Genomic DNA, 461,373 nt, shown 5'->3' with positions numbered 1-461,373 from the left:
TGCGTAAAAAATAACTACTTTTAAAAATCTATAATACAAATCAATCTAATGAAAGGAATTATTTTAGCGGGAGGGTCAGGTACCAGGCTTTATCCAATTACCAGGGCAATAAGTAAACAGCTGATGCCGATTTATGATAAGCCCATGATCTATTATCCATTATCGGTTTTAATGCAAGCCGATATCAGGGAGATATTGATCATCACTACCCCCGAAGATAACGAAGGATTTAAACGCCTGCTGGGTGATGGAACCGAGTTGGGCTGTAAATTTGAATATGCTATACAGGAGAAACCAAATGGACTGGCACAAGCATTTGTAATTGGCGAAAAATTTATTGGTAAGGATAAGGTTGCGCTGATACTGGGCGACAACATATTTTACGGTACCGGCTTTAGCGAATTGATACGCAGCTTTAATGATGTGGATGGCGCGGCTATTTTTGCCTATCACGTGGCCGATCCGGAGAGATACGGTGTTGTGGAGTTTGACGCGGATTTTAAAGCTGTATCTATTGAAGAGAAACCAACTGCGCCAAAATCCAAATTCGCGGTACCGGGATTGTATTTTTATGATAACAGCGTAATTCAGATAGCCAAAGATCTTAAACCTTCGCCGCGTGGTGAATATGAAATTACCGATGTAAATAAATATTACCTGGAGCAGGGAAATCTTCATGTTGGGGTAATGGATAAAGGTACAGCCTGGCTGGATACCGGAACTTTTGATTCTTTAAGCGATGCTACCGAATACGTACGCGTAATTGAAAAACGCCAGTCGACCAAAATTGGTTGTATTGAAGAAGTAGCTTACCGTCGTGGGTTTATTGATGATACGCAGTTAAAAGTGCTGGTAGCTAAATATATTAAGAGCGGCTACGGTGTTTACTTGCAAAGCCTGCTATCATAAAACTGTATCAATAGTGCCGGTCATTTGATCGAGTACAGTTGCATCGCTGGCTTGGAACCAGTGAAAAGCATTGTCTTTACGAAACCAGGTGAGTTGTCTTTTGGCAAATCGCCTGGTATTTTGTTTGATCATTTCAATAGCCTTTTCAAGACTGGTTTTGCCATCAAAATAATCAAACAGTTCGGCATAGCCTACAGTGTTCAGCGCGTTGAGATGACGGGAGGGGAGCAATGCCTCAACCTCGGTTAATAAGCCCTGTTGTACCATCAGATCAACCCTGTGGTTAATACGGTTGTATAATATTTCGCGGGGTAAGTTAAGTGCCAGTTTAATGATATTAAAGGGACGTTTGTTTATGGTAGCCTGCCGGTATGATGAGAATGGTTTACCCGAGCTTTCAAAAACCTCCAGGGCCCTGATGATGCGTTGAGGATTACCCAGATCTACCTCGTTATAATAAACCGGATCGACCGATTGTAATTGCTGTTGCAGGTAAGCAATACCCCTTTCTTCCAGCTCCTGGTTTAATCTTTCCCGGATAGCAGGATCGGCTGTTGGCAGATCATCAAAACCCTCGCATATTGCTTTAATATATAAGCCCGAACCTCCGGCCAAAATCACCTGGTCATGTGTTTTAAATAATTCATTCAGCAAAGCAAGTCCCTGTTTCTCAAAATCGCCTACAGAAAATGGCTCCGTTATAGAGTGCGAGTTGATGAAATAATGTTTTACAGCAGCTAACTCCTGTTCACTGGGTTTGGCAGTACCAATACTCATTTCCCTAAAAAACTGCCTGGAATCGGCAGATACCACTACCGTATGGTAATGCCGGGCCAGTTCAATGGCTGCTGCCGTTTTACCCACAGCCGTAGGGCCTGCAACTACAATAAGGGTTTTGGTAGCGGATCCAGCCATGAGATAAAAAAAAGTTATAAAAAAACATGTCATTGCGAGCGAAGCGTGGCAATCTCCTCATGTAAATCATTATATAGGTAATTAAGCAAATACGCTAATTGTCCTGAAGAGATTGCCACGCTTCGCTCGCAATGACATATTTAATAGTTTATCAGGTGCGATTAATTAATAATCATCGCCACCACCACGGTGCGGGCGATCTTCTTCATCAAAGCCTTCGTCGTCGGCAAATTCGTTGCCAAATTCATCTTCTTCCTCCTCTTCGGCCTCGTGTTTTTCTTCCGGTAGCTCGTCAACTTCTGTATCTGTTACTTCCGAAAAATCCTCAGCATCCTCGGGTGTAAAAGCCATCTCATTCAGGAAGTCGAAATCCTCGTTTGCAGGCGGCAATACGGTTGGGTTAAATACGTTACCGAATTGTTTTGGCGCTTCGCCAACAGATTTTATAACGGCCGGGTAAGTTGTACCCGGTGTTTCGTCAAGGATGATCTTCATCAGTTCGACGTGAAAATCAAAAGGACGGTCGAAATTAAAAGTATAGTAAAATTTTTGGTGCGGATCGTCAATAAAACTCAGCAGTTTTACATTGCTCATTAATGATACGCCACGGTCAATCCTTTTTTGATTGGGTAAATAAGTAATTTCTTCACCCTTTGTCCATTGATCATTACTGATATAAAAAGAAGATGAAAACTCGGGATTGTAACCGGTTGACTGGTGTATTGCGCGGTGGAGATCCTCGAAGGTTTGATTTGATTTAACATCAATTTCTCTCATCACATCATCATAATCTTCGAAAGTTACCCTGAACCTGTATAGTGCCATTGTTTTTGTGAATTTTGGGGACAAAAATAATCTTTTAATTCAATTTTGTGTCTGCCACAACTTTTAAGCCAATTTCTAAACCTTTAGCAATTGTAAAGTTTAATGCCGCTTCGCGGGTGTTTGGAATTTCGCCTTCTAGTATGGCTTCGCGTATCTGATTTTTAATAATTCCTACCTCACGACCCTCTTTAAGGCCAAAAAGCTGCATAATATCAATACCAGTAACGGGTGGTTGCCAGTTTCTGATGCTGTCGCGCTCTTCAACATCTTTTAATTTTTGTTGAACAAGCTCAAAATTGTTACGATACTTTTTTACTTTATATTCGTTTTTGGTGGTGATGTCTGCTTTACACAACAGCATCAAGCCATCAATATCATCTCCTGCCTCAAAAAGCAACCGGCGTACGGCCGAATCGGTAACGATAGATTGTGATAATACAATTGGGCGTAAATGGAGTTGTACCAGTTTTTGCACCTGCTTCATTTTTTCGTTAAGCGGCAGTTTTAACTGGGCAAATATTTTTGGTACCATGCGTGCACCACGATCTTCATGGCCATGAAACGTCCAGCCGTGGCTGGGTTCAAAACGTTTGGTGGCCGGTTTGGCAATGTCATGTAATATAGCTGCCCAGCGCAGCCAAAGGTCGGGCGTGGTTTCGCAAATATTGTCCAATACCTGCAAGGTATGATAAAAATTATCTTTATGACCTTTACCGTCAATATAATCAACGCCGTAAAGGTTGGCCATTAACGGAAATATTTTGTGCAGCAGGCCGGTATCAAATAAATAGTTGAAACCTATAGATGGTACCGGCGACAGGATGATCTTGTTCAACTCGTCGGTAATGCGCTCCTGCGAAATAATGCTGATGCGGTCGGCATTGTTCTTAATCGCTTCTACTGCTATATCATCTATCCGGAAATTAAGCTGTGTAGCAAACCTGATGGCCCGCATCATACGCAGCGGATCATCAGAAAAAGTTTCATTCGGATTAAGTGGTGTCCGGATCAGTTTGTGTTCCAGGTCGGCTATACCATTAAACGGATCGAGCAGGTCACCAAAAGTATCCGGATGCAGGGAAATAGCCAGGGCGTTGATGGTGAAATCGCGGCGTTTCTGGTCGTCCTCTAAAGTGCCGTCCTCTACGATGGGTTTCCTGGAATCGCGGCGGTATGATTCTTTACGGGCACCTACAAACTCCACTTCCAGATCCTGGTATTTAAGCGATGCCGTACCGAAGTTTTTATATACAGCCACTTTTACCTTCAGTTTAGCTGCCACTGCTTCGGCAAAAGCAATACCGTTACCTATAATTACAATGTCGATATCTTTTGAAGGGCGCTTAAGGAAAATATCGCGCACAAAGCCACCAATAGCATAAACCTGCAGATTGTGTTGTGCCGCAAGTTTTGATATAATAGAAAATACAGGGTGCTGAAGGTGGGCTTTCATGTAAATAATAAAATTCTGCGTTCTAAGACCTAAATTCTAAAACGAAGGTCAAAGGTAATGGTAAATCCTAAGTTCTAAAACATAAAAAAAGAATCAAGAGCTAAGAGTCAGGAATCAAGACAAGTCGCTATACCTTTTTAATTTGCGCTTTAGTCTTGTCTCTTGATTCTAACCTCTTGACTCTCTCTTCTACCTGCGTATAAACTCAAACCGACCATCGGGAGCCAGTTTCATAATGGTTGACGGGTTTTTAATTTCTTTGCTATGCTGATCAATATCAACTACATAGTCAACACCATCAATAACCTCCTGGTCGATCTGTGAAAAATATTGCGGGGATGGCTTGCCGCTGATATTGGCCGAGGTTGACACTAACGGTTTGCGCAGCCGCTGTATCAATTGCTGGCAAAACTGGTGACTGGTAATCCGGATACCGATGCTGCCATCAGGAGCTATTAAAGCCGGTGAAATATTTTTAGCACCCGGCATAACCAGGGTTAAAGGGTTTTCGGCGTATTCGATCAGGTCATAAGCCAGGGCATTAACTTCCTGTACATAGCTTTCCAGTTTGTTTTCGGTATCTAGCAAAATGATCATGCTTTTGGCTTCATCGCGCTGTTTCAGGCGATAGATCTTTTGCACGGCTTCGGTATTGGTAGCATCGCAACCAATACCCCAGATGGTATCGGTAGGGTACAGGATAATACCGCCTTCCTGTACTATTTTAAGTGCTTTGGCAACTTCGTCTTTAAGCATGGTTGGTATATTTTATTAGAATCAAGAACCAAGAGTCAAGAACCAGGAAAATAGTTAAATATTTTTTCCTCTTGATTCTAATATCTTGACTCTTGATTTAACGCGTTTATAATTTGCAATTCATCCAGCAGTTCCATACATCGCGGAACTCCATAAAGTTTGCAGGTATTGCGCACACAAGGTTCGCAGGTTAGTTTACCATAACGCAGTACGGTTAAATTTTGTTTGTTATAAGGGGCGGTGTTATGCTCATTGCCGGCGCCAAACAATACGATAACTGGCGTACCCACACTATTGGCCAAATGAGCCGGCCCGGAATCGGTAGTTAACATGGCCGCGCTTTGCGCCATCAGGCTGCATAAACCCGGCAGATCAGTTTTGCCGGCATAGTTTTCTAACTTTTCGGGGTTCTCAGAACCGGTAATAAGCTGACTTACAAAATCAGTCTCTTTAGACGAACCGATCAAACCAAAAGTAATATCCGGAAAAGCAGCGGTTAATTTATTCAGTAGCGCCTGCCCTTTATCCAGCGGCATCCTGCGTGATGATGCTTCGGAATTAAAATTGATCAGCATCCGGTTATTTTGTTTGGGCTCTGTTAGGGGGACATTTAGCTTTACCTGCTTATGAGTTATAGCTTTACCGGTAAATTGCTCCAGTAAAGATACATATTCGTCAACTCGGTGTTGGTTAGCAGGCTTTTTGAGGGAGTTAGTCAGTAAGAAAAAACCGCCCTCTTTGCCAAAACCTACCCGTTTTTTTGCTCCTGTGGCCCAGGCCATCACCAATGAGGAAAGCGATTGGGGCAGATTAAAAAAGAGGTCGTATTTTTCGGATTTCAGATTTTTACCAAAGCGATAAACGCCGCCAAGACCACTGAACTCCTGTTTTGAAAAAGGATGAATTTGGGTTAAGCCTGGTATAAGGGGGGCTATGTTGCTGAGCTCTTTTTTAATGATCACATCGATCTGAGCATCAGGATAAAGCTGACCAACCGCGTTAACAAATGCAGTGCTCATCACCACATCGCCAAGCCAGTTGGGCAGTCTTATCAGTATCTTCATTTTTTGAGATATGAGATATGAGACATGAGATATGAGATTTTTTTACTATTTCGTTTAGAAGGTAGTCTCAAATCTCATATCTAACGTCTCACATCTAAATTAAACCGCTACGTTATTTTCCCTTAACGCGTCGTTCAATGATGTTTTTTTATCGGTTGATTCCTTACGGGTACCGATGATCAGAGCACAAGGTACCTGAAAATCGCCGGCAGGGAACTTTTTGGTATATGAGCCCGGGATAACTACCGAACGTGCCGGTACGCGGCCTTTATATTCAACCGGGGTTGAACCAGTTACATCAATAATTTTGGTCGACGCGGTTAAAACCACATTGGCACCTAATACCGCCTCATGTTCTACATGCACACCTTCAACCACAATAGCGCGTGATCCAAGGAAACAGTTGTCTTCAATAATAACCGGGGCAGCCTGTAATGGCTCCAGTACACCGCCAATACCAACACCACCGCTTAAATGCACATGCTTGCCTATCTGCGCGCATGAACCTACAGTAGCCCAGGTATCAACCATAGTACCTTCATCAACATAAGCGCCAATGTTTACATACGATGGCATCATGATAACACCTTTTGCCAGGTAAGCGCCATACCGGGCAATACCATGAGGTACTACGCGTACACCGGTAGCTTTATAATTGGTCTTCAGTTTCATTTTATCATGAAAAACAAAAGGCCCAACCTTAATTTCTTCCATCTGACGGGTAGGGAAATACAGCACTACTGCTTTTTTAATCCACTCGTTCACATGCCAGCGTGAACCAATTGGTTCGGCTACACGGATCTCGCCTTTATCCAACCGTTCAATAACGGTTTCGATAGCGGTGGTATATTCATTATAGTTCAGCAGATTCCTGTCTTCCCAGGCATCCTCAATCAGTTTTTTAAGATCTTGCATTGGTAAAATTAAACTTTTGGCAAATTAAAGGAATTTTAGGGAGAATTGGTTGAAATTAGGCGATTAGTCGCGAACCTTTTAAAACGCGGTTTAATTCAGCTAAAACTACAGAAATTAAAGCCGAATAATAACAACAGCTCCTAAATGGTTTGGGAGACAGGCTTTACCTGCTTAATATTTTCTTGGTTACAAATTCATCAAAAAAGTAAGTGCGGTAAGCGTTGCCAATGGATATTTCGTACTTGCGTATGTTCACTGTATTATTATCAAAAGCGGTTATTTGATTAATGTTGATGATATAAGATTTGCTGATACGGGCAAACTGATTTTGGGGTAGCTGTTCATGAATGGTTTTTATATTCATGGCGGTTATAACCTTTTGATCGTCGGTTTGCATCACTACATAATCTTTAAGTCCTTCTATAAACAGAATATCTTTAAAATAGATCTTAATATATTTCCGGTCGGCTTTAACAAAAAAATAATCCTCCGCTATATTCTCAATTTTGTTGTTCGAATGATCGGATTTTAAAATATCCTGGTAAAACTGTGCTTTATTCACCGCTTTCAGAAAGCGTTCCTGCCGTATGGGTTTAATGAGGTAATCAATAGCTTCAACCTCAAAGCCTTCTAAGGCATATTCTGCATAAGCCGTAGTGAAAATGAGTAAAGTTTTTGCTGGTATCATTTTAGCAAACTCCATTCCGCTGATGCCCGGCATTTGAATATCCAGAAAAATCAGGTCGACCGGGGTCTCGTTGATAAATTTTACCGCGGCATTGGCACTCCCAAAGCTATTAAGTAGTTGTAGATTAGGTGTTTTGTTAATAAATAATTGAATGGCCTCCCGTGCTAAGGGTTCATCATCCACAATGATGCAATTCATAGGATAATCTTTAAGTCTACACGAAATTTATCTTTATCATCCTGGATCCGTAAAAAATGCTTTTCGTGATAAAGTAATTCCAATCTCCGCTTTACATTTCCCAGCCCCAACCCGCCATTACCATTATTGCTGATCACTTCTATCCGGGGTTTTGAATTGATACAAATAAAATTGATCTCGTTATGATTTACTTTAAAAAATACATGAATATAGGATGTGTTTTCGGCATCCATGTTGTGCTTTACAGCATTTTCAACAAAGGTAATAAAAAGCGAGGGTGATACCTGCACACCACTGATGTCTCCCTCACGTGACATGATAAACTCAAAGTTATCACGCCGTATTTTTTCCAGGTTCAAAAAGTCTTCCAAAAAACGGATCTCCGCTGTGAGTAAAACTTTATTCCTTGTACTATCATAAAGCTGGTAGCGGAGCAGGTCGCTTAATTTCATTACCACTTGTGATGCCTTTTCGGGATCGGTTTGTGTTAGCACATTAACATTATTGAGCATGTTAAATAAAAAATGCGGATTGATCTGGTTTTTTAATTGCTCCAATTCTGCCTGTATAGTAACAGTTTCCAGATCATTGATACGCTGGTTAACAATAATAGAGTGCTGAAATAATTTAATGGCAGCAGAGGCGGCTATCAGGATCAGGAATATTAACGTTATAAAAGTAAAGAGCAGGATACTGGTGTTTTCGTTGCTGGCCTTATAATGAAATTTAAAATAAGGATTGATCAGGTATCTTCCGGATACAAAAAATAACAAAGCCACAACAAATAGTATGATTACCCAAATAAAGTATTTTACATAACTGGCATTGAATACATAACGAGGTATCAGCACATACATGTTAATATAAAACAGCAACATCAGGATAAGAAAGAAGGTGATTTTTAAATACGTGTTAACCGGTTCAATAAAGGTGTCTTTGGTACTTGAAAATATAGCCCCGAGAAATAAGACCAGTGCGATATGCCTGTAAATTCTATATTTCGTGCTGCTTAAAAATTGTATCAGCATATCATTATTTAACTGCTTTGTGTCGGTTTCAGGTTTCATTGGATATCTATCTTTTAAAAATAAACATTTTAAACAGGGTGTAAGTTTTGTTTATACCAAATGTGTAAATTATTATACCAAATGTTAGTTTAATAATTTTATTAATACTCATCTGAATTTGCTTAACGCTCATGTTTTTTAGTATAAGCGATAGCGCACTTGCTATAATTTATACGGGGTTTCGTATAAATTAAAATAGTTTAGTGGTCGATAAAGATACCTTAGTGCTATATGCAAATGGCCAAATCTATCTTTACTATTTTCATAACATTCACCGCCATTGCCGCCTATGCTCAAAAGAAGGCTACCATTAACGGAACTGTTAAGGATGCTGCTACAGGTGAAACCTTAATAGGTGCCTCCGTTACCCTTCAGGAACTTTCGGCGGTTGGAACGGCTACTAACAATTATGGTTTTTACTCACTGGCCGTTACCGAAGGGGAATACACTTTATTATTTACCTGTGTTGGGTATAACACCATTGCTCAAAAAGTATCTCTTCATAAAAACCAGGTTATTAATATATCACTATCTCCCAAAAATGGTTTGCAAGAAGTTGTTGTGAGGGCCAAGCGGCTGAGTAATGACAATGTTGTATTGCCCCAGATGGGTGTGGAGAAATTGAATATGACACAAATTAACCAGGTGCCTGTGCTGTTAGGCGAAAGGGACATCCTGAAAACGATAACGCTGTTGCCAGGTATTAAGTCGGCTGGTGAAGGTAATACCGGTTTTTATGTGCGTGGCGGAGCATCAGACCAAAATCTGATCTTGCTGGACGAAGCCCCGATATATAACGCGTCGCACTTATTAGGCTTCTTTTCAACATTTAATTCTGATGCTATTAAAGATGTGAGTATCTATAAAGGCGGGATGCCGGCTGAATATGGTGGCCGCTTATCTTCGGTTTTGGATATTAAGATGAATGATGGCAATGATAAAGATTTTGCTGTACAGGGTGGCATCGGTCTTATTTCTTCGAGAATCAAAGTTGAGGGGCCGCTTGTAAAAGATAAAGGATCATTCATGGTAAGTGCCCGCAGAACATACGTTGACCTGTTTTTAAAACTCACAACAGATACCAGTATAAGAGGGAACTCGCTCTACTTTTATGATGTTAATGCAAAAGCCAATTATCATTTTAATGATAAGAACGCCATTTATATTTCGGGTTACCTCGGTAGAGATGTTTTGGCTTTAAAAGATGTTTTAGGAACCAATTGGGGAAATAAAACCGGCACTCTCAGGTTTACCCATTTATTTAGCACCAGGTTGTTTTCCAATACCTCTGTTATTTACAGCAGTTACAACTTTGTTGTGCAGGGCCTTCAGAATACACGGTCGTTTAAAGCGACGTCTGAAATTAATGATATTAATTTAAAGGAGGATTTACAGTATTCCATCGGTTATCAGCATACGCTGAAATTTGGATTCAATATCCTGCTCCATGATATCACACCGGGAGATATAACATCTCCAAAAAACTCAAGTTATAACGAAAGACATGTAGAAAAAAGGCACGGTTTTGAAAATGCCCTGTATGCCAGTGATGAATGGAAAGTTAACAAGCACTTGACCTTTCTGTATGGTTTAAGATTAGGGGGATTATTTTTATTGGGCCCGGGAACATTTAAAACTTATGATGACGCAGGCAATGTTATAAGCTCAAAAATATATTACTCCAAAACCGACCTCGTAAAAAAATATTTAAATCTGGAACCGCGCTTTACAGCAAATTATGTAATAGACGATCAAAATTCAATAAAGGCCTCTTATAACCGCAATACTCAAAACATTCATTTGCTTAGTAATTCATCTAGCAACACGCCTACCTATTTGTATGTGATGAGCAGTAATAATATAAAGCCCGAAATAGCAGATCAGGTATCAACCGGATACTTTAAGAATTTCAGCGATAATGCCTTTGAGTTTTCAACCGAAGTATATTATAAATGGATGCAGAACCAGATTGATTATAAAGATGGTTCCCAGCTTTTAGTTAATCAGGATGTAGAGTCGCTCCTCACTTACGGTAGCGGCAGGGCCTATGGTGTGGAAGTGTTCTTGAAGAAAAAGTATGGCCGTTTTAATGGATGGATAGGTTATACCTTATCGCGCACTGAACGGAAGTTTGATGACATTAATAACGGGCATTATTATCCTGCAAGGCAGGACCGTACACATGATGTTTCTGTTGTTGGTATTTATCAGCTCAATAAACGGTGGACTTTCTCGAGCACGTTTATTTATGGTACCGGGAACGCTGTTACCTATCCTACCGGGAAATATAGTTCGGGAGGGCTCACTACCTTTTCTTATTCCGAACGAAACGGGCGCCGCATGCCTTCATCAAACAGGTTAGATATTGGTGCCACACTCGATGGGAAAGAACATAAAAAGTACCATTCCAGCTGGACATTCAGTGTTTACAACGTTTACGCGCACAGAGATCCTTATAGCATAACATTCAGAGATAGTAAAACCGTCCCTAATACTACCGAGGCGGTTGAGACAAGCATTTTTGCAACCCTTATACCATCAGTTACCTGGAATTTTAATTTTTAAACTAAAACATGATCCTATGAAAACTCCCCTTATTTATTTCATGTTATTTTCCTTTATCCTGGTTATTACTTCCTGCGATAAGGTGATCGATATCAGGCTGGATAATGAAACAGACAGACTGGTTATTGAAGGGAACATTACCGATGTACTGGGTCCCCAAGTTATAAAGCTTAATACTAATGTGGCTGTTTCAAATACCAACACCTATCCTCCGGTAACAGGCGCAACGGTTACCGTAAGTGACCAGGCTGGTAACGTTTATAAATTTACTGAAGCACCTGCCGGTACGTACACAACCCCAAAAATGATTGGAGTTGCAGGAAACACGTATACCGTGAATATAGTTACCAATGGAAAAACCTACAAGGCCAGTTCGGTAATGCCTAAGCTGGTTGCCTTAAGGTCTGTAAGCTCATCAAACAGCAGTTATAACAGTAGCGATGGTACACGGAAAATAACGGTTCATTACCTGGATTCGAAAGGGGTAGCAAACCAGTATAATTTTCTGATGTGGGTAAACGATGTGCGGGTGAAGCGCGTGTTGGTTAATAATGACGATTTTACGGATGGAAATAGTGTAAGTTTTGATTTAATGGAAAACGATATTGGTATAAATCCAGGCGATAAAGTGACTGTCGAGATGCAGTGTGTTGATAAAGAAATATATACGTATTGGTTTACTTTGATGCAGCAGAACTATACTGGTCCGGGCGGAGGCGTTACTCCCTCTGATCCTCCCAATAATATTAGCCCATCAGCATTGGGTTATTTTAGCGCGCACACTACTCAAACTAAAACCATTACGGTGAAGTAATAATAAGAAAATCTTTACGAGGATAATCCCGTATACTTTTACTTTTCGTGCATGAAAGTAAAAGTATACGGGATTACTTATTAATTAGGCTACCGGCTTCTCTTTATATTCGTCGCTGATGTTTACCCGCAGGCGTTTCATAGGGGCCAGCTCAGATTCGTAAACCTTCTTCTGCCCATCGCCCAGGGCGGTTTCCACATCGCGTATATCGCGAACCAGGCGTTGCAGGCCTTGTGGCTCAACAGACGCGGCGTGGTCAGATCCCCACATGGCGCGGTCAAGTGTAAAGTGGCGCTCTACAAAAGTGGCGCCCAGGGTAACCGCTGCTACGGTAGTGGCCAAGCCGGTTTCGTGACCGGAATAACCAACCGGGATTCCCGGATATTTGGCTTCCAGGGTTTGTATCATTTTCAGGTTCAGCTCCTGTAGCGGGCATGGATAAGCCGAGGTAGAATGCGCGATGAATAGCGGATAATTTTCATCAAACGCCATCACATAATTCATGGTAGCCTCGATCTCTTTGATGGTTGACATACCGGTTGACAGCATCAGTGGTTTGCCGGTTTCCAGGATGCGCTGTATCAGTGCGAAATCAGTTAATGATGCCGAGGCAAGCTTGTACATAACGGTATCAAACTGCTCCATAAAATCAACCGATGGCACATCCCAGGCCGATACAAACCAGTCGATACCCAGCTTTTTACAATACTGATCGATGGTAGCGTATTCGGCGATACCAAACTCGGTTTTGCGTTTGTAATCAATATAGGTTATACGGCCCCATGGGGTATCGCGCATAATTTCCCACTGATCCTTAGGTACACAGATCTCCGGGGTACGTTTCTGAAATTTAACCGCGTCGGCTTTAGCGGCAACCGCTTCGTCGATCAGTTTTTTGGCTGTTTCCAACGAGCCGTTGTGGTTAATACCAATTTCGGCAATGATATAGCTTGGCTGGCCTTTACCAATTATGCGGCCATTATTTAAGGTAATAGTACCGTTAAGGCTACTGGCCGAAAAAGCATTGCTTTTAGCATCGATGATCAATTCGGCAAATTCGCGAAAGCAACCTTCACCGCCGTTTAGTGTACTGATGATATCCACCTCGTTTTTGATACGGGGCAGGGCATCTGCAGGGCATGCGGTTAAGCCGGCCAGTCTTATTACTTCCAGGTCGTTATGGTCGTCGCCTATATAGGCTATTTCTTCGGGCTTTAGGTTCATGCGGTCGCATATTTCTTTAAAAACAGCCACCTTGTCTTTTATGCCTAAATGCAACTCTGTTATTTGTAATTTTTCGGCTCTTTTGGCTATGGATGGTGATAGTTCGCCGGTAATAATACTGGTTTGTACACCTGCATATTTACGTAATCGTTCAACGCCCATGCCATCGCGCATGTTAAATTTTTTCAGGTCCTCACCATTGCTGCCATAATAAACTCCGGCATCAGTTAATACGCCATCACAATCGGTTATCAGTAATTTGATACCTGCCGCTTTTTGTTTTAAGATCTCATTCATAGGGTCTGTGAATTAAATTGCTAATCGGCACGTGCCGTGCGCAAAATCCATTTTTAGGTTGTGACCTTCAGTGGTCTTTTTATTTTATATAACTAATATTTTCTTTTACAAACCGGGCAAACCGGATTTATTGTAATTGATTAAATGTAAGGCGGCAGCTTTTACATAATGCGAAGTTTAGATTATGAAATTATTAAGTAATGGCCTGTAAATTAACTCTGTATTTACAGTGTTGGTTTTGGAGCAAGGATATAGGGAACAAGGAGCAAGGACATAAGGAATAAGGCTTTTTCTTTACTTCCTCAGTCCTTGTTCTTTGCTCCTTATGTCTTTACTCCAAATAATTAACTGGGATTTCTTAAATTTGAAGTTCGACTTTTACCCATGCCCGAAAAAGAAAAACTGAGGATAGATAAATACCTGTGGGCCATCAGGCTTTTTAAAACACGTACCCTGGCATCCGATGCCTGCAAGGCGGGGCGTGTAAAACTGGATGGTAAAAATATCAAGCCATCATACGAAGTGAAAATTGGTGATACTTACCAGGTAGCTAAAGGAATTGAACGTAAAGTGGTGCGTGTAACCGGTTTACTCGAAAATCGCGTGGATGCTAAAACCTCGGTGAATTTTTATGACGATATAACTCCTGTGGAACAAACCCAGGCTTTCAAATCCATGTTTCACGCGCCTATATTAAAACGCGACCGGGGTACAGGGCGCCCAACTAAGCGCGACCGCCGCGAAATTGACGATCTGAAAGACGATTATTTTGACAAGAAGGAAGAGGAGAGTGAATAGGGAGATATATTCTAAAGGATAAAAACAGGATGTCATGGTGAGCCCGTCGAACCATGGTGGGCGGGCCTCTGCGCGCGAGTCTTCGACGGAGCTCAGACTGACAGGCCTTTTTAGGTAACTTCTACAACATTGTCATCCTAAGTGCTTAATAGATCCTTCGCTGCGCTCAGGATGACAAGTCTGTTAGTTTTTAATAATCCGTTTTATTTTCTGTTGTTTCCCAAAGCTTAAAAGCCTTTATGGCCTCGTCGCGAAGCAATTGTACAAAAGGTAATTTACGTTCGGCCATCGGGCTTTCCAGTTCGTTATAAATAAAATGATCATCAAAGCCAATAGCGGCGGCATCGGCCTTGGTATTGGCATAATAAACTTTTTCAATGCGCGCCCAGTAAATAGCGCCCAGGCACATAGGGCAGGGTTCGCAACTGGTATATATTTCACAGCCCGACAGGTCATAAGTCCCCAATTCCTGGCAGGCCAGGCGTATCACCGAAACTTCGGCATGAGCGGTAGGGTCATTGGTAGGTACCACACGGTTGGCACTACGGGCCACAATCATTCCATCCTTTACTATAACGGCGCCAAAAGGACCGCCGGTGCCCTGTTTTACATTATATTCTGATAGTTCAATAGCTATCTGCATAAACTTTTCGTGAACCGTATTTTGCATATACTTCTAAATTAAAAAAACCTCAGCCGAAGTTGAGGTTTTTAAAGTTAATATTTTATGATTTTTTTTGAAGCCTGATCTCATGTGCATATTTGCACATCTGAAATCTGCACATTCTAAAACCTTACTTTTTGTCTTTAGCGTAAGCTTCGTTCAGGCGTTTTACCACATCGGCAGTAACGTCTAACGACGGATCGCCATATAATACTGTAGGGTTGGCTTTTGAATAAGTTAATACCAGTTTGTATCCTTTTTCTTTAGCATAACCTTTTGTAAAATCGGCTATCTTATCATATAGTTTAGCATTTTCAGTTGCCTGCGCGTTCTGAAATTCTGCATTGGCATTTTGCTGGTAGCCTTGTAATTCCTGTTGTTTACGTGCTAAACGCTGCTCGGTAGACTGGCGCTGATCGGCAGGAAGTGTCGCCGCATTTTTTTGATACTCCGCAACCTCACGCTGAAAAGCCTGGCCTTTAGCCTGCAGATCGCCCTGTGAAGACTTACCTTTATCTTCCAGGCGTTTTGACATATCTTTAAAATAGTCGTATTTGTTCAGTAAGCTATCTGAATTTACATATACGATAGCCTCTTTAACCTCGGTTGGTGCAGTTGTAGCAGCAGGTTTGTCGGCAGTTTTATTTTGATTGCAGGCGGCTATGCTTCCGGCAATTAATATCCCTAATGTGAACTTTGTTAATGTTGAAGCCGTAGTTTTCATCTAATTAATTGATTTTTTCGTGTTTTATTTTAGCTGGCGATCGTGAAAAATTGCGCCTTTATTTTATTCTTATCAAACTCCTTTGTGCAATTATAACGTTTTGTGCAGCTGCACACGAAGGTTTATCTTTTTTAAGTAAAAATTTTGACAAAGATAATCTTTCATCACAAGTATCCTAATCCCATACATAGTCTTTAGACATAAGAGCTAAATATTCCTGTAGGTCATGCGTTTATAAAATTATTTTTTTGAGATAAGCCCAAAACAAATGGTAACTTTAAATGTAAAACTATGACAATGAAAAAAATTTCTACTTGTTTATTTTTATTAAGCATGTGTCTTGTTGCATGTAAAAAAGATAAATCTCCGGATAAGGGAGGCGACTCTGGTGTATTGCACCAGATTAGTTTCAATGTAAGCGGGTTTACCCAAACCTCAGGGCCGGTTACCAATGGTGTAACTGTAAATAGCACCAAAGCGGTAGCGGCCGCTCCTATAACCAGCCTTATTACCCAGATACGATACCTGGTATACAAGTCTGATGGTACCTTACTTCATCAGGTTACCCAAAAATCAAATGATCCGAGTTTTGGAGTACTTGGGGATAAACTGGGAGATGGTACTTATACCATAATTGTTGCCGGCGGCCAAGACCAGATGGATATTTATAATCCTGCGACATTTGCAAACAGCCAGTTAACCTATAACCCTCAACTGGCCAGTTTTACCAGCCAGGGTTTTTATACTATACCTGCAAATCTTTTCGGCGCTCATTATAACGGTATGAAAAGTTGGGGCGATACTTTTTATAAACAGTTTAGTCTTACCGTGGCCGGGACTGATATAAATCAAAACGTTGTATTAGATCGTGTAGTTTCAAAGCTGACGTTAAAAATAACCGACGTTTTACCGCCATCTGGCACTTTCGTACAAATTACAGTGTTTCAACCATTAGCTATTGGTTTTGCAAAACCAATTACAAACACTTTTAGCGTTGATTATAATGCCCACATGGATGTTAATACTTATACCAATTTTGTGGCCAGTACCTATTGTATTTCGTTAAATACCCCGGTTACGGTTGATATTACGTATTACGGTCAAAATCCTGCACAAGGAGGTACTGGTACTGTATTATTAGCGGAAAAGGTGGTGACTAATGTGGTATTACAGGCAAATCATGAAACTACATTAACGGGAAGTATTTTCGGAAGCTCCGGAACGGCTCCTGGCGGGAATAGTTTCGGCGTGTCTACCACCAACTGGAATCCAAATATTAATCAGCCATTTTAAAAATACGCTTTTTAATTAAGCTTAATTATTTAACACTTAAATCCGAATCAATGAAAGCGTTAATTTTATTTTCATCAATAGCTTGCCTGTTTCTTTTTTCATGTAAAAAAGATCATCAAAATAATACTACCAAACCCCAAATGTATCAATTGAGTTATAGCGTAACCTCATTTTCACAACAAGTAGGGCCTATCAATGCTACGGGGCAAAAAACCAATAGCCTGGCTGTAAATGCTTCTTTAAAAGATTCGATAGACCGGTTGTACTTTTGCGTGTATAATACCAGTAACAATAAGTCTGATTTTATAACCCAGAGCTCAAGCGATCCAAATTTTGGAACTTTCAGGGATAGTGTACCGGCCGGTGCTTATATCGTTGCTTTTGTAGGTGTAAAAGGCCCAAATGATTATGGTTACCTCAATCCAACGGCACGTAATCCTTCAGATGCTACCTGGTCACCACTTACCTTTTCCTTTAGTCCCCCGGAAGAAATATTCAAGAAAACATTCGCCCTAAATGTTTCCGCATCTGCTACTACTCAGCATGTGATTCTGGACCGGATTGTAGGTCAGCTGCAAATAAATATAACAGACGCGCTACCCTTTAATGCAGCCTTGGTAAAAGTGCAGTTTCCGGATGGAGCGGGTGGGAATTATACTCCGTACCAAAAAACAATTACCGCGGCCGACAGGGCTACCACACCTTATCAGTTAACTTTTTTCAATCTAAAGTCTGGGGCTCCATTTACGGTAACCCTAAACTTTTATGATGCGCAGAACGTACTCGTGCTAACAAAGGCAATACCCAATGTTACTTGCAGCCCCAATACCAAAACCATATTAACCGGAAAGATTGCTCCTGTTACCAATAGTCAGTTTCAAATAACACTTAGTTCAGATTGGGGGACCCCTATTGGTAAACCTTTCTGATCATTTGAATTGGAGTTAAGTAATGAAGCCTTGCGATATGCGGAGGGTAGTATTTTGTGCGCTTTTTTATCAACAACTAATCGTTAATCTCGTGTTAATTTCGTACTTTTGAAGGTTGTTGTACTAAATAAATATGAGCGAAGAAAATCAGGACAAATCCAATTATTCAGCAGATAATATACAGGTATTAGAAGGTTTAGAGGCGGTTCGTAAGCGTCCGTCCATGTACATTGGTGATACAGGCGTTAAAGGTTTGCACCATTTAGTATATGAGGTAGTTGATAACTCTATTGACGAAGCCCTGGCCGGTCACTGCGACACCATAAAGGTTTTTATATTAAAAAATAACGGTATAAGGGTTGAAGATAATGGCCGTGGTATCCCAACCGGGATAACTACCAAAGAAAAGCGGTCGGCATTGGAAATCGTAATGACGGTATTACACGCCGGCGGTAAATTTGATAAGGATACTTACAAGGTATCTGGCGGTTTACACGGTGTGGGTGTAAGTTGCGTTAACGCGCTTTCAACTCACCTGCAGGCTTTGGTTTACCGGGAAGATAAAATATGGACACAGGAGTACGAAAAAGGTAAGCCTCAATATGATGTTAAAACCATTGGCGATACCGAAAAACGAGGTACTACCATTATTTTTCAGCCCGATCCGGAAATATTTACACTTACTACCGAGTATAAGTATGATACACTTGCCGGTCGTTTACGCGAACTGGCATTTTTAAATAAAGGTATCCGCCTTACTTTAACCGATGAGCGTATCCCCAACGAAGACGGAACTTTCCCAGGTGAAGAGTTTTATTCTGAAGGTGGCTTACGCGAGTTTGTTAAGTTTTTGGATGGCACCCGTACATCTATCATCCCCGATCCTATTTACCTGGATGGTATAAAAAACGGTATCCCGGTTGAACTGGCCTTTCAGTATAATGATACTTACTCCGAGAATGTATTCTCCTACGTAAATAACATTAACACTATTGAAGGCGGTACACACGTGGCCGGTTTCCGCAGGGGATTAACCCGTACGCTGAAAGCTTATGCCGATAAATCGGGCTTGTTGAAAAACATGAAGATCGAGATCACCGGTGATGACTTCCGCGAGGGTTTAACCGCTGTAGTTTCGGTAAAAGTTCAGGAGCCGCAGTTTGAGGGGCAAACCAAAACCAAGTTGGGTAACAACGAGGTAATGGGTGCCGTGGATATGGCTGTGGGCGAAATTTTGGGTAACTTCCTGGAAGAAAACCCCAAAGAAGCCAGGCTGATCGTTAATAAAGTGATACTGGCAGCTACTGCCCGTGCCGCTGCCCGCAAGGCCCGCGAACTGGTACAGCGCAAGAGCGTAATGACCGGATCTGGTTTGCCGGGTAAACTATCTGATTGTGCTAATAACGACCCTTCGCTTTGCGAAATATACCTGGTGGAAGGTGACTCGGCGGGTGGTACCGCCAAACAGGGCCGCGACCGCGAATACCAGGCTATTTTACCATTACGTGGTAAGATACTGAACGTGGAAAAAGCCATGGAGCACAAGATATATGAGAACGAGGAGATCAAGAACATGTTTACCGGCCTGGGCGTAAGCCGCGGTACACCTGACGATGATAAGGCTTTAAATATAACCAAGCTGCGTTACCACAAGATCATTATCATGACGGATGCCGACGTGGATGGTTCGCACATTACTACGCTGATCCTTACTTTCTTCTTCCGTTATATGAAGGAGCTGGTTGAGGCCGGTTATGTATACATCGCCTCGCCGCCATTATACCAGGTTAAAAAAGGCAAGGAATCTGAATATTGCTGGAATGATGTGCAGCGCGATGCCGCTATACAACGCCTTAAAGGCGGAGGTAAAGAGGATAGCGTACACGTACAGCGTTATAAAGGTTTGGGTGAGATGAATGATATCCAACTTTGGGATACCACCATGAACCCGGCCACCCGTACACTGAAACGCGCCACCATTGAAAACGCCGCCGAGTGCGATCATACCTTCAGCATGCTGATGGGTGATGAAGTAGCGCCACGCCGCGAATTTATTGAGCGCAATGCCAAATACGCAAAGATAGATACATAGGCTATTTCGGATTTCGAATATTCGATTTCGGATTTAGAATCTTATAAAATATCAGCAGGCCTGTACCGAAAAGTATGGGGCTGCTGGCGTTTTAAAGAGGATTTAAAAGGGTGTAAAATGGAGTTTATTTTGATTAATATATTGTAAATCAATATATTATTACTTTTTAAAGTTTCAAAAACTGCTCAAATCTGTGTTGAAATTTGTTAAAAAGTGTTAAAATGAGGGTTTTTAGAGCAATTTTCGACCGATTCTCACCCAATTTTGGTCCGAAAAGTGTTAAAATTTAAGGTTTAAAAAGTTTTTTCCCGATTGCAAACTCAGATTGATGTTAACGTTTTTTGAGTTTCAGTACCTGCTTGCCATAATCAATCATTGCTTTATATTTCATCAATATATCGCCGCCCAAAACACCTAATACCTGCGGGTGCCCCATCTGACTGTAAGCTATGTTGATGGTAGAAAGATCCAGCACTGCCACCTCAAAATCAGCGATCTTCATATCGCCTATCAACATCCCACTGATGACTGCTGTGAAAGATTCCATAGTATTGGTACCCAATCCGGTAGAGAGCCTATCGCTGGCTAATACCGCCATGGTTTCATTGGCCTCGAAAAGCGCGGTGCGGTCAAATGCAGTTTTAGAAGCCCCGGTATCCAGCACTACTGTAAAAGCTTTTCCAAACAGGGTAACTTCAAGTAAGGGGTGAAAACCGTCGTCATGCAGATCAATGATCTGTAGGGGGATAGATGTCATTTTTTAATTTTGAGTTAGTGATTCTAAAGCTCAACTGTAGAACGAACAAAAATCAACATTTCATTCAATAATTCACTAACTCAATAATTAAATTAAAAAGGGTACCCGATGGCCAGGTTAAATACGGCATATCGCGAATTAAAGCCCCAGCGTTGTCCCTCTGGTAAGTATGGCGTACGGAGCGGGTAGCCCATATCGGTACGAAGCACCAATACGGATAAGTCAAAGCGCAAACCAAAACCGGCATCAACAGCCATGTTATTCACAAAGTTTTTACCAAAAGCAGCCCCGGGTCTGCCACCGGTATGCAACAGCCAGATATTACCTGCGTCAACAAACAATGCACCGCGCACTATACTGAACAATTTTGGACGATACTCCACATTCGCTTCAATTTTTATATCGCCCGATTCATCAGCAAGGAAGCCATTTGTACCCCCTTCAATCCTTGGGTCATATGATCCCGGACCTAATGAACGGGCCTGGAAACCACGTAAACTATTTGGTCCGCCTATAAAAAACTGCTGGCTATAGGGTAGTTGGGTGGAGTTGCCGTAAGGTAAACCAACACCTACAATTAAGCGGCTGGCAAAAGTGCTGTTAGGGCCGGTTTTATGGAAATACCTGATCTCGTTTTCCAGCTTCACAAACTGGTTAAATACGGCTCCGAAAATTTGCTTTACTTTACCGTTCAAGGTATCAGCCCCGGCAATAATGCCATATAAATTGTTCGACAGGCTTATTTTACCGTTGTAATAGAAAGTGTTGGTCCGGTAATCTTCGGTGGTATTGGTAAAGGTGTAGCTATAGCTTGGGCCAAAAATAAACTGCTTATCAATAACGTGTTTTAGAGCCGGATTTGTGTTTTTCGGGTTATTAATGCTGTCCAGATACAATTTGGATATATTCTGTGGATTAACAAAGTTAAAATTGAAAATGTTTAACTCGTGCGAACGATGAACCGACTCTTTCCATTGATATCCAAAAGAGGCATTAAAAGAGTTAAGCCTGTATAGTTTCTGGCGATCAACCAGCGTGTACCCCAGGGTAAAATTAGTATGAGGGATATAGGCGTTATCGGCTTTTGGATATATCGGACTAATAAAACGTGGCCATGATAGGGTTGTTTGTATACCGGCCTGATACACGTTAAAGCCGCTGTTGTCGCCGCCAAGCTGCACATCGGTGCTACCAAAGAGGGTTACTTTTAAAGCTTCGCCACCTTTGAAGGCATTCCGGTTAAGCCAGTTGATGTTTATCTGCGTACCGGTATAGTTGGCTGAGGTGGTGCGGCCGAGTAGTTCCAACTGTAGGGATTTCTTTTTGTAAGGGGTTAAAAAGTAGTACACATCCAATTTGGATGAATCTGTTACATCTTCAAACCTGTTTTTTACAAACTTATATGGCCCCAGGTTTACAAAACGGTTTAGGGAATTATTATGATCGGTACGGTTATACACCTCGCCGGGGTGCAGTAAAACAGTATTTGCAAAAATATAGCTGTTCACTGTTTTTCTTTTTTCAACAATATTGTACCAGCGGTATTTTTGTGCTTTATCCAAATTAAGGGAAGTATCGCGCAGGGAGTAGCTTGGATATACGTAAATATTATTGATGGTATAAATTTCTTGCGCCCTCTCTGAAATATCGCGTTTAATTGCCACAAAGATATCAACCTGATGACCTGCTATCGTGCTGTCAACCCGCATGATCAGGTTTTCGGGGGCGAAGTAATAAAAACCTTCTTCCTTTAGTTTGGCATCAATGCGGATGCGCTCGTTTTTAATAATATCCAGATTATAGTTATTTCCAGGTTTTAAAAGCGTTTGTGCGGCGGTTCCCGTTACGGCTGTATCAATACTTTCCGTACCATGCGGGAAGATCACTTTTCGTATTTTGTAGGCAGGTCCTGGTTTGGCGTTATATACTGCTTTAGCTGTTTTTTTCTTACCAATGGTATCGCCAATAACCTGGGCTTGAAAATAACCCTCATTCTGTAACCTGTTTTGTAATATGTTGCTATTATTTTCCAGGTTAACCGAACTTGCTAAAACAGGTGGCTCGCCAAATTTGGTATTGAGCCAGTGAGCCAGGCCCTTTGTTTTTTTTGTGCGGGTTTTGTTATATATCCATAATTTAACCCTTAAACCCAGTATAGCGCCATTGGGTTTAGGGCGTAGCAGGGGTTGCAGCTCCTCACTTAGCGCTTTGGCATCACTTTTTTTGATATCCTTATCCTGAATTTTTACTTCACCGCCGGTATACAGTTTCTGGCCGGAAGCCAGGTACTTGGTATTGCTACAGGCATTCAGCAAAACAGTTAGTATGAGTATATATCTAAAGTGTTTGATCATAAGCTTAATTTGAGGTGGGGGTTTGTTGTTTCTTTTCCTGCTCTTTTTGTTCCTCAGCTTTTGCCGCGTCATTGGCTTTATTAGTAGCGTCGTCCTGCGTTTTTTTCTTGTCTTTTTCCTGTTGCAGGTATTTGCGGCGCATTTCGCGTTCCTGTTGCGTACGCTTGCGGAATATCTCTTTAAAGCGATTATAATCAACCGTAAGTGTGAACCCTAAACCGGTTTCAATGATCTGGCCCTGGAATACAATAAACTCATCGCGACGGTAAGCACGCAGCGTATAGCGCCCATCCTTACTCAGCTTGTAATTCGCGGATACGTCGCCCGCTATATTGGCTGCCTTTTGGCCTTGCTGATTTCCTTCCAGGTTAAAGTTATTACCCACGGTTACCGTAAGCCTGTCGTTCAGGAAACGCTTGGACAAGCCCACATTCAAATCCGTTCGGTTGGTGGCCGTTCCTGTGGAATAATCTTCGCCTGAAGTTAAACCGAAGTTCAGATCAACCCCTTCAATGAGGTTGCCTGCCAGTTTGTTTAGCTGATCGCTGAGTAGGCCACTTACACTGTTACGTACTAAACCCTCGGCAGAAAAGCCTGCTCCCTGGCTTTGCAGTGGGTTGTCCCCTATAAAATGCCCCAGTACCAATACACCCAGTACCTGTTTGTTCATTTCATTAGGATCCTGCCGTACCTGGGCCAAACGCGTATTGACGTTAGTAATTACATCGTTTGATACATTATAGGAGCTATCAGGCAGTACAATATCAAAGCTAATATCAGGAGTAAGTAGTTGGTTTTTAAGGCTCAGATTTACGTTGAAGGGTAGTTTTTGCTTGTATAGACCAGAGTTGCTATCAGTATTTTGATTTTCAACCAGATCAATAGGGGGCACATTGGCCACATAAATAGCTGTCAGGTTGATATTAGCGCTGGTGGGATCACCGGTCCAAACAATGGTACTGCCTTTTTTAAAGTTAAACTTACGTTTTACAGTAGCGTATGATAGCTCATAGGATCCTGAATTTACCTCGTAAGTTCCGGTAAGGTTGATCTTGCCGCTTGGATCGATGGCTGCATTTAAGCTTGCCTCGCCTTTGAGGTGAACAACATCACCATTACTTTCATCTATTACTACGGTAAAGGCAGCATTTTTATTTACATTGATAGTTGCTGATACATCCAAACCTTTCAAGTTTGATTTTTTTAGCGAATCAAGCTGTTTGGCCAGTAGGATGGAATCTAATTTAGGGGCATTCTGATCAATAAATTCTACCACACCTTTCCGATCCTCCACGCTTGGATCGGTAGTGGGCAGCACTATTGTCATATCTGTTTTTTCATTTACTGTCAGGTTGGCATCTACAATGGGTTTGTCCATATTTCCCCTTATTTTAACACGCGTGTCCAGGAACAATTTGCCATAATACAATTTGCTATCAGCCTGGGTAGAGTTCATGGCCCTGAAGTTTCGGGCATTGATATCCAGGCCAAAGGCAAAATCGGTATACGTTTTGGTGAAAATGCTGCCGCTGATAACGGCTTTATTATCGGTAGAATCGACTAAGGTAAAATCATTAAAACGAATGCCCTCATCGTTAAAGGTGATGCTTTCCTGTGGCATGCGGAAGTACGAATTGAGCATGGCCACATTAAAGCCAACCTTATTGAAATTGATATCACCCCGTACGGCTGGTGCGCTGGTGGTACCGGTTATTTTGAGCTGGCCGGTGATGTTGCCCGAGGCATTACGCAAGCTCCCAAAGCTAAAACCCTCTATGCTTTTCATGCTGAGGTTTACAATATTCAGGTTCATATCAAACTTGCTTTCGGGGCTGGTATAGTAACTGCCGTTCAGATCAACCTGGTTACCTTTGCCGGTAATGCTCATGCTGGCAGCATAGGCGTTTTCGGTTTGGTTATTTACTTTAACAGCTATATTGCCAACCGTATCGCCCTTGAAATTAAAATCCTTAACATCAATGGCTGCTGTAAATATGGGCGATTTCTGAAAATTACTGATCTCGGCGTTGCCATCAATTACGCCGCCAACCAGCAAGGAATCCTGTTTGGCTATTTTAGTAAGGGCCTCGATCCGGAAATTGTTGAAATTAACGGTAATAGGAGCGTTGAACTCCTGCGGATTGCTGTTTACACTAAGTATCTGGTTGGTATTGGAAATGGTAAAGTTATGCGCCAGTATTCCTTTAGGGCCATATTGCAGGTAATTGTCGGGACTAACGGCCCAGGGCAAATAGTCGAGCAGCAGGCCATCCTGTGCAAAACTGAACTGATATTGGTTTGGTAAAACGCTAAATATCCCGGCAAGGCGGTATCTGTCTTTTTTGGCCGCGTCGCGTACTTCCAAACTTACGTTAAGCTTATTATCCTGCGCTTTGCCCGATATACTGGTATATAACAGGTCTAAGGATGATCCTACTTTTATCTCATCAGCAGCCAAATTGTAGTTTAACGCGTTGTTGTTGGTATTAATGTCAAGCTTGACATTATTAACGGTATTGGTGCCGTAAATCACTTTAGGGATGGAACCTTTAACCATCAATTCGCCCGACTCACTGTTAAAACTGCCATTCAGCACTACAGGGTCGAGCTGTTTCAGATCGGGCGCAAATTGGGTAAGCAGTGGCGTTTTAACCAGGCGAGCGTCAAACACAAACTGTTGGGGAGAATAGTGAGGAGTGAGTGGTGAGCGGTGAGTAGTAAGTTCAGTTTTTTGACTTTTAACTTTTAACTTTTGACTTTTTTCAGCTACCTGCTGCCCACCGGCTATAGCGGTATTGAAGTATTTATTGATCACATCCTGCAGGGCATCGGCTATTTGGGTAAGCTTGTATTTGCCGGCCATATGCGCTGTCATAATTGGGGTTTTTAAACGCAGGGTACTGCTATCGGCATTGGCTGTCGATTTAAGGCTTACCGTATCCAATTGTATACGCTGCCCTTTATTTACTACCAACAGATCAGTCGCCAATATATCGGCGTTCAGGTAATCAGGATCGGCGGTAGGTACGTTGGCTACCATTTTGCCATGAAAACGCATATCGTCCTTTACAAAATTCAACTTTTGCAGGTTGATGCTATCAACCAGTAAAGTTCCGTTAACTGATGGATACTTGCGGTTTAAATAAGCTTTGGCATCCAGGCTAAAATTAATATTAGGATCCTTCATGCGGGCAACGGCGGTATAATTACCATTTTCAGAGCTGCCTTTCAGCACAAGGTTTTGATAGGTATAACCCTTTACATAAGCTTTTACCAGGTTGCCATTAAACTGTATGCTGGCTTTTTTAGGATCGAGACTTACACCTTTTAGGTTAGCGTCCATCGTTATTTTGCCAACCATTTGTGGTTGTTTGGTTAAAGCGCCAACATTCAGATCATTGGCTTTGATATGAGCTGTATAAATTTCCTTGCCTTTATGCTCACCATTTTTCATGGCCGCAACCAGGTCAACCGCGCCATAGCTGGAGCGCAGGGCTATTTTAGTATCAAAGTTGGTCATGCCGCCTTTAAATGTACCCTTCAGGTTCATTTTTTCGGGAATGCTTACGTTAGGAGGGATGCTGCCCGCTGGGGCTAATTTGGCAATATCCGTGCTGCTGGTGGTAAAATCGACTATGTTAACATCAAAATAAGCCTTATTCACATCGGGCAGGCCTTTCATTTTGGCCGAGGCTTTAATATGGGTAATGCCTAATCCGCTTACCTCCAGGCTGGGGATATCCAGATTATTCACCTGACCTTTAACTTTACCATTTATTTTGAAAACCGTTCCCGGTGAACTTTTGAATGGCTCCATAGTAGCCATAGTAGGCATCAGCAGTAACACATCTTTTAAACCTAAACGGCTTCCGTCTAAATTAGCGTTGATGCCCAGCGCACCGATGTTTTTGGTGATGGCGTCAATGGATGGATAACGCACCTGAACCGATTTTTGAAGAACGGTTTGCGGCGTTTCCAACAAAAGGTCATTCATATAGGCGTTGGTTGGTCCGTAAAAGAATGCGGTATGAAACTTATTGATCTTTAGTCCGCTTTTTTCACTAAAAGAAAATGAATTGATCTTGCCTGAGATGGTATCAGGGTTGTAAGAAATATTTTCGGCCCCGGCATTGAGGTTTCGGATATCCATGTGCCCAAAATCAAGCCCTTTAGGGATAGCCTTCTGTGCTTCGTTATCAAACTTGATATTATCATTGCTGAAATTTACTTTACCCAAAGTAACCGCCCATTTTGATGTTTGTGGCGATGATACCAGGGTGTCCAGTTTTTTAATTGCTTTTACAATAGCTTTTTGTACGGTTTTGGGTTTAGCCAGGCTTAAGGCTGCTTTAGTATCATTCAGGTCAATGCTTTTAATGCCCACCTTTTGCTTTTTAAGGTCGATCTTATCCATATCAACCAAAAGTTTGTTCAGATCTACATTCGCAGTCATTTCGCTGCTTTGGTAGTCTACTTTTATCTTCGATACGTCAATAACACCCAAATTCAGATCCATATTCAGCGGTGTGGTGGCGGTATCAACCGGAGGAGGGCCGGTTGGTGTTTGGATGATACGCGCGTTAACACCTGATAGCGTGATCTTAGGTATGGTAAATTTCATTTTATCCATATCAAAGTCTTTTATCCGGGTATCAAAATGCCCGAGCAGGAATTTAACATCGTTACCCGTGATCTTATCTTTGTACTTGATATTGATGCGGTCAAGAATGATCTTATCCAACGAGAACTTCATGGTCGAGGTGGTGTCTTCGGGTTTTACCTCCTTTTTTTGCTCGCCTACAAAAGCCTTGATAATATAATCGAAATTGAAAACACTATCGGCCCCACGGCTTACATTGGTTGTGATGCCTTGCAGATTGATCTCGTTGATCTCCACCTTATTATCAAGTAATTTAAACAGACTGATATCGACCTTTAATTTTTCGCCGGCAATCAGGGTGTCTTTTTTCTGGTCTTCAAAATAAACATGCTCTAATACCAGTAATTTAGGCAGGCCCAGGCTGATGTGACCTATTTGTACTTTAGTATGGATCTTTCCCTGTATAAAATTCACCGCTTTATCCTTGGCGAAATTCTGCACGGCAGGAACCTGAATCAGAACAACTACAAGCAGCACCAGGAAAAGGATACTTGCAATTATCCAGAGTATGGTTTTTAGGGCTATTCGTCCAATTTTTTTCAACTGTATAAATTTTTCAAGGGCGATGATCCTTCGGTATAAAAATAATCAAATAGTACGCTAAAAATAATTATTCTGTTTAGCCAGTTTAAAAGCCCAAGCCCCCTCTTAATCTCCCCCGGAAGGGGAGACTTTTTGAAATGCTTTTTAAAGCCTTCCCTTCTGGGGAGGGTTTGGGTGGGGCTTGAACTTGTTTTGTTTTTCAACACTTCGCAAACCCGATTTGTTTTTTGATAACTTTGTATTTCTACAGGATTTTGCTGAAAAGGATTCACTATGCCAGATTTTTCTCATTTACACGTACATACCCAGTTCTCATTACTTGATGGTGCCGCCGATATAGGAAAACTATATAAAAAGGCTGCAGCCGATGGTATGAAAGCACTAGCCATAACCGATCATGGTAACATGTTTGGTGTGTTTAAGTTTGTGGCCGAAGCCGGCAAACACAACGTAAAACCTATAGTTGGCTGCGAGTTTTATGTGGTGGAGGACAGGCATAAAAAGCAATTTACCAAAGAAAAAAAAGACGTACGCCGCCACCAGTTGATGCTGGCAAAAAACCCCGAAGGTTACAAAAACCTGGTAAAGCTATGTTCCTTAGGCTATATGGAAGGCTTGTACAGCAAATGGCCGCGTATTGATAAAGAGCTGATATTGAAATATCATAAAGGCATCATTGCTACCACCTGCTGTATTGGTGCATCGGTACCCCAGGCTATATTACGGGAAACGCCCGAAAAGGCCGAAGAGGAATTTAGATGGTGGCTTGACCTTTTTGGCGAAGATTTTTATATCGAGCTGCAACGCCACGAAATTCCAGAGCAAACCACTATTAACAATGTATTGCTTACTTATGCTAAAAAGTATAATGTAAAGGTGATATGCTCCAATGATTCGCATTATGTGGATCAACAGGACTCCAACGCGCACGATATTTTGCTTTGTGTAAACACCGGCGATATGCAAAGCACCCCCATAGCTACCGATGAAGAAGGTGGCCGTGGTTACCGTTTCGGTTTTCCGAATGATCAGTTTTATTTCAAAACACAGGCAGAAATGGGCAGCCTGTTCTCTGATATTCCTGAATCCCTGGATAATACCAATGAGATTGTTGATAAGGTAGAGGTATTAAAACTAAAGCGCGATATTCTGCTTCCCAATTTCGTTATCCCGGAGGAGTTTAAGGTCCACAATACGCCGGATGCCGATACCCTTAACCAATGGGAATATTTAAAACATTTAACATTTACAGGCGCTAAAGAGCGCTATATAGATATTTCGCCCGAAACAGAGGAACGCATCAACTTTGAGTTGTTCACGATACGTACCATGGGTTTTGCCGGTTACTTTTTAATTGTGGCCGACTTTATTAAGCATGGTCGCGATATAGGCGTATTTATAGGACCGGGCCGTGGTTCGGCTGCGGGATCGGTGGTGGCTTATTGTACAGGGATCACCAATATCGATCCGATGAAGTATAATCTCCTGTTCGAGAGGTTCCTGAATCCGGATCGTAAATCGATGCCCGATATTGATACCGACTTTGATGATGCCGGTCGCCAAAAGGTGATCGACTATGTGGTGGACAAATATGGCAAGAACCAGGTAGCGCAGATCATTACCTATGGTTCTATGGCTGCCCGTACCAGTATACAGGACGTGGGCCGCGTATTGGATATGCCGCTGGCCGAAATGAACGCCATTAAGAAGCTGGTACCCGATACCTTAGGGATAACCCTTAAAGAGGCTATTGAACAGGTGCCCGAACTAAAGGAGATCGTAAAAGGCAACGACTTGCGCGGACAAGTATTGCGTGAGGCCGAAAAGCTGGAAGGTTCGGTTCGTAATACAGGTGTGCACGCGGCGGGTATCATTATTGCCCCTTACGATTTAACGGATATTGTGCCGGTTGCCGTTGCCAAAGACTCTGATCTTTTGGTTACTCAGTATGATGGCCGTGTAATTGAAGATGCGGGCGTTATCAAGATGGACTTTTTGGGTTTGAAAACCTTAACCATCCTGAAGGATGCATTGAGGATGATCAAACAGAATCATGGCGTGCATATTGATATTGATTATATAGCGCTTGATGATCAAAAAACTTATGAGCTTTATCAGCGCGGCGATACCAACGGAACGTTCCAGTTTGAAAGTGATGGTATGCAAATGTACCTGCGCGATCTGAAACCCGATAAGTTTGAGGATTTGATTGCCATGAATGCTCTGTACCGTCCGGGCCCGATAGAGTATATTCCCAACTTTATTAAACGTAAACACGGGCAGGAACCTATTGTATTTGACCTTCCGGATATGGAGGAATACCTGGGCGAAACCTATGGTATTACCGTATACCAGGAACAGGTGATGCTCCTGTCGCAGAAGTTAGCGGGCTTTAGTAAAGGTGATGCCGACGTTTTGCGTAAGGCCATGGGTAAAAAGCAAATTGAGGTGTTGAATAAAATGGAAGCCCAGTTTATGGACGGGGCCACAGCCAAAGGACACCCCAAAGATAAACTGACCAAAATATGGACCGACTGGAAGGCCTTTGCGCAATACGCCTTCAATAAATCGCACTCTACTTGTTACGCTTTTGTGGCGTATCAAACCGCTTTCCTGAAAGCCCATTATCCATCTGAATACATGGCCGCGGTTTTAAATAACCAGAATAACATGGAAAAGATCACCTTTTTCATGGAAGAGTGCCGCAGGATGGGGGTAGAGGTTTTAGGTCCGGATATCAATGAGTCGGACATGTCATTCGCGGTAAATAAAAAAGGGCAAGTGCGTTTCGGGTTAACCGGTGTTAAAGGTGTAGGTGATAAAGCAGTGGAAAGTATAATTGAAGAACGGGAGGCTAATGGTCCCTATGTTTCTTTATATGATTTTGCCCGCCGTTCCAATACCCGCAGTGTGAATCGTAAGTCATACGAGAACCTGGTTTACGGCGGTGCTTTTGATGAGTTTGGGACAAAAAGGGCGCAGTTTTTTGCCAAAACTGAGCTGGGCGTATTGACTGGTGTAGAGCGCCTGATCAAATATGCCAATGATTATCAGAATGTACAAAGCAGTTCGCAATCGTCATTATTTGGCGGTTCGGTAGCTTCTTATGTACCTGAACCTGCCATGCCCGATGTGGAAGAATGGCCACTGATTGAGAAACTGAAATATGAAAAAACGGTGATCGGTATCTACTTAACCGGGCACCCGCTTGATAATTACAAGGTTGAATTGGATCGATTCTGTAACAGTACCATCAGCGATCTGAAACTGATGCAAAAAGCCCGCTCGGGCGAAGGTGGTGATGATATCATGGGCGCGTTTAATGAACTCCGCAAACGCGGGGAGATCAGAATAGGCGGCCTGGTATCAAACGTGCAACATAAAATGACCAAAACAGGTAAGCCATTTGGTACTTTTGTGTTAGAAGATTACAATGAATCATACGAGTTTGCCATGTTTGGCGAAGACTATGTGAAATTCCGTAACCTGATGATGGATGGTTACTTTTTGCACATCAAAGGTAACATCGAAGAAAAATTCAGGCAAAAGGATAACTGGGATCTGCGCATACAGGTAATGAGCCTGCTATCAGAAATGCGCGATAAAATGACCAAATCATTAACCGTATGCCTGGATGTACATAGTTTGAACAGCAAACTACTTGACGATATTCAGCAAGCCATTATGGTAAACAATGAAAAATATCCTGTGCAAAACTGTAAGCTGCGCTTTTTGATCAAAGACAGGGAAGAAGCGCTGCAGGTGGAACTGGCCTCCAAATTATTCAAAGTAAACCCCAGCGACGACCTGATGGCTGATATTTTTAATTTAACCAATATACAGCCGGTGTTGAACTGAGGCCTTGATAGAGTTGCGTATTTAGGTTAAATTTGTTTATAAAGCTTATGTTATGAGTACCGAAATAATAAGAGAGCGCTTGCATGAATATATCCGTTTTGCTGACGATAAGAAAGTAGAAGCGATATATACCATGGTTGAAAATGAGATAATTGAAGAACTCGATTTATGGGAGGACAAAGCTTTTTTAAATGAATTGAAAGACCGTTTGGATGAATATGAAAGTGGAAAAGTAACAGGCTCCGGTTGGGAAGAGGTTAAACAAAAAGCCAGAGATCGTAAATCGTAATGTAATATGATCTTAAATTCCATCCCAAGGCCGAAATTGAGTATCCGGAAGCTTTTGTATGGTATGAGGAGCAACTTGAAAAGTTGGGAGATCGATTTGAATCTTCTGTAGAGCGGAAGATCCAAAATATTGTCAGTAACCCTCTATTCTATCCTAATAAAAAGCGTGACCACAGAGAATGTAAAATTGATGATTTCCCGTATCTCATAGTTTATAAAGTTTATCCTCAAAAACATCTCATCGTTATATTTTCAATATTTCACACCAGTCGGCGACCAAGTAAAAAATACAGAAAATAGCTAATTGATAATTGTCGAATACCCGTTTACACTTTTTAGCCCGTGGTCGGTGTTATCACCGTACCACTATTATTATGCAGTACTTTATAAACGGAGAGGCGCGTGGTACGGTGATAACACCGACCACAGGCAAAATATAAGTACTACTCAAAAGTAACTATCACCAAATTTGTAGTATGAAGACACTTTTTATATTATTTGATTTTTATAATTTATGACTTTATTATTCAAATAGTCAAAAATAAAAAAAGAGCTGTTCAATCACGTAGAATACCTTGCATTTATGGTTTACACTGTAAACCGTTATTGAGAAAGAAAATTAATTTAATTATCTGATTTTCAAATAAATAAAATAATGTAAACCATAAAAAGTGTAAACCATGTAAACCCACTTTTTAGGCTTTATTTAAGGGATTTGATATAGGACCCTTTTTATTTTATTAATATAATTGTCACATTGTCAGGCCGAAGTTGTGGCAAGCTATTTGAATAGTATATATTTGTAATACAAAAATTTAAAAAATAGAAATCATGGCTTTAGAAATAACTGATGCGAACTTTGAAGAACTTGTGCTGAAATCAGACAAACCTGTACTTATTGACTTTTGGGCAGAATGGTGTGGTCCTTGTAGAATGGTAGGTCCGGTTGTTGAAGACATCGCAAAAGAATACGAAGGCAAAGCTGTTGTTGGTAAAGTTGATGTTGACAACAATCCTGGAATATCAGTGAAATATGGAATCCGTAATATCCCTGCTTTATTATTCTTTAAAAACGGCGAAATTGTGGACAAACAAATTGGTGCTGTTCCAAAATCAGTATTAACCGATAAATTAGCTAAGCAATTAGCTTAATCAACAAGGCAAAATTAAGTTTGTAAAATAGCTTAATCCACCATATTTAAATTACTTGAAAAGCGTTACCTTATTTGGTGACGCTTTTTTTATACCTTATATTAGCCCTATGTCCCGGTTAAATGATGATCAGCAAATAAGGCAACTGGCCAACCTGGAACTATTGGCCCGCCAGGTAGTAGAAGGGTTTATTACCGGCTTGCACCAAAGCCCCTTCCACGGATTTTCTGTTGAATTTGCCGAGCACCGCTTATACAATAATGGTGAATCGGTAAAAAATATCGACTGGAAGTTGCTGGCCCGAACCGAAAAATTGTTTGTAAAGCAGTTTGAGGAAGAAACCAACCTGCGTTGTTATTTATTACTGGACACCTCATCGTCCATGAATTTCCCCGAAAAGGGGTTGAATAAGCTGCAGTTTTCTGTTTACGCCACGGCCTCGTTAATGTATTTGTTTAAAAAACAGCGCGATGCTTTTGGCTTATGCCTTTTTTCGGATAAGATTGATTGGTTGAGTGCCGCGAAATCAACCAGCACACACCTGTTTCATTTGTATGCAGAGCTCGAAAAAATGTACAATAGCCCGCGGGTAAATACAGTTACTAATATAACCGATGTGCTGCATCATATTGCCCAGGAGATCCACCAGCGCTCCATGGTGATCATTTTTAGCGATATGCTGGAAAATAACCTGGATACTGAAAAGCTACAGTCGCTATTTGCTGCTATACAGCATTTAAAGTTCAATAAGCACGAAGTGGTTATATTTAATGTGCACGATAAGCAAAAAGAGCTTGATTTTAATTTTGATAATAGACCCCATCACTTTATTGATATGGAAAGCGGTGCCGAGATAAAAGTACATCCGGGTAAAATACGTGATGCTTATAAAAAATCTTTAGCGGCATACCGGCATGAACTGGAGCTCAAATGCGCGCAATATCATATTGATTTGATTGATGCCGATATACAGGAAGGTTACCAGAACATACTGAAAACTTACCTGGTAAAGCGGAATAAGATGATATAAAAAAAGGCTATTCTTAAATAAAAATAGCCCTCTTAATAGGGGTAACACTTACTAAAACTCCTCAAAGTAATAAAGTTTGAATGAAGATTTAGTGAAGTTAAGCTGCGTGATCAAATATCAGCTTTACAGCGGTTCCCTTATTTTTTACTGAGCTTATTTTAACCTTAATGTTATGAAAGGCGGTGATACTTTTCACTATAGCCAGCCCTAAACCATAGCTTTCTTTTTCGTCGGTATCAAATTTCTCAAAACGGTTAAACGCGTTATCTATTTGCTTTTGCTCCATACCCGCGCCGGTGTCGGTAATGGTAATGGCGTAAATATCATCTATGAGATCATCACTAATGGTAATGCTGCCTTTAGGGTTGTTGTATTTGATGGAGTTGTTGATGATGTTAAACAGTAAGGTATGCATGAGGGGGCGGTTACCCTGTATAGAAAAAATGTATTTGAGATGATTGGTAAACGTGAGGTGTTTTTCCTCTATTCGATCCTCCAATTCCTCATGTATTTCTTTAATAACCCCGGCTATCATCACCATATCCCCTTTGTCAAACTGGTTGTTTTCTACTTTTGATATGAGCAATAAGCTGTTGATGATGGATTTTAAACGGTTGAGCGTTTTTAGCGAAGCATGCATTTTATTTTCACTGCCTTCACTTAAATCCTCATGCAGCAGTATGTTTTCAAGTCTTGAGCTGATGATGGATATTGGGGTAAGTAATTCATGCGATACATTGGCGATGAATTGTTTTTCCAGTATAAAAAGGTTTGATATCTTTTTCATCAACGAACTTATACTGTCATCAAGCAGCTCAAAATCCTGTGTGGTGGTTTTAATTTTTTCGTAGTCAAAGTTCATGGGATCATTTACTTTGATCAGCTTTCGGTCAATGATCTTATAAAAAGGGGCAAGCAAAAATTTGGTGAATACGAGGTCACTGATGAGGGTAAGTACCAGGGCAATAAACAATACCAGTAAAGTGAACTTTTTAATGATCGACTTTAACTCTTCAACAGATTCAATCGTTTCGCCTATTTGAAGCAGGTAAGTGTGCCCCTTAAAATTAAATTTATGAGACAGGATACGATAAGTTTGAAAATCCTTTTTGTTGAGATTACGGGTTTCGGTTGTAAATTTTACCCCTTTTGATATATTGGGGTCATACTTAGCAGGTGTAATATTGATAAATTCCTCATTGAGTATGTTGTTATCGGTGTAAACCTGTTGAGTGCTTAAAGAATGGTTGATTTCGCTGGATTCGAGGCTTCTTAAAGTTTCTTCTTTTTTATCCTCTAAACGTACCTCAATATGGTTATAAGATATTTTTTCAATGGATAACAGGATAAGCAGACCAGTAAATAAAATGATGGCCACTTTGGTTAGGGTATTATACAAAGCCAGCTTTACCTGAAGTTTCATTTGTAAGTATATTTAAATATTAATGCGGTAACCAATACTCCTCACGGTTTCAAACCAATCAATAGGAATATATTGAGATAGTTTTTTACGGAGGTTTTTAACATGCACATCCACAAAGTTGGAGTCGGAATTGATCTCCAGTACATCACCCCAAACATGCTCGGTTAGGTTGGTACGGGATATTACCCTGTTTTTATTCAATACCAGGTAATTGAATATTTCAAACTCCTTTTTTGTCAGGTTAATACGTTCATCATTATACATTACCGTACGATTCTGGATATTAACGCGCAGCCCTTTAATATTAATATCATTACTTTCCAAACGGTGTTTTCGGCGTGTTATGGCGTGCATACGTGCCAAAAGCTCGCTTAATGAAAATGGTTTGGCCAAATAATCATCGGCACCTTGTTCCAGGCCCATTACACGGTCGTCAACAGCTCCGCGCGCGGTGAGTATAATAACGGCATCCTCGCGTTTTTCAAGGCCTTTCAGCATCTTTAACAGGCCAAAGCCGTCACCGTCAGGCAAACCAAGATCGAGCAGTATAAAGTCATAGTTGTTTACAAATATCTTTTCCTCTGCCGATTTTTTGGTACGCGCGTGTTCAACCGTAAAACCTTCATGACTTAAAAACTCATCTACTTCAAGGGCCAGGCCCTTTTCGTCTTCAACAATTAATACATTCATACGCCTGCAATTTACAAAAGATATAAGAATCAAGTGCCAAGATACAAGAGTCGGGATAAAAACCGTTACACTAAAATATACTTCACATGATGCAGCATATAAAAAGTATATTGGCACTTGATTCTTTATATAAATTACCCAAATCAATTTGTCGTTAATGCTGTTAAAGAATAAATACTACCTTCTATATGAGACTTTCCATTGAACGCAAACCCATAAGAGTTAATCCTGATCCCAAACGCGTTATAGCAAGATTCTTTTTTAATGGGAACGACCGTGCTAAAGAAGTGATAGAACGTGTAATGGACATTAGCGAAGAAGAAGCCTTTGGAATCATTTCGCCATTGTTGCAGGAGTATTCCAAACGGCACCGTAACATTACCCGGGTATTAAACCGGCATTGCAGCAAGCTAAAGCCACTGTTTAGCGAGTTGAATATTGATTTTGATACGCTTACGGTTTACCGTAAACTATTGATAGGTTCCTATTTTACACATGAATATTCCATTGAGTCAGCGGCCTTCTTTAACCCATCTATAGTAGAAGATCCTGATCAAACTGAGTTGGAGGATGGCCAGAAACGGGTGATCATCAGTTTTAGGGCAGTGGGTGAGGGGCATATCTCCTCCATCACTTTCAGAAGGGCATTGATCGATAAACAGAATAACATTACCATTCAACCCTCAGGCAGCTATATTGATGAGGCCGAAATTGTAAGGAACGCGGTTTATAATAAAAAACTGTTCTTTGAAAAGGCCGCCATCACTCAGATCAGTATAGACGTGATCAGTGAGTTGGAATCAAAGCTCGATCATCATTTTGAATATGCCAACCTGCGCCGTATCATTCTTGAGTCGCAGAAGCTGCAGGAAAGCGATATGAAGCGACTGGAGTATGACAAAGTATTGTGGCTGGCCGATTCCTACTATGAGATCGTATTCTCGCTGGATACCGATATATCCGACAGGGTCATATTCCCCATATCTGAGTATGAACGTAAAGGTATTGAGGATGCCCGCTTTGTGAAATTTATTAATGAAGATGGCAGCTACGTATACTATGCCACCTATACGGCCTATGATGGTTCGCTGATTATGCCCAAACTACTGCAAACCACCGATTTTTACAATTTTAAAATAATGCCTCTTTATGGAGCAGGCGCCCAGAACAAGAACCTGGCACTTTTCCCCCGCAAGGTGAATGGCAAATTTGTGATGATATCGCGTATTGATGGCTGCAATAACTATATCATGTACTCCGACAAGATCAACATCTGGGAGAAACCCGTGTTGCTGCAGCAGCCTAAATTTACCTGGGAGTTCATCCAGATTGGTAATTGCGGGTCGCCGATTGAAACCGAGGAAGGCTGGATCATGATCACCCATGGTGTAGGCCCTATGCGGCGTTATGTGCTCGGTGCAAGCCTTTTAAAGCTGGACGACCCCACTATCGAAATTGGACGTCTGAAAGAGCCCCTGCTGATCCCTAACAGCGACGAGCGCGAAGGATATGTACCCAATGTACTGTACTCCTGCGGAGCTATCGTGCATAACGACAAGCTCATTATTCCATATGGCGTGTCGGACTCATCAACCGCCTTTGCCGAAGTTTGCCTGGACGAACTACTCAAAAAATTAAAAGAAGACGCGGCGGAGCATAAAGCCAAAACCAGGAAACACAAAGCTTAACCAAAAAACTTTTTAAACCTATAATTTTAACACTTTGCTGGCCAAAATTGGATGGAAATCACTCAAAAATCGCTCGAAAAACCATCATTTTAACACTTTTTAACAAATTTTAACATGGTTTTAGCGTGTTTTTGAAACTTTAAAAAGTATTAGATAATTGATTATCAAATAAATGGGTGTAAAATGGTCGGTTTGGGGGCTGTTTTTTCTTTAACTAAACAGCCCGGTTTTTCCTTTTTGATCAGGAAAAGCCGGGCTGTCGAATTATAATAAATATACTAAATTATTGGCAAAGTTTCTCCAATTAGTTTTTCAAAAACGGGGTAAAGTGATAATCAATCAAGTAATCAGAGACAAGAACTTCTTTTATATAACATCAAAGCCCATTAGCTATAGCTATTGCTTTTCCGGTTTTTTTGTCAATGGGCATCGGTGCGTTCCAGCTTTTTAATTGATCTCTTAATTGTTTTAATAGATGGGCTGTTTTATCCGGATTCTTTTTGGATAGATCTTCGGTTTCTGTAATATCGTTTTTTAAATTATAGAGCTGCATACTGCTGTCGCGCATATGGTAAACCAGTTTCCAGTCGCCCTGACGTATGGCGCTGCAATAGTTAATACCGGGGCCATCCTCGGGGATCCATTTATTAGGGTAGTGCCAAAATAAAAAGCGTTGGTTATCGGTATAAGCCGCATTCTTTAAAACAGGCACAAAACTTTTTCCGTCGATTTTCTGGATAGTCTGATAATTTTTTACGCCGGCCATTTCCAATATGGTTGGGAAAAAATCCTCGATGATCACATATTGATTTGCTATAGACGAAGGCTTCGTTATTCCCGGCCATTTTACTATCATAGGCTCGCGGATACCTCCTTCGTTTACAGAGCCTTTTCCGGCTTTCAGGGGGGCGTTTTGAGTATTTGCTGGTCCGCCTCTTGGAGGCACCAGGCTTAAGCCTCCGTTGTCGCTCATAAATATAATAATAGTATTGCCGTCCGCGTGCCGGGTTTTTAAGTAATCCATAATATCACCCAGGCTTTTATCCATCCCTTCAATCATGGTGGCGTATTTAGCTTCCTGTGTATCGAGGCCCGCATCCAGGTATTTTTGATAGAATCGTTTATCGGCCATCAGGGGGGCATGCACCGCGTAATGAGCCATATTTAAATAAAAAGGCTGTTTGTTCCGGATAGGCTCATCTAATGCCTTTAAGGCTTCTTTGGTAAGTGCTTCTGTTAAAAAGGTTTCCGTTCCAAAATATTCTTCCAGATCGGGCACGGCCTGTGGTGTGGCCTTGCCGGGCATATTTCCATAGTTCTCGGTACCCAGATAGCTTTGCGGATGCCCCGCGGCATGGCCCGAAATATTGATCATAAAACCCATGTTATGTGGGTTGGCCCCGGGGGTACCGGCCGACGCCCAATGCGCTTTGCCGACATGAATGGTATAGTACCCGTCGGCTTTAAGTAACCCGGGAAAGGGTGTTGCATATAGGGTATGCGCTATGCCCGGCTGCGGACTTAAACCATTGTAATTCCATTCGGCGGGTAAAAATTGATCGTCTTTAGCATCGGTTGGATTATCATGTTGCGGCGATGTCCAATTGGTAATGCCATGATGCGCCGCGTTCATGCCGGTAAGCATGCTTGTTCTTGACGGGGTACAAACAGGCGCTGCATAAGCATTGGTAAACTTCATCCCTTCGCGGGCAAGCCGCTCCATGTTTGGTGTATGATAACGTTTATTTAAAGCGGTTGCCTCAGCCCAGAAAGGTAAAGAGGTATCCTGCCAGCCCATATCATCAACCAGGAATACAATAATATTGGGGCGCGATTGGGGTTTTACCTGGGCTTTGGCTATAAGTATTTGTCCAAATACCAGCAGGACTCCTATCGTGCTTTTAAATAAAGATGATTTCATTTGTCGGGCTATTTATGGCTACCCCGAATATCAAACATTTTTAATACAAGTTCAAATAGGTGGCCATAGATGTTATCATCTGTAGGTATTTGGAAGAAATAAAAAGCATTAACTTTACCTTCACCAATTCATCATAATACATATGGGTAGCAAAGAACGCGTAGAACGTTTAAAAGCAGAGGTCCATCAGCTTATTCTTGATGCTGCAATGGGTATCGTTAAAAATGAAGGATGCGAGGCCGTAAGCATCAGGAAAATTGCCGATACCATAGAATACAGCCCAACTATTGTATATTCCTATTTTTTGAATAAAGAAGCAGTTCTGATCGAGCTATCGAAACGGGGCTTTACCATGCTGATCAATTGCATAAAACAGGGATTGGTATCAGTAACCGATCCGAAAGAAAGAATGGAGGCCATGCTGATGGCATTTGTGCATTTTGCCACCAAAGAAAATGAGCTTTACCAGTTAATGTATACGGTAGGCTCCGGTGTTGAGGATGTAGGAAAGGCATTTCCAGCGCTGTCGACATTTATCAACTTGTTCCGGCAAGAAATGCAGCCCCTGGTAAAAGGAAATACATTGACAGAGGAAGCTTTTCGGTGTAATTACCTCATATGTATGTCTTTTGTGCATGGTCTCGTATCCTTAAATCGCTATTATAAAGATATAGACCCGGCCATGAACAATATGGTATTAAAGAAAGCCATCGAAGGAATTATCAGCACAATAGAGCTTTCATAAACTACTTCCGCGGGTTTTCAACTACAGGTGTTCGGAAGAATGAAAACATATAATTCATAGTTCATTTGGGCTAAAGCCTATAGCTATTTGCTTGCAATCCGTTGGTTAAAACCAACGGCAATGAAGGGTAAATCAATTAGTTTTCCATTCATTGCCGTCCCATTTATGGGACGGATAATAGAAGCACTTGATGGCTTTAGCCAAAAAACAATCTTCCGAACACCTATAGTTTTCAACCCGTAGTACACATGCTTTCAGCCGAAAATATAAGCCGAAGGCTGACCATGTCACCCACGAGATACGCTGCGCTAATCTCGCGGGAGCTTAATCTAATATCTGTTGATACAAACCTAAATAATCAGCCACCATTTTGTCTTTCGAAAACCGCGATGCGGCCCAGGTATGGCAAGCCACGCGGTTAATCGAATTGATCTGGTTAACGGCTTCTACGGCTCCATCAATGGTATCCACCAAAAAGCCGGTTTCAGTATCCCGGATCAGCTCTGGCATCGATCCGCGGTTAAAGGCGATCACCGGGGTGCCGCAGAGCATGGCCTCGGCCACACTCATGCCAAATGGTTCGTTAAAACTGATGGGGTGCAACAGGGCATAAGCATTGCCTAACAGCTGTTTTCGTTTTTCGGGCCCGGCATGGCCTATGTATGCTATTTCTTCGGATAAAAAGGGCTCTACCTTTTCCCGGTAATAGTTTTCATCCTGAATGATACCGGCTATCAGCAGCTTGCGTTTGCTTTTTTGAGCAATGGCAATAGCTTCGGCTGTGCCTTTATCCGGGTGGATGCGACCAAAGTACAGCAAGTATTCGTCGGGCTTTTCGTAAAACTCAAAATCGGCGGTGTCCAGGCCATTATAAACCGTGGCCAGGTATTCCAGTTCCGGACTGCGATCGGCGTTGCTGATGCTTACATAATGGCCCTTGTGGTTGTATTTTTTATACACCGGGATAATGCGGGGCGATGAAAAGCCATGTATAGTGGTGATGATGGGTGTTTTGATCAGGCCCGAATAGGTAAGGGGCAAAAAATCAAAATTGTTATGGATGATATCAAATTGCCCAGCCTGCTCCATCAAATTACTGATGTGCAGGCATTCCAACACTTTGGCATCCTGGCCGCGGTCTTCTTCATAACCCATCGCACAAATCGATTCCAGCTTGCCCGCAGTTATCGAATCGCCGGTGGCGAAAAGCGTAACATCGATGCCCAGCTTTACCAGGCCTTCGGCAATGTTTGATGCTATTTGCTCCCAGGGCCCATAATGCCTGGGCGGTGTACACCAGGCAACAGACGCTAATACGGCGACCTTCATTTCTTAATTAGTGAATTTTGCAGATGTGCAGATTTCAAATGTGCAGATGTGCAAATGATAATTTTGAACTAATATATAACGCATAGTTGTTTACGGATCTTTAAATCAGTCATTTGAACATTAATAATTTGCGCACGCGCTGTTCGAAGTCTCCGACTTCGGATGACTATGTAAGTAGTTTGCAACTACCGTGTAATGGCTTATTTGTTTGTGCTTCTGTAGTCTAAAGACTACCGGCATAATTGTCCGAAGTCAGAGACTTCGGACAGCGCAGTTATCATCTGCATATCCGCACATCTAGCACGTCTCCATTTTCTGGCTGCTGCCATATTTGTTGTATTCGTATTCGAGTTCAAAGGCTTTTAGTACGGTTAGGTGCGATATCAGATAGGCCAGCGTACTTTCGGCGCCCTGGTTACGGTTGATACCGGTTGGCAGCAAACCATCGCAGCAGCCCTTGGTTTCATGGTCATATAAAGGCGCTCGCAATGTGTTTTCGCCCAGGAACCATTTGTAGCTCAGGAACATTTTTTCGACGTATTGCGGTATCCGGAATATCTGGTAAGCCTGGAAGTGCATCAGTACCATAGCCATAGTTTCAATAGCTTGCTGATCAAACGTAGGGAAACTACCGCCACGATAATACCAGCCATCGTTTCCCACCGGACTTAAATAGCCGTTCGACAGGGTGAGTTTATCCAGGAAGGCCATCGTAGCCAATGCTATGCGTTTGGCATCTTCGTTCCCGGTAATTTCGCAGGAGTGCAGTAGCGCCAGCGGCAGTATGGCGTTATCATAGGTCATCTTTTCTTCGAACCATTGCCAATCTTCCGACTGTGTATCTTCATAGGCATCGATGAGCGGTTGGGTAAGTTCGCTTAATATTTTTACCATGCCTTCATCTGTAGGATATACCTGCAGATACAGGCTGATGCCGATAATGGTATTGGCCATTCCCCGTAAATGTTTCAGGGCGGCAAAATGCGGCACTGATTTATGAAATATCTCCAACGAAAACTCACGGTAAGAATTACTGGCCGCACAGCTGATCAGGTGGCCCAGCGCCCAGATGGTACGCCCGAAAGAATCCTCTGAGCCCACCTCATCCAGATAACGGCGATCGAAACTCAGGAAGTTGCGGAAATTACCATCATCCGTTTGCATATAGTGGATGTAGCTGAGGTATATAGGCAGCAGTTCAAATGCTTCGCGACTTTTACTACGCTGATAGGCCATCAGTGCCATAATAAGCGCACGGGCGTTATCATCCAGGCAATAACCTTCTTTTAAATTGGGGATGCCGTATTTGGCATGTTGCACAATACCGGTATCATCGGTTAAACGCAATACGTGCGTCAAACTGAATTTGGGTAGTATTTCGGGATCGACAATGCTGTTTTTAAGTATCTTATCGCTAAAGTCGAACCTTACAATAGCCTCCTGGGCAACTTTAATAAATTCGGCACCTACAACAGGCCAGCGTAAATGCAGGCCATACTGGTAGGCGTTCTCTTTCAATTCTTTCAGCACACGATCCTGGTCAAGCAGTTCTATCACTGTATCGGCCAGGGTATCGGAGTTTTTAAAATCAAACAGTCTGCCGCGTTTATCGGCCAGCAGTTCGGTTGCATGCCAGTATGGGGTTGACACCACAGCGGCACCGGCACCAACGGCGTATGAAAGCGTACCGCTGGTGATCTGTGCCTCGTTCAGATAAGGTGTTACATAAATTTCGCAAGCGGTGAGGTAATTCACCAATTCCTCTTCGCTCACAAATTTGTTAATAAAAGCCAGGTTGGCCGATACACCCAATTGGCTAGCCAGTGTTTTAAGGTGATCGCGGTATTCCTCTCCCGAACTTTTGATCACGCCCGGATGGGTATTGCCTAATATCACATACATCACATCGGGGTGTTTGGCTACGATGCGGGGCAGGGCTTTTATCACGGTCTCTAAACCTTTATTACGGCTTAATAAACCAAAGGTGAGCAACACGCGGTGTTTTTTGAACGACGACAGGTTTTTAACCGGATTGTCATCCAACGCTTCCACATCCGGAACACCATGTTCAATGATCTGGATCTTTTCGGCAGGGATATCATAAATAGTGGTTAAAAACTCCACGGCCCGCTGGCTCATCACAATTATTTTTGATGATTGCTCCGCTATTTCGCGAATGATGATGCGCTGCACATAGCTGGGATCTTTCAGTATGGTATGCAGTATCGAGATCAAGGGTTTTTCGAGCCGGTTGATCAGGGGTAAAATATATATACCACTTTCGCCGCCATATATGCCAAACTCATGCTCCATGATACATACATCGGCATTGCTGGTGTTGATATAATTGGCTGCGCGGATATAGTCTTTCTGGTGGTCCTGGCGAATAACATATTTCACCTCCTCTGGGTATTCATAATGCTGCAGACTCTCTGAATCGTTTAGCGCGACCACAAAACCGCCGTGTGCAAGCGAGTTTCTTTCGGGAAAATTGGCGTTAATGGCCCGCATCAGGTTTTGATTGAACGTGGCCAGGCCACATTCGCGCGGAGGGTAGGTTGATATATATGCTATTTTCATATGTAGGTAGGATGTTAAGAACGTACGGTTATTGATTTAAACAATTCTTTTTAATTAATTGTTTAAACTATGACTATAAAAAAGAGCAAAACTGATCTGTTTTGGTAGGAAACAAGCCTTTTCAGAGCTTTTAATACAGCCTATACCATAATTGCATAAACCATACCAATTTAATTCAAACTATAAAAAATGATATATTATTCAATAAAGTAACCTGAAAGTTACTTTCAATAGATGAGTCGACTTTTTTAATCTGTGTTAAGATACGGAATAATATCCGGTAAGCTGCTATGTGGTTTGTGATTGGCTAACTCCGGCATCGCTTCTATAGGTGATCTTCGCTCTTCGCGCGTCATTGCGAGGTATGAAGCAATCCCCGATAAGCAGGTCTGCTCTGTACAGCATAGAGATTGCTTCGTACCTCGCAATGACGTGTGTATTATAGTATAAGTCTTAATCGTTAACTATGCGGTATAATATTCAACAGCCTCCAATATAACCTCACACGCATGTTCAATTTGAGCGGGAGTAATAATAAGCGGGGGAGCGATGCGCATGGAATTGCTGCAATGCAGGAACCAATCGGTGATGATGCCGTGTTTAATACAGCGGTCTATTATTTTTTTATTAAGGTCGAAACTGTCCAGTTCAACGGCCAGCATCAGTCCTTTGCCTCGTACCTGTTTAATTGCCGGGTGAACCAACAGCTTGCGGAACAAGGCTTCTTTTTCGGCTACGCCGGATACCAGGTTTTCGTCCAGTAACACTTCGAGTGCTGCTAGTCCCGCGGCGCAACATACCGGGTGGCCACCAAAAGTGGTGATATGGCCCAGGATGGGGTTTTCTTTGAGCGCGCCCATAATGGTGTTGGAGGAGATAAAAGCGCCTACGGGCATGCCACCACCCAGCGCTTTGGCCAGCAGCAATATATCGGGCACAATGCCAAAATGCTCAAAGGCAAAAAGTTTACCGGTGCGACCAAAAGCGGCTTGTATTTCATCCAGTATCAGTAAGGTGCCGGTTTCATCACAGCGTTTGCGCAGAGCCTGCATATAAGTGGCGTCTGGTACACGGATGCCAGCTTCGCCCTGTACGGTTTCGATGATGACGCAGGCAGTTTGATCGGTGATGAGGTGCAGATCGTCTGTCTCATTAAAACGGATAAAACTTATTCCTGGGAGCAAAGGCCGGTAAGCCCGCTTAAATTCTTCATTGCCCATAACACTTAACGCGCCCTGGGTGCTGCCGTGGTAAGAATTATGGCAAGCGATGATCTGCTGCCTGCCGGTATAGCGTTTGGCTAATTTTAAGGCCCCCTCAACAGCTTCGGCACCGGAGTTGGTAAAATATACCGACTGTAGGTTTTGAGGCAGTACAGATACCAGCTTTTCGGCAAAACGGACCTGTGGGGTTTGTACGTATTCGCCATAAACCATCAGGTGCATGTATTGGTCAACCTGGTGTTTAATGGCGGCTATAACTTTTGGATTACCGTGGCCCAGGCTGCTTACGCCAATGCCCGATATGAGGTCGGTATGGGCTTTGCCCGCGGTATCATACATATATACACCTTCGGCCCGTTCAAACTCCAGTAACAGCGGAAAGTTGGTGGTTTGCGCGTTATTGGCTAAAAAGAGCTGGCGGAGAGTAGGCATGGGGGGAGCAATTATTGATTTAGTGAATTATTGATTTAGGGCAAAGATAAGATGAATGCAGTTATGAAAAGTGAATAAATAGAGGCTCGTGTTGTGGCCAACAACCAACGCGTCATTGCGAGGTACGAAGACAACCGACCAAAGGGAGCTCATTAATACCAACAGAAACAAACACAACATTAATAATCTCTATACTGTACAGAGCGACTCTGCAAATCGGGGATTGCTTCGTACCTCGCAATGACGCGCGGGTAAAACAATCACTAAATCAATAATTCACTAATTAATTAGTGAATTAATTAATTTCCTGCTCTTTCGCTGCGTTCGCTGAGTTGTTTGATGAGCTCGTCGCGAAAGGCCTGCTCGCTTTTATATAGCTTGCTTACCTTTTCGGGGGGCAGGATCTTGGAGAATGCATCGCGATAGCGTTTGCGGATGGCAACCTGCTGGCTTTCATAGTAAATTTCTTTATCTATTTGCTCGGTTCCATTAGTGGCAGCGCTTGAATTGTTAAGACGTTTTAATATGTTAACAGCCGTAATCTCCTGTTGATACTGGCGATATATAGGCCAAAACTTGGCCGATTCTTCATCGGTCAAGTCAAGTTGTTTATTGATAAACCTGTCATGAGCTGCATCAAGCTTTTGGCGTACATTTTTTTTGTTACGCAGTGGCGCAGGCGTTATCCCTTGCCGCTGTACCAGGCTATTGCTTGCCTGAGCAAAGGACTCATAGCCTGCTGCTATCATCAATAATAAAACAAAAATATGCCTGATCAATTTACTCATTAAAATGTATCGTTAATTAGTACTCTCCAAATAGTCGGACAGGTCTGCATCCAGGTTTGCGCTGTTGATTTGCTGACCGCCATCCATCAGGGAAGGAGTATCTCCTGCATCTGCATGCAGTTGAAGGTAGCTTTTAATTTCGTCAACCGGTACGGTTGACAGCTGCTCATGTAAAAAAGATTGATCGTGCTTTACGGGCGCGTCGGCATTCCTGATCACTACGCCAATGCCCAGTATCAGGGCAAAGCAGGCTGCGGTAGCGTACCTGAAAGTTGGAGACGCGAACATCCTGCGTACAATACCTTTCTTTTTAACGGCAACAGGCAAGGTAACTACTTTGGCAGTAACCAGTTCCTCGTTAACTGTTTTATTTAGGATATTCTGGCTTAACTGCTCAAAATAGTTTTCAGGCACGGTAAAGCTTTCGGCTTCGCTATTGATATGCTCTTCAATCGCTATCCGGCTTTGAATATTACTGCTCAGTGTTTCGAAGTAATTTTCAGGCACGGTAAAGCTCTCCGCTTCGTTGCTGATCTGCTGCTCAATAGTTATCCTGCTTTGGATGTTACTGCTCAGTTCATCAAAATAATTTTCGGGTACACTAAAACCCTGGTGCTCCGGGTTTAAGGCCTCCTCAATCGTTATCCTGCTTTGAATATTGCTGCCAAGCTCGTCAAAATAATTCTCAGGTACGGTAAAACCGGAGTCCTGTGTGTTCACAGCGTCCTCAACACGTATGCGGCTTTGTATGTTACTGCTTAATTGATCAAAGTAGTTTTCAGGCACGGAAAACCCCGTGGATGAGTTTTTCAACTCTTCCAGCCTTATGCGTGATGTTATATGCTGCGCTAATTCATCGAAATAGCCAGGCGGAACCAGAAACGGATTCTTGGCATCGATCCGTTTCAATGATTCATAATCATCCAGCCACTCCCTATTGTCCATATCGCTTTTCATACAGTACTATAGATGAATTTATTGCTAAAAGGTTTAACGTAATTCTGTATTAATTTTGAATTTAATCTCTCGACAATAAAAAAGCCTCTATCTTCTTGACAGCCAGGTGAAAAGACGCCTTTAATGCACCCACACTTGTGCCCAAAACAGCTGATATTTCTTCATACTTCATATCGTCATAATATTTCATGTTGAAAACCAGTCGTTGTTTCTCGGGCAGGGTTAACAATGCTTCCTGCAATTTGCGCTGTGCCTGATCACCATTAAAATAGCTCGAATCGGCCAGCGAATCGGCCAGTTCATAAGCCACATCATCCAACGGAATATTATTTTTTTGTTTTTTCTTGTTCAAAAAAGTAATACACTCGTTGGATGCTATCCTGTACATCCAGGTATATAGCTGCGCGTCGTTTCTAAAACCCAGCAGGTTTTTCCAAACCTTTATAAAAACATCCTGCACCAGATCGTCCGCATCGTCATGGTCAACAACCATGCGCCTGATGTGCCAGTAAATTTTTTGCTGGTATTTTTTCAATAACAGATTAAACGCTTCGTTACGTGTTTTTTCGTCCTGGAACTTACTTAAAATCTCTGAATCTTCAACCTGCAACGACATTTTTCAATTTTTATAGTTAAATGCTTATTACCGCATTTTGTTTTCTTTTCATCACCTTTTTTGCTGCCAGTACAATATGTTCAGCGTCAAGGCCATACTTGGTCATCAGCTGTTCTGGTGTACCGCTTTCGCCAAAGCTATCATTAACGGCCACATATTCCTGCGGCGTTGGGTTATGTGTAGCCAGCACCTGTGCAATGCTATCGCCCAAACCACCCAGGCGGTTATGCTCTTCGGCTGTAACCACACAACCTGTTTTCGCTATCGACTTTAATACGGCTTCGGCATCTAAAGGTTTTATGGTGTGTATGTTAATGATCTCGGCATCAATGCCTTCCTCAGCCAGTATTTCGCCGGCTAATATTGCCTGCCATACCAGGTGACCGGTGGCAAATATACTTACATCCGCACCTTCATTCACCATCCATGCCTTACCAATCTCAAATTTTTGATCTGGATCGGTAAAAATAGGTACCACCGGACGACCAAAACGCAGGTAAACCGGGCCTTCGTATTCGGCAATGGCCAGGGTAGCAGCTTTAGTTTGATTATAGTCGCAGGTGTTGATTACCGTCATGCCCGGCAACATTTTCATGAGGCCGATATCTTCCAGGATCTGGTGTGTAGCGCCATCTTCGCCCAGCGTTAAACCAGCGTGTGAAGCGCAAATTTTTACGTTTTTGTTAGAGTATGCTATCGACTGGCGGATCTGGTCATAGACCCTGCCGGTTGAAAAGTTGGCGAAAGTGCCTGTGAACGGAATTTTACCTCCAATGGTCATACCGGCAGCAATGCCCATCATATTTGCTTCGGCAATGCCAACCTGTACAAAACGCCCAGGAAATTCTTTGATGAAATCATTCATTTTTAACGATCCGATCAGGTCGGCGCAAAGAGCCACTACCTGATCGTTTTTTCTGCCGGCTTCCAGCAGCCCGGCGCCAAAGCCCGAGCGGGTATCTTTTTTTTCTGTGTAAGTGTATTTTTTCATGAGCCTCACCCCAACCCCTCTTCAAAGGAGAGATGCTTTTGGGAAATATTCTATGTGATAAATTCTTGTGTCTTGATTCTTGTCTCTTGCTTCTAAGAGTGGGCTAATAATCGCCCAGTGTTTCTTCCAGTTGACCGAGGGCCAGTTGCAGCTGCTCGTCGTTTGGCGCTACACCATGCCATTTGTGGCTGCCTACCATAAAATCAACACCATATCCCATTTCGGTATGCATCAGTATCATGATCGGTTTGCCCTGGCCTGTGCGGCTTTTGGCCAGCTGCAGCGTTTTAACCACATCGGCCATGTCATTACCTTTCATCTCCAAAACGTCCCAACCAAAGGCTTCCCATTTGGCATGCAGATCGCCCAGTGACAGTACCAGGTTGGTTGGTCCGTCAATTTGCTGACCGTTCACATCAATGGTCGATATCAGGTTATCTACTTTGTTGTGCGGTGCAAACATGGCAGCTTCCCATATTTGTCCTTCCTGCAATTCACCATCGCCATGCAGGGTAAATACCAATGATTTATCACCGTTTAGTTTTTTGGTAAGTGCAGCGCCAATAGCTACCGATAAACCCTGGCCTAATGAACCCGAAGCGATACGCACTCCAGGTAAATGCTCATGCGTAGTAGGGTGACCTTGTAAGCGGGTGTTCAGCTTGCGGAAAGTGGCTAATTCAGCCTTGTCAAAATAACCGGCATGGGCCAGTGTGCTGTAAAATACAGGCGAAATGTGCCCGTTTGATAAAAAGAAAATATCCTCGCCCACGGCATCCATGTTAAACTTCGGATCGTGGTTCATTACCGAGAAGTAAAGGGCGGTGAAATATTCTGTACAACCTAATGAACCACCCGGGTGACCCGATTGGCAGGCGTGTACCATACGTACAATGTCGCGACGGATCTGCGACGCGGTTTTTTCTAATTCTTGAATAGTAGGTTTCATTAATAAAGTTCGGGAAGAGCTAAGATAGCTTGGATATGGTTTTTAAAGTTTATGATATCAGGTCGAGTATTTGCTGTGAAGCATTTTGCGTATCAACCTTGTGAATTATTTTACTGATGATACCATCGGCACTGATCAGGAAAGTAGTACGCGCGGTACCCATATATTGTTTGCCGTACATGTTTTTTTCTACCCAAACGCCGTAAGCTTCTACAATTTGTTTTTCGTTATCGGCTATCAGGGTAAAAGGCAGGCTGTATTTGGTCTCGAATTTTTTGTGCGATTTCTCATCGTCTGTGCTTACACCGATCACTTCAAAGCCAATTTTTGATAAAACCTGATAGTTATCCCTAAAGTTGCATGACTCGGCAGTACAGCCCGGGGTGTCATCTTTGGGATAAAAATAAAGGATCACATTTTTTCCTTTGTAATCAGCAAGCGAAATGGTTTTGCCATTCTGGTCCTTTGCCGTAAAATCAGGGGCTTTATCGCCTTCTTTTAATGTTGCCATAGGTTTTGTTTGTTGTTAGAATCAAGAGTTAAGAACCAAGAATCAAGAAACGAATATGATGCAAAACCATACATTAGTTTATTTGTATGGGCTTTTCTTGATTCTTGACTCTAATATCTTGACTCTTCTTATACTACTTATAAAAATCGGCTGTAAATTCCGAAAAATTATTCTTATTGTCGCCAACTGTCAGCTTAAATACGTGCTTACCAGGAGCAATTTCGCCGCTAAAGGTATAACTTAGTATTTTACTTTTATAATCCCATTCCATTAAAACCCATTTATTGTCGATAGTGCCGCTATAGCTTTTAATGCCCGACAGATTATCGCTCATCCTGAAGTTGATACTTTTGGCCGCGGCCATATTTTTACCATTGATGATATTGAGTGGGCGGATAACTGGCGGAATGGTATCTATCCTGATAAAATAATCACCAAAGGCAGTCACTTTTGATTTTACATAGCCATCCTGAAAATAACCCCCCTGGCAACCACCGGCTATACTTACGATGACCGCTTTATCGGTATATTTACCCAGATCCACGTCGGGTTTTATCCAAAGGTCATAACTGTCATGGATAGGCGTAAGGCGGTTATGGATATGGTGCACCTGCGAAAAGCCGGAGGCCGTTTTTGGGGATACGGAATAAATGAAATCCAGATCGTCATACAAATTTCCCGGCATAACGCTCACTTTTACCTTATCGGTACTGAACTCGCTCTTTTTATCAAAATGGAACAGCGTGCCGGCTATTTTATAAGCAGGTGGCGTAAATTTTTCGGACTGAACCTTTAGTTTTAGGGTTGATGTATTGCCAGCCACGTCTTTCACCACATACTCCACATCATGCAGGGCGTTGTCATCAAAAGTGATGATGCCCCGGTTGATGGATTGCGGATAAAGGGATATGTGACTGCCCGGCAAGATAAAGCATTTCTGCATCCAGCGGCGCGATGATTCAAACGCCGGGTAATCAATATAAGCGTTGATGGCATGGGTCTGGTCAAAAGCAAAGCGTTCTACCGTAAAAGTGTACACGGTTTGGCCGTCGAGCTTTAACTCCAGCGAGTAGATGCCGTTATGATTGGCTGAGGTGCTGTTCATATCTGTGGTATTGATACCAAAACCCACATAGCCGCTCAGGTATAATACCTGTGGTTTTAATAAGTGATAATTGCCTGTGCCTGTGGCCCCGGTTACTGCCAGAAATTCTTTTTGGGTTTTTTCACTAAAGGGGTTACCATTGAGATGATAGATGCCGATAGAGGTGATGGTAGGAGGAATCCTGTCTGGAATGGTTAAGCCAAACAATTGCGGGTTAATAGTTTGCTCGGTTTGGGTATCCCTGATCTCGAAATGCACATGCGGTCCGGCTGATGCGCCGGCATTACCAGACATGGCAAATACATCACCTTTTTGAACCGGTACCTGTTTAGGCTCGAGATTAAAGTCGGCCTCATAGGTTTGATGATCGTATTGGTAGGCTTTTACTATGGCCGCTATAGCGGGCGAAAAAGCTTCGAGGTGACCATAAACGGTAGTATAACCATTAGGATGGGTGATGTAAACAGCCCTGCCAAAACCGCCAAATTGTACCCTTACTCGTGAAACAAAACCATCGGCCGCGGCATGTACCGGGTAGCCGGTACGCTGGTTGGTTTTAAAATCGAGCCCCGAATGAAAGTGGGCCGGCCTGAGCTCGCCAAATGATCCGGCTGTTGTCGGCGGCAGATCAAGCGGGTAGCGGAAATAATTTTGCGGGTATTGCCTGCTTTGTATAGGTGTTTGTGCCTGTATGTCCAAATTAAAAACAAGGCATAGCGCGGTAATAATCAGTTGTTTTTTGATCATGTTTTATTTAACGTAAAAGTCAAGCAATTTTTCATCCTCTAAATATCCTTCCAGTCTGTCGCCAACTTTTACTTTTGATACACCCTGCGGGGTACCGGTAAATATAAGGTCGCCCTTTTTAAGGGTGATGTATCGTGAAACAAAGGCAATAATGTTTTCGAACGGGAAGAGCAGATCCCGGGTATTGCCCTGCTGCCGGGTTTCGCCGTTCACATCCAGTTTAAAATTCAGATCGTAGATCTGTGGGAATTTGCTTTTAGGCACAAAAGCGCTGATTGGGGCCGAGCCGTCAAATGCTTTGGCCAGCTCCCAGGGCAAGCCCTTTTCTTTATGCTTGCTCTGTATATCGCGGGCGGTAAAATCAACACCCAGGGCAATCTCTTCGTAGTAATTGCCGGCGAATTTTTCGCTGATATGTTTGCCTTCCTTGCTTATTTTTAAAACGATCTCGATCTCGTGATGTACATCGTCAGAAAAATCGGGGTGGTAAAAAGGTTTGTTATCCTTGATAATGGCAGTTTCGGGTTTCATGAAAATAACCGGAACGGCGGGTACCGGGTTATTTAATTCTTTGGCGTGTTCGGCATAGTTGCGGCCAATGGCAATTATCTTCATAAGTAAAAGCTATAAACGCCAAAGCTAAAAAAAAGCTTGGTTAGTGGTATGGGGATTTTAGTAAAAAGGTGGATAGGATTTTAATTTCTTTGAGTGGAAGGTTTGTCATGCTGAACGGAGTGAAGCATCTAATTATACAACCTGTACAGTTAAACAATAGATCCTTCGTGCCTCAGGATGACAAAATAAAAAGATGAATTATTACGAATTACAGTACCGAGATCCGTTTGATAACCGATTCGGTACCGGCTACCACGCGTACAAAGTAAAAGCCGCGGGTAAGTTTGTTGGCTATAGGGTAGTTGATGTTATGGTCGCCGGAATCAACCCTTGACGAAAACATGGTGGTAATATCATTGCCCAATACATCCATTATTTTAATGGTGACATTGGTATTGCGGGATAGAGTATATTTTAAATTGATCTGATCGGTAACCGGGTTAGGGTATAACTGCACATCATTCAATAATTTATCATTGGGCCTCGAAACGCTCACTTTTACGCTTGATGTTATTGCGGGCCTTGTTGGGGGTAATACCAGGTGCAGACCATTTTTAAAATAGGACATTTTGCCTGCCTTCTCTTTTGAAGCGCGAAGGTAGGTAGTGTCGTTTTTAATTTTAGCATCGGAGACAAAAGCCAGATTCATAAAAACTGCCATCGCAATTAGTATGAACCAGGTATAGGTGTAAATAAAAGAATAAGTTATTTTTCGCCTCATTTTAAGTCTTCGTCTACAAAAGTATAAATAAAGCCCTCATCAATTAAAAAAATGATGCTTTTCTAAAACTTTTTAACAAAATTTAACAAAATATGTCCATTTTACAGTTTAGACTTCGTTTTTGTTTATACGTTTAATGTTTATTTAAGTTTACCGGAAAAAATTAATATTTTTGCAGCTTTTAAAATATAATAGTGTCGAACCATAAAGATCTGCAAAAACTGACGGCCGCAGGCCTGCTCATCAGTTTAGGAATAATTTACGGTGATATTGGTACCTCCCCATTATACGTATTTAAGGCTATAGTTGGTCAGCAACGTATATCCGAAACATTAATACTTGGTGGCGTATCCCTCATCTTCTGGACGCTTACCCTGCAAACCACGTTGAAATATGTAGTGATCACGCTGCGAGCCGATAACAAAGGTGAGGGTGGCATTTTTTCACTCTTTTCGCTGGTTCGCCGTAAAGCAAAATGGCTCATAGTGCCTGCTGTTGTAGGCGGTTGCGCCCTGCTTGCCGACGGTATTATTACCCCGCCCATAACCATATCATCGGCCATTGAAGGTTTGCAAACCTATTATCCTCGATTGCCAACTGTCGAAATTGTTATGGCCATCATCACCGTACTTTTTGTGATACAGCAATTTGGCACATCGCTGGTAGGTAAAGCTTTTGGACCTATTATGTTTATCTGGTTCACCATGATGGGTGTACTGGGGATAAGCTACATCATACACGATCCAATTATTATAAGGGCCTTAAACCCATATTATGCTTACAAATTACTAAGCTCCAGTACAAGTGGTAACGCGTTTATTGTATTGGGTGCGGTGTTTTTATGTACCACCGGGGCCGAGGCTTTATACTCCGACCTGGGGCACTGCGGTAAAGCCAATATCCGCATCAGCTGGATATATGTTAAAACCTGTTTGATATTAAACTACCTGGGTCAGGCAGTTTGGTTGTTGCAGCGCAATGGCACTGTGATGGACCTTAATATTAATAATCCGTTCTATAAAATAATGCCGGTTTGGTTCTTGTTATACGGTATTGGTATTGCTACGGTGGCGGCTATTATTGCCAGCCAGGCCCTGATATCAGGCTCGTTTACACTGATAGCCGAGGCAGTAAGGCTTAACCTGTGGCCCAAGGTGCGTATCAATTATCCGTCAGAACAAAAAGGCCAGTTGTATGTACCCAGCGTAAACTGGATACTTTGGGCAGGTTGTCTGGGCGTGGTGCTCATATTCCGTCATTCTGATAGGATGGAGGCGGCCTATGGTTTAAGTATCACCGTGGCCATGCTCATGACCACTATACTCGTATCCAAATTCCTGAAGCGCAAAAAGATACCCAATTATATTATTACTATATTTTTGATCGTTTACGTGTCCATCGAGGGTACTTTCCTGGCGGGTAACTTGCACAAGTTCCTGGATGGTGGCTGGTTTACCTTATCCATAGGTTTCGTCCTATTCACCGTAATGTGGACCTGGCATACCGCCCGTAAGATCAGGAACCGTTATGTGAAGTTTGTGGCGATTGACGATTACTTTGATATTTTGAAGGAACTGAGCGCGGATGAAACCGTACCCAAATACGCGTCGCAGCTGGTGTATTTAACCAGCGCCAATTTTAACTCCGAAATTGAATCGAAAATAGTTTATTCCATATTACAAAAGCAACCCAAGCGGGCCGATGTTTACTGGCTGGTACACGTTGACGTGGTTGATGAGCCTTACAAACGCGAGTATGAAGTAGAATTTCTGGTACCTAACAAGCTCATCAGGATCGACTTTAAACTGGGTTTCCGGGTGGAGCAACAAATAAACCTGTTGTTTCGCAAAGTGGTGGAAGATCTGGTTAAAAAAGGTGAGGTGGATATTACCAGTCATTATAAATCATTAAACAAACATAAGATCGTTGGCGATTTCAGGTTTGTGGTGATTGAAAAAGTATTGTCGCGCTCGCACAGCCTGTCGTTCTACGAGCGGTTCATTATGGATTTTTATGTTCAGCTTAAAAAGGTGAGTTTGTCTGAAGAACGGGGCTTTGGTCTGGATCTGAGCTTTGTTACGGTAGAGAAAGTACCACTGATGCTGTCGATCCCGGAAGCTATAGAGATACACCGGGTAAATTAGATTTTTGGAACAAGGATTATTGGATTTTTGGAGCAAGGAGCAAGGATTTTTGGATCAAAGAAAAAAGATCTTGTTTTTATTCCTTTATCAAATGATTCTTGTTCTTTGTTCTAATTCGTGATCCTTAATCTCACAATCTTTGTTCCTTGCTCCAAAAATCCTTGCTCCTCTCAAAAAAAGGCGTTAAGCCAGTATTAATTCAGTATTACTACAGAATGTTTTTTCACATTTACAGCGTTTGAGTAAAATCCTGTAAGTGAAAAAGAAAATATATTTAACGTGTTGGGCATTGTTTTTTGCCACCGGTTTATTTGCCCAGGGGCTTGATCTTAACCTGTTAAAAGGAATCAATGGCCCGGTTAGCGGTGGTGATAAAACCTGGAGATTTGTTACCAAAAAAGCTATTTATGTTGATGCCGCTGTACCGGTTGGTTTGTTGGTAGCTGGTTTTGTAAACCATGACGATGATCTTAAAATTACCGGTTTACAGGCAGGAGCCTCCCTGGTAATTGCCGGCGGCTCCACTTATGTATTAAAGAAAATATTTAACCGTACACGGCCATACATAGCACACCCAGATCTGATAACGCTGAAAGAATCGCCAGGTCCTACAGACCCTTCGTTTCCTTCCGGGCACACCGCATTTGCTTTTTCGGCGGCTACCTCTTTAAGTTTGGCTATACCCAAATGGTATGTAATAGCACCTTCGTTTTTATATGCCGGTGCTGTAGGATATTCGCGGATGTATTTAGGAGTGCATTACCCGAGCGATGTTATAGGTGGAGCGCTTGTAGGAGCAGGTTCAGCTTACCTGAGCTTTAAGGCCCAGCAATGGATCCTGGGTAAGAAGAAACATAAGACCTATCCGCAGTAAGCAGTCTTAAGTCTTGAGCCCTGAGTCTGAAAGCAAATCACTTTTTTTGTCCTCAGAACTTAAGACTTCGGACTTAAGACTCAACACTACTTCCCTTTTTCGTATGCCATTTTCATGTATTTTCTGACCTCATCGTTCAAGTCTTCTTTATAATACATCCTGAAATAATGGTTGTGATCATTGGTGCCTGGTACCGTTTTTATTTTGGTAAAGCACAGGTTATCCTCATATATCTCCTTAAATGGAAGCACCACATCAATAAAGTTTTTGCCTAATTGGGTAACATAGGCAAAATTTACACGGGCGCCTATAGCGATCATGCTTTTGGTAGGATAAACTTTTATGGGCGCTATTTGCAGATATTCCGTAATGAAATGATCAAAAAGCCCCACTGTGTATTCCGACTTACCCTGCAAAAAATCGCCCAGGTTACGCTCACGACAAGAATGTACCTGGTTGGTAGCAGAAAATTCGCGGTTACATATGGGGCATATCCACATGATGAAGTAGTAATTAGGTTATCGCTTGTATAGTTTACTCACCCCGATATCGCTGCGCTTGTCGACTCTCTCTTCAGCTTCGCTGGAAAGAGGATTGGGTAAATTCTTTATCTCCACGCGTCATTGCGAGGTACGAAGCAATCTCTATACTATACAAAGCGACTCTGTAAATAGGGGATTGCTTCGTACCTCGCAATGACGCGTGTATTAAAAAGCGCAGACCGGGTGAGTCGATCGTCATTTTACTAAGATCATCTAAGCCGTTTTAGCCTCTCTGCCCAGTACGCTGTTTTTATAACTGTAGGTAAAGTAAATAACCAAACCTATCACCAGCCATATTAAAAAGCGCAGCCAGTTGGTATAGCCCAACTCCGTCATTAAATAAAAGCAGCTCATTAAGCCCAGCACCGGTATCAGCGAAAAGTTTTTGATAAAGCTGTAAATGCTGATAATGATGATGAGGATAAAAAACAGGTAGTTCGGAAAGTTATACAGGAAGCCATCCAGACCCAGATAATACTTTTTAGCATCGGTGATATTAGTGGTAGCCCTAAGCGCGGTATCAAATTTATCCTCCTCAATATCTTTGAAGTACTTGGTAGCATTAGCTGGGGTAATATGCTGATCACCGTAAAGTGTATTGAAACTGGTAAGCAGCGTAGCATTATCCCTGGCATCCAGGCTTTCAATAATGGCCGACCGGTCTTTGAGCTTTTTAAACTGCATCATCTCTACCTGAGGGGCCGGCTTAAAGTAAATACAAGCACCTAAAATAATGAGTGTTATCAGCGGGATAATTATTTTACCATTAACATAAGGCAAATGGAATTTGCCTGCTTGTGCCGCTTCACGCGGTAGTAAAAGCACACCGCCGCATACCAGTACAAAAGCAAACAGGGTACCGATGCTGGTCAAGTCGGTAACTTCCGTCAGGTTCATGAACAGGGCCGGTATAGCCACTACAAAGCCGGTAACTATCGTTGCAAATGCTGGCGTATGAAATTTGGGGTGGATACGTGAAAATGCCTTTGGCAGCAACCCGTCGCGGCTCATGCTCATCCAGATACGGGGTTGGCCCAGCTGAAATATCAATAGCACACTGGCCGTAGCAATAACCGCGCTGATAGATATGATATAGCTGATGTTATGCAGGCCTACTTTGGCAAAAACAAATGCCAGCGGGTCGCCAACCTGCAGCTCTTTGTAACTTACCATGCCGGTAAGTACCAGGGCAATGAGTATATACAATACCGTACAAATGATAAGCGAATAGATCATGCCGCGGGGCAGATCGCGTTGGGGTTTTTCGCACTCTTCGGCTGTGGTTGATATGGCATCAAAACCAATGTAGGCAAAGAAAACGCCCGATACGCCTTTCATTACCCCGCTAAAGCCGTTAGGCATAAAAGGGTGCCAGTTGGCCGGGGTAACATAAAAAAAGCCGATAACAATAACGGCTATAACAATTAATATTTTTAAGATAACCATGGCGTTGGTTGCCTTTTTGGTCTCGCGAATGCCAATATAAACCAGGTAGGTGATCACAAATACAATACCCAGCGCAGGCAGGTTAGCTATCAGTTTAAAGTTGCCTATACCGGGAGCAGTGTTCCATGCCAGTGCAGCTATTTTTACCCGGTCGCCAATGTCTGCCAGCTGACTGCCAGCTGCCTGAACTTGTTCATGTGCCCGTAAAGCCGACACATAATCCATGGTAAGGTACTTGGGCATGTGGATGTTAAAGCCCTCGAGAAGGTTTACAAAATACTCGCTCCAGGATATGGCTACCGCGATATTACCGATGGCATATTCCATTAAAAGATCCCAGCCGATGATCCAGGCTATCAGTTCGCCAAAAGAGGCGTAAGCGTAAGTGTAAGCGCTGCCGGCAACCGGTATACGTGAGGCAAATTCGGCATAACAAAGCGCCGAAAAACCACAGGTAATAGCGGTAACTACAAATAAAATGGAAACGGCAGGTCCGCCATGAAAAGAGGCCTCGCCGATGGTTGAAAATATGCCTGCGCCCACAACGGCGGCTATGCCCATGAGGGTGAGGTCTTTTACATTAAGTTCTTTTTTGAGTTGCGATGTTGCAGTTCCCGGGTGTTCGCTATCACTAAATCCACACTCCACATCATGTAATATTTTTTCTACAGATTTCTTACGAAATATACTTTTCGACATTTATTTCAGCTAATTAGTTCAACTCAAATTCAAACATAATCATTTTTTTGCATTGAATAAGTATATGCTTATTTTGCGCCATGAAGATAGGAATAAAAGATGTTTTGTACCGGATAAGGCCGTTTTTTATCCTATACCTGCTGTTGCTATGCGTTTGTTTGGTTATCAAATTAACCTACAGCCGCGAAACTATATATTTTACCGTAAATGGTTTAAACAGGCCCTGGGCAGATACCCTGGCGCCTTACGTAACCGATATTGGCGAAGGGCTCACGGCGGTGATGCTTTCCCTGGTCATTGGCTTATTCAGTTATCGAAAAGGTTTATTATTGGCCACAAGTTATGCGATAACCAGTATTGTAGCGCAGATATTAAAATACATTTTTGACGCGCCCCGGCCCAGGGTATATTTTGCCAGCCAGTTAGATCATATCCACTTTGTGAAGGGCATATATATATTGGGCACACATAGTTTCCCTTCGGGGCATACGGTTTCTATATTTTCGGCTACGGTGGTGATCACTTATTTATGTAAAAATAAACTATGGGGCATACCGGCTTTGCTGGTGGCTATCTCCGTAGGCTATTCCAGAATGTACCTGAGCCAGCATTTCTTTGAGGATGTGGTGACCGGTTCAGTTATTGGCGTAATAGTTACAGTGATCTGGTTAAGTTGGTTAGATAGTAAGGCATTTATCCACAACGATAAATGGAATAAAGGATTGATACACACACTACGCAAATAAATACTAGCCATGTCATCCTGAACTTGTTTCAGGATCTCTCAGGACAGGTTAACCAGCACGTTGTACACCTTGCTTATGAGATGCCGAAACAAGTTCGGCATGACAGATAATAAAAAGGCTCGGTTTTAAAACCGGGCCTTTTTATTATTTAGACGATTTACTTAAATTTAAGCCACCAATCTTTTGTTTCTGCGGACAACTACCAGCACAATAATAAGCACTATAGGTAAACCTCCATATAAAGCTACTTTGGCGCCAAAGGAAATACCCTTATCATTAGATACGTATTGGTCATGACGTTGCAGTTCGGGTGCTATTTTTAATGAGTTGCTAAACGCTTTTAATTCAGCTTTAGCTATATCCTGACGTTCTTCAGGGATCAGATATTCGATGGTATATGCAGCTTCCCGGGTATATATCAGGATAAAGCTCCTTAACTGTGGCGATTCGCCGGTAGTATTACTGTTATCCACGCGCAGCGTAAATACTTTAGCCTTTAATGAGCCAACCGTGGTATCACGCAGGTTCATGATATGACCGGTACGTGATTGTTTCTGGATATCATTCACGGTATTTTTAAGCACCTCATTTAAATCGCGTTCTTTATCCAGTGGTTTGGTATTTGCTGGATTTTTAGCCTTAATCACTACCATATAACCCGAAGCTCCGTTTCCGGAATAGATCTGCTGGCCCAGTGTGTCTTTTTTTAAAAAATTAGCAGGTAACGATATCGTGACCAGACTATCTATCTGTACCGGTTTTAAAGCCTGGCTAAAACCCAGTGTTGCAAACAAGCATATGATTGTTATACTTAAAATTATCTTTTTCATACTTAATTTAACCTCCAAAGGAGCGGTTGGTTTAAAATAATAGTTAATAATGAACTTATTATGACAATTATCTGATTGATTATCAATTAGATATAGAATAGTTTTTGTCTGTATGGTTAATACAAGAGTTATGCCAGTAGTCAATTGGCGATGGTTTTACTTAGTCAATAAACGATGGATGACGCTGTTACAGAGTAGGATAGATGCAAACTTATCAAGCCCTATCGGGAGGGACGGAGTGATGATATTTTTGTATTAAAAACAATACAATTTGACTGGCTACAAATAAAAAAGCCCCTCCAAACGGAGAGGCTTTTGCACTGATCGACATTGTTTTTAGTTGATCTTATCCATTTCGGCCTTTACAAATTCGGCCAGCTCTTTTACATAAGCCGCGCTGAAATCAAATTTGATACCAGCGGTTTCGTAAATTTCTTTAATGGTTTTAGTATAACCCAATTTCAGGGCATCAAGGTATTGTTTCAAACCTTTTTCGGGATTTTCTTTATAATTTTTCCATACCGCGATGGCGCCTAACTGAGCCATGCCATATTCGATATAGTAAAACGGAACTTCAAAAATATGCAGCTGTTTTTGCCACAGGTTGGCTTCGGCATCAGGATGTTCGCTCCAATCAACAAAGCCGGCGCCAAACGGCTCATAGATCTCCATCCAGGCTGTTTTACGGTCTTCGTCTGTATGATTTGGGTTGGTGTAGATCCAGTGCTGAAACTGATCAACAACAGCTACCCATGGCAGTGTTTTCAATACGTCGAAAAGCTGATCGCGTTTGGCGCGTTTCAGGTCTTCTTCATTATCAAAAAACACATCCCAGTTATCCATAGAGATTAACTCCATCGACATGGAAGCCAGCTCGGCCACTTCCGACGGGCAGTGTTTAAAATCATTCAGCTCCAGATCGGCAGTTAAAAAAGTATGCACAGCGTGACCGCCTTCGTGTACCATGGTAGTGAGATCGCGGAAAGTATTGGCCGAGTTCATGAAGATGAATGGCGCGCCGGTTTCAGACAGCGGGTAGTTATAACCACCCGGAGCTTTACCTTTGCGGCTCTCCACATCAAACAGTTTATTATCCTTCATGATCTCCAAACGCTCGCCCAGGTAACGGTTAATATTGCTGAAACACTGGATTGATTTTTCGATGAGCTCATTACCACTGTTAAACGGTTTTAGTGCTGGTTTGCCCGATATATCAACATCCATATCCCAAGGTTTTAATTCGGGCAGATCAAGTGCTGCTTTACGTTTTTCGGCCTGCTCACGCAGGATAGGTACTATTTCGGTTTCAATAGCGGCATGGAAGGCATAGCAGTCCTGCGGGGTATAATCAAACCTGCCCAACGCCTGGAACATATAATCCCTGAAGTTTTCAAAGCCGGCGTTGGTAGCCACAGTATGCCTTAACTTACGCAGGTGATCAAACAGTTCGTTTAACTGATCCTTATCTTGCAGGCGGCGTTTGGTTATCTTTTCCCAAACTTCATGACGTTTAACACGGTCGGTACCTTTTAAAAATACGGAGGCTTGTTCTAAAGTAAATTCTTTATCATCGATATGAACCGACATCGCCCCGGTGATCGACTGGTATTTTTGCTGTTCAACCTGGATCTCGGTTTGTACCGGGATATTCTCTTCCCTGAATAGTTCAAGGGCTTTTTTTACAGCACGTAAAAAGATAAAATATTTTTCGCCGTCAAGCTGATCTACATATGGGCTGGCAACTAGCTTTTTATTGAGCTCGTTACCATAAGGCGCAACTTTAGGCTCAATTTCAGTAGCAAAGTACTGGAAGTTTTGTAGCAGTTCTTCGCTGGCGGTATCGCAGGTCATTCGGATATAGCGCCAGGCAAAATCTTCTTCCAAAGCGGCTTCCAGCTCGCTTTTATCGTGCAGCCATTTTTCAAGCTCCTGAACGGAATTGATGGGGCGGTCAAGCAGTTCTTTATAAATAGGTTCCAGGTTTTCCCACTTCATTTCGAGTGTAGCCGGGATGTATGTTCTTGTTTTTTTGTGGATCATAATTTATGAATATGCAGATATGCGTATGTGCAAATATGCAGATTAGTCGGGAAGTTCGAAAGACCGGAAAGTGGGGAAAATTTGCATTTCTCCGCTTTCTGATCAATAACTTAAAATCATTTAAACAGGAATTGAAAATAGAGGAATATTTAAGCCTGAGGCCATGATCCGTGTTTTGCTGCGATGCACCATGGAGCCCCAAAAACCGTGTTGCTCCGGAACCATGATTAAAAGATCGGCACCGAACCTTTTGATCTCGTTGGCTATGCCGTCAATAATAGAGTCGGATTTGACGTTTTTATAATAATAATCAATACCCTCCAATCCGTCGTCGATGCGGTTTAATGCTGCCGCGTCTGCACCCGCTTCCTGCAATTCTTCCACGGTTTGATTGACCAAAAGCACTTCGATCTCGGCCTTGGTAACCAATGCAACATCTTTAACCTGGGCCAGAATCTCCTCAGAAACCCCGTTCAGTACATCGCAGGCAAAAAGTACCTTTTTAGGAACGCTGAACTTTGCCTTAGCAGGAACAGCCAACACCGGGGTCCGCAGTTTTTTGATGATTGATGTAGTGGTATTTCCCAAAAGCTCCTGCTCCAATGATTTTTCTTCCATTCCCATCACAATAAATTCCGGTTGATATTCGGCAACTATTTCCTTAATGGCGTTATCTATAAAAGAGAAGGTAGCTCTGGCTACCGTTTCGATGCCGTATTCGTCGGCCAGTAATAATGCTTTCGACTCCAGGAGCAGCCTGTTGGCTTCTACCATTTCTTCCACGTGCTGGGCCGAAAGACGAGCGTTCTCTACATGTACGGAGATCGTGAAATCATTCAACAGAATTAATTTATGACGGTTTAAACGGGCTATGCCGGCGGCCCAGGAAACGGCGTTTTCAGCCAGATCTGTATAATTGGTTGCAGCTAATATGGTTTTCATAATATAAGGATGAAATTATAAAGGTTGAAATTAGCTGCAATTATCACATCAATTGTTATCCCAAGGTAATATTGCAGAATGTAATACATTGGTCCTAAAACCAAAAAAAGGTGTCATGGTGAGCCCCGTCGAACCATGGTGGGTAGGCCTCTGCGCGCGACCCTTCGACGGAGCTCAGGGTGACACCTCCCTTTTTAAGATATTCTATATCTACTTAGGGCTATTATGCTTCAAATTTGTATTTATTTAAGCTGATGCCTTATACAATGTTTCGGACATGTGTTTGATACCATCCTCATAACTGGTGGTTTTGAAGTTGAAAGCTTTTTCAAACTTGCTGGAATCAAAAATGTAATCGTGATCATATTGATAATACATTTCTACCGTGCCCATTACCGTTTTGTTAAAAAGGCCATATGCCCAGAGCAGGAATTTATTAACCGCGAAAAATTTTGGTTTCACCTTGTAAATACGGGCGGCAAGTTCAATAAACTGCTGGCCGGTTATGGCCGGTGCGGTTGGCATATGCCATATTTGGTTATCGCTTTCGGGATGTTGCCCCAGCAGGAACATCGCTTTGCCGGCATCTGGGATATAGGTAAAGCTGTGCCGGGTTTTGGCTTTGCCTATCCATTGCGCGTTCAGCTTTTCAGAAAAGCGTTTCAGCACCATTATATCAAAAAAGGCATTCAGGGAGTCGGTGCCATAAAAATCTGCCCCACGGGCAATACTAGCCCGGATGTTGCCTGCTTTAACTTCGGCCATTAAGGTGTTGGCAACACCGGCGCGTATTTCGCCTTTAACACTGCTGGGGTGGTAAGGAGTATCCTCTGTCATGGCACCGTTAACCAGGCCATAACTGTAAACGTTATCAAAAAATATCAAACGCGCGCCTGTTGCTTTGGCAACGTTGATCACATTTTGAATAATTACGGGCCATTGTTGTCTCCATACATCTTTATCGTAAACCAGGCCTGCGCACAGGTATATGACGGTTGAACCTAATGAAGCCTGCAATATTTCGTCATAATTTAACAGATCGGCTTTTTGCCAGGTTACGTTAGTCGCTTCTATCTGTACGGGTTTGCGACTTACCAAACGTACAGTATCATTGTTGTTGATCAATTCCTGGGTGAGGGCGTTGGCTACCGGGCCACCGGCTCCTAGTATAGTATGCATATGTTTTCTTGTTTTGTGTATAACAAAGGTAGCCGAGCTTTGTAAATCAAAACGTTAACTTAAGATAAGAAAATAGTGCCTCACCCCAGCCCTCTCCAAAGGAGAGGGAGCTAAAAATATCTTTAAGCTTATCAAAGTCCTCTCCTTTGGAGAGGATTTAGGAGAGGTTAAGCGCTTATCTTCATGATCCTTCTGCGGATGCGGGACAGCGAAACGGGGGTTATGCCTAAAAAGTTGGCGATATAATGTTGTGGGATGCGTTGTAAAACTTCGCCGCCGGTTTCCAGTAGCTTGTGATAACGTTCTTCGGGGGTTTGGGTAACGAAGGATGCCACACGGTCTTCATAGCAGATCAAGTAATGTTCGGCTACTAAGCGACCAAAACGTTCCATTTTCTTCCCGATTTGCTCATGATCATAAATTTGCTGCATGGCATTATAGCTCAGGGTTACAAATTGGGTATCTTCCAGCGTTTGTATATAGCTGATGGTCGGCTGACGGGTTAAAAAGCTTTTGTATGAGCTGACGAATTCATTTTCAAAGCTGAAGTAGCCGGTAATTTCTTCGCCGTCTTTAATGTGAAAAAAACGTACCGATCCTTTTACAACCAAACCGATATGGTTACACACTTTACCGGGCTCAGCAAAGTTTTTCTTTTTCTTAAGCGTGCTTACCTCCAGGTAGGGCATTAAAATCTGCCACTCCGCATCATTTAGCGGAACGAACATGCTGATATGCTCCCTGAACTGGTTAAGCGCGGTTAGTGTATCCATACCCTGTCTAACAGAAATAATGCGGCAAATACCACGCTGGCAATGCCATTGGTGGTCATAAATGCAAAATTTACCCTGCTCAGGTCGTTTGGTTTTACCAGCAGGTGCTGATAAATAAGCATGGCACAAAAGAACGCGATACCTATATAATATAAGAAACCTACATGTGTAAAGAATACCGGCATAATAATAAAGGCGGCCGAGAGCACATGTAAAAAAGTGGACAATATTAAAGCGTTTACTTTACCCAAGTATGCAGGGATGGAGTGCAGTTTAAGGCTGCGGTCAAAATCTTCGTCCTGCAGGGCGTAAATAATATCAAAGCCGCTCACCCAGCATAAAACCGAAAGCGAGAAGAATAAAGGTGTTAAAGCAAAAGCCCCGGTTACTACCAGGTAAGCGCCAATGGGAGCCAATGATAAACCCAAACCCAATACCAAATGGCAAAGCGCTGTAAAACGTTTGGTGGCGCTGTAACCCATCACCACAAATAAAGCCACCGGCGACAAGTAAAAACACAATGGATTGATAAACCAGGTAGCCGCGATGAATAAGGCGCAGTTAATCAGTGTAAAAGTTAAAGCCGCCGAAGCACTGATGCGACCTGAAGGTATATCGCGCTGTTTGGTGCGTGGATTTTGCGCGTCGATGTCCCTGTCCAGGTAGCGGTTAAAAGCCATAGCCGAGTTGCGGGCGAACACCATACACAGCACCATTAAAACCAGTTTACGCCAGTCGAACTGATGTTGTGTGGTGGTAACCGCCAAAAAAAAGCCAATAAAGGCAAAGGGCATAGCAAAAATGGTATGTGCAAATGTTACTAATGAAAGATATTTTTTCATTTAATCTCTTGGTTCAAAATGCGGTATTACAAAATCCTTATTAATATTATCTATAAAAGCCAGTATCTCCTCGCGACCCAGATGGGTTTCTGATGAGGTAACAAAATAATGAGGTGCTTCTTCAAAAGTAGCTAACATAGCTTTTTTAAATTTAGCGATGTTCTGATCGGTTTTAACGCTTGATTGCTTATCAGCCTTGGTAAATATCAATACAAATGATAAACCTTTTTCGCCAAGCCAGTTGCAAAATTCCAGGTCGATCTTTTGAGGCTCCAGGCGACTGTCGATCAATACCATTACACATTGCAGGCTTTCGCGCTTATCCAGGTAGGTGTGGATAAATTTGCTCCAATTGGCTTTATTGGTTTTAGAGGCTCTTGCATAACCGTAGCCCGGCAAATCCACAATATACCAGCTCTCATTGATATAAAAATGGTTAATGAGCTGAGTTTTACCAGGTGTTTGCGATGTTTTGGCCAGTCCCTTTTTTGCGGTAAGCATATTGATCAATGACGACTTACCCACGTTTGAGCGGCCGATAAAAGCATATTCGGGCTTTACCGGTGGTGGTAGCTTGGAGATCTGGGTATTGCTGCAAATAAATTCGGCCGATTTAACAATCATGCTGCAAAGGTAGGACTTTTTGTTTTGTTTAAATGTTGTTGTAATGTTGGAAGGTTATAAAGTTGTAACGTCTGTGAAGCTGTACTTATAACATCTGGCAATAATACAAAAGTTTAATAGGTAAGTTAGATGTTTAAACATCTTTTACATCAATTCAACATTACCAACATTAAAACATTGTAACTTTACAACATATAGCAAAAAAATGAACGATTATAAAATCCCTGCCCAAACACGTATAGGCCATGTACATTTAAAGGTAAGCGACCTGCAGCGTTCGCTTGATTTTTATTGCGGTTTGCTCGGTTTTGAAAAAATGGCTGCCTATGGCGACCAGGCTGCTTTTATATCAGCCGGAGGATATCATCACCATATCGGCTTGAATACCTGGCAAAGCAAAGGGGCGCCACCGGCACCAGAGTATGCACCCGGATTATACCATACTGCTATTTTGTACCCGGAACGGAAAGACCTGGCCGTAGCATTGCAACGATTGATCGATGCTAAATACCAGATCACCGGTGCGTCAGACCATGGTGTATCTGAAGCTATTTATTTGAACGATCCTGATCAGAACGGCGTGGAATTGTATTGGGACAGACCCAAAGAACAATGGCCCAAAGATGAGAACGGTAATTTGGGTATGTACACCCGAAGGTTGGATATTGAGGGGTTGCTGGGATTGTTGAAGTAACCGTCTGAACTAAGATCGGCAAAAAATACGTCATTGCGAGGTACGAAGCAATCTCTAAGCTATACAGAGTGACTCTGTAAGTCGGGGATTACCACGCTACGCTCGCAATGACGCACCTATTATATTATATTTACAGCTCCCTTATCTTAATATCCTTAAAATAGGCTTTGTGACCATGGTCCTGCAAAGCTATCAGGCCGGTTTTGGCATTGCCATAGTCAGGATGATCTTTCCATTTGCCTTCGGCTTTTTTCTTTTGCCAGTCGGCATCCCAGGCAGTGAATTCTAGGATTTTAGCGCCATTGAGCCAGTGCTCCACATGGCCTTTGTTAAAAACAATTTTGCTGGTGTTCCATTCGCCTACAGGCATGATCTTCTTTTTATCATTGGGCAGGTGCATAGCGTAATCGCAGCCTGTTTTTTGCCAGTCTTCCAGTTTTTCGGGCCAGCCGTTATCGTCAATGATCTGGTATTCGGGGCCGGTTACATAGGTAGCATCAAATTTAGGGTCTTCAACCACGTGGTATAATACGCCGCTGTTGCTGCCTTTGTCAATTTTCCATTGCCAGGAGAGTTCAAAATTAGCGTAACTTTTATCGGTAACAATATCACCGCCAGTATCGCCCTGGGCGGCACCCAGGCAAACGAGGGCACCATTAACAATGGTCCAGTTTTTTACAGGTCCTTTTTTATTAAAACCATGCCAGCCTTTCAGGCTTTTGCCGTCAAACAAACTTACCCAGCCACCTTTGGGTGCAACCTTTTTTACAGGTGCAGGGCCATTTACCGGGATCCCCGAAGTTTGCACACAAACCAGGCCAGCCGCGGCCAATATCAAACCAAATTTTTTTATTTGTTGTTTCATTTTTTAGTTGATTAGGTGAATGGTTGATTGGGTGAGTGGTTGATAAAAAACTTAATCAACCACTCACCCAATCAACCACTCACTTATTTTTTAATCAATTGCATTTTTTCAGGATCCCAGAACATAGGGCTGTTGTTGTAATAACTATCGTTGCACAACAGGGCAGGAGCCGCCGCGCGATAGCCAAAAATGGCGTCCTCAGTTACTTTACCGTTATTACGGATCGCATTAAAAAAGTTATTCATGTGATCATATGGGCCACCTTTATATCCCTTTTCGGCATCATAAACTATCTCTTCGGGTGGTACCATCTTTTTACGCTCAGCATAACCACTGCCTGCTTTTTTGAGCTTATCCAGGTAAAAAGGATCGTCGGAACCAAAGGTTTTGTTTCTTTTCAGCGTTACTTTATCCCAGGTAATATCCATGGAACCTTCGCTGCCTACCAGTTTCAGGTAAGTAGTGCCGCTGGTACCATCTACAAAGTTGCAACGTAAGGATAGATTAAAGGCAGGGTGGGCTGCCGATTTACCATAATCAAATGTGCCTAACAGTACGTCGGGGACTTCGCGGCCATCATTCCAGAAACGGAGTCCGCCCGCGGCATAGATCTTATTAGGGCCAACAGAATCGGTGATGAAATGGAGGCTGGAGAACAGGTGTACAAACAAATCACCGGCCATGCCTGTGCCATAATCGGTATAATTGCGCCAGCGAAAAAAGCGTTTGGAATCATAATCGCGCTTTTTGGTATTGCTGATGTAAGTTTCCCAATCAACTGTTTGTGCAGATGCATCATCAGGAATAGGGTATTGCCAAACTTCCAGTGGCTCACGACGGGCCCAGAAACCTTCGGCGTAATTGAGCTCACCAATGGCTCCGCTTTTTAATAGTTCGTGCGCTTTCTCGTTACCTAATGATGATACACCCTGGCTGCCCACCTGGAAAATTTTTCCTGTTTCCTTTTGAGCTTTAATTACCGCAGGACCTTCGCTTATGCCATGTACCATGGGTTTTTCGCAATACACGTGTTTGCCCGCATGCATGGCATCAACAGATATTTGCTGGTGCCAATGATCGGGCGTACCAATAATTACCGCGTCAATATCTTTGCGGTTCAGTATCTCTTTATAAACTTTGGTGGTAAAAATATCGGCGCCCCAACGGGTTTTGGCATCTTTAAGGCGGCCATCATATAGGTCGCAAACAGCCACCAGCTTTACCCCCGGAATTTGCAGGGCCACAATGGCATCCTGTGTACCCATACCGCCGGCGCCAATCAACGCGATGTTGATCTGGTCGTTTAGGCTGTACCCTAAGGGTCTTTTCAGTATGGAAAAAGGTTTTAGCGGATGATCAGCAGCAAACACGCTGGTACCCGCGGCAACGGCAGCTGTGGTGGTGGCTAATTTTTTAATAAAGCTACGGCGCGACGATTCTTGTTTTTCTTTCATAGATCAGGAAATGAATTTTATAACAATATTTAATTTAAAGAGCACTAATGAACCCTGGTTATACTTTTAAGGAGAATAACCCTGTTCACCTATTTGGTAATAATTGGTTTTTAAAATTAATGAATTGACTTGATAGTTCATAGTTTGTGGTTCATGGATCATAGTTAATAGTTCATAGACCGTAGTTGATGGTTAATTGATCATAGAAAAGAAGAAGAAAAATGTAATCATCAACCAATTAGCAGCTACCATGAACTATGATCTATGAACCATTAACTAATAAGCATACAATCACTATCTTTGCCGTTACTATACAAATGAGCAAAACTATAACACCCTACCACGATCAGCAGGCCACCAAAAAAGAACAGGTGGCCGATATGTTCAATAATATATCCAAAACTTATGATTTCCTTAATCACTTCATGTCATTGGGGATCGATATCATCTGGCGTAAAAAAGCTATCAACGAATTAAAAAAAGATAAACCCAAACTGATACTGGATGTGGCCACCGGTACCGGCGATTTCGCGTTTGAGGCTTTAAAAGCGCTTAACCCCGAAAAAATAATTGGTGTTGATATTTCGCGCGGAATGCTTGATATTGCCGAACAGAAGATACAGAAACGTAACCTTAGCGACAAATTTGAAGTAAAACTGGGTGATTCGGAAAAGTTGCCTTTTGAGGCCGATGAATTTGACGCGGTTACGGTAGCTTATGGTGTGCGTAATTTTGAAAACCTGGAAAAAGGCCTGGCCGATATACAAAGGGTATTAAGACCAGGAGGCAAAGCGGTGGTGCTGGAATTTTCAAAGCCCCGCGTGTTCCCGGTAAAACAGTTGTATAATTTTTATTTCAACTATATTACACCAGGTATTGGTAAACTGTTCAGCAAGGATGCAAGGGCTTATTCCTATTTGCCGGAGTCGGTAGCGGCTTTCCCGGATGGAAAAAGTTTTGTTAGCCTGATGGAAAAAGTTGGGTTTAAAAACACCAAACACCGGCCATTGTTGTTTGGGATATGTTCTATATATACAGGCATTAAATAAAAATGAATTTAAAAGGGTACCTGGTTATATTTATACTGATGTGTTGCAGCAAATTAATGTTTGCACAAGACAGGGTACCGGCATGGGGCGGCGGGGCCGATCTGCAGGATTTTAGCTTTGGTTTTAGTTTTACTTATGTAAGCAGCGATTTCAAGATCGTTAAAAAGCCAGACTGGCGCACTCCGTTTACCAATCCTGATAATGGCCAGTTTTTAACCAGTCCTTTAAATAGTATCAGTTCTAAAAGCACGCCCGGCTTCGCGGTTGGCTTTGTTACCCGTTATAGCTTAACCGACCACCTGGAAGTGCGTTTTACGCCATCATTGGTTTTTGCGGATAGGGCTTTGACTTATACCTATCAGGATCCCACCCAAAACCCGGATGTAACTAAGAAGGTTCAAACAACCACGGTTGATGCACCTTTGTCGTTTAAGTTAAAATCAGACAGGTTAGGTAATTTCAGAGCCTATATGCTGGGAGGGGTTAAGTATTCCCATTCTATCGCGGCAAAAAAGAATGATGCTAACTTTGACCTGATGGATAAACTGGTTAAAAATGTAAGTGGCTACGGCTCGTACGAGGCAGGTTTGGGCTGCGATATCTATTTTGAATTTTTTAAACTTTCGCCCGAGATCAAAATATCCAACTCTTTTGGCAATGTGTTGCTGCCGGAAAATCAGCCATTCTCGGCGCCTATCAGTAAATTGTCGCTGCATACCATTATGTTCAGCCTGTTTTTTGAATAGGAAAAAGGGGCTTTTCCCAGGCTCCAGTCCACAGGTGTTGGGAAGATAAGAAAACCTTATTAAAGTATTATTAGGCAAGTATGCTCCCGTTAGGAGCTACCTATTTGTAGCATACCCGGTAAAATATCTTTTGCTCCGTAGGTGCAACCCTAAATAAACCGCTATGCCGTACAAGGATAGCCTCTACGAGGCATAAAATACGGATAGCGATTTTGACTACAAATGGATAGCTCCTAATGGAGCATATCAACATAAAATTCAATACGTATAGCTAATATTTTATCCTCCCAACACCCGTGGGCTCCAGTCGGATGACGATTATTTTCAGGTCTTTGGCCTGCGAATCAAATATAGCCTTACTTTTTACCGCGGCCCGGCACTAGTGATCACTTGGGTGTTTAGCCGGTAATATTTATACAAAAAACATGGTTTACACTTTTTTTGTGGAATAAAATATAAGTATCTGATTAATAATAATTTAAATGAATGTTAACCATGAAAAGTGTAAACCATGTAAACCCACTTTTTTGTTAATTGAGTCAATTCAAGCCAATATTATACGTCAATTCATGGTTGACGTAAATTGCGTTGCCCGAAAAAATATCCCAGAGGGATAACCCCTTTGTTGAAAAAAATAGATAGTAGTTTTTGCCTCGGAGAGGGGTTGACTCTACGAGTCAAAAAAACGCTTATTTATGCAAAACGCTATAGAGCTCAAATTTCTTTAAGGATCGGCGCTAACAAAACATCATTACCCCTGCCCGACAATAGTTTAAAGTAAAAAACATAATTTCGCCGCAATAGTTATCTACGTACCATGACTAAAATTGCTTTAATTACAGGAGCTACCGCCGGTATTGGCGAGGCTTGCGCACATGTATTTGCCCGCGAAGGCTATAATTTGATATTAACCGGCCGCCGGCTAGACCGCCTGGAAAAAGTGGCTCACCATTTAAATGATAAATATAATGTGGAGGTTGCGGTATCATCATTTGATGTACGCAACCGGGAACAGGTAGTTGAAAACCTGGAAGGCTTACCTGCCGAATGGAAAAAGGTTAATGTATTGATCAATAACGCCGGACTAAGCCAGGGACTTGATCCTATACAAAATGGCAGCTATGATGATTGGGATACCATGATTGATACCAATGTAAAAGGCCTGCTTTATGTAAGTCGCGTAGTATCCAACTGGATGATCGGTAACGGATATGGCCATATCATAAACCTGGGCTCTATAGCGGGCAAAGAGGTATATGCCAATGGTAATGTATATTGTGCTACCAAACACGCGGTTGATGCCTTAAATAAAGGGATGCGTATTGATCTGTTATCACATGGTATAAAGGTTACGGCTGTACATCCTGGAGCTGTGGAGACGGAATTTTCAGAAGTCCGTTTCAAGGGGGATAAAGACCGGGCTAAAAAAGTTTACGAAGGTTTTGAACCGCTTGCTGCTGATGATATTGCCGAAACCATATGGTTTGTTGCATCGCGCCCGGCACACGTGAACATTAACGATCTGGTGATTATGCCAAGCGCACAAGCTACAGCAGGTAATATATTCAGAAAATAAGAGGTTAAATGTGCAGATGTGCAAATTTCAGATGTGCAGATGATGAAATAATAATACTATTTTCACAAATCACTAATTCAAAACGCAATAATTCACTAATTATAAAATGTCATTAATAAATCAAATAGACCAGGACATTAAGCTGGCTATGCTGGCCAAACAGGCCGATCGTTTAAGAGGGCTCCGTGCTATAAAATCAGCTTTGTTATTGGCTAAAACTGAAAAAGGGGCGGCTGAGGAGCTTACTGCCGAGGCAGAGATCAAGGTACTTCAAAGGTTGATCAAACAGCGTAAAGAATCGGCGGATATCTATAAAACACAAAACCGCGAAGATCTTTATGAGATTGAAATAGAAGAAATGAAGGTGATAGAGCCGTATTTACCTCAACAAATGACCCGTTTTGAAATTGAAGGTTATCTGCAGGAACTGATCAGCAGGTTGGGCGCAACATCAACCAGTGATATGGGAAAAGTGATGGGAGCCGCCAATAAAGAGCTTGCAGGTAAAGCCGACGGCAAAACCATATCAGAAGTAGTAAGACAATTGCTGGGTTAGTTTGGAGTAGCAAGTTATGAGTATTGAGTTCTGAGTTTGAAAGTATGTAATTGACTTAAAACTCAATACTCAGAACTCAATACTTAAAACTCAGGACTCAAGACTTAGAAATTTATTACTATAATTGTTGTAACTCATCCGTAATAAACTAATTTTATGGCGGAATAATAGAATTTGTACCGAATTTGATTTCGGTATAGAAAGTTTTAAAAAATTAATATTAGAATTTTATATGGATTTCGTGCTTAAAGAGGAACACGGGTTTAGTTATATAGATGAGGGCGAAGGTGAGGTGTTGTTGTTATTACATGGTTTAATGGGGGCGCTGAGCAATTGGGAAGAAGTTGTTGAAGAGTTCAAGTCAGAATATCGTGTTATTATACCTATACTTCCAATTTACGATATGCCTCTTTTAACCACAGGTGTAAAGAGTCTTTCAAAATTTGTACATAAATTTATAAAGTTTAAACAGTTAAGTAATATAACGGTACTTGGTAATTCATTGGGAGGGCACGTAGCTTTGATTTATGTTTTAGCTCACCCCGAAAATATTAAAGCCATGGTATTAACCGGTAGTTCCGGTTTATACGAAAATGCGTTTGGGGGCTCGTTCCCACGGCGCGAGAGCATTGATTTTGTAAGGGAAAAAGTGCAATATACTTTTTATGACCCTGTTGTGGCAACCGATGAACTGGTTAATGACGTATATAAGTTAATTAACGACAGGCACAGTGTGGTAAGATTACTGGCTATGGCAAAATCGGCTATCCGGCACAACATGAAGAAGGATCTGCATAAAATGGATCTTCCGGTATGTTTGATATGGGGTAAGGATGATAAAATAACGCCGCCCGAAGTGGCTTTAGAGTTTAATGAGTTTTTGCCTAATGCCGAATTGCATTGGATAGATAAATGCGGACATGCGCCGATGATGGAGCGTCCACAAGAGTTTAACAGGTTGTTAACTGGATTTTTGGAAAAACTAAAAGTTTAATATCATGGTAGCAATTGAACTGATGGCAGATGCGATTCCGCCGGTACACACTTCTGATACGATACAGAAAGTACTCGACCGCATGGTAGAGTTCCGCCTCAGACATTTGCCTATTGTAAATGAAGAACAGTTTTTAGGCCTGGTAGCCGAGGATGACCTGGTAGGCGAGAGCGATTACCAGACCGCTATTGGGGCGTTGGCCTTATCGCAGGTAAACCCATATGTGCTCGAAGATCAGCATATATATGATGTGATCCGCATGTTTTATGAGCGCCAGCTTACTGCCATCCCGGTGCTTGATGCTAAACGAAACTATCTTGGTTTGATATCCGTTAATGCTATCACAGAATATTTTGCAAAGATCACCGCGGTAGCTGAGCCGGGTGGTATCATCGTATTGGAGATTGGTAATAAAAATAACTCGCTGGCTCACATGGCACAAATTGTAGAGTCGGACAATGCCCAGATACTAAGCTCATATGTACAAACTTTTCCGGATTCTACCAAGATGGAAGTGACCCTTAAAGTAAACAAGCAGGATATTTCGGCTATAATAGCTACCTTTTTGCGTTATGAGTATGATGTAAAAGCTACTTTTAACAATACCGATAATAACGATAACGCAAAAGACCGGTACGACTCACTAATGAATTACCTTAATCTATAAAATGGAGTTAGTCCATGGACGATGGTCCATGGTCCATCGTCAAATAATAATCATAAATGAAGATAGCAGTTTACGGCAGACCCTTTAATGATCCGTCTGTAATACCATATATCCAGCAGGTATTTGATAACCTGGCACTCCACAATGTCGAGATATATGTTCATCACCAGCTCAATGAATATCTGCAGGATAAAATAAGCAGTGTAAAATATAGCGTACTTGAAAATACCGATTCTATAAAAGGGTTTATAGATCTTTTTTTAACCCTTGGGGGTGATGGCACCCTACTTGACATGGTAACCGTGATCCGCGATTCTGGTATCCCTGTGATCGGTATCAATTTTGGTCGCCTTGGGTTTTTGGCCAGCATCAATAAAAATGACATCACAGCAGCTATACATGCAGTAGTAAATAAAGAATTTTCGCTTGACTGCCGTGAGTTGCTAACCATTGATTCAACCATGAAAATTTTTGGTGAGGATAATTTCGCCCTGAACGATGTAACCATCCATAAGCGCGACGATGCAGCCATGATCATCACCCATGTGTTTTTGAACGATGAGTTTTTAAACTCTTATTGGGGCGATGGTATTATTATATCTACCTCAACCGGATCAACTGCTTATTCATTAAGTTGCGGCGGGCCAATTATATTCCCACAGTCAAACAGTATTGTGCTAACACCGGTATCACCCCATAACCTTAATGTAAGGCCAATTATTATACCTGACAGCAGTAAACTATGTTTTGAAGTAGAGAGCCGCAGTGCCAACTATCTGGTATCATGCGATTCGCGCGTGGCCGCATTAGATCAAACTGTTAAATTTCACGTTCAAAAGGCTGATTTTCAGCTGAATTTGGTACGTTTAAATAATGAAAGTTACTTAACCACGTTAAGAAACAAATTATTATGGGGCTTAGATGCCCGTAATTACTAAATTTGCTTAATGCCCAAATTTTTAACACTTCTATTTTTTTTATTTATATCCTATCAATTGCAGGCTCAAACCTGGGAGGTTGGCGGTGCACTTGGCGGCGCAGGATATATCGGCGATCTTAACCCCAACAATCCGGTTAAAATAAGTGGCATCTCCGGTGGCTTATTTGTTGCGCGTAATTTCGATGGTTATTTTTCGGCAAAATTGAATTTTACTTACGGTAAGATCAGCGCCGATGATAGTAAATCAAACAGTCAGCAGTTCAGGGATCGTAATTTGAGTTTTAATGATCCTTTAAAAGAGTTGAGTCTTATCGGTGAGTTTAACTTTATGAACTACATCCCCGATGCAGGTCCGCATAAGTACACACCTTATATATACACGGGTGTTGGTATAACCTCTTATGCCCCACGTGCTAATTATAACGGACAATCATACGGGTTAAGACAATTAAGAACCGAGAATGAACCCACATACGGTAAAAACACTATTATAATTCCATATGGTGTAGGTATAAAATATAATTTTAATACTAAATGGACAGTTGCCGGCGATTTGGGTTACCGCTACACTTTTACCGATTATCTGGATGATGTAAGCGGTAAATATGCCAATCCTGGTCAATTGCCAAATGACTACTCCAGAGCCCTTGCCGATCGTTCGGGTGAAGTAGGCAAACCTCAAAACGCGATAGGCTCCCAGCGTGGCGACTTTAAACCCCGTGATACTTATTTCTTTTTAGGCTTTACCATCTCCTATACCTTCGTTACCCAGCGGTGCTACTATTAGCTTGTATGGTTTATTGTGTATAAAGCAAAATTATATTTTGTTTTATACACAATATCGAAATTAAATTTTACGTTTAATTTATAAACGCCAATAATTGTGGGTGTTTATTATTAACCTTAAACTTTAAGATCATGGCTGAGTTAAATCCTTCAACCCCAAAAACAGGCAGGACACACAAACGCAAAAGAATGAACCTTCGTGTAGACCTAACCGCAATGGTTGATCTGGCATTCCTGCTGATCACCTTTTTTATCATGACTACTACCCTGGCAAAACCTAAAGCGATGGACTTAACTATGCCCGTGGGTGAAGATCATAACCCCATCCCATCATCCCGTAGCCTTACCGTATGCCTGGGTAAAAATAACCAGCTGATGTATTACTTGGGCGAGTTGGAAAAACCGGTCGTAGCACCGGCTATTACCGGTTTTAGTAAAGAAGGTATTCGCAAGATATTGCTTGAAACTGGTAAATCGGTACACGATAAAACCGGTAAAAGCATGATCGTGCTGGTAAAACCATCCGATCATTCGGTGTATAATAACCTGGTTAATGTTTTAGACGAACTCACCATAACCGATGTATCTACCTATGCTATTGTAGATATTGACCCGCACGATACGGATATGCTCAAACAGAAAGGAATTTATTAACAGCACTCCTTTTGCGACTTAAAATAAGCAGATTTAAAGGCCAGGCACCATGATCATTCGATGATTTTTGATGCCCGGCCTTTAAATTCTGATTTTAAATAAGTGTAATAAATCATTACTTAACCGGTTATTTGTGTGCTTTTTGCATCATTTTAGTGCATTATTGATAATAACATTTTCTTTTCATACCGCATACTAAAAAAATACAAAGTAAGTTTTACCTTTGTACCCTGAAAAAACCGGCAATTTGAATTTTTACAATTGCGTGGCCGGGTGCTATTTTAGAGGACTTATGTTGAACAAATATTTTATTTAGTCATAGCATTGATAAAATTAAAACACAAGCATGTCTTTTGCGGGCATTCACAGAGTAGCTTTTGATAATGAACAGTATGGGATATTTGGATCAGATTGATTTGTTAAGGCTACCAAAACATGTTGCCATTATTATGGATGGCAATGGTCGTTGGGCAAAAGAAAAAGGCAAATTAAGAGTATTTGGCCATCATAACGGAGTAACATCTGTTAGGGATGTTGTTGAAGGCGCTGATAAATTAGGTATAAAATACATAACACTCTATACATTTTCATCCGAAAACTGGAACCGGCCCAAGCTGGAGGTTATGGCCATTATGGAATTAATGGTAAGCACCATTCATAAAGAAATAGCCGGTTTTATGAAAAACAATATTAAACTAAATGCCATAGGCGATCTGGATATGTTACCCGATAAATGTAACAGGGAACTTACTGCCGCTATGGAAAAAACATCGGCAAACACCGGGGTAGTGCTTACGCTGGCACTAAGCTACAGTTCGCGACGCGAAATTGTACGCGCGGCTAAAAATATAGCCATCAAGGTACAAAAAGGCGAATTGGAGATAACGGATATCAACGAGGATGTTTTTGAGAATAACCTCTTTACCGGCGATATGCCTGATCCTGAATTATTGATCAGAACAAGCGGTGAATACCGTATAAGTAACTATTTATTATGGCAAATTGCCTATGCTGAGTTGTATTTTACACCTAAGTTTTGGCCCGACTTTAGAAAGGAAGATTTGTACGAAGCTATACTTGATTATCAGAAACGGGAGCGCCGTTTTGGTATGACAAGTGAGCAAGTTAACTAAATTTTTACTTTTAACACTTTTTAACAACTGTATAAATTAATTTTAGCCCACTAAAATATTCGAATGTATAAATTTCTTTTTGCTATTCTTTTCTCTGTTTTTGTTACCTCCGCGTTTGCCCAGGTTTCCAATCCTCAGAGAACACCACTGACAAAATCGATACCGGCCGATAGTTTAAGTTATCTTAATCCCCGGGATTACATTATTGGAGGTATTTCTGTTAGTGGGGCAAAGTATCTGGACAAAGATATTTTGATACAACTTTCAAAATTAACCAAGGGCGACCGTATCAACCTACCGGGCGAGCGTAATGCCGAGGTTATAAAAACATTATACTCCCAGGGCTTATTTGATGATGTACAGTTAAACATTACTAAAATTAACCAGGATACCATTTACCTGGAGATAGCTGTTTCTGAACGCCCGCGTTTATCGCGCCTGCATATTACAGGTATACGTAAAGGTGAGATTGAAGATGTACAGAAAAAACTGAATGACCGCACCGGGAAAATCGTCAACGAAAATTTAATAAATACAACTACAGCTATCATCAAAAAACATTTTGGTGAAAAGGGCTTTTTGAATACAACTGTGAAGCTTACCCAGCGTAAAGATCCGGGAGATGCCAATAGTGTGATATTGGATGTTGCTATTGATAAAAAAACCAAAGTAAAAATAAACGAAGTTGTTTTTGAAGGCAACAAGGCATTTTCATCAAAAAAACTGAAAGGCTTTTTGAAAAAGACCCGCGAAAAGAAATGGTACAACCTGTTTGGGTCTAAAAAATTCAAGCAAGATAAATACGAAGAAGACAAGCAAAGCCTGGTTGAATCGATGCAGGGCAAAGGTTACCGCGACGCGGAGATCGTAAGTGATTCTGTATGGAGCCACGATGCAACCACCGTTAACGTGAAAATTAAAGTTTACGAAGGCCCTAAATATTACTTTGGTAATGTAAAATGGTCTGGTAATGCCAAATACTCTACCGACTTATTAAACAGGATACTGCACGTTAAAAAAGGTGATGTATTTAGCGAAGATGAACTGAACAAAAGATTGGTGGGCCCAACCCCAAGCAATGATGATGTTTCGTCATTATACCTTAATGATGGTTATCTGACTTACACTGCCGATCCGGTACAGGTTAAGGTTTATAACGATACGGTTGATTTGGACATCCGTGTTTACGAAGGTCCGCAATACACCATTAACCGCGTTAGCTTAAAAGGTAACGATGTAACCAATGATAAAGTGGTTATGCGCGAGATACAAACCAAGCCAGGTCAAAAATTCAACAAAGACTTGCTGATCCGTAGCTCACGTGAAATTGGTCAGTTGGGTAACTTTGATGAGCAAAAAACAGAACCAAAACCGGTTAACATCAACCCACAGGATGGTACAGTTGATTTGGTTTACAACGTAGTTGAAAAACCTTCAGATCAGATCGAGCTATCGGGTGGTTTCGGTGGTGGCCAGTTGGTGGGTACACTGGGTTTAACGTTCAACAACTTCTCGTTAAGAAACATCTTTAACCTCAAAGCCTACAAACCGCTGCCAAAAGGCGATGGTCAAAAACTAAGCTTACGTGGACAGTCAAGTGGACGTACCTATCAGAACTTCTCTTTTACTTTCTCTGAGCCATGGTTAGGTGGTAAAAAACCTATCTACTTTGCCTTATCAGCTTATACACAAGGTAGCTCAACAAGCCAATATTATCCCAAATCGAGCCCATTGTACAATAACCTGCGCATAAACGGTATCGGTGTAACTTTGGGTAAACGTTTAAAATGGCCTGATAACTACTTCCAGTTAAACTACTCGTTAAACGTCGATCACTACAACCTGGATAACTATACCGGTTATTTATTTACCAATGGTACCTCATACAACATTAAGTTAACCCAGGAATTAAGCCGCAACTCTATTGATGCGCCAATTTTTCCAACACAGGGTTCAAATATTAAATTTACAGTACAAGCAACCCCTCCATACTCTTTATTTAATAATATCAACTATAAAATAGCAACCCCAGAAGAACGCTACCATTTTGTGGAGTATTATAAATTTAAGTATGATGCGCAATGGTTCTCCAAACTGGTTGGTAAATTCGTACTGATGTCGCAAGTGAGGTTTGGTTTCCTGGGTATGTACAATAAAGACGTAGGTCCGTCGCCGTTTGAGCGCTTCAAACTGGGTGGCGATGGTATGCAGAGTTACCAGTTTTTACAAGGAAGTGAGATCATCGGTTTAAGGGGTTACAAAAACTTCTCTATCGTGCCCGAAGGTTCAACTGAAAATGACAACACTAACACAGGTAGTACCATCTACAATAAATACACAATGGAGTTGCGTCATCCGGTAATTGCCAGCCAGTCGGCCACAATATTCTTACTGGCTTTTGCCGAAGGTGGTAACGTTTGGAATAACTTTAGTCAGTTCAATCCGTTTAACGTTAGGCGTTCAGTAGGTGTTGGAGCAAGAATATTTTTACCTATATTTGGCTTGCTTGGATTAGATTATGGCTACGGATTTGATAAAATACCAGGTCAGCCTGACGCAAACAGGGGCCAATTCCATTTTACAATTTCTCAGAGTTTATCCGGCGGATTTAATTAATTTGCATAGAGATATATGAAGAAGATAATTTTAATAGCGTTTTTAACGTTAACAGCATTTACGGGAGCTTACGCGCAACGTTTTGCTTATGTTGATTCGGAATATATATTAAAACATATGCCCGAGTACGCATCATCACAAAAACAGCTGGCAGCATTATCTGATCAATGGCAAAAAGAAGTGGATAGCCGTTTTCAGGAAATTGACCGCTTGTACAAAGCATACCAGGCCGACCAGGTTTTAATGACGGCCGATATGAAAAAACGCCGTGAGGCCGAAATTGTTGATAAAGAAAAAGCCGCTAAGGATTTTCAACGTCAAAAATTTGGGCCCGATGGCGAGCTTTCACAAAAGAGTAATGCTTTGATTAAACCAATCCAGGATCGTGTGTCTAAAGCTGTACAAGCAATTGCCGAAGGCGATAACCTGGACATGATCTTTGATAAAAACAGCGAAGTAATTATGTTGTACGCCAATCCGCGTTACAACAGAAGTAACGACGTGATCACCAAATTAGGGCTTAAGCCCGGAGTATTTGCTAAATAAATTTTTGAATAAATAAACAGACTATTATTAAACACAGGACAAGAAAAATGAAAAAACTATTTAAAGTTGCTTTAGTTGCAGTAGGTATGTTATTTGCGGGCAACTTTGCCAATGCGCAGACTAAGATCGGGCACATTAATTTTAACCAATTAATTGACATGATGCCTGAAACTAAAACTGTGACCACTCAGATGCAGGCTTATCAAAAAACATTTATTGATCAGCTTACCAGCATGAATAATGAGTACACTACAAAAGGTCAGGAGTTTCAAAAAAATCAGGCTACTATGACCGATGCTGTGCGCACCGTAAAAGGTAACGAATTACAAGATCTGCAAAAACGTATGCAGGATTACCAAAATAACGCGCAACAACAAGTTGATGCTAAAAGACAAGAATTGGGTAAACCACTAATTGATAAAGCTACTGCTGCAGTTAATACTGTTGCTAAAGAAAAAGGATACGCTTACGTACTGGATTCTTCACAGGTAAGTTTATTGGTATCTCCGGATGCTGATGACCTGATGGCTGCTGTAAAATTGAAATTAGGATTAAAATAAGCATCAATTATTAGTCATTTAAAAAAAAGCGTCACGTATTTACGTGACGCTTTTTTTATTTTTGTATATGCATCAACCCATTGGTATTTTCGATTCGGGCTTTGGCGGCCTTACTGTTTTCAAATCAATTATAGAACAGCTTCCGGAGTATGACTATATATACCTGGGCGATAATGCCCGGGCGCCATATGGTAACCGCTCATTCAATACCATTCATCAGTATACCTGGGAGTGCGTGCAATGGCTTTTTGAGCAGGGCTGCCCGCTCATCATTGTAGCCTGCAATACGGCCTCGGCGAAGGCCCTGCGTACCATTCAGCAGCAGGATCTCAAAAATGTCGATCCTTCCAAAAGAATACTCGGCGTAATTCGCCCAACGGCCGAGGTTATAGGCAATTATACCAAGAGTAAAGAAATTGGCGTATTGGGCACCAAAGGAACCGTGCAATCGGGTTCATATCTTTTGGAGATCCAGCACTTTTTTCCGGATATCAAAGTTCATCAGCAGGCATGCCCGCTTTGGGTTCCCTTGATCGAGAACGGTGAGTACGACCAGCCCGGAGCTGATTACTTTGTAAAACTATACCTGGATCAGATCATGACGCAATCGCCTCAAATTGATACCATTTTACTGGCTTGTACCCATTATCCGCTTATACAGCAAAAAATAGAGGCTAACCTGCCCGCACATGTTAAAGTGGTGGCCCAGGGCGATATCGTGGCCAAAAGTCTGGTTGATTACCTGCAGCGCCATCCCGAAATAGAAACCAAATTAAGCAGGAACCAAACCAAAGAGTTTTTTACCACCACCGATGATACGGCCGATTTTGACCATCATGCCTCCGTATTTTTCTCGGCCCCGGTAAAATCAACTTTTATATCAGCCAATGATCTGGTGAAGTGCTGAGGTAAAAAATATCAAGCGTCATTGCGAAGTACTAAGCAATCTCTACATATGTAGGCCGATTAAATAAGTTCCCCTTCGAGTAAATGGCTCTGTATAATTTAGGGATTGCTTCGTACCTCGCAATGACGTACGTTTTTATTTTCATCACCCACAATTCCCACCAACTTAATATAACTTACCCGCCCTAAAATATTATAACATTTAGTAAGTTTGCGGTTTAGCAAAATAGACCCCTTGAATACTTATCTCATATATTTTATTGTAGCTATTGGGTTATTTAGCTTTTCGGCCTTTTTTGCGCTGTTTGGCGTTTATGCCGAGCGTAAAATTTCGGCATTTATACAAGACAGGCTTGGCCCAACGGAAACCGGTAAATTTGGCTCGCTCCAAACCCTGGCCGATATATTAAAAATGATCCAGAAGGAGCTCATCATTCCGGCTGCTGCCGATAAGTGGTTGTTTATGCTGGCACCGGCAGTAATTTTTATTGCCGTTTATATGGGCTTTGCCGCCCTGCCCTGGGCTCCTGGTCTTATCCCCTCCAAAATAAATCTGGGTATATATTACATTTTTGCCATTATCTCTGTGGAAACATTGGGCATCCTGATGGCGGGCTGGGGATCAAATAACAAATATTCTATCTTGGGCGCTATGCGCTCTGCCGCGCAGATCATCTCCTATGAGATACCGGCAGGCTTTGCCATCATATCAGTAGTGATGATAGCACAAACACTCAACCTACAGGACGTAGCCATGCAGCAAGGTATCCTGGCCAGCGAAAAAATAAAGTTCGCGGGTTTTTGGGATGTATCATCGATTGGTGGTTTGTTTAGCTGGAACATTTTCCGGGCTCCGCACCTGATTATCGCGTTTGTGATCTATTTTATAGCCTCACTGGCCGAAAGTAACCGGGCACCTTTTGACATCCCCGAAGCGGAATCAGAATTGGTGGCAGGTTTCCACACAGAGTTTACGGGCATCAGGTTTGCATTGGTGTTTTTAGCCGAATATTCGATGATGTTCCTGGTATCCATGATCGGGGTTATCCTATTCTTAGGGGCCTGGAATACACCGCTACCTAATATAGGACCGGTACATTTGGCTACGTGGACAACCAATATGGCTTGGGGTATTTTTTGGGTAAGTTTGAAAACCCTGGCATTGGTTGGTGTACAAATGTGGATCAGGTGGACATTGCCCCGTTTCAGGGTCGACCAACTGATGAACCTGTGCTGGAAAGTACTCACACCCCTGGCTTTTGCCTGTATGCTGATATCGGGTGTGTGGAGGCTTTGGTTGATGTAGCGGGAGAGAGGCAAGAGATAAGAATCAAGAAACAAGATAAAAGGAATAACTAACAAAAGGAATCAGGGTAATCCCTGAATCCAATAAATCAAGGTTCAGACAAAATCAAAATCAAAAAATCAGCGGAATCAACGTAATCATACAAATCAACGGTCGATGTTTAAAAGATTAATTAACGGTTTTACTACGGCATGGAAAGGTTTAAGCCTTACCGTGAAGCATCTGTTTGCCTCCAATGCAGACAGGAAGATCACGACCGTAAGCGACGATAATTACTTTAAACAGCTGGAAGGTACCAACACCATCCAATATCCCAAACAGCAGCTGCCCGTGCCCGAGGTGGGCCGTTATCAGCTGGATGTGGAAATGGACGATTGTATCGTATGCGACTTGTGCGCCAAGGTATGCCCTGTTAACTGTATCGACATCGAATCGATCAAGGCTACGGAAGCCATCGGACAAACATCTGATGGTACCACCAAGCGCCTTTATGCCGCCAAGTTTGATATTGATATGGCCAAGTGTATGTACTGCGGCCTGTGTACCATAGTATGCCCTACAGAGTGCATCGTGATGACCAATCAGTATGATAAAACGGTATTTCAGCTGAGCGATCTTACCTATCAGTTCTCTGACATGCCGCCGGAAGTTGCTGCCGAGAAGCGTGCTTTGTTTGAGCAGCAACAGGCCGAAAAGCAGGCAGCCAAACTGGCTGCCATGCAGAAAAAGGAGGGCGAAGCATGACCCTGGTTCGTGTACTTTTTTACTTTTTAAGTTTCATAGCCATTGCTTCGGCATTGTACGCGGCTTCCAGCAAAAACCTGGTGCGCAGCATATTTGTATTTTTTGTTACCCTGTTCTCGCTGGCTGGTTTATACGTGCTGGCCCTGGCCGATTTTGTGGCAGTAACCCAGGTGGTGATCTACGTTGGTGGCATATTGGTGCTTATCCTGTTTGCCTTTATGCTTTCAGGAAAAGAAACCCTCAACGTATTACAAAAACAGGAAGGGAAGTTTTTTAGTATGAAAAAGTTGCCTGCCATACTTTTGGCAGCCGTGTTTTTTATCGTGCTGACCAACGTTCTGTTTAAGGCTGATGCGGATAATCTGCCGTGGGTTAGGGATGCGATCAGTTTTAAAAACGAGATCAGCCCGAAAGATATCATGATCGATAATATCGGGGTAAATTTAATGACCCGTTACCTGTTGCCTTTTGAAGCCATATCGATCTTATTGCTGGTAGCTTTGGTAGGAGCGGCCCATTTATCACGTAAGGAGGGCAAAGCATGATCACACTCACCGATTTCCTGGTAGTAAGCGCGGCCCTGTTTTGTATTGGCTTATACATGACTGTTTCTAAACGGAACGCCATACAGATATTGATAGGTATCGAACTGATCCTGAACGCCGCTATTTTAAACCTGGTAGCTTATGGTAAATATGATAAGGTAAATAACAGCGGACAAATATTTGCCTTGTTTGCTATTGTGCTGGCCGCAGCCACAACAGCGGTGGCGCTGGCTATTATCCTGAATGTATACCGCAGGTATAAAACCATCGATCCGAATGATATTAATAAACTGAAGGATTGAGCATGAAAGGATTGGTGGTTATATTTTTCTTACTGGCCTTTACAGGTGCTTTCGCCCAAAAGCGGGATACATTTTATGTTGATGGGCCCAAAAAGAAGATGGTCATGTGCAGCGCGGTTATCGACAGCAACAGATCGTATATTACGATTAACGGGAGAGTTTACAACGGAATATTAGACAGTTTAAATACGGATAATATTATCCAGTTTAAAGTACTAAAGGCCGCTGAGGCAGTGGCGCTATTTGGAAAAAAAGGAAGGAATGGCGCCATTCAGATCTCGATGAGGGCTCCCCGTATTCCTGGCAAGCCTGCAGCAGGGTCTTCCCCGGGCGAAAATGAGATTACGGATTATATTTTAGATGGCAGGCGATCTAACAAAATGGAAATAGCCCGATTAGGCCGTCGTATTTTAAGTTCAAAATATGAAAAAAAAATAGCTGCTGATCCATCAACAAACAAATTAACCTTAACAGCCGTTACCCGGAATTTTGCCATTAAGCAATATCAAAAGAAACTGAGCAGGCTTTCATCAGGATATAAAACGTATCTCAATAAACACCACCAAAATGATAGTGGCTTGGCTTTTATCATTAACGGGGAAAAATACGCTGTATCAACAGACGACAGGGTAAAAAAAATATACGAATTATTTTCAGATGATAAGGTTCTGGATCTTAATTTGAAATACGTTTTGGGATATGGCCGCACACCTTCATTTGTTAAAATAGATACCAAATAAATTGGAAGACTTTTTACACTCCATACAAAGTTTAAACTATACGGTGGCAGCCGTAGCATTGCCGCTGTTTGCTGCTTTGATAAACCTTTGTCTGCCGGTAAAAAGCAAAGCCGCTGGTTGGATCTCAACCATAGCCATTTTATTAAGCTGTGTATTATCGGCCAGGGTGTTTGCAACGGTATGGAATAACCCGCAGGTACATGCGCAGCGCATCTGGTTCACCATTGGCGAAACCCAGGTTTATGCCGGTATCCTGCTCAATAATCTTTCGGTATTGATGCTGTTGCTGGTATCGGTCATCGCCTTGCCGGTACATATCTATTCTACGGCCTACATGAAGCACGACGACAGGTATAGTCGTTATTTTACTTATCTCAGTTTCTTTTGTTTCAGTATGCTAGCCTTGGTGGTGGTAGATAGTCTGATATTGTTCTATGCCTTTTGGGAACTGGTTGGTTTTTCGTCGTACCTGCTCATTGGTTTTTGGTTCACGAAAGATAAGGCCATACAAGCCAATAAAAAAGCATTTATCATGAACCGGATAGGTGATATCGGCTTGCTGAGCGCCATCATTATCCTGTTTGCTCAATTCCATACTTTTGATATAGATACCATATTTGCCGGGAAAGGCTTGATTGCACAATCTGTCATAAAAAATGGTTTATGGATCGGGCCTGTTGGGCAGATACCTGCCCTTTGGCAATATGTAGCCTGTGCCGGTATCTTCCTGGCCGTAGCAGCCAAATCGGCCCAGTTTCCGCTGCATACCTGGTTGCCTGATGCTATGGAAGGCCCAACTTCGGTATCTGCCCTCATCCACGCCGCTACTATGGTGGCCGCAGGCGTATTCTTGTTGGGCAGGGTTTACCCTATGTTCACCGAAACTGAGCTAACTATACTGGCCTGCATTGGCTGCTTCACCGCGTTTATGGCGGCAACCATCGCGCTTACGCAAAACGATCTGAAGCGGATCCTGGCTTACTCTACTATATCACAATTGGGTTTTATGATATTGGCGATGGGGGTAAGGGCTTATGCATCCTCACTTTTCCATTTGGCCACGCACGCCTTTTTTAAATGTCTGCTGTTTTTGGTAGCCGGTATTGTGATACACCAGATGCAGCATATCAAAGATGATAACCAACTGGATATCGATCCGCAGGATATTACGCACATGGGGGGGCTGCGCAAAAAGCTGCCAATTACGTTTATAGCTGCGGTCATTGGTGCAGTAGCCTTAGTGGGTTTGCCGTTTACTTCAGGTTACTTGTCAAAAGATGGTATCCTGATCCAGGCTTTTGATTGGGGCGAAAGGCAAAACGGATGGCTTAAGATTGTTCCTGTTACAGCTCTGCTCACCAGTTTGCTTACTGCATTCTATGTATCCCGGTTGATATTCAAAGTTTTCTTTGGCGAGTTGCGCTTGCTTAAAACTAATCCGGATATTAAGCTGCACTTGAGCGATGGAGGTTGGCAATATAAATTACCTTTGGTGTTATTAGCTGTTTGCTGTTTATTCCCGGTATTCTCCTTTAATCCATTTTATTTTGAACACGCCTGGTTATATATAGGACTGGCGCATCCCCATTTTCCGAAATTGGAAAGCTCATACCATACCATTATTCCTCGTGTGGTAACTATTTTAAACTTGCTGGTGTTGTTAGAGGCTTACCGGATGTATGTGCAAGCAAAGCGTTTCAAATTTTCACAAAACAACTTTTTCTACCGCTTATCTTACAATCAATGGTATATCGATAACTTATATAAACGTGCCATCGTAAACCCGGTATTGCGTTTGGGTAGCGTTTGCTTCTGGATCGACCGTACAGTTGTGGATGGTTTCCTGCAGTTGCTGGCACGTATCAGCGGCGCTATCGCTAAGTTAGCCGCGTGGACGGATGAGTATATTGTTGATGGATTTTTGCATTTATTGGCCGCTATAGTGCAAAGCATTGGCAATTTTGCACGTAAGTTTCAAAGCGGTAAAGTACAGTATTACCTGTTTAGCATGCTGGTAATTGTACTGTTGTTGTTTATTTTAAAAATACTGATATGAAGAAAGAAGAGAGAGAATCAAGAGATAAGAGTCAAGAATCAAGAGCCGGGAGGCTGGTTAAAATTGGAATATAATTACCAACTATTATTTTCTTGATTCTTGACTCTTATCTCTTGATTCTTAATTCTTGACTCTGATATTTAATTCGCATGAATATATTAACCTTACTATTACTGGTACCTGTACTGTTTGGCTTCATCATAATGTTGTTGCCATCGTCATTGCGCGGCAGTTTTAAATACCTCACCCTGGCGGCTACCCTCATACAGTTGGGTATCAGCATATGGATGTACCTGCATTTTAAAACGGGTGCGGCTTATGGCGGTATCAATCACGAAGATCAGTTCCAGTTTGTACAAAAACTCCCCTGGATCTCCTTGAACCTGGGCAGCATGGGCAAAATGCAGATCGATTATTTTGTAGGGATCGATGGTATGTCCATTTCCCTGCTGGTGATGACCTCACTGGTATTGGTGATCGCTACGCTGTCGTCCTGGGAGATCAAGAGTAACCTCAAAGGTTTTTTCCTGTTGTTTTTACTGCTGGATATGGCCGTAATCGGCGTGTTCTGCGCGTTGGATTTCTTCCTGTTTTACTTGTTCTATGAGCTAATGCTGCTGCCCTTATACTTCCTCATCGGGATGTGGGGCGGTGCGCGCAGGGAATACGCCGCTATTAAGTTTTTCTTGTATACCTTATTCGGTTCGGTATTTATGCTGCTGGTGATGGTGGGTTTGTACCTTTCGGTTACCGATCCGGCAACGGGCAATCACACTTTTAATATTATCCAGATGATGAACCCGGCTAATTACAGCGGGCAATCTATATTTTCTATAGCCGGGCATCAAACCATATTGGGGATGCCGGCGCGTACGGTTGGTTTTGTAGTACTGTTTATCGCTTTTGCTATTAAAGTACCGGTGGTGCCTCTGCATACCTGGCTACCCGATGCGCACGTAGAAGCGCCAACCCCGGTATCTATTATACTGGCAGGTATCCTGCTCAAAATAGGGGGCTATGGTATTATACGCATCTGTTTAGGCATCTTCCCCGAGGTAGCCACCACCGGCGCGTTTTGGTTGGGACTACTCGGCGTGATCTCCATATTATACGGCGCGTTCAACGCCCTGGCCCAGAAAGATCTGAAACGGATGATCGCTTATTCATCCGTATCGCACATGGGTTTTGTACTGTTAGGTATCGCCTCACAAACCGCCGAAGGTATCAGCGGGGCGGTAATGCAAATGGTGAGCCACGGGTTTTTATCAACCATGCTGTTCTTTTTAGTGGGTGTGCTGTACAACCGGGTGCATGACCGTGGAATCAACCATTTCAGGGGATTGGGCACACTGATGCCGCAATACACCGCTTTTGTGATGATCGCGTTTTTCGCGTCCTTGGGTTTACCTGGCTTTTCGGCATTTATGGCCGAGGCATTTTCTTTAACCGGGGCCTTTAAATCGCCATCGGTAAATGGTTTATTGCCGTACTGGATGGCCATTTGCGGTTCGGTAGGTATATTACTGAGCGCTGCCTATTTCTTGTGGACATTGCAGCGCATGTTTTTCGGCACCGAATCATTAAAAGGTGGCCACGTTTGGAAAATAGCTTTAACCGACCTGAACCTGCGCGAGAAACTAACACTGGCACCACTGGCACTGATAGCCCTGGCTTTGGGCATTATGCCCTCGCTGGTTTTTGATAAGATCAATGATTCGGTGCTGGCCTTCGTTCAGTTTTTACAGCTTAAATAAATAATGGTGAATAAGCATCAATGCTTTTATGGAAAAATGCACAGCCATGCATCTTTAGTTTACCCGGTCGGCTTAATGTCAGGCGCGGGCAAATTAACAGATGATATGTATTTAACCGAAAGCATGATGTTCAAAAAATTATCTACCGCCGCGGTCCTTCTTTTTATGGCGATGGCATCCAAAGCCGATGAAGGACAAAAAATAGCTTCTAAAGTTCAAAAAGTTACTGTATTCTTAAACGGTGCGCAAATAACGCGTACAGCGCTGGTTAGCGTGAGCCCGGGAACTTCCACATTGGTGTTCGGCAATATGTCGCCGGGGATGGATGTACAGAGCCTGCAGGTGAGCGCTGGCGGGGAGTTTACCATACTTTCTGTTAAGCAAGAGCTCGACTTTTTGAATGAAGAATCCAAACAAAAGCAACTGGTTGATCTGCAGGCGCAGCAAAAAATGATCAGGGATAAAATGTCCGTGCAAAATAATATGCTGTCTATTTACCAGGAAGAAGCTACCATGTTAGGGAAAAATCAGGTAGTAACCGGTGAGAATGCCAGCCTGGATGTTTTAAAACTTAAACAGGCGCTCGATTTTCAAACAGCGCGCTTAACCGAGATCAAGAAAAAGCAACAAATTGTTAATGACCAGATTGATGTTCTAAACACCGAGTTGCAAAAATATGATAAGCAAATTGCCGATATCTCCAGAGGAAGCAGCAAAGCTACCAGTAATGTGTTGGTTACGGTTTCTTCAAAAAGCGCATTGCAATCTACATTTACATTAAATTATGTAGTGCATAATGCAGGCTGGTACCCTACTTATGATATCCGTGCTAAAAATGTAAATAGTCCCATTAGTATCGCTTATAAAGCCAATGTATCACAACAAAGTGGTGAAGATTGGAAAAATATCACGATAACATTATCAACGGGTAATCCAACCATTAGCGGCGGCAAACCTGAACTTAGCCCTGACTATCTCAATTTGGGTATGTCTTATACAGGCGAGGTAAATTCTATTACTAAAATCAGCGGTGCTATTTTTGGTACGAATGATGGTAAAGTTTTGCCAGGTGTTAGTATCAGGGTGAAAGGAACATCAATAGGAGCTACTACAGACGTAGAAGGCAGATACAGTATTCAGATACCTGCTGGCAACCCAACGTTGGTGTATAGTTACATAGGGTATGAAACCGAAGAAAGGGCAGCTAATGTCCAGGTAATCAATCTGGGACTTCGCCCCTCTACAAGGCAGCTGGATGAGGTTGTGACAGTAGGTTATGGATCTCAATTTAAACGCTCCTTGTCGGGTGCTGTACCGGAAATACGTATAAGAGGTTTAGCGTCCAGTGAGGCAGTCGTTACTCCTAGTATCCCGGTAGAAGTTAAACCGGTTGAAAACCAAACCAACGTGGAGTTTAATATCGCCAATCCATATTCTGTACCGAGCGATGGTAAACAGTATGCTGTAGAGATAGGGCAGTTTGATCTGAATGCCAGCTACCAGTATTTTGTAGCACCCAAAGTGAGTACCGATGTGTTTTTAACCGCGCAGCTCACCAACTGGAACAAGTACAATTTCCTTTCGGGAGAGGCTAACCTGTTTTTTGAAGGTACGTTTATCGGCAAATCACTGATCAATACCCAGGCTACCGCCGATACGCTGAACCTGTCCTTAGGTACTGATAAAAATATCGTGGTGACCCGGACCTTGCAAAAAGACCTCACTGAGCGCCAATCATTCGGCTCCAATAAAAAGGAAACGCGCAACTGGCTCATCGAGGTGAAGAACCGCAAAACGCAACCTGTAAGTTTATTGGTGGAAGACCAGGTACCGGTTTCACAAAATTCGGCCATTGAGGTTGATCAGCAGGAGATCTCCGGTGCAAAATTGGATGCCCTTACAGGCAAACTTTCCTGGAATTTCATGCTAAATTCGCAGGACAATAAAAAAATACAATTAAAATACCAGGTTAAGTACCCTAAAAATCAATCTGTAATAGTTCAATAAAATAAATGCACGATCTGCTACCCCATATATCCGCGTCTTTATCGTCTGTTTTTGGCAGCATAGCCTTTTTTATGCCCGAGATTTACCTGGCAGCGCTGTTTATTGTGGTGATGATAACCGACCTGATATTTGGAAAGCGATCCTTAAAACTATGCCGTATAGTAGCCTGCGCCGGTTTAATACTGGTGATGTACCTGGACCTGAAACAGTTTGCATTGGTGATTGATGGCGGGCATTTGATATTCAGTAATATGCTGCTGCTTATTCGCAGCGGCATATTCTTTAAACTGATCATTGATCTGCTGTCGTTTATCCTGTTGTTATGTTTTACCTGGGATAATAAGCTGAACGGTCACCAAAAGGGCTTGTCCGATCTGTATTCTATAGCCATTGCATCCGTATTCGGGTTGCATTTAATGGTGATGGCGGTAAACCTGTTATCCATTTACCTGGCTATCGAGATGGTTTCTATAGCCTCGTACCTCATGGTGGCTTACCGTACGGAAAATGCTTTTAGTACCGAGGCCGGCCTGAAATATGTACTGTTCGGGGCCGCGTCATCAGCTATGATGCTGTATGGTATCTCGTTATTATATGGCTTTAGCGGTTCTTTGGATATTATATTTCACCATACCATTGAGCAGCTGTCGGGTGTTAATCCTATCAGCACCTCCTTTGCCATGATCCTGGTTTTAATAGGCATCGGGTTTAAATTATCCTTTGTGCCTATCCATTTTTGGGTGCCCGATGTGTACCAGGGTGCAAGCACGCCGGTAACCGCGTACCTGTCAACCGTACCCAAAATAGCAGCTTTTGCCTTGCTCATCAATTTCCTTTCGCCCTTTATGTTTACCGGGCTTTGGACAGGCTTTAATATGAGCATAGCGCTTTCAGTTATTGGTATTATTACCATGATAGCCGGTAATTTTGCGGCGGTGCTGCAAACCAATATTAAAAGGATGCTGGCCTACTCCAGCATTGGCCATACCGGTTTCGCGCTGATGGCGGTTACTGTTCTGTCATTACAAAGCGTATCGGTATTAACGTATTACCTGCTGGTATATGCGCTGGCCAATATAGGCGCCCTGGCGCTGGCTACTTATTTTGCTAACGAAACCGGTGCCGAAGATGTGGAAGATTACCGTGGATTTGGTCTTAAATATCCCATAGCCTCCATTTGCTTTGTGATCATCCTCATATCATTAACCGGTTTGCCGGTAACCGCCGGTTTTACCGGGAAGCTGTTTGTGTTTTCGGCAGTATACGGTGTTTATCAGCAAACCCATAACATTTGGTTAATGTTGCTGATGGTTACCGGGGCCTTAACTACGGTTGTTTCGCTGTTTTACTACATCAAGATCCCTTTGAATTTATTTCTGAAAAGGAAGGAAATGGCTGAAATAAGTAACAAAAAATCCGTGAATTTGCTCATTTTATCAATATTCATAAGTTTTATCCTGATTTTACTGGGTATTTTTCCCCATTGGGTACTTCAATCCCTCTAATTTTTCAATTTTCGTAATTTTTTAACAAAAACTTAATATTCTTCGTTTTTTTATAATTAAAATCATACTTTCAGGCCGTTTTACAAAGCAATTCTAATATTTCCATGAAACGGTATTTTCCTTTCTTAGTAATTCTTGTTATTTTAACGTTAACCTTTATTTTTCCTTCTGTAGAATTTAAAAATTCCGGCAATCCTCATTTTAATACCGGCGATATTGCCTGGATGCTGATGTCGACGGCCCTGGTTTTGATCATGACGCCGGGTCTTGCTTTCTTTTACGGGGGGATGGTTAACAAAAAGAACGTGATATCAACCATGCTGCAGAGCATTGTTTGTATGGTAATTATTACGGTGTTGTGGGGCATATTTGGCTTCAGTTTGGCCTTTGGCGATAGCATTTATGGTATCATCGGTAACCCTTCTACCTATTTTATGATGAAGGGTATGCTGGGCAACGCCACCTGGAAAGCCGCGCCAACCATTCCGTTGTTGTTGTTTGCCATGTACCAGTTGAAGTTCGCTATTATTACGCCCGCGTTGATTACCGGTGCCTTTGCCGAACGGATCCGTTTCAACTCGTACATCATATTCCTTTGCCTGTTCTCGATATTTATATTTTCGCCGTTGGCACACTGTACCTGGCACCCGGATGGCATACTGGCCAAATTTGGTGTGTTAGACTTTGCCGGCGGTACCGTAGTACACATGTCGGCCGGATGGGCCGCATTGGCTTCGGCCATCTATTTAAAACGCCGTAATGAAGCTAACCATTCACCTGCACGCATCACTTATGTCATGATTGGTACAGGGCTTTTATGGTTCGGTTGGTTTGGATTTAACGCGGGTTCGGCATTTGGCGCTAATGCTTTAGCCGTAACCGCTTTAGCAACCAGTACCACAGCATCGGCCGCAGGCGGTATTACCTGGATATTTTTTGATATGCTGCGCGGGCGCAAACCTTCAGCTATGGGTACCTGTATTGGTGCCGTAGTGGGCCTGGTAGCCATTACACCAGCCGCCGGGTTTGTTACCGTGCCGCATTCACTGGCCATAGGTATCATATCTGCTGTGGTAAGTAACCTGGTGGTGGAGTGGCGCACCCGTACTTCTATTGATGATACACTGGATGTATTCCCTTGCCATGGCGTTGGTGGTATGGTAGGTATGTTGCTTACCGGCGTTTTTGCCAACCAGCACGTAAACGCGGGCAATACAACTGGCAACGGCCTGTTCTTTGGCGAAACACATTTATTTTTAGTGCAGTTAGTGGCCTTGATTTGTGTTTCTATATTCTCATTCTTTGGTTCCTTACTGTTGCTTAAAATTACAGATATGATATCACCGCTAAGGGTTTCGGCCGAAGACGAAGTTTTAGGCCTGGATATCAGCCAGCATGGCGAAAAACTATAATTATTGAATTTCAAACCAATTACATAAATATGAGAGGTCCGGCTGCAAAGCCGGATTTTTTCATTAGATAGAGTCAAGAATCAAGAGCCAGGAATCAAGACCAGGTGCGGTATTTTCTGACTCTCTCTTTAAACGATTTGTATTTTGTTTTGTCCAATATTTGAAAAGAAACAAGAAAGGATGTTTTTTGTCTTGATTCTTGACTCTTGTATTTTGCCTCTACAAAAAATGAACGCCGATAATCAATTGAATATATTTAGCCCTGCCCGTCATAACCTTTTGCCGTTTGATGGGGAGGTATTCTTATATCCGAATTTTTACCAGGAGGATGGTGTTTATGATGTGTTTGATGAGCTGAAACATTCTATTTTGTGGAAACAGGATAAGATGAAGATCTATGGGAAGTCGGTCAATTTTCCACGACTTACTTCGTGGTATGCCGATGGCGATAAAACCTACACCTACTCTGGCGTGGTGAATACGCCCCTGCCGTTTACGCCCTTATTACTCCAGATCAAAGAAGCCGCGGAACAGCAATGCAATAAACCGTTTAATTCGGCCCTGCTCAATTTTTACCGTAACGGGGAAGATAGCATGGGCTGGCACAGTGATAATGAAAAAGAATTGAGCGGCAACCCGGTTATCGCTTCGGCATCGTTTGGAGCTACACGTACTTTTCAGTTTAAACATAAGCAACAGAAAAACGCCAAAGTATCCATGGCGCTCAGCAACGGCAGCCTGTTAATTATGCAGGGCGAAACGCAGCACCACTGGCTGCACCAGGTCCCCAAAACCACCAGCGAGGCGGGCCCGCGTATCAATATTACTTTCAGGGATATTAAATATTAACAAGGCTATTTAAGGCTGTTGGATTTAAGCGTTAATTTTCGTATCTTTATATAAATACCAGCCCGGTTTTCTCTGAGAAAAGAGAAAACCGGGCTGTTTTGTTAAGGGAAAAAGAGGCACAAAAATCTGGTGTTTTGTATTTAGTTCTTTGATAATCAATAATTTAATACTTTTTAAAGTTTTCAAAACACATCAAAATCGTGTTAAAATTTGTTAAAAAGTGTTAAAATCGATGGTTTTGAATGAGTTTTTAACTGTTTTTACGCTGTTTTCGACCAGAAATTTGTTAAAATTTAAGGTTTAAAAAGTTTTTTTGATGGTAGTCCTGCCCGGATTTTAGTGATGTCTTATGCTCCGCAAATTTGCCAGTATCTGAGTTATTTTTTTAGTTTTATAAATTATCTTTTTAACCGGCATTGTAACATATGGTCTTAAAATATCGTCATACATTTATCATACCTATTACTATACCTCACTATCCTATGAAGAAGCCTATCCTGTTTATCATTATTTCGCTATTTTTTGTACATGCACAGGCCCAAACTAATATTCCTGCCGATAGCGGCACCTTCTTTTTGCACAAGTTTGCGCAAAAAATAGGTAAAGAAACCTATGTGGTGCATAAATATAAAGATGCCATCCAATACAGCATCGACTTTAAATTTGTTGACCGTGGTTCGCCGGTGCCTTTAACGGCAGAGTTAAAAGTAAACCCCGTCAATGATCCACTGGAGCTTACTATAAAAGGAAGTACTTCCAGGTTCTCCAAGGTAGATGACAAAGTTACCATACATGGCGGCGAAGCCTCTATCCGGGTTAATGATTCGTCCTATACACAAAAGGTATTACCCTCCAGTTTTACCGTAGCCGGATATTCACCCGGAACAGTACAGCAGGTGCTCCTTCAGTACTGGAAAAAACAACATGAACCCGAAATTATCCACACCCTGCCATTTGGTTCGGTTCAAATAAAAAAAGAAGGAACGGATGAACTCAGCTTTAATGGCAGTACATTAACCCTCGACCGGTTTACCATCAGCGGTTTGGTTTGGGGTAACGAATTGCTTTGGGCTGATAGTAAAGGCAACCTGATCTGCCTGATCACCAATGATGCAGAAGGGGATAAATTGGAGGCGATGCGCTCCCAGTATGAAATGCTGCTGCCACAATTGATCAGCAAGGCAGCTGCTTACGGTATGGAGTTGTTTACAAAAGCCACCAGACAAGCCAGTACTGCTGATGAAACCATCGCTATAACTGGAGGTACTTTATATGATGTAGTAACCGGTACTAATATCCCAGATGCGGTGATATTGATCAATAAAGGTGTTATTGTGCGCACAGGAAAAGCCGGGTCGTTAACTATTCCCGCAGGCGCAAAAGTGATTGATGCTAAGGGCAAAACTATTTTACCTGGTTTGTGGGATATGCACTCCCATTTTGAACAGGCTGAGTGGGGACCGGCTTACCTGGCCGCCGGGGTTACAACCGTTAGGGATTGCGGTAATGAGTTTGAATATATCAACGCGATTAAGGATGCCATTGATAGCGAGAAAGGTATTGGTCCTAATATATTAAAAGCTGGTATTATTGACGGCAAAGGTCCAATGGCTTTGGGAATTATACAGGCTGATACCAAAGAAGAAGCCATAAAGGCAGTCGACCGCTATAAAGAGAATGGTTTTGTTCAGATAAAAATATACAGTTCGGTAAAACCGGGAATAGTGAAGGTAATTTGTGATGAGGCCCACCGTCTTGGATTGACGGTAACCGGGCACATACCTAATGGGATGACCCTACAGCAGGGCGTTGATTCGGGGATGAATATGGTGAATCACATTCAGTATGTTTATTCGATTATGAAACGAAATGCAGATCGCTCTGTTGATTTTGATGACCCTAAGAGCATAGCCGTTATTGATTTTATCAAACAGCACCATGTGGTTATCGACCCCACAGTAGGCGTTTATGAGCTTTTCTTCCGTAACTTAAAAGATGATATAACTCAATTGGAGCCTGCATTTTATAATTTGCCTTTACCGTTGCAGTCGTTATTTAAAAATATGGGTGAGGGGCCGGAGCAGGCCATTAAAGCCAAGCCATTAATGGCAAGTATGAAACAGGCGGTAAAGAAACTGTATGATGCAGGTGTACCTATTGTAGCCGGTACGGATATGGGTTTCCCTGGTTATAGTCTTGATAGGGAGTTAGAGCTTTATGTGGAAGCCGGACTTACACCAGCGCAGGCTATAAGAACGGCTACTATTGTGCCGGCCACCGTGATGAAGATGGATAAGCAAACCGGATCTGTTGAAGCAGGCAAACAAGCCGATCTGATCATTATTGATGGCGACCCATTAAAAAATATCAGGGATATACGTAATGTTTCGGTTGTTATAAAAGGCGGCCGGGTTTATGATCCGGTAACATTGCACCAGATGGTAGGCTTTGCAAAATAGGATGATTGGGAGATGAGTTTTACTTGACCATGATTGTATTTCAATGGATTATCGTTTAAATTTGAGTGGTTAGAATAGTGGCTTAGATAATTACTGCGTAAAGAAATTAACGTTTTGGTAACTTATCCACAAACTACTGTTTAATGACAATTGATATAGGGATAGTTCGTTATAAAATGATACCTTTGCAGCCTCATTCCAAATCATGAGCGATCAGATTAAACATGAATGCGGTGTGGCATTTATCCGCCTCTTAAAGCCACTGTCTTATTATCAGAAAAAGTACGGAACAGCTCTGTACGGCTTGAACAAGCTTTACCTTTTAATGGAGAAACAACATAACCGCGGCCAGGATGGTGCGGGGGTTGCTACCATTAAACTGGACATAGAGCCTGGCAAGCGGTACATCAGCAGGCACCGATCAATGGCATCAAATGCTGTTGCTGATATTTTTGAATACATCCAGAAGAAATTCGCTGATATTCAGAAAGAAAGTCCTGAAAAACTGGCTGATACCGAATGGTTGAAGGAAAATGTAAGCTTTACGGGCGAAGTTTTGCTCGGGCACCTGCGATACGGTACCCACGGCAAAAACAGCATCGAGAGCTGCCACCCATTTTTAAGGCAAAACAACTGGATGACCCGTAACCTGGTTATCGCCGGTAACTTTAACATGACCAATGTTGATGAGCTATTGCAGCAGTTATATGACCTGGGTCAGCATCCTAAAGAAAAAGCCGATACCATTACCGTTCTTGAAAAAATAGGCCACTTCCTGGATACTGAGAATCAGGGCCTGTTTGATCAGTACAAACGCGAAGGCTTGGACGATAATATGGAGATCAGTAAGCTGATAGCCAATGATATGGACGTAGCCAAGATCCTTCGCAAATCAGCCAAAAACTGGGATGGTGGTTATACCATTGCCGGTATCATTGGTCATGGCGACGCCTTTGTAATGCGCGATCCGGTTGGTATTCGTCCGGCATATTATTATTATAATGATGAGATAGTTGTTGCGGCTTCAGAGCGTCCGGCTATCCAAACTGCCTTTAACATACCTGTTGAAGATATTAAAGAGATTCGCCCCGGTCATGCGCTTATCGTTAAAAAGAACGGTAAGATAACTGAGGATATGTTCAGCGAACCATTGGAAAAGAAAGCCTGTTCCTTTGAGCGGATCTATTTTTCACGCGGCAGCGATTCATCTATCTACCGCGAGCGTAAACAATTGGGCAGATTACTTTGCCCGCAGATATTGGACGCGGTTGATAACGATATTCAGAATACCGTATTTTCCTATATACCAAATACCGCCGAGGTTGCTTTTTATGGCATGGTTGAAGGGATACACAAATATGTAAAGAAATACCAACGCGACAGGCTACTGAATCGCGACGATAAGATAAGTGAAGAGGAGCTGACCGAGGTATTAAAGATAGCGCCAAGAGTTGAAAAGATAGCTATTAAGGATGTAAAGCTGCGTACCTTTATTACCCAGGATGCCGACCGCAGCGAGATGGTTGCGCACGTATATGATACCACTTATGGATTAATCAAAAAGAATACCGATACACTGGTAGTTCTGGATGATTCGATTGTACGCGGTACCACATTAAAGCAAAGTATCCTGAAAATATTAGACAGATTGGGCCCTAAGAAAGTGGTAGTAGTTTCATCTGCTCCGCAGATCCGTTACCCAGATTGTTATGGTATCGATATGTCAAGAATGGGTGAGTTCGTAGCTTTCGAAGCAGCGATCAGCCTGCTGAAAGAAATGGATCGTGAAGATATTATTCTGGATGTTTACCAGAAATGTAAGGATAGCGCCAAATTGCCAAAAGAAGAGGTAGAGAACTACGTAAAAGAGATCTACTCTTTATTTACAGATCAGCAGATTTCGGATCGTATAGCACAGATCATTACGCCAAAAGATATCAAATGTAAGGTGGAAGTTTTATACCAAACCTTAGATAACCTGCACATTGCCTGCCCGGATCACACCGGCGATTGGTATTTCAGCGGTGATTATCCAACCCCAGGTGGTAACAAAGTAGTTAACCGCGCTTTTGTAAACTGGATGGAAGGTAAAAACCAAAGGGCTTATATGTAATCCCTATCCCTAAAGGGGTAATATGATATTCAAGGCGGTGATTCTTCATCGCCTTTTTTGTTTATATCTGATTTCAACCGAAACTTAACTACTAACTGAGAAGAAAAATAAACTCAATATTTCAATAAATCACTAATTCAATAATTAAGGAGGGGGCTAAGATCCTGCTGGTGCCGAAAAAACAAAGTGGGTAACCAGTTTATCCACCAATATCAATGAAGCTATAATCAGCGCAATACCGGCCACCTCATTAAGGCGATGGACCAGTTTGACGGAAATCTTATCCCGCAATTTATTAGCATAAAAAGCTTTGGTGATATCCATGCCAAACTGTACTATAAGTACCGTGGCAAACATCACCGCAATTTTAAAGGAACGATGTGCCACACCTTCATGAAAAACGGTACTCGCGGTACCGATCACTGTGATCCAATGAAATAGGAGAGTGGGGTTAAAAATGCACATCAAAAACCCTTTCAAAAAGTAGCCCGCACGGTTTATACCCGAGGGGACTTTGTTTTCATAATTCACTTCGCCCTTTTTAAACAGGTAGCGTATACCCACACTAAATAATATAATGCTGCCTACAACCCCGGCTATGGTTTTGGCATGGTTAGATATATCAAAATATTGAGAGCCAAATAAAATTGCTCCCACGAAAACCACATCACTGCTAACTACACCGAGTGCTAATGCAACACCGGCATGAAAACCTTTTTCGATGCTGGTTTTAATAAGAGCAAAAAAGACCGGGCCAGTCAAAAACGTCAACACTAATCCTATCCCCAATCCCGAAATAACAGCTTCTATCATTATTTAGGCTTATGTTCCAAAATTTTGAACCATGCGAATATGCAATTTTATCTCTTAAACAACGAAACTTAAAATTGTGATTTATTTAATTTGAAAAAGAATAATAACATTTACAAAAATTGATTTATGTTTAGCGATTCAAAATACATTCTGTATAACTAAACTTAAAAATGGAACAAAAAGACAATAAAAATTACAGTTCGGCATTATACACGCTGATTACTGTGTTTTTCTTCTGGGGTTTTTTAGCCGCATCTAACGGTATCTTTATACCATTTTGTAAAACGCATTTTCATCTTACTCAATTTGAGTCGCAGTTGATCGATTTTACCTTTTATGGTGGATACTTTATAGGCTCATTGATACTTTATTTTGCATCGCAAGCCAGTAAGGTTGATATCATGAATAAGTTGGGTTATAAAAATGGTATCATTTTAGGTTTAGTTATATCAGCGATAGGTGCATTAGGCATGATACCTGCTGTTGCCAGCGGAGCGTTTGGTTTCATATTAGCTGTATTCTTTATTATAGCTGTTGGTTTCTCCTTACAGCAAACTGCCGCGAACCCCTTTGTGGTGGCTTTGGGCCCTGCCGAAACAGGCTCAAACCGTTTAAATTTTGCAGGTAGTATCAATAATATAGGAGCCTTATTGGGGCCGATCGTTGTTAGTGTGGTATTATTTGGTACTGCAAATTCCGAAGTTAAACCGGAAGTTAAAATATCGTCTATCAATAACCTTTATTATATGCTGGCAGCCTTATTTATAGCTGTAGCCGTATTCTTTTGGTTTTCAAACCTGCCAAAGGTTACCAGCGACGAAAAAATTGAATCGAGCAAAAAGGCGAATACACCATTATTTATCATATTCATCGCGTTTTTATTGATATTGGCTGCTGACCCGCTGAGTAAATCTATTGGCATCCCAAGTCAGTATTTTGTTTACGCCTCCCTTGCTATTATTGTATTCACCCTTGTAGGTACCATTTTCGCTGCTAAACAAAGCAAAGAAGGCTGGGGCGCTATGCAATACCCACAATTGATTTTGGGTATGCTGGCCATTTTTACCTATGTCGGTACCGAGGTTACTATTCAAAGTAATATGGGTTCATTACTGAAAACGCCTGAGTTTGGTTCCTTCAACGAATCGGACATTGCGCCTTATATATCTTTATACTGGGGTAGTTTAATGATCGGTCGTTTTGCAGGTTCAATCGGGGCTTTCAATCTTTCAACATCAACCAAATACATTTTATACGTTTTGGTTCCGTTTGTAGCGTTTGGCCTGGTATTGCTGGTAAACGCGGTGACCGGTGTAAACGTAAGTAACCTGTATGTTTACGCGGTTTGTGTGGCGGTGCTTATTGTGGCCTTCTTTATTGGTCAGCAAAAGCCAACGCGTACCTTATCTGTATTGGGTATACTGGGTGTTATATTTATGCTGATCGGTTTGTTCACTACCGGCAGGGTAGCTACTTTCGCTTTCATTAGCGGTGGTTTATGCTGCTCTATCATGTGGCCATCCATATTCTCATTGGCTATTACCGGTTTGGGTAAATACACCAGCCAGGGTTCAGCATTTTTGATTATGATGATCCTGGGTGGTTCAATTATCCCGCCTCTACAAGGGAAAATTGCCGATGGTGCAGGTAACGTTATACCAGGCATGAGCGGTATCCATTTCTCGTACATTGTACCGGTATTAGGTTTTGCTTACCTGGCATATTTTGCCTGGAAAGTGAGCCGTGAACTTCGCGGCCAGGGTATCGACCTTGACCATGTTGAAGTAAAAGGCGGACATTAATATTTTACCAATCATTTGATCATTGGGTCATTAAGTCATTTTTAAATGAAGTAATGACCCAATGATGTTTAATGACTTAATGATTTAAGATTATGAAACCAAGTTTCGATAACATCTTTATGAACCTCGCCACTGATCTGGCCAAGCGCTCACACTGCGTTAAAGCCCAGGTAGGCGCTGTTTTAACGCGCGACACCCGTATTATATCCATCGGCTATAACGGGCCGCCCGCACATACCCATAATTGCGACGAGGAGTGGCCTGGCGAGGGCTGCCCCCGTGATTCAAAAGGGAGCTGCTCTTTGGCACTACACGCCGAAGAAAATGCCATACTCTATGCTGTAAAAAATGGCGCCAGGCTGGAAGGAGCTACCTTATACACCACCTTATCGCCTTGTCTGCCTTGTGCCCGCCTTATATTTTCGGCAGGTATCAAGCACGTATATTTTGATAAGTCATACGCCGAATACAAAGGTTTAGCCAGCGATGAAGGGGTTGATTTTTTAAACCACTTTGGAGTTAAGGCCGAAAAGTTTGTAGGATAAACAAATAATTCTCAAACCATGTACCATATACCTTTTCAAACTATTGATTGGTCGTCGGTTGAAAAAACGGAGCACAAAGGCGAAACCGGAACTGCGTTTTGGCAAACATTATTGCTTAATGGTCTTAGGCTGCGCCTGGTAGAATATTCTGCAGGATACCTGGCCGATCACTGGTGCCAAAAAGGGCATATTGTACATTGCCTGGAAGGGGAGTTTGTGAGCGAACTCCAAAACGGAGAGGCCTTTGTCTTAACCAAAGGCATGACCTATATCGTGTCTGATGATCTGAGCTCACACCGGTCTGTCTCTGCCGGCGGTGTGAAGCTGTTAATTATCGATGGAGATTTTTTAAAACCTTAAACAATAAGCGGTTTTACCTTATCCAGGGCAAAGTCCAGTTGTTGTTGCGGGGTGAGGTTGGTATTATCCAATATAATGGCATCATCAGCTCTTACAAGCGGACTTTCCTCACGGGTGGTGTCCTGGTAATCGCGATGGGCTATATTCTCAAATATATCTTCTAATGTAATTTCGGGGTTCTTATCCTTGATCTCGTTGTAACGTCTTTCGGCGCGTACTTTAGGATCAGCAGTCATGAAGATTTTTACATCAGCATCCGGGAAAACCGTTGTGCCTATGTCGCGCCCGTCCATCACGATGTTTTTAGAATGACCCATGCGCTGCTGCTGTTTAACCATCTCTTTACGCACTTCGCGAATAGCAGATACTTCACTTACTTTATCAGATACCGGCATCAGGCGGATCTCCTCAGATACCTCTTCACCGTTTAGGGTGATGTGTGTCTGGTAATCACGGGAGTGAAAATTGAGATGGATGTTTTTTAATGCTTCTGCAATTTGATCGTGATTGGTCACGTCGATATTGTTGCGCAAAAAATACAGAGCAACAGCGCGATACATCGCACCGCTATCCACATAAATAAAATGAAGTTTTTTAGCTAAAGCTTTGGCCAGTGTGCTTTTACCGCATGATGAATAACCATCAATTGCCACTACTATGTTTTTACTCATAAGCGTAGCTAAAATACAAATAATTGTGATTGATTGGTAGGTGAGTGGTTGATTAAGTGAGTAGTTGATTGGGTAGAATAATTGTCCGCAAATTCTGGTAACTGCCCACTTAATCAACCACTCACCCAATTAACCTAAATAGTTACCTTTGCCGAATGAACCTTACTAAATCTGAGCTGCAAAAAGAAATTACTTATAAAACCTCGCGTAGTGGGGGTAAGGGCGGTCAAAATGTAAATAAAGTATCGAGCAAGGTGGAGCTTTTATTTAATGTAGACGGCTCCGAACTGTTTACCGAAGAGGAGAAATTACTGCTGAACGATAAATTACAAAACCGCTTAAATAAAGATGGTTTAGTACAGGTGATCTGTGATGAAGAGCGTAGCCAATATCTCAACAAAGAGAAAGCTATTGAACGATTGATATTATTACTTACCCGGGCATTGCAGAAACCCAAAGTACGTAAACCCACCAAAGTAAGTAAGGCCGCCAAAGCCGCCCGCCTGGATGACAAAAAGAAACACTCCACCAAAAAGGAAAACCGGAAGGTTGATTTTGATTGATACCTGAACAGGCAGCCATTTTGCTAAAAAAGTGGGTTTACATGGTTTACACTTTTTATGGTTTACACTTATTTAATTAGTTGGTAATCAATTAGTTGTTTTTATTTTACTGTAAAAAAACGGTTTGCAGTGTAAACCATAATTTTTATGGATCTTTTGTCTGAATCAGAATTAACTCCGTTGAGGGCTTCGCCGTTTTCAGAATTAAATCTCCATTCTGTTAATTCTTTAATTCTGAAAATTCTGATTCAGACGACACTCTACTTAAACCGGTAAGCCCCCGTAATACTGGCCCATTGATGTGATCTTAGCATTTGTTCCGCATCCTTGGTGTGGAAAATGGCTGCTATGTCAAAAGTGAAACGACTGGTTGTAAAGGCTACGCCCACCTGGTTACTGAATATAAAAGGCTTTTTGTTGAGTGTAACCTCGAGGCTGTTAGGATCATTGTTTTTGTTAAACAGCGGGCCTTGTATAGTGGCGTCATAAAGTACACCGTTGATCTGCGGTTTATAGTAAAAAAAGATCTCGTGAGCATGCAATAAGCCGGTTTGATCGGCCGCAGATACAGTACTTTGCGTACTCACTGAATTGAAAAACTGGTTGAAATTCCCCAGACGGATCAAAGGGCCTATGCCGGCGCCGGTGAATCCATTACCCAGGTTGGCGTACGAGGTCAAACTCACATCAACCCATGAGGCCCTCGCCAAAAGTTTATTATACTCGGCACCTAAATTGAGTTCTACGTTGTTTTTTATCTGGTATTGCCAACCATTTAAAGAATAAAACCCAAAAGTATTATGAATAAACTTTTGTATCGGTTCGCCTTGTGCAGCCGGACCCACAATACCTAACTGGGCGCTAAGCTTTATGTTACTTTCGTTTTTATATAAAAAGTTGAGTGTTGAACCAATGTAGGAATAGGCCGCGAAAGGCCTGTCGATGTAAGAGGCATTGGGTACATAGCCCGATTGCGGATTATACATTTTTTGCCCAAACTCAAAACCTAAAACTTTATTCTGGAGATTGCCATCGGCTTTTAAAGCTTTACGGTAATAAAAGAAGATGCCATTGGTGTAATACCTGTCTGAGCCCTGACCCAGGTACCCATCATTATCAGTTTGTATAGCAATTTCGTGACCGCGGGTTTGTGCAAATAGATTGATAGAACCAAAAAGGCACAACAGTGTGAGGAATAGTTTATTAGACATTAGGTTGTAAAATATATCAGCGCCTAATATAGAAAAATTGAGCTGATTTATAGGTGCACAAAAAAAGAGGGGCTAAATTATTTTTAACCCCTCTTTTTTTAATTTGCTATCGCTTTCTCATCCTCCTTAACGGTAAGATCGATTGGGTGACTTACTTTTTCATCCAAAAGGGCAAGCGCAATTACATCGCGCATATCCGCTACGTAATGGAACTTCAGATCCTTGATATAATCTTCTTTGATCTCCAGGATATCTTTCTGGTTCGATTTGCATAAAATGATCTCTTTGATATTGGCGCGTTTGGCGGCCAGTATTTTTTCTTTGATACCACCTACTGCCAATACCCGTCCACGCAGGGTGATCTCGCCGGTCATGGCCAGGTTTGGTTTTACCTTACGTTGAGTAAATGCCGAAACAAGGGCGGTAAGCATAGTTATACCAGCCGAAGGGCCATCCTTTGGCGTAGCGCCTGCCGGTACATGCACATGCACATCCCATTGATCAAACAATTTAGGGTTGATGTTAAAGTAGTCGGCATGTGCCCGTAGGTAAGCCAATGCGATAGTTACCGATTCCTTCATCACGTCACCCAGGCTACCGGTTAGGGTTAAACGTCCTTTGCCCGGACTTAAACTGGCTTCAATAAACAAAATATCGCCGCCAACCGATGTCCAGGCCAGGCCTGTAACTACACCGGCAACATCGTTACCTTCGTAGAGGTCCTTGTCATAAATAGGGGCACCCAGTATTTTTTCAATATCTTTTTTATTTACCACAGGATTGTATTCCTCTTCCATGGCAATATTTTTGGCTACCCCACGAACCACCGAGCCTATTTTTTTCTCCAGCGCACGTACACCCGATTCGCGTGTATAGTCAACGATGAGTTTTTCCAGCACGTCGGTTTTAAGACTTACATCTTTCAATTTTAAGCCGTGGGCTTCACGCTGTTTAGGTAACAGGTGCTGCTTGGCTATCTCTATCTTTTCTTCAATGGTATAACCATTCACTTCGATGATCTCCATCCTGTCTAAAAGGGCAGGTTGAATAGTACTTAGTGAATTGGCTGTTGCTATGAACATCACGTTGGACAGATCGAAATCCATTTCTACATAATGGTCATAAAAAGTACTGTTCTGTTCTGGATCAAGCACTTCCAGTAAAGCAGATGACGGATCTCCACGGAAATCATTACCTACTTTATCAATTTCATCTAAGATGAACACAGGATTAGCCGCGCCGGCTTTTTTAACCGATTGTATAATACGACCCGGCATAGCGCCAATATAGGTTTTACGGTGACCCCTTATTTCGGCCTCGTCGCGGATGCCACCTAAAGCCATCCGTACATATTTACGGCCAAGCGCTTTAGCTATTGATTTTCCTAAGGATGTTTTACCAACCCCGGGGGGGCCCACCAAGCAAAGGATGGGCGCTTTCATATCGTGCTTTAATTTAAGCACGGCCAGGTATTCAATAATGCGTTGCTTTACTTTATCCAGGCCAAAATGATCTTTATCCAACACCTTTTGGGCCCGTTTCAAATCAAAGTTATCTTTGGTGAATTCGTTCCAGGGCAGATCAAGTAATAATTCCAGATAATTGATCTGTACCGAATAATCAGCCGCGGCCGGATTGGTTCTGGCTAACTTTTCCAATTCTTTGGCAAAATGATCTTTTACCTCTTTGCCCCATTTCTTTTTGAGGGCACGCTGGCGCAGATCATCAATTTCCAGGTCGGGTGAGTTCCCGCCCAATTCTTCCTGTATAGTTTTTAACTGCTGATTTAAGAAATAATCACGCTGTTGTTTATCCAGATCAACACGTACTTTGGTTTGGATCTGGTTTTTAAGTTCCAGCATCTGCAGATCGAGCGTCAGGTGTTCTAATACCATATTTGCCCTTTCGCGCAGATTAGCAACCTCCAGCAAGCGTTGTTTGGCCGCCATATCGGCATTCATATTTGATGATATAAAATTGATCAAAAATGAAGTGCTTTCAATATTGCGGATGGCTATACCGGCCTCGCTCGGAATGTTGGGCGACAATTGGATAATGTTCATGGCCATATCTTTAATAGACGATACCATGGCTTTAAATTCTTTATCCTCTTTAGCCTTTATTTCTTTAAAAGGTTCAACAGTAGCTTTTATATAAGGTTCGCTTTGTACCTCATCTTTTAAAACAAAACGCTTTTTACCCTGAATAATAACGGTGGTGTTACCATCGGGCATTTGCAGCATTTTTATAATGAGGGCAATGGTGCCAATTTTGTTCAACTGGCTAAAATTAGGGTCTTCTATCCCCACATCCTGTTGCGCAACTACCCCAATCATGCGATTACCTTTGTTGGCATCGCGTATCAATTTAATTGATTTGTCTCTGCCAACCGTTATCGGTATCACCACACCTGGGAATAAAACAGTGTTACGCAAAGGCAGTATGGATAATACCTCCGGCATTTCCTCATTGTTCATTTCTTCCTCGTCCTCAGTAGACATTAGGGGAAAAAACTCAGAGTCTTCGTTTATAACTGGTAGGGCATTTTTAAAATCAAATGGATCAAAAGTCATTAATTATATTTTATATATAGATAAAACCGTCATGTTGTCAGCCTGTATCATCATTAAGCTGTTAAATACAGGTAAAACTGCGGTTGTTACTTGTAGCTACCTATGTTTCAAGAGCTGTGCCAAGTTATGGTAATAATGCTTAACAAGCAATATGGCAGTGCAATGGTTTGGCTATTTGTTTATTACAAACCACTTATAAGTTTACCAATTAAATAAGAATTTATTGGTAAATATGAAAAAAAGTCATAGTATAGCCTTCTGGAATTTTTTTAGAAACGATATTTTTTTGAATAAAAATGCCTTTTGGCATAATAATTCGATGTAATGGTAGTTAATGTTATACCGTTTCTGTTTCACTATTAATCGCTAATGAAGTTATCGGTCATTGTATCTTTTCTGATTATGTCCTCGCTCGAATCAGCTGTGGCACAAAGCGCCTATGTAAAAATGGGACAGCAGGCCCTGATGGATGGCGATTTCAGATCGGCGGTATCACACCTGGAAAAGGCTTGTATCACAGATTCAACCAATGCCAACGCGTTGTGGATGCTGGGGTACTCCTATTACCATAGCGATAATTATAAAAAATCAATAGTTGCTTACACCCGTGTTATTGCCATAAAGCCGGCGGATGCTTCTGCCTATTATTACAGGGCACGGGCAAAAAGCTACCTGGGGAAGGATAACCAGACGTCGCCGGCAGATAAGGAACTATACCTGTTAGGGGCCATTGTGGATCTGACCAAGGCTATATCCATCAACAGCGACCCTAATGATAGTAAATTCTACCAGAACAGGGGACTTGCCTATCGTGATTACGGATTGTTCAAACTACAGAATAACTCGCATTTTTATGACCGTGCAAGGGGCGTCAATTCCCTGAAGGCATCTATAACTGACCTTGAAAAAGTACTGAACGATAATCCAGGAAGAATGGATATCGCAAACCTGATCGATCAGTCAAAAGACAAACTATCGCAGGCCATTGCTCCTACTGTGGCTCGCCATTAATCATAAATTTTAGTATCAAGTAGCTAGTATCAAGTATCACGACACTTGGATTTGTTTATATAGCTGGAAAAAATCTTGATACTTGATACTCGCTACTTGATACCTTTTTTCAAAATACCTTCGATGTGGTAATTGTTTTGGCCCATTAACCTAACGTGTTGCCATTTCTCGATGAGGTAAGCCGAATCCGGAAAATAACTTAATTTTTCCCTGGTTTCGTACAGCAGGTTTTTGGTGTGGTTAAAAATAAGTACCCACTTTATTTTATCGCCGTTCTTTTTGATCACGATGCGAGTAGTTCGCAAATCAGGATATTTGGCCTGGTATACTATTAAACTATCAGTAGTTTGAACCCTGTAGCTGTTTTTCCAGGCCGGCCTATTAATATCTGATTGTATGAACAGGTTTAATTCCTGTCCCCAATTGGTAATATGTACGGTTTTATTTTCTGTTACACCGTTATGAGTTACGGTTTTATTAACAAGCGGATTCAGTTTGGTGAGCTTTGCGGTATCGGCCTTAAAAAAGCCACTGATATCAACATATTTTAATACAGCGCCGCTTTGCTTGATATCCGGCCTACATGATGGCAAGCCGGATATAAGCATAATACCGCCCAAAAAAGCGGTTATGGGTAATAATTTCAATTTATACCAATACATTCCCGGTCATTTCCGCAGGGATAGCTACGCCCAGTATACTTAAAATGGTAGGGGCAACATCACCCAGTTTACCATCCTTTACCTGTTTAACATCTTTATCAATAATAATACAAGGCACCAGGTTGGTGGTATGCGCTGTATTGGGCGAACCATCTTCGTTAATCATATAATCGGCATTGCCATGATCGGCCAGTATGATGAATGAATAGCCATTGGCCAAACCCGCTTCAACTACTGCTTTGGTACAGGCATCTGCAGTTTCGGCAGCTTTAACTACCGCGCTAAAAACACCTGTATGGCCAACCATATCGGTATTAGCGAAATTAAGACAAACAAAATCGGGCCAACCACTTTCCAGTTCAGGGATAATAGCATCACGGATGCCTGCCGCATTCATTTCGGGTTGCAGATCATAAGTAGCTACTTTGGGTGATGGTGCCAGTAAGCGTTTCTCATTATCAAATTCTTTTTCACGACCACCAGAAAAGAAGAAGGTCACGTGTGGGTATTTTTCGGTTTCGGCTATTCTGATCTGCGTTTTGCCCGCATTTTGCAAGATCTCACCCAAAGTTTTGGTCAGGTCCTCTTTGTTAAAGACCACCTGCACGTTCTTAAACGTTTCGTCGTACGGGGTCATGGTGATATAACGGATAGCCAACGGGTGAAGATTATATTCAGGGAATGACCGCTGTGTTAAGGCTATACTGATCTCGCGACCCCTGTCTGTACGGAAGTTGAAGCAGATCACTACGTCGCCATCTTTAATAACAGCCAGTGGTTTACCATCAGCATCAACGCGTACAATCGGCTTTATAAATTCATCGGTTACACCTGCTTCGTATGATTTTTTGATCAGGTCTGTAATATGTTGGGTTGCTTCTCCCTCGGCATTAACCAGAAGGTCATAGGCCAATTTTACTCTTTCCCAACGATTATCGCGATCCATGGCATAATACCTGCCGATAGCTGATGCCACTTTTACATCAGATCCTTCGATATATTGCTCCAGATCGCTAACAAAACCTAATCCTGATTTAGGATCGGTATCGCGGCCGTCTAAAAAAGCATGGATGTAAACGTTTTTAACCTCCAATTGCTTCGCGGCATCGCACAAACCTTTTACGTGCCTGATATGGGAGTGAACCCCGCCATCAGATACCAGGCCGATGAAATGCACATCGCGGTTATTTTGTTTGGCATATTCAAAAGCATCCTTTAATACCGGGATGGTTGGCAGTTCATTATCGTCAACAGCTTTATGGATACGGCCCAGCTCCTGGTAAACTACACGGCCGGCACCCAGGTTCATGTGCCCAACTTCTGAGTTGCCCATTTGCCCGGCAGGTAAACCTACCGCGGTTCCGGATGCTTCCAATTTTGAATTTGGATATTGTTGCAGCAAACCATCAACAAAAGGTGTATTTGCGGCAAGTATAGCGTTCGACTGGTCGTTACGGCCATAACCCCAGCCATCAAGAATAATTAATGCGAGTTTTTTTTGATTTTCCACATCGCAAATATAACGGCAACGCTGTACTTTATATGATTATTTTTTTAATTTCGATTTACGGAATATACTATTCATGATTTGATAATAATTGCGTGTAAAAACAGTTATATCTTATTTGAAGGTCAATAGCCCCGTTGATTCTAATTAATAATCCGTATTGTTTAAAATTCTGTTTATTAAATAATTTTATGAAGCTGGTTTGTCTATCATCCTTTATTATGCTATTCCTTTTGCCCGGCTTTACACCGGCCGATCCGATAGATGATGTAGCTAACCTCATAAAACAGGGCAATACCAAAGAATTGGCTAAATCATTTGCCTCCAGCATTGAGATCACTTTAATGGATGAGGAAAATATTTACTCCCAGGCCCAGGCTACATTGATATTGGATAAATTTTTCTCAAAAAATAAGCCTAAAAGCATCAAACTATTACATAAGGTAAACTCAAGCGCCAATTATCGCTTTGGTGTATTTATTTTGACTACCGAAGCCGGATTGTACCGGGTAGCCCTTACCCTAAAGGATACGGGTGGTAAAATGTCTATTATTGAACTCCGCATTGAAAATGAAAAGGTGAAGTAAATTTATAGATGTGCGGATGTGCAAATATGCAAATGTGCAGATGAATGACATCTTGCTGCGGTTAGTCAATAAGGTTACAAAGTAATTTCCTATCTGCGCATTTACAAATCAATTCATCATCTACACATCAATTTTCATCTGCACATCTTTTTTTCATTACTTTTGAGGTTTAAATTTAATACTCTTGGATAAGGAACTAATATACCATTTTATAATTGAGGCTTTAAAGGAAGATGTTGGTGATGGCGACCATACTTCGTTATCAACGATTCCTGCCGATAGCACCGGTAAAGCAAAACTCCTGGTAAAAGATGAAGGCATATTAGCCGGGGTTGAACTGGCATTAGAGATTTTTAAAATAGTTGATGCCAACCTGAAGGTAAACGTATTTTTAACTGATGGCGCTGTTATAAAACCCAAAGACGTAGCCTTTGAGGTAGAGGGCAATTCTCAAAGTATTTTAAAAGCCGAACGTTTGGTATTGAATTGTATGCAGCGCATGTCGGGCATCGCTACTAAAACGCGCGAGATAGTCGATCTGTTAAAAGATACCCATACCAAAGTTCTGGACACCCGTAAAACTACTCCGGGCCTGCGTTATATTGAAAAATGGGCAGTGAGAATTGGTGGAGGCGTAAACCATCGTTTTGGTTTGTATGATATGATACTGATCAAAGACAATCATGTTGATTACGCCGGAGGTATAAGGCAAGCCATTGAAAGGGCCAATCAATATCTTATCGACCATAACAAAAAACTGGCTATCGAAATAGAAGTGCGTAACCTGGATGAGCTTGATCAGGTTTTACAAACCGGCCATGTGAACCGTATATTGTTAGATAATTTTAACTTTGCCGACCTAAAGCAGGCTGTTGATATTATTCAGGGCCGCTTCATTACCGAGGCATCCGGAGGTATAACCATTGATAATATACGTGGTTATGCGGAGTGTGGGGTTGATTATATATCGGTTGGGGCGTTAACTCACTCTGTTAAAAGTCTTGACCTGAGTCTTAAAGCGATCTGATTTCGGAATTGGGAAGTTCGATTTCGGATTTAGAGTTTAAAGTTTCGGATTTAGAGTTTAGAATTTAACCCTTAGTACCATATCAATTTCGTAATATTGCAGGGAAATGATAACCGTTTATTCAGTTTCAGCGCTCATTCTGGCTTATCTCTGCGGGTCTATACCTACGGCCGTTTGGATAGGGCTGGCTTTCTATGATATTGATGTTCGTGAGTATGGCAGTGGGAACGCGGGCGCAACCAATACTTTCAGGGTGTTGGGTAAAAAGGCCGGTATCCCAGTAATGCTGTTGGATATTTTAAAAGGATGGACGGCTACCAATCTGGCTTATTTTATTGGTGTATCAACCACCGGGCCGTCAAACTCTATAGCTTATACCAATTACGCGCTTGCTTTGGGTATTGCTGCGGTAATGGGCCACCTGTTCCCGATTTTTGCTGGTTTTCGTGGCGGGAAAGGTGTGGCTACTTTATTTGGAATGATTTTGGCTATTCATTTACATGCCGCTTTATTATGTGTTCTGGTATTTGTAATAGTGCTTTTAACTACACGTTATGTATCGCTTAGCTCTATCGCTGCTGCCTTTACATATCCTATCGGAGTTTCGTTTATTTTTCCAACGTCTATCCGGTCGGTAGTTATATATGGTATGTGCATCTGCTTGCTCATACTGGTAACGCACCAAAAAAACATCGAACGCTTACTAAAAGGCACCGAGTCAAAAGTTAATTTTTTAAAGAAGAAAACTACCTGATCACCATGAAAAAATTCAGACCTGCCCTTGCTCTGATCTTTATCATTGCATTGAATTCCTGTTCAACAGTACCGTTAACCGGCCGCCGGCAACTAAGCCTGGTAGGCGATGCCGAAGTAAACCAATCGGCAGCTGCCAGTTACAAACAATTATTAACAGATCCTAAAACCAAGGTTGTTGGCAGTGGTGCCGATGCTCAACGGATTAAAAGAATAGGCAGCAATCTGGCTGCAGCTATTGAACAATACCTGCAACAGAATGGTTATGCCAATCAATATAACTTTCAATGGGAATTTAACCTGATACAAAGCAACGAGGTAAATGCCTGGTGTATGCCGGGAGGTAAAGTAGCTGTATATAGCGGTCTGCTGCCTGTTGCTAATACCGATGCTTATCTGGCCGTTGTAATGGGGCATGAGATCGGTCACGCTATAGCCAGGCACTCTGCCGAACGTATCTCTCAGCAAACACTGGCACAATTTGGTGGCTCACTGGCCGGAATTGCGGTGGCTAAACAATCGCAGGTAATGCAGGGGCTTTTTAGCCAGGCATACGGCGTGGGCACGCAAGTAGTTTTATTAAAATACTCCCGTGATCAGGAATCAGAAGCTGATCGTTTAGGGCTCACTTTTATGGCCATGGCGGGTTATGATCCGCATGAGGCTGTAGGTTTTTGGCAGCGTATGGCGGCTCAAAATAAAGGTGGCGCTCCGCCAGAGCTGCTAAGCACTCACCCTTCTGATGCAACCCGTATCGCGAATATCCAGCGCCTTATACCCGAGGCTATGAAATATTATAAAAAATAATTCAAGAAATAAAAAAGGTCTCACTTTTTTCGATGAGACCTTTTTTATTACACCACTCTCCGGTTATACTTGCATTTTTACAACACAAAATGGCTAAACGTCAATTTTTACAGGCACAATGGAAAAACCTGGTGATGCTGAATTACGAGGTTGATCCGCAAATATTAGATCCCTATTTACCGCCTGGTACGGTACTTGACCTTTGGCAAGGGAAGGTATTGGTAAGTATGGTTGGTTTTGTATTTGCAGATACCAGCGTACTTGGCATCAAATGGCCATGGCATGTAAATTTTGAGGAAGTAAACCTGCGCTTTTATGTAAAGCATTTTAACGGTACGGAATGGAAACGCGGTGCTGTTTTTGTAAGCGAAATAGTGCCCAAAAGCATGATAGCGCTTATCGCCAATAATTTATATAAAGAACATTACCAGGCTATGCCTATGCGCAGCTCGGTTACTTTAACTCAGGATAGCCATACCCAATTTTTATATGAGTGGAAGTTTAAAGGTAAGTGGAATAAATTAGGAGCTACAGCAAGTAATCAATTGCAGGATATTAATCCAGGCAGTGCCGAGGAATTTATTTTTGAACACTATTGGGGTTATAATAAACTATCAGACACCGTCACTATGGAATATCAGGTTGAACATATCTCCTGGCAAACAGGCCTGGTTAAAGATCATGTGTTTGAAGCCGATGTTGCCGGGCTTTATGGCGAAGCTTTTGAACCCTATTTAAGAAAAGAACCCGTATCGGTATTTTTTGCTGCCGGGTCAGATATTAAGGTGAGGATGGGTGATAAGATAGTGGTTTAGTCTGAAGTCTAAATTAAAAAATACGTCGTTCCTCCTCGCAATGACGGGAGGTTTCTTATCTAAAGACCTCCCAAAACCTCCATAACAGCCTGTGCTTTGAGCAGGCATTCTTCATACTCTTTTACCGGATCGGCATGGTACGTGATCGCACTCCCGGCATGGAATGATACGTATTGCCTTGCTGAGTTGTAAAGCAGGGTACGGATAACCACATTGAGATCAAAATCATTATCCGGGCTCAAATAACCTATAGCCCCCGAGTATACCCCCCGTTTGCTGCGCTCATATTGTTCCATTAGTTGCATAGCGCTGATCTTGGGTGCACCGGTCATGCTGCCCATCGGAAAGGTATTTTTAATGGCTTGTACTGCCGATAAGCCTTCCTGTAGCTCACATACTACGGTTGATATCATTTGATGTACATATTGAAAACTGTGTATACCAAATAGCTCTTCGGTTTTCACAGTGCCCTGCTTGGCAGAGCGGGTCAGGTCATTCCGTACCAGGTCAACTATCATTACGTTTTCCTGCAGCTCTTTGGGGTGATTACGTAGCTGTTGTTTGATCAATTCGTCAGCCTGTATATCTGCATCCCTTTTGGCGGTGCCTTTTATGGGCTGCGATATCAGTTTAGTGCCACGTTTGGCCAGGAAACGCTCGGGCGAAGCTCCCAGTATATAGTTGTCTTTCCACTTAAAAAAGGTGCTGAAAGGGTTCGGTGAAACCTTATTTAGCTGTGTAAATATGGCCAGCGGATCTATCGTGGTATGTTCGGCAAAAAACTCCTGGCAAAAATTGGTAACATATATATCACCCCGGTTAATGTGTTCCTGAATACCCTTTACGGCATCAATATATTCTTGCCGGCTAAAGCGGGATTTTAATGCTATAGCGGGCTGTTCCTTATAGATAATTAACTCTTGTTGATCAATCAGGTCAAAAACCTGCTCAGGCTCGTCACTAATGAACTCCACTTTGCCATCCTTAATGATAATTAGATGTAGAGGCGCAAAAAAATAAAGATCCGGAAACTGTAACCCATCCGGATTGGCAGATGATAGCAGTTCTGTTTCATTCTTCAGGTCGTAACCGAAAAAACCGCTTATCCATCCCGGGTTATTTTGTCGGAAAGCTTCCAGTTGATCAAAGGCGCTCCCAACCTGTGCTGTCACTTCATCTTTTACCCCAATAGCTATTAGTGTATTGAATTTACCATAGGGGTCATTAAACCCGTTGGATTCCAGGTAGCAGACGGCATCAAATGATGAGGCCCATTGCAGCGCTTTTTGTTTAAACAGGGGAAGATCTTGAACAGGAATAATCACCCGGCAAAAATAAGCAAGTAAAGTAAAAAGGCTGCATGAAGTGTCTTTTTGTTATCTTATATTGGATGAATAAATGCAAAGCTTATTCAATGCAATTACTGGCATATCATTTTAAAGAAGGGCTGATCTCGGGTAGGATCAAATTTTACTATGTTTTTTTGGCTTGTTTGATTTTATCTTTTCTGAATAGTTTTTTCTTTGCCTTTATTGCAGACCATTATTTTCCGGAGGCAGACTTGCTCAATAACCCTATCGATAAAGAGTCTGTTCCAGAGCAATTATTAGTAGCCTGTATTTTTGCACCACTGCTGGAAACCTGGTTGTTTATCAGTTTACCTAATCACCTGATGAACAAATTCGGGATAAAAAGTTTATATCTGCTGATCATTATCCCCGCATTATTATTTGGAGTAAACCATTATTATAATCCGCTTTATATGATCGCTATGTTTTTTAGCGGAGTGCTCATGAGTTTTCTTTACATTTATTGCAAGTGGATAAATACCGGCCGTCAGGCATTTTTATATGTTGTGTTGTTGCATGCCTTATATAACCTGTATGCTGTTTTAGCCAGATACCTTTAACCATAAATAACAAAAAAAGCCCTGCATCTATAAGATGTAGGGCTTTTGAATAGCTGATGCAATTAGTGCATTACCAGCGTTTGTTTCCTGTCTGGCCCTACGGATAGGTATTTAACAGGCACGCCGAGTTCTGCCTCTAAATAATCAATATATGATTGTAGTCTGGCAGGGATCTGGTTTAATTCGGTAATACCAGTCAAATCTTCTTTCCAGCCGTCAATTTCTTTCAAAATTGGGTCGGGGCTTACCGAGCAAATATCGTATGGCATGTAATCGATCTTTTCGCCCAGATAGTTGTAGTGGGTACAGGCATATATTTTATCAAAGCCGCTTAATACATCGGCTTTGGTCATTACCAATTGGGTAACGCCATTAAGCATTATAGCGTATTTTAAAGCCGGCAGATCGATCCATCCTGTACGGCGTGGCCTTCCAGTGGTTGCTCCAAATTCATGGCCTATACGGCGTAATTCCTCGCCTGTTTCGTCCTCCAGTTCAGTAGGGAAGGGGCCACCGCCAACACGTGTGCAATAAGCTTTAAAAATACCTATCACTTCGCCAATTTGTTGCGGTGCTATACCCAAACCTGTACAGGCTCCGGCAGCGGTTGTATTTGACGAAGTAACAAAAGGGTATGAGCCAAAATCAATATCCAGCATAGCTCCCTGTGCACCTTCGGCCAATACTTTTTTACCTTGTTTTATATAGTTGTTAACCAAGTGCTCAGAGTCAACCAATGGGAACTGGCGCAACAGGTCAAGCGCTTCGAAAAACGCGGCTTCGCGTTCTGAAAAATCTGCAACTTCTCCGTATAACGCTTGCAGCATGGATACATGCTTGTCAACCAGTTTCTGATAACGCTCCTTAAAATCGGGCAGGGTAATATCACCTATACGTAAACCATTACGACCGGTTTTATCCATGTAAGTTGGGCCGATACCTTTTAAGGTAGAACCAATTTTGCCATCGCCCATCTTTTTTTCATTAGCGGCATCAAGCAACTGGTGCGTTGGTAATATAAGGTGAGCCTTTTTAGCTATCAGCAAATTCTTTTTTGCTAAAAGATCATGCCCGGCATCTTTCAGTTTTTCTAATTCTTTTTTCAGTGTGATCGGGTCGATCACTACACCATTACCTATTAGGTTCATGGTGTTCTCAAAAAATATACCTGAAGGAATGGTATTTAAAACAAATTTTTTACCGTCAAATTCCAAAGTATGCCCGGCATTTGGGCCGCCCTGGAAACGTGCTATCAGGTCGTAACCTGCACTAAGCACATCAACAATTTTTCCTTTACCTTCATCGCCCCATTGGAGGCCTAATAATACGTCAACAGCCATTTATGTAAATTCAGAGTATGATATTAAGGGGGGCAAAGTTATGCTTTTCTGTCACAATTACCCTCTCTTAATTTGGTGCAATTGCCGTAAAGATTAAGGGAGTGGTGTTTGATCTCAAATTTCAGGATGTCGCCCATCATGCTTTGTATCTGCTGTATGCGCGGGTCGCAAAATTCAACCACCTTGCCGCAGTCAATGCAAATGATATGATCATGCTGCTTATAGCCGTATGATTTTTCAAATTGGGCCATGTTTTTACCAAACTGGTGTTTAGTCACCAGGTCACATGATACCAGCAGCTCCAGGGTATTATATACAGTGGCGCGACTTACACGGTATTTTTTATTTTTCATGTGGATGTACAATGACTCCACATCAAAGTGATCGGTACGTGAATAAATTTCTTCAAGTATAGCAAAACGCTCGGGCGTTTTACGCAGGTTTTTGTTTTCGAGGTAAGCTTCGAAAATTTTTTTAACCAACGCTATTGTATCCTGTTGAGGCATAGTTGTCTATTAAAGAGCCAAAGTTATTAATAAAAGATAGAATCAGGAAATAAGAATCAAGAGACGAGAGTCAAGAATCAAGAATCAAGATATGAGAATCAAGAGACAAGGATGCTGTTTTTATGCTTCATTAAAGCATCTTGATTCTTGTCTCTTGATTCTCAACTCTTTTTTAAGATGCTTTTTCAATGGCCGAATCGAAACGGTTTACAGCGGTTATACCCTTAACCATTTTTAGGTTTTTGATCAGGTTATCCAAATGCTCGGTATCATTTACGTATACCATTAACGAACCTTCAAAAATGCCATTATCACTATCAACTGTGATGGAACGGATATTCACCTTAAAATCCTGTGATATTACCGTAGTGAGTTTATTGATCAGGCCCACATCGTCAATACCGGTAATGCGTAAGCCGGTTAAAAATGCCAATTCCTGCTGATTTGTCCAGCGGGCCTTTACAATCCGGTAGCCATAATTGGCCATCAGCTTGGCGGCATTAGGGCAGTTGGTGCGGTGGATCTTAATGCCATCGCTCACCGTTACAAAGCCAAATACATCATCTCCGGGGATAGGGTTACAGCAATTGGCCAGTTTATAGTCAATTTTTTGCATATCCTCGCCAATAAGCAATATGTCGCTATCCTTGGTTTTGATATTGCGCAGCAGGCTATGAACCTGTTCCTGCTCAATTTTATCCTGTGGCTTATTTTCAATTATCTTTTCCGAAGCCTGGTAGTCTTTCAGGTCCTTCATGTCAATAATGCCTTTGGCAATATTGTAAAACAGGTCCTGGGTTGATCCCAGCTTAAAAAAGTAACTCAGCTTATGTATGTTTTCGGAATTATAAGTGATCTTGAGCGATTTTAACTTACGTTCCAGTATCTCCTTGCCATCTTCGGCAATTTTCCGTTTTTCTTCTTTTAATGCCGATTTTATTTTGGCTTTAGCCTTAGCGGTAACCACAAAGTTAAGCCAGTCTTCTTTAGGTGTTTGCTTGCCCGAGGTAATGATCTCTACCTGGTCGCCGTTCTGCAGTTTATAGCTCAGTGGTACCAGTTTGTGATTTACTTTGGCACCAATACAGCTGGCGCCCACATCGGTATGTATCTCGAAGGCAAAATCAAGCGCTGTAGCGTTTAAAGGCAATTGGATCAAGGCCCCTTTAGGTGTAAAAATGAAGATCTCATCGCTGAAAAGGTTCATTTTAAAATCATCTAGAAAATCGAGGGCGTTGGAGTCGGGGTTTTTCAACATATCCCTCACCTTTTGCACCCATTGATCAAGACCGCTATCCGTGGTTGATTCTTTGTACTTCCAGTGCGCGGCAAAACCCTTTTCCGCAATCTCGTTCATCCGTTTGGTACGGATCTGTACTTCAACCCATTGACCGCGGGGACCCATTACGGTAGTATGTAATGATTCATAGCCATTAGCTTTGGGCGATGATATCCAGTCGCGCAGTCTGTCGGGATTAGGGCGGTAAAGATCGGTAACTATCGAGTAGGCCTTCCAGCAATCAGCCTTTTCGTTTTCAGGCGTACTATCCAATATCACCCTGATGGCAAAAAGATCATACACCTCTTCAAAAGGTATCGATTTCTTCTTCATCTTATTCCAGATGGAGTGGATGGATTTGGGGCGACCAAAAATATCCGCATCCAAACCCTGGCCTAGCAATACTTTTTTTACCGGCTCAATAAAATCACGGATAAACTTTTCGCGTTCGGCCTTTTTCTCGTTGAGCTTAACTTTTAAAAACTGGTAGGTTTCCCGCTCCATGTATTTCATAGAGAGGTCTTCCAGCTCAGATTTTATGGTGTACAAACCCAGCCGGTGTGCCAGCGGGGCGTATAAATAAACGGTTTCTGAGGATAGTTTAAGCTGCTTATCGCGTGGCATAAACTCCATAGTCCGCATGTTATGCAGGCGATCGGCCAGTTTGATCAAGATCACTCGCACATCATCTGCCAGGGTAAGCAGCATCTTACGGAAGTTCTCGGCTTGTAACGAGCTGTTGGTATCAAATACGCCTGATATTTTGGTCAATCCGTCAATGATCTTGGCTACCTTTTTACCAAACTCCATTTCAATATCATCCAGCGTCATGTTGGTATCTTCAACCACATCATGCAGCAAGGCGCACACAATCGAAGTAGTACCCAGGCCTATTTCTTCGGCTGCTATTTGTGCTACGGCAATAGGGTGATATATGTATGGTTCGCCGCTTTTACGGCGCATGTCTTTATGGCTTTCCAGTGCCATATCAAATGCTTTACGGATCATGCGCTTATCGCCCTTTTGCAAGGTCGATTTACAGGCGCGCAGCAAAGCCCGATATCTTTTTAATATCTCATTTTTTTCCGCTTCCAGGTCAATCACTAACTCTTTCATATGCTGATATTAATGGTATTACTTGATAAACTTGTAATTATAAATTATTATTACAGATTATATTGAAATACCACAAAAAATTGCTTTAATTTTGTTTTAAGTAAAATTATGAAATTTATTGGTTTTCTGTTCTTGTTTTGTTTCGGCATCGTGGGCGCGTTAAAAGCCCAGACAGATAAACCAGCACCCGTAACTTTAGGCAAAAATGATACCATCAAAACGGCTATGACCGATCTTGACGGAGAACTGGTGCCCTGGATAGTTACTCCCGAAGTGAAAATTGTTGATACACGTATATTTGCCAGTGAAGCCGATCGTGTGGCTTATAACCGGTTAAGGTATAATGTGTTCAAAGTATTGCCCTATGCACGTTTTGCGGGGCAGCGTTACCGCCAGTTGCAACGCGACCTGGCACTTACAGGCGATAAGCATAAACAGAAAGAGTTGGTAGCCGCCTGTGAAACCGAAATAAAAACATTGTTTAACAAGGAAATAAAAAATCTGACAATTAGTCAGGGTGAGGTATTGATCAAGCTGATTGACCGTGAAACCGGCACTACCAGCTATACGATGGTTAAAGAGCTTAAGGGTGGTTTTAAAGCCTTTATGTTTCAGTCAGTGGCCAGCATATTTGGCCACAACCTAAAGGAAACTTACGACCCTGAGGAGCAGAAAGATATCGAGGCCATATTGAAACAGGCCGGATATAATTCCACTAACAATTAATAATGGATAACAATAGTATCTACAAGTTTAATGTGCAGACATTAAACGGTGAAGAGATTAGCCTGTCGGCCTATAAAAATAAAGTTCTTTTAGTAGTTAATACCGCCTCTCAATGTGGTTTTACCCCGCAACTTAAAGACCTGGCTAACCTTAAGGATCAGTTTAAGAACACCGATTTTGAAGTGCTGGCCTTCCCCTCAAATGATTTTGGCGGACAAGAGCCGTTAGAAGGAGAGGCTATAGCCACTTTTTGCGAAAATTCGGGAGCCAATTATCCTGTATTTGACAAGATAAGAGTACGTGGTCCCTATGCGCACCCCCTATACCAGTTTTTTGCTAATAAAAAAGATAACGGTAACCTGAAATCTGTTCCGCGGTGGAACTTTCATAAATTTTTGGTGGATCGCAATGGTCATGTAACCGATTTTTATTATCCTTTTACCAAGCCTACATCTTCAAAGATCAGGAAAAAGATCGAACGCCTTTTACAGGCCGCTTTATAATTCAACACTTGTTTATGCTTAAATTAGATATATTAGTTTTATCGGTGCATCCTGATGATGCCGAACTTGGATGTTCCGGAACTATTTTAAAACACATTGCCCATGGCAAAAAGGTGGGTATGGTCGACCTTACCCGTGGCGAATTAGGTACCCGTGGTTCGGCTGAGATCCGTGACCAGGAAGCAGCAGCTTCGGCAAAAATATTAGGCTTAGCTGTACGGGAAAATCTGGGTTTGCCCGATGGGTTTTTTGAAAATACCAGGGAATACCAACTAAAGGTAATAGCTGCCATACGTAAATATCAGCCTTCCATTGTAATAACCAATGCTTACCACGACAGGCACCCCGATCATGGACGTGCCAATGAGCTGGTTGAAACATCGGCTTTTTTAGCAGGTTTACGAAAAATTGAAACATCGGTAGAGAGTGCTTTACAAGATGCCTGGAGACCAGACCTTGTTTTACATTTTATACAGGATAATTATATAAGGCCTGATATTTTGATTGACGTAACCGATTTTTGGGATAAAAAGATCGAGAGCATCCGTGCTTTCGGGTCGCAGTTCCATAACCCGGAATGGGAAGGCGAACCGCAAACTTATATCTCTTCTCCTGAGTTTATTAACGTTGTTGCAGCCCGCGCTATGGAATTTGGAAAAAGTATAGGAGTTAAGTATGCGGAAGGCTTTACCAGCAGAAAAATTTTAGGTGTGGATAATTTATTTTCGTTAAAATAATATCTTTATTAACCTATAATAAATAAGCCGCGGGTTATTTAACACCGCGGCTTATTAATAATATGTAAGTAGTTTAATATTAGGCTTTTATGTATTCGAAGCGATTATTCTCGACGCTTCTTTCTCTTCTCAGCTTGTTTTCGTTAGCTAGCTTTAATAAGATGCCCGAAAGTTCTGATGTTTTAAAATCAGAATCAAACTGTTCCTTACAATAGGTCGCGATAGCTGATATAGAACGCGAAATATCAAAGAAGTCGGTACTCAATAACTGATTGAGTATTTTAGTCGCTCCTGGCTTTTTACGGCCTGGAATACCAAAATTTTCATCATCTGACCGAATTCTGCGTCCTTTTTTAAGGAATAGTTCGGCCCCGTCCGTATCCACTCTGTCAGATTCAATCATTACATCTAATAACCGATCGATAATCCGAACCTGTACAGATTCTGATTGGAATGAATTAACAACTTCCGCTACTTCAACAAGTTGTTTTTTTAGTTTCTCTATGTGTTTGCTCATGACGTAAAAAGAATTGATCTGTACTCTTTTAATAGGGGGATATTACAAAAGTAACTCAAATAATAATTAAAAATATAGTGTATTTTGTCTAAAAAATAGTATATATTAATATATCACCTCTTTTCACCGTTTAAAAGTATCATTTCATCGTTTGAAACGCCCCGTTCACCACATATTAAATATAAAAAGACTTTATTGAATAGAATAACTAATTTGCCTGTAACGATATTATTGCATTATTATAAGGTACGCGATATTTTTTCGAGCATGTCCAATCCAAGGTCAATGTGCTCTTTTTCAATAATCAGCGCCGGTCTGAAACGTATGCTTTTTTCACCACATCCCAGGTACATGATATTATTTTGTAAGCCCTGTTGTATAAAAGTATCGCGCCTATTTTTATCCGGAAAATCAAAGGCGGTCAATAAACCTTTACCACGCACATTACTGATAATTGGATTACGGGAGGCGATATCAGCTAATTGATCCTGTAAATATTCGCCCATTTTAGCGGCATTGTCGCACAGGTTATCTTCTTCCATGATCTCCATGATCTTTGACGACCTTACCATATCAACCAGGCTGCCACCCCAGGTGGAGTTGATGCGGGATGATACCCTGAAAACATTATTCTCCACCTCGTCAACACGGTTGCTGGCCAGTATGCCGCATACCTGCATCTTTTTGCCAAAGGCTAAAATATCCGGACGAGCCTTTTCGCCAAAATGCTCGTGACACCAGAATTTGCCGGTAAGACCAACACCTGTTTGCACTTCGTCATATATCAACATGGCTTCGTATTCATCGGCCATTTCCCTTAGTTTTTCCAGGAATTCTTTGCGAACATGGTTATCACCACCTTCTGATTGTATCGGTTCAATAATAATGGCGCATATATCATCCTTATTCTCGGCAAAGGCTGTACGGATCTGCGAAATGGAGAATTGCTCTCTTTGCACCAGATCGTCATGATTGGCATCGCTGTATGGGAAGTTTATTTGTGGTACCGATACCCGTGGCCAGTCGAACTTGGCAAACCATTTTGTTTTGTTGGGCTGGGTATTGGTTAAACTTAAAGTATAACCCGAGCGACCGTGGAAGGCTTGCTCAAAATGTAATACTTTATGTCCTTTTTCCTTCGTGTAGCCCTTCGCAAAATTTTTCTGTACTTTCCAGTCCATAGCAACTTTAAGCGCGTTCTCGATGGCTAATGAGCCCCCTGCAATAAAAAATGCATGCGGGAGATAGTCAGGTATACCCACGCGCGAAAAAGTTTCAACAAACTGAGCGTATTGAGTGGTGTAGATATCGGAGTTTGATGGGTTGGTTAACGCGGCCAGCATCAGGTTTTTTTTAAACTCTTCGTCGTTTATCATTTTAGGATGGTTGTAGCCTAAAGGAACGGAAGCGAAGCAGGTGAAAAAATCAAGCAGTGTCCGGTTATATTTAGCATCGTAAATATAAACACCCTTACTTTTTTCCATATCAAACGTGAGATCAAAGCCATCGGCAAGCACATGCTTCTGTAGTGAAGCCTGTACATTTTCGGGAGAAACAAGTAGGTTGTACATATAAATTTGGTTTGTACAAATTTACTAAAATGTGCCTAAAAATAAAAATTAGGCGGTTTTTGAACCGATTAACGAAAAAGTAACTTTAAATTGTTTAAAGTTACTTTTTGTACCAAAGCCAAAAGTAGTATACCGGAATGACCGACAGATTTTATAATCAGGAGCTCCAAATAATTCCTAAAACCGGCATGTTTGCAGGAGCACAGGGCAAAATAATTAGTGATAAAATGAGCAATATCGGGGCGCTTACCTTCTTGATTTTATTCGTCAAAAACTTTTTAAACCTTAAATTTTAACACTTTTCGGCTCGAAAACGGGGTAAAAACACGTGAAAAACGCTTGAAAAACCTCATTTTAACACTTTTTAACAAATTTTAACACGGTTTTGAACAGTTTTGAAAACTTTAAAAAGTATTAATGTATTGATTGTCAAATAACTATATGTAAAATGGCCGGTTTTTAACCTGTATTTCTTTTTAACCAAACAGCCCGGATATCTCCTAAAAGATACCCGGGCTGCTTATGTTACAATATACGAAAATTTATCGGGATGATCAAATCCCTTCAACCGTATGGTTAATTGTTGTTCTTCCTGAGCTGGGAATCAAACTTCTTGAGTTTTGCAATTGATGATTTTAAAAGTTTAGTTGCATTAGCCAGTTCTGTTGAGGTCTTTGCTACATAAACTTCATTTTTTGTATCATGGGTATCAACGATATTATCTAAAAGTTGATTTTTTTGAATAAAATCATCATTTAAATTATCCCTTAATTCGGTTGTATTAAAGCCCTCAATATTCAAACCATCTAACAGGCTTTTATAGGGATCAATTGTTTTCTTTAAATTATTAACAGCAACTTGTAAACTATCAATTTGAACTTTTACATCAGCTCTCTTGATTACTTTATTGGGCTTCAACTTAGCAGCAAGAACTTGCTTTTGGCTTTTTAACGCGTTAAGCTTGTTGATCATTTCGGTATCAAAAGCATAAAATTTCTCTTTGTTTTGACTCATGGCCAAACTGTTTACATTATCAATCAATTTTTGAAACAACTTGGGCATATTGGTTATGGCGCTCATAAACTTATCAAAACCTGTTGATGGCGGCGGCGTGGTTTGCGCTATTGCTGTATGGATACAAAATAGGAGGCAACATAATAAAGCTGTTTTTTTCATGGTCTGGTTTTGTTAGTGTATTTGTTATACAGGTACACTCCCGCGAAAAAAAGGATCATGTATACTAACATAATAGGTATGGAGGTATCGGCTTTGAAAATGGATTGTTCTTTTTGATGGACCTTATCATAGTACAACAGTGCACCGTAAATCAATAAAAGTCCGAATGAAAACCAGCCGATTGTGCCGAAGATCTTTCCCATTGGTATGAATTTGATAAGGTTTATTATTGAGTCTAATCTATTCATTTAAATGTACTTATGCAAATAAATGTTTGATTTGAATAACATGACAAAGGAACTCATGCTGATTTTTTTAGCACCCCACGAGCAAGGTACCGGTTGCATGGTGGATAAATGTATTGTGGAATACCGAAACAAGTTCGGTATAACCTATTGCCAGGGATGAAGGATAGGGTTAGATAGCGTGCCTTTACTATAATATATAGTAAATTCGGGTAACCCGATAGTTATACTAACTGCTATTAAAGAATACGCTATGCTGCAAAACCGTGTCGACCCGAAAGGAAACATCATCAAAACGAGCGCCCGAGGTGCCTGGCTGGGTAACCGCGGACAGCTGCATGGTGATACCAAAACCATATTGCGCCCCTTTAAATTGAAAGCCTGGCTCATTTGTGTGCTGGAATTTAAAGACAGGCACCGGCAGGTAATGGCGCCTAATTTGTATACCGAATTGTTCTTTTTTGATGAAGCCACGGCATGTTCAGCGGGCCACCGGCCATGTTTTGAATGTCGCCGGGAGGACGCCAACCGCTTTAAAGCTGCCTGGCTCAAGGGTAATCCCGAGTATGGTTTTGATCACAAAGTACTTATCGGAAAAATAGACGAGATCATACACCAGGAAAGGATCGATAAAAATGGCCGTAAAATAATGTTTGAAGCAGCTGTTGAGGATCTGCCGGATGGCGTATTTATACAGATGGATGGTGAGCCTTATCTTTTGGTTAACAGAATGATCCGGCACTGGACTCCTTTTGGTTATGAGCAGGGAACTCTGATGCCGGCATCTGCAAAAGTTACAGTGCTGACACCCAGGTCGGTTGTTAACGCGTTTCGTTCGGGTTACCGGCCGCAGATGGGGATGGCTTAAAGGTGATTGGTTTTTAAGAAATGAGTACTTATTGAAATAATTATAGCCAAACCTTTGGTTTGTAATTATAAAATACTTACATTCAGTAACTTAATACCTTATCATGAATGGCTTATCAGTAAAAGCCGGCTTTGCAAGCTGGCTGATTATTTTGTGCGTGAATATTAATTCAGAAGCGCAAGTAAAGTATACTACATCAGACAGTCAGGCACCTTTTCAGTATGGAATTTCGGGTAAATTAACGGTTGGCTTTGAATTTAAAGAACGCCGCTGGGCACCACCTGTTTACCGGCTTTGCCTTGATGCGGGCGCCGCTTATGCTATAGCCCGGATTATTTCACCCTCTTATAACCTGGAGGTTCAGTTATACAATGGCGGATTGGCATCGCCTGCCTATGGTAAACTCCGGCACAGAACCACTATTGACCTGATTAATGCTTTTACCCTCACGGGAGGTACCGATTACCGCTTAACCCAAGGCCGTGCCGGGACCTTACCGGACAGCCGCATCCCACTTTATTATTTTGCCGATTTTGTTTATCCAGCCTTAGTTAACCCCTATCATTTCTCGGTTTCATTAGGAACCAATTTTGTGATATCTAATGATTCGGGTAAGACAAGTCAGCGGGTAGGCTTTGTTAACCTACACCAGGGGCGGTTTCAGTTCAGCTATTATAATGACGGGGGCTACGGGATCAAAAACATAGGTTTAGGCGATCGTTACGACAGGTATTATACGGGTGGCGGTTTATTGAGCTATCATTTAGATCCGCAAAAAGCCAGTATTAACCTGATTGAACTGGGCTTTCACAAATTCTCGGGCTTTACAGAAAATGCCTTTAATCTATCCAATTTAATAGGGACTTCTTTTGTTAGTTATAGTAAGGATACACAGCAATATTATAACAAAGGCTGTTATAGTTTGCATTTAGCCAATACCAACACCGGCTTTGGGGTTACGATAAAACGGGAAAATGATTATGCCCTGGATTTTCAGAGCCTGATCCATTATGTTATTTACAATTCCTATCATCATATCCCATACCCTGCCACTTATTCAATCGCTGTTGATTATAGCAATTCACATGACCATTTAAACATAAAATGAAAAAGATAAATTTCTTGCTCATAGCTTCTCTGTTGATGTTAAGCATGGGATGCCGCTATTACACATATACCAATTGGGATAGTGATGTTAAATATTATAACCCTGTAAGGATCGACTTAGATTCGGGTTATGAATTATATACCCGGCAGATCGGAAAACCAAAAAGCGAATATAGCCTTATCAGAAAAAACTATGAAGAACTAGCTCATACTGATAGGGAGCGTATCGAAATACAATACTTGTTATTTTCAAAAAAAAGCGGTCGTGTGTTATACTTAACAACCATCCCCCCATTTTATACTCATGACAAATTATATAGATGGATATATGATGAGCCGGTATTTGATAAAACTAATTTTGTAAATCTGTGGTATTTGAACCTTTTTTACATCGGGCAGTATGACCCGCAACTTAATGCCTTTCATTTTACCCGTAAAGATAAACCAGCTATTATCGATACCTGGACTTACAGTCTGAACGGGGATAAAAGTGTGCTGACGCTTGACCAGGTTACAGATAATTTGCCGCAGGAGCTACAACATGTTAAATCTGTCAATCCCAGTAAAGTGTTTGCCTTACCCATGAAATTTTATCGGCAGGATAATTTTCAGATTGGCATCAGTGGTTTCTGGGATGATAATAAATTTACCAAAGGGGTTACACTTCATGGTTCATACAGGGCCATTTATTATGCAAACAACAAAGGTAAAACGGACATATTTTTTAATATCGGAAAAGACCCAGACATTACAAATGTTCCCCCCGATTCATTACCCGATGACTGGATGCATTTTAAGGATATCAGGGTGAGGTACAAACCCTGATATTCTACTAAAACAGAATATTAAGTTATATACAGGTTTCAGGCAACCTCAGGGTCCCTTTCAGAAGACCCTGAGGGGACGAAAGAGTTGAGGGCAAGGCGGCATTTTTATTTGTGATGGTTTTGTAACTTCGCCTAAACCTCATTATTCAAATGAAATTAAAGTTTAAAATTTCACAAACAACTAATCTTGCCCCAGAAATTATAATTGACAGGATAAAAGGAGAGTTAGACCAAAAAAAATACAGGGTTCTTACCATGACTAATAGCAGTGTGAAATTTGATGAAAGCCCCTGGAAGCTCATGTGGAATTTTCAAGCTGTAAGACGATTGGACGGGGGAGAATTTGAAGTTAGTTTACAAGATAATTTAACATCAGTAACCTTTAGTTATTATCTAAGTTTAATAGCACCCATCATTATACTAATTGCTATTTCGATTGGTTTAATAAAGGATGGTGAATACTATGCGCCTTTGTTTTTCCTTTTATTTTACGTGGTTGCTGTCACTTTCCAAGTAATTACATTAAAAGATGTTGCGAATGAAATGTTAAGCGAGATAATTAAATGATCCCGCACTTGCTTGGAAGAATCAGTTTTTTGTCCGCTCAGGGTCTCTTGCAGAGCGGGCAACCTCAGAATCCCTTTCAGGTTTAGGTTAACCCACAAAATTCACTAACCTAAAATTTCAACAGGAGGCACCTACGGAGCCAAAGAACGGACTCTTTTAGGACTATAAACACGTGGCCCCGCCGGGGCCTGCATTGTTTTATATTATAATCAGTATACATGGACCGCCATTCGGCCTCAGAGAGGCCTCCTGTTTATAGATAAAATTTAAAGAAATTTGGACTCCAGCGGAGTCTCCTATTCGTGAACTTGTTTTCCGGGTGCTGTTTAATTTAGATTTTGTGGGTTAACTTAAACTTTCAGGAGACCCTGAGTGGACGAAAGGGATTGTCATTTCGATAGAGCATGGCTGGGCATAAGTAGAGCGCGAAAGAGAAATCTTCTGCTGTGTACCAAGCCCCAATCGCATGTCGTAAAAGATTTTTCGCTATCGCTCAAGAGATAGTTTCTCCTCGTACCTCGTTCGAAATGACATCTTTCTTTTTTAGGATATAGTCTTTAGAATTTAGGATTTAGTTTTTAGAGTTTTTAAACAATCTACTGCGCTTTACGCGTTGCCTGTTCAATGCTATCCCACATTTGGTCGGGCACCATTTCCAGACCGCTGAACTGGCCCGCACCTTGCAGCCATTCGCCGCCATCTATGGTGATCACTTCGCCATTGATATAGCCCGAAAAATCGGATACCAGGAATGCGGCCAGGTTGGCCAGTTCCTGGTGCTCGCCTACCCGTTTCAGGGGTACGCGGTTCTTAAAATCAAATTTTTGTGCCATATCGCCGGGCAGTAAACGTTCCCATGCGCCTTTGGTAGGGAAGGGCCCCGGGGCTATGGCATTGGTACGGATACCATGACGCCCCCATTCAACCGCCAATGAGCGGGTCATGGCCAGTACGCCGCCTTTGGCACAAGCCGATGGTACTACATAGGCCGAGCCGGTAAAGGCATAAGTGGTAATAATATTGAGGATGCTGCCGGGCATTTTTTCGGCTATCCAGTATTTGCCCAGGGCGAGCGAACAGTTGACCGAACCTTTTAAGACAATATCAATTACCGCCGAAAACGCATTGGCAGAAAGCCGTTCTGTAGGCGAAATGAAATTACCCGCCGCGTTGTTCAGCAAGGCATCAACCCGGCCGAAAGTGGCAATAGATTGCTCCAGCATCTTTTGCACATCATCATAATTGCGTACATCGCAGGTAATGGCTAAAACTTTGCCGCCGGTTTCGGTTTCCATTTCGGCGGCGGTTTTTTGCAGCACATCCAACTTACGACTGGTGATCACCAAATTGGCGCCCAGTTTTAAAAAGTAGGTACCCATGGCTTTACCCAAACCTGTGCCGCCACCGGTTACAATAATGGTTTTTCCTTTCAGGGCATCATCCCTTAACATACCTGTGGTTACTGCTGTGCTATTGCTCATATTTGTTTTTTAGAGCCAAGAATTAAGAGTCAAGAATCAAGACAAAAGCGTCTTTCTGCTTGATATATGACCCATGTTTCTTGATTTAATTAGAAACTTACGAAATTTTTAAAACTTCATAAGTTTGATTGTTATGTAAGTATTCTCTTGATTCTTGACTCTTATCTCTTGATTCTTTTTAAGCGGTTGTTGTTTTTGATTTTAAATTCTGGATAAGCATTTGCAGCCCTTTGCGTACTTCGGGGGCCCACCATTGTGCCAGCATGTGGTTTAAGGCCGTGCTTTGGTCGGCGCTGAGCTTGGTTATGAGTTCATGGCGCAGGTTTAGCTTGCTCTGGCTCCAGGTAACCTGGTTAAGCTGCATATAGGTCCTGATCTTTCTTTCGGCAGTAGTGAGCAGGCTTTCAGGCGCGCTGATCTCATCTATCAGGCCAACTTCCAGCGCCTCATTAACTTTCAGGAGCTTGCCTTCCATGAGGTATTGATAAGCCCTGCGTTGCCCCAGCCAAAAGGAGTAAAGAGTAGCCACGCTATCGGGCACAATGATACCCACAGGGATCTCATTTAAGCCGATAATAAAGGAACCTTCGGCCATTACACGATAATCGCAGCAGATGGCTAATACACATCCCCCTGCCGGACTATGCCCGCTTATCGCCGCTACCATGGGTTTCTTAAAAGCCACCAATGATCGTTGCAGCGACAGGAAATCGGTCCACAAACCACGACTTTGTTCCTCGTTATATTCGTAAGCCTCAATCAGGTCGATGCCTGATGAAAAGAAGCCCGGTTTGCCGGTAATGATGAGTCCGCCAACGCTGGTATCATTTTCCAGCGTTTGTATGGCGGTGATCAGCTCTTTAACCATCTGGTGGTTAATAGCGTTTGACCGGCCACGGTCGAGCGTTAAAATAGCCAGGCCGTTGTTTATGGTTAATTGGAATGTTGTCATGCTGTAATAGTTGTTGAGGGAGTCAAGAATCGAGAGTCAAGAATCAAGACAAAACACTTTGCCTGTTCAATATTTCTTAACGTAACTTTTTTCCTGACTCTTGGTTCTTGACTCTTGATTCTTTTTCCCTAATGTACCAGCGAAGGGTTTTCATGTTCCTCGCCGGAGTAGATCTTATCAATTTCGGTTTTATATTTCTCGGTGATCACTTTGCGTTTCATTTTGCCGGTAGGGGTAAGCTCGCCGCTGTCTATCGACCATTCTTCGGGTAGCAAAGTGAGTTTTTTTATCTGCTCTACGTGGTTAAATTCGGGGTTGAAGCCCTCAATGATTGATTGGTAAAGTTCAACAACCCGGGGATCCCTGATGAGTTCCTGGTGGGTTGTAAAAGGGATATCATTTTTTTCGCACCATGGTTTTAAATTGGTGTATGAAGGCACAATGAGTGCGGCCGTAAATTTCCTTTCGGCACCAACAACCATCATTTGCTCAATAAAATGATTCTCTTTCATCTTATTTTCAATAGGCATCGGGGCCACGTATTTACCGCCCGATGTTTTAAAGATCTCCTTTTTACGGTCGGTTATTTTCAGGAAGCCATCCTTGTCCAGTTCGCCGATATCGCCGGTACTGAACCAACCATCTTTGATCACTTCGGCTGTCATTTCAGGGTTTTTATAATAGCCCACGGTAATGTTTGGTCCTTTGCAAAGGATCTCGCCATCTTCGGCAATTTTAACCTGCACGCCGCTGATCAGCTTGCCTACGGTGCCGAATTTCCGGCCACCGGTAATGTAGCAGTTAACCGCGATCACGGGCGATGTTTCTGTGAGGCCGTAACCTTCCATCACCGTCATGCCGGCAGCGGTAAATATTTTTTCGAGCTTGATGGGACAGGCAGAGCTGCCAATAACAATGGCTTTTACATTACCGCCTACCGCTTCGCGCCATTTGCTGTAAACCAGCTTATCGGCAATGGCCAATTTAATTTTATACCAAGCACTTTGATTTTCGATCTCGAACTCCTCGGCCACTTTTATCGACCATAAAAAGATCTTCTTTTTAATGCCGGTGAGTTGCTGCCCGGCGGCCATGATCTTCTCGAATACTTTTTCCAGCAGACGTGGTACGGCAGTAAAAATGTAAGGTTTGGCCTCTTTCATGTTGGCGCCAATGGTATCCATGCTTTCGGCATAGGAAATGGAGAAACCATAAAAGAGATAGATGTAAGTACACATTTTTTCGAAAATGTGGTTGAGCGGTAAAAAGCTCAACGCCCGTTTATGTTCAATGGGGATCTGGTTAAGTACCTCGCCAGATGAAACTACGTTACTCACAATGTTCTTATGCGTAAGCATCACGCCTTTTGGCCGGCCTGTAGTGCCCGATGTGTAAATAATGGTGGTTACATCGTCCTCGCTAATGGTTTTGCTGATGGCTGATAATCTGTCGCGATAACCCTCGGGTAGAGGTTTTAGCAATACCGTCCAGTTAGGGCAATTGTCCAGCTGGTCAAAAGTGTAAATAGCTTTTAACGTTGGTATATTGGCGCATACGGCATTTACTTTATCGTACAGATCCCTACTGCTTACAAACAAGTATTTTACCTCAGCTTCGTTCAGGATCTGCTCCAGCTCTTTCGGGTTGCTGTTAGGGTACAGGGGTACCAGGATAGCGCCGGTTTGTTGTACAGCCAGATCGGTCACGATCCATTCGGGCCGCCCGTTGCTGATGAGCCCTATTTTATCGCGGCCCTCGGTAGTGCCATCGCCATCAGAAACGCCGAGGTCTAACAAGGCCATGGCTAACTGGTAGATCATGTTGTGGGTTTCCCGCGTGCTATATGCCCGCCATACGCCATTCTCCTTGGCATTTAACAGATCTGGCCGGGGTTCCCGGGCCTGAGCTTCCATGCAATCAAACAATCTTGCCACTTTTTCCATCTTTTTAGTATCAAGTAGTTAGTATCAAGTATCAAGACACTCGTTTTATATAATGAGTGTTGTTTAGTATCCAAGCGCTTGTTTATGTATCAAGTATTCAAAGTCGTGATACTTGATACTAGCTACTTGATACCCAAATTATAATAATTCAAAAATGCCCGCGGCACCTTGTCCGGTACCTACGCACATGGTAACCATACCGTATTTTTTATCCCTGCGTTTTAATTCGTTAAAAAGCTGTACAGATAGCTTAGCACCGGTACAACCCAGCGGGTGACCCAATGCTATGGCGCCGCCATTAACATTGATGCGATCAATATCCAGATCCAAACCTTTGATAACCGCCAGTGACTGCGATGCAAAGGCTTCGTTCAGTTCGATCAGATCAATATCCTGTTGTTTCATACCGGCCTGTTTCAATGCTTTGGGTATAGCTACCAGCGGACCGATACCCATAATTCGCGGAGGCACACCGGCAACGGCATAATTTACCAGCCGGGCAATAGGTTTCAGGTTATTGGCTTTTAAAAAGCGTTCGCTTACTACCATTACAAAGGCTGCCCCATCGCTTGTTTGAGATGAGTTACCGGCAGTTACTACACCCCTGGCATCAAATACGGGCTTTAGCTTGGCCAATGCTTCCAATGAAGTATCGGCACGAGGGCCTTCGTCGGTATCTATCTTGAAATCCCGGTTTTTCTTTTTGCCGGTTTCATCCACGTAGGTTTCAGTAACATTTACGGCTACTATCTCGTCTTTAAACTTGCCTTCTTTAATAGCGTTGATTGCTTTCTGGTGGGAGTTATAGGCAAACTGGTCCTGCTCTTCGCGGCCAACCTTGTACTCTTTGGCTACGGCTTCGGCAGTTAAACCCATGCCCCAATAATAATCGGGATGGGCCAGGGCTATATCAGCATTCGGTACCACGCGCCAGCCACCCATAGGAAGCAGACTCATGCTTTCTACACCGCCGGCGATGATGCAATCGGCAATGCCACTGTGTACTTTTGCCGATGCTATGGCAATAGTTTCCAGTCCCGATGCGCAATAACGATTCACGGTCATGCCGGGTACTTTATCGGTATCCAGGGCCATGAGCGATATCAGCCGGCCCACGTTTAAGCCTTGCTCGGCTTCGGGGGTAGCATTGCCTACGATCACGTCTTCTATCTGATCCTTATCCACATTGGGTACCGATGCCATGAGATGTTTGATCACATCTGCCGCCAGTGTATCCGGCCGGGTAAACCTGAAGCCTCCCCGGGTTGCTTTTCCAACTGCGCTGCGGCTTGCAGCCACTATGTATGCGTCCATATTCTTTTCTGTTTAGTTATTAGAATCAAGAACCGAGAGTCAAGAATCAGGAAGGAATAGTGTTTCTGTCTTGATTCCTGGCTCTTATTTCTTGTCTCTCTTTTTAGTTCCTTAACACTTTACCACCTGTTATGATCGACTGGATACGCTCCAGTGTTTTGCGCTCGGTGCAGAGGGAAACAAAAGCTTCCCGTTCCAGGCCTAGCAAATATTCTTCACTTACCAGCGAGGGCTGCGACAGATCGCCGCCGGCCAATACGTAGGCCAGTTTTTGCGAAATTTTTACGTCGTGCTCGCTGATGTAATTACCGCTGTACATGGTATTGGCGCCTACATACCCCAGACCCAAAGCCTGTTTGCCCAGCACCCGGATGTCGGTACGCTGCACAGGTTGTACATAGCCTTCGTTAGCCAGTTGAAGGCAATGTTGTTTGGCTTCGGCCAGCAGTCGGTTTTGTGATACTACCACCACATCGCGACCTTTTTTCAGGTAACCATGTTCAAAAGCCTCATATGCCGAAGTGGATACTTTAGCCTGCCCGATGGTCAGGAACCTGTCGCGGAAGTTGTTGAGTTCGATATCGCCGTCCTGTAGCTCGTCCGACAGGCGGAGGGCAAATTCTTTAGTACCGCCACCTCCGGGGATAAGGCCAACGCCAAATTCCACCAGGCCCATATACAGTTCGGCATGAGCAACTACTTTATCGGCATGCAGGCAAAGCTCACAGCCGCCGCCCAAGGCCATCTGGTGCGGCGCTGCTACTACCGGGATGGATGAATAGCGGATACGCATCATAGTGGTTTGGAAGGCTTTGATCACCATATTCAGTTCGTCAAATTCCTGCTCAACGGCCATCATAAATATCATACCCACATTGGCGCCTGCGCTGAAATTGGCGCCTTCGTTGGAGATCACCAGACCCTTATAGCTTTTTTCGGCCAGGGTGATGGCTTTGTTGATACCTTCTATCACATCACCGCCAATGGTGTTCATTTTGGTATGGAACTCCAGGTTGATGATGCCATCGCCGATATCGGTAATGGTAGTACCGGTGTTTTTCCAGATAGTATTAGCTTCGCGGATATTGCTCAGCAGTATAAAATTCTCGGTGCCCGGAATTACCTTATAAGTTTTGGAGGCGATATCATAATACTGGCGGGTACCATCCGCTATTTTGTAAAAGCTATTGGCACCTGAAGCCAGCATGTCATATACCCATTGGGCCGGTTTGCTGCCCGCTGCTTCCATCGCTTTCACGGTATCGGCCACGCCAAGGGCATCCCATTTTTCAAAGGGGCCTATTTCCCAGCCGAAGCCGGCAGTAACGGCGGCATCTATCTTGTAGAACTCATCGGCAATTTCGGGAATGCGGTTGCTGGCGTAGGCAAAAAGCTGGTAAAAAGTGGAGCGGTAAAAATCGCCGGCTTTATCTTTTGCTGCCAGCAGAATTTTTAGCCGTTCCTTTAAGCTATCTACCGTTTTGGTGATATCTAAGACGGGAAATTTTACTTTTTGCGATGGTTTATATTCCAGCGTTTTCAGATCAAGCGCGAAGAATTGATTGGCGCCATCCACCTTTTCTTTTTTATAAAATCCTTGTCCGGTTTTGCTGCCCAGCCAGTTGTTTTTCAACATGCCGTTTACAAACTCGGGAATGGCGAATAGTTCTTTCGCTTCATCATCGGGCGCGTTTTTGCTGAGGCCATTGGCCACATGCACCATAGTATCCAAACCCACCACATCATTGGTTCGGAAGGTAGCTGATTTCGGGTGACCGATTACCGGGCCCGTCAGCTTGTCGATCTCTTCCACCGTCATGCCGGTTTTTTCTACATAATGTAGTATGCTCATGATGGCGAACACACCGATACGGTTGCCAATAAAAGCAGGGGTATCTTTAGCCAGCACGGTTGTTTTACCTAAAAATTGCTCACCGTACTCCATCAGAAAGTTGACCACTTCAGGTAAGGTATCTTTTGTCGGGATGATCTCTAAAAGTTTCAGGTATCGCGGAGGGTTAAAAAAGTGAGTACCGCAGAAATGTTTCTTGAAATCATCGCTTCGGCCTTCGGTCATTAAATGGATCGGGATACCGGAGGTATTGGAGGTAATAAGTGTACCTGGCTTGCGGTATTTTTCGACAGTTTCAAATACCTGTTGTTTGATATCCAAACGTTCTACTACCACTTCGATCACCCAATCGTAATCGGCGATCTTCGCCATATCATCCTCAAAATTACCGGTGCTGATGCGCCGGGCAAATGATTTGAGATAGATGGGAGATGGGTTTGACTTTAAAGCGAAATCAAGCGCGTCGTTAACAATTTTATTGCGGGCTTTTTTGTCGCCTGTGGGGGCATCTTTTGGTACAATATCCAATAGCAGCACCTGTACCCCGATGTTGGCGAAATGGCAAGCAATACGGCTGCCCATTACACCCGAGCCCAGAACGGCTACTTTTTTTATAGTTCGTTTAGCATTCATAGATTGTGTTTTATTAGAATCAAGAACCGAGAGTCAAGAATCAGGAGAAGAAAAACAATTACAGGTGGCTTTTATCTTAATTCTTGACTCTTATCTCTTTTTCGTTATTTATTCCGCCCGTTCCCAGACTGTTGTGCGGCCAAACAGCGATACGCCGATGTAGCCGCGGATTGATAATGTTTTGCCTTTGTAAGTGATATTGCAGGAATAGGTTTTTCCGTTTTTAGGATCGTAGATCTTGCCATCGGTATATTTGTTGTCACCATCGGGTACAAAGCCTTCCAGGATGTGTAAACCTATGATGGGCCTGGTACGCAGTTTTTCGTCCTTGTTTTCGTCATCTACTTTAGGTTTGCCGTTTTTGAGCGGTTCCTTAAGCCATATTATTTTACCGTTAAACTTACCGTCGCTGCCTTTGCTGATCTGTATTTTGGCGCTTTTGATATCGTTGTACCACAGTCCCTCAATTTTATCGGTCTGGGCTTTGGCAGCAATATTCACGGATACTACAGTAAGCAGGATTAATACGAAACGGGCGAAATGCTTTTTAGGTGATGACATGGTTTTTTTTGATGCTATTGTCGAATAATCAAATATGTCTTTCAAAGCTGCCAAATCACGATGTATACAACGGCGAATCAGCATCTCTTTTGCAGGAGACAAACAGAATTAAGCGACAGGGTTAAAAAAATAATTTAGTATTGGTTTATTTAAAGAATCAAGATATTAGAATCAAGAATTAAGACAAACAGTAATTTGCTGATTATGTCCTTCTCTTGATTCTTGGTTCTTAATTCCTGACTCTCATTTACAGTAAACAAATATCCTTTTTAGCGAAGCTTAACAAAGGGCCAAATGGCGGAAACATTTGTCAAAATTTCGGAAATTTCTATTTGTGTTGCTATAAATTGGTTTATTTAAAGATAGGTGTTTTTCGTGATTTTTTTACGCCACTTTACTTTCCTGACAATTCCTTTACCAGATCAATATATTGCTGACTGGCAACATCGGCCGTAACCCCTTTTAAATTTAACCAGGCATCATATTTAGCCTTGGCCACAAAGTCGAACATGCCCGGTGGGTTATCAGTGTTGATATCGCCTTCGGTGGCTTGTTTGTATAAACTATATAAGCGCAGCAACGTTTCATTATCGGGTTTGACGGGCAAAGTTTTACTATCAGCTACTGCTTTTTCAAAAATCTCTTTTTGATCCATATCTATTTGTTTTGATTTTGCGATTTCGGGAGTTCTTCCACATAATCGTCGCTTTTGGGTGCTTTGATAAATAGCTCGCCTAGTTCGGCAGGCAATGGGGTCAGTTTGCGTTTTACGGTATCAATCCAGGCGCCCTGCACCATGATCACAGCAGCTTTAATACCATCGCCGCGGTATACTTCCTGCCGGAACGCCCAACGCGAGCCATCGGCCCGGGAGCTGATCACTTCGCAGGTTACTTTGATGTTATCATTAATGGTTATTTCGCGCAGATAGTTAAGCTCTTCCTTAAACAGTACCGGGCCTATTTTAAGTTCAAAAAGCTTGTTGGGCATCGAGCCCAGACTTTCGAGCATGTTTAACCTGGCTTGCGCTGCCACATCGGCATACGCCGAGTGTCGCATGTGCTGATTGGCGTCTAATTGCGCCCATATCACCTGACCTTCATAATAAACATTCATCTTTTTATTATTTAATGTGGATTAGCCTCACCTACATCCTCTCCAAAAAGTAATAACCCATGAAAAGACAGCTGTTTAAAAAGGGCTGTCATACTGAGCTCCGTCGAAGCATGGTGGGTAAGCCTCTGCGCTCTACCCTTCGACGGAGCTCAGGGTGACACCCCTTTATTTATTTTATTTGTTATGTCTTTTCCTTGGTTATTACTCTCCAAAAGGGACGAGGCTCTTACTTATGGTTTTGCTTAAAATTCTTCACCGCTTCGGTAAGACGTGGTAAAATTTCCATCGCGTCGCCCACTACACCGTAGTTGGCCGCTTTAAAAAATGGGGCTTCCGGATCTTTGTTGATCACTACGATAGTTTTTGAACCGTTAACTCCCGCCAAATGCTGAATAGCGCCCGAAATGCCTACGGCTATATACAGGTTGGGCCTTACCGTACCGCCGGTTTGGCCCACGTGCTCATGGTGCGGACGCCAGTGCGCGTCGGCTACGGGGCGCGAGCAGGCGGTGCCTGCGCCCAGTTCTTTAGCCAGGTTCTCGATCAGTCCCCAATTTTCGGGACCTTTCATACCACGACCACCGGATACTACCAGCTGTGCATCAGCCAGCGGGATCTCGCCTTTGATCAGGTTAACTTCCTTAACCTTTACCCCAAAATCTTTATCGCCAAAGCTTACATCCAGTTTTTCGATAGTGGCTTTACCCTCACCTTTATTTAATTGAAAAGTGTTGGGCATCAGGGTGATCACTTTTACATCGCTGGTGATATTCACAAAGGCAAAAGCTTTGCCCGAGAATACCGCCTTTTTGATCACAAATCCTTTATCCAGATCGGGATAGGAGAGCGCACCGGCTACCAAACCGGCCTTTAATTTGGCGGATAGGCGTGGGGCAACAGCGCGACCATTAATATCATGCAAAGCGATGATGATCTTGCTGCCTTCTTTTTGAGCGGCAGCCAGCAAAGCGCTGGTATACGCACGGGCGTGTAATTCATCCAGGCGGGCATCGGCCACGTGTAATACCTTTTGAGCGCCATACTGGCCCAGGCTTTCCATTTCAGTACCGGCAAGAGTGCCTAATACCACGGCGCTTACCGTTGTCCCCGTTTTTTGGGCGATGCCGGCAGCATACTGCACAGCTTCCAAACTCTTCTTTTTTATATTTCCTTCGGTATGTTCTACCAATACGATTACAGACATTTTTATAGGTTTTAGACCTCACCCTGCCCTCTCCAAAGGAGAGGGTTCTAAGAATTTTTTTTAATAATCCTCTCCTTTGGAGAGGATTATTACATGAAGACTTCGTCGTTTAGGTGAGGCGATTAATAATTAATTATATCACCTTGGCTTCGGCATGAAGCAGCTCCACCAGCTCATCCATATTATCCGGGCTAACCATTCTGATACCGGCTTTCGCTGGTGGCAGTTCGTATGATAGAATTTCGGTTACTGAGCCAACAGCTGCCGGTGCAACCACTTTAAGCGGACGGGTACGGGCAGCCATAATACCCCGCATATTTGGGATACGGGCTTCGGCAACGCCTTTCTGACAGGCGATCACTACAGGCAAGCTACAGGTATCTGTTTCTTCGCCGCCTTCTATTTCGCGTTTTACGGTGGCTGTAGTGCCATCTATCTGGATATCGGTTGCAAAGCCGATGTAATCTGTATCCAGCAGTTCGGCCAGCATGACGCCTACGGCTCCGTTGTTATAATCTATAGATTCCTTGCCGCAGAGGATCAGGTCGTATCCCACGGTTTTGGCATATTCGGCTATGTAATTGGCGGTTTCGTAAGGGTCATGGCTGTCGGCATCTATCCGGATAGCTTCATCTCCACCCAATGCCAGCGCTTTGCGGATCACCGGCTCAGTATCTGCCTTGCCCACGGTTATCAGGTGTATATCGCTGGCAATTCCTGCTTCTTTCAGTTCAAGGGCACGCACCAGGGCATACCATTCGTCGTAAGGGTTTATTACATACGTAACACCCTGGTTATTGATAGCGGTATTATTATCTTTCAGTACAATTTTGGTGCTGGTATCCGGCACCTGGCTTATACACACTAATATCTTCATGTTTTTTTGTTAAGTTATGTGGATTTGGAATCAAGAGATAAGAGTCAAGAATCAGGAGTTAAGAGTCAAGAGATTAGATTCAAGAGTCAAGAAAAAAATCATAGCATATTTTACTGTGGTAGTCTTGATTCTTAAATCTTGGTTCTCATATCTTGACTCTTGTATCTCATTGCAAGCCCCTGCGAGCCTCCCCACCGGCCTGGTGGGGGAGACTCCTGAATCCTCTTGTCGGGAAGCGTCGAGTGCATAGCACTCCCTTTCCTCTGGAGAGGTCGGGGTTTTCGTTAATAGCAATATTTATTTTCTTCGATCAATTTGGCCGCGATGTTTCTGCGGGCCTGGGTAGTATTGATATCTTCGGTTTTGGTGAAGCGTTTAAGGCCCATCAGCATCATCCGGCGCTCATCGCCATCGGCAAATGAGTTAATAGCTTCGCGACCCGCTTTGGCTATGTTGAAGGCTGCATCATTGATGTAAACCCGCATAATATCCAACTGTTCTTTAACCGCGTCTTCGCCTTTCAGGTTGACCAGTTTTTCAACACGCAGCTGTAATGATTCGCTCACGTAAAGCTCAATCAGCATATCGGCCAGGTACATTAGTACTTCCTGTTCTTTACCCAATTGGGTCATCAGTTTTTGTACTGCCGCACCGGCAACCATTAAAATGGCTTTCTTGAAATTGGCAATATATTTTTTCTCATGAGTGAACAGTCCCTCATCATCAGATCCGCCAAAATCGGGTACGCTAACCAGTTCGCCGGCTACTTTCTGGGCGGGGCCCATCAGGTCGAGTTCACCCTTCATGGCGCGTTTCAACATCATATCCACGGTAAGCATCCGGTTAATTTCGTTGGTGCCTTCAAATATGCGGTTGATGCGCGAATCGCGGTACGCGCGGTCCATCGGCGCTTCGGCGCTGTAACCCATGCCGCCGTAGATCTGTACACCTTCGTCAACCACATAATCCAGTGTTTCGGAAGCATGTACTTTGATAATGGCCGCTTCAATAGCGAATTGCTCGGTACCTTTAAGTTTAGCCTGGATGGCATCCATGCCCGATGCTTCGTACATTTCGGTAGCCTCTTCCATATTCTGACTGGCACGATATATAGCCGATTCAGAAGCATAAGTACGGATAGCCTGCTGCGCCAGTTTATAGCGGATAGCGCCATATTTAGAGATAGGTCGGCCAAATTGCTCACGCTCATTGGCGTAGCGGATAGCCGATGTGATTACTTCTTTACTGGCGCCAACAGTGGCCCCGCCCAGTTTAATACGACCCAGGTTCAGGATGTTAACCGCAATCTTAAAGCCATTCTGTCTTTCGGATAACAGGTTTTCAACCGGTACTTTGCAGTCATTAAAAAATACCTGGCGGGTTGAGCTGCCCTTGATACCCATTTTGTGTTCTTCGGTGTTGAGGGATAAGCCTTCAAAGCCTTTCTCTACGATAAAAGCGCTGAGGTTCTCATCGTTATCAATCTTGGCGAACACGGTAAAAATATCGGCAAAGCCTGCGTTGGTAATCCACATTTTTTGACCGGTGAGCAGGTAATATTTACCATCGGCAGAAAGTTTTGCGCGTGCTTTACCCGAGTTGGCATCAGAGCCAGCTCCCGGTTCGGTAAGACAATAGGCGCCCTTCCACTCGCCGCTGGCCAGTTTGGGGATATATTTTTCTTTCTGCGCATCGGTGCCATAATATAAAATAGGCAAGGTACCGATACCCGTGTGGGCCGAAAAAGCTACGGAAAATGAATTGCCCGCACCCAGTTTTTCGGTAACCAGCATAGATGTTTTAAAATCTTTACCAAAGCCGCCGTATTCTTCAGGAATAGAAATGCTTAACAGACCAAGCGCACCGGCTTCTTCCATCAAATGGGGCATTAAACCTTCTTCCTGGTCGTCAATACGGGCTAAATTGGGTGCTACATTTTGAGCCAGAAAATTGGTGCAGGTTTCCGCGATCATCAATTGCTCTTCGTTCCATTCTTCCGGAATAAAAACACTATCAGCCTGTGTTTCCCTGATCAGGAACTCACCTCCTTTTAAGGCTTTTATTGATTCAGTCTCACTCATAGTTATGAAGTTTTTACAATTAATATCAAGTTTTAGTATCAAGTATCACGACTTTTAAAATGACCCTTAATATTTTTTACAAGTAAAGCAAAGTCTTGATACTAACTGCTTGATACTATAATTGTTGGTTTTATAATCAGGAGTAAAATTAGAAGCCTTACCCGCCGAAAAAAAGGGCAGCAATGCGGAGGTATTGGTCAAAAAGTCGGAAATGGAATGGATTGGCGAATGGTAAGTGACCCTAACAGGGCGTTAAAAGTGGGTTTACATGGTTTACATAATTCATGGTTAAAATTTATTATGTAATTGATAATCAATAAATTAAATAAATTTCATCGTCGTATTATGGGTTTACATGTAAACCATTCCAAGGGTTCTCTATAAGAGACCCTAAAGAGACGAAATTCTGCAAATTCTTAAATTTTGGAAATCCTGATTCAGACAATTCCTAATGCCCGGTGACCACCCTATAGTCAGACGGCGACATCCCGGTGTGCTTTTTAAAGTATTTGCCAAAGGACGATTGATCGGGGAAATGAATGTCTTCGGCTACGCGGGCAATGCTGATATCATGGTTGCGGAGCAATACTTTAGCTTCCAATACAACAGCATCGTCTATCCATTCACCTGCGGTGCGGCCGGTTACTTCTTTGATAGTTTCGGTAAGGTGTTTAGGCGATACATACAGCGAATCGGCATAATACTGTACGTTGCGGTGTTCTTTATAATGATGAAAAACCAGGTCCTGGAACAGTACATTTAGTTCCTGCTTGCGGGTTTGCTTGCCTTTGATCATCACATGCTGCTTTTCGTAAATAGATTCCACCTCGTACAGCATGGTAATTAACATGCTCCTGGATATCTCCATCCGGTAGGGATGAGTCTCGCGGGCCAGCTTTTGCTGCATCAACAGGTAAATATCCAGCAGCATTTTAGCGTCTTCATGATCGGGATAGATAACCGGGAGCGAGGCGCTTTTAAAATAACTGAAGGACTCCAGGAAATGGCTGCTCACATTGTTTTCGGTTAAAAAAGCTTTGGAGAAAACAATGAACCGGCATAAAAAATCATCACTGCTGTTATAGATCCTTAAAATATGAAAAGGGGTGGCCAGCAGCATGGCATCGGGTTTAGCTTCGTAAACCTGCAGGTTGGCTTCAACCAGGGCATGCCCACGGGTACAGATGCCTATAATGTAACCGTCGGAACGGTAAGGATATTCGCTTAAACTAAGTAACTGCTTTTCGTCGGCAATAAAAAATTCAGGGCTTACCAGTTTATCTGCGTAAAGGTCGGCAAATTTGGAAAGGCTAAGCTGAGCGATCTTCTTGCTCACATATCTGGCATTCTTATTCATGTACGGAAAGATATAATTTTATTGTCTAATAATTGATGAAAACTGTTAATTAAACGGTAATAATATTTAATAGTATCGGTATTAATTATACTATCAATTAAACTTTCTCCGACTTTTTGACCAATACCTCCGCATTATAGCCCTTTTTTTCCTTTCAAAGCCTCCTAATTTTATTTTTTTAAATAAATACCGTATTGTTCTCTCAAAGCAAGCGGCATATTATAAACCAATTATATTTTACTCATGAGAAAACTTATACTATTGCTATTTGCAATAATGCCTGCTATTGCATTTGGCCAGGGTTTCCAGGTTAACCTTCACGGACAGAAACAGATCGGTATGGGCCATACCGGAACCGGCTTGCTGCAGGATGGTGCTTCCGTATTATTTAACCCTGGCGCTGTTGCTATGCTGCCACAAAATTATGTACAGGCCGGCATGAGTCCGCTGCTTTTTAAATCGGATTTTAACCCGAGTGGTTCTACAGATCAATATCGTACCAAAAACAAAATAGCTACGCCATTTACGGCTTACGGTGTTTGGGGGCCAAAAGATGCCCGCTGGAAGATTGGTTTAGGCGTTTATACTCCTTATGGCGGCTTAACCGACTGGGGGCAAGACTGGGCAGGAAAGTATTCGCTCGAAAGCCTTAACCTCAAGGCTATTTATTTTCAACCAACGCTGAGTTATAGAGTAACCGATTTCCTGAGTTTGGGTGCCGGTTTTGTTTATAACCATGGTACGGTTGACCTGACAAGGGCCATTCCGGTGACGGACGCTTCGGGTAACGATGGACAGGCGCAATTGAAAGGTAGCGGTCATGGATTTGGCTGGAACGCGGGTGCTTTTATAAAAACAAATGTTGGTTTAACCATCGGGCTTGATTACCGTTCGCAGGTAAATACTACTGTGAAAAATGGTGATGCTATTTTTAAAGTGGCCAGCTCTATACAACCCAATTTTCCACAGCCTAATACATTTACTACCACACTTCCTTTGCCTTCCACATCTTCCATCGGTTTAGGGTACAAGCCATCAAACAAATGGACTGTGGCAGTAGATGTGAATTTTACCAAATGGGATGTGTACAAAACGCTTGGGTTTGATTATGCCAAAAACACCCCGACATTGCAGGATACCTATTCGCCGCGTAATTATAAAAACGGATGGAGTTACAGGGCAGGCGCCGAATATAAAGCCACTGATAAAATATTTGTACGCGGCGGTGGCGGCTACGTAACTACAGCGGTTAAGGATGGCTATGTTACACCGGAAGCACCGGATGCCAATCGTTATTATTTAACAGCCGGCTTAGGTTATAAAGTAACCAAAAGCCTTGATCTGGATGTTTCATTTGAGTACGAACATCTTGATGCGCGCACACAAACAAATATCGAGTCGCAGTTATCGGGAACGTTTAAAACCAATGTTTATATCCCCGGTTTATCGCTTGCTTATCACTGGTAACATTTAAAATTCTAATCAAATGAAAACTTACAGATCATATTTACATATACTTTTAGTTACGGGTTTATTGGGCTTTGGCGCCTGTAAAACCAGTATCAATACGCCGGCGCCTTCGCGTGGAACGGCCGATTTTACAAGATACATTTCGGTGGGCAACTCGCTTACCGCAGGCTATGCCGATGGCGGCTTATACCGGGAAGGCCAGTTAAATTCATACCCAAGCATTATTGCGGCGCAAATGCAAAAAGTAGGCGGCGGTACATTTACCCAGCCACTGTTCAGTACCGATCAGGCTAATGGATCTGGCTATTTAAGATTAGTTGGTTTCAATGCAGATGGCACGCCTAAAACAGAGCAAGTTACCTCAAATCTGGCTATACGCGGTCAGATAACTGTACCTGGTTTTGGAAACGTAATTCTATATACCAAATACACCGGCGATATCAATAACTATGGGGTACCGTTGATTAAGCTACAGCAGATCACTTATGCTCCTTATGGTAACCTAAGTGGTTATTTTGAGCGCTTGCTGCCTGGCAATTCGCCAACCAATACTACTTCTTACCTTGATTTTGTTACGGCCAAGCCCTACACGTTTTTTACCGACTGGTTGGGTAATAATGATGCCCTGCTGTATGCCATCACCGGCGGCGCTGATCCCAACCTTAGACTGACCGATAAAGCCCTGTTTTCGCAATTGTATAACCTGTCTATTACCCAACTGACCAAAAGTGGTCAAAAAGGTGCGGTAGCTACCATTCCGGATGTTGTCGCGGTGCCTTATTTTACCACCGTAACGGTTGGCGCTATTTTGGCCGGCGTACAAAAGGTAAACCCGGCAGCAAAGGCTTTGTATGTTAACGCGCTTAATTCGGATGGTTCTCATTCGGCAAGGATAGCTACGGCGGCAGATCTTATCATTCTTAGCTTTCCAACCAGTATGATGGGGCAGCCAGTTGCCGCGGCCGGGAACCTGCCTTATGGTTTAACGCCACTTACCCCTATTGAGGATAAATATGTGCTTGACCAGGGCGAAGTAGCAATGACCCAGGATTATGTGAATGCCTACAATGCAACTATTAAGTCTGTGGCCTCATCAAAAGGCCTGGCCATTTTTGATGCCTATGCCTTTTTGAACGATGTAAAAGCCCATGGTCTGGTAGTTGACGGCGTGAATCTGAGCTCTGCCTTTATCAGTGGCGGTATATTTTCATTGGATGGGATACACCTCACTCCACGTGGTTATGCCGTTGTGGCCAATGAATTTATTAAAGCTATTAATAAGCAATATAACGCGTCGATACCGCTGGCCAATGTTTCCAGCTACAGGGGAGTTAAATTCCCTGGTGATAATACTAAATAACTATTACTGATCTTACGTAAGCCGTTCTCTGCAAAGAGGGCGGTTTTTTTTGTTTTCTGCTGACCTCATTAAAGCAAGCCAGGCCTGAAAGCAATGTTTATTGATTCGACAATATGTCATTGCGAGCGCAGCGTGGCAATCTCCTCGCTTGTATATTGAACGCGAGGAGATTGCTTCGTCGTTCCTCCTCGCAATGACATGAGGGGGCATGTCATCCTGAGTTATAACTAAGGATCTTCTTCCACATACATATCGCACAACAGATGCTTCAAACGTTCAGCGTGACAACCTTTAACAAAGAGAGTGTCACCCTGAGCTCCGTCGAAGGGTCGAGCGTAGAGGCCTGCCCTCCATGCTTCGACGGAGCTCCAGCATGACAGCCTGTTTGGGCGACTATTTTTTGATAGGCTATTACTCCCCTCAACCAATATTGATTTCCTGTTCCTGATGCCTCACGTTTAACTAAAAAGTAAACTGTGAGCGAAGCGTATCAGGAAAAATATTTTTCATTAATATTTATAATATGCTTATCATAATGATACCCTACAAAAGCACTACAATGCTTGTTGTTTAAGCGTATTGTGCTGTTTTTAAGCTATTTATAATAAAATATTACATTAGATTTACTTTCGTAAAACATACCCTGAATTACTTATTACTATAACTATTGATATCATCATTTGATATTTATAAGCCTATAAACACCTGTTGGGCAGGTGCCTTTTTGTTGAAAAAACTTAACAAACCAATCATAAATACATATTAACCACTTAACTCTTAACTTATGAAATTAAATTTTAACTCTTTCCTGCTCCTCGGAGTCTTCTCGGTATTATTTGCCTTATCATCGTGTAAAAAGGATAACCGGGCCGATTTTGCGCCTGTAAACAACAACGATGCCTCGCTAGGCAAACAAGGCACTAACGCGGTAACTGCTACCACATTTAAAGTAGTAGCCTATTTACCCAGTTGGGAGGGCGATGTAAATGCCATTCAGTATAGTAAATTGACACATATTATTTATGCCTTCATTTCGCCTACAACCAGCGGGGGCTTAACTTCCATTGATAACCCCGGCAAATTGGCCAGCATGACCACACTGGCGCATAATAACAATGTAAAGGCGCTTATTGCTGTTGGCGGCGGTGGCGGCGGTGATGCTTTTCATACCATAGTGGCAAGCGCCAGTTTGCGTACCGCGTTTGTTAATACGATGGTTAACTATGTAAATCAGAATAATTTGGATGGTGTAGATATCGACTGGGAATTCCCATCGGCTGGCACCGAAGCCAATAACTTTGCTTTGATGATGCAGTCGCTGGCTAATGCCATGCACGGTATCGGGAAATTATGCAGTGCAGCTGTTATTTCAACCGGGGCTACTTATGTAACCAGCACTACTATGACTTCTGTTGACTGGTTAAATATTATGGATTATGATGATAATAACTTTCAGCACTCCACCTATCAATCAGCAGTGGATTGTCTGAACTATTGGAGTGGTCGCGGTTTAGCGCTTGAAAAAACCGTTTTGGGTGTGCCTTTCTATGCACGCGACAACAGGGGCGATTACATCACCAAAAACTATAATGATGTATTGGCCCTTGGCGGCAGTCCAAATTCAGATACTTTTCAAAACTATGGCTATAACGGTATCCCTACTATTACCAACAAAACCAATTTGTCTTTTGACCGTGGAATTGCCGGTATGATGATATGGGAACTGGCCGGCGATGCAACAGGGGTAAACTCTTTGTTATCAACTATTCACAATGTGATCGTTGCACATGGCGGTACAACACCTCCAACAGGCAGCAACCCGCCGATAGGTACCGTAATATCCCTCAAGGGCTTTAACAACGCGTTTGTAAGCGGTGAGAATGGTGCGCAAGCCATGACCTGCACCCGCACCGCAGCTGGCGACTGGGAGCATTTTACCGTGATTGACGCAGGTGGAGGTAAAATCTCCTTGCGCAGTATGGGTAAATATGTATCCTCAGAGAACGGCACTCAAGCCATCACCTGTAACCGTACCACAGCCAGCGATTGGGAAAAATTCGACTGGATAGTGGCAGCCGATGGCAAAGTAACCCTGCGTGGCAATAATGGCAAATTCATCAGCAGCGAAAACGGTACCCAGGCCATGACCTGTACCCGTACTACTGCCTCAGGATGGGAAGCCTTTACCGTAGGGAATTAATCAAATGACCAATAATTAATACCGGCGACTCACCGCCGGTATTAATTAACTATATCTAACTAACCACTAATCTATTCATTTATGAAAACAAAGTTTAACTCGTTCCTGCTGCTTTGTGTGGCGGCGGTGCTTCTGGCACTTTCTTCTTGTCGAAAAGACAATAACTTATCACCTTCTGCTCCAACACCTTCGCCCGATGCGCCCAACAGGCCATTGGGTACATCGGCCATCCCTGCGGGCTTTAAAGTTGTAGGTTATTTGCCCAGCTGGGCAGGCGCTGTTAACCAGGTGCAGTACTCCAAACTTACCCACATCAATTACGCGTTTGTAATACCTAATGGATCTGGCGGATTAGGTGCCATTGACAATGTTTCAAAACTACAAAGCCTGGTAAGCACCGCTCACGCCAATGGCGTTAAAGTATCGATCTCGATAGGTGGATGGAATAACGGCGACGACAGCGGCTTTGAATCCCTTGCTGCCAATTCAGGTACCCGTACCACCTTTGTTAACAACGTACTCAACATGGTTAACCAGTATAACCTGGATGGAGCAGATATTGACTGGGAATACCCTAACGACGGCGCTTCGGCAAATAATTATTCGGCCCTGATGCTGGCCCTTAGCAATGCTTTACATGCACAGGGTAAATTGTTAACCGCGGCCGTAATTTCAAGCGACGGTTCATCCATCAACGCCAATGTTTTTGGTTATGTTGATTTCCTGAACCTGATGGCTTACGATGGCGACGGACCTAACCACTCTCCATATTCATTAGCTCAAACATCGTTGAATTATTGGATTGGCCGGGGCCTGCCAAAAGCGAAAGCTATACTGGGTGTGCCTTTTTACGGTAGGGAACCTTATACCTCTTATGCCGATATCCTGGCAGGCGGTGGCAGCCCTAACTCAGATACCTGGAACGGCATAGGCTATAACGGGATCCCTACTATTAAAAGCAAAACTTCACTGGCCCTTAGCCAGGGTGGTGGTATTATGATGTGGGAGCTATCTCAGGATGCTACCGGAGCTAATTCATTGCTATCGGCTATTTATGATCAGCTTTCCGGCGGTACAACTCCTCCAACCGGAAACCCACCAATAGGTTCGGTTATATCATTGAAAGGATTTAATAATGCTTATGTGAGCGGCGAGAACGGTACTACGGCCATGACTTGTACCCGTACTACAGCTGGTGACACCGAACACTTTACAGTGATAGATGCAGGCGGCGGCAAAATCTCCCTGCGCAGCAAAGCCAAATTCGTATCCTCAGAAAACGGTACCCAGGCTATTACTTGTAACCGCGCAACGGCGAGCGACTGGGAAAAATTCGACTGGATAGTTGCAGCCGATGGCAAAGTAACCCTGCGTGGAAATAACGGCAAATTTATCAGCAGCGAAAACGGAACCCAGGCCATGACCTGTAACCGTGCTACAGCCTCGGGATGGGAAGCCTTTACAGTAGGCAACTAAACCATTTCGTATATTAATTCTAAATTGAATGCCTGGTTTCGGAGCCAGGCATTTTTTTGTGATCAAAATTTATCTTTCATGCCCAGCAAACCCCAGATGCCCCCGCTATGGATAGCCAGGATCCTGCTGCCGGGTTCAAAATGCCCTTTGCCAATGAGGTCATAAAGCGCGTACATCATTTTGCCGGTATACACCGGTTCGATCACGACACCGCTAGCGGCTACAAATTCTTTTATAAACCTGACCAATTCAGCATCGGCTTTGCCATAGCCACCAAAGTGATAATCTGTATGCAGATGGTAGTCTGCAGGTGTGGTCAGGAAGCGGTTGATCTCATCCCGGATAAAACTGCCGTTTTTAAAAACAGGAACCGCGTTAAACCGGGTTTTAAGCTGATGTTTGCTTAAGCCATTGATAATACCTGCAGCCGTTGTACCTGTACCGCAGGCGCAAAAAATATGATCGTAAGTTTCGGTAAGCTCATCAAGCAGTTCACTACAGCCTAATGCGCCTTCCGGCGATGCGCCGCCTTCGTCAATAAAAAAGGCGTCGTTATCATCTCCAAAATATTGATTAAACAAGGCTGCTTTATCGCGATAGCTATCCCTGTCGGTAAATATTAATTGCATGCCATGCAGTTTGCATAAAAACAGGGTATCGTTATTTACTTCTTCGCCGCGTACTATACCGGTAGCTTTAAATCCGAAACGTGCAGCGGCCGCAGCGGTAGCCAGTAAGTGATTGGAGTAAGCGCCGCCAAAGGTTACCAGGTGGTTTTTGCCCTGGCTTTGAGCGGTTTTAAGCAGGTATTTTAATTTACGCCACTTATTGCCCGATATCATGGGGTGGATCAGGTCGTCGCGTTTTAAAAAAACCTTTACACCGTGCGCATCAAACAGCGGGTTGCTGATAGGCTGAACCGGGCTAAAAATTTCGAGATCGATATCCATTATAGTATCAAGTAGTTAGTATCAAGTATCAAGATTTCATGTCAAAGTACTCGATACCGATTACCAAATATCAGGATTTTGGTTGTAAGGCGACATACATTAAAGTCGCTAATAATCTTGATACTTGATACTAGCTACTTGATACCCGCTACTACTACGACAAAAAACGATTACTTTTGCCCTCAAATGGCAGACGATACCGAGCTTATAGAGCAGGAAGAACAGGACTTATTTGAGCACTTACGCATTGTGGTTGACAAAGGGCAATCCCTGTTGCGTATTGATAAATTTTTGATGCACCGGGTAGAGAATGCCTCGCGCAACCGCATCCAGAACGCTATTGAGCTGGAAAATGTGCTGGTGAATGATAAGCCCATCAAATCGAGCTACCGGGTAAAACCGCTTGATGTGATCTCGGTAGTATTACCACATCCGCCGCGTGATACCGAGGTTTACCCAGAAAATATCCCCATCAATATTGTTTATGAAGATGACGATGTGCTGGTGGTTGATAAAGCCGCTGGTATGGTGGTGCACCCGGGTTATAATAATTATACCGGTACATTGGTTAATGCGTTGGTTTACCATTTTCAGCAGCTGCCAACATTGCCGGGTAACGATGGCAGGCCAGGTTTAGTTCACCGTATTGATAAGGATACTTCGGGTTTGTTGCTTATTAGCAAGAACGAACGCTCCATGAACTGGCTGGCCAAACAGTTTTTTGATCATACCATTACCCGTAAATATATCGCACTAGCCTGGGGCGATCTGGAGCAGGACGGCACGGTAACAGGCTATATTGGCCGCAGTGTGAACGATAGGCGGGTGATGTCGATATATGATGATCCTGAAAAAGGAAAGTGGTCGGTAACCCATTATAAGGTGTTGGAACGCATGGGCTATGTTACGCTGATCGAATGTCAGCTGGAAACCGGGCGTACCCACCAGATCAGGGCACATATGAAACATATTGGTCACCCTTTATTCAGCGATGCTACTTATGGTGGTGATAAGATCTTGAAAGGTACGGTATTCAGCAAATACAAACAGTTTGTTGAAAATTGCTTTGAACTGATGCCGAGGCAGGCCCTGCATGCGCAAACACTGGGCTTTTTACATCCGACATTAAAAAAGCAGATCGCTTTTGAATCGCCCCTGCCGCCCGATTTTGAAGCTGTGCTCCAAAAATGGCGTAAATACACGGATAAAGATATGAGAAATTAGATGTGAGATATGAGAAAAAACAAAATGAAACAATCACAATGTAAATTTCAACAGAGATCTCATATCTCATGTCTCACATCTCATATCTTCCTTACAATGGTATGAGACGTTAGACAATAAACCCATGTACGCGAATTGAAAAATAAAAGATGTATCAAAATCTCAAATCTAATATCTCACATCTCATATCTATCTTACAATGATACCCGTTTTAATCAATTTTAATGGAGATATAATTCCGGCAAACAGCCAGCTGCTTACTATAGCCAACCGTGCTTTTAAGTATGGCGATGGTTTGTTTGAAAGTATGCGCTTAATGAAGGGGCAGCTCAAATTTGCCGACCAGCATGCCGACCGACTGCAACGGGGGATGAAGGCGCTTAAAATTGACGGCTACTCACAAATGGACGCCTGGTTTTTGAAGGATATTTCTGAAGAGCTGGCTAAACGGAGTAAGGTAAAACATGGCCGCCTGCGTTTGACTGTTTACCGTGATGCCGAAGGTTTATATACTCCTTCGCAAAATAAAATGGGTTATTGCCTGGAGCTTACCGCATCCGAAGAGCCACGTTATTTTTTGAATGAAAAAGGTCTGATCATGGATGTGTTTACCGAGCTGCCTAAACCGTCAAACTATCTGTCCAACATCAAAACCTGTAATTCGCTTATTTATGTGATGGCGGGTATCTATAAAACCCAGAACAAGCTGGACGATGTTTTTTTGCTCAACCAAAACGGTTTTCTGTGCGAAGCCAGCAGCTCCAATATATTCGTCTATTATCAGAATCATTTATATACCCCGGCTTTAAGCGAAGGCTGTGTGGAAGGGGTGATGCGTCAGGTAGTGATCAAACTGGCCCAGGAAAATAACATTGAGGTTACCGAAGCACAGATAAACCCGGATATTTTGTACGAGGCCGATGAGGTGTTTTTAACCAATGCAACCCGCGGCATCCAAACCGTAATGGGCTTTGGCGTACGGCGCTATTTTAACCGCATCAGCAAGGTGCTGATGGATGAGTTGAATAAGCTGTAGGGCATAGCCAACGTTAAAAACAGCGCGTCATTGTGAGCGTAGCGTGGCAATCCCCGATGTGCAGAGCCGCTCTGTATAGTTGGGGATTGCTACGCAATGACGTGGAGGAAACTTATAACTCGGAAGATACCGGTGCTTTTATTGCTGCCAAAATACCATCCCAAAGGGCTATACGGGTTTGCAGGGCTTCTTTTACGAATTCTGTTGCTTCCTGCCATTTGGTATCGTCGTTGCCGCATAATTCGGCGGTCATCTGATAGGCTAATTGCGAGTGGTGATCACCGTCAACTTCAATATGGCGTTCCAGGTAGTATAGCAAAATATCAACCTTGCCGGGCAATTGCTGGCTCAATTCTTTTACGATGCTTACAAACATATCGGGGATCAGATCCTCGCGGCCAAAAGTAAACACAGCTGCCTGCACATGATTTTTAGGACTGTCGATCACTTCAAAAGTGTGTTGTACAAAGTTGCGTGCCGCTACCGGGATATCGGCAATGATGAGGGCTTCGTCTATATGTTTGCCAAAGTTAAGTTCATTGAACAGGTTGTTGATGGCAACAGCCTGGCTGCCGGCCTGCTGCATGGCACGCAGGTACAGCTCAAAATGACTGGTACGGTTACCAGCTTCGTCTACATCACTTTCCTCGCCGGTAACAATTTCGTTGATCAGGTAACGGGTGTTGGAGTTACCGGTAGGCATCCATGGCGTAATCGTACAGGTTAGTTTTTGTTGCAACGATTTTAACAGCGACATAAAATCCCACACCGCAAATACGTGGTGATCCATAAAAACGGTAAGCTCCTCTACAGAGTTGATGTTTTTATAAAGCTCGTGCTGTATCAATTGCTCACGCAAAGGCTGGATCTCGGATTTAAGCTGGGTAATTTTGTCGCTGTAATTGGCCATGGATAATAAAATTTGTGGCCGCAAAAATAGCAAACGTGGTGATTATTAATGAAGTGTTTATTTTATTTTGACTTTGGGTTGATGGGGGGTAATAAAATTGTTTGTCATACTGAGCGCAGCGAAGTATCTATTCTACAATAAGAACAGTTTACAAACAGATCCTTTGTTCCTATCCATGACGTGTCTCCATCATGTCATTGCGAGAAGGAACGACGAAGCAATCTCGTAGCTATTCTTACCGATGAGAATGTGAAGAGATTGCCACGCTATCGCTCGCAATGACATATTTTATAAAATTGAATTGGTACCTTAATTTAACACGTCATTGCACCCTTAAAGGTACGGGATTTTATAACTCAAGATGACAAAGGTGGTTACATTCCTTGTATTTGGATTTTAACGCAGATAAAGAAATCAGATCAGATTCGTTTTCACTTTCTTCATAAGCGGTTAAAATATCCTGTTGTTGTTGTGGAGTTAAAGCTTGCCATACAGAATTTTTAGGCTGTAAAGATTGAGTTATCACATCATAAAATTGCGACAGCATTTCAGGATCATCTATTTGATCTATAAGATTGTGAAATTCTGATTTTAACTCTGCAAGTTTCATACTATAAATTTAAGCATATTATTAAAGATTTGCAATTTGTTCATTTCATATCACAACCTCATTCCTCTCAAAAAATCTTCAATACCCATGCGTTTTTTACCCTCCAGCTGAATGTCGGTCAAACTGATAAAACCATCTTTGGCGGCAAATTTCAGGTAGGTTTTGTTATCGGTGAGGAAGTCTCCGGGTTGTATGGCGGGTACTTCCGTTTGCAGTTCAGAACCATATATCTTTAAAACTTTACCGTTAAGTTCGGTATAAGCAGTAGGGATAGGGCTAAGTCCGCGTATTTTGTTGTAGATATTTTGTGCAGGTTGTGTCCAGTCAATCAGGCAATCTTCTTTGAAAATTTTAGGTGCGTGTTTTAGCTCTTCGCCGGTGAGCAGAGCTGTTTGCGGGTGCTCGTGGTAACGACCGCTTTCAACAGCTTTTACAGTTTTAACCAACAAGCCGGCACCTTTGTTCATGAGCCAGTCGTGCAATGTACCAGCCGTTTCATGACCGTTTAAGGTTACCTTTTCGGTAAACAGCACGTCGCCAGTATCAATTTCATGTTTCAGGAAAAAGGTAGTAGCACCACTTTCTTTTTCGCCGTTGATCAGCACCCAGTTAATAGGGGCCGCGCCACGGTATTGTGGTAAAAGCGAAGCATGTAAATTGATGGTACCCTTTGGCGGCATGGCCCAAACTACTTCGGGCAGCATACGAAATGCTACAACTACCTGCAGATCTGCGTGCAACGATTTCAGTTCGGCCAGAAACTCCGGATTTTTTAGCTTTTCGGGCTGCAGCACTTTCAGTCCGTTGGCTACCGCATATTGTTTCACCGCCGATTCGCTTACCTTTTGCCCGCGACCAGCCGGTTTATCAGGAGCGGTAACCACGCCTACAATGTCGCTACCTGCTTTAATCAGTGCATCTAATGATGCAACAGCAAACTCGGGGGTACCCATAAATACAATTCTCATGCTATTCCTTTTTGTATCGTTATTGGTATCAGGTAGCTAGTATCATTTTGATTATCAAGTAGCTAGTATCAAGTATCAAGATTTTGTTTTTATGAAACGTTCTTTTAAAAGTCATGATACTTGATACTAGCTACTTGATACTAATCCCAGCTACTTGATACTATCTTACTCGTATAATAAATATTTGCGCCTTACGGTCTTAAACTTATTTAAGCCGTGCTCCCAGCTTTTGCGGATCTCTGCCTCAGTTTTGCCCGCTTCAATCTGTTTCCTTAATTCGGGGGTGCCGGCAAGTTTGGTAAAGTAGGCGTTAAAGAAGTGTGCCTTATCCGGAAAGGCTTTGTATAGCTCCATCAATAAGGACAGGTCAAGACGGCCTTTTTTCCTGATCATATCTGTACTCTGTCCTTTCAGATCCACGCCGAAGCATTCTTTGTCTTTCTGCGGCGGATCCTCGCTCATGCCTTTAATACTTAAGGGAGTGAACGAAAATGTATATTTTCCTTTTAACAAGGGGTGGCCTACCTCCAGGAAAGGGAAAAACGTACCGCGCCCCAGGCTTAGGGTTGTACCCTCAAATAAGCACACGCTTGGGTATAAGATAATGGACTGATCGGTATTTAAATTGGGCGATGGGTTTACCGGTAACTTGTATGGTAAAGAATGTTTGTAGTTGGCCACCTTGATGATCTTTAGTTTGCACTTCAGGCCATCTTTTAACCAGCCCTCGCCGTTAATCATTTGGGCGTATTCACCAATGGTCATACCATGGCTAATAGGGATAGGGTGCATGGCTACAAAGGCACGGGGCACATTGGCGGTATCTAATATGGGGCCGTCAATCAGGTAGCCGTTTGGATTGGGCCTATCCAGTATCAGGAGCTCAATATTGTTTTCGGCACAAGCTTCCATCACATAATGCAGGGTTGATATATAAGTGTAAAAACGAACGCCCACATCCTGCACATCAAATATCATGAGGTCGAGCCCCTTAAGATCCTCGGAGGTGGGTTTATAGTGTTTATTGCCATACAGAGATATCACCGGCAAGCCCGTTTTGGCGTCTACATCATCGCTTACGCTGGCGCCGTTACTGGCATTCCCTCTAAAACCATGTTCGGGTCCGAATACCTTTTTTATAGTAATACCGGCATGCAGCAAACTATCCACGCTCGACTTTAAATTTTTGCCAATAACAGAAGTTTGATTTACCACCATCCCAATATTTTTTCCCTTAAGATAGTTAATATACAACGGAATTTGATCAGCACCGGTGATTATTCCGGGGATTATTTTTTCGCCCGAATTGATTTTTGATGAGTCGCAATTGGTGCAAACAGCCGGGCTACCGCACGCCGTACTTGCCCATAAAACCGTAATAAAAGCACATTGCAAAAAAATACGTGTTCTTAGCATAAAATATTATGTTTAAACAATTTTTAAAGTAGCAGGTTTAGTAGCAAAACCGCATATTTGCGAAGGTACAAAAAATCATTCTGCATTGAGTTTCGCCTCTTTTATATCAGCCCGGATAACATTTAAGTCAAAACGCACCTTTTCAAAACTGATTGTGCGCATTGCTATCATAGGTATTATGCTGGGTTTAGGGGTGATGATACTTTCGCTGGCCATTGTGAAAGGCTTCAAGCGCGAGATCCGTGAAAAGATCCGTGGCTTTGCCGGTGATATTCGGGTGGTGAAATTCGACCTGAACAGTTCCTACGAAAGCTCTCCTTTCATAGCTGATCCTAAATTTGAAGACCGGGCGATGAAAAGTCCACTGATCACCAGGGTAATGCCTTTTGCTACCAAGCCGGGTATCATTAAAGCGAATAATGAAATAGAAGGTGTGGTACTGAAAGGTGTTGATAAAAACTACGACTGGAGCTATTTTAAAAAGACCATGGTAGCTGGCGATGTGATCAACTTTACCGATTCGGTAGAAGCGCAAAAGGAGATCATGCTATCGCAAACTACAGCCGATCGTCTGAAATTAAAAGTAGGAGATAAGCTGTTGATGTATTTTGTTCAGGAACCACTGCGTAAACGGCAATTTAAAATTAAAGGGATATTTAGTATCGGGGTGGAAGAGGTGGATAAAACCTTTGTGATCGGTTCCTTATCATTGATCAACCGGCTTAATAACTGGAAACCCGGCGAAATTGGAGAGTATGAATTACACGTGTCGGATTTTGACCGGGTAGACTATGCCGCCAACAAGCTCGACGAGATACTGCCGGTAAAACTACGCTCTTATACTGTAGGTGAGGACTACCCTGCCATATTTGAATGGCTTAACCTGCTGGATGTAAATTCTGTAGTGATGCTGGTGCTGATGGTGATGGTAGCCGTGATCAATATGATATCGGCATTGCTCATCATGATCCTGGAGCGTACTTCGATGATCGGTATGTTTAAGGCCATGGGCGCCACTAACTGGAACATCCAAAAAGTGTTTTTATTTAACGCGACCTATCTTATTGGCTTAGGATTACTGTTGGGTAACGCTTTAGGCCTGGGCTTAGGTTTTTTTCAACAGCAAACCCACTTCTTTAAGCTCGACCAGGCATCTTATTACATGACCTTTGTCCCTGTAGAATTTAATTTTACAGATATCTTATTACTGAATTTAGGCACGCTGGTTATTTGCCTGCTGGTGCTCATCATCCCTTCTATGTTGGTTAGCAAAATATCACCGGTAAAAGCTATCCGGTTTAAATAGAGGCTAAAGCTCCTCTAAAAAAGTGTAATGATTACCGTTACGGGCAAATACGTAATTATCCCAAAAAGCTTCGTCGTCCATAGTGCATGATGAGTCAAGAAAATCGATATCATTCCATTGGGATATTTGTTTAAGATCGTCGATGATAAGCTGTCCGTAAAAGAAACTAAAATCGAAACCGATAGGAGTAAAGTAGGTCCATCTATAAAACTTTCGTGTCCGGGTATCAAAAAGAAAGTAATAAAGAGCATAATTTTTATCTGCATCCTTAACCAGACTGCAAAACAAGGTGTAGCTTTTATGTTCTGGAAATATCGTTGTATATCCAACACGTAGAGCCTCAAATTCTTGATATTGTTGCGAATAGTTAATCCTTAAACGTTCAAAAAATGGGACAATAAACTCGGCTTCTATGTAATTATTATAAAGGCGGTTTATCTTTTCTTTTTTTCCTTGTTTTAAAAGAGCAACCAGACTTGGGTTATCTTTAAACTCTTCCATCTCAACACGGCGTATGGTAATTGTTTCACCATCGCGGTTAATCGTGAGCGGTTCCTGGGGTCTGAAAATTGATTGTTCCCAAAAATTCTCATAGTCAGTTATTTTTATAATATTTTCTTTAATATCTCGTTCGGGTTTTAAATCACCATAAAAGCACAATTCTTTTATAATGAACCACTGCTGTTCAAAATAAATGCCTGTAAATATTATGGAAAAATACTGGTAAATGCCTTCTTCTATACATTCCTCTGTCGATTTATATTGCCATGAATTATTTGAAATGTATTTCTTGGTTAATTCAGGATCAAAGTTTGTAATGGAGTGCCCATTTACTTGTTCATGTAAATAAGCGAAATCGTCATAATCAATGGTGCTTATATCAACCAATGTGGCTGCATAAAGCTTATCCTTTTGGGGGCTAAAGGCTCCGCCAAGATAACCGACTAAAAGCTTTGCATTTACTCTTGATAATAAAATCGCTTCTAAGTCGCTATTGTAATTAAACATAATAGATTGATTATGCTTAAAGATAGCTGCTTATGCCGGAAATAAAAGGCGGGAATGTCTATTTTTTTCTGGTCGTAAAATTGAGTTTCAGATTTAAACCTGCCGAACCGAACTGGATCTGTTGTGAGCCAAGACCATCAAGTGGGTATTTTAAAAATGGTTCAACAATTAAACGATTGCCCTTACCTACCGGGTAGCCAATACCAAAGGAAACGTTAAGCGTTTTAGCAAAATAGAAGCTGTTAAAACTTTTGTGGGTCACATCATCGGTTGTTTGTGTAGAAGACCCTGCCGATGAATAACCGTAAACGGATGTATAGGCTTCGTTGATAAATGTACCCGAGCTTAAACCAGCCGAAACATAGGCATCGGTTTTTTGGGGGTTAAACTCATATTTGATATTTATCGGAATATCCAGACCAATTAAGTTGGCATTGTAATTTTTAAGTACTGGGAAAGACGAATTCGCGGCAAATAAACTCTGCTTATCAAAAGGAACTAAAGCCTGTGGGGCCTTCGCCAGGGCATCCAAATTGGAGCTTGGTGGCGGGCCTCCATTATAACTCAGTGTATTTTGGGCCAGCATTAAGCCGGTTGATAATTTTAAGTTTTTACTTAGCTTAATATCAGATGTAACACCCGCGCCGGCATTTACCTGGTTGCTGCTGCCTTTGGCATAGTTAAAGAAGGTTGCTGCATATACACCAAACCGTACTTTTTTATCCTCCACAGATTCCTGTCTGTTTTTTTGTGGTTGCTGGGCCTGTTCGCTGGCAAACAATGCATCCATAGAGTTTTTAGGGGCTTTTGCCGGTTGTTTTGGCAACATAATTGAACCGCCTGTGGTAGCAGCCGGTGCTGTAACAGGAGGCTGCTGCGTATTGATTTTAGCCATAACAGCTTTGGTGCTATCAACCGGTTTGGTTTTTTTAGCAGGTTCGGTAACAGTAGTATTGGAACTTTTTGCAGCGGCCACATATTGTTGCGCGTTTGCTTTGGCGATAATATTTTTTGTGCTGTCTGTAGCCGGTTTGGCTTTGATAGCAGGAGCAACCTGTGTATTAGCAAGAACCTGGGTAGCCGGACTTCCGTTAGTTTTGGCATAAACAGGAGCCTGGGCTGTTGTTGCACCTGGCACAGCAGGAACAGCGGCGGGCTTATAAGGTGCTGCCTGGATAGTAGGTTTTTTTGTACCGGCCAAAGGGGCTGCACCGGTATCAGGAGCATTATTTTTAATGACCGGGTTTGGTGTGGCGGCCAGTATTGTAGCGCTATCGGCAGTTATGGATTGTTCTGTATGTTTTTTTGCAGGTTTTAAAGCCAGCGTATTTGTCTGTTCTTTTTTACCGGTTATCCAAAGGCCGATACTTAAAAATAACAATAAAGCCGCAGCCGTGCTTGCCCACCACAGCCAGGCAACCGGACGTTTCTTTTCCGTTTCAGGAAAATTTTTCCTGAGCAGTAACCAACCTTCATCAGCAGAAGGAAATGAGGTGTCGTCAAAATTATCAAACACCTCCCTGATGCGGTTGCTTAAGTCGTTATCCAACTGCTCATCCATGGTTTTGTGTCTCTTTCCTTAACATTTTTCTTAATCTTTCTTTTGCCCGACTCAGGTAAACTCTTGATGAACTTACCGGAATAGCGAGCATGTTTGCAATTTCGTCGTGATTATATCCGTCTATCTCGTATAAATTGAAGATGGTAAGCTGAATTGCAGGCAGCTCATTCATCAGTTTTAAAATATCCTGCACATTTAAATTATCAACTGTGCCCATATTGCTGCTTAAGGGAGCAGCATTATCCAAATCAACATTAAGCTGAAATTTAAGATCCTTGCGCCGGCGGTCAATCGCGGTATTAACCACAATGGTGCGTAACCAGGCTTTAAAAGGTTTATCCATGTTATAACTATGTATGGCATTGAAAACCTTTATAAAAGCATCATTTACAGCCTCTAATGCATCGTCCCTGTTTAAACTATAGCGCAAACTTATACCCATGGCGTAGCCATAGAATAGCTTATACAGCATTTCCTGGTATTTTAAGCTGCCTGTTTTGCATTGGCTGATGATCTCTTCTTCAGTAATGCGAGGGGGTGAATGCATTAAGTGTATTTAATTCCGCGTATAAAATTACTGTTGATTTATAATCCTTTACGTACCTAAGGATCATATTGATACAAATAAAAATAACAATTTTTTAAATGATCATTTTTTTGCTTTAACCGCTTATAAATAAAAGATCAGCAGTGTTGTATTACTGCCGATCTTTTAATTTTATAGGTAGATGGTTAATGATAAAAAGCTGCCACTATAAAAGCGACAGCCTTGGAAATTAAAACAATAATTAATTTGAAGTCTTTTTTAAATCGTACCGTAGAATGGAATCCTGTACGCTATTGGCACGCTGTATGATCAGGCTGCCAGAGGCATTATCATAAAGGTATTGATATACACCATTCAAATGTATTTTAGTTTGCGGCCCGGCTTTATAAGTACTGTCAATAAAGTTAATAAATGTGCCATTGGATGCGTATGCAAGTTGAAATGAACCTTTGCTGCCCGCATGTACTGTAAGCGTATCTCCGGTTACTTTGAAATTGCTTGGTGTAGCCAATGTAATCAATAAGGGGGATGCTTTTTTTACGGTATCATAGCCAGAACTTCCTGATTTTTTTACCAGGAGTTTACCGGTGCCACTAAAAGTACCAAGTGGCGGTGTAGGCGCAGGAATTGGGTCATTTTTAGTTGAGCAAGCTTGGCCTAATACAACTAGTGCTAATAATGGTAATACTAAAAATAAATTTCGCTTCATAATCTTCATCTTTTTAAACATTACGTGAGTATTTATTTAAACGCTACAACACGCCCCGGAATTTTTATAATTTTTTTGCCTCGTCCCAAAATATATCCATCTCGGCCAGGCTCATATCCTGTAGTTGTTTTCCGTTTTCTTTGGCTTTAAGTTCCAGGTACTGAAAACGTTTGATGAACTTTTTATTTGTTTTTTCCAACGCGTTCTCGGGGTTAATATTGATAAAACGGGCATAGTTAATAAGCGAGAATAACAGGTCGCCAAATTCTCCTTCGGCTTTTTCATGGTCGATGGTGCTTTCATCTTCGGCATTAAATTCGTTCCTGAACTCCTGCATTTCTTCTTCCACCTTGGCCCATACCTGGCTTTTCTCTTCCCAGTCAAAACCTACACCGCGTGCTTTTTCCTGTATGCGTGATGCTTTTACCAATGCCGGTAAGGAGGCGGGTACACCGCCCAGTACAGATTTGTTGCCTTCTTTTAGTTTGATCTGCTCCCAGTTGCGTTTAACATCCTCTTCGTTTTGTACTTCTACATCGCCATAAATATGTGGGTGCCGGTTAATCAGCTTTTCGCACACGCTGTTGAGCACATCGGTAATGGTAAAATCGTTGGTTTCAGAAGCTATTTTGGCGTAGAACACCAGGTGAAGCATAATATCGCCCAGTTCTTTTTTTATTTCGGGCATATCGGCGCTTAAAATGGCGTCGCTCAGCTCATAGGTTTCTTCGATGGTGAGGTGCCGCAGGCTTTCCAACGTTTGTTTTTTATCCCAGGGACAGTTGGCTCTCAGATCATCCATAATATGGAGCAGGCGTTCAAATCCGGTGGCAGGGGTATTGGCGGTAGCTGGTGCTTGTAGCGGCATATGTTTTTATTTTTATGCTGCAAAGATAAGGGTTTTGGGATGCAAGAGATAAGAATCAGGAATCAAGATAGGAAAGGGTCAACCGAAAACGTCATTGCGAGGTAGAGACCTCACCCAACCCTCTCCAAAGGAGAGGGCTTTAAAATGCTATTTAAAGTCTCCCCTTTTGGGGGAGATTTAGAGGGGGTTATTCACCCCACGTAGCATTTCGCGTTTGCCGGCTGCGCCGGGTATTTTTTGTATGGTAAAGCCTAAGCTTTTAAGCATTCGTTTCAGGTTGCCGGTTATGGCGTAGGTAACAAACACACCACCGGGTTTTAAAAAACCGGTTACAAAGCTTATCGCTGGTAATTCCCACATTTCGGGTTGGTGAACGGCGGCAAAAGCGTCAAAGTATACAATGTCGAATTGCTGATCCGTATTAAGCTCCATCAGCTTGCAGTGTGCTATTTGCAATTGGGTATCAGCATCTATACTTACCTCATTTTTTAATGCATCCGGGTAATGTTGCAGATAGCTGGTCCATAAAGCGGCAGGGGTGTATTGCTCATAACCGGTTTGAGCCATCATATCTGTGCTGAGCGGATAGGCTTCGATCCCGGTATATTGAAGCTTTATTTGATGATCGGTACAGTAAGCAGAACTCAATAAAAAGTTAAGCCCTGTGCCAAAACCAACTTCCAGTATGCTGGCCTCTCGGGCCTCGCTTTTAGCTAAAAAATAATCCAGACCGGCATTTACAAATACGTGTAAACTCTCCTGTAACGCGCCATGCCGCGAGTGGTAATGCTCGCCCACTTCAGCATTATAAATGGTTTTAGAACCATCGGCTGTGGTTACTATTTTTAGTTTATGGTTCATAGTTGATAGATCATGGTTCATAGTTTTGAGTGTCAAAAATCATGGAAGCGTGTTAGCTATGATCTATGAACCATTAACTATGAACATTCTCTGCAAACTCCACAATCACTTCGCCCAGGTCATAAACCGGTACCTGTTGTATTTTGGCGGCTACAATACTGGCTGCTGCCGCCGAGCGGTAACCTGCTGCACAATGTATTACAATAGCTTTATCTGTTGGTATTTCGTTTATACGTTCGCGCAGTTCGGGCAAGGGTATGGTAATGGAGTCTTTAAATACCTTACCATCATTTACCTCGCCGCGGTTGCGCACGTCAACAATATGATAGTTGTTTGGGTTGATCCTGAAATCATCCAGGTCAAGTGTTACTGATATTTCGGTAGCGTTGGCCGGCGATAGCAGTGCCGCTTTAATGTTTTTTTCGTAACCTATTTTCGCTGCTTTTTTAATGAGGATGTTCAAACTCTCCTCACTGTCGGCGATCAGGTAAAATGCTTCATCGGGACTTAATATCGAACCTAGCCAGGTTTCAAATTTTTCACCGTCCTGCAGGTTAATAGCGCCTTTAAGATGACCATTTCTGAATTGTTGTTTGGGGCGTGCGTCAATCACCAGTACTTCCTTTTCAAGCGGTGATTCGGCGCTGATCCTGGCTATGGTATCAACACTTTGCTGAAACAATGGCGCGCCTGTTTTATTCAGATCCACATCATAGCCAAAATATTTGGGCATAAAGGGCTGATCGGTGGTGAGGGTTTTAACAAAAGTCATTTCGTCCATCAGTTGCAGGGCGTAGTTTTCACGCAGCTCGCGGCCAATGGTGCTTTCCAGGTCGGGACTCATGTTTTTGCCGCATAACGAACCAGGGCCGTGTGCCGGATAAACCACCACGCTTTTAGGCAATGTCATCAATTTATGGCGGGTGCTCAGGTACATTTGTTTGGCCAGCTCCTCTTTTTTGGTGGTAATGTTACCCACATTTTCGCGAAGATCAGGCCTGCCTACATCACCTACAAATAAGGTGTCGCCGGTGAAAATGGCGGTATCCTTGCCTTTTTCGTCTTCCAGTAAGATACAAATAGAATCGGGTGAGTGACCGGGGGTATTGATGGCTTTTAGTTTGATATCATTTAGCTGTATCAGATCGCCATCATCAAAAGTTTCGTGCGGATAGGTGGCACCGGTTAACTTACTGCAATAAATTACGGCATTAGTAGCCTGGTGAATTTCCAGATGCGAGCTTACAAAATCGGCATGTGGATGTGTTTCAATAACGCCCACAATATCGGCATCGTGCTGGCTGGCAAAGTCATAATAGGGCTGCGGGTTGCGTGCCGGATCAATAACGATCATTTTACCTGTACGGATCACGGCGTACGATGCATGCGCCAATCCTTTATCGTAGAACTGTTGAATTATCATATTATAAGCACAAAGATAAGGGTTTCGGCGGGTTGTTTTACGGTCGAAATGTTTGCATGTTGTAAATATTAATACGATTAATACGATGGAATATGCAGTAATTCAGGTGTTTTTAGAGGGAAATACACCAATAAAAATATGTCATTGCGAGGAGGAACGACGAAGCAATCGCATGCTATACAGGGCCATTTTGCATAGCGTATACCCGCTCTTGGCCGCGGGAGGGCCAGTTAGTTTTTCGTTGTAGTTTGTTTTTTAAGGTGCTCAAGAGGGGCTTCGCCGTATGTAGCCACAAAATAACCAAAAGGCTTGTCACCAGAAATGCTTCTTTGCCGCATTTGGCCTTTACCCCGCAAAGCCGACAGAACCACGGACTGCAATTATTTTGCCCCACTACGTTCGCGCGGTCCCATGCTTCAGCAAAAACTTGCTATGTCCCTGCAACTGCACAGCCCACCATTGTTCTGCCCGCTTTCGTCCGAAGCTTATCTGCTGACGGGGGAAGGAATTTTGTTTAAATAAACCAATTCAATAATTATCCCTATTTCCTCAATATCTTCTCCATCGCTTTCCCCTTCGCCAATTCATCTACCAGCTTATCTAAATAACGAACCTTCTGCATCAGTTTGTCTTCGATCTCTTCCACACGATACCCGCAAATCACCCCCGTGATCTTGGAAATATTCGGGTTAATTTGTGGTGCCCGGGCAAAGAAAGTTTCAAAATCAGTTTTATTGTCGATGAGTTGTTGCAAGGCTTGTTTATCATATCCCGTAAGCCAGAATATAATTTCATCCAGTTCTGCTTTTGTGCGACCTTTCTTCTCTGCTTTTCGGATATAGTGCGGATAAACACTTGCAAAAGACATTCTGTAAACTCTTGTATTATCCATGGTATTGGTTATTAATTGCTCTTGTAAAGTTACAAAATAGGGGTTAACATCGATCACAGGCTGAAAGCGCTGGCCAAGTGCGATTCCCTCCCCACGGGAAGGTAGGGAGGGGTTTATTCGTGATGCATGTCGTATACCCGCTCTTGGCCGCGGGAGGGTGGGGAGTATGTAAAAAATAACGTCATTGCGAGCGCAGCGTGGCAATCCCCTATTTACAGAGCGGACCTGCCTATCGGGGATTGCTTCGTACCTCGCAATGACGGGTGGAGAGATGGTTGGGTGAGGTGTAAAACAAACAAAGCCCGGCTTTCACCAGGCTTTGACTTATAAATTAAGATTCAGTAGACAAGACTCAGAACTACCAAACCTTAATCCGGTCTTCCGGTTTTTTGTACATTTTGTCGCCGGCTTGTACGTTGAAGGCTTTGTACCAGGCGTCGATATTGGTCAGTGGCGCGTTGGTACGGAATTGCTCGGGCGAGTGCGGATCGGTCAGGATGCGTTGCGCTGCCGACTCGGGGCGTTGCGCGCTGCGCCATACCTGGGCCCATGATAAAAAGAAACGCTGATCGGCAGTAAAACCGTCTATCTTTTTATTTTCCTGGCCTTGTTTGGTTTTTTTGTAAGCTTCATAAGCTATGTTTAAACCGCCCAGATCGGCCAGGTTTTCGCCAAGGGTTAATTTGCCGTTTACGTGCAGGGTATCAACTACAGTAAAGGCATTGTATTGGTCAACTACCTGGTTGGCACGTACTTTAAATTTATCGGCATCGGTTTTTGTCCACCAGTCGCGCAGGGTGCCATCGGCATCATACTGACGGCCCTGATCATCAAAACCATGGGTCATTTCGTGTCCTATCACCGCGCCTATACCGCCATAGTTTATGGCGTCATCAGCCTTAAAATCAAAGAAAGGGAACTGTAAAATACCTGCCGGGAAAACGATCTCGTTATTGGTTGGGTTATAGTACGCGTTCACGGTTGGCGGTGTCATACCCCAGCGGGTTTTATCAACCGGTTTGCCCAGGCGGCTCAGGTTAAAGTTATAACGCCATATAGATAAGGCTTTCAGGTTAGCGGCATAATCGTTACGGTCGATAACCAGCCCATCATAAGCTTCCCATTTATCGGGATAGCCTATTTTTACGGTGAATGCGGCCAGCTTTTTTAGCGCGCGGTCTTTGGTTTCGGGGCTCATCCATTCCAGGCGTTTAATGCGGTCGCCCAGGGTGCCTTTCAGGTTGCTTACCAGGTTAACCATGTATTGTTTGGCAGCCGGTGTAAAGTACTTCTCCACAAAAAGCTGACCTAACAATTCGCCGATACTGCCATCAACCAGGCCGCTCATACGTTCGTTACGTGGTGTTTGTACTTTTTGACCAGTTAGGGCCCTGCTGAAGTCAAAAGTAGCGTTTACAAATGGCGAGCTTAATGATGATGACGCACCTTTAAGGATGCTCCATTTCAAGTAAACTTTCCAGCTATCAACGGGAGTAACTGCCAGCAGCGAGTCGGCCACTTTAAAAAACCCAGGCTGGCCAACCAGCACGGTGTCTTGTCCGCCGGCTTTTAACTGCGGCAATAAGGTGTTCCAGTTTAAATGCGGTGTGATCTTGCTGAAACCATCAACAGAAAATTTATTGTAGGTAACATTAGGGTCGCGCATGGCCACACGGCTCAGCTGTGCTTTGGCTAAGGTGGCTTCCAGGCTAAAAATAAGGCCTGCGTTTTTAACAGCTTCTTCGTTGCTGCTGCCGGTTAAGGTAAACAGCGCTACAATGTATTTTTTGTAGGCGTCCTGGATGCTTTTGGTGCGACTATCAGCTTTCAAATAATTGTCGCGATCGGGCAAGCTGGTACCGCCCTGGTTAAAGCCTACTACGTATTTGTTTACGTTTTTCTCGTCCTGGCCTACGCCAAATCTAAAAAGCGGACTACCCTCGCCATTAACGCGCTGATAGGTCAGCTCGCCGATAACGCCGTCGAGGCTGTTTATTTGATCAATCCGTTGCAGATCGGGTTTTATGGGGTCATAACCACGTTTTTCGATAGTCAGGCTATCCATACCGCTGGCATACAGATCGCCAACACGTTGACTTAAGCTGCCTTTGGGCTGTGTGGCGGATGTTTTGCTTACCTCGTTAAGCAGGCCCAATAATTTATCGGTATTTTCCTGGCGCAGGATGTTAAAGCTACCCCAGCGGGTTTCTTTGGCAGGTATAGCGTTTTGTTTTATCCAGTTGCCATTGGCATAGTCAAAAAAATCATCGCCAGGTTTTACGCTGAGATCCATATTGGCCGGATCAATGAATTTTTTAGGGACCGCAGGTTTGTGTTTTGGTTTGGGAGATGTGCCGCCACCGGCAGCAAAACTGTTGGCCGACAGGGTCAAAGCACCCGCCAGCATGAGATAAGATAACTTTAATTTCATGTTAGATTTAAAAATTAAAGTTAATGAATTGTAGTAGATATGCGCAAACCGGTTTCTGAAAAATACTTAACGGTTAAACCAGTTTATAAAAAAGGAAAGCTTTGATCTTTTCAGGATATCAAGCCAAAAGCGGTGCAAGTCCATTGATTTCATGGCTGTTAAGGTTATTCCTTTAATAAACGTACCTATTGTAAAATTATTGTGATGAAGTGAGGATGATAGGAAGAGCAAAGGGCATAAGAGAATATCCTCCACAAGATTTATTGTTCACTAATCTCTTGAAAGAATAATTGTAAAACGTCTTTTTAGTTTCAAAAATGGTTTCTCAAAAAAATTATACGAAAGCGTCGCGATCATAACCGTTATGATAAAGGCTATTAAAAAGCCAATTTCATTTTTCCATTCCTGCATGCCAATTAGTTTACTAAATGCATCCAATTTGCCTTCAAAAATATGGTATACTAAATAGAATATTGTTATATGAAAAACATACAAACCATAAGATATGCGTCCAAGGTATACCAGAGGAGTTGGTAAATATTTGACCGAAGTGCCATACAATGAAAGAAATAATAATATTACTCCGCTAAGAATTAAAATCCAGCCGGTAATGGCTTCCGGAATAGTTGACAGGTGAGGGGCATCTGCATGAACTTTACATACAATAGATGCAATTAACCAGCTTACCACTCCTCCAATAAATGCGATCAGTCTTACGGTAATAGTCCAATTTGGTTGCCAATTCTTTAAATAAATGGCAAGGAGTATTCCCGCTGCAAAAAATTGAAATTGTACAAAACTGTTTGTCCATTCGCCACTAAACCCATTAGTTGGTTGCCGGGCATAATAGATGATGGTTAAATAGGCCACCAGTATGGCAATGAAAGAAAAGATCTTTAGTCCACGTTTTCCTCCAAAATAAATTATTAAAGGGATCAGTATGTAAAGCTGTTCTTCTACAGAGATGCTCCAAAGCGGATTTATGGGATATGATGGAAGCCAATTGTTAAAAGTAATATACCAGTTGCCTGAAAACAGGCTGAATGCAAGTTGTGTTTTAGGCGAAATGGTTCCAAACTGGTCTGAGAGGTGAGTCACTAAAACCATTCCAAAAAAGAAAATGAAATACAATGGCCATATACGTAAAATTCGCCTGATATAAAACGATTTGACGCTAACCCTGCCGTACAACTCCTGTTCTTGCGTAAGTAATTCTGTTATTAAGAACGCGCTTAAAAAAAAGAAAAGCGGTACGCCAAAGACACCAACCAGGCTAATATGGTATGGCCAATAATATTTTACCGGGTCAATTGGTGCAAGATCCATTCGGTGCGTGAAAAACACAAAAAGAAATGCGCAAAAACGAAGTAAGTCTAATTCAGGTTTGTAGTATCTTTTGCCGGGCATGTATTATTTTTTGAAATAAGTAAATAAGTCAGGCACGAGCAAGATACAAGAAAATTAAAAAGTCTTAAAATAATTACCTGTGAATGTGTTTGGCTTGTTGTTGAGCAAATACCATTGCAGAGGTCAAATGATTTTCGTATATTTAAATAAGCCGATCTGGTATTCCGCGCTGTTTGAAAAGCATAATTCTGTCCTTCTAAAAAAGGAACAAAAATCAATCGTTTAATATGTAGTTATTTGAATGTCAGTTATTTGATGCTTTTTAAAGTTTTAAAAACCCATCAAAAATTTGTTAAAAAGTGTTAAAATGGATGGTTTTGATCAAGTTTTGAGCAATTTTTGATCGGTTTTTGCCCATTTTTGAGATGAAAAGTGTTAAAATTAAGGCTTTAAAAAGTTGAAGTCGTTTGAATTTTATAACTTTTGTTTGATGCGAAAAACTTGTCGAGGCAAAAAAACGGAGGGCCGGGATCAACGCTAAAAATGCTTTTGGAATCCGCGAACTATCAACTATGAACTAAGCGCGCAAATCCCTATTTTTGCGCGTTATGAGTATTGCTAAAACATATTTGCCCAAAGAAACCGAAGAGAAGTGGTATAGTTACTGGTTAAAGCACGATTTTTTTAAATCGGTGCCTGATGAGCGTGAGCCTTATACCATAGTCATTCCGCCGCCCAATGTTACCGGGGTTCTGCACATGGGGCATATGTTAAATAATACCATACAGGATGTGTTGGTTCGCCGTGCCCGTATGAAGGGTAAAAATGCCTGCTGGGTTCCCGGAACCGACCATGCCAGTATAGCTACCGAAGCTAAAGTGGTGGCCATGCTCAAAGATCGAGGCATCAGCAAAACAGATTTGACCCGTCCCGAGTTTTTGGCTTATGCCTGGGAGTGGAAAGAGAAATATGGCGGCATCATCCTGGAGCAGCTTAAAAAGTTAGGAGCATCCTGCGATTGGGACCGTACCAAATTTACGATGGATGAGGACCTGTCCGAAGCTGTAATAGATACTTTTATCCACCTATATAAAAAAGGCCTGATCTATCGCGGTATCCGCATGGTAAACTGGGACCCACAGGGTAAAACAGCCGTATCTGATGAGGAAGTTATCCGTAAAGAGGTTAATCAGAAGCTGTATTATATTAAGTATGAGATTGTTTCAGATTTAGTTAATAAAGCTACTAATCATGTAGCGACACCTACAGAATACCTTACGATTGCAACTACTCGTCCTGAAACCATTATGGCCGATGCAGCTATCTGTATTAATCCAAACGATGAAAGATATATTCACCTACACGGGAAAAGTGTTTACATCCCTTTAATTCATCGCACTATACCGGTTATCCTGGACGAATACGTGACCATGGATTTTGGTACCGGTTGTTTGAAAGTTACCCCGGCACATGATTTGAATGACTACGAACTGGGGCAAAAACATAAGTTGCCTGTTATTGATATTTTAAATGACGACGGTACGCTGAACGAAAAAGCCCAGATATTAGTTGGCGTTGATCGTTTTGCGGCCCGTAAAAAAATAGCTGTTTTGCTGGAAGAAGCCGGCGCACTGGAAAAAGTGGAGGACTATAAATCGCAGATCGGTTTTTCGGAACGTACAGACGCGGTTATTGAGCCAAAACTATCTATGCAATGGTTTTGCAAAATGGGCGAGATGGCCAAACCCGCATTGGATTATGTGCTGAATGGCGAAATTAAATTGATACCTGATAAGTTTATCAATACCTATCGCCACTGGATGGAGAATGTAAGGGATTGGAATATCAGTCGCCAGTTATGGTGGGGGCAACAGATCCCGGCCTGGTATTTACCAAACGGCGAATTTGTTATCGCAAAAACTGCGGAAGAAGCATTGGTTGAAGCCAAACTCAAAAACCCGGCCTTCACAGCTCAGGACCTGACGCAGGATCCAGATGTGGTTGATACCTGGTTTTCATCATGGCTGTGGCCTATATCGGTATTCGGCGGCTTTAAGGACCCGAATAATGCCGATATCAACTATTATTATCCGACTAACGACCTGGTTACTGCACCCGAGATCCTGTTTTTCTGGGTAGCCAGAATGATCATGGCCGGGCACGAATTCAGGGGTGGGGTACCATTCCGGAATGTGTACCTTACCGGTATAGTAAGGGATAAACTGGGCCGTAAAATGTCCAAATCATTAGGTAACTCGCCCGACCCGCTCGATCTGATCGAAACTTACGGCGCCGATGGCGTACGTGTTGGCATGCTGCTTTGCTCACCTGCCGGTAACGATTTAATGTTCGATGAAAGCTATTGTAAACAAGGCAGTGGTTTTGCCAATAAAATATGGAACGCCTTTAAGCTGGTAAAGGGCTGGGAGGTTGATGATAGCCTTGCCAATCCTAATACCATAGCGATAGAATGGTTTGGAAACCGCTTTGACCAGGCATTAGGCGAAATAGAAGATAACTTTGCCCAATACCGTTTGTCGGAAGCTTTAATGGCTACCTACAAACTGGTATGGGACGATTTTTGCGCCTGGTACCTGGAGATGATCAAACCGGTTTATCAGCACCCTATTGACCGGGCAACCTATACGGCAACCACACAGTTCTTTGAAAATATATTAAAAGTTTTGCACCCTTTTATGCCTTTCCTGACAGAGGAATTATGGCATGATGAGCTGTTTGGTGAGCGTGCTGAAAAAGAATGCTGTATTGTTGCGCAATTGCCAATTATTGGGGAAATTAATGCACGGCTATTGACCGAAGTGGAAACGATAAAAGAAGTTATCGCCGCCATACGGAATACCCGGAAAGCAAAACATATTGCTGATAAAGAACCGCTTGAGCTTTTTGTAAAAGCCAACTCTGGCATAAAGTATCTGGATTACCAGGCTATTATAGCCCGGCTTGGAAATATAAGCCAGTTTGCAGAGGTTACCGATAAAGTAAATGGAGCTATCAGCTTTTTAGCTTCAACGGATGAGTTTTATGTTCCTTTTGAGGAAGAAATTGATCCGGTGGCAGAACGTGAACGATTGGAAAAAGAGAAGGAATATCTTTTAGGATTTTTAAAATCGGTAAATGCAAAGCTGAATAACGAACGTTTTATGAGCAATGCCAAGCCCGAAATTATCGATATTGAACAGCGGAAAAAAGCCGATGCGGAAGCCAAATTACAGATCATCCAAAAAGGACTTGACGATTTGGCTGGTTAATTGCATATAACAGTTCGCTGCAAACAGCTTAAGCTAACTGGTACTACCCTGGTTAGCTTAAGCATCAATAAAATGTTTGCTGCCAGAATATGTTCCAAAAAGTAAGTTTTTTTAACTTTTCCATCTATAAAATTATTTCAAAGGAGCAATCCGTTCTTGATCAGGCACGTATACGTTTATTATATTATGGCTTCTTTTTGGTATTTGTTGCCTCTGCCGCGTTATTAACCAGTGTTTATTTCCAGGGGCAGATGATGCTGGCCTACACTTGTGTGTTTTTAATGCTCAGCATCATCATCCTGTTTAAGGCTTTAACTTACAAACCAAACTGGCTTGCCATATCACACGTGTTGCTCATTGTGGGTACTTTGATCAATGTGAGCATTGTGTATGTATCGTTGCAAAGCATCAATATAGTTACAGTGCAGGTGGTTATTATCGTAATTGTATTTAGCTACTATATGCTGGGGCAAAAATGGGGATTGATCTATTCCCTGTTGAATACCGTCCCCATATTGCTTTTTTTGTTTATTGAGCACAATTACAATTATGTAATACGCATAAAGCCCGATAAGATAGATCAATCAACCATTGTGATCAGTCTGTTTGCCAATTTTATAGTGCTCATTTTTATTCACAGCCACCTGTATAACGCGTTTATAAAAAATCTTAAACAAGTGAGGGAAAGCGCTCATGAGCAGAAGGCGCTAAATCAAAAATTGGAAAAAGCGATTGAGAAGGCCGAGAAATCGGCACATGCCCAATCAGAGTTTTTATCAACCATGTCGCATGAGATCCGCACACCCTTAAACGCGGTGATTGGGATGAGCAACCTGTTGATGATGGGCAGCCCGAGACCTGAGCAAAAGGAGAACCTCGAAATATTGAAGTTTTCGGCAAACAACCTGCTGGCTATCGTCAATGATGTGCTCGACTTTAACAAGATTGAATCGGGTAAGCTGGTATTTGAAAATGTTCGGTTTGACCTGGTTGAGCTGATGTATAATATTTGTGGCGGCCAGATGTTGAAAGCCCATGAAAAAGGCCTGCAGTTTACCCTCACCGTTGATAATACGCTAAAGAATAAAGTGTTTTTTGGCGATCCCACCCGCATCACCCAGGTGGTTTTTAACCTGGTTAATAACGCCATAAAATTTACACCCAAAGGAAATGTATGGGTAAATGTGGCCTGCCTGGAAAACAGGCATAACAACCTTACAGTGAGGTTTTCGGTAAAGGATACTGGTATAGGCATTAAAGCGGATAACCTGAAAAATATTTTTGAACCGTTTACCCAGGAGTCATTAGCCACCACACGCGAGTATGAAGGCACAGGTTTGGGTTTGGCCATTGTAAAACGCTTGCTTGAATTGCAGGGTACGCACATTGAGGTGATCAGTAAAATTGGCGAAGGGTCTGAGTTTTTATTTGATATGGAACTCCCCGTATCCACAGAAATGACAGCCGAAGGTATAGCAAAACCCATTGAAGTAGCCGAAGAAGTGGGCTTGAAAAGCTTAAAGGTGCTTATTGCTGAGGATAACATGGTGAATGTTATGCTAATGAAGAAGTTGCTGTCGAAATGGAAAATAATACCCACCATTGCCGAAAATGGCGAACGTGCTGTTGAGTTTATGCAATATGGCAATTTTGATATTATACTGATGGATCTGCAAATGCCGGTCATGAATGGGTTTGACGCAGCTCAGGAGATCAGAAAAATGGCCGATCCTAAGAAGGCAAAGATACCCATCATTGCGCTAACGGCCTCGGCTCTGGTTGATATCAAGGATAAAGTATTTGGGGTAGGGATGAACGACTACGTATCAAAGCCATTTAAACCTGATGAATTGCTGGAGAAGATACAAAATCTGATAGCCCCTGGTTTAAATAATTCCGGGGTAAAGGGGCAGGTCCTCTAAAAACAGGTATTTTTTGTTAATCTGGTCAATACGGCAATAATAATGCTGCAAACCATTGCTTACAGCCAGTAACGATACCTGGTGTACCATATTATACCTGGCTATCTGGTCGAATGTTTTTTGATCAATGGTTATTGATGGTGCCTTACATTCTACAATAAGTATTCGTTTACCTTCAGCATTAAATACAACAATATCAGTCCGTTTTTGAAGCCCGTTAAGTTTCATGCCGCCTTCCAGCTTGATCAACGCGCGCGGATAGTTTTTATGTTTAATAAGATATTGCACAAAATGCTGGCGTACCCATTCTTCGGGGGTTATAATGATGTTTCTCTTCCTGATCTCATCAAACAAGGTAAGCTGCCCGTTCTGATCAGTAATTTTAAAAGCGTAAGGTGGAAGATTAAGCGGCTGCAGCAGATCCATTTTTAATTCAAAAGTAAAAATTCAAAAGTAAAAAATGCTAAGCACTGGGCTAATTAAATTAAAAAGGGATTTTTAGCTTTGATTTTAACACTATACCGGTTTTGAATTTTTCACTGATGTTTATTTCTTTTTTGTAGTTCAAGAGTGCTTCGCAATTTTTACTTTTGAATTTTGAATTAAAAAGATGTCCGCAGCAGAGTTATTGAAAGATATTAAGAACCGTAAATATAAACCCCTGTATCTGTTGCATGGTGAAGAGCCTTATTTTATTGACCTGATAAGCAATTATATTGAACACAGTCTGCTGCCGGAGGCCGAGAAAGGGTTTAATCAAACCGTGGTATATGGCAAGGATACCGACATCATGACGGTGCTTAACGCGGCCAAACGATACCCCATGATGGCCGATTACCAGGTAGTACTGGTAAAGGAAGCCCAGGATATGAAATGGGGAAAGGATGATGACGGCAAAAAAGGCATCGACCCAGTGCTTAGTTATCTCGAAAACCCTTTGCCAAGCACCATATTAGTTTTCTGCTACAAGTACGGTAAGTTTGATAAACGGAAAAAAACGTATAAAGCCATTGAAAAAAACGGGATCGTTTTTGAATCGGCCCCCTTGTATGATAGTAAAATACCTGCCTGGATAGAAGGTTATATTAGTGAGAAAGGTTATAAGATCAACGCGCAGGCATCGGCCATGCTTTCGGAATACCTCGGCAATGACCTTTCAAAAATTGCCAATGAGCTCGAAAAACTGATGCTGAATATAGCCGCAGGCCAGGAGATTACCCTGAAACTTATACAGGACAATATAGGCATCAGCAAAGAGTATAACGTATTTGAACTGCAAACAGCTCTGAGTAAAAAGGATGCCTATAAAGTTAACCAGATCATCAATTATTTTGAGGCCAATCCCAAGGCCAATCCCATTGTACTGGTACTGGGTAACCTGAATAATTATTTTAGCAAGGTACTGGCCTATCATTATGTAAAAGATAAATCGCAGCAAAACCTGGCCCGCGAACTAGGGGTGAACCCGTTTTTTGTAAAAGATTATGAACAGGCCGGTCGCAGCTATAATTACCAAAAAACCATGCAGATCATCAGTTATCTGCGCGAATATGATTTAAAAAGTAAGGGTGTAGAGTCAAACGCCCCGCATGGCGAATTGATGAAAGAACTGATGTTTAAAATTCTTCATTAATTATCGTTTATTGTTGATGGCCTGGTTGAAATACGTAACATTTCTGTTAGGTGTAACAGTTAAGCCTTGTTACACGTAGTGATCTGAGTTTGATCAAAAACCGCCTTTAAAGGGCTTTCTGTACAGTTTAAGTATTCCCAAATTATCTCTGACGAAAGTATTGTACCTGATTGTAAATAATCTTTTACAATCACGCATCACCTAACAGGTAAGATATTTTATAAGTTCACGTTCAGAAAGTATCCTGCAAGACTTTCGCAAGATGATGTTTATTAACTTAATTAATGGGTATGATACTTTTATTTTGCGGCCTATCAGGAGCTGGCAAAACAACATTGGCAAAAAATGTTGCTGCCGAATTAACAGAACTTGGAATAAAGATTGAAATCATTGATGGCGATGAATATCGGCAGGAAATCTGTAGAGATCTTGGATTTTCAAGAGAAGACAGGAGCGAAAACATCAGAAGGCTTGGGTTTGTTGCCAGCCGTTTCTCCAGCCAGGGTATAGTCACCATCATCAGTGCTATAAATCCTTATGAGGATGTTAGGCGCGAACTTGCCAACCGATATGATGACATTAGTATTGTACACATTGACTGCCCGGTTAATAAACTGATCAACCGCGACACCAAAGGCCTCTATCAAAGGGCTCTTTTACCCGAAGGCCATCCCAATAAACTTTTAAACTTAACTGGTATCAATGATCGGTTTGATGTGCCGTATGATGCTGATCTTTATATTAATACCAGCGAAAACTCTGTACAGCAAAGTACCTCTTTACTGGTTTATTTTATACTTAATAATCTTTACGCTACCGAAAAAGCTTCTAATAAAATGACAGATAATTTTTAAGCTATCCACACCTGCTTAAGCATTTTAAAACGATCGTCCTTTTATAAACTATGCAAAAAAGAACCCTTATCATTGCCGGGATGCACCGTTCCGGTACCTCGCTCATTTCCAACTGGCTTACAAAATGTGGCTTACAACTTGGCGAACAATTGGTTGGCCCGGGTTGGGGGAATGAAGATGGCCATTTTGAAGATGTTGAATTTTTAAAAATGCACGAAGAGGTTTTAACGAATAATAATTTACCATCCTCTGGCTTAACTGATGTGCAAATCGACCACTTTTCTATATATGAAAAAGAAAAGTTGAAAAGCATCATCAAAATTAAACAGCAATTGTACGATCAATGGGGCTGGAAGGATCCGCGGACATGTTTGTTTTTAGATGTTTACCAGGAGCTGCTGCCCGATGCCTGTTATTTGATCATTCTGCGTGACTATCAATCCGTGGTAAGTTCATTACTCCGGCGGGAGTTTAAGGATGTTGATCAAAAATATATGGGGCGTAAATATGTATCCAGATTGGCCTGGCAGAAGTTCAGAAGATCACGCATGCTTAAGAAATTTTACGACGATAACGCATCAAAGTTTTTAAAGGTTTGGATAGCTTATAATCAGGATATTTTAAACTGTATTAAAAAGCTTAACAGTAATTCATTTATAGTGGTTAATTATTCCCTGTTAAATAAAGCGGATACACAGCTCTTCTCGTTTCTTGAAAATAACTGGAATTTTTCATTAAAATATTTCAAATTTAAAGATGTATTTAAAGAGGGTCACATAGGTAAGGATATCGACATTGATCTGCATATTGCTGACAAAGAGCTTATTGGAGCGGCCAAACAATTACAGCGCGAATTAAAAGAATATATCCAGTTTTCTTGATGATGCTTAATCTTTAAAAAAAACGATACGGTTTACCGACCATTTCCAGGTTTGTAATATTTCATCATTAGTTAACCGGCAAACGTCTTTTAAAACTGTTATTGATTCAATGCCGAAAAATATACTCAATGAATTAACCATATGGTCAAAAACATCCGGAGCTAATGTTGAGTGTAATGGCTTAAGCGCCTCCCTGATCAGTATGATCCGTCGCCCGGCTCTTGATGGTGCTTCCTCCCGGATAACTGATTCGCCAATGATTGAACTTAAAAAGAGGCGGAATTCAATCTCATTATTAATAAACAGGTTGAAATGATAGTCAACCAGTCGTTCTAATCTTCCAGTGAGGTCTGTGTTACTTAAATCTGCAAAGAGGTCGTCGTTTGTTTTTGCCTTTAACTGCAACGATGCTTCGCGTTTTAAAGCATCCGAACTGGAAAAGTATCTGTAGGCTGTGGCTTTTGAGATCCCGGCTTCCCGGGCAACCATATCAACACTTATATCCGTACGCTGTTTTAGTAATTCATTTGCCTTTAAAAGAAGCGCCTCCCGGGTTTTCATTTTTTGGCTAATTCTTCCTTTATCTAAAGATAATTTACCCATTGTGATACTTTTTTCTCATAAAATTAGCTGATAACATTAAAATTAATATTTTTGTGAGATATTAGTATCATAAAATATAGAATAATATGGCAAGCAAACTCAGGATTCGTGGTATTGGTTTGGTATATGAAGATGAGGGTACTGGCGATGTTGTAGTATTTATACATGGACAGCCCTTTAACCGGAGCATGTGGAATTACCAATCGCAAGTATTTAATAAAACCAAGCGGCTCATTATTCCTGATCTGCGGGGATATGGTGAAAGCGTCACTACAGAACCGATAGTGCTTTTAGATGAGCTTGCGCTGGATATTATTTATCTGCTCAATGAGCTGGATATCCATAAAGCTGTGTTTGTAGGACTATCGATGGGCGGGCAGATAGCTTTGGAAATATACAGACTTGCCCCGCACTTAGTGAAAGGCCTGATATTAGCAGATACTGATGCAAGAGCCGAAGATGCTGCCAGCTACTTAAACCGTAAAGCGCTTGCAAAAAGACTGTTAACTGAGGGGATGGAAAAGTATACTACCGAAAATATAGGTCATTATCTTTGTGAAAATACTTTCCATACCAAACAGGAGGTAGTAGATCACCTTAGTGAGATGATGACAAGTACAGATGCAGCCGGTGCTGCGGCCGTTCAGCTTGGCCGGGCCGAACGGAGAGACCATTCCGCTATTCTTTCAAATATTGATTTTCCGACCTTGCTCATTGTTGGAGATCAGGACGTATTTACACCTGTCACTACTGCCGAATACATGCAAGTCCGTATAAACAGGGCAGAGCTTGCCATTATAAAAAATGCGGGCCATATGCCCAATATGGAGCAGCCCGAACAGTTTAATCAATTGTTAAAGGATTATCTGGATACGGTTTATATAAACAATAACTTGTAGCAAGTTGCTAAAAAGCTATTGTTCATTTATCCATGCCTCGGCTGATATTACATCGGTAAAAAAGTTAATGGTCATCTTATCAGGGAGAGTATTTACGCTTTTACGGGCCGACAGTTGGTTGAATACACTTGGAGAATTAACCCAGGCAAAATATCTTAAACCGGCTTTCTGCATAGCCGGAAACCATTCCTGGGCAACCCAGTCAATAGCTTCAGACCAATTGCCCAGCACATGAATGTTATTATTAAGTACTTTATAAACACTGTTTTTTACCATCATGTTCAACATGCGATTGCAGCCCTGTTGTATTGATTCCAGGTTTTGAAAGCCGGTCCAGTCGGCATCAATACGGGAGTGAACGTGGTTATAACTCAGGGTAATGGCGCTGTCATGATAGTATAGATCGCCCTGTATGATGGCGGCCTGTTTTTGGGTTTGGTGTGTCAGCAGCCTGAAAAAGAAAGTAGAGCCTTCGCCGGGCGTGCTCTCTATCCAAAAACTGCCATTGTGCCTTTTCAAGATCTCGGCCGAAATAAATAATCCCAGGCCCAGGCCCTCAAAACGCATTGCGGTATTATCTACACGGTAGTACCGTTCAAATAAGCGGCTCAGGTTTTTTTCTTCGATACCGATACCAAAATCCTGAACAGATACGATCAGGCTGTTATCTTCATGTAATGTACAATTAACTGTTATCGTATTTGCCTCGGGTGAGTACTTGATGGCATTTGTCAATAAATTATTTACTACTTGTTCCAGTCTGAAACGGTCGCCGGTATAGGTTATATCTTCCGCGCTTTCCAGTATGATCTGGTGAGATGCTGTGGTGTGCTGTACGCCATCAATAGTATCTTTAAGCATCTCATAGAAATTGAAGGTTTCCATGTTATAATCCATCTTTCCGGCGTTGATGCGTGATACATCCAGTAGGTCGCTGATCAGTTTTTCCAGCCGTAATACATGCGCGGCCGACTTTTGAATAAGATCATTTAGCTTTGGGGGATCATTAATACGCATCATAAGCTGGTTAAAAGCCTTGATACTGGTAAGCGGCGTTTTTAATTCATGACTCGCGATAGAAAGGAACTCGTCCTTTTTTTGTTCATTGTTTTTTTGAATATCAATATTGGTATTGGTTCCCAGCCATAGTTTGATCTCGCCATTTTCAATCAAGGGTACTGCCCGGGCCAGGTGCCAGCGGTATTGCCCATCCTGGAATTTTAAGCGAAACTCCACCAGGTACTCATGGCCTGTTCTTAAGGCGGTAAGCCATTTTTTCAGGCAAGCTTGCTGATCATCAGGGTGTATGAAGGTCTGCCATCCCTGGCCAATGATATCATCAGCGCTTCGTCCAAAATCCTCACAGATCACCTCATTTACATAGTCGAGCTTACCATTGGGGCGGGCTGTCCATACCTGCTGCGGCATAGCGTTCAATAAAAAGCGGAAACGCTCTTCATTTTCCTTTTCTTTTTGTCTTACCAGTACGGCCTCGGTAACTTCAAAAACAAAAACCATAATGCCATCTACTTTATTGGTACCGTCATATCTGGCCTGATAAATAAAGGTAAAGTAACGGTCTTCTATTGGCCCGTTCGCCTCACGGGCCATAGGCACCAGCAACTCTTTGCCTTCAAAGGTATTCCCGGTTTTGTATACATTTTTTAAAATATCCCATATCAGCTGATCCTTAAGTTCGGGCAATGCTTCTAACAGCGGATTTCCTGTAAGTTTGCGTCCCGGAAAAAGCTGTTGATAAGGTGGATTAACTAATTCAAATACAAAATTGGGTCCGTCAAGCACGCAAATAGCAGCAGGGGCTTGCATAAAGAATCGTTTCAGCCGTTCGGTTTGCCCTGTGGCATCCGCTTGCGCGCTTAACAGTTCAAGGGTGCGTAATTCAACCCGGCTTTCCAGTTCGTTATTTAACTTAAGCAGGTTTTGTTGTGTCCGGAACAATTCCTCGTTCGTGGCGCTTAACTCCTCATTGGCCGATTGTATTTCTTCACTGGTAACTTGTATCTCTTCGTTTGCATGAGCCAATCCTTCATTAAGGGCTGATAGTTCCTTACCTGTTTGCTCCAGGCGTTTTTTAGCCATAACCAACTCGGTTATATCATATTTAAAGCTTAAAACACCGGTTATATCCCCTTTTTCATTGCGGATGGCCTGGTAAATAAAATTAAAATAGTGATCCTCCGTCTTTCCGCCAATTTCGCTGGTCAGCGGTACGCAAATCTCGTTGCCTGCATATGTTTCGCCGGTTTTATAAACATGTTGAACAGCTTCCCAAACAGGCAGACCAACAATTTCTGGCATGGCCATGAGCAATGGTTTACCGAGTATTTTACGCCCGGGGAAAAACTCTTTCTCGTACTGTGGATTTATAAATTCATAAACAAGGTCGGGGCCTGTAAAAATGGCAATTTGTGCAGGTATTTCATCAAATAGCTTTTCCATTTGCCGGCTTAGTTGCCCTGCTCTCGCTGCTGCTGCTTTTTCCTTTTCCAGGCTGGCATTTAGGTTCCTTTCGGCAATCACCTTTTCGGTAACATCCTGTGTATGGTGTATAATGTAACAGATATCGCCATCAGGGTCAAGTACCGGCGTATGCGCAGTATCCCAGTAACGTTCCTGTAATTTGCCTTCATGATCAGGAGTATCAAAGCGTGTTACAGGTAACTGATGTGGCTTGCTGGTTTCTAATATCTGCTCTAATGAAAAAGCTATGCCGCCTTCATCTGCTGCCCAATCCGGTTTTTTAGGGAAAACATCAAACAGGTGTTTTTCGAGCAGTTCGGCCCTCATTTTACCGGTCAACTGCAAATAGGCATTACTGGCGGTAAGTATATACAATTCCTTCGAAAGAATAAGATAAGGCTGAGGTAAGGTCTCAAAAACCCTTAACATTTCTGGTGGTAAAGCGGAACTGTGTTTAATGGGCATGGGTTATACAAATGGATAAAAGCAAGATTACTAAACCGAAGATAATTATTAAAATATTATCTTATAAGAAAATGTTTTGAATGAAAATAAATTTAGATGCGGCTGCCGGATTTATCAACATACACGCAGATTTACTGTTAGACAACAAAATTTGATCCACAAACCCAAAATCTTTAATTTTATATATGATATCTGATTACCTGGAAAGCGTTAAAAAACAGTTTGCCTACTATAAAATGCTGGGCGAGAAAACATTCGGGCAATTGACCAACGAGCAGTTAAACTGGCAATATAATGAGGAATCGAACAGTATTGCCATGATCGTTAATCACCTGTCGGGTAATATGCTTTCGCGATGGACGGATATTTTTAATACAGACGGCGAAAAGGAGTGGCGTAATCGCGAGACCGAGTTTACAACCATAAACCCCAACCGTGATGAGCTTTTAAAACTGTGGAACAGGGGCTGGGAATGCCTTTTAAATGCCCTTGAACAATTAACCGCCGATGACCTGGACAGGATCATTTACATCCGCAATATGGGGCATACGGTTGCTGAAGCCATTAACCGGCAACTGGCTCATTATCCGTATCATGTTGGGCAAATTGTTTTTATTGGTAAAATGCTTTGTAACGAAAAATGGAGCTCACTCTCTATTCCTAAAGGAGGATCTGAGAGCTACAATGCCAATAAGTTTGCCAAAGAAAAACACCGGGAGCATTTTACAGATGACTTTAAGGATGATAAAAGTTAATCTGTTACTTTGGTTTTTTGACTACATAAGTTTTGGCTCGCTGGTCATGCCAGCATTGTTTCATTGGGCTCCATAGCATGGCAAAATAGCCAATACAAAAGAAAAAGCTTGATAAAATCTTAAACAGATTACGCGATAATGCGGTGCCAAAACTTAGTCTTTCACCATTAGCATTAACTACTACCAGCCTGCAAATAAACTTACCAATACTTCCCTGCATTTTAGTGGCCTCAAAAGCTGAGTTATAGGAAATTAAAATCAGCAGGAAAATGAGCCTGAACAACAGATCACCTTCAGTAGATGATGTAGATGATAAAGGATCATCGCTTATGGTACTGGTTGTCAGCCGCCCAATAGCAACAAATATGCCAACTATTAGCCCTAAGCCAATGGTTATAATGGCATAATCAATAACAAAAGCTAATAACCGCCATCCAAAATTAGCTACATTCTGTTGAGTAGGTACATATATCCCAATCGATTTAAAGTATTCATCAAGCTCGGGTAGTTCGGCGGCTTCCTGCCAATCAGTAGCTAAGGGTGATAATACCAGCTCGGTAGCATTTACTTCCATATCCATTAACTCCGTATGGCTATATGGGCCGTGCTTTTCGTTATCTCTCAAAATGTAATACTCATTGATCATGACGTGCAGGTTTAAGGTCATGAAAAATAAAGAAAATATCTATTCTGAGCAATAGTAAAAATGATGAATATGCATAAAAAAAGTCCTACAACAATTGTTATAGGACTTTGTGATAAAGGTTTAAGGTGGGAAAATCTTTAAAAATTATAACCCCGTTGTTTTACGCGCTCATGGATTAGCGCACCGGCATCGGCGTCCAGTAAAATTTCGCAGTTGGGATGTAGTTGTACTACCGATGCAGGTATGTCGGTGGTTACGGGGCCTAATATGGCTTGTTCAATAATCTGGGCTTTGTGCGCGCCCTTGGCTATCAATATCAGTTTGCGGGTGTGCATAATGTTTTTTACACCGCGGGTTAGTCCACCTAGTACAATATGCTCTGGTACCTGTGTTTCGCAGCGTACACGGGCTTCGAAATCAGGGTCCATTGGCGATACCCATGTTTCGCTTTCAAAGGGCGTACCAGGCTGATTAATGCCGATGTGGCCGTTGCCGCCAATACCCAGCATTTGCAGGTCGGCACCCCCGCGTTCGGCCAGGCGTTTTTCAAAAAGCAGGCTTTCGGCCTCAAAATCATCGCTCAGGGTAGGCGGCATGATGAAATTTTCATCAGGTATACCCAGCGGACCTGCTATCTGGTTCAGGATCATAGTATAACAGCTGCCCGCATATTCGCGCGGCAGGTTGGTGAGTTCATCCACATTAAAAAGGGTAATGCGCGAAACATCAAAGGGGTACTGCGTATAAATGTCAGACACTATGCGGTGCATATCCATAGTGGTTTGCCCGGTTGAAAGACCTATCACAGCCGTGGGTTTTTCCAGCATCTGGCCAATAATGCGCCAGGCCGCGGTTTCGTTAAATTCCTTTTCGTTTTTGGTTATCGTGATCTTCATTGTTATTATTTTGCCTTTACAGGTGTTTTAATTCTTCTTCAAAAAACGCGTCAATAGCTATAATGGCGCTCGTTTCATCTTCACCATCAATAATAATGGAGATCGTTTCGCCCCCTTTTATGCCAAGTGAAAGGATATTGAGAAGACTGCTTAATTTAACCGTGCGGTCGCCTTTTTTTAAGCTGATCTGGGAGCTGTAGTTTTTGGTCAGTTTTACCAAATTGGTTGCGGGGCGGGCATGCATGCCTTCGGCCGCTGTAATGATGTAGTCTTTTGTTATCATAGGGTAGCCTCCTGTAAATAAGCGGTGATCAATGCCGAACTGTCCATTTCCATTACCCGCCTGTATATTTGTTTAGCAGCTGTCAAACTGCTGTTGATGATGATATTTTTGATCTCCGGAATAGCTGTGGCGCTCATGGAAAACTCGGTAAGACCCATGCCCAATAATAAAAGGGTTGCTTTCGGGTCCGATGCCAGCTCGCCGCACATGCCTACTTCGATGTTGTTTTTATGACCCTGCTCAATCACATAAGCAATAAGCCGGAGCACACCAGGATTATAGGGATCATACAGGTTTTTGATCTGCTCGTTCATGCGGTCGACAGCCAGGGTGTACTGACAAAGATCATTGGTACCGATGCTGAAAAAGTCCACTTCTTTGGCCAACAGATCGGCGGTGATGGCTGCTGACGGGATCTCAATCATGATACCAACAGGGATATTTTTATCGAAGGTGATATCTGTTCTCGTTAACTCATCTTTGGCTTGTTGCAATATTGTTTTGGCCGCTCTTACCTCTTGTATATTGGAGATCATCGGAAACATGATCTTTAATTGGCCAAATGCACTTGCCCGTAATATGGCTTTCAGCTGAACGATAAAAATATCCGGGCGATCTAAACAGATCCGGATGGCCCGGTAACCCAGGAAAGGGTTTTGCTCGGCTGGGAAATTAAAATAGGGTAGTTGCTTATCGCCACCAATATCCAGTGTGCGTACAATAACGGGTTGGCCTTTGGCTTTAAGGGCTACGATCTTATAAAATTCAAATTGCTCGTCTTCGCCGGGTAATGCATCACGGCCCATAAAAAGTAGTTCGGTACGCAACAGCCCGGAACCCTCAGCGCCAAAACCGATGGCTTGTTCCATATCATTTGCATCACCTATATTGGCCAATAGGTTGATATTAACCCCATCTGTTGTTGTTGCGGGTGTATCTTTTAGCGAGCGGAGCAGGTAGGTTTGTTTCAACCAGTTTTCTCTTTTTACGCGATATTGTTCAATTATCTCCTGAGCTGGATTGATGATAATGTCCCCGCTTTGCCCGTCGAGGATCAGCAGGTCGCCATCTTTAATATCCCGTAAGGTTATACTGCATCCCACAACGGCCGGAATACCACGTGACCGGGCAATAATAGCCGCGTGCGATGTACGCCCGCCTACTTGTGTGGCAAAACCAACAATATGGGTAATATCCATGCTGATGGTATCTGAAGGGGTAAGGTCTTCGGCAATAATGATGGTATCAGTTTCGTAAAGCGGAGTATAAGTTTGGTTTGATGCGTTCAGGTTTCTCAACAAACGGTTGCCGATATCCTGCACATCGGCGGCACGCGCGCTCAGGTATTCATCATCCATATTTTTGAAGAGTTGAACCGCGTCCGCGATCACTTCGATCAGGGCATCATTGGCATTCTTTTTCTCTTTGGATATTTTCTCGATTACATCTTCGCTGATCTGCGGATCGGTTAACAGTTCAATATGGGTCTCCAGGATCTCCAGGCCTTCCTTGCCTTGAGATTGATCGTAATTGCTGATCATCGTCTCTACTTCGGTTACAGACAAGGATACTGCGTTATTGAATTTATTTGTTTCGGAAATTATATCCGCGTCAGTCAACAAAATGACACCCGTTAAAGCAGCTTCCTGTTTTTTAAGCAGGTGGGCTTTGCCAATGGCAATTCCGGGAGATACGCCTATGCCATTCATCATACAAACAAATGGATTATACTGCCTGCAAAACCTAATACCAATAAGCCTAATAGCAGCCAGGTGGTTTTAACCTGTTTTTTAACAAAATAATATACCAGGAAGGTGAGCCCCAGCGGTATCATGGCTGGTACTATTTGATCCAGTATACCCTGCACCCCAACTGCCGATGAAGAAGATCCAATATTTAGCGGTGTTTTGATATTCATGAGTGTGGCAGGCATAGCGCCTACTACCATCAATCCTAATATAGCAGCACCCGAGGTTAGCTTATCCATCACATTGCCTTTGCTCAGGTTCTGCAAAAATTTGGTGCCCGCGTTGTAGCCTATAAAAGTAAGGTTGTAACGCAGCAGCAAATGCGGTACATTAAATATGATCAAAAAAAGCAGTGGACCCAATATATTGCCTTTGATGGCCAAAGATGTACCTACACCGGCCGCAATCACCTTAAAAGTACCCCAAAACAAAGAATCGAATACACCGGCCAGAGGCCCCATGAGTCCAAGTTTTACGGAGCTGATAGAGTCTTCGTCAAAATCTTTATCCTGCGCGTTTTGTTCTTCCATAGCAGCGGTAATACCGATGATGAGTGTAGAGCCATAAGGGCTGGTATTGAACAGCTGCAAATGCCTTTTGAGCGCTGCTGTCATAGCTTCTTTGGTATGATATAATTTTTTGAGTACGGGGATAATGGCAAAGGCAAAGCCCGTATTTTGCCAGGTTTCGAAATTGAAATTGGCCTCCAATGCAAGCGATCTTAAAAACAATTTTCTTAAAGTACCATTGCTTAGTTTATGCTGCGGCTCGGCAGGTATTGTTTCCGCAGGTGTATCCTCAAAATCAAAGTCATCATCAGTGGTGGAAGATGCAGCCGGTTTGGGTGCATCCTGCGTTACGATCAATGCGATAATGACTCCTAAACCTCCAATAGCGATAATGGGCAGTTTTAAATAAGCTGCCAGCATAAAACCCAGGAAAAAGTAGGGGGCGACTCTTTTGTTGAACATCAGGTTCATGAGTAAGGCAAAACCTAAGGCGGGTAGCATATTCCCGGCGACCTGCAGGCCGGATTGTACCCAGGCCGGGATCAGATCAAGGAATGATTTGATGGCCGTTGAACCCAATTCCAAAGCCACAAAAATAATGATGCCCATCAACAGGGGTTTCAATAAACCTGATAATATATGTAATCGCTGGATGCCTTTATAATCGCCAGCCTCAGCATACTGGTTGAATTTTTTATTGAACACCGCCCGGAAAACAAACAATCCACTGATCACCATTTCTGAGAGGATAGAGATAGGTACGGCCAAAGCCAACGCGATGGCAGGTCCTTTGTGCGACATGATAGCGAAAGCTGTTCCCAGCACCCCGCCGGTAATAATATCGGGTGGAATAGCCGCGCCAACTTTAATATTGCCCATGAAGATCAGTTCCAGGGTAGCACCTATCATTACACCTTGTGTAACATCGCCCAGCACCAAACCCACCAATGGCCCCAGGATCAGCGGACGACTTAACAGCGTAGTGCCCAGGAAATCCTCAAAATGCCCAAAAACGGCTATAAGCGTAAGCAATAGATAGGTGGCCAGCATCTTAAATCAGGGTTTCTATCAGGGTTTTGTTATCGGTTGGTACTTGTCTTACTTCCAGTTCGATGCCTTTGGCCAGCAGATCACGGATAACGATTATGTCATCATCAGTAACCGCCAGCGCCTTGGCTATGGAACGCGCGCCTTCTTTGGTACGGATGCCGCCAAAGTTGATGCTTTTTATCTCGCTTACGCCGGCAGCCAGTGTAGTCGCATCTTTTACGGAATTAACCAATACCAGTATTTTCATGTTCTGCCCGCGCGGATCATTCAAAAATGTGATGGCGTCGGCCAGCGTTTTGATCAGCAGTTTGGCCGATGCCGGTTTGGCCAGGTTCATGGTCATCTTCAAAAATTCGTCGGTGGCTGCCTTATCGTTGGCTACCAGCAGGCAATCGGCGCCAAGTGAGGGCGTCCAGGTCATGGCCACCTGTCCGTGTACCAGTCTGTCGTCTATGCGGGTTAGCTTAATCATTTTGTTGTGTTATCAGTTTGTTTACATAAACCATTTGCTCTTTCCCGTCGATAATGGCTGTTTCTATTACCTCTGTAACCGGGGTGCCTGCATCGCCCATAATAACCTCAATTAACAAAGGCAGGTTAAAGCCTGATACGATATGCACATTTGGTTTCAATGCTTCGCGTATCATAATGTTATTGACGCTGCCGCCCAGCAGGTCGGTAAATATCACCAGTTCATCATCAGCAGTAATATGGGTTAAAACCGCCGCCAGTTCATCTTCTACGCTGATATTATCATCCAGGTAAGCCTGGATCAGGAATACGTTATCCGTTTCGCCAATAATCATATCCAATGACGATTTTATCCCTTTGGCAAAGGCTCCGTGCGTGGCAATTAAGAATTTTCTCATATGTACCTATATTCAAATCCCGGTTGATCCATTACTCCCGAAAAGAGCGATCTGTAGGGCCAGTAAATCAAAAAATTAATATGAAATAAGCACTATGGCAATAGGCTTACCCAGGTTATAACACTTTGCAAGTATGCTATAAAGTTAAGCCATTTTATAGTTTTGGTGCACTACATTACCACTACTACAACCTGAAAATTATGCTGTTAGCAGGGTTTTAAGGGTCAAAAACTCAGAGTGCCGGTACTACAGAAAAAATCAGGAGTGGAAGAAGCGGGGATGACAAACTTTATATACAGGGTATATCGCTCTGTTCTTTGTAACTAATTTGATATAATATCCTGTTGCGGATATCCGTAGTGGTGATGTAGTGTTATCAAAATAGCACTTGGGAAAACTAATATCGAGCTTTGTTCAAGCAGATCAATGTTGCCTTATATCCTGTTATATTCAAAATCAATTGTGATACCTTATCTAAAACTAACACCTATTGTGAAGAAGTTCTTTTTATTAGCTCTTTTTATACCATTAATCTGTCATGGTGGTTTTGCCCAAAAGCCGGATGCGCCATTTGGGGCTACCAGATCATTTTATCAGCAACGTTTGGAGGATAAGGAAGCGGTTTACTTTACTCCCGATAAGTACCCTATTAAAGCTGATGGAAAAACCGATGTGTCTGATGCTTTGCAGCAGGCTATCAAAGATTTGAAGGATAAAAATAATTTCGGCGTGCTGTTTATCCCCGAAGGGAAATACCTGATCAGTAAAACCATATTTGTACCGCGAGCTATTCGTCTGATTGGCTATGGTAAAACCCGGCCTGTAATGATATTGGCTAAAAACTCGCCGGGTTTCCAGGTGGCTGATAGTACGGATAAGGGAAAGGCCAAATACATGTTCTGGTTTGTCAATAATATATCCAAACCCGGCGAAGAGGTATCGGACGCGGGAGCATCTACATTTTATAGCGCGCTATCCAACATCAACCTTAAAATTGAGGATGGTAACCCGGTAGCCGTGGCTTTGCGAACGCATTATGCCCAGCACAGTTTTATAGCCCATGCCGATATTGACGCGGGCAAGGGTAAAGCAGGCATGTTTGATGTAGGTAACGAGATGGAAGACGTACGTTTTTTCAATGGAGATTATGGCATTTATACCACCAAACCGTCACCGGGATGGCAGTTTATGATGGTGGATACCTATTTTGAAGGGCAGCGTAAAGCAGCCATCAGTACCCAGGAGGCTGGATTAACCATTGTGCGCATGCATGTAAAAAATGTGCCTACGGTGATCGAGATCCATCCCAATTATCATGAAAAACTGTTTATGGAGGACAGCAGATTTGATCATGTGAGCGGTCCAGCTGTGGTGATCAGTAACGAGGATAATGCCTTTAATCAGATCAGTCTTCGCAATGTGGATTGCCGCGATGTAAAAGTGCTGGCCAGCTATCGCCGCAGCAAAACAACAATAGCTGGCGGAGGCGCTATCTACAAAGTGAAAAACTTTATATACGGTTTGCAGATGGATAACCTGACAGCCGACCCGGTGTATAAAACCATAAAGGAGATCCAGCCATTATCAGCTTTCCCGCCGCCAGCTAAAAAAGATATCCCCGATTTCCCGGCGATAGGTACCTGGGCCAATCTGCAAACCCTGGGCGCCAAAGGTGATGGCGAAACGGACGATACCAAAGCTATACAGGATGCCATTAATCAATACCCTGCTATTTATGTGCCATCAGGAAAATATCGTATTACCGAAACTTTGAAATTGAGACCGAATACGGTATTGATCGGTTTGAATCCCATCGCTACGCAGATCTTGCTGAAAGATAACACACAGGCTTTCGGCGGTTTCGGCGGCCCTGTGCCGATGATCGAAACAAGTAAAGGCGGTAATAACATTGTCACCGGTATAGGTTTATCTTCAGGTCGTATCAATCCGCGGGTGGTGGCCTGTAAATGGATGGCGGGTAAAAACTCCTATCTGAATGATGTGAAATTTTTGGGTGGTCATGGTGGTATGAATAAGCCTGGTGAGCAGGCTGGTCCAAGTTTGTATAAAGGTAACGATAGCGATATGTGGGACAGCCAATATTGGAGTCTTTGGGTAACCGATGGTGGTGGTGGCACGTTTAAAAATATATGGTCGGCCAATACTTATGCTACTGCCGGGGCTTATGTTTCCAACACCAGCACACCTGGGCGCATTTATGCTTTGTCGGTGGAGCATCATGTTCGTAACGAGGTACGTTTTAACAAAGTAGCCAACTGGAAGGTATACGCCCTGCAGCTGGAAGAGGAAAGCCGGGAAAGCACCGAATGCCAACCGCTGGAACTGGAAAATTGTGCAGATATGACTTTTGCCAACCTGTATATGTTTAGGGTGATCAGGGTAAATAAACCTTATCCATACTCCATCCGTAGTTGGAATAATAAAAATGTGGAGCTACTGAACGTACATAACTATAGCCAGATCAAGTATACCACTACCGATCCGCTGTATGATATCGGCACCAATACTACGGTGCGTCCCTGGGAGTTTACCCGACTGGTCATCAACAGTGCCACAACGGCCAGCGAACAACCCACTCAGGGCAATGTACAAAAGCTGGCGTCGGGTTTTGAATTTGCCAACAGTCTTTGCACCGATAGCAAAGGCAATGCTTATTTTAGCGAAGCCCGGATGAGGCGCATTTATAAATGGGATGCCAATACCAAGACTATCAGTCTGCTGGCCGATTATCCCTGGGAACCGCTCTCCCTGGCCTGCGATAAAAATGATAACCTGCTGGTGGTATTTAAATATGTACCCAAATCCGGTTATCTGGTTGATGGTAAGCCCGAAGTATTTAATAATCCACCTGATGCCTCCGGTACTTCGTTCAGCGGTTGGGGTAACTCAGGCTTTGGTAGCTTAGTATACTCAGTAAATACAAGCAATCCAGATGAGAGCATTCAGCTGCTCAAAAAAGAAGCCATGCCAACCGGCAAGACTATATACCAGGCCCTTTACCCTGCACACCGCTGGCGCGATTTTCACGATTTTAATACCGTATCAATCAATAAAGCTACCAAATGCTGGGTAGCGCCCGATGGGGTTACTATTATACCTGTGGTGTATGATTTGGCCCGTTCAAGCGCGCTGGTTACTGCCTATCCCGGCAGGCCGGTTTATACGACCGATGAATATGATAAGCGTACCGTGCAGCTCAATGTAAGCCCCGAAGGTTACCTGAGCGACCTGAAATATTTTGCCGAACGTGGTGAATTTGATTCGGCAGTTGATAGCAAAGGGAATGTATTTATAGCAGATGGACAGATTTACGAATATGATAGCGCCGGCAAACAGATCGGTATGATTAAAGTACCGGAGCGCCCTACATCTCTTGTTTTTAGTAAGGATGGGAAAACATTGTACGTTACTGGCCATAACGCTTTGTACGCAGTGGCTATAAATTGAAGGTGAGATATGAACAGGAGACGCATGTGATGCGTCTCTACGATTGTTCTTTGTAGAGACACATTACATGTGTCTCTGGCTTCGGAAAGCACGCCGAGCGGTGGAAATTTTATAAATTTATATAACTCTAAATACCCCAATCCATGAATATAACAACATCCCGTTTCCTGATCTTCTTATTGGTACTGTTCCCGGTGGCAACGATTGCCCAACAAATTAAAGTGCTAACCAATCAGGTAGGTTATGAAGATACTAAAGCAAAAAAGGCCATCGTGGTGGCCGATAAAACTTATCCTATTACAATATTTCAATTGCTTGATGCGGATGGCAAAGTGGCATTCTCCGGCAAACCGGTGTACAACGGTAAGGTAAAGGGGTGGAAAAACCGGGAGTTTTATACACTTGATTTTAGCGGGTTCAATACAGATGGTACTTACCACGTCGAGGTGGCGTTACCCGGCAGGAAAGTAAGCTCATACCCATTTAAAATAGGGAAAAACGTATTGGAGCAAGCTACACTATCAGATATAGTGTATTATTTTAAGGGGCAGCGCGCTGCCGGTGAGATTGATAAAGCCGATCATCATTTACTGCTGGCCGGCAGAACCCAGGATACTATTGATGCCCACGGTGGCTGGTATGATGCTACCGGCGATTATGGTAAACACTTTTCGCACCTGTCATTCTCCAATTATTTCAATCCGCAGCAGATACCGCTGGTGGTATGGAGCCTGCTGAAAACTAAGGAGATTCTCGATAAAAAAACAACGACCGATTTCAGGCAGATCAACCGCCGTATTTTGGATGAGGCTACCTATGGCGCCGATTACCTGGTGCGGATGCAGGCAAAAAACGGCTCTTTTTACCGCTCGGTATCGGCCCCTGGTCCTGGTAAGCTGGCTAAGGATAGGGTGATCCGTGCGGAAGACGCGTCCTATCGTATCAAGCAAACCAAAGATCAGCCCTTCAGCAATAGCTCCGCAAATAAGGATTGGCACCGGTATCAAACCAGTTATCGATCGGGTGGAGGCATAGCCATTGCTGCCTTGGCCATGGCATCAACCATCAAAGTAAACGGCGATTTTACCAGTGAACAATATTTGCAGGCTGCCGAAAACGCTTTCCAATTCCTGGAAGCCAACAATAGGCTCATGACTTTTGATGGCCACGAGAATATCCTGGATGATTATTGCGCCCTAAGCGCTGCAACCGAACTATACAAAGCCACCAAAAAAACAGAGTATTTAACAGCAGCTACTAAACGGGCCAATAATCTGATTGGTCGATTATCTGCCTGGAAGGGATATCAAAATTACTGGAAAGCCGATAGCACCGACAGGCCATTCTTTCATCCCTCAGACGCGGGCTTACCTGTTACCAGCCTCATTTATTATTATCCATATGCCGATCAGGCTATGCAGGCATCTATCAAAAAAGCCATCAAAGCATCATTTGATTTTGAGTTGAAGGTTACGCATGAAGTTAATAATCCATTTGGCTACAGTCGCCAATTGGTGCAGGATACATTGGGTAACAGGCGCACATCGTTTTTCTTTCCGCAGGGCAGCGACGCCTCACCGTGGTGGCAGGGTGAAAATGCGCGCTTATCTTCTATGGCTACGGCTGCCCGATTGGCGTCCGGTTTGTTTGCCGATGATAAAGCCTATCACGATCAGCTGGAAACTTTTGCCGTGGATCAATTGAATTGGATCCTGGGTCTGAACCCTTTTGATGCCAGTATGCTGCAAGGCACGGGGCATAATAACCCGGCCTATGGTTTCTTTGGCACGTTTGAGTATACCAATGCGCCCGGTGGCATTGTAAACGGCGTAACCGGTGGCCTGAACGACGAAAATGATATCGACTTTAATTTGTCCTATGCCCAGATCCATAAGGATTACGACTGGCGCTGGGCCGAGCAATGGTTGCCGCACACCGCCTGGTACCTGTTGGCCGTGTCTGTACATGAATAATTAGCTTTAGAAAAATATGAAAAAGTTTTGTTTGATAACCCTGGTTGCTTTACTAACCTTGTCGCAGTCTGGCTTTGCGCAGGTAAACCATACCACGTTGGCTACAGGTACCCAGGCACCTGATTTTAGTCTGCCTGGTATCGACGGAAAAACTTACACATTGCAATCATTTAAAGATGCTAAAGTGCTTGCTGTGGTGTTTATATGCAACCATTGCCCAACGTCACAGGCTTATGAGGATAGATTGGTCAAGCTCACCAGCGATTATGCACCCAAAGGCGTAAAAGTAGTGGCTATTAACCCCAATAATCCAGCCTCATTGCGTTTGGACGAACTGGGGTATAGCGATGTAGGTGATTCTTTTGAGGATATGAAAGTGCGTGCCAAAGACCGTCATTTTAATTTCCCTTATCTGTATGATGGCGAAACAGAGATCACCAGTAATAAATACGGTCCGGTAGCTACACCGCACATTTTTATATTCGATAAAGATAGGAAGCTACGCTATAATGGCCGCATTGACGATATGGAGAATCCCGCCAAAACACCGCGGTCATTGGATGCACGCAATGCTATTGACGCGGTATTGGCAGGTAAAGAAGTAGCCGTGCCGGTAACCAAAACCTTTGGCTGCTCTATCAAATGGGCCGAAAAACAGGACTGGATCCAGAAAGCCACTGTAACCTGGGCCAATGAACCTGTAAAGCTGGATACCATTGACGCTGCGGGCATAGCCAACCTGGTAAAAAACAAAAGCGATAAACTAAGATTGATCAACCTATGGGCTACCTGGTGCGGCCCTTGTGTGGCCGAGTTCCCGGAACTGGTAACCATTATGCACCTGTACCGCGACCGTGGACTGGAACTGGTAACCATCAGTGCCGACGATCCATCGCGTAAGGATAAGGCATTGAGCTTTTTAAAAGACAAACAAGCATCCGGCCCCAACTACATTTATACCGGCGATGATAAATACAAAATGATCGAGGCTGTTGATCCTAAATGGGATGGCGCGCTACCATACACCATGTTGGTTGATCCGGATGGTAAAGTTATTTACGGAAAGCAAGGCATTATCAATCCCGAAGAGCTCAAAAAGATTATCTGGGATGACCCGCTGATGGGGAGGATTTATAAGTAAGACCCCACCCAACCCTCCCCAAAGGGGAGGGCTTTAAGCTATTTTAAAAAGTCTCCCCTTCCGGGGGAGATTTAGAGGGGGTTTTCGTAATATCAATCAAAAAATCATACAAATTAACCTCCGTAGCTAAGCCCAGTTTTTTGCGAACCCGGTACCGGCTGATCTCGACGCCTTTGAGGGAGATATTCATCAACTGCGCTATTTCTTTAGAGGTAAGATTAAGCCGCAGGTAAGCGCAAAGTTTTAAATCGGTAGGACTCAATCCGGGGAACCGGGTTTTCATAATGGAAAGAAAATTGTTGTGTACCTGGTCAAAGTAAATGGCGAAGTGATTCCAGTCATCGTCCTTTTTCTCGGTATCGGTTACCAGTTTAAAAACATTCCGGAATTCGTGGGTCAGATCGGGCATGTTCACTTTTTTGATGGCAGCTACCAACTCTTCGCGAATGTTGAGCAGGATGCGGCCACGCTCCACCAGGTGCATGGTGATGGTAGCCAGTTCCTTGTTTTTATAGTTTAGTTCCGATTCCAGGTTGTTGTTCTTCAGGGCGATGATCTCTTTCTCGTTCCGGTCAAGCTCCAGGCTGTGCAGATAACTCAGGCGGCGCTGCTCTTCCTCGTGTTTTTGCTGATGCAGGTCGAAGCGTTTTCGCTGTTCTTTCATCGCTAAATAAATGGCGCAAACCACCAGAAAAAGATAAAAAAGATAGGCCCAGGTTGTTTGGTACCAGGCAGGATCTACAACAAAGGTATAATTGACCGGTGCTGAAGCATTACCCAGGTTATTGCGCACCCTTACCGAAAAAGTGTATCTCCCATATGGTAAATTGGTATAATCCTTCTCGGTTTTTACCGACCATTTTGACCACTCATTATCAAAACCCTCCAGCTTATAAGAAAACTCCTCATTGCTTTTTTGCGCGAACAGGGTTGAAGAATATTCAAAATGAAAAGAGTTCCAATGATTGGACAGGGTAACAATTTGCTTTTTGCCCTGAACACCGGCCACATTATTATCCTTCATAAAGTAACCGCCAAATATCAGGCTATCTTTTTCGGCAATGGCCTTTACGGTGGTCAGTAATACGTTCAGTTTGGTTTCCGACTGTACGTATTGGCGGTAATTTAAATGGAATACACCGTTATTGGAACCGACAAAAATGTTTTCCTTATCATACGGATAAATATACCCGGCACTCTTTACGGTTTGCCCGGCAAGTTCAGGAAAATAGATCACCGTATATGGCTTACCGCCCGATGGCTTGCTAAAATCAATCACCCCAACCCGCTGATCACTGATGAACCAGACATTGCCTGCCGAATCTGCGGTTAAATGCTCTATGTAGGAACCGCCCAGGGCCGACTTGTAAAAGGCCGATTGTTCAAATTTATTTAGCCTGTTATTATATTCATATACACCTTTCTCCGTGGCTACCAGGATTTTACCCCGGATAAGATACACATGATTGTTCATTACCGAAGGCAAGCCATTACGATCTGTATATTGCGTATAACGGATGATCTTTCTCCTGTCGGCGGATAGTTGGATCTTATAAACACCCCTATAAGAATGCGAAGCCCATATCACATGATCATCATTGTCTTTGGCCAGGGTAGGTAAGGATTCGTACAGGGCGTCCATTTTGGCATCAGCCGTAAAATCATTGCCATTGTTTTTGATCAGCTGCAAGCCGGTATAAGTACCGGCAATGATATCCGGCGAAGAAGGAATGGGCACAAACCTCCAGGCACCTTCCCGGTTGGTGATCTGTTTCACTCGGTTATTATCAACCACTAAAGCACCATCCTCATGCCCAACCAATAAGTTGTGGTTTATTTCGCGCAGGCTCCATACCTGGCCCTTGGTATTCTCTACCTCGGTAAATGCCCCTTTATTGGTACTGATATCCTTTTGCCGGGTATCAAGCGGAACGCTGTATAAACCGTTTGAGGTACCGATGAACAGCTTGTTGTTGAACACGCTTACCGCGTTGCTTTTTAGCTGATTATCCTTGTTGGCATAAATACGTTTAACCGAAGTGTTATAATTAATAAAATCAATGCCGCTTTCCAGGCCGAGCCACAGGTTTTTGTCGCGATCAAGCAATAGACCAAGCACGTTGTTGTTTTGTAACCCTTCATTGTTCGAAAATCTTTCTACCACGTTGCCCTTGCCATCAATAATGATCAGGCCCCGGGCTTTGGTCCCGATGGCATAGCGGTCGTCGCCTATTTTTTTGGCACAGTTCACCAGGTCATTCTGTAAAATGGGGTCAATAGCGGTAGGTTTTTTAATCAGGGTTGATCCGGTAAGCAAAAATAAGCCTTGCTTCAATGTGGTAACCAGCACCGTATCCCGGTTATAATCCATTACCCCGGTAATATGCAGACTGGCGGTTTGTAACTGCGTACGACAAGGCTGCCATTGATAATCCTTAAAAAACATCAGGCCTTCGTCCTTATCCTCTGCAAATAGTTGTGACCCGGCTTTTGACAGCAATCGCCAACCGCCCGGCGCGTCAAATGTCTTGATCTCGTTGTTATTATATTCAAAAACACACTCAATGGTACGGAAGAACACCTCGTTTTTGAACAGTACAATGCTCCATATATCGGCAAATTGCCTGGCCTTCTGTGGCATCAGGTGTTTAATGGAATGATATTTCAAAATGCCGTTCGCATCCGGAAAAAAGTAGCCTATCTCGTCCTGTCCGCCAACAAAGATCCTTCCATCTGCGTCGATGGCCAAAGCCTTGATGGTACCTTTGTTGGGTAGGGGGTATATTTTCCAGTAACTGCCGTCAAAAGTTAAAAGCCCGTCGTTATTGGCAAAATAAAGGATGCCGTTACGGTCCTGCTTTACATCCCATACCTCCGTACTGGCGTTATAATCTGTATGTGTGTAGTTTTTGATGGCGGGTATGCCAATGGTGGTTTGCGCTGTGACCGTAAAAACCAAAGCACGGCAAATAATAATCAATAGAATGATTTTCTTCATCAACAAAACTTTCCCCAGAGGGTATTTTAAAAATGTTTTATAAAACCGGCAGTATCAGGCAAGCACGGTAATTGGATTAAAAAGGTAATTTAAAAAACATTTTAATATAAAGAGTAAATGTTTTGTTTGTAGTGGGAGATATAAATGGATTACCAGCGGTATTTAAGTTGTTTGAAGGTTTCTGTAGTGTTAATGTAGAGGTGTCGCATATTGGTATTGGGTATTGGTGAGGGATGCTATTTTGTGGGCTGCGTCTAAATAGATCATTGCCTGATGCTTTATAAGGCGAATATTGCCTGTCGTAGAGCGCTCAATTGCCGCTGAGGCTGTTACTTTTGTCTTGATACAAAAGTAACCAAAAGATCAAGTCACCAGAAATGCTTCTTTGCCGCACAAGGCCTTTGCCCTGCAAAACAGCCAGAACCACGGGCTGCTAAACCTTACCTCCAATCGTTCGCTCATCCCCCGCTTCGGCAAGGTTTGCTAATGCCCCTGCCATTACACAAGCCATCATGTTCTGCCCGCTTTCGTCCGAAGCTTATCTGCTGACGGGAAAAGAAAAGAAATCATGGTAATCCTAAAACGGCGCAGCCCTCTTGCACACCGATTAAAATTAACTCGTGAAAAATCCTATAAATCGAGGTTCAGAAGGTAACGTCCTTGTTTAGCGTTAAGAATCAAGAGACACAAATCAAGGTTCAGACAAAATTTTCGTGAACTATTACGCTCTTTTGGGAAGTAATAAATTATGGTTTACACTGTAAACCGTTTTTTTATGGCAAAGCATAATCAATTAATTGATTATTAGTTAATTGAAAAAAATGTAACCATAAAAAGTGTAAACCATGTAAACCCATTTTTGTAACCTATTAAGCAGTTCTGTCCAGGTTACCCCCGAAGCTTATCTCCTATGTTTGTTATCCAGATAAAAAGCAAATAAATTAGAGTAATAAGTGAAAAAGCGTGAGAGTAGAGAAGCCTTCAAACAGCTTTTAAAGCATGTACTTCAGCAGATAATACCTCACGTTTTTTACCCTTAAGAGTCAGAACAGAATGTAAGGAATATGGCAATGCTGTATATCCAGAATATCCAACCAGGAGAAAAGACGAAGAGGGGTTATTCACTTGTTGATATCCTAAATATAATATGATGACAAACATTTTAAAGCAGGTAGCGGGTATTGATGTAGCTCAAAAAGAATTAGTTGTATCTATGGGGCGTATGGATCAGGAACTGACATTGGAAATTTTCGCCTTCAAAACATTCCCCAATAACGAAAAAGGATTTAAAGCTTTGATTCAATGGTCGGCAACGATCACTGATGACAAAGTTAAGGTCCGTTATGTAATGGAAGCTACAGGCGTTTATCATGAATCGTTAGCTTATTATCTGGCAGACAATGGCTTTGAGTTAAGTATAGTACTACCTAACAAGATCAGTAATTATTTCAGAACGCTGGATATAAACACCATTACAGATAAAACAGCTTCGCAAACTATAGCCCGGTTCGGCCTGGAAAGAAAACTGGAGGTATGGCTGAAACCCAAAAAGATATTCAGAGATCTTAAACAGTTAACCCGTGAACGGGATCAACTAATTGCTGAACGAACCCTGTTGAAAAATCAGCTGCATGCAGAACTGGCGGAAGCCTTCCCCAATCAGAGAAGTGTTAACAGAATTAATAGCAGGATCAGGTTCCTTAACGAACAGGAAAAAGAGATTAAAGGAGATATAGCTGAAATTGTGAAGCAAGACAACGAATTACTTAAAAAGGTACAGACGATCACTTCTATACCCGGAGTAGGTAAGCTAACGGCTATAATTGTATTGGCCGAAACAAACGGCTTTGAATTAATACGCAATAAAAGACAATTGGCTAGTTATAGTGGATTGGATATTAGGGAAAAACAATCAGGTACATTAGTCAAGGGAAAACCTAGAATATCAAAAAAAGGAAACCGGCATCTACGCAAAGCCATGCACTTACCGGCATTATCTGCCATTAAACATAACGAGCAGTTTAAAGTGATCTTTACTCGATTGGTATCCAGGCATGGCATAAAAATGAAAGCAGCAGTGGCATTGCAAAGAAAATTATTGGAACTGATCTTCGTCATCTGGAAAACTGACAAACCTTTCGCTAAAGATCATTTGGAGAGCGCTAACAAATTAACAATACTACAAAATACTTAGGGCAGCCATTACGAAAAATGAACCGCCCTAATCAGGCTAACTTAAAGCCGCCTTTAATAAATCAAATTTATTAAATATTTGGATCGCATCACAGAATCTGCTGACAAAAAGAAAAAAGTTATTTCCAATCACTAATTCACTAATTAAACCTCGCTGCCCAAAATATCGTGTTCCTCACCAGGGTAGTAAACGTGCTGTCCTGGAAAAGCTCGGGGAAGTGCCCCATGGCTATGTATATGTTTTTGGCCTTGATGTGCTCGTTGGTCCATATCACGGGGTGGTCCCCCATTTTGATGGGCTTATCAGGTACATAGGTGCTTTCGTCAATACTGGCCAGTACATGCACATTAGGGCGCGGACTATGGTTGTACGTATACCATTCATCTTTGGTCGTAAATGATGCGGGTAATCCGGCCATAATGGGGTGGTTTTTATCCTCAATAGTAAGCAGCGCCGTTGTACCGCCGTGTATGGTATCCTTAAATTCGATGCCACCCATAAACTGGCAATACCACTGCCACATGGGGTAACCATCAAACACTCCCAGCAGGGTGGGGTGATGAAAACCTATCCAGCCGCCTTTGCCCTGCTCCAGGTATTCGGTAAAAGCCGCCTGTGCTTCCGGTCCCCAGGGGTAGGGTGGGTAATCCAGCTGTATAAACAACTGATATTGTTTCAGAAAATCCTTAGTTATAGGTTGGGTATTGGTGATGTAATCAATGGTGAAATTACTATCGATAGCCAGCTTATCCAGCCATATTTTGGCCGCGGCATCAAACAGGGCATGGCCCCCGCCAACTTCGGCAATGGCAATAGCCTTGAAACGTGGCTGTTTATTTTGTGCAACACTGATGAGCGAGCTGCCAATAACGAGCAGCAAAATGATGGAAGTAATTTTAAATGTTTTCATAGCACGACCTTCGGTTTAGGTCGGGCAATTATAGCTGAAACTTTTTATTAGGTATTACCAATTGGAGCAAGGTAGTGGTAAAGTAGGGCAGCTATAAAGGCTTTATATAGGTTCAAATTAAGATATTTGGTTGTTGTAGTGCTGCTGACGTACTACCCTCATTTTATCACCTGTATGAAAAGAACGCCTCTTGTTATCCTTTACTTTATGGTATATTGTTTAGTGTTGCCTGCTTTTGCATTTGCGCAAACGGATACTGCTAAAATTGATATCCCCATGAAAAAGGGGAAAGTGAATTACGAGAACACCTCAAAAAATATAGCAGGCAAAGCCGAACTGTTTCAGCGGGCCAGACATTGGTTTAGTACCGTATTTCCAGATCAGCCGGAGGGCAAAGCCGTTATTGATGAGCAAGCCGGAACTATCAATGGCATAGGCTTGTTCAAAGTGATCGCCAGCGACTCAGGGAACTATTACTGGTTAAAATTCAATGTAAGTATTACGGTGACCGATACCGGGTATACCTATCGCGCTTATAATTACTACGAAAAGCCGATAGAAAAGGGCATCACCAATGAATACTCCAAAATTGAATATCGCTGGTGGGATTATCGTCAGGGGTATCCCTGGTCGGTGGAGGATAAGCGATTGTTTACCGGTTTAAATAACAACTCTCGTACGCTGCTAACCTCGTTTAAAACCATCATGGACAAATAAAATCTTACTAAAAAACATATGAAAAAACTACTGCTGTTCATTTGCCTCGGCATATTTATCTGCTTTAACCTCAACGCGCAAACCAAACATTTTAAAGTACTGGCCCTGTATGAGAATGGGGGGCACCATATTGAGTTCTCCAAACGCGCCAAAGTATGGCTGGATAAACTGGCCGCTGAAAAGGGCTTTACTATCGATTATATACAAAATACCGACAAAATAGACGATGCCTTTTTGAGCCAGTACCAATTGTTTTTGCAGCTGGATTATGTACCCTATGCCTGGACTGATAAGGCTATGGCTGCCTTTCAGAAATATATTGACGAAGGTAAAGGTGGCTGGGTAGGCTTTCATCACGCTACGCTTTTGGGTGAGTTTGATGGCTATCACGAGTGGCAATGGTTCTCGAACTTTATGGGAGGCATCACCTACAAAAACTACATCGCCACTTTTGCCAAAGGCAAGGTGAACGTAGAAGATAAAAAGCACCCGGTGATGAAAGGTGTGCCCGCGTCGTTCCTGATACAGCAGGAGGAATGGTATACCTATGATAAAAGCCCGCGCCCTAATGTACATGTACTGGCCAGCGTTGACGAATCAACCTACGATCCGCAGGGAGATATCAAAATGGGCGATCATCCTGTGGTATGGACTAACGAGCAGAAAAAGGCCCGTAACGTTTATATTTTCATGGGCCATTCGCCAAATCTGCTGGATAACCCGGCCTGGGTAAAACTGGTGACTAACGCTATTTTCTGGGCTGTAGGTAAATAATACCAACATTAAATAACCATATGATGTTTAAAAAACTGTTTTGCCTGCTGATAGCTATTGTTTTCTGTACCGCGGTGTTTGCCCAGGGCGCTAAATTTAAAATGCTGGCCCTTTATACCACCACGGTCGAATCGGATCATGTTGATTTTGCCAATGATGCCATCAAGTATTTTACCGATCTGGCAGCTAAAGATGGCTTTGCCTTTGAGGCTACCACCAACTGGAAAAATTTGAATGATGATAACCTTAAAAATTACCAGCTCATCATCTGGCTGAATGATTTTCCGCAGAACGAAGAACAACGCAATGCCTTTGTAAAATACATGGATAACGGCGGTGCCTGGGTCGGTTTTCACGTGGCCGGATATAATGATAAATATACCAAATGGCCCTGGTTTGTAAGCTTTTTGGGTAGTGCTGTTTTTTATAACAACAGCTGGCCACCACTACCCGCAAAGCTGGTGATTGATGATAGTAAACATCCGGTAACCAAAGGTATCCCGGTTCATTTTGTAGCGCCTATTAATGAATGGTACGGGTGGAAACCAAGTCCGCGGTTAAATAAAGACATTAAAGTTTTGGTAACGCTTGATCCGGCAAATTATCCCCTGGGTAAAAAGGACATTATCCGCGAAGGTGATATCCCGGTAGTGTGGACGAACACCAAATACAAAATGCTGTATATTAACATGGGGCACGGCGACCAGATATTTACTTCAGATACGCAAAACAAACTGTTTGAGAATGCTGTGCTGTGGTTGAGGAGGAAGTAGATGTGCGGATGTGCAGATTTTAGATGTGCAGATGAACGTAATTAACTAACTGCAAAAAGTGCGTCATTGCGAGGTACGAAGCAATCTCTAAACTATACAGAGCGACTCTGCAAATCAGGGATTGCTTCGTACCTCGCAATGACGTGTTGAAGATCAGAAGACTAATTTACCTCGTTATCAACCTTGCATCTATCTCATTTAGCAAGTACTCCTTTTTGTCATCAGCATATTCCCAAAACATTACGCCGGCCATTTTATGTTTGATGAGGTAATGACATTTGGCTTTTATCGACCATTCATCATCGTACGATATAAATTGCCTGGTGGCTGCATTGAACAGGTAAGGAGCTTCGGCATTGCGGTCGCGGTAATATTTAAAACCATTGCGGTTCAGCAAGCTGTCTTTGATCAGCGTATAACCACCTACATGCATGTACTCGCCTCTTTTCATCCCCAGTCCGTTCTGGGCAATATCCAGCACCTTTGAGGAGCGACCATAAAAAGCCACGCCTAATACCAGCTTGCTGGCAGGCACACCGGCAGCCATATAATCAGATACGGCTTTATCGGCATAATTTTCTGTTTGGTATTGTTTGGAGGCATACAGGTTGGTATGATGAACCGCTATACCCGAGCCATCCTGGAAGTAATCATAGGTCATGAGGTTTATATAGTCGAGGTATTGCTGCACCTTATCCATCTCGGTATGATCTAAAAAACGCTTAAAACCTCCAACAGCCGTAGTAAGCAATAATTTTTTACCGACCTGTTTTTCTAATATATCCAGGTCATGTCGCAGGGCCTTAAACATCAGGGTATAGTTTACTTTATCCTCAGGGCGGTAAATATTACCGGTGTTGCCTGCCATACCGGGGTACTCCCAGTCGATATCAATACCGTCAAGATCAAATTTTTTAATGATGGCCACAGCGCTGGCCGCAAAGGCTTCGCGGGCGGTGTCGGTTAATACGGCGTCAGAGAAATTTCCGCTCCAGGTCCAACCGCCTATGGATATGAGCACTTTAAGGGCAGGGTTACGCTTTTTAAGCTGTACCAGGTTCCTGAAATTGATAGTATCTGTTCTTTCGTGACTTAAAAAGGCACGGTTGTTTTTTACGTTTACAAAAGCATAATTGATGTGGGTAAGCTTTTCAGGGTTCACCATTTCCATATTGGCTACACCCTTGTACCCGCCCACGTATCCAATAATTACATATTTGGGTTTTTTAGCTGCTTTTTGTGCCTGGAGTGTAATCGCTGGTAATAAAAATGGCAATAAACAAAGCATGACTTTGGCCGCTACCTGTTTACGAAGTTTTAGGTTGATCATTTTATGATGAGGTTTAAGTATGGTGTGATTATGTATTAAACTTTGAGCCTGATCCGCTTTTTTTCCATGAGCCCAACCAGGGCGATCAATATAAATGCGGTAGCCATAGAACGGGCCAGGCCAATAATGCCCGAATTGAAAATATCCGGATAAGTGATATGGAAAAGCATCAGCAGAAAAACCTGGAAATAAGGCATCAGGTAACAGGTAAGCGTGCTGGTACCCGCCGGCCAGATCCATTTGAACCAGTCTTTTTTGCCTTTTACATCAACCAGGTAAATCATCAGCTCAAATACCAGGATGGTGATACCACTGCAAATAAATATCCATGCAGGGGTGGAGCGGATCTTAGAGATGCCTTGCGTATACGGCCGTATTACCAGCCCCAGTACGATCAATAACACCCCGGTAAGCCCAAAGATAAGCCACATGCGTTGCGTTTTGCCAAGCGAAACCAGGCGGGCGTACAATTCTGATATCACAATGCCACCCATGGTTAAACACAAGGAAGAGGCATCGCCGATGAGGAATAGTCTTTTGTGAATGATGCCGGTATGGCGAGCTATATTGATGGCTACAAATAATATCAACACCGGAAAAAGGATATTCAGTTTACCCTTAGCCAGCAGGTAAACAATGGCACATATGAGGTAAGCCCAGCCAATGATGCCCAGTATTCCCCACCATTCCGGGCGCATGCCGGTAATTTCGCCGTCGTCATTGCCTTTATATACAATAGCCATGGCAATCAGGATAGCTATACCCAGACCCTGAAAGATGTACCTTTTGACTTTGGTCATGGTTTCGGGATAATCCAGCCATATCAGGAAAAAGGCCAGAGTGATCAGTATAGCCCATAAAGCTTTAGGCAACAGGGAAGTATTGTCGTAGCTTTCCAGGTTTACGTGATAAAAACCCATGATCAAGAGCGCCGCGCTCCGGGTAAGTATGTAAAATAAAATAGAGGTAAAGGAATCGCCTTTATTGAGCCTGTTTTTGATAGCAAATGGTAAGGACAAGCCCACGATAAATAAAAATGCCGGAAATATAGTATCAGCAAAGCCCATGGCGTCGGCCTTACCCGGTGCATGATCTATCCATTCGGGGATATTTTTTACACCACTGGCGTCATTAACAAATATCATCAGTAACATGGTGATGGCTCGCAGCACATCGATGGATAAAAGGCGCTTGGGTAACTGTTGCATTTAAACGGGTTTAACTGTGAAATATGAATAAGGCATGGTACATCTCTGAATTTTCAGCAATACAGACTTGCCTTCGGCAGATAAATACACGAGTTTAAATTAAGCAAATTTGTTTTATTGTCTGTAAGCAAAACTAAAAGGGAAACAGACCGGATTATATTAATGAGGCACTACTTTACCACTACGATAGTTAAAAACAGGCAGGATGTGGCTTAGGCTTGAGATCAAGTGCCGATATCCGGGACTCCGGGGGAAGGATGAGTTGAGGATTTGCGATCTGTTCTGATAAAAAAATAATCAAAAAAATAAGCAAGGCTTTGTTGGAGTCTTGCTTATTTTTGAGCATAATTATGCTCAATATATAGTTATATATAACTTACGCTTTAGGGGTTGTTACCTTTTTAGCAGTAGGTTTGGTTGCAGTTTTTGCAGGAGCTGGTGCTGCTGCCGGTTTTTTAGCTGCGGCAACTTTCGGTGCGGCCACTTTTGGAGCCGGTGTAACAGACGCTGTTTTAGCAACAGGGGCAGCTGTTGCTGTCTTTTTTTCTTTTACTGTTTTAACGGCCGGAGTGGTGCTTTCTGCACCTATTTTTGCAGCTAATGTTTTAGCCAGGTTTTTCGCGGCTTTTTCAATGGCCTTGTTTACCTTTTTCAGATCAGATTCAAATTCGCCTACCACAGTTTTGATCTGGGCAAACAATTTATCGTTCAATTGTTTTTTTAGTGTTTTACGGGCCTCTTTAGCGGCGGTTTTATTTTTATCGTTTTTCATATTATTGGACAAGGAAATTCTAAATTATTTTTCGGCACAAAGCTAAGTTAATAAACAGTGAGTTTAATATTATGTTTATGTTAATAAAGATAGTCAATGTTAAGTAATTATTAATAAAATAAATGAGCTATTCCGTTCATTTTTAAGGCCCTAATATTAACTTTTTATATTAATTGTATATTATCAATGCGCGTAATTGGGTGTTATTTTGATTAAATTGATGAATATGTATAGCATAAATAATCTGACCAGGCAACGCTTCCAAATTTTAAAGACAATCATTTTTTGAAAGCTTTTGGGTTAATTGATAACTTAGCAGCACTTATATTGCTTTAATATCATGATCAAAGATTTAAACTCATTAAACCAGGTAGCCGAATTTCATACCACTTTTAAACACCCTATTATTGCCGAGCCGACTATTCCATCAAAAGAACGCAGCCAGTTGCGCATTGAGTTGCTTGCCGAAGAGCTGAAAGAGCTGCAACAAGCGGTTGATGATAACAACCTGGTTGAAATAGCCGATGCCCTTTGCGATCTGCAATATGTACTATCGGGCGCGGTATTGGAATTTGGGCTGGGTCAAAAATTTAAAGAACTGTTTGATGAGGTGCACCGCTCCAACATGAGCAAAGCCTGCAAAACCATTGAGGAGGCTAATCAAACAATCGAGCATTACCGCAATATAGCAGGTACCGAATCGCACTATAAAGAAATTGACGGATTGTTCCTGGTTTACCGCACAGCAGATAACAAAACCCTCAAATCAATAAATTATTCACCTGCCGATTTGGGCAGTATTGTAGGATAACCTATTATTTAAAATCAAGAACTTGCCAGAATCAGCCCCAAACCAACCCGAAGCAAAAGAAACCATGCACCCACGTAACCAGCACCGCCTGGGATACGATTTTAAAGCGCTGATGAGGGTTACGCCAGCTTTACGGCCTTTTGTTACGGTAAACAAATACGATAACCAAACTATCAATTTTGCCAACCCTGACGCGGTAAAAATGCTGAACAAAGCCTTGTTAAAGCATCATTATCAAATTGCCAGCTGGGATATCCCTGAGGGTTATTTGTGCCCGCCTATACCTGGCCGTGCAGATTATATCCATTACGTGGCCGATCTGCTGGCTACATCAAACGGAGGTGTTGTTCGGAAGGGTAAAAAGGTACGGGTGCTGGATGTTGGTGTAGGCGCCAATTGTGTTTATCCCATTATCGGTGTGCAGGAGTATGGTTGGAGTTTTGTTGGGGTAGATATTGACGAAGCGGCCATTGAATCGGCACAAAAGATAATTAATAGTAACGATCAACTAAAGAATGCTGTTGAATTGCGACTGCAAAAGCACCGTGCGGATATTTTTGTATTTGCCATAAAACCAGGTGAGGTTTTTGACTTGACCATTTGCAATCCGCCATTTCATGCTTCTATCAGGGAAGCTGCCGAAGGATCGCGCCGTAAATGGAATAATTTGGGCTTGCATACGGCCAAAGGTAAAGAGGAGCCATTACTAAACTTTGGCGGCCAGAATACCGAACTATGGTATCCTGGTGGTGAAGCCGCGTTTTTAAAAGTGATGGCTACGCAAAGCACCCGTTTTGCCAAACAATGTTTGTGGTTCACCTCGCTGGTATCCAAAAAAGAAAATTTGCGTGTTTTGTACAATGCCTTGCAAAAGGCCGGCGCTAAGGAAGTGCAAACTATCAATATGTCGCAGGGACAAAAAGTTAGCCGTATCATGGCCTGGACATTCTTTACGCCCGAAGAGCAGCGGGAGTGGCTTAAGAAAGACTCATAAGTGCGTCATTGCGAGGTACGAAGCAATCTCTATACTGTACAGAGCGAACCTTTATGGTTGAACCCTACCTACGTAGAGATTGCTTCGTACCTCGCAATGACGCGTTTTTATTACTAAACCCGCAAAAACGTTTTCTTCTGGTACAGATAATAAAGAAAAATCCATTTCACCAGAACAAAGCAAACGGCCATCACCACAATATTATATGGATCGCCAACCAGCTGACCTATCCATCCGAAAAGGCCATTGGTAGTGTATTGCCATTTGATGAATTTTCCGGAGATATAGATCAGGATGGAGTTCATGCCGATGACCTTAAAAAAGAAGGCCCATTTTTTATAACCCAGCACATCAATAATATAATAAAACAAAGCCATCAGTAACAAGCTGATGCCGCCTACATGCATCACGAATGAGCTTGTCCACAGATTTTTATTGATAGGAAAATCGAGGTTCCAGATCTGGGCTATGATCAGGAATATGACACCGGTAACCGCCATGATGGCTACTTTACGGGTTTGAGCCAGGCCTGTTTTTTTCAGAAGCTGACCGGTTAATATGCCCAACAAGCCGGTGCTGATGGCCGGTATAGTGGAGAATAAACCTTCAGGGTCATGGATGCCTAAATACAACCTGCCTGGTAATATCAAACGGTCCATATAGGAGGCAAAATTACCCTGCATGGTCAAATCGCCATGCGGAAAACCCGGTGCCGAGGTAAATTTAAGCAGCAGCCAATAGCCAATGATGAACACCCAAAACCATACCATTTGCATGCGCTCCCTGCTGTACAGGTAAATGATGTTGGCAAACATATAAGCGATGCCAATACGGCCAAGCACACTGGCAAAGCGAATTTGCGATATGGGCATAATGTTCAGTCCGTTGTTGACTACCAGGCCCAGCAATACCAATATAGCCGCTCTTTTGATAACACGTAAGGTTAACTGGCCACGGCTTTTTCCTTTTTCCAGTTCGCGGCCCACTGAAAATGGGGTGGATACACCGGCCATGAACAAAAACAGGGGGAATATCAGGTCGTACAGGTGAAAGCCGTTCCAGTCGGGATGGGTAAATTGCAAGGCTATAGTTTCCCAAAATGGCGATTTGGTGCTTTTAGCCAGGGTATGAAAAATCTCTTCGCCACCCATTATCCAAAACATATCAAACCCGCGCAGGGCATCTAATGAAAATAAGCGGGTTGATGCTTTGTTGATATCATCAGCAGGGGCACTGCCTGTTGATGCGGTTGCAGTATTGGCCATTTGCAAAAAGATTTTAGTTGGTACTAAAGATATAAAAAGCAAACTATTTAAAATATTTTTTTTAGTTAGCCATACTTTATAAAATGAAATTGTTACATAGCGTTGTACCTTCGCGATTTGAAATAGTGCTGCATGTTAGAGATCATATACCGCGATGAGCATCTTATCGCCATTAATAAACCACACGGACTGCTGGTACACCGGTCGCCCATAGCTGCCGACGCATCGGAATTTGCCCTGCAATTACTGCGCGATCAAATAGGCCAGAAGGTAAACCCGGCTCATCGCATCGACCGTAAAACTGGAGGGATACTGCTGTTTGCGCTAAACAAACCGGCCGAGATTGCCATGCAGCAGCAATTTATGGAAAATCAGGTGCATAAAAAATACCTGGCCATAGTGCGCGGCCATACACCCGATCAGGAGGATATTGATTACCCCCTGCGTAAAGAGAATGGCACCCTGCAAGATGCTTTTACCCAATATACCACCTTAAAACGCGCCGAGCTAGATGTGCCCCTGGGCAAGCATCCCACATCACGTTATTCGCTGGTGGAGGCCGTGCCGGCTACCGGGCGCATGCATCAGTTACGCAAGCACTTTAGTCATATTTTTCATCCCATTATAGGCGACCGTACCCATGGCTGCAACAAGCAGAACAAACTGTTTAAAGAAACCTGGGATATGGAAACCATGTTACTGCATGCCTCACACCTGGAGTTTACCCATCCGGTTACCGGCGAAACCATACAGATTGATGCCGCCTTGCAGCCCGAATTTAACCGGGTAATGCAAATTATGGGCTGGTAAAAGCTTCATTTTTAGGTTGATAAAATAAACAAAATCGTTTGGTGATTGTCTTGTACGTAAATACATAAAGAGATGATCAAACCAGCAGAATATAAGTTATACACTGCAGATGGCGAACGCGATATCACTATAAAGCCTGTAAATCAAACCATATCGGGTGGAACTTTATACGTAACCGGTGTATTTAAACTGAGTGAGGGAGAAGTAGGGTTGGGCGATATTGTTTTCGACGACGATCTGCGCGAATGGGAATACACCGGCTTTGGCGACCTGACCCATGAACAAGCGGCAGAAATAGCCAAATACATTCAAGATAAAACCAATCAGGAACTGACAGACGAGAAGATGGATTAAGTAAAGGGGCCTGTCACCCTGAGCTTGTCGAAGGGCGAGCGCAGAGACCCTCTCACTATGCTTCGACGGGCTCAGCGTGACCCGCTACTTCTTTTCTTGTTATCCTGAGCATAGCGAAGGATCTTCTTCAATAGGCATGTCGCTCAATAGATGCTTAGCTCCGTTCGGCATGACAAAATTTAAAGGCCCGCTTATTTAGCTTATCTTTGCCGCATACTCCAGCACAAATAATGATCAAGCAAGCTCTTCTGAACCTTAAAATAAATGCTCTTAACCCTATGCAGGAGGCCGCTATCAGCGCCGCCAAAAAAAGCGATGTAATACTGCTATCGCCTACTGGTTCGGGCAAAACGCTGGGCTTTTTATTGCCATTGTTGAGTTTGCTGGATGCTAAGATACCTACAGTACAGGCGCTCATCATGGTGCCATCGCGCGAGTTGGCTTTGCAGATAGAGCAGGTTTTTAAGGCCATAGGCAGCGGTTTTAAAGTGAATTGTTGCTATGGTGGTCACGCGGTAAAAATTGAGCGTAATAACCTCTCGCAGCCGCCTGCGGTATTGATCGGTACGCCGGGCCGTATCGCGCATCACCTGCGCCGGGAAAGCTTTAGTACTGATACCATCCACACACTGATACTGGATGAGTTTGATAAAGCCCTGGAATTTGGTTTCCAGGAGGATATGACCTATATCATTAAACAGATGCCGGCCATTAAAAAGCGTATCCTGACATCGGCTACCAAAATGGACGAAATCCCCGCTTTTACAGGCATGATAAGGCCAACGACGCTGGATTACCTCACCAATGCTGCTTCTGCGCCGGATATCAAGCAAAAAGCTGTGATAGCCGAAGCTGCGGATAAGCTGGATGCTCTGTTTGCGCTTATTTGTAAAATAGGGGACAATGCGACACTGGTTTTCTGTAATCATCGCGACGCTGTGGAACGCATCAGCGATCTGTTGTTTGATCGTGGTCTGCCGCATGATATATTTCATGGTGGTATGGAACAGGAAGACCGTGAACGGGCGCTGTTAAAATTCAGGAATGGCAGTCACCGCTTATTGATCACTACCGATTTGGCCTCACGTGGGCTGGATATCCCCGAGATTGATCATGTGGTACATTATCAGTTGCCCCATAACGAGGAGGCTTATACCCATCGTAACGGCCGTACGGCACGTATGCATGCCAAAGGCACGTCGTACCTGATCCTGGCGCCCGATGAAAGACCATCTTACTTAAAGGAAATGCCCGAGATAGAGGAATTACCTGAGAATCCGGTTATTCCGCCATTATCGCCATGGGCTACCTTGTACATAGCCGCGGGTAAAAAAGATAAGGTGAACAAGATTGATATTGTGGGCCTGCTACTCAAAAAAGGCGGACTGGATAAGGAAGATGTAGGCCTGATAGAAGTACATGATTACGCGTCATACGCCGCAGTAAAACGCAATCGTATTGAGCGAGCGGTGCAAGCTGTGAAAGGCGAAAAGATCAAAAACAAAAAAGTTAAAATAGATATTTCAAGATAATAAAACTGAGAAGAGCATGAGTAATAATGATATCATGAAAAAGCTACGTGTAGCGATGAAATTTACCGACGATGATATTATAAAAGTTTTGGAACTGGTTAACTTCCGTATTACCAAAACGGAACTGGGCGCCATTTTTCGCGCCGATGATCATCCCAATTTTAAACCCTGCGGCGATCAGATCCTGCGCAATTTCCTGAACGGCTTGATCATTCATCAACGTGGCCCTATGCCTGATAAAAGGGCGCCGAAGGTAGATGGGAAATAGGATAATAAAAAGAAGTCATGCCGAATTTATTTCGGCATCCCATATGCAAGGTTTTCAGCACAATGGTTACCAGTCCTGTGGGATGCTGAAACAAGTTCAGCATGACAAATAGGGGAAAACAAGAAGAGCGATGGTGAAACCATCGCTCTTCTTGTTAATGTCAAAACGTAAACGTATCACGTCACACGTAAAACCTAATCTTATCGTAGGTCAACCAGTTCCACACCCGGATGACCTTTGGCATCCCAGGCAAATGTGGCATCGGCAACTTGGGCATTAGGAGTAAAGCTGCGTACGGTGTAGTTGTATCTATTGCCGTTTTTGTCGAACAGTTGCGCGCTGTAGATCTGTTTTTTTACCTTGTCTATCAGCAGGCGAACCTTGAAAATATTTTGTTTTTCATTTTCGGGGGTCAGGTCAATGGCCTGGTATACTTTGCCGGCAATTTTTTGCTCGCCGGTATACAGGTATTTATAACCATGTTCATAAATGGTGAAAATCTGAGAAGGGTTGTTAATACCATCTGCGCCTTTAGGCGCGTCGCCTACCTGTACTTCTTTATCTTTTTTGAGATAGGTCCACTGAGTTTTGCCATCGTTAATGATCTCTTTGTCTACATCTTTTGCTCCAGCCGAAGCATAAAGTGTTACCCTGTATTTGCCCGATTTGGCCCTTGAAATTAAAGTACCGCTCTGGGTTTCTTTAACGCCGGCTTGCGGGTTATCCAATGTAAAACTAAAATCGGTTTTTATAGCGTCGTAAGATTTATATTTCTGACTTACCTGGTTCAATATGGCTTTGGCTTGCGTATCTTTTTGCGCAAAAGCGGTGCTGCAGGTGCTTATAGCTAAAATGGAATATAAAAATAATTTCTTCATTGTGTTTTTTACATCAACAACTATTACGGTTAATAGTTACTGGTTTAGAGCAAATAAATTTGAATAGGTTTAATCTTTTGGTTTTTGAAGGGTTTCCAGATAGCGTTCCAGGCTGTATTCATCAGGGTATAAAACATCGCGGGCTTTACTGCCTTCAAAGGCGCCTACAATGCCTGCGGCTTCCAGTTGGTCAATGATACGACCGGCACGGTTATAACCCAGTTTCATTTTACGCTGGATGAGTGAGGTTGATCCCTGTTGGTGCATCACGATAAGGCGGGCTGCCTCTTCAAACATCGGGTCGCGATCATCCGGATCATATTCTTTAGCGCTGCTGGTTTCGCCTTCGCCCACATATTCGGGCAGGAACATGGCAGTTGGATAACCCTTTTGGTTGCCGATAAAATCGGAAATGGCTTCTACCTCCGGTGTATCTACAAAGGCGCATTGCAGGCGGATCAGGTCGCTACCAGTGCTGAACAGCATATCCCCGCGACCGATCAGCTGATCGGCACCGCCGGCATCCAGAATGGTACGTGAATCGATCTTTGACAGTACCCTGAAAGCCAGCCTCGAAGGGAAGTTGGCTTTAATAGTACCCGTAATGATATTAACAGATGGCCGTTGTGTGGCAATAACCAGGTGTATACCTACGGCACGGGCCAGCTGGGCAATACGGGCAATCGGCATTTCTACTTCTTTGCCGGCGGTCATCATCAAATCGGCAAACTCGTCGATAACCAGTACGATAAATGGCAGATAGCGGTGTTTTTCGGGATCGCTGATCTTACGGTTTACAAATTTGGCATTGTACTCTTTCAGGTTACGTACCTGGGCATCTTTCAGCAGGTCATAACGCTGATCCATCTCAATACAAAGCGAATTGAGCGTGTTCACCACCTTCTTAGTATCGGTAATAATGGCATCGCCTTCATCGGGCAGTTTAGCCAAAAAGTGTCTTTCAATTTTACGGAAAAGCGTGAGTTCCACCTTTTTGGGATCCACCAGTACAAACTTCAGTTCGGATGGGTGCTTTTTGTACAGCAGTGAAACTAATATAGCGTTGATACCAACCGATTTACCCTGACCGGTAGCACCCGCCACCAGTAAGTGCGGCATCTTGGCCAGATCGGCAATGAATACTTCGTTGGATATGGTTTTGCCTAAAGCAATAGGCAGGTCCATGGTGGTATTCTGGAATTTTTCTGTCGACAAGATAGAGCGCATCGACACCATTTCTGGATTTTGGTTTGGTACCTCGATACCGATGGTTCCCTTGCCAGGCATTGGCGCGATGATACGGATACCCAATGCGGCCAAGCTCAGGGCGATATCATCCTCCAGGTTCTTGATCTTGGAGATCCGTACACCCGGCGCCGGGATGATCTCGTACAACGTAACCGTTGGCCCAATGGTAGCCTTGATCTTATCGATCTCGATATTGTAATGGTTCAGTGTTTCAACAATTTTGTTCTTGTTGGCTTCCAGTTCTTCGGCGTTAACTGATATCTTGTTTGATCCATGGTTCTCCAACAGATCAAGGTGCGGCATTTTGTAAGATGCCAGGTCGAGTTTATGGTCGTAAATTCCAAACTGACTCACCAGGTCCTTGGCCTTGTCATCGTCAGTCTTTTCCACATTCAGCTCAGGCATCGGGCGGTTGGTATCAATAGTGAGCGGTATCTCCGTTTCTTCCTCGGGTTCATGTGTGGAAGAAGGTGTAAGCACCACAGGCTCATGATAAACAGGCGTTTGCGTTAACGGGTGTTGCTGCATAGGCTCTGGCATAATGGAGTTCACATGCGTTTCTTTGATACGGTTATTACCCCGTGGCCACTCTAGTGGGATAGACGGTTCTTCGTCCGTCATTTCAACCGGCTCGGGCGATACTTCATTAACAGCCATAGGCGCTACCGGTCTGTTTTTACGCTGCGGCAGTTTAAAATCAATATTATAGGCAATTACCAGTACGGTAAGCGCGGCAAATACCAAGAAACCACCCGTCCCCGCCGGACCGATCTGCGCATCCAACAAGCGGTTGGTCCAGTAGCCAAAGCCACCTTCCAGGTAATGCGGGTAATCAATAATAAAAGCGTGGAAATAGGCAATGGTAGTGGAAATAAACACGATACCAAACAGGGTGTAACCCAATGTTTTGATCATGGAGAACAACCTTACCTTAAACAACAATCGATAGCCAACTACAAAAAATATAAACACAAATAGGAACGACGCTACACCAAACCATTCGTAAATGAACTGGTTGCTAAGCAGCGCGCCAAATTTACCCAGCCAGTTCTGCGCTATCTGCGGGTTGCCGGTATCGGCAATTTCCTGTACGGTTTTGCCGGTAGCCAGGTTGTGCCAGCCGCCGTTGGTGGTTGATATATAACTCTGGTCTTCCTGCCAGGTGAACAGGTAGGAAGTGAAGGCTATGAGGAAAAAGATAGACATCAAAAGCGATAGCAAACCCGCTATCTTGACTGCCTTGCCATTCTCCATATCGAATCGCGGCATGCTCGGGAGCCTGCGCTTTGCCACACGTTCTTTTTCAGCTTTTCCCGTTTGACGGGGCTGATTATCGTCCTTAAAACTATTTGATTTAAACTGATTTCCTTTTACCGGCATCGCTGATGTAACATCCTTTAAGTGCAAACTTACATAAAATTTCACGGGATTTTGGATTTGGAATTTCGGATTTCGGATGTTCGATTTCAGATTTAAGTAAATGTAAAAAGGGGGTGCTGCATCCTCAATCGTGATAAATCCGAAATCCCAAATCAAAGTAAATCCGAAATTCCCTTTCTATAAAGTTAGCAGATTAAACAATTATTTAATCGTATTTTTATTTTTTAGTATTATTGAAAACCATCTGGTACGATCCTCGTAAAAGAACCTTATTAAATGCATAGCCGTGTAATTGCGGTTTGCGCTAATGTACGCCATGAGTATAGAAAAGCTGGAACAATACATCACCACCGCCGATCTGGGTAAGCTGGAAGCCTTACTGATGCAAAGCCCCGCGCTTGCTACTACCATCACCAGTCACCAGGTTTCACCTTTAATGTTGTCGTGTTATTATAAAAAGCCGGAAGTTACCGATGTGTTATTAAGATACGTTAACCAGATTACGCTGTTTGAAGCCTCCGCCGCCGGGAAGTTAGAGGTAGTAAGCCATTTTGTAGAAACCGCCCCCAATACTGTTGATGATCACGCGTCTGATGGCTTTACGCCGCTGGGTTTGGCCTGTTACTTTGGCCATGAGGCGGTTGCCCGTTACCTGGTAACTAACGGCGCTGATGTGAACCGGGCATCTAACAATGGTTTCCAGGTTTATCCCATACATTCGGCTTGTGCCGGCAACTATACCGCTATTGCCCGTATGCTGGTTGAAAATGGTGCGCAGGTAAATGTAAAGCAACAAGCCGGCGCCACGCCGCTGCATACCGCCGCTCAAAATGGTAATATCGATTTATTGGTACTCCTATTGGAGCATGGCGCCCGTACTGATGTGCGCATGGAAGGCGGCAAACTTCCCACCGACCTCGCCCGTGAAAAGGGTTTTGAAGAAATTGCGGAGATATTGGGGTAATTTCTTTAAACCCGTACAATTGCAAGGTACGAAGACAACCGACCGAAGGGAGCTCATTAATACCGATAAAAAACAATTACAAATATTAATAATCCCCTTTATGCAGAGCGAATAATGCATGTCGCAGAGCGCTCAATTGCCGCTGTGGCTGTTACTTTTGTCGCCACAAAAGTAACCAAAAAGGCTGTCAGCAGAAATGCTTCTTTGCGCTCCTGGCTTTTGCCCTGCAAATCCGGCAGAACCACGGGCTGCTAAACCTTACCTCCACTTCGTTCGCTTTATCCCAGGCTTCGGCAAGGTTTGCTAATGCCCCTCCGGTAGCACAATGCCAACATATTCTGCCTGATTTCGCCCGAAGCTGTTCTGCTGACGGGGAAAAGAAAGATTATAAATACAAAAAGTCTGTCATTCTGAGCGGAGCGAAGAATCTGTTAATTGATTGCTAAGTTCACGAATAGATTCTTCGCTCCGCTCAGAATGACAATCCTTTATTTCACAAAATGCACCTGCATTGCCGTTACCTGTTTAATACAACGGGCGGGTTTCTTTTCGTCCTGTACAATAATGCGGTAGGGGCCATCGGCGGGGGCAAGAGGGGCGCCGTCAATCTTATCTGCCAGGATAATGGTTCTGTCGGTAAAACTTTTATCCAGTTCGGCCAGGGCGAAGATCACCTGGTAGCCGTCGCCGGCTTCTACCAGTAGGTATTTGGTCAGGTTCTCACCTTTTAGTTCCGGACCCAGGGTAACACCGGCGCCTTTCAGGATTTCCGACAGGATAACCCCGCTATAGGTATGGTCCTTCCCGTCCCTGTCTTTACGCGTTACAGTGGTTTGGGTGAATTTTTGCAGATAAGCAGCGTCAACAGTTAAAGGTGTACTAACCTCACCGCTTATTTTAATGGTTTGCGCCTGCGATATAAATGGGATGGCCGTAAAGCTTAATAAGGCCAAACAAGCTATCAGGAATTGTTTCTTCATAGTATAAATTTAATGCTTTTTATTTTTTGTGCTGATTAAATGCGGGTCGGAAAATGAGGGGTTGGTGATAAATGTCGAATCGGTAAGCATGTTCAAAAAGGCAATCAACTGTTTTTTCTCCATTGACAACAGCTTTAGACTTTTACCTCCGGCTTCGTTGGATTCGCCCCGTAAAAAGGAACTTAATGAGGCTGATTGTTGCAGATGTTCGCTGTAATGATCAACTACCTCTTCCAGCGTTTTAAACCTTCCGTCGTGCATGTAGGGCGTTGTCAGGGCTATATTACGGAGGGTAGGCACTTTAAAACGGCCCCGGTCGGCGGGGAGGCCGGTCAGCGTTTCTATCCCGGCATCTTTGGGCAGGCTGTCCAGGCCGTTATTATGAAACAATTCCATATAGGTTTTAGGGCCTCCATGGCAATGACTGCAATTGGCCCCGCGGATACCTTTTTCGGGTTGTGGTGCTGTATTAAACAACTCTATGCCTTTCAACTCGTCAGGTGTGGGTTGGTAAGCTCCGCGCAGGTATTGATCATACCGCGAATTGGCCGAGATCAGCGTACGCTCAAATTGCGATATGGCCTTTACTATTCTGTCGCCGGTGATCTGATCATCGCCATAAACCAGTTTAAACAAGGCGGGGTAGTTGACTGTTTGAGTGAGTTTTTGTGCTGAAACAGTTAATGCCTGTCCCATTTCGTGTGGACTGGTCAACGGCGTAACAGCCTGTTCTTCCAAACCATTGGCCCGGCCATCCCAAAAAAACTTACGTGCCCAAAGCAAGTTGACCAGCGACATGGAATTACGCGGTGTCAATACAGCATCTACACCCGGACTAAATGCCCGCCCATCCGTAAATGCTTTATCTTGCTGATGACAACTGCCACATGATATGGTATTATTGGCCGAAAGCCTGGTTTCGTAAAAAAGCATTCGACCCAGATAAACGCCCTGTTTGGTGGTGGGATTATCTGCCGGGATCTGGATACGGTTGCCAAAGTTTGATGGATATACCAGGTTGTATGGACCGGTTTCGATGCCGCCATCTATATAACACCAGCCAGATATAATAATAAAGATGAGCAACAGGAACATAACCCGGCTTTTTTTTAGTCGATTTAAAAGCGGGTCGTGTTTGGATTGGTTCATGTACAAATTTAATAAATAATGGCCTTGAGCGATATTAAAAGGGGTGTCATCCTGAGCCTGTCGAAGGACGTGCGTAAAGGCCCTGCCCACCATGCTTCGACAAGCTCAGCATGACATCCTATCTTCATCAATAACTAAATAGCACATTAGCAAAATAATTACGCCCTGCTTCGGGGAAACCTTCTACAAGGGTATAGTTCTTATCGAACAGGTTATTTACACCGCCTTCGATCGAAAATCCTTTAACCAGGGTTAAATGCGCTTTTACATTGGTGAGGGCAAACTCGCCCGATACTGTGCCATAGCTGGTGCTGTATCTTTTGGAGTTATACTCTTCCGATGCCATCACATATAGTTGTTTGATGGGGGTATATTGTATTGAACCGAATACCTTGTTTTGTGGTACATCGGTCAGATAAATAGATGGGCTCGAGAGGTTCTTGCGTTTCAGGTAAGTGTAATTGGCATCTATCCGCACCTGGTCGGCAATAGGGTAGCCAATGGCCAGCTCGGCGCCATAATACTCGGCACGACCCACATTTTGCACCTGCGACAGGTTTGTGCCCGTTTTTGGGTCAACCTGTACATTGTTTACCGTTTGGATCAGGTTACCGATCTTGCTGTAAAATACCGATGCCTGTACCGAAAGCTTACCTGCGAACAGAGTATGATAGCTCAGGTCGTAATTCAGCGCGTTCTCAGCTTTCAGATCAGGGTTAGGGATGAATGTGCCGAATTTGTAGGAGTACCTGTCCTTAATAGTAGCAAAACGCGTTTTGCGGGCTACCGATAAGGTGATGGCGTTTGTACTGTCGATATCGTATTGTAACAAGCCTTGTAAGTTCCAGGCACTGTTGCTGTTGGCAGGCAGCTGGCTCACCACACTGTTGGTGTATTGCTGGGCATCAATGCTGTGCCTGTTCATATAGCTTACACCGGCGTTGGCTTTTAAGGCCGATGTTAAATGATAGGTATCTTCGGCGCCAATGGTGAAGTTGTTATCGGCGTCGCGCCTGGTGGGTTCGCCTACATTGTGCTCGCGGTGCACATCCTGTTTAAAATGACCGGCTATGCTAAAGCTGTTGTCTTTTAAGCTCGTGTTTTCGAACATGATACTGCTGCCCAGCGTGTAATCATTGTAAATACTGGTGAAGGCATATGGTTTGGTTTGGGTGCTGTAGGTGGCATTGTCAAAACTTTGCAGGTTGTTTTTAAACTGATCATAATACCAGCGGGTTTTAATTATGTTGGTACTGTTGATGCGGTTATTGCTGATCAGGTAAAGGCTCTGCGTGTCCCAGTTTGGCCATTTCCAAAACCGCGGACTTTTAAAAAGCGCGTTGGCCGCATCGTCGCCGGTATAAACTGGAGTGCCTTTGGTGCCATGCTGATAGCTGTAACCAACCGCATATTCCTGGTTAGCAGTAGGCGTAAAGCCAACTTTACCACTTACAGCAATGTCATTATTATAGGAGTTATCGCGATGGCCGCCATCCTCGTTTTTGGTAGGTGCAAAATCATGCGATAGTGGGTACCAGTTACGTTTTAACTGTGATGCTGAAATCTCGTAATAAACCTTACCCAGGTTAGAGCCTATATTGGTATTTAACCTATAGCCACCACTTAACCAGCCGGCTATGGCGCTCAGCTCAAAGGGTTTTACCGGTTTACGGCTGATGAGGTTGATAGCCCCACCTTCGGCATTGGGGCCGTACAAAACGGAAGAATAGCCTTTGGCAACCTGTATTTCTGATAAATTGAAAGTATTGAACCGGGCCAGGTCTACATAACCATCATAAGGTACATAAAGGGGAACACCATCCAGGTAAATCGGAACCGAACGCACATCAAATCCGCGGATGCTTACCGCCGACTCATTCCTCGGCCCCACGGCTGTCAACGTAACCCCGGGCAGCAGGTTTAAAGCACTGGCTACGGTTAGGCGGTTATACCGGTTAATAGTGCCCGAACTTAATTTATCTGATCGTAAACTATCTTTTGTGCCGATGATATTGACCTGCCCCAGCTGGAAAATATGCTTGGAGGCGTCCCTGTCCTGGGCATCTGCGGTAAAATGAAACGAAATAATGGAGATTAAAACGGTGATAAAGAGGGGTAGAGGTTTTTTCATGTGTATTTTTCGTTGTATAAAATAAAATATAACGCAAAATGACAATTTTGGCTGGTTTTTGAAAGGAAAATCAGGAGTTTTATTGCTTATATAATGTTTTAGGTAGCTATAGGGGGAGATTTATTGAATTTGCGGTCAAAAACTCCTGAAATTTTTGATGCAATAGATGAAACTCCCCAATTACTTTTAAGCCATGCTCCGTTACCACTGCATTGCCGCCGCCTTTACCGCCACGATGCGATATTACCAACGGTTGGCCAAAGTGCTCGTTCATGTGGTTTACCAGGTCCCAGGCTTGTTTGTACGACATTTTCATTTGCAAGGCCGCCTGTCTGATGGAGCCCGAAGCCTGGATGCGCTCCAGCAATTCCACACGTCCGTGACCGAGAATTTTTTCATCCCCGGTCTCTATCCAAATCCGGCCGTTCAATTTAAATATAGGATTGCTCATTACTGGTGATGAAAGTAAGGCTATTTTGATAAAAAGGCAAATCGGGAGCAAAGCATCGCTAATATCGCCTTCTTCACTGGTCACGCTCAGTTTGGCTAAAGCCTTGATAGATTATTTATTTTATCCGTCCTATAAATGGGACGGCAATGAATAGAATATATCTGTTCATTAACCGTTGGCTTTAGCCAACGGTTAATGGTTTATAGAAGTCGAGGCTTTAGCCCAAATTGGATAATGAAAGGTGTGTTTTAGTTAGCATGTGGGCAAACCGACTCCTTTTTATGAGAGTACAGGTTCGTTGCTTTGTGTGCCGGCTTTGTCTGCATCATTTATAGGGTTACTCTGTTGCTGCTGCAATTCTTCAAAATATTTCTTTTTTACCACGGTGGTCATTTTATGATCGCCGGTATGGCTCCATCCTGGTGGCATCACCAGGTACAGGAATTTGTTTTTGACGCCCGGCGCCCGGTACACATCTTTGGCCAGGGCCACTATCTCACCAAAATAAGCATCCAGAAAGCTGTTCTTGATCATCGGGCGACTGATTCCGTATTCGATAGGTATGTTGCGATCTTCAACCTGGTAAGTGCCAAAAACTTTATCCCAGATGTTCAGCAGGTTACAAAAATTGGTATCCATGTAAAGCGGATTACGGGCATGATGTACCCGGTGGTGCGATGGGGTGAGGATGATATTATTCAAAAAACCCAGACGACCATCATGTACCAGATTTTCGCCAATGTGGATCATACCACCCCAAAAGCCATCAATAAACATGATCACAAACAGCATGGCCGGTGGTACACCCAGTAAGATACAGGTGGTGGTGCGGATAAAATCGGCATAAGGCCCTTCTAAAAAGAAGTGAGCGTAACTTACCGAAAGGTTCATGGCTTCGGGTGCATGATGGGTGGAGTGCAGGCACCAAAACAACCTTACTTTGTGCCCGAAATAGTGATATAAAAAATGGCCAAACTCCCATACAATGTAACCATAAATAAACCAGTACCAGGTGAACGAAGGTTTAAAGATGGCGTACTTTTCGAACAGGCCAATACAAATACTCACCATGGCAATAGATATTACCCGACCGATAAAAGCATTGAACACGTAGGAGATAAAAGTTAACTTATAATTGATCACCTTAAAACGCTTGTAAAACGCCCCCCTGATGATCTCGATCACCAGCAAAAAAGGCATAATAGGTATCAGCACGGCTACAAAGCCCTGGTAGGTAAGTAGTTTATCATAATCGCCCGATTTGATGATTTCGATTAATTGACCAAAGCCAAAAAAGCCCGTAAATTGATTCCATATGGCGTGTAAAAAGTCCATCCCTTAAATTTTTATAATTGGTTATGAATGTAAAACGAAATTAATATGTAATTATGTATGTACATAGTAATTTTTATAAAAGTCAGCAAAATTTATTTACCCTGCAAGTTAAAATCTAAATTCTAGGAGCTTACCTCTAATAAAAACAATTGTTATCCCGAACGAGGTACCAGGAGAGATTTCCTAAGCGAGATCGATTGGAAGGGGGATAAACCAGTTGCATCCTGATCTCCGTTCATAATGTTGTTGCTTTAACATAGCCTGTGTCCGCGAGCTTTCCGAGTTGTTTTAATTTTAGGTTTAACTCATCTGTCCAGGGTAAACCAATACAAAGCCGCATACAGTTTTCAAATTGATCCTGTAGGGTAAACATTCTTCCCGGTGCAATACTGATGCCTTGCTTTAAAGCCAGATCATGGAGTTTTACGGTATCAATATCCCGGCTAAATTCTACCCACAATGCAAGGCCACCCTGGGGCCTGCTGGTTTTAGTACCCTCCGGAAAATATTGGGCTATAGCCCTGACATAATTTTGATAGTTGTTCTCCAAAGTGCGCCTAAATTGACGAAGGTGGTTTTCATACTTTCCAGTCTTCAGGAAATTGGCAACAGCCTCCTGCACTATGGAAGAGGAAGAGATGACATGGATCAGCTTTAGCTTCAGTATTTTTTCTTTGTATTTGCCCGGGGCTATCCAACCTACCCGGTAACCAGGTGCAAGGGTTTTTGAAATAGAGCTGCACCAAACCACATTGCCGTCCTGGTCAAATGATTTGCAACACTTTGGCCGCTGCTGACCGAAATAAGTATCCCCATATATATCATCCTCAATAAGGGGGATGCCATGTTTGGCTAACAGTGCTACAACTTCCTTTTTATGTTCGTCGGGCATACAGCTGCCCAGAGGGGTATTGAAGTTAGGGATTAGCAGGCAAAGATCGATCTTAGGGATGGCCTTTTTTAGGTCATCTATCTCGATACCTGTGATCGGGTGTGTGGGTAGCTCCAGTACTTTTAACCCCTGGCTTACCGCCAGCTGCAGGATCCCGGGATAACACGGGCTTTCGATAGCGATGGTATCGCCAGGTTTGCTCAGGGCCATTAAACACAGGGAGAGCGCGTGCATGCCTCCGCTGGTGGTGATCAGGTCATTTTCATGTAACTGGCCTCCCCAACCTAAGGAGCGGATAGCGATCATTCGCCGTAAATTGATATTCCCCTGTACCTGTTCATATGCTGTACCACCCTCTTTAAGCACCCGTGTGGCATGAACGATCTCTTTTTTTAGTTTTGCCAAGGGCAACAGATCGCCTGAGGGCGCCGCGATGGAGAAAAGTGTAAGATCTTCCCGCCCCATATTGGCATAAACTTTACTGAGCAGTTCGTCCGGTTCATGCTTATTGGCAACCAACGAGGGGCGGCTAACTTCCGGAAGCGGTAATTCCTGGTAAGATTGCCGGCTTACAAAATATCCTGATTGTGGTTTTGAATCAATCAGTGACTGGGCTTCCAATTCCATAAACACCCGTTTAGCAGTATTCATGCCTACGCGGTGCTCCTGGCACAAAATTCTTACCGAAGGTAAGCGGTCGCCCGGTTTTAGAACGCCGCTCCTGATCTGACCTGCAATTCCGTTTGCTATTTCATTATACAGGAAGTCCTTACTCATGCTGCAAATATAACTGTGTCTATTTAAATATCAAAAACTGATACTGTGTTTGTTGGAGTTGCCTGTCTACTTTTGTTTAAAGTATAAGAACATTTTCAAATCATGAATAATACATCATTTTCTGGTAAGCCAGAACAAAACCCAACCAGCGGTTGGATCAACGGGTTCATCGGGGTATTACTATTCAGCGGTTCCATGCCGGCAACAAAGGCTGCCGTACTGGATCTATCTCCCTTTTTTGTAACAATGGCCCGGGCCGGTATCGCCGGACTGCTTGCCCTTGCTGTGCTGCTTATTTTTAAGGAAAAGCGTCCGGCAACAAACCAGCTCTTTTCGTTAACCATCGTAGCCATGGGTGCAGTGGTGGGTTTTCCCCTGCTATCCGCATTAGCGTTACAATATATAACTTCGGCACATTCCCTGGTATTTATTGGCATGTTACCACTTACAACGGCTATATTCGGCGTACTGCGCGGTGGCGAGCGTCCCCGCCCCATATTCTGGTTTTTTTCGATATTGGGGAGTCTGCTGGTGATAGGCTTTGCTGTGGCCCAGGGCTTATCCGCATCGCCTGTTGGTGACGTGTTGATGCTGCTTGCCGTTGTGTTCTGCGGGCTTGGCTATGCCGAAGGTGCAAAACTTTCCAAAGTGCTTGGAGGCTGGCAAGTGATCTGCTGGGCATTGGTATTGTCGCTCCCTTTAGTGATCCCTTTTATGATCTTTCTGCTTCCGGCATCATTTGCAAAAGTTAGCCATGGCGCCTGGTTTGGCCTGGCATATGTTTCCATATTTAGCATGCTGATCGGCTTCGTATTCTGGTACCGTGGTCTGGCCCAGGGAGGTATTGCTGCCGTTGGACAGTTGCAATTGCTGCAACCATTTTTTGGATTGGCCCTGGCGGCTACCTTGTTGCACGAGCAGGTAAGTATCGGGATGATAAGCACCACCGCTTGTGTGATCCTCTGTGTTGCAGGTTCCAGGAAATTCGCGCGGTAGCGGCGGTAGTAGAGGTCTTATAAGAGCGATAGGCTAATTATATAAGATTATCATCTTCAATAAACCTGTAGATAAGGTAACTACTTATTATTTTAATACATGTATATCCTTTCTTTAAACCGGTCAAATGAACATAATTAGTATTTATTTGACCGGTTAGCGATTTTACTTATCCAGGCATTATCTTAGTTAAAAATAATTAACGAGGCGCTTGCTGCCAGTATCTTAAGGTTAACCCATTTACTTGAAGTCCCCAATTTGTTATTGGTAACAACACCATTCACCTTAAATGTACCATCATCTCCTACAGATGCTCCATTTATATTTGTTCCTGAGGTACTTGATAGCGAAGGAGCATATAATTGGTAAGTAGTGGTGGCGCTTATAGCAGTTTTACTGTTAACAAAAAGATCAATGTCTTTTTTATCATCTTTATTGATCACAACCATGGCAGTTTTACCATCTTTCCTGATAAAACTGTAAACATCCATACTGGCCGGTGTGTTTGGGAAGTCGGTCTTCAGGAATTGTTTAACGGCGGCTTGTTTAAAAAGTAACATGGCATAATACAGCGGCCTGGCTACATTTTTATTGTTAACAGTGTTAATGGGGGAGTAAACGTATTGGCTTCCTCCTCCGGTATGAAAATTAACTCCGGCAATACCTTGTTGAGCTAAATAAAATAAAAACTCAGTGCCCCACAATGAAGAGCCAAAAGCATTACTAATGCCATCCTGCCCGCCGTGAAATACAGAATTGCATTCGGTGAAACGGAAGGGTACCTTATCGGCAATAACCCCCGGTTTTAAGTACTGGATGATATCATTTAACCAGGGATCAAATACCATTAATTTTTTCATGGTAACACTTGGGTTACCGGCTGGCCCCATTCGGTAATAATGTAAAGAAAAAAGATTGATTTTACCAGCTCTATCCTTTAAAAAAAGCTTGCCCAAACCGGGGTCATTTGTTTCGGGGCCAGAAAAAATAATACCGGGCACCTTGTCTTCTAAACCGTTTGCAAACTTACTATACTCATCTATAAATGTATTGTAGTTGTAGGTTTTGGGTCTTAAGCCCTTTAAGGGAAAATATTCCGGCTCGTTTCCAATGGCAATACTGCTTAATGATGCTCCCAGCTTTGCTTTTACATAAGCTGTTTCCTGAGCATCATTTGATAATTGGGCCTGATTAAAATTAAGACCCCAGATGGTATTCCAACCAACAGCCTGGCTAAACTTCGTGAATCTGTCAACATCATTGGTAAATACAAAATCCTGGGTCGGCGAGTTTCTTTGATTGTTTGCCCAGGAAATCTTATCTACGGTGGCGCCACCAATTCTGATTAACCCTGTACCTAAATTTTTAAACAGGTTAATAAAAGTGGTATTGGAGATATTAAAGTAAGTTGTGTCTGTTAATATCAGTTTTTCGAAACTAAATCCTAAAAAATCATTGGGCACAACCGGGCCAATGGAATTAACAGATAAATTAATGGAAACTGAGGAATCGGGCTTTGTAACGAGAGTATCGGGTAAAGTTTGACCGGGTGTGCCTACACCAACAGTTTTTTGAGGTACATCACTTTTTTTACAAGAAAAAATAGGGAATAGCAATGCGAAAAGAATAAACTTTAGGGGAAAGTTTTTGTTCATGGGTTTTTTTCCGCAAGATGCAACTCTAAGATTAAGAAATGGTGAAATTGTAAAAAAAATGATACAAAAAATAAATATTGTAATTAATTAAAAATCAATTTTTTATGATTATTAACCCCTGGTTGTTGTAAGATTTTTATTGCTTTAAACTGCTTTTTTGGTAAAAAATCTCCGTTGATAGAAAATTCGCTATAATCTTATTTGAAATTAACGGGTGCTAAGCGCTGTACTTTGAGAAAATAAGGAGTTTAGTTACATTGAAATTTTAGCCGGGGGAAAGCTGGATTGAGTAAAGTTTAGTTGGATTGCAGCGTAGTAACCCCCCAATGGCATGCGCTTTGTCAAATCACTATCCTCTCCATACGGTTAGCAGCATAGGGAACTAAAATCTCAAAACGTTGCCACCCAATCTGTCTGTAAATTTTTGTATATTTATAATTCCAACAGCCCGGCATGTCTTTTAAAAGACATGCCGGGCTGTTTTGTTAAGATCAAAACAAGGTCAAAAATCGGCTGTTTTGTATTTAGTTATTTGATAATCAATTATTTGATACTTTTTAAAGTTTAAAAAACTACTCAAAATCGTGTTAAAATTTGTTAAAAAGTGTTAAAATGAGGGTTTTTCGAGCAGTTTTTGACCCGTTTTGCCCTCTTTTTAGCCGAAAAAGTGTTAAAATTTAAGGTTTAAAAAGTTTTTGATCAGGGTTTCCAGGTGTTGTCTTTTTTATCGGTATCCGGATCATAGGTAGTACCTAACACCAGTTGTTTAACCGGTTTTTTAGCCACGAAGGTAACGCTGGTAGTTTTGTTGCCTTTGGCCCAGCAGGCAATACTTTGATGTACCGGTTGCATGCTGCCATCATTATAATATACGGTGAGGTTCACGGGTACAGGTTTGGTGCCGATGCAGCTAATGGTCACGCTATATTTTTGCAGTTGATGGCTTACCTTGCTGATGGCCAGGTTGGGTTGCCCGTTATCAAAGAACCAGCTTTTCCAGAACCAGTTAAGGTTGATGCCCGAGCCGGTATTGATACAGTTAAAAAAGTCATAAGGCATAGGGTGTTTGCCATGCCATTGACTGATATAATAATGGAGTGCTTTGGTAAACAGTTCGTCGCCCAGCATATCTTTTACGTATAAATAACCCAGGCCCGGTTTAGGGTAACTGTCGGTAAATTTAGAAATACCGGTAAGCTGCGGGGTTAGGGTCATGATAGGTACATCCTGCTCAATACCGGCGCTATTTTCTGTTGGAGCAACACCATAAGTATCCACAATGCTATGGTCAATAACCGGACTGATAAGCCACTCGCCAATGGTGGCCCAGCCTTCGTCCATCCAGCCGTATTTGGTTTCGTTGGTACCCATGTAAAAGGGGAACATGGTGTGAAATATTTCATGGTCGGTCAGTTCAATAGCGTCGGCGGTGTTTTCGAGCGGGTTATCGTTCACCATCATAGGGTATTCCATTTGGTCGAGCCCGTCAAATACGGTTTCATGCGGGTAGGGGTACGGCCATTTCGGGAACTGGTAACTCATGGTCTCTACCGTTTTACGGGCGTAGTTCACCACCTCAAAATAGTCCTTATGCGCAGGGTTAAAAACAGCATCTACCCGGGTACGGCGATTGGTTTTGGGATCAACCACCAAACTTGATGCTTTCCAGATATAATGGTTGCTGGTGGCAAAAACAAGGTCGGTAACGCTGTCGGCTTCAAATTTCCAGGTATTGGTAGGGTTGTTCCTGGTGATATCGGCCGCTTGTACATCTGCCTGGGTAATAATATCGGTTACCTTATCGCTGATACCGGCCTGGTTTATTAGTTTTACGTATTTGGGGTTGTATACCTGTTCGGGGTTCTTCAGGTTCCCGGTGGCCCAAACCTGGTAATTGCCGGGTACGGTGATCTCGGCGTTGAAATGGCAAAAATCGTTGTAGAATTCCTGTGAACCCAGATATGGGAATTCGTTCCAGCCGTCAATGTCGTCATAAACGGCTATCCGCGGAAAAAAATAGGCCACAAAAAAAGCGCCTGTGTCAATTTGTCCGGTACGTATGTGTGATGTTTTGTTGAGGGTATAATCGTATTCGATATCAAAATGAACCTTTTGCCCCGGTGATAAAGGCACGTTCAGCATCATGTTGGTACCTTCAATACGGTGTTTGGTGCTGTCTTGTACTTGGTTATTAACGCCGATGGATTTGATATGCACGCCATCGGTGAGGTCATGAGCAGATACAGGCATATCGCGTATTGCCCCTTTTTTATATAAATTAGGGTAAAGCTTAAACAGAACCGTGTGCAATGTATCCGGGCTGTTGTTGATATAGTCAATGGACACTGTGCCGGCAAGATTTCGATTTTCCGGATTAAAGCTAACTTTAATGTGGTAGTCGGCAGTATTTTGCCAATAGTTTTTACCAGGGGCGCCAGCTTTGGTACGCGTGCCTTTGGTATAGGTGTTTTGCAGATTTACGGCTATAGGCAGGGTAACCTGCGCGTAGGAGAGTGTACTGCCAGATAACAATGCTATGACGAGTAATTTTTTGAGGTTAAACATTAAGCGAAATTATATCAGTTATATTTGAAGGTAAATATAATAAACAGAACAGGCAGCAATGCATGCTGGACAAATAAGTGATTTTAACACATTTAGATTTAACGGATAAACACCATCAATATACCCCCATATAAATAAACTAATGACCGCAGAAAAAATGATCATGATAACAGGTAAGCAATACCTGGAATTAAAGCAAAAGCTGGAAAGTGGTGATGGCCTTACTTATAATATAGGCACGGATAAACACCCGGAAGAGGTGAAAATTATTAACATGTATATGGATACCGATCCGGATTTTACGCGTAACCCGCGGCAGTTTGCCAAGATGCACGAAGATTTGAATATACAGGTAAAACTGGAGTATATAACTGAGTCTTAAGTCCCAAGTCAGGAGTTCAAAGTCTCAAATGTTTTTTGACTTAAGACTTAGAGCTTAAGACTTCCGACTCAAAACTACCAACCGCCTTTAAAGCCTTCAGTTAAGGCATTTTGATATTTGTCCAGATCAAAAGAGTAGAGGTATGGGGCTTTGTGGGCTCCTCCTTTGCGGGGTTGTTCGGCCCGGTTCAGGATACCAAAACCCAGTATGCGGCGCTGAAAGTTACGTCGATCAAGCTTTTTGTCCAGGATGGTCTCGTATAGTTTTTGCAGTTCGGGCATGGTGAACTCTCTGGGCATCAGGTTATAACCTATAGGCTGATAATTGAGCTGGAGGCGCAAGGTATCCAATGCGGTTTTAAATATCAGTTCGTGATCAAGCAGCAGGCCTGGCATATCATCAAGATCGCGCCAGGTACAAAGTTCAGAAAACTGGTCGGCCTGGGGTACCACACCAAAAAAATCAACCAGGGCATAGTAACCTATCGATAAAAACCGCTTGGCAAACCAATTTTGCTGGTCAGGTACAGTATCCTTATAAAGATCGTGATGGAATTTTGCACGATCAGGATCACCAAAAATATGAAACTGTTGTAAAAATATTTTATCGAGGCCTGTACGTTCTTCTAGTATGCGGTTGGCTGCCATTTCAATAGGCTCTGCTTTCATTACAAAACCACCGGGCAGCAACCATTTCTCTTCATCCTGAGGTTTCAATAGCAAAACCTTCATTTGCCCCTCATGAAAACCAAAAACAACACAATCGATAGAAATATGATCGAGATAATTTTTACGTGCGTCTTCGCTGTATTCAATAAGTTGTTCTTTAGTTAACATTTGCGCTATTGTACAAATAAAGTTTGATTATTTAATTATAATAATTACAATTGTGTACTTTATACACCATTGTTTTTGTTTTATTGCAACCAATTTAATCCTGTAACTCTTTATTAAAATAAGTAATTACTATTCAGTTACATGGCTTTTATTTTGTTCATATTTGTTTATCCAATTCTGTTATATCTAAATTAAAAAAATGAAAAAGTGTTTTTCAACCCGAATCGCCAATAAGGCTATTCCGCTTTGTTTTGTGGTATTGCTCCCTTTTTATAAAGCATCCGCCCAAACCAAAACCGAGGATGCCAAAATGAATACTTATGTTAATGGTTTGATGAGTAAGATGACCCTTGATGAAAAAATCGGGCAGCTTAACCTGGTAACTATAGGCGCGGCAACTACGGGTTCTGTAGTGAATAAAGGTGTTGAAGAAAAAATAAAAACCGGCGCTATTGGCGGTGTGTTTGGTATATGGGGTGCCGATCAGGTAAAACAGATCCAGGACCTGGCGGTAAAAAGCACAAGGCTTCATATCCCGCTTATTTTTGGTTTGGATGTGATCCACGGTCACCGTACTATTTTTCCTATTCCACTGGGCCTATCAGCGTCCTGGGATATGAGCTTGATCAAACGATCGGCACAGATCGCGGCTAAAGAAGCTACTGCCGAAGGTTTGAACTGGGTGTATTCGCCCATGGTTGATATTGCTCGTGATCCGCGCTGGGGCCGTATCTCAGAAGGTTCGGGTGAGGATCCATGGTATGGTTCGCAGGTAGCAAAAGCCATGGTGCAGGGCTACCAGGGCAGTAGTATGAAAAATGCTGATGCGGTGATGGCCTGTGTAAAACACTTTGCCTTATACGGGGGCGCCGAAGCTGGTCGCGAATACAACACCGTGGATATGAGTCGTATTAAAATGTACCAGGATTATCTGCCCCCATATAAGGCTGCGGTTGATGCCGGTGCAGGTAGTTTTATGAGCTCTTTTAATACCGTTGATGGCGTACCAGCCACAGGTAACCAATGGCTGTTGACCGATGTATTGCGTAAACAATGGGGATTTAAAGGTTTTGTAGTATCTGATTATACAGCTGTTAATGAAATGACCGCGCACGGATTGGGTGATCTGCAAACCGTATCGGCACTGGCTCTAAAAGCTGGTTTGGATATGGATATGGTAGGCGAAGGCTTTTTAACTACACTGAAAAAGTCATTAACTGCGGGTAAAGTAACCCAACAGGAAATTGACCTCGCTTGTCGCCGTGTGCTGGAAGCAAAATATAAATTAGGACTGTTTGACAATCCTTATAAATCAATTGATGCAGTCCGCGAAACTAAAGATGTGTTAACAGCTGAAAACCGTACAGAAGCACGCAATATTACCAAACACTCATTTGTGCTGCTAAAAAACAGCGCTCAGACGCTACCGCTTAAAAAAACAGGTTCAATTGCATTAGTAGGCCCGCTGGCCAATAACCAACGCGATATGCTGGGTACTTGGGTAGTTGCAGGCGACTGGCAAAAATCAGTTAGTGTAATGCAGGGCATTAAAAATGTAGTAGGTGATGGGGTTACTATCAACTACGCAAAAGGTGCCAACATCACAGAAGATAGTTTATTTATACAGAGACTGAACTTTTTTGGTCAGCAGATGGTAACGGTTGACCCAAAACCGGCAGATGAATTGTTGAAAGAAGCGGTTGATGCCGCTAAAAAATCAGACGTGATCGTGGCTGTAGTTGGTGAATCACAGAGTATGTCAGGCGAATCATCAAGTCGCTCGGATATTGACATTCCTGAAACTCAGAAAAATATGCTGAAAGAGCTGGCTAAATTGGGTAAACCATTGGTTATCGTATTATTTAACGGCCGGCCCTTAACTTTAACCTGGGAAGATAAACATGCCAGTGCTATACTGGACGTTTGGGCGCCTGGAACCGAGGCTGGTAATGCTGTAGCCGATGTACTATTTGGCGATTATAACCCTGCCGGGAAAATCACCGCAACTTTTCCGCGCAGTGTAGGGCAGATACCTATTTATTATAACCACAAAAACACAGGCAGGCCATACAGCAGCGGCCCTTCAAAATTTAAATCAAATTATCTGGATATTTCAAATGACCCGCTTTATCCGTTTGGTTACGGTTTAAGCTATACCACTTTTGGATACAGCGATGTTAAGCTTAGTAAAACAACGCTAAAGGGTAGTGAAAGCCTTACTGCAACTGTTACGGTTACCAATACCGGCAAGTATGCTGGTGAAGAAGTAGTTCAGCTTTATATTAGCGACCCGGTGGCCAGCATTAGCCGGTCGGTAAAAGAACTGAAGGATTTTAGGAAAATAAGCTTACAACCAGGTGAGCAAAAAGAGGTATCATTTACCGTTACCCCTGATGAGCTTAAGTTTTATAACAGTCAGCTCAAATACGATTGGGAGCCGGGCAAATTTATTATTCAGATCGGCACAAACTCCAGTGATATCCATGCAGCTTCAGTACAATGGGATAAGTAACAAGGTTGGAGACTTTTAACTGGTCTGAAAGAGCGGAGATATTATAATATCTCCGCTCTTTTTAATTTTATAGTAGAAAAAACGAACGCATTTTGAATGACAATAATTGTTATGAAGACAATTATATAGATGCCTGCTAATTTGTAAATGTTTGTATAACAGTTATATGTGTCTGATTATAAATGTTGTGGTGACATTATTTACAAATTATAATGATATTTTAACATTTAAAATGAAATCGATTGCGTAATAAGCCGAAGGTTCTGTATTAGAAAAAATTATAGTTTTTACTTTCTTCTATTAATTATTATTGTTTAAGCTCAACTTTTTGGGGTATAGTATCGTTAGTATCAATAATTTTACATTGCTATATTTTTATATAAATAATCATTTTATTGACGATTTGTTAATAAAGTTGTTGCAAATTGTTATGTTTTGTTGCTATAATGATTTACTAATAATTAATTTGTAAATCTGTATTTTTCACTTGTGTAAACAGTACACTCTCGTTACATTAGATGAATAGCCAATATAAATTTCTGCAGCAACAGAAATCACACTGAATCTAATATTATTATAACATTTTAATCTTAAATGTGCTTAGCCCAAAAGGCCAAGCAAAAACGGATGACAGCGGGGAATAAGTTTACAATTTATTACGGGAAGATCATATGATAAAACTTTTACACTCTTTATTTTTCGAATCTTCAGAATTTAAGTGTCGCTATTTTAAAAGCTACGCTGTTAAGTATTCCGTACCCGGCAAGCAATTCATCCCTGAATATTTTATGGTCCAATTACAAACTTAAAACTCCGGTTATCGACTTACAATCTTAAATCAAATATATTAATCAACTAAATCTCAATCTCATGTTTAAAAGTTTACTCCTAAAGGGAAGATTCCTTGGTGTGCTGTTATGCTGCCTGGTTTCTTCATTGGTAGTTACAGCACAAACAAAGTACAAGGGTAAGGTTATCGGTAGCGACGATAAATTACCCGTAGTAGGTGCGTCAGTACGCATTAAGGGTACTACTACAGGTTCTGTAACAGACGTTAACGGCGAATTTACGCTAAGCCTAAGCCCAGGCAATACGTTGGTGATTTCATACATCGGCTATCAAACCACCGAGGTAAAAGTAGGTACCGATGCCAATATCAGGATCACGTTGCAGGCAGGCAATAATTCACTGAATGAAGTTGTTGTTACGGGTTACGGTTCTCAACGTAAAAAGGACATCACCGGTTCGGTGGCTATTGTAAATGTAACCACGATGAAATCGGTGCCTGCAGGTAACACTTCATCGCTGTTGCAAGGACAGGCATCTGGTGTAACGGTTACCAACTCCGGGCAACCAGGTGGTGCCGCATCTGTTAATATTCGTGGTGTAGGATCAATCTTCAGTACACAACCACTTATTATTATTGATGGAACACCGGGAAAATTAGACGATATTAATGTTAATGACATTGAATCCATCCAGGTATTGAAAGATGCCGGTTCTGCGTCAATTTACGGTGTGCGTGGTTCAAACGGTGTTGTTGTAGTAACTACCAAAAAAGGAAAATCTGGTAAAGCTCAGATTACCTATGATGGTTTATACGGTACTACCCGGCCATTATCTGATGGTTTTAAACTGGCAGATACCAAAACTTATATGGAAGCCGAGTTCGAATCATTTAAAAATGATGGAAAAATTGGTGGTGGGGTTAATGGAAATACCAATAAACAGTTTGACCCGCTTGGAACAGGTACTTTCACTATCCCTGATTACATAACGCCAGCGGGAGCTCGTGTAGGAGCCCCCGGAACTACTCCGGATTGGTATAATTTGAATCCCGTAACCGGAAACCCTCTTGATCCTAATCGCTTAGGTCCAAATGGGGTAGACAAACTTGGTGCTAATCCAATTACCTTAGCTAACAAACAAGGTACCGATTGGTTTCACGAAGTATTTAAGCCTGCACCGTTAACTTCGCATAATATTACTGCAAGTGGTGGCAGCGATAAATCAACCTATTTGATGTCTGTTGGTTATCTTAACCAACAAGGTACATTAATAGGAACGTATGAAAAGCGCTATTCATTAAGGGCGAACACAAACTTCAATATCAATGACCATGTCCGTGTTGGAGAAAATGCCTATATTTTTAACAAAAATAACCCTCAAGTAGGTAACCAAAACGAAGGTAACGCTATTTCATATATTTACCGCGAACCTCCTATTATACCTATTTATGATATTATGGGTAATTATGCGGGTTCAAGATCTCCGGGCTTAAGTAACTCCTCAAATCCTGTAGCTATAGTTCAGCGTAACGTAGCCAATAATCAGTTAAGAGGCAATAACCAGGATTGGCAAATACAAGGCAACTTATTTGCTGAGGTTGACTTCCTGAAACATTTTACCGCGCGTACCCAGTTTGGCGGAACTGTGGAGAATTTCTGGAACCGTTATTTTAGCCCTACTCCTTATGAGAATGCAGAAGGTAACAATGGCGCTAACTCTTATACAGAATATTCTGGTTATAACAGCAGCTATACCTGGACAAATACATTAAGATACGATCAACAAATAGGTAAACACAGTATTAAAGTTTTAGCAGGTGAAGAGTCTATCAATAACTATGGTCGCTTTTTACAAGGTCAAAGAGGTACTTATTTAGCATCAATTGATCCTAATTATGTATCCTTAGATACAGGTTCACCCGCCGGGCAAACAAATGCTAATACTCGTACAGGACCTAATTATGGACCGTATTCAAATACGATACAATCATATTTTGCAAGATTAGATTATGCTTACGATGATAAATATCTGTTAAGCGGTACTATCAGGCGTGATGGTTCTTCATTCTTTGCACCAGGGCACCGTTACGGTACTTTCCCTTCGGCAACAGTGGGCTGGAGGCTTTCAAAAGAAGATTTCATGAAAGGCGCTAACTGGATCAATGATTTGAAATTACGCGCTGGCTATGGTTCTTTAGGATCATTAAGTGGTGTTCAAACTCAACCTTATAATGCCTTTAACCTATATACCGCTGGGGCTGGTACTCAATATTATGATATTGAAGGTAAAGGAAACGCGGCCATATTGGGTAGCTCACTTACCCAGGTAGGTAACCCACTTACCACATGGGAAACCGATAAAGAGTTAAACGTTGGTATAGACGCTACTATCATTAATAATGCGCTTGATTTTTCTTTTGAATATTATAAGAAAACAACATCAGGTTTATTATTCCAATCACAAATATTGGCACCTGGAGCTATTTTGCATCCTCCATATGTTAATGCCGGCGATTTACGCAATACTGGTTTTGATGCAAGTGTAAATTACCATGGAAGCATCAATGCATTTAAATTTAATGTAGGTTTAAATTTTAGTCATTACAGTAACTTAGTTAAATCATTAAACTCGGGCCAACCATACCTGGATGTTAACTCAGGAGGTTCAACCCGCTTACAAAACTTTGTAAGGTTACAACCAGGACAGCCTGTAGGTGAATTTTTTGGATACCAGGTGTTAGGCTTATATCAAAGTCAGGCTGATGTTGATGGTTCTGCTAAATACCCAGGAGCTGTACCCGGTTTATTTAAATTAAAGGATGTTAATGGCGACGGTAAGATTGACGCAAGTGACCGTACCTTTATCGGTAATCCTAATCCTAAATTTACAGGTGGTTTAAACCTGAACGGTAGCTATAAAGGCTTCGATTTTAGTGCATTCTTCTACGGAGTTTATGGTAATAAAGTGGCCAACTATGTTAAATACTGGACTAGCTTCCCAGCAGTATTTGATGGTAACGTTTCATCAAATATCATCACTGATTCATGGCATCCAGGTGCTGACAATAGTCATGCAACTATCCCTATTTTAACCAGGCAGGCTAACCTGGGTAACACTGGGGCATTTAACTCATTTTATATTGAAAATGGATCATTCCTGAGATTGAAATCATTGCAGATCGGATATACCTTCCCGACAGCAGACTTAGCTAAAATAGGAGTTTCTAAACTCAGAATATTTGTATTAGGTAATAACCTTTTCACCATAACCAAATACAGTGGCTTAGATCCTGAGTTGCAGAATTCAAACTTGAATAACAGTACATCAGGTGATAATACCAGCTTCGGTATCGACTTTGGTAACTATCCTGCAAACGAGAAGAGATATAGCATTGGATTACAGGCAACATTTTAATGTTTAATGTTTTAAGAAAAGAAATTATGAAAAAAATACATTTAAAAGTCATAGTACCATTAGTATTGGTGGCGCTATGCTTGGCATATAGTTGTAAAAAGAATCTTTTAACACAAAATCCATTAGGTAACTTAAAACCAGAAAACGTTGCAAACGCGGCTGGTGTAAATGGTATGTTAATAGGTGCTTACTCCTTATTGGATGGAGTAGGTGGTATAGGTGGAGGTTCAAACGCGTCGGGCTCCAATTGGATGTTCGGTAGTATTGCTGCTGGCGATGCCTATAAAGGATCACAACCATCTGATGGTGGCCAGGATGCATTGCCTGTAGGTAATTTTACGGCAAATACGGCAAATCCATATATTACTGCCAGATATACCTTGTTATTTGATGGTGTTGCAAGGGCAAATGATGTATTGCGCACTGTTCCGTTGGCTAAAGATTTGGCCGCATCTGATGCTAAAAGTATAATAGCAGAAGCTAAATTTCTTCGTGGTTTTTACTACCTGGAATTGAGGAAGATGTACGGCCAGGTACCTTATGTTGATGAAACTATGAAGGACTATAACGTGCCTAATACTGCTGAGATATTTCCAAAGATTGAAAAGGATTTTACCGATGCAGCAGCAGACTTGCCAGCTACTCAGCCTCAGGCAGGCCGTGCTAACAGTTGGGCGGCAAAAGCATATTTGGCCAAAACTTATATGTTTGAGCATAACTATACTGCGGCTTTACCAATTTTACAAGCTTTAATAGCCAATGGAGTTACTGCGCGCGGTCAAAAATATGCCCTTAACCCTGTTTTTCAAACCAACTTTAGCCCAGAGGCCGCACAAAAAAATAGCCCTGAATCTGTATTTGCGGCACAAAACTCAGTAAATGACGGTGGCTTGGGTCAAAACGGTAATGCCGGTGATGATTTAAACTTCCCATATGGTGGCCCTGGTGGTTGCTGCGGTTGGTTTAATCCGTCTCAATCATTAGCCAATTCATTCAAGACCGATGCCAATGGTTTACCGCTGCTTACAAGCTTTGATGTTATTGGCCAGGATGTAAGCAATGGTGCAACTCCATGGACAGGTAATGTCGATCCTCGTTTGGATATTACAGTAGGTCGTCCTAATGTTCCGTTCCTTGATTGGGGTAATCCTCCACCTGCATGGATACGTGACCCTACAGATGGTGTTTTCAATCCACGCAAAAATGTTTATTCACAAGCAGAACAAGGTTCTAACTCAGATGTTACTCCCGGTGTGTGGAACAACGTTCAGCTTACATCAAATAATATTAATCTGATGCGTTATTCTGACATCTTATTAATGGCTGCAGAAGCTGAAATAGAGGTTGGTAACACTGTTAATGCCGAAGCTGATGTTAAGTTAGTAAGGGACCGGGCTGCCAATCCAGATGGTTGGGTTTATAAAGGAGCACCATACAGTACCGGTACATCTACCTACGCCAGAAATACGTTAGGTGCCACCGCTGCTGATAAATATGTTATAAAGAACTACCCGACAGGCTCATTTAGTGATAAAAATTTTGCACGCAAAGCGGTTCGTTTTGAAAGAAAGCTTGAGTTTGGTATGGAAGGCATCCGTTTCTTTGATTTACAACGTTGGGATGGTGCTTCATCAAGCCTTCCTAATGGCTCATTGGTAAGTGACGGTAGCATGGCAACTGAAATTAATGCCTTCTTTGCTTACGATGTAAGAATAAATTCTCAATTGCAGGGAGCTCACTTTACTCCTGGGTTAAATGAGTATTATCCAATACCTCAGCAGCAAATTGATTTATCAAAATCATTAGGTGGTAAGGCTATATTGGTTCAAAACAAAGGTTATTAATTTAAACCTGTTATAATTTATAAATTGTAATTTTAGGTGGAGATGTTTATCTCCACCTTTTTTATAGCCTGATATTAAAATTTCATGAAGCGTATTATCCCCTTTTTATGCATGTTCCTGTGTTCATTAATGGCCTGCAAAAAGTCAACGCTTTTTGAAAGAATACCTTCATCATATTCCGGCATCACCTTTAGCAATACTGTAGTTGAAAACGAAAAAATAAATCCCCTCACCATGCTTAATATTTACAATGGCGGCGGCGTAGGTATTGGCGATTTTAACAACGATGGCCTTCAGGATATTTATTTTATTGGTAATGCTGTGCCCAACCGTTTATACCTGAATAAGGGTAATATGAAGTTTGAAGACGTAACAACTAAAGCAGGAGTAGGCGGTAAAGGCGGTTGGGGGCGTGGTGTTGCTGTTGTTGACATAAATAATGATGGTTTGCCGGATATTTATGTATGCAATACTTTATTAGATGATTCTGTTAAAAGAACCAACCTTTTATATGTAAACCAGGGGATAGGTACTGATGGTGTACCCAAGTTTAAAGAGATGGCCAAAGAATATGGGCTGGGTATCAATGTCCACTCCACCATGGCGTCATTTTTTGATTATGATAATGATGGCGACCTGGATATGTACCTTACCGTTAATGAGGCGGTAGCAAGTGATAATCAAAGCACATTTAGGCCAATTATAACAGATGGTAGCCACCGCAGTACAGGCAGACTTTATCGTAACGACTGGAATCCAGCGCTAAAACATGGTGTATTCACCAATGTATCCAAACAGGCCGGTATCACTATTGAGGGATATGGTCACGCGGCAAGCATAGTTGATATTAATAACGATGGTTGGAAAGACATTTATGTTACTAATGATTTTTTACCCAGTAACATACTATACATTAATAACCACGACGGCACATTTACAGACAAAGCACAAGAGTATTTTAAACATACATCCTACAGCGCAATGGGGCAAGATGTTCAAGATGTAAATAATGATGGATTGCCGGATGTGTTTGAGGTTGACATGAATCCTGAAGATAATTATCGTAAAAAAATGTTCATGCCACCAAACAACTACCAGATATTTCAAAACTTTGACCGGTATAAATACCAGTATCAATATACACGCAATACATTACAAATTAACCAGGGCCCGCGGTTAGGACAAAATGACTCTATTGGCGATCCGATTTTTAGTGAAACAGCCTTTTTTAGTGGTGTAGCGCAAACAGACTGGAGCTGGGGACCCATGCTTACAGATTTTGATAATGACGGCTACCGCGATCTGGTAATAACAAACGGTTATCCGCGCGATGTAACCGATCATGATTTTATTGTGTTCAGGCAGCAAGCATATTCGGTAGCATCAACTAAACAGGTGCTTGATCAAATACCTATTGTTAAAATACCCAATTACGCCTTCAAAAATACAAACGGGCTACAGTTTGAAGATGTAACCAAAAGTTGGGGATTGGATATCCCGTCATTTTCAAACGGAGCGGCCTATGCCGACCTGAACAATGACGGCACCATGGATATGATCATCAATAATATCGATGACGAAGCATTCATCTATAAAAATACCACCCGGGAAAAAGATAAAAATAACCACCACTATTTACATATACAGTTTCATGGCGGTAGTCAAAATCTAAATGGCATAGGTGCCAAGGCCAATATTTATTATGATCATGGCAAACAGCAGGTGTATGAAAACATGCCTTACCGGGGGTATCTGTCAACCATACAAAATATTGCTCATTTTGGTTTGGGTAAGATAGACCGGCTCGATTCTGTGGTGATCAGATGGGATAATGGCAAAAAGCAGTCATTAAAAAATGTAAAAGCCGATCAAACACTTAAGGTAAACATTGCCGATGCTAAAGAAAATTATAATTATAACCATCCGTCTATCAATAAATCATCCTTATTTAAAGAGATAACCACATCCGCAGGTATCACCTACAAGCATCAGGATAAGGATTATGTTGATTTTAACGTCCAAAAGCTGATACCACATAAGTTATCAGAATATACACCTGCCGTTGCCGTTGGCGATGTAGATGGTAATGGTTTTGACGATATGGTAGTTGGAGGCACAACCCAATACCCGGCCCAGGTATTATTGCAGCAAGCCGATGGTAAATTTATACAGCGCGATCTGTTACCCCGGACAAAGGACGTGCCCTTAGCAGTTAGCTCGCTTTCTGTACATAACGACTTTTTAGCGCAAAAAGTTAGGGTTAAAGATGAAGGAATCCTGCTTTTTGATGCCGATGGCGATGGCCACCCCGACTTGTATATAGCCAGCGGAGGGTTCGAAAGTGAATCCGGATCAACAAACTATCAGGACAGGATTTATCTGAACGACGGAAAAGGAGACTTTAAATTGCAACCAGATGCCCTGCCTAAAAACTTCACCAGCAAATTGTGTGTTAAAGCTGCCGATTTTAACAGGGATGGTAAGCTTGATCTTTTTGTATCCGGTCGCGTGGATCCCTGGAATTATCCTAAGCCTGTTTCGAGCTTTGTTTTACGCAACGATAGTAAAAAGGGCCTTATTAAATTTACCGATGTATCCGCAACAGCTGCAAAAGCATTAAAAGATGTAGGTTTGGTATGTGATGCCACCTTTACCGACTTTAATAATGATGGCTGGCCCGATTTGATACTTACAGGAGAATGGATGCCTATTACCTTCCTGCAGAATGATCATGGCACTTTTAAAAATATAACCAATAATACCGGGGTCGAAAATAAGCTGGGCTGGTGGAACACCATTGCCGCCGGCGATTTTGATCATGATGGCGATATTGATTATATAGTGGGTAACACCGGCTTAAATACTTTTTATAAGGCTACAGATCAATATCCCATATTTATTACCGCAAAGGATTTTGATAATAATGGTAGTTACGATGCTTTTCCATCTGTTTTTCTAAAAGATCAGCAGGGAGAAATGAAAGAATTTCCGGTTAACGGGCGCGATGATATCGTAAAGCAAATGATCAGCATGCGCATTCGGTATCAGAATTATAAATCTTTGGCTGTAGCTACTATGGATTCGGTGATAACACCGGAAATGCGTAAAGGTGCCATACGGTTAAAAGCAAATTATCTGCAGTCATGCTATTTGCGAAATGATGGTAATGGCAAGTTTACTGTTATACCATTGCCGCCGGAAGCTCAAATGTCTGAATTGTGTGGCATTACAGTTGATGATTTTGATGGCGACGGCAATCTGGATGTAGCCATCAACGGTAATGATTTTGGCACCGAAGTTACAACGGGCCGGTACGATGCCTTTAACGGTCTTATACTTAAAGGTGATGGTAAAGGTGGTTTTAAACCGCTTACATTGCTGCAAGGTGGTCTTTTTATTCCGGGTAATGGTAAGGCATTGGTTAAGTTAAAAGGTGCTAAAGGAAACTACTTATTGGCCGCTACGCAAAACCGCGGCGTTATGAAACTATTTGAATTAAAAAGAGCGGTTAAAACAATTAACCTGCAGCCTTTGGATATGTACGCTATTATTAAATATAAAAATGGCAAGATGAGCAGGGAAGAGTTTTACAACGGTAGCTCTTTCTTGTCGCAGTCTGGCAGATTTTTTAATATTGAGAACAATATGGCATCAGTGACTATAACTGATAGCAATGGCCACCAAAGAAACTTACAGCTTAATTAATTGATACATGAAGTGCTTTAAAATAATTATAGCCGTTACCGGTATTTGTTTACTTTTTAGTTGTGGTGATAAAAAGAAAGCCGCGTTAATGAAAGATACGGATGTACTGCATCAAAATGTTGACCAGCTAACGCAGGTGATTATATATGATGTATTTACCCCACCGGTTGCCAGTCGTATTTATGGTTATACCACGCTTGCAGCTTATGAAGCCGTACGGTATGCAAACCCCGATTACAATTCAATTACCGCACAGCTCCGAGGCTTTGGTGAACCGCCTAAGCCGCAAAAAAATAAAAACTACAATTTTACTTTGGCGGCTACCAAGGCGTTTTTTACTGTAGCTCATAAGGTTACCTTTTCTGTTGATACCCTGAAAAAGTATGAAAGCAAGGTGTTTGCCAGTTACAAAGATAATCTGGACGACTCTACCTACGCGCGTTCGATGGCATTTGGTGAGCAAATTGGTAAATACATACTAAAACGGGCCTCTGTTGATAATTATCCTCAAACACGTGGCAAACCCCGGTTTTTAGGTAACGATAATCCCGGTCAATGGCACCCAACGCCGCCCGATTACCTGGATGGTGTGGAATTTTGCTGGGGCACCATGCACACCTTTGCGGTAGATACTTCAACCAATTTCCCCTTGCCACTCCCACCGCCTTTTAGTGAGGATAAAAACAGCGCCTATTTTAAGCAGAATGTAGAGGTGTATCAGCAAAGTAAAAATCTGACCAAAGAACAGATCGATATCGCTAAATTTTGGGATGATAACCCTTTTGTAATTCAGCATAGCGGGCACGTGATGTTTGCTAATAAAAAAATCACACCCGGGGGGCACTGGATAGGTATCACCGCTATTGCCTGTAAACAAACACATGCCGATGTGGTGAAAACGGCACAAGCCTATGCTTTAACATCTATAGCGCTTTTTGACGCGTTTATCTGTGGCTGGCAGGTAAAATATGATCTTAACTATATCAGGCCGGTAACGGTTATTAATGATAAAATTGATCCTAACTGGTTACCCATGTTGCAAACTCCTCCGTTCCCGGAATTCCCGAGCGGACATAGTGATATCAGCGGTGCATCGGCAGTGATATTAACCCACATTTTTGGCGATAACTTCGCTTACCAGGATACCAGCGACCTGCGTTACATTGGTATGCAGCGCCATTTTGATTCCTTTTTAAAAGCTTCCGACGAAACCTCGATCAGTCGTTTTTATGGAGGTATACACTATCGTAACAGCGTTGATCAGGGTGCGGTACAAGGCAGGCAGGTTGGCGAATACATCTGGAAAAAACTAAAACTTAAAAAATAGCTGAAGATAATTCTATGAGAAGAAGCTATTATGTAACATTTTATATCGTGTTGTTTATTGCGGTGTTGTCTGGCATAACACTCCTGAACAGTTGCAAAAATAAAACTAAACGGCCTTATCAATTAACGGGTAATGTACTGGTCGATGGGCAAAACCTGGCCCAGTTAAAATGTACAAGCTGTCATGCGCTTGTACCCGCCAATGCTTTGAGTAAAGATGTTTGGGAAAAGCATGTATTACCTTATATGGCAAGTTTTATGCATATCTCCATTTATGGGTCAACCTACTATAAACGTGATATAGCCGATACTGCGGGCGCATCTTTACAGGAATGGCTCGCATTGGTGGCCTATTATAAAAAAGCTGCGCCGGATACAGTTGTTTCCGCGCCAAAGCCTACTCCGTTGATCAATGACTGGGCTGGTTTTACACTAAAAAAGCCAGAGCCCGTAAACTATAGCAGTTTTACTACAATGGTAGCGGTAAATCCGTACACGCATAAATTGTACAGCGCCGATTTTACCAATAGTAAACTACTTGGCTGGGACAATAACTTGAAACCAGATTCGCTGGGTACATTACCCTCACCTGCGGTAAATGTGCATTTTACAAAAGATACAGCGGGTAACAATGCCGGTTATTTTACTTGTGTTGGTCGATTGGAGCCTGCCGATTTTCCCAACGGTAAAATTGTAAAAGTAAACCTGGATGCTAAGGAACTAAACAACGATCAAACCTTTGTAGCCTCAGATCTGCCCCGGCCCCAGCAAACCGTGTATGCCGATTTTAATAAGGATGGCCTTACCGATATGATAGTTTGTGGTGCGGGCAAACTTAAAGGCGGTGTTTTCCTCTTAAAACAGAATGCAGACCACACTTATAGCCAGGAAACAATTTATAATAAACCAGGGGCTGTTCAGGCTATCACCGGTGATTTTAATAAAGACGGCTGGCCTGATGTAATGATACTGATCGGTAGTGGCGACGAAGGCCTTTGGCAGTTTTTAAACGATCATAAAGGCGGTTTTACTAAAAGAAACCTGCTGCGTTTTCCACCTGTATACGGCTCATCGAGTTTTCAGCTGGCTGATATGGATCATGATGGCAATCCCGACCTGATCTATACCTGTGGTTATAATTATCGCGATTCGCGCAGGATAAAACCCTTTCATGGCCTGTATATTTATACCAATACCGGCGACTGGAATTTTAAACAGCGCTGGTTTTATCCCATCAACGGTTGTACCAAAGCCATCGCGGCAGATTTTGATGGCGATGGCGACCTGGACATAGCCACCATAGCCTTCTTTGCCGATATGAAGAATACCCCCGCCGAGGAATTTATCTACTTTGAGCAGGTTAAACCTTTTGATTTTAAACCACATGCTATCCCGGTAAGCCAGTACGGACACTGGATGTGCATGGAAGTAGCCGATCAGAATAATGATGGAAAACCAGATATTATATTGGGCAATTATTCGAGCGGGTTTTTATTTATACCCGGGTTTAAACCCACATGGGATAAAAAGTTACCTTTGATAGTGCTCGAAAATCACATCAAAAAATAAGTATAAAAGCTGCACCCTGCTTGTGTTTGCCAAAATTGAAATGTGTACATGACTAAAAACTACAGGATGCCGGTAAACAGCTTGTGTTTACTAAAAGCTATGGTGTTAAGTGGAGCAATGCTGATCACCAGCTGTTCAAACAACAACAATACTACCCAAATTAATAACGAATACTTAGCCGAAGGCAAAAAGCTGGCAGCGATCCATTGTTCAAGCTGCCACCAGCTTCCTGATCCTTCGCTATTGGACAGCGCTATCTGGGAAACTGGTATTATGCCCGCGATGGCTGCCAAATTTGGGTTAAAAAATTTTATGGGCAACTACCTCGTATCGGCAAATACCAGCATATCCAAGGAAGACTGGTACAAGATACTGGCGTATTATAAAAATACATCACCCAAAAAATTGGTTATCCCCAAGCCTACTGCGGTAAAAGACTGGGCCATATTTAGCCTCAGGAGGCCCCCAAACGTAGATCGCAAAGGATTGCAGGCGATGACAACCATGGTAGCTTACAATCCGAATGATGATTTCATTTATACCGGTAATGCAGGCAATAACCTGTACAAATGGAACAGCGATCTGCAACCTATCCTGGTCAAAAAGTTTCAATCACCGGTTACGGATATCAATTTTTTTAAATCAAAGAACGAACCCAACGGGGCTGTCATTACTTGTATAGGTATACTGCCTCCAAATGATGAGCTGAAAGGAAAGCTGATCAATATTAACCTCGACAAGTCTGCCAAAGACGATTCGACCTTAATTACCGATAGCTTGCCTCGGCCCGTTAAAAGTGCCTATGCCGATTTTAATCAAGACGGGCTCACAGATTATGTATCCTGCGGTTTTGGGCGCGATCGTGGCGGTTTGTATATGACGCAACAACAGGCTGGAGGCAAGTTCAGCAAAAAAATATTGCGGGCATTACCTGGCGCTACACAGGTTTTTACCGGTGATTTTAACCACGATGGCTGGCCAGATATCGCCTGCCTGTTTGCCCAGGCCGATGAAGGCATCTGGATATTCCTGAATGATAAAAAGGGTGGCTTTACCAGTCAGAATTTATTGCGCTTTCCTTCGGTGTATGGATCCAGTAGCTTTCAGCTGATTGATTTTAACCATGATGGCCTGCTGGATATTGTATATACCTGCGGCGATAACAATGATTTTTCGCCGGTATTTAAACCCTACCACGGCGTGTATGTTTTTACCAACCAGGGCAACTGGAAATTTAAGCAAACCTATTTTTACCATATCAATGGCTGCTCAAAAGCCATCGCTGCTGATTTTGACCACGATGGCGACCTGGACATCGCGGTGATCGCTTTCTTCCCCGATTTTAAATACCACCCCGAAGAAGGTTTTACCTACCATGAGCAAATCGCTCCCGGCAAGTTTAAGGTACATGCTTTACCCATTAACCAATACGGCCGCTGGATAGCCATGGATGTAAACGATATCGACCATGATGGTTACCCGGATATCATCCTGGGAAATTTTTCATTTGGGGCAAAAGGGCTGATGATCCAAAAAGGAGTGGAACCCAATTGGGACCTTTACCAGCCTTTCATCGTGCTGCATAATAATGCCAAAAGTGTTGGTGCATCAAAAGGCAGATAAAAACTTTTTAAACCTTAAATTTTAACACTTTTCTGCCCAAAAATGGGCTAAAAACGTCGCAAAATTGATTCAAAACCATCGATTTTAACACTTTTTAACAAATTTTAACACGGTTTTGAGTGGTTTTTAAAACTTTAAAAAGTATTAAGTTATTGATTGTCAAAGAATTGATTATAAAGCAGTAGGTTTTTGACCTTGTTTTGGGCTTAACTAAACGGCCCGGATCTCTCTTTTTACAAGAAAACCGGGCCGTTGTATTGATATAAAAGTACGAAAATTTATGGTCAAAAGCAAATGGAAGAGTACTGAAACTAATGGTTGCCATCATCAATACAAAATATAACTTTGCCTGTAAAATACATTGATGAACACTGCTGATATACTGATCATAGGCGCCGGAGCCGCAGGACTAATGGCTGCCCGCGAACTGGCCAATGCCGGTAAAAAAGTAATAATACTGGAAGCTGATAACCGTATTGGCGGCCGGATCCATACACAACAGGATGCCATTACCGGGAAATATGTGGAGCTGGGGGCCGAGTTTGTGCACGGCGATCTGCCAGTTACCTTCAGCGTGCTAAACGGGGCGGGTATTAAATACCGTCCCGCTTCGGGAGCTATGGTACAGTATGATCAAGGCGCTTTTGTAGAAAATGAATCATTTATTGAGCATTGGGATTTGCTTATCGATAAATTGAACAACCTGCAGCAGGATATCAGTATCGAGGAATTTATGTCGAAGGAATTTCCAGGGGATCAATACGACCGGATGAGGACCTCGGTACGGCAATTTGTATCGGGTTATGATACCGGTGATCCGCAGAAAGCCAGTTGCTTTGCCTTGCGAAAGGAGTGGCAAAGTGAGGATGATAGCGCACAGCATCGTGTGGAAGGTGGTTATGTGAGCCTGATGAATTATCTGTCCGGCGAATGTAAAGCAAATGGCAGTGAAATATTGCTGAATGCCATCGCAAAAGACATTTATTGGGAACCCGGGAAGGTGAGCGCCATCGCTGCTGATGGAACGGCCTATCACGCCCAGCAACTGATACTGGCCATTCCGCTTGGTGTTTTGAAAGCAAGCGAAGAGCAAACCGGCGCGATAACTTTTCATCCACCGCTTAAAGCGCATAGGGAGGCCATTCAAGAGATGGGTTTTGGCTCGGTGATCAAAATATTATTGGAGTTTGACGAGGCTTTCTGGTACACCAAAGAAACCGAAGCCCGTATTGGCCGGAGTCTTGATAATATAGGCTATCTGCTGTCGCAGGAAGAAATACCTACCTGGTGGACGCAGTTTCCGGAGCGCTCCAGCGTATTTACCGGCTGGATAGGCGGGCCCGATGCCAAAGCCAAAAAAGAGATGACTGATGAGGATATATTGATGGAGGGACTGCAGTCGGTGGCCAATATTTTCCGGTTGGGGGTGGATGAACTAAAGCAAAGACTTAAAACCTGGCGGGTGATGAACTGGACAGCCAAACCATTTACGCGGGGCTCGTACGCCTATGATACCGTTAATGCCTCTGCCTGTCGTAACATCCTGAATACCCCGGTTGATGATACCCTGTTCTTTACCGGCGAATATCTTTACGAAGGCACAGTCATGGGCACTGTTGAGGCGGCCTTAACCAGTGGAAAGAGTGTGGCGGGGATGATCATATCAGAGGTGCATTGATGGTTACTATTAAGGCAGGCGACTACTATAGAAATTCTTCTCTCCACGCGTTATTGCGAGGTACGAAGCAATCCCTAACTATACAGAGCCGATCTACAAATCGGGGATTGCTTCGTACCTCGCAATGACGTTGTTTGTTTAGTTGTAAAATATCCTCTCCCTCGGGAGGGGTGGGTTTGGATTGTGCGATAGCAGGGAGGGGTTTATACGCCCGGCAAAAGTTTTTGCACCTCTTTTAAATAAGCCGCTATACCAGCGTAAGCTGCTTTTTCTGTTTCGTTATTGGTTTCGGTTTGCATATGTATGGCCCAGTCAAGCGGTGTACCTTCGTATATGGTATCGGGTATGTCGAGCCGGGCGCCTGCATCAACCAGTAGTTTCACCACATCCAGTGAGGCAGCGGATACAGCCTGATGCAGGGGCGTTGCATGCGAATGAAAACCAGTACCCTGTTCCGGGTAACCATTCGGGTCGGTTCCCTTATCCAACAGGTATTTCACCAGATCGGCCTTGCCGTAAAATGCCGCCGCGGTTAAAGCTGTCAGTTTTTCCGCATAGGTGGCGGGACCAATTAAACGATCTGTATCTGTCTTCCGGTCTAATAGCAAGGCAGATGCCAGCGAAATTTCGCCGCCGCGATTAATTAAATGTTGAGCAGCTTCGATATTCCCATGCGCGATAGCGCCCATGCCGCTACCGGGTGTGGCCCCTGCATCGATTAGCAGATCCATCATTGCTATCTGCACACCACATTCACGCGGGATCCGTCCGGTAGCTACTAATCCAAGGGTATAATCTACCTGTTGCTGATACGTATCCGGCGCTTCGCGTTTCACCGCGTCAATCAAAAAACGGGTGGTCTCTACAATATTAGGTGGAAGTTTTGGATTGCGGATAGGGTTATCGGCCACAAACCAGATGAGATACGGATCTTTAAAATAACCTTCCTCATTGGGCGTAATCAGGCGGTCACGCAACAGGGTTTTGTGTTGATTTACCAGCTCCTGCAATTCATCCAGTCTGCCTGCATCCAAAGCATTTACAGCTTGTAAAAATATAGGGTTGCTGATGTCGGCGGTTTCCATCGTATGGTTGGTTTAAAACAAATTTCCTGAAATTGTTTCGGATAAGCAATACGGCTTTTGTGGGTTGATCGCTTGGTTAAACATCATTGTACAGAAACCCCGTCCTCCCCTTCCCGAGGGAAGGAATCGCACGTGGCCTGGCTTTAAAATTTGGTTCAGGATCTGTTAAATTTCAATTCCCTCCCCACGGGAGGGTGCGGTTGGATTGTGTAATGGCAGGGAGGGGTTTATACGCCTGGTGTAGAAATTGGCTTGCTGTAAAAACTCTCTGCAGTTGCTCGGCTCCAGCCGAGTAACCTATATTACCCGGCCTCCGGCCGCTGCCGGAAACTCGCAGGCCAGAGGCCTGAAAATAATCGTCACTCGGCTGGAGCCCACAAGTGTTGGGAAGATTAGTTTTAGGCTAAAGCCAGGAAATTCAGCTATTACCCGTCCCATTTATGGGACGGCAATGAATAAAAAAACAGCTGCTTTATCTTTCATTGCCGTTGGTTTTAACCAACGGGCTACAAAACAAAAGTTATTGGCTTTAGCCAAACTCCGTTTTGGGTCTTTGTTTTTTGTCTTCCCAACACCTGCGGGCTGGAGCCGAGCGACTGCATCAAGCATCGATTAACATACATGTACTCACGCCCCAAACTGCCGTAAATGATGGTCGGTATGTTTATAAGCCATATACCCGATTTGCTCCTCGGTCATGCTGCCGAAAAAGGGATGTATAAAACCTGGATTGGAAAAATGAGCGTAATCCTGGATCTTGGAGATCCATTCTGTTCTCTCCGGAAACATATCGCCATTGCCCGAAATCCGAAGTTCGGGAAGAGTGGGGGTGTTTCTTGCCAGGGGCGATTCATCTTTCATTACCTTGCGTAAAGCCATTTTGCCAAACAGGCGACCGATAAATGCTTGCTTGTACTTTTGCTTACCCTGCATCATGTCTTCCCAAAGGCTGCAATGTTTTACCATTTGGTATACATTCATTTTGCCCCACTGCGCATGGTTATCAGCATTTAATGAATTCACCCTGCCGATGAGTTCATCTCTTGTTTGTTGATCAAAGATCGATTTCATAGGTTAGGATTCAATTTGTGCTAATGAAAACCAATTGCCTGAATCATCTGTAAACAAGGCTTCATAGCCATAGAACTCTTTTGTTGGCGCCTTTTTGAATACCACACCTTTTGCCGATAATTCTTCGTAAGTAGCCAGCAGGTCGTGGCAGGTGAATACGGCTGCCCCGAATGTTCCTTTTTTGATCAGGTGGGTCATGGTACCTACTGTTTCTTTGTCGAACATACCACCCTCTGCAACAAGGAATAGCGTTATTTCTAATTCGGGTTGTTCGGGTGGGGTTACGGTTAGCCATCGGGCGCCTTCGCCCATGGGGGCATCTGTGTGTACTTTGAAACCCAGTTTGTTTACATAAAAATCATATGCACTGGTCTGATCCAGGACATAAATGCACATGTGCGTTACTTTGGTGATCATTTTTTGTAGGTGTTGGTTAGCAATACAAACATGGGTAATCAATTACATTATTACCTCTTGAAAATTGCTATTTTTTGATGTAGCCATGAGATTCTGCAAAGCAATTGGGAACGACGGATAGCGGGTTGACGCGGATGGCCTGTTGCTTTGTTTTTTGATCATTTTGAAATGCCGATGGCGTTTTGCCCACTATTTTTTTGAATACCGCCGTGAATGATGTTGGACTGTCGAAACCTATCTGTAAACAAACATCAATAATGGGCTTACCCTCTGCTAATAATAGTTGGGCGTTGTCTATCCGAACCTTTGTGAGATAATGGTGGGGAGTTTTGCCGTAGATGGATTTAAAAAGCCTGATGAAATGGTATTTTGAAAAGCATGCTTCATCGGCTATGTTAGAAACGTCAATATTTTCAGAGAAATGGCTGTCGATGAATAGTTTTGCCTGTACTATCCGTTTGTACAAATACATTTTCTGGTATTGTTCCATTGGAGGTTTAAATTCTAAACACTAAGTTCGAAATTCTAAAGCTTAAAACCGAATATTGGGATTGAAGTAGCGTGCGGTACGGTGATAACAATTTTTAGCGCAAGTCTTGAGCGGGTGTTTATGGGGTAGATGACTTGTGCTTGTTCGGTCACAAGTCAGCCATTGCCCTCAACCCCTAAACACAAGACTTGCGCCAAGAAGGAGGCTTTTTGCGATGACTGTTTAGGAAATATAAGAATTAAATCCTAAACCTTAAATCATGACTCAACTCTGTGGTCTGTTTTATCACCGCACTTGTTGGAAAGAATAAAAAAGCCTGATTTTGGCTAAAGCCCATAGCTGTTTACTTGTAATCCGTTGGTTAAAACCAACGGCAATGAAGGAATAAATCAATTGACATTTTATTCATTGCCGTCTCATTTATGGGACGGATAGCGGAAGCATTTACAGGCTTTAGCCAAAATCTATTCTTCGGAACACCGACTACGAGCTGAAATCCGAAATCGAACATCCAAAACGGCAAAATCCTCAACAAAGTTAATCCGAAATCAAAACTATGGTTTCCAGTAGTTGCCGGATACGATGATCATGTCCAGCATTTTAATGCTGTTATCGTAATAATCGTAATCTTTGAGTTTAAAGTCTACCAGGTAATCCCACAGTTTATTGAGCCATTGCTGGTTAGTTTGATCAACCGTGGCTGATACGGTAAAGGGGGCTATAAAACTTAAGGCCTCAAAATACCGTCCTTTGATATCATTGCCCGCCAGGGTATAGCCTGCCGAAATATTATCGGGATTGCCGCTGGTGGTTTCCCGGATCCAATGGTTTATTTTATCGGCGAAAGCTTTTGCTCTGTGATCGCCATATAACAAATAGTCGCTGGCTATGCGCCAGGGTACGCGGCAGGCATTATAATTATAAGAGCCATCGTATGGCGACTCGAGGTAATTGCGCTGTGCCGGGCGAGGGTTTTTATGAACACTGCGGATAAAGTCGGGCACCAGGCCGGCCTCGGGGCTGTATTGGGCCTGCATAGCCGCAAAGAGGCGATAAGTATTGTCGGTTACTGATTTCCATTTGCCGTTATGTAAAGTGGCTTCAAAGGCTTTAAAATGGCTCGGCATAAAATCGGATGAGCGGGTGTCGAAGTAGTCGGCACTATCATACTCAATGGCATCGCTTAGCAAAATGGAATAAGTTTTCTGGTTGATCTCATGCTGCATGATGGCCGCTATGATGCCCAGGGCCTCGTGCAGGTAGTTGATGCTCCCGGTATTGCCCCATTGTTTGGCGGCCAGCAGCAGGGAATAGGCAATGTCCATATCGCCATCAGTAGCGGTGCTGCGGTCCAGATCTTTACAGCCTTTTACCTGCGCCCAGGCCATGAGGTAGGGAGATGTTTTGGCCGGATGGGCCTTGTAATATTGGTAAAGACCGTTGAATGTATTTTGAGCGGTTTTATCGTACCCGGCCATCAGTACCGTGATGATCATACCATAGCCTTGACCTTCGGATACACATTCCTTGCCCTTTCTTTCAAACCAGATGTAGGATTGACCGGGGGTACAGCCGGGTTTTACATAGCGTTTTTTCCACTGGTCGTAAAATACCTCCACTTGCTTATCCAGTTGCTGCTGGGATAAATGCCTGGGTTTGATGGTACCTTTGGTGTAGGAGTAATGCTGGGGGAAGGGTTTGGCGGCCACCTCTCCTAAATCCTCTCCAAAGGAGAGTACTTTACTTGGCAACCTTTTTTTAGCTCCCTCTCCTTTGGAGAGGGTTGGGGTGAGGTCAAGCGTAGTGGGCGCGAGCGTTTTACTTGCTGTTCCTGTGCTTATCCCAATACTTATACCAAGTACAAGGATACAATTAAACCACTTGTTCCAGTAATTCTTCAAAATGTTCTTCTTCCATGCACATTTGGTTCTGGGCAAAATACACTTTCAGGCAGGCCAGGAAATTCTGTATCACCGGGTTATCCTTGCAGGTAGCGGCGTACCAGGTTCTTTTGGCCACACTATGGTGCAGGGGTTTGGCTACCACATTTCTGTTGGCCAGGTAAGGTTTCACTATCCAGTCGGCCATTACGCTGATACCCAGGCCCGCGTTTACCATTTCGATGGTGGCATCGGTGTAGTGTATACGGTTGAGTGTTTTGGGCTTTACATGCTGCTCCTGGATCAGGGTTTCAATCAATGGGGTGTCCTGGTAGCTGGGGTCGTAAAGAGCCAGTATCAGGTCCTGATCCTGAAAATCGCAGATATTGATCACGTCCTTTTTGGCCAATGGATGGTCGGCCGGTAAAATGGCATTCAGGCGATCCTCGAAAATAGGTTCGTAGGTTATCTTGGTGTTCACCATTTGGGTGCGCACAATACCCAGGTCCAGGTCACCGCGCATCAAATATTCCAGCGGACGGCGGGTAGCGTCTGATACGATGTTGATATGGATATCGGGCCATTGGCTCTTAAAATCTTTTATCACACCTGGCAGCCAGTGGTAAGCGGTGTAGCACTGCATGCTGATATTCAGTTTGCCGGTTTTGCCGTTCTTGTAATTGCGGATATCCTCTTCCATCGAGCGTATTTCGGCGATGATCTTTTCAGAACTGCGCAAAAAGCGGTAGCCAATCTCAGACAAATGTAATTTTTTGCCTTCACGGTGAAAAACTTCGATATCCAGCTCTTTTTCCAGTTCCTTTAACTGGTGGCTCAGGGCCGATTGGGTGAGGTGCAATGTTTCGGCTGCTTTAGTTAAAGTACCCTCTTTTGATATGGTATCAACTAAGCGAAAGTGGTGGAGTGCTATATTCATTATGAATTTTACTAATGATTATGACAAAATTAATTCATTTTTTTCATACATCCTATAGGCCTACCTTTGCCGTGTATAAAATACACAATATGTATAATCTACCTTCAAAACAACTACTTCTGTTTTTAGGTGTTTTATTTGTCTTCCAGGCTCAGGCTCAGCAAAAAGTTTTAAACATCAAAGATGCTGAACAAATGGCACTCGCTAATTACGGTACCATCAAATCCAAGGCTAATCAGTTAAACGCTGCTAAGGCATTTCTAAAAGAAACACGCACAGAATATTTACCAGATGTAAGCATCTCGGCACAACAAGACTACGGAACGGCCAACGGTCAAAACGGACCTTTGTATGGTTACCGTGGTTTATCCGTAGCATCGTCAGGCCCGGCTCAGGCCAAGCAAAACTGGAACGCGGCATTCGGCTCCCTGTATTTAAGCAATGTAAGCTGGGATTTTTTCAGCTTCGGCAAATCGCATGAGCGCATCAAAGTGCAAAAGAACATCGTGAACCGTGAAGAGACCGACCTGGCTCAAGAGCAATTTCAGCACGAAGTTCGTGTAGCCAGCACCTATTTAAATTTACTGGCAGCCCAGCAATTGGCAAAAGCCCAGCAGGATAACCTGAACCGGGCCATGGATCTGCAAAAGGTTGTGGTTGCCCGTGTAAAGAATGGTCTGAATCCGGGTGTCGACTCGGCTTTGGCTAACGCGGAAGTATCCAATGCGAAGATCTCGCTGACCAATACGCAGCAAACTGTTCAGGATCAGAGTAACCAGCTTTCGGTGTACCTGGGTATCCCGGCGCAGGATTTTTTATTGGATAGCGCTTTTGTTACCAAGCTGCCCACCACACTGGATGCTTTAAGTGCGGTGCAACTGGCAGATCACCCGCAATTACGTTATTTGCAAAACCGCATTGGCGTAAGTGATGAGCAAGCCAAGTATTTAAAAACATTCAGTTACCCTACATTTACCTTGTTTGGTGTATACCAGGGCAGGGGCTCTGGTTTTAATTATGATTATACTACCAAGCCCAACAGCGTTAACAGCAGTTACGGAGCAGGCGCCAACCCAACCCGGTACAACTATCTGTTTGGTGTGGCTATGGTTTGGAATATTACCAGCCCTTTCCGGGTGCATTACCAGGTGCAATCGCAAAAATATACTTCGGAGCAATTTAAAAATGATTACGACCTGGTGGAGCAGCAACTGACAGCACAGCTGGCACTGGCACAAACCCGCATCGGCAACTCATTAAAAAATTATCGCGAGGTACCGGTTGAAGTTTCGGCTGCGAGCGATGCTTATAAGCAGAAATATACCTTATATAAAAACGGACTGGCCAACATTGTTGATTTTACCCAGGCCCTTTATACCCTGAACCGTGCCGAGGTTGACCGCTACATTGCCTTAAACAATGTATGGCAGGCCCTGCTGTTTAAATCGGCAGCTACAGGCGATTTCGGCATATTCATTAATAATTTTTAATAACAGTAATACACATTTATAATGGGAATGATCAAAGGGGCGCTACAAAAACCAATTACCATATTGGTTATAGTTGCCGGACTGTTTTTTTTCGGGATCAATGCGGTACGTACTATCAAGATAGATATCTTTCCTGATCTTAACCTGCCGGTTATCTATATATCCCACCCTTACGGAGGTTTTACCCCCGACCAAATGGAGGCTTATTTTGGTAAGCAGTATGTGAACCTGCTGCTTTTTGTTTCGGGCGTTAAAACTATCGAAACCAAAAACGTACAAGGTTTAACACTTATAAAAGTTACTTTTTACGAAGGTACTAATATGGCACAGGCCGCGGCGGAGGTCACGGCGTTCACCAACAGGGCCCAGTCGGCATTCCCGCAGGGCTCGCAGCCTCCGTTTATTTTGAGGTTTGATGCCTCCACGTTACCGGTTGGTCAGTTGGTACTGAGTAGCCCCACAAGATCCAACAATGAGTTACTTGATTTCGCCCTGGTTTACATCAGGTCGGCATTTACATCGGTTCCCGGTCTGGTAGCACCGGCTCCTTTTGGCGGTAATCAGCGTACCGTAGTAATTAAGGTTGATCCGGGATTGTTACGTTCGCATAACTTAACACCCGACCAGATCGTGGCTGCTTTGCGCGAAAACAATCAGAACACCCCGGCAGGTAACGTACGTATAGGCGATTATAACTACCTGGCTCCGGCAAATACCACCATCAAAAAGATTCCTGATTTTGGTAATATCCCATTATACAAAAATGGTGTACAAACAGTTTTTTTACATGATGTGGCTACTGTTGAAGACGGCGCGGATATCACCAACGGTTACGCGCTGATCAACGGAAAACGCTCTGTTTATCTGCCTATCACCAAATCGGCTACAGCCTCAACCTGGGATGTGGTTCAGAACTTGAAAAAGGCATTGCCACGTTTCCAGGCTTTGGTGCCTGACGACGTGAAGTTGTCCTTCGTGTTTGACCAGTCGGTTTATGTAATTAACGCGGTGAAGAGTTTGGCCGAAGAAGGAGCCATAGGCGCAGTACTAACCGGTTTAATGGTATTGCTGTTCCTGGGTGATAAACGTGGTGCACTCATTGTAATATTAACTATTCCAACCTGTATTATATCGGCTATATTTTTCCTTTCACTTTTTGGACAAACGATCAATATCATGACGCTGAGCGGTTTGTCGCTGGCTATTGGTATCCTGGTGGATGAGTCGACGGTGACGATCGAGAACATACACCAGCACTTTGATATGGGTAAACCAAAAGCCCTGGCTATATGGGATGCCTGTAAGGAGATCGCTTTCCCTAAATTGCTGATCCTGTTTTGTATCCTGGCAGTGTTTGCACCGGCCTTTACCATGAAAGGTATCCCGGGAGCCTTGTTCCTGCCGCTGGCATTGGCCATTGGTTTCTCCATGATAGTTTCTTACTTCCTGGCGCAAACCTTTGTACCTATCATGGCCAACTGGATCATGGTAAACAAACACGAAGACCACAGCCATCCAGATGGTTTTGCTTTGGAAGATGAGGGTGAACCTTGGGAGCAAAAAGAAAAAGCCATGAAAAGGGCGCTTGAGCATACCGGTAAAGAAGTAACCCGCTTTGATAAGTTCAGGGATAGCTTTATGCGCCTGATGGACAGAATGCTCCCTAATAGGAAGATCCTGGTATCGGTTTATGTAATTGTTGCTTGTGGTTTAGCCTTCCTGCTCTTTAATATTATTGGTCGCGATGTATTGCCTAAAGTAAACTCGGGAACTTTCCAGGTTCGTTTACGTGCACCTGATGGTACCCGTTTGGAGCGTACCGAGATAGAGGTGGTGAAAGCACAGCATATATTAGGTAACATAGTTGGTAAAAACCACATTGCTATTACCTCTACCATGGTAGGTACACACCCCTCATCGTTCTCCACCAATCCGATATATATGTTCATGGCTGGTCCTCAGGAAGCAGTTATGCAGGTGAGCTTAACCGAAGATTATAAAGTGAACCTCGATGATCTGAAAGAAAAATTCAGGGATTCCATAGCGCAAAGAATGCCCGGTATCAAGATCTCGTTTGAGCCGATAGAACTGACCGACAAGATCCTGAGCCAGGGATCGCCTACACCGATTGAGGTAACCCTGGCAGGTAAAAACAAAAAACAGAACCAGGAATATGCTTTCAAGGTGCTGGATAAATTAAAACAGATCAAATATCTGCGCGATGCGCAGATAGGCCAGTCGTTCAATTATCCGTCCTTAGATATTACTATCGACAGGCAAAGGGCGGCTCAACTGGGTGTGGGTTTAAATGATATTTCCCGCTCGCTGATCGCTTCTACCTCATCATCAAGGTTTACCGAAAAAAACAACTGGATTGATGAACGTGCAGGTTTGAGCTACCTGGTACAGGTACAGATACCTGAGTATCAAATGGCAAGTCTGAATGATGTAAAGGAAATCCCTGTACTGGCCAATCAGTCAAGACCAACATTAGGCGATGTTGCCGATGTGAAAACCGGTGTAACCAATGGCGAGAATGATAACATCGGCGCTATACCAACCATGTCTGTTACTGCCAATATCAACAAAAAAGATTTGGGCACGGCCACACATGATGTACAGGAAGCTATTAAATCAATTGGTAAATTACCACACGGATTAACGATTGACATGCGCGGCCTGAGCCAAACGCTAACCGACACATTGGATAGTTTACAATCAGGTTTATTGGTAGCCATTGCCGTAATATTCCTGATGCTGGCAGCCAACTTCCAGTCGTTCAAAATGTCGTTAGTTGTTTTGTCAACGGTGCCGGCTGTATTGTTCGGATCATTATTCCTGGTTAAATTAACCGGGGCGACACTTAACCTGCAATCGTACATGGGTATGATCATGTCGGTAGGTGTATCCATATCCAACGCGGTGTTATTGATAACCAATGCCGAAGAGTTACGTAAACATAACGGCGACGCCTTGAAAGCCGCCCGCGAAGCTGTAGCTTTGCGCTTGCGTCCTATATTAATGACCAGTTTGGCGATGGTTGTAGGTATGATCCCGATGGCATCCGGCCTGGGCGAAGGTGGCGACCAGACATCACCACTTGGCCGTGCGGTTATTGGCGGGCTTATTGCTTCAACATTTGCAGCCCTGTTAATATTACCATTGGTTTTTGCCTGGGTACAAGGTAATGCCAGCACACAATCAGTATCATTAGACCCAGAAGATAAAGAAAGTAAATTTTATGTCCCTTTGCATCATCATGAAAAAGCTTAAAAATAGATCTACCATTATGCTTGCCGTATTAGCGGTAGCTATAAGTTTCCTGAGTGCTTGCCACTCCGAGGAAAAAGAAAAAGAAAGCGCAGAAGAGCAACAGCAGGAAGCGGTGGAAACTCCATCGGTTGAGCTGGTTGCGGTTAAAAAAGGAAAGCTGAGCGGCTCGGTTACTATTCCCGGCGAACTGATCCCTTACCAACAGGTAGACCTGTATGCTAAGGTGAACAGTTATGTGAAAAAACTGCTGGTTGATATCGGTTCTGAAGTTCACCAGGGACAATTACTGGGTGTTTTAGAAGCACCTGAGATCAACTCGCAGTTAGCAGGCGCGCAATCCCGAATAAAACAACAGGAAGCTATTTACTATGCCAGCAAAGCTACTTATGACCGGTTGGTAAGCACCAGCAAAACTCCCGGTACCGTATCGCAAAATGACCTGGAGCAGGCAGAAGCCAAGAAAAACTCTGATCTGGCCAATGTAGAAGCTGCAAAATCGGCCTATAAAGAAGTTGCCGCTAACCTGGCTTACCTGGAAATACGCGCTCCTTTTGATGGGGTGATCAGCAGTCGTAATGTAAACCTGGGTGCCTATGTAGGTCCGGGTGGCAAAAGCACGGATCCTTTGTTTACACTTCAGGATCAGAAAAGGCTGCGTTTGGTAGTATCTATACCAGAAAGTTCTACCGGTTCATTGAGCAATAAAAGCGAAGTGGATTTTACCGTGAAAGCATTACCCAACCAAAAATTTACCGCCCAGGTGAAACGTCTGGCTGGTGCTTTGGATGAAAAATTAAGGGCTGAGCGTTTGGAAATGGACGTATACAATAAAGATAAAAAGCTTTTGCCTCACATGTTTGCCGAAGTGAGCGTACCATTGCCTGGTGGTGATAGCGCTTATGTAGTGCCTAAAACCGCTGTTTATACTTCAACCGAAAAGGTGTTTGTAATTAAAGTGGTAAATCATAAAGCCATATGGGTCGACGCTAAAAAAGGCTTAACATCGGGCGACATGATGGAAGTTTATGGTGACATTAAACCAGATGATAAACTGGTGAAAGTAGCCTCAGACGAGATCAGGAACGGATCAACAGTAAAAGATAAATAATTAGTTGATAGGATAAGGATTGAGTTAATTCAGTTGACTGATTACTTTTGTTTGCATCCCGCTTTGCTTTAGGCAAGGTGGGATGTTTTTTGTATACATAGAGGCTAAATTTCACTGCCGCGGGCTTCCAGCCCGTGGTAACCATGGTGCATTAAGTTCCAATTCAACCATGTCATTGCGAGCGTAGCGTGGCAATCTCCTCGCTTGTATATTGAACGCGATGAGATTGCTTCGTCGTTCCTCCTCGCAATGACATGGTTGGAATAGGATAGTACAGTATGTCATGTCATCCTGAACTTGTTTCAGGATCCCTCGGGATGATAATAACCCGTGAGCAGGCAAAAGGAATAAGTAATGTTTAAAAAGCGAGGGGTGTCACCCTGAGCTCCGTCGAAGGGTAGAGCGCATAGGCCTGCCCACCATGCTTCGACGGGGCTCAGCATGACACCCTTTTGAAACAAGTTCGACATAATCGGCTTTTAGTATAAAACCAATCTTACTTTTGCAAGGCTTGCAGCATTTTAACACCTATGGCATCCGTACTTTCGGCCGAGTTGGAAAGTATCACTACTGCCAGGTTCTTTTGCGCGTTAAAAGCCAGGAAGCTGCTGCTGCCATAAGTGCCCCCGTTATGAAAGTAATACTCCACACCATCAACAACAATAATATGCCAGGCCAGGGCCATTTTAGCATCTTTGCTGAAGGTGATCTGGTGGGTTAGTTCCAAAGCTTTTCCGAGCTTGTCTGGCGTCGGATTCATATTGGCCTTTGCATATACCAGCAAATCATTTACAGATGAATGCAGGGCTCCGCAGGGGGCTAAAACGTCAAAATCCCAGGCAGTGGTAGCTTCGCCGGTAGTATTATAAACCGTAGCGAAATTGCTCAGTCGTGCCGGGCTTAAATGCTGGGTAGTACTCGACATCACTAAGGGGCGGCAGATGATCTCGAGTACCATTTGCTCAAATGTTTTACCGCTCAATTTGGACAGGATAGATCCGAGCAGCCCTACACCTAAATTGGAGTAATCATATCTTTCGCCCGTTGGGTTGTTCAGCTTACATGTTTTCAGATAGGCGAACAGCTGTTGTTTGGTATAATCTTTATAGGGATTAAGTTCATCCGTTGCCTTAGCCTCCAGGTTGTCCGGGATACGGGCCAAGCCCGAGGTGTGATTGCTTAATGATTGAAGCGTGATCAGCTTTAATTCGGGGTTTTTGGCGACAGAATCTGGTAAGTATTTGATAACAGGATCAGTCAATTTTACTTTGCCTTCGTTTACATAATAAGCCAGTAACGTAGCGGTAAATGTTTTGGTGATCGATCCTATCTCAAAAATGGTATGGAGCGTAGGCAGTTGCTTGTTGCCTTTGGTGGTTTCGCCATAGTTGTAAGTGGTTATTTTACCATCTTTCAAAACGCCTACACTTAAGCCTACGGTATTGGCTTTTTGAATGTATGGGCGTACAACAGATTCGATCACTTTATCCATGGGGGTTAATAACTTATTGGTTGAGGCAGCCTGACCCAATTTATCGGCGGTTACCTGGGTAAATGGTTGAAACAGGAAAAGATCAAGTTTATTGTCCTGATCAAGACTCATTTGCAGTTGCAAAGTAACCGCGCCAAATATCAGTTTATACGTACTTACCTTGTTATTGACAAAACTAACGAGCGACGAACCTTTAATATCGCCCAGCGGGAAAAGCTGTTGATTAGCCACCGACCGGAAACCTTCAGGTGTTAATGTTCTTTTGAATAATTCGCCGCCAAGGGAGTAAAGAGAATCGGCTTTTTGGGCATTGAAATACTTTTGAACCAGCGCAAACACCGAATCTGTTTTTACCTGCTGGCGGCTTTGGGCAAATGCAGGTGCTGAATAAACAAGCGCTATGAAAAGAGATAAACAGCAAACATTCTTAAACTTTATCATTTTACTTTGATTATCAACGCAGATAATAAACGTTGTTATATAAATGGGATTAAGAAAATTGAACCTTTACCTTGCCTGCTTACCGATAATTAAGGAGTTTGCCCTGCAAGCAGGTACAGCACCGCCATACGCACGGCTACACCGTTCTCAACCTGGTCAAGGATGATGGATTGCTTGCTGTCGGCCACATCACTGGTGATCTCCACACCACGATTGATAGGGCCAGGGTGCATTACAGTAATTTCTTTATCCAGCGAGTCTAAAATAGTTTTATTGAGGCCAAAAAGCATGGTATATTCCCGCAGGGAAGGGAAATATTTAATGTCCTGACGTTCTAGTTGTATACGTAGCATATTGGCTACATCGCACCAGTTGAGGGCTTTGATCAGGTTATGTTCAACCTTAACACCTAAGGAGCCAATGTATTTAGGGATCAGCGTAGTTGGACCGCAAACCATTACCTCGGCACCCAATTGTTTGAGGCAAAGGATGTTGGAAAGCGCTACCCGCGAATGCAGTATATCACCCACGATCACCACTTTTTTACCTGCCACATCACCATATTTTTCGCGGATGGAGAAAGCATCCAGCAAGGCCTGGGTAGGGTGCTCATGAGCGCCATCACCAGCGTTTACAATCTGTGCCTTTACATGTTTAGACAGGAAGATGCCCGCTCCCGCATAAGGGTGACGCATCACCACCATATCCACCTTCATGGCCAGGATATTATTCACCGTATCGATCAGGGTTTCACCCTTACTTACCGACGAAGAGGAGGCCGCAAAGTTCACCACATCTGCCGAAAGGCGTTTCTCGGCCAGCTCAAACGACAAGCGTGTGCGGGTAGAGTTTTCGAAAAATATATTGGCAATGGTTACATCACGCAACGAAGGCACTTTCTTGATCGGCCGGTTCAAAACCGATTTAAAAGTATCGGCAGTTTCAAATATCAGTTCGATATCTGCCCGGTTCAAATCTTTTATGCCTAATAAATGCCTTGTGCTTAGTCCTGCCATGATTTTTTATTTCGGATTTCGGATGTTCGATTTCGGATTTTTTTATTTTCTGAATTTCGATTCTGAAATTTATTTTTTTATTTCCAATTTAGTAAGCCGCTGTTTTTCTTTTGCCGTTTTACCTATAGCGGTAAATATGGCTGTAAGTTCATTGGCTTCCTTTTTTAATATGGTTATATCTACTGAATTAACAAGCTCCGATTCTTCCATCAACTCTAACCAATAAATAGATTCATCGGCCTCTTCTTCAACTATAATTATTTTATTTATAAAATCGGCGGTTGATTTACCTCTGCATGCCGATCTGTAGTTTGCCCCAATTGATGTTGCACACCTGATTAATTGATTTGATAAAACATCAAGCGAACGTTTACGGGGAAGGCTTTCTATAAATTTGATGACATCTATAGCGAATTTTTGAGTCCTCCGTTTTAGTTCTGCTTTGTCCAAATTTTCTAAATCAAAAATCAATTTTTAATAAATCCGAAATCGAACATCCGAATTCCGAAATAATATTAGTCTTGCGCTTCTGATACCAGCACAATTTTATCTTCGCCATCGGTATCTTTCCAACTTACTACCACTTTTTGCGATGCGATGGAATCCACCTCAATACCTACATAATCTGCCGATACCGGTATGTGGCGTGAGTAACGGCGATCAACCAGGGCCAGCAATTCCACTTTCTCCGGCCTGCCAAAAGCCTGCATGGCATCCATGGCAGCACGAATGGTTCTGCCTGTCCAGAGCACATCATCCATCATGATCACTTTTTTACCTTCAATAATAAAATCTATCTTGGTCTGATTAGGTACCAGTTGCGATTCGCGCCTGCGAAAATCGTCGCGGTAAAAGGTAATGTCCAGGTCGCCTTGTAAAATGGTTTTGCCGGGTAATATTTTTCTTAATTCTTCGGCTACACGTTTGGCCAGGTATATGCCCCGGGGCTGAATGCCAATAAGTACCGATCCTGAAAAATCATCGTGATTTTCAATCAACTGGCGGCATAAACGTTGTATGGTGATCTGAAACTTTTGTCCGTCGAGCAGTGTAAGATTTTGCATCGTATGGGTGGATTTGGGCAAAAATAGTAAATAGTTTTGAGTTTTGGGTGATGAGTTTTAAAAGTAACCCTCATAACTGTTAACGGAAGTAGGATAGGTAAAACATGAAGTCATCCCGAATTTATTTCGGGATCTCATCAGAAAAGTTGCCAATATACTTTTATAAACCTTGCAAATGGGATGCTGAAACAAATTCAGCATGACTTATCATATTTAAAGAGATAGCTTTCTAAGTGCGACCATAGTTTTATCAGCATCTTCTTTCGCTACAAAAATATGATCATGATAATAGGCGGCCACTACATTACAACTGATGCCTTCCTGCGCCAGGGCTGTGGCAAATGCGGCGGTTAGTCCAGTGGCCGCTAATGATGAATATATGGTGAGTGTTATCCAGGCGGCTACATAGCTATACTCCAGTTGAAGCTGATCCGCAATTTCTTTTTTCAGAATAATGGTAAAACCTTCTGTCTCTTTAAAAAGACCTAAAATATCGGCAGTATCTATAGATGGGACGGATGATACGGTACAATAAACATAATCACCTTCATTTAATACGGGTGTCATGTTTTTGAGTAGGGTAGCGAGGTTTGTTTCTCCGGTCATGGTGTAAATATAAAATAAAGAACTCTTTCCATTGGAAATAGTAGGAGGCAACAAAAAAGCCCTTCCGAATAAACGGAAGGGCTTCGTGAGAATATTGCTTCAGTTAAAGCTTATGCTTCTTCTTCAGATCCTTCAGCTTTTTTAGCTGGTGCAGCCTTGCGGGCTTTGTTTTCAGCACCTTCCATTTGCTCTTTTAATTGAGCTAATACGCTAAGATCGCCTAAGGTTGATTTTTCAACTGATTCTTTCACTTTTTTCACCGCGTTGCTAGCAGATTTTGCTTCTTTTTTGCGGTTTTCAAATTCCTGTACACGAGCGTCAGCGCGAGCTTCTTCCCAGATACGTGAGTGTGAAATAACGATACGTTTGTTCTCTTTGTTAAATTCAATGATCTTGAATTCAGCGGTTTCCTCAGCTTTTACTGATTTACCGTCTTCTTTAACCAGGTGTTTGGTTGGCGCGAAGCCTTCAACACCGTAAGGTAAAGCTACGATAGCACCTTTGTCAGTTACTTTCAATACAGTACCTTCATGAATTGAATCAATGGTAAATACGGTTTCGAAAGTATCCCAAGGGTTTTCTTCCAGTTGTTTGTGACCTAAGCTTAATTTACGGTTCTCGATATCAAGTTCTAAAACAACCACGTCTAATTTTTCACCAACTTTAGTGAATTCGTTAGGGTGATTTACTTTTTTAGACCAAGAAAGATCAGAGATGTGGATCAAGCCGTCGATACCGTCTTCCAGTTCAACAAACACACCAAAGTTGGTCATGTTTTTAACTGTAGCGATGTGCTGAGTGCCGATGGCGTATTTCTCGCCAGCATTTTGCCATGGATCAGGAGTTAATTGTTTAACACCTAATGACATTTTGCGTTCTTCGCGGTCAAGTGTTAACACTTGTGCTTCGATCTCGTCACCAACTTTCAGGAATTCCTGAGGGTTGCGCAGGTTTTGTGACCATGACATTTCTGACACGTGGATCAAACCTTCAACACCAGGGATGATTTCAAGGAATGCGCCGTAATCAGCAACGGTAACAATTTTACCTTTAACCTTTGAACCAACCTGAATATCTTCAGAAAGGCTTTGCCAAGGGTGAGGAGTTAATTGTTTTAAGCCCAGAGCAATACGTTTTTTCTCGTCATCAAAGTCAAGCACAACAACGTTGATTTTTTGATCCAATGCCAGAATTTCGCGTGGATGCTCAATACGGCCCCAAGATATATCAGTAATGTGCAGTAAGCCGTCAACACCACCAAGGTCAATAAATACACCAAAGTCGGTAATGTTTTTAACGGTACCTTCCAATACCTGTCCTTTTTCAAGGCGTGCAACAATTTCTGTTTTTTGGTTTTCCAAATCGTCTTCGATCAGCACTTTGTGCGATACCACTACGTTTTTAAACTCGTGGTTGATCTTAACAACTTTGAATTCCATTGTTTTACCTACGTACACATCGTAATCACGGATAGGTTTGATGTCGATTTGTGAACCTGGTAAGAAGGCTTCAACACCCATGATGTCAACAATTAAACCACCTTTAGTTCTGCTCTTCACAAAACCAGTGATGATCTCATCATTGTCCAAGGCTGAATTAATGCGCTCCCATGATTTTTGAGTTTTTGCACGTTTACGTGAAAGTACTAACTGACCGTTAGCATCTTCCTGTGACTCTACAAATACGTCAACCTTATCACCGATCTTCAGATCAGGTGTATCACGGAATTCTGATACTGAAACTAAACCGTCTGATTTAAATCCTACGTTAAGTACCACATCTTTGTTGTTAACATTAACAACAGTACCGGTGATGATTTCGCCTTTGGTGATAGAGCTGAAAGTTCCATCATACATTTTCTCGAATTTCTCACGGTCGCTATCGGTATAGTTACCAAATTTTTTGTCATCTGCATCCCAGTCGAAATCCGCACTTGGAGTAGCTGCAATTTTTGATTTGATCTCTTCGATAGATATTGAATCAGCTTCTGATTCAATGGTTTCTTTTTCGCCAGATGCGGTAACTGTGTCCAGTTCAGCCTCTTTCGCTTTTAATTCTTTTTCTGCTTCTTGTTTTTTTGCCATTAAATAATTTTTCTCCTTTTCCCAATTTGTTAATTGGGACTGCAAAGGTAGGTATATAATTTTATTAAATAAAAGAATATTTAAATGTTAATTGCTGATATTTAAGCCTTTTTGATGTAAATAAGGCTGTTGTTACGAAGTTTTTACCATTTGAAGTCTGGAAAAGACTTAGGTAGGTGGACTTTAACAATAGGTTAAATGATAAACCGGCTCTTAAATAGCGATCAGTTTATTAGCGATTTCTTCAAATATCAGCATGAAATCGGGAAGTAAATAGTCGCGATAATCACCCAATACTTTGTTCATTTGTTCCTCATGCTGGGGGGTGAACGGGTTTTGCCAGATGCGCATGCAGATGCGTTTTAAGGCGTAAGCTATCTGGTGCGTTTCGGCATAGGTGTGCAGGTATTGACTGCGTTTAAAATCATCGTAGAATCTAAAAAATACACGACTGTCTGGCAATCCCGAAAAATTTAAAAACTCGCTGATCACTGCTGTTTCGCAACCGGCCAGTTGAGCGTAAAAATCATCAACCTGTATTTTGCCTGTGGTAAGCAACAGGTTATCAATGATCAATTCCAGTGCCACATGCCCCAGAAAAAACGGCTTTACCGGCGAACCTTCAATAGCAGGCAGCAATTGTTTTTTTAACTGGTGGGAGTGTGTAGCAAAAAACTCGGATGAGTGAAAATAACGGTCGACCGCCAGGTGTTTATTCCAGCCGGCTATGATAGAATTGATGTTTTTATCGGTATGGTGTAGTTTTTCGGGGTGAAGGATGATGTTTTTATCGGCATTTTTTAAAAGATCGGGTAAAACGATACCTAAAATATGGTAACAGTTGTTTATATCACGATCAAAGTAATAATGCGATAAAAAATTCATAGGCGCTGTTGTGCAAAATAGTGGCTTTTGTTCAAGGTACAAAAAATAAGTAATTATTTGAAATGGATTTTACCTTTAGTTAACCCTGCTTTGGCGTGATATAGCTATTCGGCTCAGCCAATTATTCTCTTATATTTGCAGCCTTTGAAATATTGAATATGAACTTTGTTGAAGAATTACGCTGGCGCGGTATGCTGCATACCGAAATGCCGGGTACCGAAGAAAAGCTGAATAAAGGTATGACTTCGGGATATATAGGATTTGACCCAACTGCCGATTCATTGCACGTTGGCCACTTAACCCAAATCATGACCCTGATCCATTTTCAGCGGGCTGGTCATAAACCTTATGCTTTGGTTGGTGGTGCTACCGGTATGGTTGGCGATCCCTCGGGTAAATCGCAGGAACGTAATTTATTGTCGGAAGATGTCTTGCAGCATAACCTGGAGTCGGTTAAAAAGCAATTGACCCGTTTTCTGGATTTTAACAGCGGTGTCAATAGCGCCGAAATGGTTAATAACTACGACTGGTTCAAGAATTTTACCTTCCTTGATTTTATCCGCGATGTGGGTAAACACATCACGGTTAACTATATGATGGCTAAAGACTCTGTAAAGAAACGCCTGGAAGGTGATACCGGGATGTCATTCACGGAGTTTACTTACCAGCTGGTTCAGGGTTACGACTTTTATTATCTGTGGAAACACCATAACTGCAGTATCCAGATGGGGGGTAGCGATCAGTGGGGTAATATTGTTACCGGTACAGAACTTATCCGTCGTAAAGATAGCGGCGAAGCATTTGCCCTAACCACCAACCTGATCAAAAAGGCTGACGGTACCAAATTTGGTAAAACCGAAAGTGGCGCTGTTTGGCTTGATGCCGAACGTACATCGCCGTATCAGTTTTACCAGTTCTGGTTAAACACTACCGATGTTGACGCTAAAGCATACATTCGCATATTTACCTTGTTTGAGCGTGATGTAATTGAAGCTTTGGAAGCGGAGCACGATGCCGCGCCGCATACCCGGATATTACAAAAAGCGCTGGCGAAGGATATCACCATACGTGTGCATGGCGAAGTGGAATATGAAAAAGCCATTAAATCATCAGAGTTTTTGTTCGGGAACGTAGGCATTGAGTTTTTAAACGAACTTAATGATACCGAGGTGCTGGGCCTGTTTGCCGGTGTACCTAATTTTAGTATTGCCTTATCCGAGCTGCAGCAAGGCATCAACGTTAGCGATCTGCTGGCCGTTAAAACAGCGATATTCCCATCAAAGGGCGAAGCCAAAAAAATGATACAGGGTGGCGGTTCAGCTATTAACAAAGTTAAAATTGCTACTGCCGACGATATTTATACTGCCGATGCACTGATCAACAATAAATTCCTGGTAGTGCAAAAAGGTAAAAAGAACTACTTTTTAATTATTGCTGAATAAGAAGGTATTATATTAGTAATCTTGAAGCGATGGGTGTACTCTCATCGCTTTTTTATTGTTAAAAATTTTGGAAATACGACAAATGGTAAGTATATTTGTATATATGTCGTACAAAACAAAAATTGATAGCAAAAAAAATGAGGTAAATGAGCCCATGGCAGCGTATGTTGTTCAAGCTCCGGTTCCTTCATTTTACCATTTACTGGAAGGGGCAAGGTCTGTCAAATTCTCTACAGATTTTGATATTATTAACCTGGCGCGTAAAGGTTTCCCTAAAAGCGTTTTACTTTCATTAGCCAAAAAAATATCCCTCAATATACAGGAGCTGGCCAATATATTACACATCTCCGAGCGTACCTTACAACGCTATGATGATAATGCCATTATTAAAACCGAGTACGCAGAAAAAGCCGTTGAGCTTGCCCGCCTGTATACCCGCGGGGAAGAAGTTTTTGGTTCCATGGATAAGTTTAAAATTTGGGTAAAAACCCCGGGCTATGTGTTTAAAGGCGAGGCCCCGGTAACCATTCTGGATACTTCCGCCGGCTTTGATATGGTTTTTAGGGAGTTGGGGCGTATTGAACACGGTATTTTTGCCTGATGGTTTTATATCGTATTGCGAAATGCCATTATGTGGATGATCTGAGCGGAACTGGCGCCCGTTTGTATGGCGGCCGCTGGAATAGCGAAGGCAAGTCGATGCTTTACCTGGCGTCGTCAAGATCGCTGGCGTATTTGGAGGTACTGGTACATTTAGACCCCTTAATTGTCCCTGCAAATTTTTGCATTGCGCAAATTGATGTACCAGATTATAGCATAACGCAGCTAAACCCTGCTTTGCTACCGGATAACTGGCAGGATGTTTCGGGACCGGTAGCGTTGAGAAAACTGGGCGACGAGTTTCTGAAAAAACAAGAATACCTGGCCATGCGAGTGCCGTCGGCCATTGTACCGGCAGAGTTTAATTACATCCTTAACCCTTTGCATCCGGAAGCAAAAAATATCAAAATAGTTAATAAAGAATCTTTTAGTTTTGACGATCGGCTTTTAAATTAATTAGTAGTTCAATGCTATTTATTAAATAAGAAAAGGCGATGAGTTGCAACTCATCGCCTTTTCTGTTGTATCTTAATGATAATTACAAATCGCTCAGCAGGTCGAGTTTTTTGTGATTGTACTCTTCCTGAGATATCAGACCATTATCAAACAACGTTTTTAATTTTTTTAGTTTTTCGGTAAGCACATCCGGTTTTGGAGCTTCGTGAACAACAGGTGCAGGTGCCGGCGGAGCAACGGGAGCAGGTGCTGGCTGTTCAATAACTACAGGAGCCGGGGCGGAAAAAGCTTGCTGTGTTGTAGCGGTACGAGCGGCAGCAGGATTATCAAACTGTATAGAACCTGACTCGGCACGTTTTTGTTCCAGATCACGCTGGCGACGGGCCTCGCGTTCAATTTCTTTACGTTCCTGGGCGTATTGATATAATTTACGACCCTGGATCTTAGGCAGATAATCAACCGCCATTTCGGCTCCGTTGGTTGTTTTTACGCTAAATACAGCACCAATGATCTCTTCTTTGGTATGTACATCAACAATATCCTTCCAAACAAAATCAACAAACTTGATAGATAAACCCAGGTTGGCCGGGGTAAAAAACAATACACGTTTGTTGGTAATGGCAATGCAATCCGGAAATAAGTTTACCAATGGCTTTTTCTGAACCGCTATATAAATGATCTCTTCACCAGAAGATAGCAGGTCCACCAGGCGGGAGTATACTTTTTCAACTGCTTTAGGATCTTGTTCCTCGTTTAAAAATTTCTCAATCATGTTTTTAGCATTTATGATGCGTGCAAAAATAATAATAATACCGGTTAAAGAGTCAAGAATCAAGAGGTAAGAATCAAGAAAAAAGACAAAACCTCTTCATTTACCGTTGCTTAACCTAAATCTATTCTAACTTGTGGTATACATTCAATACTTAACTATTCTCTTGATTCTTGACTCTTATTTCTTGCTTCTTTAAAGCACTAAGCAATCAGCAAATTACATCCGCGGATATCCGACTGGTCAAATCTGCCCAATACCTCAAATGTCCCATCAGTATTGATCTTACCCAGATCCTGCGTAGCAATGAATGAGCAGGAGTTGATATTAGCCAGATCGATCACATTGATACCGCCCGTTTTGCCCTTTGCTAACGTACTGATAGGGTCGTTAGTATCACGAATGATGATTTTCATCCAGGGTGGGCATTCAAAAATACCGTCACCTTTGGAGTAGGCCTGAGACAGCAGTTCAGTCATACCATATTCTGAATGGATATGACTTACACCAAAACCTTTACATAGGGTATCATGCAGTTCCTCGCGGATCATCTCTTTACGCCGGCCTTTCATACCGCCGGTTTCCATTACAATCAATTTAGGGAAATTGATCTGATGGGTTTCAATAAAATCAAGCAAGCCAAAGGTGACCCCGATTAAAAGCGTGGGATGTTTGGCTTCCTGTTGTTTTTGCAGTTGCTGGTATAATTCGTCGTGATTGTATAAAAAGAAACCGCTGTCGGGGTTTTCGGATTGTTTGATCAGGTCATCAACCATGTAAATGAGCGACGAACCTTCGCGCTCCAGGTATGATGGCAACAGAGCGAGTACCGTATAATCTCTGATATCGCCATAAAACAATTGAAACGCATTACGGAAACTATCCTCATACCAGGTTTTATCGCTTACCAAATGACGGCTGGTAACCATGCCTGTTGTGCCCGAACTGGTAAAGGTTAATTGAACCGGGGCATCGGTGCTCAGTATTCGGTGCGATTTGAAAAATTCTATGGGTAGAAAAGGGATCTGGTCAACTGAAGTAATATTATCCGCATCAACCCTTAGTCCCGAAATAAATTGCCGGTAAACGCTACAGTTTTTAGCCTGGTGCCGAAAGATCTGCAGGGTTGTTTGATCAAAATCGTCGGTGTTGTTGATAGAAAATACCTGCTGTTTATCCGGTGTGCTCATTATTGGCAAAGATAAGAATATTGATGTGCAGATGTGCAGATTTCAAATGTGCGGATGATTTGGATTTCTATTGTCGGGGTTAAAGAATTTTGAAAATTCATCAATTCTGTAAACGGCAAAACCCTCAACGAAGTTAATTCTGGTTCAGACAACAAAAAACAAATGACCGTTCGCTTGCACAATTATGTAAACAAGTATACGTTTTGGGGGTTAGTAATTATATATACATTGTACAAATTGTAATTTTACCCCCATGAAAACATTGAAATTTTTGAAGTTCCCATTGATCCTAAGCCTATTTTTTGTGCTGATATCGGCCAAAGCAGGCGATAAAGAAACGGAACGTGTGCATAATGCTGCTAACGTATTAAAAGAGTTTGGCAAAATGAAAGAGACTATCCCGCATCAGTTAATGGAACAGTCGGAAGGAATTGTTATTATCCCTAAAATGATCAATGCAGGTTTTGGTATTGGCGGCAAACGGGGCAGGGGCGTTGCCCTGGTAAAACTGGCTAACGGAAAATGGAGCGACCCCGTATTTGTAACCTTAACCGGTGGTAGCTTTGGTTTACAGATTGGTGTACAATCTGTCGACCTGATCCTGGTATTCCATCATAAAGGTGTATTAACCAAAGTTGAAAATGGCGATTTTACTATCGGTGGCGATATTTCGGCGGCGGCAGGTCCTGTTGGTCGTAGTTCTTCTGCCAGTACCGATTATAAGCTGGAGGCCGAAGTTTACTCGTATTCACGCAGCCGAGGTTTATTTGCAGGTATAACTATTAATGGTTCAAACCTGGCCATTGATAAAAGTGCCATCGCAAATTTTTATGGTGATAAATCTACCTCGCAGGAAATTTTTGCTTCATCTAAAAGCGATAAAGAAGGAATTACGGTGTTGAAAGAGGCTTTAGGTGCTTTTTAAGATAAATCAAATGAAAAATAAAATGCCCGGGCTGAAAGGTCCGGGCATTTTTGTTTAAGATTTTCCGAATGCTTTTTGTAGTAATACGCCCGAGAGTGCTGCGAAACCGCTCACCAGGCCACCGATAACTCCGGTGATCAGGAGCAGATAACCCCAGCCCGGTAAGTGAAATAGGATGGCTACCTTTTTGGCCAGTATATGATCATTAGGGATGCTTTTAAACAGTGCCAATACTATCCACACGATAAATACGGCTAAAAAACCCGACCAAAACGCCTGGCCCGCTGTTTTGCCGATAAAGAATGCTGCAGAAAATGCCGCGATAGCCACTACCCACCAGGGCAAAAAGAAACCGCTTGCAAATGATAGTATGAGTATGATGAGGAATAACATAATCTTGTGTTTTGTTTGAGGGTATCAAGTAGTTAGTATCAAGTATCAAGACCTTTTAAAATTATGAAAAAATACAGATGTCGTGATACTTGATACTAACTACTTGATACTTTTTTTATTTACTGCCTATTGTTAATGTGGTTTTGATACGATCAGACATTTCATCGGGCGATTGCAGGAACAACAGTTCCTTTAGTTCGCCTTTTTGCCAGGTTTTTAGCATATCATCATAAAAAAAACTGCCCGGATTGCCAGATTCGCCGCCGGGTAAAATACCGTAGCCTTTTACTGTTGGCCCCATTTGTACTACCATGCGCCATGATGGGCCATGTCCGTTGTTCAAGGCGTTAATAGTTGAACCTGTACCACCTGTTGGAAAATTACCCGAACTGAATGCTTCCTGGCGGGTAAGGTGCAGGATCTCCAGTTTTTTGACCGAACCCCATTGCCAGGCTTTACCCGGTTTGCCGTATTCACGGGTTAAATCATTGATGGCGGTTTTAAAAGCCAGGGTTACTATATCGGTACTGGTTTCTTTTGCCGGGGTGCTGATGTCGTCAAACCATTTGGAGTTGGGCTCTTTCAGCAATAATTTTTCAGTTCTGTCGGCAGATGGATAGTTTGCCTGTAACTCTTTTGCTGCAAATTCATCGCTCCAGATCATTTTGTACATTTTAATCCACCATGCATTAAATATTGAGGCACCGGTTGAGGTGATGGTATAATCCTTGTTCCAGCTTTTGATGATGCCGAGAGCCGCCAATTGGGTTTGATCCAGTTTGGAGGCATCTACATATTTTAACATGGTTGGTAAAATATCCTGCGCACGGATACTGTAAGTGTCGGTTTGCAGGATGCGCATGCTGTCAACAGTAGCTTTTTGCATAACGGTAAGCCGGTCATTGATACGTTTGCCGCGTTCATACTGCGCAAACGACCAGTTGATATAATATGGGTAGGTTGGATCTGTTGATGATTGATTGGCCGAACTTACAAAACCACGCGGCGGATTTTTAACCGTAGGATCCTGATCAAAAGGGATCCAGCCATGCCAGTCGTCAGCAGGATCAGTACCATCGAGTATAAATTTACCCTGATCACGGTATTTTAAGGGGTATTTACCGTTGGGGGTGATGGCGATATCATTATCCTTGCTGGCAAATACAAAGTTGGATGCCGGGGCGCTAAAATAAGTAAGCGCTTTGCGGTAATCGGCATAGTTTTTACCCCGGTTTAAAATATACATGGTCATCAGCTCGTCCGATTCATCATGGGCGATCCATCTTAGCGCATCACCTACTGGTACAAAATCCGGACCGTCGCCTTTTTTTGCCTTATCCTCATAAACAACCGGGCCATGGTGCGTATAGATCACGGTATCATACAAAGGTTGTTGCCCGCGAATGTTGATCACCTCTACACGTCTGTTGGTTTTGTTCCATTGGTTATTGTACCAATATTCTTCCTTTTTATTATCCTTGAATTTAACCTGGTACCAATCCAGCACATCGGCATCTACATTGGTAATGCCCCAGCTAATGTTATTATTAAAGCCTAATATGACACAAGGCGAACCCGGTAGAGATACTCCATAAACATTTACAGATGGCGCTGTAAGCTGTATCTGGTACCATATAGATGGGAAGGTAAGATTTAAGTGTGGGTCGTTGGCTAAAATAGGGTAGCCATTGGCCGTTTTACTGCCCGATACAGCCCAATTATTACTGCCGATGCCTTCTTCCTTTACTACGCTTTTAACGCTGTCGTTCATCAAGCCCATGAAATTTGCCGATGGTTTGGGAATGGGCAGCGGTTTAAAATCCCATTTGGTGCCCACCGGAATAATCGGATCTTCATGCATGGGGTAATCCGGGAACAGATCATTAGTGGTTTTGGAGCCAAAACGTTTTAAAATATTGCTCATGGCAAACTCGTTGGAACCTCCTGCAAGTGTCTCGCTCATCAACTTGAGTAAAAAGGCGCAGTTGATGGGTTTCCATTCTTCGGGTGCATAATCCAGCAGTTTAAATTCAATGGGATACTGGCGCGGGTGCAGGCGGTGGATGTAAGCATTAATACCATCGGTATAAGCCAGGATCATTTGGCGTACGGCCGGTTCACTCATCATGGCCTTTAGTGTTTTTTCGGCTCCATAAACCATACCCATGCGGCGATGGTAACGATCCACCTCCAGCAATTGGGGGCCAAGTACCTCGGCCAGTCTGCCTGCGGCCTGCCTGGTTTGTATGTCCATTTGCCAAAGGCGTTCTGTAGCGGTTACATAGCCTTGCGCATAATATAAATCATGCTCATTGTCAGCAAAAATATGAGGGATACGGTTCTCGTCGTATTTAATGGTCACTTTACCGGTAAGACCCGGAAGCATGAGATGAGTGGTTGATAATATATTCTTGCTTTCGGCATTTTGCCAGAATCCATCCGCTGGACTTAAAAAATTACCCAATGGCGGTATCGGGCCAACCGGAGTGTCAAATTTTCTTTGCAGCGCCCAGATCAGTACAAGGGTAAAGGCGATGGATAAAAACGCTTTTGTAAACTTCATATTTTAGTATCAAGTAATTAGTATCAAGTATCAAGACCGAATTGAATATCGATATATATGGTTTAATTTAGTATCGGAATTTCAGACAGTGTGCCAAAAGCAAAGTGGTCTTGATACTTGATACTAATTACTTGATACTTGACTTGCTATAAAGTTACTGTTTTAATACACATCCTCAAGCTTTGCTTTGTGCTTATAATGTTTTTTGTAAGGATTATTGTCGTAACCGGATGACCGGCCTTCTTTGCGATATTCCCAGGGTGGGGTAGGATTGATATCCTGCCAAAGGCCCAGTTTATTTTCGCGGGCATTTTGTTCCAGTTGGGCTAGTTCGGCACTTTGCGAATAGGCTTTGTACTGCCAGGCAAAACCATTTTTTACCAGCTGATAATTTACGTTGGTGCCATCGGGCAAAATAACCATAGCAACAGTACGGCCGTAACGGTCTTTAGTGTTGCCTATCAGGGTAACATCCTTACCAAAGCAAAGATCGGAAGTGAATTTTTTGGCCGCCTTGCCAAAAGCCTGCGACTTTTCGGGGCAGTCAATTTCGGCCAGGCGAACGGTAATTTGCTGGTTATCATTACTGAGCAAACCCAGCGTATCGCCATCTTTTATCTTGACTACTTTATATTGATTAGCAGGCTTGGGGTTACAGCCCCATAGTATGAACAGACAGATGAAAAGGCAGGTGTGATACTTTTTGAACATTTTCCAAATGTGCAGATTTTTTTACAATTGTTTGTTTTCAATGGTACTCATGATGGCTTCGCCGGTTAGATTTCAAATGTGCAGGTGATTATAGGTTTTTTATTTTGATTAAATGAATTATTAACTATACCTTTAGTTGCTATTTGCCCCTATGAAAGTATTGGTTATAAAAACGCTGCTTATCATTGTAATCCTTAGTGGATATATTGTTCTTGCACCATCGGTACCGGTTGGAAAAAAAAACGCTGCCTTAACAAAACAAATTGACTCAATGTTTAAGGCCGATCAATTTTGGCGCGTAGAGTTTACCAAAAAGCAACAAAAGGAAAAATCCACCTACAGCGATGAAACTATTCAAAGTAAATGGGCTGAAGCAGATCGTATTAACAAACTGAGAGCCAAAGCTATCATCAAAAAATACGGATACCCGGGCTATGACCTGGTTGGCGATTCAAGTGATAGTTTTTGGACCATTATACAGCATTGCGATGATGATATACCTTTTCAGGAGCATGTGCTTGCTTTGATGAAGAAAGAGGTAGATAAGAATAATGCCAACAAAGAAAACTATGCCTTATTGATCGACAGGATGCTTGTAAATGAGCACCGGGAACAAATTTATGGAACGCAGGTACATACTGATCCTAAAACAAATAAGGTGATCCCTTTTCCGCTGAAATATCCTGAATTGGTTGATGAACTTCGTAAGGAGGTTGGTCTAGAGCCACTTGATACCTATATAAAAAAGTTTGGATAGGTACCGTGTAACGCAAAAAACTTTATTTGATAAGTTAATTTATAACTATATATTTAGTTGTAAATTATCCCTATGAGAATATTACTTATCAAAACATTACTTATCCTTGCGCTCCTTTCGGGGTACCTTGTTATCGCGCCATCAGCACAGGTTGTTAAAAAAAACGCTGCCTTAACAAAACAGATCGACTCTATGTTTATAACCGATCAATTTTGGCGCAAGGAATTTGCTAAAACCCAGCGAAAGGAGAAATCAGATTATAGCGACGAAACAATTCAAAAAAGATGGGCTGAGACAGATAGTATAAATGAGCTAAAAGCCAAGGCCATCATCAAAAAATATGGATATCCGGGTTATGACCTGGTTGGCGGTTCAAGCGATAGCTTTTGGGCCATTGTGCAACATTGCGATGATGATGTACCTTTCCAGGAGCAGGTATTAACTTTAATGAAAAAAGAGGCAGCCAGGAACAATGCCAGTAAAGAAAAATGCGCTTTATTGACAGACCGGATTCTTGTTGGTAAACATCAAAAGCAAATTTATGGAAGCCAGGTGCGTATTGATCCTAAAACACATAAAGCTACACCCTTCCCATTGAAAGACCCCAAATCTGTTGATAAGCTACGTAAGGAGCTTGGCCTTGAGCCACTTGCTGCCTATTTAAAAAGTTTTGAATGATCTGCAGATTATTCAAATGGAACTTTATTGGTTTATCTTTGTTGCGTTAATGTTAACCATAAATTAAGTATCCTGATGGGTAAATTTACCATACCAGACAAAGTACTGTATGTATGCGTTGGTAGCAAATGCGGAAAGCGGGGTGGCAAGGATATGTTTAAGCTGGCTAAATCATACGCCAAACATCATCACGGGCCCGAGGAGATAGAAGTAATAGAGACGGAATGTACCGACAGGTGTAAGTATGCACCCATATGCAGTATCCAGCCGGGTAATACCTGGTTAAAAGAATATCACCCTAAGGACGTGCTGAAGTTGATGGATCTGATATGACCACTCTAAACGGCGAAGCCCTCATGAACGCCGAAAATAATAATAATGTGAATAACCTCCCCGAAGGGGAGACTTTTGAAAAGAAAATAAAAAGGTCCTTCTGCAAAAAGCAAAAGGACCTTTTTTATAGCCCTCTCCTTCGGGGAGGGTTGGGAGGGGTTTACGCCTCGCTATCGTATTTGATCTGACCAACGTTTTTGTCAATCTGCCATCTGCCGGTACCTTCTTCGCCAATAACTTCAAACAGTTCAAGGGCACGACGGGCTTTGTACTCTTCTTCGCGTTGTTCTTTCAGGAACCAGTTCAGGAATTCCATGGTTACAAAATCCTGTTCTTTCATGCAACGGGCATAAATGTTTTTGATAGATTGTGTAACGCTGATCTCCTGATCCAAAGCTTCTTCAAACACTTCGCGGAAAGAGTTATATTCCTGTTTAATGCCGGTAACTTCCGGAGATATAGCGTTGCCGCCCATATCCAGGATATATTTATAAAATTTTAACTGGTGAACCCTTTCCTCTTCTGATTGCTTAAAAAAGTAGTCAGAAGAAAAGTCATAGCCATTACGGTTACACCATGAAGCCATGGATAAATATATAGATGAAGACAGGGCTTCTTTTTTTACTTGTTGATTTAAAAGCACTTCAATCTCAGTTGAAATGAGGCTTTTTATGCGGAGTAGATCTTTCATAGTAGTATTAAATTGAACAGTAATTATAACTTGTTGCAGGTATTATGATGCAATAATAATGCTATAAGTTAATATAACTATAATTTTAAAATAATATGAATTTAGTATTAGTCTAAATAGTTAACTGGCTATGCTACAGAGACGTTCATGCAGGATGTGATTTAACTCCAGCATGACAAAAGTACCTTCCAATAGTTCTTTCAAAGCTATGATTTGTAGTAGTGATAATACATAGCAATGATCGCAGGCGCAGATAAAGATGATCTCCACATCGGGATCTTTAGTGGTATTGAGCAGGGCTTGCTCAATATCGATATGATAAACCGATTTACGCAGCTTTAACAGGCAACGATAATCGAATTTGGCCACCTTTCCCGCAAAATCAACATACCAGCAACGCTCGGCATCGCTTTGGTAAATAGCTCCTGCCGATGTTTTAAAAACATCTGTCCATGGAGTGGTTGTTGTAATGGTGGCTATCATAATCGGCACAAAGATTATTATTATTTGTAATTAATCCAAATAAAGGGCGTGATTTTTTATTAACATAGCTCAAAGGGAGTATGGAAAGCTGATGCCGATACTGGATTTTGAGATTTTTGGAGCAAAGAGCAAAGATTTTTTCTTTTGTCATTTCTCCAAAAAATCTTTGCTCCCCCAATCCAAAAACAATACATTAGGCTCAGCTTACATAGTATAAAATGAACAATATAAAAGCCTGTATTTTTGACCTCGACGGTGTAATTGTTGATACAGCTATATACCATTATAAAGCCTGGCGACGCCTGGCCAACTCCCTGGGTTTTGATTTTACCGAACAACAGAACGAACAGTTGAAAGGCGTAAGCCGTGTGCGATCGTTACAGCTGATATTGGGCTGGGGTGGCGTAACCAAAACCGAGGCCGAACAGGAACAGCTGGCTACCCAGAAAAATATCTGGTACATGGAGATGGTAAACCAAATGACACCTGCCGAAATATTGCCCGGTGCACGCGAGTTTGTGCAAAGCTGCCGTGACGCGGGCATCAAAACCGCCCTGGGATCGGCCAGTAAAAATTCCATGACCATTTTGGAGAAGCTGGAGATCGTAAACCTGTTTGATGCGATTATCGACGGTAATAAAGTGACTAAAGCCAAACCCGATCCCGAAGTATTTTTAAAAGGAGCGGAAGCACTGGGCATCGAACCCCAATACTGCGTGGTTTTTGAAGATGCCATTGCCGGTGTAGAAGCCGCCAAAGCAGGTGGCATGAAAGCCATAGGCATAGGTGACCCCAAGGTGTTGTATGAAGCCGATCTGGTGGTGAGTGGGCTTAATGAGATGACTTTAGATAAATTATAATAAAACGCGTCATTGCGAGGTACGAAGCAATCTCTACATAGGCAGGTCAACTATAAAAGTTCGCTTTGTATTGCTTAGAGATTGCTTCGTACCTCGCAATGACGGTTGTGAAAACTGCATCAAATGAAAAACTACATAAAACCAGATGAGTGGAGGATTATTGAAGAAGGCTTCGATCCGCATCATCATCAAATATCGGAGAGTATATTTAGTTTGGGTAATGGTCGTATGGGCCAGCGCGCCAATTTTGAAGAAGCCTACAGCGGGCAATCGTTGCTGGGTAACTATGTGGCCGGGGTTTATTATCCCGACAAAACCCGTGTAGGCTGGTGGAAGAATGGTTACCCCGAATACTTTGCCAAAGTGCTCAACGCCGCCAACTGGACGATCATCGACGTTAACCTGGATGGCGAACAGCTCGATCTTGCCAATTGTGTGGTAAGCAATTTCCGCAGGGAACTGAACATGAAGCAGGGCTATCTGAAAAGAAACTTCAGCGCCAAAACAGCCGGTGGTAAAGCGGTGGAGGTTGAGGCCATCCGCTTTTGCAGTATGGTGGATGACGAATCGGCTGCCATAAAATATACCATTACCCCCGTAAACTTTAGCGGTAACATTACCCTGACACCCGCTATTGACGGCGATGTAGTAAACAAGGATTCCAACTACGATGAAAAGTTTTGGGACGAAATAAGCAAAGCCAACCAACCCGATGGTGGCTACGTGGTAATGCGTACCAAAAAAACAGGCTTTGAAGTTGCCACAGGCATGAAGTTTAGTTTTTTGCAAAACGGACAACAGATACAACCACAGACAGAAACCATCGCTAAAGAAAAATATATAGCTTCGGCTATAACCGTACAGGCGGAGCAGGGGCAAAGCATCAGTATCATAAAATATGTGGTTAACCTATCTTCCCAAAATCATAAACCGGAGGAATTGGTCGGACTCCTGAACGACACCCTGACCCGCATCAGCACCAAAGGCTTTGATACCCTGCTGGCCGAGCAAGCTGCCGCCTGGGCTAAAAAGTGGGAGCATAACGATATTATCATCAAGGGCGATGTATCGGCACAACAGGCCATCCGCTTTAATATATTCCAGCTAAACCAAACCTATACAGGTGAGGACGATCGTCTGAACATCGGCCCTAAAGGTTTCACCGGCGAAAAATATGGTGGCTCCACCTACTGGGATACCGAGGCTTACTGTGTGCCATTTTACCTGGCCACTGCTGATCAAAAGGTGACCCGTAACCTGCTCCTGTATCGGTACAAACAATTGGGTAAAGCTATAGAGAACGCTACCCTGCTGGGCTTTAAAAACGGTGCTGCCCTGTACCCTATGGTGACCATGGATGGCACCGAATGCCATAACGAGTGGGAGATCACGTTTGAGGAGATCCACCGGAACGGGGCCATCGCTTATGCCATTTTTAACTATGTACGCTATACCGCTGATGAAGCCTACCTGGCCGATTATGGCCTGGAGGTACTAATAGCTATCGCCCGTTTTTGGTCGCAAAGGGTAAGCTGGTCGGAGGCTAAGCAGCAATATGTAATGCTGGGCGTAACCGGGCCAAATGAGTATGAAAACAACATCAACAACAACTGGTACACCAGTACGCTGGCTACCTGGTGCATGGGATATGTTATAGAAGTTATCGAAAAAGTAAAAGCAACCGACAAAGCCAAATACGATGCTTTGATCGCTAGAATAAACTTTGACGAAGCCACCGAAACATCGAGGTATAAACACATCATCGAAAAAATGTACTATGGCTACGACGAAAAGCTGCAGGTGTTTTTACAGCAGGACGGTTACCTCGACAAAGAACAGATCCTGGTAAAAGACCTGCCCGCCGCCGACCGTCCGCTTAACCAGAAATGGAGCTGGGACAGGATCCTGCGCTCGTGTTATATCAAACAGGCTGATGTGCTGCAGGGTATCTACTTTTTTGAAGACAGGTACGATCTGGAGACCATCCGCCGCAACTTTGATTTTTATGAACCACGCACCGTGCATGAATCCTCCTTATCACCTTGTGTGCATGCCATATTAGCCGCCAAACTGGGCGACGAGGCACGAGCCTATGAGTTTTACCTGCGCACCGCCCGTTTGGATCTGGACGATTATAATAACGATACCGAAGATGGCTGCCACATTACCTCGATGGCCGGCACCTGGATGTCGGTAGTGGAAGGTTTTGGGGGCATGCGTGTCCGCGATGGTAAGCTGTCGTTCCAACCTTTTATTCCAGCAAAATGGTCGTCGTTCTCGTTTCATATCGGTTTCCGCGGAGCATTACTGAATATTAAGGTAAGTAAGGATGGTGTGCAGATCAAAAATGCCTCAGATAAGGAAACTACGGTGGTGGTTTATGAGAAGGAGCAAGTAGTTGGGGCTAATGGTGAAGTAAGGGTTAAGATCAAATAGTTTTACATGAATGCAAAAGTAGGTATCGCAAATAGGTATTTAGGCTAAAGCCAACAATTCTGATCTATCTTTATCCATCCCTTAAAAGGGACGGCAATGAAATAAACAATTCATTGCCGTTGGCTTTAGCCAACGGATAGTTAATTACAGAAATAGGGCTTTAGCCCCATATCATGCTAATAAACAATCATTCCCAAACAAAATACAGGAAAAAGTCTTGATACCTGATACTCACTACTAAAAGCAAAATGAACAAACTCATCATATATCAATTACTGCCCCGCCTGTTTGGCAATACGCAAACACGTAATAAGGTCAATGGCTCTATCGAAGAAAACGGCGTTGGTAAACTAAATGACATCAGCGACAAGGCCCTGCAGGAGATCAAAGCCATGGGTTTTACCCATGTATGGTATACCGGCGTTATAGAGCATGCTACCATGACCGATTATACAGCCCGGGGCATCGCCAATGACGATCCGGATATCGTGAAAGGCAGGGCAGGCTCACCATATGCCATTAAGGATTATTATGATATTGCCCCCGATCTGGCTGTTGATGTCAACAACCGCATGGCCGAATATGAGGCCCTCATCCAACGAACCCATAACAACGGCCTTAAAGTGATTATGGACCTGGTGCCCAATCATGTGGCCCGTACCTATGCTTCGGATGTAAAACCAGTTGAGGTTCGCGATTTTGGGCAGGATGACGACAAGAGCAAAGCTTTCGACCCGAAAAACGATTTTTATTATATCCCAGGTCAGCCTTTTGCGGTACCGGCTGGCTATAACCCTGGCGGGGATGAGTTTCACAGTCCGCTTAAAGACGGTCGCTTTGACGAGAATCCCGCCAAGGCCACGGGTAACGACGTATTCAGCGCCACACCATCTATAAACGATTGGTTCGAAACCATGAAGCTGAACTATGGGGTCGATTATATGAATGGCCGTTACGGTCATTTCGATCCTGTGCCACCCCTGTGGAACAAGATGTACGACATCCTGAACTATTGGAGCCAGAAAGGGGTAGATGGCTATCGCTGCGATATGGTAGAGATGGTGCCTACAGAGTTTTGGGCCTGGGTTACCCCCAAACTAAAAGCCAATTACCCAGGCACCATATTCATCGGCGAAGCCTATGATAAAAACAAATACGGCGACTATATTTTCAGGGGCGGCTTTGATTACCTGTATGATAAAGTGGGTTTGTATGATGCCATCAGGCGCTTAACCCGTAACGAATATGGCGCCAGCACCTGGGAGATTAACAACGTATGGAATACCCATTGTCATGATATCGACCAGCACATGCTGCGCTTTATGGAAAACCACGATGAGCAGCGCATAGCCTCCCGCTATTTTGCCGGTGATGCCTGGCTGGCCGTGCCAGGCATGATCGTAACGGCAACCATGAACACCGGCCCGGTCATGATCTATTCGGGCCAGGAAGTAGGTGAGCCAGCCCTGGGTAACCAGGGTTTCAGTGGTGATGATGGTCGTACCTCCATATTTGATTACTGCGGTGTACCCGAACATCAGAAATGGCTCAATAACGGTACATTTGATGGCGCGAACCTGTCCGAAAGCCAGAACAACCTGCGCGGCTTCTATCAAAAACTATTGATCAGCGTAAGAGATAATGAGGCCTTAACCAGTGGGCTTTTTTACGAGCTGATGATGGCCAATGAGCACCAACCCGGCTTTGATCAGTTGTTATACATTTATTTACGGTACACCAATGAACAACGTGTACTGGTAGCAGTTAACTTTAACCGTGCAGAACGCTCGCTGGTTGTTAAGCTACCCGACGACCTCCTCAGCAAACTAAACCTAAGCGGCAAAACAGCATTTACCGATCTGCTCAGCGGAACGAAATTAAATACCGATGATATCAGAAATGGCGTCGAAGTAAAAATACCGGCCTCTGGCGGGCTTTTGCTGGCGTTTTAAGGTACGATACTCCCCAAATCCCCTTCATGTCATTGCGAGGAGGAACGACGAAGCAATCTCGTAGCTATTCTTGCCGATGAGAACGCGAGGGGATTGCCACGCTTCGCTCGCAATGACATATTTTTTATTTTGTTTCAGCCCCCTCTTTCAGCCTTGCGCTCGTTTGCAACGAGTGCTTATTGTGGAGAGGCGATTGCATCGCCCTTGCGTTTTAAACGCGAACCCATGTTAAGCACTCGTTGCAAACGAGCGCAAGTAACCTCCCACCAATAAAAAATCGATATAAAAATTTAATTAAATTTATGAGAAATTGCGTTTAATGGCACGGTTAATGATTTTTCATTAATTCAATAGTCGTATATTGCGTAGTAAGTACACTTTATACATATTTGTAGCAGACCCCTAATAGATTTGAATGGAAAGTAATATACCAAATGAGGAGCTGATACCTCGCAAGTTAGTTGAAGCGGAACACATCATTGAAGAAGAAGATGACGAGGAGTTTCACCACCTCAATAACCCGGCCGATGCTATAAAGCCCATCATCAAGAAATACCTTGGTACGCCAAATCACGCCGAGCAGTTGGGGAATAAATTCTACTTTACCGATGGCGATGCGAAAGTTGAGGTGGTAGTAGTAACGGACGAGATCATACGGATCAGGGTTGCTCCACATGGCGTTTTCCTGGAGGATTTCTCTTACGCGGTTCCAAAACTGGAGCAAAAAGCCGCGGAATTTACCCTGTTCGAAGATGAACTGGAATTTCGGGTAGCCACTAAATCGATAAACTGTCATATCCGCAAAAAGGACTTTTTTATATCATTTTCTGATCAAAACAACCATGTAACAAGTACCGATGCTGTACCCATGCACTGGGAAGAGAATGTGAAGTTTGGCGGTTATTATGTTTTTTGCACCAAAACCTGTCACCCCGACGAAAGCTTTTTTGGTTTGGGCGATAAGCCAACCGAATTTAACCTGCGCGGTAAACGCTTAAAAAACTGGAATACCGACGCTTATTCGTTCCAATGGAACCAGGACCCGCTTTACCGTAGTATCCCCTTTTACATCAGTGTAAATGAAGGTATAGCGCACGGTATTTTCTTTGATAATACGTTTAAAGCTCAGTTTGACTTTGGCGGCGAAGATACCACCAAAACAAGTTTTTGGGCGGATGGAGGCGAACTGCAATATTACTATATCCACGGTCCGCATATGATGGACGTGGTAAAAAGCTATCATATTTTAACCGGAACCCATCCTATGCCGCCGCTTTGGGCGCTGGGCTATCACCAATGCCGCTGGAGCTATTATCCCGAAGCCAAGGTGAAAAAGATCACCCGGGGTTTCCGTGATAACAAGATTCCCTGCGACGGTATCTATCTGGACATTGATTATATGGATGGTTACCGCTGTTTCACCTGGAACCGCAAATACTTCCCTGATCCTAAAAAGATGATCAGTGAACTGGCTGCCGACGGTTTTAAAACCGTGGTGATCATTGATCCGGGGATCCGGGTCGACGATAATTACGAGGTATTTAAGGAGGGTAAAAAGAACCGTTATTTCTGCCGCCGCAGCGACGATTACTTTATGGAGGGTCACGTTTGGCCGGGCCGCTGTCAGTTTCCAGATTTTACCAACCCCGAGGTGCGTACTTGGTGGGGCGGTTTGTTTGACGAACTGGTGCAGATGGGCGTAGCCGGTGTTTGGAACGATATGAACGAGCCTGCCGTATTTGGCGCCGGTACCTTCCCCGATGATGTACGCCACCAGTACGATGGTTTCCGCGGATCGCACCGTAAGGCACATAATATATATGGTATGCAGATGGTACGCTCAACCTATGAGGGTTTGCGTAACATCATGAAAAATAAACGTCCTTTTACCATAACCAGGGCGGGTTACTCGGGCGTACAGCGCTATTCGTCTGTTTGGACAGGCGATAACGTGGCCTCCTGGGAACACCTCAAATTGGGTAATATACAATGTCAGCGCCTTTCTGTATCGGGCATACCGTTTTGCGGTACTGATATCGGCGGCTTTAGCGGCGAACCCGATGGTGAACTGTTTACCCGCTGGATCCAGATGGGCACTTTTTCACCGTTCATGCGCGCGCATTCGGCGGGTGATACCAAAGAGCGGGAGCCCTGGAGCTTTGGCGAACCATTTACCGCCATCAACCGCAAGTTTATCGAGCTGCGGTATAAGCTGATGCCTTACTTTTACTCTACCTTTTGGGAGCATCACCGTTACGGCTTCCCGATATTAAGGCCTATAGTGATGCATGAGCAGGATGTGAAATTAAACCACTTCCGTCAGGACGAGTTTACTTATGGAGATAAAATACTCATCTGCCCGGTAATGGAGCCTGGTCAAACCAGTCGCAACGTGTATTTGCCAAAAGGCAAATGGTTTAATTTCTGGACCCACGAGATAGTAGAAGGCGGCAAAGAAGTAGCCGTAGCCACACCGCTGGAAACTATACCGATATTTGTAAAAGCCGGTTCGGTAATACCCGAATACCCGGTAATGCAATATGTTGGCGAGCACGAAATAGAAGAGGTTAAGCAAAACATCTATTATTCAGACTACGAAGTAAACTCCTTCCTGTTTGAAGATTACGGCGAAACCTTTGCCTATGAGCAGGATATTTACCTCGAGAAAAAGTTTGTGGTTAACGGCAATTCCCGCCAGATGACCATTCACCAGAGTATGGAAGGTTTGTATACCCCGCGTTATGAAGGCTATCACCTCAATATTATCGGGCTACCATTTAAACCTGGCAAAATACTGGCCGACGGTAAAGTGGTAAGCGATTTCATCATCAATACCGACGGTACGGTAGAGTTCAAATTCAGCAAGAATTTCAAACACATCGAAATTTTAAAATAAGCAAAAGGCCCCAAACGGGGCCTTTTTGATTTACATGGCTTTTCTCTCCCTTTTTCGATACGTCATTGCGAGGTACTAAGCAATCTCTATACTGTACAGAGCATACAAGCATAGTCCTCTGCCTGCGTCTCGCAATGACGCGTGAAGAAAAATACTCGGCGCTGTCTGTCCGAATGTCTCCGACTTCGGACTACTATGCTGGTAGTCTTCAAACTACATAAGAAGCAGTCACTTAAAACTAAAGACTTCCAACTCCCGACTATTTTTCGTATCTTTATACAAGCACGAGCCCGGTTTCCTCCAAAAGAGAGAACCGGGCTGTTTTGTTAAGGACAAAACAAGCCCCAAAATCAACCAATTTTAACTTAGTTATTTGATAATCAATAAATTAATACTTTTTAAAGTTTAAAAAACTACTCAAAACCGTGTTAAAATTTGTTAAAAAGTGTTAAAATGAGGGTTTTTCAAGTAGTTTTCGACCCATTTTACCCCGTTTTCGGGCAGAAAAGTGTTAAAATTAAAGGTTTAAAAAGTTTTTCAGGTCATCTGATGGCGAGGGGTGGTGGAGTAAAATAAGGGATCGAAGTATAATCTTTTAAATCAAATCAAAATCTTACAAATCCTGTTATATTTGATATTATATAAACCAAACCATTCCCGTACATTGGGTTATTCTAACATACCTTAACAGGTTATTATATCATGGCCAAACAAACAAAGAAAACCGAAACCCCGTTACCGGAAGCTAAACCTGTAAAAGAGAAGAAAGCTGTAAAAGCGGCAGACAAAAAGGTGGTTACACCGGCAGAAAAACCTGCAACAGCTAAAAAGCCCGTTGCAAAATCCAAGCCTGCCGTAGCTGCAACGTTTGTGGCAAAAGTAAAGCCATCCACGCCTAAAACACATGTGATCCTGAATGCTGTTGAGCCCTACAGTCGTTTTACCGATTTTGATATCAGTTTATTTAAATCGGGCAAGCATTATAAGCTGTATGAAAAGTTTGGCTCGCACGTGGTGGAATTTAATGGGGTTATTGGTACCTATTTTTCTGTTTGGGCGCCAAACGCGCAGTATGTGTCTGTTATAGCCAATTTTAACGGTTGGAACCGGGGTTCGCATAGTTTAAATGCCCGCTGGGATTCCTCGGGTATCTGGGAGGGCTTTATCCCGAACATTGGCGTGGGCGAAACCTATAAATATTATATCAAATCATCAACCGGTGCCGACCTGGAAAAGGCCGATCCCTTTGCATTACGTTGGGAAGTACCGCCAAGCACGGCATCTATCGTTGCCGATACTTTTTACGAATGGAAAGACGCCAGCTGGATGGAAACCCGCCAGGAGCATAATGGCTTGGATAAACCATACAGCGTTTATGAAGTGCATTTGGGTTCATGGGCCCGCAGTTTAGAGAGCCCGGATGAGTTTTTAACCTACACTCAGCTAGCCGGTAAACTGGTGCCTTACGTAAAGGAAATGGGCTTTACGCATGTAGAGCTGATGCCGATCATGGAATCGCCGTTTTACCCGAGCTGGGGATACCAGATCAGCGGATATTTTGCGGCGGCCTCACGTTATGGTACCCCGCAGGAGTTAATGTACCTGATCGAGGAGTTCCATAAGGCCGGGGTTGGTGTTATATTAGATTGGGTGCCTTCACATTTCCCCGGCGATGCGCATGCCTTGTATAATTTTGATGGTACGCACTTGTATGAACACGCTGATATGCGTAAAGGCTTTCATCCGGATTGGAAATCATATATATTTAACTATGGGCGTAACGAGGTGAGGGCATTCCTGATCAGTAACGCCTTGTTCTGGCTTGATAGGTATCATGCCGATGGTTTGCGTGTGGACGCGGTTGCCTCCATGCTTTACCTGGATTACTCCCGTAAACACGGTGAATGGGAAGCTAATATTTACGGTGGAAATGAGAACCTGGAAGCCGTTTCATTCCTGAAAGAGTTTAATGAGGCTGTTTATAGTCACTTCCCATCAACACAAACCATTGCCGAGGAATCTACCTCATTCACAGGGGTTAGTCGCCCGGTTTATTTAGGTGGCTTAGGCTTTGGTATGAAATGGATGATGGGCTGGATGCACGATACCATAGGCTACTTTAGCGAAGATCCTATCCATCGTAAATACCATCATAACGAAATTACTTTTAGTACCATATATGCCTTTACCGAAAACTTTATGCTGCCTTTTTCGCATGATGAAGTGGTATATGGCAAGGGCTCGATGCTGCGCAAAATGCCGGGCGATGAGTGGCAGCAGTTTGCCAACCTGCGTTTAATGTATAGCTACATGTTTACGCACCCGGGCACCAAGCTGCTGTTTATGGGGGCCGAATTTGGCCAGGGCGATGAGTGGAATTTTGGACAATCCTTACAATGGCATGTGCTGGAATACGCTAACCACCAGGGCATGAGCGAAACGGTAAAGGCGCTGAATCACCTGTATCGTGATGAGCCGGCCCTGTATCAGAAAGCCTTTGATTTTAGTGGGTTTGAATGGGTAGATGGTGGTAACGCCAATGACTCCATATTGGTTTACAGACGCATGGGCCACCTGGAGAAAGACGATCTGATGATCATCCTGAATATGACCCCTGTACCGCGGCATAATTACCGCATAGGCGTACCGGCAAGCGGGCAATGGGTAGAAATATTTAACTCGGACGCTAAAAAATTCTGGGGCAGCGGCCTAACCAATACCGGGCAGGTAACCGCCGAAGCTATAAGCTGGCATGGTAAGGATAATTCTATCAGCATTACCATACCACCGCTAGGTGCTACTGTGTTTAAAAGCGCGAAAGACGCACCTGCTAAATACGAATTGAAACGGTAACAGATTTAAAAAAACAATTAACAATGTAACCATTAACCGGAAATACCCGTTTAGCTTGGTTACATTGTTAATCGAATACCTATGAATCCGAAATTTCGTTATCTGTACATCGCTATCGGCGGTTTACTGCTCATATCGTTAATTGTGCAGGTAATCATAACTTATCCCGAGGTAAATCCTAAAAATGTATTGCTCAACGCATTGCCATCTCTTTTGTTCTTTTACCTTGCTTATAAAACCTACCACGAAAAAAAGGACAGCGAACTGATGTGAATGTTCTTTAAATTGCTGATATTTAGTGATATGTGCTCTTGTTTCCCTGTTCAATACTGAACAATAATTGTAACGAATCCGAACAGTTACTAAAATTGAATTTATTTAAATTCCTGAAATTCAGTAATTTAAAGCCGGGGTATGCTTTTAGCGGTATCTATGGCCTAAACTTAATTGATTATGCTAAAAAATTACCTGCTTGTAGCTTTTAGAAACCTTTCTAAAAACAAGGCCTTCTCATTCATCAACATTGTTGGTTTGGCTATAGGCATGGCGGCATGTCTTTTAATTTTGCAATACGTTAGTTTCGAATTAAGTTTTGATAATTTCCACGCCAAAAAAGACCGTATTTACCGCATCAATCAGGATAGGTATAATAATGGTAAATTAAGTACCCAATGGGCAGGAGGGGCTTTTGCACCAGGCAGTGCTTTTAAAGCTGTTTTGCCAGAGATAGAGGACTTTGTAAAGATAGTAGGCGCCGGGCAGGTGTTGGCCAATTATAAAGACCAGAAAATGGTGATCAAGAACGATTATTTCGCCGGTGCGTCTTTTTTTAATATTTTCTCGTTCCCACTTATCAGTGGCGATCCTAAAACCGCATTGAAGGAGCCAAACACCGTGGTGATATCAGAAGAGGTAGCCCAAACACTTTTTCATAATATTGATCCGGTTGGGCAATCATTACTCATCAATAGTAATAAACCGTTAAAAATTACGGGGGTAATGAAAAACCTGCCGGTTAATTCACACATGAAATTTGATTTTTTACAGTCATATGCTACCTTGTTAAAAGATAATCCACCCAATAAGGACTATAACCTGGATAATGCCTGGCTAAATGATGGTTGTACTACGTATTTACTTCTCAGACCGGGTGTTGACCCTAAGGTATTGGAGGGTAAATTTATACCGGTAGTAAAAAAGGTTTACGATGCTTATAAAAGTGCGGGCGAGGGCGGTGTATATACGTTGCAATCTATACAAAGTATCCATTTGTATTCCAACCGGATGCTGGAGTTTCAGCCCAATGGTGATGGTAAATCTGTTTACTTATTACTGGGCATAGCCATTTTTGTGATCATCATTGCCTGGATCAATTATATCAACCTGGCGACGGCACGAGGTATCGGCAGGGCTAAAGAGGTGGGGGTTCGTAAAACATTAGGTTCGGCCAAAGCACAATTGATCACCCAGTTTATGCTGGAGGCTATGATGCTTAATGGTCTGGCTATATTACTCGCCGTTGTGCTTATCCTGATCTGTTTGCCTGGTTTTTCACGTGTATCAGGTTTACAAATGGGCTTTGATATGTTTACCCGACCTATTTTCTGGGGATCTATGTTGGGCATATTTGTCCTGGGATCATTTTTTAGCGGATTTTACCCGGCCCTTGTGCTATCGTCGTTCCGGCCTGTTGAAGTGATGAAGGGTAAAATACTGGCATCGCCAAAGGGAGTAGTATTGCGCAAAGCAATGGTGGTATTTCAGTTTGCCGCCTCCATATTCCTGCTGATTGGCTCCCTTACAGTATTCAGGCAGTTAAAGTTTATGCAAAACCAAAAACTGGGGGTTAAAATTGATCAAACACTGGTTATTAAACCGCCGCTTATTAAAGTAGATTCCTTTTACCGGGATATGAGCGCTTTTAAACAGGAAAGCCTAACACAATCTGCCATAAAAAATGTCACCGTATCAACTTCGATTCCTGGTGAACCGGTTCCCTGGAATGCCGGCGGCATCAAATTAACCACAGCCGACCAAAGCCAGGGCAAGCAATACCGTATCATTGGCAGCGATTATGATTACCTGGCCGCTTATGACTTAAAGCTTATAGCCGGACGCAAATTCTCCAAAAGTTTTGGAGACGAGCCCCACAGTGTGGTGTTTAATAAAAAAGCAGTAGAACAGCTTGGTTTTAACAAACCCGAAGAGGCATTGGGAAAACGTATTGATTTTTGGGGACAGGTATATACGATTGTCGGTGTGGTTGATAACTTTCATCAACAATCATTGCGGGATGCCTATGATGCCATCATTTTCCGTTGTATTCCTGATGTAAGGGGCTATGTATCGGTAAAAATAAGTACAAATAACCTGCCTCAAACTATTGCAGACCTCAAAAAAACATGGTCAGCATTTTTTCCGGGCGATCAGTTTGATTATTTCTTCCTTGATCAGCATTTTAACGAGCAATACCAAACCGATCAGCGTTTTGGCCAGGTATTTGGCGTATTTACAGGCATTGCTATATTCGTAGCTTGCTTAGGACTGTTTGGACTGGTGTCATACACCATTGTGCAGCGTACCAAAGAGATCGGGATCCGCAAGGTTCTGGGGGCTACCGTAAACAGCATTTTAACATTGCTATACAAGGATTTCGCGGCATTGGTACTTATCTCATTTGTGGTATCGGCTCCCTTGGCCTGGTATGCTATCAGCCAATGGCTGCAAACCTATGCCTTTAGGGTTGATATTGGTCCTTTCCTGTTCCTTGTTCCGTTTTTGATCGTTATGGTGATTGCGTTTGCTACGGTATCCTACCTAAGTGTAAAAGCCGCTTTAACAAACCCGGTTAAGAGTTTAAAAACGGAATAATTCTAAGATTAAGGATTTTGGAGCAAGGATAAAGGATATATCAGGTCATACTACGGTTGAAGCATCTATTGCTAAGTATGCCTGTTTGCGAATAGATCCTTCGTACCTCAGGATGACAAATTTTTGCTGGTAATTCCGTTATTTTGCTGTATGTCAGTTTTAGACACACTTGATAAACCAGCAATACCAACCTATTCACTACTGCAAAACAGTAGCATTGGCAGCAGCATGATCGAGGTGCGTGAAGCCAGTGCAAATTGCGGAGTGTTTAAGCTTGATCCGGCTTTTCTGATACCTCACCGTAAGGATTACTATCTGTTTGTATTGGTAAAGCAAGGTAATAATCGGCATTGGATCGATTTTATGCCTTATACCCTTAAACCGGATACCTTTTACTTTACCGTGCCCCACCAGGTGCACCTTAAAGAACATGCAGGACAAATGGAGGGCTTGATGGCCAGCTTCACCGATGAGTTTTTACAACTGGAAGAGAATCGGATGCTAAAACAGTTACCCATTATCCAAAATCAGAACAGTGGTCATGAATTGTTGCTAACCGCGCATGACATGAACTTTATTGAGGATGTAATGCGAAAAATGCTTGCGGAGTTTAATGCCGATGGCACCTGGCGCAACCAGATGCTTACCTCCTGGCTTCGGGTGCTGGTGATCTACCTGAGCCGGCTATATACCGAACAATTTGGCGAAGGCTGCCTTACTCAGAGTTATTGCCTGCTTAAAAGCTTCCAGGCCCTTATCGGCGAGCATTACACCACGCAGCATGATGTTGCTGCTTATGCCGAAAAACTCAACATAACACCCGGTCACCTTACAGAAGTTGTTAAACAACAAAGCGGTAAAACGGCCATCATCCATATTCATGAACGCCTTATTGTCGAAGCCAAACGTCGCCTGCTGCACACCGAATTATCGGTAAAGCAAATTGCGGATGAGCTTGGTTTTGAAGACGCGGCATACTTTAACCGCTTCTTTAAACGGATTGCTAATACTACTCCGGTGAGCTATCGGGAGCAAATCCGGGAAATGTACAGTTAATACCCGGCAATGTGCAGCAGCTATTCGAACAGGTCGGCATAGCTTTGCTTCATGAATAAACAAACAGTTTTAATAACCGGCGCCAATAAAGGAATTGGCCTGGAAACCGCACGCCAGTTGGCCAAAGCGGGTTATCATATATTTTTAGGGAGCAGGGATAAAGGCAACGGCGACAAAGCTGTTGAGCAAATAAAAGCCGAAGGCTTTAACGATGTTGAATTGTTGTTGATAGATGTTACCAGCGAAGCTTCTGTTCAGCAAGCTCATGATGATCTGATCAAACGGATTGATAAATTGGACGTGCTGATCAATAACGCGGGCATCCCCGGTGCTTTTCCACAACAGCCCTCCAATGCCAATAATGAAACGCTGCACACCGTTTTTGAAGTAAACTTTTTTGGCCCGATCCGTACGGTAAGAATCTTTATTGATCTGCTGAAAAAGGCCGAAAATCCAAGGATCGTGAATGTAACTTCCGATCTGGGTTCACTTACACTGCACAACGACACCAACTGGGAGCATTATCATTTTAAATCGGCAGCTTATGGGCCGTCAAAAACAGCTCTGAATGCTTACAGCGTTGCTTTAGCCGCTGAGTTGAAGGACTTTTTTAAAGTAAACGCTGTAAACCCTGGTTATACCAATACCGAATTCAATAACAACCAGGGTCCTAAAAAAGTAGAAGACGGCGCAGCACCAATTGTAGCCTACGCCATGCTGGACAAAGATGGCCCAACAGGCAAATATATTAGCGACTATGGCGAGACGCCGTGGTAAGTTTTGGGGGAAGGGAAGGATAAAAATAATAAACCATGTCATTGCGAGGAGGAACGACGAAGCAATCTCGTAGCTATTCCTACAGATGAGAACGCGAGGAGATTGCCACGCTTCGCTCGCAATGACATGGTTTTTTAGTGTGATATAGTCCACAAAACAACAAAGCCCGCGGTAAACCGCAGGCTTTGTTATATAAATTAAAATTGATGGATCAAGATTAGAATTTACCCAATTCCTGAACCAGGTCGATCAGTTTGTTTGAATAACCCCATTCGTTATCGTACCATGATACAACTTTAACGAAGTTATCGTTTAAGCCGATACCAGCTTTAGCATCAAAAATTGAAGTGCGTGCATCGCCTTTGAAATCTTCAGACACTACTTCATCTTCGGTATAACCTAAAATGCCTTTTAATTCGCCTTCAGATGCAGCTTTCATAGCAGCTTTGATAGCCTCGTATGAAGCACCTTTTTTCAAACGTACAGTTAAGTCAACTACAGATACGTCGGCAACTGGTACGCGTAAAGACATACCTGTTAATTTACCTTTTAACTGAGGTAAAACTAAACCAACCGCTTTGGCAGCACCTGTTGATGAAGGGATGATGTTTTGGTAAGCACCACGGCCACCTCTCCAGTCTTTAGCCGATGGGCCGTCAACTGTTTTTTGAGTAGCTGTAACAGCATGTACAGTAGTCATTAAGCCTTCTTCGATACCAAAGTTATCATCCAATACTTTAGCGATAGGTGCTAAACAGTTGGTAGTACATGAAGCGTTTGAAACGATAGTTTGATCGGCTTTTAATTCTTTATGGTTAACACCCATTACAAAAGTAGGGGTATCATCTTTAGCTGGCGCGCTCATTACTACTTTTTTAGCACCGGCGTCGATATGTTTTTGTGCAGTTTCCTGAGTTAAGAATAAGCCTGTTGATTCGATGATCACTTCGGCACCTACTTCACCCCATTTAAGGTTAGCAGGATCTTTTTCAGCAGTAACACGGATAGTTTTACCGTTTACAACCAAATGTCCGCCTTCAACAGCAATAGTGCCTTTGAATTGTCCGTGAGTTGAATCGTATTTCAACATGTAAGCCATGTAATCAGGCTCAACAAGGTCATTAATACCAACAACTTCAATGTCGGGTCTTTCAATTGCGGCTCTGAATGCCAGGCGTCCAATACGGCCGAAACCGTTAATTCCTATTTTCATGATTTTTTTAATTTTTATTAGAATAGTAGGTTAATAAATTATTTATAGGTTCTTTAATGATATTTGCTATTTGAAGGTTTGCCTCAGATGCAGCTTCATGTAAATACTCCTGAAAGTTGGCAGCTACGGTACCTGCAAAATGAATAGAGGCTCCGGGATGTTGCTTTGATAAAGGTAGTAAATATGTTGAAATTAGCTTGCTAAAACCTTTTTTTATGACGTTTTGCAGATAGTGATCGTGTTGATTATCCAGGTAAAATTCGGTGAATGAACTTAAAAACAAAGCGGGTTGTTTTTGTCTGTAAACTTTCTCCAGCAGGGTTTTTCGGTCTACATCATACTTGCTCACAAACTTCTTTTTGAGGCTGGGGGGCAAGGTTTCGTTCATAAAACCTTTGATCAGCTGCCTGCCCAGCCAATTGCCGGAACCTTCATCGGCCAGGATATAACCCAGGCCATAATTGTTGGTCTGCACTTTTTTGCCATCGTACCACGCCGCGTTAGAGCCGCTGCCGCAAATACTGATAATACCGGGTGAATTTTTACAACAGGCAATTGCCGCGGCCGTAATATCGTGCTCAACTATTACCTTACCAAATTTAAAAAAAGCCGATAACGCGTTGTGTACAATTTGCCTGCGCTCATCGGAAGAAGCACCGGCACCAAAAAAATAAATGCGTTTTATTTCTTCGGCGTGATGTATCAGGTTAATGTTTTTGTTGAGTAACTGCTGGATATACTTTTCGTCGTTAAAATAGGGATTGATGCCGTTGGTTTTAAACGAAGCAACAGTTCTTCCTTTATCGGCAAGCCGCCAATGTGCAAAATACGATCCGCTATATACAACTGCAATCATTTATTATATCGATAATATCGCTGCCATTTCCAAAAGATCAGCCTCCAGCTTAAATTCATGGTGGTTAAGGGCATCTTCCAAACTGGTAAGCAGAATATGGTTGGCCTGCAAACCTACCATTTTTTGTGTTTCGCCCGCAATTAACGCATTTACAGCGGCATAACCCAAACGGCTACCCAAAATACGATCAAAGCTCGACGGACTGCCACCTCTTTGCAAGTGGCCTAATATAGTTACTTTAATATCGTAATCTTTAACTTCTTTTTGCACAGCTTTGGCTACATCATACACGCCGCCATTTTTATCACCCTCGGCCACAATAACAATACTTGATGATTTTTTGTTAGATGAACCATCTTTCAAATTCTTGATCAGATCTTCAATTGCTGTTTGTTTTTCGGGAAGCAGGATAGCCTCGGCACCACAGGATATACCCGCGCGCAAAGCAATAGCGCCGGAATCGCGACCCATTACCTCAATAAAAAACAAGCGGTCATGCGCATCGGCTGTATCACGTATCTTGTCAATAGCTTCAATAACCGTATTGGTTGCCGTGTCAAAACCCAGGGTATAGGTTGAGCCGCACAGGTCGTTATCAATGGTGCCCGGTACGCCCATAACAGCAATGTCTGGATATTTTTTTGAAAAACGCAGCGCACCGGTAAAAGTACCATCGCCGCCGATAACCACCAGGGCATCAATGCCATGTTCTTTTAAGTTTTTATAGGCGGTAGCCATGCCTTCGTCTTCTTTAAAAGGTAAGCAGCGGGCTGTTTTTAAAATAGTGCCTCCCAAATTAAGTATGTTACTTACCGAACGCTTGTCCATATCGTACATGTCGTTCTCAATAAGTCCCTTGTAACCTTGCCTAACACCAACAACCTCAAGGCCGTTATATAGTGCTGTTCTAACAACTGCCCTTATACAGGGATTCATTCCGGGAGCATCGCCACCAGAAGTTAAAACCGCAATTTTTGAAATTTTCTGCATTTTTACATTACTTAGATTTGCGCTACGAAGATAGTGTGTGTAAATTACACCATTAAATTTTATTTGTTTTTTTTTGGATTAGGAATTAAGGTCATATATTTAACAATTAAACTTAAATCCCCGTACAGTTTTGGAAGTAATGCTACCCAAGTTTGATTCCGTATTCTCTATTGACTGCGTAATTTTTGGTTTTGAAGCCGGCGAGCTTAAAATTTTGCTTATTGAACGTAACGAAGAGCCATATAAAGATGAACTCGCGTTGCCCGGTTATATTGTGGAACAGGACGAAAGTATTGACGATGCTGCCGAGCGTATCTTGTACGAGCTTACCGGCTTGCGCGATTTACACATGCAACAGTTCCATACTTTTGGTGAAGTGAACAGGCACCCACAGGGTCGCGTTATCACCGTGGCCTATTACGCGCTGATACGTATAAACGGGCAAAAAGAGTTGAGACCGGTTACCCAGTACGCCAAAAAAGCCTTTTGGCACCCGGTTAATGAATTGCCTAAACTCGCGTTTGATCACAGCGAGATATTCAATACCGGTTTTAATAAGATCCGCAGGAGACTACATTACCAACCGATCGCTTTTGAACTGCTACCTGAAAAATTTACACTTACCCAGCTGCAATCCCTTTACGAAGCGGTTTTAAGCAAGAAGCTGGATAAACGGAATTTTAGAAAGAAAATGCTGAGCTACGGTTTTTTAAAGGAACTTGACGAGAAACAAAAAGGGGTGTCCTATCGCGCGGCCAAATTATACAAGTTTGACAAGCGTAAATACGGCAAAATATTCCAGGGTGAAATGAATATTGGATAAGGGGAGGAAGAGAAGCAAGAGATTAGAGTCAAGAATCAAGACAATTAAAATAAAAATGCGAAAGGCCTGGAAGTAATTTCCAGGCCTTTTTTTATCTTGATTCTTGACTCTAATCTCTTGACTCTTTTTTACAAAGAGCTCGGAGCCAGTTCCAGGTGGTATTTTACCAGGTTATCTATAGGCGAGCGGATGATGCTGCCTACAACCATACCGTTTTCTGTAGCTACTTCTTCTAAAACATTCCTGAAGTTGTAACCAACCGAACCGATACAGTTAAAGCTGTATTTTTGATAATCGGGGTAGTGTGTTACCAGATTCCGGAAGAAATCTTCAAATGATGTACGTACCAGGTTACGTGAGTATTCGATATGTACATTGTTATCATAAACAAACTTGCTGAAGCTTGCACAAAAACGGTTAGCACGTGGTTGTGTATAAACTTGTTCGTTTATATCATCAGGTGTCAATTTAAACGTTTCCCAGAAAAGGTTGCGTACCGGCTCGGGCATATAACCGCGTAAATAATCAACCAGTAATTTTTTGCCGATGTAACAACCGCTGCCTTCGTCGCCTAAAATATAAGCTCCGGAATCAATGTTGTTGATCACGTCTTTACCATCATAGATACAGGTATTGGTACCGGTACCTAAAATAGCGGCAAAGCCTTCGTTGTTACCTAACAGGGCACGGGCGGCGGCAAGCAGGTCATGACCAATGTTCACCCTTGCTTTGGTGAACACAACTTTCATGGCTTCTTCAACAATTTTACGCATCTCGGGTGTCGAACAGCCGGCGCCGTAATAATTTACTTCGGTTATTTCATCCTTCTCCAGGTCGGTTGGCAAACTTTCATTTAAAGATTGTATGATATATTCCGTACTTGAGAAATAAGGGTTATAACCCTCAGTGTTAAAATACACTTTTTTACCTTCTTCGGTTACCAGACACCAATTTGTTTTAGTTGAGCCACCGTCAGCAATTATGATCATAAATTAAGTTTTATTAAAAAAAATTGGGTTAAAAGTATGATTAACTTATTGTAAAAAAAACACTTTCTATTTTAAAAAACAAAAATTGCGATTTTCAAGTCAATAATGCTTTGTTTTTGCATAAATTATCATTTAAAAACACATTAAATACCAATGTTGATACATGTTTTGTCAAAAAGCTGTTAATTATAACAAGTGTATGATTAACATGTAATTAGCACGCTGGTAATTAAAGTACTTAATTTGCAATTGTACGTAATGTTAAATTATTTAGCAACAAATAATGTTTACTAAATGCTTTATTATCACTACGCCTTACAACTACAAAAATGACAGGGAATTGTTGGATAATACATGTGTTATTTTTATGCCGGGTAGCTTTTCTTTTAGCCAGGTTGCCATAAATTCAGAGCCCGGCTCCTCGCTGGCAATATGGCCCAATACAATGAGTGATAATTTTTCGCCTTTAGCCTGTGCGTCACGTACATACTCGGCAGTTTCCCATTCCTGTATCTCGCCGCATATTAACACGTCGGGCTTTTCTTTGCTCATGGCTTGTATCTGCCTGGTCCCTCCGGCAGCGCCAGGCATTAGTAATATTTTTTGACAAATCTGCTCCGGCTTGCCAATATATCTTACCTTATCAATAAATAATTTCTGTTTTAAATGTCCAATTAATGCGCTTAAAGATGTTGCAGGAAGCATCATTACATTGCTTGAAGCCGGATTATAATAAGCCTGCCAGCCAAGCTGTTTTAATAAGCCCATCCTAACCCCATCAGGATTAATGCTATGGATATAATCATGATTGCGCCATACGGCTATATTATGTTGTTTAAGCAAGTCGGCTTTATAACGGTAAACATCGTCATTAGCCAGCCAGGTAGTCTCGTCCTGGTGATTGTAAAAAGTGGGTTCATGTGCGATAATAAAATTGGCGCCTAAGGCAATAGCTTTTCTGATCACTTCAACAGTAGCAAACATAGTTGTAACAATACCGGTAACCTGGATATCGCGGTTACCAGCCTTTAACGTATCAACAGTACTGCTGAAAGGAGCGCCCGGTACCTGACTAATGAACATATCCATGATCTGTCCAACAGTGAAAGTAGCTGGCTGATCAAAAAGGTTATTGGCGTGGCTCAATACAGGCGAAGTCAATAGGGAGGTAACACCAGCTACTTTAGTAAAATTATAAATGAATTTACGCCTGGACTGGTCCTGGTTTAAACTAAACTGGTAATTTTTAGTGCTCATGATGTCTGGTTATGGTACCCATCAAATATAAAAAATAGCCCAGGTGTTTTATGCGTAATAATTTGCCCGATATTTTCCTCAGAGTGTATTGTTTTACTCATGTGTTTTTAATTATAGGATAACATCACGGGCTTAACTACCAGTATGTAATTGCTCTGTTGTTAAATTGATTAAAATTAACCTTTATCGTGTGGTTAATTAATTAACGGCATTTGAATTGCTTGCTTCGCACGAAACTCACAATTATCTAATTCCAACATATTAATAAAAACTACTCTTTCCTTATCATGAAATTCAAGTTTAAAACCCTACTCGTAGTATTAACGGGTACTGTATTATTTTATACGGCCTGCCGAAAAGAAGTCAAACTAAATCAGAAACCCGAGCCTCCAATATCTAAGGTTGATACAGTAGGTCCTGCAACTGGTCAAATAATCAGAAATATAACCCAAACCTTGTCGGGTGCTTATGGTGGTGTCAACATCAATAAAGGCTTGATCCTGCCTGATCTTACTACTATCAGGCAATCAAAGCCGCTCATATTGGGTCTTGTTAACCTGTGCTCTTTCTTTCCGGATACGGTAGTGAATTATAAAACAGTAATCGGTGATACCATTACCTCACAAACCAGTGGATTATTCAAATTTTATTTTAGTTGTGATACGGTAAAGGCCCCGAGAGTAAAAGGCTATCCTGTTTTTTCGGCCCTAAACGGATACGTAGCATATGATTCTCTGGCAACAACAGGTCAAACCCCAGGCGGCTTGTTTGCTCATAATATCAAAGCTTTTTACGAAGCGAAAGCTCTTGACTTTGATGTGCCCCTGGCCATAAATGGCAGTACCAATAAACTCATTTCTTTTAACGGAAGCATTAAATCATTTGTTGATACCGCGTCAAGTAAAAAAACGGTGATACCATCATCTGTGCATGCTTATTACACCTTGAATAAGGTAACTGTTGATTTAACCCAAAATGGTGATATAACTGCAGGTGCTATAACTTTTGCAGCGGTAGGTGAGTTTAATGGTATAAAGTGGTATTATGAAGGTGTTATTAATTTTTTAGGTAAGCATAAAGCTGATGTAATTATTAAAAATAAAACTTATCATGTCGATTTGCTTACAGGCAAGGTAACCACAACTTAGTCATCCAAACAGCATGCACGCTTAAATCATAACAGAATTCACAAATTTGATTGATAATTCCGTATAATTTTGCATCTTTGCACCGCGAAAAAATCGCGATGGTCCCATAGCTCAGCTGGATAGAGCAACTGATTTCTAATCAGTAGGTCTCAGGTTCGAATCCTGATGGGATCACGAAAGCTTCTCTAAACAAATTGGAGGGGCTTTTTAATTCTTATAGTAGTAATAGTACAACGATTCCGTAGCTCAGCTGGTAGAGCATAACACTTTTAATGTTGGGGTCCTGGGTTCGAATCCCAGCGGGATCACAAATATTCGTTTAAAAAGCCTTAAATGATTCATTTAAGGCTTTTTTTATGGATTGATCTTTCAATGACCTTAAAAGATACCACGTATTCTGAATGCGTGATTATTTGCTTTTACCTATTACATCAAATAAATTAGTAATAAATCATAGTGAAGCTGTGGATGGCTCTGTCTTATAGCAATGAAGACTATCTGCAGAAATGTTTTGATCATAGCACAACAACCTTTTCGCCGATAAGTAGCCTGAAGACTATCTGTTTTTAACGGTTATTTCCGCCTTTCTGTCGATGGAGAATCACTACGTGTCGAAAGTTAAAAACAAACCGCCTGATATGCTAATTTTAGTCTCAGATATCAACAAGGGTGTTACGGCCCGACGAGGTGAAGTAGTTCAGTTTTACAAGCCTTGTTTGTTGATAATTATCGCTGAATAATACGAAGTGACGCGAAGTAAACAACCTGATATGTGCTTTAACCCCAGGTCTCTATGATGGAACTTTTACACTCTTATCACTTTCTGTACAATGTTTTAATAGTTGTCATCTCCATCCTGATAACCCTATTAGCTATACCATCCATTTTGCATGTGGCCCGTGCCCGTCATTTATATGACGATGTTGGCCATTTCCGCAAACAGCATGATCATGGCATCCCACGTTTGGGTGGTGTAGCCATATTTGTTAGCTTTATTATTACCACCTTGTTATTCAGTATTATAGATAAAGCTCTGCCCATCAGTTATTTGCTGATAGCCTGTATCATTTTATTTGCCATGGGCTTAAAGGATGATCTTTCGGGGGTAAACTCCAGCACCAAATTCCTGATCCAGTTCATCGTAGCCGCCATACTGGTTTTGCTGGGCGATATCCGGATCACCAGTATGTATGGTATATGGGGTATTTTTAATTTGCCTTATGTGCCCAGCGCTATCTTCTCTATCCTGCTGATCATGCTGATCGTAAATTCCTTTAATTTGATAGACGGGATAGATGGCCTGGCCGCCACCACCGGGCTGATCGTTAACGGCACGCTTGCTGTGATGTTCCTATCGGTAAAACAGTATGAGCTGGCAGCTATTTGCCTGGCAATGGTAGGGGCGGTAGCTGGTTTTTTACGGTATAATATTACCCCGGCCAAGATATTTATGGGCGATACAGGCGCTTTACTGATCGGTTTGGTATCGGCAGTGATGGCCATTAAGTATACCGAGATCAGTAAGATCAGCATAGCAGGAGTACCACATTTGTTTACCGCGCCCGCGCTTACGGTAGCTATACTGATAGGTCCTGTTTTTGATACCCTGCGGGTGTTTACACTCCGGATACTAAAAGGAGTATCGCCATTTGATGCCGACCGGAACCATATGCACCACCGGATGCTGAAGCTGGGTCTGAACCATTTACAGGCTACCCTTTGCCTGGCTGGCATTAACCTGGGTGCCATTGGTTTTGTGCTGTTTTTCAACGACCTGAGCAATACTTTTCTGATTTCAGTGATCCTGCTGATCCCGATGATCTTTAACTGGATAGTTACTTTTTGCATCCGCTCGAAGGAACGCTCCAAAGGACGTGAACAGGTAGCCTGAAACATACTCCTTATTCAACGATCATTTCTGTTTACTCATCGGCTGTTTTTGCCTTTGTGTCTAATATCGCTGCAAGGATATTAAATACCTTATATATTTAGATGAGGTCTGTTTCAACTGATATTGATTAAAATTTAGCTTTGAAAAAATTTATTCTGTTTTTTGTTTTAGGCTTTGCCGGGTTTGTCGCAAAGGCGCAGGACGGATACAACTATTATGAATGGGGTGTTGGGGGCGGTATTGGTTATTGCAGGGCTTATGCCGATACCAAAAGGCAGGACTATCATCCTATTTACAACTTCAACATAGCCTATAATTTCAATCCCTACATACCTATTGCTTTGGAGTACCAGTTTGGTACGCTTTCGGGCGGTGGCCGCACCCCTGATAAAGATGCTTTTGGCCGAATCTATAAAAACGCTTATAAAGCTTTATTGATTCATGCAGATGTGCAGCTGGGGAGCTTTATTGATTATTCCAACAATGGCTTTTTAAATGTGATCAAGAACTTTTATGTGGGTACAGGTATTGGTGCTATCTCCAACAACATGAAAGATATACAGCGTACTAACCTACCCGCATATGCTCAAAACGGCCCGGTGGGCAGCACCAATGGTTTCCAGGGGAAAGACAAAAGCACCAACGTGGTGTTGCCGCTGCGATTAGGCTATGAGTTTAAAATTTATGACTCCTATGAGCAGGTAGGTTATACCATTACCCTCGGCTATGAACATAGCTATGCTTTTGGCGAAGGATTGGATGGCTACAATGACCCTCCGGCCCAGTTTAAAAACAACGCGCCTGATCAGTATGCCCACTTCACCATAGGTTTTCGGTACAATTTTGGTAATACGGTATCCTATAGCAAATTAGTAAGGGATTCCGGGTTTTGAATACCCATATTATCAAATCTCCTGAAACGAAATAATATATCCTCACATCCCAGGATATATATTTAATATTTACCAATTGGTCTCTTTTATGACATGCTCCCGTTGCGGCAAACCATCATTGTGGATTTGAACGTAATGCAGAAAAAGCCAATTGGTTGTCAATTTTATCAATATTCTATCGTGCCCGATTGCCATTTCGTCGGTGTGATTTGCTTGTGTGTCGAAGCTGTTTAAACTTAATTTAAAAACAGGCAAATTTATATAATATCAGTGGTTGGTAAATTGATTTGTATCATATTATTAAATAAATAGGTCTTTATAAACCTCTGTTAATGATCACCACCACCAGTAATAACCAGGGATAAAAGTATTGATCAATAAAGATATTCAGTAGCCCAAATTTCAATAATTGGTCATAAAATCTAATGAAAGTACACCGCGATATTGGTAGCTTAATGATTTTTAAAACAGGTATTTGCCTGTTGATTCTGGTTTTATCGAACACAGTTAAGGCTGGGACTTTTGATTGGACCGGTAGAAATAGCACTGATGTAACGGATGCCGGAAACTGGGCTCAGTCCGGTTTAATAGCTTGTCCTGTCGCCCCTGGCGCTAATGACGATGTAAGAATAGGAGTTGCCACTACTTATACCCTTATCAGTGCTTTGTGTGTAAATTTAGGAAGCCAAACGCTTACGCTTACCCGTTTTCCAATCGTAACTGCCAATACAACGTGGAAGTCGATAACCTTCGGCAATAATGGCGTTACAGCTGCAACATATTACTTGCGGAACACCTCGGGAGCACAGCAAAGTTTTGGAACAAAGTACACCATGATGTTAACGGTTAATGGCGCTACAACTACATTAACAATAACCGGAAATATAACTCAAAATCATTATGCAGGTGCGGCAGATCCCCGAAATATATTCAACACGATCATAGCCGGAACCGGGAATGTACTTTGTCAGAGTAACATAGTGGTAGGGGATGCAGCAACACAGCCATCCAGTACAGTTGCTGATGTTGCCTTATTTTCTGCACAGGTAAATCAATTGACGATAAACGGAAATGTTTTACTCAACTGTAACGGAATTAATAATGCCACCCGCGGGGAAGTTTGTTATCCCTGTTTTTCGGTAGAAAAAGGGACAACAACCCTCCTGGGGCAGATGAACCTTGTTAAAAACTTTTCGCCACCAACAAGCGGTTTTGCTGGTTTAAATCCTGGAGTGCTTGGTTTTACGGGTTATGGTCAGGTTATAGCGGATAATACGGGTTACGCCTCTACGGCGGCCAGCAGCCCCAGTACCTTTGAGCTCAAGAACAAAACACCTATCATCACCCCACTGATTGATCAATTTTATATTTATTTTACATTTGGTGGTAACAGCGGCACCACTTTGTTTAGCGATAACAATGCCGAAAACCAAACGGTTTACACCGCCAATGAACCCTCTACTACCACTACTGCAACTTATATTAATACAATATCTCCGGCGTATTATAACCTGACATTTTCTGGTGCGAGTACAAAAGTTGTTGATAAAAACAGTACCATAGGTACAGCCAATCCCCAGGGTTTAACCATTGGTAATAATTGGACTACAGGTGGTGGCACGGTAAATTTAAACACCAACGACCCTACAGTTACCGTAACGGGAGGCTGGACAAATCAGGCATCTACCATTGTTAATCAGGATGCTGGTGATATTATTATTAAAGGCGCGGTTAATAATACGGGTACCCTTAATCTGGGCTCAGGTAATTTTTATATCGGAGGTAATTATACCAATAACAGCGGAGGCGTATACACACAAGGCACGGGTACTACTTTTTTCAATGGATTGGGCGCCCAAACATTGCTTGACAATAGTACCGCGGGTACGGTGTTTAATAAGGTAACATTTAACGGAACCAATGCTGCCAGTGTTTCAACAATGACTGCCGGCACGGGTAATTTTGCCGTAGCGCCTACCGGCATATTAACCATGGTGAGCCCGGCAAAACTCGTTGCAGGTACCGGCAGCACGGCATACCTTACGCTGAAATCAACCGCTGCTTCAAGCGCTACAGTTGGGCCTATAAACTATACTACCCCGATAACCGGAAATGTGAATGTGGAGCGTTATTTACAGGGAGGCTCTACCAGTCAGCGTGGTTACCGCTTAATGTCGAGCCCGGTTAATACGGGGAGCGGTATTTTCAACGTTAATTATGTAGCAGCCAAAGCATTTATTTCGGGCTATGGAGGTACAGCTAACGGATTTAATGCCACGGTTAATAATAACCCAACCCTATATTTTTACCAGGAAAATGTACCCGTCAACAATAACACCTTTACATCGGGCACATTTAAAGGCCTCGAAAAACTAACTGCAGGCAGCAATACGGTTAATGTTACAGGTGTATCTAATATTACCTTGCCTGTTGGCAATGGCTTTATGTTTTATTTTATTGGCGACAATATTAATAACCTGGGTACAGGGGCCGGACAAAAGGGGGGGACCGTAGGCTTAGCGCCCGAAACCGTTACCCTTTCGGCTTCAGGTGCTTTAAACCAGGGCCCTATTTCTTTTACCCCATGGGCGTATACCGGAGCTTCTACTACATTGAGTAAACACAGTCCGGGTACGGGGTACTATCTGTTGGGTAACCCTTATGCCAGTGCATTAGATTTAAACAATACCAATTTAAAGTCGGGTGGTACTGGGATCAATTTTTCCAATACCGCGGCTGTTTCCACCAAGTTTTTGGTTTTTAATCCTGTAAATAAAGGATACTCTTATTGGGACCCTACCATTGGTGCAAGCGGTAACAGTGATGGCAATGGAGCATCACGGTATTTGGGCAGCGGGCAGGGCTTCTTCATCACCATTCCTACCGTGGGCCCCACCACCACGGTAACTTTTACAGAGGCTGCAAAAGTGAGCACCAATCAGCAACCGGCCCCATTACTGATGTCGGCACCTGGTCAGATGCATATTGCTAATCTGCGCTCCTCAACTGCACAATCTGTAAATTCAGTTTCAGAACAAACAACAAGCGAGATTATCCCGGATATTAAATTAAGATTATCTGCCGATAGTGTTCGTAACGATAACTGCGCCATTTATTTTAAAAACGACTGGTTGCCGGCTTATAGTCAGCAAGAGGACGGGATAGATTTGGACGGACTGGGGGCAAGTGTTTTTCTTTCAAGTTATAGTGCCGATAGTGTGAGGTTAGCGTTGAATAAATATTCAACGTTAACGGCCCCCAGAACCGTTATTCCTTTGTATGTCAGTGCTACTACTTCGGGGATCTATACATTTTCAAAAAACGAAATAAGCGGTTTGCCCGATAACTACACCGTTTTTTTACACGATAAATTGTTGAATGATTCATTAGACATGACTCATAACAATACCTATAATTTTAACTTAGACAGGGGTAACGCAGCAACTTACGGTGGCAAAAGGTTTGAACTGGTTATCAACAAAAGTCCGTCAAAGTATCACCTGCTCAGCTTTACGGGTAAAAAGGCAGCAAAGGGGATCGACATTCGCTGGTTGGTAGAGTATGAGGTCGACTATACTTCTTTTGTATTAGAAAAACAGGATCAGGCGGGTAATTTCAGCTCCATATATCAGCTTAAAAGTAATGGTGCCGGTAATTATAGCTATACCGACCTCCTGGCTTCAACCGGGGATAATGTATACCGGTTAAAGCAGACCGATCGTGACGGTACCGTAACCTATTCTCAAAAAATAAGCATTGTTTATACGTTGCAATCTCCTAACGGATCGGTTGTTAAGGTTTACCCTAATCCTGCCGAATCGCAGATCCAAATGCAGATTGCAGACGAATCATCTAACAAGGCATACAGCTTAAGTATTATTGGTCCAACCGGATTTGTAATGAGCAAACGAAAAGTTACGGGCTCCAATTGGACAGCCAATGTGGGCTACTTTTCCCCGGGCATATACATCGTTAATTTATATGATGCATCAAATGGGGCCCTGGTTGGGCAAGGAAAATTTATAAAGAGATAGGTATTTATTCGAGATTCTATGAAAAAGGTTAAAAGCATAAAAAACAGAGTGAATACGGCTGTCATCGGGAAAACTGCAATTTTATTGCTTTTGTTGATCGTGAGTAATGTATTTATAGTATTGGCCGATGACCCCGGTGAGCCATGTGATCCAATAGCCGATCCTATAGGTAATTGCCCCCTGGATACCTGGACAATGTATTTAGCAATTATAGCGGTGATCTTTGCTGTTTTGTATCTAAGAAAAAAGAATAACGCCAGCAGAAATGCTTCATTATAAAGCAGGGAAATCGCTTTTAAAGAGGGGGCGCCTACGGAGCCAATACGCTTTTTATACTTTATCTACAAACATGTTACTCCTCCGGAGTTGCGTTTGTACCATTCTTTAAACTCCGAAGGAGTAACATGTTTATAGGCAGAAAACATTCCTTTGAAAGGCTCCGGCAGGTGCCTCCTATCTACCATCTGAGTTAAAAGCGATTTTCCTGCATTATAAATAACAGAAAGAAGATGATTCCCCTTTCTGTTCTTTTTAAAACGGTGGATTAACACCAAAATTCACATCAAAATCTTTAAAGCCAGATGGTAAAGATCATTTGGCACGATCTATAAAGCATCCTTGATCTTCAGCGCCAGAAGCTCAGTCGAGACTTCCCCTGGTGCCCGATATACTACTTCATAAACCTTGTTTAATGACAGGGAATACTTTGTTCTAAGTGGGTTTACATGTAAACCCACTATATGGTGATAAAATTATCATAATTTGTTTATTATCAATTAAATATAATAATGTTAACCATAAATTGTGTAAACCATGTAAACCCACTTTTGCAACAAAATGCCATTGAAAACCTTACTAGGCATCTTAAAATGTGTGTAAAAACGATAATTATTCATTGCGGGCTTCAACCCAATTATTCATGTGGATTTTGGCTAAAGCCCCTTTTTTCAGTTATTATCCCGTTGACTTTAGTCAACGGCAATGATTTTTATATGATACGTAAATTATCTAAGTCAAATTTAGACAGCATCTTATATTGCTATTTAAAACTCACCGTGATTACCTGCTGATTTTGGTTGCGAACTATAACGAGCTTAGCCTTTCCCATCCATTTAATTTTTTGATATACCTTGAGTAATTCTTCTATGGAGTTAACGCTGTCTTCATTTAGCTTGATCACTACATCGCCCTTTTGTAAGCCATTTTTAGCTGCAAGTGACGCCGCTGGCAGATCTGTAAGTAATGCCCCATTATTATCATGCAACCCGGCCGCTGATCTTTCTCCCAGGCTTTCAATGTTTTTAAAATGCGCGCCTAACCATTCTACCTGGCTTTGTTTACCCTGATTTGTTGAAGTAACCAGCAGGTTGATCACCGGTTTTTGGGCCAGCTTTTTTAAAACAACGGAAGTAACGCCGAAATTCATATCAAAATCTTTAATCCCGGCTTTTAATGCCGGGGAGCCCGGTTTTAAATGATAGTTCCCGCTTTTGGCGTCAATAAACTGGGCATCGCCGTAAATGCTGTTTTTATCTAATCCCAAATTCTGGGCATCTGCCAACGCTTCTTTAGTCAGGAAAAAATTCTGGTCAACGCTTTTGCCCCAGTTATTTATTAAGATGGGGGCGTATGGCAGGCTCACGATGTTGTGCTCAAATACGTCGTTACTATTCTTTAGCCATACATGCGGATGGAAGGTATTATTGATGATGATGTTATTGGTAACGGTGCGGCTATAGCCTTCACGCAGTTTTAAACCACCGCTCAGGCAAACGTTATTATAGATACGGTAATTGCTGCTGCCGTCGTCCAGGTCAATGTCCCAGCCATGATCGCACTGAAAACGATTATTACGGATGGTGATAGGATCAATCACATCCAAATACTGGATGCCAGGCCTGGCGGCTACTATGCTATCGATCAGGTTACGCTCCGGCCGCCAGTAACGGTCCCTGCCCCAGGAATTATAAGCCCCGTTATCGCCGGTTTCCAGCACCGTATTGAATACATCATTAAATTCAATCATATGTCCTCCCCAGGTTCCTTCGCTCATATTAAGTCCGGCCCTGGGCGTATTGTAAATAGTATTATGGCTCACCGTAATATGCGACGACATGGAGATTTGTACACCCGCCACCTGTTTTTCTATTGTGCCAATATGGTGTATCAAATTACCGGTGGCCGAACAATATTGAGGATAGTCGGAGCTTTTAGGGCCTGGCTGGTAATCCATTTTATCCCAGGGGACAAAAGTTTCGTAACTAAAAGCAGGCGACCTCGCCGCATTAGGATTACCAACAAAAGCAATCGCATTACCACCTATGGTATGTATATAATTGTCCCGGATGATATCGTTTTTACTGTAGTTACTTACAAACACCGCATTCCCGCCCAGTTCATAAAAATTACAGTTGCTGATGGTTACCTGCTCGGTTCTGTCAAGAAGAATAGCTCCACCGCGATACATCCTCCAGTCGCTGCGCAGCAAAGGTTCTTTTGCCAGCATAAATGATCGTGCCGTTTGCGTAAAGTCGATACCTTTAATGGTGATGTTGCTTAAAGGTTTTTCTTTACTGCCGATGATATGGATCAAATCGGTTAAAGCGCTGACGGTAAATACAGCTTTATTCAAGTTGACTCCAGTAGGCGGGTATAAATAAAGCGTTTGGCTTGTTTTATTGTAAAACCATTCGCCGGGGGCATCCAGCTCTTCAAAAATATTTTCTACAAACCGGTCTTGTTTATTCATAGGGGAGGGGCGGTTGTTTTGCCAGCCACCCTCATAAGTCAATCCACCTTTGTCATTTTTCCCGGTGATCAGGTAGTCAAAGCTGCCCCATTCTCCCGCATGCAAAGCGTGGATATAGCCCCCGGCAGGAGCTTGCCATGTTTTTACCCGGGTTTCGCTTATGGCATCCTTAGCCGTTCCGTTATAGATCCGGGCTGTGGAATCAAAATTGGGGTAGCGGGCCATAGGGAGGCTTTTGCCATTCATAAATAACTGGTCGGGAGCAATGCCTGCAACCAGTTTTGTTTTGATGATATTTCCTTTGTATGGCTGCCATACCGGGTTTATTTTGCCTGATCCAGTAATGACTGCCTTTTCGTTGGGGTATGAACTAATGGTCAACGAACGTTCTTTAAAATCGCCCTGGTTGAGCTCTATTGTTTTCTGCTGGGGATAAATGCCTCCCCGTAATAGGACAACTACATCTTCATTAACGTATCCGGCTGCTTTTGACAAGGCTGCTGCCAGGTGCTGAACGGGATGTTTAAAAGTACCATCATTTTTATCGTTGCCGCTATTGGATACATAAATATTGTTCTGCCCGAAGCAAGGATGCATTAAAATGCCCGAGGTAATACAAGCGAGGGTCAGTATAGTTGATTTTAAAAGCTGCATTGACATTGAATATTAAAGGGAACAAAAATCAATTGTACCTCCGGCTGGATGTTTACCGGAAGTACAATTTAAGAATTAATAAAGCGGATTTTGGGGAATATTATTAGCCGTAATTTCAATATCCGGAATAAGCCATGTTTGATTGTAAGGGCCTATCGGGTTAATGAGTTGACTCCCTCTTTGCGCCTGGATAAGCTGGAATGTATTGGTCCGTTTCATATCAAACCAGGTATTGCCTTCCAAGGCAAATTCCCATTTTCTTTCCTTCAAAACGGCCTGTCTGAAACCATCTTGTGTAAGACCGGCCAGGTCGGGAACATTGGTTGGGTCGGATTTATCTACCCGGGCACGCCTGCGGATGGTGTTAATATATTGGTAGGCATTGCCCGGACCGTTGATCTCATTTTCGGCTTCTGCGGCAATCAGGAACATATCAGCATAACGCATATAAATAAAATTCCAGGGATTAATGACGGTAGAGGACGTAGCTCCTTTTGAAACACCCGTGGTATCAAAGTATTTCTGAAAGAAGGGCGCCAGTACACCGCCTTTTACTTTAGGATCCGGATATTGGTCCAGGATACCCCATGTCCGTCTGCGATCGCCTTTCGGGAAACTGCTGATAAAGCTGGGAGCAGGTACCAATGAAGGTCGGTAAGTATCGGCTGTGCCGGTTGACCCTTGCAAGGGATTACCGCCTTTCGAAACCACGTATGATTGCTCCCAGATAGATTCTGTTGTATAACTGGTATGATGAAAAACGTTGGCATAATCATCTACAAGGGTAAACAACCCGGAGTTGATTACTTTTAGGGCCTCATCCTTTGCATTTTGATAGGCGGCTGTTTGTTTCATGGGGTTGCCGGCCATGGTGAGGTAAACTTTTGCCAAAAGTGCCGATGCTACCGATTTGTACACCCTGCCAGCAGTAGCTGCTTTGTCGGGTAAATTTTGCTCAGCAAAGGTCAGATCGCTCAGTATCAGTTTATATATATCGGCCTGCGGCGTACGTGGCAGCTGTAAACTGGTGGGATTGTTATCAACGATGACTTTTGTCGGCATTGGGATGTCCCCATAAAGCTGTACCAGGTAAAAGTAGGCGTAAGCCCGCATAAACTCCGCTTCGGCGGTTAGCTGGTTTTTGGTTGCTGCGTCCAGCGGTGAGGTTGGCAAAGCGCCTAAAACAAAATTAGCATCTTTAATGAGGCGGTAACCATTTCTCCAGCAGCCCTGGGTATTGTAATAATATGGCTGAGGGGCATTTTGATACATGGGCAATCCCTGCTCAACCGATGGGGCAGGGGCACCATAGATATCTGTAGCCATTTCCTGCATACTGCCATCATACAGTGGTATATCGCCATATAAACCTATAATAGCTAATTGATAGCTGGCCGGATCAGAAAAAAATGTGCCAGGGGTAATAGATGTTTGAGGATGTTCTTCCAGTGTTTTTTTGCACCCGCTTATGGCTATGGTCATACCAATAACAATGCTTAAAAACAGTTTTATATATGATCTTTTCATGATTTGTTCAATTTAAAATTTCACCCTAACGCCTGCTGTGATTGATTTTGTTGATGGGTAATTACCGCGATCCCACCCGTTTACTGTTGATGATGCCCAGGATACTTCCGGATCATAACCGGTGTATTTGGTGATGGTAAAGTAATTTTGCGCACTCACGTAAATGTTGATAGACGATATTTTAATACGACGAAGCTGAGTCGCATTAAACGTATAGCCCAGGGTAACATCTTTTATCTTCAGATAATTACCGTTTTCTTCCCATAAGCTATTGGCATAATCACGGGTATATTGCATGCTATTGGCCGATGGTTTATCGCCGACATTACTGGTGCCCGATCCCTGCCAGCGAGAGTCATAAGCCGCCTCGGTTGGTGTCCATTGCCCGTTCAGCGTAAGGCTGTATTTCCTGAGCTCATTCACCAGTGTCGCGCCGTATGAACCGGTAATTAAAACACTCAAATCCCAGTGTTTATAGGTAAACGTATTGTTAAAGCCCGCGGTGAATTTAGGCTGCAGGGTTGTTAATACATGCTTGTCATCGTCATTCACCACCCCATCGTGATTATAATCCTGGAATTTGAAATCACCGGCATGTTTGGTGGGTTCACCATTCGCTTTTGCTTCGGCATCTGTTTGATAAACGCCTGTTACCTGCTGGCCGAAAAACGAATTCATAGGCTGTCCAACAATCATCGGGAACCAGTTACCGCCTGTACCGATATATTGGTAAGGTATAGGTTTTCCATCAGCACCAACACCCAGACTTAACAGCTTATTCTGATTATGGGTATAGGTTAAGGTAGAAGACCAGGTAAAGTTGCTGCCAACAATGTTCTGAGAGTTTATAGAAAATTCAAAGCCTTTGTTGGAGGATTTGCCCACATTTTGCAGCTGAGAACCAAAGCCGGTTGAGGAAGGGAGGTTTACATATAATAATAAATTGCTTGTTTTTTTATTGTAATAGTCGGCGGTTAGGTTCACCCTGTTTTTTATAATCCCCACATCAATGCCCAGGTCAAGCTCTTTGGTAGTTTCCCATTTCAGGTTATTGTTGGAAACCGACGAATAATAATAACCTGTAGTGTTTGAATTATTCAGGATAGTATTGATGCTTGATACCGAGGCCAGGGTTTGGTAAGGATTGATAGCCTGGTTTCCCGAGGTACCATAGCTCGCCCTCAATTTAAGGTTGCTCAAGGTTGGGTTCTCTTTCAGGAAATCTTCTTCAGATACTGTCCAGGCTATTGCACCTGATGGGAAGAACGCGTATTTATTATTGGATCCAAACACCGAGCTGCCGTCTCTTCGGGCGGTAAAAGTAGCGTAATATTTACCGGCGTAATTATAATTCAATCTACCCAGATACGAAATGAGCGCGTTACTCGAATTGCCTGTACTCGGATTGGCGAGCGTAGTAGCTGATTGAAGACTGTTATCAACATAAACCGTACTGACAAATCCCGAAGCAGTGCCGCTATTCAGATAACGGCTACGATTTTGCTGGTAAGTAAATCCGGCCAGGGCATTCAGGTTATGTTTCCCCCAGTTATGCGTGTAGGTCAATGTATTTTCATTGACAAACGAGTTGGAGTTTGAATAGCTCTGTGAAGCGTTACCGGCCGGCTGACCAAAAGTAATTGATGGCGGATTGTAATTATCCGAATGATTGTCAGCATTGTCAATGCTCGCACTTGATCTTAGTTTCAGACCGGGAACTATTTCATAAGTCAAAGCTGCAGTTCCCAATATCCTTAACGTGCTGGCTGGGTTGTACTGTTCTTTTGCCATCCCTACGGGATTGGTTTGCCCATAATTTAAACCTGTAAATACGGTATAGGTACCATTTGGATTATAAACACCCTCTGTTGGTGGCATTACGAAAGTTTGAAAAGGGACACCACCATAATCGGCGTTTTGATAGTTGTTTTTCTTATACTGGTCTTTAGTAAGCGCTAAATTGATCGTAAAGTTTAGCTGCTGGTTAAGTTTCTGATCAAGGTTGATCCTGCCGGAAAGCCTGCGGTAACTGGAGTTGGTGATAATACCATCCTGGTTAAAATAGCCAAAGGAAGTATAATACCGGGTATTCTCGGTGTTGCCACCCACTGATACGGTATGGTTTTGTGTAGGCGCTGTATGATAAACCAGGTCCTGCCAGTCGGTACCTTTACCCAGGCCATTAATCTGATCCTGCGTCCATGGCAGTGGTTTTGCCGGGCTATTTAATCCCGAAGCATTGTCGTTTGTGGTAACCTCATTTTGTAACCGGGCATATTCAGTCGCATCTATCAGTTTTAGTTTGTGCCTTAAATCGGCGACGCCATAATACCCATCATAACTTACCTGTGGCTTTCCGGAGGCTTTGGAGGTGCCTTTTTTGGTAGTGATCATGATGACGCCGTTTGCACCCCTTGAACCATATATCGCGGTTGAAGACGCATCCTTCAGTACATCAATGGAGGCAATATCATCCACATTTAACTGGGCGCTGATATCCTGGGTGATTTGGCCGTCAACTACATATAAAGGCGCGTTACTGCCGGTGATGGAGTTTGTACCCCTTATGGCAATTTTCATCCCTTCGCCCGGTTGCCCCGAAGCCTGGTTCACCTGTACACCGGCCATTTGCCCTTGTAAGGTTTGCGCAACATTGGATATGCCTTTTACCTGCGTTACCTTGGCTGATGAAATGGTGGAAACCGAACCGGTAAGATCGCGTTGCTTTACAGAACCATAACCTAATACAACCACTTCGTTTAATTTTGATTGATCAAGCTGCATATGAACGCTCATTGGCCGGTCTTGTAAAACAGGTAGTTCCTGTGTTGCATAACCAATAAATGAAAAAACAAGTACCGCATTAGGGTTAGGGACATCCATGCTGAATTTTCCGTCCTTGTCGGCAATTACAACAATTTGCCCGCCTTTCAATCGCACGGTAACACCGGGTAGCGTGTTGTTTTTTTCATCAAAAACCTGCCCGGTTACTTTTATGGTAACCTGTTGAGTATTGATTGTTGCCCGAACTTGAACCGCGACTGGTTGTTCTTTAATAAAAATAGTGTTATTCACTATTTCATAGCTTAAATGCAGATCTTTTAAAAATGCTGTTAAGGCTGCGTCAAGAGATACGTCTTTGAGTTTGATGGTGACGTTTTTATTACGAATAGCTTTCGATTCATAAAAAAACACATAACCTGTTTGATCGTTAATGACTTTCAATACCTTTTTTAAAGGCGTATTGGTTTCATTAAGATTAATCTTTTGACCAAAAACCGAAGCGCTGCATTGCAGCATTGCCAGTAAAATCATGAGGGTAGTCAATTTCATAATCAGTATTATTTTTTTGGGCAGCCACCGGTTCTCGGTGGACACAAAAAGAGACTTTAATTTCATACTTTTGAAAAGTTTGAGTTAATGGATGATTGCTGAATAAGATCATTTTTCTGTAAAGGAGGTTAACTCAGATATGCGTATCCCGATTGCACTCGGGGTACGTTTCTGTTTTTATAATTAACCGCTGACGATTCGTCTAAGGGACTGTTTTTTGTACTTTTTTTCTCATATATATTAGTTAAGTGAATAATTGGTGTATTAATGATTAAGGCATAATAATGATGGTTCTGCCTTCTATGCGGTAATGGATCTGCTCAATACTTAAAATGTGCATCAGCTGTGCGGCGGTGATGTTTTTATTCATTTGCCCCGAAAACTCTCTTGTGGGAATTTGCCCCTCGTATTTTACGGATACATCATACCAACGGGAAAGCTGCCGCATCACCGTTTGAATATCATCATCCTTAAAATAAAAGAAACCGTTTTTCCAGGCTATGGCTTCTTCTGTATCGGCTTGTGCTACTGCCAGGTGACCATCTTTAAATTGAACCTGTTCACCAGGTTTTATCTTACTGCTCATTTCACCGGCCAACACTTTAACACTGCCTTCCAGTAGCGTAGTTCTTGTTGTTTTTTCATCCGGATAAGCATTAACATTAAAATGAGTCCCTAAAACCTCAACGGTTTGACCATTTGATATTACCCGGAATGGTTTATGCTGATCATGAGCAACTTCAAAGTAAGCTTCTCCCGAAAGTTCTATTTCGCGTTTCGGTCCGCTGAATGTTACCGGGTATTTTAGGGTAGATGCGGCGTTGAGCCAAACTTTGGTACCGTCGCCCAAAACAAGCTGGTATTGCCCGCCTTTGGGGGTAACAACAGTGTTAAATACATTGGCCTCGTGACTTATATTGTGTTCGGCCTGATCATAACTAATGCGACCATTCGCGTTTTTATGTATAACCACGCCTTTTTCGTTAGCCAAAGCCCCGTTTTTGGTGTCATTTAAATTAATTGCGCTGCCGTTTGATAAAATTAGTGTGGCTTTATTCCCACCCGGAAGTAAATTACTATTGTCTTTTTTCGCTACTAAAGCTGGCTGATCCTGATGGGGTTTCCGTTGCTCTACAAACAAAACGCTTATATATATCAAGAAAATAGCTATAGCGGCGATACTCATCAGCCGCCTGTAATTAATTTTTCGTTTGTCTGATACCTCAGAGAGGATACGCCGGAGAATTTCTTCGCGATTATTTTCCAGCTCCTGGTCATCAATTTCAGGAATGCCAGCGTTTTGGGTATACTCTGCATACCAGCTTTCTACCAAAGCTTTTTCTTCTTCGGATACCTGGCCGTTACGGTAGCGGTTCAATAGATCTGTTGCGTCCTTTTTTGACATAATTGGTAAAGGGGTGAGAGCCCTTATTACGCTATATGCACTTCAGGAAGGGGTAGGGAGTAGATGAATTAGAAAAAAAGTAAAAAAAACTTACTTCCCAGTTTTAATCTTAAAATTTTCAATGAGTTATTAACCTGTTTTCTTACAGTCAATACACTGATATTAAGCTGATCTGCTATTTCCTGGTGCGAAAAATTGTTGTTTCTGCTCATTTGAAATATGAGCCTCATTTGTGTGGGGAGCAGCGCTACTTCTGCTTCTACAATGGCAATAAGTTGTTTTATACGTATAGTCTCATCCGCTTCAGGTTGCTTACTAGTATCCAGGTAATTTTGAAATGACGTGATATAATCATTTTTAATTTTTAGGTGCCTGAAATTATTGAGTAACCTATTCCTTACAGCTGTATACAGGTAGGCTGCAAGGTTTTCTTCCGGATTTATGTTTCCCCGGTTGTTCCATAAATATACAAAAACCTCCTGGAGCACGTCTTTCAGCGCTTCGGCATCAGGCAAACTTTTATACCCATGCCGATAAAGAACACCATAAAACCGGTTATAAATTTCTGTAAAAGCCGTTTCATCGCTATCATTTAACAGATAGGCCAATTCTTTATCCGAATAAGCATGATAGTGGGGCATACAATGTTTTTAAATAATCGGGGCAGGTACCCAGCTATTTGCTGCCGGATACATGATCACTATTAATATGGGTTTAGCAATTAAAAAAGTATATAATGGTTTATAAAAATGATAAATGTTTACCGATTAAAATTTCGCGAATTTGTCATAAGACTAAGCGAAATTGGCAGTAATCAGGTAATTATGCTGATATGATGGAGTGTAAATGACGAATGAAGGGCGTTCTTTTATCCGTATAAAAGAACGCCCCCCGAGATGAAGTTGATAGTACCGGTAATTACAGGAGATGAGTTATGCCTGATTATTGTGGCGTACTTTTGTTTTAGTTAGGTATCTTAATGTAAAAATGATCGCCCCTGTTATCTCCAAAATTCGAGAAATTTTCAGGGCCCAGTGATGATCTGAAGGCTTCTGAAACATAAAAATCATTCTGATAGGTGATGAGCTTTTGTACATTGTTATTAAGTGTGTACAACGTTAAATAACTTTTGAAAAACAAGGGACTGTTACCCTTATCAAACCTTGCCAGTTTTACCTTGAGATCACTACCGCCAAAACCTGATGGTACTTTTGATTGTTTAAAAAGTGTGTCGGTAATGTACTGGAATTCCTTGCTATCTACATTGGTAATGGTTTTACTGATTTGAGCGTGCGGAGGAATAAAAGTTAGATTTTGAGGGAGGGTTACCTGTGCGCTGATAGTGCCATCAGAATATTGGATCCTCCGACCTATCGATGTTGAGGATACTGTTCCATCTACCTGTAAAACACCATCGGCATAACTGGTGCTTTTTTTATCCATGACAAATGCCGAGCGTTCCCAATCAGCATAAATAGGCTCATTAAGCTTATTATAAATATTGATATGAATAGGTACATTTTCGCCTGCAAAAGAGTAGATGATTTTGACAGAATCGTTCTCCAGTTTAAACTCACCGGTTCGCTCATTATGAACGGTATTTGTACTGCTGAGGGTATTCATTTGGTAGGTACTGCATGACGATAATAAAGCTATCGCCAAACAAATGATAAGTAGTGTTTTCATAGGTTGAAGTTTTTGTATTGCTTTGACTTAAAAGACGCTATGAAGTTTAATCGGAATCTGATCACCAAGCAATTTTTTCTATAGATCAAAAACGAGGGTCGAGTTAAAACAAAAAGTCCCGGCAATATATTGCCAGGGCTTTTCTTTTATTTGAAAATTTCTTTAATAATAAAAAGCATTGGTCTGTACGCTTGCACTCAATTTCTTTTGATCGGTGGCTGCGGCTAATCCCTGTAACCATACTGTATACACCGAACCGCTGTTTAACTTTACATCTTCCAATGTAGTCAAAACGGTGGTAGTGCCTTTTTTCCGAACTTCCAGGGTATAGGTACTGTTACCTTGTATCGGTACAAAAACCGAGGCCCCTTTATAAGCCTGGTTGCTGGCTAATAAGGCACCTGCTTTTATTCCCAGGTCAACCGCACCGGCATCAGGGCTCACATTTACCAGGCGAATGGTAGCTTTTCCCGCATCAGGGCGGGTGATGGAGTCTCTGGTTAATATCACATCCGGAGTTGCGGCTACATTGGCCAGATAAATAGAATAGAATTTTTGGGCGGTAAGGTTTATCGTATCGGCTTTAAGCTTCTGCTGGGTACCTGCTATAAAAAAGCTGGCGACTCTTTTACCCGGAAAAGCCCTGATGTAATCAATCCCGTGACCATAATTGATAGGGAAATCATTGGCGCGGTTCTGATCCAAAAAGAAATTTACAGGCTGCGAATCTGGCGAAGCATTGATCACCGAAAGATATGCTACCGGTGGTTCAACATAGTCATTGTCATGATTTTTTAAGCAGGAAGTAAGCAGCCCAGCCAGCAAACACATCATCCCGACTATGCCTGCCCGCCTTTTTAAATTTTGTTGAACGTATTTCATAAAATTAATTGTTGTAGAGATAATCATATACTTAACCTTACGTAGCACACGGGTATGAATGCTACAGATGACCGAAATTTTATCTGTAAATTAAATGTTACGTTCCTGAACATCATCCATGTTCAAAGTATCATGCTATTGTCTGTTTATGCCGATTTGCCGGATGCGCTAAATGATTGCTTAAAAAAAGATAGATATTAGCGATGGCCGGATTCAAACCGTAAAAGAATCACATGTTGAATAAGCCCTGCCTATAACACTATTTATATGAAAGCATTAACATTTTCCACATTTGGAGATCCCGGGGTTCTTCAATATCAAGAGATCGCCCCGCCGGTATTAAAAACCGGAGATATACTGGTAGAAATGAAAGCCATCGGGCTTAATTTTTCTGATACCGAAAGACGCAAAGGCAATTATCACTTGCTGGGCAAACCACCCTACATTGCGGGTTATGAAGGCGCTGGGATAGTAGCCGATAATAATGGTCATCCGGATTTTAAGCCCGGCGACAGGGTGAGCTTTGGAGATGTGCCTTTTGCTAATGCCGAACTGGTTGCTGTCCCGGTAACACATGCCATACCATTACCTACCGAAATAAGCTTTGATACCGCTGCCGCTATACTCTTACAGGGTATGACCGCCCACTATCTGGCAACAGACAGTCATCAGGTTAAACCCGGCGAAACAGTATTATTGCATGCAGTGGCCGGAGGTGTTGGCCAGTTGCTCACACAAATATGCAAGTTGCTGGGTGCAAAAGTTATTGGTCTTACATCTTCCGAGGCTAAAAGAACTGCCGCCCTTACTGCCGGAGCCGATGTCGTTTTTTTATACCAGGAGGATTGGAAAAAGCAAGTATTAGATTTTACCGCTGACAAAGGTGTGGATGTGACCTATGATAGCGTGGCAAGCACCCTGAATGATAGTCTTGCGGTAACCAGGATATTAGGTACGGTAGTACTGTATGGTAAAGCTGGTGGATTACCAGAACCTCCACCATCTTTAGAGTTGCTGATGGATCGTTCCCAAACCATTACCGGGGGCGACCTTTGGAGTTACCTGGATTCGAAAGAAGAAAGGATCAAACGGTCGGGAGTATTGTTTAACTGGATAACGTCGGGGCAACTGGTATTGCAAGCCTCTAAAACTTTTAAACTCGCTGATGGCAAACTGGCCCATGAGTATATGGAAAGCAAGCAAAGCACCGGGAAGATTATTTTAATTCCCTGATCCAGGTGGCATTATAGCCGAATTTTTATTTTATAAAAACCTGTAAAATAGTTTGGTATAAAATATCCCTGCCCCCGGGCCCTTTTGGAGGGCCCATACTGGGGACAAGGAACTTATAGTACCGACAATATACATTACGCCGTTACATGTGTATTTGATACACCCCCTCAATAATATTTATGCATTTAATCACCAGTTAAAACATTTTACCAATAAAGCTTAATAATAATTTTACCCACGGCGTTTGGCTTTTATCCTTATCTTCATGGCTCCTTATCTGCAATTACATTTATGCCGATGCCGATCAAAAAAATCATATTTAAAACGCTTAAAATAAGCGGTATTACACTGGTAAGCTTGCTGCTGCTGATGTTTCTATTACCATATCTTTTTCCGCAAACCATAACCAATAAGATTAAACAATGGGCGGGAGGCAGCATTAACGGTAAACTGAACTTTACAAGTACGCGCCTGTCGTTCTTTAAAAGGTTCCCGGCGCTTACCCTTACGTTAAATGATTTTTCGCTGGGCGGCAGCGCTCCCTTCCAGAATGATACCCTGGTGGCCGCCAAAGAGGTTTCGCTGGCGATAGATCTTTCATCGGTATTTAAAAGCAAGATCAATATCAATAAAATATACCTCAGCCAGGCGCTCATCAATATCCAGGTTGATAGCAGCGGTAAGGCTAACTACAATGTATATAAATCAAAAGATAGCAAGCCTGCCAACGCGGCGGATACCAGCAGCGCATCCTTGGGTATTGAACAGATACTGGTTGAAAAAAGCAGGTTGGTATATGATGATAAGTCAGTACCGACACAGATCAGTGCCAGCGACTTTAATTATAAAGGCAGCGGCGATCTGAGCAAAGATATTTTTGACCTGTCGAGCCACATCGCAGCAGCGTCTGTCGACTTTATTTATAATGGTAAAAGCTACGTTCATCATAAAAAAGTAAATGCCGATCTGGTCACCAGCATCAATACCAAATCACTGGCTTTTGCTTTTCAGAAAAACGACCTGCTCATCAATAAGCTCCCCGTTAAGTTTAAAGGCAGGTTTGAGTTCCTGAAAGAAGGGTATGATATGGATTTCCGTATCACCTCTGACCAGAACGATCTGGGTGATATTTTTACCGCCCTGCCTGCAGAGTATGAGAAATATGTAGACGATACCGATATCAGTGGTAATGGCAATATCCAGATAGCGCTTACCGGTAAATATATCGCCTCCAAAAATATTATGCCCGATCTTACTTTCAATATGAAGGTACGGGATGGTTCGGTAGTGAATAAAAACACGCCCGAGCCGGTGAAAAACCTGTTCATTAATATGGATGCTAAACTGCCGGGTCTTAATCCGGATAGCTTGAACCTTAATGTCGATTCGATATATTTTAACATCGGTAAAGATTATTTTGGCTCGGTGATCAAAGTGAAAGGTATTAAGGAACCGCAGATCTTCGCCAAGATCAATACCGAGATCGACCTGCAAAAATGGAATCGTGCCTTTGGCGTTAAGGCGGTTGATCTGAAGGGGCGTTATTCGCTACACCTGTTGGCCGAAGGTAAATATGCCAAAGGACTGAAGAGAACCGGCGGATTAAGACCAAAGACAGAAACGGTGATCACCAGTATTCCCAAATTTACTTTGCATTCTACGTTCAAGGATGGCTATATCAAATATGCCAATCTGCCCGAAGCGCTTAAAAATATCAGTTTTAACCTGAACGCCGCCTGTCCGGATCATGATATAGCCCATGCTACCCTGCAGGTGGATAACCTGAACGCCATTGCCCTCAACAACTACATCAAAGGATATTTAAAACTGAGCAATACCGCTGGGGCCATGATTGACGCGGGGCTTAAAACCAAATTCCACCTGGCTGATGTGAAGCAGTTTTTACCGGCCGACAGTGGTATGGATGTTCGTGGCGACCTGGATGCGGATCTGCTGATCAAAGGCAGATACATTCCCGAACACAGGATCTTCCCGGTTATGAATGCCAAACTGGAGCTGAAGAACGGCTATGTGCAAACCAAATACTACCCACATCCCGTTCAGGATATACAGGTGAGCGCCGATATTACCAACAACACCAGCTCATTAAAAGGACTGAAAGTGAACATCAAACCGGTGTCTTTTAATTTTGAAGGGCAGCCTTTTATGCTGAAAGCCGATCTGCATAATTTTGATGATCTGAATTACCGCATAGCCTCACGCGGGCAATTGGATATTGGTAAAATATATAAAGTATTTGCCCTGAAAGGTTATGATGTAAAAGGCTTTATCAGTACCAACTTTTCGTTAAAAGGTAAGCAAAGTGATGCCCTTGCCGGAAGATATAACCTGCTGGCTAACTCGGGCACTATGAAGGTGAGGGACATTACGCTCCGGTCGGAGTTATTCCCCAAACCATTCCTGATCAAAACAGGCCTGTTCAGCTTTAACCAGGATAAGATGAAGTTTGATCAGTTTACGGCTAATTACGGGAAATCGGTGATCGTTTTGAATGGTGCGCTATCCAACGTGATCGATTATGCCGTCAAACCAAATTCGGCATTGAAAGGGCAGTTTAATCTGCAAAGCGACCTGATCATAGCCGATGATTTTATGGCTTTTGCAGGTACGCCTGCTTCTGCCAAACCTACACCCACTAAATCAAATGGTGTTATCCTGGTACCTGCCAACCTCGACCTTGATTTTACAGCCAATGTAAAAAAAGTAAAATACATGGGGTTGGATATCAGCGATGCCAAAGGGCAAATGAGTATCAGCAATGGACAGATCATCCTTAAACAAACCGGCTTTACCCTGATAGGTGCGCCAGTGATAATGGACGCTACTTACGGCAGTACCACACCACAAAAGGCTTATTTTGATTATCACATTAATGCCAAAGAGTTTGATATACAACGTGCTTATAAAGAAGTAAAAATGTTTCATGATATGGCCTCATCGGCGGCGCATGTGCAGGGTATCGTGTCTTTAGATTATAAGTTGAATGGTAAGCTGAACGGTGATATGAGGCCGATTTATCCGTCTATAAAAGGAGGGGGAGTGCTTTCGGTTAAGAAGGTAAAACTATACGGCTTTAAGCTGTTCAGCGCGGTAGGCAAACAAACCGGGCATGACAGCCTGGCCAAAGGCGATGTATCTAAAGTGGATATCAAAAGCACCATCGCCAATAATATCATGACCATTGAACGTACCAAAATGCGTATGGCAGGTTTCAGGCCAAGGTTTGAAGGCCAGGTAAGCCTGGACGGCAAACTGAATCTGCAATTCAGATTAGGATTGCCGCCTTTCGGTATATTCGGTATCCCGATGACCATCACCGGCACCCAGGAAAACCCCAAAATAAAAATGGGCAAAGCTAAGAAGGAGGATGAGTTGAAGGAAACGGCGGATGACGATAAGTAATAAATAAAAAGGGGCGCTTAAAACCAAGCGCCCCTTTTTATTTACACCCAATTAAGCGATCTTTCTGCTGAAATGCCCTACTAAAAATAAAGACGCGCCCAGGATGCTGATATCTTTAACAAGGAAGGAACCAACGCCTGATGGTACTATTAATCCATCTATATGTTCAACAACGCCAGGTGTACTTAACAGAAACGTGCTGGTTACAAAAAAGATAAGCACACACAACAAACTGCCCCATAAACCTACTTTTGGTGAAAAGTTACCGGCCAATATGCCCAGTGCAGCGGTGATTTCCAGCACACCGATGATCGCTGATGTGGTTCTGACACTGAAAATGGAATACATCCAGCTCATGAGTGGACTGTTTTTTACCAGCCCGGCTATGCCGTTGCTTTCTGTTGGGGTAAATTTAAAGGCACCTATCCATAGCAGTATCAAAGCGATACCGAAACTTGATAAAATAAATGCAATGTTGTTGTCGTTGAGCCATTTGGCAAATTTTAATACTTTCATTTGATTGTTCTTAATGATGATTTTAGTTTAACAGAGCGCCCAGACGTTTTTCCTGGCAATTCTGAATGCTTAGTCGCACAGAAAGAATGATCCTTACAATATCAATGCACGATTTTTTTGTGCTTCGCCAAGTCACGAGTCAGCCATGCAGGGGCCCACAACACAAGACTTACGCCAAAAGAGATTTAACTATTTTACAATGCAACAGGAAGACGCAATGTTGCGTCTCTACAAGAAAAAACCCAGGCTAAAACAGTCTTTCACCACGCCGGGTTAAACTTTACCCAGTAAATATCATCATTACCATTGCCCGCCTCATTTAGCCGTGCCTTGATTTGCTCATAGGTGTTGTTTTTTCTGTTCAGCATTTGCGGGTTTAACCGTTTGCTGGTAAACAGGAGATATTTTTTATCCCAGGTTACAAAGGGGCAATAGTCAAGCACGGTAGTATTGATGGGCACGGGCAGGCGTTTTACCGGGAGCCAGTTACCGGCTTTATCTTTACGGCTGATGTACATATCGCCGCGACCCATATCATCCGGTCGGCCGTAGGATGAAAGCAGGATGAATTGCTCATCAGGATCAACAAAGGCGTTAAATTCATCGTATTTGGTGTTGATATCTTCGGGCAGGCTTTCGGGTTTGCTATATCCGGTAGGTGTCGCTTTAAAAAGTACTATATCCTCATCGCCCTTACCATAGTCAGCTTCTACGGTTATATACAGGTTACCGCTTTTGGTAATGCTGGGATAAAACTCATTTTTGGCGGTATTTACGGTTGGTCCCAGGTTTTCGGGTTTACCCCATGAGCCATTACTGGTTCGTTTAACCCGCCATATATCAAAATCTTTTCGGGCGCCGGTATCCTGCAAGGGCCTGTCTGATGAAAAATAGATCCACTGGCCATCCGGAGAAAACGCGGCTTCATGATCATTGTCGCGGCCCGAGAAAGAGGCTACCTCCGGCTTACTCCAATGGTTATTCTTTTTAACCAGGTGCAAAATAACACTCCCTACAATACGTGGCTGCTCCAGGGTAAAAAATATCTCATCACCTTTGGGCGATATGGTAAAATCACGATTGCTTAGTCCGTCGCTTAGTAGCCCTTTGGCAAAAATCCGGGGTGTATTTGTGGGCAATTGTGTATCCGGATAAACTATCTGGGCAAAGATATTACCATTGATCAGGATGAAAGTGAAAAGAGTAATTAGTTTGTGCATCAGATGGTTAGGGTTTATATCAAATATAATGTTTGCCAGGCCGTAAATCCTCCCCCTATCAGGGTGATTTAAAAGCACCTGCAAATAATTGAGTTTGTGTAACAATGGAGACAATTTTTGGTCATTACACCATGAAGACCTTTATAGCCACTATCAGCCTTTGTCTGCTTTTGTTATTCCATGCCAGCGAGCAACAAAAATTCGATGATTTTTGCAGCAAATTTGTGAATGGTTACAAGGCCCTCAACCTACCGGAGCTCGACCTGAGCTATGTGATAGGGCTGGAGCGCATTGGCTCGGCGGATGCCTTGCAGAAACAGCTTGAGTTTTTTAAATCGATACAGGCAGAGCTCGCCAACTATAAACCCGGAAAGCTAAGCCCTTCCCAAAAAACAGATTATGCGCTGATTGCTTATGAAACCAAACTCAACCTGGAACACCTGGCCTTAGAGCAGGATTGGCTCAAACATAAACCGGCGCAAATACCCGCAGGAGGCATTATCACCATACCCAATGGCAAAGCCTGGTACGCTTATTTATTAAAGCGTTGGGTTGATGCTGATGTTACCCCCGATCAGATCTATCAGTTTGGTTTGACCGAAGTTAGTCGGGTACAAAAACATATAGAAGCCGTTAGGGCAGAAACCGGTTTAAGGGAGGATGCTTTTTACAAGCATTTAAATGATTCCTCCTTTTTTGAAAAAGATCCGGGGCAGGTACAGCAGGCGTTTGAGCATACCAAGTCTGTTGTATATGGCAACTTATCCAAACTTTTTAACGATACCAGCATTCCTCCGTTAAAAATAGAAAAGGGAGCCGCTAAACAGTTGGCACAAACACCAGGATACTACAACAACGATACTTTTTACTATAACCTTTTCGATAAACCCTATAATAAGCGGCAGTTCGACTGGCTTTTTATTCATGAAGCTGTACCCGGGCACCATTATCAACTAAGTATAGTAGCGCAAACTAAAACTTCGGAAGTGCAAAAACTCTTTTTTTACGCGGGTTTTGCCGAAGGCTGGGCTGCCTATACCGAAGAACTGGGCAAACAGTTGGGGGCATACCAAACACCTTATGAAGAACTGGGCAAATGGGAGTGGGATATAGTACGGTCGGTTCGTGTACCACTTGATGTTGGACTAAACTATTACGGCTGGACCGACGCGCAGGCCCTGGCATTTTGGAAAAAGAACATCCGTAACCAGGATGATATCGCTCTGCGCGAAATAGCGCGCATGAGGCGCTGGCCCGCACAGGTGGTAACCTATAAATACGGTGCGCTGCAAATATTACATTGGAAAGAAGAGTTGCAAAAGAAACAGGGAAAGAATTTTAATATCAGGGATTTTCACTCCCGGGTGTTGGATCATGGCTCGTTGCCATTGTTTTTGGTAAGGGAGAACGTGTTTAGATAACGTAGTGGTGGTTCGTGCTGAACTTGTTTCAGCATCTCATGTTTAAGGTATCTGCTCTACTCGCGCACTTAACAAATGGGATCCCGAAATAAATTCGGGACGACTTTGTAGTTTTGCTATTCGTTCGTAGTAACTCCTTACCGCGCTTTTAGCCAATGCCCAAACTGATAACCCGCATAACCTATCTCATAGCCAATTTTTAATACTAGTACCATGATCAGTAAAACAAGTAGTATTTTATATATTGGTTTATTTTTAAATTGATCGAAATAAGGGCTGGTCATATATTAAAGTTTTAATAACCTAATATAAGTATTTTTTAATTATAAACCGGCGTTCCGTTCAGTTCAATACAATAATCGGTTATCCAGGCTCCGGCCACGTCAACATATAAAATATTGGGTTTATTGTTTTTGTTGATGGTACCCTTGCTTATCCATTCATTCAATTTTGCCGGCAGGTATTTGTTGCCAGACATAGCCAGGTCTGTTATGCTTTGATTTTTTTTGATCACATTGGTGAGCAGCATCATGCCGTTGATTACGGGATTCACTTTTTCGTCCTGAAAATCATTACATACCAAGGCTGCTTCGTCGCTACTTTGGGTAAGCTGCCAGTCGAGCCGTATCAGGTCGTTACCGTTTACGCCGTTCTTCATTGATGTGAAAAATAACTCCTCTGTACTCAGCAACTTGTTGATCTGGTTGGTGGCAGCATAGGTCCTCCGGATATTGAGAAAAGCTTTACTTTTATCAGCCATCGAGTTGGAGTCGATGAGTTTATCAGGATTGGCGTATTGCTCAAAAGTCACGATCACCTTGCCCGCCAGTTCGTTCAGCTTAATATGGTCAATACTTTTCGATTGGTTATTATAGATGCGCTCCTTACCCAGGGCCTGAAAAATAGAATCGGCGACCTTACTTGCCGATGCCTCTTTTGGGCAGAAATGACTGAAAGTTAAAATAATGAACTCCTTTTTATTACGACTGAGGAAAGTTTTAATGGAGTCAAGAATATCTTTAAAACGCTCGCCATATCCACCGCCCATGGCATCGGCCATACAATCGGATGAGCTGTGTTTGGTATAAATGCTGTTTTTAAATAAACCTACCCGCAGATCGAACATCCGGATACCGGCATGGAGTTGCTTGCCAATATTTTGTTTTTGAGTAAGCGTATTGCAGGGGTTGATGGAGCTTGCATGCTGCCCCCCGGTGCCGTTTAATGCCGACATGCCTGCGTCATGCGAACCGGGTATCACAATATCTTTAAGTGTAAGATTGCCTTTGGCTGGAAAAAGGGTATCCTCCATCCACCGGGCAGGGTCGTAATTGGAAAAGTAGCTTAGGTAAAGCGTTTGATCTTCGCCTACAAAGGCCATGATGAATTTTTTACTATCCACATTACAAACAGATACAGGGTAAGGTGTTCTAAAATAATCGGGTAAAGTATGCTCGGCAGCTGATCTGGTTTGTTCATCACCGGTAACATAATAAATTCGGTTATCCTTTTTGTTGCCTTTCCAGATATAAAACAGACGGGTTGTATTAAACAGGTGATAAATGGCTGGCGACGCTTTGGTTCTTGAGCCTGATACCGGAAATTGATCTGTCCATGTCCTGGTATCCGTATCAAAATCGGTGTAATAAATGCCCTGATCATTATAATAGCATAGTCTTACCGATTTATTAGATAGGGTAACTATAAAGGGATACTCCGGGCTCTTTTTATTGGGTACGGTTTGCAGCGTGGCCGGTTTAAGGATACCGCTGTCATCTGCGTCAATCAGGGCTACTACCATATCGTTCTTATTATCGGCATGTGAGGCAATCATCATCCGGTTGTTTATAACCGTGGCTGTAATGCCCGATCTTAGTTTAGGTGAACCTTCAAAGCTTACCGTATTGATGGTTTGTGTATTGAAAGTAGTATCGCTGTTATTGATAATATATTTTAATGATCCATCCTCACCCAGCCATAAAACATATATGTGGTTACTAACCACTCTTAAAACCGGTGCAAAGGCGCTTTTCTCTGTACCTGCTATTGTCTCGTTTTGCGAAAACCGGGTGTCATGCTGCTTCCCCAGGTAGCATACATGGATATTGCCGGTAGCACCCGCATCTTTCCAGGTAACAAAATAACCATTTTTAAAATTGGTGATGTCAATAGCCTTATCGGTGTGGGCCGTTGGCAAAAAATTAATGGGCTGACTAAAGCTCAGATTTTGCGCCTGTGTTTTTTTTGATACAGAGAAGGTCAAAAATAAAATGAGTGCTGTGCTAAGAAACAGAGACTTCATAGTAGCAGGTTTAGAGGGTTAATAGGGCATATTTAATCATTTCAATATTATAAATTTTTAGGTAATATTTTACTTTATAGTAAAATTATAATATTTTTATTTGAAAAAACTAAACCTATGCTAAAAACACTTGTCATTTTTTTAGGTGTGATTTTATTCCTGCAGGAAGTAAAAGCACAGGACGCCAACTATTGGTCGTCGAGTTATAACCCGGCCGGTTATTTAACTCCGGGAGCAGTGATCGCCTTTAACCGCGACAGCGGGGTGATGTTTTTGAACCCGGCTTTATTGGCTTACAATAATAAAAGTTCAGCTTCCATCAGCGGGTCTATTTACCAGTACGGTACTATTAAAATAAAGAATGGAGTTGGCTCCGGGCTCGATCTTAAATCAACATCGGCCAGTATCATCCCGCAAATAATATCAGCAACTATATCTTTAAAGGGCAAACACCCCTTTACAGTTGGCTATGCGCTTACCCATAACCCGGTGATGAGCTACCAGGCCACGCAGCAACGCGATGCTAAGTTCAATGTGCTTGATGATTCCTATAGCCCGGGTAACGAGAGCTTCCTTGGGCAATTTAAAAGGCTGAATAGTATCAATGAAACTTCGGGCATTATAAGCGGGGGGTTTAAAGCATCAGATCATTTTGCATTGGGTATATCGGCAGAGGCTCAGTTGCGTAAACAAAGTTTCAATTCCGATTTCAGTTCAAGGGCTTTGTATAATACCAGTAGCGTTACAAGTTTGCCACCAGTTGCCAATGCCGAAGAATCATACCTGGCATCTTATTTTCATGCAGGGATAAAGTTTAAAGCGGGTTTGGCCTATGATGTGGATAGGAGCCACCTGGGGCTCACCATATCATCACCGCTGTTGCATGTAACCGGCAGCGCAAGCATACTGAGTGATAATGTGGCTGGTAATATAAGACTTGCCGGCGATACGCTTAATATTTTAGCTAATTCCAGGCAGGAAAAGCTTAAGGCCACCTACAAAATGCCCCTGAGCGTAGGTTTTGGCTATGCCTATGATTTAAAAAACGGGCAAATTTATTTTGCCGCCGAGTATTTTAACAAGGTGAATGAATATAATCTGATAACACCTCGTAATCAAAGCTTTATAAGAGGAGATTTGCCTTTAGATGATTTTGCTTCGTCGTCGCTTAAATTTAAGGATGTAAGGAAATCAGTGTTCAATTTTGGGATAGGGGCAAGTTATTTGCTGCAGCCCGATGTAACTGGCTTTGTATCATTGCATACCGACTTTAATTATGCCGATAATAGCTTGTATAAGGATGGTGATGGCTATACTTCCAATACGGCCTATTACAATATTTACCATTGCCAACTTGGTGCTAATCTTAAAAAACGGAAGTTTAATTTCCGTACCGGGTTGTTATTATCTTATGGTACAACTAATAAGTATATGCAATACGTGAACTTTGATAACCCCAACGAGGGCAATTTTTTGGGTGGAGTGCCAATAAATACCAGTGCCTCACAGTTTTCAGTAGGTATAATGCTGTCATATATTCATAATTTATAAGGCAGGGCAACTGGTTATAAGTAATCTGCAAGGATGGTAAACAATTTAGGCGTCAAACATTTTATGGGTTTTAGGGTTTGAAATTTGTCCCTTACCTGAAACAACGGACGCGTAAATAAATTGAAAATTAAACATTTATCATTCTGGAAACGCCCTGCATAACAAATCGAAGATTTTATTTAGCATTTAATATTTTATTATGGGTACTATGGGCAGGTATACCTGATCATGCCCATGGTCAGACCGTCAGCGCCGATTCTTTAAAGAAAGATTCATTACGCAAAGTTGCCGTGAAGACCCAAAAAAAGGAAGCGGTAGCGCTATCCAAACAATATGATATTGGCGATCTGGCAAATACCATCTTTCATCCGCATAAAAAGCCAGATTCTGTTCTGAAAAAGCCATCAGGCATCACTATTATTCCTAATGTGGCTGCAAATCCTACAATCGGTTCCCAGCTGGGAATCAAGGCTGTGGCAGGCCGTAAATTAGGAAACGATCCGACCACGCTGTTGTCTGTAGCAGCCACATCGGCATCCATTACCACCAAAGGCATCATTTACTTTTACATCAACCACAATGTGTATACCCCGGGCAATAAATGGAACTTTCAGGGTAGCCTGGTAGCCGCTAAAACCGTTACGCCCGATTTTGGCCTGGGTATTGGCCGCCAAAATGTAGAGGGAACCGAAGCCGATAAAATATTGGCCGATCCGCAGCGTAAAGTGTATACGCTTAAATCGCTTTATTTTAATTTCAGGGAAAAGGCATATAAAGAGGTGTCGAAAAACCTTTTTGTAGGAGCGGGGGTGTCATTTGATATTCGTAGAAATATTGAAGCTAAAGATACCACCAATAAAATGACCCCATTCCGTATCTATAACGAACAACACGGGCTTCCCCAGGATCATTACTCGGCAAATGGCTTACTTTTTAATGTGCAGTATACCACCCGCGATAATCAGAACCGGGCATACAAAGGTATTTATGCAGATGCCGGTTTCCGTGTCAATCAAACCTGGATGGGCAGTACCAAAAGCGCGGTGCAGTTTACTACCGATTTCAGGAAATATTTTAGTCTGTCCGAAAGTCACCCCGAGCACGTGATCGCGTTCTGGAACTGGGGCTCTTATTTACTCGGCGGTACTTTGCCTTACCTGGAAGTTCCGGGTACCGCGCGCGATGGCAGTTTCCGGAGCGGCAGGGGATATACTTCTACTTATTTCAAGGGCACTCAATATAATTATTCAGAAGTAGAATACCGCTTCCCGATACTCCGGAATGGTTTTATAAGTGGGGTTACCTTCTTTAATCTTCAAACCGCTAATGACGAGCTGGGCACCAAACTGTTCCAGGTATGGCAACCCGGTGGTGGTGGCGGTTTACGGGTGCTGTTTAACAAGGCTACACGCACCAATTTGTGTTTGGATTATGCCTATGGTAAATATGGTTCCAAAGGGTTCTTTTTGGGCTTGAATGAGGCGTTTTAATGATCTGGTAATAACTCTATTTGTTTAGGGTTGGTAATGTTTACAGCGAATTTGCCTTTGTAAGCTATCACCCTACCTTTTACGCAGATCTGCCTGTTTAAAAAGGCGGTTTGCGGTACAACCTTAAATTTACCAGTCACGTTGTCTTTAATGAGTATGGTTAAAGTACTGTCGCTTAAATACAGTTCGGTGAGTGTTTTATTAGCAGAGAGCTTTGTGCCTGAAACAAGATCGCAATACCATATCTTTTTGTTAAGCTTGGCTGAAAAATGCTTGTAGTTTTCTTTTTTCATATTCGCCGGATCAGGAGGAAGTAGCCGGACACTGGTAATGCGCACCTTTGAACGTTTGCTGGTATCCCGTTGCATTTTGATTATATTCTTAAAATAGGAAGGCCATGTTCCCGATCCATCTTCAGGGCTAAAAAAACTACTGATCACTTTGGGCTTATCATGGTTTCCGGCCACTATACCATATATAATTATTGTAGTGTCTTTAAGTTGTTTAAGGATATACTGTTTAGTTTCAGGATAAGTGTAGATGAACTCCACTGTGACAGGCTTATGGTTTGAAACCGAATCAATCCGGGCTATGATGATATTTTGGCTACCTATCGCTTTAAAATCGTGCAGACGGCCATAAACACAAACTGTATCGCCTATATGGTCAGGTATTTCTTTTATTTCCAGGTATTTGACTTTGAAAATATCGATATCCGTTTTGAGAGTATTTTGCGCCGAAGCCTGGTAAATGAACAGATTGATGAAGATGATAATAAGGCTGAGGTATTTCATATGATGAAGATAAGGAAAAAGTAGTGCTGGTTTAATGCTCAAAACAATAACAAACCATACTAATGCCTCATGGTTTCTTGTGTGAAGATTTGATTAAGAAACAAAGTTTTTACTTAGCGTAGTTGGGATAATTTTTATTTTTATCTAAAAACCATTCCCTATTGAAACGCTTAAAACAAGGCATGTTTGTGTTGCTACTACTAATAGCAGGAAAGCTCAGCGCACAGGTAGATACTACTTATAATCCCGCCAAAACCTATACGCAAACACAGCTCCTTGAGGATCTTACGTTTCTGAAAAATGTATTGGTAGAAGCACATGCCAGTTTGTATCGTTACCAAAGTAAAGCTGCTTTGGACAGTACTTTTTTAAATGCTACCGCACTGATCAATAAACCAATGACCGAAATTGAATTTTGGAGGGTATTACAGCCGGTTATTGCCGGCATCCGCTCGGGGCATACGGGGCTATTTTATTCCCGGGCTCATATCAACTGGCAGAATAAGTACCCGGTTGACCATCTGACGCAGTTTCTGACGGTTGAAGATGACAAATTACTTTTGCGGATAAAAAGTACTAAAGATACATCCAAGCGTTACATCTTGACAGTAAAAAGTATAGATGGTTTGCCAACAGATCAAATCATCTCCACATTAAAAAAATATGTATCGGGTGAGGGACTAAGTGAACAATGGACCAATTATCAATTGCAGGGTGGTAGTTTTAGTTTTGTATATGGTAATGTGTTTGGCTATAAACCGGTTTATGACCTTGAGGTTGTCGATACTTTAAATAAGCACAGTATCCTGCACATGAAAGCATTTCATGCTAAACGCACGATGGGAGCCGACCAGATCAAGCAACAGCTGGAAAAAACAATGGATGAGCTTGACAAGGTGGTGTCAGTTGATTATCCGGCAGGTGTGCCATTAACGGCAGTATTAAAGATCAAGGGCTTTTCTTATTTTAATTACTACCTGAGTTTTCATGAACAGTTTTTTAAGCGGATGCAGGATGATAAAATTAAGAACCTGGTGATTGATATTCGTGGTAATACCGGTGGCCTTGCCGTTATTGGTGGCGATTTGATGCGTTATCTGGTTAAAAACGAATTTACTCAGGTAGAAGCGGTGCAGGTGCCGGTTAACAAGATCACATTTAATGATTATATACTACATGATGCCGGAAATGATATGCCACAGAAAACCACGGATAAAGTGCAGCCGTATGACTATAGCTGGCACCAATACCCCAAGTTATATCCTGCAGCGGAATATCATTTTGATAAAAAAATTTATTTGTTGGTCGATAAAGGCACGTTTTCAGCAGGGAGCATATTTGCGGCCAGTTTAAAAAATCAATGTAAGGTAACGGTTATCGGCGAAGAAACCGGTGGAGCCGAAGCTGGATCTGATGGCGGTTTTTCTACTATAAAATTACCCAATAGCCGCCTGTTGCTCCATTTGCCCCGATTTTGGGAAAGCACGACAGCAAGTAATCATCACTCCAAACACGGCTTGATACCCGATATTGTTGTTAAAAACCATATCAGCACAACAAAGAATAATGATGCGGTAATGAAAAAAGTAAAGGAGCTGATACTGGACTCTAAATAAATAGAGCGGAATGGGTTCATTTTTATAAAAGATTTAATTTGGTCTGATATAGGCTATAAGTATTTTAAAATCTTATTTTTAGCGCCTCAAATACCGGCACCTTTTTTAGCCGGTATACAATGGAAAATACAAGCTAAAAAATGAAAGTTTTAAAATTTGGCGGAACATCGGTGGGTAGCCCCGCACGTATGAAAAATCTGCTCGACATCATTAATCCTTCCGAACGACAGATCGTTGTGCTTTCGGCAGTATCAGGTACCACCAATAACCTGGTTGAAATTGGACAAGCTTATCTTACAGGCGATAAGCAGAAGGCCATTACTCTCATTAAGCTACTGAAGGATAAGTACGAACTGTTTATTAAAGAACTATTTACTGATGACGAATTTTTAAAACAAGGCAAAGAGGTTATCGATTACCATTTTTCGGTGCTCAGCAACCTCGCTAATGACCTGTTTACCACTATCGAAGATAAGATCATCCTGGCCCAGGGCGAATTACTGTCGACCACGCTATACCATGTTTACCTGAAGCAGATCGGTGTGCCATCGGTACTGTTACCCGCGCTTGATTTTATGAAGATTGATGAGGATAACGAACCTGTTGTTGATCATATCACCGAAAAACTAATCCCACTGCTGGATAAGCACCCCGAAGTGAACCTGTTCATCACCCAGGGTTTTATTTGCCGCAATGCTTTTGGCGAGGTAGATAACCTGCGTCGCGGCGGCAGCGACTACACTGCGTCATTAATAGGCGCCGGCATCCGCAGCGAAGAAGTACAGATCTGGACCGATATTGATGGCATGCATAATAACGATCCGCGCATCGTAAAAGGTACACAGCCCATTGCCCAGCTTTCATTTGATGAAGCAGCCGAGTTGGCTTACTTTGGAGCCAAGATACTGCACCCGCAAAGCGTATTCCCGGCACAAAAATATAAGATCCCGGTGCGCCTGCTTAATACCATGGATCCAAAGGCCCAGGGTACACTCATTACCAACACCAGTGAGAAGGATAAGATCAAATCAATTGCCGCTAAAGATGGTATTACGGCCATCAAGATCCAATCAAGCCGGATGCTGCTGGCACATGGTTTTTTACGTAAGGTATTTGAGGTATTTGAGCGTTACAAAACATCCATCGATATGATCACCACCTCAGAAGTGGCCGTATCTTTAACTATCGATGATACTACTTACCTGGGCGAGATCACCACGGAACTTAACGCTTTTGGTTCGGTTGAGCTGGATGTGAACCATACCATCATTTGCGTGGTAGGTGATTTTGGCGCCGAAAAACACGGATACGCGGCAAGGGTATTGGAGGCTGTAAAGCATATCCCGCTGAGGATGATATCATACGGCGGCAGCGATCATAACCTGTCGTTACTGGTAAAAACCGAGGATAAGATAGAAACACTGAGGAGCCTGCATAACAGGTTGTTTTAATATTTCGGATTAACTTCGTTGAGGGCTTCGCCGTTTCGGAGTCTCGATTTCGGATTTACCGCAGTAAAAAGTAAGTGCCAATAACAGCAAATGCCGCTGCTATCCCGGTATTTAAGAGTAAAAGTTTTAAAGTAAGTTTTCTGTCGTGGTATAATTTATAGCTGGATAAAAGGCCAAAAAGTACAGAAACGGATAAACACAATATAACAGACAGATTATTCATCATTGCTATGTTTAGTAAAGCTAATATAAATAAATTTCAAGAGTTAGACACCCCGTTCTATTACTACGACCTGGAGGTATTGCGCCAAACGCTTACTGCTGCCCGCGATGCTTCGGCTAAGCATGGGTTTCATGTACATTATGCCATGAAGGCCAATTTTAACCCGCGCGTGCTGGATATGATCCAATCCTTTGGTTTTGGTGCCGATTGCGTGAGCGGTAACGAAGTAAGAGCGGCTATTGACCGTGGTTTTGACAAAGGCAAAATTGTGTTTGCAGGCGTAGGTAAATCAGACAAAGAAATAAACCTGGCCCTGGCTGCTGATATCTTTTGCTTCAATGTAGAGTCGGTACAGGAACTGCATATTATTGATGGACTGGCTGCGGCTAAAGGTAAAAAGGCCAAGGTAGCTATCCGCATCAATCCTAATGTCGATGCGCATACCCATCATTTTATTACTACAGGTCTCGACGAAAATAAGTTCGGCATTAATATATGGCAACTGCCCGATGTAGCCACTGCTTTGCGCCAATGTAAAAACCTGGAGTTTTTAGGGATTCATTTCCATATCGGTTCGCAAATTACCGACCTGGAAGTATATAAAAACCTGTGTACCCGCATCAACGAAATGCAGGACTGGTTCGAGGATCATGGTTTCCCGGTTAAAGTGCTTAACACCGGTGGTGGCCTGGGGGTTGATTATTATAACCCTGATGGCAATATAGCCGATTTTGAGAACTATTTCCAGGTGTTCAAAAACTTCCTGAATGTAAAACCCGGTCAGGAAGTGCATTTTGAGTTGGGCCGTGCGCTGGTGGCTCAAAGTGCATCTTTGATATCACGGGTACTGTATGTAAAAAATGGACAGAAGAAAAATTTCCTGATATTGGACGCTGGCATGACCGAACTCATGCGCCCTATGCTTTACCAGGCTTATCACCAGATAGAAAATTTGAGTCAAGAGTCAAGAACCAAGAGTCAAGAAAAAACTCACCACTCACCGCTCACTGCTCACCACTTAAAATACGACGTAGTAGGTCCTATCTGCGAAAGCACTGATTGTTTCCAGAAGGATGTGGAATTCCCCGAATCATTCCGCGGAGACCTGATTGCCATACGCACAGCTGGCGCTTATGGCGAGGTAATGGCATCGGGTTATAACCTGCGCGATAGAGTTGGGAGTATATACTCGGAGTAATACCCCTCCCAACCCTCCCCAAAGGGGAGGGCTTTGATAAAATTTATCCGGCTGTCTGTGTCCTCACAGGCGGCTTTTGTCCTTTTATCTTTATTCCTTGCTCCGATCCTTACCCCAATATCTCTTTAAAATACCCATCCGTAAAATCTGCTGCGAAGTGCAGTACGTTGGATAGTTTTTCAAATTCGTGCGGTTCATGGGTAGTTGTGATCACTACAGCGTTCATCCCGGCATTGGCGGCAGCTTCGGCGCCTTTGGGTACATCTTCAAATACAATGCAGTCGGTAGGGTTTGTATTAAGTAGGGTAGCGGCTTTCAAAAATGTTTCGGGATGTGGTTTGCTTAACAATACATCATCGGCGCTCACAATGGCCTTAAAATAATGCCTGATGTTCAGATTATCCAACACAAAGTTGATATTAAAAGGGATAGCTGCCGAACCGATGGCCATGGGGATACCCTGCTGATAGGTGGCCTCTAAAAATTCCAGTAGACCTGGTAAAAGGGCCAGGTGCGGTAAAAACTCCTGCTGGTATTTCTCCTCCTTTTCGTACGATAGTTTGTTCATCTCCTCTAAAGTGAACCTGTCGGGCCCAAACATGCGTACCAGCACCTCCGGATTTTTGCCATACATCTGCTGCTTTACTTCGTCCCAGGTAAAATTGCCTCCCAGCTGGCCATTCAGTAAGGTTTGCCAGGCTTTGGTATGGTAGGGCATGTCATTGATCATGGTTCCGTTAAGGTCGAAAATAAAGGCTTTCATGTATGTGAATTTTTTTGGCAAACATACCTATTTTGAAAATTAACCCGGGTGGGTGATCGTTCATGGTTCGGTAATTTTTTTTAAATGATCTTATGGTCTGTAAATAAGTTGTTTAACTAATTGTGGCTACGGTGGGTTCGCCCGGTAGGGTTGGGTTTATAAAATATTGTTGTACCTTGCGGCCTTTAATAAATAAAATAATGCAAAAAGAAGGAACAGTAAAATTTTTCAATGAAACAAAAGGTTTTGGTTTTATTACACCAGCAGGTGGTGGTCAAGACATCTTTGTTCATTCAACAGGCCTGATCGATGAAATCCGTGAAAATGATAAAGTAGAGTTTGAAGTTGAGAACGGAAGAAAAGGTTTAAATGCGGTAAATGTAAAAGTTATTTAATTATAATATAACCATTAAGCATACAGGCATCCACTTAGTGGATGCCTTTTTTGTGCACCTCACCCAACCCTCTCCAAAGGAGAGGGCTTTAAAACCAGTTGAGGAAAGTCCTCTCCTTTGGAGAGGATTTAGGTGAGGCTTCCTCTTTCCGCCGCAGCGATGACAGGGTGAGTCGATTTGCGCAATATCCCATAAACTATTGTACAGTCTTAAGTCTTGATTCTTATCTCTTGACTCTTTCCCAATAAAACTGGCATTGTTGTTGTTTACATCAATACAGGTTAAATCATCTAACTAAAAAATTGAACATGAAAGATCAAGCAAAAATTATAGCAGCACTTTTAGTAGGCGCAGCGGCTGGTGCCGCATTAGGTTTATTACTGGCTCCTGAAAAGGGCGGAGACCTGAGAGAAGACATTGCCGATTATATCAATGATCTGGTTGACACCGCTAAAAACAAAGCGCAATCAACTGCTCATGATATCAAAGAATATGGCAGCAATGCCGTTGACAGGGCAAAATCAAGATTTAGCGGTACTGTTAGCGATTTGCGTGATCGTGGCGAAGAGGTTGTTGACGCAGTGAAATCAAAGGTTCATGATGTAGCCGGTAAGGCAAAAGACCTGGGTGATGATGCTGTAAATGAGGCAAAATCAAAAGTGAAAAACACTGCCGACAATTGGAACGATTCTGTACAGGGCGCATAATTTTTAGGACTACCATACAACAGAAAAGCCCGGCAAATGCCGGGCTTTTCTGCTTCAGCACGTTATTATTTTATTTTTTAACCGTGAATTTATTGTTACTAAGGTCGGCATCCATAAATATGCCGCCATCCAATTCGGCCGATTGTATGGCTTTGGTGGTTTTGATGCTCACGCTGATCTGCTTTTGGTTTTTCTCCCAAACACCAGGCGTTTGGTGCACGCTTTCGGTGGTACCATCAGCATAAGTTAGTTTAATATCAAACGGAACGGCAAAACCGCCGATGTTTTTGATGGATGCAGTGTAACCACCGTTCACTTTACTCAGGTTTTGCAACGCCAGGTCGATATAATAATTGGTGAAGAACCAGTTATTAAAGAACCAGTTGAGGTTACGGCCCGACACACTGGTCATAGAATTAAAATAATCCCATGGGATAGGGTGTTTGCCATGCCAACGATCCATGTAGCCATGTAAAGCTTTTTTGAACAAGGCATCGCCCAGCATATCTTTCAACGCGAAATAGCTTAAGGATGGCTTGCCATAGGAGTTATTGCCATAACCACCCCTTAACTCGCTTGAAGGAGTTATTACCGGCAGATCTTCGGCGGTAGAGGCATCATTGATCCATCTTTCAACCCTGAAGTTTTTATACAGGGCGTCGGCTTTTTCCTGGCCAACTTCTGATGCACCTATCAGGCGTTCAAAAGTGGTTGCCCAGCCTTCGTCCATAAAGGCATAACGGCTCTCGTTGATACCCATGTAAAAAGGAAAATAGGTATGCGCTATCTCGTGATCTTGTACAAATTGCGAAAAGCGGATATCGGCGTTATGGCTGTCGTTTACCATCATAGGGTATTCCATATCGGCAAAACCCTGAAAAGAGGTCATTTTGGGGAAAGGATAAGGTATACCCGGCCAGTTGTGTGATAACCAGCTTAACGAATTACGGCCATTTTGTACGGCATGATGAAAATCTTCGGCATTATCTAAAAACGCGGCCTGCATGCTGGCCCTGCGCCGGGTGGCATCATCAACAATGGTGCTGGCAGCATCCCAAACATAATGATCGCTGATGCCAACAGCCATATCGCTGATGTCATTTGCTTTCCATATCCAGGTATTTACGTCGTTCTGAGCAGTGATGCTTTTACTGGCCAGGTCGGCGGCTGTAGCCACATGTATGGTGGAATCGCTGATCATGGATGCCTGTAAACGTTTGGCATACTCGGGTTGCAGCACCTGGTTAGGGTTTTGCAAGGTTCCTGTCGCCCAAACTATATAGTTCTTTGGCGCTTTTACCTGCAGGGTGTAGTCGTTAAAGTCGTTATAAAATTCCTGGGCATCTAAAAACGGAAGCCTGTCCCAGCCATTATAATCGTCATAAACAGATACGCGTGGATAAAAATAGGCCAGGTAATAAGTAGTAGAGTCGATCATCCCTTCACGACCGCTTTCTTTAGAGATCTGGAAATGCCAGGCAATATCCAGCTTAACCGAATCATGTGGCATCAGCGGTTTTAACAGGCCAACCATTTGGTTGGTAGAGGCTATGGCGTTATTGATCTTTTTAGCCTTGCCATTGATCAGGAAAGTATCTATTTGTATGCCCGGGGTTAAATAATCGGGTTGGGCATTGCCCATGCGGGCGACACCCGGTTTGTGAATGTTTAATATGAGCTTCATATTAAGCGATTTCAAGGTATCCGGACTATTGTTAATGTAGGTGATCTGCTCGGTTCCCTTAATATCCCTGCTGGGTGGCAGGGCGGTAATGGTAATGTTATACCGGCCATAGTTTTGCCAGTAATTTTTTCCGGGTTTGCCATCGGCAGAGCGGGTTCCGTTTTTGAAGGCGTGTTGTATATCCCTTGGCATATACAAATCCTGCGCCTGTACCTGTGCCAGCATCAGGCAGGCAAAGGCCGATAGAATAATAGATTTGATCATGTTCTTAGTTAATTCAAATGCAAATTAATGTAAATCAATTGATAATTAATAAGCGATTATCATGAATTTAAAATACAGGTTTATAGGACTCCGGAAAGGGGAAACAGAGCTGTTATTTATGATTTCGTAACAAATTTGTAACAAAGGTTATTTTCCTATGAAATCGGTTGCGTAGGTGGGGTATAATTTTTTACCTTTGTTTAAGTTATTTTAATAGGGGTATTAAATAACTAATATTTAAGCCATCCGCTTTACTGCGGATGGCTTTTTTTATATGATCCAGCTCATATAAGCCTAAGCTATCAAGACTCTGATTAAGCTTTTATGCAGGGCTTTTAAAACCTGTAACAGTTTTGGGCTAAAGCCTTTTTAAAAGCTTTAATTTAACCGTTGGCTGAAGCCAAACGGCAATGAATAAAGTTTAAGCTCAAGATGGCGTTAAAATTCATTGCCGGGCGGAAAAGATAAATTGAAAGGAGGCTTTAGTCCCATAAAGTTTAAAAGGTTATTTCCCTGCTTTCAGCTTCTACTTAGTTTTCTGTCAAATATTCTTTTGATATCAGCATAAAAAGCTGGTCGTTATCAATGGATTCATCAAAACATTCGGTCAGTAACTGTGTAGCGTCGTCATACTTTAACAGTTTGGCTACCATCATGAGCATACGGCAGGAGGTGATGTTGATATGCTCCAGCAACTGCAGGTACATGATGAGGTCCATATCACCCAGGATAGACATCGCCTGCTTTTCATCCAGGCAAAATTCATCCTTTACAATTGATTTGATGGGGTTGCAGTTTTTATCAGACGGGCTTTCGTTGATCAGCTTATATATTTCATCCATCCGGGCTATTTGTTTCTTTACATCATCCCAAAACTCCTGTATAGCCTGTTCCAAAGCAGTAAACGATGCCAGTTTTATTAAATGGCCCAGGTTGCTGTCCAGGTAACGTTTGCCAAAATAGGTGCGATTAAGGTTATGTACAAATATCTGTTTTAACAATTGCGGATCTAAAGGTTTAGTATTCAAATTATCCATGATATGAATTATAAAGTGAGCAGCAAAGTGCTGCGGTAATTCAACTTAAAAACGACCAAATTGTTTAGAGTTAATACCATATTAGCCTACATTGTTTTATTTGTGTACCCGTTTGCAGATATAAAGTAACTTTGCAGCCAGACATATACTGCTATGAAATATAAATTGGGCGACTTTGTACGCTTTGTTGACGAAAAGATGGAGGGTTTTGTAACCCGTATAATTGACGATCAGATGATAGGGGTTACCGGTGAGGATGAGTTTGAGATCCCCGTGCTGGCCAGCAAAGTAACCTCGGTACATGGCTATGAACCAGCTGGTGCAAAAAAAGCTGCTGTTGATAACGAAGCGCCGGTACCTGCCGGTGAATTTGAAAAAAAAGGGATTTACCTGGGTGTCGTGGCCGATGCCAAAGCCAATTCGGTAGTGCATTTCCATTTGGTGAATACCACCTCGTTCCAGTTACTGGCAACGCTTACTACCGAAAAGCAACAGGTGTTTAAAGGCGAATTTGCCGAAGCGATAGCACCGGGGTCGGCTGTGAAGATCTACTCGGCCCAACTGGCCGATCTGCAGCTATGGCCCACCTTTATTTTTAATGTGATTTACAACACCAAACAAAATATAGAACCACCCGTGCCATTGGTATTGCACGAAAAGTTTAAGGCTAAAGATTTTTCGACCACCAAAAAGCAGATCCCATTGTTAAAAGATGCCGGTTGGCTTATTCGCCTGGATGAACCGGAAATGGTGATCGACGCGCAAAAGCTGAAAGAAAGCTTTTTTAAATCGCCGGAAGAAAAAGTAGTATTGGATAAACCATCCAATGAGGTCGATCTGCATATTGAAAAGCTGCGCGATGATTACCAGTTTTTACAAAACAGCGAAATGCTGAATATACAACTGGCACACTTTCATAAAACCCTCGACGCGGCCATTGTACATCAATTACCTGATATGGTGTTTATCCACGGAGCCGGAAATGGTGTATTACGTAACGAACTGCATAAAGCTTTAGGCAAACACCTCAAAGTACAAACCTTTATGGATGCCCGTAAAGAAAAGTTTGGCTACGGCGCTACTAAGGTGATATTTAAGTAAGTCTTGAGTCTGTAAGAGTCTGACAAATATAAAACATGTCATTGCGAGCGATAGCGTGGCAATCTCCTCGCTTGTTTATAAATACGATGAGATTGCTTCGTCGTACCTCCTCGCAATGACATGATATTTAAAATAGTGCTATGAGCGCAAGAGTAATGTTATTTCAGTCGCCTCAGGGTCTCTCGGAGAGGACCTGAGGCAAACCCGGACTCAAGACTCCCGACCCCAAACTTACTTATTCAGCTTATCAACCCGGTCAAAAAACTCGTTTTGTAATTTTAGGGTAGCTGTATCGGCCTTGATCACTTTCAGGGCTTTTATAAAAGTGGCTATCTCATGCTCGGCTATAAACTTGCCAAACTCCGGAGTGGCCTTTGCGCCTTCACCCGCGTAATGATTCGGGAAACCGGCATACCACCAGATAGGGGTATACACATTTTGCAAACTTAAGCGGTGCTGGTTAGCCCCCGATTCCGACGCGGCACGGTCCATCCGCATCAGATCGGGCCGGTAGTATAACAGGGTAGAGGTTTCATTTTCGCCGGCATGCATATCATTGCGCGGGTCCGATTTGTGCATTTTAGCATACTGCTTATTAAACTCTTCGTCGTTGCCGGGGGTATAAAAATATACCGCGTAATTGTGCCTTTTATTCAGCAGCGATTGCATGAAAAACTGGATAAACTCCGGGTTACCGCCATGACCATTCAGGATCACTATTTTTTCAAAGCCGTTGCGGGCTATCTCATCGCAGGTGGCCTCGAGCAGGTCCCATATTACTTTACTGGGTAGGGCGAAAGTGCCGGGCTGGTGCCTGGCCTCGTTGATCTGTCCGTAAAAATAATCAGGAAATACCACGGCATATTCCGATTTAACCGCGTGGGCCGCCCATTCCCGAACATGTATCAGATCGGTACCGAGAGGCGAGTGTGGGCCGTGTTTCTCGAGGATGCCAAAAGGCAGGATACAGGTTTTGGCCGATTTTTCGAGCGCCTGCGGAAAGTCTGATGCTACCAGCTCGTCCCAGCGGGCCGGCAACTGCTGCGCCCGTGCAAAACCAGATAATAATATCGCGAAAAATAAAAGCAAACAAGGTTTCATTGCTGTACAGATTATAGGTTAACAGAAGGGTTTATTGATGCCGAAATTTACACATTTATATAGCACCATAAAATGTTATCTGCCAATAAGTAATAAGGATTTTACATGCATATTTATGAACGGAAATAATATATTATTTTGTTGGCGTTAATATGATATTATAAACCAATTTATAAACCAAATATTTAGCTTGTATGAAAAAGATGCAATTGAATGCCTTGAGTATTGGAGGAGCCTTATCAAGAGAACAAATGAGAAAAGTGGCGGGTGGAGGATTTCTGCCATGCAAAAGTCAATGTGCCACAGATGCGGATTGCGTGCAAACCGGTGGAGGTAGCCAGTGTGTGGTAGCACCCGACCAAAATTGCCATAACAGGGATGGCTCGATTCAGTCTGTGGGATCCTGCGTGTAATATCGTAGTTAATCCCATTTCATATCTCCCTAAAGGAGATTTTGAGCTTTTATCCCACTAAAAAAATCGGTATATTTGTATACACAACGGCCCGGTTCTCCTTTTATTCAGGAGAACCGGGCCGTTGTGCTAAGGATAAAACAAGACCAAAAATCGGCCTTTTTACATATAGTTATTTGACAATCAATCAATTAATACTTTTTAAAGTTTTTAAAACTGCTTAAAATCGTGTTAAAATTTGTTAAAAAGTGTTAAAATCGATGGTTTTGGGTCAATTTTCAATCGTTTTTACCCCATTTTCGGGCAGAAAAGTGTTAAAATTTAAGCTTTAAAAAGTTTTGTGAGGCTATTTTAAACCGGGCAGGGAGTAGCAAAAAGCGGCGCCTTTCTGACTGCCATTTTCGACCCAGATGCGGCCGCTCATTTTTTCAATAAAATCTTTGCAGATCATCAGGGCCACGCCGGCACCTTTCTCTTTTTCGTTGTTGTAGTGCATGGCCACTTTGAAGTTGAATATCGATTCCATTTTTTCGGAAGATATGCCTTTGCCTTCGTCCAGTACACAAAGCATGGTTTCGCCCGAATGAGCTGAACCTGAAATAGAGATAGTGGAGTAGCGGGGCGAAAACTTGATGGCGTTATGTATAAAGTTGCGGTGGATAAATTGTACCAGTTCTTTATCGGCATGTATCACAATCTCGCTATCAACATTATTGAGGAATTTAAGCTGATATTCCTCAGTGATGAGGCTAAAGGGTTGCAGGGCCTCATCAATCAGTTCTTTTAGCTTTAGTGGTTTGGGCTCATAGCTAAAACCAGAAAGCTGCTGTTTGATCCATTGTAAAATGTTCTCGAATATTTCGAGCGAGATGCTGGAGGAATGTTCCATGGTATCTACCAGTTCCATTAGCTCCTCGCGGGTCAATGCATCGGTATCTTTTAAAACCGCGGCCAATGTTTTCAGGGTACCTATCGGCTGCCTGAAATCATGCGCCAGGATAGATACCAGGCGGTTGTTGAACTCATGATCTATCTCGAGTTTTTCATTACGCAGCAACACCGACCGGTTGAGCGCTTCGAGGGTTACCGTGTGTTTCTTTTTGAGGCGGTATAAACGATAGATGAAAAGCACGGTTACCACGGTCAATAAAAAAAGTACGCCCAGGATAATGGCGAGTATTTGGCGGTTTTTACTGCGGATGGTTATAGCCTCCAGTTGTTGGTCTTTTAAGGCATAATCAATATAATCAAAGCCCGAAGTATTATTGAATTGCTCTTCGTCGTCATACAGCTTGAGCAGTTTCTTGCCGTAGTATTGAACCTCAGGAAGGTTGTTGCGGGCTATGTATATGTCATATAAGCGCTTGCCAAATATCTTTTGATACATGTGGTAGCCTTTAACATCGGCAATGTTGAGGCCTTGCTTGTAACTGGCAATAGCTTTGGCTGTATCCACATTGTTATACAGATCGCCAAGGGATTGGATAATGTCGAGGCTCAGATAATTCAGGTCCATGGCAATGCCTTCAACGGCTGTTTTTTCCAGTAAGCTAATACCTTTTTCGCGCTCCTTATTCTTTAAATATAGTTGCGCCTGTATCTGGTCGGTAACCAGCAGCGAACGGTGGTCTTTGTATTTAGTGGCTACCTGCCGGGCTTTGGCTAAGTAAATGGTGATAGAATCTTTGGGAATACGATCCGGATATAAAAGCAAATAATCACAAAGCACGAGCGACATGATCGAATCCTTTTTGAGCTTGTTACCCAGGTTTATAGCTTTTCTGAATATCTCGATGGATTTTTTTTCTTCGTTGTTCTCGCTAAAAACAAGACCAATGTTCATCAGGGTTTGTACCACATTTGATGAATCATGTATGTTCTGGTAATGATTATAAGCATCATTATAATAACGCAGGGATAATTGAAGGTTGCCTCTCAGGTCATAAACTATACCAAGAGTGTTCAAAGCATCGGCAATGCCCTGCCTGTATTTTAACCGTTCGGAGATGGCCCGCGCACGCTTAGCGTAATAAAAGGTATTGTCGAGGTTACTTTCATACATTAATATTCCTAAACGGTTAAGTGCATCGGCATACTTAACGCTATCAGTAATGTGGGGCAGCGCTTGTTTAATTTTAGCAATATCCTTTACCTGGCTATAACTACAGATAGCGGCAAATAATAACGGTATAAAAAAAACAGCGCGTTTTTGCATTAAGTGGGGTATTACATTAACTAATCAACTTTTTGTGGAGCTGAGATTTATAATCTAAATATAATGTATACGAAATAAAATACGCAGAGTTAACCATATATTAAATAAAAATACCTGGCGAATGAAGTGAACGGTTGCTGACTATAAAATTAAAGGGTTATTCGCCCCAGGCTGTGATCACCAGGTTGCGCTGGCCGCCATAATTTCGGTGCTCACACAAATAAATGCCCTGCCACATACCCAATGTCAGCCTGCCATTGCGGATGGGGATCATAACCGAACTGCCCAGTAAAGCGGCCTTTAAATGTGCGGGCATATCATCGGGGCCTTCATCATCATGATGATAGTCGGGGTCGTTTTCAGGTACGGTTTTACTAAAATACATTTCAAAATCACGCCGAACGGTAGGGTCGGCATTTTCATTGATAGTTAGGGAGGCCGAAGTGTGTTGAATAAAAACCTGTAGTATGCCGGTTTTTATTTGCCCCAGTTGCGGCAGGGCATGTAAAACTTCAGCGGTGATCAAATGAAAGCCTCTTTTTCTTTCTTTGAGCAGAAGCATTTGCTGGTGTATTTGCATGGGATATATTAACAGCTGTTTTGTATATAATAGGTATCTTGATTTATAATAAAGGCTGCTTAATATAATATAAAATTTTGATGGAGGATTTGTTTAACTCTGAAAATACCGATTAATCCCTGAATACTGCTTCCAGCAAAATACCTGTAGGCGTGTGCAGAAAGATACGCCGTTCGCCAATATCGGGCAGATCCATGAGGGAATAGGTATACTAATGTTGCTGATGGGCCTTTTTAAAAGTTGAAGGTGTTTGCTTAAAATGGGCTTTAAAGGCATTGCTTAAATGGCTTTCGTCGGTGTAACCAAACTCATCTGCCAGTTGCGACAAGGTTTTATCGCGATGGATCAGTTGATGGGCAATCAGTTTTAAGGCATATTCCTGTATATATTTTTTATAGGAGCTGCCGGTTGCTTTGCTGAAATATTGGTTAAAATAAGTTTTGCTGATATGAAAGGTATCGGCAATGTTTTGCAGCGATAATAACTGCTTGCTGGTTATATGTTGGTCGATATAATTGAGTATGGCCTGTATCTTATCATCCTTTGGCTTAACCGTATTTTGATCGGTTTCTTTAGCCATAATGGATAGTACAAGCGCCAGTGCATTTTTGATGATGATATTTTGGTAATTGGTTTCTTTCCGGTGCTCGGCTATAATCAGCTCCATCAGCTGAATGATCTGTTGCCTGTTGCCCGGCAGATCCATTTTACGGTGAGGTGATGATAAGCGTGTAAATACCTGTTTAAAATCGGCATCCAGCAACAGATCCTGGAAAAAGCCTTCGTGAAACTTAATAATGCAGATCACACACTTTTCCTCAAAAACAAAAAAGTGGGTATCCTGCGGGGCCAGTACAAACAGATCGCCCTTTTCGTAATTGTAACTACGGTTGTTGATCATGTGCTGGCCTTTGCCACGCATAATATACTGTAGTTCATAATGGGTATGTTTATGCACAGGCAGGTGCCACTCGTTTTTGATAACATAGGCGATGTCGAACTTTTGGGTAAGATTCCTGATATGCATGGCCGAAAATTACGACTTAAATTTAATTTTCGGCTACAGATAAAAAAGGGCAGCCTATCAGGCCACCCTATTTTAAATCATAAAGATGCGTTTTATACTAATAGCAGCCCACCATCGATAATAAATTCAGAACCTGTGATAAAACCGGCCGCATCATCACATAGGTAAGTTACCACGCTGGCAACCTCTTCTGAGTTACCCATACGTTTCAAAGGTGATTTAGTGATGAGGCTGTCTTTTATAGTACCCAGGGTGGCATCGTCTAAGCCGGCTTTGTACATGATCTCGGTTGCAATAGGGCCTGGACTTACCGCGTTCACCCTGATTTTGCGTGGGGCCAACTCCAATGCTGCCGATTTCATTACTGAGTTTAATGCCGCTTTACTGGCCGAATATACGGATGAGGCTGCACTGGTTGTACTGGCAACTATTGACGACAGGAAAACAACGGAACCTCCATCCCGCAGAATAGGGATAAACTTGCTGAGCGTAAAGTAGGCTCCTTTAAAATTGATATTCATAATATCATCAAAGTGTTGTTCTGTAGCATATTCAATAGGAGATATGGTAGCGATACCAGCATTGATAAATAGAATATCAACCTGGCCATGACTTTTAGTAATACTTGCCACCAATTGATTCGTTGCGTTAATGTCTGACTGATCGGCAACAATTCCTGTTACACCCAGATCAGCAGCAGCCTTTTCTACGGCTTCTTTCCGGCGCCCGGTGATGATCACGGTAGCACCTTTTTCCTTTAATTCCTTTGCAGCTGCATAGCCTATACCGCTATTCCCACCTGTAATTACAGCTATTTTGTTCTGAAAATTGTTCATTTCTGTGTTTTTTTATTTGATGATGCAAATGTATTGTTGAAATGGTATAATTTTGTAATCAGTATCACAGAGTATACCAGTAAAAATATGGGAGAATATTCAATAGACAACATGACACCGGAAATCAAAGCCATGCATGAAGTTATTTATGGCATTGATGGGCAAAGAAACCAGGCACGGGAGATCCAGGCATTGCAGGATACCATTTATGTAATTGGCGGCAAATGGAAATTGCCCATTATCAACTCTATATGCAATGGCAACAAACGTTTCAGAGAGATTGAACGAAGTATCCCAGGGATAACTACAAGGATGCTTTCGAGAGAACTACGGGAAATGGAATTGAACAAATTGATCACCCGGACAGTGAGCCCTGGCCCGCCGGTTCTGGTGGAATACGAATCAACCAGTTATTGTAAAACTTTTGGTCATATCATATTTGAAATGATCAAGTGGGGAATTGATCATCGCGAAAAATTGAAGAAGGAGCAATAGTTTAGCCTTTTTCATCTGCTAAACCCAATCGCATGGTTAACATGTGCGGTGCAAAACCTACTTTTTCATAGGCCTTTAGCGCCGCGGTATTAATAGCGTAAACCTCCAGCCGTATTTCGGTAATGCCTTGCTGTTGTGCCCATTGTTTCAGCGCGTTGATGATCAGTTTATTTACACCTTTACCCCGGTGCTCAGGCAGCACATACATAAAACCCAGGTGGGCATGCTGCGGGTGTTTTAAATAAGGTTTTGAATCAACAATACGCGCGTAACCACAGCCAATGAGTTTTGAATCAATTTCGGCCACAACCACCCTGGCATCTGTGGCTTCAATTAATTCGGGGATGTTATAATAATAAAGCGGCCCGGGTTTTAAAGTGGTGTCAAAAGGGCGTTCAGATTCAACCAAAGCCTGTTTAAACTCAAACAATACGTCCAGATCTTTTAACTCCGCTTTTCTAATAATTATTTGCTCCATTTTTATGGTCTCTGATATCTGGTAAAATTATAAGTTTGTTTTGGAATTCGGGATCACACCAGGATTTTCCATCGCACTAAAAATATTTTAACCAATTTGTCCAGTTTTAAAAATGATGTTCGTCATTAGATTTTAAAACTTAAAAACTTAATAAAATGAAAGATTTCCTTTTTGTATTCAGAAACGATTTTGTTGGCGCACCACAAGGTTCACCTGAAGAAATGCAGGCTGTTACCCAAAGATGGATGGATTGGGTTGGTGGCATAGCTGCCCAAAACAAATTGGCCGATCGCGGGAACCGTCTGTTCGGAACTGGTAAAGTGGTAAGAGGCAATAACGTTGTTACCGATGGTCCTTACACCGAAATTAAAGAATTGATTGGTGGCTACACAATGGTTAAAGCCGATTCATTAGAAGAGGCTACCGAATTGGCCAAAGGTTGCCCTATTTTAGATTTTGGCGGCAATGTTGAGGTAAGAGAAGTTAACCCTTTATAAGTAATATAATAGGGTTAAAACTAAAAGCCTTTATAAAAGTAAAGGCTTTTAGTTTTTAGTAACTGACCTGTCCGATATCCAGGCGGCTGATCTTTCCTTCAGGATTAATAATAAACCTGAAATATGTTTTGAAGTTACCCCATTGATCACTGTGAAACCTGCCGTATAGGTCCAGACCATTGTTCTCCACTTTATCAATATGGGTAAAACGCTCATGGCCTAAAGCCTTGTCGAAAAAGCTTTTAAAGTTCATTTTGTGACCATCGTCAAAAAGTTCGACATCGGCGGTAAATAAGTCGAACCATGCTTTTTTATCGCCAGTCTGCAGGGCTTCAATGGCTTTTTTTACGGTAGGATTGGTTAATTGGTCGGTATTCATCACGTTTATATTTTTTATAGTTTTAACCGGTGTGTTTGGCGTTTGCCCCCGTGCTGATAAGGATAAACAGATTAGGGAGGCATAAACCAGGTAATGATTAAGTTTTAGCATTGCTGTTACAGTGTTTATTTAGTTAAAAAAGTGGGTTTACGTGTAAACCCACTTTTTATACGTTTTTTTATAATAAATATCTCATTTTTAATTTATTATGATTGCATGAGCCGTGAATTATGTAAACCATGTAAACCCACTTTTTGTGCATGCGTAACTCATTAATTAGTGGCGCCACCGTTTACCAGCAAGTGCTGACCTGATACGAATGAGGAAAGATCGCTGGCAAAGAATTCGGCCGCGTTGGCTACATCTTCAACTTCGGCCAGTCTGCCCATCGGACAGCTGTCCAGCAATTGTTTCCTTAATTCGGGATAGCTATCGGCTTCGGCGAATATACCAGAGTGATCAACCGCAAAGGGGATAATGGAGTTCACGGTAACACCCTTGTGTCCAATTTCTTTTGACAGGATGTCAACCAGATACCGTGGAGTGGTTTTACTACCGCCGTATACAGCCATTCCCGGTACTGGAAAAGAGGTGGTGCTCGATGCGATGTAGATGATCCGGCCATTGTTCTCTACATGTTTGGCAGCCTGCTGCATGGTAAAGTAAGTGCCTTTGGTGTTGATGGAGAATACACGGTCAAATTGTTCTTCAGTAAAATCAACAACCGTGGTTTCTACCAGTTCGATACCTGCATTAGCTACCACGATATCTATTTTACCAAATTCTTTTTTGGCTTCGGTAAATAACCTTTCCAGATCGGCTACTTTGCTTACATCGGCTTGTACGGCTATTACCCTTACACCCATGGCTTTAATGTTACTCAATACTTCATCGGCTGATGCTTTATCACGGGAGTAATTGATAACGATATCTGCACCCAAAGCTGCATAACGTTCTGCAATGGCTTTTCCTAAACCGCGTGCTGATCCTGTAATTAAGGCCACTTTATTTTTTAATGTGTTCATGATTTCTATGTTTTAATTTTTTGTGATTTCACTGATTGTCTTTTATCTTGATTCTTACCTCTTGATTCTTTTATTCCCCCTTCAGGGGGTTAGGGGGCTTACGCCATCGCGCCGTTTGCACCGATGTTTTGTGCGCTGATCCATTTGGCTTCGTCGCTGGCCAGGAAGGCTACTATTTTGGCAATATCTTCTGGTTTGCCGATGCGATTGAAGGCTGAAAGGGAGGCCAGGCGGTCGATCACTTCCTGTGGTTTGCCTTTAATGAATAGTTCGGTATTGGTTGGGCCGGGGGATACTCTGTTTGCGTTGATCCCTCTTGCGCCTACCTCTTTAGCGAATATCCGGGTTAACTGTTCAACGGCTCCTTTAGAGGCTACATAGGTGCCATAGGTAGGCATCATAACACGGGTGGTGGTTGATGAAAAGTTGATGACACTACCGTTGTCTGCCAGTTTAGTAGCGGCTTCACGCAGGGTGTTGAATGTGCCACGCACGTTGATATCAAACTGGCGGGTAAAATCTTCGTCGGTGGTATCCTTGAATAATTTGGTGATCATGATGCCTGCATTGTTTACCAGTACATAAATTTTGCCATAGTGGGCAATGGCTGCATCAAACATTGCTTTTACTTCGTCTGATTTGCTTACGTCGGCTTGTAAGGCTATGGCATCGCCACCTTGTTGTTTAATGTCATTAACGGTTTGCTCGGCGGCTTCAACACCACCTGCATAGTTAATGATCACTTTAGCTCCTTCTGAAGCTAATTTTTGGGCTACTGCTGCGCCTATTCCTCTGGAGGCGCCGGTTACTAAGATTACTTTTTCTGTTAGCGTTTTCATGATTATTTTCCTTTGTTTGTTTTGATAAATCAAAGGTCAGGTTTAACGCAACCCAAAAAGTACAGATACTAAAGCATTACATACAAATATCTAAGATGTGGTTACTGTATGTTGTTTCCGGAATAAAACAGGGGAGGTGTTGGTGTATTTTTTAAAGTAATTACTGAAATGATTGGCTTCGGAAAAGCCCAACATAAAGGCTATCTCTTTAATAGAGGTAGATGAATTTTGTAACAACGATTTGGCTTCGGCAATTGTTTTTTCGGTTATCCAGGTGCTAATGGGCTTGCCTGTCTTAGTCTTGATCACGTTGCTTAAATAGTTGGGATGCAGGTTTTGGTCGTCGGCATAATCCTGCAACCTGAAAACCTGGTGAACCTTTCCATTGTTCAGATCCCGGTAATGCTGTTCCAGCTTCCGCTTAAAATTTTTAACAATTTGTGAACTGCGGTTACCTTCATATATGGGATTATAATCTTTCCAGAAATACTCTTTGATCTTTAATAGCAGCACCACAAACAGGTTGCCGATCATACGGGCCCGATAAGGGCTGTTGGATAGGTACTCTTTGTTTATTTGCAGATATAAGCTTTCAAATTCGGCAAATGTAGCCTGATCCAGTACTCTCGGCTGTACCGTTTCGGCAAGCAGGAAAGGGAATTCTTCAAAAATATCCGGGTGAACATTCTCTTTTAAAAAAGATTCGCTTAAGGTGATCAGGTAAACCTCATTAAGTTCAAACCACTCGTGTGATTTATAATGACCTGGGTTGGTGAAGTAAATGGTACCCGGTACGGTTTCAAAATGCAGATCGTCGGTTGTGTATATCCCGCGTCCATCCTTCACAAAAACAAATGAGAAAAAGTTAGGCCGGTACACCGGCGATTTAAAAGGCAGCTCCAGGTGGATATCCCTGATATTATGAATGGTGAAATCCGTTTTATCATCAATACCCTCGGTTGACAGTCCAAAGTAGATATACTGTTTCAACAAAGTATTAAAAACAAGCTTTTGTTCTGTTTCTTTCATGGAGCAGGAAGGACACATGGTACATTGGAGTAACACGCGATCTAAAATTAAGAACAAATTTGCAGATTAGGTTAAATTCGGAATAGGTTAGGATTCAAAATATTCAACAGGCTCCAGATCATTTAACTCATCATCAGTAAATAATCTCGACCGGATTATAAAGCGGATTCCCATGGGTATTTCTAATGAAAAGCTGGAGCCACGGCCAGGAGTAACATCAAGGGTTAGGTGTGTATGCTTCCAGTACTCAAACTGGTCAATGCTCATGAAAAATTCACAGCCATAAACCTCGCCTATTTTAACATCGCTGCTGCCTATTTTAAATTCACCCTTTTCAAAACACATAGGCGATGAGCCGTCACAGCATCCGCCACTTTGGTGAAACATGAGTTCGCCAAATCTGCCGCGTAAGTCGTCTATCACTTTTTCGGCCGCGGGTGTAATAGAAACTCTTTTGGTCATGATTATCAATTAAAAAAGGAGCTGCAAAAACAGGTTTTTGCAGCTCCTTTTATTACAGACTAAAAGAAGCCCAGTTTGTTTTTATTATAAGAGATCAGCATATTTTTTGTTTGGCGATAGTAATTCAGCATCATTTTATGATTTTCCCTGCCAAAGCCCGATTTTTTGTAACCGCCAAATGGTGCATGAGCGGGATACGCATGATAGCAATTTACCCAAACGCGCCCGGCCTGTATGGCACGCGGTACCTGGTAGATCTCATGCGCGTCGCGGGTCCACACACCGGCACCTAAACCGTATAGTGTATCATTAGCAATTGCAATAGCTTCTTCGGTGGTTTTAAAGGTGGTCACGGAAACTACCGGGCCAAAGATCTCTTCCTGAAAGATGCGCATCTTGTTATGCCCTTTAAATATGGTAGGCTTTATATAATACCCACCACCCAGATCGCCGCTAAGCTTTTGTGCATCGCCGCCTGCAAGAACTTCTGCACCCTCTTTTTTACCAATGTCCAGGTAGCTTAGTATTTTTTCGTATTGATCATTAGAAGCCTGGGCGCCCATCATGGTATCCGAATCAAGCGGATCTCCCATTTTGATAGCATTGGTACGGGCCAGAACACGCTCCATAAACTTGTCGTAAATTTTTTCATGCACCAACATTCGCGACGGGCAGGTACAAACCTCGCCCTGGTTAAGTGCAAACAGAACGGCTCCTTCCACAGCCTTGTCAAAAAACTCATCATCGGCGTTACCAACAGATTCAAAGAATATATTGGGCGATTTACCTCCGAGTTCCATGGTTACCGGGATCAGGTTTTCTGAAGCATATTGCATGATCAGGCGACCAGTAGTGGTTTCGCCCGTAAAGGCAACCTTACTTATTTTGGATGAGGTGGCCAGCGGTTTACCAGCCTCAGGACCGAAACCTGTCACTACGTTCAATACTCCGGGAGGCAGTATATCACCAATCAGTTCCATCAAAATCATGATACTGGTTGGTGTTTGCTCGGCCGGTTTTACTACGGTACAACATCCGGCAGCCAGGGCAGGGGCAATTTTCCAGGTAGCCATCAATAAAGGGAAGTTCCAGGGTATGATCTGGCCTACCACCCCAAGCGGCTCCTGCAGGTTAATGCTTACTGTAAATTCGTCGTGTTCAGATATGCTGCTTTCTTCGGCACGTATGGCACCAGCAAAATACCTGAAATGATCAACCACTAAAGGGAGATCGGCAGCCATGGTCTCGCGAATAGCTTTGCCGTTATCAATGGTTTCTACGGTTGCCAGGTAGGAGAGGTTATCTTCCACCACCTGCGCTATTTTTAACAACAGGTTACTCCGGGTGGTGGCCGATGTTTTGCTCCATGTTTTAAAGGCTTCGGTAGCAGCATCAACGGCGGCATCAATATCCTCTTTGGTTGAGCGGGCTGCCTTGGTAAAAGGCTTACCATCAATAGGTGATATATTATCAAAATATTCTCCTTTAACCGGTGGCACAAATTTGCCTCCAATAAAATTGTCGTACTTATCCTTAAAGGATGGTCTTCGTGCAATACTCATAGTTATTTTCAGTTTAATTGGTAGTACTAAGTTAGCCGCTTGTGTCATAAAGCTTTTGCACTATACTATCAATTAGGTGCACTATCGTTCCATTTTATAAAATGATTGTCAACTGTCATAAACTATCCCTAACTTGTTTTAAAATAAGCCTGTTATGAATGAGAGAAACCTGGTATTGCCTTTTAACCTTACCGGTAAAAAAGAGCTCAGAACATTGGTGGAAAACCGTAAAGCTTATACCTTAAATCACTGTGAACTTAATATATACGAAACCTATGAGCGCAGTGAACTGGTGCCCCTAACCTTTAGCGACCTGGTAATTACCAGCATGCTGCGGGGTAAAAAAGTGATGCATTTGTTTGATAAACCCGGTTTTGATTATTTACCCGGCGAAACTGTTATTGTACCTCCAAACGTAACCATGACCATTGATTTTCCGGAGGCATCAGAAATAAACCCTTCGCAATGTACTGCCCTCGCCATCAATCAACAGGAAATACGTAATACACTCGATTTTTTAAATGAAAATTACCCGCGGGCTAATAATGATCTTTGGCAACTTAATTACCAGCAATTTCACTTTTTTAATAATTATGAACTGGCCCAGCTGATCAATAAATTTATCAGTATTAGTACCGGTGATAATTTAGCTAAAGATGTGCTGGCCAATTTAACGCTCAAAGAATTACTGATCCGTATTATGCAAATGCAAAATCTGCACGATATAAAAGACAATCTTAACCAAATGTCAGCAGGTAACCGTTTTGCTTATATTTTACAATACATCAAAGCGCACCTGACCGAAAAGTTAAACATCGATGCCCTGAGCCAGATGGCCTATATGAGCAAAGCCAGTTTTTTTAGGACCTTTAAACATGAGTTGGGCGTTTCGCCGGTTGATTATATTATTAAAGAAAGAATACAACTGGCCAAGCAGTTTATGCAAAACCCTTATTGCAGCATTGCCGATGCCTGTTTTAAAGCAGGGTTTAATAACCAGCATTATTTCAGTCGCGTTTTTCGTAAAATGGTGGGCACCACACCGAGTCTTTACAAAGCAGGGATCATAAAACCAACCAATTGATATTCTTGTTTGGATAATCCTTCTCAAATAAACGTTTGATCACTGTAATTAAACAACCTGTTTTAGATGTTCCATTGGCCAAGTATACCGGATACTCCAAGTCCGATAATTTTATGTATGAGATAGATGTGTAAGCGGGTACGTGTTTATAATCAATAAAAAAGCGGGTAAGAATATTCTTACCCGCTTTTTTATTGAAAAAATTAAATTAATTAGGCGCAACAACTGAAGTAGCATTAACATAAGGCCATATACCCGGAGTTGGTACTGATACACCTTTATTATTACCGCGCTGGTTATTGTCAGCACCAAAGTAATATAATGGCCAGCCTTTATAAACCAATTGTGTTTTTCCGAAAACAGTTATGGTTTGAAACTGGGTTTTATCCAAAACAGAAGGCACATTCAAAACCGTTTTAATGGTATCAATAGGCCACACTTTGTTATTGCTGAAAGTAGAGTTAGTAAAATTGTTGATTTTAAACTTATCATGGCTGAATGAGTATAAAGTTTGACCACGATCATCAACAATGTATTGAGTTACACCGTCACCGGGTTTAAGATCGCTGGTGTATTTAACGCCGTCGTTACCAATTAGCTGAGTGTTGCTTACCATAACGGTATAATCGGGTTTAGCAACAAACCAGGTGTTTCCTACTTTATCGCCATTGATATCACCGGCATTGGCATCACTCTGATAATAATAGAGCGGCCAGCCTTTGTAGGTGGTTTGTTTTGATCCATCGGTTCGGGTTATGGTACCAAAATCTTTGCTGTCCAGGCCCTTATCTAAAGTAAGATCTGCCTGGTAAAAAGTAGGCCAAACTACAGAGCATCCGCCGTTGCAGCCTGAACTGCCGTTGGCGTCAATGGCAAAAAAGTAAAGTGTTTTCCCCTTGGAGTCGGTAAGGATATTACCAAATTTTGCATTTGCTGATAACTTAACCGCATTAGCTGGGGTAGGGGTGTTTGTACTGTTGTTGTTTTTTGAGCACGACCAGCTGGCAAACATAACGGCAATGCCGGCAATTGCGAGGGGTAGATTTTTGCGTAAATTCATTGTACTGGTTAAAAATGGTTAATAATAATCTTTTATAACTCCAATACGTTGTGAAAATGGCCTTTGGTTGCCTGCGATAAAAAATAATATCAATAAAAATAAATGTTAATTTATTGTAAAGAATCAGATTTGATTTGGATTTTCTCTGTTTTAAATCCCGATGAAATAAACCTATTCAATAATTTAATGCTTTGCTGTTAATTTATTAATTATGAGGTGTTAATGTTTGTGTGTTTTTATTTTTTGTAACAGTTTAATGTAATTTTGTTCAAAAAGTGTCGTTTTATCGGCAAATACTTTAAACTTTATCACGGCATCCAGGCTAATAGGGCATTACGAGAGATGGTTTTTATCAAGGGGAAAAAAATAGACTGCTTTGTTATGTTTAGATGATTAACTACGTCCTTATCAATAATTATGAAGAAAATTTTATTAGCCGTTGCCTTGATATTTTTAGGCGCAAAAACCTTTTCACAAACTATACCAATAGGGAGCTATGCCGAAGATATTGCCAGGCGAAATCAGCTATTAGGTAAAAGTGATAATACCTCATCTTTTATGGTAAGGCCGGTAAACGACGAATGGCATGATACCGACTCATCTTTTAAACAATTTGTAGCCAGTAAAACATACGCTAATTTTCAGTTTATGGGGAAACCTTCCGGTATCCAGATATTACCTTTTAACTGGTTAAATGATTATAATGTTAAAAGACCTTATGGATATAATAATTCATCATTGTATCCTGCTGCGGGTTACCAGACCAGGGTTAGCGGAGGGTTTTTACTAAAAGCGGGCATATTTAGGGTGCAGATAAAACCAGAGTTTGTATATGCCCAAAATAAAAACTTTAACACATTTGCCGATATCCAGGCCAATAGTACTAATATGCAACTTTTAAATGCTTATTATACTACCATAAACGGTGTGGATGCTCCGGAAAGGTTTGGTAATAAATCATTACAACATTTATATCCGGGACAATCAAAAATAACGGTCAATTTTAAAAACATAGAAGCAGGGGTTTCAACAGAAAATATATGGTGGGGACCGGGTGTACAAAACTCCATTATGATGAGCAACTCGGCACCTGGTTTTTTGCATTGGACATTTAATTCAGTTAAGCCTATTAAAACGATAATTGGTTCATTTGAATGGCAGATAATAGGAGGGAATTTAAAACAGTCCGGCTATCTTCCAATTGATACCAACAGGATAAGAAATGGCAAAGGGGTATTTATTCCCAAGCCGGAAGTTACCCGCTATATATCGGCCTATACGGTTAACTGGCAACCTAAATGGTTAAAAGGCTTGTATTTGGGAATCACGGGATATGATTATCTGGACAAAGACTCATTATATCATAGCAGGAATATCTTTCGAAAGCTATTTCCGGTAATTACCGGTTCATCGATCAAAGCTAACGATGTTTCAAATGGTAAGAGTGGAGATGGGCAGGATTTTGCTTTTGCGCTTAATGTACGCCAATTATTGCCTCTTTATAACGCCGAACTTTATTTTGAATGGGCAAGAAATGACAGAACTGGTAGTTTTAATGATTTTTTGCAGGAACCTGGTCATTCTGCCGCAATTACTTTAGGCGGGCGTAAGTTATTTGAACTTTCAAAGGATAGTTATATACAAGTAAAAGCCGAATTAACTCAATTACAAAAATCGTCTACTTTTCTTTTAAGAGATGAACCCACCTGGTATACACACAGTACGAGTCCGCGGGATGGGTATACCAATGATGGAAGATATATCGGTGCCGGTATTGGACCAGGTGGTAACAGCTTTATGTTTGATATCAGTTGCTTAAAAGGGATGAATTCTTTTGGTTTAACATTAGAAAGACAACTTCATAATAATGATCTGTATTATAGTGCTTTTAGTGGTACAGGGAATTTTAATTCGCACTGGGTAGATATAAACAGTACCTTTTATACTAATATAAAATTGAAGAAATGCTTGATTTCGGCCGAGGTAACCCCTGTTTACTCTTTAAACTATCAGTATAATCATGGTAATAGCCTTAATTTACACGCAAGACTCAATCTTACTTATTACTTTGAATAATTGATAAGGTAAATTTATTAAGAAGGAAATGTTATGTTTTGTGTTTGCGGTACGTAGTGTAACTAACGTATTTTGGAAATTTAATATGAAAGACTGCCGAAAATATTATTATCTCAAAAAAATAACCTTAAAAAATTATCTTTGCGAAATTTTTCCCAACTTTTAATAATACCACATTATTAAAACAAACTGATAATAAATGGTTATTAATTGTTAATAATCTGTGACTTTTAAGTAAATGATAAATAAGATACATTCTATACAATCATCTGCCCGTAAACCCAATATACTCGTTATCGGCGACCTGATGATTGATCATTATATTACTGGCAGCGCATCCCGGTTATCACCAGAGGCTCCCGTGCCTATTGTAAATGTGAAAAATGAATCGGTTACCCTGGGTGGTGCTGGTAACGTAGTGCAAAATCTGGTAGCATTAGGGGCGCAGGTAGCCGTTGCCGGTGTAATAGGTAACGACAATGCAGGTGCTCAATTGATAGAAATACTCAGCAATGAAGGGGTGCAAACGCATACTATAATTAAAGATGAGTTGCGACCCACTACGGTTAAAACCCGGGTGCTTGCCGGCAGCCACCAATTGGTTAGGATAGACCGTGAAATTACCGATACGATATCAGAGGTTATTGCAGAAAAGCTGCTTAATGAACTGGTTAATTATTTAAAGAAAGCTGATATTGTGGTTTTGTCAGATTATAATAAAGGTTTGTTTTCCCCATCCTTTACTCAAAAACTAATTCTGGAGGCTACGCGTTTAGGTAAAAGGGTGATCATTGACCCCAAAGGCTTAAACTACGAGAAATATAAAGGAGCGTATCTCATTAAACCTAATCGTAAAGAATTGGCTGAGGCTGCTCAACTTGAAAAAGTTGATACATTGGAAAGTCTGCAACATGCGGCAAAAATTATTTTAAAACAAACCGGAGCGGCTTATCTGGTAGTAACACTCTCAGAGGAGGGTATGTTGATATTGAGTGGCTCTGGATATAAGTTGTTGCCGGTAAAAGCCACGGAAGTATTTGATGTAACCGGTGCCGGCGATACTGTGTTGGCTACTTTGGCTTACTTTATTGCAGCAGGACTAACTATTGAAGAGGCAGGGGAATTGGCCAACCATGCTGCTGCTATAGTGATACGTCAGGTAGGTAGTGCCACCACAACCATTGATGAGATTATTCTTGATATGAAAAGGGAAACCTAAGCTTTAAACCTCCCAATAAATACTAAAAGAAAAGACAAGAAGTTGTATAAAGTACAACATATTGCAACTAATATAAACCATAATGATTTTAGAAGCATTAAAGGATCATCAGAATACTACGCAAAAGGTAATAGATACGCTTACGGGTGATATTGAACAAGCCTGCCAATTAATATCAGAAACTATAAAAAGCGGAAACAAGGTTTTACTGGCAGGTAACGGCGGTAGTGCTGCTGACGCCCAGCACATTGCAGCTGAGTTAAGCGGCCGGTTTGTAAAAGAACGAAGAGCCTTGCCCGGCATTGCCTTAACGGTTGATACATCGGCACTTACGGCAATAGCTAATGATTACGGCTATGATCATGTATTTTCACGCCAGGTTGAGGCTTTCGCCCAGGCTGGTGATCTTTTTATAGGTATTTCAACCAGCGGCAATAGCCGGGGTATTCTAAACGCTTTTGAAACAGCCACAAAATTTAACTGCAAAACCCTGGGATTATCAGGTCGCGACGGAGGTAAAATGAACGGTATATGTGAGCTGAATATCGTAATACCATCAAATGTAACCGCCCGTATACAAGAAATGCACATATTGATAGGGCACATTCTTTGTCAATCAGTTGATGACTTGTTTGAATAAATATTATACCACAAAATCAATCGCACACGTGCAACAAGAAATAAATACATGAGAATCAACCTCGAAAAAACATTAGTAAACAAAATAACCAATATCTCTTTGCTTAAAACCCAGGTGTTAAGCTGGCAAAGTACGGGTCAAAAGGTTGTTTTTACCAATGGCGTATTTGATCTGCTGCATATTGGTCACATCACCTATCTGGCCAAAGCTGCCGAACTGGGAGAAAAACTAATCATTGGTTTGAATGCGGATAGCTCCGTAAGACGTATCAAAGGTGAAAGCCGGCCGGTTAATGATCAAAATAGCCGGGCCGCAATATTGGCCGCCCTGTTTTTTGTTGATGCTATTGTAGTTTTTGAGGAAGATACTCCACTTAATCTCATCAGCACTTTATTACCCGATATTTTGGTTAAAGGTGCAGATTATTCTATAGAGAATATTATAGGGGGTAAAGAGGTAATAGCCAATGGTGGCGAAGTAAAAACCATCGATTTTGTGAAAGGTTACTCATCAACCTCTATCATTGAAAAGATCAGGCAACAAATTCCTGGTAAAGCTTAAAAAATGAATATACTGCTTATCCTTTTTAGTTTTGTGTGGGATATGGCTTACATACTTAATTATTAAATTATAAGATCATTAAATAATATAAAATTTTACAACGGTCTTCGACAATAAATTGATTTACCTTTGCAAAAATCCAAATCAACTGGTTGAAAGGTTTTAAGCACGGATATTTTTTTACATATGATAAAAACCAACTTTCTTATATTCTTATTTGTGGCGGTGTTTTGTTGCGGGGCAATTAACCATGTTTCGGCTCAAAGTAATATTCAAAATCTATCATCTATCAACGTAGATGACTTATCTGATCAGCAAATTATCCAGTTATTACAACAGGCACAGAATAGCGGGTTAAGCGATGCAGAATTGGTTAGGCAGGCGCAGTCAAGAGGAATGTCAAGCGCGCAGATTCAAAAACTACAGACAAGGATCCAGGATATACGGAGCAAGGCTACTGGGAAAAAGGTGCAGGCTGATACTACAGAAGATGCGAATGGCAGGATAATAACAGGACGTAAACTTAACTACAAGCCCGATAGTCTCGATACAGCATATGTTAATAAAAAAGACATGTTTGAGAACTTAAGGCCAAAAATTTTTGGAGCCGATCTGTTTAAAAATAAAAACAGCTCTTTTGAACCTAATCTGAAGTTGGCTACCCCTGTAAATTATATTATAGGTCCTGATGACCAGTTAGATATTAATGTTTACGGAAACTCATCGGTTAACTGGAAACTGGAAGTATCGCCGGAAGGAAATATCAATATCCCGAACGTTGGCGTAATAAACGTTGGCGGTAAAACCATAGAGCAGGCTACAGCACAGATCAAAAGCAGGCTTTCTGCAAGTAACTATGCTATTGGCCGCGGCACCAGCGTGCAAATAACGCTGGGTAATATCAGAAGTATTAAAGTGATCATAGTGGGACAAGTCCAAAGACCGGGCACTTACACATTACCATCACTTGCTACTGTTTTTAATGCTTTGTATGCTTCAGGAGGCCCGATGGATAATGGTAGCTTACGTCAAATTGAGGTTATCAGAAATAACAGGATCATCAGGCATTTGGATGTGTATGATTTTATAGTGAAAGGTAGTCAGAAGGATAATATTTCATTACAAGACCAGGATATAGTACGTATACCTACCTATAGGACAAGAGTGCAATTAGTTGGGCAGATAAAAATTCCTGCATTATTTGAGGTTTTGCCCGGAGAAAGCCTGGACAATATTTTAAACTATGCTGGTGGGTTTACCGACAGTGCTTATACTGCCCGCATAAAGGTGTCACAAATAAGTGATCAGCAGCGAAAAATAACTGATGTTGTGGAGGCTGATTATAAAAATTATATTCCGTTACGAGGTGATAAATATATAATAGAATCAATTATTAACAGGTTTGAAAACAGGGTAGTAATCAAAGGTGCTGTTTTTAAACCAGGTGATTATGAGCTACAAACTGGTTTAACGTTAAACCAGTTAATTGCAAATGCAGCCGGTTTAAAAGAAGATGCCTTTATGGAGCGTGGAACCATTACACGGCTAAAAAGTGATAATAGCACCGAGATCATTGGATTTAATGTTCGTGATGTTATTAATAAGGCTGTAAATATTTCTTTACAGCGGGAAGACATTGTCAACATATCATCCATATTTGATCTACGAGATAAGTATCAGATCGTAATCAACGGTAGTGTACGGAAACCAGGCAAATTCGCTTTTTCTGAAAATATGAAAGTTGAAGACTTAATATTTAAAGCAGGGGGATTTGCAGAGGGGGCCAGTACCAAACGTATTGAAGTGGCCCGAAGAATAAATGATGCCGATCCAAATTCAAAAAACAGTTCAGTAGCCCAGGTTTTTAGTGTAAATGTAGACGGACAGCTGAAGCCATCAGAAGCCAACTTTGTATTACAGCCTTTTGATATAGTATCGGTTTATACATTGCCTGGCTTTGAAAAACAAAAAACGGTTAAAATAGAAGGAGAAGTAACGTATCCTGGTTCGTATACCATTAAAAGCAAAAACGAAAAAATATCTGACCTGGTAGCAAGAGCCGGAGGGCTCACTGCATCGGCTGATATTGAGGGGGGATCATTAAAAAGGGATAACATGGCTATTTTGGGTATAGATAGACGTAAAGCAGATACAGCTGAAATTGCCCGTGAAAGGAACGACCGCTTATTGCGTTTGAAAAGAAGCTTTAAGGATTCAACTCAGACTCAAAAGGAAGACACCACTATGCGTAATAATTTTGTGGGTATCGACCTGAAAAAGATCATGGATAAGCCAGGCTCAAGTATCGACCTTTTATTAGAAGATGGTGATGTACTGCGTGTACCCAAGCAGCAACAGATTGTTAGGGTTAATGGCCAGGTACTATATCCAAGCGCGGTTGTTTACAGCAAATCAAAATCATTTAATGATTTTGTGTCTAACGCCGGAGGATATGGACCCGATGCTTTGCGGCGGGGGGCCTATATTGTTTATGCTAACGGAACGGTAAAAGGTACTCGCAAAGTTTTGTTCTTTAACAATCACCCATCTGTTAAACCAGGTAGTGAAATTTATGTACCTAAAAAATCAGAAAGTAAGGGGAACACTGCCCAAACTATTTTAGGATTTACTACCGGGTTAGCCTCCTTAGGGGCAATCATTTTAGGAGTTTTAAGTTTGAATAAATAGCAAGTAATGTACTTAAATTGCTTTAAACTAAAATTATGAGTAAGGAAGATCAGGAAGGATCTGGTAATAATTCAGATGAAATATCTGTTAATGATATAGCAGCTAAAGTAAAATCAATATTTACATATGTTAAAAGTAAATGGATAAACATTTTAATTGTTGCTGTAATAGGGGCATTATTAGGATTGGGATATGCTATTTTAAAAAAGCCAACGTACGATGCTGTTTGTACTTTTGTTTTGGAAGAATCTGGTAAAGGTGGTGGACTTGGTCAGTACGCCGGTTTGGCCAGTTTGGCCGGTATAAACATTGGCGGTAGCGGTGGCGGAGGTGGCATATTTCAGGGTGATAATATCATAGAGCTTTATAAATCACGCACTATGATTGAGAAAGCCCTATTAAGTGAAGTGATCATCAATGGTAAAAGACAAACTTTAATAGAAAGATATATAGGCTTTAATAATCTGCGTAAACGGTGGAAAGAGAAGGACTTGATAAATAGCATCTCATTTCAAGGTAAGCCCGAAACGTTTAACAGAAAACAGGATAGTATAGTAACCGGTTTAGCCGATTTATTTAATAAGAAACTTTTATTTGTTGCTAAACCAGACAAGAAACTAAGTATTATTAAGGTAGAAGTTATTGATAGAGACGAACTATTTGCAAAGGAATTTACCAATAAACTAGTAGAAAACGTAAATAACTTTTATGTTCAAACTAAAACTAAGAAGGCATATCAGGATGTTTTAATTTTACAACGACAGGCCGATAGCGTTAAGAATGTTCTGAATTTATCTATTGGTAGCGTTGCATCGGCAATGGATGCTGCACCCAATCCAAACCCTGCCTTAATATCATTAAGAGTGCCCTCACAAAGGAGGCAGATTGATGTGCAGGCGGGTACTGCCATCTATAGCGAAATTGTAAAGAATTTAGAAATATCAAAAATTTCACTAAGACAAGAAATGCCCCTGATCCAGGTTATTGATAGACCGGTATTGCCATTGCCTGTTGATAAAATAAGTAAAGTGCTGGCAATAGCGGCGGGTTTTTTCGCCGGAACCTTTTTAACAATAGTCATACTCGTGTTTAAGGAATTATTTAAAGCTGAGTAATTTTACGCTAAAGGTTAACAAAACATGTCTTTTAAAATTTCGACAATCAAATTCAGCGAAAATATAATAAGTGATGAGTAACAAAAGAAATTTGATTAAGAATATTCTATCTCTTGGTGTTGTACAAATAGCAAACTATTTATTACCTCTTATATCTGTTCCTATTATAGTACGAATTATAGGACCGGCTAATTATGGCATAATAAATTACTATAGTTCTTTTGTTGCTTATTTTGTTTTACTAATTAATTATGGTTTTGAATATTCAGGTACTCGATTTATTGCCGTTGAAAAGGACAATATTCAGAAAAGAAATGAGCATTTTACGAAAATTTTGATAGCCAAATTTCTTTTATTTATTGTTTCGTTAGTGTTGTTTGCCGGCAGTATTATATTTATTGCAAAATCAAACAGTGAAATTCAGGTTGCAGTTTATACTTATTTAATATCAATTTCATGGGTATTATCTCCAAATTGGTTTTATCAGGGTATGCAGAAGCTAACAAATGTGGCCATATTTAACTTTGTATCAAAGTTGCTTTATACAATATTGATTTTATTGATAGTAACTCAAAAAGCCTATTTTGTTTGGCAACCATTAATTTTAAGTTTGATCCAAATTTTGGTGGCTGTAATTTCCTTAATTTATGCTATAAAGAAATTTAAAATATCATTTATCAAAGTCACTATGCGATCTGTTTTAGATCTCTTAGTAAGTGATAGAATGATATTTTTTACTATGATTGCAACAAATTTATATACCGATACCAACGTGGTAATACTCGGATTATATGAATCTAAAGAACATGTTGGCTATTTCACGGCTGCCTGGAAGTTTATATTAATATTCTTAATGATCATTTCTCTCCCGTTATCTCAAGCTTTATTTCCTTTTATTGCAGAATCATTTTCAAAAAGTAAAGAGAGGGGTATAGAAATCACTAGAAGAATACTTCCGGTAATTATCTACTTTACCTCAATAGTTTCATTTACCCTGTTTCTTTTATCCCGGATCCTTATTACAGGTTTCTATGGCCATCAGTTTGATAAATCTATTGTTATTTTTCGCATTTTAACTTTGGTCCCTATACTCTCTTACATTAATACAATATTGTGTTTGCAAACGATGGTTAGTTTAAAAATGGATAAGCTTTTGTTTCGTATAGTACTGGGAAGCGGCATTTTTAGTGTCATATTTAACTTATTCGTTATTAGAACTTATGGGTATATCGGCTCTGCCTTATCTTGGGTCATAACCGAAGTTATAATATGTTTTGTTTCTTATTACTGTCTTAAAAGGCATGATGTAGAACTATTTGATGCTCAGTTGTTTAGCCCGAAAAGTGTATTGAATGAGGTTAAAACGCTCATGTTAAATTTAAAAAGAAAAAATGCGTAAACAGCGTCAGGATTTAATAAGCATTAATTGAATTCGGAGTAGGCTAAAAGTGGTTTTTATATAAGGGCAATTAAAATGGCAATTTTAATAAAAGATAAAATAAATTAAAACATGGGAAAAGCGATATCTAAACTGTTCTTCTGGATAGGATATGCTTTGGGGTTTATAATAAGAATAAATTTTAGCAATAAAATACGAACCTTCAGAAATTACTTTTATTCTGGATTTTTAAAGCCAAGTTTTAAAAAATGTGGCTCAGGATTTTATGCCGAATACCCGCTTAGGATAATTGGATCGGAGTATATTAGTATAGGCAAAAGCTTTAGCTCGTACCCTAATACCAGAATTGAAGTTTTTAATACAGAAAATGCCGTATTGATTAACAAACCTGAACTTACAATAGGCGATAATGTAAATATTATATATGATTGTCATTTAGGGTGCATTAACAAGGTAATAATCGGGAATAATGTATTAATAGCGAGTAAAGTTTTCATTACAGATCATTATCATGGAGAGATAGATGCTGTTGCTATAATGTCCCCCCCTGCCAAGCGTGAAATTTATTCAAAAGGAGCAGTTATTATTGAAGATAATGTTTGGATTGGCGAAGGGGTTGCAATAATGCCAAATGTAACAATAGGGAAGAATTCTATAATTGGTGCTAATGCTGTAGTTACTAAAAGTTTCCCCCCTAACTCCGTTATTGGAGGTGTGCCAGCTCGTTTGTTAAAAACGCTTAACTTATAGCATATGAGGCTGTCAGCTATTATTGTTATATATCAACCGGAAATCACAGAGTTGATTAAAAATATAGCAGGTGTTATTAATGCTGTGGATCAATTGATTTTATATCAAAATAGCTCCATTGCTGACCAATTAATTTTCTATGAGGCATATCTGAACCTGCCGCATAAAGACAAGATAACATTTTTAGGTACAGGGGATAATGTAGGTATTGCCACAGCGCTAAATATGGGCGTAAAATGGTCATTGGAAAACGACTATACCCACATTTTAACGTTAGACCAGGATAGTTATTTTGAACCAGGAGTTTTAACCAGTTATAAGCTTTTAATAAGCCAGCAGAATGATGATAGGATAGGAGTATTTGGAATAAACCCGGTTTGCGGAAACTCATTTCTTTTTGAAGTAGCTGATCAGGTACTTGAAGTTACGGATACTATTACATCTGGTTCTATTTTTCCATTAAATATATTTAATGAATGCGGCTTATTTATGGATGAGTTATTCATTGATGCTGTTGATTATGAATTTTGTTATCGGATAAGTAAAAGAAACGGCTATAAAACGTTGGTTTTCACCAGTATACTTTTACAACATAAGGTTGGCTACGTAACTAAAACCAGGTGGGGATTTAAAACGGATAATTATTCTGCTTTCAGAACATATTTTATTGTTCGTAATCACATTATAATGTGGAAGAGATATCCTGAAATATTCCCCAGAACTTATAAAATTGTTTTAATTAAAACTCATATTATAGGCCGTATTATTAAAGTGTTTCTGGCTGAGAATGATAAGCAAAAAAAAACAAAAGCGATAATTATAGGCCTGATTCATGGTTTAAAAGGGCGGTTGGGATATTATAATGTAAATTAAGCAATACTACATACATGATAAGAATGAAAAAGAACGCGATTTTTACAATTTGTGCCAAAAATTATTTAGCGCAGGCTAAAGTATTGGGATATTCAGTAAAAAAGTTTTGCCCTGATTGCGATTTTACTATTATTCTATCAGATGAAATTGATGGGCAGAATTTAATGTGCAACGATTTTAGTGTCATCGAAGCTAAAAATATAGGTATAGATAACTTTTATGACTTGGCTTTCAAATATGATGTCATAGAGTTTAGCACTGCAATTAAGCCTTTTTTTCTGAAGAATCTGTTAAGCGAATATGAAAAGGTACTATATCTTGATCCGGATATGGTTGTATATAGTAGTTTGCAGTTTCTTTTTGATCACCTGGATAATTATGATGCCTTGCTTACTCCGCATCTGCTTAAACCGTATATTAATTATGAAAGCGCTACTTCAGAGGAAACGATTTTGTGGGTAGGTATATTTAATCTTGGTTTTTTTGGTATCAAAAATTCAGAAATCGGTCAGCATATGGCCGATTGGTGGATGGAGAAATTGAAAGACCAATGTTTTGCCGACAAAGAAGATGGCTTACATGTTGATCAAAAGTGGATGGATTTTTTGCCTGCACTATATGGGGATAAAGTATTAATTCTGCGTAATCCGGCGGTGAATATTGCTTTCTGGAATTACCATGAAAGGAAATTATTTAAGCAAAATGGCCACTATTTTGTTGATGATACCAAATTTCCTTTGGCGGTTTTTCACTTCTCAAGTTTTGATCCGTTTGATATAGAGAGTGTGGCTAAAAGACAGAATAAATTTACCCTGTCAACAATACCTGAATTTCGGGAGATATTTGAAAATTATGTGGATGAGTTAAAAAAGAACGGGTTAGATAAACTTAGCAAGCTAAAATATAAGTATAACGAATTCGAAAACGGGATACCTATATTAAAACTTCATAGAAGGCTCTATCGGGGGCTTGTAAAAGAAGGGTATTCATTTCGTGATCAGTTTTCAACATTTCCAGGTACTTATTATAATCTCCTTAAAAAAAATGGCGTAAGCTTAATTGATAGGGATCAAAAACTTAAAGTTTTAAAGAAAACGTTTGGTGAAAACCCTCCAATTTTTAATAAAATATTTAAGGCTTTAATTTTGATCAATAAAATTTTTGGAACAAATAAATATTATTTAATGATGCGGTTTTTTGCTATATACAACCGGTTTGAAAATCAAACGTTTTTAATAAAAGATAAGTCATAGGCAAATTGTTTTATAGAAATTAAGGTGTAAAGAGCACTAAAATAAAGGTTGCCGATAAATTGAACTTTAATGAAGATATTTTTTGATTGTACATATTTAAGGAATAAACATACTGGTGTCGATGTGTATTTTTTGAATCTAATACATCATTTACTTAAAATTGATCAGGAAAATGAATACATCATACTTGTCGATAGGAGATACCATACTGATTACTTGTTGAGTGAGTTAAATGAATTTCGTAATTATAAAATTATTTCCATTTATAGTCCACTGCCATTACAGGTTTTGTACTCAAGTTTTTTTATACCTTTTTATTTACGGTTAAAAAAAATCGATGTTTACCACAATCCCTATTTCTTTGGGCCATTATTGAATTTTATCTGCTCTAAAACAAAAGTTGTTATTACGGTTCACGATTTATATCATAGAACAGTACCTACAATGATGAATAAATATCTGAATATTGTTTTTAAGGTTTTTGCAGATCGAGCGATCAAAAATGCTGATGAGGTAATTGTAATATCTAATCAAACAAAGTTGGATGTATTAGAGCATTTGAAAATCCATGATAACAAACTGAACTTAATTCATCAGGCACTTGACCATAAGTTTGAATATAATCTGAATGTGAGTAATAATATTGAAAAATTTGAATTAGAAAAAGGAAAATACATCCTTTCTGTGGGGAAAATATTACCAAGTAAAGGGTTTGATGATTTAATAAGGTCATTTAAAATTTTAATGGATCGGTACCATACAAAAGATATGACATTGGTTATAGCCGGCATGCATACGGGCCAATATATTTTTCAAATAAGAAAGCTTATTACATCTTTAGATATTGATCCCAGGTTAATTAAATTATTAGGATATGTAACTGACCTGGATCTGTTTTCTTTGTATTATAATGCCAATATGGTTGTTTCGCCTAGTCACTATGAGGGTTTTGGTTTCCCTGTACTTGAGGCTATGAGATTTAAGATACCTGTAATAGCGCGTAATGCATCCAGTTTAATTGAAATTGTGGGTAATGCGGGGTTATTTTTTAATTCAATAGAGGAGCTGGCTGATAGAATGAATGATTTGATAAATGACAATAATTTGCGAAATAACCTAATGGCAGCAGGAGATACCAGAGTAAAAGATTTTTCATGGCTTGAAACATCTAAGAAAACTTTGACAGTTTATAATAAAAATTAACATCACCTAATCTGATAATTATGAATTTCAAAGAATGGCTTTCAGGGTTGATGAAATATATTTTTAGAGTATGGTTAATGAATTTGCCGTCCTTTAGAATAAGGAAGTTCTTTTTGAGAAGAGTTTTAAATAAAATTGGCGATAATGCTTTTATAGCCATGGGAGTTGATATTATGGGCAGAAATGGGAAAATAAGTATTGGACATCATACAGTTATTAACAAAAAAGTAACATTAGATGCCAGGGGAGGGGAAGTAATCATTGGCAATAACGTTGACATAGGCCAGGAAACCAATATCTGGACTTTGGAACATGACCCTAATAATGACAACCATGGGGTAAAAGGAGGAAACGTAATCATCGAAGATCATGTTTGGATAGCTACCAGGGTAACTATACTGCCAGGGGTACGTATTGGCCGTGGAGCGGTTGTTGCATCTAATAGCGTAATAACAAAAAATGTAAATGAGATGGAAATTGTCGGTGGGGTGCCGGCAAAAGTAATAGGCAAAAGGAATAACAAATTAGGGTATACTTTAGCTTATCGCCCTTGGTTTTTATAGTGAAGAAAAATAGACCCTTGAAACAAAAAAGTTGTTAAGATGAGTATAACCGGTACTGGTATTATCCTAATGATCCTGGGCATTTACGGGCTGATCTTTAACGTGAAATTTCTTTATAATATCACAATTTTTTTCATCCCATTTTCTGCTACCGCTATTTTCAATATAGGGTCAGGAGACAATGGCAGCGCGATACAACCTTTTATGGTTTTGGGCTCACTTTGGCTAGTGAGTTTGTTTATTGATAAAGCGAAGAGGTTCTCAAAATATAAGATAGTTAACAAAGCTGAATTATTAGCATTGTGTTTATTAACAGGGTTCGCAATAATCGCCCTGGTGTCATTAATCATGCCGATGAAAATTAATGGCACTGAAATGGGGAACATATCCGGACAACTGGATGCAATTGAACCCATTGGTTTTTCTGGAAGAAATATAACTCAATATATTTATTTACTTTTTGGGATTATCATAGCAATTGGGCTATATATACATAATAAAGATGAAAATAATTACAAGAATACTATAAAAGTTTATGCCTTATCTATTGTTTTTGTGGTTTTTTGGGGAGTACTTGAATTGATTTGTTATTATAAGAATATTACCTACCCTGATTTTATTTTTAACAATAGTATAAGCAAGTCTGCCGGAGGATTTAATGGATTTTTAGATGATGATGCAGGAACAAAGAGGATTTCGTCAGTAGCAGTTGAACCTTCAATCCTTGTTCAAAGTGTTGAAATTTTTATTCCCTTTTTAATAATGGGAATTATAAAAAAGCGGTTCATTTTCAACAAAATCTCTGATACTATCTTTTTATTAGTGCTTATTGCGTTTATTTTTAGAACTACTTCCACAGTAGGTATCGTATGTCTTTGTTTTTTAATTGCTTTATCCTACCTTTTTTATCTTCGGACGCTGGAACTGAAAAGGAGGATATTATTTATAATGGTATCTGTTTTTTTAATACCGGTAGCCTTGTTAATTATGTATGGAATGTTCAGAAACATAATCGACCAGGCTTTATTCAATAAATCAGATAGTTATTCGGGGCTGGAAAGAGCAAGTGCTGTAATTGAAGCTTGGAAGAGTTTTTTGAACCATCCGATATTAGGTGTTGGCTGGGGCTCAGTAAGCTCGTTTGATCTTTTCGTTAAAATTTTGTCAAACACCGGATTAATTGGTTTGGCTCTTTTTGTTGGATTTTTATGGGTAGCATTCAGTAACCAGATCAAAGCAAAAAATGTCAATTACAATAAATCTATATATAGGCAAGCTATTATTATTTCTTTTAGTACCCTCATATTTAGTAATATAGTTAGTGGTTTTAGCTTCGTTTTTGGTTTTTTTTGGTTAGCAACCGGACTCATACTTGTAACCGGAACTAAATTTAGTGCATAACATGAAAGTATTAATGATAAGTGGTAGTTATCCTCCGGAATTGTGTGGTATAGGAGATTATTCAGAAAAACTGGTAAACACATTAAAAAGATATGATATAGAAGTAAGCGTATTGGCTAATATCGACTGGTCAGTGAAAAACTATTTCAGTATTATCAGGCAGATAGAATCTGTAAATGCAGATGTCATTCATATGCAATATCCATCTTTTGGCTATGGTTTTAGTATTGTGCCTCAAATGCTGAGCTTAAAATACAAAACTGTAATTACCATTCATGAAGTCAGTAAAGCCCACCCGATAAGGCAACTTTCATTGCTCCCGTTTTCATTAAGAGGAAAATTGATTTTTACGAATTCTTTTGAAAAAGATGCATTTAAGCGTATTTACCCTTTTAGGAAAAAAAGAATTGAAATAATTCCTATTGGTTCTAATATAAAGATATCAGAACAAATCGCGCGGGAGAATAAACGATACCAGGATGTTATTTATTTTGGTCAGATAAGACCAGAAAAAGGAATTGAAAAACTAATATCATTGGCCGAGATGTTTAGGGATAGCAATTTATCTTATAAGGTAGTTATAGCTGGCCAATTACTTAAAGGAAATCAGAAATATTTAGATGATCTTCAGTCCCGATCCTCGCTTTTACCAATTACATGGCTTATAAATTTGTCCGAAAATGAGGTAGGAAGCTTATTGGCTAATAATTTGCTAGCCTACTTGCCTTTTCCAGATGGAGTATCGGAACGTAGAGGGTCTTTTTTTGCTGCATTGGCAAATAATATGCTGGTATTTACAACTAAAGGGGAGCAATCCACAGCAGAAATGGAAGAAACAGTTTATATTATTCCCGAGCCCCAGGATTTATTTAGGTTCTTAAACAATATATCAATTGAAACCCTTTTGCAGTTGAGTAATGAAAAAAATACAGCTGCGCAGAATTATATTAAAAAAATGGACTGGGATGTTATAGCGCAAAAACACATGTCGGCTTATAAGTCACTTTAAAGATGGATATTTAATATGGCGGTCATAAACCTATTCACATCACAAAAATTCAAATGTGAACTATTTATTAGTTTCCATATAACAGAAATGAAAACTGTATTAGCTAACTTCTATGGAAAAAGGTAATCAACTGTTTCACAAACTTGATAGATTTTTAGGTATCCCGATTGTTTTAGCGTTGGGATTATTGAAAAGGAAAAACAAAATTGTCCCGACCGAGATAAATAGGATTGCCATACTAAATATAGGTTCAATCGGTGATAACGTGTTAATGTCTGCTGTTATTCAGGATCTCAGATCTGCTTATCCAGATGCCAGGATCATCACCTTTACAGGATCAACAAATTATCAGCTGGTAAAGCTTATACCAGGTATCGATGAGGTAATAAAGTTACCGGTAACCAATGCTACAGCTACTATAAAAATGATCAGGAAAGAGGGGCTATTTGATCTTTTATTTGATTTTGGCCCCTGGCCACGACTTAATTCAATTTATACGAGGTTTGTTAAGGCCAAATACAAATATGGTTTTCAGTCGGATAAACAGTACCGGCATTACATTTATGATAAAGCTGTTGTTCATTCATCCCAAACCCACGAAATAGAAAATTTCAGAAGTTTAGTGAATAATATATATAAGGGCCCTAACCATACCCCACAAATAAATGTAAAACCTACAGAAAAAGCAGAGGCATTGGTTAAAAGACTAAAAAACTATTGTATTATTCACCCCTGGCCTGGTGGCTTTAAAAGTTATATGAAAGAATGGGCGGATGATAGTTGGGTAAAATTAATTGAAAAGATGTATGATAAATTTGATCATATAGTTATTACAGGAAGCCCTGCTGACAAAGAAAAATCAGATAGGATAGTTAAGCTATTAAAATTAACGGATGGAAATAACAAAGTTGTAAACCTTAGCGGCGGAGCTAGCTTACAAGAGGTAATTTACTTAATTGCTGAAAGTGAGGTGGTGATTTCAGTTAACACGGGTATTGCTCATATAACGGCAGCTTTAAACAAAAAGCAGGTTTGCCTTCATGGCCCTACCAATGTACAGCGTTGGGGACCATATAGTGAAAATACCATTTCTGTTGTGCCGGACAAAGGGCATTTTGGGTATTTAAATTATGGCTACGAATATAACAGAGCAAAAGAAAACTGCATGGAAAATATCTCTGTAGATACAGTTTATAATGCATTTGAACAAATAACAACTATTTAACCCATCGGTTCTGGAGCGAAGTTTGTGCACCCGATTGACCATCAGGAATTGTGGTTATGTTAATTTCTTATTATTTAATTATAAATAAATAAAGGTTGGGCTATCAGCCTTTTGCTGATCGTTATATAAAAGAGTTTTATAGAAAAGCTAAATATGCAGAAATCAAAGCAGTTTTGATGGTTTTTACTGTGGTAGCTAGGATTAAAAAAAAAATAGTTTCTCTTGTAGCGTTTTTTATTTAATCTTCGTATTAGTATTAAAGTGTGAACTTTATCGTTACATAAATAATATAACGGATAAAGTGCTATATTTGCAAAACTATACCTATGGCAATACGATACTCGAAATTTCTCCCGCCCGTTACCTTTATAAGTGATTTAATAGTATTAAATATTGCTTTACAGTGTGCGCATTCATTAGTGTTCACATATTACTCATCTGATATACAATCTGTAAATTTTATACTACTTGTTAATTTGGTTTGGGTATCTGTATCAACTATTACCAAAAATTATATTATTTCCAGGCCATTGGTATTAAAAGATAACCTTAACCGGTTTTTATCGTCCCTGCTTTATCATTTACTCATAGTTCTTGGCATCATTTATTTCTTCAAGCTGTACGAGGTAAGCCGCTGGGAGATGTTCTTTACTTATTCCCTGTTCTTCTTTTTGATCATAGTACAGCGATCGGTTATATTCTTTATACTGGATTACATCCGCAAAAAAGGATACAACAGGAGGCATGTGCTGGTAATTGGCGATGAAGATATCGCGAACCGCCTTATCAGGTCATTCTCAAAACACCCGGAATACGGTTATTACTTTACCGATTTTATTTCGGAAGATATGATTAAGGATTTTCCCGAACAGGTTTTGATGGAGAAATTAGTCGATAAAAGTCCGGATGAAATATTTGTATGCTATAAATACCTGCACCCCCTGTTATTGCAAAAGCTGGTTGATTTTGGCGAACAGAATGCGGTTAAAATAAAATTAGTGTCAGATCTGATACTGAATAACAACTATGCCAGTATAGTTAATTATGAAAACCTTCCGGTTATCCAACTGTCGGCAAATCCTGAACTGAGCTTTAAAGTAATATTTTTTAAGCGGAGTTTCGATATCGTGTTTTCATTGAGCGTGATGATCGTTGGTTTTCCGATATTTCTTTTATTGATGTTAATTACCAGAATGACATCAAAAGGCCCAGCTTTTTATAAGCAGGAAAGAATAGGCAGAAATCATAAGCCATTTACCATATACAAGTTCAGAAGCATGTATATAAATGCCGAAAAGGCTGGCCCCCAGTTATCAAGTGACCGCGATCCGCGCATAACGGGATGGGGAAGAATATTAAGGAAATCAAGACTGGATGAGTTACCTCAGTTTTGGAATGTACTTAAAGGCGAAATGTCTGTAGTAGGCCCAAGACCAGAAAGGCAGCACTTTATTGAACAACTCATTGAGAAATCACCCAGCTATAAGAAATTGTTACGTATTAAACCCGGTCTTACCTCTATAGGGCAGGTATCATACGGTTACGCCGAAAACCTTGATCAGATGCACAGCCGCATCCGCTATGACCTCATTTATCTCAACAATATCAACTTCAACAGCGATATGGGGATAATTCTAAAAACTATCAGGGTAATGGTGCAATTAAAAGGTAAATAAGCCGTTAGGTTAATCAGCGCATGTTGTTTTAAAGTAAAAAGACTGAACTACTGATCAAAGCATCCCTTGGATATAGTATGATCAGATGATTTCTTGTAAACTTGCGTACTTGCCGTGTAACGAATAAGGCAATTGATCGTCATACTCTTATATGGAGCGCTACCAAACAGCAACAGATAGCCAGTTATTGGAATTGATCCGCAAGGATGACCGGGTAGCCTTTACAGAACTATATAATCGTTATTGGGATAAACTATTCACGGTAGCCATGCATCGCCTGAATGATGAGCATGAGGCTGAAGAGGTAGTGCAGGAGGTTTTTCTGAGCCTTTGGCAACGACGCTTAACCATCGAACTTACCCATAGCCTAAATACCTATTTGTCGGTTGCTGTTAAATATCGCATCATCAATCACCTGGATAAACAATTTCGTAAAAAGCAGCATATAGAGCACTTGGCCATTCATGCACCACGTGAGCATGATAGTACCAGTCAATGGCTTTTGGAAAAAGAGCTTCGTACACAGCTTGAACAAAGCATCAGCCGCTTGCCCGAAAAGTGCCGGATAGTTTTTTTGCTGAGCCGCGAACAAAATAAAACAAACGCCGAAATTGCCGCCGAACTCAATATTGCCGAAAAAACGGTGGAGGCACATATGACCAAAGCGTTAAGCACGCTACGGCAATCATTAAATATCACCATCCCGCTACTGCTTTACCTGCTCGAAAAATAATTCATATTTTTTTCATTTGCCACTAAGGGTAAACCGCGCTATGGCTGACTATATGTATAAACATACCAAGTAAACCATGGATAGTAATAGCTTTAATCCTGAAGAGCTGGCCCACAAATGGGTGGCTGGCACACTTACTCCCGACGAAAAGTTGCGGTTTGAGCAATGGTATGCCGATTTTAACGATGAAGAACTGCTGATTTCGAATAGTCAATATACCTCGGCCGAACAGATCAGGGAAACCATATTAAACCGGGTTAACTCCAGTATAGATGAACAGCCTAAAGTGAAAATACGTACCATGTGGCGCAATTTGGCTGCCGCGGCAGCTGTTGTTTTAGCTATAGGCCTTGCGGTACTTTACAGGGCTCCTATACTCAACCTGGTTGACCCGGTAAAACAGCTGAAACTGACTACCAATCCGGGAGAATACAAGCAAATATACCTGGCCGATGGCACCCACATTTGGCTAAGCCCGGCAACTACGCTTAGTTATCCCGAAAAGTTCAGGGGCAAATTGCGCGATATAAGTATTGAAGGCGAAGCCTACTTTGAAGTTAAGCACGATACCGGGCATCCCTTTGTTATTCAATCCGGAGCTGTAAAAACGGTGGTATTAGGTACCAGCTTTGATATTCAGGCTTACGCGCACGCTAAGTCTATCGATGTAACTGTTGTCAGTGGCAAGGTGGGCGTGTCGGCAAAAGCAAGTGCTAATACTGCGATGGTAACCGCCAATCAAAGAACGATATATCAAAAGGCAACAGCCAGCCTGGTAAAGGAAAATTATCCAAACGCTTCCAAATTTCTTGACCGGCGTAAAGGGATCTTTGATTTTAATGGTGCATCGCTGGCCGAAGTTGTTCATGACCTCGAAAGCCAATATGGCATCAGCATAAACCTGGCTCCCGGTTTAACATCAAAAACCTTTTACGGCCGTTTGCAAACCTCCGATCCAATAAACCGTACGCTTGATAAATTGAGTACGGTTATGGAGCTACGCTGGGAAAAACAAAGCGGAGCTTATCAGCTGCACCCTTAATATAAGTATGATTTATTTACCCCACCATTTCACAAACCTGCAATCATGACATTTTAATTTTGCCCCTACACACCTATGAAAAAAAAGCCCGGCTCAGGGAAACAGAACCGGGCTTGTATTTAAAACCTTAGCCAGTCATGGCCTTCGAAAACTAATGACTGATTATTTTAAACCTCTTAAAGTTATGAAAAAAACCGGACCTCTACGGTTCTCTAACCTGATTTATCCTTTAATGAAACTATACCAATTTTTAAGTGTATTTTTTTGTATAACCGTTATCCTCACGTTTGGCAGCTTACGGGCTTTTGCCCAGTCGCCGCTTGATAAAACAGTAACCATCAGTTTAAATAATGTACCATTAAGACAGGCCCTTGATAAGATAACCGCTACCACCGGCGTGCGCTTTACCTATAACGAAGCCGTAGCCGCCAGCAATATCAAATTAACCATCAATGCTAAAGCACAAAGCCTTAAGCAGGTACTTGATGTGGCCCTGGCTAACTATCCGTATAGCTATGCCCAACTGGATCAGGATATACTGATTCGCTATGACGCGACGAAGCTAAAAAAGTTCGACGCCGAACCGGCGGCAAAACCGGCAGCAGGAAAGCACACCATCAGCGGAACAATTACATCAAAACAGTCTGGGGAAACGATAATAGGAGCCAGTATACGGCTGGTAGATGGAGCGCAGGGAACTTCGACCAATGGTTATGGATTCTATTCGATCACACTGCCGGCCGGTGATCACCAGTTGCTGATCACCGCCATCGGCCAGAAAACCCTGATCATACCGGTTTCATTAACACAGGATCAACGGCTGAATATCTCTATGGACGATAACGCGCAGGAGCTGCAAACCGTAACCATAACCGCCACGCAAAAAGGCGCCCGCGATTTGAAAAGCCCGCAAATGGGTGTCGAAAAGCTGAATATCCAGGAAATAAATGATGTACCAGTGTTATTGGGCGAGCATGATGTGATGAAAACCATACAGTTATTCCCCGGTATTAAATCGGCAGGAGAAGGCAGCGGCGGCTTCTATGTACGTGGTGGCGCTACCGATCAAAACTTGCTCATGCTGGATGAAGCTACCGTATATAATGCCTATCACCTTTTAGGTTTCTTCTCCACCTTTAACTCCGACGCTATTAAAAACGTAAGCATTTATAAAGGCGATATGCCCGCGCAATATGGTGGCAGACTATCATCAGTAATAGATGTGAAGATGAACGACGGTAACAACCAAAAGTTTGGCGTAAGCGGCGGTGTGGGTATGATAGCGGCCCGTTTGAACGTAGAAGGGCCCATTCAAAAGGGTAAATCATCGTTCCTGATATCGGCCCGGCGTACTTATGCCGATGCTTTTCTGAAACTATCAAAAGATACGGTGGTCAAAAACAGCAAGCTTTATTTTTATGATATTAACGCCAAGGCCAATTTAGTTTTGGGCGATAAAGACCGGGTTTATATTTCGGGATATTTAGGGAAGGATGTGCTTTCGGCCAATAATGTGAACGGCATCGACTGGGGTAATACCACCGCGACCTTGCGTTGGAACCACATTTTTAATAGTCGTTTCTTCTCCAATACCTCTTTCATCTACAGTAATTACGATTATGAAATCCATGTAAAACAGGACGTAAATACCTATAATATCACCTCGCGTATTAAAGATTGGAACTTTAAAGAAGATATGCAATATGATATCGGTTCCGATCATTCCTTAAGTTTTGGTGTCAACAGTGTTTATCATACCATTAAACCCGGCGAAATATCGGCCACGGGCAACTCAGGTTTTATATCCCAAAAGCTCGAAACCCGGTATGCCTGGGATAATGCGGCTTACGTAAGCGATACCTGGAAAGCTACGGATCGTTTTAGTCTTACCTATGGTATCCGCTTGTCGGCCTTTTCAATTATAGGTCCCGGTACTTTTTATGATGTAGATGCCGATGGCGGGATAACCAGCTCAAAACACTACAACTCGGGTCAGATAGTTAAAACTTATGTAAACCCCGAGCCTCGCGTAGCTGCTGCTTTCCAGCTCAATGATATCAGTTCGGTTAAGGCATCTTATGCCCGTAATGCGCAAAATCTACACCTCATCAGTAACTCAACACCAGGCTCGCCAACTGATAAATGGGTAGCCAGTACCAATCTCATCAAGCCCGAGCTGGCCGATCAGTTTTCTGTAGGTTACTACCGCGACCTGGCCGAGCATAAATACGAGTTTACGTTTGAAACCTATTATAAAAAGCTGCAAAACCAACTGGATTATCGTAACGATGCCAACATCTTTACCAATCAGCCTATTGAAACACAATTGCTGTATGGCAAAGGACGTGCTTATGGCGCTGAGTTTCTGCTACGGAAAAAAACAGGTCGTTTAACCGGTTGGGTAAGTTATACGCTATCCAAATCAGAACGCCTGATAGACGGTATTAATAATAATCAATGGTATAATGCTCGTCAGGACCGTACACATGACCTGGCCGTAGTTGGTATTTACAAGCTGAACGACAAATGGACCTTATCGGCCAATTTCGTATTCTACACCGGCGACGCGGTAACCTACCCGAGCGGCAAATACCAGATAGACGGGGCAACCTATTATTACTATGAAAACCGTAATGCTTCAAGGCTGCCGGCCTATCACCGGCTCGACCTGGGAGCTACCAAGCAACTCAAGAAAACCAAAAAATACAGTTCGGAGATTAACTTTAGCTTGTATAACGCCTATGGTAACCGGAACGCTTACCGTATATTTTTCAGAGATAACAAAACAGATCCAAACAAAACAGAGGCCGTACGCACCACTTTATTTACCTATGTACCTTCTGTTACTTATAACTTTAAATTTTAACACATGCATACTATACGTTTTTCGGCCATATTGATGATCCTGCTGGGGCTATTGAGCTCCTGCGAAAAGGTTATCGACCTGAAATTGAATAATAGCGGCCCCCAAACAGTGATAGAAGGTACGATAAGTAATGAAGCCGGCGGTGCCAAAGTATCGATAAGCCGGTCGCAGAATTTTTACGACGAGACTACTTTTACCGGCATCAGCGGCGCGCAGGTAAGTGTTGATGTGGATGGCACCGTTTATAATTTTGACCCTACTGCCTCAGGTATTTACCAGAACAGCACTCTTATTGGTGTACCGGGGCATACTTATCATTTAACGGTTAAGCTGAATGATAAAACCTACACCTCAACCAGTACCATGCCTCAGATTGTAAAGCTGGACAGTATTTATGTAGTTAATGATGAGTTTGGTACCAATAAAGACAAAACCAAACTGCGGGTAGCTACGGTAAAGTTTCAAGACCCTGCCGGCGAGGATAACTACTACCGTTTTATTGAATACATTGACGGCAGAAAAGAAAAAAGCTTATTTGTAGACGATGATGAGTTTACCAATGGCCAAACCGTAAACAGTCGCCTTAACTTCAATAATGATAATGATGATCCCGCCCGTGAGATCAGGACCGGCAAACAGCTCATGATCGAGATGGAATGTATTGATGCCGCGGTCTATAAATACTTTTTTAGTTTAAATGCCGGTTCCACAGGCGATGGCAACAACGCCGCGCCAACCAATCCAACCAGTAATATTACCGGCGGGGTGCTGGGCTATTTTAGTGCCTATCCCATTACGCGTAAAACTATAACAGTTCCGGCTAATTAAAGCTGATAGACCATGACTTATTTCCCTGATGTCATTTGATGTCATTGCGAGGAGGAACGACGAAGCAATCCCGTAGCTATTCTTATTCAACATGAGGAGATTGCCACGCTGCGCTCGCAATGACATGTTAATTAAACGGGTAACAAAAGGAGCCTCTTAAATTTTTAAGGGACTCCTTTTGTATTTATAGACCTGATAGCCTAAAATTAAAAACCGTGATATTTTATGCTGAGCTAACATTGAGTTAAAGGTGCAGGGGTAAGTTTGCGGCATGATGCGTGGCAGGTTTATTTCGGATACTGATTTACTGGCGCGGATTCAGGACGATGATGAGCAGGCTCTGCTGGCGCTGATGCAACGGTACGATAAAGCCCTTTTTCGATACATACTCTCCAAAACCGGCTCGCTCGAAACATCGGAAGAAGCTGTACAGGATATTTTTATTTCCCTGTGGAACAACCGCTATGCCGTGGCCATCAACGATACGCTTTCTCCCTATTTATTTAAGGCGGCCAAAAATAAAACTATTGACTTTTATGTCACCGGTAGTAAAAAAATAGCTCACTTTGAAGCGTTGCTGCCTGATTATGAACACCTAGTATCCCCGTCACCAGAACATGAAGTTATTGAAGCTGAACTGGAAGACTGGCTAAGCTCTGAAGTAGATAAAATGCCCGACAATGTTCGCAATGTATTTAAACTAAGCCGGGTGGAGCAACTGCCGGTTAAGGAAATTGCCGGTCGCCTGGCTTTATCTGAGCAAACCGTAAAAAACAACCTCACTATAGCCTTGAAACGCCTGCAACTACGGTTAAAACGGATGGAAAGCTTCCCGATGTTTTTGATCGTGGTGAAGATCCTGTTCCTCCGAAACTGATCGATTTTAGATTTCTCCAAAAACCTAGCTCCTTGTTCTCTCAATCCCATAGTCCAAAAATCCCATAATCTAAAATTCGGGTAACATTGATTTAATAAACACTTGATGATTATTTAACGGTACTATTTTCGGTAAGCACCGATTATATGGGCAGATGAACACAAAAGAATCTGCAGAGATCAAAGCATTATTACAAAAGTACCAGAAGGACGAATGTACACCCGATGAACGGGCCCGTGTAGAGGCCTGGCTCAATAAATTAGATAACACATCACTAAGCGGTATTACACCATCGGCAGAAGACCGTATCTTAAACCGCATCCGGAAACGTGTGCTCAAAGGCATACCATCACGATCGGCCGGGCGAAGAGTGTATGTACTCCAATACCTTAAAGTAGCCGCGCTGTTATTACTGGTGCCCGGCGGCTTTTTACTGTACTCCAAATGGAAGCAGCCTGCCCCACAGGCCTTGCAGCAATATTTTACTGCCCGTGGTGAACGCAAGGTGTTAACCCTGCCTGATAGTACCATAGTAACCCTCAACTCATCATCTGTTTTAACCCTCAGCGCTGATTTTGGCGAAAAAAAGCGGATAGTTAAACTCACAGGCGAAGGCTTTTTTCATGTAAAGCATGATGCAACCAAACCTTTTATAGTGACCACCGGGAACATACAAACCCAGGTACTGGGGACCCAGTTTAACGTGCACGCCTATAATAATGAAAGCGAATATAAGATAGCTGTAGTAAGCGGTATGGTAAGCGTAGGCGAAAAGAAAGCGGCTAACAAAGTGGTTGCTATGGGTAAAGTGCTTACCCGCAATTTAATGCTGGTTTATAACTGCCAGGCACACGGGCATTATATTAAAACTGCCGATGCCGACAAGTTGAGCGCCTGGCAAAACGGTCAGCTTTATTTTGACGAGGCTACCATCCCCGAAATAACTTCAACACTATCCAGAATGTATAATATAGATGTTCAGTTGCAGGATAAACCCGGGCGCAATTGCAAATATACCATCGGTTTTAACAGCCAGCCTTTAGATAAAGTGCTCCGGGTGTTGAGTCAGCTTACAGGCATTACCTATCAGTACACCAACCATAAAATTTTCATTCAATCACAAAATTGCCGTTAAGCTATGTAGCCGTCCCCCCAAACAAAAAACAGGCAGATGCGCGAACACCTGCCTGCTATATGGCTGCTGTAGCAGCAGACCATGTCATTTTTAACGATTCTTTTTTATCACATAAAATAACATTATAAAAATGAGAAATCTATTACACATATTATCATTAAAAAATCACCTCAAATGGCTGGCATCCTACTGCATCGTCCTGGTCATTATTGGCGTATGCTCAAGCCCGTCTTTTTCGGCCGCTGCACAAACCATGAATACCATCCGCATCAGCCTGAACGCAAAAAATCAAAGTATCAAAAGCGTTTTTAGATTGATCGAACAAAAAACCTCATTCAAAATAGGTTACAACTCCACCAGCTTTGATGCCGACAGAGAAATTTCCATATCTGCCGACAATGAGTTGTTGGTTAACGTGCTGAAAGAACTGATTAAAGGTTACAAAGGTAACATCAGACAGGTTGATGAGGAGCATATATTATTACAGGTTGAAAAACAACAACCAGTAGTAAAAGCCAAAGAAAAAGAGCTGGTGGTAAAAGCCAATATTACTGTATCAGGAAAAGTAACCGACGAAAGCGGTGAAACCCTGATCGGCGTAAGCGTTGCCGTAAAGGGAACAACTACCGGCACCATGACCAATACCGAAGGCAAGTATTCTCTGAGCACCGATGAAACTTCGATACTGGTTTTTAAATACATTGGTTACGACAGCCAGGAAATCCCGGTAAAAGGACAACAAAATATTGATGTGGTGCTGAAAGCCAATAGTCAGTCGTTAAAAGAAGTGGTAGTTATAGGTTACGGTACACAAACCCGTTCAACTTTATCGGGAGCGGTATCAACCGTTGGTTTGGATAAAGTATCATCACGCTCGTTCAACAACTTGCAGGAAGCCTTGCAAGGCAAAGCGGCCGGTGTGGTTGTAAATAACAATGGTGGCGACCCTACCAATGCACCGCAGGTAAACATTCGCGGACTGGGCGGTATCAATGGCGAGCAACCCCTATATGTTATAGACGGATCGGTTTTTTATCCTGGTACACCCGTGATCAACCCAAATGACGTAGAGTCTATTTCGGTATTGAAAGATGCTTCGGCGGCTATCTATGGAGCCCGTGCATCTGGCGGTGTTATCCTCATCACTACCAAAAAAGGCACCAAAGGCAAAATGAATATCTCTTTTGATGCCAAACAAGGTTTTGCGAATGCCTGGAAAAAACTGGAAGCACTGGATGCCAAAGAGTATGCCGATGTATACAATACTGCTGCTGATAACGCTGGCAAGCCGCGCCTCCCGGCTTTTGATGCTACCAAATATCCCGACGGACAAATAACCCGTACCAACTGGGTTGATGAGGTATTCAGAACAGGGCATACCCAGGATTATAACGTGAGCCTGAACGGTGGTAACGATAAATCCGACTATTTCATGAGTTTTAACTATCGCAAAGGAACAGGGGTATTATTGAATACCTACTCTGAGCGTTATGCTTATCGCATCAACTCCACCCATCAGTTGAATAACTGGTTAAAGGTTGGCGAAAATTTATCTTATACCTATTCCGATGGTCGTGGTACCAACACGTTCAGCGGTTATACCGGCGCTATTCAGGCAGCCATATTTTATCCGCCAAGTATTACAGTGCGTACCCCATCAGGCGCTTACTCAGGCTTGCCTATAACCTACGCGGGTTCATATGGCGACGTAGTTAACCCGGTTGCCAACCTGGAGCGTATTGACACCAGCAACCCGGTAAATACCATTATCGCTAACCCATATTTTGAGGCCAGCATTATTCCCGGCCTTAAATTCAGGTCGAACTATTCGGTAACTAAAAACTTCTATTATTTCAAAGGCTTTTCGCCGATTGTGCCTGAGGTTGGTAAACCCAGCTTAACCAATACCTTAAATGAATCATCATCACAGGATTCAAGGTTCCTGACCGAGCAAACTTTAAACTACAAGAAAACATTAGGTAAAAACAACCTGGATGTAGTGGCTGGTTATACCTATCAGAAAAACAGCAGCATGGGTCTGTCAGCTTCCCTTTCAGGTTTTAGCAATGAAGATCCGCTGTTCCGCTATTTTATCAATGGTACTGGTACCCCGGTTCCAAAACCCGGCGATTACCGGTCTGACGAAGCCTTGATCTCCTACCTTGCCCGTGTTAATTATGATTACGATGGTAAATATCTCTTATCATTAACCGGTCGTAAGGACGGAACATCATTGGTGGCTCCCCAAAACAGGTTCCAGAACTTTGGTTCGGTGTCTGCCGGATGGGTTTTAAGCCGTGAGAATTTTATGCAGAAACTAACCTGGCTGAGCAATTTAAAGATCAGGGGTAGCTATGGTGTATTGGGTAACTTATCATCTGTAAATACAATAGCGGTAAGCCCTCCTCTCAGCGTAGGTAATATTTACCTGGGTTCAGACCCGGCACCATTAAACGGTTATTACAGCTATGATAGGGGCAACCCGAACCTAACCTGGGCCCGTTCAAAACAAACCGACGTAGGTTTAGATCTGGGTTTCCTGAATGAGCGTATCACCTTAACTGCCGACTATTTTGTTAAGAGAACTACGAATATGCTACTGCAAACAAGGGCAGGCATAGGATTAAACACTATATGGCTTAACGGTGGCGAGGCACGTGACAAGGGTATTGAATTGAGCCTGGGTTATAACAGCGATCCTAAAAAAGCATTCCGTTATGGTATCAATGCCAACGTTAGCACACTCACCAATAAATTACTGTCTTTACCTAATGGTGCTACAACTATTCCAGGTGTAAGCCCGAGCGTGCGTGGCTTGCTGGCACCTGCCTGGGTTCAGGTTGGTCAGCCGCTTTATTCGTACTACTCTATCAAAACCAACGGTTTGTTCCAAAGCCAGGCAGAGGTGGACGCTTACAAAGGTCCCAACGGTACACCTATTCAGCCAAATGCTAAACCGGGTGATATCCGTTTTGTGGATGCTAATGGCGATGGAAAAATTAACGATAGCGACCGTCAGTTCCTGGGCAGCGCCTATCCTAAGTTTACCTATGGCCTGAGCCTGAACGCCAGCTACAAAGGTTTCGATCTGAACATCTTTTTACAAGGCGTACAAGGTAACAAATTGTACAATGCCTTAAAATATACCAGCTTAAATGCCGGCGGTTTGGGTCAAAACTACAACCTGCTGAAAGACGTGCTGAATGCCTGGACACCACAGCATACCAACACCACTATCCCGCGTGTAACTGCCAGCGATGCTAACGGCAACTTTGGTACCAACTCCGATTTTTATATCGAGAACGGTTCATACCTGCGCTTTAAGAACGTAACCCTGGGTTATACCTTTTCGCCGGCCTTGTTAACCCGTGCCGGTATCAGCAGCTTGCGCATATACACCACATCAAACAACCTGTTCACCATTACCAAATACAAAGGTTTTGATCCGGAGGTTGGCTTTGATAACTACGGTATCGACGTAGGCCGTTACCCGCAATCGCGCTCATTTATTTTCGGTATCAATTTAAATCTGTAAGTAAAGCAATCATGAAAAAGATCAGCAATATTATATTAGCAATATCGGCAAGCATGCTTTTGGGTGCCTGCTCCAAAAATCTGGATATCAAGCCACAAGGCGCGGTGTCTGAAAATAACTTCTGGCAAACCGGCGACGATGCCCTGTTGGGTGTAAACGCCATGTACGAGCCTTTTGACGGCGAAGAGTTTTATGGTCGTGGTTATATGTGGTTCATCAACGCCAGCGACGATATGGTGACCGGTCGTATCAATACCAATGCGGATGCTATCAAGAATTTCAGCCCAACCTATTACTCCGGCGGTTACACGGTTGACCAATGGGATATGCGTTATCAAGTGATCAGGCGTGCCAATGACGTGATCAACAAGGTGCCTGCCATCAGCATGGACGGTTCCCTGAAAAACCGTTACATGGGCGAGGCCTATTTTTTAAGCGGCTTGATGTATTTTCAAATGGCCTATAACTATGGTGACGATCGTGCAGGCTTGCCCATCATCACCCGTGCCAATAATAACGACCCCAACCCTACACCAAGGGCAGCCAACGTTACCGAAAACTACAACTACATTGAAGGCGAGCTGAAAAAGGCGGCCAATCTGTTGCCCTATTTTGATCAACTGAGTCCTGCCGATCAGGGCAGGCCTCACAAAGTAGCTGCCTGGGGTTACCTGGCAAAAATGTATCTGTTTAAAAAGGATTATGCCAATGCCCAAAAATATGCCGACTCGGTGATCAATCAGGGTAAACGCGCCTTATTGCCAAACTTTGCCGATGTTTTTAAAGCGGCCAATAACTTCAGCACAGAATATATCTGGTCGGCGTTGAGCACAGCAAAAGGTTCTTCCGGCTGGGGTAGCATCCTGCCGGGCGTAATGCTCGAGAACAAAGGTTGGGGACTATTTAACGGCTGGGGCTATTATCAGCCCACCAAAGAGCTGTATGATGCTTTTGAAGCTGGCGACAAACGTCGCGAAGCCACTATCCTGAAACCAGGCGATGTGTTTCAGTATTTTGGTGCCCCAAAAACTTACGCTTCAGTAAACAGTCTTTCCGGTTACCAGTTCAACAAGTATATGGAGCCATTCACTTATGCTAATCCGGTAGGATCGTCTATCAGTCCTAATGGCGACCACCCAACAACCAACCTGAATGTACCATTGATGCGTTATGCCGAGGTTATCCTGATCAAGGCAGAAGCCGAGCTGATGCAAGGCAAAAATGCCGATGCGGAGATCAATATGATCCGTCAGCGTGCCGGCCTGAAAGCTATCCAGGGCGCTACCATGGCCGATCTGAAAAACCAACGCCGTTGTGAACTGGCAGGTGAATGGTCCGACCGTCACCGCGACCTGGTACGCTGGGGCGATGCCGCGGCAACCTATGCCAAGCCTTTACATGGTTATACCGGTTCCGTAATATGGCCTGCACGTAACTTTAACCCTGCTGTAAATAGTGTTTGGGCAGTACCCCAAAAAGAAATTGACCGCAGCAATGGCATTATCAAACAAAACGCGGGCTGGTAATAAATAAAAAAGGAGGGGTTGTGTGTGAATCCCCTCTGGAGAGGGGGCAGGGGTGTGTTATTACACTTACATAAACGCCCCCCGCCACCGCTCAAGCTTACGCGCCCCCTCTCTCAAGAGTGGAGCTGAAGACATAATAACAAAGGCAGCCGGGTAACCGGCTGCCTTTGTTGTTTATAGCCCGGGTGTCATGCTGAGCGCCGTCGAAGCATGGTGGGGTGGGCCTCTGCGCGCGTCCTTCGACAAGCTCAGGATGACAGGCTCTTCGTCTGAGCTTGAGGGGAGTGATTAATAAAATCAAAACCATGTCATTGCGAGCGCAGCGTGGCAATCTCCTCGCGTTCTCATCGGTAAGCATAGCTACGAGATTGCTTCGTCGTTCCTCCTCGCAATGACATAAAGGGAAAAGTAAAATCCCCTCTTTCCGCCGAAGGCGAAGAGAGGGTCGGCGAGCAAAGCGATGCCGGGGTGAGTCTTCACCGGCGTTCTAACACGACATGCGGATGCCAATATCTACTCATCCTCAAAAGAAAAATGTTGACGCAGCTTCTCCTGTTCCAAATCGAGCAGGGCGAGTTGCTGCTTGATGATATCGTCGTTAATACTTTCTTTTTTATTCAGTGTTTTCAGCAGGTTGCGCTGTTCGTGCATCATATCTTCCAGAATCATGATATAGTCGCGGTAAAACTCCTCTGCACGACCCTTGCCATCAGCTTTATCCCAATCGGCCAGCAGCTCCATGTCAGCATCAATTTTAATTTTGATGGCTTTTACCATATCGTTTTCTTTCAGGTGTTTGGGGTATTTATTTTGGAGCAGGTCCAATGTTACCATCGACAATTTTTTCCGTACCAGCTGCCTTTGCTGTTCAAAAGAAACGGTATAGTCCGGGTCGGGCATCTTTACCCATTTAATGAGCAGGGGCAGGGTAAGTCCCTGCAGTATCAGCGTAACTAAAATAACCGAAAAGGTGATAAACAAAATAAGGCTCCTGTTGGGGAATGGCGCGCCTGAATGCAGCGCTACCGGGATACTGAGCGCCGCCGCCAGTGATACCACACCCCGCATACCGGCCCAGCCTAATAACAACGGACCTTTCCAGCCCGGGCGGTTATCGGCAGTAGTAATATACCTGCTGATGAATACGGTAAATACACCGGCGCCAAAAGTGCTGGCCAAACGGGTAACGATTAAAACTCCCGAAATAATGGCGCTATAACGGATAGCCGGCGCCAGTCCGTTGGGCCCAAGATCTTTAATGATCACCGGGAACTCTAGTCCAATAAGTATAAATACAAAGCCGTTCAGCACAAAGGCTACGGCTTCCCAAACATTGATGCCTTGCAGCCTGCTGCGGTGGGTTAAAAAACTATCGCGCCTGATGGAAAGAAACAAACCGCCGCTTACCACCGCCAATACGCCCGAAAAATTAAAGGCCTCTGCCGCCATATACATGGCATAGGGCGTGATAAATGTAAGCACAATATCAATATTGGTGGTTGTAGGCATCCAGCGGTGAATGGCATAAAACACCAGCGCTATAGCCAATCCTATCAATATCCCCATTACAATCACCAGCACAAAACTCAGGGTAGCCTGGCCGATGGCAAAGGAGCCGGTGACAATAGCCGCCGCCGCGAACCGGAAGATCACCAAACTGGCCGCGTCGTTCATCAGGCTTTCGCCCTCCAGTATGGTAGTCAGTCTTTTGGGTACTTTAACATTTTTGAGAATAGCGGTGGCAGATACCGCGTCGGGCGGTGATATGATACCGCCCAGCAAAAAGCCCGCGGCCAGTGTAAAACCGGGAATAACGTTGCTGGATACCAAAGCCACAACACCGGCTGTCAAAATAACAATGATGAACGCGAAACTGCTGATCACGCGCCGCCATTTCCAGAAATCTTTCCAGGAGGTGCTCCAGGCCGCCTCATATAACAGCGGTGGCAAAAAGATCACAAATATCATGTCGGGCTCTATCTCAATACCCCTTAAGCCCGGTACAAAACCCAGGCCCAGCCCGGCTATAACCAGTAATATAGGATAAGCAATCTTGATTTTTTGCGCCAGCATCACTATCGCTATGATAATAACCAACAGGCAGGTATATTGAATAATGAGATGATGCATGTAAGTTTAGATGAATTACTAAAATACAATAATATCTTAAAGGTGCACCTGCATAGGCTGATGAAATAAAGCCCTTGTGGTAGCGAGGGTAAAGTAAAAGACAAAAAAACACGTCATTGCGAGGAACGAAGCAATCTCTACATAGGCAGGTCGACAATACTTGTTTGCTCTGTACAGCATAGGGATTGCTTCGTACCTCGCAATGACGCTTGGTACAAAGGACCAAAGCTGAAGAGAGGGAGCCGACAAGTGCAGCGATGCCGGGGTGAGTTGTAACACAGGCATTCCATCACTCCACAATCAAATTTTTAGATTCAGATACGAGTTGCTTGTATGGATTGGCTAAAAAAAGCTTCACGTAATCTGTTCCATCCACAGAAAAACCCGGGGCATGTCCCTTGTTGTGTATAATAAGCAATTGGCTATTGGGCATATAGCGTTTAATTAACCGGTTATAAAATGGCCTGCAATCGGGGTCGATATCACCTGCCGAGATCAAGGCCGGAACGCCTGAATAAACAGGTTGTTTTGCAATTGCGGGCTCAGGCTTTACTTGCCAGCAGCCGCATATGGAATGATTTACATTATTAAAAGGATACCCGGCTAACCAGGGCAGTACCTGGTCCTGCTGCTTTTCTAATCGATAGTCGGCGTAGTTTATTTGCTCTGAGCAATAAACGGAATACCGCATGCCGAGAGAAACATTAGCGTCACCTGTAAAATACCCATCCAGTACTTCTCTCACATATTTATCCTGGCGGCCTTCTATCAGATCAATCATTACACCCGGAACGGTATTAGCTTGCCGGGAATTCAACCGGTTTATCACCGCGTCAAGCAATTCTTTTTTGTTGTAGGCTACATTAATGTTTTTATCACTATCCTTTTCTTTGTAGGAAACGATAAGTTTTTTGCCGGTGATGGATGTGAAATACTGATGAAAGCGCGATCTTAAATTTTTATATTTTGTATCAGCAGAATCAGCTTCGCAATCACGAAATATCTGCTCCAGTGCTTCGTTGATATTAAACAAAGCGTGTTCTTCAAAGTTTACATAACCAGGAAGCGGTGATGTTAAAATTAAGGTACGAACACCTTCAGGATGGTTTCGGGCCATGGTAAGCATCAGGCCTCCGCTATAAGATATACCTACCAGGTTAAGCGAATCAACATTTAACGCTAATCGCAAATCGTTAATATCTTCCGCGCTTTCTATGGTATTATAGGCTGATAAATTGACACCCTGCTTTACAAAGCGGTTTCGGCATTGCCGAACCGCTGCTAACACGAGGCTATCTTTGTTTTTTCCTTCTATATAGCTCCGTTTGATGGCTGTTGCTACCTCCATACAATCCAGGCAGGGCTTAGCTCGCTTCGTTCCGCGTTGATCAAAAGCAATAAAACCGCCATATGCTAACCAGCCGGAGTTATAGCTTATGCTATCGATATTAAGCGTAGTACTATAGCCTGGTCCACCTGTTGTATAAAGCGTAATGTTTTTACGTGGATCCTGGTCCGGTCTGCGTACAAATAAAAATGGGATTTTTACCTTTTGTCCAGCCGGTTTATTCCTATCTTCCGGTACAACCAGGTAACCGGTTTTTAAAATTAACCGGGCGTCTGCTTTAACCATTCCGGGAAAAGGTTCAATGAGGGGTTTATACTTTTGACTATATATGTTTTGACTAATAATCACGACGAAAAGCAAGGCAATAAGAAATGTTTTCATAAGCGCTGTTTAACGTACAAAGAAAAGGATTGATATTAGCCGTAGAAAGTAAAAAACGGACAAATTATAATTGATGCTTCGTTAACCTTTGGCCGGTAAAGTTAACTATGTCTTTATGGAAATGGCTCAAATCATAATAACCATAATCCATGGGGATAAAGTTTTCTTTATCATTTATAAACGCCGTTAATGCGTTTCTTCCCCGCAGAATTGAAAAATAATTTTTAGGTGAGATACCAATTACCCTATTGAAATACCGGTTGATAGTTTTAGATGTAATAAATGATCTTTCAGCAATTTTACTCGTATTTAACTGCATGCCAGTGGCCTGATATTCTCCAATACAGTCATTAACCATTTTAATATAATGATCGTGGTTATTTAATTGATGGTATGCTGCTAATAGGTAAGATTGAATAATTTCTACCCTTTCTTCAAAGCAAATGGGTTGTTTTATTTTTTGGAGCAACTGCCAGGGCAAAATCTGATGGAGGGGAATGATCTTGTCCATAACCGGAACCTGGTTTAAGCCCAAAATAGCCTCCAAACTACCGGGATTAAATTTAACTGTGAATATATTATCGGCAGGGAGTTTGTGCCTGGTTACGTCCTCATTTCGTAATATCAGAATATCTTCGTCTCCTTTTACATAGTGACGGGTATGTTTCAGATCGATATAATACGGGGTGCCCAGGTTAATATAAAAGGTAGGCGTCCAGCTCGGGAACATTTTTACGGTAGAAAATTCATGTTTTATATCCTGAGCGGAATGATCTAAAACCGATTGGGAATAAAATTCAACATGCGGAAGCAGTTCTTCACAAGGCTTGCTGAACATATATATTTTACGGATATCCTGGAATATCTCAACCATGCCTTATTCAGATTAACGATATCCGTAAAAATAACCTATTCCAGCAAAATTTAAAAATGGAAGTATGGCTGGATTGGTATAATGGTATAATAAGGTAAGTCATCCTGAACTTGTTTCAGGATCCCACAGGACAAGTTAGCCAGCATGTTATACGCCTGGGCTTATGGGATGCCGAAACAAGTTCGGCATGACTGGATTTTATAGATTGATACTCTCCCCAAAATTTCGTATTTTTATGCAAACACCGGCCCGGTTATCCTTTTTATAGGATAACCGGGCTGTTTTGTTAAGGACAAAACAAGGTCAAAAATAGACTGATTTGTGCATAGTTATTTGATAATCAATAAATTAATACTTTTTAAAGTTTTAAAAACAACCCAAAACAGGATTAAAATTTGTTAAAAAGTGTTAAAATGAGGTTTTTTCGAACGTTTTTGCCCCACTTTTACCCCGTTTTCGGGCAGAAAAATGTTAAAATTTAAGGTTTAAAAAGTTTTTCGGCCCCAAATGTTAATGGTCTGAAGATGGAATAACCAGCGCTTTCTTTTTATCCCGCTTGGCTACAAAAAGCAGCAAAGGCAATACCATCGCGAAAAACAAGCCGATCAGAAAATAGCCATCAAGATAGCTGGAAAAGGACGATTGCTGAATCACTACTTTTTCTACCAGTAACATGGCTTTCTGTTTGGCATCCAGTAAGCCGAAGCCCTTTTGCATAAAAGCTGTGGCATAACCGTTTATCCGGTTAATAAACGCCGGGTTATCGGGCGTAATATGGGTAATGAGGTCCATTCGGTGCGATGCGATGCGCCGGGCCACATAGGTATTGATGATAGAAATACCGAATGAGCCACCCAGTTGCCGCATCATATTATTGAGCGCGGTTCCCTGGGGCATATCCTTGGCTTCTAACGACGATACGGCCAGGGTACCCAGCGGTACGGTTAACAAAGCCATGCCTATCGCCCTGAAAATAAGGTTTAAAGTAATATCAATAGCCGGTGTTTCCAGGTTGATCCTTGACATCGACCAATTGAAATATATAAAACACATAAAACCAAAAAACACAATCAGCGCAGCCGAAACCCCCTTTTGCAACAACTTACCCGTGACTACCAAAGCCAATACCGCTACGATGGAACCGGGCAGAAGCAATAACCCGGATTGGGTAGGGGTAAAGTTAAGCAGGCGCTGCGCCACTACAGGGGTAAGATAAATAGAAGTATACATACCCATGCCGGTGATAAAAGTGAGCACCGCCGCTATACTTAACGATCTGAACCGGAGGATGCGCAGGTTCACTACCGGGTTTTCGGTATACAGTTCCCAGATAATAAAGGTGGTGAGGGAGAGGGTAGCCGTAACGGTTAAAAAAACAATATAACCGGCCGCAAACCAATCGTCAGTCTGGCCGCGTTCCAGTACTACCTGTAAGGAGCCTATGCCGATGATGAGCAGGATAATACCGAGCCAGTCGACCTGTTTGATCTTTTGTTTGATAGCGGGTTCGTGCAGCAGGAAATAACAGGAAATGGCAGCGGCTATACCAATAGGAATGTTGATATAAAAGATCCAGGGCCAGGAGAAGTTTTCGGTGATGTAACCACCTAGTGTTGGCCCGATGGTTGGCCCGATGAATACACCGATACCAAACAGGGCGCTCGCAGTAGCTTGTTTCTCCTTAGGGAAAAGCTCATAAACCACGGTCGCCGAAACCGAAAGTAAGGCACCGCCGCCCAAACCCTGCAAAAACCTAAAGCTCACCAGCTCCCATATATTGGTAGCGTTACCGCACATAAAAGAACAAAAGGTAAACAGAATGATGGAGCCGATATAATAATTCCGGCGCCCCAGGTTGTTGACCAGGAAGCTGGTCATGGGGATGATGATCACATTGGCAATGGCGTAGGAGGTGATCACCCAGGAGATATCTTCGAGCGTTGCGCCCAGGTTGCCGCTCATATAATTGAGGGCCACGTTCACAATGGAGGTGTCAATCAGTTCCATAATAGCGGCGGCTATCACAGTGATCAGGAGAATTTGTCGTTTGATGGGGTTCATGATATATATTATACCAATCGGTATATTTTATGATAATTTTTTTTATGATTTAGCTGTGCGGCTAGATTGCGGATATGAAAAATTCTTATTCATGAGACAAATATACCAATCGGTATATTTATATTATACTCCATCGGGTTAAATAACAATTTGCTGACAAAAAGTAGATGGCTAAAATGACATACCTAAATATCCCGGGGAATGATATATTTGTAAAGCGGCGAATTTTGCACTGCTAAATCGAGTTTATAAACCAATTATCCCGGCTGGGGACTTTATCGTTAACCAATCTGCTTTATGAAAAGTTATACCATTTTAATTTCCATTGTGGCTGCCTTAGGCGGACTATTGTTTGGCTTTGATACTGCTGTAATAGCTGGCTCCTTACAATACCTCAAACCCGTTTTCCATTTGAATGATGCCGAAATAGGTCTGGTAGTAGCTGCGGCATCTATAGGCTGTATCCCTGGCGCCTTGTTTGCCGGTGGCCTGGCCGATAAGTTCGGGCGTAAAAACCTGATGATCGTAACCTCGATATTATATGTGATAGCCGCCTTGGGGAGTGGTATAGCGGGCAGCTTTGTACAACTGGTAGTGTACCGCTTTATAGGCGGTGTGGCTATAGGTATGGCATCAACCCTGGCGCCTATTTATATATCAGAAGTAGCGCCGCCAAAATTCAGGGGCAGGTTGGGCATGTTGCAGCAACTGGCTATTGTAACCGGTATTTTGCTATCGTTCATATCCAATTATGTTATAGCCAAAGCGCCTTTCGGCTTTTTAAATGATGGCAATATCTGGCGCTATATGCTGGCCGCGGCAGTAGTGCCTTCGGTTATTTTCTTTATCCTGCTGTTGCTGGTACCCGAAAGTCCGCGTTGGCTCATCGCTAAAAACAAGATAAAAGAAGCCCAAAGGGTGTTTGATCATATTTATTCAAAAACAGAAAGCACAGAGCAGGTTGACCTGGTTACCAAAGACATCGCCTCGGAGGATAGTCCGGCGCTGAGTGAGGTATTTACACCACGTTACAGAAAGGTAGTGATCATCGGCTTGGTATTTGCCTCCATAGCCCAGCTCACGGGTATTAATATCGTGTTTTACTATGCGCCACTGATATTTGAAAAAGTGCATGTGGGCGGCAGCGTTTTGTTTCAAACCATGCTCACCGGTGTGGTTAATTTGATATTTACCATCCTGGCTTTCCCGCTGATCGACAGGTTGGGCCGTAAAAAACTGCTGCTCATTGGCTCGGTGATCATGGGGCTTTGCATGTTTGTGCTGGCCGCCCTGTTTCACTTTAACCTGCTGCAAAACTACTTTGTACTGGCCACCATATTTGTTTACATAGGCGGCTTTGCCTGTACCTGGGGCGTGGTGCTGTGGGTGTACGTAGCCGAAATATTCCCGAACAGGGTTCGTGGTACAGCAACTTCTATAGCGGTGTTTGGCAATTGGGTAGCTAATTCTATCGTTTCATTGACGTTTCCGGTGATGCTTTCGCAGCTGGGGCCGGTGTATACGTTTGGGGTTTATGGTATCATCAATATCAGTATGATCCTGTTTGTGAGCCGTTATGTGTTTGAAACCAAAGGTGTTCCGCTCGAGAGAATAGAGGAGTTGTATGCCAAGGTTTGATAAAGGTAAATAATGCCGCATATGAGTAGACATAACAAATAATATCCCAAAAGGGGGCTGTCACCCTGAGCTCCGTCGAAGGGTAGAGCGCAGAGGCCAACCCACCATGCTTCGACGGAGCTCAGCATGACACCCTTTTTTGGAAATATCTACTCGCGAGTTATTACCCGCTTAAGGCTGTAGGATTGTACCGATTTGAATAAAATGACGAATGAAATAATCCATCGATCATACTTTTTTCTGTAACTTTAAATTATTCACATTTATATGTTCCGGCGTTTACAGAATTGGGTCAACCGTCATTTTTCGTCTGTTTTTTCATTGCTGCTGATGGCTTTGCTGGTTATTGGCAGTATGACGCTGAAGGATAATTACCTCATCATCACCAAGTACGCGCCTTCGGGTATCATCAACTGGGAAATTAATACCAGCAATGCCCGCAGGGATTCCATCTTAAAAGAATGGCATGCCGGCTTTAAGAAAAACCAGATCTATACCCGCGAAACCACCTATCCAGAAACCATAACCGGTATCGAAACGGCGATTTTTCGGAACAATGCCGACTATAGCTTCATAGGGGTTTATGTAGGTATCCTGCTTATCCTCATCTTCCGGATAGGGAGCCAAAAAGCTAACCCGCGCCGCAGGGTGATCCCGCAGCGTACCGTGATCACATTAAGTGCATTGGTGATCCTGGCGGCACTTTTGGATGTGTTTGAAAACATCATGACCAACCGGGCCCTGATGCATTTTAAACTGAAGCTGCCGCTGCCCGATGCTATGCTGATCGGTTTGCCTGCATGTGTCAAATACCTGCTGCTGGCTTTTGTATTTGGCAAACTGCTGTATGAGGGTTTTAAATTAGGTAAACCCCGGTTTTGGCTCGAGTATACAACAGCCTGGATAGGGCGCCTGATCACCTATTCCTGGCGTTTTCGTATTGTGCTGATCATGCTGTTAGTTTTTTTCCTGGGGCTTTTTATCAGTGCGCAGATCCAGGATATGCTGCTGTCGATCAATACCTCACGATGGGCCAGCTTTTATTTCCTGCTGGCAATAAGTTTGCTGGCGCTGATGTGCTGGCATTTGCCCAAGGTTATTGATAACTCCATCAAAATAAGCTATAAACGGTTTTTTATAGGCCCTGTTGATTTTGACACCAGTCGTTTGCCCGCGGGTTCCAGACCATCCTTAAAGGTGGAAACGGCCAGGCTGTTCGGCGCTGCCGCTTTCCTGATACCCGCTACAGGCATCCTGCAAACGATGAATGCCTACCAGATCGATTACCTGTTGAAAGATGTACCTCCGCTGGTGCTGCTGCTGGCTTCGCTTATCTTTTATAAGATCGTATTGCGGTATAAATGGTTAGATAAATTATTCAAATCAGAGGGTAAAGTAGTTCCATGGCGTTTTTGGGTAAGCATGGCCGCTTTGGTGTTGCCCATGATCATCTGGGGCAGTATTGATGGTAAGCGTAACCGGGAACCTCATTTTTTGGCTTATTTATCGCTTGACCTGTTCTTTTTATCGGCCATGTTTGTGATCACTACGGCTTTGCGTACAGGTATCCCGGGGATCCGTAAATGGCACGCGGCACCCTGGATAACCTTTGGCGGCACGATAGCTATGCTGTTCTTTATCTTATGTAATTTCCCGCCATTTTTAAATGAATTGACCAGTAATAACCGGTATTATACCATGCCTGTGGTATTATGCGCGGCGGCGGGTTATCTGTTATTCTTTTCCTTTTTGTTATTCGCCGGAAAGAAAACGGGCTTTAGTTTGATCACCTTTTTGCTGATGTTCACCCTGTACCGGTCGATAAGCACGATAACCGCGTATCATGAAGCTTATGTTCAGAAACAAGAGAACTATCATAAATCATTAGATTCTTTAGACCGCTATACCGAAAACTGGCTTAAAAGCCGCAAGCAGGAAATTAAAGCTTTTGTAGCCCGCAACCCTGGTACACCTTACCCGGTGTTTTTTGTAAATGCTTATGGCGGAGGGCTGCGTGCCACGGTTTGGACAACCATGGTTGTGGGAACGCTGGATAGCCTGGTAAAAGAACGCTATCATGAGATCAATACCCACGACTTTCAGCATTACGTATTTTCCTATTCCGGCGCATCGGGTGGTACAATAGGGCTGTCGCTGCTTTGCAATGCGAGGTATCAGCATCGACAAGATCCGGTTAGGGATACTGTTTTTTACCCGGTTAACTCATTGGCCATCTATCGTAATGATTATCTCACCTCAAATATAGTTGCCTTGCTGGGTAGGGATATGCTGGCTTCGTCATTAGGAGTGGCTCCCTGGGCCGATAGGGCAAGATTGATGGAAGAGGATTGGGAAAGGCACACCGACGCGCATCACCTGGATATGAAAGTTACTTTAGGCAGGATGTGGAAAGGCGGCCATTATGAAGTTCCCCTGCTATTTGCCAATACATTTGATGTGGATAGTGGTAAAAAAGGGATATCGGCCCCGGTAATGTTGGATAGTCTTGATTTTCCTTCAACCGTATTTTTAGAGCAGGAAATTGAAGATCCCGGTGATCTGCGCCTGAGCACCGCCGCATTTTTAAGTGCCCGGTTCCCTTATGTAAGCCCTACTGCCAAACTAAATGGCAAACATCATTTTACGGATGGTGGTACCTGGGATAATTCGGGTGCGGAGACCTCACTGGGAGTGCTGACAGTTTTTGAACGGGTGCGCAGTAAGTTGATTAAAGAGGATACTATATTTAACCATATTCAGCCGCAATTCCTGTCATTGCCAAACTCGGTGCAACAAACAGAGGCTACAGGTAAACCCGGTAATTTATTTGAGCCGCTGGCACCTCCTGTAGGCATATTGAATAGCCGTATAGGATATATGAAAAAATCAGAAGACTGGAATTACTCCATCTCCCGCATAAAGCATTATGGGTTTTACCTGTTCCGCCCCACTGCCGAAAGGGTTCCGAACACCCGGATCTGGCCAGTATTGCCGCTCGGCTGGCAAATATCAGATTATGCCATGACCCGGATGCGCTTAAGCGTATTGCGCGACAGCGTTACCATTAACAAAGTATTGGAACGTTTTGGTACTGCCGAAAAAGTAAAGAGATAGAGGCCTGTCACCCTGAGCTTGTCGAAGGGCGCGCGCAGAGGCCCACCCACCATGCTTCGACGGAGCTCCTTGACGTCTCTCTCTCATGTCATTGCGAGGAGGAACGACGAAGCAATCTCGTAGCTATTCTAATCGGTGAGCATGCGAGGAGATTATTAATGTTGTTAATTGTTTTTAAGGTATTAATGAACTCCCTACGGTCGGTTGTCCACGCTGTGCTTGCAATGACATATTCTTTATAAATGGGTTAATACGCTATATCCTTGGCCGTTTTTTAGCTGCAAAATCTTTTTCCGGTCTTGTATTGGAATAGCTGCCACTTTGTTGCGGGCGAAAACTCCGTTGTTGCATTGGCGGTTTGGGAGCTGGTTTATCGGCGGCTGGTTTTACGCTAAGTAGGCGGTCGCCCATGGGGGTGCCGTCAAGTCCTTCAATAGCGCGGTCGGCACCAGCCTGGTCGGTCATTTCAAGGAAAGCATATCCTTTGCACTTACGGGTCTTTTTATCCCGCACTATCTTGATGGTATTAACGGTGCCAAAGGAATTGAATATTTTGACTAATTCAATTTCTGCAATATCAAGAGGAAAGCCGCCGACAAATAATTTCATGGTAAATTTTGATGTTTGGAATGAACAAATATAAGTCATCCGGACTAAAAAGTATGATATGCCACAAATTGTTTGCTCAGAAGTTAATTTGGGAGTAAAAAAGTGCATAATTAAATGTGAGTCACGAATAAGTCTCCATGTCATTTCGAACGAGGTACGAGGAGAAATCTTTTGCGTTGTGCAAAGCTGTAATTGCAGGGCGTATAAGATTTCTCCCTCCGGTCGAGAGATAGTTTCTCCTCACGCCAACACGTTGTCCATCGCTGTTTGTCGAAATGACATGGAGGTTTCTTAGTAAGTTTTAATGACATGGAATGCTTTATTTTATGGTTTACAGTGTAAACCCACTTTTGATGATAAAATATATTTAATTATTTGATTATCAATAATATATATAAATGTTAACCATAAAAAGTGTAAACCATGTAAACCCACTTTATAGAACAAAATTATAAAGGGCCGTTCAATTTTTATAAATTAGGTTCATGAAACCATCATCGGCTACTAATAATAATAAAATCGCTGATGATAGCTTCATCTCAGTTAAAAAACAAATCACTTAGATGAAAACCACTGATCTTAATCTACTCACTAATTGTTGGCTCAAAGCCATCCCATTGATGGTAAGCGCCCTGCTTTGCAGCGGTATCAGCCAGGCACAATCCAGTAAGGCGGTCATTGACGGCATTATGCAGGAAGAAACCAATAATTCGCAGCTTGAAAAACTGGCTCATGAGCTTTTTGATGGCGTCGGTCCCCGTTTGGTGGGCACACCCCAAATGAAACAGGCTAATGACTGGGCTATAGCCAAATACAAAAGCTGGAACATAGATGCCCATAACGAAAAATGGGGCGAATGGCGCGGATGGGAACGGGGTATATCGCACATTGATATGGTATCTCCACGGGTAAAATCATTGGAGGGCACCCAATTGGCCTGGAGCCCGGGCATGGGTAAAAAGACAGTGAGTGCTGAAGTGATCATTATTCCTGATCTGGCCGATTCTGTTGCTTTTCAGCAATGGCTGCCTAATGTAAAAGGTAAATTTGTGATGATATCCATGTGCCAGCCAACCGGCCGGCCCGATTATAACTGGCAGGAATTTGCCCTCAAAGAGTCATTTGAAAAAATGAAAGCCGAGCGTACAGCCATGACCGATGCCTGGCGCAAACGCATCAGCAAAACGGGATATACTACCCGTACGCTTCCTGTAGCGCTTGAAAAAGCAGGTGCTGTGGGCATATTGACCAACAACTGGTCGGCTGGTTTTGGGGTTGATAAAATATTTGGCGCTTATACCAAAATAGTACCTACAGTTGATATCGCGCTGGAAGATTATGGGATGTTGTACAGGCTGAGTGAATCGGGCGGAAAACCGGTGATCAGCATGCATACCGAATCAAAGGAACTGGGTGTAGTGCCCACATTTAATACCATTGCCGAAATAAAAGGTACAGAAAAGCCTAACGAATATGTAATGCTATCTGCCCATTTTGATTCCTGGGATGGCGGCACCGGCGCTACGGATAATGGTACCGGTACGCTTACCATGATGGAGGCTATGCGCTTATTGAAAAAATATTACCCACATCCCAAACGCACCATATTGGTTGGGCATTGGGGCAGTGAAGAAGAAGGCCTGAACGGTTCACGTGCTTTTGTGGAAGATCATCCCGAAATTGTACAAAACCTACAAGCCCTGTTTAACCAGGACAACGGGACTGGCAGGGTAGTAAACCTATCTGGACAGGGCTTTGCCGATGCTAAGGATTATTTAAGCCGTTGGCTGGAAGCCGTGCCGGATACTATTAAAAATCGCATCAAAACAAACTTCCCGGGACAGCCTGGTGGTGGTGGATCTGATTTTGCTTCGTTTGTGGCTGTTGGTGCCCCTGGCTTTTCGTTAAGCTCATTGAATTGGTCGTACGGTTCCTATACCTGGCATACCAACCGCGATACCTATGACAAAGTAGTTTTCGACGATCTGAAGAACAACGCTATCCTGGCCGCTATTATGGCCTACATGGCCAGCGAAGATCCGGCTAAAACCACCAATACAAAAACGGAAGGCATTAAATGGCCTGTCCAGGTTAAGGCTACCCGAAGGGGTGGATTGGATAAATAGCCCGAAATAATAATCATCGGTTGGCATCCTGAATAGAAGGATGCCAACTAATTTGCTAAGCTCAATTACCACAAGAGGCCAATAATTGTCAAATACTTACCCTATGAAAAAACATCTTTATCTCTTCCTGCTATTTATTTCCTCGGCAGGTTTTGCACAAACAAGTGATATCGCATTTATAAATCCCTCATCGGTAAGTACGCCAAAAGGATATTCACAAGCGGTTACCATTGATCTGGGTAAAAGCACCATGCTTATACTATCCGGGCAGGTTGCCCTGGATAAGGATGGCCAACTGGTAGGTAAAGATGATATTACAGCCCAAATTCAGCAGGTATTTACCAATATCAAAAATATAGTTGAAGCCGCGGGGGGATCTATGAAGGATGTTGTGAAACTTAATTATTATATGACTGATGTTTCGCAGGTACAGGTGCTGCGTAACATCAGGGATAAATTTGTGAACACCAACCATCCGCCAGCCAGTACGTTAGTGCAGGTCAATAAACTATTCAGGGATGATATTTTGGTTGAAATAGAAGCTACAGCTGTTATCCCAAAGAAATAGCAATAAGTATCATCTATACACTTTACCGGTTTGTCTACACAGTTTCCTGTTTAGTCTATTCTGTGTAGACGTAAACATTTATGCGGGTAGTTTTATATCATACTAAGTATCCATGTATGAAAAAGTCAGCATCAAGTCCCCGTTTATTATATGGTATTATTGCTTTTCTATCATTCATCGGAGTTGTTATCGTAGTACGCCGCATGCTGACCTTAATACCTGTGCTGATCAATGGCTATCAGCCGCCTGTGGTTAAAAATAATTTTACCCAAATAGATGACAGTCTTGCACATTTTCCTTTATTAATCCTTATTCATATTATCCCCGGCCTTGTTTTTGTGCTTACCGGGCCATTTCAATTTATTCAAAGCATACGAACCCATTACCCTCGCTGGCACCGTTTGAGCGGGCGATTATTTTTGATAAGTGGCATAGTGATAGGTATAACCGCGTTGATCATGAGCTTTGTTGTACCGGCTATAGGTGGTGCTAACCAGGTTGCGGCAACTGTATTGTTTTCCCTGTTCTTTCTGTATGCTTTGTTCAAGGCTTTTCAGCAGGTGCAGCAACATAAACTTTTGCAACACCGGGAGTGGGCCATCCGTGTTTATGCTATTGGAATGGCTATAACTACCATCCGGATAATTAACGGGATATTTTTCGCCACCAGTCGTTTTACCGGCTTAACGCCCAAAGAGTTTTTTGGTATCGGGTTTTGGATAGGCTTTGTGCTGCACCTTATTGCGGCTGAATATTGGATAGGCAGAAGTCGCCTGGTAAAAACTAAAAGTGTTGTAAATGCCCTAACTAATGATCCCTTTATTAAATTTATGCATCAATAAGCGCGTCGTGGTGCTTATTCAATCAAATGAAAGTAGCTATTAAAGTACGGTATATTACTATTACGCTCCATGTACTTATCTGGAGCACCATACTATTGCTGCCCTATTTTGTTTCTACAGCAGCCAGTGGATATGCTATTGGCTCGATACCGGGCGTGTTCTTTACAGAAGCGGGTATTATTCACCTGGCTATTTTTTACATCAATGCTTTATACTTATATCCCAGGTTTTATAACAGGCGCTTTTGGTTGCTGTATATTATTTGTTGTATACTGCTCATCTTTGGGTCGTTCTGGTTAAAACACCACATCATGGTGGAATGGTTTCCGAAGTTGCCAAAGGATCCATCCATTTATAAATTTGTTTTCCCACCCTCCATTGTTGTTTTTATCATCAGCTTGATCTATTGCCGAATTGTTGATAGCATCCGTACCGAACGGGAGCAAAAGGAAAAACAGGCCACGCAACTGCTCACCGAACTCAAGTTTCTTCGATCACAGATCAGTCCGCATTTTTTATTTAATGTGCTGACTAACCTGGTATCGCTGGCCCGTAAAAAGTCGGACAAGCTGGAACAATCGCTCATTATGCTGTCAGATCTGATGCGTTATATGTTGTATGATGCCCAGGGCAAAAAGGTAGCGCTCCAAAAAGAAATAGAATACCTGAGCAGCTATATTGAGCTGCAAAAACTCCGTTTCGGGAACGATGTACAAGTGAACAGCCGGATTGAATTAGATAAGGAAGATGATCAGTATACCATTGAACCTATGTTGCTGATACCTTTTGTAGAAAATGCTTTTAAACATGGTGTTGGCTACAACGAACAACCGCAGATAGATATTGAACTATCTGTACATCGGGGCCAGATGATATTTGAGGTACGCAATAAATTCGAAGATGAACCTGTAACCTCCAAAGATGAAAACTCCGGTATAGGTTTGGCCAACGTCCGGTCGCGGTTGAATTTGTTGTATAAAGATAATTATACCTTAACCATCAATAATAGCGACAATCTTTTTCATATTACCTTAACTTTGAAGTTAGTATGATGCGCTGTATTATTGTTGATGATGAACAATTAGTTCGGGAACTGCTGGAAGACAACATCAGTCAGATACCTTTTTTGCAGCTGGTTAAAACGTGTAAAAACCCACTGGAAGCTATTGAGATCCTGCAAACAGAACAAATTGACCTCATATTTCTGGATATACAGATGCCCCGGTTAAACGGCTTGCAGTTTCTGCAAACGCTCAACAATCCACCATTGGTTATCCTGGTTACCGCCTATGAAAAATACGCGCTGGAAGGTTTTGATCTCAATGTGGTTGATTATGTACTAAAGCCCTTTAGTTTTGAACGTTTCCTGAAAGCCTGCAACCGCGCCAATGACCTGTTTAAATTGCAACAAAGCAGCAAGGTAGTGGCTAGCGCTGTTCCAGAAGATTTTTTTGTTAATGTAGAATATACCCTGGTGAAAATTGTAATAGCCGATATCGATTATATTGAAGGCTTAAAAGATTATATCAAGATCCATTTGTCGTCATCAACCAAACCGGTGCTTACCCGCATGACCATCAAGGCTATTGAAGAAAAACTCCCGCCACCGGCATTCATACGCACCCATAAATCATTCCTGGCAGCGGCTAATAAAATCACCACAGTAAAACGCGATTTTGTTTATATAGGCTTGAAAGAGGTGCCTGTGAGCGAATCCTATAAAGAAAATATTACCAAAATATTGAACAGGCTGGAGCATTAATTTACCAACACTTCCGGCTTTCGTCGCTACACTTTCCCCGCTCGTCTACTCTCCAAAAAAGATAACACCAGGCACTATAGTTTTGATCATCAATAGGTTCAAAACTAAGGGTCATGAAAATTCATATCATCAAATATATAGCAGTTGCTTTCCTGTTTTTACTGGCGCCGCGATTTGTTTTTTCGCAGCATCGTATTTCAGGAACGGTAAAAAACAGTAACGGTGAGGCTATTCCTTTTGCCAGCATATCACTAAAAGCAACAGCTGGGGGAACTAAAACCGACACTGCAGGTACCTTCAATTTACCCACTAATGCAAAAGGGAAGCAATTGTTGGTGGTAACCTCAGTTGGCTATAAATCATTCAAAAAAGAAGTCACCCTTGCCGATTCATCCATCTACCTGGATATTGTTCTTTTACAATCAGATGCCCAATCGCTTCATGAGGTCATTATCAGCGCCGGTTCATTTGAAGCAAGCGACAAAGCAAAGGGTGCGTCACTCACCGCTATTGATGCGTTTACCGTTGCTGGTAGCAATGCCGATGTTGCCCTCGCACTCCGGTCATTGCCCGGTTCGCAACAAATAGGCGAGGCAGATGGTTTGTATGTTAGGGGAGGTACCGGCGATGAAACCAAACAATTTATTGACGGTACGCTGGTTAAAAATCCCAACTACCCTGCGGTGCCTGGTTTACAACAGTATGCACGGGTAAACCCTATACTGTTTAATGGCATCCTGTTCAGTACAGGAGGATACTCAGCATTATACGGCCAGGCCATGAGCAGTGCCCTGATCCTGGAAAGTGTCGACCTGCCTGAAAAATCATCGGCCTATTTCTCTGTTTTTACTGCCAACATGGGTGCAGGAATACAAGAACTGGCTAAAAATAAGAAGAGCAGTTATGGTGTCACTTTAAGATATAGTAACCAGACCTGGTATAACGCTATTATACCGCAGCGCATCAATTATTTCAGCGGACCCGAGTACCTGGAAGGAGATGCCAATTTCAGGATAAAAACCGGCAAAACCGGCATGCTGAAGTTTTATACTAACTGGAATACCAGCAATGTGGGGATGCGCAATCCTGATATTGACAGTGCCGCTTTACGCTCCGGTTACCAGGTAAAAGGCATGAACAGTTATAACAATTTGAGCTATCGCGAATATCTCAATGATGATTGGAAGCTTGAGGCGGGTCTGGCTTATAGTTATAGCCGGGTGAACACGATACAAACCCTAACAGGTAATGATGGACAAACCATTAAGCTGCCTGATTACCCTTTTAACGAAAAAAACAACCACCGTATCATCAACAATGATTTTGCACAGGCGAGGATAGTGTTTACCCGTATGTTCCCGCATAACCAGGCAATCAGGTTTGGTGCCGAACATTTTTATTCGCATGATCATGGTATATCAAACGATAGCACAATCGCCCTTACGGATAATTTAACGGCGTCTTTTGCTGAGGGTGATATTTACCTGGCTAATGATTTAGCTGCTAAAATAGGTGTGCGTACAGAACACTCCTCATTATTAAACAAATGGGTTATCGCACCAAGGGCAAGTCTGGCTTATCGCTTAAATGATGGGGGGCAATTTAACTTTGCTTACGGTATTTTTTACCAGGAACCACAGAATGATTTTCTGTATCAAACCACCGATCTCCATTTTTCAAGTGCTACCCACTATGTATTGAACTATACTAAAAAGGCGCATAATCGTTTTTTCAGAATCGAGGCTTATTACAAGCAGTATAAGGATCTGATCAAAACGGAGCCGGTTATCAGTAATAATGGCAAAGGGTACGCCCGGGGTATTGAACTGTTTTTCAGAGATAAAAAGACTTTTAAAAACCTCGATTACTGGATCTCTTATACTTACCTCAATACCAAACGTGATTTTTTAGACTATCCGGACGAGATACAGCCAACTTTTGCTACGCCGCATACCGCCACTATCGCCATAAAAAAGAACTTTCAGGACATTGATACCTATGTAAATATTTCCTATGCTTTTGCTACCGGCAGACCTTATTATAACATCAGGTACGATAATGTCATTAACGTATCCAGAATCTATGACCAGGGCACCACTAAAAACTATAGTGTGCTGAACCTGCAGGTGGCTCATCTGATGTCCTTGTTCAAAAGCTGGAAACAGAAACCGTTTTCAGGTTTTAGCGTGGGTGTTAATAATTTACTGGGCACCAACCAGCTATTTGGTTATAACTACAGTGCTAACGGCGATATCAAAATGCCTTTAACCTTACCTGCACGCCGGTATTATTACGCTGGGTTCTTTATGAGCTTCGGTATTAACCGCACCAGCGATATTCTTGATAATAACAATAATTAAAACCATATAAAATCAATCAACATGAAAAAGTTAATCATTTCGGGTTTGGCCATACTGATGTGCTATTTATCAGCATCGGCCCAGCAAACCAATTTACAAAGCGCCGTTACCAAATTAGACAAAGCCAAAACGGTTAAAGATTACGCCTCCGTTGAGCAGGAGTTTGTAAAGATCGAGGGCTCACAGCCGAAAGACTGGCTGCCCAACTATTACGCGGCTTATTGTAACGCGAGGATAGGTTTCCTGTTGCAGGATGACGGCGAATCTATAGAAGCGTACAGTAACCGGGGCGAAGCACAGGCCAAAAGGGCAGAATCATTGCTGGATAAAGTTAACCAGAAAAAGGAACTGGCAGAGGTGTATACGGTGATGAGCATGATTAACCAGAGTAAGGTGTTCATTAACATGATGACCTATGGACCTAAATACGGTCCGCTTGCCCAGCAGTACCTGAACCAGGCCAAACAGTTAAACCCCAATAACCCCAGGACTATTTACCTAGCGGCGTGGTTTAAATATAATACCCCAAAACTGTGGGGTGGCGATAAGGATCTGGCCAAACAACTGGCTACGCAAAGCCTTAAAATGCTTCAAAATACAGATACCAGTGTAAATCCTCATTGGGGTAAAGCCGAGGATCAGGAACTTTTAAGCAAATACAAATAAGTGTTCATCCTTAAATTTACGATCATGGGATTTGGAATTATCATCATACGGATATTGTTTATTACCTGTATGGTATTTATTATCGGTTATGTTTTTGGTGGGTTTTCAAAAAAGCCCGCTTTAGCCATCATTACAAAGGTGGCTGCCATTTTGGTTATTATACTCTTTATTACTACTAATATGCTGTTTATGATAAACAGATTTGAGCATTTCAGAGGTAGAGATCACTGGCAGCGATGCGATACTGTTTACAGACAGGGGAAACATCCTTAACAAACATAACTTCTTCATAACAAGTTAATATAGGGTATTGTTAGTGTTTAGGCATTAACAAGCCCTTTTTGTTTTTTATGAAACATTAAGGGTGTTTTATTTATTATTATATAATAATGATTTGTTTGAATAATAATATGAAAAAAGATACAGTAGAACTAACCAGGAATGCTAAAGAAGTGGTACTGGCTTTCATAGATGCAATGAATAAAGAGGATTTTGCCACTGCCCGCAAATATTTAACAACAGATATGACCTTTAAAGGCGTACTGGGTTCGCGTGATGGGGCGGAGGCATATATGAACGATATGGAGAAGATGAAATTTAAATACGATCTGAAAAAGACCATTGCTGAAGGAGATGATGTGTGTTTGTTTTATGATATTGATATGGGGAGCGTTACCATATTCGGTTGTGGATGGTACCAGGTTAAAGGCGATAAAATAAGCTCCTTTAGGGTAATATTTGATCCACGACCTGTTTTAGATCAATCAAACACAAACTAAAATAATTCATTCGAACCTATACCTTATCAATTATTTATCACAAAAGCTTAACAGATGAAGAACGTATTAGTAACGGGAGGTACGGGCCTGCTGGGAAAAGAAGTTGTAGATCAGTTACTATCCATTAATTATGAAGTTACTGTATTAAGCTCAAAGAAAAATGCCATCGTTCCTGCCGGTGTACAGCTTATAAAAGGCGATCTGGCATCAAATAGGGGCTTGCAGGAAGCAACTGAAAATGCCGATATCATCATTCATTGTGCAAGCAATCCGAAAGACACACAGAGTGTTGACATTAAGGGTACACAAAATTTGCTAAACGCGGTAAACAAAGATAAAACCTTGCATTTTATTTATATCTCTATTATTAATGTTGATAAAAGCAATTATGCTTATTATCAAACTAAAATAAGGGTTGAGCAAATGATAGCGGCCAGCGGCATTCCGTTTTCTGTTTTACGCACTACCCAGTTTCATAATTATGTACTCTCTATTTTAAAAACATTTGATAAAAAAAATGGTACACTGGCCATTCCCGATGGTATGCATTTTCAATCTATAGAAGTAAAAGAGGCCGCAACGTTGCTGATTGATTTAGCGCAAAGGGAACCCGTAGGATTGGTTCGTGGAGTAGGGGGACCTGAACTGCTTAAATTTGAAGAAATGGTAAAAACATATCTCCATGTACTAAGCCGGACAGATGAACTAAAAGTACGGCCGCTTCAAAGCGAAGAATATGACCGTTATCGTTCTGAAAATAATATCTGGCCAACCAATAGCTATGGACGGGTGACATGGGAGGCTTTTTTACGGCATGACCTGGCGAGTTGATATGATCTGGAGATGCCGATAACTGTTCAATTAAGTTTTGGCCAACGCCTGCTGAAGATCCTGAATCAGATACGCAGTATCTTCTAAACCAACATACATTCTGATCAATTGAAGGCGCTCATCTGTTGCGGTATATTCCTGCTCTGAAATGGATGCGATCGACGGTAGTATCAAACTTTCGTGCCCACCCCAGGAAACAGCCAGCAATATGTGCTGAAGGTTATTACAGAATGTTTCTATTTTTTTAAATGAAGAATTTTTTAAAGTGAAGCTAAATAATCCTCCGCAACCTTGCATTTGTTCATGCGCCAATTGTGTTTGTTTAAAACCGGTACTGAAAGGCCATATCACTTGTTGTATATGCTCATGATCCTGTAGCCATTTGATAATAACTCCGGTACTTTCAAAGCTACGTTGTAAACGCAGAGGCAAGGTCCTTAATCCTCTCAACAGCAGCCATGCAGAATGTGGCGAAATGGCAGGACCCAGGTTCATGAATTCATGATCAAATATCTGTCTGATCAGCTCTTTGCTACCGGTAAGTACACCCGCTACAACGTCTGAATGCCCGCCGATATACTTAGTAGCTGATTGAGCTACCAGGTCGATACCCATACTGATTGGTTGCTGATATATAGGACTACAGTAGCTGTTATCGATCATGGTTACAATTCCACGTGATCTGGCAAATTGGGCAATTCTTTTGATGTCCTGTAGCTCGTAACTAAAAGTATTAGGGCTTTCTAAAAATATCAAACGGGTTTGGGGAGTAACCGCGGCTTCAAAATTGTCATAAACGGTACCATCAACAAAAGTGGTGCTTATGCCAAATTTGGGTAAAAACTCCTTGAAAAGCTTTATGGTCCAGCTATACGGATTCTCTACGGCAATAATATGGTCACCGGATTTCAGCAGCGAGAGTAAGGGAACGCTTATGGCTCCAATACCACTGCTAAATACTAAAGCATCGTCTGCTCCGTCAAGGGCCGCTAGTTTTTTTCTTAATATACTCAATGTTGGGTTTTGCCCCCTGGAATACAAATTGGTGTCAAATTCATCGGCCATGGCCTGCCTGAGGCCCGTTACCGTATTAAAAGTGAAATTACTTGATTGTATGATGGGAGGCGAGACCGCGTTGAAGTAATTTTCTCTTTCTTCTCCCAATTCATTTAATATAAATGAAAGCTCCATAGTTAAGGTATTATAATGGTTTTCTGGCTGTTTTTAGTAATAAAGTATATAATAAGACCGGTAACAAATGCGCCAAGGCATATCAACGCAGCTAAAGGGTTTTCAATAAAGATGCTTATGGTAACAAACCAATAGGCGACTATGAAAATAATAGGTATAACAGGATACCATTTCATAGTATAAATACCTGTTTTGTCCAGGTGTTTGGTTTTTTTTCTTAAAATAAAAATGGTAACGGCCGCTGTGGAAAGTCCGATGGTATCAAAAAACATGACATAGCTGAGTATCTTTTGAAACGAGCTTATAAAAAACAGTATAAGGAGCACTGCCGTTACAAAAAAACTCAGGCCAAATTCCTGCACTTGTGTTTGTTGATTAACGTGCTTAAAGCGACGGGGCAAGATACCATCTTCGGCCATAGCATAATAAACCCTTGGATTGGCCATAATATTAACATTGATAAACGCGAGTACCGAAACAAACATCAGCAATGAAATGATTTTATAGCCAACTGCGCCAAAAATAGCCCCCGCCAGGGTAGCTGCCAGTGCAGTTTTATGTTGCAAGCCTTTGATGCCCAGTACCGAATAATAAGCAAAGTTAATAAGCAGGTATAGAAATATAACTGTTATCATCCCCGTAAAAATTGCTTTGGGGATGTTGGTCTTGGCATTAATGATATCCCCACCAAAATTGATAGTTTGTTGATAACCACCATAGGTGAAAAACACGGCAACCAGGCTTATCCCAAATGCACTCAAATTATATTTATTATCGTCAGGTGGCACAATAACTTTATAATCACCGGGTGTTATATGACTTTTAAAAACCGCCGTACAAAGAATAAGGATCATGCTTATTTTAAATATGGTAAGTACATTTTGGGTTCGCGCACTCATTTTGATCCCTAAAAAGTTAATGATGTACAAAATAAGAACTGATGTAATGGTCATGATCTTAATACCCAGATCGTTTTGCAGGCTTGTAGGCATAATTACCGGGTTAATATACTCCGCGCCTATAAGTGCTACAGCAGCCACCGAAGCAGCATTGCTGATCACCAATATCCAGTTGATCATAAAAGCGAATGCTGGATGAAAGCAGTATGAAAAAACCTTATAAAAGCCACCGGTAGTTGGATAGCGTGCCCCTATTTCGGCAAAAGTAAGGGCCCCGCATAGACTAACGGCTCCTCCAAAAAACCAGGCACCAAAGTACAGGAAAGGATTACTTGAACTAATAGCTACCTCACCAGGTGTTGCAAAAATACCCATCCCTATCACTAGGCTGATAACGATCATAGAAAGATCAAAGCGGGTTAGTTTGGGCGTAATGCTCATATCAGTTTTTGTATATCAATGTTTAGTAGTAAGGGATGTTAATTTAAAATGGTAATTTAAGCATATTTAGTAATTATATACTGTATTACTAAAAGGTTTTACCAAACTCGGTAGCTCAGTATATTATTTATAGAAAAAGAACGTTTATGGTAATGCCATTTAAATAGCTGTAATAAAACACTAAGTGTAGCAGCATTGTTATAAATTTATATTTTTGATAAATAAGGTATTTGCCTAATTGGTTGCTATTAATACAATAAACCTGAAAATCACAAGAGACTCAGACATAATGATAAATAAAAAAATATCCATAAAGGATATCGCAAAACTTACCAATACATCCATTACAACGGTGTCATTTGTTTTAAACGGCAAGGGCCGTATTAGTAAAGAGATAACCAAAAAAATATTGGATGTAGCAGCCAAAAATGGGTATGAACCCAACCGGATGGCAGTAGGGCTTCGTACCGGCGTTTCAAAAGTTATAGGCTTGGTAGTTGAAACTATCGGAGGCCCGTTTTTTGGTGCGATGGCCAAAGTGATAGAAGAAGAAGCAGAAAAAGAAGGATACAGAATTATTTATTGCAGCACTAACAATAATATCCAGAAAGGAAAGGATGTAATCAGAATGCTTTCTCAGCAATTAGTGGATGGTTACATAGTCACACCGATGAAAGGGCTTGAGAAAGATATACAAAACCTGGTAGCTAATGAAAAACCTGTAGTATTAATAGATGGTTATTTTCCTGGTTTGGACATCCCCCATGTATTAGTTGATAATCATGGCAGCGCTTTTAATGCGGTTGATCATCTTTTAAAAGCCGGATATAAAAAGATCGGCCTGATAACCGCTGATCTGGATCTGATTCAGTTACAGGATCGTACACGGGGATACAAAGATGCTTTAAAAATTAATGACATAAAGGAAGACAAAAGGCTAATATTTAAATTACCCTTTGACACCGATAAGGATAAAGCCATAAACGCTATAAAAGCCTTTATAAAACAGCAGAAGCAGATGGATGCTGTATTTTTTACGACAAACTATTTAGGTACAATGGGGTTAGAAAGCATCAGGCAGCTTGAGTTGAATATTCCCAAAGACTTAGCCATGATCAGTTTTGATGATAATGAAATATTTAATTTGTATCCGCCCGGAATCACAACAATACAACAACCTACTTATGAAATAGCAAAGTCGGCCATTGATCTTTTATTGTCACAGATGAGTGTGGATCGCCATGATATATCAAAAATTAAACTACAGATACCGTCTAAACTCATAGAGCGAGGATCAACTACGGAAAAAAACAGATTTTAGCGAAAAGTAAAGGGTTTTAGCTTATTTGAATCTTTCTTTTTAGGAATATTTGGATGATCTATAGGGAAGGGGGATTTAAAATACAATAACTTGCTTTTTTTATTATCATTTTTTCGTTTTGGCAGCGTCTTAATGAGATTATCTAGATAAGTTAAGTTTTTTAATAAAAAATGTGATACAAATTTGGTAAAACATTTTACTATCTTATATTTGGGTATTATATCTTATACATAAAACATGTTTATATTGATAAAACGTTTTATCAATACTTTTTTAATTTTTCACCTCGGTGAAAAGCACTGTTTGTTTTATTAAGGCTGTTGTGCGTATTTATATTGGGAAACAGCTTACTGGTTCATTTTTTGGGTAAATGTTTTGTTGCTTTTATAGCCGACTAAGCTAAACAGCATACTTTTAAATTGGTGGTGCATCACCGGGTAGGGCTTGTTATGCTTTTTTTGATAAAACGTTTTATCATTTTTATTAACTTATTATTAACCTAATTCAACTGCATGAAGAAACAAAGACTTATGGCTTAAAAGCAGGTAGTTACTCGCTACCAGAACTCCTTATTACCTCATTTGCCAGGGCACAGTCCTTGTCAAAACAATCATTAACTGTTCATTTAATTAAAAATTATGATCAATTTTTTCTACAAAAAAAAATTCCTTTATTATACGTGCATCATTCCAATCCTGTTAGTATTTGGAATGTCGGTATTGCATGCCCAGGACGCTAAAAACCCAGGTAACCAGATTACCATAGTGGGTTTAATTAAAGATGCCAGTGGCCCTCTGCCCGGTGCATCTGTTGTTTTAACAGGTTCGGGTTCCGGAGTGTCAGCCAATACGTCGGGAAGATTTACCCTAAAGGTTGAAGCTGGTAAATCAATTACTATAAGAATGCTGGGTTATGAGCCACAAACCATTAAGATCACCGAGGCAAATGCAAATTTGATAGTAGTGTTGAAGACCGATCAAAAAGTACTTAAAGATGTGGTGGTGATTGGTTACCAACAGGTTTCGCGCAGAAGCGTAAGTGCTGCAATTACCTCTGTTGATCCTAAATCCATTGCTGATATTCCTACGCCAACTTTTGACGCGCTGTTACAGGGACGGGTAGCGGGTTTGAACGTGCAGAATTTTTCGGGAGAGCCGGGTGTAAGGAGTAACGTAGTTTTAAGAGGTAATACCTCAGTTAGTCGCAGTATTGATAACAATACAGGGTCTGCATCAGGTAAAGCAAGTTTAGCCAGGGCCATTTCAGGACCACTATATGTGATTGATGGTGTACCACAAAGCACCGAAGATATTGCAGCTATTAATTATGGTACAGGTACCGGTACAGATGTGCTTGCAGGTATCCCCATTAATGATATTGACAACATTGATATATTAAAAGATGCATCTGCTGCAGCCATTTATGGTTCAAGAGGAGCCAATGGGGTTATCATCATCACCACTAAAAAGGGTACTGCCGGTAAAACCAGGATAAATTTCTCAACCTATCACGGTATTGTTGATCAACCCAAGTTGGATAAGGTACTTACGGGAGCTGAAGAAACCAGGGCCAAATTAAATTTGATCAATCATTATGGCAATTATGATAATCTCAGAAATATCCCACAGATATTAACCGATACTTTAAATCCAGCATTTAATAATGCCAACGATTATAGGGGTGGCATTTATCAAACAGGTAAGGTTGATAACTACGAGCTGTCTATAAGTGGTGGCAATGATCTGATAACTTACCGTTACGGCTTAAATTATTACAATGAAGATGGAATTATCAAAAAAACAGGCCTGCAGCGTTATGCACTAAATAGTACAGTTGGTATTAACATATCACCTAAACTAAAGATAAGTACCCAGATCAGGTTTTACCGGGTTGACCGCCCTACCTCGCTTAGTGATTTGAGCGGTAATGTAAATCCATTTACCGGCGGATATTATGCTAATAGCCCGCTGCCTTCATCAAACTTGTACCTCTCACAGGCCAATAAAGATTTCCTTTATGGTAGTTCAAACGTATCAACGGATGCTAATACCAATAACAGTATCACTATTAGTCCCACTATTGACTGGCATATCAATGATCACTGGTTATTTAATACGGTTATTTCGTACGAAAGTGCCGGGAGCCGCAGGGATGCTTATACTCCGGGAGCCGTAAGGCAAAGTGGTTTTGGATATGCATCGAGCTTTGTTGATAATTCGGCCAACTACCTCATGAGTAATAATATCCAGTTTAGTACAACCTTAAATAAGGATCACCATATAAACGTTTTATTAGGGCAAAATACAGAATATCACTCTTATAGAGCAACCGATGCTGAGGCAGATGGGATTCCTAACGATCAGATATCCATTGTTAAAGTACTAAATAAAAGCAATTCCAATGCCTATTCTGACTTGATTGAAAGTGGTATCCAAACCGGTTTCTTAAGGTTAAACTACGATTTTAAAGGCCGTTATTTAATATCAGGCGTGTTTAATGCTGATGCATCCTCAAAGTTTGGTGCGGGTCAACGGGTAGGCTACTTTCCTTCCGTATCTGCAGGCTGGATCATCAGTGACGAACCCTTTATGAAAAACACCAAAAACTGGCTTACTTTATTTAAGCTGCGCGCCAGTTATGGTATTACGGGTCGCCAGCCTGATAGTGGTGATAATTACCTGTCATTCAATACCTATACTATAGGTGCAGGTAGTTTTACAGGCAGTAGCAGCCCACAAACCGGTCAAAATCTTTCCAATACCTATAACGGTATTGCAGCTATCGCTCCAAATTTTAATGGCGGCTTAAGCAATAAAAATTTGACCTGGGAGCATTCAAAGGAGGCCAATATTGGTGTTGATCTTACTTTTCTTGATGGCCGCTTTAATTTCGTGGCCGATGCTTATGTTAAAAATACCAGCAAAGGTATTTTTAGCCTTAACCTGCCGGTAACTACTGGTTATACTACTATCGCAACCAATTCAATTGGCACACAAAACCGCGGAGTTGAAGTGTCTTTTATAGCACATTATTTTAACCCTAAAAGCGCTTTTCAATGGGAAACCGATTTTAATATTGCCTATAACCAAAATGAAATTACCTCATTACCAAACGGTGGGCGCGATATTTATTTAGACCACTTTCTTTTAAGACAAGGACAGCCCATTAATGAGTTTAACCTGTTTCAGCAAACAGGGGTTTATAAAACAGATAAGGATGTTCCTATTAACCCGGTAACAGGGCAACCCCTAAGTTTTTATGGCTATCCGTTTAAAGGAGGAGATCCGATATGGAAAGATTCAAACGGCGATGGTGTGCTCGATCAAACTGATTATATAGCAGCCGGCAATCCAAACCCCAAATTTACAGGAGGTTTTAGTAATATTTTTAGCTATAAAAACTGGAGCCTATCTGTGTTTTGTACGTTTACGCTTGGACGTGATATTTTTAATGATTATCTGGTTGGTAAACTATCCCATCTGGTACCAACCGACGATGGCAATCCTGACCCGTACCATGATATTACCAATAACGCTTTCCCTGATCTAAGCGGCATTAATTATTGGCAAAATCCTGGTGATAATGCAAAATATCCATCCCTAAGCTCTGTAAGCGGAACCAGATATAAATATGCTGCATCAAGTTCGGCATGGATTGAAAACGGAAGTTACCTACGTGTAAAAACGGTTTCCTTATCCTACACCTTTAATCCAGCCGTTTTAAAAAACCTGCACCTGAGCCGCTTAAGAGTATATGGCATGGTTGATAACCTGCACATTTTTCAAAAATCAAATGTGCCAGATGCCGAAGAGGTAGATGCCTATGGTATTTACAATGGTAGTGGTTACCCTATCCCCAAAAAGTATACACTGGGTGTTGATGTAAGCTTTTAATATTTAACGGGTAAATAAAACGAAAAGAAATGAAAAGAAATATAATAAGATACACAGCCGGATTATTACTGATAACCGGGTTAATTAGTGTAAGCTCCTGCAAAAAAATACTTGATTTGCAGCCGCATAATTCCACCTTTACTAACGCCTATTTTACAAACGGTACAGATGCCAACACCGCCATTGCTGGTGCATATTCGCTTTTGCGTTCGGTACTGCTAAGTAATTATTCGTTCCATGTATTTGGTGATGCAACTACAAATGAATTTAGTATTAACTCGGGTCTGGATGATGCCAACTACAACATCTCTCAAGGTCAGTTTACAGGGTTAAATGTAGGGCCGGGTATCTGGAACTGGTTAAACTATTACCAGCTTTTACAGCAGATAAACCTGATCATTAACAAAGTTCCTGCTATCCCGATAAGCAAGTTCAGTAACCAGGATGATAAAAATCAGATCATTGGCGAAGCTTATTACCTGCGGGCATTCACTTATTTTTATATGACCAGGGTTTGGGGCGATGTACCGTTAAAGCTACAACCCGACCTGGATGTAAGCCAGGCTGTAAACGTACCCCGGACACCAGCCGCCGATGTGCTTAAACAGTGCTTAGCCGACTTGAAAATTGCCGAAAGTAACCTCGTTTTTGGTTATGCCGATGAAAGTCAACGTGCTGTTAGGGCTAACAAAGGCTCGGCTTTTGCATTGGAGGCTCATATTAAAGCATGGACACATGACTATGCCGGGTGCGAACAAGCTACTGCTCAGGTAATTAATAACGGGCAATATCACCTGGTTACGGATACCTCGCAATTCAGCAAAATATTTATTGGTAAATCAGTAGAGGGGATTTTTGAGATCAATATTGATTATCAGCAAAGTGAAGGTATATCGCTCAATAATCCTTACCAAAGTGGATATGCACCCACTATCGCATATCCATTTGTAGCACAAAAATCAAATCTGGAATGGCCGGTAGGTACTTTGTATGTGAATACCTTGTTTAAAGATACAACAGATGTGAGGTATAAAAAATACTTCTTCCAGGCGCAATCAAACGCCGGGCAAACTATTAAGTATTCGAATATTACCTATGCTGATGGATCAGCAAAAAACGACCCGCGCTTATCCAATAACATTATCATCTTCCGCCTGGCCGACATTATGCTTCTAAGAGCCGAAGCATTAAATCAACTGGGGCGTGATGGCGAAGCATTGACATTGTTAAATACTATACGAAGCAGGGCGGGAATAGCTAATTACACCGGAGCCGGTAATGACCTTGCCAGAACTATACTGGAGGAGCGTTTGCGTGAACTCTTTTATGAAGGTCAATCTTTTTATGATCTGGTGCGTACCAAACAGATCGGGAACTCAAGCAGCAGTTTCATTTCCGACTATTCACATATCAATGATACAAGAGTTAACCTGGGAGGGAATCTGTGGCCCATAGACCCCACCATGTTTAAGGACGATTTTGTATTGAAACAAACACCGTACTGGCAAGGTAAACTTTAACCGTTAAACAACACAAACATGAAAACATTAAAAATATTTATACCCATCTTATTCGTAGCGGTTGTGTTTTTTTCCTGTAAAAAGGATTATACCATAGGGGGCGATCTGTTTAAAGCCCAGGTAAATATGACCACGTATGATTATCTGAAAACCAACCATACGTTTGATACGCTGGTTATGATGATCAATAAAATGAATCTGAAAGATGAGGTGAACAGCAGCGGAACATTCTTTGCGGTGACCAATTATTCCATACACAATTTTGTATCAGCAAAAAGAAACCAGCTGAGTATTCAAAAAAATAATGAAAACCTGGTTTTTACATTTGATTCGCTCAATTTTTCCTTACTTAAAGACTCCTTAAGAGCATATATGTTCAAGGATAAAATTACCAGGGATAATTTATCACAGAAAGGGATATATACCAAAGCTCTGGATGGAGAATACAGGCTAATTCAGCTTAGGCCAACAACGGATTACACCAACAGTATTTTCACCACCAATCCACAGTATATATACCTCACCAAGGTGGTGCCATTGGTGCCCGGAGGGCCGGTACCTATTGATATAAATGGTGTACAACTGGTTGATCCAAGGCAACTGCTCTCCACCCTGTGCCAAACTACGGGTATACTAACTACAACGGGTGTGTTGCATGTGTTGAGCAACAATCATACGTTCACCTATTTTAATGATGTCAACAATTGATAAATTTTTTAGATAGCTAAGAAAATGGAAAAAAACTATAAAATAATTCTTGTTACTTTAATAGCAGCCGGAGTTATAGGTTGTGTTAAAGCCCCCCATGGTTTTTTAAGTAGCCAGATCAGGTATCGTGACAACCCTATTCAGGTTCAGCGGGGTATCATAGTTCAAAGTATAGCGGTTGATAATGATGGTTCAAGCGCACCTGTAACTTATCAGCTACTTGACATCAGGGATGCAGTAACACATAAACATGCCGATTCATTATATAAAAACAGGGATAGGTATGTATATACTTCGGAGTTTGACCCGGATGTGGATACAACAGTTGCTTTGCTCAATAGTATCCGTAAAAATGTAAATCTTCCAAGTTTTGATTTTAATACACATACCGGGGCATTTACTTTTTATAATACTACAGCAAATGTACCGCTGGGTGCATATGAGTTTGATATAGCCGCTTCTAATGAGAATGGCTCAAAAACTTTTAAGAGTATCGCGAATCTTAATTTTTATGAGGGTGATGTAGCCGAAATAGATGCAGGTGGGGGGGCCTGGTTTCAGGATGGCACCACCACCAGTGGAGATATAGGTGAACCCAAGGTTACCATCACCAAATTATCAAGCAAAGGTACATTGGCTATTTTAAAAATAGTTGATGAAAATGGCGTGGCTTTTAACCCCAAAAATGGTGAGTACATCAAGCGTGGTGACAGGAGCAGTTTCGAAACGTTTGCCAAATTCCATCCATTGATTGCTTCTGATACTTCATTAACCTGTAATTTTGAAGTTACCCCATTCCCGGTTAAAGGAGCAGCTCAGGGCTTTACCATTTACTACCGTATACCTAGCCAGTTCGTGAGGATAGATCCGGGTTTTACACCAACTCCGGCCAAAATTTATAGCGCCAACCCAAGGTTTACCTTCAGATTATTTCAGGAAGGCGTTTATCTGATCACCGTTAAATTACAGCACGTTACCAGGAATCTCAATTAAAAATAATCCCAAAACCCGGCACAAATCAAAGTGTGCCGGGTTTTTATAACCTGCCAGAGTGTTTTTTTTGGCCCAACTAAATTTTAACAGTATTAACCATGTATTTAGCAACTATTTATCCAATGAAAAAAGTTTTTCTTTTAAGCGCATTACTTACTTTATGTTTTGCGGCAAACAGTAATGCACAACAGACTGAAGTATTTGATAAAAAAGGATACAAACTAACCTTTGAAAACCAGGACGCCAATTTTAGCCCCGAGCTTAAAAATAAATTGGTTGAAACTTTTTATACTGTTTACCCTAAACTGGCAAAAGCCTACAATAAAAAGACCCTGAAAAATGTAACCTTTGTTATTGACACCGCTTACAATGGTGTTGCGGCCACAGATAATGGCCGTGTTGTTTTTAGTTCGAAATATATGACAAAACACCCGCATGATATTGATGTGGTTACGCACGAAGTAATGCATATTGTGCAGGACTATGGTAGTAATAACAGTGGCCCCGGATGGTTAACAGAAGGTATAGCCGATTATGCCCGCTATAAATTTGGAGTTGATAACGATGGTGCCAAGTGGGGCCTGCCTGCTTTTAAAGCAACCCAAAGCTATGAAAATAGTTACCGTATTACAGCCCGTTTCCTGGTGTGGATAGAGAAAGACGTTAAACCAGGCCTGGTAAAAGATTTGGATGCCCAGTTGCGCAATCATACCTTTACCGATGACAGCTGGAAGCAAGAAACCGGCAAAACATTAGATGAACTTTGGACAGCCTACGCGGTTAATCCGGTTATTGGAGCATAACCAATTCACAGCATTATATGAAATTAAGTAATAGTATAAAAGCAATTAGCCTGGCACTGTTGTGCAGCTTGAGTATGGCAGCGTATGCACAAAGTAACAAACCTGTAAAAACGCTGGCGCAATTGCAGCAAGAGTTTGTTGATCTACGTTTCGGTATGTTCATCCATTTTAACATTCCAACTTATCTTAATCAGGACTGGGCCGATCCTGAGGCATCCCCTGCCATTTTTAATCCAACAAAACTCAATTGCGATCAGTGGGCGAAAGCGGCAAAATCTGCTCATATGAGTTATGGTTGTATTACCACCAAGCACCACAGCGGCTTTTGCATTTGGGATACTAAAACTACCGATTACAACGTCATGAACAGCCCGCTGAAAAGGGATGTAGTTAAAGAATATGCCGATGCCTTCAGGGCCAACGGATTGAAAGTATTTTTATACTATTCTATTCTGGATACCCATCACCGCTTAAGGCCTAATGGTATAACCGCTAAACATATTGATATGATCAAGGCCCAGATCACGGAACTGATGACCAAATATGGTGATATCGGCGCACTGATCATTGATGGGTGGGATGCTCCATGGTCAAGAATATCCTATGATGATGTGCCTTTCGAAGAGATATATCGTCTGGTAAAATCATTACAGCCTAATTGCCTGGTTATGGATCTTAATGGCGCTAAGTACCCTGCCGAAGGTATGTTCTATACAGATATTAAAACGTATGAGCAGGGAGCCGGTCAGCATATTTCAAAAGAGAATAACAATATGCCGGCGCTTTCCTGCTATCCGCTGCAAAAACACTGGTTCTGGAATTTATCTGACCCTACCGATGCCGTGAAAGACCCTGTTAAACTGGTGAATGATAATATCATTCCGTTTAATAATGTGGATTGTAATTTTATCCTGAATGTAGCCCCCAACCGTGATGGCCTTATTGATGATAATGCCCTTGCAGCCCTCAAAAAAATAGGAGAGATGTGGAAGAACGATGGCCCTGTGGCTAAGTTGCCTAAACTGGAGGCGCCAATTATATCATCAAATCTGGCTAAAAACCAGTTCTCGAACTCCAGCTGGAGTGATGATTCCAATATTATGGATTTTGCTAATGATGATGATTTCCATTCTTCATGGATATCTAACCCAACCGTGAAAAATCCGTGGTATGAGCTTACATTTAAACACGATCAGGGCTTTAATACGATTGCTATTACCGAGGAGAAACCGAACATTACCAAACTACACCTGGAATATTGTGATAGTGGTACCTGGAAACCCCTGTTTTCAGGCGAGAGCAAAAACAGGGTAAAAATATTCCGCTTTGACAGGGTATGGGGGAGTAAAATACGCGTTTCTGTTGATGCGGCTGATCACCAGGTATCCATTGCCGAGGTTGGAGTTTATAATGAGAGAAGATAACAAAGATTATAACATTACATTAACCTGAAACCTGCAGTTTCATCACAACTAAATTATAACTAATGAAAGCTCTTTTTAGCACCATTTTGGTTGCATTATGTATAAATACCTATGCTCAACAAGTCGGAAAGGTTAGCAGTCCGGTTGATTATATCAACCCATTGATGGGGACCGATTCCAAACCCGATCTGTCTAATGGCAACACTTACCCGGCCATAGCCCTGCCATGGGGAATGAATACCTGGACGCCGCAAACCGGTAAGATGGGAGATGGCTGGCAGTACACTTATGCTGCTGATAAAATACGGGGTTTTAAGCAAACCCACCAGCCAAGTCCCTGGATGAATGATTACGGGCAATTTGTAATTATGCCGGTAACCGGTCGGCTGCGTTTTGACCAGGACGAGCGTGCAAGTTGGTTTTCGCATAAATCAGAAACAGCTAAACCCTATTATTACAGTGTTTACCTGGCTGATGCCGATGTTACTACAGAGATAACACCAACAGAACGTGCCGCGCAGTTTAGGTTCACTTTTCCTAAGTCTGATAGTTCATTCATCGTTGTTGATGCTTTTAACCGTGCATCATACATCAAAATATTGCCTAAGGAGCAAAAGATCATCGGTTATAGCACCCGCTACGCACGTGGTAAAATGACCAATTTTAAAAACTATTTTGTGATTTATGTAGATAAGCCTTTTACACTGGCCAAAGCATGGCATGATAAAACACTTGCTCATGATTCGCTGGAGATCAACAGCCCTCATTCCGGTGCGGTTATCGGCTTTAAAACCATTAAGGGTGAAAAAGTGCATTTGAAGGTAGCTTCCTCATTTGTAAGTTTTGAACAGGCAGAATTGAATCTTAAACGCGAACTGGCAAACGATAACTTTGACGCTACCTGTCAAAAAGCCAAAGCGGTATGGAATAAAACCCTGAGCCGTATTAATGTAGAAGGTGGCAGCATTGACCAAACCCGCACTTTTTATAGCTGTATGTACCGGATGTTGTTTTTCCCGAACAAGCTGTATGAATTGGATGCACAGAATAAGATAGTACACTATAGCCCATACAATGGCAAGGTGATGCCTGGTTACCTGTTTGGCGGTACGGGCTTTTGGGATACCTTTAGGGCCCTTTACCCGTTCCTGAACCTGGTTTACCCATCCATCAACAAAGAGATGCAGGAAGGCCTGATCAACGACTATAAAGAAGGTGGTTGGCTGCCAGAGTGGTCAAGCCCGGGTTATGCCGATATTATGGTGGGTAATAACTCGGCATCAGTTGTCGCCGAAGCTTATTTGAAAGGCTTGCGGGGCTATGATATCAATACCCTTTATGATGCTTTGGTACATGGCGCTAATAACGAAGGCCCGATATCTGCTACAGGTCGTTATGGTGTAAAATATTACAACGAATTGGGTTATGTGCCCTACGATGTGAAAATTAACGAGAACGCTGCCCGCACGCTCGAGTATGCTTATGACGATTTTGCCATTTACCAGTTGGGTAAAGCCCTGGGTAAGCCGGAATCTGAAATTGGGATATATAAAAAACGCAGTCAAAACTACCGTAACCTGTTTGACCCTGCTACCGGCTTAATGCGTGGCAAAAATAAAGACGGCTCTTTTGAAACACCCTTTAATCCTTTTAAATGGGGCGATGCCTTTACCGAAGGTAATAGCTGGCATTATAGCTGGAGTGTTTTTCATGATATTCAAGGACTTATTAATTTAATGGGTGGCAAACAAAAATTTGTAACCAAGCTGGATTCAGTATTTACCATGCCTCCTGTATTTGACGATAGTTATTATGGTGGTGTGATCCACGAGATCCGTGAAATGCAGATAGCTAATATGGGGCAGTACGCGCATGGTAACCAGCCTATACAGCACATGATATACTTGTATAACTATGCCGGCGAACCCTGGAAAACGCAGTATTGGGCCCGCGAAACCATGAACCGGATGTACAAGGCTACACCTGACGGTTATTGCGGCGATGAAGATAATGGTCAAACATCGGCCTGGTATGTGTTCTCGGCTATGGGTTTTTACCCGGTTTGCCCTGCCAGCGACCAGTATGTGCTGGGGGCGCCATTATTTAAAAAACTAACACTTACATTAGAGAGCGGTAAACAGGTAGTGATCAATGCGCCGGCCAACAGCGCGCAAAACCGCTATGTACAAACGTTTAATGTTAATGGTAAAACGTATAGCCCAAACTGGCTTAGTCATAAAGCACTGATGCAGGGTGCAGTGATCAATGTGGGGATGGGAGCAACGCCAAATAAAAACCGGGGTACGCAAGACAAGGATTTTCCATTTTCTCTGTCAGGGAAAAACTAATTATATAATATGAAACATTTATTCACTGCTTTTTTATTGGGCACCACTTTTATGGCAGGTGCACAAACACACCCGGCAGAAAAACTGGTACAGTACGTTAACCCCATTATAGGAACCCAGCGTATGGGGCACACTTATCCGGGAGCTACCGTTCCTTTTGGTATGGTGCAGTTAAGTCCCGAAACAGATACGGCCAGCTATGAACTCAACGGTCACTATAATCCCGATGTATATAAATACTGCGCCGGTTATCAATATGATGATAAAACTATTGTAGGCTTTAGTCATACCCATTTTAGTGGTACAGGGCACTCAGATCTGGGCGATTTCCTGATCATGCCTACCGTGGGTGCATTGAAATTGAATCCAGGTACTGCAGACAAACCAGGGAGCGGTTATCGTTCTGCTTTTTCTCATCAGAATGAGGTTACCGAGGCCAACTATTACAAAGTGAAGCTGGATGCCAGCAATATCATTGCCGAAATGACTACCACCACCCGCGTGGGCTTTCATCAGTACACATTCCCAAAATCAGATCAATCACACATCATTCTGGACCTGATGGCGGGGATCTATAACTATCCGGATAAAAATGTGTGGACTTACCTGAAGGTACTGAATGACTCTACCGTGGTTGGCTATCGCCAAACTAATGGCTGGGCGCGCACCCGCTCACTGTACTTTGCCATGAGCTTTTCCAAACCGTTCTATCAGCATGGTTACAAAAAATATGATAAACGTGAGGTGTACGGAGGTTTCTGGGGTAAATTCAATCAAACTAAAAACTTCCCGGAAATAGCCGGCCGCCAGATCAGAAGCTACTTTGATTTTAAAACCGAAGAAGGCGAAAAGATCAGGATCAAATTTGCCATATCGCCGGTAAGTATGGATGGCGCGCTTAATAACATGCGTACCGAACTGCCGGGTTGGGATTTTGAGAAAGTAAAAAATGACGGGCAGCAACAATGGGAGCAGGAACTGCACAAGATTGTGATACAAGGCAGTAAAGAGACTAAGCAGAACTTTTATACCTCCATGTATCACGCCATGATCAATCCAACCATTTATATGGATGTGGATGGCCAATACAAAGGCCTTGATCAAAATGTGCATAAAGCCGATGGCTTTACCAACTATACCACTTTTTCGATGTGGGATACTTACCGTGCCTTGCACCCGCTATTTAATATTATTGATCCTAAGCGCAATGCAGATATGGTACAGTCCATGATGGTTCACTTTGACCAGAGTCCGGAAAAGATGTTACCTATATGGTCAAACTCGGGGAACGAAAACTGGTGTATGAGTGGTTATCATAGCGTAGTGGTACTGGCCGATGCGGTTGTAAAAGGTAATGCCCCGTTTGATGCCAACAAGGCGCTGGATGCCTGCGTAGCTACAGCCCGTCATCGTGATTATGAAGGCATAGGCGAGTACATAGATAGGGGTTATATCCCTGATGAAAAAAGTGGTGTGTCGGTATCATCAACCCTGGAATATGCCTTTGACGACTGGGCTATTGCGCAGATGGCTAAAAAGCTGAACCGCAATGATATTTACGAAGAGTTTATCAAACGCTCTCAAAACTATAAGAACGTGTATGATGCCAAAGCAGGCTTTATGCGCCCCAAACTGGCAGATGGTACTTTCCGTCAAAAATTTGATCCATTGAGCACTATTAACGAAGGCTTTATTGAAGGTAATTCCTGGAACTATACCCTGTTTGCTCCGCAAGATCCGGAAGGACTGATCAAGCTGATGGGAGGTAACAAACGCTTTGTAGGTTACCTGGATTCGTTATTTACTATGAACCTGCCTGATAAGTATTTTGCAGAAACCGAAGACATTACCCGCGATGGCATTATAGGTAATTACGTGCATGGCAACGAGCCCTCGCACCACGTAGCTTACCTGTACAACTGGACAGACAAGCCCTGGAAAACGCAGGAACGCATCCGCATGATATTGCCACGTATGTACAAACCAACACCAGATGGTTTAGGTGGTAATGATGATACCGGTCAGATGAGCGCTTGGTACATTTTCAGCTCATTGGGTTTTTATCCGGTAGCGCCTGGGTCTGACCAATATTCAACCGGCAGCCCGGCGGTGAATGGGGCGGTGATCAACCTGGATAATGGCAAAACGTTTACCATCAACGTTAAAAACCAAAGCCCTAAAAATGTATACGTACAAAAAATGGAACTGAATGGTAAGGTACTTAGCGGTCTTTTCATAAGCCACGCCGACATTATGAATGGTGGCGAGATCACTTTTTATATGGGATCAAAACATCAATAAAACTATAGATCGTGCTATAAAAAAGAGGCTGTATCATGAATCATGATCAGCCTCTTTTTTATTTGATCCGGATACTCAGTTACGGATTGATGTATAGTTTTGGATTAGATTGACAGAATTAACCAAAAAGTGGGTTTACATGGTTTACACTTTTTATGGTTTACATTAATATATTTTATTGATAATCAAATATTTAAATATATTTTATCATCAAAAATGGGTTTACAGTGTAAACCATAAATATGATCGGCTCAATTTCAATTCATAGCTGGCTTAATATCAAATGCAGTCAATTTATGCAACCTGAAGATAATGATCATTTATCTACCCTAACGCTTAGTACTCCCTTAGCAGGGATAGTAAAATGACTCCCCAACTCCTTCAGCTTATCTTCCATCAAATTACTTTCCCAAATTTTAATAGCGGCTACTGTATTCGGAGTGATAGCTGCTTCACTATCGATATCGCTGCTGTTCACCAGTTGAATTATTACACCTAAACCGTCGTCGGTAGGTTTGATGGCTTCTATGTAAATGCTTTCACCATCGATCTTAAAGAATAAGCCTTTTTCCGGCGCGCTGGTGGCCGCGGATACGATCAAGGGTTGATGATTATTCAGGCCGGTTTGGTTGGCTTTAAAGCTGTTAAAACCACTTTCATGGGCTTGCATAAAGTAGTGGAAAGTAGCTTTACCTTCCTGATCAGCACGGAAATTGGTATGCCATAGATTGTTCATTACCCAGGAGTACAAAACCGGTGACTGCGGGGTAAACGAAAGCCATTGTGGTGCATGATGCAAGCCACCCAAAAGATTGCCCGTAGTAATGTTACCTATCTCAAATAATGGCGCGTCCGGGCTCGACCAGGTAATGCCGTACGCGCTGTTGGATACATCAACCCAGCGCTGCATCGTAAACCAGTTATGGTTGGCGTAAGGCAACTGATCTGCCTCCGCACGGGCACTGCCCCAGGGAATACTGTAACGCACTTGTGCACCCGGTACATTGAACGGGAATGCAAAATGTATGCTTTCTTTGCGCCTGATAGCGGTTTTATCTATCGTATTGATGATTTCCACCTGATCCAGTCCGCTTACCAGTCTTACTTCCCGGGTAATACCCTTAGTGCCGGGAGCATCAGAGATAATAAGCATACTCACTACCAGAGGCCCTTTTTCTTTTATGCTGATATGGGTATTGGAAGTACTCACGAGTTTCTTTAAGGAATCGCCCGGCATATACATATACTGGTTTAGACCCGCAGAATCCGCGGCAACGTAATTACGACCAGATGCACCTCTGATAAGCTTTATGATATTGCCGCTTTTGGCATCCACAGTAAGGGTATAAATACCATTGCTTAAACTATTACCATTGATTTTAGCCTGGCCATTATTGAAGGCTTTGCCCGCATGAATAGTATAGGTTTTTTTACCCAGGGCTGGTACGGCATTCGCCACAAAAGCCAGCTCGCCGCTGCTCAGGCGTTGTGAGGGTATCTTTTTACCTGTGGCATCCTTAACCAGATCGCCGGTTTTGCTTAGGCTGGCTGGCACATAAACCACGTCGGTGCGGGGCCAGTTGGTGGTGTTGTATATATCAATGGCATTGGCTTGCGTTGCAGATGGTTTTAAAGCCTCTGTCATTAAAGAATCAACTTGTTTTTCGGCACGCAGTACATAGCCTTGCTTTACATTCCATTCACTTTTTACCTTCTCGTTATCGGGTTCGCCTACGCTGTTATAGGCTCCCCAGGTATGTTCGTTGTAAAGCAACAGGTTTTTCCAGGTGTCATCAAAAGCGGCAACCGGGTAAGCAGGTTTGTTACGAATAGCCCAAATGGCCCCAGTTTGTTTCAACCTGTCGGATGTAATACGACTTAAAGCTGTTTCCCGTGCGGCAGACGAAACGCCATCCGTCCAATATTCGGTATAATCGCCACTAAAAGACGGGATCTCATTTTTGTATTGTTTTTCCAGGTCGTTAAAAAACTGTTTTACCGAAGTGATGATCAGTTTGGGTGAAGTATAATGCTCGTTCCAGGCTTTTACCGCATCGGGTAGTTCTGGGTCGATAGGAGCGTTATCGCTCATGGCCCAGGTGAGTATGGTCATATTGTACGGAAAATTGTTTTGCTCCAGATCGCCCAGGTATTGGAAAAGGTACGGGTTCAGGAAGTTTTCTTCGGGGTGACCGGTATAGTAAGGTTTGGGATCATCAATGGTAAAAAAGTTAGGTATTTTGGTGCCTTTAAGTCGATAGCCGATAGAGTAGGGCTGGCATTGCCAGAACAGCAATTTTTGTTTGCCCGACGGGGATAACCAATAAAAAGGCTTATCCTGCCATTTGGCCAGGTTACCGATCCGGTCAGACGCGTTAGGACCCGACAAAAAGTAATGAATACCGGTTTGCTCAGCCTGAGCTGCGAGTCCCCATGAGGCGCCAGGAACATCCCCCTGGAACATGGTATGGATCTCGATGCCCTGTTCACGTGCCAGTTTTTGCGATTTGGCGAACATCTGCATCAGCTGCCGGGAGTCGGTCATGCTGGTATTAATATTGCCGTAAGCACCATCCAGGCTTATCCAACCTTTTTTGACGGCGTTCCAGAAGCGGGCTTTCTTTTCGGCATTGGCTTGTTTCAGGTAATTATCCACCACCCATATCGCTTCGGTTGTCCACTTAAAACGGGCTTCGGCAGGATAGTTCTGTGTTTTTTCGGCCAGGTCAATCGACTCATCAATATTATCCATATGCAGTTTAAGCACCTTGGCCTGTGTGTTGGTATAGCCAATATCAACATGCGAATGGGGCAGCACATACACACTCCAATTGTCGCGGGCGGGTTCCATAATGCAACGGGCCGTATAAGTTTGCCCGTTATATGTTAAAGTAACGGTAGCCTGGGTAGCTATTTTTATAGCGGAGCCAGGTAAAGGCACTTCAAAAACTTCCAATCCAGTGGTACTGGCCGGAATGGCGATATTGTCTGTATGATTATTAAATGAAACCGATAAAGTCCCGGCGTTATAACTTTTGCCATTCCTGAAAAGCAGCCGCGCCACACGCCTGTTTTCGCCATGATATTTTACATAAGCCACCGTAGGCTGCAGGGTTATGGAGGTAAAAGCAGGTTGAGCTTTTTGACCATAAACACCTGTAGCCGCAGTGCTCAGTAAAAACAGAATAGTGATAAGGCAGAAGTTTTTTATACCGAATTGTCGTCTTTTCATTATAATGAGGATGATTAAAATCTAACGGAGTAATTTAATATGTTATAATGTACAAACATATAATATAAAATGAATTAATCAAGGTACTTAGCCATAAAATTATGGGCTAAAAACAAAGCCCTTACCGGCATTGATAAGGGCTTTGTGATTGGCCTGGGACTAATTAAACAACATACCCGGCATAATTTCCTTTTTGCCTGCCGAACCCGGTGGCGCTATAAAAACACGTAGCGGGGTTTGCCTTACCCGGTATGAACCCGGTACCGGTGCAGGAGCGGTGTAAATATATTTTACCTTGATAGCGTGAAACCCTTTAGCCAAAGGAAGAGCAGGCTCGCTTTCGGTTATTTTTTCGCCATCAATAAATACCTGGGTATCTGTGTAAGATGCCGTACTGAAATTATAAGCCCCATCTGTGGGGATGTTGATATAACCGCTGTACACCGCGCCAAAGCTGGGATTATCCTTTTTAAAGGTTTCGGCATTTAAACGATCGGTAATGGCCGAATCGGGCAGGTTAGCATAATCCAGTTGCTCGGGTGTAGTGAATTTGCTTTTGATGAGTTTATAGCTTAAGCCTGGTTTATTGGCGGTATAGTTTACTGTCGGTATCAACGCGCGGTTATACATCAATATGCGGGTAGCTATGCTCCGGCGACCTGTTGGCGTGATCACACGTGTTTTAAACTCACGCTTTTCATTAGGAGGCACTATAATAGTTACGGGTGAGGTATATTCCCAATCGGTATCCAGCGGGTCGCGACCATTATAGGTAATAAAGATCCGGGCACCAGGCACTACAGATTTGGGTGCAAACGTAAACTTATCGCCAAAAACCATGGTGTCAATAACCGGCAGGGCAGTAGGCACACGATAGTTGTAACGGATAGCCTCCAAGCGCGCAAAATGTTTGGCCAGGCGTACCTCTGAAAAATTGGTATAGTCTTTATTTTTAGGTTGACTCCAGGCTACTTCCGAAAGGGCGAACAGTCGCGGCAATATCTGGTATTGCAATTTTGCCACAGTAGGTACGTATTCTGTCCAAAGATTACCCTGGGTGCCTATCACATATTTTTGTTCATCAGGTGTTAACTCTTTAGATACGGGATCGTAATTATAGGTCTCTTCTAAGGCTGCATAACGACCGAAAGAAACCGGTTCCTGAGGAGATCCGCTCTGGTAATGGTCAAAATAATTACCGGTGGTTTGCGGCGTCATGATCACGTTATGTTTTTGACGTGCGGCGGCAATGCCCCCGGCTTCGCCCGTCCAGCTCATCACGGTGGCGTTAGGGGCCAGGCCGCCTTCCAGTATCTCGTCCCAGCCAATAATACTGCGGCCCTTGGAGTTCAGGAATTTTTCAATACGTTGTATAAAATAGCTTTGTAATTCGTGCTCGTCCTTCAATCCTTTTTCCTTGATCAGCGCCTGGCAAAAAGCCGACTCTTTCCAGGGTTGTTTACCAGCCTCGTCGCCACCTATGTGAATGTATTTGCTTGGGAAAAGTTCCATTACCTCGGTCAGTACATTCTCCAAAAAAGTAAAAGTTTCTTCGGTAGGACAATAGATATTGTTGATATCCCTGGCGGGGATCTTGGTATCGGCAGGTGGCTCACATTTGAGTTCGGGATAGGCCCGTAAAGCAGCCTCTGAATGCGCGGGCATTTCAATTTCCGGGATCACGTTGATATAACGTTGTGCCGCGAATTTAACCACATCGCGAATATCATCCGGGGTATAAAAACCGCCATAAGATAATGAATCGGGCCAATCGCGGTTAGTGCCAAAGGAAGTTTGCATCCGGTAGGCGCCAACCTGAGTTAGCTTAGGATATTTCTTGATCTCGATACGCCAACCCTGACCATCAACCAAATGCCAGTGAAAATTATTCAGCTTGTAAGCCGCCATCAGCTCAATAACCTTTTTAACTTGTGGTACGGTAAAAAAATGGCGCGATACATCCAGCATCATACCCCGGTAGCCGAATCTCGGGCTATCTTCAATGGTCATGCAATTGAATTTTTCGGTGCCCGAAGTTTCCACAGGGAATAATTGCATGAGGGTTTGGATACCATAAAACATCCCAGCATCCTTACCAATAATAGTAATGCGGTGCGGTGTGATGGTTAGCTTATAACCTTCTTTGGGTAAGGCTGCTGCTCCTTTTGCTGTTAATATGAGGGTGGATCCTTTAGCCGATTTTACTTTGGAATTGTATTTGGATACTTTGTTATTAAAATGCCGACTATTCAACAGGAAATCTTTCAGGAAAGCAACATTCCTGTCTTTGATATTATCGGCTTTGATCTGTGTTAACTGACTGAATACAAACGTACCCGGGGCTTTGGTTATGGAAGCCGGCGCCGGAATGATCCCTAAATGAGGGTCATCATTGGGTGCTTGTGCCCTGGCCTGGAATGTTAACATCAGGAAGCTTAAAACGGTTAACAGGAAGTTTAGCCGTGCGGTATAGTTTTGATTCATGATAAAGGTAAAATGATGAATAAACCGGATTGTTCTGCGCTAAAATACTTTATAATAATTTAATCATCAGTATAATGGGCGATGTAACAGATTATTGACAATTAAAACTGGAAGCACCTGAAGGGGAAGTCATTTGCATAAAATTCAGCAAAAGGTAACCTAAATTTAAAATGCCTGTTCGGGATAATGAACAGATTATTAATAACTTTAACATCAGGAACCACCAATTAAAATCATTCAATTATGAACACACAAGAAGTAGCTAACGCATTAGTACAGTTTTGCCGTGAGGGTAAAAACTTTGACGCCATGAATGAACTGTATGCCGATAATATAGTAAGTCAGGAACCTAAAGGGGCCTATGAGGAATTTACAAATGGCAAAGAAGCTGTGATAGAGAAATCAAAGCAGTGGTTTGAATCGGTAGAAGAGATACATGGCGGCACTGTTTCCGATCCAATTGTAAGCGCGAACTTTTTTGCAGTCACCATGGATACGGATGTCACCTTTAAAGGGATGGGTAGAGTAAATATGCAGGAGATCTGCGTATATGAAGTTAAAGACGGTAAAATTGTTTTTGAAAGATTTTTCTACAGTATACCCGAACAATAAACGATCAGACCAATTATAAAGCTAAAACCCCGCAACATCTGTCGCGGGGTTTTTTGTTGGAATTTTGTTCCTTTGTTACTTGCTTTTACCTGTAAGTAATTTCTCTTTTGAAAATCTTGTTAAGTTGCCTTTCCTTTTTACCATTTGATTTTAGCGTAATTATATATGTTTTTTGTTCAATCCAATTACCGGTTTTATCATATCGGTATTCGCATTCATAAAGATTTACCGAACCATTTAAATTTTTTGTGGAATAACTAATAGCATCATTATATTGATTATAGTTGCTTTTATCTTCTTCGCTTATAGTAGCAGGAGTAAAACGAATCTTTGCTGTGTCGGAACTAAGCTTTGTTCCATCATTTTTAAATACAGAGGTAACCACTGTGTTTTTATCATAGTTATATTCAGCTGTCTCTTTTCCGAATGGATTATTATTGGCATCAAAAAGAACCAGTTCAATAGGATCACCTTTGCTGTTATTAACTATTTTCACCACATCAATGAGCTTGCCATGTGCAGTACTATCAATTGTTCCTATTAGAAAGCCGTGTTCATCGTATTGATTAGTAGCGATTTCCTTGCCGCGGCCATATTTTAACCATCTTTCAAAGATCCTGGCGAGTTTAAGGTGCCTGGTGGTATCATTGATGTAGGTGAGTTTAGCGGTTAATATTCCATCCTGGGTGTACCGTTCTTCTGTCAATAACATTCCGGCGGCATCAAATACTTTTATATTTTTAGCTGTCTCCGTATGGGTTGACGAATAAAAGGTGTTTTCCTCAATGATCTGCTTCGGCCTCCCAAACTTATATTCTTTACCATCATTCATATGCAAAGCCGTATAAAGACTTTGGGAGTAACCAATTGTTGAAACAGAGAGTAAGAATAGTAATACTATAGATTTTGTCATGTATCAAATTTAAACAATAATTTATCTAATGTATGATACCATTCAAATTTCTTGTCCCTCCATGTTTTTTACAAAATGCTGTTTTAGTTTATCGGTGGATTTTAACATCTTTACAGGTATAAAAACATATAATTCAGAAATATTTATGCAGCACTGGTTAGTCAAATCGGAACCCGTAAAATACAGTTGGGAAAAGTTTAACAAGGATGGACGTACTTTTTGGGACGGTGTGCGTAATTATCAGGCGCGTAACAATTTACGATTAATGAAGGAAGGCGACCTGGTGTTGTTTTATCATAGTAACGATGGTAAAGAAGTAGTAGGGATAGCCAAAGTAGTAAAAGAAGCTTACCAGGATCCGACCACGCAGGACCCCAACTGGGTGGTGGTTGATCTGTCTCCAGTCGAAACGCTTAAAAAGCCAGTAACCCTGGAAACTATTAAAGCCGATGAACAATTAAAAGATGTGGGTCTGGTTAGGCAGGGCCGCTTGTCGGTAATGGGTTTAAAACGTGAAGAGTTTGACCGTATATTAGAATTGGGCAGTTAATGAAAATCCATATCATTACCTCCAGTTTATTAAAAAGCCGTCGTAAAATGATGGCTTTTACTGTTTTTGCTATTTTGACACCCTGGCAGCTCAAAGCCCAGGATGTTTTTAAAGGACTTGAAAACCTGTTTACCGTTCCCGAAAGTTACGTGGTAAAACATACCGGTAAGGCCCCGGTAATTGACGGGGATATTGACGAACAAATATGGCAACAGGCCAAATGGACAAATGATTTTGTAGATATTGAAGGCAGCCTGAAACCCAAACCCCCATTGCAAACCAATGTGAAAATGCTTTGGGACGATAGCTGTTTGTATATCGCCGCCAGGATATACGATCCACATGTGTGGGCCAAACTCAAAAATCATGATGAGGTTGTATACCGGGAGAATGATTTTGAATTGTTTGTTGATCCCTTGAATACCGGGCATCAATACTATGAAATAGAGGTTAATGCCCTGAACACCATTTTCGATCTGTTTTTGACAAAGCCCTACCGTAATGGGGGCGCTGCTATATCGGGATGGGATGCCCCAGGTTTGCGTTCGGCAGTAAAAGTGCAGGGCACGCTCAATAATGCGGGTGATAAAGATAAAGGCTGGACGGTTGAACTGGCTATTCCATATAAAGCCATTAATCCAGGTTTCCGAAGAACTGTGCCGAAAAACGGAACTTTATGGAGGATCAACTTTTCGCGGGTTGAATATGATACAAGCATTCAGAATGGCCAATACATCAAAGTAAAAGATGAAGCTTCGGGCCGAGATCTGCCGGAACATAATTGGGTATGGTCGGCCCAGGGATTGATCAATATGCATTACCCGGAGCGCTGGGGCTACCTGTTGTTCAGCGATCATGAGGCTGATGATGTGGTGTTTGAAATGCCTTATGCCGAACTGCAAAAAAAATATTTATGGCTGATTTATTACCGGCAAAAGGAGTGGTACAGGCAAAATCATAGTTACGCGCAATCATTAAAAGAATTGGGATTGGAAAGTGGTTATAGCATTTTAAAAAAATTTAATAACTTACAGCTCGAAGCTACTAAACATCAGTTTATGGCTTTAATTAACGATGAGGAAAATAAAATAACTTATACCATTAACCAGGATGGATTTGTTGAACCCTTAACCACCAATCACCAAACGCCATGAATAAGCGCGAATTTTTAAAAGCCGGTTTAGTAGCCACTGTTGCCGCTCAATTACCTCTAAAAAGTGAGGCAAAGCAACCTGTACCTGTTGCTGTAAGTAAGAAAAAGGCCATGAAAAACTGGATCTGGATCAATCCTAACCTAAAGGATACGGACGAGGATCTGAAAACCAATTATACTATCTACAAAGCAGCCGGTATTACCGGGATATTTTTCGAGAATGATAGCGAAAGGCACTTCCGTGCCGCAAAAGCTGCGGGAATTGAGGCCCACCGCTGGATCTGGACCTTTAACCGTGCCGAAAAAGTAGCCGATCATCCGGAATGGTACAGCAAAAGCCGTAATGGTGATTCCTGTGCCGATAAACCACCCTATGTGCAATACTACCGCTGGCTTTGTCCATCGCGCCCGGAGGTTCAGGAATACTTAACCAGTACCGTTAATGATATATTGACGAAGGACTATGTAGATGGCATCCACCTGGATTATGTGCGTTACTGTGATGTGATACTGCCCGTAAACCTGTGGGATAAATATAAAATTGAACAAACTAAGGAACTGCCCGAATATGATTTTTGCTATTGCGAGGTTTGCCAGGCTAAGTTTAAAGAACAATACGGTAAGGATATTAAAGCTATTCAATACCCCGATGCCAGTCTTTCCTGGCGTTTGTTCAGGTATGGCAATATCATCAGGGTGGTGAATGCGATATCGGCTGTGGCCCATCAGCATAAAAAACCGATCACGGCAGCTGTTTTCCCAACCCCCGAAGTAGCGCGCCGTAACGTAAGGCAGGACTGGACAAACTTTAAGCTGGATGGCGTTTGCCCTATGATATATCACGGTTTTTATAAAGAAAGCGTAAGCTGGATAGGTGATGCTGTTGCCGAAGGGATCCACGTGCTTGATGGCAAATTCCCGCTGTATGCAGGCCTCTATCTTTCTGATTTTAATAATGATGAAGAAGTGCGTTCAGGTATCCGGTATGCTTTGAAAAATGGGGCCTCAGGAGTATCCTTCTTTGGCCGGGTTACACCATCGGTATTGGATATTTTGAAACAGGAGAGCGCGACATTTAAAGCATAGGTCAAAGAATATTTCGATCATACTAATTTATAAAGCCGTTTTGTTTATCAGGACGGCTTTGTACTTTTACAACATAGCAAACTACACTATGAACTACAGGGATTTTAAAGGCACAGCCATTGCCGAAGTTGGAATAGGTACCTGGCAACTGGGCAGCGCCGACTGGGGCAATGTGAATGAATATGAGGCCATCAATATATTGAAGGCTTATACCGATGCCGGGGGCAACTTCCTGGATACTGCCGATGTGTATGGCATGGGCGTTAGCGAAACCGTGATCGGTAAGTTTTTGAAAATTGTTGATCATAAAGTATATGTGGCCACCAAGCTGGGTCGCCGTGGTGATGCCCCAAATGGCTGGCCTCAGAATTTTACCTATGACGCCATGAAGCGCCAGGTAGAGGATTCGCTTCGTCATCTGGATATTTCCCGCATATTCCTGGAACAGTTGCATTGCATCCCCACGGAAGAACTGCGCTCAGGCAAGGTGTTTGATCATCTGCGCCAATTACAGGAGCAGGGGCTCATTACCCATTTCGGCGCCAGTGTGGAAACATCCGAGGAAGCACTGATCTGCCTGGAGCAAGAGGGTTTGGCTTCGTTACAGATCATCTTTAACCTGTTCAGGCAGCACGTTGCCGATGAGGTGTTTGCCAAAGCTGCTAAAAAGGGTGTGGCTATCATTGCGCGTGTACCATTGGCCAGTGGTTTACTATCGGGTAAATTCACCGCACAAACCAAGTTTGCTCAAAACGACCATCGTCATTACAATGCCAACGGCGAAGCATTTAATGCCGGTGAAACATTCTCGGGTATCGAGTTTGCCGAGGGTGTAAAACTATCCGAAAAAATAAAAAGCCTGTTACCCGATGACCGCATGCCGCAATGGGCCATCCGCTGGATATTGGATCACCCGGAGGTTACTATCGTAATACCCGGGGCATCTAAAGTAACGCAGGTTAACAGTAATGTAGAGGCGGTAAAACTGCCTCATTTATCAGCAGAGGTTCATCAGCAACTAAGATCATTGTATGATGCTGAGATAGTAGATAAAATAAGAGGCCATTTCTAGTTTTAAAATCATCCCGAATTTATTTCGGGATCCCACTTGTTTGGTTAGCCTTGGTAAAGCATAAACCCGGCATGTGGGATGCTGAAACAAGTTCAGCATGACATGATTTTTTACCCTCTCAGTTTATCCAGCAGATCACTGAGTATAGCGGCTTCCTCTTCTGTCATATGATCTTTCAGCATATCTTTGGTTTTAAACTCTTTATCCATTTTTTCCAGAGTTTGTAAACCCAGTTCGCTGATGCGGATATCTACAGCCCGTCTATCCTTATTATTGGTACAGCGCGAAACCAGCTCCTTTTGGATCAATCGGTCAACAATACGTGATGCATCCGACATTTTATCAACCATGCGCTCTTTCAGCAGGTTTATAGTGGCTGGTTTAGGGTACTGTCCTCTTAATATCCGCAGAATATTAAATTGTTGTTGGGTGATATTATATTTATCAAAGCTGTATTTGAAAGCGTTGGTTAACCAGCCTGCTGTATACGCAATGTTAATTACCGCTTTATGATAGTTATCTTCAAAGTTTGAACTTTGTATTTCGTCGTCAATGCGCATAATTGGTAACAATCAATAAGAATGTAAATATGTTTAATTATTTTTAATTTGAGCTAAGTCTATACGTAAACCGGGGACTATTCATTACAGCTCGTTTTTATTTATTTCATTTTGAGCATCGGTAATATCTGTTTTACCATAATTCCAGGGGCAGTGCAGGCATTTATTTTTGCAGCAGTAACCCCGTTTTAAATGATACTCTTTTGTAAAAACAAAATTGCCATCCTCATTAATGTAATAATCTATCCCTTCCTGTAACATTTATTTAAGCCGTTTGGCAAGCTCATTTACAAGCCATACCATTTTTAACATTTGCTGCCGCGATAAAACTTTTTAAACCTTAAATTTTAACACTTTTCGGTTCAAAAACGGGGTGAAAACAGTTCAAAAACACTCAAAAAGCACCAATTTTAACACCTTTTAACAAATTTTAACACAATTGTGATGTGTTTTGAAAGGCTTAAAAAGTTGTTAATCGGTTGATAGTTAATGGTTTGATATAAATATTACCTCTTTTTGATCATATTTATGCTTAGCTCAACAATCAGCCACCTCTGAAAAAGAGCGTTAGGGCTATTGTTTATACAAATTTACTAAAAAAATTGGTAATTATAAACGCTTTGCTTTAAAGCAGTTTTACAAAAATATCATTATTAAAATGTGCTTTTAAATGCCGGCCATCGCCGTGGAGGGTCCATATTTGTTTGGGTTGGGTGCGGGCTATGGTTTCCAGGATGTCGTTCCAATCTACATGGTCTGATATAAAGAGGGTATCGCGTTGGTTGACCTGCAGATTTTTCCAGCCCGAGGCAAAAAGCCGGGTTACGCCCGTAGCCCTGATATAACTATCAAATGTAAAAGGCGGAACGATATAAACAAACTCATCCTGCACTTTCATCAGTTTGCGCCCATAAATTTGATGTGGCCCCAGTACAATGCCCAGTTTTTGATAGATAGCATTGATGGGCATAATACGGTGATGCACCAGTATCTTTTTCTGTGGCGCGTAAGTGCTGATGAGGTTGATGAGCCGCTGACTTTTACCCAGGCCATAAGCGCCCAGCAAGATATTGGTTTTAATGGAATTGATCTTTTGTATCTCGGCAACCGGGTCGGGGTGTATCACTTCAGGATCGGCAAAGGTGCTTTCGGTGATCAGTACATCGGTAGTAACCCATTCAATAGGTTCGCAGGTATCATCGGGCTGTAGTTTATAGTCGCCTGTGTACAGGTAGCGGGTGCCTTCGTATTCCATCAGTACCTGTGCCGAACCCAGCATATGGCCGGCAGGTATCAGGGTTATGGTTACCCTGCCAATACTGAATGGTTGATTAAAGTCCACTATATTAAAAACCTTAGCCGCAGTACGGTCATAGCGTAGCTGCATAACGCTGGCTGTTGCCCGGGTACAATAAACATCGTGGTTACCGCTTACGGCATGATCGGCATGGCCATGGGTTATCACAGCTGTTTTGGCAGGTAGTTTAGGATCCAGATAAAAATCACCGTATTTGCAATACAGGCCCTTTTCATCTATCTGTACAAAGTCGTCAAGTATCATTTGTTTTGGAGCTTAAAGCGAAATGCACAAAGCTAAAAGCTAATGCATGGGTTTTTATTGATATGGTTAGGTACTCCCTGAGTTTTAAATATTTGGTTGCTTTCCTGATTCTTGACTCTTATCTCTTGATTCTTGCCCTCCGGCGAGGGCTAAATATTGCTGGTGCAAGGCCAATACCTGCGGAATCACCAACTGCCTGTCGTCATTAACGATTATATCATTGGCCAGTTGTTTCTTTTTTTCTTCGGTAAACTGGCGTGCTTCGCGGCTTTCCACCTCAGTGCGTGAAATATGGTCGCGCTGTATTACGCGGGCTATGCGGTTCTCTAAGGGAGCCGATACGAGCAAACTGCGGTCGCACATTTTATAAGAGTCGCTTTCAAACAGCAGGGCGGCTTCTTTGATCACATAGGGTGCCGTATGGATGTTGGATATCCAATTATCAAAAGCCCTGAAAGTTGCCGGATGTACCAGCGCGTTTAGTTTTTTAAGTTCGGCTTCGTTATTAAAAACTATACCGGCAATATGCTTACGGTTCAGGCTGCCATCATCAAAATAAGATGTCGGGCCAAAGGCTTGTTTTAAGGCATCAATCAAAATGGCATCGGTCACCATTACTTTTTTTGCCTCATCGTCGGCATAAAAAACGGGTATGCCCAAAAGCTCGAAAACTTTGGCTACCGTAGTTTTGCCACTACCTATATTACCTGTTAAACCTATTTTAAGCATTTTTGGGAGCAAGGATTTGAGGAGCAAAGATAAAGGATTTTGTCTGAACCATGATTTACCGGATTCCAGGATTACCACGATTTTAAATAATCCTCAAAATCCTTTAATCATGAAAATCATGGTTCAGACAAAACTCACTTTTTAATAATAAAATCAATATTAGTCGGACTCACCTTCACAATTTTACAAAATGGCGGCACCCGGGTTAGTTTTACCGGGAGGGTGGTATAACCGTGGTCGCGCCAGAGGTCAAGATCGGCGGTGGCCTCAAACAGGTCTTCGGTCATATCCGGGTATCTGCTCAGGGAAGTGGTAAACGTAACTTTAACCCTTTGCGGAAACACCTTTACATTATCGTAATTATGATTGTTGATGAGCTTAACTGGCAGATCGAGTGTTTTTTCCGTAAACTCATCAACCGGGATGATCACCTGTACGGTTTTGGGATACATATTTAAATTCCCCTCCTTAACCGACTGTAGGTTGATACGGGTATTTACCGTTTCGCTCACGTCATTCATCAGCAGCGAATCTGTTTTCCACAGGTTTATTTGCTTTAACCGTTCGGTTGGGCCGCTCACGGTGATATATGCCGGCTTAATGACCATGTTACCCGACACGGCAAATTGTTTTCGGTATTTGATACCCAGCATCAGTTGTACCGGCACCTTTTTTACCAAACGGTTCGAGAAATCAAAATACAGGGTATCCGGGTCGATAGATATGATCTGCTGCGTAATATCTTTATTGAGGTTGATCTGTTTGAGCTGGGAATTAAGCACCACATAATTACGGTTCTCCAGCGTTGAAAGATCAATAGTAATGGGCTTGCTTTCTTTATTCATGCTCGAAAAAAGCATTTGCCAGCCGGTGCCCTGTACGGTAGCATTCACCGTATCGGGTTGCAGGGAATGAAAAGCGCGTTTCTGAGGTGCGTTTTTATAGGTAAGTACTTCCTGAATGGTATAGGGCTGCGGGGTAGACAGCGTAGTAAACAACCAGGCTAACACAGCCAGCACCAGGCAGGTGAAAAATGCCGATAAGCGCCTTCGTTCTGTAGCCGATAATTTTACTATTGCCATATTTATTGAGCTTAAAGCAGAAAGCCAAAAGCTGAAAGCAAGAAACGAGATTAATCATTTATAGCTTTCAGCCTTTAGTCATTTTGCTAAGTTTTTTTAGCTTTAGGCCTTAAGCCTTTCGCTTTCAGCTTCCCTAATTAGCTCTTTACAGCTACCGGAGGAGTGTTTAATGCTTTTGAAGCATCTAAAGAAACAGCCGATTTGTCAAAACGGATCTTGCCGTTCTCAACTTCAACTAAAAAAGTAGTATCGTTCAGGTCAATGATACGACCGTGTATACCGGCAGTAGTTACCACCTTGTCGCCTTTTTTAAGTTCCTCAACATATTTCTTTTGATCTTTTTGCTTTTTAACCTGCGGACGGATCATGAAAAAGTAAAACACCACGATGATCAATACCATCGGTATTAACATACCAAAACCTCCGGAACCACCTGCTGGTGCTTGTAATAAAATAGTAGCTATCATTTTTTTAATTAATTGTTATTTTGTTAATACCTCGCCAATGAGGTGTACCATAGTTTGTGCCGGTACAGTGTTGGCAGTAATGGTTATTTGTTTGTCTTGCAAACCTGTTTTACCCGCGCTGTTAAATACTACTTTGATCAAAGCGCTTTCGCCCGGTTTAACCGGGGTTTTAGGCCACTCGGGAGTAGTACAGCCGCAGCTGGCAACCGCGTCTGTGATGATCAACGGCGATTTGCCATCGTTGGTAAATTTAAAATCATAACTAACCTTGTCGCCTTGTTTGATCTTGCCAAAATCATGACTTTCTTTTTCAAACTTCATGACCGGGGCGGTAGCAGCATTTGCTGTAGTTGTGGCAGCAGTTTTAGTTGCTGTACTGTCGGCTGTGGTTGATGCCGCGCCATTGGCGGGTGTTTGGTTACAGGCCGATAATAATACGCCTGCGGTTAATAAGCTTAAAAATAATCGTTTCATCGGTTAAAATATTATTCTATTAGTCCTCTTCCTATTTTTTTGATTTTTTGCTCTGTTTTCAGATCAATTAAAATCTTGTCTAAGATACCGTTTATAAATGAATTACTTTTAGGTGTGCTAAACTCTTTAGAGATCTCCAGGTACTCATTAATAGTTACTTTAACCGGGATAGAAGTGAAGTTAATAAATTCGGTAATAGCCATTTTCATCAACAAGGTATCCATCATGGCAATACGCTCAGGCTCCCAGTTTTGGGTTTTGGCAGCTATTAATTCCTGGTAAGGTTTATCAAACCGGATGCTTTGATCAAAAAGATTTACTACAAATTCACGGTCTTCGGTCCAGTTGCCGGTAATTTCGGCCAGGTGATTCTCTTTGGCATTTTCCGAAGCAAAGTTCTTGAATGTTTTAGCGATCAGGGCCTGCAATACATCGCGGTCAACCGGCCAAAAAATAAACTTGTCTTCAAAAACCTGTTCGGCTAATGACGATTTCAAGATCACTTTTTTGAAGATGAATTTAATGATGTCTTTATCTGTTTGAATGGTATCGCCGGTTTTGGCCAAATATTCTGCATACTCGGGCGAATTTTTAAGTGTGGTGAATAATGTTTTGGCCAGTTCGGGCTCAAAATGCCATTCTACTTTATATTTTTTTAACGCGATCAGGTAATCGCGGTTATCGTTAAGGGTAACGATAAACCTGTTTTCCAGTATTTTACGATTGGCATTAAGGTCTTCGGCAGTTGGTAAATGTTTGTTGGCGCGTTCTTCCGCGTCATTAGCCGCGTAATTGGCCACTTCTGAAATTAATGATAGCATCCAGATATACATTTCAAATACCTGGTCGATGCCATTTAGCATATTTTTTTCGTGTTGCCTTACGTCTTTAGTATCTGACTGATGATACGCGTATAGTGCCTGTAATACCTTTACTCTGAGGTGCCTTCTGTTTAACATGTGTAAGAACGATTTGATCTGCCAGCTGGCAGATGGTTAAATATAATTTTAATAAGACGATTTTACTTTTTTAATGTCTGCTATCCGTTTCTCTGCTATTTTATTGGCGGCTTTAACGGTTGAAATGTTTTCTGATTTAGAAAGTTTTAAAATAGTGCGTGTTACCTCGTAAATGTTTTCGGTAAGCTGCATGGTGCGTTTTTTGCTGAAACTCATCAGCTCCGAATAACAATTGATGATACCGCCCGCGTTGATCACATAATCGGGCGCAAACAAGATCCCTTTTTCTAAAAGCAGGGCGCCATGTTCGGCTTCATCAAGCAACTGGTTGTTGGCCGAGCCAGCAATAATGCTGCATTTTAGTTTATTGATGGTTTGTGTATTAATAGTACCGCCTAAAGCGCATGGCGCGTAAATATCGGCATCAATATCAAATATACTGTTGTTGGATACGGCTTCGGCTCCATATCTTTTGGCTATCTGGCCAATACGCTCTTCCTGGATATCGCTCACGTAAACTTTTACATTTTCATCGCGAAGCAAACGTACCAGGTGTTCGCCAACATGGCCAACGCCCTGTACAATAACCGATTTGCCGGTAAGGCTATCGCTGCCAAATTGTTCTTTTACGCAAGCCTTTATACCCTGAAAAACACCCTGCGCGGCTACAGGCGAAGGATCGCCACTGCCACCCAAACTTTCAGGTATGCCGGTAACATGCTGGGTTTCCATCCGGATGTATTCCATATCGCGCGGATTGGTGCCAACATCTTCGGATGTGATAAACTCGCCGTTAAGGTTTTTAATGAAGCGGCCAAACTTGCGCATCAGCGCTTCGGTTTTATCCTTGCGCGAGTCGCCTATAATTACAGAGTAACCGCCACCCATGTTAAGGCCGGCGATAGCGCATTTATAGGTCATGCTTTTGGAAAGACGCAGTACATCGTTTAAAGCATCAGCCTCGGTTTTATAGCTCCACATGCGTGTGCTGCCAAAAGCAGGACCCAGCGTAGTATCATGAATAGCTATGATGGCTTTTAAACCCGTGTCCGGATCGCTGCAGAATACAACTTTTTTGTGCCCAAAGGCGTCGAGCTGATTGAATATGGATTCCGGTTGTTGTTGAACGGGCATTAGTATACGATAGTAAATGTTTTAAGGCGTCGACAAAAGTAGAGGTTTTTTTTATTCTGACAAAGTTTATTAGCGGGAAGTGTGGAGTGGCTGGTTTTTAGACCTATGATTATGACAAGTATATGTAATAAGGTGGTTACAAACAGCCGGGATTGGAGATGTTTACATTAACTGCAAGTAACGCTTACCGAGCACTTAAAGCTAAATAAGCGTTACCAGGTTTTGCTCAATTATAATTACCGCAAACAAATGCCCATTCGGATAATGGAGAGCATGGCCATGGATTATAAGCGCTGACACATGACACAAATGCACTATACCCGTTTGAAAAGCCGGCAGAGCAATGAGAACTGCAGGACCTCCCCGCATTATCACAGACGGCAGACTCGCCGCTACCTCCTCCTTGAATGTTTTTGAGCTCGGCTCGACTCAATATCCTTGAACCGAGGTGTTGGAAATTTTTCATGATTTTTGTTTTAAAAAAGGTTATCGATTTATCAAATATATAATAATAACTAATAAATAAGGTGTAGTTTATTTGCTGACTAACAGTATTTTAGAAATAATATGAAGTGTTAATCGTATGGCAGGTTTATTAGCGGGTTTATTATTGGAAAATAGGATGTTTTTGAGAGTAATAGCCCATGATTAGACAGAACAAACAAATAATATCCAAAAAGGGGGTTGTCACCCTGAGCTCTGTCGAAGGGTGGAGCGCAGAGGCCTGCCAACCATGCTTCTACGGAGCTCAGCATGACACCCTTTTTTAGAAATGTCTACTCATAGGCTATTTCCTCCTAAGAGAGACTACTAAATATAAAGTGCAGGCAGGAGAGGCAGGGGAATTTAACCAGATCTGATGACCGGCTATTTTGTTACATCATTCCGACTTTTCAATTCAAGCACTCTGCCAACTTTTTAATACTTTTGATTAAAGGATATCTGGCAATGATATCTTTCGGATTTTCCGGCTCCCCGGCTATCCGGACAACATACATATGAAAGACCTTGCTTACCTTAATAAATTCTTTTACAAGTATCGCTGGCGGCTGATACCCGGTGTGCTGTTTGTGATCATCTCTAATATTTTCGCGGTGCTGCCGGCACAGGTGATCCGGGTAGCGTTTGACCTGGTGACCGAAAACATTGGTGCTTACCAGCTTTTTGCCGGTTTTAACAGGCAAAACATGATCTATGATATTTTTGGCAGCAGCCTGATGCTTTTTGGTGTGCTGGTACTGGTGCTGGCGCTTTTGCGCGGTTTGTTCCTGTTTTTTATGCGGCAAACCATCATCCTCATGTCGCGGCATATTGAGTATGACCTCAAAAATGAGATCTATCATCATTATCAAAAGCTATCACTCGCTTTTTATCGCCGCCACAATACCGGGGACCTTATGAACCGTGTTACCGAAGATGTAAGCCGGGTGCGCATGTACCTTGGGCCGGGCATTATGTACACTATTAATACGGTGGTGTTGTTTGTACTGGT

The 461,373-nt window shown here is 42.3% G+C and carries 370 protein-coding genes, 2 tRNA genes and 1 pseudogene (1 of these 373 only partly in view); 193 read left to right on the top strand and 180 right to left on the bottom strand.

Going from position 1 to position 461,373, the window contains the following annotated elements; translation table 11 throughout:
* The first annotated feature begins 48 nt into the window (after window positions 1–48).
* Window positions 49–909 carry a glucose-1-phosphate thymidylyltransferase RfbA gene (gene rfbA, locus BLR84_RS10540; protein WP_090467576.1) on the top strand — a complete coding sequence of 287 codons (861 nt, stop codon included), beginning with the start codon at window positions 49–51 and terminating at the stop codon, window positions 907–909.
* Here rfbA and miaA read toward each other — a convergent pair.
* The 8 genes from miaA to BLR84_RS10500 all read right to left on the bottom strand — a co-directional run bounded on the left by miaA (window position 904) and on the right by BLR84_RS10500 (window position 8,790).
* Window positions 904–1,824, bottom strand: a complete 921-nt coding sequence (miaA, locus tag BLR84_RS10535; protein WP_090467746.1) for a tRNA (adenosine(37)-N6)-dimethylallyltransferase MiaA — start codon at window positions 1,822–1,824, stop codon at window positions 904–906. The genes rfbA and miaA overlap by 6 nt on opposite strands.
* Before the next feature lie 165 nt (window positions 1,825–1,989).
* Window positions 1,990–2,649: an IS1096 element passenger TnpR family protein gene (locus BLR84_RS10530; protein ID WP_090467574.1), complete on the bottom strand. Its 660-nt coding sequence runs from the start codon at window positions 2,647–2,649 to the stop codon at window positions 1,990–1,992.
* Between the two features lie 34 nt (window positions 2,650–2,683).
* The gene (locus BLR84_RS10525) at window positions 2,684–4,102 is read right to left on the bottom strand and encodes a CCA tRNA nucleotidyltransferase (protein WP_090467573.1); all 1,419 of its coding nucleotides are present in this window, start codon (window positions 4,100–4,102) and stop codon (window positions 2,684–2,686) included.
* A 189-nt stretch (window positions 4,103–4,291) separates the two neighbouring features.
* Window positions 4,292–4,858, bottom strand: coding sequence for an L-threonylcarbamoyladenylate synthase (locus BLR84_RS10520; RefSeq protein ID WP_176852021.1), 567 nt, complete (start codon window positions 4,856–4,858; stop codon window positions 4,292–4,294).
* A 77-nt stretch (window positions 4,859–4,935) separates the two neighbouring features.
* On the bottom strand, window positions 4,936–5,922 hold the full coding sequence (locus BLR84_RS10515; protein ID WP_090467569.1) for a glycosyltransferase family 9 protein: 987 nt from the start codon (window positions 5,920–5,922) through the stop codon (window positions 4,936–4,938).
* A 99-nt stretch (window positions 5,923–6,021) separates the two neighbouring features.
* Window positions 6,022–6,837, bottom strand: coding sequence for a 2,3,4,5-tetrahydropyridine-2,6-dicarboxylate N-succinyltransferase (locus BLR84_RS10510; protein ID WP_090467567.1), 816 nt, complete (start codon window positions 6,835–6,837; stop codon window positions 6,022–6,024).
* A gap of 163 nt (window positions 6,838–7,000) precedes the next feature.
* A complete protein-coding gene (locus BLR84_RS10505; RefSeq protein WP_090467565.1) occupies window positions 7,001–7,723 on the bottom strand; it encodes a LytR/AlgR family response regulator transcription factor in 723 nt (240 codons plus the stop codon).
* The gene (locus BLR84_RS10500; RefSeq protein ID WP_090467563.1) at window positions 7,720–8,790 is read right to left on the bottom strand and encodes a sensor histidine kinase; all 1,071 of its coding nucleotides are present in this window, start codon (window positions 8,788–8,790) and stop codon (window positions 7,720–7,722) included. Before BLR84_RS10500 ends, BLR84_RS10505 begins: the two co-directional genes overlap by 4 nt.
* Before the next feature lie 237 nt (window positions 8,791–9,027).
* On the opposite strand from BLR84_RS10500, the gene BLR84_RS10495 reads away from it, so the two are divergent.
* Both BLR84_RS10495 and BLR84_RS10490 read left to right on the top strand, forming a co-directional pair.
* Window positions 9,028–11,355: a TonB-dependent receptor gene (locus BLR84_RS10495; RefSeq protein ID WP_090467744.1), complete on the top strand. Its 2,328-nt coding sequence runs from the start codon at window positions 9,028–9,030 to the stop codon at window positions 11,353–11,355.
* Window positions 11,356–11,371: 16 nt separating this feature from the next.
* The gene (locus BLR84_RS10490; protein ID WP_090467561.1) at window positions 11,372–12,169 is read left to right on the top strand and encodes a DUF4249 family protein; all 798 of its coding nucleotides are present in this window, start codon (window positions 11,372–11,374) and stop codon (window positions 12,167–12,169) included.
* Window positions 12,170–12,253: 84 nt separating this feature from the next.
* Here the strand turns inward: BLR84_RS10490 and BLR84_RS10485 are convergent, their stop codons facing one another.
* Window positions 12,254–13,690 carry an N-acetylneuraminate synthase family protein gene (locus tag BLR84_RS10485; protein ID WP_090467559.1) on the bottom strand — a complete coding sequence of 479 codons (1,437 nt, stop codon included), beginning with the start codon at window positions 13,688–13,690 and terminating at the stop codon, window positions 12,254–12,256.
* Window positions 13,691–14,074: 384 nt separating this feature from the next.
* Between BLR84_RS10485 and BLR84_RS10480 the strand changes: the two genes are divergently transcribed.
* Entirely contained in the window at window positions 14,075–14,488 is a 414-nt protein-coding gene (locus tag BLR84_RS10480; protein WP_090467558.1) for an RNA-binding S4 domain-containing protein, read from the top strand.
* A 190-nt stretch (window positions 14,489–14,678) separates the two neighbouring features.
* Here the strand turns inward: BLR84_RS10480 and BLR84_RS10475 are convergent, their stop codons facing one another.
* Both BLR84_RS10475 and BLR84_RS10470 read right to left on the bottom strand, forming a co-directional pair.
* Window positions 14,679–15,158 carry a nucleoside deaminase gene (locus tag BLR84_RS10475; RefSeq protein WP_090467556.1) on the bottom strand — a complete coding sequence of 160 codons (480 nt, stop codon included), beginning with the start codon at window positions 15,156–15,158 and terminating at the stop codon, window positions 14,679–14,681.
* A 124-nt stretch (window positions 15,159–15,282) separates the two neighbouring features.
* Window positions 15,283–15,876, bottom strand: a complete 594-nt coding sequence (locus tag BLR84_RS10470) for an OmpH/Skp family outer membrane protein (protein WP_090467555.1) — start codon at window positions 15,874–15,876, stop codon at window positions 15,283–15,285.
* A gap of 297 nt (window positions 15,877–16,173) precedes the next feature.
* Between BLR84_RS10470 and BLR84_RS10465 the strand changes: the two genes are divergently transcribed.
* The 3 genes from BLR84_RS10465 (at window position 16,174) to gyrB (ending at window position 20,190) form a co-directional block, all read left to right on the top strand.
* Window positions 16,174–17,169: a hypothetical protein gene (locus tag BLR84_RS10465; protein WP_143013881.1), complete on the top strand. Its 996-nt coding sequence runs from the start codon at window positions 16,174–16,176 to the stop codon at window positions 17,167–17,169.
* Between the two features lie 50 nt (window positions 17,170–17,219).
* Entirely contained in the window at window positions 17,220–18,098 is an 879-nt protein-coding gene (locus BLR84_RS10460) for a hypothetical protein (RefSeq protein WP_090467552.1), read from the top strand.
* Between the two features lie 133 nt (window positions 18,099–18,231).
* Window positions 18,232–20,190 carry a DNA topoisomerase (ATP-hydrolyzing) subunit B gene (gene gyrB, locus BLR84_RS10455; protein ID WP_090467551.1) on the top strand — a complete coding sequence of 653 codons (1,959 nt, stop codon included), beginning with the start codon at window positions 18,232–18,234 and terminating at the stop codon, window positions 20,188–20,190.
* A gap of 331 nt (window positions 20,191–20,521) precedes the next feature.
* On the opposite strand, the gene BLR84_RS10450 is transcribed toward gyrB, so the two are convergent.
* From BLR84_RS10450 to BLR84_RS10440, 3 genes are all read right to left on the bottom strand, one after another.
* Window positions 20,522–20,947 carry an aspartyl protease family protein gene (locus BLR84_RS10450; protein ID WP_090467549.1) on the bottom strand — a complete coding sequence of 142 codons (426 nt, stop codon included), beginning with the start codon at window positions 20,945–20,947 and terminating at the stop codon, window positions 20,522–20,524.
* Between the two features lie 92 nt (window positions 20,948–21,039).
* A complete protein-coding gene (locus BLR84_RS10445; RefSeq protein ID WP_176852020.1) occupies window positions 21,040–23,301 on the bottom strand; it encodes a translocation and assembly module lipoprotein TamL in 2,262 nt (753 codons plus the stop codon).
* A gap of 4 nt (window positions 23,302–23,305) precedes the next feature.
* Window positions 23,306–28,504 (bottom strand): translocation/assembly module TamB domain-containing protein, encoded by a 5,199-nt coding sequence (locus BLR84_RS10440; RefSeq protein ID WP_090467545.1) that lies wholly within the window; start codon window positions 28,502–28,504, stop codon window positions 23,306–23,308.
* A 273-nt stretch (window positions 28,505–28,777) separates the two neighbouring features.
* On the opposite strand from BLR84_RS10440, the gene dnaE reads away from it, so the two are divergent.
* The 5 genes and pseudogenes from dnaE (at window position 28,778) to BLR84_RS10415 (ending at window position 34,832) form a co-directional block, all read left to right on the top strand.
* On the top strand, window positions 28,778–32,362 hold the full coding sequence (gene dnaE, locus BLR84_RS10435; protein WP_090467543.1) for a DNA polymerase III subunit alpha: 3,585 nt from the start codon (window positions 28,778–28,780) through the stop codon (window positions 32,360–32,362).
* 52 nt (window positions 32,363–32,414) lie between these two features.
* Entirely contained in the window at window positions 32,415–32,651 is a 237-nt protein-coding gene (locus BLR84_RS10430) for an addiction module protein (RefSeq protein WP_090467541.1), read from the top strand.
* A 23-nt stretch (window positions 32,652–32,674) separates the two neighbouring features.
* A pseudogene (locus BLR84_RS30560) lies at window positions 32,675–32,950 on the top strand (type II toxin-antitoxin system RelE/ParE family toxin); the annotation flags it as partial.
* Window positions 32,951–33,481: 531 nt separating this feature from the next.
* Entirely contained in the window at window positions 33,482–33,802 is a 321-nt protein-coding gene (trxA, locus tag BLR84_RS10420; RefSeq protein ID WP_090467536.1) for a thioredoxin, read from the top strand.
* Window positions 33,803–33,911: 109 nt separating this feature from the next.
* Entirely contained in the window at window positions 33,912–34,832 is a 921-nt protein-coding gene (locus BLR84_RS10415) for a DUF58 domain-containing protein (protein ID WP_090467742.1), read from the top strand.
* A 97-nt stretch (window positions 34,833–34,929) separates the two neighbouring features.
* Here the strand turns inward: BLR84_RS10415 and BLR84_RS10410 are convergent, their stop codons facing one another.
* Window positions 34,930–36,255 (bottom strand): sensor histidine kinase, encoded by a 1,326-nt coding sequence (locus tag BLR84_RS10410; protein ID WP_090467534.1) that lies wholly within the window; start codon window positions 36,253–36,255, stop codon window positions 34,930–34,932.
* 12 nt (window positions 36,256–36,267) lie between these two features.
* The gene (locus BLR84_RS10405) at window positions 36,268–36,945 is read right to left on the bottom strand and encodes a response regulator transcription factor (protein ID WP_090467532.1); all 678 of its coding nucleotides are present in this window, start codon (window positions 36,943–36,945) and stop codon (window positions 36,268–36,270) included.
* Between the two features lie 188 nt (window positions 36,946–37,133).
* Here BLR84_RS10405 and BLR84_RS10400 point away from each other — a divergent pair, with 188 nt between their 5' ends.
* Window positions 37,134–38,633, top strand: coding sequence for a glycoside hydrolase family 130 protein (locus BLR84_RS10400; protein WP_090467530.1), 1,500 nt, complete (start codon window positions 37,134–37,136; stop codon window positions 38,631–38,633).
* A gap of 376 nt (window positions 38,634–39,009) precedes the next feature.
* Here BLR84_RS10400 and BLR84_RS10395 read toward each other — a convergent pair whose 3' ends face one another.
* Window positions 39,010–40,554, bottom strand: a complete 1,545-nt coding sequence (locus BLR84_RS10395) for a sulfatase (RefSeq protein WP_090467528.1) — start codon at window positions 40,552–40,554, stop codon at window positions 39,010–39,012.
* 142 nt (window positions 40,555–40,696) lie between these two features.
* Here BLR84_RS10395 and BLR84_RS10390 point away from each other — a divergent pair, with 142 nt between their 5' ends.
* Window positions 40,697–41,299, top strand: a complete 603-nt coding sequence (locus BLR84_RS10390) for a TetR/AcrR family transcriptional regulator (protein ID WP_090467526.1) — start codon at window positions 40,697–40,699, stop codon at window positions 41,297–41,299.
* 324 nt (window positions 41,300–41,623) lie between these two features.
* On the opposite strand, the gene BLR84_RS10385 is transcribed toward BLR84_RS10390, so the two are convergent.
* From BLR84_RS10385 to BLR84_RS10330, 12 genes are all read right to left on the bottom strand, one after another.
* On the bottom strand, window positions 41,624–42,628 hold the full coding sequence (locus tag BLR84_RS10385) for a glycosyltransferase family 4 protein (protein ID WP_090467525.1): 1,005 nt from the start codon (window positions 42,626–42,628) through the stop codon (window positions 41,624–41,626).
* A gap of 297 nt (window positions 42,629–42,925) precedes the next feature.
* Window positions 42,926–45,208 carry a glycosyltransferase family 4 protein gene (locus tag BLR84_RS10380; protein WP_090467523.1) on the bottom strand — a complete coding sequence of 761 codons (2,283 nt, stop codon included), beginning with the start codon at window positions 45,206–45,208 and terminating at the stop codon, window positions 42,926–42,928.
* Between the two features lie 464 nt (window positions 45,209–45,672).
* Window positions 45,673–46,863: an aspartate aminotransferase family protein gene (locus BLR84_RS10375; protein WP_090467521.1), complete on the bottom strand. Its 1,191-nt coding sequence runs from the start codon at window positions 46,861–46,863 to the stop codon at window positions 45,673–45,675.
* A 299-nt stretch (window positions 46,864–47,162) separates the two neighbouring features.
* Complete coding sequence (locus BLR84_RS10370) at window positions 47,163–47,651, bottom strand: hypothetical protein (protein WP_090467519.1); 489 nt, start codon at window positions 47,649–47,651, stop codon at window positions 47,163–47,165.
* 12 nt (window positions 47,652–47,663) lie between these two features.
* Window positions 47,664–48,608: a hypothetical protein gene (locus BLR84_RS10365; RefSeq protein ID WP_090467517.1), complete on the bottom strand. Its 945-nt coding sequence runs from the start codon at window positions 48,606–48,608 to the stop codon at window positions 47,664–47,666.
* 61 nt (window positions 48,609–48,669) lie between these two features.
* Window positions 48,670–49,224, bottom strand: a complete 555-nt coding sequence (locus tag BLR84_RS10360; protein ID WP_090467516.1) for an RNA polymerase sigma factor — start codon at window positions 49,222–49,224, stop codon at window positions 48,670–48,672.
* A 16-nt stretch (window positions 49,225–49,240) separates the two neighbouring features.
* Complete coding sequence (locus BLR84_RS10355; RefSeq protein ID WP_090467514.1) at window positions 49,241–50,215, bottom strand: transketolase family protein; 975 nt, start codon at window positions 50,213–50,215, stop codon at window positions 49,241–49,243.
* A 103-nt stretch (window positions 50,216–50,318) separates the two neighbouring features.
* The gene (locus tag BLR84_RS10350) at window positions 50,319–51,164 is read right to left on the bottom strand and encodes a transketolase (protein WP_090467512.1); all 846 of its coding nucleotides are present in this window, start codon (window positions 51,162–51,164) and stop codon (window positions 50,319–50,321) included.
* A gap of 49 nt (window positions 51,165–51,213) precedes the next feature.
* Entirely contained in the window at window positions 51,214–51,675 is a 462-nt protein-coding gene (bcp, locus tag BLR84_RS10345; protein ID WP_090467510.1) for a thioredoxin-dependent thiol peroxidase, read from the bottom strand.
* Between the two features lie 133 nt (window positions 51,676–51,808).
* Complete coding sequence (locus BLR84_RS10340) at window positions 51,809–53,527, bottom strand: M23 family metallopeptidase (protein WP_090467508.1); 1,719 nt, start codon at window positions 53,525–53,527, stop codon at window positions 51,809–51,811.
* Window positions 53,528–53,530: 3 nt separating this feature from the next.
* Window positions 53,531–54,142, bottom strand: coding sequence for a fumarylacetoacetate hydrolase family protein (locus tag BLR84_RS10335; RefSeq protein WP_090467506.1), 612 nt, complete (start codon window positions 54,140–54,142; stop codon window positions 53,531–53,533).
* 208 nt (window positions 54,143–54,350) lie between these two features.
* Window positions 54,351–54,863 carry a T9SS type A sorting domain-containing protein gene (locus tag BLR84_RS10330; RefSeq protein WP_090467505.1) on the bottom strand — a complete coding sequence of 171 codons (513 nt, stop codon included), beginning with the start codon at window positions 54,861–54,863 and terminating at the stop codon, window positions 54,351–54,353.
* 194 nt (window positions 54,864–55,057) lie between these two features.
* On the opposite strand from BLR84_RS10330, the gene BLR84_RS10325 reads away from it, so the two are divergent.
* On the top strand, window positions 55,058–57,007 hold the full coding sequence (locus BLR84_RS10325) for a KUP/HAK/KT family potassium transporter (RefSeq protein WP_090467503.1): 1,950 nt from the start codon (window positions 55,058–55,060) through the stop codon (window positions 57,005–57,007).
* A 256-nt stretch (window positions 57,008–57,263) separates the two neighbouring features.
* Entirely contained in the window at window positions 57,264–57,881 is a 618-nt protein-coding gene (locus tag BLR84_RS10320; protein ID WP_090467501.1) for a phosphatase PAP2 family protein, read from the top strand.
* Between the two features lie 86 nt (window positions 57,882–57,967).
* Here the strand turns inward: BLR84_RS10320 and BLR84_RS10315 are convergent, their stop codons facing one another.
* Together BLR84_RS10315 and BLR84_RS10310 are read right to left on the bottom strand one after the other, a co-directional pair.
* The gene (locus BLR84_RS10315; RefSeq protein ID WP_255366910.1) at window positions 57,968–58,381 is read right to left on the bottom strand and encodes a DUF5655 domain-containing protein; all 414 of its coding nucleotides are present in this window, start codon (window positions 58,379–58,381) and stop codon (window positions 57,968–57,970) included.
* 255 nt (window positions 58,382–58,636) lie between these two features.
* On the bottom strand, window positions 58,637–60,568 hold the full coding sequence (locus BLR84_RS10310; protein ID WP_090467499.1) for an amino acid permease: 1,932 nt from the start codon (window positions 60,566–60,568) through the stop codon (window positions 58,637–58,639).
* 80 nt (window positions 60,569–60,648) lie between these two features.
* Here BLR84_RS10310 and BLR84_RS10305 point away from each other — a divergent pair, with 80 nt between their 5' ends.
* The gene (locus BLR84_RS10305; RefSeq protein ID WP_090467497.1) at window positions 60,649–61,314 is read left to right on the top strand and encodes a phosphatase PAP2 family protein; all 666 of its coding nucleotides are present in this window, start codon (window positions 60,649–60,651) and stop codon (window positions 61,312–61,314) included.
* Window positions 61,315–61,481: 167 nt separating this feature from the next.
* Here BLR84_RS10305 and BLR84_RS10300 read toward each other — a convergent pair whose 3' ends face one another.
* From BLR84_RS10300 to yihA, 7 genes are all read right to left on the bottom strand, one after another.
* Window positions 61,482–62,144: a GumC domain-containing protein gene (locus BLR84_RS10300; RefSeq protein ID WP_090467495.1), complete on the bottom strand. Its 663-nt coding sequence runs from the start codon at window positions 62,142–62,144 to the stop codon at window positions 61,482–61,484.
* A gap of 336 nt (window positions 62,145–62,480) precedes the next feature.
* Window positions 62,481–64,184: a M3 family oligoendopeptidase gene (locus BLR84_RS10295; protein WP_090467493.1), complete on the bottom strand. Its 1,704-nt coding sequence runs from the start codon at window positions 64,182–64,184 to the stop codon at window positions 62,481–62,483.
* A 120-nt stretch (window positions 64,185–64,304) separates the two neighbouring features.
* Window positions 64,305–65,126 carry a universal stress protein gene (locus tag BLR84_RS10290; RefSeq protein WP_090467492.1) on the bottom strand — a complete coding sequence of 274 codons (822 nt, stop codon included), beginning with the start codon at window positions 65,124–65,126 and terminating at the stop codon, window positions 64,305–64,307.
* Between the two features lie 246 nt (window positions 65,127–65,372).
* Window positions 65,373–66,305: an NAD-dependent epimerase/dehydratase family protein gene (locus BLR84_RS10285; RefSeq protein WP_090467490.1), complete on the bottom strand. Its 933-nt coding sequence runs from the start codon at window positions 66,303–66,305 to the stop codon at window positions 65,373–65,375.
* 167 nt (window positions 66,306–66,472) lie between these two features.
* A complete protein-coding gene (locus BLR84_RS10280; protein WP_090467488.1) occupies window positions 66,473–67,078 on the bottom strand; it encodes a Crp/Fnr family transcriptional regulator in 606 nt (201 codons plus the stop codon).
* The gene (locus BLR84_RS10275; protein WP_090467486.1) at window positions 67,066–67,920 is read right to left on the bottom strand and encodes a UbiA-like polyprenyltransferase; all 855 of its coding nucleotides are present in this window, start codon (window positions 67,918–67,920) and stop codon (window positions 67,066–67,068) included. The genes BLR84_RS10280 and BLR84_RS10275 overlap by 13 nt, the downstream gene beginning before the upstream one ends.
* The gene (yihA, locus tag BLR84_RS10270) at window positions 67,921–68,544 is read right to left on the bottom strand and encodes a ribosome biogenesis GTP-binding protein YihA/YsxC (protein WP_090467484.1); all 624 of its coding nucleotides are present in this window, start codon (window positions 68,542–68,544) and stop codon (window positions 67,921–67,923) included.
* Between the two features lie 205 nt (window positions 68,545–68,749).
* Between yihA and BLR84_RS10265 the strand changes: the two genes are divergently transcribed.
* Window positions 68,750–69,238, top strand: a complete 489-nt coding sequence (locus BLR84_RS10265; protein WP_090467482.1) for a VOC family protein — start codon at window positions 68,750–68,752, stop codon at window positions 69,236–69,238.
* A gap of 130 nt (window positions 69,239–69,368) precedes the next feature.
* On the opposite strand, the gene BLR84_RS10260 is transcribed toward BLR84_RS10265, so the two are convergent.
* Complete coding sequence (locus tag BLR84_RS10260; protein WP_090467480.1) at window positions 69,369–70,103, bottom strand: 3-keto-disaccharide hydrolase; 735 nt, start codon at window positions 70,101–70,103, stop codon at window positions 69,369–69,371.
* Window positions 70,104–70,186: 83 nt separating this feature from the next.
* Window positions 70,187–71,557, bottom strand: a complete 1,371-nt coding sequence (locus BLR84_RS10255) for a Gfo/Idh/MocA family protein (RefSeq protein WP_090467478.1) — start codon at window positions 71,555–71,557, stop codon at window positions 70,187–70,189.
* 317 nt (window positions 71,558–71,874) lie between these two features.
* Here BLR84_RS10255 and ubiE point away from each other — a divergent pair, with 317 nt between their 5' ends.
* The 27 genes from ubiE (at window position 71,875) to BLR84_RS10120 (ending at window position 103,078) form a co-directional block, all read left to right on the top strand.
* Complete coding sequence (gene ubiE / locus BLR84_RS10250) at window positions 71,875–72,606, top strand: bifunctional demethylmenaquinone methyltransferase/2-methoxy-6-polyprenyl-1,4-benzoquinol methylase UbiE (protein ID WP_090467475.1); 732 nt, start codon at window positions 71,875–71,877, stop codon at window positions 72,604–72,606.
* A 2-nt stretch (window positions 72,607–72,608) separates the two neighbouring features.
* Window positions 72,609–73,352 carry a type IX secretion/gliding motility protein PorT/SprT gene (locus BLR84_RS10245; RefSeq protein WP_090467473.1) on the top strand — a complete coding sequence of 248 codons (744 nt, stop codon included), beginning with the start codon at window positions 72,609–72,611 and terminating at the stop codon, window positions 73,350–73,352.
* Window positions 73,353–74,169: 817 nt separating this feature from the next.
* Window positions 74,170–74,928, top strand: coding sequence for an SDR family oxidoreductase (locus BLR84_RS10240; protein ID WP_090467471.1), 759 nt, complete (start codon window positions 74,170–74,172; stop codon window positions 74,926–74,928).
* A gap of 106 nt (window positions 74,929–75,034) precedes the next feature.
* On the top strand, window positions 75,035–75,484 hold the full coding sequence (locus tag BLR84_RS10235) for a GatB/YqeY domain-containing protein (RefSeq protein ID WP_076374204.1): 450 nt from the start codon (window positions 75,035–75,037) through the stop codon (window positions 75,482–75,484).
* A gap of 232 nt (window positions 75,485–75,716) precedes the next feature.
* The gene (locus tag BLR84_RS10230) at window positions 75,717–76,478 is read left to right on the top strand and encodes an alpha/beta fold hydrolase (protein ID WP_090467469.1); all 762 of its coding nucleotides are present in this window, start codon (window positions 75,717–75,719) and stop codon (window positions 76,476–76,478) included.
* A 4-nt stretch (window positions 76,479–76,482) separates the two neighbouring features.
* Entirely contained in the window at window positions 76,483–77,145 is a 663-nt protein-coding gene (locus tag BLR84_RS10225) for a CBS domain-containing protein (RefSeq protein ID WP_090467467.1), read from the top strand.
* Window positions 77,146–77,201: 56 nt separating this feature from the next.
* Window positions 77,202–78,083, top strand: a complete 882-nt coding sequence (locus tag BLR84_RS10220; RefSeq protein WP_090467465.1) for an NAD kinase — start codon at window positions 77,202–77,204, stop codon at window positions 78,081–78,083.
* A 9-nt stretch (window positions 78,084–78,092) separates the two neighbouring features.
* Entirely contained in the window at window positions 78,093–78,872 is a 780-nt protein-coding gene (locus BLR84_RS10215; RefSeq protein ID WP_090467463.1) for a type IX secretion system protein PorG, read from the top strand.
* Window positions 78,873–79,003: 131 nt separating this feature from the next.
* Window positions 79,004–79,525, top strand: coding sequence for an ExbD/TolR family protein (locus BLR84_RS10210; RefSeq protein WP_090467459.1), 522 nt, complete (start codon window positions 79,004–79,006; stop codon window positions 79,523–79,525).
* A 392-nt stretch (window positions 79,526–79,917) separates the two neighbouring features.
* Entirely contained in the window at window positions 79,918–80,658 is a 741-nt protein-coding gene (locus BLR84_RS10205) for an isoprenyl transferase (protein WP_090467739.1), read from the top strand.
* A gap of 63 nt (window positions 80,659–80,721) precedes the next feature.
* The gene (bamA, locus tag BLR84_RS10200; RefSeq protein ID WP_090467457.1) at window positions 80,722–83,274 is read left to right on the top strand and encodes an outer membrane protein assembly factor BamA; all 2,553 of its coding nucleotides are present in this window, start codon (window positions 80,722–80,724) and stop codon (window positions 83,272–83,274) included.
* A 15-nt stretch (window positions 83,275–83,289) separates the two neighbouring features.
* Complete coding sequence (locus BLR84_RS10195) at window positions 83,290–83,820, top strand: OmpH/Skp family outer membrane protein (protein ID WP_090467455.1); 531 nt, start codon at window positions 83,290–83,292, stop codon at window positions 83,818–83,820.
* Between the two features lie 47 nt (window positions 83,821–83,867).
* A complete protein-coding gene (locus tag BLR84_RS10190; RefSeq protein WP_090467453.1) occupies window positions 83,868–84,380 on the top strand; it encodes an OmpH/Skp family outer membrane protein in 513 nt (170 codons plus the stop codon).
* Window positions 84,381–84,447: 67 nt separating this feature from the next.
* A complete protein-coding gene (gene murI / locus BLR84_RS10185; protein ID WP_090467451.1) occupies window positions 84,448–85,287 on the top strand; it encodes a glutamate racemase in 840 nt (279 codons plus the stop codon).
* A 234-nt stretch (window positions 85,288–85,521) separates the two neighbouring features.
* The gene (locus BLR84_RS10180) at window positions 85,522–86,592 is read left to right on the top strand and encodes a complex I subunit 1/NuoH family protein (protein ID WP_090467449.1); all 1,071 of its coding nucleotides are present in this window, start codon (window positions 85,522–85,524) and stop codon (window positions 86,590–86,592) included.
* A 156-nt stretch (window positions 86,593–86,748) separates the two neighbouring features.
* Entirely contained in the window at window positions 86,749–87,336 is a 588-nt protein-coding gene (locus BLR84_RS10175) for a 4Fe-4S dicluster domain-containing protein (protein ID WP_090467447.1), read from the top strand.
* Window positions 87,333–87,881 carry an NADH-quinone oxidoreductase subunit J family protein gene (locus BLR84_RS10170; protein ID WP_090467445.1) on the top strand — a complete coding sequence of 183 codons (549 nt, stop codon included), beginning with the start codon at window positions 87,333–87,335 and terminating at the stop codon, window positions 87,879–87,881. The genes BLR84_RS10175 and BLR84_RS10170 overlap by 4 nt, the downstream gene beginning before the upstream one ends.
* Window positions 87,878–88,183 (top strand): NADH-quinone oxidoreductase subunit NuoK, encoded by a 306-nt coding sequence (gene nuoK, locus BLR84_RS10165; protein ID WP_090467443.1) that lies wholly within the window; start codon window positions 87,878–87,880, stop codon window positions 88,181–88,183. Before BLR84_RS10170 ends, nuoK begins: the two co-directional genes overlap by 4 nt.
* 2 nt (window positions 88,184–88,185) lie before the next feature.
* Complete coding sequence (locus BLR84_RS10160) at window positions 88,186–88,923, top strand: hypothetical protein (protein WP_090467441.1); 738 nt, start codon at window positions 88,186–88,188, stop codon at window positions 88,921–88,923.
* 1 nt (window position 88,924) lies between these two features.
* Entirely contained in the window at window positions 88,925–90,979 is a 2,055-nt protein-coding gene (gene nuoL / locus BLR84_RS10155) for an NADH-quinone oxidoreductase subunit L (protein ID WP_255366908.1), read from the top strand.
* A gap of 149 nt (window positions 90,980–91,128) precedes the next feature.
* Complete coding sequence (locus tag BLR84_RS10150; RefSeq protein WP_090467439.1) at window positions 91,129–92,733, top strand: complex I subunit 4 family protein; 1,605 nt, start codon at window positions 91,129–91,131, stop codon at window positions 92,731–92,733.
* 105 nt (window positions 92,734–92,838) lie between these two features.
* The gene (locus BLR84_RS10145) at window positions 92,839–94,740 is read left to right on the top strand and encodes a mucoidy inhibitor MuiA family protein (RefSeq protein WP_176852019.1); all 1,902 of its coding nucleotides are present in this window, start codon (window positions 92,839–92,841) and stop codon (window positions 94,738–94,740) included.
* Window positions 94,741–94,745: 5 nt separating this feature from the next.
* Window positions 94,746–96,245, top strand: coding sequence for an NADH-quinone oxidoreductase subunit N (locus BLR84_RS10140; RefSeq protein ID WP_090467434.1), 1,500 nt, complete (start codon window positions 94,746–94,748; stop codon window positions 96,243–96,245).
* 104 nt (window positions 96,246–96,349) lie between these two features.
* The gene (locus BLR84_RS10135) at window positions 96,350–97,657 is read left to right on the top strand and encodes an ammonium transporter (RefSeq protein ID WP_090467432.1); all 1,308 of its coding nucleotides are present in this window, start codon (window positions 96,350–96,352) and stop codon (window positions 97,655–97,657) included.
* A 228-nt stretch (window positions 97,658–97,885) separates the two neighbouring features.
* Window positions 97,886–98,506 (top strand): alpha-ketoglutarate-dependent dioxygenase AlkB family protein, encoded by a 621-nt coding sequence (locus BLR84_RS10130; protein ID WP_090467430.1) that lies wholly within the window; start codon window positions 97,886–97,888, stop codon window positions 98,504–98,506.
* Between the two features lie 482 nt (window positions 98,507–98,988).
* Complete coding sequence (locus tag BLR84_RS10125) at window positions 98,989–100,965, top strand: amidohydrolase family protein (protein ID WP_176852018.1); 1,977 nt, start codon at window positions 98,989–98,991, stop codon at window positions 100,963–100,965.
* Window positions 100,966–101,170: 205 nt separating this feature from the next.
* Window positions 101,171–103,078, top strand: a complete 1,908-nt coding sequence (locus BLR84_RS10120; RefSeq protein ID WP_090467426.1) for an amidophosphoribosyltransferase — start codon at window positions 101,171–101,173, stop codon at window positions 103,076–103,078.
* Between the two features lie 156 nt (window positions 103,079–103,234).
* On the opposite strand, the gene BLR84_RS10115 is transcribed toward BLR84_RS10120, so the two are convergent.
* Window positions 103,235–103,891 (bottom strand): LysE family translocator, encoded by a 657-nt coding sequence (locus BLR84_RS10115; RefSeq protein ID WP_090467424.1) that lies wholly within the window; start codon window positions 103,889–103,891, stop codon window positions 103,235–103,237.
* 170 nt (window positions 103,892–104,061) lie between these two features.
* Here BLR84_RS10115 and BLR84_RS10110 point away from each other — a divergent pair, with 170 nt between their 5' ends.
* The 3 genes from BLR84_RS10110 (at window position 104,062) to BLR84_RS10100 (ending at window position 106,598) form a co-directional block, all read left to right on the top strand.
* Window positions 104,062–105,693, top strand: coding sequence for an MFS transporter (locus BLR84_RS10110; protein WP_090467422.1), 1,632 nt, complete (start codon window positions 104,062–104,064; stop codon window positions 105,691–105,693).
* A gap of 92 nt (window positions 105,694–105,785) precedes the next feature.
* Window positions 105,786–106,238, top strand: a complete 453-nt coding sequence (locus BLR84_RS10105) for a deoxycytidylate deaminase (RefSeq protein ID WP_176852017.1) — start codon at window positions 105,786–105,788, stop codon at window positions 106,236–106,238.
* A gap of 18 nt (window positions 106,239–106,256) precedes the next feature.
* Window positions 106,257–106,598 (top strand): DHCW motif cupin fold protein, encoded by a 342-nt coding sequence (locus tag BLR84_RS10100; protein ID WP_090467420.1) that lies wholly within the window; start codon window positions 106,257–106,259, stop codon window positions 106,596–106,598.
* On the opposite strand, the gene cmk is transcribed toward BLR84_RS10100, so the two are convergent.
* Window positions 106,595–107,269 carry a (d)CMP kinase gene (gene cmk / locus BLR84_RS10095; RefSeq protein ID WP_090467418.1) on the bottom strand — a complete coding sequence of 225 codons (675 nt, stop codon included), beginning with the start codon at window positions 107,267–107,269 and terminating at the stop codon, window positions 106,595–106,597. The genes BLR84_RS10100 and cmk overlap by 4 nt on opposite strands.
* 155 nt (window positions 107,270–107,424) lie before the next feature.
* Here cmk and arfB point away from each other — a divergent pair, with 155 nt between their 5' ends.
* A complete protein-coding gene (arfB, locus tag BLR84_RS10090) occupies window positions 107,425–107,832 on the top strand; it encodes an alternative ribosome rescue aminoacyl-tRNA hydrolase ArfB (RefSeq protein ID WP_090467416.1) in 408 nt (135 codons plus the stop codon).
* 260 nt (window positions 107,833–108,092) lie between these two features.
* On the opposite strand, the gene BLR84_RS10085 is transcribed toward arfB, so the two are convergent.
* Together BLR84_RS10085 and lon are read right to left on the bottom strand one after the other, a co-directional pair.
* Window positions 108,093–109,043, bottom strand: coding sequence for a lipid A deacylase LpxR family protein (locus tag BLR84_RS10085; RefSeq protein WP_090467414.1), 951 nt, complete (start codon window positions 109,041–109,043; stop codon window positions 108,093–108,095).
* Between the two features lie 98 nt (window positions 109,044–109,141).
* Window positions 109,142–111,616, bottom strand: a complete 2,475-nt coding sequence (gene lon, locus BLR84_RS10080) for an endopeptidase La (RefSeq protein ID WP_090467412.1) — start codon at window positions 111,614–111,616, stop codon at window positions 109,142–109,144.
* A gap of 402 nt (window positions 111,617–112,018) precedes the next feature.
* On the opposite strand from lon, the gene BLR84_RS10075 reads away from it, so the two are divergent.
* Window positions 112,019–112,627: a tetratricopeptide repeat protein gene (locus BLR84_RS10075; protein ID WP_176852016.1), complete on the top strand. Its 609-nt coding sequence runs from the start codon at window positions 112,019–112,021 to the stop codon at window positions 112,625–112,627.
* Between the two features lie 92 nt (window positions 112,628–112,719).
* Here BLR84_RS10075 and BLR84_RS10070 read toward each other — a convergent pair whose 3' ends face one another.
* Together BLR84_RS10070 and gpmI are read right to left on the bottom strand one after the other, a co-directional pair.
* A complete protein-coding gene (locus tag BLR84_RS10070; protein WP_143013880.1) occupies window positions 112,720–113,274 on the bottom strand; it encodes a hypothetical protein in 555 nt (184 codons plus the stop codon).
* A 1-nt stretch (window position 113,275) separates the two neighbouring features.
* On the bottom strand, window positions 113,276–114,799 hold the full coding sequence (gene gpmI / locus BLR84_RS10065; RefSeq protein ID WP_090467406.1) for a 2,3-bisphosphoglycerate-independent phosphoglycerate mutase: 1,524 nt from the start codon (window positions 114,797–114,799) through the stop codon (window positions 113,276–113,278).
* Between the two features lie 188 nt (window positions 114,800–114,987).
* On the opposite strand from gpmI, the gene BLR84_RS10060 reads away from it, so the two are divergent.
* The 5 genes from BLR84_RS10060 (at window position 114,988) to BLR84_RS10040 (ending at window position 118,785) form a co-directional block, all read left to right on the top strand.
* Window positions 114,988–115,383: a DUF4783 domain-containing protein gene (locus tag BLR84_RS10060; protein WP_090467404.1), complete on the top strand. Its 396-nt coding sequence runs from the start codon at window positions 114,988–114,990 to the stop codon at window positions 115,381–115,383.
* Window positions 115,384–115,567: 184 nt separating this feature from the next.
* The gene (gene nadC / locus BLR84_RS10055; RefSeq protein WP_090467402.1) at window positions 115,568–116,410 is read left to right on the top strand and encodes a carboxylating nicotinate-nucleotide diphosphorylase; all 843 of its coding nucleotides are present in this window, start codon (window positions 115,568–115,570) and stop codon (window positions 116,408–116,410) included.
* A 106-nt stretch (window positions 116,411–116,516) separates the two neighbouring features.
* Complete coding sequence (plsY, locus tag BLR84_RS10050) at window positions 116,517–117,164, top strand: glycerol-3-phosphate 1-O-acyltransferase PlsY (protein ID WP_076374174.1); 648 nt, start codon at window positions 116,517–116,519, stop codon at window positions 117,162–117,164.
* Window positions 117,165–117,169: 5 nt separating this feature from the next.
* Window positions 117,170–117,970: a M48 family metallopeptidase gene (locus BLR84_RS10045; protein ID WP_090467400.1), complete on the top strand. Its 801-nt coding sequence runs from the start codon at window positions 117,170–117,172 to the stop codon at window positions 117,968–117,970.
* Window positions 117,971–118,059: 89 nt separating this feature from the next.
* Window positions 118,060–118,785: a YqjF family protein gene (locus tag BLR84_RS10040; RefSeq protein ID WP_090467398.1), complete on the top strand. Its 726-nt coding sequence runs from the start codon at window positions 118,060–118,062 to the stop codon at window positions 118,783–118,785.
* Window positions 118,786–118,844: 59 nt separating this feature from the next.
* On the opposite strand, the gene BLR84_RS10035 is transcribed toward BLR84_RS10040, so the two are convergent.
* Window positions 118,845–120,110: an anthranilate synthase component I family protein gene (locus BLR84_RS10035; protein ID WP_369829178.1), complete on the bottom strand. Its 1,266-nt coding sequence runs from the start codon at window positions 120,108–120,110 to the stop codon at window positions 118,845–118,847.
* Between the two features lie 65 nt (window positions 120,111–120,175).
* On the opposite strand from BLR84_RS10035, the gene BLR84_RS10030 reads away from it, so the two are divergent.
* The gene (locus BLR84_RS10030) at window positions 120,176–120,694 is read left to right on the top strand and encodes a CPBP family intramembrane glutamic endopeptidase (protein ID WP_176852015.1); all 519 of its coding nucleotides are present in this window, start codon (window positions 120,176–120,178) and stop codon (window positions 120,692–120,694) included.
* Window positions 120,695–120,756: 62 nt separating this feature from the next.
* On the opposite strand, the gene BLR84_RS10025 is transcribed toward BLR84_RS10030, so the two are convergent.
* The 3 genes from BLR84_RS10025 to BLR84_RS10015 form a co-directional block, all read right to left on the bottom strand.
* Window positions 120,757–122,034 (bottom strand): adenylosuccinate synthase, encoded by a 1,278-nt coding sequence (locus BLR84_RS10025; RefSeq protein WP_090467394.1) that lies wholly within the window; start codon window positions 122,032–122,034, stop codon window positions 120,757–120,759.
* A 38-nt stretch (window positions 122,035–122,072) separates the two neighbouring features.
* Complete coding sequence (locus BLR84_RS10020) at window positions 122,073–122,540, bottom strand: Fur family transcriptional regulator (protein ID WP_076374169.1); 468 nt, start codon at window positions 122,538–122,540, stop codon at window positions 122,073–122,075.
* Window positions 122,541–122,712: 172 nt separating this feature from the next.
* The gene (locus tag BLR84_RS10015; RefSeq protein ID WP_090467392.1) at window positions 122,713–124,935 is read right to left on the bottom strand and encodes a RelA/SpoT family protein; all 2,223 of its coding nucleotides are present in this window, start codon (window positions 124,933–124,935) and stop codon (window positions 122,713–122,715) included.
* A gap of 108 nt (window positions 124,936–125,043) precedes the next feature.
* On the opposite strand from BLR84_RS10015, the gene BLR84_RS10010 reads away from it, so the two are divergent.
* Genes BLR84_RS10010 through bshB1 form a run of 3 tightly spaced genes read left to right on the top strand, consistent with a single transcriptional unit; the run spans window position 125,044 to window position 126,901 of the window.
* Complete coding sequence (locus tag BLR84_RS10010) at window positions 125,044–125,661, top strand: DUF4294 domain-containing protein (RefSeq protein WP_090467390.1); 618 nt, start codon at window positions 125,044–125,046, stop codon at window positions 125,659–125,661.
* Window positions 125,662–125,663: 2 nt separating this feature from the next.
* A complete protein-coding gene (locus BLR84_RS10005) occupies window positions 125,664–126,164 on the top strand; it encodes a glutathione peroxidase (protein ID WP_090467388.1) in 501 nt (166 codons plus the stop codon).
* Window positions 126,165–126,178: 14 nt separating this feature from the next.
* Complete coding sequence (bshB1, locus tag BLR84_RS10000; protein ID WP_090467386.1) at window positions 126,179–126,901, top strand: bacillithiol biosynthesis deacetylase BshB1; 723 nt, start codon at window positions 126,179–126,181, stop codon at window positions 126,899–126,901.
* 79 nt (window positions 126,902–126,980) lie between these two features.
* Here the strand turns inward: bshB1 and BLR84_RS09995 are convergent, their stop codons facing one another.
* The 4 genes from BLR84_RS09995 to BLR84_RS09980 all read right to left on the bottom strand — a co-directional run bounded on the left by BLR84_RS09995 (window position 126,981) and on the right by BLR84_RS09980 (window position 130,368).
* Window positions 126,981–127,418, bottom strand: coding sequence for a hypothetical protein (locus BLR84_RS09995; protein WP_090467385.1), 438 nt, complete (start codon window positions 127,416–127,418; stop codon window positions 126,981–126,983).
* Window positions 127,419–127,657: 239 nt separating this feature from the next.
* A complete protein-coding gene (gene lat, locus BLR84_RS09990; protein WP_090467383.1) occupies window positions 127,658–128,989 on the bottom strand; it encodes an L-lysine 6-transaminase in 1,332 nt (443 codons plus the stop codon).
* A gap of 576 nt (window positions 128,990–129,565) precedes the next feature.
* Window positions 129,566–130,165 (bottom strand): cytochrome P450, encoded by a 600-nt coding sequence (locus tag BLR84_RS09985; protein ID WP_143013879.1) that lies wholly within the window; start codon window positions 130,163–130,165, stop codon window positions 129,566–129,568.
* Complete coding sequence (locus BLR84_RS09980) at window positions 130,162–130,368, bottom strand: hypothetical protein (RefSeq protein ID WP_143013878.1); 207 nt, start codon at window positions 130,366–130,368, stop codon at window positions 130,162–130,164. Before BLR84_RS09980 ends, BLR84_RS09985 begins: the two co-directional genes overlap by 4 nt.
* A gap of 295 nt (window positions 130,369–130,663) precedes the next feature.
* On the opposite strand from BLR84_RS09980, the gene BLR84_RS09975 reads away from it, so the two are divergent.
* From BLR84_RS09975 to BLR84_RS09960, 4 genes are all read left to right on the top strand, one after another.
* A complete protein-coding gene (locus tag BLR84_RS09975; protein WP_090467378.1) occupies window positions 130,664–131,278 on the top strand; it encodes a hypothetical protein in 615 nt (204 codons plus the stop codon).
* A 103-nt stretch (window positions 131,279–131,381) separates the two neighbouring features.
* The gene (locus BLR84_RS09970; protein ID WP_090467376.1) at window positions 131,382–132,386 is read left to right on the top strand and encodes a polymorphic toxin type 23 domain-containing protein; all 1,005 of its coding nucleotides are present in this window, start codon (window positions 131,382–131,384) and stop codon (window positions 132,384–132,386) included.
* A complete protein-coding gene (locus tag BLR84_RS09965) occupies window positions 132,383–133,210 on the top strand; it encodes a hypothetical protein (protein ID WP_090467375.1) in 828 nt (275 codons plus the stop codon). Before BLR84_RS09970 ends, BLR84_RS09965 begins: the two co-directional genes overlap by 4 nt.
* Window positions 133,211–133,362: 152 nt before the next feature.
* The gene (locus BLR84_RS09960) at window positions 133,363–133,779 is read left to right on the top strand and encodes a hypothetical protein (protein WP_090467373.1); all 417 of its coding nucleotides are present in this window, start codon (window positions 133,363–133,365) and stop codon (window positions 133,777–133,779) included.
* A 596-nt stretch (window positions 133,780–134,375) separates the two neighbouring features.
* Here the strand turns inward: BLR84_RS09960 and BLR84_RS09955 are convergent.
* The 12 genes from BLR84_RS09955 to BLR84_RS09895 form a co-directional block, all read right to left on the bottom strand.
* Window positions 134,376–135,260, bottom strand: a complete 885-nt coding sequence (locus BLR84_RS09955; RefSeq protein WP_255366907.1) for an SDR family oxidoreductase — start codon at window positions 135,258–135,260, stop codon at window positions 134,376–134,378.
* 178 nt (window positions 135,261–135,438) lie between these two features.
* The gene (locus BLR84_RS09950) at window positions 135,439–136,212 is read right to left on the bottom strand and encodes an enoyl-CoA hydratase/isomerase family protein (RefSeq protein WP_090467372.1); all 774 of its coding nucleotides are present in this window, start codon (window positions 136,210–136,212) and stop codon (window positions 135,439–135,441) included.
* 128 nt (window positions 136,213–136,340) lie between these two features.
* Window positions 136,341–138,155 (bottom strand): AMP-dependent synthetase/ligase, encoded by a 1,815-nt coding sequence (locus tag BLR84_RS09945; protein ID WP_090467370.1) that lies wholly within the window; start codon window positions 138,153–138,155, stop codon window positions 136,341–136,343.
* A 138-nt stretch (window positions 138,156–138,293) separates the two neighbouring features.
* A complete protein-coding gene (locus BLR84_RS09940; protein ID WP_090467368.1) occupies window positions 138,294–139,469 on the bottom strand; it encodes an acetyl-CoA C-acyltransferase in 1,176 nt (391 codons plus the stop codon).
* 103 nt (window positions 139,470–139,572) lie between these two features.
* Entirely contained in the window at window positions 139,573–141,954 is a 2,382-nt protein-coding gene (locus BLR84_RS09935; RefSeq protein WP_090467366.1) for a 3-hydroxyacyl-CoA dehydrogenase/enoyl-CoA hydratase family protein, read from the bottom strand.
* 108 nt (window positions 141,955–142,062) lie between these two features.
* On the bottom strand, window positions 142,063–142,515 hold the full coding sequence (locus BLR84_RS09930; RefSeq protein WP_090467729.1) for a DUF2147 domain-containing protein: 453 nt from the start codon (window positions 142,513–142,515) through the stop codon (window positions 142,063–142,065).
* Window positions 142,516–142,909: 394 nt separating this feature from the next.
* A complete protein-coding gene (locus BLR84_RS09925) occupies window positions 142,910–143,170 on the bottom strand; it encodes an acyl-CoA-binding protein (protein WP_090467364.1) in 261 nt (86 codons plus the stop codon).
* 2 nt (window positions 143,171–143,172) lie between these two features.
* Window positions 143,173–143,631 (bottom strand): acyl-CoA thioesterase, encoded by a 459-nt coding sequence (locus BLR84_RS09920; protein ID WP_090467362.1) that lies wholly within the window; start codon window positions 143,629–143,631, stop codon window positions 143,173–143,175.
* Window positions 143,632–143,857: 226 nt separating this feature from the next.
* Window positions 143,858–144,835, bottom strand: coding sequence for an electron transfer flavoprotein subunit alpha/FixB family protein (locus tag BLR84_RS09915; RefSeq protein WP_090467360.1), 978 nt, complete (start codon window positions 144,833–144,835; stop codon window positions 143,858–143,860).
* A gap of 133 nt (window positions 144,836–144,968) precedes the next feature.
* On the bottom strand, window positions 144,969–145,712 hold the full coding sequence (locus BLR84_RS09910) for an electron transfer flavoprotein subunit beta/FixA family protein (RefSeq protein ID WP_090467358.1): 744 nt from the start codon (window positions 145,710–145,712) through the stop codon (window positions 144,969–144,971).
* Window positions 145,713–145,996: 284 nt separating this feature from the next.
* Window positions 145,997–147,793, bottom strand: a complete 1,797-nt coding sequence (locus BLR84_RS09900) for an acyl-CoA dehydrogenase family protein (protein ID WP_090467354.1) — start codon at window positions 147,791–147,793, stop codon at window positions 145,997–145,999.
* Between the two features lie 448 nt (window positions 147,794–148,241).
* Window positions 148,242–149,150, bottom strand: a complete 909-nt coding sequence (locus BLR84_RS09895) for a helix-turn-helix domain-containing protein (RefSeq protein ID WP_090467352.1) — start codon at window positions 149,148–149,150, stop codon at window positions 148,242–148,244.
* A 243-nt stretch (window positions 149,151–149,393) separates the two neighbouring features.
* On the opposite strand from BLR84_RS09895, the gene BLR84_RS09890 reads away from it, so the two are divergent.
* The 4 genes from BLR84_RS09890 (at window position 149,394) to BLR84_RS09875 (ending at window position 155,656) form a co-directional block, all read left to right on the top strand.
* Entirely contained in the window at window positions 149,394–150,617 is a 1,224-nt protein-coding gene (locus tag BLR84_RS09890) for an OmpP1/FadL family transporter (RefSeq protein ID WP_090467351.1), read from the top strand.
* 19 nt (window positions 150,618–150,636) lie between these two features.
* Window positions 150,637–151,980, top strand: a complete 1,344-nt coding sequence (locus BLR84_RS09885; RefSeq protein ID WP_090467349.1) for an SGNH/GDSL hydrolase family protein — start codon at window positions 150,637–150,639, stop codon at window positions 151,978–151,980.
* 784 nt (window positions 151,981–152,764) lie between these two features.
* Complete coding sequence (locus BLR84_RS09880; protein ID WP_090467347.1) at window positions 152,765–154,180, top strand: glycosyl hydrolase family 18 protein; 1,416 nt, start codon at window positions 152,765–152,767, stop codon at window positions 154,178–154,180.
* Window positions 154,181–154,261: 81 nt separating this feature from the next.
* Window positions 154,262–155,656 carry a glycosyl hydrolase family 18 protein gene (locus BLR84_RS09875; RefSeq protein WP_090467345.1) on the top strand — a complete coding sequence of 465 codons (1,395 nt, stop codon included), beginning with the start codon at window positions 154,262–154,264 and terminating at the stop codon, window positions 155,654–155,656.
* A gap of 62 nt (window positions 155,657–155,718) precedes the next feature.
* Here BLR84_RS09875 and BLR84_RS09870 read toward each other — a convergent pair whose 3' ends face one another.
* Window positions 155,719–156,606 carry a 1-aminocyclopropane-1-carboxylate deaminase/D-cysteine desulfhydrase gene (locus BLR84_RS09870; RefSeq protein WP_090467343.1) on the bottom strand — a complete coding sequence of 296 codons (888 nt, stop codon included), beginning with the start codon at window positions 156,604–156,606 and terminating at the stop codon, window positions 155,719–155,721.
* Window positions 156,607–156,792: 186 nt separating this feature from the next.
* Here BLR84_RS09870 and BLR84_RS09865 point away from each other — a divergent pair, with 186 nt between their 5' ends.
* Together BLR84_RS09865 and BLR84_RS09860 are read left to right on the top strand one after the other, a co-directional pair.
* Window positions 156,793–157,830: an RluA family pseudouridine synthase gene (locus BLR84_RS09865; RefSeq protein WP_090467341.1), complete on the top strand. Its 1,038-nt coding sequence runs from the start codon at window positions 156,793–156,795 to the stop codon at window positions 157,828–157,830.
* A 199-nt stretch (window positions 157,831–158,029) separates the two neighbouring features.
* On the top strand, window positions 158,030–158,866 hold the full coding sequence (locus BLR84_RS09860; protein ID WP_090467339.1) for an aminotransferase class IV: 837 nt from the start codon (window positions 158,030–158,032) through the stop codon (window positions 158,864–158,866).
* Window positions 158,867–158,978: 112 nt separating this feature from the next.
* On the opposite strand, the gene BLR84_RS09855 is transcribed toward BLR84_RS09860, so the two are convergent.
* The 4 genes from BLR84_RS09855 to BLR84_RS09840 all read right to left on the bottom strand — a co-directional run bounded on the left by BLR84_RS09855 (window position 158,979) and on the right by BLR84_RS09840 (window position 162,770).
* The gene (locus BLR84_RS09855; protein WP_090467338.1) at window positions 158,979–159,776 is read right to left on the bottom strand and encodes a DUF3050 domain-containing protein; all 798 of its coding nucleotides are present in this window, start codon (window positions 159,774–159,776) and stop codon (window positions 158,979–158,981) included.
* Window positions 159,777–160,125: 349 nt separating this feature from the next.
* Window positions 160,126–160,386: a hypothetical protein gene (locus BLR84_RS09850; protein WP_090467336.1), complete on the bottom strand. Its 261-nt coding sequence runs from the start codon at window positions 160,384–160,386 to the stop codon at window positions 160,126–160,128.
* A gap of 50 nt (window positions 160,387–160,436) precedes the next feature.
* Window positions 160,437–161,354 carry a methionyl-tRNA formyltransferase gene (gene fmt, locus BLR84_RS09845; RefSeq protein ID WP_090467334.1) on the bottom strand — a complete coding sequence of 306 codons (918 nt, stop codon included), beginning with the start codon at window positions 161,352–161,354 and terminating at the stop codon, window positions 160,437–160,439.
* A 165-nt stretch (window positions 161,355–161,519) separates the two neighbouring features.
* Window positions 161,520–162,770, bottom strand: a complete 1,251-nt coding sequence (locus BLR84_RS09840) for an exo-beta-N-acetylmuramidase NamZ family protein (protein ID WP_090467332.1) — start codon at window positions 162,768–162,770, stop codon at window positions 161,520–161,522.
* Window positions 162,771–162,855: 85 nt separating this feature from the next.
* On the opposite strand from BLR84_RS09840, the gene BLR84_RS09835 reads away from it, so the two are divergent.
* Window positions 162,856–164,076: an ABC transporter permease gene (locus BLR84_RS09835; RefSeq protein WP_090467330.1), complete on the top strand. Its 1,221-nt coding sequence runs from the start codon at window positions 162,856–162,858 to the stop codon at window positions 164,074–164,076.
* A gap of 3 nt (window positions 164,077–164,079) precedes the next feature.
* On the opposite strand, the gene BLR84_RS09830 is transcribed toward BLR84_RS09835, so the two are convergent.
* From BLR84_RS09830 to BLR84_RS09785, 10 genes are all read right to left on the bottom strand, one after another.
* Entirely contained in the window at window positions 164,080–165,084 is a 1,005-nt protein-coding gene (locus BLR84_RS09830; RefSeq protein ID WP_090467328.1) for a hypothetical protein, read from the bottom strand.
* Window positions 165,085–165,142: 58 nt separating this feature from the next.
* Window positions 165,143–166,645: an outer membrane beta-barrel protein gene (locus BLR84_RS09825; protein ID WP_090467326.1), complete on the bottom strand. Its 1,503-nt coding sequence runs from the start codon at window positions 166,643–166,645 to the stop codon at window positions 165,143–165,145.
* On the bottom strand, window positions 166,638–167,192 hold the full coding sequence (locus tag BLR84_RS09820; protein WP_090467324.1) for an RNA polymerase sigma factor: 555 nt from the start codon (window positions 167,190–167,192) through the stop codon (window positions 166,638–166,640). Before BLR84_RS09820 ends, BLR84_RS09825 begins: the two co-directional genes overlap by 8 nt.
* Window positions 167,193–167,433: 241 nt before the next feature.
* Entirely contained in the window at window positions 167,434–167,901 is a 468-nt protein-coding gene (locus BLR84_RS09815; protein WP_143013877.1) for a hypothetical protein, read from the bottom strand.
* Between the two features lie 64 nt (window positions 167,902–167,965).
* A complete protein-coding gene (gene mazG / locus BLR84_RS09810; RefSeq protein WP_090467321.1) occupies window positions 167,966–168,769 on the bottom strand; it encodes a nucleoside triphosphate pyrophosphohydrolase in 804 nt (267 codons plus the stop codon).
* Between the two features lie 177 nt (window positions 168,770–168,946).
* Entirely contained in the window at window positions 168,947–169,630 is a 684-nt protein-coding gene (mnmD, locus tag BLR84_RS09805; protein ID WP_090467319.1) for a tRNA (5-methylaminomethyl-2-thiouridine)(34)-methyltransferase MnmC2, read from the bottom strand.
* Window positions 169,631–169,703: 73 nt separating this feature from the next.
* Window positions 169,704–171,053: an MBL fold metallo-hydrolase gene (locus BLR84_RS09800; protein ID WP_090467318.1), complete on the bottom strand. Its 1,350-nt coding sequence runs from the start codon at window positions 171,051–171,053 to the stop codon at window positions 169,704–169,706.
* Between the two features lie 541 nt (window positions 171,054–171,594).
* Entirely contained in the window at window positions 171,595–171,945 is a 351-nt protein-coding gene (locus tag BLR84_RS09795) for a DUF2200 domain-containing protein (protein WP_090467316.1), read from the bottom strand.
* A gap of 358 nt (window positions 171,946–172,303) precedes the next feature.
* Window positions 172,304–174,376 (bottom strand): M13 family metallopeptidase, encoded by a 2,073-nt coding sequence (locus BLR84_RS09790; RefSeq protein WP_255366906.1) that lies wholly within the window; start codon window positions 174,374–174,376, stop codon window positions 172,304–172,306.
* 270 nt (window positions 174,377–174,646) lie between these two features.
* A complete protein-coding gene (locus BLR84_RS09785) occupies window positions 174,647–175,783 on the bottom strand; it encodes an acyltransferase family protein (RefSeq protein WP_090467314.1) in 1,137 nt (378 codons plus the stop codon).
* 548 nt (window positions 175,784–176,331) lie between these two features.
* On the opposite strand from BLR84_RS09785, the gene BLR84_RS09775 reads away from it, so the two are divergent.
* A complete protein-coding gene (locus BLR84_RS09775; protein ID WP_090467311.1) occupies window positions 176,332–178,992 on the top strand; it encodes a valine--tRNA ligase in 2,661 nt (886 codons plus the stop codon).
* Between the two features lie 89 nt (window positions 178,993–179,081).
* Window positions 179,082–180,914: an ATP-binding protein gene (locus BLR84_RS09770; RefSeq protein WP_090467310.1), complete on the top strand. Its 1,833-nt coding sequence runs from the start codon at window positions 179,082–179,084 to the stop codon at window positions 180,912–180,914.
* Here the strand turns inward: BLR84_RS09770 and BLR84_RS09765 are convergent.
* A complete protein-coding gene (locus BLR84_RS09765) occupies window positions 180,879–181,340 on the bottom strand; it encodes a type I restriction enzyme HsdR N-terminal domain-containing protein (protein ID WP_090467308.1) in 462 nt (153 codons plus the stop codon). The genes BLR84_RS09770 and BLR84_RS09765 overlap by 36 nt on opposite strands.
* 184 nt (window positions 181,341–181,524) lie before the next feature.
* Here BLR84_RS09765 and holA point away from each other — a divergent pair, with 184 nt between their 5' ends.
* The 3 genes from holA (at window position 181,525) to BLR84_RS09750 (ending at window position 184,282) form a co-directional block, all read left to right on the top strand.
* A complete protein-coding gene (gene holA / locus BLR84_RS09760; protein WP_090467306.1) occupies window positions 181,525–182,547 on the top strand; it encodes a DNA polymerase III subunit delta in 1,023 nt (340 codons plus the stop codon).
* A 290-nt stretch (window positions 182,548–182,837) separates the two neighbouring features.
* A complete protein-coding gene (cysC, locus tag BLR84_RS09755) occupies window positions 182,838–183,401 on the top strand; it encodes an adenylyl-sulfate kinase (RefSeq protein ID WP_090467725.1) in 564 nt (187 codons plus the stop codon).
* Between the two features lie 50 nt (window positions 183,402–183,451).
* Window positions 183,452–184,282, top strand: coding sequence for a sulfotransferase (locus tag BLR84_RS09750; protein WP_090467304.1), 831 nt, complete (start codon window positions 183,452–183,454; stop codon window positions 184,280–184,282).
* Between the two features lie 6 nt (window positions 184,283–184,288).
* Here the strand turns inward: BLR84_RS09750 and BLR84_RS09745 are convergent, their stop codons facing one another.
* Entirely contained in the window at window positions 184,289–184,885 is a 597-nt protein-coding gene (locus BLR84_RS09745) for a TetR/AcrR family transcriptional regulator (protein WP_090467292.1), read from the bottom strand.
* 86 nt (window positions 184,886–184,971) lie between these two features.
* Between BLR84_RS09745 and BLR84_RS09740 the strand changes: the two genes are divergently transcribed.
* Window positions 184,972–185,784 carry an alpha/beta fold hydrolase gene (locus BLR84_RS09740; RefSeq protein ID WP_090467290.1) on the top strand — a complete coding sequence of 271 codons (813 nt, stop codon included), beginning with the start codon at window positions 184,972–184,974 and terminating at the stop codon, window positions 185,782–185,784.
* Window positions 185,785–185,799: 15 nt separating this feature from the next.
* Here the strand turns inward: BLR84_RS09740 and BLR84_RS09735 are convergent, their stop codons facing one another.
* Complete coding sequence (locus BLR84_RS09735) at window positions 185,800–188,730, bottom strand: PAS domain-containing protein (protein WP_090467287.1); 2,931 nt, start codon at window positions 188,728–188,730, stop codon at window positions 185,800–185,802.
* A gap of 185 nt (window positions 188,731–188,915) precedes the next feature.
* On the opposite strand from BLR84_RS09735, the gene BLR84_RS09730 reads away from it, so the two are divergent.
* The gene (locus BLR84_RS09730; protein ID WP_090467284.1) at window positions 188,916–189,485 is read left to right on the top strand and encodes a DUF1572 family protein; all 570 of its coding nucleotides are present in this window, start codon (window positions 188,916–188,918) and stop codon (window positions 189,483–189,485) included.
* A 4-nt stretch (window positions 189,486–189,489) separates the two neighbouring features.
* On the opposite strand, the gene BLR84_RS09725 is transcribed toward BLR84_RS09730, so the two are convergent.
* From BLR84_RS09725 to BLR84_RS09695, 7 genes are all read right to left on the bottom strand, one after another.
* Window positions 189,490–190,131 (bottom strand): RDD family protein, encoded by a 642-nt coding sequence (locus BLR84_RS09725; RefSeq protein WP_176852014.1) that lies wholly within the window; start codon window positions 190,129–190,131, stop codon window positions 189,490–189,492.
* 137 nt (window positions 190,132–190,268) lie between these two features.
* Complete coding sequence (locus BLR84_RS09720; protein WP_090467280.1) at window positions 190,269–191,027, bottom strand: 6-phosphogluconolactonase; 759 nt, start codon at window positions 191,025–191,027, stop codon at window positions 190,269–190,271.
* A gap of 16 nt (window positions 191,028–191,043) precedes the next feature.
* Window positions 191,044–191,310 (bottom strand): HPr family phosphocarrier protein, encoded by a 267-nt coding sequence (locus BLR84_RS09715; RefSeq protein WP_090467278.1) that lies wholly within the window; start codon window positions 191,308–191,310, stop codon window positions 191,044–191,046.
* Entirely contained in the window at window positions 191,307–193,022 is a 1,716-nt protein-coding gene (gene ptsP / locus BLR84_RS09710) for a phosphoenolpyruvate--protein phosphotransferase (RefSeq protein WP_090467276.1), read from the bottom strand. Before ptsP ends, BLR84_RS09715 begins: the two co-directional genes overlap by 4 nt.
* The gene (locus tag BLR84_RS30235) at window positions 193,019–194,617 is read right to left on the bottom strand and encodes a PTS system mannose/fructose/sorbose family transporter subunit IID (RefSeq protein ID WP_090467274.1); all 1,599 of its coding nucleotides are present in this window, start codon (window positions 194,615–194,617) and stop codon (window positions 193,019–193,021) included. Before BLR84_RS30235 ends, ptsP begins: the two co-directional genes overlap by 4 nt.
* Before the next feature lies 1 nt (window position 194,618).
* Entirely contained in the window at window positions 194,619–195,089 is a 471-nt protein-coding gene (locus BLR84_RS09700; protein ID WP_090467272.1) for a PTS sugar transporter subunit IIB, read from the bottom strand.
* Window positions 195,082–195,486, bottom strand: a complete 405-nt coding sequence (locus BLR84_RS09695) for a PTS sugar transporter subunit IIA (protein WP_090467270.1) — start codon at window positions 195,484–195,486, stop codon at window positions 195,082–195,084. Before BLR84_RS09695 ends, BLR84_RS09700 begins: the two co-directional genes overlap by 8 nt.
* A gap of 492 nt (window positions 195,487–195,978) precedes the next feature.
* Here BLR84_RS09695 and BLR84_RS09690 point away from each other — a divergent pair, with 492 nt between their 5' ends.
* From BLR84_RS09690 to BLR84_RS09680, 3 genes are all read left to right on the top strand, one after another.
* Entirely contained in the window at window positions 195,979–198,954 is a 2,976-nt protein-coding gene (locus tag BLR84_RS09690) for a glycosyl hydrolase family 28-related protein (protein ID WP_218128271.1), read from the top strand.
* 143 nt (window positions 198,955–199,097) lie between these two features.
* Window positions 199,098–200,927, top strand: a complete 1,830-nt coding sequence (locus tag BLR84_RS09685; RefSeq protein ID WP_090467266.1) for a glycoside hydrolase family 9 protein — start codon at window positions 199,098–199,100, stop codon at window positions 200,925–200,927.
* Window positions 200,928–200,943: 16 nt separating this feature from the next.
* Window positions 200,944–202,068, top strand: a complete 1,125-nt coding sequence (locus BLR84_RS09680) for a redoxin family protein (RefSeq protein ID WP_090467264.1) — start codon at window positions 200,944–200,946, stop codon at window positions 202,066–202,068.
* Window positions 202,069–202,111: 43 nt separating this feature from the next.
* Here the strand turns inward: BLR84_RS09680 and BLR84_RS09675 are convergent, their stop codons facing one another.
* Window positions 202,112–205,066, bottom strand: coding sequence for a two-component regulator propeller domain-containing protein (locus tag BLR84_RS09675; protein ID WP_090467262.1), 2,955 nt, complete (start codon window positions 205,064–205,066; stop codon window positions 202,112–202,114).
* Window positions 205,067–206,213: 1,147 nt separating this feature from the next.
* On the opposite strand from BLR84_RS09675, the gene BLR84_RS09670 reads away from it, so the two are divergent.
* A complete protein-coding gene (locus tag BLR84_RS09670) occupies window positions 206,214–207,260 on the top strand; it encodes an IS110 family RNA-guided transposase (RefSeq protein WP_255366905.1) in 1,047 nt (348 codons plus the stop codon).
* A 139-nt stretch (window positions 207,261–207,399) separates the two neighbouring features.
* Here the strand turns inward: BLR84_RS09670 and BLR84_RS09665 are convergent, their stop codons facing one another.
* Entirely contained in the window at window positions 207,400–208,170 is a 771-nt protein-coding gene (locus BLR84_RS09665; protein WP_090467258.1) for a ThuA domain-containing protein, read from the bottom strand.
* Window positions 208,171–208,344: 174 nt separating this feature from the next.
* Here BLR84_RS09665 and BLR84_RS09660 point away from each other — a divergent pair, with 174 nt between their 5' ends.
* From BLR84_RS09660 to BLR84_RS09650, 3 genes are read left to right on the top strand one after another with little or no spacing between them, the layout of a single operon-like run.
* Window positions 208,345–208,887 (top strand): DUF4468 domain-containing protein, encoded by a 543-nt coding sequence (locus BLR84_RS09660; RefSeq protein ID WP_090467256.1) that lies wholly within the window; start codon window positions 208,345–208,347, stop codon window positions 208,885–208,887.
* 18 nt (window positions 208,888–208,905) lie between these two features.
* The gene (locus tag BLR84_RS09655) at window positions 208,906–209,661 is read left to right on the top strand and encodes a ThuA domain-containing protein (protein WP_090467254.1); all 756 of its coding nucleotides are present in this window, start codon (window positions 208,906–208,908) and stop codon (window positions 209,659–209,661) included.
* Between the two features lie 20 nt (window positions 209,662–209,681).
* A complete protein-coding gene (locus BLR84_RS09650) occupies window positions 209,682–210,434 on the top strand; it encodes a ThuA domain-containing protein (protein WP_090467251.1) in 753 nt (250 codons plus the stop codon).
* A gap of 166 nt (window positions 210,435–210,600) precedes the next feature.
* Here the strand turns inward: BLR84_RS09650 and BLR84_RS09645 are convergent, their stop codons facing one another.
* From BLR84_RS09645 to BLR84_RS29995, 3 genes are all read right to left on the bottom strand, one after another.
* Window positions 210,601–211,764, bottom strand: a complete 1,164-nt coding sequence (locus BLR84_RS09645) for a glycoside hydrolase family 18 protein (protein ID WP_255366904.1) — start codon at window positions 211,762–211,764, stop codon at window positions 210,601–210,603.
* A 35-nt stretch (window positions 211,765–211,799) separates the two neighbouring features.
* Window positions 211,800–212,972 carry a DUF5009 domain-containing protein gene (locus tag BLR84_RS09640; protein WP_090467249.1) on the bottom strand — a complete coding sequence of 391 codons (1,173 nt, stop codon included), beginning with the start codon at window positions 212,970–212,972 and terminating at the stop codon, window positions 211,800–211,802.
* A gap of 376 nt (window positions 212,973–213,348) precedes the next feature.
* On the bottom strand, window positions 213,349–213,744 hold the full coding sequence (locus BLR84_RS29995; RefSeq protein WP_090467248.1) for a hypothetical protein: 396 nt from the start codon (window positions 213,742–213,744) through the stop codon (window positions 213,349–213,351).
* A 340-nt stretch (window positions 213,745–214,084) separates the two neighbouring features.
* Here BLR84_RS29995 and BLR84_RS09630 point away from each other — a divergent pair, with 340 nt between their 5' ends.
* Window positions 214,085–214,555 carry a nucleoside triphosphate pyrophosphohydrolase family protein gene (locus BLR84_RS09630; protein ID WP_255366903.1) on the top strand — a complete coding sequence of 157 codons (471 nt, stop codon included), beginning with the start codon at window positions 214,085–214,087 and terminating at the stop codon, window positions 214,553–214,555.
* A 22-nt stretch (window positions 214,556–214,577) separates the two neighbouring features.
* The gene (gene rlmF / locus BLR84_RS09625; RefSeq protein WP_090467246.1) at window positions 214,578–215,549 is read left to right on the top strand and encodes a 23S rRNA (adenine(1618)-N(6))-methyltransferase RlmF; all 972 of its coding nucleotides are present in this window, start codon (window positions 214,578–214,580) and stop codon (window positions 215,547–215,549) included.
* 113 nt (window positions 215,550–215,662) lie between these two features.
* On the opposite strand, the gene BLR84_RS09620 is transcribed toward rlmF, so the two are convergent.
* A complete protein-coding gene (locus BLR84_RS09620; protein ID WP_090467244.1) occupies window positions 215,663–216,814 on the bottom strand; it encodes an acyltransferase family protein in 1,152 nt (383 codons plus the stop codon).
* A gap of 132 nt (window positions 216,815–216,946) precedes the next feature.
* On the opposite strand from BLR84_RS09620, the gene BLR84_RS09615 reads away from it, so the two are divergent.
* The 4 genes from BLR84_RS09615 to BLR84_RS09600 all read left to right on the top strand — a co-directional run bounded on the left by BLR84_RS09615 (window position 216,947) and on the right by BLR84_RS09600 (window position 219,778).
* Entirely contained in the window at window positions 216,947–217,624 is a 678-nt protein-coding gene (locus tag BLR84_RS09615) for a pseudouridine synthase (protein ID WP_090467242.1), read from the top strand.
* Between the two features lie 72 nt (window positions 217,625–217,696).
* Window positions 217,697–217,978, top strand: coding sequence for a hypothetical protein (locus tag BLR84_RS09610; RefSeq protein ID WP_090467240.1), 282 nt, complete (start codon window positions 217,697–217,699; stop codon window positions 217,976–217,978).
* Between the two features lie 230 nt (window positions 217,979–218,208).
* Window positions 218,209–219,510: a DEAD/DEAH box helicase gene (locus BLR84_RS09605; protein WP_090467238.1), complete on the top strand. Its 1,302-nt coding sequence runs from the start codon at window positions 218,209–218,211 to the stop codon at window positions 219,508–219,510.
* A 34-nt stretch (window positions 219,511–219,544) separates the two neighbouring features.
* Window positions 219,545–219,778: a DUF1456 family protein gene (locus BLR84_RS09600; RefSeq protein WP_255366902.1), complete on the top strand. Its 234-nt coding sequence runs from the start codon at window positions 219,545–219,547 to the stop codon at window positions 219,776–219,778.
* Between the two features lie 200 nt (window positions 219,779–219,978).
* On the opposite strand, the gene BLR84_RS09595 is transcribed toward BLR84_RS09600, so the two are convergent.
* Both BLR84_RS09595 and BLR84_RS09590 read right to left on the bottom strand, forming a co-directional pair.
* Window positions 219,979–220,656 (bottom strand): outer membrane lipoprotein periplasmic chaperone LolA1, encoded by a 678-nt coding sequence (locus tag BLR84_RS09595; protein ID WP_090467234.1) that lies wholly within the window; start codon window positions 220,654–220,656, stop codon window positions 219,979–219,981.
* A 69-nt stretch (window positions 220,657–220,725) separates the two neighbouring features.
* The gene (locus BLR84_RS09590) at window positions 220,726–223,284 is read right to left on the bottom strand and encodes an FtsK/SpoIIIE family DNA translocase (RefSeq protein WP_090467720.1); all 2,559 of its coding nucleotides are present in this window, start codon (window positions 223,282–223,284) and stop codon (window positions 220,726–220,728) included.
* A 316-nt stretch (window positions 223,285–223,600) separates the two neighbouring features.
* Between BLR84_RS09590 and BLR84_RS09585 the strand changes: the two genes are divergently transcribed.
* Window positions 223,601–224,248, top strand: a complete 648-nt coding sequence (locus tag BLR84_RS09585) for an ankyrin repeat domain-containing protein (protein ID WP_090467718.1) — start codon at window positions 223,601–223,603, stop codon at window positions 224,246–224,248.
* A 488-nt stretch (window positions 224,249–224,736) separates the two neighbouring features.
* On the opposite strand, the gene BLR84_RS09580 is transcribed toward BLR84_RS09585, so the two are convergent.
* The 6 genes from BLR84_RS09580 to BLR84_RS09555 all read right to left on the bottom strand — a co-directional run bounded on the left by BLR84_RS09580 (window position 224,737) and on the right by BLR84_RS09555 (window position 231,963).
* The gene (locus tag BLR84_RS09580) at window positions 224,737–225,228 is read right to left on the bottom strand and encodes a molybdopterin-binding protein (RefSeq protein WP_090467232.1); all 492 of its coding nucleotides are present in this window, start codon (window positions 225,226–225,228) and stop codon (window positions 224,737–224,739) included.
* A gap of 9 nt (window positions 225,229–225,237) precedes the next feature.
* Complete coding sequence (locus tag BLR84_RS09575) at window positions 225,238–226,377, bottom strand: cytochrome-c peroxidase (RefSeq protein WP_090467716.1); 1,140 nt, start codon at window positions 226,375–226,377, stop codon at window positions 225,238–225,240.
* A 127-nt stretch (window positions 226,378–226,504) separates the two neighbouring features.
* Entirely contained in the window at window positions 226,505–228,508 is a 2,004-nt protein-coding gene (locus BLR84_RS09570; protein WP_090467230.1) for a TonB-dependent receptor plug domain-containing protein, read from the bottom strand.
* Between the two features lie 106 nt (window positions 228,509–228,614).
* A complete protein-coding gene (locus BLR84_RS09565; RefSeq protein WP_255366901.1) occupies window positions 228,615–229,043 on the bottom strand; it encodes a winged helix-turn-helix domain-containing protein in 429 nt (142 codons plus the stop codon).
* A 195-nt stretch (window positions 229,044–229,238) separates the two neighbouring features.
* Entirely contained in the window at window positions 229,239–230,294 is a 1,056-nt protein-coding gene (locus BLR84_RS09560; RefSeq protein ID WP_090467226.1) for a sterol desaturase family protein, read from the bottom strand.
* A 235-nt stretch (window positions 230,295–230,529) separates the two neighbouring features.
* Window positions 230,530–231,963, bottom strand: coding sequence for an aminotransferase-like domain-containing protein (locus BLR84_RS09555; protein ID WP_090467224.1), 1,434 nt, complete (start codon window positions 231,961–231,963; stop codon window positions 230,530–230,532).
* Window positions 231,964–232,065: 102 nt separating this feature from the next.
* Here BLR84_RS09555 and BLR84_RS09550 point away from each other — a divergent pair, with 102 nt between their 5' ends.
* Window positions 232,066–232,959, top strand: coding sequence for a DMT family transporter (locus BLR84_RS09550; protein ID WP_090467223.1), 894 nt, complete (start codon window positions 232,066–232,068; stop codon window positions 232,957–232,959).
* A 185-nt stretch (window positions 232,960–233,144) separates the two neighbouring features.
* Here the strand turns inward: BLR84_RS09550 and BLR84_RS09545 are convergent, their stop codons facing one another.
* Together BLR84_RS09545 and BLR84_RS09540 are read right to left on the bottom strand one after the other, a co-directional pair.
* Window positions 233,145–234,614: a glycoside hydrolase family 30 beta sandwich domain-containing protein gene (locus BLR84_RS09545; RefSeq protein ID WP_090467221.1), complete on the bottom strand. Its 1,470-nt coding sequence runs from the start codon at window positions 234,612–234,614 to the stop codon at window positions 233,145–233,147.
* A gap of 699 nt (window positions 234,615–235,313) precedes the next feature.
* Complete coding sequence (locus BLR84_RS09540) at window positions 235,314–237,179, bottom strand: M1 family metallopeptidase (RefSeq protein WP_090467219.1); 1,866 nt, start codon at window positions 237,177–237,179, stop codon at window positions 235,314–235,316.
* A gap of 142 nt (window positions 237,180–237,321) precedes the next feature.
* On the opposite strand from BLR84_RS09540, the gene BLR84_RS09535 reads away from it, so the two are divergent.
* Window positions 237,322–237,561, top strand: a complete 240-nt coding sequence (locus BLR84_RS09535) for a hypothetical protein (RefSeq protein ID WP_090467217.1) — start codon at window positions 237,322–237,324, stop codon at window positions 237,559–237,561.
* 74 nt (window positions 237,562–237,635) lie between these two features.
* Here BLR84_RS09535 and BLR84_RS09530 read toward each other — a convergent pair whose 3' ends face one another.
* Complete coding sequence (locus BLR84_RS09530; protein WP_090467214.1) at window positions 237,636–238,397, bottom strand: NUDIX hydrolase; 762 nt, start codon at window positions 238,395–238,397, stop codon at window positions 237,636–237,638.
* Window positions 238,398–238,596: 199 nt separating this feature from the next.
* On the opposite strand from BLR84_RS09530, the gene bglX reads away from it, so the two are divergent.
* The 8 genes from bglX (at window position 238,597) to BLR84_RS09485 (ending at window position 256,857) form a co-directional block, all read left to right on the top strand.
* Window positions 238,597–240,909 (top strand): beta-glucosidase BglX, encoded by a 2,313-nt coding sequence (bglX, locus tag BLR84_RS09525; RefSeq protein WP_090467212.1) that lies wholly within the window; start codon window positions 238,597–238,599, stop codon window positions 240,907–240,909.
* 870 nt (window positions 240,910–241,779) lie between these two features.
* Window positions 241,780–245,112, top strand: coding sequence for a SusC/RagA family TonB-linked outer membrane protein (locus BLR84_RS09520; RefSeq protein ID WP_090467211.1), 3,333 nt, complete (start codon window positions 241,780–241,782; stop codon window positions 245,110–245,112).
* Window positions 245,113–245,138: 26 nt separating this feature from the next.
* Window positions 245,139–246,956: a RagB/SusD family nutrient uptake outer membrane protein gene (locus BLR84_RS09515; protein WP_090467715.1), complete on the top strand. Its 1,818-nt coding sequence runs from the start codon at window positions 245,139–245,141 to the stop codon at window positions 246,954–246,956.
* An 84-nt stretch (window positions 246,957–247,040) separates the two neighbouring features.
* Window positions 247,041–250,661: a VCBS repeat-containing protein gene (locus tag BLR84_RS09510; protein ID WP_090467209.1), complete on the top strand. Its 3,621-nt coding sequence runs from the start codon at window positions 247,041–247,043 to the stop codon at window positions 250,659–250,661.
* Between the two features lie 7 nt (window positions 250,662–250,668).
* A complete protein-coding gene (locus tag BLR84_RS09505) occupies window positions 250,669–251,988 on the top strand; it encodes a vanadium-dependent haloperoxidase (RefSeq protein ID WP_090467208.1) in 1,320 nt (439 codons plus the stop codon).
* 14 nt (window positions 251,989–252,002) lie between these two features.
* The gene (locus BLR84_RS09500) at window positions 252,003–253,556 is read left to right on the top strand and encodes an FG-GAP repeat domain-containing protein (protein ID WP_090467206.1); all 1,554 of its coding nucleotides are present in this window, start codon (window positions 252,003–252,005) and stop codon (window positions 253,554–253,556) included.
* A 48-nt stretch (window positions 253,557–253,604) separates the two neighbouring features.
* A complete protein-coding gene (locus tag BLR84_RS09495; protein WP_218128269.1) occupies window positions 253,605–255,179 on the top strand; it encodes an FG-GAP repeat domain-containing protein in 1,575 nt (524 codons plus the stop codon).
* Window positions 255,180–255,543: 364 nt separating this feature from the next.
* Window positions 255,544–256,857 (top strand): flavin monoamine oxidase family protein, encoded by a 1,314-nt coding sequence (locus tag BLR84_RS09485; protein ID WP_090467191.1) that lies wholly within the window; start codon window positions 255,544–255,546, stop codon window positions 256,855–256,857.
* 203 nt (window positions 256,858–257,060) lie between these two features.
* On the opposite strand, the gene BLR84_RS09480 is transcribed toward BLR84_RS09485, so the two are convergent.
* Window positions 257,061–257,942 (bottom strand): ankyrin repeat domain-containing protein, encoded by an 882-nt coding sequence (locus BLR84_RS09480; protein ID WP_090467189.1) that lies wholly within the window; start codon window positions 257,940–257,942, stop codon window positions 257,061–257,063.
* A 451-nt stretch (window positions 257,943–258,393) separates the two neighbouring features.
* On the opposite strand from BLR84_RS09480, the gene BLR84_RS29990 reads away from it, so the two are divergent.
* Window positions 258,394–258,558: a hypothetical protein gene (locus tag BLR84_RS29990; RefSeq protein ID WP_176852013.1), complete on the top strand. Its 165-nt coding sequence runs from the start codon at window positions 258,394–258,396 to the stop codon at window positions 258,556–258,558.
* A gap of 11 nt (window positions 258,559–258,569) precedes the next feature.
* On the opposite strand, the gene BLR84_RS09475 is transcribed toward BLR84_RS29990, so the two are convergent.
* The 5 genes from BLR84_RS09475 to BLR84_RS09455 all read right to left on the bottom strand — a co-directional run bounded on the left by BLR84_RS09475 (window position 258,570) and on the right by BLR84_RS09455 (window position 262,737).
* Window positions 258,570–259,013 carry a DUF1569 domain-containing protein gene (locus BLR84_RS09475; RefSeq protein ID WP_090467187.1) on the bottom strand — a complete coding sequence of 148 codons (444 nt, stop codon included), beginning with the start codon at window positions 259,011–259,013 and terminating at the stop codon, window positions 258,570–258,572.
* Window positions 259,014–259,016: 3 nt separating this feature from the next.
* Window positions 259,017–259,430 (bottom strand): VOC family protein, encoded by a 414-nt coding sequence (locus BLR84_RS09470; protein WP_090467185.1) that lies wholly within the window; start codon window positions 259,428–259,430, stop codon window positions 259,017–259,019.
* A 67-nt stretch (window positions 259,431–259,497) separates the two neighbouring features.
* The gene (locus tag BLR84_RS09465) at window positions 259,498–259,920 is read right to left on the bottom strand and encodes a helix-turn-helix transcriptional regulator (protein WP_090467183.1); all 423 of its coding nucleotides are present in this window, start codon (window positions 259,918–259,920) and stop codon (window positions 259,498–259,500) included.
* A 554-nt stretch (window positions 259,921–260,474) separates the two neighbouring features.
* The gene (locus tag BLR84_RS09460; protein ID WP_176852012.1) at window positions 260,475–261,857 is read right to left on the bottom strand and encodes a glycosyl hydrolase family 8; all 1,383 of its coding nucleotides are present in this window, start codon (window positions 261,855–261,857) and stop codon (window positions 260,475–260,477) included.
* Complete coding sequence (locus tag BLR84_RS09455; RefSeq protein WP_090467180.1) at window positions 261,793–262,737, bottom strand: LysR family transcriptional regulator; 945 nt, start codon at window positions 262,735–262,737, stop codon at window positions 261,793–261,795. Before BLR84_RS09455 ends, BLR84_RS09460 begins: the two co-directional genes overlap by 65 nt.
* Before the next feature lie 89 nt (window positions 262,738–262,826).
* Here BLR84_RS09455 and BLR84_RS09450 point away from each other — a divergent pair, with 89 nt between their 5' ends.
* The 3 genes from BLR84_RS09450 to BLR84_RS09440 are packed head-to-tail and all read left to right on the top strand — an operon-like array spanning window position 262,827 to window position 268,608.
* Window positions 262,827–264,227, top strand: coding sequence for a TolC family protein (locus BLR84_RS09450; RefSeq protein ID WP_090467178.1), 1,401 nt, complete (start codon window positions 262,827–262,829; stop codon window positions 264,225–264,227).
* 21 nt (window positions 264,228–264,248) lie between these two features.
* Window positions 264,249–267,500 (top strand): efflux RND transporter permease subunit, encoded by a 3,252-nt coding sequence (locus BLR84_RS09445; protein WP_090467176.1) that lies wholly within the window; start codon window positions 264,249–264,251, stop codon window positions 267,498–267,500.
* Window positions 267,487–268,608 carry an efflux RND transporter periplasmic adaptor subunit gene (locus BLR84_RS09440; protein WP_255366900.1) on the top strand — a complete coding sequence of 374 codons (1,122 nt, stop codon included), beginning with the start codon at window positions 267,487–267,489 and terminating at the stop codon, window positions 268,606–268,608. The genes BLR84_RS09445 and BLR84_RS09440 overlap by 14 nt, the downstream gene beginning before the upstream one ends.
* Window positions 268,609–269,104: 496 nt before the next feature.
* Here BLR84_RS09440 and BLR84_RS09435 read toward each other — a convergent pair whose 3' ends face one another.
* The 7 genes from BLR84_RS09435 to BLR84_RS09405 form a co-directional block, all read right to left on the bottom strand.
* The gene (locus BLR84_RS09435) at window positions 269,105–270,541 is read right to left on the bottom strand and encodes a serine hydrolase domain-containing protein (protein ID WP_090467172.1); all 1,437 of its coding nucleotides are present in this window, start codon (window positions 270,539–270,541) and stop codon (window positions 269,105–269,107) included.
* An 89-nt stretch (window positions 270,542–270,630) separates the two neighbouring features.
* Window positions 270,631–271,557 (bottom strand): aspartate carbamoyltransferase catalytic subunit, encoded by a 927-nt coding sequence (locus BLR84_RS09430; protein ID WP_090467170.1) that lies wholly within the window; start codon window positions 271,555–271,557, stop codon window positions 270,631–270,633.
* Between the two features lie 69 nt (window positions 271,558–271,626).
* Complete coding sequence (locus tag BLR84_RS09425; RefSeq protein ID WP_255366899.1) at window positions 271,627–272,028, bottom strand: four helix bundle protein; 402 nt, start codon at window positions 272,026–272,028, stop codon at window positions 271,627–271,629.
* 44 nt (window positions 272,029–272,072) lie between these two features.
* Entirely contained in the window at window positions 272,073–272,621 is a 549-nt protein-coding gene (gene pyrR, locus BLR84_RS09420; protein ID WP_090467167.1) for a bifunctional pyr operon transcriptional regulator/uracil phosphoribosyltransferase PyrR, read from the bottom strand.
* A gap of 213 nt (window positions 272,622–272,834) precedes the next feature.
* Window positions 272,835–273,227 (bottom strand): ACT domain-containing protein, encoded by a 393-nt coding sequence (locus BLR84_RS09415; RefSeq protein WP_090467165.1) that lies wholly within the window; start codon window positions 273,225–273,227, stop codon window positions 272,835–272,837.
* A 110-nt stretch (window positions 273,228–273,337) separates the two neighbouring features.
* Window positions 273,338–275,311, bottom strand: coding sequence for a 30S ribosomal protein S1 (gene rpsA, locus BLR84_RS09410; protein ID WP_090467164.1), 1,974 nt, complete (start codon window positions 275,309–275,311; stop codon window positions 273,338–273,340).
* Window positions 275,312–275,524: 213 nt separating this feature from the next.
* Window positions 275,525–276,196: a hypothetical protein gene (locus BLR84_RS09405; RefSeq protein ID WP_090467162.1), complete on the bottom strand. Its 672-nt coding sequence runs from the start codon at window positions 276,194–276,196 to the stop codon at window positions 275,525–275,527.
* A 158-nt stretch (window positions 276,197–276,354) separates the two neighbouring features.
* Here BLR84_RS09405 and tyrS point away from each other — a divergent pair, with 158 nt between their 5' ends.
* The 3 genes from tyrS (at window position 276,355) to BLR84_RS09390 (ending at window position 278,694) form a co-directional block, all read left to right on the top strand.
* A complete protein-coding gene (tyrS, locus tag BLR84_RS09400) occupies window positions 276,355–277,638 on the top strand; it encodes a tyrosine--tRNA ligase (RefSeq protein ID WP_090467161.1) in 1,284 nt (427 codons plus the stop codon).
* Window positions 277,639–277,741: 103 nt separating this feature from the next.
* Window positions 277,742–278,239, top strand: a complete 498-nt coding sequence (locus tag BLR84_RS09395) for a type II RES/Xre toxin-antitoxin system antitoxin (RefSeq protein WP_090467709.1) — start codon at window positions 277,742–277,744, stop codon at window positions 278,237–278,239.
* Complete coding sequence (locus BLR84_RS09390; protein WP_090467159.1) at window positions 278,239–278,694, top strand: RES family NAD+ phosphorylase; 456 nt, start codon at window positions 278,239–278,241, stop codon at window positions 278,692–278,694. The genes BLR84_RS09395 and BLR84_RS09390 overlap by 1 nt, the downstream gene beginning before the upstream one ends.
* Window positions 278,695–278,776: 82 nt before the next feature.
* On the opposite strand, the gene BLR84_RS09385 is transcribed toward BLR84_RS09390, so the two are convergent.
* Window positions 278,777–279,466: a PH domain-containing protein gene (locus tag BLR84_RS09385; RefSeq protein WP_090467706.1), complete on the bottom strand. Its 690-nt coding sequence runs from the start codon at window positions 279,464–279,466 to the stop codon at window positions 278,777–278,779.
* A gap of 200 nt (window positions 279,467–279,666) precedes the next feature.
* Entirely contained in the window at window positions 279,667–280,653 is a 987-nt protein-coding gene (locus tag BLR84_RS09380) for a LuxE/PaaK family acyltransferase (RefSeq protein ID WP_090467157.1), read from the bottom strand.
* A gap of 253 nt (window positions 280,654–280,906) precedes the next feature.
* Between BLR84_RS09380 and BLR84_RS09375 the strand changes: the two genes are divergently transcribed.
* The gene (locus BLR84_RS09375) at window positions 280,907–281,578 is read left to right on the top strand and encodes a lipid-binding SYLF domain-containing protein (protein ID WP_090467155.1); all 672 of its coding nucleotides are present in this window, start codon (window positions 280,907–280,909) and stop codon (window positions 281,576–281,578) included.
* Window positions 281,579–281,632: 54 nt separating this feature from the next.
* Here BLR84_RS09375 and BLR84_RS09370 read toward each other — a convergent pair whose 3' ends face one another.
* From BLR84_RS09370 to BLR84_RS09360, 3 genes are all read right to left on the bottom strand, one after another.
* A complete protein-coding gene (locus BLR84_RS09370; protein ID WP_090467152.1) occupies window positions 281,633–281,971 on the bottom strand; it encodes a hypothetical protein in 339 nt (112 codons plus the stop codon).
* A 115-nt stretch (window positions 281,972–282,086) separates the two neighbouring features.
* Entirely contained in the window at window positions 282,087–284,534 is a 2,448-nt protein-coding gene (locus BLR84_RS09365) for a penicillin acylase family protein (protein WP_090467151.1), read from the bottom strand.
* 162 nt (window positions 284,535–284,696) lie between these two features.
* On the bottom strand, window positions 284,697–285,245 hold the full coding sequence (locus BLR84_RS09360; RefSeq protein ID WP_090467149.1) for a thermonuclease family protein: 549 nt from the start codon (window positions 285,243–285,245) through the stop codon (window positions 284,697–284,699).
* A gap of 151 nt (window positions 285,246–285,396) precedes the next feature.
* On the opposite strand from BLR84_RS09360, the gene BLR84_RS09355 reads away from it, so the two are divergent.
* From BLR84_RS09355 to BLR84_RS09345, 3 genes are all read left to right on the top strand, one after another.
* Complete coding sequence (locus tag BLR84_RS09355) at window positions 285,397–286,002, top strand: DUF6624 domain-containing protein (protein ID WP_090467147.1); 606 nt, start codon at window positions 285,397–285,399, stop codon at window positions 286,000–286,002.
* 72 nt (window positions 286,003–286,074) lie between these two features.
* Complete coding sequence (locus BLR84_RS09350) at window positions 286,075–286,680, top strand: DUF6624 domain-containing protein (RefSeq protein ID WP_090467146.1); 606 nt, start codon at window positions 286,075–286,077, stop codon at window positions 286,678–286,680.
* Between the two features lie 75 nt (window positions 286,681–286,755).
* Complete coding sequence (locus BLR84_RS09345; RefSeq protein ID WP_090467144.1) at window positions 286,756–287,013, top strand: (2Fe-2S) ferredoxin domain-containing protein; 258 nt, start codon at window positions 286,756–286,758, stop codon at window positions 287,011–287,013.
* Between the two features lie 160 nt (window positions 287,014–287,173).
* Here the strand turns inward: BLR84_RS09345 and BLR84_RS09340 are convergent, their stop codons facing one another.
* Entirely contained in the window at window positions 287,174–287,704 is a 531-nt protein-coding gene (locus tag BLR84_RS09340) for a ferritin (protein ID WP_090467143.1), read from the bottom strand.
* A 120-nt stretch (window positions 287,705–287,824) separates the two neighbouring features.
* Complete coding sequence (locus BLR84_RS09335) at window positions 287,825–288,187, bottom strand: hypothetical protein (RefSeq protein ID WP_176852011.1); 363 nt, start codon at window positions 288,185–288,187, stop codon at window positions 287,825–287,827.
* A 218-nt stretch (window positions 288,188–288,405) separates the two neighbouring features.
* Here BLR84_RS09335 and pgmB point away from each other — a divergent pair, with 218 nt between their 5' ends.
* From pgmB to BLR84_RS09290, 9 genes are all read left to right on the top strand, one after another.
* Window positions 288,406–289,047, top strand: a complete 642-nt coding sequence (gene pgmB / locus BLR84_RS09330; protein WP_090467141.1) for a beta-phosphoglucomutase — start codon at window positions 288,406–288,408, stop codon at window positions 289,045–289,047.
* Between the two features lie 123 nt (window positions 289,048–289,170).
* On the top strand, window positions 289,171–291,483 hold the full coding sequence (locus BLR84_RS09325) for a glycoside hydrolase family 65 protein (RefSeq protein ID WP_090467140.1): 2,313 nt from the start codon (window positions 289,171–289,173) through the stop codon (window positions 291,481–291,483).
* A gap of 248 nt (window positions 291,484–291,731) precedes the next feature.
* Window positions 291,732–293,435, top strand: a complete 1,704-nt coding sequence (locus tag BLR84_RS09320; protein ID WP_090467139.1) for an alpha-amylase family glycosyl hydrolase — start codon at window positions 291,732–291,734, stop codon at window positions 293,433–293,435.
* A 415-nt stretch (window positions 293,436–293,850) separates the two neighbouring features.
* Window positions 293,851–296,331, top strand: coding sequence for a glycoside hydrolase family 31 protein (locus BLR84_RS09315; protein WP_090467137.1), 2,481 nt, complete (start codon window positions 293,851–293,853; stop codon window positions 296,329–296,331).
* Window positions 296,332–297,033: 702 nt separating this feature from the next.
* Window positions 297,034–299,184 carry a 1,4-alpha-glucan branching protein GlgB gene (gene glgB, locus BLR84_RS09310; RefSeq protein WP_090467135.1) on the top strand — a complete coding sequence of 717 codons (2,151 nt, stop codon included), beginning with the start codon at window positions 297,034–297,036 and terminating at the stop codon, window positions 299,182–299,184.
* Window positions 299,185–299,265: 81 nt separating this feature from the next.
* Entirely contained in the window at window positions 299,266–299,457 is a 192-nt protein-coding gene (locus tag BLR84_RS09305; protein ID WP_090467133.1) for a hypothetical protein, read from the top strand.
* A gap of 180 nt (window positions 299,458–299,637) precedes the next feature.
* Complete coding sequence (locus BLR84_RS09300; RefSeq protein WP_090467131.1) at window positions 299,638–302,055, top strand: ABC transporter permease; 2,418 nt, start codon at window positions 299,638–299,640, stop codon at window positions 302,053–302,055.
* 150 nt (window positions 302,056–302,205) lie between these two features.
* Window positions 302,206–303,111, top strand: a complete 906-nt coding sequence (locus BLR84_RS09295) for a helix-turn-helix domain-containing protein (RefSeq protein ID WP_090467129.1) — start codon at window positions 302,206–302,208, stop codon at window positions 303,109–303,111.
* Window positions 303,112–303,162: 51 nt separating this feature from the next.
* Complete coding sequence (locus tag BLR84_RS09290) at window positions 303,163–303,888, top strand: SDR family NAD(P)-dependent oxidoreductase (RefSeq protein ID WP_090467126.1); 726 nt, start codon at window positions 303,163–303,165, stop codon at window positions 303,886–303,888.
* A gap of 217 nt (window positions 303,889–304,105) precedes the next feature.
* Here the strand turns inward: BLR84_RS09290 and gap are convergent, their stop codons facing one another.
* The 3 genes from gap to pfkA are packed head-to-tail and all read right to left on the bottom strand — an operon-like array spanning window position 304,106 to window position 306,947.
* Complete coding sequence (gene gap, locus BLR84_RS09285; protein WP_090467124.1) at window positions 304,106–305,101, bottom strand: type I glyceraldehyde-3-phosphate dehydrogenase; 996 nt, start codon at window positions 305,099–305,101, stop codon at window positions 304,106–304,108.
* A gap of 7 nt (window positions 305,102–305,108) precedes the next feature.
* Window positions 305,109–305,957, bottom strand: a complete 849-nt coding sequence (locus BLR84_RS09280; RefSeq protein WP_090467122.1) for a hypothetical protein — start codon at window positions 305,955–305,957, stop codon at window positions 305,109–305,111.
* Between the two features lie 3 nt (window positions 305,958–305,960).
* Window positions 305,961–306,947, bottom strand: a complete 987-nt coding sequence (pfkA, locus tag BLR84_RS09275) for a 6-phosphofructokinase (protein WP_090467121.1) — start codon at window positions 306,945–306,947, stop codon at window positions 305,961–305,963.
* Window positions 306,948–307,077: 130 nt separating this feature from the next.
* On the opposite strand from pfkA, the gene BLR84_RS09270 reads away from it, so the two are divergent.
* Window positions 307,078–307,770 (top strand): NUDIX hydrolase, encoded by a 693-nt coding sequence (locus BLR84_RS09270; protein WP_076374039.1) that lies wholly within the window; start codon window positions 307,078–307,080, stop codon window positions 307,768–307,770.
* Window positions 307,771–307,898: 128 nt separating this feature from the next.
* Here BLR84_RS09270 and BLR84_RS09265 read toward each other — a convergent pair whose 3' ends face one another.
* A complete protein-coding gene (locus BLR84_RS09265; protein ID WP_090467117.1) occupies window positions 307,899–308,759 on the bottom strand; it encodes an N-acetylglucosamine kinase in 861 nt (286 codons plus the stop codon).
* A gap of 321 nt (window positions 308,760–309,080) precedes the next feature.
* Complete coding sequence (locus BLR84_RS09260) at window positions 309,081–310,016, bottom strand: Nif3-like dinuclear metal center hexameric protein (protein WP_090467114.1); 936 nt, start codon at window positions 310,014–310,016, stop codon at window positions 309,081–309,083.
* A gap of 287 nt (window positions 310,017–310,303) precedes the next feature.
* Here BLR84_RS09260 and BLR84_RS09255 point away from each other — a divergent pair, with 287 nt between their 5' ends.
* The 7 genes from BLR84_RS09255 to BLR84_RS09225 all read left to right on the top strand — a co-directional run bounded on the left by BLR84_RS09255 (window position 310,304) and on the right by BLR84_RS09225 (window position 318,261).
* Window positions 310,304–311,164, top strand: coding sequence for a hypothetical protein (locus BLR84_RS09255; RefSeq protein ID WP_090467111.1), 861 nt, complete (start codon window positions 310,304–310,306; stop codon window positions 311,162–311,164).
* A 100-nt stretch (window positions 311,165–311,264) separates the two neighbouring features.
* A tRNA-Arg gene (locus BLR84_RS09250) sits at window positions 311,265–311,338 on the top strand.
* A gap of 61 nt (window positions 311,339–311,399) precedes the next feature.
* A tRNA-Lys gene (locus BLR84_RS09245) sits at window positions 311,400–311,472 on the top strand.
* 485 nt (window positions 311,473–311,957) lie between these two features.
* On the top strand, window positions 311,958–313,055 hold the full coding sequence (locus tag BLR84_RS09240) for an MraY family glycosyltransferase (protein WP_255366896.1): 1,098 nt from the start codon (window positions 311,958–311,960) through the stop codon (window positions 313,053–313,055).
* A gap of 140 nt (window positions 313,056–313,195) precedes the next feature.
* Window positions 313,196–313,948, top strand: coding sequence for an outer membrane beta-barrel protein (locus BLR84_RS09235; RefSeq protein WP_090467110.1), 753 nt, complete (start codon window positions 313,196–313,198; stop codon window positions 313,946–313,948).
* Window positions 313,949–314,373: 425 nt separating this feature from the next.
* On the top strand, window positions 314,374–317,982 hold the full coding sequence (locus BLR84_RS09230; protein WP_090467108.1) for a T9SS type A sorting domain-containing protein: 3,609 nt from the start codon (window positions 314,374–314,376) through the stop codon (window positions 317,980–317,982).
* Window positions 317,983–318,000: 18 nt separating this feature from the next.
* A complete protein-coding gene (locus tag BLR84_RS09225; protein ID WP_090467106.1) occupies window positions 318,001–318,261 on the top strand; it encodes a hypothetical protein in 261 nt (86 codons plus the stop codon).
* 760 nt (window positions 318,262–319,021) lie between these two features.
* On the opposite strand, the gene BLR84_RS09220 is transcribed toward BLR84_RS09225, so the two are convergent.
* The 7 genes from BLR84_RS09220 to BLR84_RS09190 all read right to left on the bottom strand — a co-directional run bounded on the left by BLR84_RS09220 (window position 319,022) and on the right by BLR84_RS09190 (window position 330,218).
* On the bottom strand, window positions 319,022–321,385 hold the full coding sequence (locus tag BLR84_RS09220; protein ID WP_143013876.1) for a right-handed parallel beta-helix repeat-containing protein: 2,364 nt from the start codon (window positions 321,383–321,385) through the stop codon (window positions 319,022–319,024).
* 75 nt (window positions 321,386–321,460) lie between these two features.
* Entirely contained in the window at window positions 321,461–322,912 is a 1,452-nt protein-coding gene (locus BLR84_RS09215) for a RagB/SusD family nutrient uptake outer membrane protein (RefSeq protein WP_255366895.1), read from the bottom strand.
* 12 nt (window positions 322,913–322,924) lie between these two features.
* A complete protein-coding gene (locus BLR84_RS09210) occupies window positions 322,925–326,245 on the bottom strand; it encodes a SusC/RagA family TonB-linked outer membrane protein (RefSeq protein WP_255366894.1) in 3,321 nt (1,106 codons plus the stop codon).
* A 271-nt stretch (window positions 326,246–326,516) separates the two neighbouring features.
* Complete coding sequence (locus tag BLR84_RS09205) at window positions 326,517–327,650, bottom strand: FecR family protein (RefSeq protein ID WP_090467102.1); 1,134 nt, start codon at window positions 327,648–327,650, stop codon at window positions 326,517–326,519.
* 68 nt (window positions 327,651–327,718) lie between these two features.
* Window positions 327,719–328,291: an RNA polymerase sigma-70 factor gene (locus BLR84_RS09200; protein WP_090467100.1), complete on the bottom strand. Its 573-nt coding sequence runs from the start codon at window positions 328,289–328,291 to the stop codon at window positions 327,719–327,721.
* Between the two features lie 322 nt (window positions 328,292–328,613).
* The gene (locus BLR84_RS09195) at window positions 328,614–329,336 is read right to left on the bottom strand and encodes a putative periplasmic lipoprotein (protein ID WP_143013875.1); all 723 of its coding nucleotides are present in this window, start codon (window positions 329,334–329,336) and stop codon (window positions 328,614–328,616) included.
* A 162-nt stretch (window positions 329,337–329,498) separates the two neighbouring features.
* A complete protein-coding gene (locus BLR84_RS09190) occupies window positions 329,499–330,218 on the bottom strand; it encodes a DUF4397 domain-containing protein (RefSeq protein WP_176852010.1) in 720 nt (239 codons plus the stop codon).
* Window positions 330,219–330,485: 267 nt separating this feature from the next.
* Between BLR84_RS09190 and BLR84_RS09185 the strand changes: the two genes are divergently transcribed.
* Together BLR84_RS09185 and BLR84_RS09180 are read left to right on the top strand one after the other, a co-directional pair.
* Window positions 330,486–331,451, top strand: coding sequence for a quinone oxidoreductase family protein (locus BLR84_RS09185; protein WP_090467094.1), 966 nt, complete (start codon window positions 330,486–330,488; stop codon window positions 331,449–331,451).
* A 297-nt stretch (window positions 331,452–331,748) separates the two neighbouring features.
* The gene (locus tag BLR84_RS09180; protein ID WP_176852009.1) at window positions 331,749–334,874 is read left to right on the top strand and encodes an AsmA family protein; all 3,126 of its coding nucleotides are present in this window, start codon (window positions 331,749–331,751) and stop codon (window positions 334,872–334,874) included.
* Window positions 334,875–334,925: 51 nt separating this feature from the next.
* On the opposite strand, the gene BLR84_RS09175 is transcribed toward BLR84_RS09180, so the two are convergent.
* Entirely contained in the window at window positions 334,926–335,390 is a 465-nt protein-coding gene (locus BLR84_RS09175) for a DUF417 family protein (RefSeq protein WP_090467091.1), read from the bottom strand.
* Window positions 335,391–335,650: 260 nt separating this feature from the next.
* Window positions 335,651–336,610 (bottom strand): TolB-like translocation protein, encoded by a 960-nt coding sequence (locus BLR84_RS09170; protein ID WP_143013874.1) that lies wholly within the window; start codon window positions 336,608–336,610, stop codon window positions 335,651–335,653.
* A gap of 104 nt (window positions 336,611–336,714) precedes the next feature.
* On the opposite strand from BLR84_RS09170, the gene BLR84_RS09165 reads away from it, so the two are divergent.
* Window positions 336,715–338,031 (top strand): DUF885 domain-containing protein, encoded by a 1,317-nt coding sequence (locus BLR84_RS09165; protein ID WP_090467088.1) that lies wholly within the window; start codon window positions 336,715–336,717, stop codon window positions 338,029–338,031.
* 319 nt (window positions 338,032–338,350) lie between these two features.
* Here BLR84_RS09165 and BLR84_RS09160 read toward each other — a convergent pair whose 3' ends face one another.
* A complete protein-coding gene (locus tag BLR84_RS09160; RefSeq protein WP_143013873.1) occupies window positions 338,351–340,333 on the bottom strand; it encodes a phosphatidylinositol-specific phospholipase C domain-containing protein in 1,983 nt (660 codons plus the stop codon).
* Between the two features lie 117 nt (window positions 340,334–340,450).
* Here BLR84_RS09160 and BLR84_RS09155 point away from each other — a divergent pair, with 117 nt between their 5' ends.
* Together BLR84_RS09155 and BLR84_RS09150 are read left to right on the top strand one after the other, a co-directional pair.
* The gene (locus BLR84_RS09155; RefSeq protein WP_090467084.1) at window positions 340,451–341,884 is read left to right on the top strand and encodes a hypothetical protein; all 1,434 of its coding nucleotides are present in this window, start codon (window positions 340,451–340,453) and stop codon (window positions 341,882–341,884) included.
* Window positions 341,885–342,174: 290 nt separating this feature from the next.
* Complete coding sequence (locus BLR84_RS09150; RefSeq protein ID WP_255366893.1) at window positions 342,175–343,374, top strand: BamA/TamA family outer membrane protein; 1,200 nt, start codon at window positions 342,175–342,177, stop codon at window positions 343,372–343,374.
* Here BLR84_RS09150 and BLR84_RS09145 read toward each other — a convergent pair.
* Entirely contained in the window at window positions 343,371–344,168 is a 798-nt protein-coding gene (locus BLR84_RS09145; protein WP_090467080.1) for a hypothetical protein, read from the bottom strand. The genes BLR84_RS09150 and BLR84_RS09145 overlap by 4 nt on opposite strands.
* Window positions 344,169–344,329: 161 nt before the next feature.
* On the opposite strand from BLR84_RS09145, the gene BLR84_RS09140 reads away from it, so the two are divergent.
* The 3 genes from BLR84_RS09140 to lysA all read left to right on the top strand — a co-directional run bounded on the left by BLR84_RS09140 (window position 344,330) and on the right by lysA (window position 348,656).
* Window positions 344,330–345,784 (top strand): S41 family peptidase, encoded by a 1,455-nt coding sequence (locus BLR84_RS09140; RefSeq protein WP_143013871.1) that lies wholly within the window; start codon window positions 344,330–344,332, stop codon window positions 345,782–345,784.
* A gap of 140 nt (window positions 345,785–345,924) precedes the next feature.
* Complete coding sequence (locus BLR84_RS09135; RefSeq protein ID WP_090467076.1) at window positions 345,925–347,235, top strand: aspartate kinase; 1,311 nt, start codon at window positions 345,925–345,927, stop codon at window positions 347,233–347,235.
* Between the two features lie 230 nt (window positions 347,236–347,465).
* Window positions 347,466–348,656, top strand: a complete 1,191-nt coding sequence (lysA, locus tag BLR84_RS09130) for a diaminopimelate decarboxylase (RefSeq protein WP_090467075.1) — start codon at window positions 347,466–347,468, stop codon at window positions 348,654–348,656.
* Window positions 348,657–348,765: 109 nt separating this feature from the next.
* On the opposite strand, the gene BLR84_RS09125 is transcribed toward lysA, so the two are convergent.
* Complete coding sequence (locus tag BLR84_RS09125) at window positions 348,766–349,419, bottom strand: HAD family hydrolase (RefSeq protein WP_090467074.1); 654 nt, start codon at window positions 349,417–349,419, stop codon at window positions 348,766–348,768.
* 200 nt (window positions 349,420–349,619) lie between these two features.
* Between BLR84_RS09125 and BLR84_RS09120 the strand changes: the two genes are divergently transcribed.
* A complete protein-coding gene (locus BLR84_RS09120) occupies window positions 349,620–349,814 on the top strand; it encodes a cold-shock protein (RefSeq protein WP_076377605.1) in 195 nt (64 codons plus the stop codon).
* Between the two features lie 308 nt (window positions 349,815–350,122).
* On the top strand, window positions 350,123–350,521 hold the full coding sequence (locus BLR84_RS09115) for a YtxH domain-containing protein (RefSeq protein WP_090467072.1): 399 nt from the start codon (window positions 350,123–350,125) through the stop codon (window positions 350,519–350,521).
* A 70-nt stretch (window positions 350,522–350,591) separates the two neighbouring features.
* Here the strand turns inward: BLR84_RS09115 and BLR84_RS09110 are convergent, their stop codons facing one another.
* Entirely contained in the window at window positions 350,592–352,469 is a 1,878-nt protein-coding gene (locus BLR84_RS09110; RefSeq protein ID WP_090467071.1) for a M1 family metallopeptidase, read from the bottom strand.
* Between the two features lie 530 nt (window positions 352,470–352,999).
* A complete protein-coding gene (locus tag BLR84_RS09105; protein ID WP_090467069.1) occupies window positions 353,000–353,506 on the bottom strand; it encodes a DUF892 family protein in 507 nt (168 codons plus the stop codon).
* Window positions 353,507–353,659: 153 nt separating this feature from the next.
* Here BLR84_RS09105 and BLR84_RS09100 point away from each other — a divergent pair, with 153 nt between their 5' ends.
* Window positions 353,660–354,607: a Smr/MutS family protein gene (locus tag BLR84_RS09100; RefSeq protein ID WP_090467067.1), complete on the top strand. Its 948-nt coding sequence runs from the start codon at window positions 353,660–353,662 to the stop codon at window positions 354,605–354,607.
* Window positions 354,608–354,838: 231 nt separating this feature from the next.
* Here BLR84_RS09100 and BLR84_RS09095 read toward each other — a convergent pair whose 3' ends face one another.
* The 5 genes from BLR84_RS09095 to BLR84_RS09065 all read right to left on the bottom strand — a co-directional run bounded on the left by BLR84_RS09095 (window position 354,839) and on the right by BLR84_RS09065 (window position 360,779).
* Window positions 354,839–355,708 carry a creatininase family protein gene (locus tag BLR84_RS09095; RefSeq protein ID WP_090467066.1) on the bottom strand — a complete coding sequence of 290 codons (870 nt, stop codon included), beginning with the start codon at window positions 355,706–355,708 and terminating at the stop codon, window positions 354,839–354,841.
* A 759-nt stretch (window positions 355,709–356,467) separates the two neighbouring features.
* Window positions 356,468–358,336 (bottom strand): tetratricopeptide repeat-containing sensor histidine kinase, encoded by a 1,869-nt coding sequence (locus BLR84_RS09085; RefSeq protein ID WP_090467062.1) that lies wholly within the window; start codon window positions 358,334–358,336, stop codon window positions 356,468–356,470.
* A gap of 157 nt (window positions 358,337–358,493) precedes the next feature.
* Complete coding sequence (locus BLR84_RS09080; RefSeq protein WP_090467060.1) at window positions 358,494–358,916, bottom strand: secondary thiamine-phosphate synthase enzyme YjbQ; 423 nt, start codon at window positions 358,914–358,916, stop codon at window positions 358,494–358,496.
* 211 nt (window positions 358,917–359,127) lie between these two features.
* On the bottom strand, window positions 359,128–359,943 hold the full coding sequence (locus BLR84_RS09070; RefSeq protein WP_090467058.1) for an AraC family transcriptional regulator: 816 nt from the start codon (window positions 359,941–359,943) through the stop codon (window positions 359,128–359,130).
* A gap of 92 nt (window positions 359,944–360,035) precedes the next feature.
* A complete protein-coding gene (locus BLR84_RS09065) occupies window positions 360,036–360,779 on the bottom strand; it encodes an SDR family oxidoreductase (RefSeq protein WP_090467057.1) in 744 nt (247 codons plus the stop codon).
* Between the two features lie 87 nt (window positions 360,780–360,866).
* Here BLR84_RS09065 and BLR84_RS09060 point away from each other — a divergent pair, with 87 nt between their 5' ends.
* Window positions 360,867–361,274, top strand: coding sequence for a winged helix-turn-helix transcriptional regulator (locus BLR84_RS09060; RefSeq protein WP_255366892.1), 408 nt, complete (start codon window positions 360,867–360,869; stop codon window positions 361,272–361,274).
* Between the two features lies 1 nt (window position 361,275).
* Here BLR84_RS09060 and BLR84_RS09055 read toward each other — a convergent pair whose 3' ends face one another.
* On the bottom strand, window positions 361,276–361,752 hold the full coding sequence (locus BLR84_RS09055) for a GNAT family N-acetyltransferase (protein ID WP_090467055.1): 477 nt from the start codon (window positions 361,750–361,752) through the stop codon (window positions 361,276–361,278).
* Window positions 361,753–361,907: 155 nt separating this feature from the next.
* Between BLR84_RS09055 and BLR84_RS09050 the strand changes: the two genes are divergently transcribed.
* Window positions 361,908–362,249, top strand: a complete 342-nt coding sequence (locus BLR84_RS09050; RefSeq protein ID WP_090467053.1) for a YciI family protein — start codon at window positions 361,908–361,910, stop codon at window positions 362,247–362,249.
* A gap of 55 nt (window positions 362,250–362,304) precedes the next feature.
* On the opposite strand, the gene BLR84_RS09045 is transcribed toward BLR84_RS09050, so the two are convergent.
* The 6 genes from BLR84_RS09045 to BLR84_RS09020 all read right to left on the bottom strand — a co-directional run bounded on the left by BLR84_RS09045 (window position 362,305) and on the right by BLR84_RS09020 (window position 367,545).
* Window positions 362,305–362,739 carry a hypothetical protein gene (locus BLR84_RS09045; RefSeq protein ID WP_090467051.1) on the bottom strand — a complete coding sequence of 145 codons (435 nt, stop codon included), beginning with the start codon at window positions 362,737–362,739 and terminating at the stop codon, window positions 362,305–362,307.
* 161 nt (window positions 362,740–362,900) lie between these two features.
* A complete protein-coding gene (locus BLR84_RS09040; protein ID WP_090467049.1) occupies window positions 362,901–363,653 on the bottom strand; it encodes a glucose 1-dehydrogenase in 753 nt (250 codons plus the stop codon).
* A 98-nt stretch (window positions 363,654–363,751) separates the two neighbouring features.
* Entirely contained in the window at window positions 363,752–364,492 is a 741-nt protein-coding gene (locus BLR84_RS09035; RefSeq protein WP_090467047.1) for an SDR family oxidoreductase, read from the bottom strand.
* 90 nt (window positions 364,493–364,582) lie between these two features.
* A complete protein-coding gene (locus BLR84_RS09030; RefSeq protein ID WP_090467045.1) occupies window positions 364,583–365,521 on the bottom strand; it encodes a helix-turn-helix domain-containing protein in 939 nt (312 codons plus the stop codon).
* A gap of 87 nt (window positions 365,522–365,608) precedes the next feature.
* Entirely contained in the window at window positions 365,609–365,983 is a 375-nt protein-coding gene (locus tag BLR84_RS09025; protein WP_090467044.1) for a DUF779 domain-containing protein, read from the bottom strand.
* Between the two features lie 59 nt (window positions 365,984–366,042).
* Window positions 366,043–367,545, bottom strand: a complete 1,503-nt coding sequence (locus BLR84_RS09020; RefSeq protein WP_176852008.1) for an aldehyde dehydrogenase family protein — start codon at window positions 367,543–367,545, stop codon at window positions 366,043–366,045.
* Window positions 367,546–367,699: 154 nt separating this feature from the next.
* Here BLR84_RS09020 and BLR84_RS09015 point away from each other — a divergent pair, with 154 nt between their 5' ends.
* On the top strand, window positions 367,700–368,629 hold the full coding sequence (locus BLR84_RS09015) for an AraC family transcriptional regulator (protein WP_090467041.1): 930 nt from the start codon (window positions 367,700–367,702) through the stop codon (window positions 368,627–368,629).
* Between the two features lie 208 nt (window positions 368,630–368,837).
* On the opposite strand, the gene BLR84_RS09010 is transcribed toward BLR84_RS09015, so the two are convergent.
* Window positions 368,838–369,689, bottom strand: coding sequence for a hypothetical protein (locus tag BLR84_RS09010; protein ID WP_176852007.1), 852 nt, complete (start codon window positions 369,687–369,689; stop codon window positions 368,838–368,840).
* A gap of 417 nt (window positions 369,690–370,106) precedes the next feature.
* Here BLR84_RS09010 and BLR84_RS09005 point away from each other — a divergent pair, with 417 nt between their 5' ends.
* The 24 genes from BLR84_RS09005 (at window position 370,107) to BLR84_RS08890 (ending at window position 401,882) form a co-directional block, all read left to right on the top strand.
* Entirely contained in the window at window positions 370,107–371,765 is a 1,659-nt protein-coding gene (locus tag BLR84_RS09005; RefSeq protein WP_090467039.1) for a capsule assembly Wzi family protein, read from the top strand.
* Window positions 371,766–372,003: 238 nt separating this feature from the next.
* Window positions 372,004–372,984, top strand: coding sequence for a D-glycero-beta-D-manno-heptose-7-phosphate kinase (gene rfaE1, locus BLR84_RS09000; protein WP_090467038.1), 981 nt, complete (start codon window positions 372,004–372,006; stop codon window positions 372,982–372,984).
* A gap of 82 nt (window positions 372,985–373,066) precedes the next feature.
* Window positions 373,067–373,624 carry a D-sedoheptulose 7-phosphate isomerase gene (locus BLR84_RS08995; protein WP_090467036.1) on the top strand — a complete coding sequence of 186 codons (558 nt, stop codon included), beginning with the start codon at window positions 373,067–373,069 and terminating at the stop codon, window positions 373,622–373,624.
* 48 nt (window positions 373,625–373,672) lie between these two features.
* Entirely contained in the window at window positions 373,673–374,185 is a 513-nt protein-coding gene (rfaE2, locus tag BLR84_RS08990; protein ID WP_090467034.1) for a D-glycero-beta-D-manno-heptose 1-phosphate adenylyltransferase, read from the top strand.
* 186 nt (window positions 374,186–374,371) lie between these two features.
* A complete protein-coding gene (locus tag BLR84_RS08985; protein ID WP_255366891.1) occupies window positions 374,372–376,873 on the top strand; it encodes an SLBB domain-containing protein in 2,502 nt (833 codons plus the stop codon).
* A 35-nt stretch (window positions 376,874–376,908) separates the two neighbouring features.
* Window positions 376,909–377,988, top strand: a complete 1,080-nt coding sequence (locus BLR84_RS08980; protein ID WP_090467032.1) for a Wzz/FepE/Etk N-terminal domain-containing protein — start codon at window positions 376,909–376,911, stop codon at window positions 377,986–377,988.
* A gap of 73 nt (window positions 377,989–378,061) precedes the next feature.
* On the top strand, window positions 378,062–379,387 hold the full coding sequence (locus BLR84_RS08975) for a flippase (RefSeq protein ID WP_090467030.1): 1,326 nt from the start codon (window positions 378,062–378,064) through the stop codon (window positions 379,385–379,387).
* Window positions 379,388–379,498: 111 nt separating this feature from the next.
* Window positions 379,499–380,137, top strand: a complete 639-nt coding sequence (locus BLR84_RS08970; protein WP_090467029.1) for a DapH/DapD/GlmU-related protein — start codon at window positions 379,499–379,501, stop codon at window positions 380,135–380,137.
* Window positions 380,138–380,140: 3 nt separating this feature from the next.
* On the top strand, window positions 380,141–381,010 hold the full coding sequence (locus tag BLR84_RS08965; protein WP_090467027.1) for a glycosyltransferase family protein: 870 nt from the start codon (window positions 380,141–380,143) through the stop codon (window positions 381,008–381,010).
* Between the two features lie 23 nt (window positions 381,011–381,033).
* A complete protein-coding gene (locus tag BLR84_RS08960) occupies window positions 381,034–382,263 on the top strand; it encodes a glycosyltransferase (protein ID WP_090467025.1) in 1,230 nt (409 codons plus the stop codon).
* A 69-nt stretch (window positions 382,264–382,332) separates the two neighbouring features.
* Window positions 382,333–383,466: a glycosyltransferase family 4 protein gene (locus BLR84_RS08955; protein ID WP_090467023.1), complete on the top strand. Its 1,134-nt coding sequence runs from the start codon at window positions 382,333–382,335 to the stop codon at window positions 383,464–383,466.
* A 20-nt stretch (window positions 383,467–383,486) separates the two neighbouring features.
* A complete protein-coding gene (locus tag BLR84_RS08950) occupies window positions 383,487–384,029 on the top strand; it encodes an acyltransferase (RefSeq protein ID WP_255366890.1) in 543 nt (180 codons plus the stop codon).
* Window positions 384,030–384,068: 39 nt separating this feature from the next.
* A complete protein-coding gene (locus BLR84_RS08945) occupies window positions 384,069–385,430 on the top strand; it encodes an O-antigen ligase family protein (RefSeq protein ID WP_090467021.1) in 1,362 nt (453 codons plus the stop codon).
* Between the two features lies 1 nt (window position 385,431).
* Window positions 385,432–386,439 (top strand): glycosyltransferase, encoded by a 1,008-nt coding sequence (locus tag BLR84_RS08940; protein ID WP_090467019.1) that lies wholly within the window; start codon window positions 385,432–385,434, stop codon window positions 386,437–386,439.
* A gap of 112 nt (window positions 386,440–386,551) precedes the next feature.
* Complete coding sequence (locus BLR84_RS08935) at window positions 386,552–387,664, top strand: glycosyltransferase family 9 protein (RefSeq protein ID WP_090467017.1); 1,113 nt, start codon at window positions 386,552–386,554, stop codon at window positions 387,662–387,664.
* Window positions 387,665–387,990: 326 nt separating this feature from the next.
* Window positions 387,991–389,340, top strand: a complete 1,350-nt coding sequence (locus BLR84_RS08930; RefSeq protein ID WP_090467015.1) for a sugar transferase — start codon at window positions 387,991–387,993, stop codon at window positions 389,338–389,340.
* Between the two features lie 151 nt (window positions 389,341–389,491).
* Window positions 389,492–390,073, top strand: a complete 582-nt coding sequence (locus BLR84_RS08925; RefSeq protein ID WP_090467013.1) for an RNA polymerase sigma-70 factor — start codon at window positions 389,492–389,494, stop codon at window positions 390,071–390,073.
* A 76-nt stretch (window positions 390,074–390,149) separates the two neighbouring features.
* Complete coding sequence (locus BLR84_RS08920; protein ID WP_090467011.1) at window positions 390,150–391,115, top strand: FecR family protein; 966 nt, start codon at window positions 390,150–390,152, stop codon at window positions 391,113–391,115.
* 232 nt (window positions 391,116–391,347) lie between these two features.
* Window positions 391,348–393,981 carry a TonB-dependent receptor gene (locus BLR84_RS08915; protein ID WP_090467688.1) on the top strand — a complete coding sequence of 878 codons (2,634 nt, stop codon included), beginning with the start codon at window positions 391,348–391,350 and terminating at the stop codon, window positions 393,979–393,981.
* A gap of 3 nt (window positions 393,982–393,984) precedes the next feature.
* The gene (locus BLR84_RS08910) at window positions 393,985–394,809 is read left to right on the top strand and encodes a DUF4249 domain-containing protein (protein WP_090467010.1); all 825 of its coding nucleotides are present in this window, start codon (window positions 393,985–393,987) and stop codon (window positions 394,807–394,809) included.
* A gap of 271 nt (window positions 394,810–395,080) precedes the next feature.
* On the top strand, window positions 395,081–395,686 hold the full coding sequence (locus BLR84_RS08905) for an RNA polymerase sigma factor (RefSeq protein WP_090467008.1): 606 nt from the start codon (window positions 395,081–395,083) through the stop codon (window positions 395,684–395,686).
* A 154-nt stretch (window positions 395,687–395,840) separates the two neighbouring features.
* Window positions 395,841–396,821, top strand: a complete 981-nt coding sequence (locus BLR84_RS08900) for a FecR family protein (RefSeq protein ID WP_090467007.1) — start codon at window positions 395,841–395,843, stop codon at window positions 396,819–396,821.
* Between the two features lie 130 nt (window positions 396,822–396,951).
* Window positions 396,952–400,356: a SusC/RagA family TonB-linked outer membrane protein gene (locus BLR84_RS08895; RefSeq protein WP_090467005.1), complete on the top strand. Its 3,405-nt coding sequence runs from the start codon at window positions 396,952–396,954 to the stop codon at window positions 400,354–400,356.
* Window positions 400,357–400,367: 11 nt separating this feature from the next.
* Complete coding sequence (locus BLR84_RS08890; protein WP_090467004.1) at window positions 400,368–401,882, top strand: RagB/SusD family nutrient uptake outer membrane protein; 1,515 nt, start codon at window positions 400,368–400,370, stop codon at window positions 401,880–401,882.
* Window positions 401,883–402,395: 513 nt separating this feature from the next.
* Here the strand turns inward: BLR84_RS08890 and BLR84_RS08885 are convergent.
* From BLR84_RS08885 to BLR84_RS08870, 4 genes are all read right to left on the bottom strand, one after another.
* Entirely contained in the window at window positions 402,396–404,012 is a 1,617-nt protein-coding gene (locus tag BLR84_RS08885; protein ID WP_090467002.1) for a Na+/H+ antiporter, read from the bottom strand.
* A 289-nt stretch (window positions 404,013–404,301) separates the two neighbouring features.
* Window positions 404,302–405,741, bottom strand: coding sequence for an alpha/beta fold hydrolase (locus tag BLR84_RS08880; RefSeq protein WP_090467001.1), 1,440 nt, complete (start codon window positions 405,739–405,741; stop codon window positions 404,302–404,304).
* A gap of 64 nt (window positions 405,742–405,805) precedes the next feature.
* Window positions 405,806–406,615, bottom strand: a complete 810-nt coding sequence (locus BLR84_RS08875) for an AraC family transcriptional regulator (protein ID WP_090466999.1) — start codon at window positions 406,613–406,615, stop codon at window positions 405,806–405,808.
* A 510-nt stretch (window positions 406,616–407,125) separates the two neighbouring features.
* Window positions 407,126–408,676 carry a DHA2 family efflux MFS transporter permease subunit gene (locus BLR84_RS08870; protein ID WP_090466998.1) on the bottom strand — a complete coding sequence of 517 codons (1,551 nt, stop codon included), beginning with the start codon at window positions 408,674–408,676 and terminating at the stop codon, window positions 407,126–407,128.
* A 297-nt stretch (window positions 408,677–408,973) separates the two neighbouring features.
* On the opposite strand from BLR84_RS08870, the gene BLR84_RS08865 reads away from it, so the two are divergent.
* Together BLR84_RS08865 and BLR84_RS08860 are read left to right on the top strand one after the other, a co-directional pair.
* Window positions 408,974–410,314, top strand: a complete 1,341-nt coding sequence (locus tag BLR84_RS08865) for a sugar porter family MFS transporter (protein WP_090466996.1) — start codon at window positions 408,974–408,976, stop codon at window positions 410,312–410,314.
* Between the two features lie 267 nt (window positions 410,315–410,581).
* Window positions 410,582–413,428 (top strand): hypothetical protein, encoded by a 2,847-nt coding sequence (locus BLR84_RS08860; protein WP_090466995.1) that lies wholly within the window; start codon window positions 410,582–410,584, stop codon window positions 413,426–413,428.
* A gap of 255 nt (window positions 413,429–413,683) precedes the next feature.
* Here BLR84_RS08860 and BLR84_RS08855 read toward each other — a convergent pair whose 3' ends face one another.
* Complete coding sequence (locus BLR84_RS08855) at window positions 413,684–414,037, bottom strand: RNA recognition motif domain-containing protein (protein WP_176852006.1); 354 nt, start codon at window positions 414,035–414,037, stop codon at window positions 413,684–413,686.
* A gap of 563 nt (window positions 414,038–414,600) precedes the next feature.
* Here BLR84_RS08855 and BLR84_RS08850 point away from each other — a divergent pair.
* From BLR84_RS08850 to BLR84_RS08820, 7 genes are all read left to right on the top strand, one after another.
* Window positions 414,601–416,163: a M20/M25/M40 family metallo-hydrolase gene (locus BLR84_RS08850; RefSeq protein ID WP_090466992.1), complete on the top strand. Its 1,563-nt coding sequence runs from the start codon at window positions 414,601–414,603 to the stop codon at window positions 416,161–416,163.
* A 103-nt stretch (window positions 416,164–416,266) separates the two neighbouring features.
* Window positions 416,267–416,731: a RidA family protein gene (locus BLR84_RS08845; protein WP_090466990.1), complete on the top strand. Its 465-nt coding sequence runs from the start codon at window positions 416,267–416,269 to the stop codon at window positions 416,729–416,731.
* A 116-nt stretch (window positions 416,732–416,847) separates the two neighbouring features.
* Complete coding sequence (locus BLR84_RS08840) at window positions 416,848–417,573, top strand: DUF2306 domain-containing protein (protein ID WP_176852005.1); 726 nt, start codon at window positions 416,848–416,850, stop codon at window positions 417,571–417,573.
* Window positions 417,574–417,599: 26 nt separating this feature from the next.
* Window positions 417,600–418,625: a sensor histidine kinase gene (locus BLR84_RS08835; protein WP_090466987.1), complete on the top strand. Its 1,026-nt coding sequence runs from the start codon at window positions 417,600–417,602 to the stop codon at window positions 418,623–418,625.
* Window positions 418,622–419,335, top strand: coding sequence for a LytR/AlgR family response regulator transcription factor (locus BLR84_RS08830; RefSeq protein ID WP_090466985.1), 714 nt, complete (start codon window positions 418,622–418,624; stop codon window positions 419,333–419,335). The genes BLR84_RS08835 and BLR84_RS08830 overlap by 4 nt, the downstream gene beginning before the upstream one ends.
* Window positions 419,336–419,448: 113 nt before the next feature.
* Complete coding sequence (locus tag BLR84_RS08825; protein WP_090466983.1) at window positions 419,449–421,695, top strand: TonB-dependent receptor; 2,247 nt, start codon at window positions 419,449–419,451, stop codon at window positions 421,693–421,695.
* Between the two features lie 21 nt (window positions 421,696–421,716).
* The gene (locus tag BLR84_RS08820) at window positions 421,717–422,361 is read left to right on the top strand and encodes a hypothetical protein (protein ID WP_090466981.1); all 645 of its coding nucleotides are present in this window, start codon (window positions 421,717–421,719) and stop codon (window positions 422,359–422,361) included.
* A gap of 120 nt (window positions 422,362–422,481) precedes the next feature.
* Here the strand turns inward: BLR84_RS08820 and BLR84_RS29985 are convergent, their stop codons facing one another.
* On the bottom strand, window positions 422,482–422,652 hold the full coding sequence (locus tag BLR84_RS29985) for a hypothetical protein (RefSeq protein ID WP_176852004.1): 171 nt from the start codon (window positions 422,650–422,652) through the stop codon (window positions 422,482–422,484).
* A gap of 119 nt (window positions 422,653–422,771) precedes the next feature.
* Between BLR84_RS29985 and BLR84_RS08810 the strand changes: the two genes are divergently transcribed.
* Window positions 422,772–423,140, top strand: coding sequence for a nuclear transport factor 2 family protein (locus BLR84_RS08810; protein ID WP_090466976.1), 369 nt, complete (start codon window positions 422,772–422,774; stop codon window positions 423,138–423,140).
* Between the two features lie 54 nt (window positions 423,141–423,194).
* On the top strand, window positions 423,195–423,971 hold the full coding sequence (locus BLR84_RS08805) for an SDR family oxidoreductase (protein ID WP_090466974.1): 777 nt from the start codon (window positions 423,195–423,197) through the stop codon (window positions 423,969–423,971).
* A gap of 30 nt (window positions 423,972–424,001) precedes the next feature.
* Here the strand turns inward: BLR84_RS08805 and BLR84_RS08800 are convergent, their stop codons facing one another.
* Window positions 424,002–425,162, bottom strand: coding sequence for a trans-sulfuration enzyme family protein (locus BLR84_RS08800; RefSeq protein WP_090466972.1), 1,161 nt, complete (start codon window positions 425,160–425,162; stop codon window positions 424,002–424,004).
* A gap of 2 nt (window positions 425,163–425,164) precedes the next feature.
* Window positions 425,165–426,502, bottom strand: a complete 1,338-nt coding sequence (locus tag BLR84_RS08795) for an APC family permease (RefSeq protein ID WP_090466970.1) — start codon at window positions 426,500–426,502, stop codon at window positions 425,165–425,167.
* A 289-nt stretch (window positions 426,503–426,791) separates the two neighbouring features.
* On the opposite strand from BLR84_RS08795, the gene BLR84_RS08790 reads away from it, so the two are divergent.
* The 9 genes from BLR84_RS08790 to BLR84_RS08750 all read left to right on the top strand — a co-directional run bounded on the left by BLR84_RS08790 (window position 426,792) and on the right by BLR84_RS08750 (window position 441,813).
* On the top strand, window positions 426,792–427,823 hold the full coding sequence (locus BLR84_RS08790; protein ID WP_090467686.1) for a LacI family DNA-binding transcriptional regulator: 1,032 nt from the start codon (window positions 426,792–426,794) through the stop codon (window positions 427,821–427,823).
* Between the two features lie 638 nt (window positions 427,824–428,461).
* Window positions 428,462–431,716: a SusC/RagA family TonB-linked outer membrane protein gene (locus tag BLR84_RS08785; RefSeq protein ID WP_090466969.1), complete on the top strand. Its 3,255-nt coding sequence runs from the start codon at window positions 428,462–428,464 to the stop codon at window positions 431,714–431,716.
* Window positions 431,717–431,745: 29 nt separating this feature from the next.
* A complete protein-coding gene (locus BLR84_RS08780) occupies window positions 431,746–433,236 on the top strand; it encodes a RagB/SusD family nutrient uptake outer membrane protein (protein ID WP_090466967.1) in 1,491 nt (496 codons plus the stop codon).
* A gap of 18 nt (window positions 433,237–433,254) precedes the next feature.
* Window positions 433,255–433,944: a hypothetical protein gene (locus BLR84_RS08775; protein ID WP_090466965.1), complete on the top strand. Its 690-nt coding sequence runs from the start codon at window positions 433,255–433,257 to the stop codon at window positions 433,942–433,944.
* 24 nt (window positions 433,945–433,968) lie between these two features.
* The gene (locus BLR84_RS08770; protein WP_255366889.1) at window positions 433,969–434,937 is read left to right on the top strand and encodes a DUF5007 domain-containing protein; all 969 of its coding nucleotides are present in this window, start codon (window positions 433,969–433,971) and stop codon (window positions 434,935–434,937) included.
* Between the two features lie 122 nt (window positions 434,938–435,059).
* Window positions 435,060–435,740 (top strand): basic secretory protein-like protein, encoded by a 681-nt coding sequence (locus BLR84_RS08765; protein ID WP_090466963.1) that lies wholly within the window; start codon window positions 435,060–435,062, stop codon window positions 435,738–435,740.
* A 17-nt stretch (window positions 435,741–435,757) separates the two neighbouring features.
* Window positions 435,758–437,164 carry an alpha-L-fucosidase gene (locus tag BLR84_RS08760; protein WP_090466961.1) on the top strand — a complete coding sequence of 469 codons (1,407 nt, stop codon included), beginning with the start codon at window positions 435,758–435,760 and terminating at the stop codon, window positions 437,162–437,164.
* A 62-nt stretch (window positions 437,165–437,226) separates the two neighbouring features.
* Window positions 437,227–439,512: a GH92 family glycosyl hydrolase gene (locus BLR84_RS08755; protein WP_090466959.1), complete on the top strand. Its 2,286-nt coding sequence runs from the start codon at window positions 437,227–437,229 to the stop codon at window positions 439,510–439,512.
* A 9-nt stretch (window positions 439,513–439,521) separates the two neighbouring features.
* Window positions 439,522–441,813 carry a GH92 family glycosyl hydrolase gene (locus tag BLR84_RS08750; RefSeq protein WP_090466957.1) on the top strand — a complete coding sequence of 764 codons (2,292 nt, stop codon included), beginning with the start codon at window positions 439,522–439,524 and terminating at the stop codon, window positions 441,811–441,813.
* A gap of 316 nt (window positions 441,814–442,129) precedes the next feature.
* Here the strand turns inward: BLR84_RS08750 and BLR84_RS08745 are convergent, their stop codons facing one another.
* Together BLR84_RS08745 and BLR84_RS08740 are read right to left on the bottom strand one after the other, a co-directional pair.
* Window positions 442,130–445,045 carry a glycoside hydrolase family 38 N-terminal domain-containing protein gene (locus BLR84_RS08745; protein WP_090466955.1) on the bottom strand — a complete coding sequence of 972 codons (2,916 nt, stop codon included), beginning with the start codon at window positions 445,043–445,045 and terminating at the stop codon, window positions 442,130–442,132.
* 159 nt (window positions 445,046–445,204) lie between these two features.
* Window positions 445,205–447,529, bottom strand: coding sequence for a family 20 glycosylhydrolase (locus tag BLR84_RS08740; protein ID WP_255366888.1), 2,325 nt, complete (start codon window positions 447,527–447,529; stop codon window positions 445,205–445,207).
* Between the two features lie 243 nt (window positions 447,530–447,772).
* Here BLR84_RS08740 and BLR84_RS08735 point away from each other — a divergent pair, with 243 nt between their 5' ends.
* Complete coding sequence (locus BLR84_RS08735) at window positions 447,773–448,141, top strand: nuclear transport factor 2 family protein (RefSeq protein ID WP_090466953.1); 369 nt, start codon at window positions 447,773–447,775, stop codon at window positions 448,139–448,141.
* Between the two features lie 85 nt (window positions 448,142–448,226).
* Here BLR84_RS08735 and BLR84_RS08730 read toward each other — a convergent pair whose 3' ends face one another.
* Complete coding sequence (locus tag BLR84_RS08730; RefSeq protein ID WP_143013870.1) at window positions 448,227–449,054, bottom strand: hypothetical protein; 828 nt, start codon at window positions 449,052–449,054, stop codon at window positions 448,227–448,229.
* A gap of 145 nt (window positions 449,055–449,199) precedes the next feature.
* Between BLR84_RS08730 and BLR84_RS08725 the strand changes: the two genes are divergently transcribed.
* The 4 genes from BLR84_RS08725 to BLR84_RS08710 all read left to right on the top strand — a co-directional run bounded on the left by BLR84_RS08725 (window position 449,200) and on the right by BLR84_RS08710 (window position 452,915).
* A complete protein-coding gene (locus BLR84_RS08725) occupies window positions 449,200–449,604 on the top strand; it encodes an EVE domain-containing protein (protein ID WP_090467680.1) in 405 nt (134 codons plus the stop codon).
* Entirely contained in the window at window positions 449,604–450,758 is a 1,155-nt protein-coding gene (locus BLR84_RS08720; protein WP_090466949.1) for a carbohydrate-binding family 9-like protein, read from the top strand. The genes BLR84_RS08725 and BLR84_RS08720 overlap by 1 nt, the downstream gene beginning before the upstream one ends.
* Complete coding sequence (locus BLR84_RS08715; protein WP_090466947.1) at window positions 450,755–451,843, top strand: family 10 glycosylhydrolase; 1,089 nt, start codon at window positions 450,755–450,757, stop codon at window positions 451,841–451,843. Before BLR84_RS08720 ends, BLR84_RS08715 begins: the two co-directional genes overlap by 4 nt.
* Window positions 451,844–451,931: 88 nt before the next feature.
* Window positions 451,932–452,915, top strand: a complete 984-nt coding sequence (locus tag BLR84_RS08710) for an aldo/keto reductase (RefSeq protein ID WP_090466939.1) — start codon at window positions 451,932–451,934, stop codon at window positions 452,913–452,915.
* A 110-nt stretch (window positions 452,916–453,025) separates the two neighbouring features.
* Here the strand turns inward: BLR84_RS08710 and BLR84_RS08705 are convergent, their stop codons facing one another.
* The 9 genes from BLR84_RS08705 to BLR84_RS08670 form a co-directional block, all read right to left on the bottom strand.
* Window positions 453,026–453,475 carry a MarR family winged helix-turn-helix transcriptional regulator gene (locus BLR84_RS08705; RefSeq protein WP_090466938.1) on the bottom strand — a complete coding sequence of 150 codons (450 nt, stop codon included), beginning with the start codon at window positions 453,473–453,475 and terminating at the stop codon, window positions 453,026–453,028.
* 84 nt (window positions 453,476–453,559) lie between these two features.
* The gene (locus BLR84_RS29980) at window positions 453,560–453,736 is read right to left on the bottom strand and encodes a DUF5522 domain-containing protein (RefSeq protein ID WP_176852003.1); all 177 of its coding nucleotides are present in this window, start codon (window positions 453,734–453,736) and stop codon (window positions 453,560–453,562) included.
* Window positions 453,737–454,100: 364 nt separating this feature from the next.
* On the bottom strand, window positions 454,101–455,036 hold the full coding sequence (locus tag BLR84_RS08700; protein WP_090466936.1) for an MBL fold metallo-hydrolase: 936 nt from the start codon (window positions 455,034–455,036) through the stop codon (window positions 454,101–454,103).
* 84 nt (window positions 455,037–455,120) lie between these two features.
* Window positions 455,121–455,765 carry a dephospho-CoA kinase gene (coaE, locus tag BLR84_RS08695; RefSeq protein ID WP_090466935.1) on the bottom strand — a complete coding sequence of 215 codons (645 nt, stop codon included), beginning with the start codon at window positions 455,763–455,765 and terminating at the stop codon, window positions 455,121–455,123.
* Between the two features lie 134 nt (window positions 455,766–455,899).
* Window positions 455,900–456,847, bottom strand: a complete 948-nt coding sequence (locus BLR84_RS08690) for a CdaR family protein (protein ID WP_090466934.1) — start codon at window positions 456,845–456,847, stop codon at window positions 455,900–455,902.
* Window positions 456,848–456,984: 137 nt separating this feature from the next.
* Window positions 456,985–457,314 carry a preprotein translocase subunit YajC gene (gene yajC / locus BLR84_RS08685; RefSeq protein ID WP_090466932.1) on the bottom strand — a complete coding sequence of 110 codons (330 nt, stop codon included), beginning with the start codon at window positions 457,312–457,314 and terminating at the stop codon, window positions 456,985–456,987.
* Between the two features lie 15 nt (window positions 457,315–457,329).
* Window positions 457,330–457,788 (bottom strand): DUF1573 domain-containing protein, encoded by a 459-nt coding sequence (locus BLR84_RS08680; protein WP_090466931.1) that lies wholly within the window; start codon window positions 457,786–457,788, stop codon window positions 457,330–457,332.
* Between the two features lie 11 nt (window positions 457,789–457,799).
* Complete coding sequence (gene nusB, locus BLR84_RS08675) at window positions 457,800–458,747, bottom strand: transcription antitermination factor NusB (RefSeq protein WP_090466930.1); 948 nt, start codon at window positions 458,745–458,747, stop codon at window positions 457,800–457,802.
* A gap of 48 nt (window positions 458,748–458,795) precedes the next feature.
* Window positions 458,796–459,881 (bottom strand): Glu/Leu/Phe/Val family dehydrogenase, encoded by a 1,086-nt coding sequence (locus BLR84_RS08670; protein ID WP_090466928.1) that lies wholly within the window; start codon window positions 459,879–459,881, stop codon window positions 458,796–458,798.
* A 998-nt stretch (window positions 459,882–460,879) separates the two neighbouring features.
* Between BLR84_RS08670 and BLR84_RS08665 the strand changes: the two genes are divergently transcribed.
* Window positions 460,880–461,373 carry the 5' end (the start) of an ABC transporter ATP-binding protein gene (locus BLR84_RS08665; RefSeq protein ID WP_090466926.1) on the top strand. It continues 1,294 nt past the right edge of the window, so the window shows 494 of its 1,788 coding nt (coding positions 1–494); it begins with the start codon at window positions 460,880–460,882; the stop codon falls past the right edge of the window.

Source organism: Mucilaginibacter sp. OK268 (genome assembly GCF_900103125.1).
Classification (GTDB): Bacteria; Bacteroidota; Bacteroidia; order Sphingobacteriales; family Sphingobacteriaceae; genus Mucilaginibacter.
This window is presented reverse-complemented; position numbering and strand designations above follow the sequence as displayed.

What these genes read in the sequence shown, in the direction of transcription:
- BLR84_RS09820 (WP_090467324.1), bottom strand. Translation starts at nt 167,192, where the DNA reads ATGCATTCACCCCCTCGCATTACTGAAGAAGAGATCATCAGCCAATGC.
- BLR84_RS09025 (WP_090467044.1), bottom strand. Translation starts at nt 365,983, where the DNA reads ATGACCAAAAGAGTTTCTATTACACCCGCGGCCGAAAAAGTGATAGAC.
- BLR84_RS09590 (WP_090467720.1), bottom strand. Translation starts at nt 223,284, where the DNA reads ATGCCGGTAAAAGGAAATCAGTTTAAATCAAATAGTTTTAAGGACGAT.
- BLR84_RS09375 (WP_090467155.1), top strand. Translation starts at nt 280,907, where the DNA reads ATGAAAACATTGAAATTTTTGAAGTTCCCATTGATCCTAAGCCTATTT.
- BLR84_RS10265 (WP_090467482.1), top strand. Translation starts at nt 68,750, where the DNA reads ATGAACGATTATAAAATCCCTGCCCAAACACGTATAGGCCATGTACAT.
- BLR84_RS09720 (WP_090467280.1), bottom strand. Translation starts at nt 191,027, where the DNA reads ATGAAGATCACGATAACCAAAAACGAAAAGGAATTTAACGAAACCGCG.
- BLR84_RS09775 (WP_090467311.1), top strand. Translation starts at nt 176,332, where the DNA reads ATGAGTATTGCTAAAACATATTTGCCCAAAGAAACCGAAGAGAAGTGG.
- BLR84_RS10450 (WP_090467549.1), bottom strand. Translation starts at nt 20,947, where the DNA reads ATGACATCTATCCCCCTACAGATCATTGATCTGCATGACGACGGTTTT.
- BLR84_RS10240 (WP_090467471.1), top strand. Translation starts at nt 74,170, where the DNA reads ATGACTAAAATTGCTTTAATTACAGGAGCTACCGCCGGTATTGGCGAG.
- BLR84_RS09345 (WP_090467144.1), top strand. Translation starts at nt 286,756, where the DNA reads ATGGGTAAATTTACCATACCAGACAAAGTACTGTATGTATGCGTTGGT.
- BLR84_RS10400 (WP_090467530.1), top strand. Translation starts at nt 37,134, where the DNA reads ATGAGACTTTCCATTGAACGCAAACCCATAAGAGTTAATCCTGATCCC.
- bshB1 (WP_090467386.1), top strand. Translation starts at nt 126,179, where the DNA reads ATGCTTAAATTAGATATATTAGTTTTATCGGTGCATCCTGATGATGCC.
- BLR84_RS09660 (WP_090467256.1), top strand. Translation starts at nt 208,345, where the DNA reads ATGAAAAGAACGCCTCTTGTTATCCTTTACTTTATGGTATATTGTTTA.
- BLR84_RS08865 (WP_090466996.1), top strand. Translation starts at nt 408,974, where the DNA reads ATGAAAAGTTATACCATTTTAATTTCCATTGTGGCTGCCTTAGGCGGA.
- BLR84_RS09665 (WP_090467258.1), bottom strand. Translation starts at nt 208,170, where the DNA reads ATGAAAACATTTAAAATTACTTCCATCATTTTGCTGCTCGTTATTGGC.
- BLR84_RS10340 (WP_090467508.1), bottom strand. Translation starts at nt 53,527, where the DNA reads ATGATCAAAAAACAACTGATTATTACCGCGCTATGCCTTGTTTTTAAT.
- BLR84_RS09675 (WP_090467262.1), bottom strand. Translation starts at nt 205,066, where the DNA reads ATGAAGAAAATCATTCTATTGATTATTATTTGCCGTGCTTTGGTTTTT.
- BLR84_RS09080 (WP_090467060.1), bottom strand. Translation starts at nt 358,916, where the DNA reads ATGCAAATACACCAGCAAATGCTTCTGCTCAAAGAAAGAAAAAGAGGC.
- BLR84_RS08850 (WP_090466992.1), top strand. Translation starts at nt 414,601, where the DNA reads ATGAAAACCACTGATCTTAATCTACTCACTAATTGTTGGCTCAAAGCC.
- BLR84_RS10515 (WP_090467569.1), bottom strand. Translation starts at nt 5,922, where the DNA reads ATGAAGATACTGATAAGACTGCCCAACTGGCTTGGCGATGTGGTGATG.
- BLR84_RS08765 (WP_090466963.1), top strand. Translation starts at nt 435,060, where the DNA reads ATGAAAAAAGTTTTTCTTTTAAGCGCATTACTTACTTTATGTTTTGCG.
- BLR84_RS09700 (WP_090467272.1), bottom strand. Translation starts at nt 195,089, where the DNA reads ATGATTAAGCTAACCCGCATAGACGACAGACTGGTACACGGACAGGTG.
- BLR84_RS10225 (WP_090467467.1), top strand. Translation starts at nt 76,483, where the DNA reads ATGGTAGCAATTGAACTGATGGCAGATGCGATTCCGCCGGTACACACT.
- BLR84_RS09240 (WP_255366896.1), top strand. Translation starts at nt 311,958, where the DNA reads ATGATGGAACTTTTACACTCTTATCACTTTCTGTACAATGTTTTAATA.
- BLR84_RS09860 (WP_090467339.1), top strand. Translation starts at nt 158,030, where the DNA reads ATGATACCCGTTTTAATCAATTTTAATGGAGATATAATTCCGGCAAAC.
- BLR84_RS10215 (WP_090467463.1), top strand. Translation starts at nt 78,093, where the DNA reads ATGCCCAAATTTTTAACACTTCTATTTTTTTTATTTATATCCTATCAA.
- BLR84_RS09100 (WP_090467067.1), top strand. Translation starts at nt 353,660, where the DNA reads ATGAAATATAAATTGGGCGACTTTGTACGCTTTGTTGACGAAAAGATG.
- BLR84_RS08800 (WP_090466972.1), bottom strand. Translation starts at nt 425,162, where the DNA reads ATGGAGCTTTCATTTATATTAAATGAATTGGGAGAAGAAAGAGAAAAT.
- BLR84_RS09045 (WP_090467051.1), bottom strand. Translation starts at nt 362,739, where the DNA reads ATGCTAAAACTTAATCATTACCTGGTTTATGCCTCCCTAATCTGTTTA.
- BLR84_RS10335 (WP_090467506.1), bottom strand. Translation starts at nt 54,142, where the DNA reads ATGAAGATAATTGCCATTGGCCGCAACTATGCCGAACACGCCAAAGAA.
- BLR84_RS09220 (WP_143013876.1), bottom strand. Translation starts at nt 321,385, where the DNA reads ATGCAGCTTTTAAAATCAACTATACTGACCCTCGCTTGTATTACCTCG.
- bcp (WP_090467510.1), bottom strand. Translation starts at nt 51,675, where the DNA reads ATGGCAACATTAAAAGAAGGCGATAAAGCCCCTGATTTTACGGCAAAG.
- BLR84_RS10020 (WP_076374169.1), bottom strand. Translation starts at nt 122,540, where the DNA reads ATGCCTCAACAGGATACAATAGCGTTGGTTAAAAAAATTTTCGAAGCT.
- plsY (WP_076374174.1), top strand. Translation starts at nt 116,517, where the DNA reads ATGATAACCGTTTATTCAGTTTCAGCGCTCATTCTGGCTTATCTCTGC.
- BLR84_RS10360 (WP_090467516.1), bottom strand. Translation starts at nt 49,224, where the DNA reads ATGTCGTTGCAGGTTGAAGATTCAGAGATTTTAAGTAAGTTCCAGGAC.
- BLR84_RS09180 (WP_176852009.1), top strand. Translation starts at nt 331,749, where the DNA reads ATGCCGATCAAAAAAATCATATTTAAAACGCTTAAAATAAGCGGTATT.
- BLR84_RS09925 (WP_090467364.1), bottom strand. Translation starts at nt 143,170, where the DNA reads ATGGATCAAAAAGAGATTTTTGAAAAAGCAGTAGCTGATAGTAAAACT.
- BLR84_RS10405 (WP_090467532.1), bottom strand. Translation starts at nt 36,945, where the DNA reads ATGAATGTATTAATTGTTGAAGACGAAAAGGGCCTGGCCCTTGAAGTA.
- BLR84_RS09975 (WP_090467378.1), top strand. Translation starts at nt 130,664, where the DNA reads ATGCTGCAAAACCGTGTCGACCCGAAAGGAAACATCATCAAAACGAGC.
- BLR84_RS09830 (WP_090467328.1), bottom strand. Translation starts at nt 165,084, where the DNA reads ATGTTTAATTACAATAGCGACTTAGAAGCGATTTTATTATCAAGAGTA.
- BLR84_RS08940 (WP_090467019.1), top strand. Translation starts at nt 385,432, where the DNA reads ATGAAAGTATTAATGATAAGTGGTAGTTATCCTCCGGAATTGTGTGGT.
- BLR84_RS10430 (WP_090467541.1), top strand. Translation starts at nt 32,415, where the DNA reads ATGAGTACCGAAATAATAAGAGAGCGCTTGCATGAATATATCCGTTTT.
- BLR84_RS08805 (WP_090466974.1), top strand. Translation starts at nt 423,195, where the DNA reads ATGAAGAACGTATTAGTAACGGGAGGTACGGGCCTGCTGGGAAAAGAA.
- BLR84_RS09280 (WP_090467122.1), bottom strand. Translation starts at nt 305,957, where the DNA reads ATGATTGCAGTTGTATATAGCGGATCGTATTTTGCACATTGGCGGCTT.
- BLR84_RS10145 (WP_176852019.1), top strand. Translation starts at nt 92,839, where the DNA reads ATGTATTTAACCGAAAGCATGATGTTCAAAAAATTATCTACCGCCGCG.
- BLR84_RS08915 (WP_090467688.1), top strand. Translation starts at nt 391,348, where the DNA reads ATGAAACTATACCAATTTTTAAGTGTATTTTTTTGTATAACCGTTATC.
- BLR84_RS09740 (WP_090467290.1), top strand. Translation starts at nt 184,972, where the DNA reads ATGGCAAGCAAACTCAGGATTCGTGGTATTGGTTTGGTATATGAAGAT.
- BLR84_RS09475 (WP_090467187.1), bottom strand. Translation starts at nt 259,013, where the DNA reads ATGAAATCGATCTTTGATCAACAAACAAGAGATGAACTCATCGGCAGG.
- BLR84_RS09095 (WP_090467066.1), bottom strand. Translation starts at nt 355,708, where the DNA reads ATGAAACCTTGTTTGCTTTTATTTTTCGCGATATTATTATCTGGTTTT.
- BLR84_RS10365 (WP_090467517.1), bottom strand. Translation starts at nt 48,608, where the DNA reads ATGAAAAGCGATATGGACAATAGGGAGTGGCTGGATGATTATGAATCA.
- BLR84_RS10500 (WP_090467563.1), bottom strand. Translation starts at nt 8,790, where the DNA reads ATGAAACCTGAAACCGACACAAAGCAGTTAAATAATGATATGCTGATA.
- BLR84_RS09435 (WP_090467172.1), bottom strand. Translation starts at nt 270,541, where the DNA reads ATGATAAAGTTTAAGAATGTTTGCTGTTTATCTCTTTTCATAGCGCTT.
- BLR84_RS09390 (WP_090467159.1), top strand. Translation starts at nt 278,239, where the DNA reads ATGGTTTTATATCGTATTGCGAAATGCCATTATGTGGATGATCTGAGC.
- BLR84_RS08830 (WP_090466985.1), top strand. Translation starts at nt 418,622, where the DNA reads ATGATGCGCTGTATTATTGTTGATGATGAACAATTAGTTCGGGAACTG.
- BLR84_RS08725 (WP_090467680.1), top strand. Translation starts at nt 449,200, where the DNA reads ATGCAGCACTGGTTAGTCAAATCGGAACCCGTAAAATACAGTTGGGAA.
- BLR84_RS10485 (WP_090467559.1), bottom strand. Translation starts at nt 13,690, where the DNA reads ATGAATGAGATCTTAAAACAAAAAGCGGCAGGTATCAAATTACTGATA.
- BLR84_RS09825 (WP_090467326.1), bottom strand. Translation starts at nt 166,645, where the DNA reads ATGGATGAGCAGTTGGATAACGACTTAAGCAACCGCATCAGGGAGGTG.
- BLR84_RS08910 (WP_090467010.1), top strand. Translation starts at nt 393,985, where the DNA reads ATGCATACTATACGTTTTTCGGCCATATTGATGATCCTGCTGGGGCTA.
- BLR84_RS09785 (WP_090467314.1), bottom strand. Translation starts at nt 175,783, where the DNA reads ATGCCCGGCAAAAGATACTACAAACCTGAATTAGACTTACTTCGTTTT.
- BLR84_RS09510 (WP_090467209.1), top strand. Translation starts at nt 247,041, where the DNA reads ATGAAGCGTATTATCCCCTTTTTATGCATGTTCCTGTGTTCATTAATG.
- BLR84_RS09540 (WP_090467219.1), bottom strand. Translation starts at nt 237,179, where the DNA reads ATGTTTAACCTCAAAAAATTACTCGTCATAGCATTGTTATCTGGCAGT.
- BLR84_RS08855 (WP_176852006.1), bottom strand. Translation starts at nt 414,037, where the DNA reads ATGAAATTATTTGTCGGCGGCTTTCCTCTTGATATTGCAGAAATTGAA.
- BLR84_RS10130 (WP_090467430.1), top strand. Translation starts at nt 97,886, where the DNA reads ATGAACGCCGATAATCAATTGAATATATTTAGCCCTGCCCGTCATAAC.
- BLR84_RS08965 (WP_090467027.1), top strand. Translation starts at nt 380,141, where the DNA reads ATGAGGCTGTCAGCTATTATTGTTATATATCAACCGGAAATCACAGAG.
- BLR84_RS09165 (WP_090467088.1), top strand. Translation starts at nt 336,715, where the DNA reads ATGGAGACAATTTTTGGTCATTACACCATGAAGACCTTTATAGCCACT.
- rpsA (WP_090467164.1), bottom strand. Translation starts at nt 275,311, where the DNA reads ATGGCAAAAAAACAAGAAGCAGAAAAAGAATTAAAAGCGAAAGAGGCT.
- BLR84_RS09290 (WP_090467126.1), top strand. Translation starts at nt 303,163, where the DNA reads ATGAATAAACAAACAGTTTTAATAACCGGCGCCAATAAAGGAATTGGC.
- BLR84_RS09385 (WP_090467706.1), bottom strand. Translation starts at nt 279,466, where the DNA reads ATGATTGAGAAATTTTTAAACGAGGAACAAGATCCTAAAGCAGTTGAA.
- BLR84_RS09160 (WP_143013873.1), bottom strand. Translation starts at nt 340,333, where the DNA reads ATGAAGTCTCTGTTTCTTAGCACAGCACTCATTTTATTTTTGACCTTC.
- BLR84_RS10005 (WP_090467388.1), top strand. Translation starts at nt 125,664, where the DNA reads ATGGATAACAATAGTATCTACAAGTTTAATGTGCAGACATTAAACGGT.
- BLR84_RS09355 (WP_090467147.1), top strand. Translation starts at nt 285,397, where the DNA reads ATGAAAGTATTGGTTATAAAAACGCTGCTTATCATTGTAATCCTTAGT.
- BLR84_RS09515 (WP_090467715.1), top strand. Translation starts at nt 245,139, where the DNA reads ATGAAAAAAATACATTTAAAAGTCATAGTACCATTAGTATTGGTGGCG.
- BLR84_RS09535 (WP_090467217.1), top strand. Translation starts at nt 237,322, where the DNA reads ATGACCGCAGAAAAAATGATCATGATAACAGGTAAGCAATACCTGGAA.
- BLR84_RS09530 (WP_090467214.1), bottom strand. Translation starts at nt 238,397, where the DNA reads ATGTTAACTAAAGAACAACTTATTGAATACAGCGAAGACGCACGTAAA.
- gap (WP_090467124.1), bottom strand. Translation starts at nt 305,101, where the DNA reads ATGAAAATAGGAATTAACGGTTTCGGCCGTATTGGACGCCTGGCATTC.
- BLR84_RS10015 (WP_090467392.1), bottom strand. Translation starts at nt 124,935, where the DNA reads ATGAAAGAGTTAGTGATTGACCTGGAAGCGGAAAAAAATGAGATATTA.
- BLR84_RS09035 (WP_090467047.1), bottom strand. Translation starts at nt 364,492, where the DNA reads ATGAAAACGCTAACAGAAAAAGTAATCTTAGTAACCGGCGCCTCCAGA.
- BLR84_RS09185 (WP_090467094.1), top strand. Translation starts at nt 330,486, where the DNA reads ATGAAAGCATTAACATTTTCCACATTTGGAGATCCCGGGGTTCTTCAA.
- BLR84_RS10210 (WP_090467459.1), top strand. Translation starts at nt 79,004, where the DNA reads ATGGCTGAGTTAAATCCTTCAACCCCAAAAACAGGCAGGACACACAAA.
- BLR84_RS09505 (WP_090467208.1), top strand. Translation starts at nt 250,669, where the DNA reads ATGAAGTGCTTTAAAATAATTATAGCCGTTACCGGTATTTGTTTACTT.
- BLR84_RS09950 (WP_090467372.1), bottom strand. Translation starts at nt 136,212, where the DNA reads ATGACAACATTCCAATTAACCATAAACAACGGCCTGGCTATTTTAACG.
- BLR84_RS09195 (WP_143013875.1), bottom strand. Translation starts at nt 329,336, where the DNA reads ATGAAAACACTACTTATCATTTGTTTGGCGATAGCTTTATTATCGTCA.
- BLR84_RS10125 (WP_176852018.1), top strand. Translation starts at nt 98,989, where the DNA reads ATGAAGAAGCCTATCCTGTTTATCATTATTTCGCTATTTTTTGTACAT.
- BLR84_RS08745 (WP_090466955.1), bottom strand. Translation starts at nt 445,045, where the DNA reads ATGAAAAGACGACAATTCGGTATAAAAAACTTCTGCCTTATCACTATT.
- BLR84_RS08880 (WP_090467001.1), bottom strand. Translation starts at nt 405,741, where the DNA reads ATGAAAACATTTCTTATTGCCTTGCTTTTCGTCGTGATTATTAGTCAA.
- BLR84_RS09620 (WP_090467244.1), bottom strand. Translation starts at nt 216,814, where the DNA reads ATGGCCAATACTGCAACCGCATCAACAGGCAGTGCCCCTGCTGATGAT.
- BLR84_RS10290 (WP_090467492.1), bottom strand. Translation starts at nt 65,126, where the DNA reads ATGAAAACCATATTAGCTGCAACCAATTATACAGATCTGGCTGAAAAC.
- BLR84_RS08875 (WP_090466999.1), bottom strand. Translation starts at nt 406,615, where the DNA reads ATGGTTGAGATATTCCAGGATATCCGTAAAATATATATGTTCAGCAAG.
- BLR84_RS08995 (WP_090467036.1), top strand. Translation starts at nt 373,067, where the DNA reads ATGATTTTAGAAGCATTAAAGGATCATCAGAATACTACGCAAAAGGTA.
- BLR84_RS09105 (WP_090467069.1), bottom strand. Translation starts at nt 353,506, where the DNA reads ATGGATAATTTGAATACTAAACCTTTAGATCCGCAATTGTTAAAACAG.
- BLR84_RS09900 (WP_090467354.1), bottom strand. Translation starts at nt 147,793, where the DNA reads ATGAGTGAGACTGAATCAATAAAAGCCTTAAAAGGAGGTGAGTTCCTG.
- lat (WP_090467383.1), bottom strand. Translation starts at nt 128,989, where the DNA reads ATGTACAACCTACTTGTTTCTCCCGAAAATGTACAGGCTTCACTACAG.
- BLR84_RS08785 (WP_090466969.1), top strand. Translation starts at nt 428,462, where the DNA reads ATGATCAATTTTTTCTACAAAAAAAAATTCCTTTATTATACGTGCATC.
- gyrB (WP_090467551.1), top strand. Translation starts at nt 18,232, where the DNA reads ATGAGCGAAGAAAATCAGGACAAATCCAATTATTCAGCAGATAATATA.
- BLR84_RS10525 (WP_090467573.1), bottom strand. Translation starts at nt 4,102, where the DNA reads ATGAAAGCCCACCTTCAGCACCCTGTATTTTCTATTATATCAAAACTT.
- BLR84_RS09795 (WP_090467316.1), bottom strand. Translation starts at nt 171,945, where the DNA reads ATGGATAATACAAGAGTTTACAGAATGTCTTTTGCAAGTGTTTATCCG.
- BLR84_RS09955 (WP_255366907.1), bottom strand. Translation starts at nt 135,260, where the DNA reads ATGAGCAATAGCACAGCAGTAACCACAGGTATGTTAAGGGATGATGCC.
- BLR84_RS09360 (WP_090467149.1), bottom strand. Translation starts at nt 285,245, where the DNA reads ATGTTCAAAAAGTATCACACCTGCCTTTTCATCTGTCTGTTCATACTA.
- BLR84_RS09610 (WP_090467240.1), top strand. Translation starts at nt 217,697, where the DNA reads ATGATCAAACCAGCAGAATATAAGTTATACACTGCAGATGGCGAACGC.
- BLR84_RS08710 (WP_090466939.1), top strand. Translation starts at nt 451,932, where the DNA reads ATGAACTACAGGGATTTTAAAGGCACAGCCATTGCCGAAGTTGGAATA.
- tyrS (WP_090467161.1), top strand. Translation starts at nt 276,355, where the DNA reads ATGAACTTTGTTGAAGAATTACGCTGGCGCGGTATGCTGCATACCGAA.
- BLR84_RS09445 (WP_090467176.1), top strand. Translation starts at nt 264,249, where the DNA reads ATGGGAATGATCAAAGGGGCGCTACAAAAACCAATTACCATATTGGTT.
- BLR84_RS10315 (WP_255366910.1), bottom strand. Translation starts at nt 58,381, where the DNA reads ATGTGGATATGCCCCATATGTAACCGCGAATTTTCTGCTACCAACCAG.
- BLR84_RS09960 (WP_090467373.1), top strand. Translation starts at nt 133,363, where the DNA reads ATGAAATTAAAGTTTAAAATTTCACAAACAACTAATCTTGCCCCAGAA.
- BLR84_RS09265 (WP_090467117.1), bottom strand. Translation starts at nt 308,759, where the DNA reads ATGATCATAATTGCTGACGGTGGCTCAACTAAAACAAATTGGTGTCTG.
- BLR84_RS09910 (WP_090467358.1), bottom strand. Translation starts at nt 145,712, where the DNA reads ATGAAGATATTAGTGTGTATAAGCCAGGTGCCGGATACCAGCACCAAA.
- lysA (WP_090467075.1), top strand. Translation starts at nt 347,466, where the DNA reads ATGTTTAGTAAAGCTAATATAAATAAATTTCAAGAGTTAGACACCCCG.
- BLR84_RS29990 (WP_176852013.1), top strand. Translation starts at nt 258,394, where the DNA reads ATGAATAAAAAAACAGCTGCTTTATCTTTCATTGCCGTTGGTTTTAAC.
- BLR84_RS10370 (WP_090467519.1), bottom strand. Translation starts at nt 47,651, where the DNA reads ATGAGTAAATTGATCAGGCATATTTTTGTTTTATTATTGATGATAGCA.
- BLR84_RS10475 (WP_090467556.1), bottom strand. Translation starts at nt 15,158, where the DNA reads ATGCAAAATACGGTTCACGAAAAGTTTATGCAGATAGCTATTGAACTA.
- yihA (WP_090467484.1), bottom strand. Translation starts at nt 68,544, where the DNA reads ATGATTGTTAAATCGGCCGAATTTATTTGCAGCAATACCCAGATCTCC.
- ubiE (WP_090467475.1), top strand. Translation starts at nt 71,875, where the DNA reads ATGAGCAAAACTATAACACCCTACCACGATCAGCAGGCCACCAAAAAA.
- BLR84_RS09750 (WP_090467304.1), top strand. Translation starts at nt 183,452, where the DNA reads ATGCAAAAAAGAACCCTTATCATTGCCGGGATGCACCGTTCCGGTACC.
- BLR84_RS09030 (WP_090467045.1), bottom strand. Translation starts at nt 365,521, where the DNA reads ATGAAAGAAACAGAACAAAAGCTTGTTTTTAATACTTTGTTGAAACAG.
- coaE (WP_090466935.1), bottom strand. Translation starts at nt 455,765, where the DNA reads ATGCTTAAAATAGGTTTAACAGGTAATATAGGTAGTGGCAAAACTACG.
- lon (WP_090467412.1), bottom strand. Translation starts at nt 111,616, where the DNA reads ATGACTTTTGATCCATTTGATTTTAAAAATGCCCTACCAGTTATAAAC.
- nusB (WP_090466930.1), bottom strand. Translation starts at nt 458,747, where the DNA reads ATGTTAAACAGAAGGCACCTCAGAGTAAAGGTATTACAGGCACTATAC.
- BLR84_RS09770 (WP_090467310.1), top strand. Translation starts at nt 179,082, where the DNA reads ATGTTCCAAAAAGTAAGTTTTTTTAACTTTTCCATCTATAAAATTATT.
- BLR84_RS10530 (WP_090467574.1), bottom strand. Translation starts at nt 2,649, where the DNA reads ATGGCACTATACAGGTTCAGGGTAACTTTCGAAGATTATGATGATGTG.
- cmk (WP_090467418.1), bottom strand. Translation starts at nt 107,269, where the DNA reads ATGAGTAAAAACATAGTAGTGGCAATTGATGGTTATTCATCATGCGGT.
- BLR84_RS09125 (WP_090467074.1), bottom strand. Translation starts at nt 349,419, where the DNA reads ATGAAAGCCTTTATTTTCGACCTTAACGGAACCATGATCAATGACATG.
- BLR84_RS09085 (WP_090467062.1), bottom strand. Translation starts at nt 358,336, where the DNA reads ATGCAAAAACGCGCTGTTTTTTTTATACCGTTATTATTTGCCGCTATC.
- BLR84_RS09840 (WP_090467332.1), bottom strand. Translation starts at nt 162,770, where the DNA reads ATGCTAAGAACACGTATTTTTTTGCAATGTGCTTTTATTACGGTTTTA.
- rfaE1 (WP_090467038.1), top strand. Translation starts at nt 372,004, where the DNA reads ATGATAAATAAGATACATTCTATACAATCATCTGCCCGTAAACCCAAT.
- BLR84_RS09880 (WP_090467347.1), top strand. Translation starts at nt 152,765, where the DNA reads ATGAAATTAAATTTTAACTCTTTCCTGCTCCTCGGAGTCTTCTCGGTA.
- BLR84_RS09970 (WP_090467376.1), top strand. Translation starts at nt 131,382, where the DNA reads ATGAATGGCTTATCAGTAAAAGCCGGCTTTGCAAGCTGGCTGATTATT.
- BLR84_RS10220 (WP_090467465.1), top strand. Translation starts at nt 77,202, where the DNA reads ATGAAGATAGCAGTTTACGGCAGACCCTTTAATGATCCGTCTGTAATA.
- BLR84_RS08900 (WP_090467007.1), top strand. Translation starts at nt 395,841, where the DNA reads ATGAACACAAAAGAATCTGCAGAGATCAAAGCATTATTACAAAAGTAC.
- BLR84_RS09695 (WP_090467270.1), bottom strand. Translation starts at nt 195,486, where the DNA reads ATGAGAAAATTCTTAATTGCCACGCACGGAGCCTTTGCCAAAGGGATA.
- BLR84_RS09050 (WP_090467053.1), top strand. Translation starts at nt 361,908, where the DNA reads ATGAAAGATTTCCTTTTTGTATTCAGAAACGATTTTGTTGGCGCACCA.
- BLR84_RS08705 (WP_090466938.1), bottom strand. Translation starts at nt 453,475, where the DNA reads ATGCGCATTGACGACGAAATACAAAGTTCAAACTTTGAAGATAACTAT.
- BLR84_RS10390 (WP_090467526.1), top strand. Translation starts at nt 40,697, where the DNA reads ATGGGTAGCAAAGAACGCGTAGAACGTTTAAAAGCAGAGGTCCATCAG.
- BLR84_RS10175 (WP_090467447.1), top strand. Translation starts at nt 86,749, where the DNA reads ATGTTTAAAAGATTAATTAACGGTTTTACTACGGCATGGAAAGGTTTA.
- BLR84_RS10170 (WP_090467445.1), top strand. Translation starts at nt 87,333, where the DNA reads ATGACCCTGGTTCGTGTACTTTTTTACTTTTTAAGTTTCATAGCCATT.
- BLR84_RS09145 (WP_090467080.1), bottom strand. Translation starts at nt 344,168, where the DNA reads ATGAAATACCTCAGCCTTATTATCATCTTCATCAATCTGTTCATTTAC.
- BLR84_RS09640 (WP_090467249.1), bottom strand. Translation starts at nt 212,972, where the DNA reads ATGCAACAGTTACCCAAGCGCCTTTTATCCATCGATGTGCTGCGAGCC.
- BLR84_RS09650 (WP_090467251.1), top strand. Translation starts at nt 209,682, where the DNA reads ATGATGTTTAAAAAACTGTTTTGCCTGCTGATAGCTATTGTTTTCTGT.
- BLR84_RS09600 (WP_255366902.1), top strand. Translation starts at nt 219,545, where the DNA reads ATGAAAAAGCTACGTGTAGCGATGAAATTTACCGACGATGATATTATA.
- BLR84_RS08780 (WP_090466967.1), top strand. Translation starts at nt 431,746, where the DNA reads ATGAAAAGAAATATAATAAGATACACAGCCGGATTATTACTGATAACC.
- BLR84_RS08720 (WP_090466949.1), top strand. Translation starts at nt 449,604, where the DNA reads ATGAAAATCCATATCATTACCTCCAGTTTATTAAAAAGCCGTCGTAAA.
- BLR84_RS09765 (WP_090467308.1), bottom strand. Translation starts at nt 181,340, where the DNA reads ATGGATCTGCTGCAGCCGCTTAATCTTCCACCTTACGCTTTTAAAATT.
- mazG (WP_090467321.1), bottom strand. Translation starts at nt 168,769, where the DNA reads ATGCCGCTACAAGCACCAGCTACCGCCAATACCCCTGCCACCGGATTT.
- BLR84_RS08975 (WP_090467030.1), top strand. Translation starts at nt 378,062, where the DNA reads ATGAGTAACAAAAGAAATTTGATTAAGAATATTCTATCTCTTGGTGTT.
- BLR84_RS08755 (WP_090466959.1), top strand. Translation starts at nt 437,227, where the DNA reads ATGAAAGCTCTTTTTAGCACCATTTTGGTTGCATTATGTATAAATACC.
- bamA (WP_090467457.1), top strand. Translation starts at nt 80,722, where the DNA reads ATGTATAAATTTCTTTTTGCTATTCTTTTCTCTGTTTTTGTTACCTCC.
- BLR84_RS09465 (WP_090467183.1), bottom strand. Translation starts at nt 259,920, where the DNA reads ATGGAACAATACCAGAAAATGTATTTGTACAAACGGATAGTACAGGCA.
- BLR84_RS09580 (WP_090467232.1), bottom strand. Translation starts at nt 225,228, where the DNA reads ATGAAGAAACAATTCCTGATAGCTTGTTTGGCCTTATTAAGCTTTACG.
- BLR84_RS10375 (WP_090467521.1), bottom strand. Translation starts at nt 46,863, where the DNA reads ATGCCTACTCTCCGCCAGCTCTTTTTAGCCAATAACGCGCAAACCACC.
- BLR84_RS09315 (WP_090467137.1), top strand. Translation starts at nt 293,851, where the DNA reads ATGGAAAGTAATATACCAAATGAGGAGCTGATACCTCGCAAGTTAGTT.
- BLR84_RS08825 (WP_090466983.1), top strand. Translation starts at nt 419,449, where the DNA reads ATGAAAATTCATATCATCAAATATATAGCAGTTGCTTTCCTGTTTTTA.
- BLR84_RS10060 (WP_090467404.1), top strand. Translation starts at nt 114,988, where the DNA reads ATGAAGCTGGTTTGTCTATCATCCTTTATTATGCTATTCCTTTTGCCC.
- BLR84_RS09980 (WP_143013878.1), bottom strand. Translation starts at nt 130,368, where the DNA reads ATGGGAAAGATCTTCGGCACAATCGGCTGGTTTTCATTCGGACTTTTA.
- BLR84_RS10465 (WP_143013881.1), top strand. Translation starts at nt 16,174, where the DNA reads ATGAAAAAAATTTCTACTTGTTTATTTTTATTAAGCATGTGTCTTGTT.
- BLR84_RS10295 (WP_090467493.1), bottom strand. Translation starts at nt 64,184, where the DNA reads ATGATCCACAAAAAAACAAGAACATACATCCCGGCTACACTCGAAATG.
- BLR84_RS09230 (WP_090467108.1), top strand. Translation starts at nt 314,374, where the DNA reads ATGAAAGTACACCGCGATATTGGTAGCTTAATGATTTTTAAAACAGGT.
- BLR84_RS10110 (WP_090467422.1), top strand. Translation starts at nt 104,062, where the DNA reads ATGGAACAAAAAGACAATAAAAATTACAGTTCGGCATTATACACGCTG.
- BLR84_RS10230 (WP_090467469.1), top strand. Translation starts at nt 75,717, where the DNA reads ATGGATTTCGTGCTTAAAGAGGAACACGGGTTTAGTTATATAGATGAG.
- BLR84_RS09305 (WP_090467133.1), top strand. Translation starts at nt 299,266, where the DNA reads ATGAATCCGAAATTTCGTTATCTGTACATCGCTATCGGCGGTTTACTG.
- BLR84_RS09225 (WP_090467106.1), top strand. Translation starts at nt 318,001, where the DNA reads ATGAAAAAGGTTAAAAGCATAAAAAACAGAGTGAATACGGCTGTCATC.
- BLR84_RS08845 (WP_090466990.1), top strand. Translation starts at nt 416,267, where the DNA reads ATGAAAAAACATCTTTATCTCTTCCTGCTATTTATTTCCTCGGCAGGT.
- BLR84_RS09500 (WP_090467206.1), top strand. Translation starts at nt 252,003, where the DNA reads ATGAGAAGAAGCTATTATGTAACATTTTATATCGTGTTGTTTATTGCG.
- BLR84_RS08770 (WP_255366889.1), top strand. Translation starts at nt 433,969, where the DNA reads ATGGAAAAAAACTATAAAATAATTCTTGTTACTTTAATAGCAGCCGGA.
- BLR84_RS09015 (WP_090467041.1), top strand. Translation starts at nt 367,700, where the DNA reads ATGAATGAGAGAAACCTGGTATTGCCTTTTAACCTTACCGGTAAAAAA.
- BLR84_RS08925 (WP_090467013.1), top strand. Translation starts at nt 389,492, where the DNA reads ATGGAGCGCTACCAAACAGCAACAGATAGCCAGTTATTGGAATTGATC.
- BLR84_RS08790 (WP_090467686.1), top strand. Translation starts at nt 426,792, where the DNA reads ATGATAAATAAAAAAATATCCATAAAGGATATCGCAAAACTTACCAAT.
- BLR84_RS10470 (WP_090467555.1), bottom strand. Translation starts at nt 15,876, where the DNA reads ATGAAAACTACGGCTTCAACATTAACAAAGTTCACATTAGGGATATTA.
- BLR84_RS09655 (WP_090467254.1), top strand. Translation starts at nt 208,906, where the DNA reads ATGAAAAAACTACTGCTGTTCATTTGCCTCGGCATATTTATCTGCTTT.
- BLR84_RS09865 (WP_090467341.1), top strand. Translation starts at nt 156,793, where the DNA reads ATGGCAGACGATACCGAGCTTATAGAGCAGGAAGAACAGGACTTATTT.
- BLR84_RS10305 (WP_090467497.1), top strand. Translation starts at nt 60,649, where the DNA reads ATGAAGATAGGAATAAAAGATGTTTTGTACCGGATAAGGCCGTTTTTT.
- BLR84_RS08945 (WP_090467021.1), top strand. Translation starts at nt 384,069, where the DNA reads ATGAGTATAACCGGTACTGGTATTATCCTAATGATCCTGGGCATTTAC.
- pfkA (WP_090467121.1), bottom strand. Translation starts at nt 306,947, where the DNA reads ATGCAGAAAATTTCAAAAATTGCGGTTTTAACTTCTGGTGGCGATGCT.
- BLR84_RS10415 (WP_090467742.1), top strand. Translation starts at nt 33,912, where the DNA reads ATGTCCCGGTTAAATGATGATCAGCAAATAAGGCAACTGGCCAACCTG.
- BLR84_RS09335 (WP_176852011.1), bottom strand. Translation starts at nt 288,187, where the DNA reads ATGATAGCCACCATTACAACAACCACTCCATGGACAGATGTTTTTAAA.
- BLR84_RS09365 (WP_090467151.1), bottom strand. Translation starts at nt 284,534, where the DNA reads ATGAAGTTTACAAAAGCGTTTTTATCCATCGCCTTTACCCTTGTACTG.
- BLR84_RS10260 (WP_090467480.1), bottom strand. Translation starts at nt 70,103, where the DNA reads ATGAAACAACAAATAAAAAAATTTGGTTTGATATTGGCCGCGGCTGGC.
- BLR84_RS29985 (WP_176852004.1), bottom strand. Translation starts at nt 422,652, where the DNA reads ATGAAGAAGTTATGTTTGTTAAGGATGTTTCCCCTGTCTGTAAACAGT.
- BLR84_RS08835 (WP_090466987.1), top strand. Translation starts at nt 417,600, where the DNA reads ATGAAAGTAGCTATTAAAGTACGGTATATTACTATTACGCTCCATGTA.
- BLR84_RS08970 (WP_090467029.1), top strand. Translation starts at nt 379,499, where the DNA reads ATGGGAAAAGCGATATCTAAACTGTTCTTCTGGATAGGATATGCTTTG.
- dnaE (WP_090467543.1), top strand. Translation starts at nt 28,778, where the DNA reads ATGCCAGATTTTTCTCATTTACACGTACATACCCAGTTCTCATTACTT.
- BLR84_RS09940 (WP_090467368.1), bottom strand. Translation starts at nt 139,469, where the DNA reads ATGGACGCATACATAGTGGCTGCAAGCCGCAGCGCAGTTGGAAAAGCA.
- BLR84_RS09735 (WP_090467287.1), bottom strand. Translation starts at nt 188,730, where the DNA reads ATGCCCATTAAACACAGTTCCGCTTTACCACCAGAAATGTTAAGGGTT.
- pgmB (WP_090467141.1), top strand. Translation starts at nt 288,406, where the DNA reads ATGAACAATATAAAAGCCTGTATTTTTGACCTCGACGGTGTAATTGTT.
- BLR84_RS09110 (WP_090467071.1), bottom strand. Translation starts at nt 352,469, where the DNA reads ATGATCAAATCTATTATTCTATCGGCCTTTGCCTGCCTGATGCTGGCA.
- BLR84_RS08735 (WP_090466953.1), top strand. Translation starts at nt 447,773, where the DNA reads ATGAACACACAAGAAGTAGCTAACGCATTAGTACAGTTTTGCCGTGAG.
- BLR84_RS09965 (WP_090467375.1), top strand. Translation starts at nt 132,383, where the DNA reads ATGAAAAAGATAAATTTCTTGCTCATAGCTTCTCTGTTGATGTTAAGC.
- BLR84_RS09010 (WP_176852007.1), bottom strand. Translation starts at nt 369,689, where the DNA reads ATGAATTTACGCAAAAATCTACCCCTCGCAATTGCCGGCATTGCCGTT.
- BLR84_RS09005 (WP_090467039.1), top strand. Translation starts at nt 370,107, where the DNA reads ATGAAGAAAATTTTATTAGCCGTTGCCTTGATATTTTTAGGCGCAAAA.
- BLR84_RS08885 (WP_090467002.1), bottom strand. Translation starts at nt 404,012, where the DNA reads ATGCATCATCTCATTATTCAATATACCTGCCTGTTGGTTATTATCATA.
- BLR84_RS09935 (WP_090467366.1), bottom strand. Translation starts at nt 141,954, where the DNA reads ATGAATGCTAAACGAACTATAAAAAAAGTAGCCGTTCTGGGCTCGGGT.
- BLR84_RS09545 (WP_090467221.1), bottom strand. Translation starts at nt 234,614, where the DNA reads ATGAACAAAAACTTTCCCCTAAAGTTTATTCTTTTCGCATTGCTATTC.
- holA (WP_090467306.1), top strand. Translation starts at nt 181,525, where the DNA reads ATGTCCGCAGCAGAGTTATTGAAAGATATTAAGAACCGTAAATATAAA.
- BLR84_RS08840 (WP_176852005.1), top strand. Translation starts at nt 416,848, where the DNA reads ATGAAAAAGTCAGCATCAAGTCCCCGTTTATTATATGGTATTATTGCT.
- BLR84_RS09440 (WP_255366900.1), top strand. Translation starts at nt 267,487, where the DNA reads ATGAAAAAGCTTAAAAATAGATCTACCATTATGCTTGCCGTATTAGCG.
- BLR84_RS08730 (WP_143013870.1), bottom strand. Translation starts at nt 449,054, where the DNA reads ATGACAAAATCTATAGTATTACTATTCTTACTCTCTGTTTCAACAATT.
- BLR84_RS09070 (WP_090467058.1), bottom strand. Translation starts at nt 359,943, where the DNA reads ATGCATATCAGGAATCTTACCCAAAAGTTCGACATCGCCTATGTTATC.
- BLR84_RS09945 (WP_090467370.1), bottom strand. Translation starts at nt 138,155, where the DNA reads ATGGAAAAAGTGGCAAGATTGTTTGATTGCATGGAAGCTCAGGCCCGG.
- BLR84_RS09855 (WP_090467338.1), bottom strand. Translation starts at nt 159,776, where the DNA reads ATGGCCAATTACAGCGACAAAATTACCCAGCTTAAATCCGAGATCCAG.
- BLR84_RS08980 (WP_090467032.1), top strand. Translation starts at nt 376,909, where the DNA reads ATGAGTAAGGAAGATCAGGAAGGATCTGGTAATAATTCAGATGAAATA.
- BLR84_RS08690 (WP_090466934.1), bottom strand. Translation starts at nt 456,847, where the DNA reads ATGGCAATAGTAAAATTATCGGCTACAGAACGAAGGCGCTTATCGGCA.
- BLR84_RS10445 (WP_176852020.1), bottom strand. Translation starts at nt 23,301, where the DNA reads ATGATCAAACACTTTAGATATATACTCATACTAACTGTTTTGCTGAAT.
- BLR84_RS10105 (WP_176852017.1), top strand. Translation starts at nt 105,786, where the DNA reads ATGAAACCAAGTTTCGATAACATCTTTATGAACCTCGCCACTGATCTG.
- BLR84_RS08920 (WP_090467011.1), top strand. Translation starts at nt 390,150, where the DNA reads ATGGATAGTAATAGCTTTAATCCTGAAGAGCTGGCCCACAAATGGGTG.
- BLR84_RS09170 (WP_143013874.1), bottom strand. Translation starts at nt 336,610, where the DNA reads ATGCACAAACTAATTACTCTTTTCACTTTCATCCTGATCAATGGTAAT.
- BLR84_RS09040 (WP_090467049.1), bottom strand. Translation starts at nt 363,653, where the DNA reads ATGAACACATTAAAAAATAAAGTGGCCTTAATTACAGGATCAGCACGC.
- BLR84_RS09570 (WP_090467230.1), bottom strand. Translation starts at nt 228,508, where the DNA reads ATGAAAAAACCTCTACCCCTCTTTATCACCGTTTTAATCTCCATTATT.
- BLR84_RS08930 (WP_090467015.1), top strand. Translation starts at nt 387,991, where the DNA reads ATGGCAATACGATACTCGAAATTTCTCCCGCCCGTTACCTTTATAAGT.
- BLR84_RS09300 (WP_090467131.1), top strand. Translation starts at nt 299,638, where the DNA reads ATGCTAAAAAATTACCTGCTTGTAGCTTTTAGAAACCTTTCTAAAAAC.
- BLR84_RS09550 (WP_090467223.1), top strand. Translation starts at nt 232,066, where the DNA reads ATGAATAATACATCATTTTCTGGTAAGCCAGAACAAAACCCAACCAGC.
- BLR84_RS10350 (WP_090467512.1), bottom strand. Translation starts at nt 51,164, where the DNA reads ATGAAACCTACTATTCAAGAATTAGAAAAAACCGCGTCGCAGATCCGT.
- BLR84_RS08955 (WP_090467023.1), top strand. Translation starts at nt 382,333, where the DNA reads ATGAAGATATTTTTTGATTGTACATATTTAAGGAATAAACATACTGGT.
- BLR84_RS09380 (WP_090467157.1), bottom strand. Translation starts at nt 280,653, where the DNA reads ATGAGCACACCGGATAAACAGCAGGTATTTTCTATCAACAACACCGAC.
- BLR84_RS10280 (WP_090467488.1), bottom strand. Translation starts at nt 67,078, where the DNA reads ATGGATACACTAACCGCGCTTAACCAGTTCAGGGAGCATATCAGCATG.
- BLR84_RS09200 (WP_090467100.1), bottom strand. Translation starts at nt 328,291, where the DNA reads ATGCCCCACTATCATGCTTATTCGGATAAAGAATTGGCCTATCTGTTA.
- BLR84_RS09685 (WP_090467266.1), top strand. Translation starts at nt 199,098, where the DNA reads ATGAATATAACAACATCCCGTTTCCTGATCTTCTTATTGGTACTGTTC.
- BLR84_RS09870 (WP_090467343.1), bottom strand. Translation starts at nt 156,606, where the DNA reads ATGGATATCGATCTCGAAATTTTTAGCCCGGTTCAGCCTATCAGCAAC.
- BLR84_RS08985 (WP_255366891.1), top strand. Translation starts at nt 374,372, where the DNA reads ATGATAAAAACCAACTTTCTTATATTCTTATTTGTGGCGGTGTTTTGT.
- BLR84_RS08890 (WP_090467004.1), top strand. Translation starts at nt 400,368, where the DNA reads ATGAAAAAGATCAGCAATATTATATTAGCAATATCGGCAAGCATGCTT.
- BLR84_RS08795 (WP_090466970.1), bottom strand. Translation starts at nt 426,502, where the DNA reads ATGAGCATTACGCCCAAACTAACCCGCTTTGATCTTTCTATGATCGTT.
- rfaE2 (WP_090467034.1), top strand. Translation starts at nt 373,673, where the DNA reads ATGAGAATCAACCTCGAAAAAACATTAGTAAACAAAATAACCAATATC.
- BLR84_RS09985 (WP_143013879.1), bottom strand. Translation starts at nt 130,165, where the DNA reads ATGAAAAAAACAGCTTTATTATGTTGCCTCCTATTTTGTATCCATACA.
- BLR84_RS09215 (WP_255366895.1), bottom strand. Translation starts at nt 322,912, where the DNA reads ATGAAAAGATCATATATAAAACTGTTTTTAAGCATTGTTATTGGTATG.
- BLR84_RS09920 (WP_090467362.1), bottom strand. Translation starts at nt 143,631, where the DNA reads ATGAATGTTTATTATGAAGGTCAGGTGATATGGGCGCAATTAGACGCC.
- BLR84_RS10195 (WP_090467455.1), top strand. Translation starts at nt 83,290, where the DNA reads ATGAAGAAGATAATTTTAATAGCGTTTTTAACGTTAACAGCATTTACG.
- BLR84_RS09340 (WP_090467143.1), bottom strand. Translation starts at nt 287,704, where the DNA reads ATGAAAGATCTACTCCGCATAAAAAGCCTCATTTCAACTGAGATTGAA.
- BLR84_RS10235 (WP_076374204.1), top strand. Translation starts at nt 75,035, where the DNA reads ATGTCATTAATAAATCAAATAGACCAGGACATTAAGCTGGCTATGCTG.
- BLR84_RS09395 (WP_090467709.1), top strand. Translation starts at nt 277,742, where the DNA reads ATGTCGTACAAAACAAAAATTGATAGCAAAAAAAATGAGGTAAATGAG.
- BLR84_RS10120 (WP_090467426.1), top strand. Translation starts at nt 101,171, where the DNA reads ATGAGCGATCAGATTAAACATGAATGCGGTGTGGCATTTATCCGCCTC.
- cysC (WP_090467725.1), top strand. Translation starts at nt 182,838, where the DNA reads ATGATACTTTTATTTTGCGGCCTATCAGGAGCTGGCAAAACAACATTG.
- BLR84_RS10480 (WP_090467558.1), top strand. Translation starts at nt 14,075, where the DNA reads ATGCCCGAAAAAGAAAAACTGAGGATAGATAAATACCTGTGGGCCATC.
- BLR84_RS08670 (WP_090466928.1), bottom strand. Translation starts at nt 459,881, where the DNA reads ATGCCCGTTCAACAACAACCGGAATCCATATTCAATCAGCTCGACGCC.
- BLR84_RS09630 (WP_255366903.1), top strand. Translation starts at nt 214,085, where the DNA reads ATGATCAAAGATTTAAACTCATTAAACCAGGTAGCCGAATTTCATACC.
- BLR84_RS10395 (WP_090467528.1), bottom strand. Translation starts at nt 40,554, where the DNA reads ATGAAATCATCTTTATTTAAAAGCACGATAGGAGTCCTGCTGGTATTT.
- BLR84_RS09255 (WP_090467111.1), top strand. Translation starts at nt 310,304, where the DNA reads ATGAAATTCAAGTTTAAAACCCTACTCGTAGTATTAACGGGTACTGTA.
- trxA (WP_090467536.1), top strand. Translation starts at nt 33,482, where the DNA reads ATGGCTTTAGAAATAACTGATGCGAACTTTGAAGAACTTGTGCTGAAA.
- BLR84_RS08775 (WP_090466965.1), top strand. Translation starts at nt 433,255, where the DNA reads ATGAAAACATTAAAAATATTTATACCCATCTTATTCGTAGCGGTTGTG.
- BLR84_RS10330 (WP_090467505.1), bottom strand. Translation starts at nt 54,863, where the DNA reads ATGAGGCGAAAAATAACTTATTCTTTTATTTACACCTATACCTGGTTC.
- BLR84_RS09470 (WP_090467185.1), bottom strand. Translation starts at nt 259,430, where the DNA reads ATGATCACCAAAGTAACGCACATGTGCATTTATGTCCTGGATCAGACC.
- BLR84_RS09745 (WP_090467292.1), bottom strand. Translation starts at nt 184,885, where the DNA reads ATGGGTAAATTATCTTTAGATAAAGGAAGAATTAGCCAAAAAATGAAA.
- BLR84_RS09205 (WP_090467102.1), bottom strand. Translation starts at nt 327,650, where the DNA reads ATGTCAAAAAAGGACGCAACAGATCTATTGAACCGCTACCGTAACGGC.
- BLR84_RS10310 (WP_090467499.1), bottom strand. Translation starts at nt 60,568, where the DNA reads ATGTCGAAAAGTATATTTCGTAAGAAATCTGTAGAAAAAATATTACAT.
- bglX (WP_090467212.1), top strand. Translation starts at nt 238,597, where the DNA reads ATGAAAAAGTGTTTTTCAACCCGAATCGCCAATAAGGCTATTCCGCTT.
- BLR84_RS09670 (WP_255366905.1), top strand. Translation starts at nt 206,214, where the DNA reads ATGATGACAAACATTTTAAAGCAGGTAGCGGGTATTGATGTAGCTCAA.
- BLR84_RS09155 (WP_090467084.1), top strand. Translation starts at nt 340,451, where the DNA reads ATGCTAAAAACACTTGTCATTTTTTTAGGTGTGATTTTATTCCTGCAG.
- BLR84_RS09730 (WP_090467284.1), top strand. Translation starts at nt 188,916, where the DNA reads ATGATATCTGATTACCTGGAAAGCGTTAAAAAACAGTTTGCCTACTAT.
- nuoK (WP_090467443.1), top strand. Translation starts at nt 87,878, where the DNA reads ATGATCACACTCACCGATTTCCTGGTAGTAAGCGCGGCCCTGTTTTGT.
- BLR84_RS08700 (WP_090466936.1), bottom strand. Translation starts at nt 455,036, where the DNA reads ATGATACTTGACGACTTTGTACAGATAGATGAAAAGGGCCTGTATTGC.
- BLR84_RS09115 (WP_090467072.1), top strand. Translation starts at nt 350,123, where the DNA reads ATGAAAGATCAAGCAAAAATTATAGCAGCACTTTTAGTAGGCGCAGCG.
- BLR84_RS10025 (WP_090467394.1), bottom strand. Translation starts at nt 122,034, where the DNA reads ATGGCTGTTGACGTATTATTAGGCCTCCAATGGGGCGATGAAGGTAAA.
- BLR84_RS10010 (WP_090467390.1), top strand. Translation starts at nt 125,044, where the DNA reads ATGAAATTTATTGGTTTTCTGTTCTTGTTTTGTTTCGGCATCGTGGGC.
- BLR84_RS09790 (WP_255366906.1), bottom strand. Translation starts at nt 174,376, where the DNA reads ATGAAATTAAAGTTATCTTATCTCATGCTGGCGGGTGCTTTGACCCTG.
- BLR84_RS09680 (WP_090467264.1), top strand. Translation starts at nt 200,944, where the DNA reads ATGAAAAAGTTTTGTTTGATAACCCTGGTTGCTTTACTAACCTTGTCG.
- BLR84_RS10510 (WP_090467567.1), bottom strand. Translation starts at nt 6,837, where the DNA reads ATGCAAGATCTTAAAAAACTGATTGAGGATGCCTGGGAAGACAGGAAT.
- BLR84_RS08680 (WP_090466931.1), bottom strand. Translation starts at nt 457,788, where the DNA reads ATGAAACGATTATTTTTAAGCTTATTAACCGCAGGCGTATTATTATCG.
- BLR84_RS08860 (WP_090466995.1), top strand. Translation starts at nt 410,582, where the DNA reads ATGTTCCGGCGTTTACAGAATTGGGTCAACCGTCATTTTTCGTCTGTT.
- mnmD (WP_090467319.1), bottom strand. Translation starts at nt 169,630, where the DNA reads ATGAACCATAAACTAAAAATAGTAACCACAGCCGATGGTTCTAAAACC.
- BLR84_RS09800 (WP_090467318.1), bottom strand. Translation starts at nt 171,053, where the DNA reads ATGATAATTCAACAGTTCTACGATAAAGGATTGGCGCATGCATCGTAC.
- BLR84_RS10460 (WP_090467552.1), top strand. Translation starts at nt 17,220, where the DNA reads ATGAAAGCGTTAATTTTATTTTCATCAATAGCTTGCCTGTTTCTTTTT.
- BLR84_RS09895 (WP_090467352.1), bottom strand. Translation starts at nt 149,150, where the DNA reads ATGAATAAGAATGCCAGATATGTGAGCAAGAAGATCGCTCAGCTTAGC.
- BLR84_RS10085 (WP_090467414.1), bottom strand. Translation starts at nt 109,043, where the DNA reads ATGTCTAATAAACTATTCCTCACACTGTTGTGCCTTTTTGGTTCTATC.
- BLR84_RS09495 (WP_218128269.1), top strand. Translation starts at nt 253,605, where the DNA reads ATGACTAAAAACTACAGGATGCCGGTAAACAGCTTGTGTTTACTAAAA.
- BLR84_RS10355 (WP_090467514.1), bottom strand. Translation starts at nt 50,215, where the DNA reads ATGAAAAAATACACTTACACAGAAAAAAAAGATACCCGCTCGGGCTTT.
- BLR84_RS08950 (WP_255366890.1), top strand. Translation starts at nt 383,487, where the DNA reads ATGAATTTCAAAGAATGGCTTTCAGGGTTGATGAAATATATTTTTAGA.
- BLR84_RS08895 (WP_090467005.1), top strand. Translation starts at nt 396,952, where the DNA reads ATGAGAAATCTATTACACATATTATCATTAAAAAATCACCTCAAATGG.
- BLR84_RS09595 (WP_090467234.1), bottom strand. Translation starts at nt 220,656, where the DNA reads ATGAAGAAATTATTTTTATATTCCATTTTAGCTATAAGCACCTGCAGC.
- BLR84_RS09295 (WP_090467129.1), top strand. Translation starts at nt 302,206, where the DNA reads ATGTCAGTTTTAGACACACTTGATAAACCAGCAATACCAACCTATTCA.
- fmt (WP_090467334.1), bottom strand. Translation starts at nt 161,354, where the DNA reads ATGAGAATTGTATTTATGGGTACCCCCGAGTTTGCTGTTGCATCATTA.
- BLR84_RS10245 (WP_090467473.1), top strand. Translation starts at nt 72,609, where the DNA reads ATGAATTTAAAAGGGTACCTGGTTATATTTATACTGATGTGTTGCAGC.
- BLR84_RS10255 (WP_090467478.1), bottom strand. Translation starts at nt 71,557, where the DNA reads ATGAAAGAAAAACAAGAATCGTCGCGCCGTAGCTTTATTAAAAAATTA.
- BLR84_RS10115 (WP_090467424.1), bottom strand. Translation starts at nt 103,891, where the DNA reads ATGATAGAAGCTGTTATTTCGGGATTGGGGATAGGATTAGTGTTGACG.
- BLR84_RS09575 (WP_090467716.1), bottom strand. Translation starts at nt 226,377, where the DNA reads ATGAACCAATCCAAACACGACCCGCTTTTAAATCGACTAAAAAAAAGC.
- BLR84_RS09915 (WP_090467360.1), bottom strand. Translation starts at nt 144,835, where the DNA reads ATGTCTGTAATCGTATTGGTAGAACATACCGAAGGAAATATAAAAAAG.
- BLR84_RS09065 (WP_090467057.1), bottom strand. Translation starts at nt 360,779, where the DNA reads ATGAACAATTTTCAGAACAAAATAGCTGTAATTACAGGTGGGAATAGC.
- BLR84_RS09995 (WP_090467385.1), bottom strand. Translation starts at nt 127,418, where the DNA reads ATGAGCAAACACATAGAGAAACTAAAAAAACAACTTGTTGAAGTAGCG.
- BLR84_RS09890 (WP_090467351.1), top strand. Translation starts at nt 149,394, where the DNA reads ATGAGAAAACTTATACTATTGCTATTTGCAATAATGCCTGCTATTGCA.
- BLR84_RS09055 (WP_090467055.1), bottom strand. Translation starts at nt 361,752, where the DNA reads ATGGAGCAAATAATTATTAGAAAAGCGGAGTTAAAAGATCTGGACGTA.
- BLR84_RS09325 (WP_090467140.1), top strand. Translation starts at nt 289,171, where the DNA reads ATGAAAAACTACATAAAACCAGATGAGTGGAGGATTATTGAAGAAGGC.
- BLR84_RS08905 (WP_090467008.1), top strand. Translation starts at nt 395,081, where the DNA reads ATGATGCGTGGCAGGTTTATTTCGGATACTGATTTACTGGCGCGGATT.
- BLR84_RS10205 (WP_090467739.1), top strand. Translation starts at nt 79,918, where the DNA reads ATGGGATATTTGGATCAGATTGATTTGTTAAGGCTACCAAAACATGTT.
- BLR84_RS09430 (WP_090467170.1), bottom strand. Translation starts at nt 271,557, where the DNA reads ATGGCAGGACTAAGCACAAGGCATTTATTAGGCATAAAAGATTTGAAC.
- BLR84_RS30235 (WP_090467274.1), bottom strand. Translation starts at nt 194,617, where the DNA reads ATGCTGGCCACCTATCTATTGCTTACGCTTATAGCCGTTTTTGGGCAT.
- BLR84_RS10190 (WP_090467453.1), top strand. Translation starts at nt 83,868, where the DNA reads ATGAAAAAACTATTTAAAGTTGCTTTAGTTGCAGTAGGTATGTTATTT.
- BLR84_RS10100 (WP_090467420.1), top strand. Translation starts at nt 106,257, where the DNA reads ATGTACCATATACCTTTTCAAACTATTGATTGGTCGTCGGTTGAAAAA.
- BLR84_RS09520 (WP_090467211.1), top strand. Translation starts at nt 241,780, where the DNA reads ATGTTTAAAAGTTTACTCCTAAAGGGAAGATTCCTTGGTGTGCTGTTA.
- BLR84_RS09485 (WP_090467191.1), top strand. Translation starts at nt 255,544, where the DNA reads ATGAACACTGCTGATATACTGATCATAGGCGCCGGAGCCGCAGGACTA.
- BLR84_RS10300 (WP_090467495.1), bottom strand. Translation starts at nt 62,144, where the DNA reads ATGAAAAAGATAATTTTAAGTATAACAATCATATGCTTGTTTGCAACA.
- BLR84_RS10380 (WP_090467523.1), bottom strand. Translation starts at nt 45,208, where the DNA reads ATGAAAATAGCATATATATCAACCTACCCTCCGCGCGAATGTGGCCTG.
- BLR84_RS09370 (WP_090467152.1), bottom strand. Translation starts at nt 281,971, where the DNA reads ATGTTATTCCTCATCATACTCATACTATCATTTGCAAGCGGTTTCTTT.
- BLR84_RS10520 (WP_176852021.1), bottom strand. Translation starts at nt 4,858, where the DNA reads ATGCTTAAAGACGAAGTTGCCAAAGCACTTAAAATAGTACAGGAAGGC.
- BLR84_RS09725 (WP_176852014.1), bottom strand. Translation starts at nt 190,131, where the DNA reads ATGATCAATGAGTATTACATTTTGAGAGATAACGAAAAGCACGGCCCA.
- BLR84_RS09020 (WP_176852008.1), bottom strand. Translation starts at nt 367,545, where the DNA reads ATGAGTATTGCACGAAGACCATCCTTTAAGGATAAGTACGACAATTTT.
- pyrR (WP_090467167.1), bottom strand. Translation starts at nt 272,621, where the DNA reads ATGCAAAATCTTACACTGCTCGACGGACAAAAGTTTCAGATCACCATA.
- BLR84_RS08715 (WP_090466947.1), top strand. Translation starts at nt 450,755, where the DNA reads ATGAATAAGCGCGAATTTTTAAAAGCCGGTTTAGTAGCCACTGTTGCC.
- BLR84_RS09190 (WP_176852010.1), bottom strand. Translation starts at nt 330,218, where the DNA reads ATGAAATACGTTCAACAAAATTTAAAAAGGCGGGCAGGCATAGTCGGG.
- BLR84_RS10030 (WP_176852015.1), top strand. Translation starts at nt 120,176, where the DNA reads ATGAATAAATGCAAAGCTTATTCAATGCAATTACTGGCATATCATTTT.
- BLR84_RS09405 (WP_090467162.1), bottom strand. Translation starts at nt 276,196, where the DNA reads ATGAATTTTTTATCGCATTATTACTTTGATCGTGATATAAACAACTGT.
- BLR84_RS09875 (WP_090467345.1), top strand. Translation starts at nt 154,262, where the DNA reads ATGAAAACAAAGTTTAACTCGTTCCTGCTGCTTTGTGTGGCGGCGGTG.
- BLR84_RS08935 (WP_090467017.1), top strand. Translation starts at nt 386,552, where the DNA reads ATGGAAAAAGGTAATCAACTGTTTCACAAACTTGATAGATTTTTAGGT.
- BLR84_RS09260 (WP_090467114.1), bottom strand. Translation starts at nt 310,016, where the DNA reads ATGAGCACTAAAAATTACCAGTTTAGTTTAAACCAGGACCAGTCCAGG.
- BLR84_RS09815 (WP_143013877.1), bottom strand. Translation starts at nt 167,901, where the DNA reads ATGAAGCGAAATTTATTTTTAGTATTACCATTATTAGCACTAGTTGTA.
- BLR84_RS09350 (WP_090467146.1), top strand. Translation starts at nt 286,075, where the DNA reads ATGAGAATATTACTTATCAAAACATTACTTATCCTTGCGCTCCTTTCG.
- BLR84_RS09175 (WP_090467091.1), bottom strand. Translation starts at nt 335,390, where the DNA reads ATGAAAGTATTAAAATTTGCCAAATGGCTCAACGACAACAACATTGCA.
- BLR84_RS10275 (WP_090467486.1), bottom strand. Translation starts at nt 67,920, where the DNA reads ATGAAAAAATATCTTTCATTAGTAACATTTGCACATACCATTTTTGCT.
- BLR84_RS08760 (WP_090466961.1), top strand. Translation starts at nt 435,758, where the DNA reads ATGAAATTAAGTAATAGTATAAAAGCAATTAGCCTGGCACTGTTGTGC.
- BLR84_RS09135 (WP_090467076.1), top strand. Translation starts at nt 345,925, where the DNA reads ATGAAAGTTTTAAAATTTGGCGGAACATCGGTGGGTAGCCCCGCACGT.
- BLR84_RS10495 (WP_090467744.1), top strand. Translation starts at nt 9,028, where the DNA reads ATGGCCAAATCTATCTTTACTATTTTCATAACATTCACCGCCATTGCC.
- BLR84_RS09120 (WP_076377605.1), top strand. Translation starts at nt 349,620, where the DNA reads ATGCAAAAAGAAGGAACAGTAAAATTTTTCAATGAAACAAAAGGTTTT.
- BLR84_RS09555 (WP_090467224.1), bottom strand. Translation starts at nt 231,963, where the DNA reads ATGAGTAAGGACTTCCTGTATAATGAAATAGCAAACGGAATTGCAGGT.
- BLR84_RS08750 (WP_090466957.1), top strand. Translation starts at nt 439,522, where the DNA reads ATGAAACATTTATTCACTGCTTTTTTATTGGGCACCACTTTTATGGCA.
- BLR84_RS10140 (WP_090467434.1), top strand. Translation starts at nt 94,746, where the DNA reads ATGCACGATCTGCTACCCCATATATCCGCGTCTTTATCGTCTGTTTTT.
- BLR84_RS29980 (WP_176852003.1), bottom strand. Translation starts at nt 453,736, where the DNA reads ATGTTACAGGAAGGGATAGATTATTACATTAATGAGGATGGCAATTTT.
- BLR84_RS10135 (WP_090467432.1), top strand. Translation starts at nt 96,350, where the DNA reads ATGAAACGGTATTTTCCTTTCTTAGTAATTCTTGTTATTTTAACGTTA.
- BLR84_RS09615 (WP_090467242.1), top strand. Translation starts at nt 216,947, where the DNA reads ATGTTAGAGATCATATACCGCGATGAGCATCTTATCGCCATTAATAAA.
- BLR84_RS10150 (WP_090467439.1), top strand. Translation starts at nt 91,129, where the DNA reads ATGAATATATTAACCTTACTATTACTGGTACCTGTACTGTTTGGCTTC.
- BLR84_RS09585 (WP_090467718.1), top strand. Translation starts at nt 223,601, where the DNA reads ATGAGTATAGAAAAGCTGGAACAATACATCACCACCGCCGATCTGGGT.
- BLR84_RS08820 (WP_090466981.1), top strand. Translation starts at nt 421,717, where the DNA reads ATGAAAAAGTTAATCATTTCGGGTTTGGCCATACTGATGTGCTATTTA.
- BLR84_RS10075 (WP_176852016.1), top strand. Translation starts at nt 112,019, where the DNA reads ATGTCCTCGCTCGAATCAGCTGTGGCACAAAGCGCCTATGTAAAAATG.
- BLR84_RS10040 (WP_090467398.1), top strand. Translation starts at nt 118,060, where the DNA reads ATGGCTAAACGTCAATTTTTACAGGCACAATGGAAAAACCTGGTGATG.
- BLR84_RS09930 (WP_090467729.1), bottom strand. Translation starts at nt 142,515, where the DNA reads ATGTCATCACCTAAAAAGCATTTCGCCCGTTTCGTATTAATCCTGCTT.
- BLR84_RS10285 (WP_090467490.1), bottom strand. Translation starts at nt 66,305, where the DNA reads ATGCATACTATACTAGGAGCCGGTGGCCCGGTAGCCAACGCCCTCACC.
- miaA (WP_090467746.1), bottom strand. Translation starts at nt 1,824, where the DNA reads ATGGCTGGATCCGCTACCAAAACCCTTATTGTAGTTGCAGGCCCTACG.
- BLR84_RS10045 (WP_090467400.1), top strand. Translation starts at nt 117,170, where the DNA reads ATGAAAAAATTCAGACCTGCCCTTGCTCTGATCTTTATCATTGCATTG.
- BLR84_RS09210 (WP_255366894.1), bottom strand. Translation starts at nt 326,245, where the DNA reads ATGAAATTGACTACCCTCATGATTTTACTGGCAATGCTGCAATGCAGC.
- BLR84_RS09060 (WP_255366892.1), top strand. Translation starts at nt 360,867, where the DNA reads ATGGGAGAATATTCAATAGACAACATGACACCGGAAATCAAAGCCATG.
- BLR84_RS09560 (WP_090467226.1), bottom strand. Translation starts at nt 230,294, where the DNA reads ATGGACTTTTTACACGCCATATGGAATCAATTTACGGGCTTTTTTGGC.
- BLR84_RS09415 (WP_090467165.1), bottom strand. Translation starts at nt 273,227, where the DNA reads ATGACCGGAGAAACAAACCTCGCTACCCTACTCAAAAACATGACACCC.
- BLR84_RS09320 (WP_090467139.1), top strand. Translation starts at nt 291,732, where the DNA reads ATGAACAAACTCATCATATATCAATTACTGCCCCGCCTGTTTGGCAAT.
- BLR84_RS09450 (WP_090467178.1), top strand. Translation starts at nt 262,827, where the DNA reads ATGTATAATCTACCTTCAAAACAACTACTTCTGTTTTTAGGTGTTTTA.
- murI (WP_090467451.1), top strand. Translation starts at nt 84,448, where the DNA reads ATGCATCAACCCATTGGTATTTTCGATTCGGGCTTTGGCGGCCTTACT.
- BLR84_RS10160 (WP_090467441.1), top strand. Translation starts at nt 88,186, where the DNA reads ATGAAAGGATTGGTGGTTATATTTTTCTTACTGGCCTTTACAGGTGCT.
- BLR84_RS08740 (WP_255366888.1), bottom strand. Translation starts at nt 447,529, where the DNA reads ATGAATCAAAACTATACCGCACGGCTAAACTTCCTGTTAACCGTTTTA.
- BLR84_RS09480 (WP_090467189.1), bottom strand. Translation starts at nt 257,942, where the DNA reads ATGGAAACCGCCGACATCAGCAACCCTATATTTTTACAAGCTGTAAAT.
- BLR84_RS10410 (WP_090467534.1), bottom strand. Translation starts at nt 36,255, where the DNA reads ATGAAACTTCAGGTAAAGCTGGCTTTGTATAATACCCTAACCAAAGTG.
- BLR84_RS09455 (WP_090467180.1), bottom strand. Translation starts at nt 262,737, where the DNA reads ATGAATATAGCACTCCACCACTTTCGCTTAGTTGATACCATATCAAAA.
- yajC (WP_090466932.1), bottom strand. Translation starts at nt 457,314, where the DNA reads ATGATAGCTACTATTTTATTACAAGCACCAGCAGGTGGTTCCGGAGGT.
- BLR84_RS08810 (WP_090466976.1), top strand. Translation starts at nt 422,772, where the DNA reads ATGAAAAAAGATACAGTAGAACTAACCAGGAATGCTAAAGAAGTGGTA.
- BLR84_RS10505 (WP_090467565.1), bottom strand. Translation starts at nt 7,723, where the DNA reads ATGAATTGCATCATTGTGGATGATGAACCCTTAGCACGGGAGGCCATT.
- BLR84_RS09715 (WP_090467278.1), bottom strand. Translation starts at nt 191,310, where the DNA reads ATGATAACAAAAGACTACATCATTACAGCGGCCGAAGGCATGCATGCC.
- BLR84_RS09850 (WP_090467336.1), bottom strand. Translation starts at nt 160,386, where the DNA reads ATGAAACTTGCAGAGTTAAAATCAGAATTTCACAATCTTATAGATCAA.
- BLR84_RS08960 (WP_090467025.1), top strand. Translation starts at nt 381,034, where the DNA reads ATGAAAAAGAACGCGATTTTTACAATTTGTGCCAAAAATTATTTAGCG.
- BLR84_RS09605 (WP_090467238.1), top strand. Translation starts at nt 218,209, where the DNA reads ATGATCAAGCAAGCTCTTCTGAACCTTAAAATAAATGCTCTTAACCCT.
- BLR84_RS09645 (WP_255366904.1), bottom strand. Translation starts at nt 211,764, where the DNA reads ATGATCAACCTAAAACTTCGTAAACAGGTAGCGGCCAAAGTCATGCTT.
- BLR84_RS29995 (WP_090467248.1), bottom strand. Translation starts at nt 213,744, where the DNA reads ATGAAAAACGATAAAAATAAAACCGCCGCTAAAGAGGCCCGTAAAACA.
- ptsP (WP_090467276.1), bottom strand. Translation starts at nt 193,022, where the DNA reads ATGATGAATGGCATAGGCGTATCTCCCGGAATTGCCATTGGCAAAGCC.
- BLR84_RS09885 (WP_090467349.1), top strand. Translation starts at nt 150,637, where the DNA reads ATGAAAACTTACAGATCATATTTACATATACTTTTAGTTACGGGTTTA.
- arfB (WP_090467416.1), top strand. Translation starts at nt 107,425, where the DNA reads ATGAACCTTACTAAATCTGAGCTGCAAAAAGAAATTACTTATAAAACC.
- rfbA (WP_090467576.1), top strand. Translation starts at nt 49, where the DNA reads ATGAAAGGAATTATTTTAGCGGGAGGGTCAGGTACCAGGCTTTATCCA.
- BLR84_RS10490 (WP_090467561.1), top strand. Translation starts at nt 11,372, where the DNA reads ATGAAAACTCCCCTTATTTATTTCATGTTATTTTCCTTTATCCTGGTT.
- glgB (WP_090467135.1), top strand. Translation starts at nt 297,034, where the DNA reads ATGGCCAAACAAACAAAGAAAACCGAAACCCCGTTACCGGAAGCTAAA.
- BLR84_RS10385 (WP_090467525.1), bottom strand. Translation starts at nt 42,628, where the DNA reads ATGAAGGTCGCCGTATTAGCGTCTGTTGCCTGGTGTACACCGCCCAGG.
- BLR84_RS08870 (WP_090466998.1), bottom strand. Translation starts at nt 408,676, where the DNA reads ATGAACCCCATCAAACGACAAATTCTCCTGATCACTGTGATAGCCGCC.